The organism is Candidatus Poriferisocius sp. (assembly GCF_965208355.1).
In the GTDB taxonomy this organism is placed as follows: domain Bacteria; phylum Actinomycetota; class Acidimicrobiia; order Acidimicrobiales; family Bin134; genus Poriferisocius.
The window spans coordinates 687,705-1,149,077 of the sequence record NZ_CBDBOM010000003.1 but is presented as its reverse complement, the minus strand read 5'-3'; the positions used below and the strand labels follow the sequence as shown (position 1 = coordinate 1,149,077).

Genomic DNA, 461,373 nt, shown 5'->3' with positions numbered 1-461,373 from the left:
TGAGCGGACGCAGCCTGGTCCCCTCACCCCCCGACAAGATCAACCCCTTCATTCGCTTCTCAGTGTACGACCCCTCCGGCGGCGCCGTACTAGCAACAAGCCTCCTCGCACTGGGGCGAGCGGCCCGCGTCGGGATGGCTGAGGTTCAGCCTGCGACTGCCACTCCGCTCAACATCGCGCCCGCCGTGGCCAGCGCCAGCGCACCTACCAAGGCTCGGGCAATTGCCTTGCGCCGCAGCACCGGCGCTATCGCCGCCGCGGCAAGAGGCAAAATGGCGAGGGCATATCTCCCAGGCACCGGGGGGTCGCGCGACAGGGTCAGGTAACTGGCAATGAGCGTCAAAACTCCCATCCCAGCCATGGCGGCGAAGACCCCTCCGACCAGAGCTCGATAAGGCGATCGGGCCGCGGTGACCGCGACGGCGACTCCCAGTATTCCCAGCAATCCCACGTCAGCGATCCCTCCCAGCGGGGCCAGCAGATCGCGGGGCAAACCATCAGGAATCCACTGGTTCCGAAATGGAGTCAACGTTGCCCGCAGCATTCCGGCGATCGAAGTCCAATGGAAGGAGTCAAAACGCTGGTGCAGGAACAAAGGCAGGTCTCTCTCCGCAGCAAGCCCGCGATGGCCTTGCCACCATTGCCAGATCAACAGCGACCCCAAGCTCACCAAGATCGAGCCAAGCGCGGCTCCCAGCCGCTCTCGCTGCTTTGCCCAATTCTGTCGGTCCCGCTCTTGCCACGCCCTGATGCCCAGGTACACCACCAGCACTCCCACCGCGGACACATTCGTCAGCTTGAGCCACACCGCCACGCCCGAGCCAATGGGCACAGACCACCACGGCCATCGGCCCATTTCCCACTTCAGCAAGGCCACCAGCACCACACCCCCTGCCATCATCGCGGTGGCATCTGGATTCAAGAAGGCCGAGGCGTCCACCACCACTGGAGATACCCCGAGAAGCCCCACTATTCCGGCTCGGCCCCAGACGCCCAGCCCCACCAAGCCCAACGCATACCACAGCAAACCCAGACCAGCTGCCAGCCACGCCACGCCCACCAGCCGATACGCCACCAAGGGACTGTCCACCCCGGGCAAGAGCAGCACTACCTCCCCTGCCAGTGCCGTCGCCGAGTAGTACGCCGGCGTATGGGGATAGGCCGAGTTGTACCCCTCGGTATTGGACAGAGAGGGATCGGGTTGGGGGTGCCCGCACTCAGGCAAAAGGGGGGTTCCCAGCTCCCATCCCGGCACGCCGATCCCGCGACATGACACCACTCGCATGGCCTCTTGCCCCAACTGCTCGCCGACACGGATGCCCGCCGAAGGAGACTTCAGCACGTAGTCAAGATGCTGAAGCTCATCTACCGGAGAAAGCGCCGGGTGGTCTCGCACTTGCATCGCCGCAATCCCCACAACCACGACCAAGACGCCGACGAGGACAGCCGCAGGGGCACTCAGGAATGAAAGGGCCCTATTCAACTTCGCAACCCCCGGGTACGAGATGCTGGTCGGTCTCGAATTGACACCGGTACACGGCGAGCAACTCTTCCAACTCGCCGATAAGCCGCTGTTGATCGGCAATCAAGAGCTCTGGAGCCTCGAGCAACCCCCCTAATTCGCCGATGAGTTGGCGTTGTTCGGAGATGGTCTGGTCTCGGGCTTGGACCAAGTCCTCAAGATCGGCGATGAGCCGCTCCTGCATACCAATCAATTGCTCTGAGTCCTCAAACAAGTCTTCTAGGTCGGCGATGAGTCGCTGTTGATCGGCAATCAACATCTCTCGGGCCAGCTCCTGGGACACCTCGAAGTCTGCGGTGGATGAGGACGAGGTGATCACTCCGTAGGAAATTGCCGCGCAAGTGATGAGGGCGAGGGCAACGGTCATCGCTCGTGCGAGGGCGATTTGCCGCAGAGCCGGGGCAATTGCGACGGCGCCAAACGGCAATATGGCCAGGCCGTAGCGGGCGGGAGTGAGCTGGAAGTAGTTGTATCCCGCGGCATAGGTGCTCAACATCGTGACCAAGCCGGCACCGATCATGGCGGTCACCACTGCCGCGACGAGATGGCGGTGGGTGGACCTTGAGGCGGCAACGGCCAAGGTCGCCCCCATCATGACCACCAAGCCGACGTCGGCAATCCCGGTGACCGGGGTGAGGACATCCCAGGTTTGCAGCCAATTGTCGCGAAATGGGGTGAACACCGCCCGGAGTTCGTCGTCAACCTGCTGCCATTGAAACCCGCTCTTTCCCCAGGTGACTTGATGAATGGGCAGATCGTCGACATCGGCAAGCTTGCGGCTGTTTTGCCAGACCTGCCAGCCAATCACCGAACCGATAGTGACGGCAAAGGACCAGGCCGCGGTGATCAGCAGATCGCCCCTTTGGTCCCGGTCCCTCCAGGCTCTGTAGACCAGGTACACCACAAGGGTGCCGACGGCCATGGCGTTGTTGAAATTCAACCAGACGACTACTGCGGCCACTATCGGAACAGACCACCACCTCCATCGGCCCAATTCCCAGAGCATCAGTGCCACCAGCAGCAGAGCGCCCCCCACAAGCTGGACATTGCCGGGATGCACGGAGGCGGACAGGTACACCACCGCGGCCGGGGCTCCTAGCAGGCTGACGACTGCTGCTTTGACCACGACTCCTATTCCCGCGAGGGTCAGCGCGTACCACAGCAACGTCATGCCGACGGCCATCCATACCGTCCCGGTTAGCCGATAGGCGGTCAACGGGTCGTCTACTCCCGGGACCCAAGAAAACACCTTGCCCCCCACCCAGGTGAGCGAGAAATACCCGGGCGGATGTTGGAAGGCGACGTTGTACCCCTGCTGCCAGAGCTGATTGGGGTTGGGCTGAGGATCGTCGCAATCTGGGATGAGCACTTCAGGCCAAGCTTCGATGCCTTTGCAGGCAGCGGTGCTCGTCGCCTCCGCTCCCACTTGCTCGCCGATGCGTAGTCCCAGTGATGGAGACTTCGCCACATAGTCCAAGTAATAGATCTCGTCCACTCCCAACTGAGGATGGATGCGGAACTGCTGCACCGACAGGCCGACGAACAACGCAATCAGGCCAACGAGCACCAACCGATCGCGGCGAACACGGGGGTTCACCCCAACCTCCTGTCGACCAAGAAAAGCCTGCTCAGCCATAGTCTCGCAGGTGTCTCATCGCTAGAGCCGCCCGCAAAGTGTCATGGCTTGGTGCGGCAGACGGTCTCCACCGTGCCCTCGACATTCCAGCCGTCGGGATTGCCCGCCTGCACATACAGCACGCCGTCGGTGTTCGGCTTGGCTCCGTCAATGGTCTTGGACAGACGGGTGAACTCAAACCAAGGATGGGCCGCATCCCACCTGATCCGGTACCAAGTGGCGTCTTCCACCGGATCCCAGGACCAGGTGTATGACGTGGACGTGGTGGTGCAAGTCACGTCCGGCCGGCCGTAAGGGGCAGTCCGACAGGTCTTACTGCCAGATGGGCCGCTATCCCACCTATCGGCGCTTCCGGCCTGGACGTACAACACCGCATCGGTGTTGGCCGGCTGGTCTGCCAAGACCAAGGTTGTGCCATCGTGCTCTTCCCACGACCAGCCGTCGAAGCTCACCCTATAGACGGTGTCCTCGTCCACCTCGTTCCAGCGCCAGAAATAGGAAGTCGAGGTTGTGGAGCACCACACCCCCATATTCGTCTCGTTGTCGGGCGACACAGCAATGGCGGGCTGGGGCCCGTACCACAGCACACCCGACAACATGGCGGCCGCGGTCACGATGGCGACGGTGCCAATCGCTGCCCGGGCGAAGACGTGGCGGCGCAAAACCGGTGCGAATGCGGCGGCGGCAAACGGAAGAATAGCCAGGCCATAGCGGGAAGGGGCAAGAACGTCGAGACCCAAGGCAGAATAGAACGAGAGCATGGTGACGATGCCCATGCCCACCATGGCCGCAAACACCCCCGCTGCCAGGGCCCGGTAGGCCGATTTGGCCATCGTGAACGCCACCGCGACGCCCAGCATCCCGATGAGGCCGACGTCCATCACCCCGCCCAGCGGAGAAAGCAGGTTCCCCGGCAGGCCCTCGGGGATCCACTGATCCCGAAAGGGTGTGAGCACGGCGCGGAGCTGGTCGTCCACAGAAGTCCATTGAAATGAATCGTGGCGCTGAAGGGTGAGCACCGGCAGGTCTCTCTCGTCGTCCAATTGGCGGTGGCCCTGCCACACTCTCCATGCAAGCACCGAGGCAACAGTGACCAGAATCGAGGTGGACAGCACCCACAGTCTCTCCCTTAGCCTGGCTTGATTCCGCTGGTCGCGCTGCTGCCAAATCCGGAACGCCAGATAGACGACGAGGACTCCCACCGCCGGGGAGTTGGTCAACTTCAACCACACCGCCACCGCCGCAGCTAGAGTCACCGACCACCACGGCCAACGTCTTGACTCCCACTTCAACAACGCGAGCAGCACCACTCCGCCCCCCAAGATGGCGGTGCCATCTGGATTTAGCATTGCTGAAGCGTGAACAACGACCGGGGACACGCCGAAGAGTCCCACCACCGCGGCCCGGCCCCATACGCCGACGCTCACCAGGCCCAGCGCATACCAAACAACGGCCAGCCCTGCCGCCAACCACACCGCCCCCACCAGCCGATAGGCCACCAGGGAGCTGTCGATCCCCGGGAGGCGCAGCAGCGCTTTACCGCCCAGCGCGGTCGCCGAGTAGTACACCGGCGTGTGCAGGTACGCCGTGTTGTACCCGTTGGAATGAGACCGGGTTGGGTCAGGAAGCGGGTCGCCGCACTCAGACAGCAGCGGAGTGCCGGGCTCCCAACCTGGCAGGTCGATCCCTCGGCAGGCCACGACCCTCATGGCCTCGAGCCCATATTGCTCGCCGATTCGCACCCCGGCGGACGGGGCCTTCAGCGCGTAGTCGAAGTGCTGAAGCTCGTCCACCCGGGAGAGCTGCGGGTGATCTCGAACCTGCAATCCCACAATTGCCACGACCACTGCCAACACGCCAGCCAGCAACAACGTCGACCGCCAGTGCAACGACAGCCACTCCCGGGCACGGTCGAATGCAGCCGCTGGGCCTGTCACCCACAAAGGCGTAGCACATCTGCCCCCGCAAGTACTGCCAAGTGATTCCCCATTGGCGGGTCTACGCTTGGCCAATGCCGACTTTGAGCCGCGACCGTGCAGCCCTAGCCGCTTTGCTGGTCGCGGTGGCAGTTCTGGTGGGATTGCACGTTCGCGACCACCAGGCCCTGTCCCATATCGACGAGCTCCAACACATGGACTATGCCCTCAAGTCGCCGTTCCATGTGCCTCGCCATGGTGACTCCATCGGACAAGAAGCCATGGAGGAGACCGCCTGCCGGGGAATCGACTACCCGTTGAGGCTGTCGATTGACGCTCTAAACGACTGGCTTCACCTAACCGGCGAACAGGGAGTAGCCACCCTCGTTCCCGAGAGCGTTCCCCGGGTCAAGCTTCCACCTTGCAGGTCGCTGCTGCTAGCTCCAGACCAATTCCCCAACTGGGGGCTCAACACTGCATCCACCCATCCTCCGGTGTACTACACAACCTCCGCGCTGGCCGGTGAGGTCTTCGATACGGTCCCCAACGTCGACAGCAGGGCTACGGGGATCAGACTGGCGGGAATCCTGTGGCTAGGTGCGGCTGCGGTGGTCCTTTGGTACCTGCTGGGCAGCCTGGGAGCCTCGACCTGGTCGAAGGCACTCTTGATCGGCTTCTTGGTTGTCTCCCCCCGAGTGCTGCACGAATCCTCCATCATCAACCCTGACTCCACCGCCTTGCTGGGAGGCGCCCTGGTGCTTGCCGCAGTATTGCGATGGGAGGCCGGGAGGGCGCCCGGATGGCTCGTGCCGCTGGCTTCGATGGTTGCTTTGTGGCTCAAGTTCACCAACGCGTTCGCGATAGGTGCGGCTGTTTTGTATCTGGGAGCCCGGGCCTGGCAGCAGCGCGACGGCCTAACCAAGCGGCAACTCCAGCAATGGCTGATCGTCGCCGGAGCCACCGTCATCCTGACTGTGGCATCCGTGATCTCATGGACGGCCTTCCAGGAGGCACGAGGGTTGATCCCGCCAGAGCAGCTGCCAACCAATGCCATTTACCAGGTGAACAGCTTCCAGTGGGAGAGGCTCGGCAATGAGCTATTTTCCGCGCTCACTCCGCTGCGGGATCCATTCATCTCCGACACCCTCCCCCGCTACCTGCTAGAGCCACTGGGCGACCTCTTGAATTGGCTCCTGCTCGCCGGAGTGGGCTCAGTGGCGGTGTTCTCGGCCAAGGGTTCGCAATTCCGGGCCATGGCGGTAGCTGCATTCGCGGCCATGACTGCGACTGGGGTGGTGACAATGGTCACGGCCTATCTCTCGGTAAGCGTCTACTTCGATACGAATCCCCGATACGGCCTGTCGTTGCTACCGATCGCCGTCGCTGCCGTGGTGCCTGTTGTCGACAACCGCTATATACGCTTGTTGATCTCTGCGGTCGTGCTGGCTACGGCCGGGGCTGCCCTGGCTGGAGTCGCAACCTGAGCCCAGGACACGCGGAGGTCACTGCCGACATTCCCCAGCAGGCTCCTGGCCGCTTACTTCCACCGTCGTCCGGGTGTTCGCAGAATGCAAGAGGGCATCGGTCAACTTGATGGCGTTGAGGCCTTCAGAAAGCGAGGCGATTTCGGAGGGGAGCCCGAGCACAGCATCTCGAAATGCACACAGCTCCATCCATAGGGGCTCGTGCTTCTCCAAGGCGTAGCGCTTGATCTCGCCTTCTCTAGCTCCCCGGAACGTGGCGAGCTCATCCCACATCGTTGCGTACCCATGGGCATACAGGGCAAGATCAGCAGTCAGCAGATCAGCGGCCAAGACCCCTCGCTCACCGTTCACAACCACTCTGCGCTCCTTCTGCGGGGTCATCCAGTTGACCAAGTGGTTGACAATCACGCCGCAGTCGAGGCGGCCCACTGCGGCTACGAAGTCCTCACGGTCGCGCCCCGATCGAGATCCGGTATGGGCGCTGAGTGTCTGGTACTCCGACTCCACCACCCATTGGGTCAGATCGAGGTCGTGGGTGGCGAGATCCTTGACAACCCCGACACTCGGTACATTGTCGGGAAGCGGACCCTGTCGACTGGTGGCAATCTGGTAGATCTCACCCAACTCTCCCTCCCCAAGACGGTGCTTGAGGTTCATCAATGCGGGATTGAACCTCTCAACAAGACCGGTTGCCGCCACGACACCAGCAGCTTCGAAGGCATTGACAAGGTTCAGTCCCTCGTCCCAAGTCACTGCCAATGGCTTCTCAATCAGGGTGGCCACGCCGGCGTCAGCAAGCCTGAGTCCAGCTTTCTCGTGCTCCTCTGTGGGTATGGCCACGACGCACATCTGGATATCCAATTCCAGCAGCGCATCCAGGGAAGGAAGCAGAGGTACTCCTCTCGGGCAGTCGGCTGGGTTTCCCAGCGGGTCAGCGGCTCCGACGAATTCGATTCCCTCCAATCCTCCCAAGACGCGAGCGTGGCGGACCCCCATCGCCCCCAGACCCAGAAGGCCAGCCCGAATGGACTCGTTAGTCACGACTCAACAACCTCTGCGACTCGGCCAATATCAGCTTCGCTCAAATGGGGCCCGACGGGGATCGACACAACCGAGGAAGCAGAATTCCTCGCATTGGGCAGTGGGTAGCCGTCATGGCGATAGATCGGAAAATCACTTAGCGGATTGGGATAGTAGACTCGAGCATCAATCCCTGCTGTCTTCAGTCGGGTTAGCAAGGTATCGCGGTCCGAACTCGACAGCGTGTACTGATGGTAGACGTGCTGAACATCTGGCATCACTGTGGGGGTGCGGTGTTTCGTGATCAAGGCATCATACAGTCGAGCATTCCTTATGCGCTGTTCCGTCAATTCAGGCAATCTACTGAGTTGAACTCGACCTATCGCAGCCGCCATAGCGGGCATTCGAAAATTGAATCCAGCTATCTCATACTGATAAGAGGCATTCATGCCTTGATTTCGCATGATCGAGGCCCTTTCCGCCGCTAGTGGATCCTTGAATACCGCCATCCCGCCTTCGCCTGTTGTCATATTCTTGGTTGCGTAAAAGCTAAAGGCGGCAGCGTGTCCAAGTGCTCCGCAGGGGGTTTGCCCGATTCTCGCCGCATGGGCTTGTGCCGCATCTTCAATCACTACCAGACCATTTTCCTCGGCGATCTCTAGCAGTTCCTTCATTGGTGCAGGATGTCCGTAAAGATGTACCGCCAGTATCGCTACAGTGCGAGTTGTAATGCGCTCTCGTACCGAATCTGGGCTGAGACAGTAAGTGAGCGGGTCAATGTCGGCTAATATGGGCGACGCTCCTACCAATAGAACTGCATTTGCCGTTGCCCCAAATGTGAAGCCTGGGACGATGACCTCGTCGCCGCCACCTATTCCCAATCCTGCCAGGCAAGCAATCAGCGCTGAAGTACCAGAATTCACAGCAATGCACGTACGATTTTCGATGACCGCTCCAAATTCTTGTTCGAATCGAACTACCTCCTCTCCCCCAGTGAGCACGCCCGACGAAAGAGCCGATACGGCCGCAGCTATCTCTGCTTCAGAGAGAGACGGTTGTGATATGGGAATCAACTATCAATCCCTTCTAGCCCGTCAACTCCCTCACGGTATGAGTTGCCGCTAGCCGGACAGCGCCATAGGCCGCTTGATTCGGGTAACAACCGGTGACCCGCCTCTCCAACCCAGCCCACTCTTCTGGCCGGAATACCAGTAACCAGAGCGTACGGTTCGACATCCTTAGCCACTACTGCACCAGCGCCAATCATGGCCCACTCTCCAATGGAAATGCCTGCATGGACTATAACCCCTGCACCTATAGACGCCCCTCTTCCGACTCTCGCGCCCTGGCGATTCCAAGAATCTCTACCTATTGTTGACCCGTCTGGCTTGATCGCTCGTGGATTCCGATCATTGATAAAGAAAACATCTGGACCAATGAACACGCCATCGGCAACTTCTGAGGGTCCATATAACCTTGCCGTGTCTTGGATTTTGCAGTTGTCTCCAATCAATACCTCCGAATCCACATAGACCCAGCGTCCAATTGTGCAATTCCGGCCTATTGCAGCGTTAGTTCTTATTACTGCTGCTGGCCAAATGACCGTTCCATCGCCAACGATTGCGCCATCCTCGACTACAGCTTCTGGCTTGATATCAGACATTTCTGCTCTTTTCTGATCCGCTCTCAAGGCCTTCACTTTCAATAGCCAACTCATGAGGGCGAATTGCCGGGTTCTTCTGAAACGGATGCGGAAAGGGAGTCGAACCGAGAACTTTCTAAAGCATCATCTATGCTTCGCCTGTGTCCAGGCTAATCGCCGTGATCCCTGCGTACAACGAGGCCGAAACCATCCAAGGGGTGGTCGCCGACCTCATCGCGACCCGTGACCACGAAATGTTGGTGGTGGTCGTCGACGACGGTTCCGTCGACGACACCGGAACGCTCGCTGCCTCTGCTGGAGCAGTTGTCTTGCGCCAGCCGGTCAACCTGGGGGCGGGGGCAGCCCTACGCCTGGGATTTCGCTATGCCGCTCAAAAGGAGTGGGACACGGCATTGGTCGTGGCTGCCGACGGACAGCACATGGCCGAAGAGATCCCCAATTTGCTCACCCCTCGAAATACTGGTGCGGATCTGGTTGTAGGCAGCCGATTTCATCCCGATTGCACCACTTCGTACCCGGTGTCGCGGCACAGACGAGCAGCCATGAGGCTGGCTAGCAGGATTCTCAGACATCGCCACGGCATCTCCCTAACCGATCCCACTTCGGGATTCTGGGCAATGTCCAGGCCATGCCTGGAGCTGTTCTCCCGACAACTGCCGTCAAGGTTTCTCGATGACACACTGATTGGGCTGTCGTTAGCCGTCCGGGCCGGTCTCCACATTGCAGAAGTGCCCACGGTCATGGTTGTACGCCAGGGTGGGCGGCCGTCCACTAGGGGATTGACCTTGGCCTACCACTACGCCCGAACCCTTCTAGCCATTTCCATTGGAGGTCGATCATGAGCCTCACTGCCCGAATCGTTTCCGCCCTGCTGGCCGCCGTGGTGGTGACCATCATTCTCAAGCTCCAGCGGCGGGGCGGCATGGTTTCCAAGTACGGGCTGTTGTGGATGGCCACTTCGGCAATCATGCTGGTGATGGCTGCTGCCCCCGACGCAGTCGACACGATTGGCGGCTGGCTCGGAGTGGAATACACGCCGTCGCTGGTGTTTATGGCCGCTCTGGGCTTCGTTCTGATCGTGCTCGTGCAGTACTCGTGGGAACTCAGCCGAGTCGAGCAGCGCGTTCAGATCTTGATGGAGGAGGTGGCGCTTCTGCGCCGAGAACTAGAAGACCGGAGCAAGAGTGCCGAGTCAGAGAATTGAGAATTAACCGACTGGGGCAGGGGCGCAGAGCCCGTCGAGTTCCACAACCTGGATCTTGTCCCGGTTCTCCCAAGTGATGGGCTGGTCTGGATCGGGTCGCAGCTTGTACTCCCGGAACGACATCTCGCTGGCGTCGAAGGCCAGCAGCCGCCCAACCAGGGTGTCGCCGTGGCCCAAGATCAACTTGATGGCCTCCAACGCCTGGATCGAGCCCACGATGCCCGGAAGCACCCCCAGCACACCGGCCTCAGCGCAGCTCGGGGCCATCTCAGCCGGAGGAGGCTCTGGGATCATGTCTCGGTAGGTGGGGCCGTTACGGGGATCAAACACCGTGACCTGACCCTCGAACCGGAAGATCGACCCGTGGACCACGGGAATGCCCAGCTTCACCGAGGCGTCGTTGAGCATGTAGCGCACCGGGAAGTTGTCGGCACCGTCCACGATCACGTCGTAGTCCTTGATGATGTCGACGATGTTGTCGGCCCCCAGCCGCACGTCGTAGGTCACCACGTTCACGTCCGGGTTCAAGGCGTTGAGCGTCTTCTTGGCCGAGTCCACCTTGCGGTCCCCCACCCGGTCGACGTTGTGGAGAATTTGGCGCTGGAGATTGGAGGCATCCACCACGTCCATGTCCACGATGCCCACGGTTCCCACCCCCGCCGCGGCCAGGTACAGGGCGGCGGGAGAGCCCAGCCCTCCGGCCCCCAGGCAGAGGACCTTGGCATCCAGCAGCTTGATCTGCCCTTCGGTGCCCACCTCGGGCAGCAGCAGATGGCGGTGGTACCGGTTGCGCTGGTCGGGGGTCAGCGACACCGGCAGCGCCCAGTCCCGGCCCTCGTCCTTCCACTGGTTGAATCCGCCGTCCATGGACACCACGTCGCCGTAGCCCATCTCCTGAAGGGTCTGGGCCGCGAACGCCGAGCGAACCCCGCCCGCGCACATGACCACCACTGGGGCATCCTTGTCCGACAGCCGGTTCTCCACGTTGGGCTCGAGGTTGCCCCGGGGGATGTGGACCGAGCCGGGTATCGCCCCTTGCTCGTACTCGTCAGGCTCTCGAACGTCGAGGAGTACTGCGCCGTTCGACAGCATCTCCTCAGCGCCCGCGGGATCGGTCTCCCGAATCGCGGCCTTGGCCTCTCTCAGCAGATCTCTGAATGTGGTCATGGCCAAAGTCACCTCGATCGTGGCGGGGCACCGGTTCAAGAGTCGGGGGGAATTCCCAATAAATCCTACCGAGTTAGTCCGATTTTACCAATCCCGGACTCACCTTCGGGCTAAGTCATTGGGCAACGATCAACGGCAGCGCCTCGCTGATCGAAGCCGGCACAACTGCGGCGGCCAACCCATCGAACGGGGTGGGCTCCGCATTCACTATCACCACCGAGGCGCCGGCCTGATGGGCGATGGGCACCACGTTGGCGATCGGGTACACGGTGAGGGTGGAACCAACCGCCAGCATCACGTCGCACGCCATAGCGGCCTGCTCCGAACGGTGCAGATCGGCCATCACCAGATTCTGGCCAAAGGAGATGGTGGCCGACTTCAAGATCCCCCCGCAGATACGACAGGGCGGATCGGCCTCCCCCGTCCTCACCCGCTCCAAGGCGTAATCCATGGGGGCGGTGTCGCCGCAGTCCAAACAGCGGACTTTGGACGTGGTGCCGTGGATCTCCACCAACCGGTCCTCAGATGTGCCCGCCGCTCGATGGAGCCCGTCGACGTTTTGGGTGATCACCGTGTGCAGCCTTCCCTGGCGCTCCAACTCCACCAGCGCCCGATGGCCCGGATTGGGCTCCTTGCCCTCCCACATCGATCCTTCGGCCAGCCGCTGCCAGTTGCGCTTGCGCAGCTCGGGGTCGGACACATAGGACGACAGCGTGGCCGTCTTCTCGGCCTCGGGGTTCTTGGTCCACAGCCCCTCCGGACCCCGAAAGTCGGGAATGCCGCTGTCGGTTGAGATCCCCGCTCCGGTGAGCACGACAATTCTCTTCGCGGGATGCAGCACATTCCGGGCCGCCTCGATTTCTTCGCCCAGTTCTTCGATCTGACGCATGAAATTCCTATCTGACCCTTGACAGCATTACATGAAAATAGACAAAATTCACCTAAATCTTCCCCCTTGCATCTGGCAAAGCCCCTGCTGGCAGAAACGATCCTCTCATGACATCCCCCTTCATGCACTCTTCACTCTGGATAGAGCCTTGGCGAGACTCGGTCACCGAGGAATGCGGGCACGATCCCCGATCTAGATACGCGGAGCTTTTCTGGCTGGGAATCATCGGCCCCACCGCTGCCTGGCTCCTACGCCATATGGCTCACGAGTTCGAGAGCTCGCCTGATGGGTTTGAACTCTCCGTAGCCCCCATCGCCCTGCAATTGGGCATCAGCCCCAAAGCGGGCCCACGAGGCGGCATGCACCGCACCCTGCACCGCCTGGTTATGTTCCGGCTGGCCTCGGAGGGCCACGCCGGATATGCCGTCAGGCGCCAATTGCCCCCGCTCAACAACATGCAACTCAAACGGCTGCCCGCCCACCTCCAGCGCACCCACGCCTCCTACTGCTCCCAGCCCAAGTCCGCAGCTTGAAGTGCAGGACACTAGACATACGGAGTGGACAATGAACTGAAAGCTTCCTGGGACCGGCTGTGCGACACCCTGAAGGAGTCGGCCGACTACGTCTTCGACCCCGCACTTGGAGTGGACTCCTCCGAGCAGGCCGAGGGATTGCGCCATCACCTCCGGATGCTTTATTTGGCACTCGACCGAACTCTTGAGAACAACGACCCCGAACATCCCGAACTGGGCTGGACCTATCCCTCGAAATTCGGCCAGGACAACCCCGATGGGCTGTACCAGACCGCGCCGCTGGATTTGAGCCGCACGTACCGTCTCACCGGCCGCATCGACACTGTCCGCTACCTGGGGTTGTCAATACTGAATTTCGTCTCCGGACGAGGAGGCATCACCCAGCAGCTCAACGTGGGCACGCCCGACCTCACCGACATAGGCGGCGGGCGCATCGACGTTGTCTTCAGCCCCGACCCCGACCCCGGCGATCACGTCGGCGACTGGTACCAGGTTGAGCCCGAGTATTCCCGACTGCTGGTTCGTCAGTTCTTCTCCGACTGGGGCGCCGAGAGCCATGCCCAGCTCCACTTGGAGTGCCTCGACGCCACAGCTCCCCCAGCCAGACTCGACCCCGTTCGCACCGCGGCGCTGATCGACGAGGTTGCCAACGAGATCAAAACCGTCCCCAAGTTCTGGACCGACTATGCGGTGGGCTACCGCGACCGGGGCGAGATCAACACATTCGCGCATGTTGAGGGGAAATACAGCGGCGAGGGCCTGGGAGGCAGCGACCAGCAGGCCTACGGAGGGTGCTGGTTCGAAGTGGGCCCCGACGAGGCCCTGCTCCTTGAGGTGACCCCACCGAACTGCCTGTACTGGAACATCCAAGTGGGCGACACCTGGTTCCAGAGCCTCGACTACGTGAACCTTCCCACCACCATGAACGACTCCCAAGCGCGCCTAGACCCCGACGGCGTGCTGCGGGTGGTGGTCTCCCACGTTGACCCCGGCATCCAAAACTGGATGGCCTTAGGCAACTGCCCCCAAGGAGTTCTCACCTACCGGTGGAACAACGCCGACTCCGCGCCAGTGCCTGATCTGAAGCTGATGCCGATGTCCGAGGTCGCCGGCTGCCTCCACCCCGACACCCCCCAAATCAGCGCCGGCGAACGAGACGCGATCAACGCCGAGCGCCGCCGCCACGCCCTGCGCCGCTTCACGAGATAGGCATCAGTCCCTCGTGCTGCCCGAATAGAGGTGTCGCGGCTAGACATACACCGTGGAAAACGAACTGAGGGCTTCCTGGAATCGGCTGTGCGACACCCTGAAGGAGTCTGCCGACTACATCTTCGATCCAAAACACGGGGCTGATGCCTCCGAGCAGGCCGAAGGCCTGCGACATCAGCTGCGCATGTTCTTTTGGGCCTTCGACCGGATCGTGGAGAACAACGATCCCGACCACCCCGAACTGGGCTGGGTGTACCCCTTCAAGGTGGGCCAGGACAATCCCGATGCGATGTACATGACCGCACCAGTGGACCTGAGCCACACTTACCGTCTCACCGGGCGCATCGACACCCTGCGCTACTTGGGGATATCGCTGATGGACCACCGCTTCGGTCGAGGGCGCATCACCCAACTCGTCGACGTCGGCAGTCCCGATCTGACCGACATTGGGGGTGGCCGCATCGACATCATCTTCAGCCCCGACCCCGACCCCGGCGACCACGTCGGCGACTGGTTCCAAGTCGAGCCGCTCGAATCTCGGCTGTTCGTGCGCCAATTCTTCTCCGACTGGGCGGGCGAGAGCCACGGCGACCTGTACTTCGAATGCCTCGACCCGGCCGGTCCACCCGGCCGGCTCGATCCGGTGCGGACTTGCGAGCTGTTCGATGAGTTGGCCCGAGAGGTGGACACCGTCCCCAAGTTCTGGACCGAATTCGCCGGGAATCAGCGCAATCGAGGTCAGATCAACTCCTTCGACCATGTTCCTCCCCACAAGGTGAGTCAGAGCGCCCAGGGAGGAAGCGAAAAGCAGTCCTACGGGCAGTGCTGGTATGAGGTGGGCCCCGATGAGGCCCTGCTGTTCGAGGTGACCCCGCCCGACTGCCTGTACTGGAACATCCAGGTGGGCGATACCTGGTACCAGAGCCTCGACTACATCAACCTCCCAACTACGATGAACGACTCCCAGGCCCGCCTCGATCCCGACGGGGTGCTGCGGGTGGTGATATCCCACCAGGATCCCGGCATCCAAAACTGGATCGCCCTGGGCGGCTGCCCCCAGGGGGCCATCACCTACCGGTGGAATAACGCCGACTCCGCGCCAGTGCCTGAGCTAAAGCTCATGCCGATGTCCGAGATCGACGGCTCCCTCCACCCCGAGACCCCCCGGCTGAGCGCCGACGACCGCGCCGCACTCAACGACGAGCGCCGTCGCCACGCCCTGCGCCGCTTCACGCGTTAGCCCATGGAGTATGCGGCCGCGGTCTATCTGATAGCCGCGGTCCTCTTGGGCGCCGCGGGCGCGGCCAAGGCCGTTGCCCCCGAATCGGCATCGTCCGCTCTGGCCCGGCTTCAGCTCTACCACCGCCCTTGGGCTGTGCGGTTCTTGGGTCTGGTTGAACTCGTGGTGGCGGTCAGCGCGTTCATTGTGGGAGGCATCGTCCCCGCCACCGCTCTCGCCGCGTTGTATGCCGGATTCGCGGTGGTGGCAGCGGCCATGGTGCGCACGGGCTCAGGAGAGCCCTGCGGGTGCTTCGGCCCGGTGGAGATGCCCGCCACATGGCGCCACATGACGGTGAACCTCCTGGCTGTGGTGATCAGCCTGGTGGCGGCCTCGTGGCCCGTGGAGGCCGTGGATCAGCTATTTGAATCCGACCAGTGGCTGCTAGTTCCGTTCTTCGTGGTCGTGGTGGGCGGGGCCTACGGAGTGTTCGCGTGGCTCAGTCGTCCTCCGAAGCCACCGCGGGCGGCTCGAAGTTGACCAGAGCGTCCAAGAGCATGCGAACGCCGAAACCGGTGCCGCCTTTGGCGGTCTCGCCTTCCTCGGAATCGGTGAACGCGGGGCCGGCTATGTCGAGGTGGGCCCAGGGGATGCCTTCCTCCACGAAGTTGGACAAGAACAGCCCAGCGGTCAGCGCGCCGCCGTGGGCCCCGCCGATGTTCTTCATGTCGGCCACCGACGAGTCAAGCTGGGCCTTGTAGTCGTCGGGCAGCGGCAGCCGCCATACCCGCTCACCGGTTCGTTCGGCGGCGTCGGCCAACTGGTCGATCCACCCCTCATTGTTGCCCATGAGCCCGGCCATCTTGGGGCCCAGCGCCACCATGCACGCCCCGGTGAGAGTGGCCAGATCGACTATGGCGTCGGGCTCGGCCCGGCAAGCCACCGACAGGGCATCGGCCAACACCAGGCGGCCCTCGGCGTCGGTGTTAAGCACCTCCACCGTCTTGCCGTTGGCAATGGTCAGCACATCACCGGGTCGGGTGGCGTCGCCTCCCAGCATGTTGTCGGTCATTGGCACGTAGCCGGTGACTTTCACCGGGGGGGCCACCGCGGCGATGGCCGACATTACGCCCAGCACCGCCGCTCCCCCGCTCATGTCGCACTTCATGGTCATCATCCCGGTGCCGGTCTTGATCGACAGGCCGCCGGAGTCGAAGGTCAACCCCTTGCCCACCAGTGCTACCGACCCCCGGCACTCGGCCTCCGCGTCGGGGGCATACGACACCTCCACAAACCGAGGCGGCTGATCCGACCCCCGGTTCACCCCCAGCAGACCGCCCATTTCAGCCTCACGGATGGCGTCCAGATCGAGCACCGATATCTCAAGTCCCTCCCGCTCGGCCATCTCCTCGGCTATCTCCGCAAACCTGGTTGGAGTGAGCGACCCGCCGGGCTCGTTCACCAGATCGCGCGCGAAGCACACCGCCTCGCCCACTCGCCGGCCCTGCTCCAGCGCCTCGGACACCGCCCGGCCCCCCGGACCGATGACGTGCACGTTCTCCAGCTTGTTGGGCTTGTGCTCCGACTTGAAGTCTCCGTAGGTGTAGGCCCCCAGTGTCATCCCCTCGGCCAGTGCGCCCAGCGCATCAGAGCGATCGATGCTGTCGGGCACGGCGTCGAGCACCGACACCGCGATGCGCTTGGCCCGTTTGGCCGACCGGGCCAGCGATGCCGCCGCCCGGCGAATCACCGCGATGGTGATCTTGTCGGCCGGTCCCAGCCCTACCACGGCAATCGGCCGGTCTGGTCCCGACACGATCTCCACCTGACCGGGCTTGGCCTCAAAGCCCCGGCCGCTCAACACCTCCCAGTCCAGCTCGTCGGGCCGCTCGGCATCGCCCCCTGAGCACACCCCCACCGCGTGCAGCTCGGCGCTAGCCGGGATTTTCCTGCCGGTTCGAAACGCGATCACCTGGTCTCCTCAAATCGATACAAGCCCCTGCGATGTTATCCAGCATCAAAACAGCCCCCAACGCAAAGTAGCCTCGCATTCCATGGGTTCCTATGAGGATGCGGCCCAAGAGCGCGTCCTCATCTATGACGGCGCGTTTGGCACCTACGTTCAAGAGCAGCCGCTGAGCGCCGACGACTTCGGCGGTCCCGACTTGGAAGGCTGCAACGAGCTCTTGTGCTTGACCCGGCCCGAGCTCATCGCCGGGATGCACGACTTGTACCTGGGTTTAGGGGTGGACGCAGTGGAGACCGCCACTTTCGGGGCGTTCTCCGTGCCCTTGGCTGAATACGGCATCGCCGACCAGGCCTACGAGATCAACCTGGCCGCGGCCCGCATCGCCAAAGAAGCAGCCCACGGCCACTCGGCCGCCGACCGGCCTAGGTGGGTGGCCGGCTCGGTGGGGCCGGGCACCAAGCTGGCATCGCTGGGCCAAATCCGCTACGCCGAATTGCGCGACGCCTTCGAGGTTCAGGCCCGGGGTCTGCTTGACGGCGGGGTTGACCTGTTCATTATCGAGACCCAGTACGACCTGCTAGGAGCCAAAGCGGCCATCAACGGCTGTCGCCGGGCCATGGCCGTCGTGGGCCGCGATGTTCCGCTGCAAGTGCAGGTCACCATCGAGATGACCGGCCGGATGCTCCCCGGCACCGAGATCGGCGCAGCGCTGGCCGCGCTGGCCCCGTTGGGTCCCGCCGTGTTCGGGTTGAACTGCGCCACCGGCCCCGCCGAGATGGGCGAGCACCTGCGGGTGCTATCGGAGCAGTGCCCGGTGCCGGTGGCCTGCATCCCCAACGCCGGTCTCCCCCAGGTGGTGGACGGCCGCATGCACTACGACGTCGGCCCCGACGAGCTGGCCGACTACTTGGCCCGCTACGTGACCGAGTTGGGAGTGAGCGTGATCGGCGGGTGCTGCGGCACCACCGCCGAGCACCTCCAAGCGGTTATCGACCGCTGCGCCGACCTCGTTCCCGGACCCCGGCCCGGCGCACTGCCCCCTTCGGCCACCTCCATTTACTCCGCAGTGCCCTTCGCCCAGGACACGTCGTTTCTGATCGTGGGCGAACGCACCAACGCCAACGGCTCCCGCAAGTTCCGCGACGCCATGCTGGAGGGCGACTGGGACGGCTGCCTTCAGATCGCCCGAGAGCAGGTGGGCGAGGGCGCCCACCTGCTCGACCTGTGCGTCGATTATGTGGGACGCGACGGCACCACCGACATGGACGAACTGGCCCGCCGGTTCGCCACCGGCGTGGCCGCCCCGCTGGTTCTCGACTCCACCGAGCCCGACGTGATGCAGACCGGCTTGGAGTGGATCGGCGGCCGGGCGGTACTGAACTCGGCCAACCTGGAAGACGGTGAGGGCGAGGGCTCCCGGCTTGACCAGGTGCTGACGCTGGCCCGGGAGTATGGCGCGGCGGTGGTGTGCCTGCTCATCGACGAGGAGGGCCAGGCCCGAGACCTGGAGTGGAAGATGCGGGTGGCCCATCGCCTACACCGACTGGCCGTTGAGCGCTACGGGCTGGCGGCCTCCGACCTGATCTTCGACGCATTGACGTTTCCGCTGTCCACCGGCGACGACGACCTGCGAAAAGACGGCTTGGCCACCATCGAGGCCATCAGGAGGATCAAGGCCGAGCTGCCTGGCACCTACACCACGCTGGGAGTTTCCAACGTGTCGTTCGGGCTGAAGCCCGCCGCCCGCCATGTGCTCAACTCCATGTTCTTACACGAGTGCCTCGAGGCCGGGCTCGACTCGGCCATCGTGCACGCCGGGCGGATCATCCCGTTGAACCGGATAGACCCCCACCATCGAGACGTGTGCCTAGACCTGATCTACGACCGGCGGGGCGCCGGTGGGATCGCGTCGCAGGGCCAGGACGACTACGACCCGCTGACCGAGCTGCTGGCCGCGTTTGAGAACGTGACCGCCGCGGCCACCGTCAAGGAAGACCGCTCCGGCTGGCCGGTGGAGCAGCGTCTGGAACGGCGGATTATCGACGGGGACCGCGACGGGCTGGAGGCCGACCTCGACGAGGCGCTGGAGTCTGCGCCGGCGCTGGACATAGTCAACAACACGCTGTTGGCCGGCATGAAGGTGGTGGGCGATCTGTTCGCCTCCGGCGAGATGCAGCTACCGTTCGTGCTCCAGTCAGCCGAGACCATGAAGACCGCGGTGTCATACCTGGAGCCCCACATGGAAAAGGCCGACGACACCGGGGCCAAGGGCCGGATCGTCCTGGCCACTGTGAAGGGCGATGTCCACGACATCGGCAAGAACCTGGTGGACATCATCTTGACCAACAACGGCTACGAGGTTCACAACCTGGGCATCAAGGTCTCCATAACCGAGATGATCGACCGGGCTCTGGAGGTGGACGCCCACGCCCTAGGCATGAGCGGTCTGCTGGTGAAGAGCACTCTGATAATGCGGGACAACCTGGAGGAGCTGAACACCCGAGACCTCCACCACCTCCCGGTGCTGTTGGGCGGCGCCGCGCTGACCCGCACCTACGTGGAGCGGGACATGCGGGAGACCTATCACGGCCGGGTGTTCTACGGCAAGGACGCCTTCGAGGGCCTGGCGGTGATGGACCGGCTGGGCGAACTGCGCCGCACCGGCACCGAAGATCCCGACTTCGGACGGCGCCCGGGCGGCCGCGACCTGCCCCGCCGGGCCCGCCGTGACGCCGCCGGTGTCGCGGGCGACGAAGTCCCTGACAGGGCGCCATCGGTGGCCACCGACAATCCCGTCTTCGAACCCCCGTTCTTGGGGTCTCGGGTGGTCAAGGGCATTCCCGTGGCCGACATCGCCGAGTATGTGAACGAGACCGCCTTGTTCCGAAACCAGTGGCAGTTCCGTCCCATCGACGGCGAGGACGACCCCGCGTTCAAAGAGCGCATCCGCCCCACGATGCGCGAGCAGCTCGCCTCAGCCATGGCCCAGGGACTGCTGGTGCCCCAAGTGGTGTACGGCTACTTCCCAGTGAACGGGAGCGGTGACGACCTGGTGGTGTGGGACTCCCCCGATCGCACTGCCGAACTCTGTCGATTCCGCTATCCCCGACAGCCCAAGGACCCGCATCTGTGCATCGCCGACTTCTTCCGGCCCGCCGATGGCGACGAGGTGGACTACGCCGCCTTCCACATCGTGACCATGGGAGCCGAGGTATCGAAGGCCACCGCCAAATTGTTCGCCGACAACCGCTACCAGGAATACCTGCTGCTCCACGGCCTCGGGGTGGAGATGGCCGAAGCCCTCGCCGAGCACTGGCACCACCGCATCCGCACCGAATGGGGATTCGCCGATGAGGACGGGCCCACCCTCATCGGCCTGTTCCGCCAGCAGTACCGGGGAGGCCGCTACTCCTGGGGCTACCCCGCCTGTCCCGACCTCGAGGACAATTTCACCGTGGCCCAGCTCCTCGACGCCGACCGCATCGGCATCCAAGTCGGCGAGGAAACCAGCTATCAATACCAGCCCGAGCAAACCACCTCGGCCTTGATCTGCCACCACCCCCAGGCCAAGTACTTCGTGGCCCGCTGAGATGCCGGGTCAGCGGTGCCGGTATAGGGGATCTGTCGAGTGATCGAACTCCAGCCGGCCACCCTGCTGGTGCAGTTGGCCGTCGGCGGGCTGGCGTTTACCTGGCTCACCACGCGGCGGCGGGAAACCGGACTGGGCTACGGCTGGCTCATGCGCAGCATTTTCGGGTTGCTGGCCGCGGGCGGTGCTTGGCTGGGATTCGCCACCGACTCGGTACCGGTGCGGGATTGGACCGCGGCGGCCACAGCCACAGCTGCCGCCGCGGCGCTGGCGGTATCGGTGGTCCGCCGACGGGCTGGTGTGAGCGGCCAGAGAGAACGGGTGGAGCGGCGCAGCGCAGAGATCGCCGAGATGACCGGCATCGACCGGGAAGAGCAGCGCTTCGACCGCACCAAGGCTGAATTCCCTCCGATTCTGGATCTCATCGCCCCCGCGGTGGGTTTGATTGGAGTGGTGGCCGGCGGGCTCGACGCCGGAGACCCCGCCGCGTTGGCGGTCGCCCGTACCGTGATCGGAGCGTTCTTCCTGGGTGCAGTCACCGACGCCATGCTGTTGGGCCATTGGTATCTGGTGCAGCCCGGCTTGGCCCGAGGACCCCTGCTCGAGCTGGTCCGTTGGACCGGACTGCTGTGGTTGCCCGAGTTGGTGGTGATGCTGTGGCCCACCGGAATGGGATCGGTGCTCAGCGGAACAATCGACGACGGCTACAACGGGCTGTTGGGCTGGTTCTGGGTGGCCTGCGTGGTGACCACCGCGGGGTTGGTGGTTCTAGCTCGGGCTGCGCTGCGGGAGCGGTTCTACTCCGCAGTCATGGCCGCGACCGGCCTGTTGTATCTGGGTATTTTGACCGGATTTGGGATGGACTTGGTGGCGAGAGTTCTGCTCGATACCACTTGAACCCGGCCAGAGTCTTGATCAAACGTCGAGTACGGCGAGGCGGTGATCGGTGGTGGTGAGGTTGTCGGGGCCATCGGTAGCCGCTACCACAATGTCCTCCAGGCGCAAGCCCCATCGCCCGGGCAGGTAGATGCCGGGCTCTATCGAAAAGGCGTGGCCCGCACGGAGTTCAAGGGTATTGCCTTCCACGATGTATGGGTCCTCGTGGGCTTCGGTGCCGATTCCGTGGCCGGTGCGGTGAATGAAGTTGTCGCCGAATCCTGCTTCGGTGATCATCTCCCGCCCTACCCGGTCGACATCCTGGCAGGGCCGGCCAACCTCTGCCGCGGCCACTTGGGCGGCCTGGGCCTCGAACAGCACGTCGTAGGCATCGACTAGATCGGCGGGCGGCTCGCCCAGGTGTACGCACCGGGTGATGTCAGAGCAGTAGCCCACTCCGTCGGCATTGGCCATGGTTCCACCGAAGTCGCACAGCACGACCTCGCCCGGCTTGATCACCCTCTCCCCTGGCTCGTGGTGCGGGCTGGCGGCGTTTTCGCCCGCGGCCACGATGGCGAAATTCACCCGCTGGTGGCCCTCGGCCAACAGACGACGGCCCAGTTCGGCCGATACCTCAGCCTCGGTGCGCCCCACCAACTCGATGTCGCCGGATCGAAGGTCGACCGCCACCCGGTCGGCGGCGGCCGCCGCAGCCCGCAGCGATTCCACTTCGGCAGCGTCTTTGACAGAGCGAATCGAACTAGTGACCTCCGATGCCCGGCGGAATTCGGCCCCGGGCAGAAGTCGGGCCAAGTCCACCAAGAATCCAGCCCACATGCGGTCGCCAACGGCGATCACCGAGGCGGAACCGACAAACGAGCGGGCCAGTGCGATGGGGTCGTCCGTCTCGTTCCACACCGCCATTTCAAACACACCGGGCCGTTCGACCACTCGAGGGGCCTCCAGCCGGGGCACGATGAGTCGGGCGTCGCCGTCTTGAGGCACAACCAGCATGGTGAGCCTCGGCAGGGCCATAGCCTCATAGCCGCAAAAGTAGGGAAGGTCGGCGCCCACCGAGAGAAGCAGGACGTCTACCTGCTGCTCGGCCATCAGCGCCCGCATCCGGCTCAGACGTTCAGCAAACACCCCGCCAGCCTATTGGCCCCTCACTGCCCATTCACCGGCGCAGCGCCATGTATCTGTTGGCGCCTCCGGCTATTCAGCGCTTCCCAAACGAACCCGCAACCGGTCGAAGGACACGGCAACGATCAGCAGGGCGCCTTCGCTGAACTCGATCCAGAACGTGGGCACGCCGGTTTGGATGAGCCCGTTCTCCAGCACATTGAGCACGAGCAAAGCGAGGAATGTGCCGGCTATGGAACCCCGACCTCCCGACAGGCTGGCCCCGCCGAGGATGATCGCGGTAACCACCGTGAGCTCAAATCCGGCACCGCCGTTGGTTGCCGCGCTCCCCACCTGAGACACCCGGATCAGTCCAGCTAGGGCAGTGGCGACGGCGGTCAAGACAAAGGCGATGAACAACACTCGACTCGTGCGAATACCCGCCAGCCGGGCGGCATGGGGATTGGCGCCCACCGCGTATATGGAGCGCCCGTACACCGTGAACTTAAGCAGCAGATGGCAGGCGATGGACACCCCGATGAAGATCCACACCGGTGTGGGGATGTCCAAGAACGGGCGGCTCACCCCCAGATCGCCGAAGCCGTTTATTCGAATGGTCTGCCCGTCTCCCAGAACCTTGGTCAGCCCCCGGAACATGGCCAGGCCGCCCAACGTCACGATGATCGAGTTCAGTCCGATCTTGGTCACCGCGAATCCGTTGAATGCACCGATGGCCAATCCCAGAGCCACGGTGATCACCAACGCCAGCCCGATGCCCACTCCCAACCCGTACGGGGTCGTTTCGGCGTCGGTTGCAGTGGTGGCAACAGCCATGGTCATTCCCATGAGCCCGGCTATCGATCCGACGGAAAGGTCCACCTGGCCGCCGATCAGCAATACCGTCGCCGGCATGGCGATGATGCCGATCACCGCCGAGTTCTGGGCGATGTTGACGAAATTGTCGAAATCGAAGAAATACTCAGAAGCCAGCGAGAAGTAAAGGATCAGCCCAGCGAGCACAAACAACAGCGCCGCCGTCTCCGGGAGAGAGGCAATGGTCCGGGCCATCCAACCCAACCCACCGGACTCCGGGGCCGTCGAGCCGCCCTCAGTCGGCGCAGACTCTTCGGCTGTTTGGACAGTGTCGTTCATCTCATCCTCCTGCCAGGGTGAGCAGCAAGCTCATGGTGATGTCCTCGCCGGGCAGCTCGGTGGTAATCCTTCCCTTGGCTGCCACATAGGCGCGATCGGCAACCGCCACCACTTCCTCATGGTCCGACGTGACGATCAAAATGGCGGCGCCCTCGGCGGCCAGCTCCCGCAAAACTTTGTAGAGGTCGGCGCGGGCGCCGACGTCAACGCCCCGAGTGGGCTCAAGCAACACCAGCGCCTCCGCCCCCCGCTCGAGCCAGCGGGCCACTAGTACCTTTTGCTGGTTCCCTCCCGACAGCTCTTCCATCGGCTGGGAAGCTCGCCCCTTACTGCGAATGGACAAGCGGTCATACCAGCGTTCGAACGCCTTCTGCTCGGTGTCGGAGGTGAGCAGACCACGAGTGGCGAGTTGCGGCCATGACGCCACGGCGACGTTCTCACCGACCGGGCGAGACGCGAATGCCCCTCCGACCTTGCGATCCTCGCTCAAAAAGCCGATACCTCGAATCACGGCATCAACCGGGCTCGACAGCTCGACTCGCTCACCGGCAACCTCGATCTCGCCCGAGTGGATCGGCTCAAGTCCGAAGGCACTGCGCCCCACTTCCAGCGCCCCCGATCCGAGCTTTCCGTACAAGGCGACGACTTCGCCCCGGCAGACTTCAAGGCTGATGTCGCTGAATCGGCCGTGCGACGACGCCTCCCGCCAGCGAAGGGCAACTTCGCCACGGTCTCCGGCAGCATCATTGGGTCGGCCGGTGACGATGTCGTATCGCCCGACCATGGCCGCCACCAACTGGCTGCGGTCAACGGCATGGGTATCGGCGACGAGAGCCACATCCCCATCCCTCAACACTTGTACCCGATCAGACAGTTCGAACACTTCGTCTAGGCGGTGGGTGATGTAGATGATGGCCTTGCCCTGGTCACGCATGCGTCGTACCTGTTCGAACAGCACATCGGCCTCATGCTGGGACAGCGCCGCCGTGGGCTCGTCGAGAATGAGCACCCGGGCTTCGCTGGACAGCGCCCGGGCGATCTCGACGATCTGGCGCTCACCCACGGCAAGCGAGGACACGTTGGCCTTGGGGTCGATCTCCGCTTCAAGGGATTCGAGAATCTCTTGGGCCAGCAGATTCATCTCCCGCCACTGAACCACTCCCCGCTTCTGGGGCAGCCGACCCAGACAGATGTTCTCGGCCACCGTCAGGGTGGGGGCATCATTGAACTCTTGGGCGATCATGGCGATGCCCGCAGCCCTCGACTCTATGGGAGTGAGGACGTGATGGGCCTCGCCGTCGATCACGACCGAGCCCGCGGAGGGCCGGTAGTCCCCGGCAATGATCTTGACCAGGGTGGACTTCCCGGCTCCGTTCTCGCCCAGCAAGGCGAGAACAGAGCCGGAACGAGCCTCTAAGTCAACTCCCTTGAGCACCTCGACTCCGCCGAACGACTTCCTGATTCCCGCCGTAGCGATGACAGGAGCCGTCGACACCGCAGAATCGATCGCACTCATCAGCAGGTGTTCTTCTCAATGCAGCTTGCTACTGCTTATGAGATTCGTAGTGAGATCAGCCGCAGTCGGTGACCTCGTAGATGTCCTCAATGTTCTCCGAGTTGATGATCTCATGCTCGGTGAACAGGAGTCTGTCAACGGACTCACCCGCGAGCAGCTTCTGAGCGGCGGGAATCAGAATCTCCCCGTAGCGCTCGGGGTAGTACGCCGTTGAGGCGACGTAGTTCGGATTGTCGCGGACCTCGCACCAGATGCTCGGATCAGTGCCCTGCCCGGAGTAATAGAGGTCGCCATCACGTCCCAGAGTGCGAGCCGCCGCCAGTGCGCCGATGATCCCGTCCTCGTTGATGGCCACCACGGCAATCCGCTCACCGGGCATGGCCGGCAACAAGTCGGTCACCTGTTCGAGGGCGGTGTCGGTGCGGTCGGCGCCGTCAAGAACTCGCTCGTTCACAATTTCGCAGTGCTGGGTGAACCCAGTGCGGTAGCCGCCCATGCGATCGGTGTTGGCAGCACCGGCCGCAGTGGACTCGAGCGAGATATAACCGTCGTACTCGCAGTCGAAGTTGTCCTTGAAGTACTTACCAAGCGCGGCACCAGCCATCTCCCCGGCGCCGGAGTTATTGGCCCCCATGAAGGCCACTTCACAAGGCGGCTGCACGATGTCAATGGCGATGGTGGGCACACCCCCATAGGCCGCACAGATCTCCGGGCTGGACTCCTGGAAGACTTGGAAGTTCAAGACCACATCCACATCCCGCTGACCGAGAAGCTGGGCGCATGACAGCGCCTTGGCCGGGTCGATCTCAGAATCGCAGAACACCAGATCGAGACCCGCAGCGTCAGCTTCCCGCTGGATCGAGTCCGAAACTAGCTTGACGAACGGCACCGAATCTCCCAGGGAGATATAACCCACGGTCCCGTCGGCCCCGTCGTCGTCGTTGCCGCACGCGGTGGCAACCAGCATGAAGACCGCCAGAATGGCGATCACCATCTTGAGACTCTTGCTCATCGTATCTCCCCTCGTCGCCGGGCTTTTGCCCTGGCTGGAAACGTTTCTAGGCGAAAAACTAGTGGGGGTTTATTGAGAGCGCAACTCGCGTACGGAGGGGCTACTTGACGGCGGCTACGGAATGAGCACCGAGCGCAGCACTCTTCCGGCCTCCAGGTCGTCGAGCGCCTCATTGGCCTCTGACAAGGGACGCTGGCGGCCCAACAAATGATCGACTATTAGGACGCCCGACCGGTGCAAGGCCAGCACCTCGCGAATGTCGTCGGGAACAAAGCCTCGAGAACCATGCACCGACGCCTCTTTCCAGATCAGATCCACCGCCCGAATGGAGAATGGCGACACGCTCGAGCCGATGAGCAGCACTTGGCCTCCGATTCCCACCGCAGCAACGGCCTGGGCGTCCACCTCGGCCGACCCCACGGTTTGGACCACGATGGGCGGGCCTCCCGGTCCGGCAGCGGCGCGGACGGCTTCCACCACGTCTCCGGCGTCGTCAGCCGCAGAAACGAGCACCCGAGCGCCGAGTTGCTCAGCCAATTCCAGCTTGGCCGGCGAGCGGCTGACGGCGATCACGTCGCAGCCGAGATGAGCAGCCACCTGGACGGCGTTCGACCCGATCCCGCCGATGCCGAATACCACCACGGTCATCCCGGGCTGGACATCGGCAATCCTTACGAGGGCGTGGTACGGCGTGGCCACCGCGTCGGTGAGCACCGCTACCGCGGCCAAATCGTCCTCCGGTTCCACCGGGATGATGTTGCGGGCCGGAACCAGCACCTCGCTGGCGAAGGCACCGTCGTACTCCACGCCCATTCGGCGTACCGACAGGCACATGTTCACCCGCCCAATGGAGCACATCGAGCACTCCCCGCAATGCTCGATGTAGTAGAGGGCCACCGGATCACCCTCCCGCACGCCGTCCACCCCCGGACCGATCCGGGCCACCACCCCAGCAGCCTCATGGCCGGGCACGATGGGCAGCACCGAGTCGAAGCCGCCTTTGCGGAGAAACACGTCGCTGCCGCACACGCCACAGGCCTTGACCTGCACAACCACCTGGTCGGGTCCGGGGGTCAGAGCCGGCCGCTCAACAAGATCCAGTGCTTGCCCGTAGCCCCGCAGCACAGCCGCCTGCACGTCGAGCTCCCGTCAGCCGGTTCCGGGCATACCGAGCGCTCCGGCGTCGGGCAGCTCGGGGGCGTCGAAATTGCTCGACCCGAACCGGTCGGGCTTGGTCCGACCAACCCGGAGGTAATACTCCTCGGGCACCTGGGTAGGGTCCTTGAACATCTGCCACTGGCACTTCTGGCGGGCGTCGGGGTCCCGGTCGGTGTCGGGATACACCGGCGGATCGATCACCCGGACCGGATAGCCGAAGCGGTCGATGGGAAGCTCTTCCATCAACACGATGCAGTGGGCGCAATAGAGGCAGACCCCCTTGGTGAAGTGATTCCACGAGGCCTCTTCTTTGGCCACGTCCCAGTTGTAGGGAGGGTCCATTCGGGCCGGCGTGTCCTCGATCCAGTCGCCCCGCACGGTCCGCTGCCCCGACCCGCAGGGATCGAACCGCAGCACGAATCGGTCGTCGGTTTCCACCAGCTCGAAATCGCCGGTCCGCTCGGGGCCGACAAGGTGGCCCCGCATCGCCTCACAAGCCACCAGCATCAGCGTCTCCAGCCCTTCGTCCCACGGGTGCTGGTCGATGTCGAATTTGTTGTACCGCCATGAGAACAGCGGAACCAGCACCCGCTGGTACATGTCGGCGATGCCCTGGGCCCCGTGGCGCTCCTGAATGGCCGACATGAGTCCGTAGGTGTGGTCGACGTCGCGGTCGTGGGTCTGTCGCCACGTCTCCTTCATGGCGGCCAGGTTCTCCAGCGCCTCAGCAGGCTGCTCCCGATAGATGCTGGCCAACAGCTGGCGCTGCTCGGTGCGATACTGATCCCAATGACGGTGGGGATTCCACTCGCGTCCGTCGGGACAGGTGAGCTTGGACTGCACGTCGGCGTCGATGGCCTCAACTTCCTCGGCCGATGCCCCGCTATCTCGCAGAAAACCCCGCAGGTCGTTTATCCACTGGCGATACAGGCTGAAGCACACGTTGGCCTCGTCGGTGAAGTAGTCGGCCAAGTCGGCCGCGCTGTCCCAGTCTCCGGCCTCGATGTTCTCGGCGATCTTCCGATAGGTCGAGATTTTTTGGTCTTCCCACGATCCGAGGCGAACCCGTCGCCCCACCACTTCAGAGAACTCGATCCTGGTCTCAGGCATCCGGCGACCCTTCCCTCTTGGTAACGTTTCCAGCGATGAGTATACCCACCCCAAACGAACCGGGCCATCGCCGACCGGTAGTCCCCCGGGTCGCCGTGGTCGCCCCGTACTGGGACTTCTGGGAACCCACGGTGGGGCCAGCGCTTCGCACCGGCCGCGAGAGCCTGCTGAGTGCGGTGGCCGACCAGTTGGGCGAGCTGGACGTAGAGGTGGTGTGGCAGGGACTGGTCGACAGCGCCGAACGGGGACTGAGCATGGGGGCTGAGGTCGCTGGCCTTGGGCCCGACACGGTTCTGGTGGTGCAGACGATGGCGGTGCCGCCGGCCTATGTCCAGGCCATTCTGGACCAGCTCCCCCAGCCCGTGGTGATCTGGGCTCTACAGGACTCCACCACCATCTCTTCGGAGTTCGATGCCTCCCATATCACGTCGCTGGGCGCCACCGTGGGAACGCCCATGCTCACCAACCTGCTCCACCGAACGAGTCGGCCATTTGATCTCGTGCTGTCGTCGACAGGGAATCCGACAGCCGGTGCTTCGGTGGCCGACCGGCTCCGCGCCGGAGCGGTGGCGCATCGGCTCCAGGGGGCCCGGTTGGCCCGAGTAGGCCATCCCATGGACGGATACGTATGTGTGGACGCCGACGACGACGACCTCCAACGGGCCTTGGGAATGCAGGTAGTGAGAATCAGCCCCCAGGAAGTCCGGGACCGCTACCAAGCGGTGACCGATGACGAGGTCGAGGCCCGGCGACAAGACGTTGATCGGCACTTCGCGGTTGGCGCCGACACGCACCAACCCGGTCAGCGCAAAGAGGACCTATCCCGAACGCTGCGACTGGCCGTGGCCATGGAGACCCTGGACCGAGACAACGCCATCGCTGCCGGGGCAATGAACTGCCACGTTCCCGAGATCCGCTTCGGCGAAGAGCCGGGGCTTACTCCGTGCTTCGGTCTGGGCTGCGAGACCACTCGGGGCATTCCTTGGAGCTGCACGGGTGACGTGCTCACCGCAGTGGCCATGCTGGTGGCCAAGGGGCTGTCTGGCGCCGCCCTCTACCATGAGGTCGAAGCCATCGACTTCGATACCGGCGAGGTGGCCATTGCCAACTCCGGCGAGCATGACCTGGGTTGGACCATCGAGGGACAGACCGTCGGCTTCGAACCCAATCCGTGGTTCGCCCACGACCGCCGCACTGGCTTTCGAGTGCGCTTCGAGCTGCCCGCTGGCCCGGCATCGCTGGTGGGGTTCGCCCACCAGCCCGGTCACCCCTCGGGATTTGGTCTAGTAGTGGCCGAGGGCGAAATCACCGGCCGAGAGCTGGCCAAAAACCCCACCGCAGGAGGGATATTCCGATTCACCACTAGCCCGGTGACCGAGGCATGGACGCGCTGGGCCAGTGCCGGAGTCAACCACCACAGCGCCATAGCCCCGGGGCACTTGGCGCATTCTGTGGCCACGGTGGCCAAATTCGCCGGGGTGGACTGCGTGGTGATCTAAGGCCGCGGCAACCAGGCCGGAGAGGTTGCGCCCTTCACACCGAGGCCAGTTGAATGCCCAGCAAGTCGGCCGCCGCGCCTAGATCTCCGTGTCGAGCGCCGGGAAGAAGCACCGCATGGTGGGTGGCGCCCGCCTGACACCAGCGCTGGTAGGCCTTGGCCACCGGCGCCGACGAGAACCGGAACATGGCGTTGGGTCCCTCCATGCGGTGATGCCGAGAACCAACCACTTCGCCCTCAGCCACTACCAGAATCCAGCCGCCGGTCGCCCCTAATGCCGGGGTCAGGCTCACCAAAGTGGCCGGACCCAGAGGCAACTCGAACGCCACCGCCACTCCGGGGCCGTTTTCGCCTCGATAGTGATCTTCGGGCAGCAATCGAATCGTTGACCCCGGCGCCCGACCCGAGAAGTCACCCTCTCCTCCGTTGGCCACCAGGATCCAATTGCCGGGCAGGTCAAGCTGGTAGAGCTCGCAATACAGGGCCGAGCCAGCCACCGCCTTGCCCAGTATGAGCGCGATGGCGGTGGGGACATCCCCGGTACACGAGAACGGGATGCCCCGCTCACTGAGTCTGCTCACCCCCAAGCAGGCGGTGATCCCCACCTCCGGATTCCATCGCAGCGTGGGTCCGTGGCAGTTCACCGCCCCACCACCCAGCTGGCGGGCGTCGCACAGACCCTCGAGGGCAACGCTCAACCGGCACGACCGCTCCAACACATCGTCGGGAACCGCGGCGGCATCAGCCGTCCCTCCCACTTCTTCAGCTTCCCTCTGCACCTGGGCCGAGGTGACCGCGGCAAAGGCCTCCGACAATTCCGGGGCGGTGATGTCCTCCACCCGCACGCCCAGCAGAGCCAGATCGTCGTCGGTGGCCAACACGTCGCTGTAGCCATCCATGGGCTGGCCCACCAGGGCCAGCGGCCGCCGTCGTATCGCGGTCACCGCCGCGGCTGCCCGCATGGCCTGATCCAGCGCCGCGGCCAGCTCAGGCGAACCCAACTCCCCCACCGCCGATGTGAAAGGGCGCTCATTTCGCACCAACACGTTGGTGAACATCACCAACCCCACCGGCAGGCTGCGAGCGGTTGCCATCTCGGTGTCGTAGTCATCGGGCACCACCCCGCTCTCTTGGGCCCCGAGCACCACCACCGGCACATCCACGCCGCTCAGCGCATGCTCGGGCCAGGCCGGTGGAGCAGCCATGGTGGGGGCGAACACCACCACGTCCACTTCCTCGCGGGCGAACACCTCAGCCGCCTCAACCGCCCGGTCCATGCTGTCCACCAGTCCGGGGTCCACCACCTCGCCGTAGTCGGCCAGCATGGCTCCCACCGCGGCGGCGTATTCCTGGCGTGTCGTCCGGAACCCGGGGGGCATGGCGTCATCGAAAAGCCCGAAGTACACCGAGAGCTGACCAATCCTCACCGCTGCTCCTTCCTCGCTGGTCCTTCTTTGCTTGGTTCTTACTCACCGGCCGTTGAGGCCCAGCATGCTGGAAACGATTCTGGCACAATGCCGTTATGCTTACCGCCGGTATCGCCCGGGTGGACATCACCCCGCCCGTTCCCATCGACCTGGTCGGCTATTCCCGACGGGCCGAGCCGGCCCGGCACATTCGAGCACCGCTGACCGCCACTGCACTGGCGCTGGGCTCGGGTCCTACGACCGCGGTAGTCGTTGCCGCTGATGTGCCGTTCTTGCTCCCCGCCCACGCCGATCGGCTGCGGACCGAGATCGGCGACGCCCTGGGCACGCCCGCCGACCACGTCATGATCAGCGTGAGCCACACCCACGGCGGCCCGACGACCCATACCCACGGGGTAAAGATCGGCGGACGCCAGCGAGAGCGCTCGGCCAATGAACGAGCGTTCATCGATTCCTTCCCTGGGCACCTTGTCACCGCGGCCATCCAGGCTGCGGGCAGTATGGAGCCGGTGATGGCCGCGGGCGGGGTCGGCACCGTGGACTTGGCCGTCAACCGTCGGGAGAAGAACGCCGAGGGCCGGGTGATTCTCGGGTGGAACCCTGACAAGCCGGTGGACCGGGACGTGGGCGTGCTGCGACTCGACCGTCTCGACGGCACGACGATGGCCGTGGTGGCTAACTATGCCTGCCATCCGGTGGTTGTCGGCCCCGAGGATCCGGGTGTGAACCCTGACTTTCCCGGTGCTATGCGCGATGTGGTCGAGCAGGTGACCGGTGCCACCTGCATGTTCCTCCAGGGGGGATGCGGCAACCTGCTCCCGTTGCAGGGCTTCTTCGATCATCCCGGGCCCGAAAAGGCCTTCGGACGCAAGCTGGCGGTGGAAGTTCTCCATGTGCTGGAGCAGATTGACCCCATCGCCCGTCGGATGGAGCGGATCGACTACGGCTCGGTCACCCCGATTGTCTTGCACCGGCAAGTAGCCATCGAGCCCCAGCCCGATCAGGCGCTGGCCGCGGTGGGGAAAGTGGTGGACCTCCCGCTCAAGCCTTTGCCGTCGCTGGCCGATCTCGAAGCCGAGCGAGATGGATACCAACGGGAACTCGACGAGGCTCGATTAGCTGGTGCCGACCAAGTAGCCCTCAACCCCATCGAATACCACCTCAATTGGGCCGAGGACGCTATCAGTCAATTGCAACAGGGCGAAGCCGCCACGAAGGTGCCCGCCTTCCTCCAGGCACTGAGGATCGGCGACACCGTGATCGCCACCATGCCCGGGGAGGCATTCTCGGAGCTGTCCATCGAAGTGAAGGAGCGCTCAGCGGCCACCACCACACTGTTCTCGGCCTACACCAACGGCGTGCTCACCTATATGCCACCGGCCTCCGAGTATCCCGATGGCGGCTACGAGTGTGACTACGCCCACCACTCCTATGGCTTGATCGAGCAAATTGCGCCCGAGAGCGAGCGGATTCTGGTGGAGACCAGCGTGGAGTTGATCTCAGCTACCTGGTGAACGGCCAGCCGCGCCCCAGAGCGGGCTCAGGCTTGGTGCCACACCTCGTCGGCCCAATAGAGATTGCCCTCGTCGTCGGCCAAGCTCACGATCACTTCTTCGAACCACTTCGACCAACGGGCGTTGACTTCTGACTCGCCGACCTTGGCGAACGCAGTTTCCACATCGGGATGGCACTCCACGTAGGCGATCACCTGCGTCCCCCGCCGAAACAGGGTGTAGTTCTTCAAACCGGCAGTCTGGATGAGCTCGACAAGCTCCGGCCAGATCTCGTCGTGGCGCTTCTTGTACTCATCAGCCATGTCCGGGTAGATCTCGAAGGTAAAACAGGCACGCTCCATGGCCGGCAAGTTACCCGGTGGCTGCGAAACGTTTCCAGCGGCCGGACGCTTTGCCCGGCACGTCCCATCGACAATCAGTCGATGAGGAACCCGCCGTTCACATCCATAACCTCGCCGGTGATGAATTCCGCCTGATCCCCGGCCAGGAACAACACTGCCTGGGCCACGTCGGTGGGCCGCCCTAGCCGACCGACCGGAATTCGGTCGGCCAGATCGGCGATCCCGGCCACCATGTCGGTGTCGATGAGGGCCGGGGCCAGCGCATTGGAGGTAATGCCCCACGGCGCGTATTCAGTGGCGATGGCTTTGGCCAAGGCCATCACTCCGGCTTTGGACGCGCCATAGGCCGCGGTGTTCTTGGACCCGCCGGTCTTGCCCGCGCTCGACCCGATGGAGATGATCCGACCCCACTGCCGCTCTCGCATCTGCGGTAGCGCCCGCCGACTGCACAGGAAGCACCCGGTGAGGTTCACTGCCATCATCCGGTTCCAGTCGTCCAAATCGGTCTCCTCCAAGGGTTGGATGGCAAAGATCCCGGCGTTGTTCACCAGAATGTCCACCCCTCCCCATGTCGACTCCACCAGGGAGAAAGCCGCATCCACCGACGACTCGCTGGTCACATCGCACTCCACGAACATGGTGTTGTCGGCCTGGTCCAGCGCCTGTTGGTCGTCGGGGGGCCGAATGTCGAGCAGGGCAACCTGGGCACCACCGGCCAATAACGCATCGGCCACGGCCCTTCCGATTCCCTGGGCGGCACCGGTCACCGCCGCAGTTCGCCCGGCCACGCCCCCGAATCCAACACCAGGGCTCGCTATATCAGTCATGGCTTTGCAGGCTCCCCTACTTGCTTCCTAGGCTGGAAACGTTACCGGCTCTTTCCAGGAGGCGACATGACGGCCACCGAGAAAAAGGTCCGCATCGGTGTCATCGGTGCGGGGTCATGGGCAATCAGCAACCACATACCCATACTCGCGGAGCGGGACGATGTAGAGCTGGTCTCGGCCGTACGCAAGGGACGCGACGCATTGGAGTCGATCGGCGAGCGGTTCGGCTTTTCCCACCTGAGCGAAAACTACCGGGATGCCCTCGATCAGGGACTGGACGCCGTAGTGGTGGCCAGCCCGCCCGGCCTGCACCACGAGCACGCCAAGGCGGCCATGGAAGCGGGCGCCGACGTGCTCTGCGAGAAACCCTTCACCGTTGATCCCGCTGATGCCTGGGACCTCCACCGCACCGCCGACAGGCTGGGGCGCCATTTGGTGATCTCTTTCGGCTGGAACTACGGGCCCTTGGGTATCGAGGCCAAGAGGCTCATGGACGAAGAGGGCGGCGTGGGCGAAGTCGAGCACGTCATGGTGTCCATGGCCTCCGGTACCCGCGAGCTGCTCACCTCCACCGGCGGAGGCGGATACGAGGGATCGGCTGAGGGCTTCGCACCCGAGGCTGCTACGTGGACCGACCCCGCCTTGTCGGGGGGCGGTTACGCTCCGGCCCAGATCTCCCACGCCATGGGTCTGGCCATGTGGCTTACTGGAGATCGGGCCCAAGAGGTCTTCGCCTTCATGAACAACCGGGGGGCGCGAGTGGATCTCCACGACGCCGTCTCCCTGCGCTATGCGTCGGGAGCCACTGGATCGATCAGCGGCGCTAGCTGCCCCGGACCGGCCAACGCCATCGACGAACCCGACGAACCGTGGCCCCGCCATCAGCTGCAAGTCCGCCTCTACGGTTCTGAAGGACAGCTCATCGCCGACTTGGAGCGAGACTTCCTGTGGCTCTACCGCAACGACGGCCTCGACATCAAGGTAGACCTTCCCCGCCATGCCGGGCTCTATACCTGCGATGGGCCACCCGACACTCTGGTGGATCTGGCGCAGGGTCGGGATGTGCCCAACCGATCGCCCGCCGATCTGGGAGCCCGCACGGTTGAGGTCGTGGCCGCAGCCGAGCGCAGCGCCCAGTCGGGCAACGTTGTGCGGGTCGGCGACTGAGGCCAGCTCGCGCAAAAGGGAACGCAGCTTGCGTATAGGCGTCGACAGCTACTCGTATCACCGGTTTTTCGGCGAGCTGAGGACCAGCGAGTCCCCCGCCGAACAGCGCTGGACCACCGACGATTTCTTGAATTGCTGTTCGGAGCTCGGAGTCGACGGAGTATCGCTGGAGACCTGTTTTTTGGACAGTGGCGCCGATGCCGACGTGGAGTCGCTCCGCCAGCGCCTCGACCAGCATGGCTTCGAGCGGGTGCTGGCTTGGGGCCACCCCGACGGGCTGGCCATGGGGCTTGATCGCGACGCATTTGCCGATGCCCTCGCCGCGGTCGATCAGGCTGCCGGACTGGGGTGCAACCTGCTCCGCATCGTGATCGGCACCACCCGTCATTTCGGCCACGAGGACGAAACCGAAGTGCTCCGGCGAGTCGTCCCCCAACTAGCCCAGATCACCGAAAAGGCCGACCTGCGCGGTCTGGACGTCGCCATCGAGACCCATTGCGATCTCACCACCGAGTCGGTTGGCGAACTCATCGAGCAGGTGGCCAGTCCCCAGCTGGGCGTGGTGTTCGATAGCGCCAATGTGGTTCGAATCGGTGATGATCTCTTGACCGCGGCGGCGGCTTTGGCTCCTCACACCAAGATGATCCACGCCAAAGACCTCGATCTCGGGTCGTCCACCCCCGGCAACCCCGGCGGCCACTGGCCCGGGGTGCCTCTCGGACACGGTGATTTGGACATAGACCAGGCCTTGGCGGTGATGAACGAGGCGGGATTTGACGGCTTGGCGTGCATCGAAGTTGCCGACATGGCCCCTGGCTGGTCAGAGCACGAGATCGTGGCCCAGTCTGTGGATTGGCTAACCAAGTTCGCGACCGAGAGGTACTCATGCCCAGAATGAGAATGAACCAGGCCATCTCGGCGGCCATCGCCGATGAGATGCGCGCTAATCCCGATGTGATCGTGTTGGGAGAAGATGTCGCCGTTGCCGAGGGGCCGTTCAAGACGTCGGCCGGGCTGTTGGAGGAGTTCGGCCCGCTGCGGGTGCGGGATACGCCGATCTCCGAGATGGGTTTCTTGGGCGCGGCGGTGGGCGCCGCGGCCACCGGACTGCGACCAGTGGTGGAGATCATGTTCGTGGAGTTCCTCGGCGTGGCCCTCGACCAGCTCTCCACCGAGGGGGCCAAGTTCCACTATCTGTCGGGAGGGCAGGTCACCGTGCCGCTCACCGTGCGGGCCTCGGTCGGCGCGGGACTGGGGTTCGGCACCCAGCACTCCCAGACCTTGGAAAGCTGGGTGGTTGGCACTCCCGGCCTCAAGTTGGCGGTGGCATCCGGGCCGGCGACGGCTTATGGCTTGATGCGAGCCGCTATACGAGACGACAACCCGGTGGTGGTTCTCGAGCCCCGGCGGCTGTACGCCCAACGCGAAGAGGTCACCACTGGAGAAGCGGGCATCATCGCCTTGGGTCAAGCTCGACAGGCCGCTTCTGGTGACGACGCCACCGTGGTGGCGCTGGGATCGACTGTCGGCACCGCGACCGAAGCCGCCGCCGATGGCTCGTGGTCGGCCGATGTGATCGACCTGCAATCGCTGCAACCCTGGGATCAAGACTTGGTGTACGCGTCGGTGGCTCGCACCGGTCGGCTGGTCACCGTGGAGGAGAACCCGCTTTCTGGCGGCTGGGGCGCCGATGTGGTGGCCGCTGTGGCCGCAGACCTGTTCGGTGAGCTCAAGGCCCCGCCCTTGCGGATCACCGCTCCCGACGTGCCCGTTCCGTTTGGCAAGGAACTGGAGGAGCGCTACATGCCGTCTTCGGCTTATGTGGGTGAGCAGATCACCGAGTTGCTGGATACCGGACGGGTGCCGCCCCCGTGGTGGCAACGTGAGGAGAACACGCTATGAACACACCGTTGGAACGCCGAGAAGCACTGCAACAGGACCGTCGGGTCCGATACGAGCGGATGGTGGAGATTCGGGCATTGGAGAACAAGGTGCAAGACCTGTTCGACGAGGGCCTGGTCCACGGAACCACCCACCTGTGCCTGGGCCAAGAGGCAGTGGCGGTGGGAGTGGCGGCTGCCGCCCGGGTTACCGACCAGGTGACCTGCACCTACCGAGGCCATGGTGTGGCCTTGGCCCTGGGGCTGACCCCGGTTCAGCTCCTCGGGGAGATTCTGGGGCGGGAAGCGGGGTCCATCGGCGGCATTGGCGGCTCCATGCATCTTTGCGACCCGGAAATCGGCTTGATGCCCACGTTCGCTATTGTCGGTGCGGGAATCCCGGTGGCGGCTGGAGCGGCACTTACCGCTCAGGTGCGGGGAACCGACGATGCCGCCATCGCCGTCTTCGGCGACGGGTCGACCAACATTGGCGCGTTTCACGAGGCTCTCAACCTGGCCGCCATCTGGAAGCTCCCCGTGGTGTTCGTCTGCGAGAACAACCAGTACGGCGAGTACAGCCGCATAGACCTGACTACCCCGGTTGATGACATCGCCTGCCGGGCAGAGTCCTACGCCATCGGCGGCATCGTCGTGGACGGCCAAGATCCCGATGCGGTGGCCGAGGCCGTGTCCAGCGCATTGGACCACGCCCGCAGCGGTGGCGGACCCACGCTCTTAGAGCTGAAGACGTACCGGTACGCCGGACACTCCCGGGCCGACACTGCCCCCTACCGCCCCGACGGGGAGTTCGAAAGCTGGTACGAGAAGGATCCCATCGTCAACTTCGGTCGCCAGCTGACAGATGATGGGGTGCTGGGCGAGAACGGCGTTGACGAGGTCCAGGCCACCGTTAACGCCCGTATCGACGCTGCGGTGGAACTCGTGCTGGACAGTGCTCCCACCCCGGTAGACGCCATGTTCACCCATGTGCTGGCGCCCTGAGGAGCAATCCCTTGCGCTACACCATCAAACTCCCCAAACTGGGAGACACCACCGAGCTGGTGGTGGTGCTCGAATGGCTGGCGGAAGTAGGCGATTCTGTGGCCGCAGGAGACGACCTCTTGCGGGTTGAGACCGACAAGGTTGACTCCGACGTCCCGAGCCCGGTGTCGGGAACCCTCGTCGAGCACCTCGTGGCCGTCGACGATGAGGTGGACATCGGCGACCCCATCGCCATCATCGTCTCCGATTGAAAACCGCCCGGGCGGCTCAGCCCGTCGGGTGCGGCTGGGTGGAGGCTCGCCGAATCAGGGACGTGGGAATTTCGGTCACCAGGGGGCCGTCGCCACCGGCCAGCAGTTTGAGCAGCAGATCAGCCGCCGCCTCCCCCATCTCCACGGCGTCCCGATCGATCACCGTGATGGGCGGAGAGTGCAGTTCCGTCAGGGGGACGTCGTCACAAGAGACCAGCGAGATGTCTGACCCCACCGAACGCCCGGATGCCTGGAGCGCTCGCAATACTCCGATGAGCAGGAGATTCCCACCGGCCACGATGGCAGTGGGCGGATCGTCGGCGGCCAGCAATTCATAGGTGGCCTGCTCGCCGAAGGAGGCCGAGAAGCTGTCGAACTTCAACAAGTCAGTGGGAAGATCAAGGCCCCGGGCCCGGAACGCGACCTTGAAGCCGTGAACACGCTCTCGGACCGGTCGAAGCCCCGGTCGTCCGGATATCAGTGCCACACGACGATGGCCCAATTCCAGCAGGTGATCGATGGCGGCCTGCATACCATTGGCATGGTCGGACAAGACGGCCGAAACTATGGCCGCCCCCCGCATCTCCCGGTCCACCAGCACCACTGGTTCGGACAGCTTGGCCAGCTCGGCCAGCGTGCCGGCCCGTTCTTCGTCGGACACCGAAAGGATGAGCCCGTCAATGCGTCGCCACCGAAGCAGCCTGATCATGGCCTCATCCCGCTCAGGGTTCCCCTCGGAGTTGGTCAGCACCATGGAATAGCCAGCCTCGTTCAAGCGGCGCTCGGCGCCCATGGCGATCTCGGCGAACAGCGGATTGGAAATGTCGTTGGCGATGAATCCCACTGTCATGGTCGAGCCCCGGCGCAGGCTGGAGGCCAGAAGATTCGGCTCATAGCCCACAGCCTCGATGGCATCAAGCACCTGCTTTCGCATGGACTCGCTCACATCGGAGTGGTCATTGAGTACACGGGAAACCGACGACAGGGCTACACCCGCATGGGCGGCCACTTCCTTCATGGTGACTTCTTTGGCGGGGGCTTGCTTGGTTTCAGCCTCCGCTATGCCAGTTTCATCGGGGCCAGACTCATCGGGGCCAGCCTCATCGGGATTGGCCATCTCCACCCCCCTTCTCAGGCTCGGTGGCGTGAGAACTTGATTTCGCAATATTGACAGTAGCGGGAATGGCATGGTTTGTGTTACTGGAAACGTTGCCAATACCCTGATTGACTGGACTAGATGAGGTTGTCGAGACCGTGAAGATCGAACGTATTGAGGTCATTCCCATCGTGGTCCCGCTCACGGAGACCTTCATGGGGTCGAAGTATTCCATGTCAGAGCGGGCAACCCTGATCACCCGCGTCTATACCGACGACGGCGCCGTGGGCGAGTGCTACAACGGAGACGAACCCGACACCCACCACGAGATCGCCCGGATCATCACCGACGAGCTACAGCCCCTCATCATGGGGGAGGATCCGGTGCTGGTTGAGCGGTGCTGGGAGGCCATGCTGCCCCCCACGTTCGACATCCTCCGGAATCGCAAGCTGGTGGTGATGGCTATGGCCGCGGTGGACTCCGCCCTGTGGGATCTGGCCGGCAAGGTGGCCAACCAGCCCGTCTACAAGCTGTGGGGCGGCTACCGCACGAGCCTGCCCATCGTGGCCATCGGGGGCTACTACGGTAAGACCGACGCCCAATTGGCCGCTGAGATGGAAGACTACCTGGAGATGGGCCTGGGCGGTTGCAAGCTCAAAATCGGCGGGCTCTCACCGGCCGAGGACGCCCACCGGTTCAAGGTGGCCCAAGCGGCCGCCGGAGACAGCTTCGTGTTCACCGTGGATGCCAACCAGGGCTACACCGTGGCCGAGGCCGTTGAATTCGTGCGCCTTGTAGGTCCCGAGAACGTCCGATGGTTCGAAGAGCCGGTGCGCTGGTACAACGACGTTCGGGGAATGCGCGACGTGCGGTTCATGGCTGGAGTGCCGGTGGCCGCCGGGCAGAGCGAATTCAATCGCCAGGGCATGGGTGAGCTGATGAGCGCGGGCGCCATCGATGTCTGCAACTACGACGCATCCTGGGGGGGCGGACCCACCGAGTGGCGCCGAATTGCGGGAATGGCCCAGATCTATGGGGTGGAGATGGGCCACCACGAAGAGGCTCAGATCGCGGCCCACATGCTGGCCTCAGTCCCCCACGGAACCTTCGTTGAGGTGTTTCATCCCACCCGGGACCCGTTGTTCTGGGATCTGATCGCCAACCTTCCCCCCATCTCCCAAGGCATGTACACCGTCCCGTCGGGGCCGGGCTGGGGCCTGGAATTGGACTGGGACTACGTGGATCACCACCGCGACGACCGCTAGCCCGCGCCGCGGCATTAGCTCCTTCAACTGCCCTGGCGCGCTGCGCTCACTCAGATTCGATAGATGCGCTCGGCGTTGGCCGAGAACAGCGCCACCTGCTCGTCATGTGAGAAGTCGGCCACCAACTCGGTATAGGCATCGATCAGTTCCCGGTAGGTGGAGTACATCCGATCCACCGGCCAGTTGCTGCCGAAGAACGATCGCTCCACGCCGAAGGCCTCGATGCAGCCATACACATAGGGACGAATGCTGTCGACGGTCCAGTTGCCGCCTTCCATCTGATCGCCCATGCCCAAGCCCGAGATCTTCACCACCGCATTCTCTGCCTCGGCCAGCTTGGCCATGCCCTGGCGCCAATTGGCGAAATACTCGTCATTGCGCTCTTGGGGGAATCCGGCGTGATCGCAGATCAAGATGATGTTGGGGAATTTGCGGGCCAAGTCGGCGGCCTTGCCCATGCCTTCCCAGAGCACATCGAGGTCGTAGACCAAGTTGTACTTCTCCAACAGGGCATAGCCCCGGTGAAAAGCTGGATCCACCAAGTAGTCGCCTTCGCCGAAGTCTCGCAGACCCCGCATGTTGGAGAACTCACAGTGACGCTCAAGGGTGGCCTCCACATCGGGTTGTTGAAGGCGGGCATCGCCGGTAATGCCGGTTGGCCAGCCGGTTTCGTCGGCCATGGCCTGAAGCCACTCGGTCTCATCCACCGGATCGGCCGAGCCGATAGCCGCCTGGACATGGACGATCTTGGTCACATTGAGGCCCGCGGCGTCAGCTCGAAGCTCGTCCACCATGTAGCTGGTCATGTCCTTCAGCGGGCGGATCGCCCCTAGCTGCGGATGAATGGCGTCATCGGCCAGCCAGGCCCACTCCAGCTTGGGATGGGGCCGCTCCCAGAAATGGACGTGTGTGTCAACAAAATCAAGCCTCTCGGCCATGCTGATTCCTCCCAGACAGTCGATTGGCAGTTACCCTACTAAAAACGTTTCCAGAAGTTCGGTGGGACGATGATGCGAACCAGACCGCCCCGCGTGTCATGAATGCGCCCAAGCCACGAAGAGCGCTGGTCACCGGCGCAGCCAGCGGCATCGGCGCTGGTGCCGCCCGGCGCTTGCTTCGCGGCGGAGTGGACGTGATGGCCACCGATATATACAGCCATGGCCTCGCCGCGCTTGCCGAACTCGGGGCCGAGCCACTGACCGCCGATCTAGCCGACCCCCGCGACCGAGACCAGGTAATCGAGGCAGCCAGCGGGGTGGACTACTTGGTACAGGCCGCGGGAATTATTCGCCTCCTGCCCATCGAGAAGGTCACGGTGGACGACTGGCGCGAGGTGTTTGCGGTGAACGCCGAGGCGATGTTCTTCTTGTGCCAAGGAATCGGGGCCACCATGCCGGCCGGCGGTGCCATCGTGAACCTCTCCTCCTCATCCGCCAAGCTGACCAACACCACCGAGGCCGCGGTCTACGCCGCGTCCAAGGCCGCGGTGCTGTCGATCACCCGGTCGTTTGCCTACTCACTGGCCCCGATACCGGTGCGAGTCAACGCCATTTGCCCGGGCATCATCGACACTCCTATGCAGGACGTCGTGCTGGAGGAGGTCTCCGCCATCAGAGGCCTCACCCCCCAGCAACTCTCCGACCTGCGAGAGTCTTCGGTGCCGTTGGGGCGCGGCGCAAGCCCCGACGAACTGGCCGAGCTGATCTGGTTCCTGCTCTCCGACGGCGCCGGGTACATGACCGGTCAGGCCGTCAACTTCGATGGCGGGCTGGTTACCTGGTGAGCACCGAGACCACGAGAAGAGGCCACTCATGAAGATCGCCCAAATCGAGGCCATTCCGGTGAGCTACCCCGAGCCCAATGACTTCGACGCCATCCGCCACCTGTGCTTGGCCAAGATCACCGCCGACGACGGCACTGTGGGTTGGGGCGAGTCGGTAACCATGTGGCCCGAGTCCAGCTTCGCCACCAAGGCCATCATCGAAGGGATGGCAGATCTGGTGGTGGGCCAAGACCCGGTCCAATTGGATGCCATCTACCGATCACTCAAAGACCGGGCCTGGTGGTACGGATACGACGGCGGCATCGCCTCATTCGCCATCTCGGCCATCGACATCGCTCTGTGGGACCTCAAAGGCAAGGCCCTGGGATGCCGGGTGCTGGACTTACTGGGCGGCCCGGTACACGAACGTCTGCCGGCCATCGCCTCCTCCCACGCTCACCACGAGTCCATCCCCGATATGGCTGTTGAGGCCATCGAGTGGCTGTCCGATGGATTGCAGGGCATGAAGGTCGGGTTCGGCAAGCGAGGCAACGCCCATCTGGGCTTCGACCACGACCGCGACGTCGCCTATGTCCTGGCCATGCGGGAGGCAATCGGGCCCGACAAGCACCTCATGATCGATTTGGGCTGGGCCATCAAGTGGGACATCCCCACCGCGGTGCGGCGCACCCAGGCATTTGATGAACATGGGATCGATTGGATAGAAGAACCCCTCGGCGCCTGGAATCCCCGCGGCTACGCCGAGCTACGCAGCAAGACCGTGGCGGCTATGGCCTATGGAGAAAAAGAGTGGACCGTAGATGGCTTCCAGCGGATATTGGCCACCGGAACCGTGGACGTGGTGGGCTGCGACCCCGGCCGAGCCGAGGGGATAACCGGGTTCAAGAAGGTAACCGAGCTGGTTGAGCAGCACCGCCGGCAAGCCAACGCCCACGCGTGGTCGTCGGCCATCGTGTCCGCAGCCAGCCTGGCGGTGAGCTTCTCCAGTTCCGCGTGCAAGCTGTTCGAGCTCAAGCCGCTGGAGAACCCTATGCAGCACGAGCTGGTCGCCGACCCCCTGGTTCATGTGGATGGTTGGGTCTACCCGCCCACCGGCGCAGGGCTGGGCATTGAAGTGGACGAGCAAGTGATAGACCGATACCGCAGCGAGAGAGTCCTGGACTAAGGAGGCAGCCGATGACGTGGAGTGTGGGAGCAGGGCTCGAGGACCGAGGGGTAATTGTGACCGGGGCGGCTGGCGGCATGGGCAAACCAGTGGCCGAGGCATTCGCCACCACGGGGGCCAGAGTCATGGCCGTGGACCTGCACCAGGCCGCAGCCGATGAAGTGGTCGACGGGTTGGAGGGATCAGGACACGTGGCCGTCGGCGCTGACCTGTCTGATCTTGGAGCCCACCAGGAGCTGGTGGACCGTGCTCGGCGGGAGCTGGGCGGGGTGTACGTCCTTGCCCATCTGGCCGCCGTTCTGCAACGGCGGGGGTCGATGGACGAGGTGACCGAGCAAGACTGGGACTTTCAGGTGGACACCAACTTGAAGGCCACATTCTTCTTGTGTCGGACCGCGGCCAATGCCATGCGGAGCGCCGGCGAGGGTGGCCGCATCATCGCCTTCACCTCCCAGGGCTGGTGGACCGGGGGTTTCGGGGGCTCGGTGGTCTACTGCGCATCGAAGGGGGGCATCGTCTCGATGGTTAGAGGGATGGCCCGCACTTACGGCTCCGACCAGATCACGGTCAACGCGGTGTCGCCCGGACAGATCAACACCCCCATGCTGATGACTGATCTCGACCCCGAAGTGCTCGAGCAGCTCACGGTGGCCACGCCGCTGGGCCGGGTGGCCGAACCCGAGGAAATGGCCGGAACGGTGGTGTTCTTGGCCAGCCAGCACGCATCGTTCATTTCCGGCGCCACTATCAACGTGAGCGGCGCCATGTTGATGTACTAGCTGCCGACAACGAAGGGACAAGCGTGAGCGACCAATCAACGAGCCAAGCGGACGACAGCCGTCCAGCGCGCAGCATCTCGGGGACGGCATCTGCCCCACCCACTTACTTGACCTGGTCTGATGCGATCAACAAGCGAGTCCGCACCGGGGATTGGTCGGACCAGGCGGTGTCCACCACGGTCAAGATTGCCGAGGCCATCGACACCGGAGACTGGGAGACCGCCGCCCAATTGGTGGACTACTGGATGGAGGAAGCCAAAGTCGTCCATGTGATCTACCAGGTTTGGGGCCAGGGATGGGGTTCCTTCCTGACCGCTCAGGGGGTGACCCAAGACGACCTTAACGCCGAAGTCGCCCGGCTCCAGGAACTGTTGGCCTTCCCCGACGGCGGACCGTTCGAGCCCGAGCCGCGGTGGATGGCGCTCGCCCAACGGGCAGGAGAGCTGGGCAATCGCTTGCGGGCTTATGAGATCGAAGCCGCTGAAGCCCATTCCCAGCTCGATCAGCTACGGGAGCGCTGGCGCCAGCTCCACGACCGAGGGGCCGACTTCCAGTCGGGGATGCTGAGCTTCGTGGCCGACCGGTTGGGTGAGGCCGCGGTGGGTGACGCCTACGCCCATGTGCTCGCGCCCTACCTGGAGGAGCGCTATTTGCCCTTCGACCTGCGCGAGAAGTCTTACGAGGACACCTTGTACCGCAACCTCTACCTGGCGTTTGAGGCCATGCGGGCCCATCTGGTTGGCCCCGATCGCGCCGGGGGCATGGACCTAACCGAAGACGAAGACAAGTTTGTGATCTCGTTCGACCCCTGTGGGTCGGGCAACCGAGGCCAACGCGGCGATCTCGTGGAGGGCACTGGCTCCCGTTCCGAGCCTCCCTACAACTTCGGGGTCACTACTGCTGAGCACGACTGGGCCTGGAACGAGAAGGGCGTGTGCTACTACTGCGCCCACTGCTGCTACACGCTCGAGCTGTGGCCCGCCCGCCAGTGGGGACACCCCATTCGGGTGGTGGACTCCCCCCTATACCCCGATGAGACTTCCGGGCCTGAGCCGGCGAAGTGCACTTGGACCATCTACAAGTCGGTGGAGGCCATCCCCGAGGAGGCCTACGTGCGCATTGGGCTCAAGAAGCCAGGCCCAGATGGGCCTGAGGGCTAGCGAGCCGTAAGAGCCAGAGCCTGGGCGTGGGCGTGTTGGGCGTGATGGGAGCTGCGGGTTAGGGGGCTGGCCTCCACGTGGGAGATGCCCAGCGATAGGCCGACCTCCTGAAATCGCTCGAATTGATCCGGCGGCACCCAACGGGCAATCGGAAGATGGTGCGTGGTGGGCCGCAGATACTGGCCGACGGTCACGATGTCGGTGCCCACTGCGGCCAAGTCGGCCATGGTCTGGACCACCTCATCGTTGGTCTCGCCCAGGCCGACGATGATCGACGACTTGGTGGTGAGCCCCGCCGCCTTGGCCCGAGCCAGCACGGCCAGGCTGCGGGCGTATCCCGCTGAGGACCGCACTACCCGCTGGAGCCGGGCCACCGTCTCGATGTTGTGGTTCAACACATCAGGTCGGGCGTCGAAGACCACGGCCAGCGCCTCGGGGTCGCCCTTGCAATCCGGAATGAGCACCTCCACCCGCACTCCGGGAGTGCGGCGGCGGATGGCAGCGATGACGGCGGCGAAACCGGCGGCGCCCCCGTCAGGCAGGTCGTCACGGGCCACCGCGGTCACCACCGCGTAGTCCAGGCCCATGGCCTCCACCGCGTCGGCCACCCGCTCGGGCTCCGCAGGATTGGGGGGCTCGGGACGCTGGGTGTCCACCAGGCAGAACCCGCAGGCCCGCGTGCAGCGCTCTCCGTTGATCATGAAGGTGGCCGTGCCTTCGTTCCAGCACTCGTTGATATTGGGGCACCCAGCCTCTTCGCACACCGTCACTAGATTCCGGCTGTGCAGCACCGAGCGAAGCTGCCGGAATTCGGGGCCGGTTTTCAGGGCCACCCGCATCCAGGGCGGCTTGCGCTCGGCGATGTCCAAGCCGCCGTCGAGGCCGGCTTCGCTCATCTTGCTGCGCAGGCGCACGGCCTTGCCCGTCAGCTCGCCCGGTCCCATGCCCCGACTGAACGGGCTCAAGTCCTCGGGCCGCTGCCGCCAGGCCACGTCGGCCCGGTCCACTCCTCCGGCGTCCCAGCGGTCGACGGCCCGGGCTGCCACCGCATCCACCACTTCCCGCATAGTTGCCCGCCGCCCCTCGGCGGCCAGCGAGGTGACCGCCTTGTCGGGAATGCCGCAGGGCACGATGCGATCGAACCAGTCCAAGTCGCAGTCCACGTTGAGCGCAAAGCCGTGCATGGAGCGGGTGCGGCTGAGGCGCACCCCGATTGCCGCGATCTTGCGGGGGTTGTCGCTGTCGGGGTCAACCCACACGCCGGGGTAGTCGTCCAGGCGGCCGCAGCCGGCCAGCCCCAAATCTCCTAGGGCGTCGATCACCAGTTGTTCCACTGAGCGCACGTAGGCCACGGTGTCGGCCATGCCCCCGCCCCGCTTGCCGGGCACGGTCATAACCGGGTAGCCGACCAGTTGGCCAGGCCCGTGGTAGGTGACATCGCCACCCCGATCGGTGTAGGCCACCTCGGCCCCCACCTCGGCGGGATCTACCAAGATGTTGGCCTCGTCGCCCCTCAGCCCCAGGGTGAACACATGGGGATGCTCCAGCAGCAGCAAGTAGTCGCCCCGCCGCTCGAACATGGCCTGCTGGCAGGCGTGGGCGTCGCGGTAGGACACCCGCCCCAGCCATCGGATGCGAAGCGGGTTCATTGCGCCTTCTTCTGTTGCGGCAACCTGATCTGCAATCACGTCATCTCGGTATGCCAGTCGCGGGTTTCGATGATCGACCGGACGTGGTCCAAGAAGGCGGCCACATAGGCCCCGTCGAACGCGCGATGATCCCAGGCCAGAGCCAGCACCCCTACCGAGTGGATGGCAATTGCCTCGCTCCCGTCCTCTGCGGTCACCACCACCGGCCGGCGGCGGATTCCGTCGGTGGACAAGATGGCCACCTGGGGCTGGTTGATGATGGGGAACTGCATCATGGTGCCCCACTGGCCGGGGTTGGTGATGGTGAACGTGCCGCCGGAGATCTCATCGGCGTTCAGCTTCTTGGCCCGAGCCCGCCGCGACAGATCGGCCACCTCCTCGGCTATGGCCACCAGCCGCTTGCCGTCGGCGTCGACCACCACTGGGGCCAGCAGTCCCTGGAAGTCGAGGTCGACGGCGATAGCCAGGTTCACATAATTGTGTACGACCAGCTCGCCATCTCCCACCGAGGCGTTGATGTGGGGATAGGAATGAAGGGCATCACACACCGCCCGGGCGATAAACGGCAGGTAGGTGAGGCTGAATCCGTGCTCTGCCTTGAACGCCCCCCGGTGGGCCCGGCGCACTTGTTCGACTCCTTCGAAGTCGACTTCCACCGCGGTCAGCACATGGGGCGATACCTGCTTCGACCTCACCATGTGATCGCCGGTGATGCGGCGGATGTTGTTGAGCGGCACCACCGTGTCCCGTCCGACGGTGCGAGAAGGTGTCGCCGGTGCAGGCGGGGGGGCAGCCGGGGCGGCCGCAGCAGGCGCGGGCGCAGTGCGGTGCTGAGACAGGTACGACTCAACATCGGACCGGGTGATGCGCCCGCCCTTGCCAGTACCGGAAATCTGCGAGGGGTCTAGTCCGTTCTCCGCGATGAGCCGGCGCACCACCGGCGACAGCAGGATGCCCTCGCCACCGGAGGGGGCGCGTTCGCCACCTGAAGCGCTCGGCTCAGGCTCGGGCTCAGGGGCGGAGGCAGGATCTGGCTCCGGGGGGGCCTCTTCTGGCGGCGGAGTCGGCGCCAGCGCCGCTGGAGCAGCCGCCCCGTCCTCACTCAAGATGGCGATCACCGCGCCCACTTCCACCGTGTCGCCCTCCGCGGCCACGATCTCCACCAGCACGCCCGACATGGGCGAGGGCACCTCAGAATCCACCTTGTCGGTGGACACCTCGAAGAGGGGCTCGTCTTCGGCCACCTCGTCGCCCACCTGTTTGAACCACTGGGTGATGGTCCCCTCCACCACCGTCTCACCCAGCTGGGGCATCTTGACCTCAGACATCTCGCTTGATCTCCTCCTGAAGAGCCATCTCGCTCAGTGCAGGGCCCGGCCGGTGAGCGCCAGCACCGACTCTCCGAACAGCTCGCTCATGGTGGGATGGGGCTGGATGAACTCGGCGACTTCCGGCACGGTGGCCTCCCAGTTCACCGCCAGATAGCCCTGGCCTAGCTGCTCGGTCACCCACGGGCCCACCATGTGAACCCCGAGAATTCGCCCGCCGGTCCCATCGTCGTTGCGGTCGGCGACGACCTTGACCAACCCGTCGGTCTCACCAACGATCATGGCCCTCCCATTGCCTATAAAGCGGTGTACCGATGTCGCCACCTCGAACCCGGCCTCTTGGGCCGATGTCTCGGTATGGCCCACAAAGGCCACCTCGGGGTGGCAGTAGATGGCCCACGGCACTCTGTCGTAGTCCACCGGCGCAGGCGACTCCCCCAGCAGGTGCTTGACCACCACAATGGCCTCGGCAAACGCCACATGCGCCAGCTGCGGGGTGCGGACCACGTCGCCCACGGCGTACACCCCAGGAGAAGTGGTCTGGCAATACTCGTCGACCACCACATAGCCCCCGTCGTCGGTCTCCACCCCAGCGTCGTCCAAACCGAGACCGTCGGTGAACGGACGTCGGCCCACGCACACCACCACTGCATCCACGTTCAGTGGGTCATCGCCGTCGATGTCCAGAGCAACGCCGTCGCCGGAATGGCGGCACCCTGTCACTGCCACGCCGGTCCGAATCTCGATCTTGCGCTTCTTGAACGCCCGGGTCAGCATCTTGACCACGTCGTCGTCGGCCCCCAACAAGATCCGGGGCAGCGCCTCCAGCACCGTCACCTCCGACCCCAGATCGGCCAGCATCGAGGCGAACTCCAAACCGATGGCCCCGCCTCCGATAATGGCGGCCCGTTCGGGCAGATCGGTGATGGACAGCAGCTCATCGCTGGTGAACACCCGCTGGCCGTCTACTTCGAAACCGGGCAGCATCCGGGGCACCGAACCGGTGGCCACGATCACATGGTCGGCGGTCAGGGTCATCTCGCCTGACTCCCCACCCGATACCGACACCGTTCGGTCCGGTCCCAGCGAACCCCAGCCGTCGATGAGGGTGACCTTGCGGCCCTCCAGCAGTTTGCCCACCCCATTGTGAAGCTGGTCAACGATCTTCTGCTTGCGGGCTTGGGCGGCGGCCATGTCCACCTCGGGCGACCCTGTGGCGATGCCGAATTGATCGGCGTGGGCCACGGTGCGGTACACCGCGGCCGTTTCCAGCAGTTCCTTGGCCGGGATGCAGCCCACGTGCAAACAGGTCCCACCCAGCTTCTGCTTCTCCACCAACGCCACGTCGAGACCAGCGGCGGCGCCGTAGAGAGCAGCGGCGTAGCCACCGGGCCCACCGCCCACCACCACCACGTCATGGCTGCTGCTCATGGTGATCAGCCTATAGGCGGCCTATTGGAACTTCGTCAACGCAGGATGAGCACAGCCTGAACGGCGAACGCCACCAATATGGCCACCCCGCACAGAAGGGCCAAGAGAATCAAGCGGCGTGTGCTCACCGAAGCAGACTCAGCGATTGCGTCGGTGACGCCTTCGCCCCATGTACCAGCTGGCGATTTCCGTGCAGACCACGCTCAGCACGATGGTGATCAAAAGCAGCAGGAACAGGGGCAGATCCCAGTCCCATCCCAGGAAATTGACCCGGGTCTCATCGGTGTTCTGCGCGATGAACACGATCAGGGCGATGGCAGCCAATGCGCCCAGCACCATCCGGGCATTGATCTGCCGGAGCAGGTCGACGAACGATCGCTCCTTGGGCTTTGTGCCCTCGGTGCCTCCATGATCGTACGGAACGCTTGTCTCGGGCTCAGACATGGCAACACGCTACCCGCGATTCGGTTTGCCCATCGGGCCTGGCCACCCGTTCTCTCCGTTACCCTGAGGCTGTGAGGATTGCTGTTGCCGGGGCTTCGGGGCTGATCGGGTCGGCACTGGTCAGCCAACTGAGGACCTCGGGCCACCAAGTCGTCCGACTAGTGCGCAATCAGCAGTCGCGCGCCGAGGACTCCCGCTACTGGAACCCGGCGACCGGCGATATAGATGACGACGCGTTCGACGGCATCGACGGAGTGGTGAATCTGGCGGGAGCGGGCATCGGGGACCGTCGCTGGAGCGAGCGCCGCAAACGCGAAATGCGCATCAGCCGGGTGGACGCCACCGAGCTGTTGGTGGAGGCCATGGGTGCGGCCTCGAATCCACCGGCAGTGCTGGTAGCCGGCTCGGCGGTGGGCTACTACGGGGACCGGGGCGACGAAGTGCTCGATGAGCAGTCCGGCCCCGGCACCGGTTTTCTGGCCGGGTTGTCCGCCGACTGGGAGGCGGCCGCTGTTGAGGCGGAGAGTGAGGGCATCCGGGTGGCTCTGGCCCGCACCGGTCTGGTGGTGGCCGACAACGCCCCATTTCTGACCCGCATGCTGCCGTTGTTCAAGCTGGGCCTGGGCGGGCCGTTGGGCCGGGGCCAGCAGTGGTGGCCATGGATCTCTCTCCAAGACGAGGTTCGGGCCCTGGTCTTCTTGCTGGAGTCCGACTTCGCCGGACCGGCCAACCTCTGCGCCCCCAACCCCGTCACCAACCGGGAGTTCACCCGTGCCCTGGCCTCGGTGCTGCGCCGCCCCGCTGCCCTGGCTGTTCCCCGCTTCGGCCCCCGGCTCCTGGTCGGCCGCGAGCTGGCCGACGAGCTCTTGTTCTCCAGCACCCGAGCCCATCCCGCCGCATTAGCCGATGCGGGCTTCGAGTTCCGCCACCCCGATCTGCTCCCGACGCTAAAGGAAATTCTCTGATGTACAAGCGCGTATTCACCGACAGCCGGGTGGTTCCCGCTCCTGCCGAAGAGATCTTCGCCCTGCTGGCCGATCCGGCTCGCCACTCCGAGATCGACGGATCAGGCACCGTGCAGAAGGTTGTTTCCGGATCGGGCCCCATGCAGATGGGTTCGAAGTTCAAAATGGCCATGAAGATGTACGGCTTCCCCTACAAGACCACCAGCACCGTGGTGGAGTTCGAGGAGAACCGCCGCATCGCCTGGTGCCATTGGGGCAAAAACCGGTGGCGCTACGAACTCGAGCCGGTGGCCGGAGGCACTCGGGTCACCGAGTCGGCCGACTTCACCACCTCCCCCGCTATCAACCGCTTCATGGCTGCGGTGGCGTACACCCCCGAGAGTTTTGCGACCAACATCGCCGCCACCCTCGACAACCTCGTCTCAAGGTTCAGCTCAGAGGGCAACCAACTCTAACTTCGCTCAGAACAGCGACTGCTCCTCCACCACGTCTACTACGTCCTGACTGTCGGCCGCCTCGGTGGCCAAGCGATCGGCTTCGTCATTCCAGCGGTTGCCAGAATGGCCCTTCACCCATACGAATTCGATCTCCCGGGCCAACACCAGCTCAATCAGCGGCTCCCACAGATCGCGGTTGGCCACCGGCTTCTTCTGGCTGTTGCGCCAACCCCGGCGGATCCACCCCTCCCACCACCGATCCCTAAAGCAGTTGACCACGTAAGTTGAGTCGCTGAACACCTCCAGCGGCCCCTCCACCGACCGCACCGCCTCCAACACCGCGTTCAGCTCCATGCGCTGATTGGTGGTCTGCGGCGCCCCTCCCGAGGCCGACTGGCCATTGGGCACCACCCAAGCCCATCCCCCGGGGCCGGGGTTACCCCGGCAGGCACCGTCGGTGTACACCACCGTGGGCTTTTGGGTCTCGGTCACCATCTCATGGTGGCACGATCATCCCAGAGTTGAAAGCATGGTGGCGTGGCCGTGAACTTCTCACACCAGCTGCCGGACACCGATCCCGACGAAACCCGCGAATGGCTCGACAGCCTCGACGCGGTGGTCAGCGCTTCCGGCGGGCAGCGAGGCCGGTACCTGCTCCGCCGCCTCTTGGACCGAGCCGACGAATTGGGCGTCGGCCTCTCCGGCACCGTCCAAACACCGTATGTGAACACCATCCCCACTGCCGACCAGCCGTTTTTCCCCGGCGATGAGAACATAGAGCGTCGGATTCGGGCTTTCATCCGGTGGAACGCCGCGGTCATGGTGGTGAAGGCCAACAAGCGAGCCGACGGCATCGGCGGCCACTTGTCCACCTTCGCCTCTTCGGCCGCCCTTTACGAGGTGGGATTCAACCACTTCTTCCGGGGCAAGGAGGATGGGCTGCCTGGCGACGCCGTCTACATCCAGGGTCACGCCGCACCCGGCATCTACGCCCGGGCCTACCTCGAGGACCGGCTAACCGAGGAGCAGCTCGACAACTTCAGGATGGAGATCGGAGGCCGCGGGCTGTCCAGCTACCCTCACCCCCGACTCATGCCCGACTTCTGGGAGTACCCCTCGGTATCGATGGGTTTGGGGCCGATCAACTCCATCTACCACGCCCGCTTCTACCGCTATCTGCACGACCGCCGCATTGAAGACACCAGCGACTCCAAGGTGTGGTGTTTCGTGGGCGACGGCGAGTGCGACGAGCCGGAGACGCTGGGGTCCATATCGTTGGCCGGCCGGGCCAAGCTGGGCAACCTCATCTGGGTGGTGAACTGCAATCTCCAGCGCCTCGACGGCCCGGTGCGGGGCAACGGCAAGATCATTCAAGAGCTGGAGGGCAACTTCCGGGGCTCGGGTTGGAATGTGGTCAAGGTGATCTGGGGCTCGCGCTGGGACGAGCTGCTGGCCGCCGATGTGGACGGCGTTCTGCTGGAGAAGATGATGACCACGGTGGACGGGGAGTATCAGCGCTACGCCACCGAGTCCGGGGCCTATATCCGGGAGAACTTCTTCGGACCCGATCCCCGACTGCGCAAGATGGTGGCCCACCTGAACGACCGCCAGCTTGAGGACCTGCCCCGGGGCGGCCATGACTACTTGAAGCTGTATGCCGCCTATAAGGCCGCGGTGGAGGCCACCGATCGGCCCACGGTGATCTTGGCCAAGACCATCAAGGGCTGGACGCTGGGAGAGGGCCTGGAGGCCCGCAACGCCACCCACCAGGTCAAGAAGATGACCACCGCCCAGCTCATGGACCTGCGCTCCCGGCTCCACTTGGAAGAGGAAATCCCGGCCGAGGCGCTCGAAGACGATGCCAACCCCCCGTACTACAAGCCCCCCCACGACTCCCCCGAGCACCAATACCTGATGGCCCGCCGACGGGAGCTGGACGGCCCGCTGCCCACCCGGGTGGTGAACATCCGCCGGCCCATCAAGCTGCCCGACGACAAGATGTTCACCGACTACGACGAGGGATCGAGCGGGCGCGAGGTGTCCACCACCATGGTGTTCACCCAGATGCTGCGCAACATGATGCGAGACGAAGAATTCGGGGCCCGCGTCGTACCCATCGTCCCCGACGAGGCCCGCACCTTCGGCATGGACTCCCTGTTCCGGGAATTCAAGATCTACGCATCCGAGGGCCAGCTATATGAGCCGGTGGACCACGACCTGCTGCTGTCCTACGCCGAGGGCCAAGACGGCCAGCTCTTGGAGGAGGGCATCACCGAGGCCGGGTCGCTGGCCTCGTGGACGGCAGCGGCCACCAGCTACGCCACCATGGGCGTGCCGATGGTGCCGTTCTACTCCTTCTACTCCATGTTCGGATTCCAGCGGGTGGGCGACCTGATCTGGTCGGCGGCCGACTCCCGGGCCCGAGGTTTCTTGATGGGGGCCACCGCGGGACGCACCACCCTGTTGGGCGAGGGATTGCAGCACCAGGACGGGCACAGCCACCTGCTGGCCACCACCGTGCCGGCCTGCTGCGCCTACGACCCGGCCTTCGCCTATGAGTTGGGGGCCATCGTGCGCTCCGGGCTGAATCGGATGTACGGCAACGGCGGCGGCGAGGACGTCTTCTACTACATCACCATCTACAACGAGAATTACCGCCAGCCCCGCCGGGCCGACTTCATCAGCGACGAGCACATCTTGTCGGGGCTCTACCAGTGGAACCACGCGTTGGACGGCACCGAGCAGCAGGCCTCAATCATCTTCTCCGGAACTGCCCACCAGGCCGCCCGCGACGCCCAGGCCGAGCTGGCTGAGCACTACGGGATCGGGGTGGACCTGCTCAGTGCTCCCTCGTTCAAGGCAGCCCGGGAGGAGGCCCTGGAGGTGGAGCGCTGGAATCGCCTGCACCCCGACGAAGACCCCCAGGTGCCGATGGTGACCCAGCGGTTGGCCGGAAGCCAGGGACCGGTGGTGGCGGTCACCGACTATATGACCATGGTGCCCGACCAGATCGCTCGCTGGGTCCCCCGCCGCTTCATCCCGCTGGGCACCGACGGCTTCGGCCGCTCCGACACCCGCGAGTCGCTGCGCCGCTTCTTCGAGACCGACGCCAACAGCGTGATATCGGCCATCTTGAGCGCCCTAGCCGCCGAGGGCAGCCTCGACCCGGAGGTGGCCAAAGACGCCGTGGCCCGCTACGACCTCAACAACCCCCACTTCGACCCCACCGGGTAGCGGGGTGCCGCCGGGGGGCGGCGTCTGGCTTCAGACCGACGTCAGGCTGGTTGGAGTTGGTTCAGCTCGGTGACGTTGTCGAGGAGGATCTTCTTCTCGGTGGCGTCGTCGAAGTCCTTGTCCTTGAGCTCCACCAGATAGTCCAGCGGCTGGGGCATTCCCTCGATATGGGGCCAGTCGCTGCCGAAGATCACCCGGTCGGCCCCCATGTAGTGGACCACCTCGGCCACGTCGTCCTCCCAGAAGGGGTTGATCCACACATGCTGGCGGAACAGCTCGGAGGGATCCTCCTTGAACCAGCCCACATTCTTGCGGGTGGCCTGCTCCAGCTTGCGGAACATGTCGCCCAAGAACTGCGAGCCGTTCTCCACCGAGGCAATGCGCAGGTTGGTGAACCGCTCGAACAGCTTCTCCAGCGACAAGGTGATGAGATAGTCGTAGGCGGCCCGCTCGATGTTGTAGGCCTTGATACTGGGCTTGTACTTGCGCTGCCTGCCCATACTCGACGAGGCGAACCCGTCCTCGTCATAACCCTGGGTGGTGTAGCCGCTGTCGCCGGCATGGACCACCGCGCAGATCCCAGCCTCGTTCACCCGGGCCCAGAATGGGTCGAAGTGCTCGTCGGCGGGCGACAGCGAGCCGTAGTCCGTCCATACCGCGGCGGGGCGCATAACAATGGTGCGGGCGCCCTTTTCGAGGCACCACTCCAGCTCCTGGCAAGCCCAGTCCACGTCGCCCAGCGGGATGTAGGGGGCGGCGAAAATGGTGTCGCGGTAGGCAAAGCCCCACTGTTCTTCGAGCCAGCGGTTGAACCCGCCGAACAGGGCCTTCACCGCCTCGAGATCGGTCTTTATCAGCTCCTCATAGAGCACCCCCAAGGTGGGGAACAGCCATACCGATTGGAGGCCCTGCTGGTGGACCTTGTCGACCCGGGCGTCGCGGTCGTCCACGTAATAGCGGGGCAGCGGCTCGCGCTCACGGAGCATGTCGGCGATGTTGGTTCCGTCGGGGTTACCCCGGAAGTAGTTGTGCAGGGCCCCGGGCAGGGCGATGGGGTCCCACGTGGGATTCACCACTGCCTTGCTGATCTTGCCCCCCACCAAGTGGTAGCGGCGGCCGTTCACCTCAGCCCACTGCACGCAGCGGGGTTGCATGGCCGGGTCCACATGGCGGGTGAAGGCGTCCACCGCCTCGTAGTAGTGGTTGTCGCAGTCGAAGGGGGAGTATCCGAGATCGTCCACGGAACCAGGGTACCGCCGCATTCTCGGCGGTGTCTGCTTGAACGGCGGCCTCAGTCCCGAGTCGGTCGCGCTACCGTCGGCCCCGTGCCAGATACCACAGAAACCGAGACCGCCATACTCACCGAGGATCGGGAGCGGGTGCGCTACATCACCTTGAACCGCCCCGAGCGGCGCAACGCCTTGACCATGGCCCAGCTCGGGCAGTTCTTCGACACGCTGGCCGATGCCGACGCCCTTCCCGACGTAGGGGCCATAGTTGTTCAGGGCGCGGGTGGGGCGTTCTGCTCGGGTATCGATCTCGACCCCGATGAGATCGACTTGGACTACGACTCCCGCTCTTTCGAGCAGGAGTTGGCCCTGGTGGAGCCTTTTCGGAGATTCGAGGAGATGTGGCGGCTGCGCACCCCGGTCATCGCCTCAGTGCAGGGCTACTGCCTGGCGGTGGGCACCGACATCGCCTTCCACGCCGACATGACTGTCTGCTCAGACGACGCCCAGTTCGGCTACCCCATCGTGCGGTCTATGGCCTCTCCCTCCACCCACATGTGGACCTATCTGGCCGGCCCGCAGTGGGCCAAGCGCCTGCTGCTCACCGGCGACATGATCGACGGGGCCACCGCAGCCCGGGCCGGGTTCGTGCTGGAGGCCGTGCCCGCCGACGAGCTGGCCGACCACACCCACGCCCTGGCCCGCCGGATGGCCACCGTGCCCGGTGACATCTCCGCCGCCAACAAGGCCATCTGCAACAAGGTCCTCGAGCTGATGGGCTACACCATGGCCCAGGAGCTGGCCCGCGAGCACAACGTGATCGCCCACCAGTCCCCCGCCGCCCAACAATTCGGCCACCTCATCCGGACCGAAGGTTTCAAAGCCGCCCTCGCCTGGCAAGCCGACCAATTCGGCTAGCCGGCTCGGTTAAGGAGACCCTCATCAGCCCAGCAGCTTGTCCAAGGCTTGGTGGAAGTGGATGAGGGCCACTTCGTGACGGCCGACGATTGTTTCGCTGACCAGGCCCGAGGATAGGGACTGCTGGATCTTGACCGCTTGCGGGAAGTCCTCACCGGCGCCCACTTTTTGGTGGAGCTCCAGGGTGCGCTCGTAGTGGGGGCGGGTTTGGTCGGTGACCGACTCAGGGGTGTAGAGGGTCATGGTGATGTCGGTGTGGTCGGCCGTGGTGGGCAGAAACTGGTAGACGGCGAAGTGGTCCACGCTGTGGCTCAGGATGGTGTTGGGAGCGATCAGGTACTCCACGGTGGCCCGGCTGAGCAGGTCCCACTGGTCCTCGGGGGCCTCGGCCAGCTCCAGGATCGACTTCTGGCAGGTTTGAAACCGCAGGTTGGGGCCATAGCCGCGATAGGTCATGGGCTGGGATAGGTAGTACCGGCCCACCGTGGTGCGGTGCAGCGAGAACACGTGGTACGACTCCAAGAAGGTGTCCACCAGCAGCTTCCAGTTGCAGGGCCAGCTCGACTCCCACCGGTCGAACGGGACGTAGCCGCCCACGCCGAAGTCGTCGAGATCTTGGGCGGCATCGCCCACCAGCCCGGCGGCGTCCACCGATTCATCGCCCTCGGCCCGCACAAACACCAGGCCGCAGGCCTCCCCCACTGGCACCGGCACCAGGCCGAGATCGGACTCGTCGGTTCCAGCGAATCCCTCCCCCGCCTGGGGTCGGGCCAGTAGCGACCCGTCGAGCCGGTAGGTCCAGGCGTGGAACGGGCACCGTAGCGACGCGGCCTCCGATCCGCAGCCGCTCACTACCGATGAGGCCCGATGCCGACACACGTTGCGGAACGCCCGCAGCTCCCCGTCGTCGCCCCGCACTACCACCAGCGGCACCCCGCCGACGATGAGCGACACGTAGTCGCCCACTGACGCCACCGCCCCCGACAGGCAGGCCACTATTGGGCGGCGGCGGAACAGTGCCTCCCGCTCGGCCTGCCAGTGGGACTCGCTGGTGTAGACCGCGGCGGGCAGCGCCAGCGTGTCGTCGGCAAGCTGCGTGGTACCCGCGGCGTGGTGATCCAGTAGCTCCCGGATCAGCTCCACCTGGGTCTCGCGCCGCACAGGCAGAGCCTAGGCCCTCATCATCTGACCGCCTCAGCCCAGTAACGTCGGCGGATGATGAAGCCCCACCGTACGAGCACTGACCATCCGGGAGACCTGGAATGAACCGCGACCTGTATTTGTACGAGGTGGTCGACATCATCGGCCAGGGCCAGTACGACTACATGGAGCACCTGTGGCAAGACCCGGTGCTGCGCATGCCGGAGATGTTCGGGCTCCAGGGCGCCTTCTACATCCTGGGCGCGGGCGGAGGGCGCTGGCCCCAGGTGATCAACATCTGGGATATCGGCTCAGAGGGCTGGAAGGGCCTGGCCAAGAACCTCGACCGGCTCAACCTGAAGCGGCGCAAGGCGTTCTACGGCGACTGGTGGGACGAAGCCGCCCAGTGGCGCTCCGGCGGGTTCGACCGGCTGTGCGGGGGCGTGCCAGGCAGTCCGAACACTGCCGAGATCGTCGAAGAAGGCATCGCCGGCACGCTGTTCGTTAACGAGATCCTCACCGTGCAGCCGGGTACGCCGCTGGAATTCCTGGCCGCGGTGGTACAGGAGCGGGTTCCTCTCATGGCTGACTACGGCCACCGACCAACCGGGCTGTATGAGGTGCTCAACAACCAGCATGAGGTGGTGATGGTGTGGGCCACCGACATCGCCTCCCATGTCACCTTTCGCCAGAACCGCGACACCACCCGGGGTCTGTGCGATGAGGGAACCGCCGATGATCGGATCACCGCCTGGGAGCAGCGCTCGGCCGAATACGTCACCGGCGGCGACACCCACCTGATGACCCCGCTGCCCCGCACGGTGTACGGGCCCGACGACTGGGAGGACGCCAGCCTCGAGCACTGGCTGGCCGCGCAGGGACAGGATTGATGCGATGACCGACAAGTTCGATTTGAGTGGGCGGGTGGCCATCGTCACCGGAGCCTCCCGGGGAATCGGCCATGCGCTGGCCTTGGGGCTGGCGGAGGCCGGGGCCAAAGTGGTCGCCGCCAGTCGCACGCTGGATGCATGCCAGGCCCTGGCCGACCAGATCACCGCCGCCGGTGGCGAAGCCATGGCCGCCCAGCTCGACATCGGCCAACTCGACCAGCATCAGCCGCTGGTCGAGGCCACCATCGAGCGCTTTGGCCGCCTCGATGTGCTGGTGAACAACGCCGGCGTGCTGCGTCCCCACGTCACCACCCGGGTCACCCCCGAGGAGCTGGACGACATCTTGGCCGTGAACCTCAAGGGGCCGCTGTTTCTGTCACAGGCTGCGCTCGATCACCTGGCCGCCAACGGGAGCGGATCGATCATCAACATCGGCGCTCTGGGGGCCTTTCAGCCTATGGAGGGCATCGGGGCGTACTGCGCGGTCAAAGCGGCCATGGCCAACTGGACCACCACCATGGCCCGGGAGTGGGCCAGCCGGGGAGTGCGGGTGAACCTGCTGGTTCCCGGCCCGGTGGCCACCGACATGATCCTGCCCCGCGACCCCGAGGCCCGGGCCCGCTTCGAGGAGCAGGTGGCCGCCGAAACCATCTTCGGCCGCCTCGGCGTCCCCGACGACCTGGTGGGGGCCGCGGTGTTCCTGGCCAGCGACGCCTCGGCGTTCATGAGCGGCCGACCGGTGTTCGTCGACGGCGGAATGCTGCGCTGAACAGGCCAACCAAATGGTTCACATTTCCCAGGCCAGCACCGGGTAGGGTCGGTTCATGGCCGAAGAGGTCTTGGCCTCAGACATTTTGATCGCGCCTTCAGTGCTGCCTGCCGATTTCGCCCGGCTGGGTGAGGAGTGCATCGGGCTGGAGAAGGCCGGGGCCGACCGGATCCACTGGGATGTGATGGACGGCCGATTCGTTCCCAACCTCACTTTCGGTCCTGACGTGATCGCCTCGATCCGACCCCTGGTGTCGTTGCCGTTCGAGGCTCACCTGATGGTGGAAGAGCCCCATGAGCTGGCCCCCCGCTACGCCGAGGCCGGCTGCGAGCTGCTCACCGTCCACGCCGAGGCCTGTCCTCACCTGCACCGCACCCTGGGGGCCATCCGAGAGCTGGGAATGGAAGCGGGCGTAGCCCTCAACCCGGCCACCCCGGCTTCGGCCGTGGCCCATGTGCTGGACCTCTGCCGACTGGTGCTCGTGATGACCGTCAACCCCGGCTGGGGCGGCCAGTCGTACATCGCTGCGATGGAGTCCAAGGTGGCCGAGGTGCGGGCCATGATCGACGACGGCGGACACGACGTGGAACTCGAGGTGGACGGCGGCATCGGACGGAGCACGATCGGAGCCGCCGCCAAGGCCGGAGCGGGGGTGTTTGTGGCCGGCAGCGCGGTGTTCTCCGATGAGCTGGGGTTCAACCACGCCATCGGTGAGTTGCGAGAAGCAGCCGCTCAGCACTGACGATGCGACAGCCGACTGCGGCTGCACTGGCGCTGGTGCTGGGGGTTCTGACGCTGGCAGCGGTGGCGCTCAGCGCCTGCGGCAACGATGACCAGCCCAGCTTGGAGACCTTCTGCGGGCGACTGGAGACCGCCTTCGGCCCCGAGGGCGCCCTGGCCGCCGACTACTCCGATGATCCCGGCGGCGCGCAGGCGGTTGTCGACGAGCTGGAGTCGATTCAACGGGTGGCGCCCCTGGAGGTCGAGTCGTCGCTGGCCGTCATCATCGACACCGCCAGTCTCATCATCGGGGTGTTCAGCGGGGAGGAAAGCGCCGGGCTCGATGCCGCCCAGCTAGAGGAGAGCGGGACGGCCTCCGCCGAATTGGCCCGCTACGCCGCGGAGCACTGCGGCCTGGATTTGGACTGGGACAGCCCTGTTGTCTTCGTCGATCCCGACAGGATCCCCGGCGAGGTGCGGCTGGACGTGCGGGGCTAGCTGTTCGAAGAAGCTGGAAAGGAAAGCGGCTTGCTACCGATCAGAGCATCTCGCCGCGCTTGACGATCACGTGGTCGATGATGCCGTACTGCTTGGCCTCTTCGGCGGTGAACCAGCGGTCGCGGTCGGAGTCGGCCTCCACCTGCTCCACCGACTGGCCGGTGTGGGTGGCGATGCGCTCGGCCAGCAGCGACTTCACGTAGGCGTGCTGCTCGGCCTGAATGGCGATGTCGGCAGCTTGACCCCGAACCCCGCCGGAGGGCTGGTGCATCATGATTCGAGCGTGGGGCAGGGCGTAGCGCTTGCCGGGAGCGCCGGCGCACAGCAGGAACTGTCCCATAGAGGCGCCCAATCCCATGCAGATGGTTCCCACATCGGGGGTGATGAACTGCATGGTGTCGTAGATGGCCATGCCCGAGGTGACCGACCCGCCCGGGGAGTTGATGTAGAGCCAGATGTCCTTGTCGGTGTCCTCGCCCTCCAGATAGAGAAGCTGCGCGGTGATGTAGTTGGCGATGTCGTCGTTCACGTCGGTTCCGAGAAACACGATTCGGTTCTTCAGAAGCCGGTTGTAGATCTCGAAAGCGCCGCGCTCGGGGCTGCCCGGCTCGAACAGGACGGGGTTGGTCATGGCCACAATCGTACCGGGCCGCTACGGCGTCTCGGCCACCCGATCTACCGGCATTACCGTGCACACCGGAGCATCAGGGGGTTCGGCGGGAAGCATGAACCGCCAGAACACCGCAGCCCGGGGCTCACCGCAGGTGTCCAGCCAGTTGGGCACGCCGGGATCGCGGTGGGCGATTACCACCCGGTAGCGGCGGTCTTCTCCCATCTCCATTTGGGCGTCGTTCAGCGACACGGTGCGCTCCAGGTAGTCGGCCGTCTGGCCCAGCTCGTTCCAGATCACCACGTTGGTGAACAAGCCCTCGGGAATCCGGCCCTCCATGACCAGGGCCTCGTCGGGGGCCAGCTCGTACTCCCCGGCCGAATAGGCGATGTCCACCGCCCCCCATCCACCGCCGTCGCTGTCGGTCCAGTCCACCGGCGGACCCATCGTGTTGGGCGCATCGGAGTACCAGGTCGGCCGCCGTCGGGGCTGGGAGCCGAGCATCTGGCCGCCGAACTTCGAGCGCACCCACGCTTCCACCCGCCTCAGGCGACGGGCTACCGCGGCATCGTCGGGCACCGGGGCCTGCTCAGGTCCGTCGACTGTCTCGATGCGCAGATCGGGCACCAGGTCGGGTTGAGCTGAGGCGGCTTCGGCCTCATTGAAGTAGAACCGGACCACCACCGAACCGGCGTCCTCCTCCAATGGCATCCAGTTGCCGCCCTGGGCATCCGGCGAGAGCACCACCTCGAATCGTCCGTCGTCCTCGAACGCCATGTCATCCATATTGAGCTCGGCCACCACCCGGGTCGGCCAGTGGCCGTCGCGGTCGCCGCCGTGCACGGTAAGCGACAGATAGACCTCCCGGCCCCGTCGTCCCTGCACTCGATAGGTGAGGTCGCCCCGCAGCGGTGCGAAGAAGTAGATGGCGTCGGGGTTGTCGCCCCATTTCCGGTACGGGGAGATGAGGCGCACGAAGTGGGGCCGCTCGGGTTCGTTCTCCAGATACAGGTCCAGTGCCCCCCACAGGGCCATGGCCAATCCCCGGATGCCCAGGTGCTCTCGGCCGGGGGCCAAGCCCCTCTGGGGCCCGATCCAATCGGCGTCGATTTCCGCCAGCGCGCCAACCAGGTCCTGCCAAGCCTGCCGGGCTTCGCTGTCCGGCGGTTCTTCCCGGGGGACGCTCACAGTGCCTCCGGGCCGATGGGCGCCGCGGGCAGCGTGTCCTCGTCGGCGTCGATGAGCACCGCCAGAAACGTGGTGGGCTCATCGGTGCGATTGCGCCACGCGTGAACCGTTCCCCGCTGCACCACGCAGTCCCCGGCTCGGAGGTGGACGTCGTCATCGCCTTCCAGCACCAGCCACAATTCCCCCTCCAGCACGCAGATGAAGTCCACCGTGGCGGTGCGGTGGAGATTCTCGTCATCGCCCACCGGGCGGGGACTGCCGTCAGCGTCCACGTACACCGCCGAGTCGGGCGGCAACTTGTTGCGGATTATGTTCACCCCACCGGCCGCCGGCGCCAGCCTGAAGCCGTCCCGGTCGCCCGGCGCGGTGTAGCTCGTTGGGAGCTCGTCCACCGTCCAAATGGCGGTGAGGAACTGGTCGGAATGGCGAGGGCTGATCACCACCGGCGGCAGACCATCACTGTCCACCACCGAGTGGCCGTCACCGTCCACCGCGGTCACAACCCGCCGAAAGTCATCAGTCATGTGGAGTCTTAGCCACCTCCCGTTTCCCTTGCTGGCACAAGGGAAACGAATAGGGGTCTGAAGCTATACCCCAGTCAGAAGGCCGTCTATACCCCACTGAGTGTCTTTACCTGCACTGACAGTCCCAATCAGGCTATTTGAGAAATCAGCACATTGGTGCTCGATCTGTATTGCTACCGCTCGCCAATCTGCTGCTCCCCCAGGTCAGAGGGCTTCAGACGGGCGGGAAGGCCGCCCGGTACACTTGAGGCACATGAAGCTGATCCGCCAAACTACCCAGCGCATCAACGACTGGTTCCTAGCGGACTACAAACGATACGTAGCCCTCTCGGTCGCAGTGGTCATCGCCCTGGGGGTCGGCTGGTATCTCATAGTGGCCTACGCCTTAACAGCGAATCAGGCATAGTGAGACCCCTAGACAGCCTTGGAGTCCGCGCGAAACGACTTTCTCCAGGTAGTACGTCCGCGTTTCTGAGAAGTGTGACGCGTTCTGAAGAATTCCGAGACACATTCTCGACTGGGTGGCGCTTCCCCAGGTCAGAGGCCACGCGAAGCCATGCGATTTAGGCCAAAAAGCACTGCCAGTAGCTAGCTAGACGTATTTTCTTCAACTTCGGCGTGCCACTCTCTAATCATCCTGATTTCTTGTCTGAAGTAATCGTGTTTGCGAATGATCCGCGATACTGCTGCTCGCGGCAGCCCCAGTTGAATCAGGAAAATGTATCTCGCAATCCAGTGCAGAGACTTGGCATAAGCGTAGTATCGCAAGCCGAGACTGCCCTGCTGGGTAGGGTTGCCGTGAGAAGCTATAGATCGGTACTTGACGATTTCAGCATCTACGTCAGGCCAAGCCGTTCTTACCATCAAGCTCAATTTTCCGACTAAGCCGAAGACTTCACCGACCCTTCTTGTCAATCCCTTGTTATTTCGGTTAGACAGCATTCGACACACCCATTCCTTCAGATCATCAGGCGACGATTCAATGATGGTTTCTACTCGGTGAGAGTATTCGTCAGGTGGCAATGAAGTGCCGCCAATTAGGGTGTGAAGAAGCTCAATCGTTCTGAAGGCGTTTACAAATGTGGCGTCAGCACTCTTGTCTACAGTGCGTTCTTGCGACTGGATGAAATATGACAACGCCATTTTCAAATCACCGTTCTTTAGTAGATCGAAGTAATTTGTCAGCAGTTGCGATACATCAACTCCGTGTTCAGCGAATGCCTTGCGCGTGGCCAACATATCCATGTGTCCCCGCTTCCCGTCGTATTCTTTGTCGGATTGCAAGAGACTGAAATGAAGGTCAACAAGTTCTTCGCTGTCAGCAAGCTGGACCGTTATGCCTACTGCTCTGGCTGGCTTTAGAGACAATAGGCTCAACAGTTGTCGAAGTGGATGTACCCATTTCTCGATAACATCCCTGATCTGTAGATCGTCATAGATTTCAATAGAGGCTGTCCTCGTTGCCTTGTATCCATCCGAAGACGCATCCAAATGCCAACCGCTCTTGATTTCAATGCGTGCTTCATCAATATGAGCCTCATAGGACGACGCTGATGGAAACAATAGCGACTGGTCCTCAACGCGCAACTCATGGCTAGACATAACCCGGTCACTTGCCCAGTCACCCAAGACATCGTATTCGATCCTAATGAAACTAATATCGCTGTCTTTTGAAACCCAACACCTGCCCGAAGCATAGCCCCCTACCGACCACGTTTCCTTACCAGTCGCGGGTGACGCATAAATGGTGGTAAAGGAACTTCGCCAGGTATCAAAGAGCGACACACACTTTCCATCGTCTGTCATTCCCCACACCGTGTCGTGGGAGCGTGCTGGTGTGTCGGAGCCAAAGAATTCAACGCGGCCATCCTGTGACAACCCTCCAAGAGTGTTGAGGTTCCAGGGACCGTTTTCGTCGCCCTGCAATTCACCGGAAGTCCTTTGGTCAGGCAACTCGTAAGGTGTGTCGGGGTCGGTGGGCAAGTCTGGTATCCACCATTCGCCAAGCATTTGATTCCTCGCTCTCTCGTTAAGGACTAGGTGTAAGACGTGCGCTCTAGGACATACAGCCCCAGCCGACCCCATTTCGGCCCAGCCGGTTTGGGCTTACGCACGGCAAAAGCACAACAATGGATTGCTGTTCATGGGTGAGGTCGATTCGCCGGGGCTGGCTACCAGCTTTCCCACCCGCCGCTTCTTGTCTTGTTGTAGCGGGGGTTCCGTCCTCTGTTGCTTCGGCGGTGACCTGACAGCCTTCCAGCTTCCCAATGTCGGGCCGATCCCCTGGACATCCCACCAGTCTCGACCTGCATACGCCCGCGCTTGCCAGACCTGCGGTGTTCGGCAGCCCGCCGCCGAGCATTGTTGGTGGTCCCCACGTAGACGACTTTGCCGCGACGGTCGCGCAGTGTGTACCCCCGCACAGAAGATCGGCGCTGCTTGTTGCGCCCCTGCTTGGACCCCCACTGCCTGTAGCGCCGCCGCCTTGCCATGCGGCCACCATAACCCGACAAGACCGGTCTGCCACCGCAAGCTGCTATGCACGCAAGGACTTGTTGGGAGGAAGAAACGATGGCCGAGCGCTGAGAAGCGTGGGTTCGGAGCGGGGCATACTGCTTCGTTAGCGTGTGGCGCGAAGGTGGATTGGAGGAAGAATGGGGATGAGCGTTTCGGAAGTCGTCACTCGGGAGAGCGTCTACAGGGCGATTGCCATTCACGACGAAATGGGGAGAGAGGCTTTTCTGGCCCGCTACGGCTATGGGCCAGCCACAAGATATTTGCTGGTAGAGGATGGTAAGGACTATGACTCTAAAGCAATCTGCGGTGTCGCCTATACGCTCAATCACCCTGACGGCTCTGGACCCCCAAGCTTCAGCGGTGGTGTGACTACAACGAATACCGCTGCAACGGTCTTGGAGAATTTGGGATTCAGAATTGTCGATAAGCCATAGTCAGTCCGATAGGAGGATTCATGGCTAACCAGGAGGGCTTCACGCCAGTTGAAGCTGAGAACTTGCAGCATTATGTGTATGTCTTTCAAGACCCGCGCGACGGCACGATCTTCTATGTGGGGAAGGGGAAAGGCAATCGTTTTCTCGCACGTCTACAGCACTCCGATGAGAATGAATGGCACAACAAGCGGCTTGACAAAATACGTGAGATCGAAACTGAGGGCCACAAAGTCAGGTGCTTCATCGCCCGTCATGGCATGGACGAGCAGACCGCGCTCGAAGTGGAGGGAGCACTGATCGATGTTCTGCGGCTTATTGGCAACGACGAACTGACCAACAAGCATCGAGGGCACTTCCCCTCACGAGGGCTTTGGGACTTTAGAGGGCACATCGAAGGAAACGCATGGGGAGTACCTGCCGACAACTACAAGGAGTCTTGAGCGGATCTGCTCCTGGTGGGGGAAGCAACAATCGCCACAACCGCAACGACCGAGACAAGAATCCAAATAATCGTCTTACCGTCCACTGCAGCCTTCAGGCTGTCCGACTGTCAGCCGGGGCGCTGGGCCAGGCTGTCGGGTCCGATCAGGATGAGGACAAATGCGTTGCCCAGAGACTCGAGAGTGAGACCACCGGGGGGAGGATCGGGCATCGGCCACAGGGGCTTCTCAGACTCGCCCAGCAGCCGGGCAATGCACTGGGCGTCCACCTCGTACCCGGCCCGGTAGTAGAAGGCCGAGCCCGTCTGAGGACTGGCATTGTGCGGAGGCAGCGTCACGTAGTTGGCCGCATTCAACTCGCCCGAGAGCCGACCGGCTGCCCCGGACACGTCGGTCCCATTGGCCACCAGCACACCGATGGTGGACGGATCGCGGCACTCGAGCTCCTCGCTAACGACACTCCCCCCGCAGAAGATGGCTATGGCATCGTCTTCGCCAAGAGTTCCAGGATTTTCGTAGGTAACGGACTCTCCGCTTCTCACCGTGCCTGGCGGGCACACAATTGTCTCGATGGTGGTATCGCACCACTCACCACACCATTCACCGCAATACTCCTCCACAGCCTCCTCGAAAGCGGTCAGGGCTGGATCGCTCTGGAAGTCATCAGGGTTGTATTGGAACTCCATTCCTGCCCGATCAAAGTTGTCCGGGCAAACCGCCGTGACCAAAGGCGACTCCGAGACACCACAGCCTCCTGGTACGAGCTGGGTGTCAACGTCGAATTGGCAACGGTAGACGTTCAACAGCGCTTCTTGGCTCTGGACCAGCCCGTCTCGCATGTCAATGTCGTTCTGTGTGGGATTCGCAGGTGCGGGACCAGGCGCGATCCGATCAGGGGTAGGACATCCTCCCGGTACCACACCGGTGTCCACCCCAAACAGGCAGCGGTAGGTGTTCAACAAGTTCTCCTGGTTGGCGATCAGTTGATCTCGCACTTCAACGTCGCTCTGCGTCTGAGCAGACGCGACCGGCGAGACAAGCACTGACACCAACGCGACTAAGGCAACGAGCAGAACGGTTGGGCGGGGCTTCAAGATCGTTTGCACGAGCGGAAATCTATAGTCGTGTAGACACGCTGTTGCAGCCAAGGCACGGGCAGTTCGAGTGAGCGCCAGGCGGGTTAGCCCCTAGTCCTCCCTCCCTTGGGGTTGCTGCCATCGCTTAGGCGCAGGCTGCTCCTGCGTCGATGATCCAATTGCCGTCTGGTAGCTGCGCTGCGTATAGCACAACCTGCGCGTTCCCTTCGGCGTCGCGAAAGGCAACGGAATCGTCTTGGCTGAGTTGTTGGGTGAGGTCTCTTGCGCTGATGGAGTATCTCCCGTCGCGGCCTTTCCACCAGCGGCCTACGGATTCTCTCTTCCACCAAAGGGCGGCAGCTTCATCCACTGTGGGAACGCCGACCACGTGATCCGGGTCGATCATGTCTTCCCAGCCGACAGATTGCTCCCCGTAGCAGGCTAAGCCTGAGCTCTGGACGTAAAGAGTCGGTTCAGGGGTCGGGGTTGGTGCGAGTGAAGGCTCGGCAGTCACCTGGGTTGTGGTTGCTGCGACAGGAGCAGCAGTCGGGTCGGGGGTCGCAGAGTCGTCATCGGTGCCACAAGCCGCTGCCAACAGCGCAGTAACGGCCACACAAGCGACGGCTCGCAACGCTCTCCCCATGAACAGAATGCTACAACCGCCTTCGTGTTCCACAGGATGGCCAGACGACGCGGCGGCCACCCGGTTCATGGGGAATTCAGAATGTGCGCCAGGTGGGATTTGAACCCACACGGGCTTGCGCCCACAGGGACCTAAACCCTGCGCGTCTGCCAAGTTCCGCCACTGGCGCGAGGCGCTTACAGGCTACAAGCCCAACTGGGCGGCCAAGGCCCGAAATGCCCGGCCCCGGTGGGAGACGGCGTTCTTCTCGTCGGGCGACATCTCGGCAAATGTGCGCCCGTCTCCTCCGTCGGGAACGAACACCGGGTCGTAGCCGAAGCCCCCATCGCCTCGGGAAGCGCCGGCGATGGTTCCAGTGGTCGTGCCCTCGGCCAGCACCTCGCCGCCGTCGGGAAACGCCACTACCGCCACCGTGCGAAAGCAAGCCGACCGGTCGGCCATCCCCTCCAGCTCATTCAGCAACCGGGCCCGGTTGTCGGCGTCGTCGGCGTGCTCACCGGCGTAGCGGGCCGACTTCACCCCCGGCGCTCCGCCCAGCGCGGCCACTTCCAGCCCGGTGTCATCGGCAACTGCGGGCTGACCGGAGTGCCCGCAAACCGCGGCTGCCTTCAGTCGGGCATTGGCCTCCAGCGTGTCGCCGTGTTCGACCACTTCACCTAGATCGCCAGGCCGGGGCAGCAATTCAACCGCCGATCCCAAGATGGCCGCGATCTCAGTCAGCTTGTGGGGGTTGGCGGTTGCCGCCACCAACTGCAATGGCTGGTCCGAGTCGAGGCTCAACGTGACGCGGGCGGGTCGGCCAGCAGTTGGTTTTGCCGCTTGATGATCTGCTCGATCCCCGACGTGGCCAAGTCCAACAGCGCATCCAGCTGATCTCGGCCAAAAGGCTGACCCTCGGCGGTGCCCTGCACCTCCACGAAGCGGCCCGACTCGGTCATCACCACGTTCATGTCCACTTCGGCGTCCACGTCCTCCACGTACGGCAGATCGAGAGACGGCATTCCGTCAATGACCCCGACCGACACCGCGGCGCAAGCCTCGATCATCGGGTGCTGCTCGATCGCTCCGGCGGCCAGCAAGCGGCTGAAAGCGTCGTGAAGCGCGACATAGGCGCCGCTAATAGCGGCGGTACGGGTGCCGCCGTCGGCTTGGAGCACGTCGCAGTCGCAGATCACCTGGCGCTCGCCCAGCTTGGCGGCATCGGTCACTGCCCGCAACGAGCGTCCGATCAAGCGCTGGATCTCCTGGGTGCGGCCCGACTGGCGGCCCCGGGCCGCCTCCCGGTTGACCCGCTCAGGCGAAGACCCCGGGAGCATTGAGTATTCGGCCGTCACCCAGCCCGTGCCCCGGCCCCTCATCCACCGGGGCACGTCGGGATCAATCGACGCAGTGCACAGCACCCGGGTGCGGCCGAAGGAGACCAGCACCGATCCGTCGGCCATCTCGGTGAAGTCCCGCTCAAAAGCGATGGGACGCAGCTCGTCCGCCGCCCGCCCGTCGCTTCTCATGGCGCTGTCCTCATAGATCAGCCTTCATACGTGTCATCTCCGATAACGGTGACACCCAGGACCATCGTGGACACAATTGAGCGGTCCAAATCGACATAAGAGGAACGGCCTCGACTCTGGCGGGATGAGTCGAGGCCGTTCGGCTGGAGCTGTGCTCCAGCTTTGGTGGTGTGGTTTGGGTATCGGAATCCTAGCAGCGCGGGGTGCTTATAGCACATCAAGGACCATAAAACCTGTCCAAGTGGAGATTTCTTGAAATCGGCGCTCAAAAGTAGATAATCGACTCGGCCCGAGCTGTCACCTGGTCGATCGGATCGGTCCATGCCCCGGTGGACAGGTACTTCCAGCCGCCGTCAGCCGACACCACCACCACTGCGCCCTCGTCGGTCCGCTCGGCCACTCTGGCCGCCCCGGCCAGCGCCGCGCCGGTGGAGATGCCGGCGAAGATGCCGGCCTCCTCCGCCAGGCGCCGGGTCCATTCGATCGACTCCCGAGGCCGCACGATGCGCTTGCCGTCCAGAAGCTGATCGCCGCCCCATTTCTCATAGACCGGGGGAATGAACCCGTCGTCCAAGCTGCGGAGCCCGTCCACCATCTCCCCGGCGGGGGGCTCCACCGCCAGCACCTGCACTGAGGGTTTGCGCTCTTTGAGATAAGCGCCCACTCCCATCAAGGTGCCGCTAGTGCCCAGGCCCGACACGAAATGGGTGATCTCGGGGCAGTCGGCGTAGATCTCCGGGCCGGTGGTGTTGTAGTGGGCCCGGGGGTTGGCCTCGTTGCCGTACTGGTAGAGGAACGCCCACTCGGGGTTGTCGTCGGCCAGCTTCTGGGCCATGCGGACGGCCCCGTTCGAACCTTCAGCGCCCGGTGACCAAATGATCTCGGCCCCGAACACTTCCAGCAATTGGCGGCGCTCGGCCGAGACGTTCTCGGGCATCACGATCTTGATGGGATAGCCCCTGAGCCGGGCGATCATGGCCAGGGCAATCCCGGTGTTGCCCGAAGAAGGCTCGATGATGGTGCGGCCCGGTTCCAGGGTGCCGTCGGCCTCGGCTTCAAGGATCATCTCGCGGGCCACCCGGTCTTTGACTGATCCCGCGGGGTTGACTCCCTCCAGCTTGACGTGAATGGCCACCGACGAATTGGGTGACAACACGGTGACATCCACCATCGGGGTGTTCCCGATCAGATCGATCACCGATTTGTGCGCTGTCACAGACGCCAGATTACCCCTCGACTGCCACGGGCTCTTCAGCAATAGCCCCGTCGGCAATCCGGTAGCAGCGCAACGCGGGCTCGGGATCCTTCAATGACACGATCACATAGAGCAGCGCTCCGAAAGGGTCAAAAGCCGTGGCGTCTCGCACATCGGTGGGCGACGGATAGGCGGTGGTATGGGTGTGAGAGTGCATCACCGCCACCAGCGCCAGCCCCTCGTCATCTGCGGTCTGCTCTACCTGGAGGTACTCGGCATCGTCGAGCCGGTAGATCTGGCTCGACTCCGCCGCATTGCGCACTGGAAAGAACCGAGTGACCTGCTCTCCCCCAGCCGGTGCGGCCAGCAGCCCGCAGGCCTCGTTGGGCAATCCCGCAAGCGCATGGGCAATGACCTGGGAATAAACCTCACCGCTCAACCGCAGCACCCGCTCACCCTACCCGGCCCCTTCGGGCAATCCGCTGCTTTGAATTGACAACATGATCTGACTTTGCCCGTAGCCTGCGAAGCATGCCCCGGTTGTTCTTGGCTGTTTTTCCGCCTGTGGAGGTTGTGGAGCTGCTAGGCGGATTGGAGCGGCCCGAGGTAGAGGGATTGCGGTGGACGGTGCCGCAGCAGTGGCACATCACGCTGAGGTTCTTGGGGGAAACGGAGCCGGACGAGGTGGAGGACAGTTTGCGGGGGTTTCGGGGATCGGTCAGCACCGTGCGGCTGGGACCGGCCAGCAGGCGGCTGGGGGCGCGGGTGCTGGCGCTGCCCGCGGATGGTCTGAGCGATTTGGCGGCCGAAGTTGGAACCTGCACTGAGGCCATTGGCCAGCCGCCCGACCGTCGGGATTTCACCGGTCATCTCACCCTGGCCCGGGCCCGCAAGCGTATGCCAGGCACGGTTGTCGCGCAGCCCTTCGAAACTGAGTTCCTGGCCCGCGAGCTTTGGCTGGTGTCCAGCCAACTCCACCCTGATGGGTCTCGATACACCCGGCTGACCCATTGGCCCCTGGTTGGAGGGAGCTGAGAAGAATCCCGCTCAGGACTCCTCAACGAGGGGAACGAACCTCACGGGGCAGAAACGCTCGGAGGTGGTCTCATCGCCGTCTCTACGAACCAGAGTGAGATTTTGGGAGAACGAGGCCGGCCCCACGGGGATGACCAACCTCCCGCCGTCGGCGAGCTGGTCGATAAGCGCTGAGGGGATGCTGGGGGCTGCCGCGGTGACCACCACTGCGTCGAAGGGGGCGCCGGGCGGGTGGCCCTGCGACCCGTCGGCGCACACCACGGTGGCGTTGTCATACCCCAGTTCAGCCAAGACTCGGGCCGCCGAGTTGGCCAGCTTGCGGTGGCGCTCCACGGAGATTACCGAGGAACCAAGCTCAGCCAGCACAGCCGCCCCATAACCCGATCCGGTTCCCACCTCCAGCACCCGGTGGTCTGGCTCTATGGCGGCGGCCTCGGCCATGAGGGCCACGATGTAAGGCTGGGAGATGGTTTGGCCTGAACCGATGGGCAGCGGGTGGTCTTTGTAGGCGTCGCCGGCCAGCGTCCGCGATACGAACCGATGGCGGGGAACCGTCCTCATGGCGCCCAGAACCTGCGGGTCGCGGACGCCTCTCCCCTCGATCTGGCGGCGCACCATGGTCAGCCGCCGGTCTAGGTGCCGGTCTTGGCCCATGCCCAATGATGCTCCAACCACCCATGCTTAGGGGCGGAGAATGGACGAGAGTCTTGACTACCTCGCCGCGGGAAAGGCGCTGGTCTCGTCGAACACCGCTTGCAAAGCGTCAGCATCGCGGTTGAAATCCGGGCCGAGTTCCTCGGACGCATTCCAGGGCGGCGCCGGTGCCCACCAGGGTGGCATCTCAGAGCCGCCGTCGGCCGTCTCGTCGGGGATGAAGGCCAAGCACCACTGCCAGGAGCCCTTCTCTTCACCATCGCCTTCATCGGGATGGCCATTGGGGGGAACCAAGGCGTAGGTGAATCCCGGCCCAGGTCCCGCTTTCTGGGAGTCTCGAGTCACGAGTCGGCGGGAATGCGATAGCCGGGCGGCGACAAATGGCAGGGCAAGCAGCAGCAGGACGATGATCGAAGTAACGATCGTTGTCAGGTTCAATTCAGGCATGTCGGGTGCCTCCGTCAAGGGAGGCTTGAGGACTTACTCAAGCCTCATGGGCCCCATAAGCCCCACCCGCAACAGGAAAGGGTAGCGACTCCCCTTTCTGAACGTCAACCGTGATTTCTAGTTCTGTGGACCAGGCTGATGAGCCCGATGCCTTCAGATAACTACCACCGACCGGAGCACCTCACCCCGCTCCATAGCGTGAAACGCCTCTTCAACGCCCTCCAGCGAGATGGTCTCCGACACGAAACGCTCCAGGTTGAGCCTTCCCTGGAGATAGAGATCGATCAGCATGGGGAAGTCCCGGGATGGCAGGCAATCGCCATACCACGACGACTTGAGGACACCGCCGCGGCCGAATATCTCGATCATCGGCAGCTCAATGCGCATCTCAGGGTTGGGCACGCCGACAAGCACCACGACCCCCGCCAAGTCCCGGGCATAAAAGGCCTGCTCATAGGTTTGGGGCAGGCCGATGGCCTCGATGGCCACGTCCACGCCGTTGCCGCCGGTCAGCTCCCTGATCCGCTCCACCGGGTCCTCCCGGGAGGAGTTGATGGTGTGGGTTGCGCCAAACTCTCGAGCCCATTCCAGCTTGGTGTCGTCAATGTCCACCCCGATGATGGTGTGGGCGCCGGCCAGACGCGACCCCTCGATAGCCGCATCGCCCACGCCGCCGCAACCGAAAACAGCCACAGAATCGCCCCGGCCTACCCCGCCGGTGTTCATGGCGGCGCCCAGTCCGGCCATGACCCCGCAGCCGATCAGTCCGGCCACTTCGGGCTGGGCCTCGGGATTGACCTTGGTGGCCTGGCCCGCGGCCACCAGAGTCTTCTCGGCAAACGCCCCGATTCCCAATGCGGGCGACAGCTCCTGGCCATCCAAAGTCATCTTCTGGGCGGCATTGTGGGTGGCAAAGCAATACCACGGACGACCTCGCAGACACGAGCGGCAATTGCCGCACACTGCCCGCCAGTTGAGGATCACGAAGTCGCCGGGAGCCACGTTGGTCACGTCTTCTCCCACCGACTCCACCACGCCGGCGGCCTCGTGGCCCAAAAGAAACGGGAACTCGTCGTTGATGGCCCCCTCCCGGTAGTGGAGATCGGTGTGGCAGACCCCGCAGGCCTGCACGGCCACCAGGGCCTCGCCCGGCCCGGGGTCGGGCACCTCGATGGTCTCAATGCTCACCGGCTCGCCCTTGGCCTTGGCGACTACGGCTTGAACCTGCTGGGCCATCTGCTGCTCCTTTCGCCCGGCCATCGGCCACCGAGGCCGAGGCCAACTGCCGCGAACCTACTACGCCCTGAGAAAATTCGGTTCGTCTGGTGCCCAGCAGCAGTGGCGAGGGCAGCCGGTCAGGTATCCAGGAAGCGGCTGACGGCGATGCCGGAGCCCACCGTGCCCACGATGGCTCCCAGCCCCACCATCTGGAAGCCCAGGGCCCACACTCGGGACGGATCGACGGTGAAACCCCGCAGCAACTCCAGCGAGACATCGTCGTTGATCACGCTGAAGAAGTTGTTGGTCAGCCATATGAGGGGAATGGCGATCACACCGCCGATAAGGCCTTGAATAAGCCCCTCGAACATGAACGGCACCCGGATGAACCAGTTGGTGGCCCCCACCAGCTTCATCACCTCGATGTCTCGGCGGCGGGAGAACAGCGCCATGCGGATGGTGTTCAAGATCAGCACAGCGGCGGCCACCAACAACACGATGGCGATGATGATCACCCGCTGGCGCAACCCGCTGGACAAGTCCTCGATGGCCCGAATGGTCTCGCTGGCCGTTACCACCCTGGCCACCCCCGGCTGCGTGCGGAAGGCAGCCGCTAGCTCGTCAACCCGCTCGGGCAGGGTGTCGGTGGGTTTGACTCGGAACGAAGCCGGCAGCCTCTCGGGCGTGATCACCTCCACCAACTCCGGCGAGTCGCCCAGCAGATCCTGCACTTCGGCGTAGGCCTCGTCCTTGTCGATATAGGTGAATCCGCTGACCTCGGGAGCATCCTCGAGCTGGCGGCGGACGTCCTCCTCCAACTCGGGACTGATCTCGGGGTCCATGAACACGATGAACTCCACGCCGTCTTTCCAGCGAACGGTGGCGTTGTCGACCGCGTCGCCAAACAGCAGCGCCGCGCCCAAAAGGGTCAGCGAGATGGTGACGGTGATGACGGTGGCCAGCGTGAGGGTGATGTTCCGGCGGAAGTTGCTGGCCGTCTCCCGAAGGACATAGTCCAACTTGAGGCTCATCGGCTACCGCCCGCCCACCGGTCCCCGTCGCCGAGACCCCGCAATGCCATGGGCTATTCGTAGACGCCTCGGGACTGGTCCCGAACGATCTGGCCCCGGTCAAGTTCCACAACCCGGCGGCGCATTTTGTCGACGATGCTGCGGTCATGGGTGGCCATCACCACGGTGGTTCCGGTGCGGTTGATGCGATCCAGCAGCGTCATGATGCCCAGCGAGGTGTTCGGATCAAGGTTTCCGGTGGGCTCATCGGCCAGCAGGATCAGCGGGCGGTTCACAAACGCCCGGGCGATGGACACCCGCTGCTGCTCCCCGCCCGACAATTCGTCGGGATAGTTGTGCATCTTCTTGGACAGGCCCACCAACTCCAAGATGGCCGGAACCTTCTCTTTGATCACGCCTCTAGGACGCCCGATTACCTCCAACGCGAAGGCCACGTTCTGGACCACGGTCTTGTTGGGCAGGAGCTTGAAGTCCTGGAAGACGCACCCGATGTTGCGGCGCAAGAAGGGCACCTTCCAGCTGGGAAGCTGCCCGATGTCCTTCCCAGCAACGTATATCCGGCCCCGATCGGGCTTCTCCTCTTTGTTCAGCAGGCGCATGAACGTGGACTTGCCCGATCCCGACGGCCCAACCAAAAACACGAACTCCCCCCGCTGCACCTCGCAGGAGGCGTTCTGAAGGGCGAGCACCTCGCCCTTGTACACCTTGGTGACGTTCTCCATTCTGATCATGCGCTGTGAACTCCGAACTGCGATCCGGGCACGAACCCCCCATTGTTGGCCCAGAAAGCTCGACCAACGCTACCACCGTCACCATGCAACGATTGCGCACCCTCCGGGCTGGGCCTGGCCGCGATCAAGACATGCGCCTCCACCGCAGATAGGCCTCGATCAGCTCGTCGAGGTCCCCCGCCAGCACCCCCTCCACATTGCCGATGGTCACACCGGTGCGGTCGTCTTTGACCTGCTGGTAGGGATGCAGAACATAGGAGCGGATCTGGCTGCCCCACTCCGCCTTCTGGTAGTCGCCGGCCAACCCGGCGATCTCGGCTTCCCTCTCGGCCCGCTTCAGATCAGCCAGGCGAGCGGCCAGAATTTGCATGGCGCGGTCTTTGTTCTGGTGCTGGCTGCGCTCATTCTGACACGACACAACGACGCCGGTGGGCAGATGGGTTATCCGCACCGCCGAGTCGGTCACGTTCACGTGCTGGCCACCGGCCCCCGACGACCGGAAGGTGTCGATCCGCAGGTCTTTGTCCTCGATGTCCACCTCGTCGGACACCTCGTCGAAGAATGGCACCACTTTGAACTGGGCGAACGCGGTGTGGCGGCGGGCGTCAGAGTCGAACGGGGAAATTCGGACCAGGCGATGCACCCCCCGCTCCGATTGCAACAGGCCGTATACGTTGCGCCCTGAGATGGTGAAGTCGGCCGAGGAGATGCCCGCGCCCTGTCCTTCCGACACCGAGTCCACCTTGAATTCAAAGCCGCGGCGCTCGGCCCATCCCTGGTACATCGCCAGCAGCATCTCGGCCCAGTCCTGCGCGTCGGTGCCGCCCGCGCCGCTGTGGAGCTCGCATACCGCATCGGAGTCGTCGTGCTCACCGCCCAACAGCGACCGCAGCTCCAAGTCGTCCACCTTGGCCGCCAGCGATTCCAGCATCTGGGCAATCTCCGGAGTCTGCGATTCGTCGTCCTCCTCCACTGCCAACTGGTGCAAGGTATCGGCGTCGTCGAGCGCGGCCTCCAAACCGGCGAACAGCTCCAAGTCCTCCATCAACTCGGACAGCTCCCTGGTTACTTTGCGGGCCTGGTCGGGGTCGTCCCACAGGCCGGGGGCAGCCGCGGCCTCCTCTAACTGGGGGCGGCGCGCATTCAGGTCGTCGATGTGCAGGTACAGCCGGGCTTCATCCAGTTTGGATCGGAGCAGGGCGAGGTCGCCGGTGAAGTCAGGCACGGAATGTTCCGAGAGCAGGCAGTCAACGCCCGCAGCACTGCTTGAACTTGCGGCCTGATCCGCACGGACAGGGGGCGTTGCGAGGGGTTTTGTCGAATTCTGACTTCACAACCGGCGTCCTCGACTTCGGCGCCGACTCCTCCACCACCGTGGGGGCGGCCGAAGTACTAGCCAAGGCCGCCTGAGCTCCGGCCCGGGCCAGAGACGGCTGAGTGGACGGGTCGGCCGGGCCCGACTCAGTGAGGTTGCTGGCGCCGGCATCTTCGGCGCCGGCGGGAGACTCCACGTTGATCTCCACATGCATGATGTAGGTGACGAAGTCCCGGGCCACGCCGGCCATCATCTGGCCGAACATCTCGAACCCCTCCCGCTGCCATTCGGTCAGTGGGTCTTTCTGTCCGAGGGCACGCAGGTTGATGCCCTCTTTGAGGTAGTCCATCTCATAGAGGTGCTCGCGCCAGCGCTGGTCGATGATGCGCAGCATGATCTGGCGCTCCACCTCCCTCATGGCCTCCTCTCCGACCTGCTCTTCGCGCTGCTCGTAGTGGGCCACCGCCTCGCCCACCAGCGCGTCGTAGAGCTCGTCGGTGGAGGTGGCCTCGCTCATCTGGTCAGAGCTGATCTGGGTAGGCCACAACACCCGAATCTCGGTTTCGAGCTGCTCCAGGTCCCAATCGGCGGGATCCTCCGACGTGCAGTGCCCGGTGATCACAGAGTCGACCGCTTCGCCCAGGTGCTCCAGAGCCTCGGCCCGCAGGTCGCTGCCCGACAGGATCTGGGCCCGCCGCTTGTAGATCACCTTGCGCTGCTCGTTTAGCACCTCGTCGTACTTGAGCACGTTCTTGCGGGCCTCGGCGTTCTTCTGCTCCACCGTGCCCTGAGCCCGCTCGATGGCCTTGGTTACCATCTTGGCCTCGATGGGCACGTCCTCGGGCAGGGCCTTGTCCATCACCCAGTTCATGGCCCCGGTAGCGAAGATCCGCATCAAGTCGTCTTCCAGGGATAGGTAGAACCGGCTCTCGCCGGGGTCGCCCTGGCGGCCGGAGCGGCCTCGGAGCTGGTTGTCAATGCGGCGGCTGTCGTGGCGCTCGGTGCCCAGCACATAGAGGCCCCCCAGCTCGCGCACCTTCTCGCCCTCGGCGCCGCATTCGGCCTCGTACTTCTCCAGCAGCTCGGCGGCTCGGGCCTGGCCCTGCTCGCTGGCGGGGTCGAGGCCCTCGGCTACTGCGTCGCGGCGAGCCATGGCCTCGGGGTTGCCCCCCAGCACGATGTCCACGCCTCGTCCAGCCATGTTTGTGGCCACGGTGATGGCGTGCAGGCGACCGGCCTGGGCCACGATCTCGGCCTCCCGGAAGTGCTGTTTGGCGTTAAGCACCTCATGGGAGATGCCCCGCTTGTTGAGCACATCGGCCAACTTCTCGGAGTTCTCCACCGAGACGGTGCCCACCAGCACCGGCTGTCCCCGCTCATAGCGCTCCACCAGATCCTCCACCAGGGCGTTGAACTTGCCGTCCTCGCTCTTGTAGATGAGGTCGCCCTCGTCGGCCCGGACCACAGGCAGATTGGTGGGAATCGGCACCACATGGAGGCCGTAGGTGCCGAACAGCTCGTTGGCCTCGCTCACCGCGGTTCCGGTCATGCCGGCCAGCTTTTCGTAGAGCCGGAAGTAATTCTGGAGGGTGATGGTGGCCAGCGTCTGGTTCTCCTCTTTGATCTTCACCCCTTCTTTGGCCTCCACCGCCTGGTGCAGTCCCTCCGACCAGCGGCGGCCTTCCAACACCCGGCCGGTGAACTCGTCGACGATCTTCACCTCGCCCCGCTGGATTATGTAGTCCTTGTCCCGGTGATACAGCTCCTTGGCCCGCAATGCGGCCTGGAGCTGATGGACCAAGTTGGCGCTGACCGAGTCGTAGAGGTTCTCCACCCCCAGCGCCCGCTCCACCGCGTGGACCCCTTCCTCGGTGGGAGCCACGATGCGCTTCTCCTCGTCCACGTCGTAGTGGACGTCGCGCTTCAAACCCCGCACGACGCTGGCGAACTTGTAGTACGTCTTGGCGGCGTCGGCCAGGCGCCCGCTGATGATGAGAGGGGTGCGGGCTTCGTCAATGAGGATGGAGTCGATCTCGTCCACGATGCAGTAGTTGTGGCCCCGCTGGACCCGGCGATCGGCCGACATCGCCATGTTGTCCCGCAGGTAGTCGAAGCCCATCTCGTTGTTGGTGCCGTAAGTGATGTCGCAGCCGTATTGCTCGCGCTTGAATTCCGAACCCCGCTCGCCGGGGACCACCAGCCCGACGGAGAGGCCCAACCACCGGTGAATGGCCCCCATCCAGTCGGCGTCGCGAGCGGCCAGATAGTCGTTCACGGTGACCACGTGGACACCCCTGCCGGCCAAGCCGTTCAAATACACCGGAAGCGTGGACACCAGGGTCTTTCCCTCGCCGGTTCGCATCTCGGCCACCCAGCCGAAGTGCAGGGCTGCGCCCCCCATCAGCTGCACGTCGTAGTGGCGCTGGCCGATGACCCGCCAAGCCGCCTCCCGCACAACGGCAAAGGCCTCGATGAGCAGGTCGTGCAGATCCTCGCCGTTCTCCAGTCGCTGGCGAAACTCCCCGGTGCGGGCCCTCAGCGCCTCGTCGGACAGCGCTTTGGTCTCGGGCTCGAGCGCGTTGATGTCGGGCACCAGGCTTTCCAGCGCCTTGAGCTTCTTGCCCTCACCGGTGTTCAGGATCTTCTGAAACACACTCATGCTGCGCCCACTCTACCGCTGCGCCCCCCGCATCCCGATAGCGGAGACCACGCGCCGCGCCCCGGTGAGCGCCCTTGCGGGCGCGTCTAGGAGTACCTCGACGTTGGGACCTGAACTAGCTGGCCCGGCGCTCCCGGGAGTGGTGCTGGCGGTCGATGCGGCGGGTCTTGGTGCGGCGGAGCTGGCGCTCCAGTTTGGCGATGGCCCGGTCCAATGCCGCAAACGGCGTCGGACCGTTGACCCGGCTGCGGATGTGATAGCCGTGGCCCTCCAGGGTGACCTCGCAGATGTCGGGCTCGGGGATTCGGGGGTTCTTCTCCTCGCTGAACCGGACTGTGGCGTGATCGATGCCCGACAGATAGCGGTTCAGCTTGCCCACCTTTGTTCGGGTGGCCTCCCCCAGTCTCTGCGACACCTGCATCCCGCTGCTGCTGATGGTCACATCCATGGCGGCTCCCTTTCGGCTGGGCTTCTGTTGTGGGCTCTCATGGTAGCCACACCAGAAGGTTGCCGCGCGGAGGGCGTGGTGTAGGGCAATGGCGTGGCCCCGGCTACCACCGCCTCCACCCGCTCCGCACCTGCTCCGATGAGCGACTTGGCCGCAGACTGAAGGGTCGCTCCGGTGGTGATCACGTCGTCCACCACCAGGACCGCCGACGGCGAGGCCCCGCGGACAGCGAAGACGGGAGCGCGAAACCGCTGGCTGCGGTTCCGACCGGTCTGGCCCGCCTCGTCTACGCGCCTCAACAACCTGACGACGGGCACCCCCGTCTGGCGGCTCAACGCCCGAGCCAGCAGCTCGGCCTGGTCAAACCCCCGTTGACGCCGCCGCTTCGCAGACGTCGGCGCCCATGTCACCGCGTCGACGGCCAGGCCCGAAGGCAGGGTCGTGGCCATGGCCGACGCCAGCCACCGCACGCACGACCGCTGATTGCGGTACTTGAGTCGGGCGAGCAACTCCCGGCCCGCGCCCGCGTAGGCGAAAACCGCCCAGAGCCCTGACAGCGGCTCGAGAGCGGCCATCTCCCCCACGGCGCGCATATCCGCCGTACACCGCCGACATGGCGACGGCCCCGGTCCCCCACATCCCGCGCACAATTGCGAAAACAACATGGCTGGACACTAGAAGCGACCGGTGACAGATTGACCTGCCCTCGCGGGCCGCTCCACCCAGGCAGATCAGTAGCGGTAGTGGTCGGCTTTGAAGGGTCCTTCGGCCGAGACACCCATGTAGTCGGCCTGAGCTGGGGTCAAGGTGGTGAGGCGCGCTCCGAGGGCATCCAGGTGCAGACGGGCCACCATTTCATCGAGATCTTTGGGCAGCGTGGCCACGTCGGTGCCGTAGGTCTCGGCGTTGGCATGCAACTCCAATTGAGCCAACACCTGGTTGGTGAAACTGCATGACATCACAAAGCTGGGGTGGCCGGTGGCGTTGCCCAAGTTCAGCAGCCGGCCCTCCGACAAGATGATGACCGAGTGGCCGTCGGGAAATACGTACTCGTCCACTTGGGGCTTGATGTTGACGCGCTGAACGTCGGAAAGCGCATTGAGCCCGGCCATGTCGATCTCGTTGTCGAAGTGGCCGATGTTGCCCACCACTGCCTGATGCTTCATGCGCCCCAAGTGCTCGGCGCTTATCACGTCCTTGCAGCCGGTGGCGGTGATGAACAGGTCGGCTGTTTCCAGCACATCCTCGAGCCGCTGAACCTCGAAGCCCTCCATGGCCGCTTGCAGGGCGCAGATGGGGTCCACTTCGGTGACCACAACTCGGGCGCCCTGGCCCCGCAGCGATTGGGCGCAACCCTTGCCCACGTCGCCGTAGCCGCATATCACGGCCGTCTTGCCGCCGATCATCATGTCGGTGCCCCGATTGATGCCGTCGATCAGCGAGTGCCGACAGCCATATAGGTTGTCGAATTTCGACTTGGTCACCGAGTTGTTCACGTCGATGGCTGGGAACCGCAGCGTGCCGTCGGCTTTCATCCGATAAAGCCGGTGGACGCCGGTGGTGGTCTCCTCCGACACGCCCCGGACCCCCTTGGCGATGGCGGTCCACAGCCCGGGATCATCGGCCAGCGTGCGGCCCAGCAGGCGGCGGATCTCGGCCAAATCCTCGGAGTCGGCCTCATCGGGATCGCCGGCGGTTCCCGCCGCCTCGGCATCGGCGCCCATGTGCACCAACAGGGTGGCGTCGCCGCCGTCGTCGAGGATCAGATTCGGCCCCCCGCCGTTAGGCCAGCGCAGCACCCGCTCGGTACACCACCAGTACTCCTCCAGGGTCTCCCCCTTCCAGGCGTACACCGGCACCCCTTGGGGGTTGTCGGGGGTTCCCGCAGGGCCGACAGCCACCGCAGCCGCAGCCGGATCCTGAGTGGAGAAGATGTTGCACGACGCCCAGCGCACCTCAGCACCCAGCGCGGTCAGGGTCTCAATCAACACTGCGGTCTGCACGGTCATGTGGAGCGAACCGGTGATGCGGGCCCCGGCCAAGGGCTGAGCGTCGAAGTGCTGAGCTCTCAGCGCCATCAGACCGGGCATCTCGTGCTCGGCCAGGCGGATCTCGTTGCGCCCGGTTTCGGCTTGAGCCAGGTCAGCCACTTTGAAGTCTTGGTCAAGAGCCACTGCAACTATCGCTTTCTGAAGTCGGTTTTACCCTCAATGGGGTCATGTCGTGCGACCGGCCAGTGCTTGTCGGGCTGCCACAATCGCCGGTACCGGCCCGGGGTCGAGGCCTACCGCGGCAGCCATCTCCAGTGCGGTGACCGACCCCTGATACATGAGGTCGAATACCTGGGCCACGTGACCCTCCCCGGCCGCCTCCACGAGGTGGACTTCTCCCACCACCTCGTCCATCAAGTCGACCAGGATGTCGAAGCCCCGCATCACCTCAGGATGTTCATGCTCGTGGCGCAGCAGCACCAGACTGAAGATCTGGCGGGTCAAGTCTCCGTGCTGGCCCCACCCCGCGATCTCGTTGTGCAGCAGATCGGGAACTCCCGCGCTGAAGGCGGGTGACTTGGCACTGGTGTTGATCATGTTCTTCCAGTGCCGGGCGGCCACAGTCCCGAGCCCGCCCCCTCCGTAGATCAGCGGTACCGTGCCGGATAGGCGACGGGCCAAATCAGCCGCCGCTTCCCTCATGGTGTCCCGTCGGCTGCGGACCTGATGGACTGCGTGGCGCACCCACTGGTCAGCGCCGGGGAACAGGCCCATCTTCCCCAGGATGATCATCGGGGCGACGGTAAGCACGCTCAGCCCGGCCCGGGGCGGATACAGCATCGGATCTACCTCTACCAGCGGTGCATTCCAGGCAGATGCCATCCGAGCCAGCTGGCCACCGCCGGTCACCGCCACAAGCCGACCTCCGGCTTCAGCGGCCTGGGCCGCAGCCTGGACGATCTCGGGCGTGTCGCCGCTGGCGGAGAGCGCGAACACCAGGGTCTGCTCGTCCACATACGACGGCGGTTGGTAGCTCTTGACTACGACGATGGGCAAGGGCATGAACGGACCCGCGGTCACCGCCAGCAAATCGCCCGCGAACCCGCCCGGGCCCATGCCCAACACCAGCACATTGGAGATCTCCGACCGGTCGGGCAGCCCTTCTAGGTCATTGGAGCGTTCCAGCGCGTCCAGCATCTGCTCGGGCAGGCGATTGACCGCCGGCCACATGCCCAGCGTGTCCACCCGCTCGCTCACCGCTGCACTCCGGACTCTGGCTTGCTCACGGAGCGCCCATTCCTCACGGAGCAAAGGTGAACGGAATGGACTCCGACTCCGCTCTGGCCATTAGCCGCCCATGCTCGGCCTCATCCACAGTCTCAGCCTCGTCGATGAGCATGTTGGGGATGTCGTCTTCCACCACATAACGGCGGTGCAGGCGCGGATTGTAAAGCGAGTCCTCATCTGGGAAATACAGCAGCGGCCCCTTGTCGTCGGGGCAGGCCAGAATCTCAAGCAGTCGGGGATCCAGCGCCATGGCCACAGTCTTACTCACTCAACGCCGCGATCCCTAGCGCTGTCCCCATCCGCCTCTAGCCACCGGTAGCGGCCCGGAACATGAGTCCAGTTCCGGCCATCTCAAATTCGCCTGTACCCGCTGGCACCCAGACTGCTCCGCCGCCGGAGATCTTGTGGCCAGCCACTCTTGCGCTCCCCGATGCGCACAGCACGATCTCCGGACCCGAGGGCGTGAACCGCCGGGAGCCAGCCAACTCAACTCGGGTGAGGCTGAAGTCGGGAACCGGTGCCTCGAATGTGAAGCAAGGTCCGGTGGGAGCCTGGACGAGCACATCATGGGGACGGCAGTCCACTACGTCCAGCAGGGCCGGAACGTCAACGTTCTTTGCGGTGAGGCCGCCCCTCAGCACATTGTCGCTATTGGCCATGATCTCCACGACCGTCCCCCGCAGGTACACGTGCAGGTTGCCAGCCCTCAGGAAGAGGGCCTGCCCCGGTTCGAGGCGGACCAGATTCAGCATCAGGGCGACGGCCACCCCGATGTCTCCTGGGTGTTGCTCCCCGATCCTCACCCCCCAATGTCGCTCGTCGGGAAACGGGCCTGACTTCGAACAGGCCGCCGCCACCTGGAGGGCGATCTCGGTGCCGGATTCCGGCGGTTGCTCCAGCAGCCATCGAAGCGCCGGTGCAATCTCTCCTGCCTGCAAGAAGCTGATTGCCGGGTCCAGAGCGGCAACCTCCAGCGAGTCGAGAAGTTCCGCGGCGGTTTCCGGCGTTCGAAGCCCGCACAGGGCGGTGAACGGCTCCAGCGCGCAGATCAGCTCCGGCTTGTGATTTCGGTCGCGATACGACCGATGCTCGGCGTCCAGGGGGATGCCCTGCTCTTCTTCGGAATCGAACCCCGCGTGGGCTTGGCTGCGGGTGGGGTGGGTCTGGAGAGAAAGCGGCTGGTCCACGGCCAGGATCTTCAGCAGAAAGGGCAGTTCCCCGCCGAAGGTTTGGGCGGTGTCTGGTCCGAGCTCTCCAATCGGGTCGTCGGCGATCACCTGGTGGAGCGGCCGGTTTGTCCCGCTGCGCCGCAGCACCGACGGCGCTCGGGGATGGGCACCCAGCCACAGCTCGGCCTGGGGCTCTCCGGTGGGCGGCACCCCCATGATCTGGGGCAGGACCTCCCGCGACCCCCATGGGTAGGGCTGGATCGCCCCCGACAGAACACCCGGTGTGCTCACAGTCTCCAACCCTTCAATCGCCTGTTGGCATCCCCGCGCTCACAGTCTCAAGTTAGGCCAATTCTCGGTTAGGCCAGCCAGATGAGGTTGATCACCGCGACCAGATTGAAGCCGATGTGGGCCCAGATGGCCGGTCCCAATCGCTTGTAGCGCTTCACCAGCAGGGCGGCAATGATCCCGAAGACCATCAGCGCGGGGAATTGGAGGAGTTGGAGGTGCACCGCGGCAAACAGCACTGAGGAAGCCAGCACTCCCATAACCGGCCCCCATTTCCGCTCGAACGCCTTCAGAGCCAGACCGCGGAAGAACAGCTCTTCGAAGATCGGGGCTCCCACCACCACCCCCAGCATCACCAGGGCGATGTCGCCGCCGGTGGCGGCCCGATCGGTTATCTCCCGGGCGGCCTCGCTAACGTCGAAGTCGAAGAACTGCTGGAACGGGGCATAGATGAGCCAAACCACTGCGATCTGGGCAAATACGCCCACCAGGAGCCCCACGGGTACGTCCGACGCCTTCGTCGACAAGCCGAAGTCGCGCCGCAGCCCGGTTCCTCGCAGGGTGCCGGCCACCAGCGTGGTCAGGGCGAACCCGCCCCACAGTCCGATCTGGCCCACCGGCAGGGTCCAAAGGGGAAGCGCGGGGTCGCTGCGCTCCTGGCTCATGGAGTCGCTCAGCCCATATCGCCCCACGTACGACCCGGTGCCGGTCTCACCCCCGGTATCCAGGCCGACTGCGGCCAGCACAACGAAGAACACCACCACCGCGGCCACCCAGGAAAAAATCACCCCGATGAACACATCGGGCAAACCCCAGCGGATTTCCCGGGCTCTTGTCCGCTCAGCTACTGCCACCGCACCGCAGCGTAATGGTGACTTTGTCGCCAACCACTCGTAGAATTGACCGATGGCCTCCTCTCCGCCGCCGCCTCCCCCGCCGCCTGAGCGGCGAGATCCCGAGGGCGGGCCGGGTCAGCAGCCCACCACGCAGGGCCGGATGCCCCGCTGGGTGTGGTTCGTGGTGCTGGGATTGCTGGCCGCCTTGTTGTTCTCCAACGTGTTTGGAGGCGACGACAACGGCGAGGAGATCTCCTTCCGGGAATTCGTCGTAGCAGCCACGAGTGGCAACATCGAAGAGGCTGAATACAACAACAACACCGGCGAAATCAAAGGAACGAGGACGGAGAGCGCGGGCGGTTCCAAGTTCCAAACAACCGGACCCAACCCGCTGCCTGAACAGGTCGAAGCGGACTTGCGGACCAACATCCCGACGTTCCAGTTCCATACGCCCAAGACCAGCTTCTGGGTCAGTCTCCTTCCTCTGCTCATCCCGATCGCATTCATCGTCTTGATCTTCTGGTGGTTCCAGCGCCGGGCTCAAGGACAGATGAGCGGGATCATGTCCATCGGGCGATCCAAGGCCAAGACCTACACCACCGAGCGACCGGGAACCACCTTTGAAGACGTGGCCGGCTACGAGGGGGTCAAAAAGGAGATCGTCGAGGTCGTCGACTTCCTCAAGCACCCCGACAAGTTCGCCCAGATCGGAGCCCGCATTCCCAAAGGCGTGCTGCTGGTGGGTCCGCCGGGCACCGGCAAGACGCTCATCGCCCGAGCGGTGGCCGGAGAGGCCGGAGTGCCGTTCCTGTCGGTCACCGGCTCGGACTTCATGGAGATGTTCGTCGGCGTGGGCGCCAGCCGGGTGCGGGATCTGTTCCAGTCGGCCCGGAAGATGGGGCGGGCCATCATCTTCATCGACGAGATCGACTCCATCGGCCGCAAGCGGGGCGCGGGCCTGGGCGGGGGCCACGACGAGCGGGAGCAGACCCTCAACCAGATGCTGGCCGAGATGGACGGCTTCGAGGCCACCGAGGGGATCGTGATGATGGCGGCCACCAACCGGCCCGACATCTTGGACCCGGCGCTGCTGCGTCCCGGACGGTTCGACCGCCAGGTGGTGGTCCCGCTGCCCGAGGCCGACGACCGCTTGCAGATCCTCAACGTCCACGTCCGGTCCAAGAAGATCGCTGCCGATGTCGACTTGCCGCTGATAGCCCGGGGTTCACCGGGCATGAGCGGTGCCGACCTTGCCAACCTGGTCAACGAAGCCGCTCTATTTGCGGTTCGCAGCGACTCTGACCAGATTCGAATGATCCACTTCGAAAACGCTCGCGATCGGGTACTGATGGGACAGCGGCGGGAGTCGATGGTCATGTCCGAGGAAGAGCGGCAGATCACCGCTTACCACGAGGCCGGCCATGCGGTGTGCGCGGCGGTTTTGCCCCACGCCGATCCGCTTCACAAGGTGACCATCATCCCCCGGGGTATGGCGTTGGGGGTGACCATGACGCTTCCCGAGGAAGACCGCCACACCCTGCGGCGTAACTACCTCGACGACATGCTGGTCATGCGTATGGGCGGGCGCATCGCCGAGGAGTTGGTGTTCGGGGTGTCGTCCAGCGGTGCGGCCGATGATCTGGCCGGCGCCACCGAATTCGCCCGGCGCATGGTGCGGGAGTGGGGTATGAGCGACCGCATCGGGCCGATGGCCTGGCGAAGCGCGGGACAAGTGTTCTTGGGCGACGAGATGATGACCAACCGGGAGTACAGCGACGAAACGGCCCGGGTCATCGACGAAGAAGTGGCTGAGATTTTGCGAACTCAGGAGAACCGGTGTCGGGAGGTGCTGTCCAAGCACCGCAACGGCCTCGACCTGGTGGCTCGCGCCTTGCTGGAGCACGAGACCATCTCCGGAGATGAGGTCGGCCGGCTGGTGCAGTTGGGCGATGAGGGCCCCATTGGAGATCCCCGGGACGTGATTGGCGCAGCACTCAGCTCTCCGAGCACAGGGGGGATGCGGGGCTCGGCTACGACCACCGTTGCCTCGACGGCCGAATTGGAAGAGCCTGACGCCCCGGAGTCGTGGCCCGCACCCTGATTGCCCTTGGAGTCATCGCCGGGGCGCTGGCAGTGGCCTGGCTCTATCGTCGCTTCCGCCCCTCAACCCCGACCGCGCCGACATACTCGGTGCCCACCAGTCTGGAACGCTGGGACTTCGCTCAACCCAACGCCGAATGGCTGTTAGCGGTGTTCACTTCCAAGACCTGCTCAACCTGCGCCGCAGTGGTGAATGCGGCCCAAGGCCTGGCGCAGGATTCGCTGGCGGTGCAAGAGGTGGAGTTCCGCCGCCACGGTGACCTGCACCGCCGCTATGCAGTGGACGCCGTCCCCCTAGCGGTGCTGGCCGACCGCAACGGCGCGGTGTGCGCCTCTTTGGCCGGCCCGGCCACTGCTGCGGAACTGTCGGCTCTCATCGCATCGGTCCAGCAATAGCCTGTCGCTCTATGGGTTTGTCGCGAGACTTGGCGGAAACCAGGGAGTTCTTCACCTCCCGGGCGGCGGGCTGGGAGGATCGCCATCCGGACGACGATGTCCTGTTCAAGTGGGCGGTGGACCAGCTTGGGTTATCCCCCGGCGATGTGGCCGTCGACGCCGGGTGCGGTTCGGGACGAGCGCTGTCCTCTCTGCGGGCTGCGGTCGGCCCTCAAGGCGCCGTCCTGGGCATCGACGCCACTCCGGCGATGCTTCTGGAATCGGCCCGCCTGGGGCGGAAGTCCATTTCGGTGTGCGCGCTGGGCGACGTCGGACGGCTTCCGGTGCGGGACGACTGCGTGGCGGGGATTTTGGCCGCCGGGTTGCTCCCCCACCTGCCAAACCCGGTGGGCACTCTTCAGGAAATGGCCCGCGTTGCTCGAAACGACGCTCGGCTGGGCGTGTTCCATCCCATCGGCCGCCGGGCGCTGGCCGCCCGCCACCAGGAACGAGGGGCCCACGCCCACGATATGAACATCGACCCACACCACATCGGACCGCTGCTGGCCGAGGGGGGTTGGACTCTGGAGTTGTTGGACGACGCTGACGATCACTACCTGGCCTTGGCGGTGTGCAATGGCTGACCAATCAGCCGCCAAGGCGGTCCTGTTCGAGGTCGCCGAGGGCGTGGCCTGGGTGACGATCAACCGTCCCGAGGCCCGCAACGCCGTCAACCAGGCGGTGTCGGAAGGCTTGGCCGCCGCCTGGGACCGGGTGGAGTCCGACGACGACATCGCGGTGGCCGTTTTGACCGGCGCGGGCGAAGCGGCCTTCTCGGCGGGCGCCGACCTCAAGGAGATGGCCGCCCGAGCCGAGCGGGGACTGCCCTCTCACCTCACCAGGGACCGCTTGGCCGAAGGCAGGGTTACCAAGCCGGTCATTGCTGCGGTGAACGGCGTGGCCTACGCCTTCGGTTTCAACCTGGTCATGCAGTGCGATCTGTGCGTGGCCGCCGATCACGCCCGCTTCGGCATCTTCGAGGCCAGAGTGGGCCGGGGCTCGCCGTGGGCTTCCCAGCTGGGCTGGTTGATCCCTCCCCGGGTCGCCATAGAACTGCTGTGCACCGCCGAGCCGATAGGGGCCCAGCGAGCCTACGAACTTGGCTTGGTCAACCGGATAGTGCCCGCCGCCGAGCTGAAGTCGGCCGCGGCCCAGCTAGCCAGGGCAATCACGGCCAACGCGCCGCTCACCGTCCGCGCCGGGAAGGCCATGATCCGGGCCACCGCCGGCCTTTCCCCCGCCGAGGCAGCCGCAGTGGCCGACAAGATCTACGAACCGGTCTATGCCAGCGATGACGCCCAAGAGGGCCCCCGGGCCTTCGCTGAGAAGCGGCCTCCCCGCTGGCAAGGGCGCTAGCCCAAAACGCGGAGAAGCTCGTCCAGATTGTGGGGGCCCGGCGACCGAGCACCAGCCTCGATCTCTCGTACCATGTGGAACACCGCATCGTTGGCCGGGGTGGGAATGCCCAGCCTCTTCCCCTCTCGGCTGATGAACCCGCTGAACGAGTCGATCTCGGTCTTGTGACCCCGCTCGATGTCGGTGGGCATCGACCCCTTGACGTCCCCCAACTCGGCGGCGGTGGCTTCCCAATCGGCGGCTAGTTGGTCTGCCCCGGGCCCGCCTGCACCGCCGACAAGAATGCGCTCGGCGTCGATCCCGCTCACCGGCTCGATGTGGTGACCCCGGGCCTGACCAATCGCCACCGCCTCTGACCCGCAAGCCAGGCTGACCCGCCGAGGCCCGGGCTGCTCCCGGCAGTCACGGGCTTGGCCCCCGAGCGTCGCGTTGACCGGGTTGCTCATGCAGTTCATCACCAGCTTCGACCAGATGGCCCCCCAGATGTTTTCGCTCAACGCCACGTCGATTCCCGGACCTAGGGCCGACGACACCTGGTCCAACCGATCGGTAAGGGTGCCGTCGAGTTCGCCGATCTGAAGCGTGGGAAGCCAATCCAGCCTCACCTGGCCTGGCCCGGTCGCGGCCGCGGCAAACAGCACTACCGTGCCGATGACCCGCTCCGGACCCAGCATTTGGGACAACAGCGGCTCGTTGACCCCGTTCTGAGCGGAGATGACCGTGGCATCCGTCGCCAGTTGGGGGGCCAACAGGGGGGCCAGCCATTGATTGTCGAATGCTTTGGCCGCCAGCACCAAGAGATCGATGGGGGCCACTTGTTGACTCTCGCTGGTGTGCCACGCGGGCAGTCGGGCCGTCCGCCCTTCTGCCGGACCCGGCCCCACCAGGCACAGCCCATCGGCCCGAATAGCCTCGACGTGGTCGGCCCATGCGTCGATCACGCTCACTTCGCCGCCAGCCAAGGCGACCTCTCCGGCGATGGCACCCCCGATTCCCCCGGCACCGGCCACGACCACATGCATCATTACCATGGTAGGAACTCTCTATGGCCCTCTCCCGATATCGCGATGCGGAGTGGTTCCAGCCCGCCGAGAACCCCGACCCCGACGACACCGGCTTGGAGAAGGCATGGCTGCATCGGGGCTCGTTCTTCGCCCACGCCATCCGCCTGGCACCGGGATATGTGATCCCGCCCCACAGCCATGACAAAGACGAGCTGATGGTGGTGTTGGCCGGCAGCGCCACTCTGGACAGCGGCGTGGTGGTGGAGCCGCCCGACACTCTGCTGCTGTCCGCCAACGTCGAATACGGCTTCACCGCGGGCCCTGAGGGCATGGAGTTCATGGTGGTCCGCACCGGCCAAGCCGGGCTGACCATCACCGGATGAGCCCGCCATTCAAAGACCTCGTCCCGCTGGTGCGACCCCGGTCCATCGCGCTGGTGGGGGCCACCCCGATAGAGAGCAACAAGCTGGGCTCGTGGACGCTGAACAACCTGCTCAAGCACGATGTGCCGGCCGACCTGTATCTGGTGAACCCCCGATACGACTCGCTGGAAGGACGGCCTTGCTACCCCGACCTGGAATCGCTGCCTGAACCACCCGAATTGGTGCTGGTGCTGGTGCCTGCGGCCGGGGCCATCGACATCCTGCGCCAAGCCGAGGCGCTCGGGAGCCGGGCAGCCATCGTCTTCAGCGGCGGGTTCGGCGAGGGCGACCGGGCCGGATCGCCGCTCGATCTTGAACTGCAAGACTTCTTGGCCGATACCCCGATGGCGGTGTGCGGGCCCAACACCAACGGCGTGATCAACTGCGTGGACCGGATCCCGGCCGGTTTCCCTCCCTACGCCATGGCCGACGAGCTGCCCGCCGGGAACCTTGGAGTGGTGTCCCAGAGCGGTGCCCTGGTGTCGTCTCTGGTCCAGCATCTCCAGCAAAACGGCCATGGACTCACCGTGGGATTCGCGGTGGGAAACGGCATCGACCTCAAGGTGAGCGACTACGTCCGGTTCCTGGCCCAAGACGACCGCACCGAGCAGATCCTGGTGTATGTCGAGGGGCTGCGCGATGCCGACCAATTCTTCAACGCAGCCGACGCGGCCTGGGCCGCGGGAAAGCCGGTGCTGGTGTTGAAGGCGGGCCGCTCGCCCGAGGGCGCTGACGCGGCCCGCAGCCACATCGGTGCCTTGGTGGGCAGCTACGAGGCCTTTGCCGCCCGCTGTCGTCGCCACGGTGTTCTTCTCGCCCACGACCTGGCCGAGTTGGCTGTGCTTCCCGCGGCCCGGAGCCGTTGGGGGCGGCGCGCCGGAGTGCTGTCGTCCTCGGGGGCGGTGGCGGGAATCCTGGCTGATTCTGCCCGCGACAACGGCTTCGATGTGCCTGCTCTGGGAGCGGCGGCCCAGTCCAAGCTGGCCGAGTGCATGACGCTGGGTGAGCCTCGCAATCCACTGGACCTCACCGGCCAGTCGGTTGTCGACCACGACCTGCTGCCAGCTGCACTAGATGCCATGGGCGACGACCCCGGCTTGGACTTCTTGGTCCATGGGATGCTGATCGGCCCAGAGGTCATCATCAACAAGCAAATCGATGCCCTCATGGCCCAGGCCGCCAGGGGAACACCGGTGGCGGTATACAGCGCGCCGGGGTGGCATCCGGTGGACTACCCGAGGCTGACCGAAGCCGGGATCCCGGTATTCGACTCTCCCGATCGGCTGTTCCGCTGCCTGGACGCCTGGACAACCAGACAGCACATGCAGCCGCAGCCTCCCTCATGGCCGGACGAGACGCTGGACGATCTGCTCGCCGACATCATGGCCCCGAGCTGTTCCCCGGATGATTACGACCTCAACCGCCCGGCCGCGGTCAAGCTGAGGAGTGAGGGCATCGACCACAAGTCCGATCTCGGGCTGGTGGATCTCAACGTGCATCCCGACAATGTCGCCGATGCCGCCGCCCAATTGGAGGCCCGCGGCCAGGAGCTGGGCATGGTCGACGCTGCGGTGGCCGTGCAGCCTATGGCCGACCCCGGCGTCGAGCTCATCGTCGGCATCAGGCTGGACCCCGAGGTCGGTCCATCAGTGGTAGTCGGGCCCGGAGGGTTGCTCGCCGAGTTGGTCGACGACGTGGCCGTTGCCCCTGCCCCGCTGAGCATCGAAGAGGCCCACGCCCTGTTGGACGCCACCAGAGCCGGGGCACTGCTAAACGGCGTGCGGGGCAGTCCCAAGGCGGATCGGGACGCTGCGGCCGAGGTGCTGGTTCGACTGGGATGCATCGCCGCCCGCCACCGCACGGAGGCCGAGATCAACCCGCTTATCGTGCATACTTCAGGGGTCACCGCCGTCGACGTGCTGCGCGGCGGCCACTGAGCATCGCCGGCCAAGGGAGGCGCCCGTGGAGTTCACCCCCGAACAGGAGATGCTGCGGGATTCGGTGCGGGCCTTCGCGGCCCAGGAGATGCCCGACGGGTTCGCCCGGGAGTGGGACATCAAGGGCGAGCCGCCGCTGGACACCTACCAGCGGTTTGCCGATGCCGGGTTCATGGGGGTGGGCATCCCCGAGCAATACGGCGGCCAGGGCGGCGGCATCGTGGAGGTGGCCGTTGTCTTGCACGAGCTGAGCCGGGCCATGATGTCGTTCGCCATCATGGTGTACCGGTCGGCCATCCACGCGTCGGGGGGGTTGCAGATCTACGGCACCGAGGAGCAGCGGGAGCGCTACCTGCCCGGCATCGCCAGCGGCCACCTCAAGTTCTGCTTCTCGCTCAGCGAGCCCGACGCCGGATCGGACGCCTTCAATCTGAAGTGCCGGGCGGTGCGCGACGGTGACGAATACGTGGTGAACGGCACCAAGATGTGGAACTCCTTCGCCCGCCACGCCGACTACGTGCTGTTGGCCACCCGCACCTCCGACGAGCCGAAGAAGCAGGACGGCATCACCTTCTTCGTGGTCGACCTGTCCAGCCCCGGCATCGAGATCACCCCCATCGAGACCATCGGCGAGCGGGCCAGCGGGACCAACATGGTCACCTACACCGACGTGCGGGTGCCGGCCGCCAACATCTTGGGCACCGAGGGTGAGGGCCACCGCAACCTCAAGGCCAACCTGGAGCGGGAGCGGTTCTCCTCGCTGCCCATCAACTTGGGGCCGATGGAGGCCATTTTGGAGGAGGCTGTCGACTATGCCAACACCCGAGAGCAGTTCGGCCAGGCCATAGGGCGCTTTCAGGCCATCCAGCACATGCTGGCCGACGTGGCCGTCGACGTGAACATCGCCCGCACCCTCACCTGGGACCTGGCCCGGCGCATCGCCGCGGGCGAGCCGTGCTCGCTGGAGGTGTCAATGGCCAAGCTGTGGATCAGCGAGGCCATGATGCGGGCCAGCTACACCGGCATGCAGGTGATGGGCGGCTACGGCTACACCCTCGACTCCAACATGCAGCTCCACTGGCGCAACGCCCGCCTCGGCACCATCGGCGCTGGCTCCAGCGAGATCCAGCGCAACATCATCGCCCGCCAAATCGGCCTTGGCGGCCAGCCTTCCTGACCTATTGGGCGAGGCTGTGGCTGTATACCTCGAGGGACTGCCAGGGGGGCGCCCGGTGGAACGATCCATCTTGCATTACGGCCACGATTCGTTCCCTGTCTTGGAGGATTGTGACATCGCCAGTCGGGTCCCCGTCTATGAGCAGCAAGTCGGCTAATCGGCTCTCTTCGATGGTGCCGACATCGAAACCGACCATCTCGCCGGCCGTCTTCGTCACCGCCACCAGCACTTCGACCGGGGTGTAACCGAGGAGGTCGACAAAGTGTTGGAGGTCGCGCGCGTTGCGGCCGACGGGGTTGTAGGGGAAGCCGTAGTCGCCCCCCGGGACAACCCGGATGCCGCGGCGCTTCATCTCGGGGTAGATCCGCTCCATGGCCTCGAGCCCAGCGACTGCTCCCATCCGCTCGGCGGTGGCGCGGTCGATGCCGAATTCCTCGGCCTCGTTGATGCGGGTATAGAGCAGCCCCGGCGCCGGCGCCACGAATAGCTCATCGCGATGCTCCTCAAGCATGTCGAGCGCTTCCTCGTCGGCGAGGGTGCAGTGGTAGATGCACCGAAACCCGGCCCGCACGGCCCGCTTTACCGCCTCGGCAGCCTGAGCGTGGCAGGCCAACCACATGCCTGCCTCGCGAGCCGCCACGCCCAGGGCCTGGGCTTCTTCCTCGGAGTACAAGAGCACTTTGGCGCCACCGGGGCTGAATCCATCGTCGCTGGACATTAGAAACTTCATGGTGTCGACGCCGAGGTCGGCCATGTCGCGTACGTACTTCTGAAGACCCGGAATACTGTGGTCGTGGGTTGAATCGTGCCCCTTGGGCACGCCAATGATCCCTTCTACATCCATTTCCATTGCCGAGGCGCGCAGTCGCGGCCCCGGCAGTCGGCCATCGTCGATGTGGTCGCGAAGGGCCACCTCCATGCGCTCGCCGAGCGACCCGGCCGAGTAGGCGCTGGTGAAGCCCGCGTCGAGGGTGATACGGGCGTTCACCGCGGTGGTGAGCATGTGCTCCTCGATCGGAAGCGCCATGGCGTTGATGACCTTCTCGATCGAAGACGGCCAGGTGAGATGAGCGTGCCCCTCGACCATGCCGGGCATGAGGGTTCCGCCGCGGCCGTCGACGACCATGGCCTCGGGGGCGTCGATCTCCTCGCTCCCGACGACTACCCGCGCGATGCGATTGCCCCGCACCAACACCGAACCGGGGAAGCGTTCGGCCCCGGTGCCGTCGAAGATCTGCACGTTCTCAAAAAGGACGGCACCCCCGCCGTGCCGTCCGATCACTGCGGATCTCCTGTGTCGGCGACGAGACCCACCGAGGTGACCCCGGCAATGGCACAGATGTCGTCGTCGTCGGACGTTCCCCCGCTGATGCCTATGGACCCCAGAAGCGTTCCGTTGTCGTCGCGGATCAGCGCTCCGCCGGCAACGGGCACGATCCCGTGGGGCAGGAGCTGACCAATTGAGGTGAAGAACTTCGGAACGGCGTCGGCCCGCCGGGCCAGCTCGCGGCCGCCGAAACCCATGGCGAGGCAGCCGTGGGCCTTGCCCATGGCGATCTCAACCCGGCCGATCCCAGAACGCTCGTCGCGCTTGACCACCAAAGGGTGCCCGCCCGTGTCGAGCACCACCACCGTCATCGGCGGGAAGCCGTGCTCAGCCGCAGCGGCCAGCGCGGCGTCGACGACACGGTCGGCAACCAACAGCGACAAGGAGCCGCTCACACCGGCCCCGGCATCTCGCTGAACGCCTCGGAAATCCAGTCCGCGATAAAGGAAATAGTAGTCGCCAAACGAAATGCCGGGACCAGTAGTGTCGCAGCGGTGAGCGAACCCTCGGTGCTGGCGAATTTGGCCAGGCGGGACCCGGATGACCTGGCGTTGGAGGACGACACCCACCGGTTGACATGGGCGGAACTGGACCGCCGGACCCACGCCATCGGCCGGGGACTCTTGGCCGCGGGGGCCTCTCGGGGGGACCACGTGGGGCTCGTGTGCTCCAACCGCTCTGAATTTGTGGAAGTCATGCTGGCCTGCTTCCGGGCTGGGCTGAAGATGACTCCGATCAAGACCAACTGGACCGCCACCGAGATCGCCTACGTTCTGGACGACGCGGGCTCAGCTTTGGTGGTTGCCGACGCCCCCGCGGCCCGAGACGCGGCAGGCGACCGCCCCGTGGTGTGGATTGGCGACGATTTCGATGCTTGGGTGGGTGCCCAGGATCCAACTCCGTTCCCGTCGGGGGGCACCGGCTATCGGATTCCCTACACCTCGGGCACCACCGGTCGCCCCAAGGGTGTCGAGCGCACCCTGGACTCGGAGTCCACCTTTGAGCAGTGGTGGGAGTTCTCTTCGCTGGGCGCTCAGGGGTTGGGACTTCCCCGCGACGGCAAGCACCTCATGGTGGCCCAGCTTTTTCACGGCGCTCCCCTGGCCTTCGCCCTCGGCGCGCTAGCCAACGGCGCCCCCATGCGGATCATGGCCCGGTGGGACACGGAACGAGCGGTGGACGTGATCAACGACGGCGTGACTGCCACCATCATGGTCCCCACCATGTTCCGCCAGCTCCTGGCGTTGCCCGATGAGCGCAAGGCCGACCTGGACCACACCCGCTTGGCCACGGTCCTCCACGGCGGCGAGCCCTGTCCGGTGCCGCTGAAGCAGCGCATGATCGACTGGTGGGGTCCGATCTTCACCGAGTACTACGGCTTCACCGAGGGCGGGATGACCATGTGCAGTTCCACAGACTGGCTGGCCCGGCCCGGCACGGTGGGGACTCCCATCGGGGAGCTGGCCATCCAGATTGTCGGCGACAGCGGCGAGATTCTGGGCCCGCGTGAACCCGGCACGGTGTACTTTCGCCGCCCCGAGGGGCGCTACTTCCGCTATATCAACGCCGATGACAAGACAGACGACGCCTACAACGACTCTGGGTTCTTCTCCGTAGGCGACATTGGCTACCTCGATGAGGACGGCTATCTGTATTTGTCGGGCCGCAGTTCAGAGGTGATCGTGGCCGCGGGAGTCAACATCTACCCAGCAGAGATCGAGGACGTGGTGTTCGCCGTCGACGGTGTGGCCGATGCCTGTGCGGTGGGCGGGCCCGACCCCGACCGAGGCGAACAGGTGGTGGTGTATTTGGCCGTGGCTGACGGGTTTGCCCCTGACGACGTAACCGCGGCCATCGACGCCGCCAGCACTGAGCACCTGGCCGGGTACAAGCGCCCCCGCCGCTACATCATCCGCCCCACCGTCGACCGCGACCCCACCGGCAAAGTCCTGCGCACCAAGCTCCGCGACGAACTCTGGGAAAGCCAATAGCCGCTACGGCTCCCACAGCAGGGTGTCGGCCATGAATTGGCTCCAGGCAAACCAAAACGCCTGGTGACCCGCAATTTCGTCGCCAGCGGAATCGATGGCGCGCACCCCGCCCCCGTCTATGCGGAGCTCCACGCCGCTCAACTCCACCACCTCGCCAGCCCGCAGCGCGGCAATCGCAGCCTCAACCGGGAACGCCACGGGAGTGCCGTCGTCCAGCACCACGCCGAACACCTGATCTTGAACGCCGAGGCGTTCGTCCACGTCGCCCACCGGGAAGATGGGCCCATTGTCGTCGCGCCCCCCCAGTGGGTTTAAGGGATACACCCGGCCGATCCCGCCACCCCGGGACACAATCGTGGTGTCGGGATACGCAGCTTTCCAGTCACCCCAGGTGGTGGTGACCACCGTGGCCTGCGGCAGCACAATTTCCTCTTGGCGGAGGGGTCCTGACAATGCCCGCCCGGTAAAGGTGTCGAACACCGACTTGGTGACCAGGTCGTACATCACCTTGTTCGACCGTGACAGCAGACCCGATGTTCGCAAGACGGGCATCTCGACGCCTTCGGGCACGTCGTCGGTGAAGTAGGCCTGCGCCGAGCCGCACAGGGTGCAGTACGGCATGCCAATGCGGCGCCCCCCGAGCGAGTCGTTGACCATCTCGTGGATTTCCATGATGTGGCGGGGGTAGGCCCGGGCGTCGTCGCCGATCACCACCGCGAATACGATGCCGTCATCGGGGTACCAGGAGCCTCCTTCGGCGTCGGTCACTCCCGGGTCGTCGAGGGCCGGGATGCAGCCCTGCGGGCACGGCTGGGGATCGCCGAATTCCCGGTCGTCAATCAGCACTCCGCCCCAGCTCACCAAGCGCCAGTCGATGTCGGCGTCCGCATCTTCGAAGAACGGCTGCCAGCCCGGCTCGATCAGGGTGAACAGCCGACCCTTGTAGTCGGCGTATCCGTCGAAGGCGGGCAGATCCCAGGCAATCAGGTGGTCGGTCACCGATTGCCATGGGCTCCTGAGGGCCACTGGATCGTCGGCCAGCGCCGCGCCGGTCAGGGATTCAAAGGCCGAGATTGCCCCGCTGGAGATGTCGCCGCCGGGGCGAACGAACCTCATGAGGTCGGACAAGATCCAGGCCAGCCGGGCATCGCCCGACTCCGCCAACCGGGACACTTCGGCACCGTCCAACCCGCCGGTGCGCAATTTGGACCAGATGGAGTCGAGTCGATCGGTGGCTGCCGGTGACAGCGGACCCGTGGGCACCTGGGGCGCGGGCGAGAATTGGTAGCCCAGGAAGTTCCTCAGCCCCCCGGTCTCACGGGGATCCAGCGCTACCGCGGCGGTAGGCGAAGGAGATGGAGTGATTGGGACGTCCGCTGCTGCGTCGGCAGTCGCGGTGGATTGGGCGCTGTCTTCTCCAGGTGTGACCGCTGCGGTGGGGAGCGAAGCTGGGTCCGGGTCGGCATTGTTGGCACCCGCGCATGCCGCGGCAAGAACGGCGGCTCCCACCAATAGCGCGCCCAGGCGGACATGCACAAGGCCACCCTAGGTGGCCCTAGCCCTTAGCGGAGTCAGCACCCCGCCAACGCTCACCGAACGTCTCGAAGAAGTGCAGCGAATTCGGATCCTGAAGGGCACTCGCCGACGCGACTTGAGATGCGGCTGCGCCCAACAAAATGCGTTTTACGGGGACCTCGAGCTTCTTGCCTGAGATGGTGCGCGGGACGGCGGGCGCGGCCTGGATGTCGTCGGGAACGTGGCGAGGCGAGAGTTCGGTCCTCAGCCTCGCCCGCAGCCCCTGGAGGAGTTCGTCGGTCAGCTCTTGGCCGTCTCGCAACACTACGAATGCCAACAGATCGCCGAGCCCGCCGTCGTCGTCCTCAAGATGCACCACGAGCGAGTCGTCGATCATGTCGTGTTCTTCGATGACCGCGTAGAAGTCCGCTGTCCCGAGACGCACTCCGCCGCGATTCAGCGTGGCGTCCGAACGTCCACTGATGACGCAAGAGCCGTCGTCGAAGATGGTGATCCAATCGCCATGGCACCAAACGCCGTCGAAAGAACCGAAATAGGAGGCCCGGTAGCGCCGACGATCCTCATCGTCCCAGAAGCCCACCGGCATTGACGGCGCCGGGGCGGTGATGACGAGCTCCCCGTCGGCTCCCCGCAGCGGTCGGCCATCAACATTGAACGACTCCACTCGCCAACCGAGCTGGCGGCAGGCAATGGCACCCGAGCGCACGGGCAGCACCGGCGCTCCGCCCACAAACGCGCTGCACACATCGGTCCCACCGCTGATGTTCGAAACTGACAAGGGGCCTACGGCTTCAGCAATCCAGCGGAAGCCTGCATCGGGCAGCGGCGCCCCTGTCGAGCCAATTCCCCGTAAGCGGCGAAGCTCGTGCGTGTCGGCGGGGCGTAGACCCGCCCCCCGGCACGTCATGAGGAACGGAGCCGAGAATCCGGCGAACGTCACTTCGGTCTGATCGACAACCGACCACAGGGTGTCCAAGCTCGGCGCTGCGGGATCACCGTCGAACATGACAATCGACGCGCCGGTCAGCAGCCCCGACACCAGGTAGTTCCACATCATCCAGCCCGTTGTCGAAAACCAGAAGAAACGGTCTCCGGGCCCGAGGTCGTGGTGCAGGGCCAGCTGTTTGCCGTGTTCGAGCAGGATCCCTCCATGCCCGTGGACGATCTGCTTCGGCCGTCCAGTCGTGCCCGACGAGGAGAGGACATAGAGAGGATGGGCGAAGGGGACCGGCTCGAATCGCAACGGCTCCGTGGTGGCGGCAGTCAGATCGGACCACGTCTGGGCATCTCCCGAAATAGTGGCCGCCGAATCGAGATACGGCAGCAATACGGTGTGCTGTACAGATGGCAGGCCGTCTCGAATCTGATCCAAGACGCCCACGATGCTTATCTCCTTGGTCCCATATCGGTAGCCGTCGATGGCGAGAAGCACCTTGGGTTGGATCTGACCCCAGCGATCGAGAATGCCGCGGGCTCCAAACTCCGGCGGGCACGAGGCCCAGATTGCACCGATTGACGCGGTGGCAAGAAAGGCAACCAAGGCCTCGGGAATGTTCGGCAGCAATGCGACGACGCGATCACCGGGACCAACACCGAGGCGTTTCAGGCCGGCCGCCGTCCTGCGGACCTCCTCGCGCAGCTCGCCCAAGGTGAGCTCCCGGTCAGGGCGGGTCTGAGACCGGCCGACCACGGCGACGTCGCTGTCGCCCAGCCCGTTTGCCCTCAGGAGATGCTCTGCGTAGTTGAGAGACGCACCGTCGAACCACGTTGTGTCGGGCATCGGGTCGCTGCTAATGACCGACTTGGACGCCCGCGGTGCGCCGATTTCCAGATAGTCCCAGATTGATGCCCAAAAGGCAGCGGGATCTTCTACTGACCACCGCCACAGGGCCTCGTAGTTGCCGAAAGCCGCGGGGTGGTAGTGCTCAGCGAACCGCCCCATGCGGGAGACCGACCACGCATCTGGTGGCGGCCGCCACACCACATCGTCGGTCGTCGCCGGCGTCTGACTCATGGGTCAAGAGTACGGATGGGCACGCCAGTTTTTCAGTCCAGGCTGTTGTCGATGAGGACCTTCATCGCCCCGTCGATCCGCCTATCGGTCACTTCGAGGGCTTTGCCGAAGTCGTCGAGCGGATACCGGTGGGTGATGATCTCGCCGGCTCGAATCCGCCCGTCGGCGATGAAGTCAAGCGTTGCCTGCATCTCACCAGCTACGGCACGGCTTCCCACCAGCTCCAGCTCGTCGAGGACGAGCGGAGCCAGTGAGATCGACACGTCTTCAATGGGAATCCCGACTGCGGCGCACCGTCCCCCTCGGCCCAGCATCGAGAGAGACAGTGCAATTGTCTCGGGGGTACCCGCTGCGTCCAAGACCACGTCAGCCCCATGCGGTGCAAGCTCGCGGAAACGGTCGAGACCATCAGGCGAGGACGTGTCGAATGCCTCGAACCCGAAATGATCCACAACTGCGAGTCGCGCCCCGCGTCCCGCAACTATGACGCTGCTCGCACCCAGAGCCTTGGCCGCATCTGCGGCGAGAATGCCGACTGGCCCCGCACCGACGACCGCTACGGTCTGTCCCGTTTCGACCCCTCCCCGGTGAGCGCAATGCAAGCCGATAGACGCTGGGTCGGTTACCGCACCCAGGTCGTAGCTCATGGCATCGGGCAGCTTGAACACGCTTCGGATCGAGTGAACGACGTAATCGGCGTAGGCGCCCTGCACCGTGTGGCCATAGTGGCTATGCACCTGCGAATGCCCGTAGTTGAGGCAGAGGTTGTAGCGACCCTCGATGCACTTGGGGCAGTGCATACAGCCGGCATGGGACGAGCCAGCCACCCGGTCACCCACGGCCCACCCGAATTCGTCCGCCCCTGATCCGAGTTCGATTACCTGACCCGACCATTCATGGCCCGGGATGAACGGATAGTAGGCGGGCCAGTGGTCGTAGTGGCCCTGCACCATATGGACGTCAGTGCCGCAGATCCCGATACGTTCGACTCGACACAGCACTTCGAGCGGGCCGGGCTGCGGATCGGGCACTTCCTTCACCCCGAAGTCGTTGGGTGCGTTTAGGACGAGCGCCTTCATGCGTCCTCCTTGTCAGATGATCGCGACCGGATCGAGCATCGACCCGGTCCCGCCCTCGATCTTCGTTGGTAGAGCAATGAACAGGAATTCGTGGACACCCTCGCGTGCGATCTCCTCAAGATAGATCGACTCGAAGAGGTAGATGCCTTCCTCGATGAGCAGGAGGGTGTGGACCGGTTGAGGATTGGCTGGCGAGCCAAGGTCCGGGGCTGGTTGGACCTCGTAGGTCTCCGTGTCGGTGCCAGTCGCCACAACGCCAGCGTCGAGTAGCCATTTGGCGGCGGAGATGTCGGGACCTGCGGTCCGATGTCGAGCCAATGCCTCTGGATCAGGCCATTTCGAAAGGTAGCCGGTGCGGATCAACACCACGTCGCCGGGGCGCACCTCGGTCTCCTGGCGTTGCGCGACGGCCTGAAGCTCATCGGCGTAGATCGGCTCACCTGCGGCAAGGGCGTCAACGCCGCGATAGCCCGGGACGTCCAAGAGGACGCCCCGGGTAACGAAGTGGGGCAGTTTGCTGGCATCGCCGACTTTGGGGCCGCGGTCTCCTAGGTGTTCGTGGGCGGAAACACCCGCGTACCAATGGTCGTCGGGCCCGATGGTCATGTGGGCAAGAGCATCGACGTGCGCGCCGGAGTGTGAGGTACCGCTGGTTACCTCCGCCATGTAGCCGAGATTGACCTCGTTCACCGGGCCCCACGGCTCCTCTCCGTCGCCGCGCAGCCCCAGCGGTGTCCGGTACATCGACACCTCGAACGGCGGGTGCGAAGCAAATAGCGGCATGCCATGGAACCGCGGCAGAGCTAGGGAGAAGACCCGGCCCTGCTGGGGGATTCGCAATGCGTCAAGCAGTGCGTCATTCGTTTGGAATGCCGCAGGCCCGCGCTCTCTGTCGCGCTGAGGGGATTCGTGATCCATTCGTCTTGCCTAATGTGATTGAGGGAGACCCGTCGGAACGGGCGGTAGTGGCGCGGAGGGGTACGCCATGCCGCCCGTTCCGACGTTCGGTGGTCTGCTACCGCAGAGCCGTTACCACTCGCAGTTGTTGTCGTCGTCGCACTCCGCTTGTGTCGCGATGGCGTCGATGATTTCCAGCGAGCGAACTGGGTCGAGAATCACGGCGGTTCCCGTGGTTCCGTCGGAGTTGAATGGCGTGTATGCCGATGTCACGTTGTTCACACCGCCCGCGGTGTAGTCACCTGAACCGGTCACACCCTCGTAGTCAACGTCTTCTCCGGCTCGGATCAGTGCCAGGCAGTCGAGGTACGTGTAGCACACGGTGCCCGGAGCAGAGCCGACCTCACGCATTGCCGGGGCCCAGTCCGACGCCATCAAGGAGCCGGCGGCTTCGACCGCAAGGGCCGTGTGGACCAACACGTCGTAGGTCGAGAAGTGGTAAAGGTCGGTCGCCGGGCCGAACTCGTCGCCGTAGCCGGCAGTACCGTCCCAAGCAGCCGAGAAGTAATCCCATGCCGGTGTCGAATCATCAAATGTGAACGCAGCAAAGCCGATGCCCTGCTGGGTGTCGATGACATCGGCTCCCATGGTTTCGACGAACTCTTGCAACACCATGCCGGTCTCGCCTATCCACTCAAGCGACAAGCCCGCTTCAGCGGCCTGCTTGATGATGGTGCCGGCCTCGACCGGGCCTACCTGGAGAATGACGACATCCGGATTCAGGTCTGCGATGCGCTCTACCTGCGCCCGATACGAAGGCTCCTCGGCGGGGGCGTCTATTCGGTCCAGCACCTCGATGCCGACGCTTTCGGCCGCGGCCTGTGCGGCGTTGGCGGCGAGCTGGAAGCCCTCAACCTGGGTCGCGAAGATGACAACCGAGCTGGCGCCGATCGACTCTGCATACAGGATGCCTGTCGTACCAAGCGCCTCGTCCAAGCCCTGAGCTCGGAAAATCGGTTCCGCCGCGGATCCGCCCAGATTGCCCGGAATGGCTCCGCCGTGGACCGATGGCACGATCGGGCTGTCGTTCTCGGCCCAATGCTCAATCATGAACGGCCGGTATGTGCGGTACCCGTGGGCGATGCTGACGATGACGTCTGCGTCGTGGAGGTCCAAGCACGCCCGGGCCGCCTGCGGCTCACCGACCGTCCCGAGATCCTCCGACACGAGTCTCCATTCTCTGCCGAGGGGCGGGTCCTCATTGATCACTTCCTCAATGGGGAACCGCACGTCGGCCGTCAGCGATGGGCCATATGCGCCGAACTCGCCCGTGTAATAGGCAAGCTCGCACACGATCACAGGTTCATCAGACGGCGGCGCAGCTTCGTCAGCGGCATCACCCGCGTCAGCGGCATCACCCGCGTCAGCGGCATCCCCGGCATCAGCGGCATCGCCAGCGTCAGCGGCATCACCCGCGTCAGCGGAGGTATCGGGCGCCGACGGCTCGACGGAACTCGGGGCGTCGTCATCGTTTCCACAGGCGCTGGCAATCAGCACTAACCCGAAGAGCAGGGCCATCACCTGCATCCACCTTTTCTTGGTCTTCATGGTTGGTCTCCTTTTCATGTCTGCTCGGACCCTGGTAGGGGTCCAAGCTCTGGCTCCCTAGGGAGCTAGATCTGGTATCCCTCTCGTAGTAGGTCGATCGTGACAGCGTCGGCAGACATCGGCTCCGAGCCGACACCGAGGCTGAGAACCATCACCCGGTCGGCGATGCCGAGGGCTTGGGTTGCGTTCTGCTCTGTCAGCACGATGGACACCCCGCGGGTCCGGTGTATTTCGGCGACTTTCTCGAAGAAGAGTTCCAGGTAGAGCGGTGAAAGACCGGCCGTGGGCTCATCGAGCAGCAGCACGGTCGGGTCCTGCATCAGGGCGCGGCTGCAAGCCACCATCCTCGACTCGCCACCGCTGAGGTTCCCGGCCCGGAGATGTAGCTTGCTGCGGAGATCGGGAAACGTCTCGAACACCTCTTCGAGGCGTTCCTCATGAGGTCTAGTGCCAATCATCCCGCCGACGGTGAGGTTTTCGAGCACGGTCAGGTCTGGGAACACCGAGGCTTCCTGGGGCACGTACCCAACTCCGAGGCGCGCCGACTCCGACGCCGCGAGTTTCGTGACATCGGTTCCGTGATAGGCAACGGAGCCCGAAAAGACTGGTAGGAGCCCGGCGAGAGTTGCCAGCAGCGTTGTTTTTCCAGCGCCATTCGCACCCAGCACCGCGAAGATCTCGTGGCCGACGGTGAACTCGACTTTGTGGAGTACCGCGACGCTTCCGTATCCGCTCGAAAGCCCGTTCACCGACACTGCCGGCGTCACGGATACGTCGCCGCCGCCAGGGGCCACCGCTTGTTCACGCACTTCCGACCCCCAAGTAGCTCTCGACCACCGTTGGGTTGGCCCGAATCGTAGCGGGGTCGTCCTTCAAGAGAACTTTTCCCTCAGCCATGAAGATCACCTCATCGCACAGGTCCCAGATCACATCCAGGTCGTGCTCGACGATCACCACCGAAGTACCCGTGCTGGCCAGCTGTCGCACGGCGGCCTTCACCCGCTCGGTGTGGTCTTCGGAAAGACCGGCCGTCGGCTCGTCCAACAGAAGAACTGCGGGCTGGAGCAGGAGGCAGCGCACGATGTCGAGCAACTTTTTGTCTCCGCCTGAGAGGGCGACGGCCAGCGGATCATCGAAGCCGAAATACTCGAGCCAGTGGCGGATCTCATCTTCGTGGCGCTTGCGCACGGATCGATCCGTGGCCGCGGCGAAGGGATGCTCGTAGCGCGCCTCAGTCACCGCCAATAGTGCGGAGTCGAGGATGGTGAGGTGTTCGAAGTCGGTGATCACCTGGGTCGACTTGACAACGCCAAGCCCTGCCATTCGGCTGGTGCGAGTGGATGACAGCACCACATCGTGCTGTCCAGGCCGGCTAAGGGTGACCGTCCCCCCGTCCAGCGGGATCGAGTGCATGATGAGGCGCATCAGCGTTGTTTTGCCCGCGCCATTGGGACCAAGCAATCCCTCCACCGGGACATCACCGAGTACGAGCTCGTCGACGTCAACGACAACGCGACCTGAAAAAGACTTGGTGACGTCGCGTACAAGTATCTGCGGCCGAAGGACGTCACCAGTCACTGTGGAGCCTCCGCATGAGCGCAGGACGCCGCATCTGCCCGAGCAGTCCTTGGGGCCGGAATATCAACATGAGGACGATGGCGGCACCGAACACGGCCTCGCGGGCCACGGGGAGAGCCTGGGTATTCCACCCGTCCGGAATCGGAATATAGAACTGGATCACGATGTCGAAAAGGGCGACAGTCAACAAGACGCCGACCACGGCACCAAACACCCGGGCCGTGCCGCCGAGTATCAACGCAGCCAGGGCAGCCAGAGTCACGCTGACATCAAGGCTGTTGATTTCCAGCGATCGCACCATGACCCCGTGCATCGCCCCGAGTAGTCCCATGGCGCCTGACGTGACCGTCATCATGCGGAGCCGGGTCGCGGTCGCGGACTTGCCCAGGCTGCGAGCCAGCGCTTCGTTGGCACCAACGGCAATCAACAGACGCCCGTGGGGCGTGCGGTAGACCCTCCAGGCGTAGGCGAAGATCAGGACTACCACTCCTGTTGTGATCAGCAGCCACGTGAACTCGTGGGTCTTTACCCGACCGAAGTCGTATGGGAAGCCAAGGCCTCCGAGGCCTAGTGCCCCTCCCGTCAACCCTTGTTGCGTAGTGGCAAGGATCACCACGATCGTGGCAAATCCAAGGGTTCCAACGAGTGTTCCGTCGTCGTCGAGATCTGAGATCAACCATCCGACGACTAGTCCGGCTGCCGCGGCCACAACGGTGGCTATCGCCGCACACACGAGGAACTGGTATGGATCCCCGAATGGCCAATCCACCTTCAGATGGGCAACGCCGAACGCATACAACCCCACCCCCCAGAAACCCACAACCCCAAAGTTGGCGATCCGGGTCAGGCCGAGTTGGAGATGCACCAAGAGGCCAAGGCCCATGATTTCCACAACCTTGAAGGCACCAAAGATGAGGAACGCGTCAAGCCAGTCGAGGCTCATCGTCAAACCTTCGATGCGTCGGTGAGCCGACGACCACGGAACTTGAGCACACCGAGAAAGACGACAACGAGAACGAGCTCCGCGTACAGACTGTTGCCGTACTCCAGCGTGATCCCGGTCAGAGCTACGCCAGTGGCCATGCCGACCACAACCACACCGAGCAGGCCCCAGATTCCCCCGACTAGCACCACTAGCAATATCAAGAGGAGCTCGTCGATGCCGAGGAACGACTCTACGGAGGCTCCCGCCCCGTAGAACACGCCGGCCAGACCACCGCACAACCCGGCGACGAACCAGATCAAAATGGTCACGCGGAGGGGCCGAACTCCACTCGCCTGGGCCAAACCCTCATTGCTAGCCAGCGCTCGGATCTGGAGTCCATGGCTCGTGCGCTGGATGAACTGGTACACGATTGTGGTCAGAGCGGCGACGCTGGCCAAAGCCAGCAGCCGAAACGAGGAAACCCCGACCCCGAACACTTCGATCGTGTCGGGAGGCGGGATGTCGAAGGCGCGTCGGCGGTAGCCAAATACGAACTGCAAACCGTGTTGCAAGAAAATCGACAATCCAAATGAGATGACGATCATCTCGAGGTTTCCCACCCGCCGTCCCTTGGCAAAGCGGAATATCGCGAGATAGGTGACGACACTGAGCACCCCAGCGAGCAGGCCGGCGGGGAGAAGCACCACGTAGAACCCCAAACCCCACGAGTTATTCATCCAGACCGCGAAGTATGCGCCGAGCGTGATGGTCTCGGCGTAGGCGACATTTAGGAGGCCGGTGAGGCGGTACAGAAGAGCAAAGCCGAAGGCGGCTAGCACCAACGGGGCGTTTTCAGTTGCGCCGACCACGAATGTTGTGGCCCAGAAGTCGAACAGCGCCGCGAGTACGACAACGACTACGGCGACGGCGATGCTGACAGCCCATGCCGGCGCCCGCACGAGCTTGGACCAGCCTTCGCGCTCGCCAAGTGGCGCAGCCGTCTCTGGTTTCGCCGATTCTTCCGACGTCTGGGGGGTCACGAACAGCGTCCGCCCACGTGACCCAAATTCACCGCGTTCCTCGACATCTTGGCCCCCCCAAGCCCCCTCACTAGTCGATAATCGATTATCGCGAACATGGGAGGGGCGGTCAAGGAGAATGTTCCATGGGCTCAGCCCGTGAATCCCCTGCGCAAACTGCCGCGCCGGGGGCTAGGCGGCCGGCTAGTTCTCTGAAACCGCTTCGCTGTCCGCCAACTCGCCGTGATCGGCTTGAAAGAACATCTTTCGCACGCTGAGCTGGTGGGCCCTCGCCCGGCTGGCGGCCAAGTCGGGATCGCGCTTGATGAGCGCCTCAAGGATCCCGCTGTGCTGGGCCAGAATCCCACGGAGCGGCACATTTGGTGACGTGAGCGTGATGAAGGTGCGGGCGAACGGCTCGAGTTGCCCAAATACTCGTTCGGCAGCGCCGTTCCCCGATGCTCGGACGATGATGCGATGAAATCCGGCGTCTGCCTCGGTCATTCCGACGTAGTCACCGGCCTCGAGCCGATCGGACATGAGCCGATGCGCATTCTGGAGTTCCTCGATTGTGTCGTCATCCAGCCGCTCGGCTGCGAGCCGAGCCGCTAGTGCGTCGATCTCGGCCCGCACCTCGCTGACGTCGCAGAGCTCGCGGTTTGTGGGCTTGCGTACCCTCGCCCCTCGCCGTGACTCGATATCAACGAGGCCGGCGGCGGCCAAGTCGCGAAGCGCCTCGCGGACCGGGGATTGACTGATGTCGAGCTCCTTGGCCAGACGGCTCTCCACGATGCGCTCCCCCGGCACGAGCTCGCCCTTGACAATCCGGTCGAGCAGGAGACGCTTGGTTGCGGCGCAGAGAGTTTCGGATCCGAGTAGGGAACTGTCGAGAACCATGGGAAACCGATTCCTGGGTAAACGTTCGATTATCGATTACTAAAGGTCATGATACACCGCGAAGCTGTAGTCGCTCACGAGCTTCCTGCGGAGAAGCGATGCTGCGATGGACGGCTTCGGCCAGTATGCGGACCCTTTCCACCTGGTCCCGGTTCGCCTCGGCGAGGCGGCCCGGACCGTCCCACAATGAGTCTTCGAGACCCACCCGGGCGTTGTCGCCAAGCGCCAGCGACAGCGCGGCCACGCGGGTCTGGGCGGCACCTGCGCCGAGTACCGACCATTCGAAGTCGTCGCCAAAGAGCCGTTCAGCCGTACGGCGTTGGTGTATCACATCGTCGACATCGGCCCCCATCCCCCCGAGGATGCCGAACACCGATTGCACAAAGAGCGGGGGCTCCACCAGGCCCCGGTCGACAAAGTGGGCCAAATTGTAGAGATGGGCGGTGTCGTAGCACTCGAACTCGAACCGAGTGCCCTGATCTCCGCATGACTTAAGAATGCGCTCGATGTCTTCGAATGAGTTTCGGAAGATCAGGGCCTTGTTGCCCAGATGGAGGTGTTCCCATTCATAGCGAAGCTCGGGAAAGCGCTCCAGCATGGGGTAGAGGCCGAAGTTCATGGTGCCCATGTTGAGCGAGGCGAGTTCGGGGGCGAGCTCCAAAGCCGGGCGAATGCGCTCATCAACGGTCATGTGGGGACTGCCTCCGGTGGTGACGTTGATTACCACCTCGCTCTCGCCCCGAATGTGACCGAGCAGCTCCCGGAACAGGCCGACATCTTGGACCGGATGACCATCCTCGGGATCGCGCACGTGGAGGTGTACGACCGCAGCACCAGCTTCTGCGGCGCCAATGGCGGCGGTGGCGATCTCTTCTGGCGTGATGGGCAGGAAGGGCGACATCGACGGGGTATGGATGGCACCCGTCGGTGCGCAGGTGATGATTGCGGATCGCATCAGGACTCCTCGAATCCAGGCCCCGGCTTTGCTGTCGCCGGGATGTCCCCTGTGTCTGTTTCGAACAAGGAGAACGAGATGTCGCCGGTTTGGCCAGCGATGAGCGAGAAGCCGTGAAGGAACGGGGGCTCCCGCGTGTAGACGTTCTCGAATCCAAGCCGGACGGCCCGAAGCACCGGCGAGTGGGTGATGGCCACGATGGTTGCCCCCGCTCGCCCGGCGCCGTCGGCGAGGCTACGAACGAATGACACGATCCGCCGGGCAACGGCGTGGGCATCTTCTCCAGGCGGGTTCGGATGCTCCAGCCAGTAGCCGACCCGCTCCTCGGCGCTGATCAGTTCTCCAAAAAACGGAGAGCGGACCACATCCTGGGGTCCGATGCCGGGTGCCTGCGCCGCGATGGCCTCGGCGCCCTCTGCAATATTCACCCGGTGCCCGCCGAGGTAGAGGTCGGGGTTTCGGAGGGCGAAACTCACTGCGGGATCAGGCAGCTCGGGAGAATCGGCAACACCGCGATAACCGGCCGCGAACGCGGTAGTCGTGTCGAGGGTACGTGCCGTCTCGCCGCTAAGCAGGGATTCGATCTCTACTCCCTGTTCTGCGAACCAGCGACCGGCGGCTTCGGACTGCGCAACCCCCAGATCGGTGAGACCCACATCGCTCCGGTGGTGGGCGACCTGGCCGTGCCGAAGGAGAATCGCTTGCACCGCGCGCCCGCCTCGAGCGGTCATCGCGGTCGCCCTATCCCGCGTTGCCCAGAGCTCACTGGGATTGAGCCTGCTTCCAACGCTCCATAAACAGACCGAAGACCGCGTCGGCAAAGGGCTCGTCGTTGATCAGATTGTCCATCTCGACGAGCTCGGTGGACGGATCGAGGTTTGAGCGAATGGAGTCGAACAGCGGCGTGATGTCCACCCCGTGCCACTGGCTGCCTTCCTTGAAGTAGTTGTCGAGGCCCTGGAGGGGCAAAGCAACTGCTTTGGGCCCAAGGCTTCGGTTCACGTGGTCGGCCACGTATTCGCCGAGCCGAGTCATCTCGTCGGGGGTGGCCAGCAGCGACGTGATGTTGGGGTTGTGGAGAATGATGTTGCGCTCGGGGGTGTTGTACTTCTCGGGAATGGTCTCGGGCGCCGCGAAGTTGAAGCACTCCACTGCCCCGGGAACTACCACAAGCGGAATGCTGTTGCGGGTGGCGGCCGACATCCGCTCGATGTCGATACTGAAGATGCCGTCATTCCAGGTGTTGAGCAGTTCGGCCAGCGTGAAGTCGATGAGTCCGTCGATGATGCCCTCGTCGACGAGGTGCTCCATGCCAGCGCCTTCCCCGACGGCATGGAAGGTGACGACCTGAAAACCCTCGGACTCGAGTTGTTCGCGAATTCGCATCACGCCTGGGGTTGTGACCCCGAACATCGTGATGGCAATCAGCGGCTCGCCCTCTGTGGCCAGTGCCTTGGTGGTCTCGTATCCCTGAGCCATCCCCGCGATCGATCCTGCGGCATTGGACAGCACCAGCTTGGAGACGTTGTTGATACCGGCGATGTCGGTCACCGCGTTAGCCATATGCAAGTCGGAATGCCCGACATAGGGACGGACGTCCCCCGACGCCATGGTCGAGACCATGAGCTTGGGAAATCCGAGCGGTAGCTTTCGGAAGGCATCGGTGAGCAGATAGGTGCCGCCGGACCCACCCAAGCCCAACACACCCTGGATGCGTCCGCTTGACACGAGGTCGCCAAGCACGGTGGCGAGGCCCTCGCCCATGCTCTCAACTGCGGCGACGCGTCCTCCGGCGCCTTCGACGCCGGCACGGAAATCAGCTAGGTCGATCCCGGCCGCGCTGGCAACCTCGTCTGCGGAGATGTCGGGGGCGAAGTGCGGAGTTCCGAGAACCCCGCAGTCGATCACCAATACGTCGACGCCGGCTTCGATGAGACGGCCGCGCACGAACTCGTATTCAGCGCCTTTCGTGTCGAGGGTACCTGCGAGGCACACGGTGGTGTTCGGCATTGGTCTGTCTCCTTTGTTGTTGTCAGTTCGTTCTTGTCGTGGGGAGTCGCACGGCTACTCCGGCGAGTCGTGGTTGGCATCGCGGATGGTGCGCCACACTCGCTCCGCGGTGATCGGGAGGTCGCGAACCGGTGTGCCGATCGCGTCGGCAACCGCCGCGCCCAAGGCGCCCGCCGTGCAAAGCAGCGCGCCCTCGCTGATGCCCTTGCACCCGTAGGGACCAGGGCCATCGTGGTTCTCGATGGACGCAGTCTGCATGTCGAGAGCAACATCGTTGAAGGTCGGGATCCGATAGTCGATCGCGCCCAGGTTGAGGATCTGGCCGTGTTCGTCGAACAGCATCTGCTCCATGAGGCTGTGACCCAGTCCCATGATCGCGGCGCCCTCATCCTGGGAGACGACCTGTAGTGGATTGATCTCTGTCCCTACATCGCCGACTGCCACGTGCTTGGTCAGCAAGACCTCGCCCGTGGAGCGATCCACCTCTACTTCTATGGCCGTGGCATTAAATTCGTAGAACGCCGCGTCGCCACCGAGCGGGTGACCCTTCTCCCCCCATAGCCGGCAGGTTCCCTGGCCGACGAACTCACCTCGCAGCCCGCCCAGTGCGGTCTGGGCGGCCTCGACCAGCGAAATCGCCCCTGACGGCGTCACAAGTTGGCCGGGTGAGTGCGAAAGCTCAGATTGTGCGGTGCCGGTGGCTTCGGCGTAGAGCCCGAGAACTCGGTCGCGGATGTCTTCACACGCCGCGAGGACTGCGTTGCCCATGAACACGGTAGATCGACTGGCCGAAGTCTGAAGGTCGAAGGGCACGGAATTCGTGTCGCCGCTGATGATGGTGATCAGATCGAGATTAACGCCCAATTCGTCAGCCAGAATCTGCTTCCAGAGGGTCCTGGCCCCCTGCCCCATGTCCGACGTGCCCGCATACGCCATGGCGCTGCCGTCGTAGAGCAGACGGACCAAGCTCTGGGACAAACCTGTTGTTGCTCCTGGCTTGATCCCGACGGCAATGCCTCGTCCGCGCCCTGGTGGGGTCGGTTCGTGCCAGCCGATCAGCTCTGCCGCTTTTTCGAGACTCTCGTGCCAGCGGCCGTCCGCCCGGGCCTCGTAGTCGCCGCGTATAAAGGCCTCGTCGTGCTCAACAAGGTTGCGTCGGCGAATCTCAAGCGAGTCGAGCCCCAGAGCTCGGGCGCCAGCATCGAGCTGGGACTCGGTCGCCCACCCAACCTGGGGGGCACCGAACCCTCGGAAAGCGCAGCTGGGGACGGTGTTGGTCAAGACAGCGCGTGCGTCAATCGAAACGCGAGGGATCCGATAAGGACCGGCACCCACATAGCTGCCCTTGGTCATGACCCGAGGAGCTACGTCGGCATAGGCCCCGACCACAAAGTCAACCTGCATATCGTGGAAGGTCAGCTCGCCCGCCTCTGTGAATCCAGTGCGGGCGTGAATCCGACAACCCGACCGCCGCATCAATTGAAACGCCTCTTCCAGCGAGAGAACGAGGCGGCAGGTACGTCCCGTCTTGAGAGCAAGGAAAGCAATAAGGGGCTCGTACCGGGGTGTCTGCTTTCCGCCGAATCCCCCACCGGGGTCCGGGGCTATGACCCGGACTCGCGACAGTGGAATCGACCACACATCGGCGATCGTCCGCTGGAGCAGGTAGGGGTGCTGGACCGGCGAGTAGATCTCAATGCCGCCGTCATCGGTCGGTATCGCGACGATTCCGCCGGGCTCGATCGGAAAGTGGGTGACCATCGGGAACGTGTAGGTGTCCTCGATGATCGTGTGCGAACTAGCGCCCTCCGAGTCGACGTCACCCCATGCGTATTCAACCTGCTCAAGAACATTGGTCGAGTTCAGGTCATCGCCGGGCCGAACCGAAGGGTCCTGGACCAAATGGGCGTCGTCGGCAAGGGCCGCGTCGAGCCCGTACACACCGCTCAGTTCGGTGTAGTGGATGACGACGGCGTCGGCCGCGGCCCGCGCCTCATCCTCAGTCTCGGCGACGACTGCGACCACTGGCTCGCCGTGGTAGTTGACCGTGTCGGTCGCGATCACTGGCCGGTCTCTGTGAGAGACCCCGAACCGCGCCACGGGCTGTGGCAGGTCATCGGCGTGAACGACCGCGATGACGCCGGGCATCTTCTCCGCCGTCCCAGTATCGATGGCGTCGATCGCGGCGCATCCGACGGGAACAGTGGCGAACGCCACGTGCGCCGCATCAACAAAGGTGAGGTCGCTCAGGTAGCGCTGAGCGCCGGTTACCCGATCTACACCCCCGTAGCGGTGAACCCGCTGGCCGACTACCCGGTCGGAGCCAGCAGTGGAACCATTGGAGGAAAGCCCTTGGTCTTCGTCAGGCATCGCTTCGCCTTCCGACAGCCGCTGCTTGGATCGCCTCAACGATCCGCTGGTAGCTCGCACATCGGCACAGGTTTCCCGACATGACGTCTCGAATCTCATCTCGGGAGGCGTCGGGATTCGTTCGCAGGAGTTGCTCGGCGGCCATGACCTGACCGGGAATGCAGACCCCGCATTGAACAGCCCCAGCGGCCAGAAACTCCGCCTGAAGGTCGGTGACGCCGTCCATGGACAGCCCCTCGATCGTGAGGAGGACTCCGCCGTCGGCCTCGGCACCGAGCACGAGACAGGAGTTGACGAGTTCGCCATCCAGGAGCACCGAGCAGGCACCGCACTCACCTTCGGCGCAACAGCGTTTTGTGCCCGGAAGACCCAAGTCGTCCCGGAGCATGTCGAGCAGCGTCCTATGGGCCGGGACCGTGGTATGAACATGGTTACCGTTCACCTCCAGCGCCACGGCCACCTCACTCGTCGGGTGCACAAAAATATCCGTCATGACAGCACTCCCTCGGGAGGGGCTGTTGCGGACTGAACGGCCCGTACGGAGAGGACACGAACCATTGCCTCGCGATAGTCGCGTGCGGCCCGGACATCGGAGATCGGTGTTGCGATGGATACCAGTTCCTCAACGGCCCCCTCAATTGCAGCCGGATCAGTGAGATCGACGGGTGGACTGGCATCGGTCAAGAGCGGTGTAGGCCCAACGCATCCCAAACCGAGAACAATCCTGCCGTCCGCGTCGACACCGGCCGCCACGCTGACCGTCGCAAGGTCGACCCCTCTACGCCGGGTTAGGCGTTGGAAGGCTGAACGATGTCCATGATCAGGAATCGGCACGTCGATTCGGATCACTATCTCGTCCGGTCCGCACCGGGTTTGGCCAGGCCCGACGAAGAATTCAGCCAACGGCATGGTCCGCTCGCCGCCGGGGCCGGTCAAGGTCACCGTCGAGCCGTAGACGAGAAGCGCAGGAGCGGTGTCAGCCGCCGGAGAGGCATTGCAGATGTTGCCAACAAGAGTTGCTCGGTTCCGGATGGCGATCGATCCCACGACACGAGCCGAAGCACCCAGCGCAGGCAGGTGGCCTGCAATTAATGGGTCGCTTGAGATCTCGGACATCCGAGCAGTCGGGCCGAATCGCACCGTATCAGCGCCAATCTCTACCGCCGGCGGGAAGTCATTGACGGACTTGATGTCAACGACGACAGTGGGGGCGAATGGATCCTTGCGAAGGTGGACGAGGAGGTCCGTACCGCCGACGAGGATTCGACCGTGACCTTCAGCGCTAGCCAGCGCGGCCAGCACCTCGCTCACCGTGCGAGGCCGGCAATAGGACGCCATCGCAGGTACCCCCTTGATTCCCTGGTCTTACCCTAGACAATCGATAATCGGTCATCCTACACATCGTGGTCCATGGGTCAAGTGGCTGCTGACACCGGACCCGGCGATCTCGACGCCCCAGACTCGCACTAGATTCTCGAGGTTCTGCCTAGTGGCCCGACGGGCGTTCGTCGGCCAGGATCATGAGGTGGTCGACGACTACGGCGCCCTGGCCGCGGTCGAGCACTACTACCGGGTTGAGGTCGAGTTCGGTGAGGCGATCCCCCAGGGCGGTGGCCAGGGTTGCGGTGGCCATGACCACTTGGACCAGGGCGTCCACATCGGCGGGCGGGCGACCCCGAGCACCGTCGAGCAGGGGAAAGCCCTTGAGGGAGCGAATCATCTCGTAGGCGTCGGCCTCATCTAGAGGCAGCGGGCGGACAGAAGTGTCAGCCAAGACTTCGGTGAACACCCCACCGGTGCCCACCATGACTGCGGCGCCGAGCGTGGGATCGCGAGTCACCCCCACGATCATCTCGGTGCCGCCGATCACCATCTGCTGGACCTCAACCCCTTCGATGGCCGCACCGGGCGCGGCGGCACGAGCCCGGTCAAAGATCGCCGCCGCGGCCTGTTCCACCCCGTCTAGGGAGTCCACCCCCAATTGCACCAGTCCGGCATCGGACTTGTGGGGGAAGTCGGCTGAGGCGATCTTGACCGCCACCGGCAAGCCGATCTCCTTGGCGGCCAGGCGGGCATCGCCAGCCGACGGGGCCACCGCGCTGGCGGCCAGTGGCAAGTCAAAGGCCCGCAACAGCGCACCGGTGTCGGGCACCGCTTCCCCCAGCACGGCCTGAGCCGCCTCCGGCACGGCACCAAGCAGCGGAGGGCGGACCCGGAAGCCCTGCCCGCGGCGCTGGTAGCGGTGATAGTCGGCCAGAGCGGCGAAACAACCTCGGAAGGAGCGGAACAGCGGTATGCCGGACTCCACCAGTCGGTCGAAGCCCGGCTCGTCCACCTTCATCGAGTTCCAAGTGGCGATTATCGGCCTCTTTACCTGGTCGACCAGGACCACGATGTCGTCGCCCAGCAAATCGGTCATTGGCGGCACCGCGCCGGTGATCCCTACCACCGTGTAGCCCACCGCCGGGTCGTCGCAGATGTCCCGAATTACCTGCTGGCGGACCTCAGCAGGCTCGCTCACAATGAACGTGCCTCCATTGTCCACCGGATTGGAGACCGCGAGATAGCCGGGGATATGCCGGTGGAGCTTCTCCTGGGTTGATTCGGCCAGGCGAGGCACGAGAACGCCGGCCAACTCAGCGGCTTCGGCCATCAAGGTGCTCGATCCCCCAGAGATTGAATACAGCCCAGCCCCCTCGGCCACATCCGGCCCCAGCTTGGCGAACAATGCAGCCGTCTCCAGCAATTCGTCGAGGTCGCGCACCCGCACTACCCCGTACTGCTCAAACAGCCCATCGATCACCTCATCCGACCCGGTGAGGTGACCGGTGTGCGACGACGCCATGCGCGATCCGGCGTCGGTGGCTCCGATCTTCAAGACCACCACCGGCTTGTGCTGCGCGTTGGCCGCCTCCAGCGCGGTGCGAAGCTTCTCGGCCGACCGGAAGCCCTCGATGTAGCCGGCGATAACCGCGGTGTCGTCGTCGTAGGCGAAATACTCGATGAAGTCGCTCACTTCGAGGTCAACCTCGTTGCCGCACGGCACCTGGCGGCTGAATCCGATGCCGAAGTGCACTCCCTGCATGATGGGCCGGCCGTTGTGGCCCGACTGGGTGACCACCCCGATCTTGCCCCCTCGCAGCCCGGGCACCTCGGGTACCGGCTCAAAGGCGTTGGTGTTGGTGTTGGGGCCGAAGATGCGGATGCCGTTGCGGCGGCCGGCCTCCCCCAACTCGGCCTCCAGCGCGGCCCCCTCGGGGCCGACTTCGCTGAAACCCGAGGAAAACACCAAGGCGTAGCGGACCCCGACGGCCCCGCACTCGTCCACAACTTTGGGGCACGCCGCCGGTGGAGTTGAGATCACCGCCAGGCTCACCGGCTCGGGCACGTCGGCCACCGTCTCGTAGACCGGCACCGCCCCGATCGCTCCGCCCTTGGGGTTGACCAGATGCCAATTCCCCTCACCCCAGCGGGAGTTCATCGCCGCCCGCAACCCGTCCTCGGTCTGGGTGCGGTCGACCCCGCCGATCACCGCCACCCCGACGGGATGGAAAAACTCCTCCAGGTCGACTCGCCTCTGGGCCATGGGAATCCGATGGTAGTGACCTCTCTGCCTCCGCCCTTCAGCGAGAGTCGGCCACCAAGCCCGGCACGCTACGCTGGCCGCCATGGAAATCGGCCACGTCTATGAGATGCCGCCCATGCGGCCCGACGATGCCCACACCACCTACTTCGACGCCGGGGTGCTCAAGATCGGGGTGGAGTATCGCAACCTCACCCCCGAGGCGCTGGTGGAGTACTACGGAGGCGACGAGGCCTACGTGGAGGAACTGCGCCGCACCGCACCGCTGGGGATCGAGGACCGGGGTGTGTCATTGCATGTATTCGACGCCGACGGCCAGTGGGAATACCTGCGCTTCGACCTCTTCGACGACGCCCCCCACTACCACTACAACCACCGGGGCGGCGGGCGGAACCACATCATCCCCTTCGACGAGACTGCGCATGGCCCCATCGCCGAGTGGGCGGTGAGCAAGATCCGAACCGGCGAAATCGCCCCCATGTTGGCCCAAGCCGGTGCGCCCGAGTTGGCCGAGGGACTCGACGCCGGCGTGCTTGGCGAGGTAGCCGCTCAGGTTGCGGCCTACGCCACCGAGCTCCAAGCTCGCTTGGCCGCCACCGCCTAGCGGTCGCGTCCCAGTCGACTAACCGGCCAGCTCGCCGAAGTCCACCTGGCCGGTGATCATCGAGCCCTGGAAGGCGTTGTCGATGTTCACGTTCACTCCGGACACGAACGACGCCGCGTCCGATCCCAGATAGGCCAGCAGGTTGGCCACCTCGGCCGCGGTCACGTAGCGGCCCCCGGCGTTGGCCGCCGTCCAGTCGATCATGCCCTCGCCCATGGTCTTTTTGAAATCGGGCAGCAGCGGGGTATCGATGGGCGCCGGGCAGGCGCTGGCGATGCGCACGCCGTTGGCCAGCATCCCCTTGGCGGCCTGCATGGTGAAGATCTGCACGCACTCCTTGGAGAACATGTAGCCGTCGGCCACCACCTCGGGGTGCTCTTCTACCCAGGCCACCGCCTTGTCCCAATCGTCGATAGACAGAAGCTCGGTGATCTCGGCCTGGTGGGCTGGCCAGTTCATCCCCGCAATGGAGGCGGTGTTGACTACCGCGCCCCCAGCCGGGATCTTGGGCAGCAGGGCGTCGGTCAGCCGCATAAGCCCCAGGGTGTTGACCTTCATCACGTCTTCAGGGGAGAAGGTGGCCGCGATGCCAGCGTTGTTGAACAGCACGTGCACGGGGGCGTCGATGGCCGCGGCGGCCTCGTCCACCGCCACCGGATCGCCCATATTGGTGGGGATGTACCGGGTAATCGGCCCCTCAGGCTCCTTGATGTCCAGTGCAGTGATCGACGCCGCACCCAGATCGGACAGCAGATCCACCAGTGCGGCACCCACGCCGGAGAACGCGCCGGTGACCACGACATTGCGGCCTTCGTAGCTCATGGGGTTGGACATCGGGGGCCTCCTGGGACTGCTGGGGGGATAGCTCGGCTGGCGAATACTACTGCGCCAAGTATCGTTGGGGTCACACCGGCGAAGGACGAAGAACAACGGAGGATGCTGTGGACCTCAACGACATGATCATGGTCAGCGTGGATGACCATTTGTGCGAGCCGCCCGACATGTTCGACAACCATCTCCCCGCGAAATGGCGGGATGAAGCCCCCCGGGTGATCCAAACCGAATCGGGTGACGATGTGTGGTCGTTCAACGGCGCCATCATCCCCAACGTGGGCTTGAACGCGGTAGCCGGGCGGCCCAAGGAGGAGTACGGCATCGAGCCCACCGCCTTCGACGAGATGCGCCCCGGCTGCTACAACGTCCACGATCGCATCAAAGACATGGACGCCGCCGGGGTGTTGGGCTCGATGTGCTTCCCGTCGTTTCCCGGATTTGCCGCCCGGCTGTTCGCCAACCACCCCGACAAAGAATTCGCCGGCGACTTGATCCGGGCCTACAACGACTGGCACATCCACGAGTGGGCCGGGGCCTACCCGGGCCGGTTCATCCCCATGGCCCTGCCCATGATCTGGAGCGCAGAGGAGTGCGCCGCCGAGGTGCGCCGGGTGGCCGAACTTGGGTGCCACTCCATGACCTTCACCGAGAACCCGGCCAAACTGGGCGAGCCCAGCTTCCACAGCAACTACTGGGATCCGCTGTGGCAGGCGTTCAGCGACACCGGCACGGTGTGCTCCATTCACCTGGGCTCTTCGGGCGAGATGGTCGTCACCGCACCTGATGCCCCTATGGACGTGATGATCCAGCTCCAGCCCATGAATATCAGCCATGCGGCGGCCGACCTTTTGTGGTCGCCCATCCCCCGCCGCTTCCCCGACCTGAAGATCGCTCTGTCGGAGGGCGGCACCGGGTGGATCCCTTATTTCATGGACCGGGCCGACCGTACCTACGACATGCACCACCTGTGGACCGGGCAGGACTTCGACAACCTGCTGCCCAGCGAGGTGTTCCGGCGCAATTTCCTGACCTGCTTCATCAACGACCCAGTGGGAGTTGCCCTGCGCCACGAGATCGGCATCGACAACATCTGCTGGGAAATGGACTACCCCCACAGCGATTCCACCTGGCCCAACGCCCCTGAGCTTCTGGACGAGACGCTGACCGGGGTGCCCGACGACGAGGTCGACAAGATCACCCACCTCAACGCCATGGCCTGGTACCAATTCGACCCCTTCGCCCACCGCGACCGGGCCGACTGCACCGTCGGAGCGCTGCGGGCCTCGGCCGCCGACCACGACATCTCGGTGCAGTCGATGGACAAGGGCCGCCACCAGGGCAAAGACCTCGACCTGGCCAGGTTCACCACCCGGAACCAGGGCGTCAACCGCTGAGGCTGCGCTTACTCTGACCCCTCCTGCCCTCGGAGCTGTGCGCATCGGCATTGACACCGGGGGGACATTTACCGACGCGGTGGTGGTGACAGGCGCCGCGGAAGGATTTGTCCCAATCGGGCAGGGCAAGGCCTTGTCGACCCCCGGCGACCTCATCGCCGGGGCGCTGGCCTCGGTGGAGGCCGCCGCCGCTGATCTCAACCTGACCGCCCGCGAGGTGCTGAGCCAGGCCGACTCGGTCGACTACGCCACCACCGTCGGGCTGAACGCGCTCCTGACCGGCAGCGGAGCCCCCATCGCCCTCATCACTACCGAGGGATTCGAAGCCACTTTGCCGGTGGCCCGGGCGGCCAAAGTGGCTGGACTGTCCCCCGCCGAAGCCACCGAGGCCATCTGCTGGTCCAAACCCCCGATGCTGTTGAGCCGACGGCGGATAGTGGGAGTGCCTGAGCGGATCGACTCAGCCGGTGAGGTAGTGCGCCCGCTGGACGAGGCTGCGGTTGTCGCCGCGGTGGAGTCACTGCGAGAAGATGGGGTGACGAGCTTCGCGGTCAGCCTGCTGTGGTCAGTGGCCGACCCCCGCCACGAACACCGTGTCGCCGAATTGATCGGCCGAATCCACCCCGAAGCCCATGTGACGCTGTCGTCGGCTGTTCCCCGAATCGGCGAGTACGAGCGGACCATGACCGCGGTGCTCGACGCCTACGTCGCCCCGCTGGTGGCCGATGAGATTCAGGCGCTGGCTGATGCGCTGGCCGAACGAGGGTTTGCCGGCCAGCTCCGGGTCATGCAGTCCCGTGGCGACTCATGCGCGGTTGGCGATGCCCTGCGATCAGTGGAGACGTTGCAATCCGGACCGGTGGCCGGCCTTTTGGCGTCAGCCAAGCTGGCGAATGCGCTGGGCCGTTCCGAGGCCATTGCCACTGATGTGGGCGGCACCAGCTTCGATGTGGGTCTGATTACCGATGGCGAGGTCACGGTGGCCCGCCGACCGATGATCGGGCGGTGGGCCCTTGCTCATCCCGTGGTCGAGGTGGTGTCGATCGGTACCGGCGGCGGGTCGCTGGCCTGGATCGACCCGGTGCTAGGCAGCCTGCGGGTGGGGCCGCAGTCGGCCGGCGCCCAACCTGGCCCGGCGTGCTATCGCCGGGGCGGGACCGCCCCTACCCTGACGGATGCGGCGGTGGCCCTGGGCCACATGAGCGAACTGGGCGGCGTGGTGGACCTGGACCGCGCGGCAGCAACCCATGCCGTGGAACGAGAGGTGGCCGCTCCATTGGGGTTGTCAGTACCCGATGCCGCCGACGCAGTGGTAGGCGTGGCCTGTTCCCAAATGGCCGATCTGATCCGCCGGGTGACCGTGCAGCGGGGCCACGATCCCACCGGTTTCGTCATGTTGGCCTACGGGGGCGCCGCCCCCCAGTACGCCACCCGCTACGCCGCCGAGGTGGGGGTGGGCGAGGTGGTGGTGCCAGCAGCCGCATCAGTGTTCTCGGCGCTGGGTGCGGCGGGTGGCGACATAGGGGCTGGATCGAGATCCTCCTCGACATCGGAATCGCAGAGGGCCGGGGGCCGCGCCGCCTGGTTCGACCGCCAGGTCGTCGACTGTCCGGTGTACGACGGCCCCCGCTTAGCCCCCGATACCCACCTGGATGGACCGGCGTTCATCGACCATCCGTCCACCTCCATCGTGCTGCGCCCCGGCGACCGGGCGGAGATCACCGCGGAGGGCCACACCCGCCTGTTCCCGGGGCCGCCGTCATGACCAGTGCCGCCTTGTTCGAGGTGCTTCGCAATCGGCTGTGGGCCATCAACGACGAGGCGGTTGACGCCATCGTGGCGGTGTCGGGCTCGCCCATCGCCACCGAGGGCAACGACTTCAACTCCGGCATCTTGACCGCAACCGGCGAAGTGGCGCTGGCCGGCCCTTACGTCCTGGTGCACGCCGCGGCATTGGGCCAAGTGGTGCGCTACGTGATCGAGCAATTCAACGAAGACCCCGGCATCGGTCCCGGCGACATGTTCATCACCAACGACACCTATGTGGGCGCCCCCCACCAGCCCGATGTGATGGTGGTGGCCCCCGTGTTCCGGGGCGACGAGCTGATCGCCTGGTGCGGGTCATGCGTCCATCAGAACGACGTGGGCGGGCCGGTGCCCGGATCGATCACCGTGGGGGCGACGTCCATCTACGAGGAGGCGGTGCCCATGGCCCCCACCCGCATCGTGCAGGGCGGGGAGCTGGTGGCCGGCGTCGAGCAGGAGTACCTCGGTCGCTCACGCACCCCGGAGCTGAACCGGCTCGACCTGCTGGGCCAGATCGAGGCCAACCGGGTGGTGGGCAACCGGCTGAACGGGCTGTGCGATCGCTACGGCACCGACAGGGTGGTGGCCGTGCTCGACGGTCTGATCGACCGCACCGAGGCCGCGGTGCGCGCTCGGTTGGCCTCGCTGCCCGACGGGCGGTGGCGTCACCGCGGGCTGGTAGAACACGACGGCGTCCACGACAAGGTGTACGAGATCGGCTTGACCATGACCAAGCAGGGCGACTCTCTGCATCTGGACTTCACCGACGCCAGCCCCCAGGCCCCGGCGCTGATCAACACCAGTCGGGCCATCACCTCCAGCTACGCCATGGCCGCGGTGATGACCGTGCTGGGCTACGGCCTGCCCTGGACACCGGCCGCGTTTTGGCGGGTCATGGAGGTTGACACCACGCCTGGCACCATCGTGGACTGCCTGTGGCCGGCGGGCATGTCGATGGGAGTGACTGCCGCGGGCCAAGAGGTGCGCACCGCAGTAAACGTCTGCCTCAGCCGGATGTTCGACGCCTCCGAAAACCCGGACGTGCGAAACCAGATCCTGGCGTCGTGTGTGTCGGGATCGTTCACCCAAACCATCTCAGGCGCCTTCGACGACGGGCGGGACTTCTCGGCCATGCTGCTCGACGGCCTGCCCGGCGGGTCTGGCGCGTGGTGGGGTGGCGACGGACCTGACACCGGCGGCTATCTGACCTCCCCTGCCGGGCTATGTACCAACATCGAGACCAACGAGCAGCACTACCCAGTGCTCTACCGCTACCGCCGGGAGCGGCCCGACTCCGGAGGGCCCGGCCGATGGCGGGGCGGGGTGGGCCTTGAGAACGCGTTCGAGTTGCATCGGGCTTCCGAGCCGGTGACCTCCACCGTGTTTGCCCACGGCCAGCAGCCCCCCACCGCCGCTGGCGTAGTCGGTGGAGAGCCCGGTATACAGCACACCGGGGTGTATGAACGGTCCGACGGCGCAATTGAGGTGCCGCCCCCCAAGCAAGTAGGCGAGCTGGCCCCCGGCGACGTGTACGCCAATCTGTGCGGTGGCGGAGGCGGAGTAGGCGATCCTCTCGACCGCGATCCCGCCGCGGCGGAGCACGATGTGGCCGAGGGACTGGTCACCGAATCCGGCGCCGCCCGCGACTACGGCGTGGTGGTGGGTGACGAGGCGGCCACCGAGGCACTGCGAACGCAGCGTCGCCGCAATCGAATCGGGCGAGACCCCGCGCCCCCGCGGGAAGAACCCCCCACCGGTCGACGGCTTAGTTCTACCGTCGTGCTAGCCAACGGTCGCTTCCTTTGCCGCCGCTGCGGCCACGACCACGGCCCCACCACGGAGCCACTGGTCAGTCTGCTCAAGCTGGGCCGCTCCCCGGTCGACGAGCGCTCCCCTTGGCCATCAGCCCGCCTCGGTGCCGACCGCTTCGAGATCCGCCGCCTGTTCTGCCCCGCCTGCGCGGTCCAAGTCGACGTCCAAGTCGCCCTGGCCGACACCCCCCTCCTAGAGACCGCGGAGTTGCTCTAGAGCTAGCCCTTGGCGGTGAACGCCAGCAATAGGCCGCCGGGTTGTGACATGAAAACACCGGACACCTCATCTGACCAGTAGTAGCCCCTGAAGTCCTTGGCCATGACGACTACCGGGGCTTCTTGAGCAAACTTGCGCTGGAAGCGGCTGTAGCCTTCGAAGCGCTCCTCGAATGTCAGCCCTTGGCGGCCCAGGGTTAGGGCAGCGTCGAATTCGGGGAAGCAGGAATGGGTCACATTGCGACTGCCCGGGAATTGGCCGCACACCCCATCTACGGTTGAATCGCCAAAGTAAATGTCAAACAGTCGATCAGGATCGTCTATTGGTATCCCCCAGGGACTGGCCACGAAATCCCGGGAAAATACAGCGCTCACAGCTTCACCCAATTCCAAGCAGTTAGCGGTGGCCCGGATATCTGCCGCCTTCCACATGCCGACCAAGGTATTTGCCAGAAGCACGTTTACCGGCGCCTCAGTGCAGAAGGTCTCAAACTCCAGCGGGGCCCCCAACTCGGCTTCGCATTCCGCTAGAGATGCGGCAGCGGCGACGAGGTCATAACCCGGCAGCTCCGCTTCAGGATCAAGCCAAGGTGAGCCTGGAGCCATGACGGAACGATTCACCACCTTCAGACCGTCCCAGACAACGTCGTTTACGGTGTCATAGTCGATGGCGTGAGCGACGGCCATCCGACATGAGCGAACGTTGAATGGCGCCCTGTCGCTATTGAGCAGCCAGGTGTGGCCGTAGTTGTCAGTCTTGGTTGTGGTATTCACACCGTTGGCGACAGCATCCCTAAGGTTCTCCATGCTGGTGTCGTAGGCGATGTCAACGTTGCCCTCTCCAAGGGCGGCATAACGCGCTCCTGAGTTGCTGATCGCCATAAAGATCACCTTGTCCAAATATGGACAACCGTCCCGGAAATAGTCGGGATTGCGAACCAGCACCACCCAGCGATCGTCAATCCTAGATTCGAACATGAAGGGACCAGCGCCCACTCCAATTGGGTTGTGGTTGATTTCAGCGTTGAGTCCCGTCACTGGATCCTGGCCGCTTCGGTAGGCAGATGGCGACATCATCCAGGCCAGTTGATCAGCAAAGATCTGTGGGAACGTGGCGTCGCCGCGTGCGGCAGTGATGTTCACGGTTAGGTCATCTATCTTCTCGATCAAGGAAATCCGGGAAGCCTGGTACCCGTAACGAGATTGGACCGCCGGATTTTTGTGATACTCCACATTCCAAATGAATGCATCGGCATCAAGCGGCGTTCCATCCGTGAAATTGACGCCCTCTCGCAGCTTTAGCGTGAACACCTGATTGTCCTCGGTGGTTATGCTCTCGGCCAGACTTGGGACAAGTCGCCCGGTAGTGAGGTCCAAGTAGAAGAGGGCGTCATACAGGGCCGTCATCCGAGTGGCGCCCGACGGGTTCATGCCATCGTCGTGTGCTGGATCCCAGCCCTTCATACCTGACGGTACGCCTATGGTCAGGGTGCCTCCCCGGGGCCGGTCATCGGTGCACTCTGTGGTGAGGATGGCACCATCTACGCGGCCGGTATTTCCGGTGGGAACCGGCCCAGAATCCACACCCTCCGACGATTCAAACGGGTCGGGCTGGCTACCGCAGCCGTCGGGCACGATTTCGGTATCCACGTTGAACAGGCAGCGGTAGGTGTTCAGCAAGGACTCCTGGGCCACCACCAATTGGTCGCGAATCTCTATCTCTGACGAAGTGGGCACGCCCTCAAACACATCAGGCCAGATAGGACCCCTAGCAGGCTGTCCGTCGACGCATCCTCCAGGAACCACCCCGATGTCGATGTTGAACAGGCAGCGATAGGTGTTCAGCAACGACTCCTGCGCCGCGATCAGGTTGTTGCGGAAATTGATCTCTTCTAGGACAGTTGGCTCTTGAGCCGCCGCTCCGCTCGACGCTGGGGCCACAACGCCGACAAACAGCGCTGCCACCAGCAAGACGCCGACCAGCCTGAACTTCACGGACAAAACGATAGTAAGACTGATTATCTCATGCCGGAGCCACCAGCGACGGTGATGCATTCGCCGGTGATGAACGAAGCCTCGCTGGAGAGCAGAAAGGCGATCACCGCGGCGGTTTCATCGGGGTTTTGCAGGCGGTTGAGGGCGATTTTGGACCGCACCCACTGGTCGCGGTCGCCGCCCGACTGGGCCACGGTCTGTTCCAGATAGGGGTGGCCGCTATCGGTGGCATCGGGATCTACGCCCAAGGGCCGTACTCCGTTGACTCGGATTTGGTGGGGCCCCAGTTCCATGGCAAAGGCCGAAACCAGCCGGTCGACCCCAGCTTTGGCGGCGGCGAATGCCGACGTTCCAACATCCGCGGCCACGGTGGCATACGACGACAGCAGCACAATGGACCCGCCGTCTCCCTGCTCGACCATCTGACGGGCTGCGGCTTGGGCCACCAAGAACGCTCCAGTGAGGTTCACGTCCGTCGATCGCCGCCACGACGCCTCGGTCAGCTCCAGCAGCGGTGCCCACCCCATTTCGGGACCCAGCCCGCCAGCCACGTTTACCACCAAGTCGAGCCGCCCCAACTCCTTGGCACACCGCTCGACTGCCTCGTTTACCTGGGCAGCGTCGGCTACATCAGCTTCAAGCCGCAGAGCCGCCTGTCCCTCGGCCCGCACCGCCTCAACGGTGGCATCCAGCGCCTCTGGCGATGCGCAAGCCGAATCCGGATGACCAACCTCCACCCGATCGGCGCAAGCCACGTCGGCCCCGGCCCGAGCCAGCCGCACCGCCACCGCCCGTCCGATCTCGGGAGGACAGGCCGCCCCCATCACCAGCGCTACCTTCCCGGCAAAGTCGTGCATCCCCCCAAGCATCCCCCACGCTTCGCTCTGTCATCCACACCAGATGGTTTCCCCTTCCTACCGCGCCACAACCCGCCGGTAGGGTGGCGGGGTGCAGGTGGGGGCGGCCCGGTATCAGATGGCGGGTGGGATCCACCAGATCCCGGTGCCCGGTGCGGCCGGGCATCTCCACGCCGCGGCATTCGCAGTAACCGGGCCTGATCCCTCGGCGGCCCTAGAAGATGTGGGCGCCGGGGTGATGGTGTGCTTGCTAACCGACGCCGAGATTGCCATGCGATTTCCCGACTACCCCGCGTGGCTGGATAACCCTGCTCCTCACCAGGCCATTCATTTACCGATGGTCGATCAAGAGGTCGCCGGCGACGACGAGGTTCGACAGCTGGTGGGTGACATCAACCAGCACCTAGACCAGGGCACCGGGGTGATGGTCCACTGTGGGGCCGGTTACGGCCGAGCCGGAATCGTGTGCATCTCGGTGCTCACCTCCCGGGGAATGGACCTCGAAGGAGCGGTGGCCGCGGTGCGAGCCGCCCGGCCCGCAGCGGGACCCCAGTCCCATTCGCAGGAGGCTCAGATCGCCCGCTTAGCCGCTGGAGTGTAAAGAGCCGCTGGTCACATGCCGCCGGCGATCTTGTAATCGTGGCCGGTGACGTATGAGGCCGCATCAGAGGCCAGGAACAGGGCCAGTCCGATGATCTCGTCGCAGTCGGCCACCCGCTTCATCATCGTGGCCCGCCCTGATCGTTCGGGGAACTCGGGGTCGAATCGCATGGATCCCTTCATCATCTCCGACATGAATGGCCCCGGCACCAGGGAGTTGACCCGCACGTTCAGCCCAGCCCACTCCCCTGCCATGGCCCGGGTGAGGTTGTGCAGAGCAGCCTTGCTGGAGGTGTAGATCCCCACACCGGGGCCGCCGCCGTATGCGCCCATGGTGGTCACGTTGATGATCGACCCGCCACCTGCGTCCCCCATACGGGGGGCCACTAGCCCGGCCAGGCGGATCGGCCCCTTCACGTTTACCGCGTACACCTTGTCGAAGTAGGCCTCCGTGCAATCAGCCACCGTGACCGGTGCGGGGTTGATACCTGCGTTGTTGACCAGCACATCCAACTGGCCCAATTCGTCGTACACCCGGTCGACCAGGGCGTCAATCTGGTCCCACTCCCCCATGTGGCAGGCGATGCCCCGCACCGATTGGCCTCCTAGCTCATCATTCAGCTCAGCGGCGGCCTCGTCGCAGCCCTCTTGGCGCCGCCCGGTGATCACTACGTCGGCGCCGGCCATGGCATAGCCCTTGGCGATGGACCGGCCGATGCCCTTGGTCCCCCCGGTGACCACCGCCGCCTTCCCTGTCAGATCGAACAAACTGCTCATGACCCGATCTTACGAACCACCGTCTGGCTGACTGCCATGCAGGGCTGCCACAGCGGCAGCCTGCTGGCAGAAGGTTCAGTAGATCCCCAGTTCCAAACCGGCGGCCAGGGTCATGCCCAACTCCCGGCAGGCATCCAGGTGGTCGTCGGTTAGCTCGCCTGTGGCCACCACCGGCGGGGCCACCGCCTTCCACCCCAGCCCGGTGACCAGGGGCTCCACCGCCCGCACCGCGCCGGTGCCGTCGTTGCCGGCCCGCACGAACAGGCCGTAGGGCCGGCCTCGGGTGTGGTCCAAGCAGTCGTAGTACACGGTGTCGAAGAAGTGCTTGAGGGCGCCGCTCATGTAGCCGAAGTTCTCCGGGGTGCCCAGAAGGTAGCCGTCGGCGGCCATCACATCGTCCGGGGTGGCATCGAGCGCAGCCACCTCCAACACTTCCACACCATCGATGTCGGGATGGCTGGCCCCAGCCACCACCGCCTCGGTCATGGCCTTCGTACCGCCGGTCTTGGAGTGAGACACCACCAGCACGCGCACGCATCCGACGGTACTCCCCCGCCACGGACAGGCAAGGGTTACGTGGCCGCGGTGCCCACATCCATAGAGGCGAAGCGCCGGGTGCTCACCAGCCAGGCAGCCAGCACCACGATGGTGGCCGCGCTGATTGACACCGTGACTCGGGGGCCGATCCAGTCGTACAGCGCCCCTTGGATCATGGTGCCCACGCCGATGGCCACGTTGATCACCATCAGGTACAGGGCGATGACCCGACCCCGCATGGACTCCTCCACCTGGAGCTGGATGACGGTGTTCAGCGTCGAAGCGGTGGCGAGGTGGCAGCCCCCGAGAATGAGCAAGAACACGATGGCCATGGCATACCAGGGCGCCAGTCCGAATCCAGCCAGCGCCAGCCCATAGATGCTCAGCCCAATACCCAGCAGCCGGGACCGGGCGGTGAACTGACCCCTTCCGGCCACCAGGGGGAAGAAGATGATCGATCCGATGCCGGTGCCGGCGGCCAGCAGGCCCAGCTGCCAACCGCTGGTGTTGAACTCTTCTTCGGCGAACACCACGATTAGGAAAATGATGGGCTGGGCACAAGTAGCGGTAATGAGCACCGTCTTGAATGCCCTTTGGATGCCCGGCTGGGTTCTCCAGTAGCCCACCACCTCGCGCAGATCGGCGAACACCCTGATGGGAGGCGGGTCGTCGGGCAAAAGGCGGGGCACCTGGATGAGCACCACGGTAAACAGCACCGCAAAAAAGGAGACCCCGTTGGCGAAGAACACCCAGCCCGGTCCGAAGAATCCCAACAGCACGCCGCCCAGGGCCGGCCCTACTGCCCGGGTGGCCTGGAACTGGGTGGAGTTGAGGGTCACCGCGTTCAAGAGCAGCTCTTTGGGCACCAGTTCGGCGATGAAGGCCTGCCAGGCGGGCAGCATAAACCCGTTGAGGATGCCGTAGCCCCAGGCCAACAGCATGTAGATCACCGGCGAGCGCACACCCGCCGCCCACAGGGCGGCAAACCCGAAGGCCCCCACGCACAGCAAACTCTGAGTCACCAGGATGATGCTGCGGCGGGGCACCCGGTCGGCCAACGGCCCGGCCCACAAATTGGTGAAAACCGTCATTATCATTTGGGTGATCGCCACCAGTCCGACCCACGCTCCCCGGTCGGTGATCTCGTCGATCACATAGGCCAGCACCAGAATCTGCATCCACGTTCCGGTGTTGGAGACCAACGCCCCAAACCAGAACAACCGGAAGTTGCGCAACCGCAGGGCCCGAGTCGAAGCCCGAAACCCCCGTCGATCAACCACCCAGCGACCCTACCCCCCGCACTACGGGATGACCGGGGACAAGAACACCGCCAGTAGCATCCGTCCCCATGCAAGCACGGTCCGCTCACCGGATCAGCGCGGCTACAAGGGGAGAGTGGTCGTGACGACGGTGGTCGAGGTCGACCGGGTTTCGAAGTCATTTGGTGCCCAATCGGTGCTGCGGGAACTCTCGTTCTCCATCGAGCAGGGTGAGATCTTCTGCCTGCTGGGACCAAATGGTTCGGGCAAGACCACCACCATGGAGATCCTCGAGGGATTCCTCGAACCCGATTCCGGATCGGTCCAAGTCCTCGGGAGCGACCCGCTCTCATCTGGTGAAGTTCTCCGGCCACGCGTTGGGGTTGTGCTCCAAGAGAGCGGATTCCCGAAATTCTTTCGGGTGGGAGAGATGATCGACACTTGGCGGTCCTACTACGAGAATCCGCTGGCTTACAACGACATTCTCGACCTCGTCGATCTGCGTAGCGACGAGGCGAAGTTGGTACGAAAACTCTCCGGAGGGCAGCGTCGCCGACTCGATTTCGCGCTGGCGGTTGCCGGCGATCCGGATGTCATCTTCCTTGACGAGCCGACCACGGGCTTCGACCCCGAGGCGAGGGCGCGCTGTTGGGAAGCCATCGTCGGTCTGCGAGAACTAGGCAAGACCATACTGCTGACCACCCACTACCTAGACGAGGCCGAACGCCTTGGTGACCGAATTGCAGTGCTTTTGGACGGCGAGGCCGGAGCGGTCGGCAGCACCCAGGAACTGGCTCAGCTGGCCAATTTGGGGGTGACGGTCTCGTTCCAGGCGTCGGCCGAAGTCGCTGAGCAGCTGGCTCGCGAGTTCCCCGGGCTCAAAACAGCCGACGAGTCTTTGGACGGCCAGATCGACGATGTCCGCGCCTTTCTTCGCCGGCTCGATCTACTCGACGATCACGCGTCGCTGCGGGCATTTGCGAGTCTCCGAGTTCAACCTCCGAGCCTTGAGCAGGCCTACCTAGCGCTGGTCAGTCGACAATCGGAACCGATGGATCCGAGATCGCAATGATGTCGATCCTTGTCCGACTGGGTCGCCAGACCAAGCTCGAACAGCGGGCCTTCTGGCGGAACCCCGACTATGCCTTCTTCACCTTTCTGTTGCCGCTCTTGTTGCTGGCGCTGCTCGGTTCCGTCAACTCAGGGGACGAGATCGGCGACCGGACCGACATCAACGCCATTGACTTGGTGGTGCCCGGAGTGGTCGCCTTCGCGGTGATGGTCTCCGCCTACGCCAACCTGGCATCTCGCCTGGCTGTTCTCAGGGCCGATGGGGTCTTGAAGAGGATTAGAACTACGCCGCTCGATCCGCGGGCGTATCTCACCGCGCAGCTCCTCAGCACCTTGGTCACCACCCTGTTGGCCAGTGCCGCCACCATCCTTCTGGGATTCGTCGCCTTCGACGTCTCACCCCGAGCCGAAGGAGTGCTCGCTCTCGCCCTCGGACTCGTTCTCGGCATCATCTGCTTTGCCGCCCTCGGACTCGCCCTCAGTTCGGCCATCTCCCATGCAGATGCCGCCGGTCCCATCACCCATGCCACCTACCTCCCTCTGGCATTGGTCTCTGGTGTCTTCGATCCCAGCATCAACATCCCCGGCTGGCTGGAGACCCTGGTTTCCCTCTTCCCCGTCCAAGCGCTCGTCGAGCTCCTGGTCGCGGCCTACGACCCGACGGCCGACGGTGTGCCCCTCGGGGCCTCATTGGTGCTGGCCATCTGGGGATTGGGGGCCATTGCCGTCGCCATGCGGACCTTCAGCTGGGTCCCGTCGCGGAATTAGATCGTCCAGGCCGCACCGGTAGTCTTCGCGGCCATGCGTGCATGGCAAGTTCATCAATATGGGAGGCCGTCGGAGGCGCTGCGGCTGGACGACATCGACGAGCCGGTGCCGGAGCCGGGCAAGATCCGGGTGGCGCCCACTCGGACGGTGCTGAACTTCAACGAGATCGACGGCTGCCACGGGCGCTACCGCACCGTGAATCCCGAGCTTCCCTACACCTTGGGCATGGAAGTGCTGGGCACGGTTGACGCCGCTGGTGAGGGGGCCGAGGAGTGGCTCGGACGCCGGGTGCACGCCACCGCCGAGAGCGCCTTCGGCGGTTACGCCGACAAGGTTATCGCCCAGCCCGACATGGTGTTCGACGCCCCGGAGTCGCTGGATGACACTGAGGCGGCCGCCTTCTTCTTTCCCTTCCATTTGGCCTGGTTGGGGTTGCACGAGCGGGGCCAGGTCCAGCCCGGGGAGTGGGTGCTGATCCACGCCGCGGCCGGCGGGGTGGGATCGGCCGCGGTGCAATTGGCCGTGGACGCCGGGGCCCGGGTGATCGGCACCGCGGGCAGCGAGGCCAAGTGCGAGCTGGTGCGCTCTCTGGGGGCGGAGGCGGCGGTCAACTACCGGGACGGGGACTTCGCCACCGTGGTACGAGACATCACCGGCGGGGCTGGAGTCGACCTGGTATTCGACGGAGTGGGGGGCGAGGTCACCGAGGCCTCGCTGCGGTGCATGACCCGGGGCGGACGGCTGATGATCATCGGATTCGCCAGCAAAATCGAGGCCGAGGATGCCGTCGGCCTCCCCCCGAGACTGCTGTGCTTCTCCCAAGTCTCGATCGGCGGGGTGCTTTTGGCCTACAGCAGCAACCCTGCTGTCTATGGCGGGATGGCCGGGTTCAACATCAACCCCCGGTCGTTGGGCGACCGGATCCACGGGGAGCTCTGCGGCCGGTTGGCCGAGGGGCGGATCACCCCGCTGGTGGGCGGCACCGTGGCCTTCGAGGAGCTCCCCTCCGCCCTGGAGCAGATGGAGGACCGCCTTACTACCGGGCGCATTGTGGTGGTCTGCTGATCCAAGCCCGGTTGTGGTCCCGCCGGTGGTCTGCTGATCGCCCCTCCCTGCTGTGGTCGATTGCCGAGCGAACAGGCCAAAATAGAGCCATGACCGAGCTCGGATATCTCGCCTTCGACGCCGACAACCACTACTACGAGGCCACCGACGCCTTCACCCGCCACATCGACCCCAAGATGGCCAAGCGCTGCATGCAGTGGGCCGACATCGGGGGCAAGCAGCGGCTGATCGTGGCTGGGCGCATCAACCGGTTCATCCCCAATCCCACCTTCGACCCGGTGGCCAAGCCCGGCATCCTCGATGAGTACTTCCGGGCCAAGACCTCAGCCAGTGACATGCGGGAGGCATTCGGCGAGCTCGACCCCATCAGCCCGGCCTACCGCAACCGAGATGAGCGGCTGGCCCTCATGGACTCCCAAGGGCTGGGCGGGTGCTTCCTGTTCCCCACCCTGGGCGTGGGCATGGAGGCCTGCCTGGAAGACGACATCGGCGCCATCACCGCGGCGTTCGGGGCGTTCAACCGCTGGCTGGACGACGACTGGGGATTCTCCTACCAGGAGCGCCTGTTCACCGCCCTGTACCTGAGCCTGGTGGACGTGGACTGGGCACTGGGCGAGCTGGAGTGGGCCATCGGCCGAGGGCTGCGGCTGGTGAACTTCCGTGCCACCTCGGTGCCCGACGGGCACGGCAACTACCGCTCTCTGGGCCATCCCGCCCACGACCCGGTGTGGCAGTTCCTCAACGACCACGGCGTGTGCGTGGCCTTCCACTCCGGCGACTCGGGCTACTCGTTCATGAACCACCGCTGGGGGCTGGGAACCGAGACCGAAGCCTTCCGCTACAACCCGCTCCAGAGCCTGCTGTCGCACTCCCCGATCAGCGACACCATGGCCTCGCTGTTGGCTGACGGGGTGCTGGTGCGGTTCCCCAACCTGCGGGTGGCCACCATCGAAACCGGCTCGTACTGGGTACGGCCCCTCATCCAGAAGCTGGCCAAGACCTACGGCCAGCACCGCCACGCCTTCGAGGAAGACCCGGTGGAGACCTTCCGCAACCAGGTGTGGGTGTCGCCCTATTACGAGGACGACCTCCACGAGCTGGCCGGGCTGATCGGCACCGACCACATGCTGTTCGGCTCCGACTTCCCCCACGCCGAAGGACTGGCCAACCCGGTGTCGTTTGTGGACGACCTCAGCGGGTTCAGCGACGACGACATCCGCCGCATCATGTGCGACAACGGCGCTGGCCTGTCGCGGCTGGCCGTCTAGCCCAGACCACCGCGCGGCGAGAGTTCACCACCCGATTGAAAGGGGTCCCAAATGGCCTGGGATTTTGAGACCGAGCCCGAGTACCAGGAGCAGCTGGACTGGTCCCGGGCGTTCCTCGATGAGCACATCCTTCCGCTGGAGCCCATCGAGCTGGAGGTGACCGACGAGCAGTGGAAGGCACTGACCGCCCCGCTGAAGCAGCAGGTCAAGGACCGGGGCCTGTGGGCCTGCCATCTCGACCCGGAGCTGGGAGGCCAGGGCTTTGGCCAGGTGAAGCTGGGGTTGATGCACGAGATCCTGGGCCGATCATCGATCGCCCCGGCCATCTTCGGAAACAACGCGCCCGACTCCGGCAACGCCGAGCTTCTGGCCATCGGCGGCAACGAGGAGCAGAAGAAGAAGTGGATGGAGCCGCTGCTGGCCGGCGAGCTGCGCTCGGGGTTCTCCATGACCGAACCCGACACCGCCGGGTCCGACCCCACCTTGTTGGAGACCAATGCAGTGCGCGACGGCGACACCTGGGTGATCAACGGCCACAAGTGGTTCACCTCGGGCGGATCAGGGGCCGACTTCCTGATCGCCATGGTGGTGACCAACCCCGATGTCCACCCGTATCAGGGATCGTCCATGATCGTGGTGCCCACCGACACCCCCGGCCTGGAGATCGTGCGGGACGTGCCCAACATGCACCACCCCTATCCGGGCCAGTTCGCCCGCCACCCCTTGGGCCACTCCGAAGTGATCTACCGCGACGTGCGGGTGCCGGCTGAGAACTTGATCGGCAAGCCCGGCGACGGATTTGTGCTGGCCCAAAAGCGCCTCGGCCCCGGCCGCATCCACCACGCCATGCGCTGGATCGGCCAGTCGCAGCGGGCGCTGGACATGATGTGCGAGCGGGCTCTGTCCCGATTCGCCCACGGCAGCCTTTTGGCCGAAAAGCAGATGGTGCAGGACTTCATCGCCGAGACCCGCATCGACATCGCCTCGGCCCGGCTGCTATGCCTGCACGCCGCCTGGCACATGGACAAGCACGGCTCGTCGGCGTCGCGCACCGAGATCGCCATGATCAAGGTGTACGGCACCAAGATGCTGTTCAACGCCATCGACCGCTCCATCCAGGTCCACGGCGCCCTGGGCTACTCGGCCGACATGCCCCTGGAGGAGATGTACCGCAACGCCCGGGCCTCCCGCCTGGTGGACGGGGCCGACGAGGTGCACAAGGTGTCTATCGCCCGCCGCACCCTCAAGGAGTACGCCGCGGTGGACGGCTTTCCCACCGAGCACATACCCACCCGCCGAGCCGCCGCTCTTGAGCGCTTCGCCGACCATCTCGACATCGAGGTCATGAACAGCTAGGTCACCGACAAACCCGGCTTCGCTAGGTAGGGAGGCCGGTAGCCTTTCAGCATGTCCAAGCCGCTGGCCCTGCGCTTTCTGCGGTCGGCCAGCGATGCCGGCCAGCTGCCCGAGTCACGCTGCGAGGTGGCCCTGGTTGGCCGGTCCAACGTGGGTAAGTCGTCGCTTCTCAACGCGGTGGCCAACCGAAAGGGCTTGGCCCGCACGTCCAAGGCACCGGGGGCCACCCGGCTGTTGAACATCTTCGAGTTGGAGGGCGAGCCGGGCCGGTGGCTTGTGGATCTGCCCGGCTATGGCTTCGCCAAGGCCCCCAAGTCCGACCGACACCGGTGGCAGCAGATGATGGACGGCTACCTGATCGACCGCCCCGCGCTGGTTCAAGTGCTGTTACTGATCGACGGCCTGGTCGGCCCTACGCCACTGGACATTCAGACCGTGGAATGGCTTACCCATCACGACGTGGCGCTGCGCCCGGTTGCCACCAAGGCCGACAAGGTGAAGTCCTCCCGCCGCGGTGCCCGCCGAAACGAGCTGGCCCAGGGCCTCGGCGTCGACCCCGGCGATGTCCTGTGGACCAGCGCAGCCAAGGGCCAGGGCATCCCCGAGCTCCGCTCCGAGTTGGCTGCCGCCCTGCGCCTCAACCCCTAATCGGGAATCCCAAAGTCGATTCCAACTCAGCGAGCGCCTCGTCGACATCCACCACCTTGATGGTGGTCATTCCCATAGCCCGAGCCGGCTTGAGGTTCACCCCCAAGTCATCGAGGAACACACACCCAGACGGCTCCATGCCTAGAGCTTCACAGGCCATGGTGTAGAACGTCGGATCGGGCTTACGCACCCCCACCACCGACGACTCGATCACCACGTCGAACCACCCCAGCACCTCGTCTATCTCCGCCGACCGCTCCGAAGACCCCATTGGCGCGTAGTTGTTGGTCAAGAGCCCCGTCTTCAGCCGCTCCGAGCTCCGACGAACCGCCTCGGCCATGCTGGGAATCAGCTCTCCACCTAGCCCGTTCAGCACCGCCATCCCATCCACCTGATAACCCATCGCCGCTGCCTCGCCCTCAAACGCCACGGCAAACTCCTCCAATCCGATCTCCCCCCGCTCCATCTGCGCCCAAGCATTGGTATCCGAATCAGTCGAGTTGATCCGACGTATCAACCCCTCCGGCAAACCATTGGCCCGCTCATAGGCGGCAAACGCTTCCCACGGCCCCGACACAATCACCCCACCCATGTCAAACAGCACCGCTTCAATCACCGAATGACCCCATCGAGTTGAGTTATCCGACATCGACTAGTGACGCAGCCGAACGGAGGCGGGGGTGAGGGCGGAGGCCTTGGGGACGCCGAGGAGGGCGAGGGTGCGGTTTAGGTCTTCGGTGAATTGGTCGATGAGGTGGTCGACGCCGGGTTCGCCGGCGGCGGCGAGGGCGTAGAGGTAGGGGCGGCCGAACGTCACCGCGTCGGCCCCGAGGGCCAGGGCCATGGCGACGTGGCTTCCCCGACGGATGCCGCCGTCGCAGATGATGTTGATGTCGCCGCCCACCGCGTCGGCTACTTGGGGCACCAACTCCAGGATGGGCGGTGCGCCGTCGAGCTGGCGGCCGCCGTGGTTGGACAGGATGATTCCGTCCACGCCCTGTTGGGCGGCCATTTGGGCATCGGCCACCGATTGCACTCCCTTAAGCACCAGCTTTCCGGCCCAGCGTTCCCGCAGCCAGTCCAAGTCGTCCCACGACAGCGCCTGGTTGAACTGGTTGTGGGCAAACTCGGCCAAACCCAGCGCAGAGCTGCCGTCGTAACCCTGAACCCCGGTCAAGTTGGCGAAGGTGATTGGATCGGACCGCAACAGCGACCACGTCCATCCCGGTCGGCGCAACCCGTCCAGCACCGTGTCGGGCCCCAGCGTGGGCGGCAGGGTGAAGCCCCGGCGCACGTCTCTCTCCCGGCGGCCGAACACCGGCGTGTCCACCGCCACCAGCAGCGCCTCGTAGTCGCAGTCGGCCGCCCGCTGGAGCCACTCGGCCACCAACCCCCGGTCCCGCCAGAAGTAGAGCTGGAACCACAGCGGGCCGTCGCTCACCGCTCTTATTTCTTCGATCGAGCGGGTGCTCAGGGTAGAAAGCGAATAGGCAATCCCTTTGCGGGCGGCAGCCCGGGCCACGGCCAGTTCCCCGTCGGGGCACACGATGCGGGTGAACCCGGTGGGCGCCAGCGCGAACGGCACTGGATGGCGCCGGCCCAACAGGTCCACCGAGGTGTCCAGCTCCGACACGTCCCGCAGCACCCGGGGGGCGAACTCCCATTTATCGAACGCGGCGGCGTTGCGCTCCATAGACAGCTCATCCTCAGCCGCCCCATCGATGTAGTCGAACACTCCCGCCGGGAGCCGCCGCCGGGCCAGTTCCCGCAGGTCGGCCACCGACGCCGCCCGGCTCAGCCGCCGCTTGGCCCGATTGGGCTCGAAGCGCCGAAACCGCGCCACCGACCGCAGCGTCCGAATCATGCCCACAGTCTGAACTTACAGCGGCCCCGCTCGACGTCCCTCAATCGGGATTGTGGGAGCATGGCCAGTGATGGGCACTGGCTACTGGCGAGACGGCTACGTCATCCGGCGCCAGCTGGTGCCCGAAGAGATGATCGACACCCTCAACCAGCGCTTCGCCGACATCGCCGACGGCACCATTGCCCAAGCCCCCAACATGCAGATAGCCCGCAACGTGGAGGTGGCCAAGGGATTTGTCACCCCCCGCACTCCGGCCCACGGCATCGCCAAGGTGAACTTCGTGAATGGTGACCCGGTGTTGTCCCGCTATGCGCTCTACGAACCGATCATCGACCAGGTGCAAGAGCTCATCGGCGACGACCTGATCGCCTTGAACAGCATGTTCTTGAACAAGCCCACCGATGTCGACGGCCGCCACCCCTTGCACCAGGACCTGCTCTACTTCCCCCTCCGCCCCGCCGACCGCATCATCGGGGTGTGGACGGCGCTCGACACCATCACCCGGGAGAACGGCTGCCTAGTGGTGTTGCCCGGCACCCACACCGGCGAGCTCCTCGAGCACGACTACCCCGACTGGGAACACCAGAATTTCCTGTTCTTCGGGGCCAAGGGCATCGATGTCGACCAGCGGGTCCACCTAGAGATGGACCCCGGTGACACCTTGTTCTTCCATCCCCTGCTGGTCCACGGCTCCGGCTACAACCGCACCGAAGACCTACGCCGGGCCATCGCCGTCCACTACGCCAGCTCCCACTGCGAAGACATCTGGCACGGAGAAACCAAAACCATCGGCAACTTCGACCCCCGCCTCGACATCCGCCTAGTAAGAGGCCAAGACCCCAACCAATACGCCCACTCCCCCGCCGCATCAAGCTAGGGACACACCCCCGTACGCAGAATCGAACTTTGCCTGAAGCCACGGCCCCGCTTCCACGGTGCCATACCTGGCCGGGTTGGTTGCACTGACGCAGGTTTCGATTGGCGTCACCTCGGTGTGCCAGTTCGGGAGATGGAAGAACGCAATCGCATAGCGGTGTTCGTGCCGTGCCCGCTCGGTTGCCGGGAGAGCCACGCGGTGACGAGTAGAGCGCCATCGACCGTTGGTCCATTGTGCGAGGAGGTCGCCAGTGTTGATCACGAAGCAGCCGTCGATTGGCTCGACCGGGACCCAGTGACCTTCGACGTGTTCAACTTCGAGTCCTCCAGTGCCCTCACCCGGCAACAGGATTGTGAGGGTCCCGTAGTCAGTGTGAACACCGGCTCGCAGCTGGCCCTCCTCCACCGGCTGGGTGACGGGCGGGTAGTGAATGCCGCGCAGCGCGGCCAGGTGTTGGTCAATCGATGGTTCGAAGTGCGCTGTCGGCAGGTGGAGGGCTTCGGCCATCAGTTGAAGGATGCGCCCGGCGAGGTTCTCCATCGCGTCGTAGTACGCCTCCCAGGCCGGGCGGAGCGTGGTTGGGTATGACGGCCAGAGTCGATCGTTGCCCCCGAACGCGCCAGTGGGATCAGGGTGGTGTTTGGGGGGTGCCACGTTGAAGGTCTCTTTGAGGTCCGGGGGTGTCGCTTGCCCCAGAGATGCCGCGAGGGTCTCTTGTTGTGGAGGGTGGTAGCCATAGGGATGGTTCAAGTCCGTCGGGTGATGCGCAGTCATCTTGACGTCGTGAGATTGACCGAAGAACGCAACGATCTCGTTCCAAGCGGTGTCGATCGTGTGGCTGTCGACGCCATGGCCAACAATGGCGAAAAACCCAACGTTCGCTGCGGCGTCATCGATCTGGCGTACGACCGCGTCGCGTGGGCCACTCAGGTCTACGACCGGAATGCTCATCGCCATGGATCCTCCCTCAGCCTCTGGCCAATTATGCCCCGCATTACAGTGTCGGCATCACCCGCTCATCGGTCGCCACCCACATCAGCAACCTCACGGCTCAAGGCAAGATAAAGGGGCGCGGCTACGTCGTAGCCGACGAGCCCTATGTTGTTGTCGTTGGCGGAGCGAACGTCGACATCGAGGGCCGATGCTCCACACCGCCACTGCCACACGAATCGAACCCTGGTGCCGTCGCGATCTCGGCTGGTGGCGTCGCCCGCAACATCGCCGCGAGTCTCGCCTCGACCGGACTCCAAACCCACCTTATTACCGCCCTCGGAGAGGACGACCACGGCCAACTCATCTACAACCGCACATCAACGAGTGGAGTTGATCTGTCGTCGGTGCTGTGGACCTCCCAGCACCCGACGGCCACCTACCTCTCGATCATTGACGCGAGCGGCGAGCTCCTCTTGGCCGTCAACGATATGGCCATCACCGCAGTCGTGGACCGCAAAGCCATTGCCGCGCGCACGGAGTTCTTGCGCCACGCCCGGGTTGTGGTTGTGGACTGCAACCTCAACGACGAGGCCCTCGATGAGATCACCAGCCTCTCCCCTACCGTGTTCGTCGACACAACCTCGGTCGCCAAGGCACCCCGGATTCAGCCCTATCTGGATCGCGTCCACACGCTGAAGCCAAACCGCGCCGAGGCGACCGCGCTCACCGGGATCGACATTCACAACAATGAGACAGCTCGCAAAGCTGCGCAGCGGCTCCTTGACGCCGGTGTCGCCACCGTCTATGTGACGCTCGGACCCGACGGTGTCGTCTGGGCCGACCAAGAAGGCTGCGGCGGATTCCTCTCGGCGCCACAGGTTCACGCTCTCAGCACGACCGGCGCTGGTGACGCGTTCACCGCAGCACTCGTTGAGGGATTCTGCAAGCTCACCGGCCCCGACGAACTCGTCGAGCTCGCCACCGAGCAAGCCGCAGCCATCACAACCGAACTCACCCCCGGCCCCCAGTAGGCCGGAAATCCCCAGGAGATGAATTGAACTCGCAGCACACGCCCCCCATCGTGCTCAGCGACGAGGTCGCCGCCGCGGCAGCCAACCAGGTAGCGATCGTTGCACTCGAGTCCACCATCATCACCCACGGCATGCCCGCACCTGACAACGTCGAGACCGCCCGCCGCGTGGAAGCAGCCGTTCGCGCCAACGGTGCAACCCCAGCCACGATCGCGGTCGTCGACGGCGTCGCCCGCATTGGACTCACTGACGAGGAGCTTGACCGGCTCGGCCAACCCGGCCCGGAGCTCGTCAAGATCGGCAACCAGAATCTCGCCGCGTCGCTCTACCTTGGCCAAACTGGCGGCACCACCGTCGCAGTAACGATGAAGCTCGCCGCTCTCGCCGATATCAAGATCTTCGCCACGGGCGGAATCGGCGGCGTCCACCGCGGCGCGCAGAACAGCTTCGATATCAGCGGCGACCTCGAAGAGCTCGCTCGCACCCCCGTGGCCGTTGTGTCCGCAGGCTTCAAATCGATCCTCGACGTCGCCAAGACCACCGAGTACCTAGAGACCCTTGGTGTCCCGATCGTCGGCTACCAGACGACAACGCTCCCGTCCTTCTACAGCATCGAAAGTCCCCATGAGGTCAGCCTCCAGTTGGACAGTCCCGAATCCATCGGCGCCTACCTTCACACCCACTGGAGCCTTTACCCAGCCTGCGGTGCCGTGATCGCGAACCCCATCCCACAACACGCCGCGATCCCCACCAACCGCATCGAGGCGGCAATCGCCCAAGCGTGCGTTCACGCCGATGCTGAGGGCATCAGCGGCAAAGAACTCACCCCATTCCTACTGCAATGGCTCGTCGATGCAACCGACGGCGAGAGCCTAGAAGCGAACAAAGAGCTGGTGTTCAACAACGCGAAGGTCGCCGCGCTGATCGCCCAGCACCTCACATCGCCATGTGAGTCCCAAAACTAGAAGGGTGGTGCCAACAACCCCACGCGTAACGACTGCAACCCGCCACCAATACAGCAGTACGATGACCAGGCGATGACCGCCCGCAACGTCCCCGAGAAGCCCGCGCTCGAGGGCCTCGAAGCCAAGTGGGACGAAATCTGGGAAGCCAACGGCACGTATAGGTTCGACCGCACCGCGACCCGCGACCAGGTCTATTCCATCGACACCCCGCCCCCCACGGTCAGCGGCAGCCTCCACGTGGGTCACATCTTCAGCTACACCCACACCGACACCCTCGCCCGCTACCGCCGCATGCAGGGCAAGCAGGTGTACTACCCCATGGGCTGGGACGACAACGGCCTGCCCACCGAGCGTCGGGTGCAGAACTACTTCGGCGTGCGCTGCGACCCCTCCCTTCCCTACGACCCCCACTTCCAGCCCCCCGACGAGCCCGGCAAAGACCAGCTCCCCATCTCGCGGCGCAACTTCGTCGAATTGTGCGAACAGCTCACTGCCACCGACGAGCAGGCCTTCGAGGAACTCTGGCGCCGCCTGGGCCTGTCCATCGACTGGAGCCTCACTTACGCCACCATCGACGAGCGCAGCCGCCGAGCCTCCCAGCGGGCCTTCCTCCGCAACCTGGCCCGGGGCGAGGCCTACCAGAGCGAAGCTCCCAGCCTCTGGGACGTGACCTTCCGCACCGCGGTGGCCCAGGCCGAGCTGGAAGACCGGGAGCGCCCCGGCGCCTACCACCGCCTGGCCTTCAAGCGCCCCGACGGCCGCGACCTGCTGATTGATACCACCCGCCCGGAACTTCTGGCCGCTTGCGTGGCCGTGGTGGCCCATCCCGACGACCAGCGCTACCAGCCCCTGTTTGGCCAGACCATCACCACTCCGCTGTTCAAGGCGTCTGTGCCCATGGTGGCCCACGAGTTGGCCGACCCCGAAAAGGGCACCGGCACGGCCATGATCTGCACCTTCGGCGACACCACCGACGTGACTTGGTGGCGGGAGTTGGACCTGCCGGTGCGGGCCATCGTCGACCGAGGCGGCCGCATCGTGGCCGATGCTCCCGACGGCGTCGACCCCGCTCCCTATGCCGAGATAGCCGGGCGCACCATCCACGGCGCCCAGCAACGCATGGTCGAACTGCTCACCGAGTCGGGCGAGCTGATCGGCGATCCCCAGCCCATCACTCACCCGGTGAAGTTCTTCGAGAAGGGCCAGCGCCCCCTCGAGATCGTCACCTCCCGCCAGTGGTACATCCGCAACGGCGGGCGCGATCAGGCCCTGCGCGACGCCCTCATCCAGCGGGGCCGGGAGCTCAACTGGGTGCCCGAACACATGCGGGTCCGCTATGAGAACTGGGTTGGCGGGTTGAACGGCGACTGGCTCATCAGCCGCCAGCGCTTCTTTGGCGTCCCCTTCCCCATCTGGTATCCGCTGGATGCCGACGGACAGCCCGACTACGACCACCCCATCGCCGCCGACGAGGCCAGCCTCCCCATCGACCCCTCTTCCGACACACCTCCGGGTTACACCGAGGAACAGCGGGACCAACCCGGGGGCTTTGCCGCCGACCCCGATGTGATGGATACCTGGGCCACCTCTTCGCTCAGCCCCCAGATCGCCTGCTATTGGGAGGACGACCCCGACCTGTTCGAGCGAACTTTCCCCATGGACCTGCGCCCCCAGGCCCACGAGATCATCCGCACCTGGCTGTTTGCCACCGTGACCCGGGCCCACTTCGAGCACGACGGTTTGCCGTGGTCCACCGCGGCCATCTCCGGCTGGGTGCTCGACCCCGACCGCAAGAAAATGTCCAAGTCGAAGGGCAATGTGGTCACCCCCATGGACACCCTGGAGGCCTTCGGGGCCGACGCACTGCGCTACTGGGCCTCGTCGGGACGGCCCGGCACCGACACCGCCTTCGAGGAGGGCCAGATGAAGGTGGGCCGGCGCCTTGCGGTGAAGATCCTCAACGCCAGCCGGTTCGTGCTCGGCCAGGAACCCACGGCCCACGCCCAGGCCACCGAAACCCTCGACCGGGCCCTGCTCGGCCATCTGGCCAATCTGATCGACGACGCCACGGCCGCATTCGAAAAGGGCGACTACGCCCGAGCCCTGGAGAGCTCGGAGACCTCGTTCTGGTCGTTCACCGACGATTACCTGGAGCTGGTCAAAAACCGGGCCTATGGCGGCCGGGGCGGGGCGGCCGGCGAGTCGGCCCGCTACACCTTGGAGACCGCCCTCACCGCCTACCTCAAGCTGTTCGCCCCGTTCCTTCCCTATGTGACCGAAGAAGTGTGGTCGTGGTGGCAACAGGGCTCGGTCCACCGCTCCCCGTGGCCCGATGCCGCGGAGCTGCGGGCCGCGGCCGGCGATGTGAACCCCGAGGCCGCCGTGGTAGCGGCCGACACGCTGCGGGAGATCCGCCGGATAAAGAGCGACGCCAAAGTGCGGCTGGCCACCGCGGTCACCACCGCCACCGTCACCGACACCGCCGAGCGGCTGGCCATCTTGGAGCAGGTGGCCGACGACGTGGCCGACGCAGGACGGTGCCTGGAACTGCTCACCGCGGTGGGCCCGGAGCTGTCGGTGACGGCGGAGCTGGAAACCGAGTCCGCGGCCTGACATGCGCGCACTGGGCCTCGGTGTTCTGGCCGGGGTTCTGGCCTGGTTGGTGACAGGATGCGGGGGTGGAGACAAGACCACCGTGACGGTGTACGCGGCGGCGTCGCTGTCGGAAGCGTTCGAAGACTTGGCCACCGAGTACGACAACGCCAACCCCGACGTCGACGTGAAGCTCAACTTCGCGGGCAGCGCCCGGCTGGCGGCCCAGATCAGCGCCGGGGCCCGAGCCGACGTGTTCGCATCAGCCAACGCCGCCACCATGAGTCGGGTTGTGGCCGAAGGACGCACCGCCGCACCCCCGGTCTTGTTCGTCCGCAACCGACTGGCTTTGGTGGTGCCAATCGACAATCCCGGCAACGTGACTGGGCTGGAAGACCTGTCCGAAGACGGTCTGGTATTGGCAGTGTGCGCCCCCGAGGTTCCCTGTGGCGCCCTCGCCCGGGCTGTGCTGTTGGACGCCGGGGTCAACCTCGACGCCGACACCGAGGAAACAAGCGTGCGGGCCGTGCTCACCAAGGTGACGCTGGGCGAGGCCGACGCCGGGCTGGTGTATGCCACCGACGTGGCCGCTGGCGGCGACAAAGTGGCCGAAGTGCCCCTCGGACCCCAGATCAGGTTCAACGACTATCCAGTGGCCCCGGTTAGCGACCGGGCTGTTGCCGCCGAATTCGTGGACTTCGTCCTCGGGCCTGACGGTCAGCGCATACTCCGAAGCCATGGATTCGAATCACCATGACCAGCCGTCCCGCCTCCCGAGAACCGAATCGCCGACCGCCGATCGCCATCTTGGTGATGGCTGTCATCGCAGTCGCCATCTTGGCGTTGCCCCTCGTGGGCCTGTTGCAGCGGGCCCCCTGGTCGTCGCTGGGCACCACGCTGGGCGAAGCGGCCACCCTGGAGGCTCTCCGGGTGTCGGTGGTGGTGTCGCTTCTGGCCGCGGCTATATCGGTGGCGCTCGGGCTTCCGCTGGCCTGGGTGTTGGCCCGGCTGTCGTTTCGAGGCCGGGCGCTGGTGCGGGCCGTGGTGCTGCTGCCCATGGTCCTGCCCCCGGTGGTGGGCGGCATCGCCCTGTTCTTCGCCCTCGGTCGCCGGGGTCTCGTCGGCCGGGCCCTGCACAACTGGTTCGGCCTCGACACCCTCATCGGCACCACCGCGGGCGCGGTGATCGCCGCCGCGTTCGTGTCGATGCCATTCTTCGTGATCACCGCCGAGGCCGGCTTGCGCCAGCTCGACCCCCGGCTGGAGTCGGCCGCCTCTACCCTGGGCGCCGGTCGCTGGACGGTGCTGCGCCGGATCACTCTGCCGCTGCTGGCCCCGTCGCTGGCCGCGGGGGCCACCCTGTCGTGGGCCCGAGCCCTGGGCGAGTTCGGGGCCACCATTACCTTTGCCGGCAACCATCCGGGCCGCACCCGAACGCTGCCGCTGGCCATCGCCCAGGCCAACGAGGCCGGCCAGCCCGAGGCGGCCATCGCCATGTCGGTGCTGCTGATTGGAGTGTCACTGCTCATCCTCATCGGCCTGCGCCACCGCTGGATCGCTCCCCGCACTCCCCAACAGCAGAGCTCGCCGGAGTCGTCCCCCTCATGAGCATCCAAGCCGAGGTCCATGCCACCACGGGAGGCTTTTCGATTGATGCCGCCTTCGAAGCACCGACCGGGAGTTGCACCGCCATCGTCGGACCCAACGGGGCGGGCAAAACCACATTGATCCACGCGCTGGCCGGCTTGATTCCCCTTCAGAAGGGCAGGATCGTGCTGGCCGGACAGCTGGTCGACGACGCCGCCCAGGGAGTTCACGTTCCCTCCAACCGCCGCCCCATCGCCCTACACAGCCAGCACAATCTGCTGTTTCCCCACCTCAGCGTGGTGGACAACGTGGCGTTCGGCCCCCGGTGCTCCGGCGAGGCTGCCCGCCAAGCCCGTCGGCGAGCCGAAGAGTGGCTCGACAAGCTGGGGTTGATCGACCTGGCTGGACTGCGTCCCACACAGCTATCGGGCGGACAGGCGCAGCGGGTGGGCCTGGCCCGGGCAGCGGCCTGTCAGCCAGACGTCCTGCTGCTCGATGAGTCCTTGGCCTCACTTGACGCCGAAACCCGCACCGACGTGCGCCACTTGCTGGCCGACATCGAAGCCACCCGGGTGCTGATCACCCACGATCCGGTGGAGACTCGGTTGCTAGCCGATCAACTCCTGGTGATGGAGAGGGGTGAGATCGTTCAGACCGGCACCCCCGATGAAGTGGCCGCCGATCCCCGTACGCCGTGGACCGCCGGACTGCTCGACATCAACCTGCTCACCGGGACCGCCACCGGCACAGAGGTGGCCCTAGACGGCGGCCTCTCACTCACCACCGCCACTCCCATGAATGGCCCGGTGCTGGTCACCTTCTCCCCCGCGGCTGTGACTCTGTCAACGACCGAGCCCCACACCAGCGCCCGCAACACCTGGCAGGCCGAAGTGGCCCGCATCCAGCCCGAGAGCGACCGGGTCCGAGTTCTTCTGGGCGCCCCGGTCCCGTGCCAGGTGTGGGTAACACCCCAAGCTGTGGGCGAGCTTGGCCTAGACGCCGGAACGCGGTGCTGGGCAGCCCTCAAGGCCACCGAATTGACGGTCCGAGACGCCTAGTCCGCGCGCGCCTACAAGCCCACTTTTTCTCAGCGTCATTTAAAACCCCCTGGTCATGAACCTAAGATTCAATGACTATTGCGTAATTTTTCCGGTGTAATTACACTCATAGGACTTCGGGCTGACCGCCGAAAAGCCTCATCCGCAGGGGGGACTGATGACACTCATACAGGAGCCACTGGCCGCAGTAAGCACGAATGGGACCGATGCCGACCAGAACGGAGACCATGCCGCCAGCGCGACCGGGATGCGGGTGCGCAAGCGCAACGGCGAGCTGGAGCCGGTAGACGTCAACAAGATCGTCAATGCGGTGGCCCGCTGTGCCGAGGGACTAGTGGGCGTCGACCCGATGAGGGTGGCCACACGAACCATCTCCGCCCTAGCCGACGGGGCCACCACCCGGGAGCTAGACGAGTTGTCCATCCGCACCGCAGCCGGGCTCATCGTCACCGAGCCCAACTACTCCAAGCTGGCCGCCCGGCTCCTGTCCACCTGCATCGACAAAGAAGTCCGCAACCAGAACATTCCCTGGTTCACCGAGTCGATCAAAACCGGCCACAGCCTGGGCCTGATCAGCGATGAGACCGCCGATTTCGCCGAAAAGCACGCCCCCGCGCTGAACGCCTCCATCAGCTCGCTGCGCGACCGGAATTTCGAATTCTTCGGCCTGCGCACGGTGTACGACCGCTATCTGCTGCGCCATCCCGACACCCGACTGGTGATCGAGACACCCCAGTACTTCTTCCTACGGGTGGCCTGCGGCCTCTCGGCCGACGCCGATGAAGCCATCGCCTTCTACGACCTGATGAGCTCGCTGGCTTACCTCCCGTCGAGCCCGACGCTGTTCAACTCCGGTACCGCCCACCCGCAGATGTCGTCGTGCTACCTGCTCGACTCCCCCGAAGACAGCCTCGAGGGCATCTACCAGCGCTACACCGACATTGCCCGCCTCTCCAAGTTCGCCGGCGGCATTGGCGTGGCCTGGCACCGCATCCGCTCCAAGGGATCGCTCATCAAGGGCACCAACGGCCTGTCCAACGGCATCGTGCCATGGCTAAAGACCCTGGACAGCTCGGTAGCCGCCGTCAACCAGGGGGGTAAGCGCAAGGGCGCGGCCTGCGTGTACCTGGAGACTTGGCACGCCGACATCGAGGACTTCTTGGAGCTCAAGGAGAACACCGGCGACCACAACCGCCGAGCCCACAATCTCAATCTGGCCAACTGGGTACCCGACCTGTTCATGGAGCGAGTGGAACAGGACTGGCAGTGGTCGCTGTTTGACCCCAAGAAGGTTCCCCACTTCACCGACCTCTATGGTGATGAGTTCCGGGAGGCTTATGCAGAAGCCGAGGCTGCCGGGCTGTACGAGCGCCAGCTCCCCGCCCGCCAGCTCTACAGCCGGATGATGCGGTGCCTGGCCCAGACTGGCAACGGCTGGATGACCTTCAAAGACGCCTCCAATCTGCGGTGCAATCAAACCGGCCAAGAAGGCCGCACCGTACACCTGTCCAACCTGTGCACCGAGATCATCGAAGTCACCAGCGCCGATGAGACCGCAGTATGCAACCTGGGGTCGGTCAACCTGGGAGCGTTTGTCGACACCGACTCCGGCACGATGGACTTCGAGCGGCTCGGCAGCGTCGTCCGCAGCGTGGTGCCCTTCTTGGACCGGGTAATCGACATCAACTTCTATCCCACCTCCGAGGCGGCCAACTCCAACGCCAAATGGCGCCCAGTGGGCCTGGGCCTGATGGGCCTCCAAGACGTGTTCTTCCATCTGGCCATGCCCTTTGACAGCGACGAGGCCCGCCGACTGTCGGCCCGCATCTCCGAGGAGATCTATTTCAACGCCTTGTGGGCCTCTACCGAGCTGGCCGAGAAGCACGGACCCCATTCGGCGTTCCCCGAGACCCGGGCGGCCAGCGGCCAGCTCCAATTCGACCTGTGGGGCAAGGAGTCCTCCGATCCGGCCCGGTGGCAAACGCTGCGGGACCGAATCGCCGAGCACGGCCTCCGCAACTCCCTGCTCATCGCCATCGCCCCCACCGCCACCATCGCCTCCATCGCCGGGTGCTACGAGTGCATCGAGCCCCAGGTGTCCAATCTGTTCAAGCGGGAGACCCTCTCCGGCGAGTTCTTGCAGATCAACCGCTATCTGGTCAGCGATCTCCAAGAGTTGGGCCTGTGGGACGACCAGATGATCGCCGATGTAAAGCGGTCCGAGGGCTCGGTGGCCGACATCGAGCGCATCCCCGACGGCCTCAAGGCGGTGTACCGCACTGCGTGGGAACTCCCCCAGCGCTCGCTCATCGACATGGCCGCCGACCGGGGGGCATTCATCGACCAGTCCCAGTCGCTCAACTTGTTCATGGAGTCGCCCACCATCGGCAAGCTCAGCTCTATGTACTCGCACGCTTGGAAGTCAGGGCTGAAAACCACCTACTACCTGAGATCCCGACCGGCCACCCGGATCAACCAGACCACCACCGGCGGCACTCCCACAGTCCCTGCATCTGCCCCAGTAACCGACGCCGAGGCGGTGGCCTGCTCCCTGGAAAACCCCGAGACCTGTGAGGCATGCGAATAATGGCTCTGGCAGAAACCCCATTTATTGAAGAAGACCTGGGCCTCAACCCGACATCAGATCCGACGCCTCCGGCACCTGCGACGACTCCAGCCCTAGGGCGGATCCTTGATCCCGGCTTCAAGCTGACGCTTCGCCCCATGCGCTATCCCCAGTTCTTCGACATGTACCGCGACGCCATCAAGAACACCTGGACGGTGGATGAAATCGACTTCTCCGATGACTTGGTCGATCTGGAGCGCACCCTTCTCCCCGCGGAGAAGCACCTGGTGAATCGGCTGGTGGCGTTCTTCGCCACCGGCGACTCCATCGTGGCCAACAACCTGGTGCTGAACCTCTATAAACACGTCAACGCCCCCGAGGCTCGGATGTATCTGTCCCGGCAGCTCTACGAGGAGGCGCTGCACGTCCAGTTCTACCTGACCCTGCTCGACAACTACATCCCCGACCTCGACGAGCGGGAGGCCGCGTTCGCCGCCATCGACAACATTCCCTCCATTCGCAAAAAGGCCGAGTTCTGCTTCCGGTGGATGAACTCGATGGACGACATCGACCAGTGCGACACCCCTCAGCAGCGCCGTCAGTTCCTGTTGAATTTGATCTGCTTCGCCACCTGCATCGAGGGGCTGTTCTTCTTCGCGGCGTTCGCCTACGTGTACTTCTTGCGGTCCAAGGGGTTGTTGAACGGGCTGGCCGCGGGCACCAACTGGGTGTTCCGCGATGAGAGCTGTCACATGAACTTCGCCCTTGAGGTGGTGAACACAGTTCGGGCCGAGGAGCCCGAACTGTTCGACACCGAGCTCAGCGAGCAGGTCACCACCATGATCTGCGAGGCAGTCGACTGCGAGTACCAATTCGCCGAGGATCTGCTAGGCCAGGGCGTGCCTGGCATGTCGGTGGCCGACACCCGCCGCTACTTGGAATTCGTGGCCGACCAGCGCCTCAGCCAATTGGGTCTTCCCAAGCAGTTCGCCGCCAAGAACCCGTTCTCGTTCATGGAACTCCAAGATGTGCAGGAGCTGACCAACTTCTTCGAGCGCACCGTGGCCTCCTACCAAGTGGGTGTAGAGGGCGACGTCGCCTTCGACGAGGACTTCTAACCGGCATCGCCCCTCTGGGGCACCCCTCGGCGACAAACCGTTGCTGGATTCATCTGTTGGCCGGACGCGCTGCGCCCCTGGGCCGGAGGGGGGCAGCCCAGGGGCGCACTTACCCCGTTGAGGGATCTTCTATCAGGCTACGGGCACCGTGAGGATTCCGGGTGGATGCCGGATGAATCAGAGAAGCAAAAGGCCGCCGCCTACGTCCCCGGCCGCAGCAGCTCTAGCAGGGCCCGGGCCTGTTCGGACTCCCACTCCGATTCCCGGAGTTGGTCCATAGACGTCTTCAGGCTGGCCACCCGGCGCAGCAGCTCCTCGTCGGCTGAGCCGGTACGGGCTTGGCGCTCCAGGTAGGCCAACTCCCGCTGGGCCTCCTCATACAACAAGATGGCCATCACAACGTCCTGTCGATGGCGACTCGTCCGCAGCTCCTCGTCCTCATCCACCACCAGCTCCCGCATGAGCTCTGTCACCCTTGGGTCTGCCTCAGCCAGCAGCGTGTCCATATCGGGGTATTCCAGCAGAGCCTCGAATACCCCCCGATAGAGAGGATGGTGGAATAGCTCGGGACCGATCTCCGGCCACACCCCATCGGGCTCGTTGGCCGCCAGCCACAGCACTTGGCGCTCCACGTTGTTGGGAGGAGGGCTCTCATTGGCCCCATCGCCCTCGAATTCCGAGTAGTCGCCACGGTTGCCACTGGACTCATGCCCTGTGTCAGCCGGGTGGGGGGCGTCTTCCGCCGCGGGTCGGGATGCCCGGCGTGGGCCGGGGCGGCGAGCATCGGCTGCCACGTTCCGCAGGTGGTCGGCGTTCACCGAGCAGCGGTCGGCTACCTCCACCAAGTACTTGTCCCGGATCTCCGGGTTGGGGTGCTCGGACACCAGACGGGCGGCCCTTTCCCCCGCCCGGACCTGGCCCTTGACCGTCGATAGGTCGGCCTCGCCCAATACCCGGTTGATGCGGAAGTCCATGAAGTCCACCGCATCAGAGACCGCGGCCGCCAGCCGCTCCGGATCGTTCTGGGCCAAATCGCCGGGATCAGCCCCGGGAGGCAGGTCGGCCACCGCCACCTCCAGCTCGAAGGCGTGCTCCCACTGAGAGAATCGCTCGGCCGCGGTCTGACCAGCGGAGTCCGCGTCGAAGGCCAACACGATGCGGGGGGCGAACCTGCGTAGCACCCGAACGTGGTCCTCGGTTAGGGCGGTTCCGCAGGTAGCCACCGCTCGGGCGATGCCGGCCTGGGCGAAACCGATCACGTCGGTGTAGCCCTCGCACACAATCACCTCACCGGCGTTCACTATGTCCTGTTTGGCCCAATTGAGCCCGTACAGCACCCGGGACTTGCGATACACGGTGTTGTCCACCGAGTTCTTGTACTTGGGACCATCCCCGCCGGGAAGCACCCGTCCGCCGAAGCCCACTGGCTTGCCGCTGGGATCGAAGATGGGAAACAGCAAGCGAGCCCGGAAGCTGTCTTGGATGCGCCCACCCTTGTTACGGAATCCCAAGCCGGCGTCAGAGAACACCTGCGCTGCCATTCCCTTGTCGGTGCCCACCCCGAGACCCGTCGCCAGCGCGTCCCAGTCATCGGGGGCCCATCCCATCTTGTACTGGCGCACCACATCGCCGTCGTAGCCCCGGTGGCGGAGATAGCCCCGGGCCGGGCCGGCATCGGCCGCGGTCAACAGCCGCTGGTGATACCACTCCACCGCCTGCTCAAGTGCATCGGTGAGCTTGCCCCTCTTCTGGCGGTCGGCCCCTTCACCAGGAGCGGTGTAGCGAAGGACAATCCCTGCCCGGCCAGCCAGTCGCTCCACCGCCTCGACGAAGTCGGCGTGTTCCACCTCCCGAAGGAAGGTGATGGCGTCGCCGCTGGCCTTGCACCCGAAGCAGTGGTACACCCCCATCTCGGCGTTGACCGAGAAAGACGGAGTCTTTTCGGCATGGAACGGGCACAGCCCCTGCCAGCGGCGCCCCACCCGCTTCAGCTGTACGTATTCGCCGATGACCGCGACGATGTCCGTCGCCTCTCTCACCCGGGCCACGTCTTCGTCGTGGATGCCCACAGTGTGAGACTACGCGGAGCCAGCGACAGCTTGGGCGGCCGCTAGCCGTGCCACGGGAATCCGGTGTGGGGAGCAGGACACATAGTCCACGCCAGCAGCGGCCAAGAACGCTATCGACGCCGGGTCGCCGCCGTGCTCTCCGCACACCCCGATCTCGATGCCGGGGCGAACAGCGCGGGCTGCCGCCACCGCGTCGGCCACCAGTCGGCCCACTCCGCCGGTGTCCAGGGTCTCAAAGGGGTTGGCCGCCAGCAGGCCGTGGTCGATGTAGGGGCGCATGATCTTGGCTTCAATGTCATCCCGGCTGAAACCAAACGTCATCTGGGTCAAGTCATTGGTGCCCACCGACAGGAAGTCGGCGCAGCCTGCGATCTCGGTCGCGGCCAGCGCCGAACGCGGGGTCTCGATCATGGCCCCCACCGGGATGGCCCGCCCTCCCAGGCGACTTTCGAACCCAACCAATTCGTCGGTCACCGCGGCCCGCACGTGGGCCAGCTCGGGTCCGCCCACCACCAGCGGCACCATCACCCGCACTCGTGGATCACCGCCGTCAGCCACTCTGTGGGCAGCCGCCTCACCCGCTGCTCTGGCCTGGGACCGGTACAGCTCAGGGCGCAGGACCCCCAGCCGGGCGCCCCTCACCCCGAGCATGGGATTTTCTTCGACCAGCTCGGGATGATCGGGCAGAAACTCGTGCAAGGGCGGGTCAAGCAGTCTCACGATCACCGGCAACCCGTCCATGACCTCCAACAGTTCGACCAGGTCGTTCACCTGGGCGTCGGCCAGCGCGTCCAGAGCGGCCTGCCCGCCATCGGTGATGGCCCGCTGGATGAGCGGCAGCCGCTCCCCCAAGAACATGTGCTCGGTGCGGCACAAACCTACGCCGTCCGCTCCGAACTCCCGGGCTAGCCGGGCTGAGTGGGCGTCGTCGGCGTTAGCCCGCACCCCCAGGCGCCCGGCGCGCAATTCGTCAGCCCACTCCAGCAGCCGGAACAGCTCGTCGGGGATCTCCACGTCGTCCACCTCGGCGGCACCCATCATGATGGTGCCTGCCGAGCCGTCCACGGTGATGGGATCGCCGTCGCGCAGCTCTGCCTCGCCCAGTCGGGCCGTCCCCGCTGCATCGTCCACCGAAAGGGTCTCCACTCCCACCACCGCGGGGATGCCCCAGCCCCGGGCGATTACCGCCGCGTGGCTGGCCATGCCCCCCTTGGCGGTGATGATGGCCGCAGCGACCGACATGGCCACTTCATCGGCCGGCGTGGTGAATGGGCGCACAAAGACGGCGGGAACGCCTTCGTCGTCGGCGTCGAGCACCGCGTCCACCGACAGGCATACCCGTCCCGAGGCCGCTCCCGGTGAGGCGGCCACCCCGTGGGCAGCCACCGGCCCTGATGGGCTGTCGGCCATCTTGGCGTGAAGCAAGTCCTCGATGTCGATGGGGGAAACCCCCAGCACCGCCTCAGACTGTTCCATTTCACCACGCCCGACGGCGTTTACTGCAGCGACAACCGGGCTGGTCACCGTGTCTGTCTCACAGACCGAGCTTGGCGTCCAAGTGCTCGGCCAGCCCGTCGATGGGCACCCGGTCTTGGTCCATGGTGTCCCGATCACGCACGGTGACGGCTCGGTCTTCGAGGGTGTCGAAGTCCACGGTCACGCAGAAGGGGGTGCCGATTTCGTCTTGGCGTCGGTAGCGGCGCCCGATCGACTGGGTGACGTCGTAGTCGGTCATCCACCGGGGCTGGAGCAGGCCCAGCACCTCCTCGGACACCGATTGGAGATCGGGCTTCTTGGACAGGGGCAGCACCGCCGCCTTATAGGGCGCCAGCCGAGGGTGCAGTCGCAGCACCGTGCGGGATTCCCCCCGCACCTCCTCGGTATCGAAGGCGGCTAGCAGAAACGCCATCATTGTGCGGGTGGCCCCCGCGGCTGGCTCGATCACGTGGGGCCGGTAGCGCTCGTCGGCCTGCTGGTCGTAATAATCCAGGTCGACGCCAGAGTGCTGGGAGTGCTGGGTGAGGTCGTAGTCGGTGCGATTGGCGATGCCCTCCAGTTCGCCCCACCCCCACGGGAACAGGTACTCCACATCGGCGGTGCCGGCTGAGTAGTGGCTCAGCTCGTCGGCGTCGTGGGGCCTCAACCGCAGCTTGTCGGTGGGGATGCCCAGATCGGTGTACCAATCCATCCGTGCACCGCACCAGTACTCGAACCACATGGCGGCCTCATCAGGGGGCACGAAGTACTCCATCTCCATCTGCTCAAACTCCCGAGTGCGGAAGATGAAGTTGCCCGGCGTGATCTCGTTGCGGAACGACTTGCCGATTTGGGCGATGCCAAACGGCGGCTTGTTGCGCACGGTGTTCAGCACGTTGGCGAAGTTGATGAACATTCCCTGGGCGGTTTCGGGCCGCAGGTAAACGTCAGCCCCGGCCCCGGCCACCGGACCAGCCTGGGTGCGGAACATCAGGTTGAATTCCCGGGCCTCGGTGAACTGGCCCCGGGCCCCGCAGCTCGGGCAGACCTCAGGGTCTTCCAACTGGTCTGCCCGAAAGCGCATACCGCAGTTGCGGCAGTCCACCAAGGGGTCGGTGAAGTTGGTCAAGTGTCCCGACGCCTCCCACACATCGGGAGGCGACAGGATGGAGGCGTCTAGGCCGACCACATCGGTGCGGAGCTGCACCATGGACCGCCACCAGGCATCCTTCACGTTGCGCAGCAGCAGCACCCCCAAAGGGCCATAGTCGTAGGCGCTGCGGAAGCCGCCGTAGATCTCGGCTGACTGGTACACGAACCCCCGCCGCTTGCAGAGATTCACCACCTTGTCCATCAGATCGTCGCCCGCGCCCCGTTCGGCGTCGCCGCTGCTCATGGGCCGCAGGCTACCGGCCCTCAGCTCCATAGCTGGCACCGAAAACCGGTGGCTGTCCGCCGGGCCGACCCTCTCAGCTGTAGGCGCCGGCGGCGCGGAGGCGGCGTTCTAGGTGGTGCTCCATGGCGGAGGTGGCCAGGTGCTCGACTTCGTCGGTGGCGGGCGAGGCGGGCAGGGCCAGGGCGGCGCTGAGACTGCCGCCCAGTACCATGCGCAACAGCTCCAGTGCGTCGGGCGACAGAGGCGATCCCCGGCGGCAGTTCCGACACAGAACCCCGCCGCTTCCGTAGTCGAAGGCCGCTAATTCGTCTATGGCCCCACACGACGCGCACGCTCCCACCTCGGGGCCCACTCCGTCGTGGACTAGGAGCTTGAGGTAGAAGGCGGGCACCACCAGAGCCGAGTCGCCTGCGTCCAGCGCCCGCAGCCCGCCCAGCAGCATCCGATACAGGGCACCGTCGGACTCCCGGTCGACACCCACCCGGTCGACCGCCTCCAGCATGGCCATGGCCTTGCCGAGGCGACCTAAGTCCTCCCGCACGGCGCGAAACTGGTCCACGGACTCGGTCTGGGTCACCACATCGAGCTCGCTTCGACCCCGGTGCAGTTGCACCTGCACGTGGCTAGTGGGCTCAAGGCGCCCCCCGAACCGGCTGCGGGTTTTGCGAACACCCTTGGCCACTGCCCGCACCTTGCCGTGGCCCCGCGTGCAGAACACCACGATGCGATCGGCCTCACCCAGCTTGTAGGTGCGCAGCACAATCCCCTGGTCTCGATAGAGGCTCACTGCAACAAGCCTCTCACTCCTTAACCGGGAAGAGGCTCATGGTGCCCCCGTTATCTGACTCGACCGAAGCGACGGTGGCGGTGCTGGTATTCGGCGATGGCGGCGAACAGGTCGTGGCGGGTGAAGTCGGGCCACAGCACATCGCTGAACACCAACTCGGAGTAGGCCAGCTCCCACAGCAGGAAATTGGAGATCCGGTATTCCCCCGAGGTGCGGATGATGAGGTCGGGCTCGGGCATCTCCTGGTCGTAGAGGTGCCGGGCGATGGTCCGCTCGTTGATCATGCGAGACGGAATCCGCTGGGCGGCTATGCGCTTCACCGCATCCACGATCTCGGCTCGGCCGCCGTAATTGAAGGCCACCGCCAGCGTCATACGCGTGTTGTGCTCGGTGAGCTCGATGGCCTCGTCCATCTCTTTGATCAGACCCTTTGGCACCCGCCAGTCGCGCCGACCGATGAAGCGGATCCGCACTCCCATCTCGTTCAACTCGTCGCAGCGCCGCCGCAAAATCGTGCGGTTGAAGTTCATCAGAAAGCGCACCTCGTCATCGGGCCGGTTCCAATTCTCGGTGGAGAAGGCATACACCGTGAGCCACTCGATGCCCAGCTCCAACGCACCCTCGATCACATCGAACAGGGCGTGCTCGCCTTGCTCGTGGCCCTCGGTGCGGGCCATTCCCCGCTGCTCGGCCCAGCGCCCGTTGCCGTCCATCACGCATCCGACATGGCGAGGGATTCGATTCATATCCAGACCATGACCCGACAAGTCCACACCTGCACGGTACTCCCCCGCGAGCCCCGATTGTGTGCGGGAGAGGGCCTTCAATTGGGTTTCTCCGCGATTGCGCGTCCGGTCACAGGTAGCGTCGGGGCGATGCCGGAAATCGCCGCCGTAGACAAGGCCCTGGAAGCGGCTGTCTCATCGCTCGACGGCGGAGGAGAGCGGCGGCCCGGACAGCGGGACATGTGCCATGCAGTAGTCGAGGCCATGGAATCGAGACGACACCTGGTGGTGGCCGCCGGCACGGGAACCGGTAAGTCGCTGGCCTATCTGGTGCCCCTGGTCCTGGGTGAAGGCCCCTCGGTGGTGGCCACCGCCACCAAGACCCTCCAAGACCAGCTCGTCGACAAAGACCTCCCCCAGCTCGCCGAGGCCTTAGGACGGCCGGTGCGATTTGCCGTGCTCAAGGGCCGGTCCAACTATCTGTGCCTACAGCGGTTGGACGAGCACCTCCAAGACGACCAGTTGAGCCTGGAAATCGCCGACGGTCCCAAAGCGGAGATCAACCGGCTGGCGGTATGGGCCGGGCAAACCGACACCGGCGACCGAGCCGAACTGGACTTCGAGCCCTCCCCTGCGGCTTGGGATGCTCTCAGCGTGTCGGGCCGGGAGTGCCCGGGAGCTCAGCGCTGCCCGTCGGGGCCGGTGTGCTTCGCCGAGAAGGCCCGCCACAGGGCAGACGTGGCCGACATCGTGGTGGTGAACACCCACCTCTACTGCCTGCACCTGTTCAGCGACACCCCGCTGCTACCCGAGCACGAGACCGTGGTCATCGACGAAGCCCACGGTCTGGAGGACATCGTGTCCGACACCGCGGGCTTGTCACTTACCGGCGGGCGATTCGACGACTTGGCCCGCTCAGTGCGCGCCGTGGTGGCCGATTCGGCCGCCGCCGGCGACCTCGAGGACGCCGGCGTGCTCTTGCGAACGACACTGACCCCATTCAGGGACAAGCCGCTGCCCTCTCCGCTTCCCGACGAGCTCCAGCGAGTTGCCATCGTAGCCCGGGGCCGGGTGGAGCAGGCCCTCGTCGAGCTGCGAGGGATACCCGACGATGCTCCCGGTGACGTAGCCCCCCGAAAGCTGCGGGCCATGCTGGCCGCTGGCGCACTCGCTGAGGACTTGGCTCGGGCGGTGGAGGCCACGCCCGCTGAGGTGGCCTGGGTATCGGGCACCGAGTCGGCGCCCGCCTGGCGCATTGCCCCTGTCCAACTCGGCGAGTTGCTCACCGAGAATCTGTGGAACCACACAACCTCAGTGCTGACCAGCGCCACCATTCCCATGAATCTGGGGGAGATTTTGGGACTGCACTCCGACGAGCACGAGGCCATCGACGTGGGCAGCCCGTTCGACTATGAGGCCAACGCCCTGCTCTATTGCGCCAAGCACCTGCCCGATCCCCGCAACCCCGGCTACGAGCCAGCCCTGCATGAAGAGCTGGCTGCCCTAATTGAGGCCGCCGGAGGTCGGACCCTGGCGCTATTCACCAGCTACCGGGCCATGGACCGGGCCGCCGAGGTGCTCCGTGAACAGCTCGAATTCGAGATCTACACCCAGCGCGACCTCCCCAAGCCTGAGCTGTTGCGGCGCTTCTCCGCCGAAGTGGAGAGCTGCCTGTTTGCCACCATGAGCTTCTGGCAGGGGGTGGACGTGCCGGGCGAGTCGCTGTCGCTGGTGGCAATCGACCGGCTGCCGTTCCCACGGCCCGACGATCCCCTGCTTGAAGCCCGGCGGGAGCGTTACGGCAGCGATGCCTTCCGCCTCGTCGACCTGCCCCGGGCCGCCACCCGGTTGGCTCAAGGAGCCGGGAGGCTGATCCGACGGGGCGACGACCGGGGCGTGGTGGCAGTGCTGGATTCCCGAATGGCCACCGCCGGGTACCGCTGGGAGCTGGTGCGAGCCCTGCCCCAATTCCCCCGCACCGCCGAGCGGGACCGGGCCGTGACCCTGCTGCGGTCGATCCGCGACGGTGTCTGACCCACAGATCAGGACCTACAGGTCGGAGCCTACAGGTCGGGACTGGCCATGGACCCCGGTCCGTAGCCGAAGCGGTCGAGCATCTCGGGACGGCGCTGCCAGTTCTTCTCCACCCCCACGTGCAATTCGAGGAACACGCCTTTGGGGAGTTGGGCTCGAGCCGCGGTCCCCACTTGTTTGAGCACCGAGCCCTTCTTGCCAATCACCATGGGCTTCTGCGACTCCCGCTCCACCAGGATCTCCACTTTGATGCGCGGCCACTCCCATTCGGTCACCGCCACGGTGATGGAGTGGGGCAGTTCCTCTCGGGTCAACGCGAGAAGCTGCTCCCGCACCAACTCGGCCACCCAGCGGGCCTCAGGCATGTCGCGCACCATTTCGGGTGGGTATAGGGGCGGGCCGGGAGGCATAAGTTCGCACAGCCGGTCCACCAGAGCGTCCACCCCCTTGCCGGTGCGGGCCGAGGTGGGGAAGTACTCGGCGAACTCGAGCTCGCCGGCCGCAGCCAGCTGGGCCACCACCTTCGATCGGGGGGCGGCGTCGGTCTTGGTCACCACCACGATGGAGTCAGGGCTGAGCCGCTCCGCGATGAATCGGTCTCCCCGCCCCAGCGGACGAGTGGCGTCAATGCACAGGCACACCACATCCACATCGTCGGCAGCGTCGGCCGCGGTGGCGTTCAGGCGCTCCCCCAGGGCCGTTCGGGGCTTGTGGATGCCAGGGGTGTCCACAAACACCACCTGCACATCGTCGCGGTGCAGCACTCCGCGCACGGCGTGGCGGGTGGTCTGAGCCTTGTCGGACACAATGGCCACTTTGGTGCCCACGATGGCGTTAACCAAGGTGGACTTGCCCGAATTGGGCCTTCCCAGCAAGGTAACGAAACCCGACCGGAAGCCCTCCCAGGGGTTTTGACCTCCGAAGTCGCCGACTACCTCGTCTGTCGGCGTGTCTCCCTGCTCGGCCACGCCGACCAGGCTACCCCTCAATTGCCAGCGTCCTGCCCCTGCCGCCCGGGTACCGTGAGCCCATGGCCAGGTCGAAACCGGGATCGAGCAGCGAGCAGGAGCACACCAAGGTGGTGGCCACCAATCGCCGCGCCCGGCGGGATTTCGAGATCCTCGACGAGTACGAGGCCGGTCTGGTGCTGGTGGGCTCGGAGGTCAAGTCGCTGCGGGAGTCCAACGTGACGCTAACCGAGTCGTACGCCCGCATGGCCGACGGCGAGCTGTGGCTACAGTCCCTGCACATCGCCCCCTACAGCCACGCCGACGCTGCTGTGGGCCACGACCCCGACCGACCCAAGAAGCTGCTGTTGCACCGGGGCGAGCTCAACCGCATCAAGGCCCGCCTCGAGCAGGACCGCCTCACCGTGGTGCCCCTATCGCTCTATTTCAAGCAGGGCCGGGCCAAGGTCCTGATTGGCATAGCCCGAGGCCGCCGTCGAGCCGACAAGCGCCAAGCCATCGCCGAACAAGACGCCCGCCGCGAAGCCCGCCGCGAGATGGGCCGAGCAGCCAAATCCTGAGTATCAATCCAACAGGGCGTCGGAGCGGACTCGTTCTTGTTCAGCGTGCTCGTGTGCGGGCAAGACGCGGCCGAAGAGCTGGCGGGTGCGCTCTACGCGGCCGATCACGCCGGGTTCGGGGGTGTAGGCCAAGATGGTGGTGTGGCGAGGCCTAGACGATGCCCCCACCCTGGTCACCCGGTGCATCGAGAAGCGGCCCATGAAGATTTGAAGATCGCCAGGTTGAAGGTCCAGGGTCTTCACCCCGTTGCGGCCCCCGGCCAGCACGTGAGCGATGGCGTCAAACCCCTCGTCATCGGCTGATCGGATGCCGGGCGCGTACTCGAACACACCGCCCTCGTCGGCAGGCTGCACCAGCACGGTGACAGTGAACTCGTTGGTGTCGAAATGCCAGGTGAGTTGCTGGCCCGGATCGCAGATGTTGGTGACCAGCCGGGCCAGGGGATCGTCGTAGCAGTACAGGATGGGAATCTCCAGACAATCGGCCAAGAAGCGGGCCACTTCCGAAGACTGGAACAGAATGTCGGTGGCGCAGTCCCGGTCCCAGGCATCGCCGGGTATGAAACCGCTGGTGCGCTCAATGAAGGTGTTTACTGGGTGCTCGACTGGGTAATCGGGATTGAATGCAGTGTGGAAGTACGGGTTGATCACCTGGGTCGAGTAGTGGGTGGCGTGCCTGCGCTCGAGCACCTCGTCGTTGAGCAGCTCAACGGCTTCGGCACTCACAAAGCGGTTGAGGACGGCACAACCCTCGGCCCGCAAGCCGACCCGGGCGTCGTTTACTGCTTCGATATAGGAAGCCGAGGTCGGATCATCGATCGGGAATGCCTCCAGATCAACCAAGTCAGCCAATTCGATGGGCGAGGTCTGATTCATCACACCTCCCAGTGGGGCGTCCAGTCGCCGTCGAGTTGCAGGCAGACTCCGGCATCGTCGGCAATGCGGCGTGCAACGCTCAGCTCTGCCGCATCAGCGCCGTAGCGCTGCGCGGCGCGCTCAAACGCATCCCGGGCTGCCGCCGTCATAGGAAGCTCGGCGCCCACGCTGGCCTCGAGCTCAGCAATCAAGTCCAGGTCCTTGAGGCACAGCTCGAGTGGGAACGACGGGTCGTAGTGGCCGGCGAAGATGCTGGGGGCATCGTGGCGAGCCACGAAGCTGTCGCCCACGCTGTTGCAGATTCCCTGCCACAGTGTTCGCAATTCGACGCCGTTGGCCACCCCCACTGCTAGCCCCTCCCCCAGCGCGGCTGCGGCCGCGAACCAAAGCTGGTTGGTCACCAGCTTCACCACATTTCCTGTGCCCAGCAGCCCGCACTCCAGCACCGTGCCAAGATGGCTCAGAATCTCTCGGACCGCGGCCACCGGTTCGGGATCGCCCCCGGCGAACAGGGTGAGCTCCCCCCGGCGAGCGCCGTCAACTGCCCCGGTCACCGGTGCATCAACCACCGCCACGCCCTGCGGAGCGACCGCGGCCAGCTCTAACACCACCTCCCGGCGGTTGGTCGTCAGATCAACCCAAACCGAGCCAGGCTTCAGCGCGGCCAATACCCCTTCGGGCCCTGCCATCACCGCTTCTACATGGTGGGGGGCGGGCAATGAAGTCAAGAAGAAGTCGGCGTCCTCTGCGCACTCGCGGGCCGACTCCCCGGCCACTGCGCCAGCCTCGACTGCGAAACGCAGCGCTTCATCACTGAGATCAAACGCAGTCACCGGATAGCCCGCGGCCACCAGCCGCCGGCACATGGGGCCGCCCATTGTCCCCAACCCAACGAAACCAATCCGCAGTTGAGCCTCCTCTGATCCGGGCACCTCGCCATACCCGGCCATTGGCCGAGAATCTAGCCCAGAATCCCCGCAGAATCAGGCCCCTTGTCGGCGGCGGAACCCGCATCGAGGCAAACGAGGCCGCCAATTCCAGCGGTCTGCTGTCTCACTGGGCCGGTATCATGGCAGGGCACCTTGACAAGAAGTGCACACGGGGCTGATCGGTTTCGACGTTGGGACCGGGGGCTGCGCTGTGCGACCCGAGTTGCTCAGACTCGCAAAACGGGGCAACCAACTAAACGGCAACGACCGTGAACTTCTCGCAGCCTGATTTTTCTGGCCAAGAGAAGCACCGCGACCGGTAACGGCACGCGGGGCCAGTCCATCGCAGCCCGGCAACAGAAGCGGTGGAGACAGTAGGGACAGACCACTGACGGCGGGAAAGACCGCTGGCTCCGGGGAACAGACCCGGTGGCGGGCCCCCTAGCGGGGGCCACCCGACCCGGCGACGCAGCTGCCATCGACGCTGCACACCAGGAATGGTCGTATCACAGACAGGCACCGCCCAGCGGACGGGGGTTCGATTCCCCCCAGCTCCACCAGCTATGGCGAATCAGCGACATGTGCCTGGGCTGGTAATCCGATGGCTCTTGTCTGAAAGGAACCTGTCTGCACATATGTGCTGGTCTTGAGTCGACGCGATCGCGACACTACTTGTATTTATCTATCGCCCTGTTATATAACTCTTGATGTTAGATAACATTTTTGGGCGAGAGGCATGACCCCGGAAACGAAAAACCATAGTGTAGGCCCAGTTGAGCTACCCATGATGGGCGATCCATCGGCTGCCTTCGGCGACTGCGTTTCGTCGTTGTCGAAAGTGGTCTCCGCGGCGGTCAGACTCGAGATGGAGCGAAGCGACCTCCGTCCCTACGAGTTCGCCGTGATGCAATTGTTCTGCCAGCGATCCGATTGGACCGCCACCCAACTCGCCGAGAAGCTGCCTCTTGATCCCTCGCGCATAAGCCGTGTCGTCGATCAACTGGTGAATCGGCGCCTCTTGCGCCGGAGGCGATCAAAGACCGACCGACGGATCATAAATCTGGTATTGACCGACACCGGAGGAGAGATGATCGCCGCAGCGCACTCCAGGATCATCTCCTACCAAGCCGCTCTCATAGAAGACGTGAGCAACGAAGAACTGAGCGGTTTCTTCGCCACTGCCCGCAAGGTCATCCAAAACTTCACCGACCTGGCACAAAGTGATGCCTAGGCCTCCAGCTGAGGAGAATCTACTGACCTGAGGATTCTTCGAGCTTTTGTAGGTTCTTCTTGATCTTTTCGGTGGTTGAACGAAAGCCGGCTAGCTCTCTGCTCCCCACACCCCGCAAGAGCGTCGACTCGTGTGCTTCCATCTGTTGGGAAATCTCTTCGGCCAACTCCGCCCCCCGGTCGGTGAGGGTCAAATAGACCACGCGGCGATCCGTGCGGCCCCGCCGACGGCGCAGAAGGCGACTGTCAACCATCTTGGCCACAAGCCGGCTCATGCGCGATGGATCAATGTCGAGGTGATCCAATAGCTGGGTTGCGCTCCACTCATCTTGCTTGGCAAAGAGCTGCAAAACGGCAAACTCATTCACATGAAGGCCGTGGCGCTTGACCTCGCGTATCACGCCTGATTCGATTGCGCTGTCCAGGCAAGCCACGCTTTCTTGCAGTGTCATGGACTGGTCGTCCTGTCCAATTTGAGAGGATTGTTCAGACACTTGCTGCACCTTGCTTGTTGTAATGGTCCGATCACTGTGGAGCGCGCCAATTCGTAGCGCACCTTATCTAAGCAGAGTACAGGATCAAACGCGCAACTTTCGGGTCTTATAGACAACTACCCATTCAATAGTGCCTGACCACCCCATTGATTTGGCCCGACCGTTAGCTGAGTCAATCGTTACAGTCACGACTACATCACATAAAGATCACAATTTATTTTGGCCGACTTTGCCGTTTAACATGGGCGCGCAAAGTCCTCCGATTCCAGCTATGACTGCCGGCACATAGCGCAATGACACTTGGCGACCGTACCTGTGGTGAAGCTTGTAACACTGAGAGCCAGACTTCGGCAACTCTTGACTGACCGGACTGGAAAATTCAGACCTCGGTGGCTCGCCAGCAGTACCAGGCGGCGACACTGCGATAGGGGCGGAACTGGTCACCAAGTGGTTCTAATTCATCGGCAGTGGGTGCCTCGGTCCAACCGTGAGCCAGTCCGTAGCCTCTGCGGACCCCGAAGTCTCCCACCGGCCAGACGTCGAGGCGTCGCAGCGAGAAGATCAAGAACATCTGGGCGGTCCATGTTCCGATGCCCCAAACCTGACTGAGCCGGTCGATCACCTCCTGGTTCGACAGCCGGCCCAAGCAGGCCAAGTTGAGCGAGCCCTGCTCGCAGTGGGTGGCCAAGTCGAGCATCGCACGGGTCTTGGCCCCCGACAGCCCCGCGCACCGCAGCGGCTCCTCACCCAGCGCCAGCACCGCCCCCGGTGCCCACTCCGGTGCCTGCTCCCGCACGCGACCCCAGATTGCGCCAGCCGCCTTGCCGGCCAGTTGCTGGTAGGCAATCTCCCGGCTCAGCACCTCGAACCGCTCCCCCACGGTGGGCTTGGTGCCGAATCGAGCCGGCCCAAAACGCTCTACCAATCCGGCCATCACCTCTGAGGTCTTGCTCAAGGCATGGCTGGCCTCGGTCAAGCTCACATTTCCCACGGCCAGATCTTGCGCCTATTCGTGCCCGAACGCCCAGATCAGGCGTCAGCAGAATCGGATACCGGCTTGACGATCACCCGAGCGATGCGCCGACCGGTGACCCGCTCCACCAAAAGCTCCCAGCCGTCCATAATCAGCGTCTCCCCCTCTTCGGGCACGTGACCCAGGGTGTTGAATATCAGCCCACCCACAGTGTCCCAGTCGCCGTTGGGCAATGGCGCTCCCAGCACCTCGCTGAGTTCGTCGATTGGAACTCGACCGTTCACCCGCACCGTTCCCGGGGCCATCCGCTCGATCATTGGCTCCTCTATGTCGAACTCGTCGACAATCTCGCCTACCAGCTCCTCAATGAGGTCTTCCAGCGTGACAACTCCGGCGGTGCCCCCGTACTCGTCCACCACTATGGCGATGTGGAACTTCTCAGCCTGCATCTCCCGCAGTAATAGGGCGATGCGCTTTGTCTCCGGCACGAAGCGTGGAGTGCGGGCCACCGCCACCGCCGGGGAGGCTTCGCCCTTGTCCCGCTCGGCCCGCATCAGGTCTTTGGCATGGACTACCCCCACCACGTCGTCAATGCCCTCGGCGTAAACCGGCACCCGGCTGTAGCCGTGCTCGATCACGATGCCGATGGCCTCACTCACCGTGTGCCGGTCGCTCATCGCCACCATGTCGGTGCGGGGCACCATCACCTCCCGCACCACCGTGTCGCCGAATTCGATTATCTGGCCGATCAGCTCTCGCTCCTCGGGCTCGATGGCGTCGGACGCCTCGGCCGCCTCGGCCATGGCCAACAACTCTTCCTCAGAAACCTGAGGTGCTTCCCGCCGCCAGCTGGCCTGCACTAGCCGACGCAGCAGCCCGAATCGGCCCAACACGCTCACGATGATCCCCATCGCGAGGCGGTGACCGCGGTGGCCTCAGCCAGAGCGAGCAGCTCCCGCTCCCGGCCTTCCATCTTCTGGGCGTCGCGGTCGTCTATGTGGTCATAGCCCAGCAAGTGCAGGGCACCATGCACCACCAGCAGGGCCAGTTCGTCGTCGATAGACGCACCGCGGGTCTCAGCGTTGGCCGCCGCAATCGACGGGCAGATCACCACGTCGCCCACCAGTCGGGGCTCATCGGGACCCCGTGGGGCGCTGCCATCGTCAGCGCCGAAGGCAAGCACGTCGGTGGGGCGGTCGATGCCCCGATGGGTGGCGTTGAGGGCGGCCATTTCACCCGCTTCAACGAATGAGAGCCCTGCCTCCCAGGGAACCGGCACCTGCTCTTCGGAGAGGACCCGGCGCAACAGCCCGGCCCAACGTTCCTCGTCCACCGTCAGATCCCGCTGGCCGTCCAGAACCACGACCACCGCTGCATCAATGTCAGAGCCGCTGGGTCTAGGAACCCCGTCTCCGTCGGCCGTCACTGCTGGGCCCGCTCGTAGGCGTTCACAATGTCGGCCACGATGGGGTGGCGGACCACATCGCGAGAACTCAGGTGGACGAACGACAGGCCGTCAATCCCGGACAAGATCTTCTCCAAGGACACCAGCCCGCTGCGGCCTCCTTCGACGTCCACCTGGGTTACGTCGCCGGTCACCACTGCTCTTGAACCGAATCCTATGCGGGTCAAGAACATCTTCATCTGCTCGGGGGTGGTGTTCTGGGCTTCGTCAAGGATGATGAAGCTGTCGTTGAGGGTGCGGCCTCGCATATAGGCCAGCGGAGCAATCTCGATGACCCCCCGATCGATCAGAGACTGCACTTCTTCGGTGTCGAGCATGTCGTACAGAGCGTCATAGAGCGGGCGCAAATAGGGGTCGACCTTGGCGATCATGTCTCCGGGCAGAAATCCCAGCCGCTCCCCCGCCTCCACCGCAGGGCGAGTCAGAATGATCCGCTCCACAGTGTGGGCCTTCAGCTCCCGCACCGCGGTAGCCACCGCCAGCCAGCTCTTTCCGGTGCCAGCCGGGCCGATGCTGAAGGTGATGATGTTGCTCCGCATGGCGTCGACATAGCTGCGCTGGCCGGCTGACTGGGGACGAATGACCCGGCCCCGTCCCGACCGCAGCACGTCGGTGTCCATGACACCCGAGGGACTCTCATCTGCCTCCACCATCTTGATCGCCCGGCCCAGAGTACGGGAATCGAGCTGGTGTCCGCCTTGGACGAGCAGGATCATCTCGTCGAATAACCCGGCAACACGGTCAGCACCTTGGCCCGAGACCGTGATCCGGTTGCCCCGTACAAAGATGTCGGCATCGGGGAACGACTGCTCTATTTGGCGGAGGTGCTGATCCCGCTCACCCAAAAGGGCGGCCATGAGCCCATTTCGAGGAATATCTATGGTGACCGGCGCTGCGGTGGTCATTCAGGAGTCGGAGTCTGCGTCGCTGTCATCGCCCTCCGCATCGGCGCTACCGGCGGGGACAGGGTCGGGATAGAGATGTCCGAGAGTGCCGGGCTCGATGCGGCTGCGCTCGATGAACGCATCCACATCAGCCTGCTTGACCCGGATAACTCGACCCATTCGATAGGCGGGCAGACCCCCCTCATTGATGAACCGGTACAGCGTTCGCGTGGTGATACCCAATCGCTTTGCCGCTGTCTCGGTGTTCAGCCACACAATCTGGGTGTCGCTCATCTACCCACACTCTATCCCGTACCAAGGGCCGGCACCTCAAAAATCTGGCAAAGTTGACCTCGGGCCCTCATTCCCGCGAACACTGACTTTCATGAATTGTCATACAGCTTCACTCGGCGGAGGCGGATCGTTGGCATGGCGCAGCATCTGCACTGCACTCACGATAAGCAAGATGGCAAAAAGGACGCCTGACAAGCGGGGGCTGAGCGCACTCGCACCAAGTGCGCCAACAAATGCCGATGCCACCCCCGATGACCCGACGACCAGCGCTGACTTTGGGTCGATATTGCCAGAGCGGCGGTTTCGCAAGGTGCCGATGATGGCGGTGGGAAGGATTACCAGCAGCGAGGTGCCCTTGGCAGTGGGGTCAACGAAGCCGAACAGCAGAATCAGCGCCGGAATCATGATCACGCCGCCACCCACCCCCATGGTCCCTGACAGCAATCCGGTAGCCAGGCCACAGGCCACATAGGCAAGTGCCAAGGCGACGGTAATGTCACTGTGGCCGTCGGTGTCAGGGGCGAAAGCCAAGAAGCGAGCCGCAGTGGCCAGAAGAAGTAGGGCGAATCCAATCCGAAGCGACCGGATAGGAACTTCGTTGAGCAATGACGTGCCGACGGTGACCCCCACAGACGAGCCGGCGAAGATCAGCAAACCGGGTAGCCAGGCCACCGATCCTTCGAGCAGAAATCCGCCCAGCGCCGACGCGGAGATGAGCACCATGGCCCCCAGCGACGTGCCGTGGGCCCGGCGCTGCTCCATGCCCAGCAGCAGTACCAGACAGGGAACCATGAGAATCCCGCCGCCTACACCGAACACCCCGGACAAGAAACCGGTAGCCACCCCGACTCCGACCGGCCCCCACTTCGAGTTGATTCCCCACTTCGACTTGTTCATGACATAGCGATGATTGCAGTGTCAGGGGCTATAACAGCAGTCACTCGGTAGAGGCCTGCTCGCGGAGCACGTACTTCAGCACCTTGCCCGAGGCGTTGAGGGGCAGGAACTCGGTGAATCGCACCCGACGGGGCACTTTGTAGTTGGCCATCTGGTCGCGGCACCAGGCGATGACATCGGTCTCAGTGGGATCGGCCCCGGGGGCGGGCACCACCGTGGCCACCGCCACCTCCCCCAGTCGGTCATCGGGCAACCCAATCACTGCCACCTGGCCGATCTGGGGGTGGGCCAACATGATGTTCTCGATTTCGGCTGGATAGGCGTTGAACCCACCCACGATGAACATGTCCTTCTTGCGGTCGGTGATGTCGATGTTCCCCTGTTCGTCCATCACCCCGATGTCGCCGGTGTGGAGCCAGCCGTCGGCGTCGATGGCTTCTGCGGTCTGCTCGGGGTCGTCCAGGTAGCCGAGCATCACGTTGTAGCCCCGCACCACGATCTCGCCAGGCTCGCCCCGGGGCATCTCGCTGCCGTCGTCGTCAGTTATCTGCACCTCTACGTCGGGAATGGCCCGACCCGAGGTGTTGGCGATGGTCTCGGGGTCGTCGTCGTGGCGGCACATGGTGGCGATGCCCGACGCCTCGGTGAGGCCGTAGCCGGTGACGATGGTCTCGAAACCCAGGCGGGCCCGCATCTGGAGGATCATCTCCACCGGGATGGCGGCCGCCCCGGTCACCGCCAGGCGCAGGGTGGACATGTCGAAGCTGTCCAGATCGGGATGGTTCAAGATGGTCTGGTAGATGGCCGGTGGTCCGGGCAGCATGGAGATGCGCTCTTCGGGGACCCGGGCCATCACCGCCGGCACATCGAACACTGCGTGGGGGATGTTGGTGGCTCCGGTCATGAGACAGGCCAAGATGCCCGAGTTGAGGCCGAATGCGTGGAAGTAGGGGTTGACAATCAGGTAGCGGTCGCCCGCCCGCAAGCCGATCACATCACACCACGACTTGAACCCCCGGCAGATGGCGGCGTGGACCAGCATGGCCCCCTTGGGCAGGCCGGTGGTGCCCGAGGTGAACATGATGTGGCACAGATCGTCGCCGCTCACTGAGGCGGCCCGGGCGTCGCCGTCGTCCTCGGACACCTGCTCGGCCCGCTGGAGGAAATCGGCAAAGCCGGAGGTGCCCTTGGGGACGGACCCCCGCAGCACCACAATCTCGTCGAGGCTCTTGCCACCGTCGGCGTCCCGAAGCAAAGCGACGTAGTCGGTGTCCAAAAAATCGGTGACGGTGAACAAGATGCGGGCCCCGGACTTCTGGAGAATGAAATCGGCCTCGCGGCCCTTGAACCGGGTGTTGACCGGAACCAGCACGCCTCCGGCCAGATGAATCCCCAGCCCGGCCACCACCCATTCCCAGATATTGGGGGCCCAAACCGCCACCCGATCGCCCGGCTCGATGCCCGAGGCCATCAGAGCCCGGGCCGAGCCCCGGACGCGATCGCGCAATTCCGGGAAGGTCCAGCGCACATCGCCGTCCACCAGGGCCTCCAAGTCGGGGAACCGGCGGGCCGCGTCGTCGACCAACTCGCAGATAGTGGTCCACGGAGCATCGGACATGGCTGCGACCCTAATTCACTGCTTTCGCCACTTCGGAGTTGGCCGCTCAGTCAGCGGCTTGGACCGCTCCCTGAGCGATGAGGTGGGCAATTTCGCTATCGCTGAGACCTAGATCGTCGGCCAAGATCGATCGGGTGTCCTCCCCTAGCCGGGCGGATCGGTGGGTTACCCCCACTGTTGCGTCGCCCATGGCGAATGGTTTGGCCGGCACAGGGATGCCGGGGCGGATCTCGGCAATCAGTCCCCGGTCGGCAGCCCAATCGGAGGCGGCCAGCTCGGATACCGAGCTGATGCGGGCCGCGGGCAGCGGCTGGCGCTCCACAACTTCGGCCAATTCCTCGTAGGTAGTGAATCCCGCTACCAACCCCCGAAGCACGGCCAGGGCCTCTTCCCGGGTGGGCTGGTCGGGGCAGTCCTCCGCGTTACCACCTAGCGCAGCCACCCACCGAGGCAACATTTGCTCGGGATTGCCGATCAGTGAAACCGCCTGTCCGTCGGCGGTTCGGGCGACGGCGTAGTTCCAAGTGTCGAATTCCCGGGGTCCGTCATAACCCGAGAGGTCATTGCCCGCCTGGTCGTTTGCGTAAATGAGGGTCTCAGCCATGGCGACGTCGAGGTGTTGGCCGGTGCCGGTGTGTTCCCGCTGGTAGAGCGCGGCCAACACCGCAGACACCGAAATGAACCCGGCGTAGAGATCGCCGTGTTGGTGGATCTCCTGGAGCGGCTCGGCCTCCCGGAGACGAGCGGCCAGCTCGATGGTGCCGGCCACGGCGTGCATCATGGGGGCGTGGGCCCGGCGATGGGTCCACGGCCCGGTTTGGCCGAATCCGGTGATGGAGCAGAACACCAGCGGGGGGTTGCGGGCCGACAGCTCCTCATACGACAGCCCGTAGCGGGCCATGACGCCGGGACGGTAGTTCTCCAACAGCACGTCGGCCCGGTCGGCCAGCGCGGCTACCAGATCGGGAGCGCCTTCGGCTTTGAGGTCGATGCAGATGTTGCGCTTGCCCGCATTCATGTGGCTAAACGTGACCCCGATGCCCTCAGAGTCCACCGGCGGTACCGGCCGGGTGAGGTCGCCGGTAGGCGGCTCAACCTTGATGACATCGGCACCCAAGTCGGCCAGCACCCGCCCGCAGATCGGGCCCGAGAAGATCCGGGTGAGGTCCACCACCCGAATGCCAGCGAGCGGCCCGGCATTCATGGCCGACAAGACGCGGCCGGGCCCGACCTGCCGCCGGTGAGGCAGCCGATCGGGCCCGGCACAGTCGCTATTGGTTCAGTTGGCTTACCGGTCGGGGTCGCCGTAGCAGACGAACTCGTAGGCCACCGCATATTCCGCGTCCACCACCTGCACCATGCCGGTGCAGTCAGGGGCGATTACGTGGTCGGCCGGCCACTTCACCGAGCCGAGACCGCCGGACTGCTGGGTGGTCTCAAAGCCGTCGATGTTGACCGCCTGATAGAAGCTGGCCGTGTTCAGATCCTCGCCAGCAGCGGCGATCATCTGGATCATCAAATCGGCCGACCAGTAGCCCACCAAGCTACCGAAGCCGGGGAAGGCCCCAACTGCCTCGTAGTCGGCCAAGAGCTGCTGAATGGCCGGCTGCGAAGAATCCTCAACTGGGGGCACCTGGGTCACGGCGTAGCCGCCTTCCAGGGCTTGGCCCAAGTCAGGGCTGGACCCGGGGAGGCCAGGAACGTAGGTCAGATAGTCGGCCACCGGGCCCTCATATCCCGAAGCGGCAATGGTTGCCTTCAGGGTGATAGCTCCGGCAAAGTCGGTGGACAGGATCACCAAGTCGGGCTCGTGCTCCAGCACCGTGTTCACGAACCGGGTGGGATCGGTGATGCCGCCTGCACTTGCAGTAGGAACGAAATCGTTGAACGCCAGTTTGCCGGCCCACAGCGTTTCGTACAGCGCATGGCCGGCGCGGCCGGCGTCGTCGTCGCTATTGAAGATGCCGACCACAATGTCCTCGGTGCCGAAGAAGTCGTACCAGATGTTCTGGACCGACACCAGAGGATCGGCGCCCTCGACCCCGAAGGCATAGCCGCTCAAGCAGCCGTTGAAGCCGAAGCCCCAGTCGTTGGGGGCGCAGAACCCGGGCATGAACCCCCAGCCGGTGAAGGGCACCTGGTTCTCGGCCAGGTAGTCGGTGGTCTGAGGAAGCGAGACCGCCGAGGTGACCATGATGCCGAACACCTCGTCGTTCTCCACCATGCTTCGGGCCCCTTCAAAGTTGGCCTGCGGATCGCTGCCATCATCCACGTATTGCACGAGTTCGACTTGCCGACCGCCGGGCAGTTCGCCGTCGCGGTTGGCTCGTCCGAGGCGGGCGTTGATGCCGTCGGTGAATCCCCCGTACAAAGCATCCTGAGTCATCGCACCCAGGCGCACAGTGTCGTCGCTCACACCCCGAGTGGATGGCTCGAAATCAATCTCGTAGGTGAAGGCTCCCCACGTGCGGGAGGTCGCCATCTCTTCGTCGTCCATCGGCTCGTCATCCATGGGCTCTTCGTCGTCCATCGGCTCGTCATCCATGGGCTCTTCGTCGTGCTCGTGGTCGTCGTCGTCCTCGTGCGCATGGTCGTCGTCGTCCTCGTGCTCATGGTCGTCGTCGTCATCCATGGGCTCCTCAGCAGGCTCATCAGCCGGGGCCGGTGCAGCGTCTGGGGCCGGAGCGTCATCGTCGTCGTTGCCGCAGGCGGCAACCACCAACGTGAACGCAGCCAAGAGCGCGAGAAGCTTGTACAGCAAGGATTTCTTCATGTCCCCCTCCGAATCATGGGCTGCCGACATAGTAGGACAGAGGTTCGCGGGCTGTCACCCCGGCATGGCCGGTGTCAAGAAGAGGTGGCTTCACCCAGATAGGCGGCGTCGAGCTGGTCGTGATCCACCTCGGAGCGGGGGCCGTGCCAGGTGATGTGGCCCAAGCTGATGAACGCCACCGAGTCGGCTATCTCCAGCACGTCGCGGGCCTTTTCTTCTACCAATAGCAGGGCTACGCCCCGCTCCTTGAATTCGATGAACAGCTCGAGGATCTGATTCACGATGAGCGGAGCCAGCCCCAGCGACGGCTCGTCGGCGATTAGCACTTCGGGCGGGTGGGCCAGCAGCGGTGCCAGGGTAAGGATCTGCTGCTCACCCCCTGAGAGATTGCCAGCCAGCTGGTTCTGGCGCTCTCCCAGGATGGGAAACCGATCACAGCACAGCTCTCGGTCATCGGCGTTGGGCAGCCAAAGTTGCAGATTCTCCCGCACGGTCAGCCCGCTGAAAATACCCCGGGCCTCTGGGGCCAGCACCACGCCCCGGCGGGACCGGCGGTGGCTGCGCAGCGCCGTGATGTCCTCCCCGTCGAACCGGATCACACCGTGGGTGGCAGCCAGTAGGCCGGAGGCCACCGCGCAGGTGGTGGACTTGCCAGCGCCGTTGGGACCCAAGAGCGCAGTGATCTCACCCCGGGGTACTGACAAGTCAATTCCGTGCAGGGCCTCCACCAATCCGTAGCTGGCCCTCACCCCCACGAGTTCGAGGGCAGGCGGGTGATCGCCCACGTACTGATCGCCCGACGGCTTGGCTGCCTCTGGAGCCTCGGAAGGCTCGGAGGCGGCCATGGCAGTGCCTGGAGCTGTGACAGTGGCTGGAACCTTCTCGGCAACAACAGTTCCCTCGCTCCACGCCGCGAGCCGCCGGCGCCAAGCATCGCGGCGAACCCGGTTTTGGGCCGCGGTGAACGCGAGGATTCCATCGGGCTCGCGGGCGAGTTGCATGGCGCCGAGGCCGAACATGAAGGCGGTGATGTTGCGGGCCTCGTCGTACTGGTCGAACCCGTCCCAGTCGATGGGGTACCAGGAATACACGCGTGCCAGGCAGATAAAGGCCAGCACCGCCAGCACTCCGAGAATGGGCGGCGAGAACGGAAGCCCCACTTGCCGGTCTCGGATGGCGGTGAACAATGCCGCCGCCCCGAATACTGAGGCCACCAGCACCACATGCCACGACTCCATCCAATCCCAGTGCCAGCCAGTGCCGAATGTGTGTCCGCTGGCCGCCACCATGATGCCGGCCATTACCGCGGCCCCGGGCCGGCGTATGCCGACCAAGATCACCACGGCCAGCCAGAACAGGCCGGCTTGGGTGGTGGCGGTGAACGGAGTCACATTGCCGATGAAGGTGGCGAAAAACACCCCACCGAACCCGGCCAGCAATGCCGACAGGGCGAATACCGCCAGCTTGGTGCGAACGATGGAATGGCCAGAGGTGGCCGCGGCAGGCTCGGAGTTGCGCACCGCGATGATGGCCCGGCCCGTGACCGAGCGCTGGAGGTTTCGCACCAGCCAGCCCGCGGCCAACACCAATATCACTAACAGCACGGCAAGGGACTTCTCGTCTTCTAAGTCGAACGGCCCCAGTTGGGGGCGGGGGATGTCCCATCCCTTGGAGCCCTGGCCGTTCTTGAACCAGCTCCACTCGAACAGCACCCGCTCACTCATGAAAGCCAGGGCCAGGGTGGCCAAAGCCAACGGCAAACCCCCCAGCCGCAGGGCGGGCAAGGCCACAACCACGCCGAGCACACCGGCAATGATCACGCCCACGATCAACGCAGGGATGAACGGCAGCCCGGTCTTGTCCAAGATCAGACCAGCAGTCATGGCCGCCATGGTCACGAAGGCCGCTTGAGCCAGGCTGACCATACCGCCGAGGCCGGTAAGCAGCACCCAGGACATGAACACCAGGCCAAAGGCCAGGCCGGTGACCCAAAGCCCTAGCCAGAACTGGTCGGCAAAGACGAAAACCTGAAGCACGATGAACACCGCGCCCAGGAACCACGGCAGTCGAACACGCCACGCCGGCAGGTCGTCGGTGTAGACGGTGGCCGGAGGGGCGTCGGCCACCACCCCGCTGCGCCGAGTCCGCTCCCGGGCCATAAACAATAGACCCACCAACAGAACTACGAACGGCACCGAGCTTTCGAATCCCCGAATGTCCTGGGCAAAGGTGGCGTAACGGCCCACCCAGCTGGTGACCACTCCCAAGGCCACGCCCCCGGCGAAAGCCAGCGGAATGGAGCGCAACCCGCCAACCACCGCGGCGGCGGTGGCGATGAACATGAACACGTTGTATTGATTGGACTCCAGCGAGTTGAACACCGGGGCGCCCACCACTCCGGCCATCCCGGCCAGCATGGTGCCGATGATCCAAGCGGCCGACGAGGTGAACTTTTCGCTGACCCCCCGCAGCCCGGCCAAATCGGGTCGATCCACCACGGCCCGCATTTGAAGCCCCATACGGGTGTGGCGCATTAGGGCCCACAGTCCAGCCGCGACGACCACTGCCACTACCAGTACCGCCCACTGGTTGCTACTGATGCGAAGGTCGAAGCTGCCGAGGTCGTAGGTCCAGGTCTCGCTGGGTACCTTCCAAACCCCGGGGGTGAGGAACACGTAGTCGGTGGATTGGAGACCCCAGTCCCAGGTCTTTGTGCCCAGGTCGACGATTAAATCGGTGAGGGCAGGCAACGCCACCAGAATTCCGATGGTGGCCATGACTTTGGCCGCGTCGTTGGCCCGAGCCAGGGGTCGGAATACTGCCACGTTCAGGAGTTGGCCCAGCAATGGGCAAAACACCAGCACCACGAGGAAGAACGACAGCAGCCGCATGCCCAGGCTCTCGATGCCCAGGGCATTGATCAATTGGAAGTAGAGCATGGCCGAGGTGTAGGCGATGCCCCCGTAGGCCAGGTTGAAAATGCCGGTGGAGGTGTAGCTCAGCGTGAGCCCGGCGGCGATCAGCGAGTAGATGGAACCGGCAATGGCTCCGCTCACGAGCAATTGGATGAACTCGCCCACCCGATTATTTCCCCCTGGACTATTCGACCTGCGCCACTCTAGTGGCCCGCTCTGATCGGTACATTCGTCCCATGGACGAAGTGCTATTAGACGACCTCGCTGCCGAACACAAGGTGTTGGACCACCTGGTAGCCCGGCTGCCTCAAGAATCGTGGACGAAGCAGTCGCCGTCGCCGGGCTGGACGCTGGCCCACCAGATACACCATCTCGATGTGAGCGAGGGGGCCGCCTTGCTGGCACTGACCGGCCACAGCGACCGAGTATTCGCCCCCACCGGCCGCTGGCCCGACCGGCCGCTGGCCCGACCGCCCCCTGCCCGATGATCCAGCCGAGGTGCTGGACAATTGGCGGGGGTCTCGGGCGGCCAGTTTTGAGGCAATGGCCGGGCTGGACCCCAAATCACCGGTGATCTGGGGCGACGGCCCCATGACCTGCCGATCCTTCGCCACCGCTCGGCTCATGGAGACCTGGGCCCACGGACTCGATTGCTTCACCACCCTCGGCGCCGAACCGGTTGACACCGACCGTCTCCGACATGTGGCCCACCTGGGCTTCCGGGCGCTTCCCTATGCCTTCCGCAGCCAAGGCATCACACCGCCCGCCTCCCTCTCCGAGCTCCGCTTGGAACTGACGTCGCCGTCGGGCCAGTTCTGGACCTACGGCGAAAACAGTGCCCCTCAAACCATCACCGGCTCAGCCGCCCATTGGTGCCGAGTAGCCACCCGCCGCATGGCTGCCGAAGACTCCGACCTCCTCGCCACCGGCCCTCTGGCCCGATCAGTCCTATCCACCGCCCGCGCCTACCTGTCAGACGGCGCATAGCCCCGGCACGCCGAGGCCACCAAAAACATGGCAAAATTCGACATGCCCACAACGCGAGATCAGATCCGAGTCATCGACGTCGATACGCACCTGACTGAACCCCACGACCTGTGGAGCAGCCGGGCCCCGGCTGACTACGTCGACCGCCTCCCGAAGGTGGCCGATGTGGACGGTCGGCCCCACTGGGTTCTCGACGGAGAAACCCTGGGCTTCGCCACCGCCAGTGGGGTGGTGCGTCCCGACGGTAGTAAGGCCCTGGGCACCGAGTTCATGGGCTGGACCATCGACCAAGTCCATCCCGGCGCCTACGACATGGACGCCCGGTTGGAGGTCATGGACCAGGTCGGCATCCACGCCCAGATCATCTACCCCAACCTGGCCGGCTTCGGCAGCCAGAAGTTCGGCCAGATCGAGGACGTGGAGCTCAAGCGCCTGTGCGTGTCTGTGTACAACGACGCCATGGCCGAGATCCAGGAGAATTCCGGAGAGCGGCTGTTCCCCATGGGGCTGATCCCGTGGTGGGACATCGAAGGCTCCCTGGCCGAGTCCGAGCGCATCGTGGATTTGGGCTTGCGAGGAATCGTGATGTGCAGCGATCCCCAGCTCCGGGGCCTACCCGATCTGGGCGAGGATGCGTGGCGACCGATGTGGGAGTTCTGCTGCGACCACGAGTTGCCGGTGAACTTCCACATCGGGGCCAGCGAGAGCTCTATGGGTTGGTTTGGCACCTCGCCATGGCCCTCGCAGGGTGACGACGAAAAGCTGGCCATCGGCTCAGCCATGATGTATCTGACCAACGCCCGGGTCCTGGCCAACCTGATCTTCTCCGGGGTGTTGGAACGCCATCCGACGCTCAAGATCGTGTCTGTGGAGTCGGGAGTCGGCTGGATCCCGTTCGTGCTGGAGTCGCTCGACTACCAGATGGAGCAGCTGCGCACCGACGTGCAGGCCCAGTTCAGCCTGAGCCCCAGCGAGTACTTCCGCCGCCAGATGTACGGCTGTTACTGGTTCGAGGACCTGTCCCCAGACAAACTCATCAACCAAGTCGGTCCCGACAACGTGCTGTTCGAGACCGACTTCCCCCACCCCACCTGCCTGTACCCATATGGCCTAGCCCAAGCCACCGATGCGTTGAGCGATGTGGGCGAGGACGTGGCCCGCAAGGTGCTCCAGGACAACGCCGCCGAGCTCTACAAGATCGCGGTCTAAGCCGCTGATTTCTCTCTACAGATCCTCGTAGTCAATTCGATCGCTGCGGGCCGGTTGGCGGCCGGTGCGGAAGGGGGACAGCGGGGAGTCCACCAACAGGAACCGGTGCCAGCCTTCCACCAGGTCGTCCACCGCGGCGCGCCACCGAGCCAGTCCCGGGTCGGTGCGCTGGGCCTTCTCGAAGTCGGCCCACGCCTCCCAGGTTGGAATGGCCCATAACAGGAAGGCCTCGTTGTCGGCCACCATGGCCGTCTCCCACGCTCCAGCCAGTTCCCAGCCGAAGGGCTCATAGGCAGCGATGGCGTAGGAGCGCACCCGCTCCAAGAAATCCGCTGACGTTCCCTGCTTGAGGCTGACCTGCTCGTGGGCGTAGCATTCGCCGGTCACCCCGTCGGCGCACAATTCCTCGATAGTCCGGGTCCACGGCGCGGGCACCAGCAAGCGGTCGGTGCCCGAGCGCCGGTAGTTGGCGGCCTGCGCCCACCACTTGGCCAGCTTGGGATCTTGGGCGCCAGCGCCCTGGCACTCGAGGCGGAACGAGGTTGCCATGCCGTCCCACCCGTCCTCTTCCCACAGGTTCAGCACCTGAGGCCAGCCCCTGGTAGTACCGACGATGGCCCACACCCCATAACAGAGCTGATCGCGCTCGTCTTGGGCGATGGGCGACCAGTTGGCCGTCATGTGGTGCATGTAGTTGGCCCGGTGATGGCCGATGATGTCGATGAACTCGTGGATGTAGAGCTTGTGGTTGGCCACGATCAGCCCTAGTCGCCGCGGTCGAAATTGGGGGTGCGCTTGTTCAAGAAGGCGTCCACCGCCTCCCGATGGTCGTCGGTGTCGAAGGTTATGGCCTCTAGCGCGAGGGCCAATTCGTAGAGGCGGTTGACCCGGTCTTCCAGCTCCTTGTTGCACAACCGCTTGTTGAACTCGATGGCGTGGCGGGGGCCAGAAGCCAGCCTCCGGGCCATGGCGGTGGCCGAAGCCAGCACTTCGTCGGCCGGCACAATGTGGTTGGCCAGCCCGAAGCGCTCGGCTTGGTCGGCGTCGAGGAGGTCACCGGTCATGAGCAGCTCCTTGGCCCGATTGAGCCCCACCAATTGGGGCCACAGCACCGCTCCCCCATCGCCAGCTACCAACCCGGCGTTCACATGGGGGTCGCCAATGCGGGCCGCATCGCTCATGTAGACGATGTCGCAGAACAAGGCCAACGACGCCCCCAACCCGATGGCGTGGCCGTTGACCGCGGCCACCATGGGCTGGCGGACCCGCAGCGCCCCCCGGGCGATGTCGATGCCGTCGTCGAGCAGGTCGAGACGGCCATCGGGATAGCCGGTTTCCAGATTCTCCTCCATGGTCGCGAAATCGGCCCCCACGCAGAACGACCGGCCCGCCCCGGTGAGCACCACCGCCCGCACGTCAGCATCCCCGGCGATGCGGTGGTAAAGATCCCGCAGGTCCAAGTGCATCTGCTTGTTGAGGCCGTTGCCGCGATCAGGCCGGTTCAACGTTACGGTGAGCACACTGCCGTCTAGCCCGGTGGCGATGGTCTCCAGTTCATAGCGGTCAGCCATAGGGGTAGCTTGGCACTTCGGTGGTCGGGTGGTGGATTTCAGGCCAGGTGGGGAATGCTGGGGGCCATGAGAGCTTGGGTGGTTGAAGGTACGGGGGCGCCGGGTGAGGTGCTTCGGCTGATCGACAAGCCTGTGCCCGATTCTCGGGAGGGGACGTTTCTCATGGAGGTTGGCGCGGTGGGCGTCGGCCTGCCCGACGTCTTCATGTGCAAAGGGACCTACCCGCTCGCACCGAAGGAGGGTTCGTTCACTTCAGGCCAAGAGGTGTGCGGGACCGTGATCGAGGCGGGCGACGGAGTGGAATTGGAACCCGGTCAACGGGTGATGACCGTCACCTCCTTCCAGACTGGCGACGGCGGTTTTGCCGAACAGTGCCTGGGCTTGGGCCACTCGTGGTTCACCGTGCCCGACTCCATGGACGACGCCGCCGCGGCCGGGTTCCTGATTCCCTACCACACGGCCTGGATCGGCCTGGTGCGACGAGGCAGTTTGGCGGCGGCCGAGACCCTGTTGGTGCTGGGAGCGGCCGGTGGCACCGGGGCGGCGGCCTGCTCGCTGGGGGCTGCGCTGGGTGCCAGGGTGATCGCCGTGGCCGGGGGGCCGGAGCGGTGCGAGGCGGCGGCGGGCTTCGGTGCCCACCAGACCGTGGACCATCGAGATGGCGACATCGCCGCCGCAGTCATGGAGCTGACCGACGGACGAGGGGTAGATGTGGTGTATGACCCGGTTGGAGGCGATGCCTACACCGCCGCCACTCGATGTGTGGCCCGCGACGCCCGCATCGTGCTCATCGGATTCGCCAGCGGCGAGTGGGCGCCGGTGAACGTCCGCCACATGGTGCAGCGCAACTACTCGGTTGTGGGGGCCATCCCGGCCCGATACAGCCGGGAGGAGCGGTTGGACGACCACCGTGAGCTCAGCGCCCTGTGGGACGCGGGCAGCATCACATCAGTAGTGAGCGCCACCTACTCACTTGAAGACCTGCCCGAGGCCATGGCCGCCCTGGAGTCTCGCCAGGTGATCGGTCGGGTGGTGCTGGACCTCTCGTCGGGCTGAGATTGCTGAGAAGCCGACGAGTATTCTGCGAAACGCAGCTACCAAGGGAACCAAGGGAGCACATCGTGGAATTCGCCATTTTCTTGCAGGGATCGCCTAGGCGGGGTGGAGCCCGCAGCCCCTACTGGGAGCATCAGGCATTTGAGAACGAGCTGGAAATGGTGCGGGTCGCCGACCAGCACAACTGGAAGTACATCTGGGTGAGCGAACACCACTTCTTGGAGGACTACTCCCACACCTCAGCCAGCGAAGTGTTCATGGCCTATTCCTTCGCCCAGACCTCTCAGATCCACATGGGATCGGGCATCTTCAACCTCAATCCCATCGTGAACCACCCCCTCAAGCTGGCCGAGCGGGTGGCCATGCTCGACCACATGAGCAAGGGCCGCTTCGAGTTCGGCACCGGCCGGGGGGCGGGCAGCCACGAGATCGGCGGCTTCGGCATCGACCCGTCGGAGACCAAGGCCAACTGGGATGAGGTGATCTGGGAGTTTAAGAAGATCTGGGGCAGCACCGCCTACTCCCACCCCGACGGCACCGCCTTCCAGACCCCCCAGGCCGGCACCTGGGGCACCTTCAACGTGCTGCCCAAGCCCTATTGCCACTCCCATCCACCCATGTGGGTGGCGGCGGGAAACACCCCCACCTATGAGAAGGCCGCCCGCCACGGCCTCGGGGTGCTGGGGTTCAACGTATCGGCCATCTACGACATGGCCCCCCACGTGGAGGCCTACAAGAACGCCATCCCCCAGGCCGAGCCGGCCGGCGAGTACGTGAACGACAACGTGATGATCGCCAATGGGCTGGTGTGCCTGGAAGATGGCCAGGAGGCCCGCCGAGTGGTGTGCGAGCAGATGCAGCTCAGCTATCTCCAGTCTTTGGTGTTCAAATACCACGACACCTTCCCCAAGCCTGAGGGCCTGCCGGTATACCCCGAGTTGGTCCCCGAGCCGACCATCGAGGATGTGGAGGAGCGCATCGCGGCGGGGTTCCTGCTGTGCGGTGACCCCGACGAGGTGCTCGAACAGGTGAAGCGCTACGACGAGATCGGCTGCGATCAGGTGTCGTTCGGCCTCCCTATCCAGCTAGACCATGAGGTTTGTCTGGAGACCATCCGGTTGTTCGGCACCCATGTGATTCCCAAGCTGGACAAAGACCCGCTGCACCGCAGCACCCGCCAGCGCATCGAGTACGGCGGCCCGCTGGAGATGACCCCCGACCCGCTGTACGAAGTCCCCAGAGCTGAGGAATTCAAGTAAACGGCTAGATGAGCGACGACGGCCCAGACATTCTGGGAGCAAGAAGCGACCGATCCGAGCTGCGAGAACCACTGGCCAGGTGGCTGGCCGATCGGCTCGGCGTTCAGAACGTGGACATAGGACCCTTCGAGGTGCCGTCGGGGGGCTACTCGGCAGAGACTCTGCTGTTCGACGCCGAGGTGGAACGGGGGGCGGGTTCGGCGGTCGAGCGCTATGTGCTCCGCCGGGAGCTGCCCGAGCCGCCGGTATACCCCCAGCAGGCGCCGGGCGAGCTGGATGTGGAGGTGGACATCCAGTACCGGGTCATGTCGGCGGTGGCCGACCACAGCGACGCCCCCATCGCCCCACAGGTGGGGTACGAAGCTGATGATTCGGTGCTAGGCGGGCCGTTCTTCGTGATGGGATTCATCGGCGGGGATGTTCCCCGGGAGGACCCCATCTACACCAGTGCGGGCTTCTTTTATGACGCCCGGCCCGACCAGCGCCGCCAATTGGTGGACAGGGGGCTGCGGACCATGGCCCAGATCCACTCCATCGACTGGGAAGCCGCCAGGCTCCACTGGCTAGTGGCCACCGGCGATCAGCCGGGCACCGCCACCCAGGTGCGGATCTGGCGGGACTACTCCGACCGGGAGCTCGACAGCCGAAACCATCCCGTCCTCGAAGCTGGGTTCGACTACCTCTTCGAGAACATGCCCGCCAACGACGGACTGTGTCTGAACTGGGGCGACGGACGGCCCGGCAACATCATCTGGCAGGCCTTCGAGCCGGCCTGCGTTACCGACTTCGAGGCGGCCTGCATTGCCTCGCCGCTGGTAGATCTGGGCTGGTGGCTGATGTTCGACCGATGGTCGCACGAGCACATGGGCAGCCAGCCCCGCCTCGAGGGCGAGCCGACTCGGGCTGAGCAACGTGACCTGTACGCCGCTCACTCAGGGCGCGATCCGGGAGATACCACCTGGTATGAGGTGTTCGCTGCGGCCCGCTACACCGCCATCGTGGTGAGGGTTATGAACCGCACCGTATTGCGAGGCGATATGCCAGCCGACAATCCGTTCTGGCTGGAGAACCCCTCGTCTGACTGTCTCAGAGCCCTGCTCGACGAGCTCTGAGCAACGCCCCTCTCGCGGCTAGCGGCCCACCACCCGGTCGGTCTGCTCGCGGTATTCGTAGACAAGGCGGACCAGCCAGTAGCGCATGAAGCGCTTGAAGGAGCTGACTGCGATCATCACCAGGCCGATGAACGTGAGGCTGAGCCCGAAAATGGCCGACACGATCAGATCGAGGTGGTTGGACTGATGGAGGGTTGTGCCCTCCGTGTCATAGGGCTGGCCGGTGAGGATGTATGAGGCCACGGTGAAGGCCATGCCGGCAATGGTGAGGATCAACCCGATGCGGAATACCCAGCGATCGGGATTGGCTCGGCCGCCGGAAGCCCGGAGCTTGCCCACCTCTTGGTGGAAGTCCTCCAGACGGGTGCTTTCGCCGGTGGCGTCGGTTGTGTCACTCATGGTGTCTCCTCAGGACATGCCTAGATAGGCGGCGGTCAATTCTTCGGCGATCTCATCGGGCGGCCCGGTTCGCAGAATGCGGCCGTGAAGCATGATGGCGGCCTCATTGGCTACTCCCAGAACTGCTTGGGCGAACTGCTCCACGATCAGGATGGACAGCCCGGCTTCGGCCAGGTGGGACACCTGCTCGTAGAGCTCTTCCACGATTATGGGGGCTAGCCCCATAGACAGTTCGTCCAGCATCAGAAGGGCTGGATCGGTAGCCATCGCTCGAGACATGGCCAGCATCTGCTGCTCGCCGCCCGACAGGGTGCCTGCCATCTGGTTGCGGCGCTCCTGCAAGCGGGGGAACTGGGCGAAGGCCCTCTCCTGCACGTCCTTGTAGGAGACACCGGCATAGGTACACATCCGCAGGTTCTCAGCCACGGTCAGGTTGGGGAAAATGCCCCGGCCCTCGGGGATCAAGCAGACTCCGGCCCGGGCCAAGCTGTCGGGAGAGACCCCGTTCACCTCGTGGCCGTCGAGCAGCACAGAACCCGCGTGGGGCTGTATCTGGCCGCTGGCCACTCCCAGGGTGGTGGTCTTGCCGGCACCGTTGGGCCCCAACAAGGCGTACACCTGACCGGGCATGACCCGCAGATCCACCCCGTGGAGCACATCGATGGTGCCGTAGCCGGCCCGGATGCCAACCAGTTCCAGCAGCGGAGTAGCTGTTTCGACGTTCATTCGTCCAGCTCCGCATAGGCACCCCGAAATTCGTCGCCTCCCAGGTAGGCGGCCCGCACGGCCTCGTTGGCCTGGACCTCGAAGGGGGTGCCCACCGCGATGATCTTGCCGAAGTCCAGCACATGGATGCGGGCGCACACCCCCATCACGAAGCTCATGTCGTGCTCCACTAGCAACACCGCGAGATCGTTGTCCTTGTCGGCCACCAGTTCCAACAGGAGCTGGCCGATGGAAGAGGTCTCCTCCTCATTCAGACCCGACGACGGCTCGTCCAGCAAAAGCACCCGGGGCCGACAGGCCAGGGCCCGGGCCAACTCCACCAGGCGGGCGCTGCCGGTGGGAAGGGTGCCCACGGTCACGTCGGCCACGTCGTCAAGGCCCACCTTGCCCAGCATCTCGTGGGCCACTTCGTTGACCCGCCGGTGCTTCCACTTGGCGCGGTGGTTCTTCTCCACTGCCACCCGGACGTTGTCGAACGCGCTAAGCGTGTTGAAGGCCTCCAGCTTCTGGAAGGTGCGGGCAATGCCCATCTGCGACCGCTTGGCCACTCCGGCTCGGGTGATGTCGACGCCGTCGAACTTCACCGCGCCGCTGGTAGGGGGCAGCAAACCGGTGACCACGTTGAACAAGGTGGTCTTGCCCGCGCCGTTGGGGCCGATCAGGCCGGTAACCAGGCCAGGGTCGACGTCCACTGAGGCGTCGTCGAGAGCCACCACGCCGCCGAAGCGCATGACCACCTGCTCAGCTTCGAGAAGTGCCATAGCCCTCCTTCGGCACAACGTCGTCCAAGATCCCCAGCCGTCGGTCGATGGCGATCACCTCTTCAGGGGTGAAGGGCCGCTCGATGCCCAACTCGCCGATCTCCGGTTCCCGCTTTTGGGCGTTCTCGGCGGCGATCTCGGCTCGGGCGTCGCTGCGCCACGGCAGGATAGGCGAGAATCCCCGGCCCATCTCGAAGATGGCCCCCCTCGGGTTGAACACCATTCCCAACACCAACATCCCCGGACCATAAGTGGTCAAAATCTCGAGCAGCGTGACCAGGAAATCCACGTTTCCGGCATCCTCCAGGCGATTGCCGAGCCCGTTGAACAACGGGATGAAGATCAAAAAGATGCCAGCCACCGGGATGGAGACCCCGGCGGCCGCCACCAACAACACAATGTTGAATCCGATCAAAAGGTCGAACCCCTGCACACTGTCCACGTTGCCCGACACCGTTGCCCAGAACACCCCGGCAATGCCTGCCATGGCCGCCGACACCGCATAGACCACCACCTTGGTCCACACCACCGGAATGCCCAGAGTGGCCGAGGCGGCCTGCGAGTCGTTGATGGCCATCCATCTTCGCCCGTAGCGCGACCTTCGCAGCAGCACCAGCCCGAACACAAAGATGGCAAACAGGCACACCATCAGCAGGAAGAATCCCCGCCGGTCATCGAAGGTGACGCCGAATAGCTCGATATGGGGGAACTGCCGGCCGACTCCGATAGTGGGCAAGACCCACGAGTGGGGGAAAAAGATGAGCGACATGGCTTGGGCGAAGGCCATGGTCATGAGGGCCAGATACAGGCCCCGCAACCGAGCGGCCGGCAACGCCACCAGGGCGCCGAGCGGCGCGCATAACAGGCCGACTAGGAGAATCCAATAGCCGTTGCCGGAATCCCCGGCCAGTTTGAGATAGACGAAAGCGCCAAACCCGGCAAACGCCAGGGGCGCGAAGTTGATCTGCCCCGCCCAGCCGATCAACGGGACCAATGACAAGCCGATCAGGGCAAAGGCCATGGCCTCGTTGGCCGAGTTCAACTCTCGGCTGCCCCATGCCCCTGGGTCCCAGATGCCAAAGTCCAGCCAACCTCCGGAGAATGCCACCGCCAGCAGGATGATCACGCCGCAGCCGATGAGCCCTTCCCACCATTTGGTGAAGCGCTCATGACGGCGGAGGTGGTGAGCAAGCCGGCCCACTTCCAGCCGGGCTTGGGGCAAGGCAACTACCACAAACAGCAGGATCAGCGGAGCGATCGACAGGTGGGCGAAGCGATAGTCGGGTCCGAAGTCGAGCCATGCCCCGGTGTGGGCCCGCAATAGCCCTATCAACATGGCCCCGACCACCGCCATTGGCAGATTCCTCAAGGCGCCAAAGGCAGCGGCGGCAAACGCGATGATCACCACGTTGTTGAGAGTGGCGGGATCGAGTCCCAGTTCTGGCGCAATGAGGATTCCGCCGAGAGCCCCCATCATCGAGCCCAGCGCCCACGACGTGGACGACACCACGTTGGGGCGGGCGCCGTTCAACGCGGCGAGCTCCCTATTGTCCACCACCGCTCGCATGGCTGTTCCGATGCGGGTGCGGCGCAACAAGAAACGCATGGCCACCGCGATAGCGATGGCCACCAGGAACACGATGAGCCGGTGCCAGGGAAGCTGGGACGGCCCGAGGTCGATCCCGTTTTCGATGCCGAACAGGTACGGCACTCGCCGAGGAGTGTCGGCTTCCCAGATGTCGCCCACCACTGACAACAACAGCACCATGATCGCCACGGTGACCATGAGCTGAACCACCAGCGACGCGGTTCGCAATCGTCTCATGATCACGATGTCCAGCATCACTCCCAGGGCAGGAGCAAACATTCCGACTACCACGAAAAGGGCGAGTATGGAGTGCCAGCCTCGGTTCACATGGAGTTCCCAATAGAGGAACGCGGAGAACACCCCGATGGCCCCCTGGGCGAAGTTGAACACCCCCGTGGTGGTGTAGACAACCACTAGTCCGGTGGCGTACATCGCCCATAGGGCACCGAGGAAGAGCCCGATATAGGTGGTGACCAGGAAGGTCTCGCTGGTAACCGGCGCGCCCTTCCAGTTGAAGACGGCGATGATCACCGCGACAACCGCCGCCAGTAGCGCTGCGAGCGCTACTGGCGGTCGGAGTCCCAAAAACATGGGATCTAGGCCTCTCCGGTCTGCCCCCGGAATTCTTGACTAGCCGCCGAACTCCGCGGCCCAGTCGCGAGACAGCTCGACGACATTGTCGGCGTTGCAGTCCAACTCGCCCGCTGCTTCGGGATACACCCGCACAAATTCATTGTTCTGCACCTGCATCAACATGAAGCACGGCATGATGTTCTGCGTGGTGGAGTAGTCCGCTGGGCTCCACCATCCGTTTACATCGAAGGAAGTCAAGTTGCGGGCACCGTCGAGCACTGCCTGACGGGTTAGGCCGTTGGGTCCGACCTCAGCCACGACGCCGTTGACCACATTCTCAAACAGCACTCCATCGGCCCACGAACCCGCGGCCCAGGCCGCGGGGAACGGGTTGTCTATCGCCTCCATGAAGTCGGCCAGTTCTTGGTTGTGCTCGGCCTCATCGAACGGCAGGAACCAAATCCATGTGTAGGTGCCCTCAATCACGTCCCCCGCTTCCAGGAAGCTGGGGGTGTAGCAAGCCAGCTGGCACATCCAGATCGCGTCGTCGGCATCGAATCCCTGGGCCTCAGCTTCGCTACGCCACTTGATCATGGACTGGTCGTCAGATCCGGAATAGGCGAAGTTGGAGTTGTTGTCCCGCATGATCTGGATGAATGCGCCGTACTCCGACTGGGTGGTGAAGCCACTGATGCCGGGCTCGCCGTCAATGACAATCCCGATCTCCTGGAAGGAGCGCACCTGGGGCATCGACGTGGCGATGGTCGACGGCAGGTCGGAGGGCACCAAGTACACGCCGTTGAGATCAGGCTCGATGTTCTCCTGCAACCACTGCACATGACCGACCATGCTCTGCGTAGTCCGAGCGCCGCTTCCAGCATAGGGACACTCGCTGTTGGGCCGGCTGGTGGCAAAGGTCACCACCGAGCACTGGTGAGGTGGCTCAGTGGTGATGTAGGCGAAATCGGGCACTCCGATGTCATTGCCATGGGCATCAGGGCAGGACTGCAAGTCGGTGGTATCAAGAGCGAACAGCGCTGTGGTGCCTACCAGGGCAAACGCATTTTCGCAGGCCACCAGGAAACCGTTGGTGGTCTCGGTAGGGTTGATGGCCGAGTCATGCTCAAGGACTTCGATCTGACGGCAGGCCAGACCGCCCTCGGAGTTCACGTGGTCGGCCCACGCCTTGACCCCGTCGATGGATCCCTGGAACAGGCCAGGCGCCAGCGGGGAGCCGACATCGGCCATTACCAGCACCGTGATGGTGTCGGAGGTAATTCCAATATCGGTGGCCTCGAGTTCGACGTTGGCACAGGGATCGACTTCCGGCTCCTCGGTGGCTACCGGCTCGGCCTCCTCATCGTCCATGTCGTCGTCCGTGGAATCGTCCATGGAGTCATCACCCATGTCGTCATCGCCCATGTCGTCATCCATGGAGTCATCGCCCATGTCATCGTCCATGGAATCGTCGCCCATGTCATCAGCACCCATGTCGTCATCCATGGAATCGTCCATAGAGTCATCACCCATGTCGTCATCCATGGGCTCGGGTGCCTCCGTCGGCGCGGCATCCGGGGCGGACGCGCCCGAATCGTCGTCGTCGTTGCCACCGCATGCTGCGGCGACCAGTGCGAGAACAGCCAACAGACAAATGAGCCAGCGGAAGTGCTTCACGTTTCCCCCTTCAAAGGACCGACGCGCTCTCATTTGGCGGCCGACGGTATAGCGGGTGCCAGTCTTACCCATCGCGCCACTTGCTCGCCATCTACAAGTGAGAATCCGCACACGTGGGCTTGGGTGGGCGCGGAGGGACTTGAACCCCCGGCCTCTTCCTTGTAAGGGAAGCGCTCTTGCCATCTGAGCTACGCGCCCGGTGAGACGGCCAGACTAGTGGCGCCCCTTGGCTGCTCCCGCACCAATAGCGGCTGGGTCGTCGGCGCCAAAGGTGCGGCGCTGGACCAAGGCCTCGTCCAGCAGCGGCGCGGTGGCGGCCACCACCGGATAGCGCCTCTCCGTCAGATCATCGGGCAGAAGGGGTCGTCCCCAAGCCTCGCCCATGGCCACCCCGGCTTCTGCACACACCAAAGCGGCCCCTAGATAGTCCCAGGTGGAGTGCCCCTCATTGGTGCAGTCGATGTAGGCGTCGAGCACGCCCTCAGCTACCGCGCACATGTCCAGGGCGATCGACCCCAGCACCCGGTATTGCCTCCACCCCAGATGACGGGGAGGAATGTAGGTCAGCCCCACCGTGGCCTCCCCCAGACTCTGCTGTTCTGACGGCCCAGATCCCCTACCTCGATCGCCCCCAGTCGGCGGGGTCAGCGGGCGGCCGTCGACGGTGGCCCCTCCGCCCCTAACGGCCCGGTAGGCCTTGTTGCTCGCCAGGTTGAGCACCAGCGCGGCCCGCATGCCCTCGGAATCGACTGCGCAGAAGCTCGTGGAGAACCACGGCAGTCCTCGGGCCGCATTGGTGGACCCGTCCACCGGATCGAGCACCACAATCAGATCTCGCTCGGGGCTGTGCGATCCCGATTCTTCGCTATACACCCCGAAGCCGGCCTCCAAGAGAACTTCGCAGGCCGCGTCATCGGCGGCCACGTCAAAGCTGTACTGGCCTTCTCGGGCACCGGTGAGCCGCCCTCCGTCGATTTGAGCTACGGCTCCGGCCACCCGGGCCGCGGCCTGGTCGAAGACCGTCAGAATTCGGTCGTTGTTCACCGGGGTGAAACTACCGCCAGCAGATAGCGATGGTGAGTCATTGCGTGGCAGTGTGGGACTCTTGGCTGCCGTCGATATCGCAACCTTCGTCGCCGATCTCAAGGACCACGCCGCTGACCACGGCTTCCATGTCCACGATGATCGCCATTTCGTGGAGACCTACTCCATGCGCCAGGCGTGGGAGGTAGACCTGCACCCCGCGGCTGCCTGCGGCGGCCCGCTCGACGTGCACATCACCTTGGAGGTGGATCCCCGGGTGATGCTGAGCTTCGAGGACCATCTGATGGAGCTGCCCGAAGGGGTGGATCCCTCAGACGACTTCAAACTGCCCCTGGTGGTGTCTTGGAGCCTGCCGCCGCTACCCGATGGACCCGACCTTTTGTTGTTGGCCACCGAGCTGGCCGGTATCGGCGGCATGGAGCTGCCCCTTGACGTGTCGGCCATCGACGCCTATGCCGCGGTAACCGACGCTCCGGAGCGGAGCATCACCATCTCGGCTCGGGTGGAGGTGTCGATCAGCGGCATGTTCACCGGCAACGAATGCCTCGGCGGCGTTATGCCCAAGGTGGCCGAGATAAGCGAATTCCTGCTGGACCGGGCACCAGCCTGGCTGGGCGACATCTGAGCACATCTGGATATATTCGAATTGCTGCTGGAGCCGCCGGTTGAACCGGTGGATATCTTCGGTAACGAATCGGTAACATTGTTAAACCATGGTTCGTCAGCTCAAGCTCATCGTTGCGCCGGAAATCGACGGCAACGCGCGCAGCTGGCGCAATTTCCCTGGTCAAGTACTGATCGTGACGGTGGCCGCACTGATCTACTTCGGTGTGCGAATGGCCACCAAAGGGGCTGAGGTCGCCGCATTCAAGAACGCCTACGACCTGCTGACATTCGAGTCCACTCTGGGGTTGGACTTTGAGGCTTGGTCTCAGTCGGCCGTGCTCGACTACCACTGGCTGGTCACCTTCTTCAACTGGGTGTACATCTGGCTGCACTGGCCGGTGATCATCGGCGCCTTGCTGCTGCTGTACCACTACAACCGCAGCCGCTACACGCTGATGCGCAACGCCATGATCGTCTCCGGCGCGCTGGGCCTGGTGTTCTTCGCCTTCTTCCCGGTGGCTCCGCCCCGATTCTTCGACGGTTTCACCGACACGGTCACCGAGTTGTCCACCTCCTACAAGTACCTCCAGCCCCCGTCGGTAGTGAACAAGTACGCCGCGTTGCCCAGCTTCCACGTGGGATGGAACGTGCTGGCCTGCGTGATCCTGTTCCGCACTGTGAAGTCGATCCCGGTGCGCATCTTCGCAGTGGCCTCCCCTCTGCTGATGTCGGTGGCGGTGGTACTCACCGGCAACCACTGGGTGATCGACGGGTTCGTGGGCATTGCCCTGGCCATGATCGGCCTTTACGTCGCCCATCGCCTGGGCTGGCACACCCGCCACTGGCAGGAACCAGGCGAGACCGGGGAAAAAGAGGTGGGCCCGGCGGGGATCGAACCCGCGACCGAGCGATTATGAGTCGCCTGCTCTGACCACTGAGCTACGGGCCCGCCGACAGCCTATTGGGCGGGCCCCCCGCACTGGCGCCGGTTTGGCTCCGGGGGTGAGACTCGAACTCACAACCTAGCGGTTAACAGCCGCTTGCTCTGCCGGTTGAGCTACCCCGGATCGACTGGCAATTCTACTCCCCCAGCCGGTGGCCTCAACCATCCAATTGGCTGGCTACAGGGGAATTCCGCCCTCCTTACTCATCCAATACGACGGCCAACACTGAAATCACCACGAGGGGAACACCCACCCACTGCAACCCGCCGAGTTGTTCGTCGAACAAGAACCAGGCCCACATGATGGCGAGGCCCGGGGCGGTCATGTTTAACAGCGAGATCGACCGCAACGACACGTACCGATGGCTGTAGTTGACCATTAGGTGGGCCATTCCCGCGGTCACCGCCATAGTGCCGGCTACTCCCCAACTCCAAGCGTCGCTGATTATCAGGGGGTCGAACGACAACAGCGAGATAGGCAGCATGAACCCGGCGGAAACGGCTGACCATCCGGCCTGGTACTCCAGTGCGGTCAAGTGGTTGCGGGCGATGCGGGATGCGATCAGGTAACCGGAGAATGCAAATACGGCCACTACCGCCAGCACATCGCCCGACAGCGATCCACCACCGGTGCCCTCCGAACGACCCATCAGCATCATCGCCATCCCGGCGATGGCCACCGGCGTGGCCACGATCACCCGGAAGCTGATCTGCTCCTTGAATACCTTGCTGGCCGCCCACAGCAGGAAGATCGGGGCGGTGGCGCCAACGACCATGGCATTGGCCACCGCGGTGGTCTTGATGGCGGTGAAGAACGTGATGGCGTTGACCGTGAACGCCATCCCGCCGGCCAGGGAGTGGCGCAGCACCCGGCGGTCCAGCCGACCGCCCCGCAGGTACAGCGCGGCCACCGCCCATATCGCCGCGCCCAGCACCCGCCAGAAAGCGAACGGCAGAGCGCCGAACTCGTTGTCGCGGACGAATACCGGCCCCCAGCTGAACAAGAAGATGCCGACCGCCGCGGCCCACATGCCCAGGCCCAGACCGGCTCTGGCCGACGCCGCGCCAGCCGCGCCGGGTTCTGAGACTGGGGGTGAAGGGCTAATCGGAAGCCGATGCGATCAGGCCGAGCACCCTATTGGGGTCGAGCGGCTGGCGGTTGGGGTAAACCCCGAAGGGGGCCAGAGCGTCGGCCACCGCGTTGAACACCGCCGGGGGCGCTCCGATCGCCCCGCCCTCGCCGGTTCCCTTGTGCCCACCGGGAGTGTCGGAGGGCACCACCACGTGGCCGGTCTCCAAATCGGGGACTTCGGCTGCGGTGGGCACCAGATAGTCGAGGAAGGTGGATGCCAGCGGATTGCCGTTCTCGTCGTAGACGCAGTGCTCGTAGAGCACGCCGCCGATTCCCTGTACCACTCCCCCGGCGATCTGGCCGTCGACCACCATGGGGTTGATCAATACCCCACAGTCCTCGCTCACCACGTAGCGCAGCAGCGTGACCTTGCCGGTGTCGGGATCCAGTTCGCAAGTGCACATGTGGCACGCGTTGGAGTGGGTGGTGGGCGGGGCCTTGTAGCGGGCGGTGTGCTCGAGGCCGGCCTCGGTCCCCGGCGGCAGGGCATCGGAGTTCTGATAGGCCGTGGCAGCCACTTGCGCCATCGTCATCGAAGCCGCGGGCGTGCCCTTGACCGAGATGACTCCGTCGGCCACCTCCAAGTCGTCGGCGGAGGCCTCCATCAGGTGGGCGGCGATGGCCACCACTTTCTCCCGCACCCCCGACGCCGCGGCTCGGGCCGCGCTGCCGGCGATGACCGCCGAGCGGCTGCCGCCGGTGCCGAACCCGTATCCGGAGCCGTGGCCCTGGTGCAAGGTGACGTCTTCGGGGCGCACCCCAAGCTCGTCGGCCACCAACTGGGCGATGGTGGTCTCCAGGCTCTGGCCGTGGGAACCGGTGCCCATGAACACGTTGACGTGGCCGTCAACCTCCACCCGCAACATGGCCGACTCGGTGCCCAGCGGCCCCATGCCCATCGACGTGGGCTCGATGTACAGGGCCATGCCGAGCCCGAGATAGCGGCCCTGTTCGCGGGCCTTGGCCTGTTCGGCCCGGAAGTCGCCATAGCCGATCATCTCAGCGGCCTGCTCCAGGGTCTGGTCCGGCGAGATGGTGGTCTCGAAGAAGAGCCCAGTGGGCACCTGGTAGGGCAGATCGTCGGGCTTCAGCACGTTGCGGCGGCGCAGCTCGAGGGGGTCCATGCCGATCTCCCTGGCCACCCGGTCGATCATCTGCTCCCGGGCCACGCTCTCCATCTGCCACGGGCCCCGGTAAGCCCCCCGGCCGCATGTATTGGTGTGCACCGTGCGAGCCCGCCAGCTCACCGGCCCCATCCGGTACGGACCGGGAAAGAGCATGGTGGTCATGGCGCCCGGGCCGGACATGCCGCCCAGCGGGAAGGCACCGTCGTCTTGGAGCTGGTCCAAGTCGGCGGCCAAGAAGTTGCCCTCCTCATCCACCGCCATGGACACGGCAATCTGCTCGATGCGGGCGTGGTTGGAGGCCAGCAGGTTCTCGCGGCGGTCTTCGATCCACTTCAGTGGGCTGCCCACAAGCTTGGCCGCCACCAATACCGCCATGTCCTCGCGGCCCAAGAACATCTTCTGGCCGAAACCACCTCCCACGTCGCCGAAGTGCACCACCATCTTGTGCTCGCCGATGCCCAGCACCCGGGCCCCAACCAGTTGCATCTCATGGGGGCTCTGGGTAGAGGCCCATACCTCCATCACTCCGGCGTGGGGCTGCCAGGAGGCCACGATGCCCCGGGTCTCCATCGGGACGTTGGTCTGGCGGTGCTGGTACCAGGTCTCGGTGATGATTTGGGCGGCGTTCTCGAAGGCCTCCTGCTGGGCCGGGTTGGGCACGGGCAGGTCGTGAGCCAGGTTGCCGCCCAGTTCGGGATGGACGTGGTTCTCAGAGTCGGCCGCGGTCTCGTAGTCCACCACCGGTTCGAGCGGCTCAAATTCCACGTCTACCAAGTCGAGGGCGTCTTCGGCGATGTAGCGGCTTTCGGCCACCACCATCACATAGGGATCGCCCACGAAGCGCACATCGCCGTCGGCCAGCATGTTGGCCGGAGGCGCAGGCGAATCGGGCGGGACCATCGAAGACCGCAGCGAATCGTTATAGGAGTTGAGGTCGGCGGCGGTGAACACGGCGTGGACCCCGTCGAGGGCCTCGGCCGCCGAGGTGTCGAGATGGGTGATGGTCGCCCGGGCCAGGTCGCTGCGCCCGAAGGCCACGTGGAGCATGCCGGGCAGCATGATGTCGTCCACATACCGGCCATGGCCAGTGACCAGGCGAGGGTCTTCCAGCCGCTTTACCGACTGGCCGACGTAACGGGCGGCGGCTGCTGTGCTGGCCATTACTCCCCTCCCCTCATGACGGCGGCGGCTTGGCGGGTGGCAGCCACGATGCCCTGGTAGCCGGTGCAGCGGCAGAGGTTGCCGGCAATCCCGTGGCGGATCTCATCGTCTGTCGGATCGGGGTTGGCCTCCAAGAAAGCGGTCACCGATATCACAAAGCCAGGGGTGCAGAACCCGCACTGGAGGCCGTGGCAGTCACGGAACGCCTCCTGCACCGGGTGGAGCGTCTCGTCGTCGGGGGCGAGCCCCTCCACGGTGGTGATGTCAGCGCCTTCGGCCTGCACCGCGAACAGCAGACAGGACCGCACGGCCTCGCCGTCCATCAACACGGTGCACGAGCCGCACACCCCGTGCTCGCAACCCAGATGGACGCCGGTGCATAGGGCCTGTTCCCGTAGGAAGTCGGCCAGCGTCAGCCGGGGCTCACCTATACCTCGGCGGCTCCGGCCGTTGACGGTCATGGAGAGGGGGATCTGATCAGCCATTGCCATCCTCCGTGGTCACCTGCGCCAGCGCATCGGCCAGTACCCGGCCCACCAAGGTGGAACCGGCCCGGCGGCGGTATTCGGCGCTGGCGTGGACATCGCCGATCGGGTCCATGTCGTCGGCAGCCAGACGCCCGATCTCTGCGGGGTCGGCGTCGGCGACGGCCAACCCCGTCAGCGCCGCCTCCACCGACGATGCCCGCAGTGGAGTAGGGCCCACGCCCAGCATGCCCACCGCAGCCCGGTTGATGCGCCCCCTAGCGTCGGTGCCGATGCCCACCGCGGCGCCGGCCAGCGCAAAGTCGCCGCTGCGTCGGGCGATCTCGTCGAAGGCGAAACCGGCCGGTTGGTCCCAGGCTGAGAATCGCAAGGCGGTCAGCAGCTCGTCGGAGGCCACCGCAGTCATAAAGGTCGACTCGAAGAACTCGGCGGCCGGCACCTCACGGGTGCCCGATGCCGAGGCGATCTCGGCGGTGCCGTCCAGAGCCAGCATCACCGCGGGGTACTCCGAGGCCGGATCGGCGTGGGCCACCGAGCCGCCGATGGTGCCCCGGTTGCGGATCTGGAAGTGGCCGATGTGGGGGGAGGCCAGGTGCAACAGCGGCACCCGTTCGGCCACTGCGGCATCGGTCTCCACGGCTGCTTGGCGGGTCATAGCCCCGATGCGGACCCCGCCGTTGTCGGCTGCCACCCCGAACAACTCGTCCACCCGGTTCAAGTCCACTATGTGCTCGAATCGGGTGAGGCGCATGGCCAGCATGGGCACCAGACTCTGTCCCCCAGCCAACGGTTTGGCGTCGTCGCCGTGCTCGGCAAGCAGCCCGACCACGTCGGCCACCGTCTCCGGAGCGTGGTATTCAAAAGGAGCAGGTTTCACCGCCGGGGACTGTAGCCCGCCTCGCTGAAGGTGTCGCAGAAGTAGCTGGATTGAGTGCCTGCACACCACAGCGTTCTGACGAGAGTGCTCGGCCTGCCCCAGGGACGGGGCGTTCTGGCAGACTGGGGAGATGGTCGACGTTGCCGACGCGCTTCGCACCTATTGGAACGACCGGGGACCGGTGTGGATCGAGCATCGGGAGAGGCTGGACGCCATGCTGGCCCCTCTCGGAGAGGCGGCTGTCGCCCGACTTCATCCCGACCCTGGCGAACACGTGCTCGACGTCGGCTGCGGCACCGGGACCACCAGCTTGGAATTGGCCCAACTGGTGGGAGACAGCGGACACGTGACCGGGGTGGACGTTTCGGCGCCCATGCTGGATGAGGCCCGCCGCCGAGCCGCCGACGCCGGTTGGGACAACACGACATTTGTGGTGGCCGACGCCGGCGCCCACCAGTTCGAACCCCGGCACTACGACGCCGCATTCTCCCGCATGGGGATCATGTTCTTCGCCGAGCCGGTGGCTGGTTTCACAAACCTCCGGCGGGCCCTGCGGCCCGGCGGGAGGCTGACCTTCGTCTGCTGGCGGTCGCCCGAGGAGAATTCTTGGGTCACGGAACCGGGGCGGGCGGTGGCCGAGGTGCTGGGTCCGCCCGACCCGATGGATCCCTACGCTCCCGGACCGTTCTCGCTGGCCTCGGGCGATCGGATCAGCTCGATCCTCACCGGAGCTGGGCTGGTGGACATCGACATCACCCCGCATGACCTGCCGGTGAACATCGGCGGCGGCACCACCGATGAGCTGGTTCGCTACTACATGGACCTGCTGCCCGGCACAGCCATTCCCGAAAACGCCGACATTCATGTGATCGACCGGGTCAAAGCCGCTCTCGGGGCAATGGTCGAGCGCCGCCGCACCCCCGACGGCATCACCATGGGCGCCGCCGCCTGGCTGGTCAGCGCCCGCGCCTAGCCGCTGGATCGAGCCTGGGGCACTAGCCGCGGGCACTAGCCGCGGGCTGCCTCTGTCTGGCGGCGGGCTTGGCGACCGGCAATCACCGACCAAACCACCACCAAAACGGTGGCCGCGGCCATGTAGCCGTGCATCTCCCGCAGCCCGATCTGATCGGCCAGGGCACCAAGCGGGAACGCCACCAGGCTCTGGGCGCTGAACGCGACCATCACCAGACTCTGCACCCGACCGTGGTACACCGGTTCGGCCAAGAGCAAAGACATCGACATGTTGGCGGTTTGGAAGGTTGTGGCCGCGCCGCCCAGGAAAAAGAGCACCGGCAACGCCACCAGGTGATTGGGGGTGATGGCCAATACGCCCACCCCAAGGGCTACCACGCCGAGGCTGAAGACCCGCAGGCGCCACAGCAGGGTGTTGTCCCGCATCCGGGCCACTTGGAGGGCGGTGACGGTGCCGCCGAGGGCGTTGGCCCCCTGGAGAATGCCCAGCCACAGCGCTCCCACCCCAAACACGCTCTCGGTGAACTTGGGCAAGAACGCCATGTAGGGCATGGCCACCAACAGCATGAGAGCGGTGGAAATCACCACCACCCGCAGATAGGGCTGCCGGGCGACGTAGGCCACCCCCTCGACAATTTCCTCGATGGGGCTATGGGCCTCCCGCTGCTCCGGCTGCGACGTCGGCAGCATCAGCACTGGGATCGTCCCCACCGCGGTGAGACCCGCGCTCAACAGGTACACCCCGGCCAGTCCGAAACCGGGCGTGTCAGCCAGCACTCCGGCCAGAGCTGGCCCGACTGTCTGGGAACTGGCCACAGTCAACTGGGTGAGCGAGATGGCGTTGGACAGCAGCTCTCGCTCCACCACTTCGCCGGTCATGGCAATCCGAGCCGGTCCCATGAAGGCGAACGACGAGCCCTGGATCACCGCTGCCACCAGGAGCATCCAGAACTCCTCCAGGCCCAGCACCATCATGATCCCGAGCCAAAAGGCGCTCAGGGTCAGCGAGACATGGGAGCCGACGATGAGCGCCCGACGGGGGAAGCGGTCGGCGGCCACTCCACCGAACGGAGTGACGGTGACCATGCCGATGCCGAAGGCCAGCAGCACCAAGGCAAAGCTGGAGTTGCTGTCGGTGAGCTGGATGGCCAGCCAGCCCCGGGCCAGGATCTGCATACCGACGGCCAAGAACGCCACCAGCCCCGACCACCACAGCAGGTTGTAGTCCCGGTTGGACAGCGACGCGAACATCCCCGAGGCAGAGACAGGGGCGGCGTCGCTCACGCTGCGACGGTACTGGCCTTCAGCTTCCGACGCGGTACTTGCCGTACTGCTGCCGTAGGTTCAGGCCATGGGTGACACCAATACCGCTGAGGAAACCAAGGCCGTGCTGCGGCGGTGGTACGACGAGATGTGGGGGGCGCAGAATCCGGACTTGGTGCCGGAGCTGGCCGGACCGGTGTATGTGCGCCACGAGATGGGGGGCACCCGCTCGGTGACCGCCGAGGAGTACCAGCAGCAGGTGGCCGCTCTGTGCAGCCAGGCTGAGTTCACCGACATGCGCTACCGGCTCATCGCCGAGGACGACTTCGTAGTGGCCATCGGCAGCTGGAAGGTGGACGGCAACCAATGGGACTGGGTGCAAGCCTTCCGAGCCGAGAACGGAAAGCTGGTGGAGACCTGGCTGTCGGGCATTGGATTCGAGTCCAACTGGGCACCCGAAGTCATCAACCCCTAAACACAACTCCAGTACGAGCGCGAAGGAGACAACCAGTGAGCATTCGACGGATCGTGTGGGCATTGATCACCCTGGGCCTGGTCACCGCGCTGCTGGGCGCAGTGGCGGCCAATGCGCAAGACGACGGTGATGCACCCGGTGACAGCGGCGAACTGCAACTGGTGATCCTGCACCACAACGACGGCGAGTCGCAGTTGGTGCAGGCGTCGTCGGATCTGCCCGATTATGGCGGCGTGGCCCGCTTCGCCTCCCTGGTACACCAGCTTCGGTCCCAGGCCGCCGATGACGGCGCGGCGGTGATCACCATCTCCTCGGGCGACAACTTCTTGAGCGGCCCCGAGCTGTCGGTGAGCCTCGGCGAGGACAGCCCGTTCTACGACGCCCTGGCCCTCAACCTGATCGGCTACGACGCGTTGACCATCGGCAACCACGAATTCGACTTGGGCCCCGACCTGTTGGCCCGGTTCATCACCGAGACCACCACTGCGCCGTTCATCAGCGCCAACCTGGACTTCTCCGGCGAGCCGGTGTTGGCCGCGCTGGTGGATGAGGGCCGTATCGCCCCGTCGGCAGTGGTGGAGAAGCAGGGTCGGCGCATCGGCATCATCGGCGCCACCACCCCGGAGCTCTCCTACATCTCCAGCCCCAGAAACGTGGCGGTAATGTCGAATGTGGCCGAGATCGTGCAGGCTGAGATCGACCGGCTCACCGGCGACGGCGTGGACATCATCGTGCTGTCCACCCACTTGCAGGCCTTGAGCGGCGAGACTGATCTGGCTGCTGAGCTCACCGGCGTGGACGCCATCGTGGCCGGCGGCAGCGGGGCGCTATTGGCCGACGAAAATACCGCGCTGCTTCCCGGCGACGGCGATCCCTACGGCCCCTATCCGCTCACCGCCACCCTGGCCGATGGCAACAGCGTACCGATCGTGACCACACCGGGCGACTACACCTACGTGGGCCAGCTGATCCTGACCTTCGACACCGACGGCAACGTGACCGCCATCGACGAGTCCAGCGGCCTGCGCCGGGTGGCCGGCGGGGACGAGCCCGACGCGGTTGAGCCCCACCCCGACGTGGTAGCCCAGGTGACCGAACCGGTGGCCGCGGCCCTCGAAGAGCTGGCCGCCTCCCCGGTGGGCAACACCGAGGTGCCCCTGGACGGACGACGCTCCCCCGGCATCCGCACCCACGAGACCAACCAAGGCAACCTGCTGGCCGACGCCCTTTTGTGGAACGGCCAACGGCTGGCCGACGACTTCGGCGTGCCCCAGCCGTTGGTGGCCCTCCAGAACGGCGGCGGGATCCGCAATGACTCGGTGATCCCGGTAGGCCCGATCAGCGAGCTGGAGACCTTCAACATCTCCCCGTTCGGCAACTTCGTGACCGTGATCGAAGACGTGTCGCCCGCCCAGATGAAGGTGATCTTCGAGAATGCCGTGTCGAGGGTGGAGAGCTCTAGCGGCCGCTTCGCCCAGATCGCGGGCATGAGCCTGGTGTACGACCCCGCCAGCACTCCTCAAGAGATCGGCGAAGACGACACCGTCACCACCGAGGGCTCCCGAGTGCAGTCGATCACCCTGGACGATGGCACCGCCATCGTGAGCGATGGAGCCGTGGTGGACGGCGCCCCATCCATCGCCCTGGTCACCCTCAACTTCCTGGCCAACGGCGGCGACCAGTACCTGTTCGGCGACGGCACCCGCACCCACCTGGGCCTCACCGACCAGCAATCCTTGGCCGCCTACATCGCCGACGGCCTCGGCGGCACCATCACTGCTGCCGATTACCCCGAAGGCGGCGAAAGCCGCATAACCGCAGCAGCCGCGGACATGGACGACGGCATGGCCGACGACATGGACGAGACGGCTGGCGAAGAACTCCCCGCCACCGGCGTGGAAAGCCGCCTGCTCTTCATCATCGCCGCCACCCTCCTCCTAGCCGGCCTCCTCCTGGCCAGCCTGTCCCGCCGTAGCGGGAAACTCACCATCTAACACTCCTAGTCTCAGCCTCTCGGCAGACTTGCGGTCAGCCACTCCCTAGAGTGGAGCTATGACTGGTCGCCCTTCTGCCGAGGAGCACGGCACCCAATTGGGTGCCATCCCACAGGGCATCCACCTCCCTACCCTACAGAAGCACCAGCGCAAAGCCCTCAAAGAGTTCTTGGACGACTGGGCCAAAGAGTCAGGAGTTCCAGACCCCCAAGACGTCGCCGCGATGCGCCGCCGCTACTTCCCTAGGTGATCCTCGACACCGAAAGCTCCGACTTCTCCGCCCTCACATCCCTTCTCGTCCCCAATGCCCCACGAGTACACCTCTGGCCGTAGCAGACGTGCTGGCGGTTGCCTACCCCAACTCCTCAAGATGACCAGACGCCGGGGACTGCGGCCTGCTCGGCAGTGGCAATGCCGACGGCCCGAGCCCCTCACCGCGGTCCAGCAAGTAGTTCTGAAGCCGCCAAGCCACGACCTCGAGGGCCATTTCCACGAAGGCCTCCCGCCGCTCATCAGACACCAAGAACGAGGGCACCATCATTCCGCCGTCGTCACCAGGTTCGTGGCTGAACAGGGATTTACCCGGCTTGTTGGATAGATGACCCAGCGGCCACTTGAACCAGTATTTCCGCCACTTCTCAAGCGACACTTCGTCCAGATTGGGTATCTCCTTGATGTGGATGTCGGCCCGCAGCCGATGGTCTTCCCGAATTGCTTGCAATGACCGTTCTGCCACATCAGCTACCGAAGCCGGCTCAAATGCCCCACCCAATTCCAGCATTGCCTGCAACGCCACCAACTTGTAGGACTTGAAGATCCGCTCAGATTCCAGCGATCTCAGCACGTCGCCCGCCTCTTCTACGGCACTCTTGTGAGCGTCTGACAGCAGTCCCAGGTTGTCAAGATAGCGGTGCCAGCCGCGAGCCCGCTTGATCGGCCCGCTGCCGGGCTTGATCCCCACCGAGCGAGAGGTCTGCGCCGCGGTAGGCCTTGCATCGTGCTCTTCGGCGTAGTTGAGGCAGTACTCGGCCAGCGCAGCGGCCTCGTCGCGGGCGGCTGGACCCAGCCTGTCGGCGCGCCTGGTCAGCATCTGGCGCAGCAACACAATCGCCCCTAGCTCGAACTCCGCCGAACAGCCCGGCGGTAGGTCGAATTCGCCAGCTTCAGCCGCATTCACAGCGGCCTTGTCGGTCAAAGTGGACGCCGACGAGCCCATCTTCGCCAACACCCGGGGCTTCATCAAGAAACTGTGGTGGTTACCCACGAAGTCGATCACATGAAGCGCGGCTTTGTCTTCAGATACGCGAAGCCCCCGTCCGAGCTGTTGCAGGAATATCACCGGCGAATCGGTGGGGCGCAGCATGAGGACCGTTCCGATCTCGGGAACGTCGACACCTTCGTTGAACACGTCAACCGCAAACAGCACTTGGATAGCCCCGCTTCGAAGGTCCTCAACCGCACTTTGGCGCGGGGCCGAGTGTTGGCCACTGTGGACAGCTACCGACCGCACTCCTCGCTGATTGAAGAACTCGGCCATGAACTTGGCGTGAGCGATGGTTGTACAGAACGCCAGCGTCGGGCCCATTGCTCGTTCCCGCCACTCCGCCAGCGCTTGTGCGGCCCGCTACGTGGTCTCGATGGCCTCGGCCAGCTTGTCGGGGTCGAAGCGGCCATTGCGCCAAGGAATCGGGGCGTAATCGGCCACGTCTTTGATGCCCCAATAGTGGAAGGGTGATAGCCGCTCCTGTCGGATTCCCTCAACTAGATCGCATTCGAACACCAGGTTGTTGCCGCAGAGCGCGAGTAGGTCAGCCCCGTCGAGTCGGTCCGGAGTGGCAGTAAGTCCGAGCAAAAACTTCGGATGAAAGCGCTCGATAACCCGGCGATAGGTAGGAGCGGCGGCGTGATGGAATTCGTCGACCACCACGTAGTCGAACCGGTCAGACTCGAAGCTGTCGAGATTGCGGTGCAGCGTCTGAATGCTGGCAAACACCACGTCGGCCTCAGGGTCTTTGTCGGCACCCAGGAAGAACCCGAAGCGACCATCGGGCCGCACTCGGCGGAACGCGTCCCGGCTCTGGCGCAGTATCTCCTCTCGATGGGCAATGAACAGCACCCTGCGGAAGTCAGGACGGTTGCTGTCGAACGCGGCCAACAATGTCTTGCCCAACCCGGTGGCCATGACCACCAATCCTCGGCGAAAGCCCTGAATACGGGTCTCCTCCAAAGCACGAAGTGCCTCATTTTGAACGGGCCACGGGTTGACCGGCTGGAGCGGTGGTTCAACGTCAATGGACGCTTCTGGGGGTGGGGTTCGGGGAGCACTGTCGGGTGGCCGCCGAATCCGATACTCAGCAACCCAGCGAGCGTCGATAGACGCACATCGGGAATCGGTCCACAGCCGTTCAAAGCTCTCAACTAACGGACCTATCTGATCGACCCCCAGATTCCACTCCACGCCGCTTCTGATCCCTGACCGGCTCAGATTTGAGCTCCCCACAAAACCGCTGGCGATTGCGCTGCTGGTTGATCGAAACAGGTACGCCTTGGGATGAAAGGAAACTTTGGGGTCGTGGAAGACCCTTAATTGAAGTTGGCTCTCATCCAGATCAGGGCGATCAGCCAGATCCAACAGACGGGTCAGTGCATCTGGATCGGTGATGGACAGATAGTCGGTGGTTAGAAACCTGATGCGCGCACCCCGCTGGAGGGCAACCTCAAGGTGGTCGGCAATAAGGTCTACGCCGCTCTTCATGATGAACGACACAGCAAGATCTATCCGATCAATATCTGGGTTGATCAGCCACCGGAGAATTTCCAGATAGAGATGCCTGTCGCCGAATCCATCTAGAAGGATCGGCTTCCCGTCGGCAAAGGGACCATTGCCAGGAGCATCTTCCATTCCTGCGTCCCCCATCGGCACAGGCGGCACTCTACCTAGATGTGCCAAGGCGATACTTCTCTAGGAGGAAACTGTCATTGGGGTCGACACACTTGCGACATGGATTCTGGGCCTGTGACCTGCGGAAATGGAGGGGCGGGGTGCGTGTTGAGGCGGTGGATGTGGCTAGCCAGGGGGCGAAGGGATGTGGCCGTTCAGGAATCCTGCTTGTCGGATTCGACGATGTTGCTGACGGTCTTGCGGTTGAGTCCGGAGACCTCGGCAATTTGGCGGAGCGAGGCGCCAACGCGATGGGCGACCTTAATCATGTCGTCTCGAATAGCCGCCTCCTTGTCGGCCCGCTCAGAACTCAGACCCACCACAGCCAGCGCCGCACCGATCTCGCCATCTTGGCCAGCCCGGTACTTCTCCATTCTGCCAACAGCTGCAAGCACATCTGTTTCGCTGTAGCTCATGATTGCCCCCTTAGTTCGTCGGCCAGTTTGTCTCGAATTGACATCAATAGCGGAACCCGCGGCGACAATTCGCCAACAGCCTCGGCATCGTTGAGGTGGGCGAGGACCATCCCCATCAATTCCAAGGCTTCTATACGCTCAAGCTCAAGGTGGATCATTGGTACAATTCTAACCAGCAGTGGACCCGAATGGGCCAATGTCAAGTCGGCAGCACTTGCTGGGCTGGCAGAACCAATGACTGGCCGCAGGGGAGGTCAAGTCGCCATGGGTTGGAGTTCGTCTTCTAGGCCTTCTTCTTCGCGGACCAGGTTCCAGCCGAAGCGCTCGGAGAGGGCTTCGCGGCCTTCGTCGGGGCCGCTGGCGATGATTTCGTCGCCAGCGTAGAGCACGGCGCTGCCCCGGGGTCGGTAGATGTAGCGGCCAGCCCGGCGGATGGCCAGGACGGTGAAGCCGGGCTCGATGTTGAGGCCTAGTTCTTTGAGCGAGACCCCATCGGCACCGCTCAGGCGGGCTACTGGCAGTTCCACCACCACCTCGTCGGAGTCGCCGAGGGCGATCTCCAGAATGGGGTGGACCTCTTCGCCTTGTTCCACCAGCGAGATCATCTGGCGGGCCTGGTCGCCGATGTCCTCGGCGGCTTGGCCCAGATGCAGCAGTCCCCGCAGCGGCGAGGGGTCGATGTTGTTGGACGCCGCCCGCAGCACCCACAGCTCCAACTGGTGGTTCATCTCATCGAGGCGGCCCTCCAACAGCCGCACCTGCGCGGCCAAGCCCCGGTCGTTGAGCACTAGCGCCGAATAGGCCAAACCCACCGCGGCCTCCGATAGGTCCTTCATCTCCACCAGTACGTCCACCGCCCGGTCGAGATCAGAGATCCACGGATCCTCTGGGGCCACCGGCTCCTCCCACATGGGCGCGGCAGCCAACTGGTGCAGCCGCATGATGCCTGCGGGCGAGCCCCGCAAGAACAGCACGTCGCCGGGCATCATCAGCTGTTCGCCACCCACGTCGGTTATCCAGCTGCGCTCCCGGCGAATGGCCATCACCCGCATTCCGGCCACCACGGGCAGCTCCAAGTCGCCCAGGGGGCGGCGCACCATATGGGATCCCTCGTGTACCACCAAGCGGTGGGAGATCTCCTCAGCGCTGGACAAGTCGGCCACCAGCTCGGCGGGTATTCCCAGCCGGCGGCTCACGATCCGGGAGATGTCCACCGCATCGTTGGCGATCCGCTCGATGGCGCTGATCACCTGGAGCACCGACGACATGCCCTCGGCCTCGCGGGGGTGGCGCACGGCCATGATGCAGGTCGCCCGCATGTCCTGCACCAGCTCGGTCATCTGGATCTCGAGCTCGTCGACCTCGGTGGCCATGTCCGGGTCGCCGAAGAACAGGGCGGCGTAGGCAAGATCGACCATCAGCTCGGAGAGGTCCTTGGCCTCGGCGAGCATGGCCCGAAGATTGCGGGGTTTATCGTCCATTGTCAGGTCTCTCCACGTTAGTCATCAGATTCAAAATGAGTCATTGGCCTTTCACCCTGCTCCCAAAACCGCGATGGCGAATACCAGCGTGAGTGCTCCCACCAGGTCGAGCACCGCGGTCACCGTCGGGATGCCCACTGAATCGGGGTCGACCCCGAATCGCACCGCGGCGATAGTCCCGTAGTAGGCCACCGCCACCGCGACCATCACCGCTAGGACTCCGCCCACCAGGGCGACCCCCACCAACAGGCCCACCCCTGGTCCGGCCAGGTCCACCAGCGAACCCGCCCCCTGCGAAACCAGGGCCACAATGGCGAACACCGGCAGCGCCAGCCCGATGGTCACGCCCACATCGGTGCGGGCCCCCCGCTGGGGCAGCACCGAGGGGCCGATCAAGCCCAGGTGAAGCTTGCTGGACAGCCGATTGGCCAAGATGCCGCCCAAGGCTCCGGCGATGGCCAGATAGCCAGGCACCAGCACCAACAGCACCGGTCGGTCCGAGAACACCTCGAACCGGTTCTCCACCGTCACCCCGGCCATAAGCGACAAGAACCCGGCCAGCACCAGTACCGGGATCGACTCCCGCATCACAGTCTTGATCTGCGGGGCTTTGGACCGGAGCGCGGCCGCCAGCGAAACCACCGTGATGACCGCCAACAGCCCGGCGACAACCGGGGTCACCGTGTCGCGGCGCACCAGATAGGAGGCCAGGATGAGCGCGGGCAGGGCCAGAACGTCGCCGGCCGCGGTCACCATGGGGGCGGTCACGTTGTCGGGGTCGAGGCCCCAGCGCACCGACGCGGTGGCCATGCCCAGCGTCACCAAGAGAACAAACACCGATGCCAGCGTTCCCCCCACCACCGACACCACCAAGTAGTCGGCCACGCTGATGGCGCCCTCCACCCCGATACCCGACGCCATCGCGGAGGCCAATAGCGCCAGTACCAGCGTCATCAGGAGCGTCAAGACCAACGAGGCCCACACGTTCTGGCCCACCACGCTGGACGACCGCAGCGACAGGCGAAACGTGCCGGTGTGGATCGCGGTGCCCAGCCGGCTGCCCAGCGCTCCGAAGATCTTCCCCGGCAAGGCGATGGCCGCCGGAACCAGCAGCAGCAGGCCAGGCAGCTCGGCCAATCGCTCGTGGCTGCGGCCCAGCACCACCCCGGCGATCACGCTGGTCACCGCCAAGATGCACAGCGCCCCCAGCGACTGGCGCACTCCTCGAGGGTCGGGTCCGAGCAGGCGGACCAGTTGCAGCCGGTTACCTGACCGGCGGAGAAGCGAGAGCATTGTGCGGGAGAGCATGAAGATGACTTCCCGCCCGGCTACCCCGTCGCGGCCTGTCCTAGTTGGCGCAAACGCACCTGGCAGTCGTCCCAGGCCTCCCCCAGGATGTCGGCCACCGGGCGCACCTCTTCGATGCGGCCCATCACCTGGCCGCCGAAGGGCACGGCCACGTCCATCTGCCCGCCGAAGTATTGGTCCATAAGCCGGTCGAGGCCGGGCATCTGCACTTGGTCGTGGTGCTCCATCTCGGCAGTGAGATCGGTGCGCAGGGCCCGCATGCCGGGCCGGCCGAACCGGTTCAGCAACACGGTGTCGGTTTCCGCCGCAGCCACCACCGCCTGCTTCCAGTTGTCGTGTACCGGCGACTCGGCCGCCGACAGCATTCGGGTGCCCATCTGCACCCCGTCGGCCCCCAGCACTAGCGCAGCGGCCATAGACACCCCGTCGCAAATTCCTCCCGCAGCGATGACCGGCACATCCACTTCGGCCACCACCAGCGGGGTCAACACCATGGTGGACGACCCGTGGGGGTTCTTGAACCCGCCCCCTTCCACCCCCTCCACGATGAGCCCGTCCACCCCGGCATCCACTGCCTTGATGGCCCCCCGCAGGGTGGGCACCACATGGAAAACCGTGATCCCGGCATCTTTCAGCATCGCGGTGAACCGGTTGGGGTCGCCCGCCGATGTGGTCACAAACCCCACGCCATGTTCGATGACGAAGTCGATCACCGTGGCGTCGGGCACCAGCAGCTGGGCGATGTTCACGCCCCAGGGGCGGTCGGTGAGGTCGCGCATCTTGGCGATCTCCACCTTGATGTCGTCGAGCTGGCCCGAGGAGGTCTCGATGATGCCCATGCCACCGGCGTTGGACACCGCCGAGGCCAGCTGGGCTCGGGCGATGTAGCCCATCGGGGCCTGCACCACGGGAATGTCGATACCCAACAGCTCGGTGATGCGAGTCTTCATTGCGCCAGCCTCATCGGCCTCGGTGTCCCTGGAGAAATCAACGCCGCCGCCCTGCGCCGAATCCCCGCCGCCGGAGCTCGCGCAACAGCGGGGGCAGGGGGCGGCGCAGAGGACGGTGGAATAAGCGCAGACGTTGGTAGGGAGAAGGCCGGTCGGTGCTCCACTTGCCCGGAGGCGCTGAAGTGATCGAGGCCAATCCCACCAGGCAGTTGTCGTAGTTCACCCGCCATCCGGAGTAGTCGCGCCACGCCTGGTCGCGGTCCTCGACAACTGGCACTCCCGCGCTCCGCAAGGTCTCGTACGATTCGTAGAACTCGTGGCGGCGCACGGTAATCGTGTCCGAGGGCGCCGGGTCGGGGTCGTAGTCGATGCCGAAGAAGTCAGCGATGTTGCGCAGCGCCACGTAGCCCGCTCGGATCATGAACGGCGCCGCGGGAGAGTGGGGCACCGCCACTGTCGACAACATGATGGCGGCAGTGTCGAGAATGCAGCCTGCCGCGGTCACCCATGACCGGTCAGAGCGCACCGACCGGAAGTAGGCCAATGCGGGATAAGACTGGTGGGTTTCTTCAATTTGGATGAACCAGTGCTCCCACTCGGTCCAGGTCTCGCCCATGTCTTCGAGGCCGCCGGTCTCGTGGGCCAGGATGATCATGGCCTCGGGTGTGGGCGGGGTTCCGGCTCTGATCTCCAGGCGAGCCACGGCAGACTCCCGAGCGCTGAACGCGCTGTACATGGTGGGCAAGAAGCTGATCAAGAAGGCCACGATGCCCAAGCCGATGAGTGCTTCGAACCCGGCCAGCGTCAGGGTGAAGAAGTCGGTGGTCACCCGATAGCCCAAGGTTGTGAGCGACCATCCGCTCAGTGTCAGGGCTTCGCGATAGGGACGCACATCCAGCGCCCAGAACATCAGCGAGAACCCGTAGATCACTCCGGTGGCCCAAACCACTGGCAAGAACATGAGCGTGGTTGGGGCGTAGCGGGCCAGCAGGGCATCTTTGGCCTCATAGCTCTTTCGGCGGCGGGCAAGCACCGAGAACAACATCCACATGCCCACGTACACGAAGCGGATCAACAAACTGCGTTCGGCGCGGGGCACCACCACGGTCTGGATGGCAGCGAGGAGCGTACCCAATGCAACCAGCGCCCCGACTGTGAACACAATGGCTTCGCCCGGTCCCATACGGGATTAAAGACTACGGGACTGCTGAGGCCGCCTCGGTCAACCCGCCTACGCTTTAGCCATGGCGAAAATCCAGATCGGCCATGAGCTCACCAACGATGCCCCGGTGGGAACCGCCATCGGAGCGGTCCCGCCCCGGCGCACGCCTGTCGAGGTGCCGACCCACCGCTACATCTCCCCGGAATGGGCCGAGCTGGAGATGGCCCACGTGTGGCCCCGGGCCTGGCAGCTGGCCTGCACCGTCGATCATGTTCCATCGCCCGGCGACTGGTTCGAGTACTCGGTGGGCAACCTGTCGGTACTCATCGTGCGGGGCGACGACGGGGTGCTGCGGGGGTTCCAGAATGTGTGCCGCCACCGGGGCAATGTGCTGTGCACCGGCTCGGGTTCGGGGCTCACCGAGCTTCGCTGCATCTACCACCGGTGGAGCTGGACGCTGGACGGCAAGCTGCGGGAGGTGCCGTCGCGCCGGGGCTTCGGGGCGCTGCGCAACGACGACTTCCCGCTGTTCCCGGTGCAGGTTGGCACTTGGGGGCCGCTGGTGTTCGTGAACCTCGACCTCGACGCCGAGCCGTTAGACGACTACCTGGAGGCCATCCCCGGCCTGCTGGAGTGGGCCCGCATGGACGAATACGCCTGCGCCTACGACCTCACTGTGCCGCTGCCGTGCAACTGGAAGACCCTCATTGAGGCGTTCAGCGAGACCTACCACGTGCAGGGCATCCATCGGGAGATGCTGCCCAGCTGCGACGACGTCAACTCGGTGAACCGGCTCTACGGCCGCCACGGCTCACTGCACCAGCCCTATGGGGTGCCCAGCCCCCGGCTGCGCGACGGGGCCACCGACCAGGAGATCTGGGAGTCCATCATCGTCACCCAGGGCGCCCGCTACGGCCAGGACTCCGGGAACCCGGGGCCATGCCCCCCGGTTCCCGACGGCGGCGGCGTGCGCGACGTTCTGGAGGGCCTGGTTCGGGCCCAGACCGCTCAAAAGGGCCTCGACCTCGACAGTTTCGACCAGTCGCAGATGCTGGATTTGTTCCAGTTCAACCTGTTCCCCAACATCACGGTGATCGTGATGTGCGACAGCATCACCGTGCTGCGGTCCCGGCCCGGCGACACCCCCGACGATGCCTACATGGACTTGCTGCACCTCGATCGGCGCCCACCGGACACCGATCGGACCCCGCCGATGCAGGCTGTTATCCCCGCTGAGGAGGCATCCATGAACCTGGTGTTCGACCAGGACCTGTCCAACCTCCAACGGGCCCAGCGGGGCCTGCATCAGCCCGGCTTGGACCACATCGTGTTGAGCCGGGAGGAGATGCGGATCATCAACCTCCACTACAACCTCGAGGAGTTCATAGGCATCCGCGAGCTCTCCGACGAGGCGGTTGCCGAAATCGAGGCACTACGGGCTCAGCCGGCAGGCATCGGCCCCGTCGTCGGCTGACAGGGATACTCGGTTAAACCGAGTATCCAATACTCGACTCAATGGAGTATCTCGCTCATGCTGGGTATAGGTCGTCCATGGTCCAACAGATGATTTCGCGGGCGGGGTCGGCGACCTCGTGGAATGAGGGGGCGAAGCCGGCGGCAGAGACGAACCAGAAGGGCGACTCTGGGGCTAAGGCTTCTAGAGCCCAGCCGAGGCCGCTGTCGGCTAGGCGTTCTAGGGCGGCCATGTGGTCTAGGTAGGTCTTCGCGTCGGCGGGGCGGGTGCGGAATTTGACCGAGCCGGTGACCACCTCGTCGTTGAGGGTGCGTCCGATCAGGTCGATTTCCACCTCGCGGCGAGACCGGTCATGCCCTGCCCATTTGCCCCACTTGACTACAGCGGGCAGACCCCGTGCTGGCCCCCAGCGCCGACAGGCCTGACGAGCCACGTCTTCAAATACGTGCTGGCCAACGTAGGAGGGAAACACCTCTGTCTCAATACGGACCCGCCATGCCGCCTCAGGGCCGAGGACGGCCACTGCTGACTCCGTCGGCAATCCGATTCCATAGTGAAACCGGGTCGCGGGATCGGCCAGCCGATAGCGGATCCCTCGCTGGGGTGAGGCCCCGAAATTGACCTCCCGCACCAAATACGACATGTCTTCGAGTTGGTCGACCACTCGTTTCAACGCCGTGTCGGCGCGCTGGCCCATCTTGGCGGCGACCTCGCCGACGGTGCGGGAACCCAGCCCAATGCTGGCCATCACCGCCCGATAACGGGAGGTGTTGCGCAAACCCTCCTCTTGGTCTATCTCGGTGGCCAAGCGTGAGCGGACCACACCGTGAGGCGAAAGGAGGAGATCGGCAATGTTCTCCCCCACCGGACGGTTGTCATCGACCACGGCCAGATTGGCCGGCAGGCCGCCGAACGCCGCGTAGGCCCGAACCCGGTCACGGGGCTCATATCGGGAAACCATCTGGCCAGCGTTGTAGTAGTCGAAAGGTTCAAGCGGAATCACCGCATCGAGTCGGCCATAGAGGGGCGACCCGCCAGCCGCCAAGGCCTCAAGGGTTCGCACCGCCGACCCAGAGAGCACTACGAGTAGGCCGGCCGAGCGGGGCAAACCCGACTCCCACACCGCGTTCAGCTCCGAGGCGACCTCACGCAACCCGTTCTCACCATCGGCGAGATACTGGAACTCGTCCAACACGATGACAGTCGGCTGGTCAGGGCGAAGGCTGAACAGAGTTCGAAACACGGTGCGCCACGTCGGATGATCCTCGAAACGGATGTCTTCTCCTGACCAACGGGCTGCTTCCTCGAGCAGTGTTTGACGGTTGAGCACCGGAGTGGTGGATGAAGCCGAATAGTGCAGCACTTGCTCAGACGCCCAGAGATTGGACAGCAGATAGGTTTTGCCCACCCGGCGACGGCCGCGCACCAATGCGAGCGCGGGTGCGTCTCGTTCCAGCAGTGCCCGCAGCTTCGTCGCCTCTACCTCCCGGTTGATAAGCGTCTTCGGCCCCATGTTGTCATCGTACTGATCTACTAGCGTATTAGTCAACTAGTACACTAGTGTACTAATATATTCGGTGATTGCGACGTTGGCGGGCGATTTCGAAGCAGAGGACTGCGGCGGCCGAAGCGACATTGAGGGATTCGACCGAGGCGGCCATGGGGATGGACACCCAGCGGTCTATGGCTGTGGCCTGGTCGAGGCCGTGGGCTTCGTTGCCCACCACCAGGGTGAGGGGACCGGTGAGGTCAGCCTCGTCGCAGAGCTCGCCCTGGTGGGGATGGGCGCCGATGCGCTCCCCCACCGACGAACCCACGGCCAATGGAATCTGAAACAGCGCGCCAGCCGACGCCCGGACGGTCTTGGGGTTCCAGGGATCCACTGATTCGGGGCTGAACACCACCGCTTGGGCCCCGGCGGCCGCTGCGCTGCGGACGATGGTCCCCGCGTTGCCGGGGTCGGCCACCCCGGCCAGTTCAACGATGAAGTCGCCGTGGGCCACCGGCGCAGGCTCGGGAATACGGGCGGTGGCCATGACTCCCTGGGGCGTGACCACCGAGCCAACCTTGGCCAGCACACCGTCGCCTACGGTCCAGGTGGGTGCATTCACTGAGACTCCCAGGTCGGCCCACAGATCGATCACCGGTTCCACGAACACGTCCACGAGCTCAACACCGGCATCCAGCGCCTCGATCAGCAGCCGCGGCCCGTCGATGACGAATTTGCCAGCCTCGGTGCGCTCTCGACGGTTGCGAACGAGGCGGCGAAGTTCCGCTACTCGGGGGTTTTTGGCGCTGAGGTTCAGTGCTACCCCACCGAGGCGGACTCTTGCTCCGCCTCGGACGCAGCCTTGGCCACCTCGACTAGTGCAGTGAATGCCGCTGGATCGTTCACGGCCATTTCAGCCAGGATCTTGCGGTCGACTTCGACTTCGGCCAGCTTCAGGCCGTTGATGAACCGGCTGTAGTTGGTGCCGTTCTGGCGGCAAGCGGCGTTGATGCGCTGGATCCACAGACGGCGGAACTCACCCTTGCGGGCTCGGCGATCCCGGAAGGCGTACTGGCCGCTGTGCATCAGCTGCTCATTGGCACCCCGGAATGTGCGGCTCTTGTTGCCGTAATACCCCTTGGCCCGCTTCACCACCGCCCGACGGCGTTTGCGGGCGGTGACGGCGCGCTTGACTCTGGCCATCGTGTGACTCTCCTTGGACTCGTGCTCGTGCTATCAGGCCCTACAGGCCCAGCTGGCGCTTGACTGCCGGGGCGTCGGCAGACGACACCTGGGCCGGGCCGCGCAGCTGGCGCTTGCGCTTGGGGGCCTTCTTCTCGAGGATGTGGTTCTTGTAGGCGCTGCGGCGGCGGATCTTGCCGGTGCCAGTGGTCTTGAACCGCTTGGCCGCGCCACGGTGGGTCTTCATCTTGGGCATGTGGGTTTCCTGCGCTTCAGTTTGCAGTATCGGTTGCGGCGGGTTCTTCGGCCGCTTGGCGGGCTTCCCGGGCGGTCGGCTTACGGGGCTTCTTCTTCATCTTCACCGGTCCCAGCACCATGACCATGTTGCGACCGTCCAGCCGGGGATAAACCTCGACCTTGGCCACATCTTCCACCTCGTCGGAGATGTCGTCGAGAATGCGCCGCCCCAATTCGGGATGCTGCACCTCGCGGCCGCGGAACATGATCGTGACCTTTACTTTGTAGCCTTCTTCGAGAAAGCTCCGCACCTTCCGTGTCTTGGTTCCGAAATCTCCCGGTCCGATCTTGGGCCGGTATTTCATCTCCTTGACAATGATGTTGGTGCTGTTTCGCCGGGACTCCTTGGCCCGTTGGGCGGCTTCGTACTTGTACTTGCCGTAGTCCATGATCCGGCACACCGGTGGATTCGCCTTGTCAGCCACCTCCACCAGGTCCAGGCCGGCATCACGGGCCATATCCAATGCGTCCGGCAGCAGGGTAATTCCTATCTGCTGGCCATCCTCACCAACGAGCCGTACCTCTCTGGCTCTGATCCGGTCGTTGATCCGGGGCTCAGCATCTGCCGTAGCTATGGCCGATCACCGCTCTGCAATGCGCATAATCCTCTCTCTCGACTTTTGGGACTGGCACGCTGGGAACTATTCGGTCCCGTTTGCGTGCCGGAGTTGCGGGGTAACAGTATCAGCGTTGGGGGACAATCACGCCAGACGAGGCAAAAAGGAGCCGAAGAAAGAAATGAGCACACTGTGGACTCCCGGCGGCGAGGTGCCGGTTGACGACGGCCGAGATCGGTCGACAAGCCCTCCGCCTCAAGGCGCGCCAAACGAGGCCGAAGACCCGCTGGCCGGGCTGAGCGATGAAGAGCGGGCACAAGCCGAGGAGATGGCCCAGCAGCTGGCCGAGGCCCGTGAGCAGATTGCCAACACCCCGGCCTCGGTGGTGGTGGGCAACCACGCCATGGGGCTGTATGAGCTAGGGGCCATCCACCTCAGCCAGCAGCCGCCCAATTTAGAAGAGGCCCGCTTGGCCATTGACGCCCTCGGGGAGCTGGTTGAAGGGCTGGAAGGCCGCCTCGGCGAGCACGAAGCCACCCTCAAAGACGCCCTCCATCAGATCCGCATGGCGTTCGTGCAGGTGTCTCGGGCGGTCGAGCAGGCCGAACAGGGAGGCGAAGATGCCGGCGAGTCCAGGGAAGACGGATCTGAGGACTAGCGGGGAGTAATCCCAGCCGCCTCCCATTGGCCGCGGTGGCCCGGCATCAGCTGGAAGGTCACCGCGGCTCCCACCTCGATGGCGCGGGTCCCGTCGGCAATGGCGGTGCAGTGGAACGGGTATTCGATGCCGCCGTCAACCGCGATCACTCCCCAGCCGGTGGCCTCGTCGAAGCTCGCAACCCTGCCGGTGAGCGGGGCCCTGAGTCCAGTCAGACTCAATGGACGATCTTGGCCAGCGGGAGCTCGATGATGTCGCTGGCCCCCGCGTCTCGCAGTTCGGGGATCAGAACATTGATGTCAACCTTGGGCACCACCGTCTCCACGGCGTAGCCGTGGCCCCCGAACAGCTCGTTAACGGTGGGCGCCTTCATGGACGGCAGCAGGTCGATCACCTTGTCCAGGCTGGCCGACGGCACGTTCATCTTGACCAGCACCTTGCCCCTGGCCTCCAGCACCCCGCCCAAAAGGGTGTGGATCTGCTCCATGGCGTGGCGGCGCTCGGGGTCGGCGTGGCTGGCCGGGTTGGCGATCAGCTCGGTGTAGGAGGTGAGGATGGTGTGGATGATCTTGAGGCCGGCGGCCCGCAGCGCCCGCCCGGTCTCGGTGATCTCCACCACCGCATCCACGATGTCGGGGACCTTGGCCTCGGTGGCCCCATACGACAGCGCGATGTCAGCCTCGATGCCCAAATCGTCGAAGAACCGCTTGGTCAGAGCGGGATACTCGCTGGAGATCTTCACCCCCTGGGGCAGATCCTCAGCGGCATTCCAAGGCGAGTCGTCCGGCACCGCCAGCACCATCCGAATAGGCCGGGAGGTGTTCTTGGAGTACTGGAGCTGGCCCAGAGACACCACGTCGCTGCCGGTCTCGGCCACCCAGTCCCGCCCGGTGATGCCCAAGTCGAACAGCCCGTCGGCCACATAGCGGGGAATCTCCTGGGGCCGCAGGATGCGGACTTGATCGATGCGGGGGTCGTTGATCGTCGCCCTGTAGGCCACATCGGAACTGCGATTGACGGGAATGTCGGCGGCGTCGAAGAGCTCCAAAGTCGCCTTTTCCAGCGATCCTTTGGGCAAAACCAACGAAAGCATGACTCCAACGCTACCGGTCGCCGACTGTCGGTCTGCGATCAATACCGGCTATTCGGGCCGGAGATCAATCCTCAGGTCCGGGCCTAGCCGGACGACCTCGGTGATCTGGCCTCGCCACAGGTCATCGATGGTGGAAGCACCGGGGCCGGCCAACATGGGACGACCGTCGTCGCCCCCAAACAGGGCGGGAGCCAGATACACGGCGTAGTGGTCCACCAAGCCGGCTCGGTGGAAAGCGGCCGCGGTGGCTGCGCCCCCCTCAACCAGGAGCTGCACTACTCCCCGCTCCCCCAAATCCCCCAACACCTGCTCCAACGGCCCGTCCATCTCCAGCGCAGGGTGAACCTGGGCATCGGGCGGGGCAGTGCCAAGCACCACCCGCAGCGGCTGGCCGGCGCGGGGAGCGACACCAGAGGGCGGCTGCCAGTCGCGCACCGTCAGCGCAGGGTCGTCGGCCCGGACGGTGCCCGCCCCCACCAGCACCGCGTCGCTCTCGGCTCGGAGCCGGTGGACGTCGGCCCGGGCCTCGGGGCCGGTAATCCAGCGGCTGGAGGCATCGGGAGCGGCAATGCGGCCATCCAGGGTGGCGGCCAGCTTCAGCACCACCCAGGGAAGCCCGGTTCGGCGGTGCTTCAGGTACGGAGCCAGCAGATCAGCAGCCTCATCGGCCCGCACGCCCACCTCCACCTCAATCCCGGCTTCTCGGAACGCAGCGATGCCCCGGCCCGACACCGCAGGATCGGGGTCCTCAACGGCAATCACCACCCGGGCCACCCCCGCGGCGACAATGGCCTCGGTACACGGCCCGGTGCGGCCTTGGTGGTCGCACGGCTCCAGGGTGGTGTAGAGGTCGGCCCCTTCGGCTCTCGATCCGGCGGCCTCCAAGGCGTTGACCTCGGCGTGATTGCCACCCGGTGGTGACGTGGACCCCAAGAACTGATTCTCACCGGTATCGATCACACATCCCACCCACGGATTGGGAGATGTGACCAACCGACAGGACCGGGCCGCCTCCAAGGCCAGATCCATCATGCGACCGCTGCGGATTGCCTGGTCGCCGTGAGTGGCCGTCAATGCTCGGTGGGCTGGTCGGCCAGCAGGCGCAAGGCGTGGGGAATCACGTCGAGCACCGCACCCAGGCACTCCACCGAGCCCTTGGGCGAGCCGGGCAAGTTCACGATCAGCGCCGTGCCCCTGGTGCCGGCGATGGCCCGGGACAAGCGCCCGAACGGGCTCACCAGCCGGGATGCCTCGGCCAAGCCGTCGGCCCGGCGCTCCAACACGGCGGCGGTGCCCTCAGGGGTGAGATCCCGAGGGCCGAATCCAGTCCCCCCGGTGGTGACGACGAGACCGGCGAATCCCTCGGACATGTCCAGCAAGGCATCGCGTACCGACTCAACCCCGTCCTCGACCGCCCGGCGGTCGGCGATGTCGTAGCCCTCGCCGGTGAGCATCTCCACCAAGGCGTCGCCCGAGCCGTCTTGGCGGGTGCCGGCAATCACGCCGTCCGACACGGTCAACACTTTGGCGGCCAAGCCCGCCGTTTCAAGATCAGCCATTGCCGGTCACACTAGTGGTCCGTCTATGAATTGGTCAGGGCGTCCTGCTAGGCATCGACGCCCCTCGCGGCGTTGCTCCTCCTTGCCGTACGCTCCGGGTATGGCTACGTCGGTGCGCCTTGCGAGGAACGCCGCTGCCGTCGCGATCCGCGCCTGCCAATTCACAGACGGACCACTACCCTCCAGGGGTTTTGTATATGACAGCAAACATGCCGTCGGTGCTGTGGTCTTGGGGGAGGACGAGGGCACCGCGGCCATGGGAGCGCCAGCGATGGTCGTCAATGACGACAGCCACGACATCGGGGTGCTCTTGGGCCACAAATTCGTCGATGGCCACCGTCTCGGGCCGGGTCATCGTGCAGACGCTGTAGATCACCACTCCCCCAGGGCGGACCAGGCCGAACGCGGCTCCGACCAACTCGGCCTGGAGGCGGGCCAGCTCCTCCCCATCGTCGGGTTCTACTCGCCAACGGGCGTCGGCCCGCCGCCCCAGCACGCCCAGGCCCGAACAGGGGGCGTCAACCAGCACTCGGTCGAAAGTCCCGGGGCGAAACGGCGACCGGAAGCCGTTGGCGGCCACCACTCCCGCTAGGGAAGCACCGGTCTTGGCGGCGTTGGCCGCCACCAAAGAGGCCCGATGCCGTCGATAGTCAGCCGCCACCACGGTCGCATCACTCCCAGCCAATGCGGTGGACTTGCCACCGGGGCCAGCGCACATGTCCAGCACCCGCTCCCCCGGCTGGGGGTCGACCAACTCCGCCACCCATTGCGACGCGAGGTCTTGGACATAGCCGTCGGGCCGGGTGGACACCTGAGCCGGGCGGTTCATCTGCTCTAATGCCGCGTGGGCATCATCAGCCCCGAGATCATGCTCCAGCCGTGCCACCATCCAATCCGGATAGCTCAGCTGGACCGCCTCAGTGGGCCACACTGGCTCTAGCTCACCCACCCGGCGCAAGACGGCGTTGACGAATCCCCGTTGGCGTCTAGGGGCGGCTTCAACGGTCTCGCTCACCGCGGCATAGGCCGGGGTGTCCAACATGTGGAGCTGATAGGCCCCGACACGCAGCAGATTTCGGGTTGTGAGATCAGGCGGCTCCGACACGAAGGCGTCGATGAGGTGGTCCAAGGCCCGACGCATGCGGGTCACCCCGTAGACCAGCTCGGTGATGAGCCCGGCATCGCGTTCCGGCAACTTGGCCGAGGCCAACACCAAGTTGGCAAAGGCCCCGTCGCCCTCGATTCGGTCGAGGAGCTGGGCGGCGACGGCTCGGGAGTTCCCCGTCGCCCCGCCCGGCCGGGAACGGCTCACGATCCGAGCCGGTCGCCCGGCGTCGGGCGAGCACCCCGGAGCCAGTCCTCGGCGGGTTGGCGCGACTTGCCCTCGGCCTGAACCTCCACCAGACGGAGTTGTCCGTCGCCAGTGCCTACGACAGGTCCGTCGAGCTCCCCGGACGATTGGGAACCGTCGACTGGGTCAGCCGACCAGATCTTCAGGGTCTTGCCCCTCCACGTTGTCCACGCCCCGCCCACCCGGACTTGCCGATGCAATGCCTCCGCCGAGCTCGCCCAGTCGAGGCGCAGCTCGTCTCGGGTGACCTTGGCCGCGTACACCGGCTCGCCCTGCTGGGGATCGGGCGGGCCCAGGCCGTCGCGCAGGGCGCTGACCAGCATTGGAACCGCGGCGTCCACCAGATCAGCCCGCAACGTCGTCGCAGTGGCCTCAGGGGCAATGGGCACTTCGACCCTGCGATAGACCCGGCCGGTATCGAGACCCTCGGCCACCTCCATCAGGCACACTCCGGTGGTCTGGTCGCCGGCCAGGATAGCCCGATCCACCGGAGCCGCCCCCCGCCAGCGGGGCAACAGTGAGAAATGAACATTGACCATGGCCAGCCGGTGCAGAACGTGGGGCTTGATGATCTGGCCGAAGGCCACCACCACCCCCAGGTCGGCGTCGGCGTCCAACACATCGTCCACCGCGAATGAAACCGGAATGCCCAGGTCCAAAGCCGCGGCCTTCACCGGGCTGGGAGTGGGATCGGCCCGTCGCCCCCGCCGCTTGTCGGGCCGGGTCACCGCAAGAGCCACCTCGAATCCGGCCCCATCCAGTGCCTCCAGAAACGGCACCGACTCCTCAGGAGTGCCGAGGTAAACAAGCCGGCGAATGTCCACCGGCGGGTCGATCACGGCAATTCCGTCCCACCTACCGCAACCGCGCCATCACGGCAGCGACAGCCCGTCGCCACTAGCGGGGGGACTACTCGGCCCGCCCATCGCACGCTGGCGGAGGATGCGCTTGGCCTCCCGGCGCTGATCCTCGTCCAGGTAGTCGAGCAGCATCTTGCCCGCTAAGTGGTCAAGCTCGTGCTGAAACAGCCGAGCCTCAAGGTCCTCGGCCTCAAGGCTGACCTCGTTGCCGTCCAGGTCATAGCCCTTCAGGTGGATGCTGCGGGGGCGGACGATCTCCCACGACAGTTCCGGCACAGACAGGCAGCCCTCGTTGTAGGTCCACTCGCCGTCGCTCTCGGTGATCTCGGGGTTGACCAGCACACCGGCCCCCTCGCCGAAGTCGTACACGAAGAACCGCTGCGACACCCCCACCTGGGGAGCAGCCAAACCGATGCCGGGCGCCTCGTACATGGCGGTAAGCATGTCCTGGCACAGTTCGGCCATGGCGCCGTCGATGTCGGTTACGTCTTCGGCCACGCGCCTCAATACCGGGTCGCCATACACCCGTATCCGCAGTGGGGCCATCGTTTCAGGTTACCGTCAAACCGTGGGCGATTCGCATTACTTCAGCGCCTCACCGGGCGGGAAACGGCGGCCGGGAACCGTCGGCTTGCGGGTCGGAGATCTGGATTTGGAGCTGGCCACCGACCGGGGGGTGTTCTCCCCCGATGAGCTGGACTTCGGCACACGATATCTGCTGGCCGAAGCGCCCCGTCCGCCCCAAAACGGCGCTTTGCTAGACCTGGGCTGCGGTTATGGCCCTATCGCAGTTGCGCTGAGCCAGTGGGCGCCCCAGGACCCGCTGTGGGCTGTTGACGTGAACCCCCGGGCTCTGGAACTGTGCCGGGCCAACCTCGACCGCCATGGCCGCCCAGACGCCGTGGTGTGCCTTCCCGACGACGTGCCGCCCGACGTGTGCTTTGCCGCCATCTACTCCAACCCGCCCATCCGCATCGGCAAAGCCGCCCTCCACGAGGTGCTGGCGACTTGGCTGGGCCGGCTTGCCGCTGACGGCCGGGCCTACCTGGTGGTCAACAAGAACCTGGGCTCCGACTCCCTGGCCCGCTGGCTCAACCAACAGCGCTGGCCCACCACCCGGCTCAGTTCCCGCCGCGGCTACCGAATCCTTGAGGTTGGGAGCAGCTAAATCGCTCTGATGGGGTCGACGTCTATGCGGAGTCGGCCGCTGGGGCGCTCCGCTGAGGCGAGGGCGTCGCAAAGGGTGTCGTAGTCGGGGGCCCGCAAGAAATACTGCCCACTGGGGTCGGGGGCGATCTGAACTCCCAAAGGCGTGCCGAAGCGCTCCATGTAATCCCCCGCCACCGGCCCGGACACCACGGCGATGGCCCCGTAGGGAGGCAGGCCCAATTCTTGGCGGCGGTCTCGCTCAGCGCGAGCCAACTGGGCCGGATCAGCCTGGAGAGCCGCGGTTACCGCGGGGTCGTCGGGCAGGCGGGTTTGCAGCACGATCTTGCCGCCAGCATCACGGGGACCGGTGATGCGGGCCGCTCGGGCAATGAGAGCCAGCGCCTGCTCCCGGGCTCGGAATCGGGGGGCCAGCAATTCTTGGTCGAATTCCAAGAAGGCCACCGTGTCGAACGGTCGGCCCAAATGCAGCACCGCCTCGGTACCCACCACCACTCGGGCGGTGGGAGGACCGTCATAGCCGCTGCCGGTGGCCTCAGCCACCGGGGTGCGAATCAGCGCCTCAATCTCCTCGCGAACCCGCTTCACCCCGGCCCGGAGGTTGCGCATCTTGGTGCTGCCGCACTCGGCACACACCAGGGGGCGAACGTGGTCTCCCGCCCGACACCGCAGCTGCTTGTCCTCGGTCTGGCGCATGGGGGCATTGCACTCGGTGCAAACGGCGAGTTCGCCGCACAAATGGCAGGCCAGCAGCAGCGCCCGGCCCCGGCGGTTCAGAACGCAGGCCGCCCGACCTCCGTCTCGCAGGGCCCGCACCAGCTCCGGGGAGTACAGGCCGGCGCGCCCCGGATCCTCGCCGCGGCGGTCCACCACCTCCACCTGCGGCCAGCTGTCCCGCTCGGTGCCCCGAGAAGGGCGCATCACCGGCCGAGACCTCAGCGCCTCCAATGAGGGCACCGGCGACAGCAGTACACAGGGCACGCCAGCTCTACGGGCCCTCTCGACGGCCACGTCACGGCCGCTCCACGTGGGGGCCGACTCTGAGCGGTACGACTCGTCGTGCTCGTCTACCACCAGCACAGCGGCCAGATCAGGGGCCGGCGCCCACGCCGCCGACAAGGTGCCCACCACGGTGGCCCCCGCCGCGGCCGCGTCCCATCCATCGGGGTATCGCACTGCCCACGCCCCCTCTCGTCCCAACCGCCTGGCCAGATCATCGGCCCGGCCGTGATCGGGCACCAGGATCAGCGCTTGGCCTCGGGAGGCGGCGGCTAGGGCGATTGGCAAGGGATCGTCGGAGGGCCCCTGGCGCAGAGTACGACCCTCGCCTTCAAAGTGATCGGCGTAGTCCCCCGAGGGCACCATCCGGGAACGCTGGGGCCGAGGCAAGCCAGCCACAACCCGTTGAGGCGAGGCAGTCCGCAAGAAGTGGGCCCGCCGACCAGCCCAGCGCCAGGCCGCCCACTCGCTCAGATCCATCAGCTCCCGTCCCGGCCCCACGCTGCTGAGCTTGGCCAGCGGGGTGAGCTCCACCTCTTCGGGAGCCTCCACGCCCACTTCGGTGATCCAGCCCCCCACCCGGCGACCGTGCAGCACCACTCGCACCATGGTCCCCACCCCGAACCGGGGATCGTCGGCCCAGCCCTCGGGGACGGTGTAGGTGAACTCGCGATCTATGGCTAAGACGTCGGTCAGAACCCGAACGTTCAAAAGCCCAAGGCTGCTACAGACCCAGGGCGGAGCGGAGGTCGTCAACCCGATCGGTGCGCTCCCAGGTGAAGATGCTGTCGGGACTGCGTCCGAAGTGGCCGTACGCCGCCGTGTTCCGGTAGATCGGCCGCAGCAGCTCCAAATCCCGGATGATGGCCGCGGGACGCAGATCGAAGATCTCATTCACCTGGTGGCTGATCTTGGCCGGGTCCACCATCTCGGTGCCAAAGGTCTCCACCATCACCGACATGGGGCGGGCGATGCCGATGGCATACGACACCTGCACCTCACAGCGGGATGCGGCGCCAGAGGCCACCACATTCTTGGCCACCCAGCGGGCGGCGTAGGCGGCCGAGCGGTCCACCTTGCTGGGATCCTTGCCCGAAAATGCACCGCCGCCGTGGCGGGCCATGCCCCCGTAGGTGTCCACGATGATCTTGCGCCCGGTCAGCCCGGCGTCGGCCACCGGTCCACCCCTCACGAACTTCCCGGTGGGATTGACCAGCACGTCGAAGTCGTCGTCGCGGAACTGCTCGGGAACCACCGGGTCGATGACCTGCTCTTTGAGGTCTTCCTTCATTTCGCTGAGATCGGTTCCGTCACGGTGGTGGGCCGAAATCAGCACGGCACTCAGCCCCACCGCCTGGGTCCCCTCATACTCGAACGTCACCTGGCTCTTGCCATCGGGCCTCAGGTAGGGCACACACCCCGACCGTCGGACCTCGGTCAGGCGCTCCACCATGCGGTGGGCGATGTGGATGGGCAATGGCATCAGCTCGGGGGTCTCATCGCAGGCAAAGCCGAACATCATCCCCTGGTCACCGGCCCCCTGCTCCAGCGGGTCGAGCCGGTCCACACCCTGGGCGATGTCGGGAGACTGGTCATCGATTGACACCATCACCCCGCAGGTGTTGCCGTCGAAGCCGTAGTCCTCTCGGTCATACCCGATCCCGGTGATGGTGTCGCGCACCACCCGGGGAATATCGATGTAGCCGTCGGTGGAGATCTCTCCGGCCACCACCACCAGTCCGGTGGTCACCAAGGTCTCACACGCCACCCGGCTGCCGATGTCCACGGCTAGCAGGGCATCCAGCACCCCGTCGGAAATCTGATCGGCGATCTTGTCGGGATGGCCGCCGGTGACCGATTCAGAAGTGAAGCGGTGTCGGCCATTTGACCCTTGGCTCATTGATTCTCCTGATTGCTGGCTCGGGCGTCTCGATCGGCCACCACGAGGTCGAGCACGGCTTGGGCCACCTGGCGCTTGGAACGCAGCCCTACCGGGTGGATTCGGCCGTCAGAAGCTAGCACCAGCACCTCGTTGGTGTCGTAGGCAAAGCCGGCGTTTTCTGCCGTCACATCGTTGGCCACGATGTAGTCGGCCCCCTTGCCGTTCAGCTTTGCGGCGGCGTTGTCAGCCACATCGCAGGTCTCAGCGGCAAATCCCACCAGGATCTGGCCCTCAGGCTTGGACGCCCCCAGCGCGGCCAAGATGTCTGGGGTGGGCTCCAGTTCGATGGCCGGAACCCCATCTCGCTTCTTTAGCTTCACTCCGGCCGGGTCCACCGGGCGGAAATCGGCCACCGCTGCTGCCATAATCACCACATCGGCCTCAGCCGCCGCCTCCGCGGTGGCCTCAGCCATCTCCTCGGCGGTGTCGACTCTCAACACTGTTATCCCTGGCACCATAGCCGCGCCCGAAGGAACAGGGCGATCCACAGTGGAGACGATGGTCACCTCGGCCCCCCGACCGGCCGCCTCGTCGGCAAAGGCGTAGCCCTGCTTGCCCGAGGAGTGGTTTCCGATAAAGCGCACCGGGTCGATGGGCTCTCGAGTGCCCCCGGCGGTGACCACCACCGACAGGCCGTCCATATCTTGGCGCTCGCTGGCGGCGCCGACCGCCCGGATCACCGCGTCCACGATGTCGGCCGGCGAGCTCAAGCGTCCAGCACCCTCGTCGCCTCCCGCTAGGCGGCCCGATTCCGGCCCCACGATGTGAACACCCCGCTCAATCAGGGTGGCGATGTTGTCGGCCACCGCCGGGTGCTCCCACATCTCAGTGTGCATCGCCGGGCAGATCACCACCGGAGACCGAGTGGCTATAAGGGTGGCGGTAAGCAGGTCGGAGCTGATGCCAGCGGCGTAGGCGCCAATTACCCGGGCGGTGGCCGGGGCTACGACTATGCAGTCGGCCGTTTGACCCAGCGTGGTGTGGGGAATGGGGTCGTCCTCCTCGAAGAGGCTCATCTGGGTGCGCTCAGAGGCCAACGCATCAAAGGTGGCCCGGCCCACAAACCGGGTGGCGCCCTTGGTCAAGACCGGGACGACGTGGGCCCCGGCGTCCACCAGCCGACGGCATAGCTCGATTGCCTTGTACGCCGCGATCCCCCCGCTGACGCCGAGCACGATTCGCTTGCCGGCGAGCGATTTCATGGTTTTGTCAGGACGCTGAGTCCAGATCGGCCTCGTCTGGACCAGCGTCGTCCGGATCAGCTTGCTCCAGATCGGATTGTTCCAGGCTGGCTTCGCCGGTGGGGATCATGGCGTCGGCCAGAAGCGCCTCTTCGGTGATTTCGGGAGGATCGGTGGCGATGATCTTGTCGGACGCAATCTCCTCGAAGGCAATGGACAGGGGCTTGCGCGACATGGTCAGCACCTGGGGCGGAACCATCGCACCCAAGCCCTCACCCAACTGGCCGAAATAGGAGTTGATCTGACAGGCCCGCAGCGCTCCCAGCGTCACCAAACGGAACTTGGAGTCGGTGCGCCCCAAGAGCTCCTCGATGGTCGGATACATCATGGTGTCGTGCTGTTCAGACATCAGTACAGGCCTTTTCTTGCGTGCCTTCTATTGGGTGCAGCCTTCTTCCCACAAGTCTGGGGAGAGCAGGCCAATGATATCAGCACAGGCTGACTTAATCGGCATTGTCCAAGCGGGCTTCTTCGATCAGAGCGCCTATGGCGGCCACCGCTTCGTCGAGGCTGTCGTTCACTACGTGGATGGCGTTGAGCTCGTACGCCTTGATTCGCTCCGAGTCAGCCAGAGCCATCCGTTTAGCGATATGGCTCTCGGAGTCGCCCCGGCCTCGCAGGCGGGATTCCTGCTCCGCGGCCGAGGGTGCCTCGACAAAGATGCACAGGGCCTCGGGATGGCTCTCCCGCACTTGGGCCGCGCCTTGGACATCGATTTCTAGGAGCACATCGCGGCCTGCCGGCGGATCAGGCTGGGGCGTTCCGTAGAGATTGCCGGCGATCTCCGCCCACTCCACGAATCCACCGTCGGCGATCTTGGCCCGGAACTCGGCCTCATCGGCAAACACATAGGCGATTTCCGGCTCACCTCGACGACGCGCGCGTGTCGTCCACGAGCGACTAAGCCACAGTTTGGGGTCCGCGGCAACCAGGGCAGCCGCGATCGTCCCCTTGCCGACCCCGCCGGGGCCGGAAAGAACGATTATCAGAGGCTGATCTAGTTGCCGCAGCGCGCCAGCAACGAGGCTCGTTGCTGATCGCCCAACCCGCGGATGCGACGACTGTCGGCAATGCCGATCTCGTCCATCATCCTGCGGGCCCGTACCTTGCCCATACCCGGAAGGGACTCCAGGACGGCAAGCACCTTGGTGCCGGCGACCACTTCGTCGGTTTTCGCTTGTTCCAGCAGGTCGGAAAGCGAAATCGACCTCATCTTCAGCATGGCCTTGACTTCGGCGCGCTTGCGACGCACCTCTCCAGCCTTGGCCAACGCTGCCTGGCGCTGTTCTGCAGTTAGTTGTGGGGGTCCTGCCATTACACCATTGTAGTTTCAACTGCAAGTCTTGTTGGGGATACTGTGGAATTTGTGGCTAGAGATGGTTGATGCTGGTGCCCACCAGTTGGGCCCGGTCAGCCAAATCGACCAGCGCCTGGACCAGGTGCACTGAATCGACGGTCATGCCTTGCACCGGTGAGGTCACGGTCCGGCCGATAACCAGGATGGAGGCGCCTGCCTCGATGGCGGACGCTGGGGTGGCCACCGAGGCCTGATCGTCGTGGCTCGAGTCGGGGAGGCGGATGCCGGGCACCACCCGCTTCAGCTCCGGTGCCACCTCCTTGACCACTCCGATGTCGGCCGCCGAGCAGATCACCCCGCCACAGCCGGTGTCGCGGGCCAGCGCCACCCGCTCTTCGAGCACCTCCCGGGACCGGTCGGCATCGCTGGTCAGAATCGTCACCCCCAGCACCTGGGCCGTCCCGCCGCTGCCCTCAGCCAGCCCTTCCACTCCGGCTCGCAGCACGTCGGGACCCCCAACGGCATGCACGGTCAGCCAGCGGGCTCCGGCTCGGCCCACTTGGGCCGCGGCACGGTTCACCGTGTTGGGGATGTCGTGGAACTTGAGGTCGGCGAACACCTCGAAACCCCGATCCACCATGGCGGTAATCGCCGTCGGACCAGCGGTGGAGAACAGCTCGAAGCCCACCTTGGCCACCCCCATCCAAGGGCGAACCGCGTCGGCCATCAAACAGGCCAGGTCCAGATGGTCCACGTCCAGGGCAATGGCTAACCGAGGATCGTGCCTGCGGGGTCCGGCATCATTCATGGGCTGCTCCTATCAGCTCGTCCAGTCGGCTCACGCCGTGGGAGGCACACCAGCGGGCCAGTTCCCGCAGGACTTGGGCCGGGGCCCGGGGGTCGGCGAATGTGGCGGTGCCCACCTGCACCGCTTGGGCGCCGGCCATCAACATCTCCACCGCATCGGCGCCCGAGGCGATGCCGCCAACGCCCACGATGGGCACGTCGGGCAGTGCGGCGTACACGTCGTAAACCGCCCGCACCGCCACCGGCCCGATCGCCCGGCCCGACACCCCTCCCCCGCCCGCGCCCAGCAGGGGTTTGCGGGCCTCGGTGTCTATCACCATGCCCAAAAGCGTGTTCACGAGTGTGAGAGCCGCGGCCCCGCCCTCCACTGCGGCGGCAGCAACGTCCACCAGATCGCCGGTGGCGCTGAGCTTGGCCCACCGGGGCAAGCCGCAGGAGGCGGTGGCTGCCAGCGCGGCATTGGCCATGGCCGCCGAGTGGGAGAACATGCGGCCCCGATCCTCCAGGTTGGGACAGGAAACATTGACCTCCACCGCCACCACCGCGTCCATCGCCGAGCGGTCGGCCGCCGCCAACAAGTCGGAGGCAGCGGCGAATTCGTCCAAAGTGCGCCCCCAAATTGACACCACCACCCGAGCGCCGGTGTCGGCCAGCACCGGCAGCTCCTCGGCCAGCCATCGGGGCAGGCCAGGACCTTGTAGGCCAACGCTGTTGATCATTCCCGCCGGCACCGGGTGGACCCGAGGCGGGGGGTTGCCCGGCCACTCAAAGGGGGCCAGCGATTTCACCACCACCGCGCCCAGCGCCGAGTAGTCGAGGTAGCGGGCTAATTCGGCGCCGTGGCCCACCGTGCCCGAGGCGGTCATCACCGGGTTGGGCAACTTAACCGAGCCGACGGTGGTGTCCAGCTCCGGTTTCCGACCCCTGGCCATTAGAGGCTCACAGCTCGAAAGCCAGCTGATCGCTGGTCACCCCGCGGTGGTATTCCTGGAGGGTCCGAACCCGCAGTTGGTGGCGGGCCCAGTCGACCATGCCGTCGGCGGCCGCCAATCCGGCCGAGGCGGTGGTCAAGAGCGGCACCCGATTGCGGCTAGCTGCCCGGCGGATGTGGTCGCCATCGGCCCGCGATCCCCGCCCCCTCGGGGTGTTGACCACCAACTGCACTCGCCCCTCGTCGATCAGCTCCACCACGTTGGTGCCCTTCTCGCCGACTTTGGCCACCACCTCGGCCACCGGCACACCGGCTTCGGACAGCGCAGTAGCAGTGCCGGATGTGGCCGCAATGGCCAGGCCCAGCCCGGTGAAGCCCCGGGCCATCTCCACCCCGGCGGCCTTGTCCCGGTCGGCCAGCGACATCAACACAGTGCCGCTGGCGGGCAGCGGAGCTCCCGCGGCGATTTGGCTCTTGGCGAAGGCCAGTCCGGGGCGCAGGTCGATGCCCATAACCTCGCCGGTGGACTTCATCTCCGGGCCCAAGATGGCGTCGGCCTCGGGGAACTTGTTGAACGGCAGCACGGCCTCCTTGACCGATATGTGGTCGCCGTTGGCCCGGCGCCCCAGCAGCCCCTCCTGGCGCAGATCGGCCAGGCTGGCGCCCATCATGACCCGGGTAGCCACCTTGACCAGGGGCACGCCGGTGGCCTTGGCCACAAACGGCACCGTGCGCGACGCCCGGGGGTTGGCCTCCAACACGAACACCTGGTCGGCCGCCCCGATGCCGAATCGCTTGACCGCGAACTGCACGTTGATGAGCCCCACCACATCCAGGGCGTGGGCGATGTCCTTCACATAGCGCTCCAACAGGGCCACCGTGGCCTCGGAGAGGTGAATCGGCGGCAGCATGCACGCGCTGTCGCCGGAGTGGACCCCGGCCTCCTCCACATGCTCCATCACTCCGCCGATGAGAACTTCGCCGGTCATGTCCCGGATGGCGTCCACGTCTACCTCGGTGGCGTCCTCCAAGAAGCGGTCGATCAGCACGGGCCGCTCCGCCGACAGCCCGCCCTCGCGGCCCAAAGAGCCGGAGGCGGCCATCTCGGCCATGGCCTCGGCCAGGTCGTCGTCGGTGTAGACGATGACCATGGCCCGGCCGCCCAGCACATAGGAGGGCCGCACCAGCACGGGGTAGCCGATGCGGTCGGCCACCGCCAGGGCCTCCTCCACCGTGGCTGCGGTGCCCCCGGCCGGCTGGGGGATGTCGAGGCGGGCGCACAGGGCATTCCAGCGCTCCCGATCCTCGGCCAGGTCGATGCTGTTGGGGCTGGTGCCCACCACCAAGCCGTTGGGCAGGACGCTGGCCAGCTTCAGCGGGGTCTGCCCGCCGAGCGACACCACGATTCCGGCAATGCCGGGTCCGCCCGCGGCCTGAGACGACGCCATCTCGGCGTCGATCACATTGAGGACGTCCTCCTCGGTGAGGGGCTCGAAATACAGTCGGTCGCTGGTGTCGTAGTCGGTGGACACCGTCTCGGGGTTGCAGTTGACCATGATGGTCTCGTAGCCAGCCTCGGACAGCGCAAAGCAGGCGTGGACACAGCAGTAGTCGAACTCGATTCCCTGGCCGATCCGGTTGGGACCCGACCCCAAGATGATGACCTTGGCCCGATCCGAGGGGGCCACCTCGCCCACGTCCTCATAGGTGGAGTAGTGGTACGGGGTCTCGGCCTCAAACTCGGCCGAGCAGGTGTCCACCGTCTTGAACGTCGCCTCCACCCCCGCGCCGATGCGGGCCGCCCGAACCTCAGCGGCCGGCATGTTCCAGAGATATCCGAGTTGCTGGTCGGAGAAGCCGAACTGCTTGGCCCTCTTCCACACCCGGGGGGTCATGGCCTCGAATCCGCACTCTTCCAGCGCGGCCCGCTCCTCGGTGATCTGGAGGATCTGATCGCAGAACCAAGGGTCCACCTTGGTGGCCTCGAACAGATCCGCCACCGTGAGTCCCCGCCGCAGCAGGGCCTCAAGCTGGAAGATCCGCTCCGGGGTTGCCACCGCGGCGGCGGCCAAGAGCTCCTCGTCGCTTAGGGAGTCGTAGGCGGCCTCGGCCGGGTCGGCGTTCAGGCCGTAGCGGCCCAGCTCCAGCGAGCGCAGCCCCTTTTGCAGCGACTCGGTGAAGGTGCGGGCGATGGACATGACCTCCCCCACCGACTGCATCTGGGTGTTGAGAACCCCCGACACCCCGGGGAACTTCTCAAACGCCCACCGGGGCACCTTGGTGACCACGTAGTCGATGACCGGCTCGAAGCACGCCGGGGTCTTCTCGGTGATGTCGTTGGGAATCTCATCGAGGGTGTAGCCCACCGCCAGGCGGGCGGCGATCTTGGCAATGGGAAACCCGGTGGCCTTGGAGGCCAGCGCCGATGAGCGCGACACCCTCGGGTTCATCTCGATGATCACAAACTCGCCGTTGTCGGGGTTCACCGCGAACTGGATGTTGGAGCCGCCGGTTTCCACCCCTACCCGGCGAATGCAATCGAATGCGGCGTCCCGCAGCGCCTGGTACTCCACATCCGACAGGGTCTGGGCCGGGGCCACGGTGATGGAATCGCCGGTGTGGACCCCCATGGGGTCGAGGTTCTCGATGGTGCACACCACTACGCAGTTGTCGGCCCGGTCGCGCATCACCTCCAGCTCGTACTCCTTCCAGCCCGCGATCGACTGCTCGATGAGGATCTCGCTGATCGGGCTGGCGGCCAGGCCGCGGGCGCACATCTCCCGCCCCTGTTCAGGGGTGTGGGCGATGCCGGTGCCGGTTCCGCCCAGGATGTAGGCCGGGCGGATGATCACGGGAAGCCCGATGCGCTCCATGACCTCCATCGCCTCTTCCAGGGTGTGGGCGGTGGCCGAGGGGGGCACGGGCAACCCGATGTCGATCATGGCCTGGCGGAACTTGGCCCGGTCCTCGGCCGTGGAAATGGCGGTCTGGTCGGCGCCGATCACCTCCACCCCATACTTGTCCACCACCCCCGACTCGATGAGCTCCATGGCCAGGTTCAGCGCGGTCTGCCCACCCAGGGTAGGTAGCAGCACGTCGGGCTGCTCCCGCTGGATGATACTGGTGAGCACCTCGAGGCTGAGGGGCTCCACATAGGTGGCGTCGGCGAACTCGGGGTCGGTCATGATCGTGGCCGGATTGGAGTTGGCCAGCACCACCCGGTAGCCCTCGTCACGCAGCACCCGGCAGGCCTGGGTGCCGGAGTAGTCGAACTCGCAGGCTTGGCCGATCACGATGGGGCCCGACCCGATGAGCAGGATCGACTCGATGTCGGTCCGCCTAGGCATCTTCTGATCCTCCGGACGGCGGGTCCTGTCGCTCTACGGCGGCCTGGCGTGCTTCGCGTGCGCCAGGTCCGCCTCCGGCGCCACCCCCCGCCCTCTGTTGCCCCACCATCAATTCGTCGAATTGAACAAAGAGGTAGCGGGAGTCGTGGGGGCCGGGGCCGGCTTCGGGGTGGTACTGGACGCTGAACGCGGGCAGGTCTCGACAGCGCAGGCCCTCCACGGTGTGGTCGTTGAGGTTGATGTGGGTGATGTCGGCACCAGGTATGGAGCTGTCAGCCACGCAGAAGTTGTGGTTCTGGCTGGTGATCTCCACCGCTCCGGTGGCCAGGTTGCGCACAGGGTGGTTACCGCCGTGGTGGCCGAAGGGGAGCTTATAGGTCTCCCCGCCCAGCGCCGAGGCCAAGAGCTGGTGGCCCAGGCAGATGCCGAAGATCGGTACCTCGCCCACAAGTCCCGTAATGGTGTCCACCGCGCCGGCCACCGCGTCGGGATCGCCGGGACCGTTGGACAAGAACACCCCGTCGGGCTCCCGGGCTAAGACGTCCGCCGCTGAGGTGCTGGCGGGTACAACCTCCACATGGGCGATGGTCCGCAGGTGGTGCACGATGGTGGCCTTGAGCCCGAAGTCCAGGGCCACCACCCGGTGGGGCGGGCGGCCGTCGTCTCGGGTGCTGGTGAAGTGCTCCGACTCGGAACGGGTCACGGTGGCCACCAAGTCCACCCCGTCGGTGCCGGGCTCGGCCGCGGCCGCCGCCCGCAGATCGGACTCTGCGGCGGTGCCGAAGGCGCCGGGCATGGCCCCGGCGTCGCGGATGTGGGTGGTGAGCCGCCGGGTGTCAACCCCGGCGAGGCCGGCGATGCCCTGGGCTGCCAAAAAGGCCTCCAAGTCATCGGTGGAGCGCCAGTTGGAGCGGCGGCGGGCCATGTCCCGCACGATCACGCCGCGGCAGAACGGTCGGCGGCTCTCGTGATCAGCCGGCGCGACGCCGTAGTTGCCGATGTGGGGGTAGGTGAAGGTGATGATCTGCCCGGCGTAAGACGGATCGGTGATCACCTCCTGATAGCCGGTGAGCACGGTGTTGAACACCACCTCGCCGGAGGTGATACCACCGGGAGGCTCCGCGCCAATGGCCTCGCCCTCGAACACCTCCCCGTCGCTGAGCACCAGCGCCGCCTCGCGGATCATGAGTTCATCTCCGACGCAATCAAGGCGAAGCCCGGCCAATGGATCATGGCCGCATCTCCTGGTCAACGAGCACCGCCCGCCCTCCCACAATGGTGTGGCGCACCCGGCCGCGAACTTGGCGCCCGGCATAGGGGGTGTTGCGGGAGCGGCTGGCCAGGTCGTAGGGGTCGACGGTCCAAGTCTCTTGCGGATCGAACACGCACAGATTGGCAGGAGCACCGGACTCGATCGGCCCGCCGTGAATCCCCTTCAATCCGGCAATGGCCGCCGGTCGCCAGCTCAGCAGCCCCACTACCTCGGCGATGGGCAAATCCAACTCGGTCAGCGCCAAGGCCAGGGCCGTCTCCAGGCCGAGCATCCCCGGCGGCGCCTGGTCGAAAGGCATCTCCTTGGCGTCGGGGGAATGGGGGGCGTGGTCGGTGGCGATGGCATCCACCGCTCCATCGGCCAAGCCCTCGCGCACCGCATCTCGATCATCGGCCGGGCGCAGGGGCGGGTTGACCTTGAACACCGGGTCGTAGGAGGCACAGGCATCGTCGGTGAGGGTGAAATGGTGGGTAGCCGCCTCGGCGGTCACCTCCACCCCGGCTTGGCGGGCAGCCCGCACCATGGCGATGGAACCCCGGGTGGACAGGTGCTGGAAATGGACGGGAGCGCCGGTAAATCGGCTGAGGGCGATGTCCCGCATGACCATGAGCTCCTCGGCCTCGGCGGGCACGCCGGGAATGCCCAGCCGGCTCGACCACTCCCCCTCGTGCATGTGACCCCCGGCGGCCATGGAGTCCACTTCGCAGTGCTGGGCCAATATCACCCCCAAACCAGCGGCGTACTCCATGGCCCGGCGCATGAGCCCGGCTTCTTGGACCCCGTTGCCGTCGTCGGTGAACAGCCGCACCCCCAGCTCGGCCATCTCGGCCATGGGGGCCAACTGGTCCCCTTTGCGCCCCACGGTGATAGCCCCTGAGGTGTACACATCACAGGGCGCCTTGGCCCCCAGGGCCAGCACTTCTTGCACGACGGCGGCGCAGTCAATGGGCGGGTTGGTGTTGGGCATGGCCACCACCGCGCTGAACCCGCCCCGGACCGCGGCCCAGCTCCCAGTTTCGATGGTCTCGGCCTCTTCGGCGCCGGGCTGGCGCAGGTGGGCGTGCAGATCCACAAAGCCAGGAGCCACCACGCAGTCCGATGCGTCCAGAACCTCATCGCCCGACAGATCGGGGCCGACGGCCGCAATCCGGCCGTCGTCCACCACCACGTCGGCGGTGCGCTCTCCAGTCTGGTCGACAACCAAGCCGCCTTTGATCACTGTGATCATGAGGCTTCGCCTTCAGGTTGACGGTCGGGGTCGGCGGCCAACAGGAGATAGAGCACGGCCATTCGAACCGCCACCCCGTGGCGCACCTGCTCATTGAGGGTGGCATTGGGCTGGTCCAGCACCTCAGGGGCGATCTCCACCCCCCGGTTCACCGGGCCGGGATGCATAACCAGCGCCCCTGCGGGCAGCCGGGCCGCCCGATCCACGGTTAGCCCCCACTGGGCGGTGTACTCCCGCAACGACGGCAGCAAAGCCTCGGACTGGCGTTCATTTTGCACCCGCAGCCCGTACACCACATCGCAGTCGCTGAGCACGGGATCGAGGCTGAAGCTGACGTCCACCGGCCACGAGTCCACCGCGGGGGGCAGAAGCGTAGGAGGGGCCACCAGCGTGACCTTGGCCCCCAGCGAAGTGAACGCCATCACACAGGAGCGGGCCACCCGGGAGTGCTTGATGTCGCCCAGGATCACGATGCGCCGACCGGCCACCGAGCCGAGCCGGTCGCGGATGGTGTAGCAGTCGAGCAGCGCCTGGGTGGGATGCTCATGCCAGCCGTCACCGGCGTTGATCACGCTGGCATGGGTCCACGCCGCGGTCTGCTGGGGAACCCCGGCTGAGCGATGGCGCACCACTAAGGCGTCAGGCCCCATGGCCGAGACGGTGGCCACGGTGTCGCGCACCGACTCGCCCTTGTTCACCGACGAGGCCGACACGCTGAACCCCATCACGTCGGCTGAAAGGCGCCGGGCGGCTACCTCGAAGGAGAGCCGGGTTCGGGTGGAGTCCTCGTAGAACAGCATGGCCACCGTTTTGCCCCGAAGGGCGGGAACCTTGGGAATAGGCCGCTGCGATACCTCGGTGAAGTGGTCGGCCAACCGGCACACTTCTTCGATGCCCTCGGCGCCCAAATCGTTGATCGACAAGAGGTGCTTCATTTGACGATCTCTCCGAGGTCGACGCCGTCTCGGTGGGCGTCCACCATCTCGTCGCGGCGGGTGGGCAGGTTCTTGCCCACAAAGTCGGGGCGGATCGGCAGCTCCCGGTGGCCCCGGTCCACCATCACCGCTAGCTGCACGGTCCGTGGCCTCCCATAGGTGTTCAGCGCATCCAGTGCGGCCCGAATCGTGCGGCCGGTATACAGCACGTCGTCCACGATCACCACCGCTTGACCGTCGAGGTTGAACGGGATATCGGTGGGCGCCTCCGGCAACAGGGGCCTCAGCCCGATGTCGTCGCGGTGGAATGCCACGTCCAGGGTCCCCAGCGCAGGCTTGACTCCTTCGATCTCATACAGGGCACCGGCGATGTCCTCGGCCAGCCACACCCCGCCAGTCTGCAAGCCCACAATCACCACACCGTCGAGGCCGTGATTGCGCTCGATGATCTCGTGAGCCATTCGCCAGGTCGCCCGCTTGATGTCCTCGGCTTCCATCACCCGGGTTCGGGCAGAGAAAACGCCCCCGTAGGGGGGCGTTCGCCGGCGCTCGCGTTCAGCCAAACTCGATTTCCTCCATGTCCGTATGGGCCTCGCCGGACCCACTTCACGGGTGCTCAGAGCACTATACACCTGCCGACGCGAAGTTCGGGGATGGTATTTCTATTCGTCGGGCGCGGGACGAACTGATGTAGCAACCTGCGATAACAGGCCGTTGATGAACCCGGCGGATGCGGGGGTGGAGTACTCGTGGGCCAGCTCTACCGCCTCGTTGATGATCACCGCCACTGAGATGTCGGTGCTGTGGGCCAGCTCGAAGCTGGCCAAGCGCAGAATGGCTCTGTCGAGCGCAGGCATCCGGGCCACCGGCCAGTTCTCGGATAGCTCCTCTAGGCGGGCGTCGATGTCGCTTTGGTGCTCGGCGGCCCCGGTGACCAGCGTGTGGGCGTAGGGGTCGAGGGGCAGCTCTAGGTCGGCCAGCAGCTCAGCCATGTCTATGGTCTTGGCCTCGGCCTCATAGAGCAGGCCCAAGGCCCGCTCCCTCACTTGGCGGCGCTGGGATCCTGAGACGAGCGGATCGGGCGAGCTCATGGGTTGCCGAAGAGGCGTCTAGACCGCCGAGACCCTCACGCCCGGCTGATGTATTCGCCGGAGCGGGTGTCCACCTTGATCCGCTCGCCCGGGTTCAAAAACAGCGGCACCTGCACCACCAGTCCGGTCTGGCAGGTGGCCGGCTTGGTGGCCCCCGACACCCGGTCGCCCTGGACGCCGGGCTCGGTCTGGGCGATATCCAGCTCCACCGCGGCGGGCAGGTCGGTTCCCACGATCTCGGCGCCGAACATGCCGAGGATCACCGAGTTGTTCTCCACCAGGTAGTTGACCGCGTCGCCCAGCACGTCGGAGCCCACATGGAGCTGCTCGTAGGTCTCGCTGTCCATGAACACGAAGCTCTCGCCGTCGGAATACAGGTACTGCATTTCCCGGCGGTCGATGTTGGCCCGCTCCACCTTCTCCCCAGCCCGGAAGGTGCGATCGAGCACGGCGCCGGTGCGGGCGTTTTTCAGCGTGGTGCGCACGAACGCCCCGCCCTTTCCCGGCTTCACGTGCTGGAACTCGACCACGTTGAACAGGCCGTCGTCGAGGCTCAGCGTCATGCCGTTCTTGAGGTCGTTGGTGGTGATCGTGGCCATGGGCAAAGTCTGGCCCACAGGGTCCCTGTTGACCACAGCGGACGGCAATGACGGCCCCAGGACCCTCAGGCCACAGCGAGAGTCTTGGGCGAGTGGGTCAATCGCCGGGGGCCGCTTTCGGTTACCACCACGGTGTCTTCCACCCGGGCGCCGCAGAATCCGGTGAGATACACGCCGGGCTCCACGGTAATCACCTGGCCGACCTCGAGGGGCTCGGTGGCCGTGGCCCGCACCCAGGGCTGTTCATGGATGTCGAGGCCGACGCCGTGGCCGGTGCCGTGGACGAAGGCATCGGCCCAGCCGGCGGCGTCGATGCGGGTGCGGCAGGCCTTGTCCACATCGGAGATGGGAGCACCAGGAGCCACCTGCTCCACGCCGAGCTGCTGGGCCTCCCTGACGGTGTCGAACACTCGTTGGGCTTCGGGATCGGGCTCGCCCACCGCGACAGTCCGGGTCATGTCGGAGCGGTAGCCGTCCACCACCGCGCCCATGTCCAGGATCACCAGCTCGTTGGGGCCGATGGGGCGGTCGGTGGGCCTGATATGGGGCAGGGCAGCGTTGGGGCCCCCGGCCACGATGGTGGTGAAGGCGCTCTTTTCGGCCCCCAAGCGGCGAAAGGCGGTGTCCAAGGCAAGAGCCGCCTCTTGCTCGGTGGGGCCGTCGGCCAACATGGGGCGGACTTCGGCCAGCGCGGCGTCGGCGATGGCGGCCGCCGCAGCCATGCGGTCGACCTCGCCGTCGTCTTTGATCTGACGGCACCGCTCCACCACCCCGGCGGTGGGCACCAGCTCAGCGGCCTCAAACCACTCGGCGTACTGGCGCTGATCGGCCCAGCTCACCGACGCCGCCTCCAAGCCGATGCGGCCCACGCCGGCGGCTGCCCCGGCCAGCAGCTCTTTGGGGGCGTCGTTGGTGATCTCGATTCGCACGTCCACGCCGGCTTGGCTGGTTTCCGCCTCGGACTGCTCGGCGTAGCGGCGGTCGGTTATCAGCACCAGCTCGTTTGGCCCGAGCCACACCAGTCCGGCCGAACCGGTGAACCCGGTGAGGTAGCGGACATTTACCAGGTTGGTCACTAGCAGGGCATCGCATTGATTTTCGCCTGCCGCAGCCCGGACCCGACCGGCCCGCCCAGCCACATCCATGGGGACGAGAACTTGGAGAATTTTTGACTTCGTCATCCGGCCAGCAAGCGGGCCACCGCCTCGACGGCCAGCTCGTAGCCGTGGCCGCCGAAGCCCACGATGGTGCCGGTGGCCACTGGGCTCACCACCGAGGTGTGGCGCCACGGCTCCCGGGCGTTGGGGTTGGACAGGTGTAGCTCCACCACCGGTCCCTCGAAGGCGGCGAGGGCGTCGTGGATGGCCCAGGAGTAGTGGGTGAAGGCACCGGGGTTGATAATGATGGCCGCGCACCGACCCCTGGCCTGGTGGATATGGTCGATAATGGCGGCCTCGTCGTTGGACTGGTGGTGCTCGATGGCCAGCCCGTGGCGCTCGGCGGTGGCGGCCGCGGTGGCCGCGTGGTCGTCGAGGGTGTCGGTGCCGTAAACCTCTGGCTCCCGGTCGCCCAGCAGGTTCAGGTTGGGTCCCGACAGCAGAAGGATCGTCTGGCTCATCTCAACACCTTCACACAGGTAGGGCTCCAATTCATCTGATGGCCTCCAGTGTCTCTCTCAAAATGGCGGGCTCCAGTCCGGCAACCGGCTGGATGCCTTCGGGACCGTCCAGCATGAAGGTGACCCCGTCGACCGCCTTCTTGTCCCGGCTGAACAGCCCGACTATCGCGTCGGCATCGACCCCTTCGGGCAGGCGGGTGGGCAGTTGGTACCCGTCGACCACTCGGCGGTGCTCGTCCACGCGCTCGGCGTTGATGCGGCCGGCGCGGTGGGCCAACTCGGCGGCGTAGATGAGGCCGACGGCCACCGCCTCGCCGTGGCGGAGGTCGTACCCGCCGTGGGCCTCGAGGGCATGGGCCAGGGTGTGGCCGTAGTTGAGCACGGCCCGGCGGCCGGACTCTCGCTCGTCGGCCGCCACCACCTCGGCTTTGATCTGCACGCAGCGGGCGATGCGCTCGGGCAGGCTCAGGGTGTCGAGGTCGGCATCGGCGATGAAGTGGTACTTGGCCATCTCCCCCAGTCCCGACCGCATCTCCTCGGGAGGCAGGGTGTCGAGCGCTTCGGTGTCGCACAGCACCGCGGAGGGCTGCCAGAAGGCGCCGACCAGATTCTTGCCCTCAGGCAGGTTCACGCCGGTCTTGCCTCCCACTGAGGCGTCGATCTGGCCCAAAAGCGTGGTGGATACGAACACCACCCGGATGCCCCGGTGGTAGACGGCGGCGGCGAATCCGCCCAGGTCGGTGACCGCTCCCCCGCCCACGGCCACCACCGCGTCACGGCGGGTGAGGCCCCAACGGGCGAATTCCCGGCATAGCTCCTCGACCGCGCCCAGCGTCTTGATTTGCTCGCCGTCGTCGGTGATGAACACCCGGTGCTCCACGCCGGGGCCCACGGTGAGGCCGGCATCGGCCACCGCGGCCTGGGTGACCACCGCCACCCGGCCCACATCAGGGGGAATGACTTCGGAAAGGCAATGGCGGACGCCGGGGCCGACCCAGACATCATAGGATCGCTCCCCCAATTCAACCGGAACCCGGATCGCGCCCTTGAGGCCTGCCTCGGCGGTCATCGGGCCGACACCGGCCGGGGCCAGACTCGTCTGATCTGGTTGGCCACCTGTTGGGCCTCCATGCCGTCCACGTCAATGACTCTGTGGGCCGTCTCGGCGTAGAGCCCTGACCGAGCGGCGCTGATGGCGGTGAGATCGGCCATCGGGTCGTCGCCCAGCAGCGGTCGGTTCTCGCCGGCCCGGACCCGCTGGACCAGCGTTTCGATGGTGGCTCGCAGCCAGCACACCCAGGCCCGATGTCGCAGCAGTTCCCGGTTCTCAGCCCGCAACACCGCTCCCCCGCCGCAGGCCACCACCATGGGCTGCGGAGAAGCCAAGCAGGCGGCCAGCTCCGACTGCTCAATGTCTCGGAAGCCGTTCTCGCCGTCAGCCTCGAAGATCTCGGGAACCGACCGGCCCTGGCGCTCCTCGATAGCGGCGTCGAGGTCCACGAATCGCAGCCCTTCGGATTGGGCCAACCAGAACCCCACCGTCGTTTTCCCCGACCCCATCATCCCGATGAGGGCCACATGGGGCGTACTTTCCACAACGCGATACTACAAGTGGGCTACCGCTGCCCTGAGAGCACTTATCGTTAGCTCGTCACAGGTATGGCCAGCGCCACGGCCGCGGCGGCAACGGCCATAGAGGGGGCGAAGGGGAAGACGGTGGGGCGGGGGTTGTCGGGGTCGGCCAGGGGGTCGGGGAGGAGTTCAATGCCCAGGGCCCTAACGCCCCACACGAACAGGCCCATGATGGCCCCCAGCACCGAGGCCAGGCCGAGGGCCAGCAGCACAGCCAGCAATGACTGGCCGTAGCCCGACCCCACCCAGCCCAGCACCAGGCCCAACGGCAGCGACAGCTTCACATCGCCCCACCCGAGACTGCCCCGGGAGGCGGTGTGCAACACGGCCATGATGCCGCCGTAGAGCCCGGCGGCGGCCACCGCTTGGCCGATGACCCCCGGGTGGTGTCGCAGCAGCGAGATGAGGGTCATCAGCGCCAGCAGAACCAGCACGGCGGGGAACACGATGGCGTTGGGGATGCGGTAGTGGAACAGATCAACGGTGGTGACGGCAACTAGGGCAACGAACAGCGCCCACACCGGGATCACATCCCAGGTGGTGCCTAACAAGCCGCCGGCCGCTCCCAAGGCGGCGGCGGTGGACAGCGGGACCATCACTCGCAGTGAGCGGCTGTCGCGCACTTTGAAGCTCCACACCAGCGGCAACAGGAGGCGGCCCGCCACGATGCCGATGGCCACCCCGGCAATGACCATGGCTGCCGTGCTCACGACTGGCCCCCCGCTGCCCGGCTCATCTGTCCTTGAGCGCCTCGGTGGCCGCGGCTGTCATGGCCTCGACCGGCGGATCAGCCCCGGTCCAGATCCGCACGGCGTGGGCGGCCTGGTACACCAGCATTCCCACCCCGGTGGAGGCGGGTACGTCGCGGCGGTGGCATTCGGCCAACAGCGGGGTATGGAGTGGGTTGTAGACCAGCTCGGCCACATGCTGTTGGGGGTGGAGCAGTTCGGGATCCAAGGGCAGGCTGCCGGCGCCCTCGGTCTCGGCCATGCCCAAAGGGGTGGCGTTGACCACCAAGCGGAATCGATCGATATTTGCCAGGCCGGCCGTGGTACCCGCCGATCCGGCCAACGCGGCGGCCGAAGCGGCGGCCTCGGGGCGGCGGGCGATCACCGCCACCTCGCCGACCTCTCGGCGGGCCAGCTCGGCCACCACTGCCCGGGCGGCCCCGCCTGCGCCCAAAACCGCACAGGTAATCCCGGTCAGTTCCACCCCCTCGGCCAGCAGGGCGTCGCAGAATCCGGCGCCGTCGGTGTTGTGGCCGACCAGCCGATCGCCGTCGCGGGCCACGCAATTCACCACCCCCAGCGCCGCGGCCGCAGGGCTCAGCTCGTCCACCGCGGCGGCCACGTCGGCCTTGTGGGGCATGGTCACCGAGAGGCCGGCCATGCCCCGCTCTCGCATTTCGTCGAGCGCCGTGGCCGCCTCTCCCGGCGCCACCTCGAAGGCGGCGTAGACCCAATTCAAGCCGAGCCCGTCGAACGCGGCCTGGCAGATGACCGGGGACAGCGAGTGGCGTATCGGAAAGCCGATCACCCCGGCGGCGACGTCGGCGTCGGGGTCGAGCCCGATGGGGATCAGCACCCCAGGTCCCTCTGTCGGCAAATAACTGTGGCCGCCTCGTGTTCTTCGAAGGTGTTGCTGAAGGTGTGGGCGCCGGGCACCGGATCATCGGTGCGCACATAGAACAGCCAGAACCCGTCGGCGGGATTCATTGCGGCCTCCAGCGACGCCCGCCCGGGAGCGGCGATGGGGCCGGGGGGCAGCCCGGTGCGGTTGTACACGTTGTAGGGGTTGTCCACCCGCAAGTCGGCGAGGGTCAGCGGCTCAGACGGCTTGTTCACCGCGTAGCGCACCGCGGCGTCGATCTGAAGCGGCATGTCTAAGCCCAGTCGGTTGTAGATCACCCGGGCAATTTTGGCCCGATCCTCGTCGATCAGGGCCTCCTTTTCGATGAGCGACGCCACGATGACCGCTTCGTAGGGGGTCACCCTCACTGTTTCGGGGGCGGTGTCCAGGCCTGCCTCGGAGGCCACCCGATCGAACTGATCCACCAGGCGGACGACGAGGGCCGCCTCATCGTCGGCGGTGGCCCCGTCGAGCAGGTAGGTGTCGGGGAACAACACCCCCTCCAAGGTGCTGTTGGCGGGCTGGTAATCGGACCGCACCGGTGGGAAGGCGATGGCCCGGGCCAAGTCGTCGGCATTGAATGTGGAGACCTGGGCAAGCAGCTCGCCCTGGATTTGGGCCAGGGTGAGGCCCTCGGGCAACACCACCCTGAAGGCATCTACCGCCGGGCCGGGGTCGGGACCAGCCAGCAGCACGTCTTTGGCCTCCCACACCGCCATGTTCTCGTTCAAGACGTAGTTGCCGGCCAGGAAGTCGCCGGCGTCCTTGTAGCGCAGGTAGTAGCGGAACACCGTGGAGTTGGCCACCACCCCCTGGTCCTCGAGAATCCGGGCGATGTCGTTGATGGACGCCCCCTGGGGGATGTTGACCACCAGCTCGGGGCCCTCATCGCCGGGAGGGTCGAGGCGATCATCGATCCAGCCCTTGACCAACAGCGTGGCGATCAGCACCACCACGCCCATCAGTCCCAGCAAGATGATCACCCGGGTGAGAGTCGAGGTTCTTCGAGGCAACCAGTCCCAGTCCTCATCTGTGCTCATGAGGAGTCCAGCCAGCCCTGAGAGGGAACCCCCATCACGGTTTCGACTCCGAATTGGTGGAGTCCAGCCAGCCCTGCAAAATGACCGAAGCGGCCACCATGTCGACCCGGCGGCGGCGGGCCTTGCCGCTGAGGCCGGACTCGGCCAGCGATTGCTCGGCGATAACCGTGGTCAGCCGTTCGTCGTGGGTCAACACCGGCACTCCCAGCGCTGACTCAAGCTGTTGGGCCTCGCGCTGCGCGCCGACGGCAGCGGGGCCCGTGCCGCCGTCCAGCGACAGGGGCAGGCCCACGATCACGACCCCGGCCTCGTACTCTTGCACCAACTCCGCGATCTTGCGGTGGTCTTGGTCCCGGCTGCCGGAGCGCTTGATAACGGTCAGCGGGGTGGCCACCCGGCCGTCGGAGTCGGAGACGGCCACGCCGATGCGGCGCTCGCCGAGGTCGATTCCCAGCGCTCGTGCCATCACCCGCCGATGCCAGCCGCGGCTCGCACTTGTTCGAGGGCCTCTTCAAGCCGGGACGGGTCACGGCCGCCGGCGATGGACAGCTTGGCGTCGCGGCCTCCGCCGCCGCCGATGGTGGCAGCCGCTTCGGCGATGAGCTCGCCGGCATTCAGCTCGCTTTCAGCGGCCACCGCGGCCACCAGGGCCGCCCCACCCCCTTCAGGAGCCGCCCCCAGCACCACGGCGGCCACGCCGGGGCGATCCCGGGTGGCGATGGCCAAATCGCGCAACTGGCCCCGGTCCAAGCCTTCAACCAGCGCCACCACCACTCCGTCCACCGCCTCCTGGGCCAGATCCCCCGACTGGTCGGCCGAAGCGGCCTTGCGCAGGTCGCTCAGCTCCGCCCGGAGGCTCTTGATCTCGGCGATGCGCTTTTCGGCCCCAATGAGCAATTGATCGACGGGCACGCCCAGTCGCTCGGCAGCCTGAGCCAGAGTCGACTCCCGCTCGGTGAGCAGCTCAACCGGGCGGGTGCCGCTCACTGCCTCGATTCGGCGGATGTTGGCCCCAATGGAGCCCTCAGACACCACCTTCACCGGTCCGATATCGCCCAAAGCCCGCACATGGGTGCCGCCGCACAGCTCGGTGGAATGCGGGCCGGCCTCGAGCACTCGGACCCGATCCCCGTACTTGTCGCCGAAAAAAGCAATAGCTCCGGCCTCCATGGCCTCGGCCATGGAGGTCTCATAGTGGCGGGTGGCGGGGTTGTCCAGGATGTCGGCATTGGCCAGACGCTCAATCTCAGTGATCTGCTCGGCGGTCAGCGCCTCAAAGTGGGTGAAGTCGAAGCGCAGCCGGTCGCCGTCCACCAGCGAGCCTTGCTGTTTGACGTGGTCGCCCAGCACCTCCTTCAGCGCCCAGTGCAGCAGGTGGGTGGCGGTGTGATTGCGGCGGATGGCCGCCCGGCGGTCGGAGTCGATTGCTGCAATCACCGTTTGGCCGGGCTCGATCTCGCCGTCGATGGATTCGGCGTGATGCAAGTGCAACTCGGGCACCACATAGGTGGTGTCGGCAACTCGGGCCGAACCGGTGGGAGAAGTAATGGATCCGGTATCGCCCACCTGCCCGCCGGCTTCGGCATAGAACGGGGTCCGGTCCAAAACGATGCCGTCGTCGGTAACGGCCAGAACCACGGCTTCGGCGCTGTCGAAGTCCCGTCCGATGAATTCGGTGGGACCGTGTTCGGCCACCAGCGCGGCGTAGGCCGACACATCGGCGGAGGTTGCGTGCCGGGCATCGAAGTCCTGGCGGGCTCGGGTGCGCTGGCCTTCCATGAGCTGGTCGAAGCCGTCCCGGTCCACCGCAACTTCCCGCTCCCGGGCGGTCTCCTCGGTCACCTCGAAGGGGAACCCATAAGTGTCGTGCAGCAGAAAGGCCAATTCGCCCGACAGGGCCTCGCCCTCGTCGAGGCGGTCGATGGCGTCGTCGAGGATCTGCGATCCTTGGGCCAGAGTCGATCGGAAGCTCTCCTCCTCGCGGGCAACCACGTCACGCACGAAGCTGTGGTTGGCCGCCACGTCGGGATAGTCGGATCCCATGATGTCGACCACTTTGTCCACCAGCTTGGGAGTAACCACGTCGGTGACCCCGAGCAGATAGGCCCGGCGAATGGCCCGGCGCATGATGCGGCGCAGCACGTAGCCCCGATCCTCGTTGGAGGGGAATACGCCGTCGGAGATGAGGAAGGTCATGGTGCGGGCGTGTTCGGCCAGTATCCGCAGGGTGACGTCGCTGTGCTCGGCCGCCCCTAGCTTTACCCCGGCAACCGCGGAAGCCTCGCCCACCAACTCGGCCATCTCATCGATGTCGAACACCGACTCAACCCCTTGGATCAGAGTGAGGATCCGCTCCAGGCCAGCCCCGGTGTCGATGCTGGGCTTTGGCAGCGGGACCTGGCCGTCGGGACGCTGGTCGTACTGCATGAAGACCAGGTTCCAGAACTCTAGGAACCGCTCGTCGCCGCCGTGGGCCGGCCCGCCGTCGGGGCCGAATTCCGGCCCCTTGTCGAAGAAGATCTCCGAGCAGGGCCCGCACGGCCCGGTGTCGGCCATGCGCCAGTAGTTGTCCTCGTCCATCCGCTGGATGCGGTCGGGTGACACGCCAGCCACATCCCGCCAGATCTCGGCGGCCTCATCGTCGCTGAGGTGGACGGTGATCCACAGCCGATCGGGGTCGAAGCCCAGACCCTCGGTGACGAACTCCCAGGCCCAGTCGATGGCCTCGGTCTTGAAGTAGTCGCCGAAGCTGAAGTTGCCCAGCATCTCGAAGAAGGTGAGATGGCGGCGGGTGAGTCCGATCTCGTCCAGGTCGTTGTGCTTGCCTCCAGCCCGCACGCACTTCTGAACGGTGACCGCCCGGGAGTGGGGAGAGCTCTCCTCGCCTGTGAAATAGGGCTTGAACGGCACCATGCCGGCCACGGTGAACAGCACGGTGGGGTCGCGAGGGATGAGGCTGGCCGACGGCAGCACGGCGTGACCCCGCTCGCCGAAGAAGGAGGTGAATGCGCTGCGGATCTCCTGGGCTCGTTTGGGGATCAATGCGCCGTCCTATCGCCCCGGCGGTTCGTCGAGAGACCGGCGGGCGATCTCGGCCCGATAGCGCCGAACCGCGGCGGTGCCCTCGGCCAATGCAGCCCGAGCCTCAGCAGCCGCCGCCTTGACTCGAGCGCTGGCACCAGAACTCGGTCGAATCGGAACAGCCCGCTGGGCGGCTTGGCGCAGCTTGCGACGCACATAGGACGCCCCGGCCGCACCCGCGCCCGCCCCCGCGGCGAACCATACGAATCGCTTGGCCATCAGCTTTCCTCGCTGTCGTTGCTGTCGGTTCTCCGGCCCATCATTCGCTGGCGTATCTCCTCTTCGGCCCCATGTTTTGAAGGATGGTAATAACGTTCGTCCTCAAAGCGATCAGGGCGATATTGCTGGCTCACCCAGCCCTGGGGATCATCATGAGGATACACGTAGCCCTTGCCGTGCCCTAGACCGGCCGCCCCCTGATAGTGGGCGTCTCGGAGATGGGGCGGCACCTCTCCGCTGCCGTCTCCGGCGTCGGATCGGGCCTTCCCCAGCGCAGTGGTGACGGTGTTCGACTTGGGGGCGGTGGCCAGATACACCACCGCATGGGCCAGGTTGAGCTGCGCTTCGGGCAGCCCGACAAACTCCACCGCTCGGGCCGCCGCATCGGCCACCACCAAAGCCTGGGAGTCGGCCATGCCGATGTCCTCTGAGGCCAGAATCACCATCCGGCGGGCGATGAACCGGGCATCCTCCCCCGCCTCCAACATCCGGGAAAGCCAGTACAGCCCGGCATCGGGATCAGACCCCCGCAGGCTCTTGATGAAGGCGCTGATGACGTCGTAGTGCTCGTCGCGGCCGTAGCGGACTGCGCTGGCCCCCAAGGCGTCCTCGGCATCGGCCAGGGTGACCCGGGGCGGGTCGTCGGGGCGGGCCGAGGCCAGGGCCACGGCCACCTCCAGGCTGGTCAGGGCTTGGCGGCCGTCTCCGGCGGCCTGGGTCGCCAGGTGGTCCAGCGCGTCGTCGTCGGCTTCGGCTCCCTCGGCCCGCAGCCCTCGGCGCAGCAATTCGCCCAGCGCATCGCTGTCCAGGGGCTCGAGACGAAACAGGGTGGAGCGGGACCGAAGCGGTGGATTCACCTCGAAGTACGGGTTCTCGGTGGTGGCCCCGATCAGCGTGATGAGCCCGGACTCCACCGCAGGCAGAAGGGCGTCCTGCTGAGCTCGGTTGAAGCGATGGACCTCATCGAGGAACAAGATCGTGCCCTGGTCGTGCTGGCCGAGGCGGTCGCGGGCCGAGGCCATGACCTCTCGCACGTCCTTGACCGAAGCAGCGACCGCGGAGAGCTGGACATAGGCCTGGGCGGTGGTGCCGGCCACCAAACGGGCAATTGTGGTCTTGCCCGTGCCCGGCGGCCCCCACAAGATGGCCGACGACAGCCGGTCCGACTCGATGAGGCTGCGCAGCGGCTTGCCCCGGCCCAGCAGGTGCTCCTGGCCCACCAGCTCGTCCAGGTTGTTCGGCCGGAGCCGGTCGGCCAGCGGCGCGGTCTTGGCCAGGCGCTCGGCAGCGGCGGCGGCAAACAGATCGTCGCTCATCGCCATCCGGCGCTCCCCCACCTACCCAGCGTCGGGGGGCGGGAGGACGCGCAGGCCGAGCTCGTCGAGGTGGCGGTCGGCAATTGGGGTGGGCGAGTTGGACAGCGGGTCGGCGCCCGACTGGGTCTTGGGGAAGGCGATCACCTCGCGGATGTTCTCCTCCCCGGCCAAGATGGCCACCAGGCGGTCGATGCCAAAAGCGAACCCGGCGTGGGGCGGGGCACCGTAGCGAAAGGCATCGAGGAGGAAGCCGAACCGGGTCTCGGCGTCTTCGTCGCTGATGCCCAGGGCCCGGAATACGGCCCGCTGGATGTCGGGGCGGTGGATCCGCACGCTGCCCGAACCCAGCTCCCAGCCGTTGAGCACCAGGTCGTAGGCCTGGGAGCGCACCGCCAGCAGCTCCTCGCCTTCGCCGTCCAGCATGCCCACATCGTCGGGGTGGGGCATGGTGAAGGGATGGTGTGCGGCGATGGGTCGTCCCTGGTCGTCGATGGACTCGAACAGCGGGAACTCGGTGACCCAAACGAAGTTCAGCCCGCCCCCAGTGATGGGGGGCCGGCCCAGCTCCAGCCGGAGCAGGCCAAGGATGTCGCGCACCTTGGGGCGGCGGTCGGCGATCAGCAGCAGCAGATCGCCGGGTTCTGCACCCATGGCCGGGCCGAGTGCGGCCTGCTCGTCGTCGGACATGAACTTGGTCAACGCGCCGTCGAGGGCACCGTCGTCGCCCACCCGGAACCAGGCCAGGCCCTTGGCCCCCCACTGCTGGCACTTGCGGGTGAGCTCGTCGATGGCGTTGCGCCCCAGGCTCTGGCTGCCCCCCTTGCAGTTGATGCCCTTCACGCACTCCACCTGGAAGACCTTGGCCTCGGTGCCCTCGAACAGCCCGGTCAGCTCGATCAGCTCCATGCCGAAGCGGATGTCGGGCTTGTCGGAGCCGTAGCGCTCCATGGCATCGGTCCAGGTCATGAAGATGGGGTCGTCGGGACGGGTGCCGGTGACGGCCTCCACCGCGGCGGCCACCGCCTCGGTGATAAAGGCCATCACGTCGTCTTGGTCGGCGAAGCTGGCCTCGGCGTCGAGCTGCATGAACTCGAACTGACGGTCGGCCCGCAAGTCCTCGTCGCGCAGGCAGCGGGCGATCTGGTAGTAGCGGTCGATGCCCCCCACCATGCAGAGCTGCTTGAAGATCTGAGGCGACTGGGGAAGGGCGTAGAACCGGCCCGGGTGTATTCGGGAGGGCACGACAAAGTCGCGGGCCCCTTCGGGGGTGGAGGCCACCAGCATGGGGGTCTCGATCTCGGTGAAGCGCTGAGACTCCATAGAGCGGCGGATGGCGCTGTTCACTTTGGCCCGCAGCTCCAAGTTGCGCTGGAGGCGCTCCCCCCGCAGGTCGACGTAGCGGTAGCGCAGGCGCACGTTCTCGTCCACCTCGGTGCGGGAGTGCAGCGGGAACGGCGGGGGCTCGGCGGCCGACAGAACCTCTACCTGGCAATCACCGATCTCCACTTCGCCGGTGTCCAGCTTGGGGTTGACGGTGCCCTCGGGCCGGGGTCGCACGGTGCCGCTGATGCGGACCACGTATTCCGAGCGCAGGTCGTGGCGCTCATCCACCACGCACTGGATCACCCCGGTGCGATCCCGCAGGTCGATGAAGGCCAGGTTCTCGCCGTGCTCCCGGCGGCGGTCCACCCAGCCGCACACCGCTACCTCCCGGCCAATGTCATCGGCGCGCAACTCGCCGCAATAGTCAGTTCGCATTGCGGCTATTTCACTCTGTCGCCAGCCTCTGGGCCACGTCAATAACCACTTCGTCCCGGGGCAGTGCGGTTTGGCCGCCTCCTGAGCGCAGGTCGCGCAGGGTGACGGTGCCCGACTCCAGTTCGTCGTCGCCCACCAGAAGGGCCAAGCGGGCGCCCGAGCGGTCGGCCACCTTCATCTGGGCCTTCATCGAGCGGGCGTCGAAGGCCCGGTCGGCGGAGATGCCGTTGCGGCGCAATTCGAAGGTGAGATCGCGCCCGGCGTTGCCGCCGGTCACGTCGACCACGAACACGTCGACGGTCGCCTCGGCGTCGGGGAGGGCATCCTCGGCGTCGGCGGCCAACAGGATGCGCTCGATGCCGGCACCAAAACCCACTCCGGGGGCGGGCTTGCCGCCGAGGGACTCGGCCAAGCCGTCGTAGCGCCCTCCGCCGCCGACGGCGTTCTGGGCCGAGGTCAGAGCACCGGCCACGAACTCCCAGGTGGTGTGGGTGTAATAGTCCAGGCCCCGCACCAGGCGAGGATCAATTGAGTAGCTGACCCCCAAGGCATCGAGCCCGGCCTGCACCCGCTCGAAGTGGACGGCGGCCTCGTCCGAGAGGCATTCGGTTATGAGGGGGGCATCGGCCACCGCGGCCACGGTGCGCTCCCGCTTGGAGTCCAGTACCCGCAGAGGATGATCGGCGGCGTTGGCCCGGTCGGCCTCGTCCAACTCCCCCACCCGCTGGCCCAGCCAGGCAGCCAACTGCCCGGCGTAGGCCTGTCGGTCGCCGGGGCTGCCCATGGAGTTAAGCCGCAGCGACAACTGGCTCAATCCGAGCGCCCGATAGAAGTCGTGTTGGAGGGCGATGACCTCCACATCGAGGTCGGGATCGGCCGAGCCGATGGCCTCCGCTCCTACTTGATGGTGCTGGCGAAACCGCCCGGCCTGGGGCTCCTCGTAGCGGAAGCAGGGGGTGATATACCACACCTTCCAGGGCACGGTGGGCCGGTGCTGGTTGAAGGCCCGAACCACCGAAGCAGTGCCCTCCGGGCGCAGGGCCATGTGGCGCTCGCCCTTGTCCAAGAAGTCGTACATCTCCTTGCGGACCACTTCGGTGCCCTCGCCCAAGCGCTGGAACACCCCGATGTCCTCAAACATCGGATTCTGCACCAGCCCATAGCCGGCCCGTCCAAACACCTCAGCGAATGCGGCCACCAGCGCCTGCCAGCGGTCCGACTCGGGCGGCAAGATATCGCGAGTCCCCTTGGGCGCTTGGAACAACTCGGTCACAGCTAGGAGCCAGCGGCGGTGGGGAGGACGCGGTACGCGGTGTAGACGGATTCGATGCCCCGTATGGTGCGCAGGAGGGCGTCGAGGTGCGAGCCGTCGCTCAACTCGAAGTCGAATCGCATGACCGAGATCTGATCGGCGCCGGTGCGGGTCTCGCAGGCCAGGATGTTTACCGAACCGGTGGATAGGGCGTTGGCCACGTCTCGCAGCAGGCGGGTGCGGTCGAATGCCTTGACCTCGATGGTCACGCAGTAGGTGCCGCTGCGCTCGGCGCTCCAATCCACGTCAATGAGGCGGTCGCCCTGCTCAAACGACAGCGACACCGCATTGGCGCACTCCGCCCGGTGTACCGACACCCCTCGGCCCCGGGTGACGAAGCCGATGATCTCGTCGGGGGGCACCGGCTTACAGCAGCGGGCCAGATTCACCAGCACATCGTCGAGCCCCTCAACCTCCACCGGCTGGTCGGTTGGGCGAAGCAGCACCGACGGTGATGGGACATCGGCCAACTCCACCTCACCTTCGTCTTCAGAGGAAGGCTCCACCCTCTTGCCGGCCACCCGCTCGGCCACTGCCTTGGCCGACACGTGGCGCTCGCCCACTGCGGCGAACAAGGTGTCGAGGTCGCGGTAGTTCATGTCCTGGGCCGCCTGTACCAGCTCGTCGCCCGACAGGATCTTGGCCACCGGCAGCCGCTCCCGACGCAGGGCGGCGGCCACCGCATCACGCCCAGCCTTGATGGCGTCCTCCCGCCGGGCCTGAGCGAACCATTGGCGGATCTTGTTGCGGGCCCGGTGAGACGCCACCAGCCCGAGCCAGTCGCGCGACGGTCCCTTGTCGGCCACCTTGGAGGTGAAGATCTCGACCATGTCGCCGGGCCTCAGCTCCCGGTCCAGCGGCACCAGCTGGCCGTTGACCCGGGCCCCGATGCAGGCGTGACCCACCTCGGTGTGGATGGCGTAGGCGAAATCGATGGGAATGGCCCCCATGGGCAGCGAGACCACTTCGCCCTTGGGGGTGAAGACCTGTACCTCATCGTGGTCTAGGTCGGTCTTGAGGTTGCTCAAGAACTCGGCAGCGTCAGAGGTCTCCTGCTGCCAGTCGATGATGCGGCTAAGCCAGGCCAGATCGTCGGTGGTGGCACCCTCCTTGTAGTCCCAGTGGGCGGCCACCCCCTGTTCGGCCCGGGCGTGCATCTCATTCGTGCGGAGCTGCACCTCCAGCGACTTGCCCCCCGGCCCCACCACCGAGGTGTGCAGCGACTGGTAGAGATTGAATTTGGGCATGGCGATGTAGTCCTTGAACCGCCCCTGCACCGGCTTCCAGGTGGCGTGGATGGAGCCCAGCGCGGCATAGCAGTCCCGCACCGAGTCGACGATGACCCGGATGCCCACCAAGTCGAAGATCTCGTCGAAGCTGCGCTCCTTGGTCATCATCTTCTCGTAGATGCTCCAAAGGTGCTTGGGACGACCGGTGACCTGGGCTTGGATACCCAGCTCGGCCAGGCGGGCGTCAACGCTGGACAGAACCTGGGTCAGATAGAGATCTCGCTCGGGGGCCCGGGTGGCCACCATGCGGTCGATCTCGGAATACCGCTTGGGGTGCAGGGCGGCGAAGGCCAAGTCCTCCAACTGAAGCTTCATGTCCTGCATGCCCAGCCGGTTGGCCAACGGCGCGTAGATGTCCATCGTCTCGCTGGCCACCCGGTGCTGTTTCTCCAAAGGCAGCGCGGCCAGTGTCCTCATGTTGTGGAGCCGGTCGGACAGCTTCACCACCAACACCCGCAGATCCTTGGCAATGGCCACCAGCATCTTGCGCATGGAGGCGGCCTGCTCCTCCTCCTGGGTATTGAACTTGAGTCGGTCCAGCCGGGTGACGCTGTCCACGATTGAGGCCACTTCCCCGCCGAAATGGTGCTCCACCTCCGACAGGTCCATGGCGGTGTCCTCGATGGCGTCGTGCAGCAATGCGGCGATGACCGACACATCGTCCAGACCCAGCTCGACCACGATGTGGGCTACGGCCAGAGGGTGGGTGACGTAGGGCTCACCGGATTTGCGCACCTGCCCGGAGTGGGCTTTCTCGGCCAGGCGATAGGCCGTTTCAATGCGGTCGGACGTGCTGTTGGGGTGGCGTTCCAGATAGGCCTCAAGAAGCGGGCCTACGTCTTGACCGGGTTGATCCATCCACGGCAAAGGCCGCTCTGTCAGCGTCACTCATCACCCCCGAAGCAGAACAGCGAAATCACCGGACAGTCGGCGTGTTCTTCTATTTTCCCCCGGCCATCCAGGAATCCCAACTCGATTAGGAAGCCCACCCCGGCCACTTCGGCGTCAACAGAATTGACGAGCTCAACCGTGGCGGCCGCGGTGCCCCCCGTGGCCAGCACATCATCGACGATGAGCACCCGCTGACCAGGGGACATAGCGTCGGTGTGGGCCTCGAGAGAAGCGGTGCCGTACTCCAGCTCGTAGTCCACCGACCGGGTGTCGTAGGGCAGCTTGCCCGGCTTGCGAACCGGCACGAAACCGAGACCGAGTCGATAGGCCACCGCGGCCCCCAATATGAACCCCCGGGCCTCAACTCCCACCACTCGATCCGCCGGAGCGTCGCTGAATCGGTCGGCCAGCTCATCGGCGGCCCATCGGAAGGCCCCCGCGTCGTCGAGCAGCGGGGTGATGTCCTTGAACAAGATCCCCGGCGTGGGGAAATCCGGGACATCCCTTATGAGGCTCGCAGGCCAGCCGGAATCCACTGCTCCAACCCTACCCGTCTGCTGAAACCGCCTACCGGCGCTTGCGCTTCCTTGGCCGGGGAGGAATGGCTGTGCCGGCTTGTGGAGGCCGGCGAGCCGGGCGATCAGACGAAGGAGCAGCGGGACGGGAGGGGGACGGGCCAACGGCCACGTCTTCCACCTCGTGTACTGACGTGCCCCGTGACTGGGCTCGGGCCTCAAGGCGGTCCCGCAGCTCCACGAATTCGGGCTGGCGCTCTTTCAGCCAGGCGGCGGCTGGCGCGGCCACGAACAGCGACGAGTAGGTGCCCACCAACAGGCCGATGAGCAGGGCCACCGCGAATTCGGCCAGGGTGACCGCCCCCAACACCAGCGTTCCGATGATCAGCATCGACAGCACCGGCAACACCGAGGTGATGGTGGTGTTCACCGACCGCAGCAGCACGGTGTTTAGCGCGGTGTTCATGATCCGGGTGTAGGTGGCCCGCCCCACCAGCGCCGAGCGCCGCTGGTAGTCGCGGTTCTTGTCGAACACCACCAGGGTGTCGTACAGGGAGTACCCCATAATGGTGAGGAAGGCGATGACGGTGGCCGGAGTGACTTCGAGTTGGAATAGGGAATAGATGCCCACGGTGATGACGATGTCGTGGGCCACAGCCACAAGGGCGGCCAGGGCCATTCGCCATTCCTGCGTCAGGGTGATGTAGATGGCCACCACGATGAAGAACACGATCAGCGCCCGGATGGCCTTGTCGGTGATCTCGTCGCCCCACGACGCGCTTATGGAGTTGAAGCTGACGTCGTCGACCGTTTGGCCGGTGAGGTTGGCCAGGGCCAGAGACACCTCGGCGACGCTGGTGGCGTCGGTGGCGTCCAACTCAGCCCGGACTCGCAGCACATCACCGCCGACGAACTGGATCTTGGCGTCGGCCTGACCCACGCCCCGCAGGGCGTCGCGCACATCCGCGGTGGACACGTCGGGTGCCGAGGCCTCCCACACGGTGCCGCCCTCGAACTCGATGCCCAGATTGACCCCCCGCACCAGCAGGGCCACAACGCTGATGAGGATCAGAGCGGCAGAAACCTTCAGCGTGGTCTTCCAAAGCTCGGGGAAGTCCACCTTGGTCTGGTTGCGCAACAGGCGCTGGAGCCGGCTCATGAGGCCTCAACTCCCGCGGGGATGGCCTCTTCCCTGGTGGGCAGGCCGATGCGGTGGGGATGGGCCATAAGGGTGGGCGACCGGGACATCAGCTGGGCGCTGGGCCGCAGGAAGAAGTAGGTGGCCACCAGGTCGAGCACCGAGGCCAAACCCAGCATGAGGGCGAAGCCCCGGACCGAGCCGGCCGAGAGCCAGTACAGGATGACCGCGGCGATGAGCGAGGCGAAGTTGGCCCTGAAAATGGTCCGAAACGCCGCCGGGAAGGACAACTCCAAAGATGATCGCAGCGCTCGGCCGGTGGCCACGTCCTCCTTTAGGTGCTCGAAGTAGACCACGTTGGAGTCGAGCGACACACCGATCGACACGATAAGGCCGGTGACCCCGGCCAGGGTCAGGGCCAGGTCTTGGGTCTCGCCCAGCCAGGCCACGATCACCCACAGCAGGGTGGCCGAGACCCCCAGGCTCAACATAGCGATCAGGCCCAGCAGGCGGTACATGCCGACCATGAACAGGAACACCAGCGCCAGCCCCACGATGCCGGCAATGACCCCAGCGCGCAGAGAGTCGCCCCCGATGGTGGCCGACACCGCCCGGCTGGTGCTGTCGCTCTGGGGGTCGGTGGGGTCTTGGAACTCGATGGGCAGCGCGCCGTAGTGCAGCACCAACGCCAGGTCATCTGCCTCCTGTTCAGAGAATCGCCCGGAGATGACCACTTGGCCGTCGAAGTTGGCCGCGTTCACCACCGGTGCCGACTGCACCTTCCCGTCGACCACAATGGCCAGCCGGCCGCGCCCCTCGGCACCAGGCAGGCAGTAGGCGGTGCCGGAGAAGCACTCGATGGCGATCTCGTCGAATTGATCGGCACCGTCATCGCCGCCCTTGAAGGTGGCGTCAACCACAAATTCATTTCGATAGGAGCTGTCAGCCCCGGAAAGGCCCGCACCGGTGAGGGTGGATGGGCCCATCAGGTAGCGCACTGTGCCGTCTCTGTGAGGAAGGACCACAAAGCGGTCGAGCTCATCTTCGGCCGACGTGGATGTCGCCAAGAAGTTGTAGTCGACATCCGTGGGACACGGGGCCAGTCCCCGCTCGTCCAACACCGGATCGGGCAATTCAGGCGAAGGAAGCTCGAGGTCTGGATTGTCGGAAGAAATCTCCACTACGGGAAGCTCGGCGCACAATGGGCGGAACCGCAGCTCGGCGGTCTGGCCCACGATGTCGATGGCCCGCTGCTGGTCGCTGATGCCGGGAAGCTGGACCACCACCCGGCGGCCTTGGCGGGTCACGTCGGGCTCGGCCACCCCGAGTCCATCTATGCGGTCTCGGATGATGCTGACCGCGGTGTCCAAGTCGCCCTGGGTTATGGCCACCGGCCGGTCGGGGTCATCCTCGGGCACCAGCACCACTTCGACCCCGCCCTTCAGGTCGAGGCCCAGGAGGGGCCGGTTGCCAACGGCTAGCGAGGCGGCCAGCAAACCGGCGGCCAGGGCCAGAATGAAGACAAGCGAGACCAGCGATCGGCGGCTCATTGTTGCTGGGAATTGCGACTAGTCGCCGCTCATCAGAGGGCCCTGGCCCTCGTCGTCTTCATCGACGTCGGCGGCATACATCACCTTGTTGGCGATGGTGTCGCGGCTGATCTTGATCTCGACACCGTCGGATATCTCGATGAACACGGTGCCACCGTCGAAATCGGTGATCATCCCGTACAGCCCCGATGCGGTGATCACCTCGTCGCCGATGTCGAGGGACTCAATCAGCTCGCGGTGTTGGCGCGCCTTGCGCTGCTGGGGTCGCACCATGAAGAAGTACATGGCGACGAACATGAGAGCGATCAGAAATATGAAATCCAAGGCTCAGAACTCTACCGGAAGACCTGGACAACAGACGACTTGGCGAGTGGAGCCCAGCAGGTGTTTCCCAGCCAATCAGGCCCAGGCCTGGGCCACCTTCCTCCGAAACTGTTCCAGCGTGCCGGAAGCGATGGCTTCTTGGGCCGAATCCATGAGGGCCAGCAGCCAGGCCACGTTGTGGAGGGTGAGCAGCCGAGCCGCGGAGGGCTCATCCACGTTGAACAAGTGGCGAAGGTAGGCCCGGGAATAGCGGTCCGACGGGCTGGCCGGGAATTCAGGATCGACCGGACGGTCGTCGGTGGCAAACGACGAGTTGCGTATGTTCAGACGGCCCTCCCACGTGAGAGCGGTGCCGTGGCGGGCCAGCCGGGTGGGCAGCACGCAATCGAACATGTCCACTCCCAGGGCAACGCTTTCCACCAGTCCTACGGGATCGCCCAGTCCCATGAAGTACCGGGGTTGATCGGTGGGCAACTGCGGTGCGGTGGCCTCCAACGCGGCCATCATCTGCTCGGCACTCTCCCCTACCGACAGCCCGCCCACCGCATAGCCGTCGAAGCCCACCTCTATGGTTCGAGCGGCGCTCTCGGCCCGCAGTCCGGGGTCGATGCCCCCTTGGACGATGCCGAATTGGCTGGCGCCGGCGTCGGGCCCGTTCATCTCCAGAAAGCGGCGGCGGGCTCGGACCGCCCAGTCAGCGGTTCGGTCCACCGCCTGGCGCTGGACTTCCTCCGGGGCTTGCGACGGTGGGCACACGTCCAGGGCCATCTGGATGTCGGAACCGAGCTGTAGCTGGACGTCCACCACCCGCTCGGCCGTGAATCGATGGGTGGAGCCGTCGTAGGTGGACTGGAATGTGGCGCCGTGGTCGTCCACTTTGGGGTCGAGGGAGAACACTTGGAAGCCGCCGGAGTCGGTCAGGACATGGCCCGACCAGCCGGTGAACCCATGGATGCCGCCCATTTGCTGCACCACCTCTGGGCCGGGCCTCATCATCAGGTGGTAGGTGTTGGCCAGCACCACCGAGGGCTGGAGGGCCTCAAGGTCGGCGGTGTCGAGGGTTCGGACTGCGCCCCGGGTGCCCACCGGCATGAAGCACGGGGTGGTGAACGAGCCCCTCGGCGTGGTGATGCGCCCCTTGCGGGCCTGACCATCCCGGGCCAACACGTCGAACCGAAAGGTCATATCCCTGGATTCTGGCCTAGATCGCGGGTGCACAACATGGCATCTCCCAGAGACAGGAATCGGTAGCCCTCGCTCAGAGCAGTGGCGTAGAGATCACGCCAGCGGGGGCCGATGAAGGCGGCCAGCAGGGCTAGGAGGCTGGACCGGGGGAGGTGGAAGTTGGTGAGCAGGGCGTCCACCACGGCGAATTGGTGCCCCGGCTTGATGAACAGGTCGGTGCGGCCGCTGGCCGAACCGGTGGCCGCCGCCGACTCCAGCGCCCGCACCACGGTGGTTCCCACCGCCACCACCCGCTCAGCCCGAACACAGGCGGCCAGGGTGTCCTCGGGAATCCGGTAGGTCTCGGTGTGCATGGCGTGGTCTTCAAGCTCTTCGGCCATGACCGGGGTGAATGTGGCCGCGCCCACGGCCAGTTCCAGCGGGCACACGCTGGCCCCGGCCGCCCGGCAGCGGTCGAGAACGGCCTCGGTGAGGTGGAGCCCGGCGGTGGGGGCCGCGGCCGACACCGGTCGATCGGCATACACCGTTTGATAGCGCTCGATGTCGGCCAGCTCGCCGGTGACGTAGGGGGGCAGCGGCACCTCGCCGGCCTGATCCATGAGGGCGTCGGGATCGCCGGTGGGGCGCACCCGGCGGCGGCCGTCGCCGCCGAAGCGCTCCCCCACTTCCAACACCGGTGCCTCTTCGAACCACAACTCGGTGCCCGGACGTACCCGACGACCGGGGCGGACCAGCGCGCTCCACCACCCGTCGTCGCCCGGCTCCAGCAAGAGAACCTCGACCTTGCCCCCGGTGGCCTTGCGGAGCCGCAGTCGGGCGGCCATCACCCGGCTGTCGTTCACCACCAGCACGTCTCCGGGACTGAGCAACTCGGGAAGATCTCGAGCCAGGCGGTGCTCGGGCGAAGCGGCCGGCCCCCGATCCACCAGCAGTCGTGAACTGTCACGGGGCTCGGCCGGCTGCTGGGCAATGGCGGCCTGAGGCAGCTCGTAGTCCAGCTCCTCAGTCCGCATGGTGTGTTTCTACCTGACCGGCACGCGTATCCCGAAAACTGTCACACCAGCCCGGTAGTTTGGGGCTGATGCTGGTGATGGGGATCGATCCCGGCCTGTCGCGCTGCGGCTACGGCGTTATCCGCCAAAAGGGCCGCGCCACCGAGGCCATCGCGGCGGGCATCATCCGCACCGACAAGGACGATTCCATTCCCCGACGGCTGTTTGAACTCCAGAACGAGCTGGACGATTTGATGGGCACCTACAGTCCCAATGCGGTGGCCATCGAGCAGGTGCTGTTCCAGGTGAATGTCCGTACCGCCATGGGGGTGGGCCAGGCCAGCGGCGTGGCCATGGTCGCGGCGGTGGGGGCAGGCGCCGAGGTGTTTGAGTACTCGCCCACCCAGATCAAAAAGGCGGTCACTGGCTGGGGCGGCGCCGACAAAGACCAGATGGGCAAGATGGTGCAAACCCTGTTGGGCCTGCCCCGTCCGCTCAAGCCGGTGGATGCTGCCGACGCGGTAGCAGTGGCCCTCTGCCATCTGGCCCACGCTCCAACCGCCTCTCGAATCCAGGCCGCAGTGTGATCGGCCTGCTTCGGGGCACGCTGGCTCTGCGGGACTCCGACGAGGTGATTGTGGAGACCGCAGGCGTCGGCTATCGGGTGGCCATCTCGCCCGACACCTCGGCCTCCCTGGGAGAGTTGGGCCAAGACGTGCTACTGCACATCCACCACCACATCCGAGAGGACGCCCAAACCCTTTACGGGTTCGATACCCCCCACAAGCGCCAAGTCTTCGAGGGGCTCATCTCCGCTCACGGTGTAGGACCGGCGATGGGCATGGCCATCTTGTCGATATACGGACCTTCGGAGTTGGCCGGAATACTGGCCACCGACGACATAGACGCCCTGTGCTTGGTGCCCGGTGTGGGCAAGAAGACCGCGGCCCGGCTGTTGGTGGAGCTCAAATCCCGGCTCGACATCGGCGACGTGACCACCGCGGTGGCATCCGGCGAGCCGGCCGAAGGGCCGGCCGATGCCCGCAGCGTGGTCCGCCAAGCTCTGGGGGAATTGGGCTACAGCGCCGAGGAGGTCCGCGGCGCCATTGCCGCCCTGCCACCTGATGGCGACTCCTCTGCCCTGCTCAAGGCGGCTCTCCAGCACCTGGCCTCCGGGAGATGAACAGGCTGTGAGCGAGAGGGAGGAGCTTTTGGCCGGGACGTCGCTTCCCGAGGACGCCGCGGCCGAGCCGGGTCTGCGGCCTGCCCGACTAGACGAGTTTGTGGGCCAGCCAGAGCTCAAGGAGCACCTTCACATCATCTTGGGAGCGGCTCGAGCCCGATCACAGCCGGCAGACCATCTGTTGTTCGCCGGACCCCCGGGCTTGGGCAAGACCACGCTGGCCCACATCGTGGCCAAAGAAATGGACGCGGGACTCCACATCACCTCGGGCCCGGCGCTGGAGCGGGCGGGCGATCTGGCCGCCATCCTGTCCAAGCTGGAGGACGGCGACGTGTTGTTCATCGATGAGATCCATCGGCTGCCCCGCATCGTCGAGGAAGTGATGTACCCGGCCATGGAGGACTTCAACGTCGACATCGTGCTGGGCAAGGGCCCAGCGGCCCAGTCGGTTCGCCTCGATCTGGCCAAGTTCACCCTAGTTGGCGCAACCACCCGCACCGGCCTTATCACCGGCCCGCTGCGCGACCGATTCGGATTGGTATCGCGGCTTGACTACTACGCCACCGCCGACTTGGAGGCCATCGTGGCTCGGGCCGCATCCATCCTCGACATCCAGATCGACCCAGACGGCGCGGCTGAGATCGCCTGTCGGGCCCGGGGCACCCCCAGAATCGCCAATCGGCTGCTGCGCCGGGTGCGCGACTATGCCGAGGTCCGGGCGGACGGCACCATCGACCAAGCCACTGCGGCCGCGGGACTGAACCTGTTCAGCGTCGATCAGGCCGGTCTAGACAAAGTAGACCGGGCTATCTTGTCGGCCTTGTGCGAGCGGTTCGGGGGCGGACCGGTGGGGCTCTCCACCCTGGCCATCAGCGTCAGCGAGCCAGCCGAGACGGTAGAGGACGTATACGAGCCGTTCCTCATCCAACAGGGCCTGCTGATGCGCACCCCCCGAGGCCGGGTGGCCACTCCCACCGCCTGGCAGCACTTGGGCTTGGCTCCACCGCCCAACGCCGCCGACCAGTCCAACTTGTTCGACTGACCTGACTAAACGAAGAACTGCGCTGCCATCGTGCCCCAGATTGTGATCATGAAGGCCGTCATCGTCATTACAAAAACGCGCGTCTGCTTGGTCATCTCGGTCCAAAACTCGGTCCGCAGCTCAGCGCCCAGAATCCGTAAGTCGTCCTTGGTGGCCAACTCGGCCAGGTCCTCCTTAGTGGCCATCTTGGCCTCCAGGGCTCTCAGGTCCTCCTTAGTGGCCATCTTGGCCTCCAGGGCTCTCAGGTCCTCCTTGGTGGCGAACTTGGTCAGGTCCTCCTTGGTGGCAAGCTGGTTGCGGCCATCGGGCAGAACACACTTCAACAAGGTCTACGCAGGCCCTTCGCCAATGGTGGCAACCAACTGATTCACCAACTCCGTCCGCTCGATCTCGCTAACTGTTGTCATCAGATTCCCTCTCTCCATATGAACTCGAAAGGGAACCCTTTGACACCGAAAAGCGAAGCCAGTTCCGACTGCGTAGCGAATCGTAATAGTGCTACTTGTTGGAAGCAACCATCTTTCTGTAGAACCCCGACAAAGAGGGCCTCAGCTGGCGGCGGCTTGGAGGATGTCGTCGGGGATGTCGAAGTTGGCGTAGACGTCTTGGACGTCGTCGTGGTCGTCGAGGGCGTCTATGAGGCGGAGGACCGACCGGGCGGCGTCGGTGCTGTCGACGCCCACTACTGAGGTGGGCAGCATGGTGGAGGCCGCTGACACGAAGGCAATGCCGGTCTCGGACAGGGCGTCGCGCATCGTCGAGAGGTCGGAGGGGTCGCAGGTGAGTCGCCAAGTGTCGCCCTCGTCGGCCAAGTCCTCGCCCCCGGCGTCGAGAGCGGCCATCATCAGCTCGTCCTCGTCCACCGAGCGTTCGAGGATCACCACCCCTTTGCGCTCGAATTGCCAGGCCACCGCCCCGGGTTCGGCCAGCGATCCCCCGTTGCGGGTAAAAAGAGCCCGCACCTCCGAACTGGTCCGGTTGCGGTTGTCGGTAAGCGTCTCCACGTAGAGAGCCACTCCTCCGGGGGCGTACCCCTCGTAGTACACCGACTCGTAGGCCACCCCCTCGAGCTCACCGGTTCCCCGCTTGATGGCCCGCTCAATGGTGTCGAGGGGCACCGAGTTGTCCCTGGCCTTCTGATACATGGTGCGGAGCGAGGGGTTGGCGTCTAGGTCACTCCCGCCCTCGCGGGCCGCCACCTCCACCTGGCGGATCAGCTTGGCGAACAGCTTGCCCCGGCGCTTGTCGGCCGCCCCTTTGCGGTGCTTGATGGTGGCCCACTTGGAGTGTCCTGACATTGGTGCTCTCCTATTCCTGCTCGATGAACCAGCGGTGGATTCGATCGTCTTCCGCCAACTCGGGGTGGAACGACGACACCACCACGGAACCTTGGCGACACAGAACCGGCACCCCGTCCAATTCGGCCAAGACTTCCACCTCAGGGCCGGCCGAGTCGATCATCGGGGCGCGGATGAAGACACCGGGAAAGGGCGATTCCCATCTTTCAATGTCAATCGGCGCATGGAACGACTCCGACTGGCGGCCGTAGCCATTGCGCCTTACGGCCACATCCACCGCACCGAAGCAGTGCTGGCCGGGATAGCCGTCCACCACCTCGGATGCCAGAAGGATCAGCCCGGCGCAGGTCCCGAGTACGGGCAGGCCGTCGGCCAGGCGATCGGCCAGCGGGTCGGCTAAGTCGTTGGCGTCCAACAGCTTGGAGATGGCCGTAGACTCGCCGCCGGGGATGACCATACGGTCGACCGCGGCCAGCTCTTCGGGGGTGCGGACTTGGACCGCAGCCACATCGAGCCGGATCAGGACCCTCTCATGCAGCCCGAATGCGCCCTGAAGGGCCAAAACCCCGACCTTCACCCGGGGGCTCCGGGTCTCGGGGTGATGCCTCGATCTGCTGCACGCTCAGCCGCTGCTACCAGCCGCGGTCGGCCAGCCGGGTTTCGAGGCTGTCGATCTCCAAACCGGGCATGGGCTCGCCCAGGCCGCGGCTTACTTTGGCCAGGATGTGGGGATCGCGATAGTTGGTGGCCGCCTCCACAATGGCCTTGGCCCGAGGCGCCGGATCAGCCGACTTGAAGATCCCCGAGCCCACAAACACGGCCTCGGCACCGAGCTGCATGACCAGTCCGGCATCGGCGGGGGTCGAAATGCCGCCGGCACAGAACAGGGGCACCGGGAGCCAGCCGGTCTCGGCCACCTCGCGGACCAGCGGCAGCGGGGCCCGGAGCTGCTTGGCCCAGTCGAACAGCTCGGCCGAATCGGCCTGGGTGATCTTGCGGATGTCGCCGATGATCGACCGGAGATGGCGAACGGCTTCCACGATGTTGCCGGTGCCGGCCTCGCCCTTGGACCGGATCATGCAGGCACCCTCGGAGATGCGCCGCAGCGCCTCACCCAGGTTGGTGGCCCCGCAAACGAACGGCACGGTGAACGCCCACTTGTCGATGTGGTGGGCCTCATCGGCGGGGGTAAGCACCTCGCTCTCGTCGATGTAGTCGACGTCGAGGGCTTCCAGAATCTGGGCCTCCACAAAGTGGCCGATGCGGGCCTTGGCCATGACCGGAATGGTCACCGCCTGCTGGATTCCGGTGATCATCTCAGGATCGCTCATGCGGGCCACGCCGCCATCGCGGCGGATGTCGGCGGGAACCCGCTCCAGGGCCATGACCGCCACCGCCCCGGCGTCCTCGGCCACCTTGGCCTGATCGGGGGTGACCACGTCCATGATCACGCCGCCCTTGAGCATCTCGGCCAGCCCTCGCTTGACCAGAGGGGTTCCCGTTTCGCGGCCCGTCATCGACTCAGCAGCCATGGTTGCAGTCTATGGCTATCTGCATCACAAACACGATGTCGGTTTACCGCCGATAATTCGGATCAGCGATTCCTGAGCAGGTGTTCGGCGAAGTCCTGCACCATCACCAGCACATCGCCCCCCGGCAGGACGATGAAGGTCTGGCCGGGAGTGAGCCGCACCGGATTGCCGTTGTTGTCGGTCACCTGCCACGGTTGGCTGGCCGACGGGCGGGACCACCGGCCCCGGATCATGTGGCCGTCGGTGAATACCAGAGCGACCCCGCCATCGAGATCGACTGTGATGGCCTCCGGGCAATACGAGCAGGCCGCGCTGCCGGTATAGCGGGTTTGCAGCACCACGACATTGGCCGTGGTCACTTGCTCGGGATCGACATCGGGATTGGGGGTGCCGTTGGAGTGGCGGGCCATGTCGACGTGGGGGGTTCCGTCCTGCCACCGGGCCCAGCCGCCGGCTTCAGCATCCCAGACGAATTGGGCGACGGTACCGCCGAGATACCGGACCTCCACACCGGGAACCGACTCTGCCCCTGATGGAAGCGCCTCTCCCTCTCTGCGGTACTCGAAGAGAGGATCGGGGGCCGACAAACTGCTGGGAGCGGCATCCCAGATATTCGAAGCGGCGGTGTACAAGTTCCAAGGAGGAACTCGGTCAGCTATACGCCAGTAGTCGTTGGGCAGGACATCCCAGCGCAGCTCATAGAGTTTGCCGGCGGACTGGCCTTGCGACAGCTCGCGCAGCACGCCCGGATTGGCTCCGGAGTGGCCGTAAACCGGTTGGCTGAAGTTGGCCAAGATGTCGGCGTCGGAGCTTCGGGCCGACCGGACCGGGCCCAGGGAGATGGCCCCCTGGCTGTGGAACACGGCGAAGAGGCGGGTGATGGTTTCTACCCTCACCTCGATGAGTACGTCTGCTTGGTTGATGCCGGTCTGGGGGCGACCCACACTGCTGGTGCCGATCTTTACGGCAAGAGCCGGCCGGTTCATGATGGACGGATCCACCAGCGGCTCGCCGGTCAGCGGTTCGGTGGGTCCCGGCGTTGGGGTGGGCGTGGCCGGGTCGGGAACAGGGTCGCCGGTTTCTGTTGAGCCGGGATCGGTAACAGGGTCGTCGCCGGGGGCTTCGCCGACTCCATCCCCGGTGCCGTCGCCCTCGGTGGCGCCGGTGCCGCCATTGGTCGGGGCTGTGGTGCCTTCTGGCGATTCTCCGCCGCCGTCGCCGGTCGGGGCACTCGTAGCCACTGGGGCAGAATCATTCGTTCCCACCGGCTGAGCACCGTTGGACTCCCCTTCCGAGCCGCCGCAAGCCGCGCCCATCAGCGCAAGGGCCAACAGGGCAGCCGCAATCCCCCTGCGCCAACGGCCACCCCGATTGGGGGGCCTGCGTGAGATCAAAGCTCAGTCAGCGCGGCAATACGGGTTTCCAGCCGGGGATGGCGGATTGCGTCGGCGATGCCCCAATCGGGCTCATCGATCCACATGTGAAGCGCTGCCACCGTTGGAGATGGTACCTGAGCCGTTTGCCCAGAAAGTGTCATCAGCGCAGACAGCAGGCCGGGCGGGTAGCGAGTGAGCGACACCGCCTCGAAGTCGGCCGCCAGGCCCCGTCCCGCGGGCAGCACCCGATCCATCAACCGGCGGCGCAGCCAGCCGACTGTTGTGAGCGGCCAGGCCAAGAGCACCCCGGCCAACGTCTCAAGGGCGGCATCGCCCCGACGGATTCGGCACAAGTGATGGGCTACAAGCCCCTCCATCTCGATGCGCTCAAGCTGCTCCACTGCGCCGGATGTGACCACGATGGCCGCATGGGCGGGGGTGCGGGCCGCGGCTAGAGAATTGATGGAGTGGGAATGGATCACCCGCAGTTCGGGAGTGGGAATACCGTGGCTGACGCACAGGCCCTCCAGCACGTTCTCGAGAACGGCCTGCGCCTCACCGCTGGGTCGGGTGCTTCCGGCCAGGCGCAGCAGTAGGCGCCACGCGATCAAGTGCAGGCCGACTGCGGCAACCCCACCGACAACCACGCCGGCCACCACGGCCACGAGCCAGGGGAGCCCGACCAAGAAGAGCACTGCCAAGACCACCGCACCGGCCAGTACTCCCAGGGAGCCAAGGACAACGGCGGATCGGCGCTGGCTGGAATTCACACTTCCTCCTCGTGATGGCGGGGATCTCGCCAGGGGCGCTGGGGAGCGCGTACCCGGCGGCGGGCAACCAGATCGGCATAGATCTCGACGTAGCGCTCGGCCAGGGTGTCCATGGAGAACTGCTGGGCTCTATCCAGGCCCGACTTCACCAGCGAGTGGGCGGTGTCTTGGTCGAACAGCACCCTTTTCAGGGTTGCGGCCAGGGCGGCGGGATCGCCGGGCTTTGACAACAGCGCATCGCGTCCCGGCCGGGCCACGATGGCATAGGCGTCCAGATCGGAGGCCACAATCGGAGTTTTGGCCGCCATTGCCTCCAATAGCACCACTCCAAATGACTCGCCGAACAGCGACGGGGCACAGAAAACATCGGCACCCCGCAGGCGGGCCTGCTTCTCGGCGTCGGAGATCCGGCCCAACCACTCCACTCGTGCGTCATCTACCGTACGGGCCTTCAGATCGTCGGTCTCAGGGCCGTCGCCTCCCACCCACAGCCGCACTTCATCGGGCAGGTATTGAAGGGCGTCAATGAGGATTTCAAGCCCCTTGCGGGGCTCGTGGCGGCCCACGAAGAAGATGGTGGGATAGGGCGAGGCGATGGGATCGGCCGAGGGGGCATCCAGCTCCACCCCGTTGAACACCACCTCGTAGTGGCCCCCGAGCTGCCCTTGGGCCAGACGGCGGGCATCCTCAGACACCGCGCAGCGATAGTCCAGGCGGTTGGCCACGGCCTGCACGATCGGCCGCAGAAACTGGTAGGCGGTGCTGTGACCGGCCCGGTGGAAGGTGCCCAAAAGCGGCGCAGACTTCATCACCGCCGCGGTATTGGTGGGTCCGGGGGCGAGGGGTTCATGGATGTGCACGACGTCGAATCGCTCGTCGCGCAGCACCCGGATCGTGCGGAGCTGCGCCGGAGGATCGGGAGCCAAGGGGGCGATAGAGCCGTTGGCCGCAGTGGGCAAGCTGTTGCCCAAGGGGGTGACCGACTCGTCGGGCGGAGGCCCGTCACACGGAGCCAGCACTCGGGCCTCCACTCCCATGCGGCGCAGCGAACGGGCCAGTCCCATCACCTGTCCCTGGACACCTCCGGGGATGGTGAGGGAGTAAGGACAAACCAACCCAACCCTCATCCGGGCACTCTCTGTTCGCCTGAGCGCTCCGACTTGGCCCGTCGTTGGGGGTCGTCGTCCCCAGATCGATCTAAGCCCCTCCGCTGCTGGCGGAATCTCTGGAGGGCTGCCTCATCGCTGGGCCAGTTGGGCTGCATGAGATGCCACTGCTCCGGAGCGGCGCTTATCAGTTGCTCCAGCGACCGGGCCAGATCCTGGGTGACCCGGGTCACGTCGGCCCGCAGCCGTCCCTGGCGCTCGGTGGGAATCGGCGGCAGTACTACCCCCCGGTGGTTGGACCCGTCCTGGTAAACCGCGGTCGGCAGAATCGCCGCGCCAGTTCGCAGGGCAAGAGTGGCTGGTCCACCGGGCAGCAGGGTGCGCTCTCCGAAGAACTCCACCTCCACGCCTCCCCGCCCGACCTGGCGATCGGCGAGCAGGCACACCACCTGCCCGGTCCGCAGCGACTTGATGAGCACGGAGACCGCGTCGGGGCCGAGCGCCACGATGTCGATACCCATGCGGTGGCGCTCTTCCACCATCCAGTCGAACAGCCGAGCCGGCTTGAGCGGCTCGACCACGGAGATCACCGGGTAGCCGGGGATGCGGGCCATCCAAGTTCCCGCCCATTCCCAACCCCCGAGGTGTGGAAGGGCCAGTATCGGCGCCGTGCCGGTGTCAATTGCCTCTTGAATGTAGTGAAACCCTTGGTGGCTGAAGCCGGCCTCCACCTCTGCGTCGTCCAAGTCGCCGATCCGGGCCCCGTCGTACCAGTAGCGGGCATACGACTCGAACGACGCCCGCACCGCCTCGGCCAGCGCTTCGCCTTGCAATTGGGGGCCGCACACCCGCTGGAGGCGGCGCTCGGTGATGAAGCGACGCTCGGGCAGCAGCCGATAGGCCGAGCGGCTTATGGCCCGGGTGAGGGCGGCGCCCACCGGCTGGGGCAGACGGCGGGCCAGCGCGGCACCGCTGCGATAGAGAACCACGTCGGCCGAGAGGCGGCGGGTTCGGGCCACAGGAGCTAGAGGAGGAGCCGCCTCGGCAGTGTTGGTCATACCGAGTGCAGGGAGTTGGTCTGGCGCCAGACTTTGGCAAACCGATAGAGGGCAGTGGCCGCGGTGAGCACCAGCATGGCCCACAGAATGGGAATCATCACGAAGCTGAAGGCCAATCCGGCGCCGAGTACGAAGAATCGTTCAGCCCGTTCCATGAGCCCGCCCTTGGCGTCGAGTCCCAGTGACTCGGCCTTGGCCCGCTGATAGGAGACCAGCGAGGTCACAGCCATGAGGGCCAGCGGCAGCATGAAGATGTGGCCGGGCTCAGTGGACCCCAAATACCAGGCAAACCCCGCGATCAGAAGCGCGTCGCAGGCCCGATCACTGACCGAGTCGAAGAAGGCACCCCGGACCGAACTGGTGCCCGACGCCTTGGCGATGGGCCCGTCGAGGGCATCGGCCAGACCGGTGAGGATCAAAAAGACCAGGCCGAGGATGAGTTCACCACGGCCGATGACCACCGCGGCCACCGCAGCCATGACGATACCGAAGGCGGTAACCGCATTGGCGTTGACGCCTATCCGGCAAAGGACGGCGCCGATGGGATCCAGCCCACGATTGACCGCCGAGCGCCAATTGCCGTCGAACATGTGGATTTAACTCTACTGCTCAGTTGTTTCCCAGGTCAGCCCAGTCTTCGGGATTGGCCTGCACGAGTTGGTCGATCACCTCGCCGGTGATGCCGTCCACAAAGACCAATCCCCGCTGGTCAGGCTGGGGCTCGTTGGAATAGAGCAGGATGCGCCAAGTGGGGCGGCTCAGCCAGCCCCGCCACCCCATTTGGGCCGATGCATGGCCCACGGGAAACCCCACTGCGCCGATGGCGATGACCAGTGCATCCGACTCATCTATCTTCAGCTCCTTGCCGCAGACGAAGCCGTACAGGGCGAAAACTGCCAGGGCGATGGCGGCGCCCAGGAATCCCCCATTGACCAGCGGGCTGTCGGCGGCCACCACCCACACCACCGTGCAGACCAATGCAGCCGACAGATAGATGATGGCCGGAATCCGACGACGGCTGTTGTTGGGAAATAGATAGGGGCCGACGTACTCGCTGACGTTCAGCTCTTGGGGAAGCTCGTCTGTAATCTCCGCGTCGGACACCCTACGAGGCTAGCGAGCTTCCCAGGCGTTTCTCAGCTTGGACCATGACTCGGCCAGGGGCTCGGGCAGCACTCTGGCCTCGGCCACGGTGGTCATGAAGTTGGTATCGCCCCTCCAGCGGGGCAGGCAATGGACATGCAGGTGATCGGGCACGCCAGCACCACCGGCTGCACCCAAGTTGAGGCCCACGTTCACGCCTTCGGGGTCATACGCCTCTTGGATCGCCGCCACCGCGGCCCGGACCGCGGCCCACAGCTCGTCGCTTTCGGCATCAGTGAGGTCGGCCAAATCGGCCACCGCCCGATTGGGGGCCACCATCAGGTGGCCGCTGCCGTAGGGATAGGCGTTGAGCACCGCAAAACAGGTCTCACCCCGCCACAAGATGCCTGTCTCCTCGTCGGACGCCTCAGATGCCAGGATGCGCTCGAATAGCGTCCCCTCCCCCTCTTCGGAGACAGTGGCATGAATCTCTGACACATAGCGGCTGCGCCACGGGGCCCACAAGCGCTCAAGCATCAGCGGTGGGTTTCCACGTCATCGGCCAGTCGGGCCGCGAAGTCATCCAACAGCACGCCCCGCTCGTCGCCGTCGCTGCCCCGGGCATTCACCCCCACCGTGCCGTGGGCCACGTCGTCGTCGCCCACCACCAGCACATAGGGCAGTTTCTGGAGCTTGGCCGCCCGGATGCGCCGACCCAGCGGCTCCAGCGCGTCGGCCACTTCGACCCGGAAGCCGTGTTGGCTGAGCCGGGCTTCCACCTCGGCGGCATAGTCGGCATGGGTAGCGGCCACCGGCAAGATGGCGGCTTGGACCGGGGCCAGCCAGGCCGGGAACGCACCGCTGCAATGCTCGATGAGTACCCCGAAGAAGCGTTCGATGGCTCCCATAAGGGCGCGGTGGATCATCACCGGGCGGTGACGGTTGCCATCGGAGCCCACATATTCGAGACCGAACCGCTCGGGAAGCTGGAAGTCCACCTGGAGGGTGGACAGCTGCCAGCTCCGCCCGATGGCGTCGCGCACGTCGATGTCAATCTTTGGCCCGTAGAAGGCGCCCCCGCCCTCGTCCATCTCGTACTCCAGCCCGGAAGCCTCCAGCGCTTCCCGGAGGGCCTCGGTGGCCAGATCCCACTCGGCGTCTTCGCCGATCGACTTCTCCTGCGGCCGGGTGGCCAGTCGAGCCTCGAATTCGTCGAATCCAAATGCCCGCAGTACCGACAACACAAAGGCCACCAACGAGGCGATCTCGGCGGGGGCCTGCTCACGGGTGGCGAAGATGTGGCTGTCGTCCTGGGTGAATCCCCGGATGCGCATCAGGCCGTGGACCGCCCCCGACAGCTCGTAGCGGTACACCGTGCCGAGCTCAAACAGTCGAATGGGCAGGTCGCGATAAGAGCGCTGGCTGCTCTTGTAGATCAGCACGTGGAAGGGACAGTTCATCGGCTTGAGGTGGTAGGAGGTGCCGTCCAACTCCATGGCCGGATACATGGACTCCCGGTAGAAGTCCAGATGCCCGCTGGTCTCCCACAGCTCAGAGCGGGCTATGTGGGGGGTGACTACCGACTGGTAGCCCCCTTCATCGTGGCGGCCCCGGCTGTAGTCCTCGATTATGCGGCGCACCACCGCGCCCTTGGGGTGCCACACAGCCAGCCCTGGTCCCAGCTCGGTGGGCCACGACAACAGGTCGAGCTCTCGGGCCAGGCGGCGGTGGTCCCGCTTCTCTGCCTCAGCCAGGCGGTGCAGGTGGGCAGCCAGATCCTTGCGCGAGGCCCACGCCGTGCCGTAGATGCGCTGCAACGATGGGCGGCCGGCGTCGCGGCGCCAATAGGCCCCGGCCACGCTCATCAGCTTGAAGTGGCCCAGTCGGCCGGTTGAGGGAACGTGGGGGCCGCGGCACAAGTCGATGAAGGAATCCGAGTTGCGGTAGTAGCTGATCTGACCATCGCCGGCCACCTCGTCAGCCAGCTCATCAGTCGGCTGTCCGGCCTCGTCGGTGCCGGTAGCCATGGCCACCGTTTCGATGATCTCCCGCTTGTAGGGGTGGTCCGCAAAGAGCTTGAGCCCTTCGGCGGCCGGCACTTCGTGGCGCTCGAATGGCTGGTCGGCTTCGATGATCTCCTGCATCCGGGCTTCGATGGCCTCAAGGTCGTCATCGCTGATGGTGGCGCCGTCGGGCAGGTCGAAGTCGTAGTAGAAGCCGTCTTCGATGGGTGGACCAACGGCGTAGGTAGAGCCGGGGTAGAGCTCCAGCACCGCCTGGGCCAGCACATGAGCGGTGGAGTGGCGCAGCGTCTCCAGGCCGGCGTCGCTGTCGGAGGTGATGATCGAAACCTGCTGGCCGTCGGCCAAAGGAGCGCTCAAGTCCACATCGACGTCGTCGACGGTGGCGATGAGAGCGGCCTTGGCCAACCCGGGGCCGATGTCAGCAGCCAAATCGCCCGCGGTGGCACCTGAGGGAATGGTGCGAGTGCTGCCGTCCGGGAGAAGGACGCTGATCTCAGCCATGGCTCAATAAGTTAACCCTTCGGCCTGCCTGTTCTTGTCCAATTATCGCGAAAGCCTGACGCCCAGCAGGGCAGCGACGGGGGCGATCCCGCCGGTTGACGCGGCTTCGTCGATAACTGCCACCGCCGACGGGGTGTCGAGGTCATTGTCCAAGCAGGCTCGTACCTGATCGAGGACGGCCGGCGCTGTGTCAAAGCTGCCTATGGCCGCTGCTTGCCAGGCCTCGAGACGCTCGGCGGCGGCGGGCATGACCGCATTGTCCCACTCCCAGGAATCCCGGTAGTGGTGAGCCACGATGGCCAAGCGCACCGCCCGGGGGTCATACTCCTTGAGCAGGTCGGAGACGAATACCAGGTTGCCCAGCGACTTGGACATCTTCTCGCCGTCCATCCTCACCATGGCCTGGTGCATCCAGTGGCGCACGAACTGCTTGCCGGTGACCACCTCCGACTGGGCGGTTTCGCACTCATGGTGGGGATAGACCAGATCAGATCCACCGCCGTGCAGGTCGACGGTCTCTCCCAGTTCCCGCATGGCCAGCGCCGAGCACTCGATGTGCCATCCCGGACGCCCCGGACCCCACTTGGAATCCCAGGCGGGCTCGTCGGGGGCGGACTTCTGCCACAGCACGAAATCCAACGGATCGCGTTTGTTGGGGTCGTCGGGGTTGCCGCCGTGCTCGGCGGCCAGGGCCAGCATGGCGTCTCGGCCCAAGTGGCTGACCTGGCCGAAGCGGTCGAACGAGGAGATCTCGAAGTACACCGACCCGCCCGATTGGTAGGCGTGGCCCTGGTCGAGCACCAGGCCGATCATCTTGCGGATGTCGGCGATGGCCGATGTGGCCCGGGGCTCCGACCAGCACGGCAGCATTTCCAGGGCCTCCATATCGGAGTCGAATCGGGCGGTCTCGGCTGCGGCCAAATCCAGATAGTGAACGCCAATCTCCCGGGCCTTGCGAAGGATGTCATCGTCCACATCGGTGATGTTGCGCACGCAGCGGGTTTCGTGGCCCCGGTCGCGCAGTCGCCGCTGGAGCACGTCGTAGGCCACATAGGTGGCGGCGTGGCCCAGGTGGGTTGCGTCGTAGGGTGTGATGCCGCAGGTGTACATGGCCACCACCGGCCCCGGCTCAAACGGCACGACTTCTTGCCGGGCGGTGTCGTATAGGCGCATCGGATCAGAAGTGGATGCGGCCGGAGAAGAGGAGGCAGCCATGGCCGGCGGGCTCAGCCGCCTTCGAGGCCCAGGCCGGTGAAGCGGACCGCCACCCTGGTCTTGTAGCGGACGTTGAGTTGTAGCAGCACTGCGGTGAAAGCTTCTACCGGGCTCGCGTACGACAGCGCGCCGGCGTCAAGGGAGCGGACGCCGGGGAGCTTGTCCATGATCTCCATGGTGGTGGCGGTGGCCTCTGGGTGATCCGAGCACACCAGCACGTCGCAGTCCACCGGCTGGTTCAGATTGCCGAGATCATGGGCCGGCACGTGGTGGAGGGCGCCGGAAACCAAGGCCTGTGGCACCGCGGCCTGCACCGCGGCGGCGATCGAGCCCCTGGAGGGCACCAGCGGCTGGAATTCCCGTCCCATCTTGGCCAAGGCGTTGGCCATGCTGATGACCACCTTGCCGGCCAATTCGTCGGCAACCGAGGCCGCGGTCGACGCGGCGGCATCCCACGGAGTGGCCACCACCACCACGTCGCAGGCCGCAGCGCCGGGATTGGCCGCGCCGGACAGAGGGAGCTCGTGGTCAGGCCATTCGGCCAGAAGACCTTGGCAGATCTCGGCGGCCCGCTCGGCGGAGCGCGACCCCACGACGGTGTCGAATCCCACCGATGCCAAACGGACGGCCAAGGCGCGGCCCGCCGGTCCTGTGCCCCCGAGTATCCCGATCCGCATCGGCCTAACGGTATAGGAGGTGTCCTCCCGATCCCACATAGGAATACTGTGAGGGTCTCCCGAGCCCGCATAGGACCGTGACGGCCATCCCAGCGCGAGTAGCCTCCAACGATCATGGGACTTCTCGATGGCAAACGGATTCTGGTCACCGGCGTGTTGACCGATGCCTCGATCGCCTTTGGAATCGCCTCTCTGGCCGCTGAAGAAGGCGCTGATCTGATTCTGACCGGCGCGGGGCGGGGCCTAAGCCTCACCGAGCGAACCGCCCGCAAACTTCCAGGCTCCCCGGCCGTGTTGGCCTTCGACGTGACCGATTCCGACCACCCGGGTGCGCTGCAAGACGAGCTGTCCGACCGGTGGGGGTCGGTGGACGGTGCCGTACACGCCATCGGATTCGCCCCCGAGGTGTGCCTGGGCGACGACTTCATGGCCGCCGGGTGGGACGACGTGAAGGTGGCCCTGGAGATTTCGGCCTACTCGCTGAAGACCCTGGCCGAAGTGGTGGTGCCCCTCATGGACGACGGCGGCTCCATCGTTGGACTCGACTTCGATGCCACCGTGGCCTGGCCGTTCTACAACTGGATGGGGGTGGCCAAGGCGGCCTTCGAGTCCACCGCCCGCTATCTGGCCCGGTCGCTGGGCGACCAGGGCATCCGAGTGAACCTGGTGGCGGCCGGTCCGGTGCGCACCATGGCGGCGCGCTCCATTCCCGGTTTCGAGGTGTTCGAGGACTCCTGGGCCGCCCGAGCCCCACTTGGCTGGGACGTGAAGGACAGCTCGGCGGTGGCCAAGGCCGCGGTCGCGCTGCTATCCGATCTGTTCCCGATGACCACCGGCGAGATGGTCCACGTGGACGGCGGCTACCACGCCATGGGCGCCTGAACCACGATTGGCCTAGCCGTCGGCCAGTGGGTGGACGAAGTCGTCGGCGAAGCGGTTGATGGCATCCCGATAGGCCGTGGCGTTCTCCAAAAGACCTTCCCGGTTGTCGGTGCTGACATCCTCGAGCTCTGCCCAGGGAAGGGCGTACAGCCCGGTGATGCCCAACTCCTCTTCTGCTCGGCGATAGAGGTCTAGCGAAGGCGGCTCGTAGAAGCCGGAGATGATTTCGAAGTGGTCGTCGGCCCGGCCCTCTTCGGCCAACAGTGTCCGCAGGCGGGCCACGATGCCGGCCAGCGTGTCCCAGTCGTAGGCATTGCCGACCCAACCGTCGGCGTGGCGGGCCGCTCGACGCAGCGCCGGTCCAGAGTGCCCCCCGGTGAATATCGGTATGGGCTGGTCGGGGGCCGGGCCCATCATCATGGGTGGGATGTCGTAAAACTCGCCGTGGAACTCCACCCAGCCGGGCTTCCACAGCTCCCGCAGGGCTTCGATCATCTCGTTGGTGCGGGGGCCGCGGTTGTCGAAGTCTTGGCCCATCTGCTCGAACTCCTCGCGCATCCAGCCCGCGGCCATGCCCAGTGCCACCCGGTTGCCGGAGATCACCGCGGCGGTAGATACCTGCTTGGCCACGGCCAGGATGGGGCGGTTGGGGGCGATGTAGATGTTGTTGGAGAAGTGCAAGCGCTCGGTGGCCCCGATCATGGCTCCGATGGTCACCCAAGTGTCGGGCCAAGACGTCTCCGGATCCCAGATGGGGCGGCCGTCCTCGTAGGGCGAGTAGGGGTAAGGGCTATTGAGATCTTGGGGATAGAAGATGTGATCGGAGAGCACCATCCCGTGGTACCCGGCTTCATCCACCATTTGGGCAATGGGCACCAGCTCGGTGCTCTTCATGAACGCGGTCACGCACCAGAATTTCATGCCGACATTATGGCCCGCCTGAACCGGCAGAACTCATGGGGTCGGTTTCGTCGAACAGATCCCCCACCAGTACCTCCAGCACATCCTCAAGGGTGACCAGGCCGACGGTGCGCCGCCCGCCCTGGCGGACCACGGCCAGATGGCGTCGGCTGCCCTGCATCAGCACCAATGCCCCCTCCAGCGAGGTCTCCTCTTCAATGGTCGGAACAATCCGGATCAACTCTTCGCCCAGAGGCTGTTCTGCCCCGGGGCCGGTGGTATCGAAGAGGTCCTTGGCGTGGACGAAACCGACCACTTGATCGGGCGAGCCGCTCTGGACCAGCACCCGGGAGTGGCCGCTGGCCGTCATCACTTCGACCACCTCGGCCACCGTGGCCTCTCGCTCTACCGCCACGATTTGGTCGCGGGGCACCATGACCGATCGGACCGGTCGGCCGGCCAGCTCCAGCGCGCTGGACAACAACGACCGGTCGAACTCATCCAAGAATCCCTCGGCCGCCGAGTGCTCCACCACTGCGGCAAATTCCTGGGCAGTGTGGGTGGTGGACAGCTCGTCGATGGGCTCGACCCCGCAGAGACGGACCAATCCCGCACTGAGGCGATTCAGCAGACCGATGAGGGGGCCGAAGACAATGGTGTAGAGGCGATTGAAGGGGGCCAGCCACATCGCGGTGCGCTCCGCCCCGGCCAAGGCGATGTTCTTGGGGACCATCTCCCCCAACACCATGTGCAGGTACACCACCAGGGCCAGAGACACCGCAAACGAGATGGTGTGCAGCACCCCGGAGGGCAGATGGACGAACGACTCCACCGCCCGCTCGATGAGGCGAGCCACCGCCGGCTCGGCCATGAACCCCAAGCCCAGCGACGCCATGGTGATGCCGAGCTGGGCACCGGCTAGCTGTCGGTTGATATCACCCATAGCGGCCAGCGCCATGCGGGCCCGGCGGTTGCCGGCTTCGGCCAGCGGCTCCAAGCGGGATCTTCGGGCCGCGATGAGGGCGAACTCCACCGCCACGAATCCGGCATTGGCCACCAACAGCACCACCGCGACGACGATGTACAGCGCGGTCACTGGACCGCTCCACTCTGACGGACTGGGTGGCCAGAGGCCACCTGGCGCAACCGGACGGCGTCAATCCGGTGCCGGTCGACCGACTCGATCTGGAATTCCCAGCCCTGGAATCGAAACACCTCGCCCGAGGCGGGGATCCGCTGAAGATGGTCCAAGATGAACCCGGCCAGGGTCTCGTAGTCGCCATCGGGCACCCTGAGCCCGGTCATGTCCTCCAGTTCGTCGGGGTGGATTCCCGCCTGCACCACCAGCTCTCCGGCTTCTCGGGCCACCGCAGGGGGTTCGGTGTCGTCGTGCTCGTCGGCGATCTCCCCCACGATCTCCTCCACGAGGTCTTCCTGGGTGACGATGCCCGCGGTGCCACCGTGCTCGTCCATAACCACGGCCAAGGGACTGCGTCGGGATCTCATGTCCAGCAGCAAGGAGCGCAAGTCCCGGGTCTCAGGCACGATGAGCGGGGCCCGCATGATGTCGGAGACCGGGGTATCGGCCCATCTCTCAAAGGGCACTTCGTACACGTTCTTCACCAGGGCCACGCCCACCACATCGTCGATGTCGGATCCGATGACCGGAAAGCGGGAGTACCCAGTCTGGTTTGAGAGCGTCACCAGTTCGGCCACCGACTGTTGGCGCTCGATGGCGCTGACCGACACCCGGGGAACCAGCACGTCGGCGGCGTCTCGCTCGGTAAAGCGGATTGCCCGGGTCAGCAGGCGGGCTCTTGCCGGCCGCATCGAACCCTCTCGACCCGATGATCGGACCAGCCAGGCCAGTTCGTCGCGGGAGCGGGCCTCGCTGAGTTCTTGGGCAGGCTCGATGCCCAATCGGGTCACGATCCAATTGGCCGAGCCGTCCAAGAAGCGGATGAACGGCCCAGCCACGGTGGCAAAGCCCTTCATGGGCGCGGCCAAGCGCATAGAGGTGGGCAGCGGCCGGGAGATGGCCAAGGTCTTGGGAACCAGCTCGCCCAGCACCATCTGAACCACCACGGCGATGATCAGGGCCGCGGCAATGGACAGGCCTTCGGCAGCGCCGCCGGCAATGCGATCGGCCACTGGTTCCAATGCCGCCGCGATGGAGGGTCGGGCAATGAAGCCCAGCGCCAAGGAGGTGACGGTGATCCCGAATTGCGCTCCGGACAGCTGAAACGACAGGGATTTGAGCAGCGACAGCGCGGTCCGAGCCGCTCTTCTGCCTTCGGCGGCCAACCGCTCGATGCGAATTCGATCCACCGCCACCAAGGCGAACTCGACCGCGACAAACAGCGCGTTGGCCCCGATCAACAGCGCGGCCGCCGCCAAGCCTACTGAGGTGGTCCAGCTCATTGACTACGAAATTCCCGACATAGGGCAACTACCAGGCACAGGGCTTGGCACCGGCCATATTCTTTAGAGAGACTAAACATGTGAGTCTCAAACAATCGCCTTCCACTGTGGCACTGGAAGCGGGGCGGGCGGCGACGCGTCTGGCCCGCCAAGTGGCCGTGGCGCTGGGAGACCTGGAATTGTCACCCTCCCAGTATCGCCTGCTGCTGTTCCTTTCGGAAGGAAACGCGGCTGCTTCGGCTGTGGCCGGGCGGTTGGCGGTGAGCCGGCCAAGCGTGACTGCGCTGGCCGACGGGCTTGAGAAGCGGGGTTTGCTGCAACGGAAATCCGACCCGGCCGACCGCCGCAAAGTTGCCCATGAGCTGACCGACGCGGGACGAGAGGCGCTGGCCGCAGCCGATGCCGCAGTGGCCGAGCGGATCTCCGGTATCGCCGCCCACCTCGATGAGCACCAGACCGATGAGGCCGTCGACGGGCTGGCCCTCTGGAATGAGGCGCTCAACCGCCATCGCGCCGCCCTGGAGACCCGGCAGTGACCGCGATCGACGTCGGCCCTGTCGGCACGCCTGAATTCGAGCCGGTCGCGGTAGAGGCCCAATACGACCCGCCCCCGGCCGGCATTGATCCCGACAAGACCAAAGGATGGATAAAGCGGCTCTGGCCGATGGTCCAGGCCTACCGCCGGACAATGCTGATCGGTGTCGTGACCGGCGTGGTGGCCCTGGCCATCCAGGCGGCAGTTCCGGCATTGGGCCGCTCGGCAGTGGACGCGGCCATCGAGGGCAATCGTGGGGCCCTATGGCTGGTGTTCGGGCTCACCGCCGCCTTTGGCATCGGGCGGTTGGTGTTCGGCGGGGTCTACCGCTATCAGTTGTTCAAGCTGGGATGGAACGTGGAGACCGACCTGCGGGCCATCATGTACGAGCACCTGACCCGGTTGTCGTTCTCCTATTACGACCGCACCCAGTCGGGGGAGGTCATCTCTAGGGCCAACAGCGACATCCGCTCACTGCAACTGCTGCTCGCATTCGGACCGCTCATCAGCATGAACGTGCTCATGTTCGTGATGGCCTTGGGGTTCATGATGTACGTCCACCCCTGGCTGGCGCTGGTGGCGCTGGCCCCACTTCCCGGCGTGTACTGGTTCGGCCTCAAATTCCGCAACCAGGTGTTCCCGCTGTCGTGGGTGACCCAGGCCCGCATGGCCGATTTGGCCACCATCGTGGACGAGAACGTGAATGGCACCCGAGTGGTGAAGTCGTTCGCCGCCGAAGAGCGCCAGATCGCCCTGCTGGGGCGGTCGGCACAGCGCATCTATTGGACCAACGTGGAAATCGCCAACAGCCGGTCCCGCTGGAACCCCCTCATCGAATCGCTGCCCCGACTGGGAACCGCCATGGTGATGCTCTACGGCGGCTGGCTGGCCATCGAGGGCGTGGTGTCGATCGGGACACTGCTGGCCTTCAGCGCTTATGTGATCATGCTCCAAGTGCCGTTCCGCATGGCGGGGTTCATGCTCATGCAGACCCAGCGGGCCAGCGCGGCGGCCCAGAGGATCTACGAGATCCTCGACGAACCACCCGAGATCGTCGACTCCCCCGCCGCGGTGGACATCGTCGACCCCCGAGGTGAGGTGGCATTCGAAGAGGTCAGCTTCGGCTATAACCCCGACACCCCGGTGCTTGACGATTTCACCCTGCACATCGAACCCGGCGAACGGGTGGCCATCGTGGGCAGCACGGGAACCGGCAAGTCGACCGTGGCCCGGCTCTTGGATCGGTTCTACGACGTGGACGGCGGCTCGGTGCGCATCGACGGACTCGACGTGAGGGACGTGACCCTGCGAAGCCTGCGCCACACCGTTGGGCTGGTGCTGGACGAGCCATTCCTGTTCTCAGCGTCGGTCCACGACAACATCGCCTACGCCCGCCCCGACGCCTCCCGCTCCGATGTTGTGACGGCAGCGACGGCGGCCCAGGCCCACGGCTTCATCAGCGAATTGGACCGCGGCTACGACTCGGTGGTGGGTGAGAGGGGCTACACCCTGTCGGGTGGCCAGCGCCAGCGCATCGCCATCGCTCGCACGCTGTTGGCCAACCCCAAGGTGCTGGTGCTGGACGACGCCACGAGCGCCATCGACGTGACCGTGGAAGAGGCCATCCACCAGGCCCTGCAAGAGCTGATGGCCAACCGCACCACCATCATCATCGCCCACCGCCTGTCCACCATCAGCCTGGCCGAGCGGGTAGTGGTGCTGAATCAGGGCCGTGTGGCCAATACGGGCACCCACGCCGAACTTCTGGCCACCGATCCCCACTACGTGGAGATCCTGGCCCGCCATGGCGACGACGAGATGGGCGGCGTTTCGGGCAACGGCGACGGCGACCGCACCAGAGGTCGCAAATTCGACAGCGAGATGCCCGGATTCCCCAAGAGCGGCGATGAACCCTGGTCCTTCGGGGGCGGCGGCTGATGGGCTGGGGAGGGTACTTCGGCGGGCCCCAGGCCCAGAGCGCGGCCCGCGACGCCGGGCTCCCCCACGCCGGCGTGCCCGGCAATCTCCGTATCCAGGTCGAGGAAGTGCTGAGGAAGGAGCCCCAGTATCCCCCGGTCGATGTGGACTTCAGCCACCGCCAACCGGCCGACCCGCCCCTCACCCTGCGCACGCTGCTGTGGCCGTTCCGGCGCCAGTTGGCCATGGCGCTGCTGTTGGTGGTGATCGAGTCGGCCATGATGCAGTCGGGTCCGCTGCTGGCCCAGATCGGCATCGACCACGGCGTCAGTTCAGGCAACGTCCAGGTGCTCTTGGTGGTGGCCGCCGTGTTCTTGAGCACGGTGGTGGCCCATGCATTCAGCTCGTTTCTGCGCATTCGCTATACCGGCAAGCTGGGCGAACGGCTGATGTACACCCTGCGGATGCGGGTGTTCTCTCACTACCAGCGGCTGTCGCTGGACTTCTTCACCAGGGAGAAGGCGGGCGTGCTGATGACCCGCATGACCAGCGATATCGAAGCGTTGACCGTGCTGTTCCAAGAGGGCCTGGTGAACTTCGCGGTGCAATCCCTGGTGCTCTTGGTGATCACCGGCGTGCTGTTCTATCTGAACCCGCTGCTGGCCGTGCTGACCCTGGTAATCGTGGTGCCGGGCACGTTCCTGCTCAGCATCTGGTTCCGCAGAGTCTCCAACCTGTACTACGGGCTGGTTCGAGACCGCATCGCCGATGTGCTGGCCGATTTGCAGGAGAGCCTGGCCGGCATCCGGGTGATCACCGCCCACAACCGCCGGCGCCACAACGTGGTCCACCACAACAACGTGGTGGGGCGGCACAAGGACGCCAACTTGGCCGGTGTGCGGGCCGCGTCTATCTACGCCCCCACCACTGAAGCCATTGTGATCATCGGCCAGGCCCTTTTGGTGGTGATCGGCGGGACCATGGTGATCAACGGGAGCCTGACCCCCGGTGAGCTCACCGCCTTCGTGCTGTATCTGACCTTCTTCTTCGCCCCCATCCAGCAGCTCGTGCAGCTCTACAACGGCTACCAGCAGGGGCAGGCCTCGGCCAAGAAGCTGCGCGAGGTGCTGATGAACGAGCCATCGGTCATGGAGGCCTCCGACGCCGTGGAGCTGCCCCCCATCGAGGGAGAGATCACTCTCGACCAGGTGAGCTTCGGTTACGAGGACCACATCCCGGTGCTGCACGACGTGAGCTTGCGGCTGGCGCCGGGCGAGAGCATGGCGGTGGTGGGCCCCACCGGGGCCGGCAAGTCCACGGTAGCCAAGCTCATCGCCCGGTTCTACGACCCCCAACAGGGAAGGGTCTGCATCGACGGCCACGACCTGCGCACGGTGACGCTGGCCTCGTTGCGCCGGCAACTGGGCGTTGTTCCCCAAGAGCCGTTCTTGTTCTACGGTTCGATCCGCGACAACGTGGCCTTTGCCCGGCCCGAGGCCTCGATGGCCGAGGTGTTGGAGGCCTGCCATGCCGTCGGTCTCACCGAGCTGTTGGAGCGGCTGCCCGATGACGTGAACTCCCAGGTTCACGAGCGGGGCGCCTCCCTGTCGGCCGGCGAGCGACAGCTGTTGGCGCTGGCCCGGGCGTTTCTGGCCCGGCCCCGGGTGCTGGTGCTGGACGAGGCCACCTCGAACCTGGATCTGCGGTCGGAGTCGAAGATCGAGGCTGCGCTGGACGTGGTGCTGGAGGGGCGGACGGCCATCATCATCGCCCACCGGTTGGCCACCGCCATGCGGGCCGACCGGATCGCGGTGGTGGAAGACGGCCGGATCACCGAGATCGGCACCCACGATGAACTGGTGGCCCAAGGCGGTCACTATGCCGAGATGTACGCCACTTGGATGGCCCACGCCAACTGAGTTATGGGCAACCAGGGGCCGACTCCCGCGTTGCGGTTGGCTGGGGTGGGATTTACCCGTGACAAGCGGCCGATCCTCTCCGATGTGGACTGGGAGGTGGCGGGTGACCAGCGGTGGGTGGTGCTGGGGGCCAACGGCAGCGGCAAGACCTCGCTGTTGAGAATCGCCGCGCTGTACGAACACCCCACCACCGGGACGGTTGAGGTTCTGGGCCACCGGTTGGGCCAGGTGGACGTGCGCCGATTGCGGCACCGGGTGGGGTTTGTGTCGCCCGCACTGGCCCAGATGCTGCGGCCCCATTTGAAGGCCGTCGACGTGGTGATGACCGCCCGCCACGGCGCCCTGGAGCCGTGGTGGCACGAATACACCGACGCCGATCGCCAGCGGGCGGTGCGGTTGCTGGAGCAAGTGGGAGCGGGAGGGCTGGGCGACCGCACCATCGCCACCTTGTCGTCGGGCGAGCGCCAGCGGGTGCAGATCGCCCGCAGCCTGATGACCGACCCCGGCCTGGTGCTTCTGGACGAGCCTGCCTCCACCCTGGACTTGGGTGGCCGAGAGATGCTGGTGACCGACCTCACCCGTCTGGCCGCCGACCCCTCCGCCCCTCCACTGGTGATGGTCACCCACCGTACCGAGGAGATTCCCGCCGGCTTCACCCACGGGCTGCTGCTTCGCGACGGCCGAGTGCTGACCCAAGGCCCCCTCGAGGATGTGCTGACGTCTGACTCCCTGTCGGCCTGCTTCGACCTGCACCTGGAATTGGAGCACCGCAACGGCCGCTGGCACGCCCAAGCTCGTTGAACTTGCTGACACGCCGCGTTATATTGGCCTCAAGCTTCCCCCATGCATTGAGCCCTCTGAGGAGGACTTGTGGAACAAGCAATACTCGCCATGCTGGGGATCAGTATCACCCTGACGCTCTATCTCGACCGCGGCCGTCGCGCCGACATCGCCCAACTCCGGGCGGACTTGAACGAGAACGCCGCCCTACTCCGAAGAGACATGGAAACCGGATTCAAGGAATCCCGCTCCGAACTAAAGGGAGACATGGAAACCGGTTTCAAGCGGATCGACAAGCGGTTGGACAAACTCACCGACGTTGTTATGGACCTGTGCCGCAGGGTGGGCCGGCTAGAAGGCCGAATCGAAGCGTCGGATCCCAAGGCTGACACTTCTTCATAGCGGCGAAGTTCCGTCCTCCGCCAAGTTGTCACTGCTGCGATGTATTTTGGACAAATGCACTCCGAACTCCCACTGTTGGCGCTGCATATTGGTGCAGGTCGCGGCGAGTGGCCCCCGGGATCATGAGCGCGACCGCTAGACGTCGACGAAACACCTCTACGTCTAGCTTCGGCGTGAGCCGAAGAGAGGGTCATGACGCCTCCGCATTCTACGATCGGTTCCCGGTACCTGAGATCAGCGAAGACAATGCGATTTCTCCCCATGCCTGCCTAGATCGCCTTTGGGTGGGAGATGCCCGCCAACTGGACACGATCGGGGAAGTGTCTGACAACTCGGTGGCATTGGTCGTCACTTCTCCCCCTTATTTCGCAGGAAAGGAATACGAGGAGGCGGTTGGTCAGGGCCACATACCTGCCGACTATGTCGCCTATTTGGAGATGCTTCACGACGTATTTGAAGTGTGTGTTCAAAAGCTGGAGCCGGGTGGCCGCATCGCGGTGAACGTGGCCAACCTGGGACGCCGTCCCTACCGCTCGCTCTCCGCTGATGTGATCGCCATTCTTCAAGATCGCTTGGGATTGCTGCTGCGTGGCGAGGTGATCTGGTACAAATCCAAGGGTGCGGGAGGAAGTTGCGCTTGGGGCAGCTTCCAGCGGCCGGGCAATCCGGTGCTGCGCGACCTCACCGAACGTGTGGTAATTGCTTCCAAAGGGCGCTTTGACCGGGCTCTTCCCGCGGTCGAACGAGCGGACCAGGAACTCCCATCGGAGGGCACCGCATTTGTCGATGAGTTCATGGAAGCCACCACCGACGTGTGGGAAATACGCCCAGAGTCGGCCACTCGAGTTGGCCACCCTGCCCCTTTCCCGGTTGAGTTGCCCCAGCGGCTCATCGATCTCTACACCTACCGCGGCGATCTGATTCTTGACCCGTTCATGGGTGCTGGTTCGACTGCTGTAGCCGCGGTTCGCACCGGGCGCCATTTCATAGGCCTCGACACCGACAAGGGCTACATCAAGTTGGCCAGACAGCGTGTCAAGAGCGAGCGGGAACGTCTCAGACAACGCTCCGAAGGAATGAACTGGGAGGTCACGGTAGCCCCATCAAGACAGGGCAACTTGCGCCTCTTTGAGGATTCCAGTGATGAACCAAGCGAGGAAGTTGACGACACAGAAGTCTCCTCCAATGGGTCCATCCCCTCACGGGACATTGAATTTCAGGCTCGTGCTGTCCAAGAGGGCCGCAAGGCCCAGGACATGGCGAAAGACGTTCTCGAACACTGCGGCTTTAGCCGAATCGAAGAGAAGAGACGCTTTTCATGCGGAGTGGAGGTCAATTTTGAAGCCATTGATCAGGCGGGACAGAAGTGGCTATTCGATGTTTCGGGCGCATTCAGCGTCACAAAGCGGCCTGGACTTCGCCGTAACGACACATTGTGGAAGGCAATCGGCAAGGCATCCGTGTTACATCTGTCCGATGTCACTACTCCTCTAGTGTTGCTGACTACCGACAAACCAGTTCGGAATAGCTCGGGATATCGAGCATTAAAGGCAATTACTGGTCTCAAGAAACCGGTCTTTGAAGTGATTGGTATGCTCGATTCCAACGACTTGCAACGACTCTCTGAATTGGCAAGCGGCCAAGTCCAAATTCATGAGTAAGTCATTCGTCGATCACGACGGGAAGCTACCTCGAGTCGTCTATGCCGTGGTTAGGCAAATGGATGAGGACCCTCCAGAGGTATTACTCGGTGCAAGTGAGGAGAGCATTGGCCACGCGCTTGCACTCGACGTGATCGCCGCAACCCCACCAGAACAGCTTGGAGGGTACCTCGAAGAAGTCCGCGATGCCCTGGTTGAACGCCGCTGGGCCGAGGCACTTGTGCTATGGATGGAGGCCACAAACAAGGCTGTAGATGTCTATCCAGACGAACCAGTGCTGACTTCGGCCATATATGAGGAAACGATCGAGCTAGAGCTTCAGTTCAAGCCGATCTTTCGAGATCCAGGCACCTAGCTGAATCGGGAGCTCTCGCCCCTGATGCACTGATCATCCCAAAGGAAAAGCGCTTCTAGTGGTCTCTACAGCGAGATGACTTGGCCGCCTTGTTGGGTGGCTTGCCAGCGGAGGGCTTTGCGCTCGGCGAAGCCGATGCCGCCGTTCATGATCAGCGCGATCAGGGCCAGGATGAACACGATGGCGAAGGTATCGCCGTAGGACAGTTGGTTGGCCGCGGTGATGAGCCGCTGGCCGAGGCCTCGCCGGGCCGAGAAGATTTCGCCGAACACCACGGCCAACACCGAGATAACCGCCGACAGCCGCAGCGCGCCGAACACCGCCGGGGTGATGCCGGGCAGCGTGACTTTGGTGAAGAGTTGGCGCTGGGACGCGCCCATGGTGCGGGCCACCAGATCCAGGTCGGGATCGACCAGCGCCACCGCGGCCTGGGTGGGCACCTGCACGATGAAGAACACGATGATCACAGCCAAGACCACCTTGGAGGTCTCGCCCACGCCGTACACGATCAATATCAGCGGCAGGAAGGCGATCTTGGGCATGGCGTTGATGATGACGATGAAGGGACCCATGGTCTTGGCCGCCCGCCGGAAGCGCCCCAGGACGATGCCGATAACCAATCCGAGGATTGAGCCGATGGCGAAGCCGAACAGCGCCTCCTTTACGGTGACCCAGAGGTCCTGCCAGAACAGCTGCTCGTGGTAGATCTGGGTGAAGTACTCCCAGGTCTCTCCGGGGCTGGCCCGAAATGTCTCGGGCACGTCTGGGAACGGTGTGATACCGGCAACTGAGAATGCCTCCCAGCCGTTCCATACGACTTCGAAGTGCCACAGGGCCCAGATTCCGAACAGGATCGCGATCCGCAAGATCTGGACCGGGATGTCGAGTCGGCGCAGCCGGTACCTCCAGATGGACTCCTCGGGAATGAGGGCCTCGACCTCTTGCTGGCTGAGGGCGTCGGCCAAGCTGATCTGGTCGGCCATGTCGGCTTCCCGAGGCTCGTCGACGTCAGACGATCTCACCGCGCAGCTCCTCCCAAATCTTGTGCTCGGTCTCCCGGAACACCGGGTCGAAGCGGAGCTCGTCGATTACCCGGGGCCGGGACAGATCGACGATGGTGTCCGACTTGATACGGCCGGGACGGGCGGTCATCACCACCACCCGGTCGGCTAATAGCACGGCCTCTTCCAGGTCGTGGGTTACGAAGATGACCGTCTTGTGGGTCTCATACCAAAGCTCCAGGAACTCGGCCTGGACGGTGAGCCGGGTCTGGGCGTCGAGGGCGCCGAAGGGCTCGTCCATGAGCCACAAGTCGGGGTCGATGGCCAGCGTGCGGGCGATGGCCACCCGCTGGCGCATACCCTGGCTGAGCTGGGAGGGAAACGAGTCGGCGAAGCCCTCCAGACGCAGCTTGGCCAGCAGCTCCATGGCCCGCTCACGCCGCTCTCCCCGTGGTACCCCCCGGAACTCCAGTCCGAGCTCGACGTTGCGGCGAGCGGTGCGCCACGGGCTCAAACCAGAGCGGGCCAACATGTAGCCGATGTCGTCGCTCGGCCCGTTGATTTCTTCGCCGTGGCGCATCACCGATCCCCGGGTGGCGCCGATGATCCCGGCCAGCATGTTCAAGATGGTGGTCTTGCCGCACCCGCTGGGGCCGACCACAGCCACGAACTGGCCGGCGGGAATGGCGAGATCGATGTCTTGGACAGCGAGCACCGGCTCATCTTTGGGGTGGTCGCCCCCGAAGATGAGGGTGACGCCCTTAAGCTCGACCGCTGGATTCACAACGCCACCATTCAGACACCTTAGTCAGCCCCTCCGGTCGGGCGGCCCTATCACAGGCCGCCCGACCAGAAGAGGGGTGTTCTATGGGGAAACCGTGAACTCGTCGAAGTCCTGGGCCTCTTCGAGGATGCCCCGGCCTACCGCGTAATCCACGTTGTTCTGTATCCGGGCAGGCTGGAGGGCGCCGTTGAGCGACAAGCTCCCGATGTTGGAATCGAAGACGGTCTCGGCCACAGCACCTTCCAGACTGAGGAAGTTCCGCATGTACGCCAAGACCTCTTCACGGTTGGCCGGATTGCGCATGAAGTCCATGGCTTGGCGAGAAGCCCTTGCAAAGATGGCCACCGTGTTGGGGTTCTCCTCGGCGAACTGCCGGGAAGTGGTGTTGACCAACGACGGCCAGTCGAGCTCCGACGGACCATCCCCGGCTCGCAGGTTGAACGGGGCGTAGCCGATGTCGTCGACCACGGCCTGGCTCAAACCGGGTTCAAAGGTGATGGCCCAGTCCACCTCGCCGGACGAAAGGGCAGCCAACGTAGTGCCCGACAAGCCGGTAGCGATGTAAGTGGCGCCGTCAGGATCAAGACCGGCGGAGTCGACCAGCTGACGGGCGATCTGCTCGGCCGCCGCACCGCGGGCCACCACGCCGACGTTGGTGCCCTCAAGCTCCTGCATCGCGCACTGCCAGTCGCCCTGTTCGCAATCGATCGGTCCGAAGTTGTTGGACACCACGATGTCGAAGAAGTGCTTGTCCACCAACTGCTGGAACATCACCACGTCGAAGCCGGCGTTGCGGATGCCCAGCATGTTGTCGGGCGTATTGCCCACAAACTGGACATCACCGGCAATCAGTGCGGCGGCGTTGGCCGGTCCTGAGGGACATTGGACGAATTCGCCGGTGACTCCGCGGTCGGAGAGGAATCCCTCCTCAACCGCGATATGGGCGATCATGCCGTTGAACGAGGGTGCCTGACAGATGCTGACGGTTGTTGTCTCGGGCACCAGCGCTGCCGGCAAGATGACATCGATGCCCGGGCCCACCGCGAACTCGCCGAATTCCTGGGCCTCCGCGAGAATGCCCCGGCCGACGGCGTAGTCGACGTTGTTTTGGATCCGGACCGGGTCGAGTTCGGCGGTCACGGTCATCGAGCCGATGTTCCGGTCGAAGACGTATTCGGCGACGTCAGGATCAAGACCCAAATGAGCGTCCAGTTCCTCCAAAACCGCGTCGCGGTTGGCCGGATCGCGCAACCACTCCATGGACTCGAGTATCGCTGCTCGGTAGTTCAGCACGGTGTTGGGATTGGCATCCCAATAGGAACGGGCGGTGATGATCACCGCAGATGGCCAGTCCAGCTCGGTTGGCCCATCGCCGGCCCTCAGCCGGAACGGGGCGTAGCCGATGTCATCGAGTTCGGCTCGGCTCAAACCGGGCTCAAACGTGATGGCCCAGTCCACCTCGTCTGACTCCAGCGCGGCCAGCGTGGTACCGGCCAAGCCTGTGGCGATGTAGGTGGTGTCGTCGGGATCGAAACCGGCGGAGTCCAAGAGCTGGCGGGCGATCTGCTCGGCGGCGGCACCCCGGGCCACCACACCCACCCGGGTGCCGTTCAGGGCCGCCATGGCGCACTCCCAGTCGCCCTGCGGGCAGTCAATCTCACCGAAGTTGTTGGACACCACGATGTCGAAGAAGTGGTTGTCTACGGCCTGGGCAAACATCACCACGTCGAAATCGGCGTTGCGGATGCCCAGCATGTTGTCGGGGGTGTTCAGCGCGATATCAACCTGGCCGGAGACCAGCGCCGCCGCCTGGGCTGGACCGGAGTGGCAGGCCACAAAATCGATCTCGAATCCCCGATTCTCGGCAAAGCCCCGGTTGGACATCACCTTGGCATAGATCTGCGTGAACGATGGCGCATCGCAGACCGTGACCACCGTGTCCTCTGGCGGCCCGATCTCTTCGATGACAACGGCGTCATCTGCGGGGCCATCGCCCGGATCGTCAGCGGCTCCATCGCCGGAGTCGTCGGCCATATCGTCGCCAGAGTCGTCGGCAGCATCGCCGGAGTCGTCGGCCATACCGTCGCCCGCATCGTCGGCAGCGCCGTCGCCGGAATCATCTGTAGCCGTCGACGGGGCATCACCTGCCCCTGGGTCATCATCGTCATTGCCACAAGCAGTGGCAACGAGCGAAAACGCCAGCAAAATGGCGAAAAGTGAATACAGCCAAGAACGTGCTTTCATTGATCCCCCTCGGGTCCGCGCGAATCGACGCCGTTCAGGCCGATAGTTCAGCACTAATCAATTGGAAGCGCAAGAAATAGAGAACCAATCGCCGCTACGCTCCCGATAATGCCGGAGAGCAGCCCTCCCAACATTTTGCTGTTGGTTTCCGACCAGGAGCGCCAGCGAGACTGGCTGCCATCCGATGTGCCGCTTCCGGCCCGCCAGCGCCTGTTGGACCAGTCGCTGGAGTTCCGCCGCCACTACACCCACACCTCGCCGTGCTCGCCGTCGCGGGCCACGCTGTTCACCGGGCTCCACATGGACGAGCACGGGGTGACCGAGAACTCCAGCTATCCCAACAACACCCAGCTCTCCACCGACATTCCCACCCTGGGCACCCGCCTGCGGGAGGCCGGTTATCGCACCGCCTACAAGGGCAAATGGCACCTCGAAGCCGCCGCCGAGCCCGATATGGAGGCCTACGGATTCTCCGACTGGACCGGCAACGACATGGCTTTTTGGGGACTGCCGGGCAGCGGCACTGAGTTTGACGAGCCCATCGCCGCCGACTCGGCCGCCTGGCTGCGCAACCAGCGGGGCGCAACCCAGCCGTGGTTCTTGACGGTGGGGCTGGTGAACCCCCACGACATCATGTGGTTCCCGCTCGACCAGCCCTGGTTCTGGGAACAGGAGCCCGACTACGTGGCCCAGAGCCGGGAAAAGCTGGACCGGCGCAAGTGGGGTCGGGCCACCAACCTGCCGGCCTTCGCCCCCGAGATCGAGCGGTGGTGTACCGAGCTGCCCGAGAACTTTCACGACGACCTCCACACCAAGCCTGAGGTACATCGACGGTGGCTGCTGGAGATGGAGCGCAATAGCACCCCGGGGCCGATGGATCCCGGCGACCGCGACCTATGGCTGCGCCAGCTCGACTACTACGTGAAGCTCCACCAGCTCAGTGATCAGTGCCTGGGGGTGATCTTGGCCGCGCTGGACGACATCGACCAGTGGGACAACACCGTGGTGGTGTTCACCTCTGACCACGGCGACCAGTGCGGCTCGCACGGCCTGCGATCCAAGGGGCCGTGGAACTACGAAGAGACCATGCGGATCCCTCTGTACCTGTCAGCACCGGGGTTGACTACTGCGGGGACTGCCACCGAGTCGCTCACCTGCCACACCGACCTGGCCGCCACCATCTTGGAGTTGGCCGGGGTAAATGCTGCTGAACTGCCCGGGGAGAGCCTGAGCCCGCTGTTCGACAAACAGTCGGCACTGGTCCGCGACCACATCCTGTTCGCCCAGCGATGGCCGTGGTACCTGGGGGTGGAGAAGGTGCGGTACGCCTCCTCCGGCGTGTTCGACGGCCGCCACAAGTACTGCCGCTACTACGGCATCGGCGGAGGAGTCAGCAACCTCGGGGTATCACTGGGGGATTCCATGCTGTTCGGGCCTGATGCCGATTTCGACGACCACGATCACGAGTGGTACGACCACGAAGACGACCCGTACGAGCTGGTGAACCTGGCCAACGACCGCACTCGGCGCGGTGAGCTGCGGGAGCGGTTTGAGTTGCTAAAGGAACTGGAGGCGGCTGAGTACGGGGCCTAGCTACTCCAGTGCCATGCCGAATTCGCGGAACTCTTCTAGGAGGACGTCGTCGGCGTCGGGGGCCGGGGGGCCGGGGGTGTAGGTGACTTGGTGGATGGTGCCGGTGTAGGGGAAGGTGCCGTGGCGCTGGTAGATGTCCCACGACACTGGAGAACGCCGGTTGAGGCCGACATCGATTCCCTGCCAAGGCAAAAAGCCGATCATCTGAGGAATGTCGGAGAGCGAGGTCCCAACTTGGCCGTCGGCGCTCACTGAGACGTTCCAGATGCGGCCGCCGGGGGCTTGGACATCGACCACCACCTGCCGGCACTCCCCCGGCAGTTCCATGGGATCGGCCATCAGGTACCGGCCAGAGCTGTTGACCACGAAACACACGGCGTCGTTCTCGATGTAGAGCACATAGCCCGATGCCTGGCTGCCGTGGGCCACCAGCACGCCCTGGTCGCCGGGGCGGTGGTGCAAGTCGACTGCGACGGTGAAGTTGCCTCCGGCGATGAGCCGGGACGATCGCAATCGCTCCACCGTGGGCGATCCGGGCAGAATGCGCATCTCCCGAGTCAGCTTGGCGTGCTCGGGCGGCTTCACCGTGCGGAACAGACCAGAGGCCTCATCGAGAGGGAAGACCCGGTTGCGCCAGGCGGCCTCCTCCCAGGCCTCGACCAGTTCGGCCAGCTTCTCGGGCTCGGCGGCGGCCAAGTCATTGCGCTCGTTGAAATCGTCGGCCAGGTTGAACAGCTCCCAGCGGTCGGAGCTGAACGGGGTGTGATGCTCGTGGAAAATGGCCGCCGACCAGCCGTCGCGATAGATGCCCCGATGGCCGATGCACTCGATGTACTGCTCGGTGTGGTCGGAGGGGGCGTTGGGATCATCCAGGGAGTGCGCAAATGACACCCCGTCGGGAGCGTCAGAAGCCTGTCCGTGGCGCTCGGTGGGCACGTCCAGGCCCAAGAGATCGGCCAAGGTGGGCAGCAGATCGGTGATGTGGATGTACTGATGGCGCAATTCCCCGCCGACCGCCTCGGTGCGGGCCGGCCACGACAACACCATGGGCACCGAATGGCCTCCCCGATGAGCGGTGATCTTGTACAGCCGGAAGGGGGTATTGCAGGCCATGGCCCAGCCCCGGGGATAGTGGGGCCAGGTGGTGGGACCGCCAATGGCGTCAGCCTCGAGGGCCTCCAACTCGAATTCGCTCACTGGTGGCGAGGGCCGGGCACCGGTCCCGCTGTGGGTGAAATACGAGGTGCTGCCCTGGGCTCGGCCCTCGCGGGATGCGCCGTTGTCACTGGTGAACACGAAGATGGTGTTGTCGAGCTGGCCAAGGGCTTCAAGCTCGGCTGAGATGCGGGCCACGCTGTCGTCGATCGACTCCACCATGGCGGCGTACACCTCCATATAGCGGGCCATGACCCGGCGGTCGGGCTCGGGGTAGCTGTCCCAGGCCCGCACGTCCTCGTTGGGCTCGGTATTTCGGGGAGGCAGTTGGGCGTCGGGCGGTACGATGCCCAACTCCTTCTGGCGGGCCAGACGCTCCTCGCGGAGCTGGTCCCAGCCTTTGTCGTAGTTGCCCCGATGGCGGGCGGTGTCCTCGGCTTTGGCGTGCAGCGGGGCATGGACCGCCCCGTGGGCGTAATACAAGAAGAACGGCTTATCGGGGTCGGTGGTCTTGACGTCGCGGATCATGCGGCAGGCCCGGTCGGTGAGATCGTCGGTGAGGTAGTAGCCCTCCGGGTACTGGTCGATGTGGACAGGGTTGTTGCCCTCGTAGAGCAGGTGGGGGAAATGGAAATCGGTCAGGGCCTCCAAGAACCCGTAGTACTGGTCGAAACCCCGCTGCAACGGCCACGAGTGGGTGTCCCCAGCCACAGACAGGTCGGACTCCAAACAAAGATGCCACTTGCCCACTGCCATGGTGGCGTAGCCGTTGGCCCGCAGCATCTCGGCCAGCGTCGACTGGTTGTGGGGCAGCTCGCCGGCATAGCCGGGAAAGCCGGGATTGGCGTTAGCCACAAATCCCATGCCCGCGTGATGGGAGTTGAGCCCGGTCAACAGCGCCGCCCGGGTGGGCGAGCACAGCGGGGTGACGTGGAAGTTGGTGTAGCGCACCCCGGTTGTGGCCATCGCGTCAATGGCTGGAGTGGATATCTCCGAGCCGTAGCAGCCCAGATCGGAGAAGCCCAGATCGTCGGCCAGAACTATCACCACGTTGGGAGCATCGGCCGGCGGCATGGGCTTGGGCGGCCACCATGACTCGGAGGTGGCGATAATGCGGCCGATCTTGCCTCCGAATCCGGGATAGTGCTCCTGCTGGCGCTGATCAGTCATCTCTCCTCCTGAGTCGGCTGGGAGGTTAGTGCTATTCCAAACCCATTCCGATTTCGCGGAGTTCGGCGAGGCGGACTTCTTCAGTGTCGGGGGCGGGGGGGCCGGGGACGTAGGTGACCTGTTGGATGGTGCCGGTGTAGGGGAAGGAGCCGTGGCGCTGGTGGAGTTGCCATGACACCGGAGAGCGGCGGTCGACCCCCACGTCGATGCCCTCCCAGGGGATGAAGCCGTAGATCTGGGGGACGTCTGTGGCGGTGATGCCGGTGTTCCCGTCGGCGCTCACCGTTATGTTCCAGATACGGCCGCCGGGGGCCTGGACGTCGATAACGATCTGTCGGCACTCCCCCGGCAGCGCCATGGGGTCGAAGACCATGGGCTGGCCGCCGCTGTTCACCTCAAAGTGCAGTGCGCCGTCTTCGATGTACAGCACGTAGCCCGACGCCTGTCCGCCGTGGGACACCAGCACGCCCTGGTCGCCGGGACGGTGGTCGAGCTCGACGGTGACGGTGAAGTTTCCTCCGGCGATGACCCGGGAGGCCCGGTAGCGCTCCACGGTGGGAGTGCCGGGCAGGATCGTCAGCGGTCGGGTGAGCAGTTCGTGCTCGGCGGGGCGGAGCAGGCGGTACAGGCCGGTGCCCTCGTCGAGGGGGTACACCCGGTTGCGCCAGGCGGCCACCTCCCAGGCCCGCACCAGTTCGGCCAGCTTATCAGGCTCGGCTTCAGCTAAGTCGACCCGCTCGTTGATGTCCTCGGCCAGATTGAACAGCTCCCACCGGTCGGTGCTGAACGGGGTCATGAACTCGTGGAACGCGGCCGCGGCCCAGCCGTCGCGGTAGTAGGCCCGGTGGCCGATGCACTCGTAGTACTGCTCGGTGCGTTCGGACGCGACGTCGGGATCGTGCAGTGTTGCGGCGAACGAAACGCCGTCGGGCGCCTCGGAGACCAGCCCGTTGCGTTCGGCGGGGATGTCCAGGTCCAAAAACTCGGCCAGGGTGGGCAGCAGGTCGATGATGTGGGCGTACTGGTGGCGCAGCTCCCCTCCCACCGCCGCGGTGCGGGCCGGCCACGACAGCACGAACGGCACCGAGTGGCCGCCCCGGTAAGAGGTGATCTTGTAGAGCCGGAAGGGGGTATTGCAGGCCATGGCCCAGCCCCGGGGGTAATGGGGCCAGGTGGTGGGGCCGCCGATGGCGTCGAGGGCGTCCATCTCCTCTTCGCCCACCGACGCCGACGACATCGCTCCTGGGTTGCTGTAGGTGAAGTACGAGATGGTTCCTTGGGCCCGACCTTCTCGAGACGCCCCGTTGTCGCTGGTGAACACGAAGATGGTGTTGTCGAGCTGGCCGATGGCCTGCAATTCAGCCCGGATGCGGGCCACGCTGTCGTCGATGGACTCCACCATGGCGGCGTACACCTCCATGTAGCGGGCCATGACCCTGCGCTCACCCTCCGGGTAGCTGTCCCACGCGGCCACGTCCTCGTCGGGCTCGAAGTTTCGGGGGGGCAGCTCGGTGCCCGGCGGCACCACCCCCAGCTCGATCTGGCGGGCCAGGCGCTCCTCCCGAAGCTGGTCCCAGCCCTTGTCGTAGTTGCCCCGGTGGCGGGCAATGTCCTCGGCCTTCGCGTGCAATGGGGCGTGGACTGCGCCGTGGGCGTAATAGAGGAAGAACGGCTTTTGGGGGTCGGTGGCTTTGACCTCGCGGATCATGCGGCAGGCCCGGTCGGTGAGGTCGTCGGTGAGGTAGTACCCCTCGGGGTATTCGGCGATGTCGATGGGGCTGTTGCCCTCGTACATCAGGTGGGGGTGATGGAAGTTGGTGAGCGCCTCCAGGAATCCGTAGAACTGGTCGAAGCCCCGCTGGAGCGGCCACGAATGGTTGTCACCGGCGATCGACAAGTCGGTTTCCTTGCACAGGTGCCATTTGCCCACCGCCATGGTGGCGTAGCCGCTGGCCTTGAGCATCTCAGCCAGCGTCGACTGGTTGTGGGGCAGCTCGCTGGCATAGCCGGGAAAGCCGGGATCGGCGTTGGCCACAAATCCCACGCCCACGTGGTGGGAGTTGAGCCCAGTCAACAGCGCGGCCCGGGTGGGTGAGCACAGCGGGGTGACGTGGAAGTTGGTATAGCGGACCCCGGTGGCGGCCAATTCGTCGATGGCCGGGGTGGCGATCTCCGAGCCGTAGCAGCTCACATCGGAGTAGCCCAGGTCATCGGCCAGCACGACCACGATATTTGGGGCGCCGGCCGGCGCCGTCGGGCGAGGCGGCCACCACGACTCGGAGGTGGCCATGATCTTCCCAACCGTGCCCTCAAACCCCGGATAGTGCTCCTGCTGGCGCTGATCGGTCATGAATCCTCCCAGTGATCCGCCGACACAATACGGCACTTGCTGCGAGGCGCCTCTCTTCCTCGACGGGGTGGAGCTCAGTCCGGCTGGTAGTCCTCGAGGATCGTGCCCTTGAAGAAGCCGGGGTCGGCGCCGGTGCAGAGCCGCACTGCGTTGTCGCACATGAAGGCCCGGAACTGCTCCTTGTCGAGCCATCCGTTCTCCACCTGCTCATAGGCCTCAGGCATCACGTCGACCATGTTGGCGACATCCCAGTGGGCGATATCGGAGCTGAAGACAGCGTTCAGGGGTACGCCCCCCGGGAGCTCCGGGTCGAAGGCCAGCCGGGTGAGGGGGTCGTCGGCCTCACACCCGAACCAACAGGTGGTCGAGATCTGGCGGATCACATCGTCGGGCCCGGTGATCCCGGCGGCCTCGAAGTCGTTCACCACATCAGGAGTGCGGAAGAAGTCGGCGAACTGGGACCCGAAGCCGGGCTCGGGATTGAGCCGTCCGGCGTGCTCGGCCAGCAGCTTGTCGAAGCGGTCGGGTTCGAAGGCGTCGGGGTCGTAGGCAGGGAGACCCTCAGGGCCGCGCTTGTGGTAGTGGCCGATCATGTCGTGAACCAACTGCACCGCCCAGGTTGTGCCCCCTTCCAAGAAGTTGAGCCGCAGGTCGGGAAATCGATGGAGCACGCCGCCGAACAGGAGCGACTTGAGGGTGGCCTCGCTGGCCCCGGCGAAGTTGCCCATGTGGTTGTAGGAGAAGTTGGTGATGGAGCGCCGACCGCTCCACCCCATCGACCCGGAGTGGAAGCCGGCCACCACGCCAAGCTCCACTAGCCGCTGCCAAAGCGGGTCGTAGTCGTAGGCACTGTCGAGGCCCAGCGAGTCGATCCAGGTGCCTCCGCTGTCGAGATCACGCACCGCAAAGCCGCCCAGCATCACCACCTTGAAGCCCAAGTCGACCACGGCGTGGTCCAATTCGGCCACCGCTTCTTGAGGGGTGGCGGTGGGAATGGTGGCCACCGGCACCAGCCGGTCGCCGAAGCCGTCATATACGTCGGCGGTGTAGCGATTCCAGGCCCGGCACAGCCCCCGGCGGATCTCATCGTTGCGCTGGCTGGGAACCACCAGGCCCCACGTCGGATAGCAGACAGCCAGGTCCAAGCCCAGCTCGTCGAGGCGGCGATACATAAGCGATGGGGCCATGGCCGCGGCAAGGTCGTCGGTATTGGCGAACGGGACCCCCCACCACGTCTGGCGAAATGGCCGCACTCGGGGGCGTTCTTCAGGGACCACCCCGGCCCAGTGGGGGCTCCCATCGAATGTTCCCGTGGCCCACAGCGCGTTCAAACCCTCGCTGATGCCCTCGTCTCGCACATAACGGTCCAAGTCGGGCCAGTGCTCCCAATAGTGGCCGTCGCTGTCCACCACTGGGTGGTCGATCCGCTCCCTGACCTCGGCGGGTGACATCTCGCTCATGAGCTGAGGCTAGTGATAAGACCGTAGGGTGTGCCGGTGACCACAGGGGAAGCGACATGAGCGGCGAGCGAAACCGGCGGTGGATTCTGCGGGCTCGACCGCAGGGCGACATCACTGCTGACGACCTGGAGTTGACCGAGCTGGCCGTGCCCGAGCCCGGTGAAGGCCAACTGCTGGTGCGGAACACCTTTCTGTCGATGGACCCCACCCACCGGATCTGGATGAGCGACATCGATGCCTACATGCCCCCCATAGAGGTGGGCGACCCCATGCGAGGCCGCTCGTGGGGCACGGTGATCGAGTCCCGCCATCCGGAGTTCCAGCCCGGCGACGTGGTCACTGGCGGGCTGATCTGGGAGGAGTACTCGGTGCTCGACCGGGCCGAGCGCATCCCCATGGAATTGGGGCTGCCGATTGAGGCGTTTACCAGCGTGCTCGGCCCCACCGGGATGACCGCCTACTGGAGTCTGCTGGACCTGGGCGAGCCCCGCCCGGGCGAGACTTTGGTGGTGTCGGCGGCGGCCGGAGCCACCGGCTCGGTGGCCGGTCAGATCGGCAAGATCGTGGGCTGCCGGGTGGTGGGGGTTGCTGGCGGACCGGAGAAGTGCCGGTTCGTTACCGAGGAATTGGGCTTCGACGCTTGCGTGGACCATCGGGCTGGCAGCCTGGACGAGCAGTTCCGAGCAGCGTGCCCCGACGGGATCGACGTGGACTTCGAGAATGTGGGCGGCGAGGTTATGGACGCCGTTCTGGGCCAGGTGAACAACCATGCCCGGGTGGTGCTGTGCGGACTGATCTCCACCTATAACGCCGAGGGCGACTGGTGGTCGCCCCGTTTGTTCCGCAATATCTTGTTCCGGCGGTTGAAGGTGCAGGGCGTGATCATCACCGACTACTTCCACCGCTTCGACGAGGCTCTCCCCATCCTGGCCCAGTGGGTACGCGACGGTCGGATCCGCTACCGAGTGGACGTGGTGGACGGCATCGAGAATGTGCCCCAAGCGCTGGCTCGGCTCTTCGAGGGCCGCAATATCGGCAAGCAGCTTGTGCGAGTTTCAGTTGGCGACTGACTTCAGCGAGGCCGCAACGAGATAGCGGTGACAGCGCTGATGCGAGTTTCAGCCGACTAGCGTGCCAGCCATGACTCCTGAGGATTTGGTGGAAATCGAGGCCATTCGCCAGCTCAAGGCCCGCTACTTCCGGTTGATGGACCAGAAGCGGTGGGACGAGTGGGAAGACGTCTTCTGTGACGACGTGGTGATCTCCACCCCCGACGACACCGGCGAAGACTCCGACATCACCGGCAACAAGGCCTTCCGGGTGTACTTGGAGCCCATCTTGGCCCCGATCATCACCACCCACCACGGGCACATGAGCGAGATCAGCATCAACGGGCCCGATACCGCCTCGGCCGTGTGGTCGATGGAGGACCACCTCGACTGGCCGCCCGAGAGCGGTGTGGGCCAGATGTGGGGTACCGGCTGGTACGAGGAGACCTATCGCAAGGGCGACGATGGGCAATGGCGGATTGCCACGCTGCGGTTGCGGCGGCAGCGGATTGCCGTTGAGGGGAATCGGGTGTTTCCGGTGGAGCGGCCTAGCTGATTACCGCCAAAACCACTCCCTCGGAAACCGAGACCGAAGGAGGGGTGTCAGTGGCGCGGTTGCTTACTCCTCGGCTGGTGAGGGGGTCGAGGATCTCCTCGTTCAACGGCCAGGCCAAGCCGGTAGTGGTTACACGAGCCGGGCCACCGAGGGCGAACAGGGACACGGTGGTATCGGGCTCCACGTCCAGTACTCGGTGGTGGTGGACCACCACTGCTTTGGCGTTGCCCAACCAAGCTTCGATGTTGACACCGGACCACTGCGGGGAGGCCAGCACGGCCAGGTTGCCCATGAGATGGTCCAGACGGCCGCCGCCGGCGCCGATGACGATGACCCGGTCGGCCAGGCGGGCGGCTAGCTCCAGGGCCAGCTCCAAGTCGGTTTGGTCTTTGTCGGAGGGGTGGCGCTCGATACGGGTGCCGGCCTGCTCGGCAGCGGCCAGCGCCTCGGGCGATACCGAGTCCATGTCGCCGACCGCAACGGCCACTGTCAGCCCGGCTGCCTGGGCATAGTCAAGTCCGGAATCGGCGGCAACGACTACTGGATTGACTGGGAGACGGACGATCTCTTCGGGCGTCGGGGGGTCGCCCCCGGCCACCACGACCACGGTGACTCCGGGCTCAGGTGGCGACGCCATCAGAACGGTCGGGTGATGGCCCGGGTGGGGCCGAAATTGTGCAGGCCACCGGCGTGGAGGTTGCCTAGCCCCCCGGCGCACATCACGATCACATCGGAGGGGTGCTCCACGATGTAGGCGGTGCCGTCGGGGCTGATCCGGTCGCGCTCAGCCAACCACCTCTTATGGGTCTCGGGAAAGTCGTCCACCCGATGGCAGGCGTTTCGCCATAGGGCCTCTTGCACGTCTTCGATGGTCGGGTAGGCGGCGGCCAGCATGTCGGCCCACGGCGGGGGCACCACCACCATGACCTCGGCGCCCCAGTGGGAGATGTAGGCGTTGGTGCCCACATAGGCCAGCGATTGGCCGATGACCCAGGCCAGAGAACGGCCGTCGTCGGCCGCGATGTCGGCGATGTCCATGGTTCCGATGGTGCCGTACACGGTCACCGCGTCACCGCTCACCCCCCGGCGCTCGGCCAGCGGCGACCACGGAGAACGCTCCTCCCACTCCCCCATCACCAGACCCACCACCCGGGCCGGTTGGCCCAGTACGCACTTGGACGTCTCACCAGCCACCTGTCCGCCCACGTTGCGCATGACCAGCCGGATGGCCCGGCCGATGGCTGGTCCCGCCCCCGCCGCGCCGCCGAAGCAGCCAGCCTGGTAGGGCAGGTCCAGGCGGTCGCGGGAAGGGCCGTTCACAAACAGGCAGGGCACCACTGAGCTGGTGGTGGTGTTGAGGGCGAACAGGTCGAACGGTCGCTCGGCCATGGCCTCCAGCGCGGCCATCATCAGCGGCATGGCCTCAGGGGCGGCCCCGGCCATGCAGGCATTGATTGCCAATTTCTCCACCGTGCACCAGGCATTGGCCGGCGGCACTTCCAACAGCACCGAGTCGGCTGGGCGGCCGGCAGAGGCAGTGAACTGGGCCACCCGCTCCGGCGTAGGCGGGATCAACGGCAGGCCGTCGCCCCAGCCCTGGGCCGTCGCCCAGGCCATGAATTCCATCGGGTCATCGGGGGCCTCGACTTGCCCGTCGGGAATGGCGCCACCGTCAGAGGTCATCTATTGCGGCACTCCCAGTGAATCCAACAGCGGCTGCCAGAAATCGTGAGCGATCTGGCGCACCTCCGGTTCGGGGCGGGTGTCCAGCGGATAGGGCAGCACGCACAACCGCAGGCCGGGCCGCTCCATGTTTCTGGCCATGATCTCGGCCAACGGCACAAATTCTTCGGTTACGACGGCGACCGCCGTCTTGCCCTGGGCCGCCACCGCAACTGCGTCGTGAACGGTCCAAGACGTGCAGCTGCCTCAATTGCCCAGACCGACGATGGCGATGTCCACGTCGGTGGCGAAGCTCTCCAGTTCCTCAAGCACCGCGTCTTCGAGCTTGACGTCCTGGCGGGACTCCGAGCACCACGGCACCACCTCGGCCCCGGCCGCCTCCAGCATGCGGGTCCACTCATCGGTGGTCCACAGGAATGAGCGCCAGGTGAGGTCGTAGCGAATACCCACCCGCTTGCCGACCAGCGGACCGGCGTCGGGACCCCGATTCGCGTCTACCGCCGGTGGAGATGCTGTCGGATCCAATACCAACATGCCCGCAGACTACCGGCCGGTGCCAATGGTGGCGGTTTGAGAAAGGCCTAGTGGCCGGTGAAATCGGGAGGGCGGCCCTCTTGGCGGGACGCGGCCCACTCCTGGAAGTCGGCCGAGCGGGACGACAACTCCATGGCAAACGCCTCTTCGCTCATGTGGGCTTCCAGGCTGCGTTCTCTGCCCCGCTGGACGAGAGTCTTGGTCAGCCCGACGGCCACGGTGGCCGATGAGGCCAACCGACCGGACAAAGCGGCAACCTCGGCATCAACGCGGTCAGGGGGCACAGCCCGATGGATTAGCCCCCAGTCGGCTGCATCAGCTCCGGAAATTTCTTCTCCCAGCATGAGCATGCCCTTTGCTCGGGCCACACCAGCCAGCCGGGGCAACAGCCAGGAAGTCCCGCTGTCGGGGGTGATGCCCATGGCGGTGAACGGCGCCCGTAGACGGGCGTCGTCAGCCGCCACTGCGAAATCGGAGGCCAACACCAGGCTGAAGCCCAGTCCCACCGCCCAACCCCGCACCGCGCACACAATGGGCACCTGCACCTCCAGCATCACCGGGATGAGCCGGTTCACCAGATAGGGCATGCGCCGGGAAATGCTGCCCGGTCGGGGCCGGGTACCGTCGCCGGCCCGACCGGCCAAGTCGAAGCCGCTGCAAAAATTGTCGCCGGTGGCGTTGAGCAGGACCGCTCTGATCTCCTCATCGGCGCTGGCCGCTTCCAGCGTGTCGATCAGAGCCAGAACGATATCGTCGGTCAGCGCATTGCGGCGCTGAGGCCGATCGAGGGTGATGGTCAGTATCGGCGGCGCCGAGACCACCAGCAGGCCCTCGGGCGGCGTCGGATAGGGCTTCATGCCCGGCCCACACTAATCAGCTTGGTACAAACTCGGCGGCCCCGAATATCACTGAGAACCTCACGCACCAGATCACCACAGTGGAGTACAGGTCGAGATCGAGATCGCGGGGGATCTCGTAGTTCTGCGATCCGACGTTCCCTTTCAGGTCGCCAAGGTCGACATACACGTCAGTGAACTGGCCGACGGGGGCGTCGGGGGGAGCCGCGCTCAGATAGACGTTCAAGTCGGGGCCATTGTCAGTCCTGAAGTCCTCAAAACGAAGGAACCGCTGGCCGGTGCCGTCTCCCAGCACTTCTACCTGTCCCTGTGTCGGGTGGCTTCGGCTGATGAACTCGCCGGATGCCTCCACCCTTATCTGGGGCATCGGAGGCATGGTCTCCTCGACCGGTTGCTCCTCGGGCATCCCGAGCTCTTCCATGGCCTCGTCCATCTCGGCGATGAGCTCCTCCGACAACTCGTCGCCCGGCATGGGACCCGTGGCGGGCGCGAGGGCGGTGGTATCGGTCTCGGGGGCGCTGGTCTCGGGAGCCGCAGCTGTCGCCTCGGGAGCCGGTACGGTCGCTCCTGCGGCCGGGGTGCCGGGATCGCCTGCCGTGGGATCGGGAGCGGCCGACTCGGGAGCGGCCGGCTCGACAACCGGGGTTCCAGCCACCGCTCCGCTGTCGAACACCGGTCCTGCCTCGTCCACTTTGTCGTCGATGAAATAGGTCTGGAAGGCGAACCAGAAGAAAACCAGCCAGATCACCACACCCAGCAGGGCGGCCAACACCACGGCGATGAGTACCTTGGCTCGGATCGACAGTGCCATCAACCTGCCCCACAAGCGGGATATAAGCCGTTTCATACCTCACAATTTACGGGGAGAAATCCAAAATCACAGATGATGGCCCTCCCCAATGACAGGGCATCTTCGTAACCGCCGCGACAGACTGGCGAGATGGGCTACGAGACGCTGATCGTGGAGCGCAGAGGACGGGTGGGGTGGCTGATCAACAACCGTCCCGACCAGCTCAATGCCATGAACTCCAAGATGCGGGAGGAGTTCGCCGAGGCCTGGCTGGAGCTGGACCGAGACCCCGAGGTGCGGGTGATCGTCCACACCGGGGAGGGACGGGCCTTCCAGACCGGGGTGGATGTGGTGGAGCTGGCCACCGACGGGCAGGGCATGGAGCGCTATCGCGAGTCGGTGGAGAAATTCGACCTTCACTTCACCTCTTGGCACCAAAAGGTGCGCAAGCCGGTGATCACCGCGGTCAACGGCATCTGCTGCGGGGGCGGGTTCCACTGGGTGGCCGACGCCGACATCGTGATCGCAGCCTCCGACACCCAGTTCTTCGACCCGCACGTGTCGGTGGGACAGGTCGTGGCGCTGGAGGCCATCGCATTGCTGAAGAAGATGCCCGCTGAGACGGTTATGCGCATGGCTCTGATGGGCGCCCACGAGCGGATGGGCGCCCAACGGGCCTACGAGCTGGGCATGATCAGCGAGATCGTCGATCCGCCCGAGCGCCTGCGGGAGCGGGCTGGCGAGATCGCCGAGGCCATCGCCCGCAACTCCCCCTCAGCCATGGCCGCCACCAAGAAGGCCCTATGGGACGCAATGGAATTCGGGCTCACCGAGGCCAGCAAGACCGGCGCCTTCCACATGACCGGCATATGGGGCCACCCCGACCAGATCGAAGGCCCCGCCGCCTTCGCCGAAAAACGCGAGCCCCAATGGGAACCCTTGGACCCGATCTAGGGTAGATAAGTACCCATGGGAACAATCGTCATCACCGGATCTGCAGGCGGCATCGGCCAGGCCACCAGGGAGCGGCTCGCCCTCGACGGCCACGAGGTGATCGGGGTTGACATACGCGACGCCGAGGTCATCGCCGACCTGTCCACTCCCGAAGGGCGCACCGAGATGGTTGGGGCGGTGGCCGCAGCGAGCGGTGGACGGATCGATGGACTGGTGGCCGGCGCGGGGATCACCGGCCCCGATCCCGAGCAGGTGGTGTCGATCAACTACTTCGGGGCCGTGGCCACCGTAGAGGGGCTGCGGCCCTTGCTGGCCCAGGGCACCGACGCCTCTGCCGTGGCCATCAGCTCCAACTCCAGCACCACGCTGGTGGCCCTGCCCGATGGGCTGGTCGAAGCCTGTCTCAACAACGACGAGGCCCAGGCCCGAGAGCTAGCCGGCTCCGACCCCGGCACGGCCTACGCCACCAGCAAACTGGCCCTGGCCCGCTGGGTCCGCCGCACCGCCATCGGCGACGACTGGATCGGCTCAGGCATCCGGCTCAACGCAGTGGCCCCCGGGCTCATCGACACTCCGCTGGTGGCCGACAACCTCGACATGATCATGAACCTGGGCGATGTCTACCCCATACCCATTGGACGACCCGGACGGGCCGCCGAAGTGGCCAACCTATTGGCCTTCCTGTTGTCGCCCGACGCCAGCTTGTTCTGCGGCTCGGTGGTGTTCATAGACGGCGGCAGCGACGCCGCCCTCAACGCCGACGCCTGGCCCGCCACCAACACCACCGCCGAACGCTGGCCCATTCGGGAATAGGCGCTGCCAAAAATCAACGGGTTGGGATGGAACCAACCAATGGCGTCAGGCGTTTAAGTGGCGATGGACGAGGCCATGCCTACCAAGAGGCCTGAAGACCAGGCAGCGGATCAGCTCTCGATTGCTGACCTTCACAAGCGAGGTGTTCCGGACTTCGAGCTGTTCTATCGCAAGAATCACGCCAACGTCTGTCGAGCATTGGCTTTGACGCTCAACGATGTGGATCTGGCTCAAGACGCGGCCGCTGAGGCAATGACTCGCGCCTACCAGCGGTGGAACACCGTAGGCAAGTACCAGAACCCCGCCGGTTGGGTATACCAGGTGGGTCTAAATTGGGCGCGCTCCCGGCTCCGCAAACTCCTTCGCCGGCCCTCGACCCCTCCGAGGGCCGGCGAAGACATCGCCTTGGAAGTGGTCAACCGCCTTGACATCGCCCTCGACCAGCTATCCGTAAGCCACCGGGCAGTAGTGGTGCTCCGCTATTACCTCGACTGGTCGGAACGTCAGATCGCAGAAACACTAAAAATCGCGCCGGGCACGGTCAAGAGCCGACTCAGCAGAGCCTTGGACCGCTTGGCTGATCTCGTGGAGGAAAATCATGGGACTCAATGAGGACCTGAGCAGCTATTTCGACCGGAGAGCCAGTGGCATCCGTCTCGACCCACCTGCCCTACGCGACATACGAGCACGCGCCCGGAAGCGACAGAGGAACCAGAGACTGGCCACCGGCATGGCTGTGGTTGCCGTGGTTGCCGCCAGCATTGTCGGAGTGCGAGCCATCACCAATAGCGGCGAAACGGCAGAGAAAATACAGGTGCTCGACGATAGCGGGGGTACCTTCACCCCTTCTGAAGGCGAGAACAGCAACGGCGGCAGCGGACCTAGCATTCCCCCTTCCGAAGACGAGAACAGCAACGGCGGCAGCGGACCTAGCATTCCCCCTTCCGAAGACGGAGAATTCGAGACTCCTGCCCCAACTGAAGCCCCCGAACCAGAACCCACACCCACCCAAAGCCAACCAACAGAACAAACCACCACCCAACCCGTCCCCGGACCCACCCAAAGCCAACCAACAGAACAAACCACCACCCAACCCGTCCCCGGACCACAACCCACACCAACCATCCCCATCGCGCCAGTCACAACCCCCCAGCCGATAGAAGCAGGACCTGTCGAAAATCGATGCGACTATTCCTACAACGACGATGATTGGTACACGCTCGAGAATTCCGGCATCCAGCGGATCGACTTTCGAGGCCGTGACTATCGCAACTGCGACCTGTCCGGAGCGGTGCTCAACTTTGCCGATTTTTCTGACTCTGATCTCTCGGGGGCGAATCTCTCTGGTGCGGCACTCAGTTCTGGTTTCTTCAACAACGCCAAGTTGATTGAAGCCGACCTCTCGGGGGCCATCCTGAACGGCGTCGACTTCAGCGGGGCCGACCTGACGGGAGCCAACCTTTCGGGAAGCACCCGCATCTACGCTTCCTTCGCCAATGCCGTGACCACTGGTTGCACTGATTGCACCCCGACTGTGCCCAGCAGCGGCGGCTCAGGTCAGGAAGAGGCAGAAATAACAGAGGTGCGCAGGCTCACCACCCCGACTGTGGCCTGCTCTTCTGATGGCAACGATGTAAAGGCATCGTGGAACGAGGTACCCGAAGCAGCCGAATACAGCGTCCTTCTGCAAGTTGATAGGCAGCGTTACCTGCCTGGGGATCTGAGGGTCGTTACATCATCAACCTCGCATGCATTCAATGGGATGGATTGGGAGGTCAGCTACGAGATCTTGGTTTTCGCCCTCACGAGCGGCGAGGACCCAAGCGTCATGGACAGCGGAGCCGGAAAAGCCACTTGCACGACTGGCGCCAATCCAGTTGGCTCAGGATCCCCGCGACGGCTACCTGCCCCAAGCATTGATTGCTCTCCGGGCGGAGACGACTTCCAATTGTCAGGCACCTACGACCTGTCTTGGACTGCGATTCCCGGAGCGGATGAGTACTTTGTCACGTATCAAGAAGAAGGCGATGCCGTGATTATCCCCGGAGGCTGGCAACCCCATTCGACGGTTGGGATGGGCTGGGCAAATCCCTCCACCGAATACACGATTTCAGTGCAGGCCTTTAGAGATGGTTCCCGTACAGTTATCGCAGCAGGCGAGGTAGGAACTGCCAAGTGCTCATTCGACAGTGAGAATTAGTCCCTGAAGCAGGGGCTACATCTTGCCCTGGCGCTTTTGGATGCGGGCCCACTCGTCTCTGAGGCCGACGGTGCGGTGGAACAGGTCGGGGGTCTCGGGGTCGCGGGCGAAGTAGCCGAGGCGCTCGAATTGGACCACTTGGCCGGGGGTGATGTCGGCCATGGCCGGTTCGAAGCGGGCGCCCTCGATGAGCTGGGCCGAGTCGGGGTCGAGCGATTCCATGGGGTCGGATCCGTCGGCGCCGGGGTGGGGGTCGGTGAACAGGCGCTCATAGAGCACCGCCTTGCCGTCGAGGGCGTGGGCGGCCGACACCCAGTGGAGGGTGGCCTTCACCTTGCGGCCGTCGGGGGCCTGGCCTGATCCGGTCTCGGGGTCGTAAGTACAGCGGACCTCGGTGACATTGCCGTCGGCGTCTGTGTCCACCCCGGTGCAGGTCACGAAGTAGCCCGACCGCAGCCGCACCTCCCGGCCCGGTGACAGCCGGAAGAACTTGGGGGGCGGCTCGAGCATGAAGTCGTCCCATTCAATGTAGAGCTCCCTAGAGAACGGCACCTGCCGGGCGCCAGCCGAAGGATCCTCGGGGTTGTTGCCCGCCTCTCGCATCTCCACCTGGCCCTCGGGGTAGTTCTCGATCACCAGGCGCAGCGGGTTGAGCACCGCCATCCGGCGCAGCGCGGTCTCGTTCAGCTCCCGGCGGACGAACGACTCCAGCAGTTCCACCTCTACGGTTCCGTCCACCCGGGCCACCCCGATGTGGCGGCAGAACTCCCGAATGGCCTTCGGCGGAAAGCCTCGGCGGCGAAGGCCCCGCAAGGTGGGCATGCGGGGGTCGTCCCAGCCGTCCACATGGCCATCGCCCACCAACTGCAACAGCCGGCGTTTGGACAACACCGCGTGGGTGACGTTCAAGCGGGCGAACTCGGTTTGGCGGGGGCGGTCGCCGGGAAGATCGAGATTGTCCAAGAACCAGTCGTACAGAGGCCGGTGGGCGTCGAATTCCAGGGTGCAGATGGAGTTGGTCACGCCTTCCAACGCGTCGCTCTGGCCGTGGGCCCAGTCGTAAGTGGGGTAGATGCACCACCGGTCACCGGTGCGGTGGTGGGTGTGATGGCGAATGCGGTACAGCACCGGGTCGCGCATGAGCATGTTCTCGTGGGCCATGTCGATGCGGGCCCGCAGCACCCGCTCGCCATCGGAGAACTCGCCGGCGGCCATCCGCCGAAACAGGTCGAGGTTCTCCTCGGCGCTGCGGTTGCGCCACGGGCTGTCGGTGCCCGACTCGGTGAAGCTGCCCCGGTTCTCGGAGATGGCCTCGGCGTCCTGGTCGTCCACATAGGCCAACCTGGCCACAATGAGGTCCTCGGCCCACTGGTAGAGCTGCTCGAAGTAGTCAGAGGCGTACAGGGTGCCCCGGTCGGATTCGTAGCCCAACCAGGCGATGTCCTCCTCGATGGCGGCCACGAAGTCGGCCCGCTCCGTCTCGGGGTTGGTGTCGTCGAACCGCAGGTTGCAGGTGCCTCCGAACTCGGCGGCCAAGTCGAAGTTCAAGCAGATCGACTTGGCGTGGCCGATGTGGAGAAAGCCGTTGGGTTCGGGAGGGAAACGGGTCTGCACCCGACCGCTGTAGGTGCCATCGGCGATGTCCTGGCGGATCAGGCTGCGGATGAAGTCGCTGCGCTCGCCGGGCTCATCGCCTCCCGGACTGCCAGCGCTGCTCATGCCCCTAATCCTTGACCGATCGGAAGTCCGCCGCCAATGCATTAACGGCATGAACGGCGCGAGACTTGTATATGGCCTATTCGATCATCGATGTCGACACCCACATCACCGAGCCGGCCGACACCTGGACCAGCCGGGTGTCCGCTCGCCACCGCGACCTCGTTCCCCGAGTAGAGGTGGCCGAGGGCCGGGAGGTGTGGCTGCTGGGCGACGAGCGCATCGGCGCGGTGGGCCCCACAGCCCCCGCGGGGTGGAAGAAGCCCATGCCCGACTCCCCAGCCGGCTATGACGAGGTGCATCCGGCGGCTTACGACGCCCAGGCCCGCTTAGAGCTCATGGACCAGCGGGGGGTGTGGGCCGAGGTGCTGTATCCCAACGTAGGCGGATTCGGCGCCCAGAAGTTCTTGTCCATCGAGGACGCCGAGCTGAAGTACGAGTGCGTCCGGGCCTACAACGACTTCCTCTCCGAATGGTGCAGCGCCGATGATCGCCGGCTCATTCCGTCGATGGCCACCCCGTTTTGGGACGTGGACAGCGCGGTGGCCGAAGTACAGCGGTGTGCGGCAAAGGGCTACCGATCGGTGAACTTCACCGGCGAGCCCCAGGTGTTCGGCCTGCCCTATCTGGGCGAGTCCCACTGGGATCCGTTCTGGTCGGCAATATGCGACTGCGACATGGTGGTGTCGTTCCACATCGGCAGCGGCGAGTTCAACTGGGACCGCACCCGAGTGGAGCGCCGGGGCTTCGTGGAGGCCTACGCCCTTCAGTCCATCGACCTGTTCACCAAGAACGGGATCCAGGTGTGCGACTTGCTGCTGTCGGGCGTGTTGCCCCGATACCCGAAGCTGCGGGTGGTGTCAGTGGAGTCGGGCATCGGCTGGTTGCCGTTCATGCTCGAGGCGCTCGACCACCAATTCGTCGAGGGCGGTGGCCAGCAGGAGAGGCCCGAGTTCGAAAAGCTGCCCAGCGAGTATTTCGCCGACCAGGTGTACACCACATTCTGGTTTGAGGAATCAGCGCCCCAGGACGTGCTGGGCGACCGGATCCCGCTGGACAACGTGCTGTTCGAAACCGACTTCCCCCACCCCACCTGCCTCTACGACAACGTGGAGGAGAAGATCGCCGCCAGCCTGGGCCACTTCTCCCCCGAAGCCCGCCACCAACTCCTGTGGGGCAACGCCGAAGAGCTGTACCGGGTGGAGTCGCCCGCCTAGCCAATCGACCCACTACATTCCCGGCCATGAGCAATGGATGGGACCGGGAAGCTGACGTTGTAGTTCTGGGGATGGGAGCGGCGGGGTGTGCTGCCGCTATTTCGGCCGCCGATGCGGGGGCGTCGGTGATCTTGCTGGAGAAGATGCCCGAGGGCCGCGAGGGGGGCAACACCCGCATCTCGGGAGGCATTTGGTACAACAGCCTCGACCGCGACGGGATGGCCACGTACCTGCGGTCGCTGTGCGGCCCCTACACCTTGCCCGAGGAGATCATCGAGGTTTGGGCTGACGAGACCTACAAGAACACCGAGTGGCTGGAGAGCCTGGGAGTGACCCCCGGTGTCCATGCCGACTACAAGCCCGAATACCCCGAGATGCCTGGCGCCGAATTCTACGGCGGCTACCTGGGCGTGAACGGTGAGATGGGCCAGCAGCTATTGTGGAAGGCCCTGTCGGCCGCGGTGCAGGACCGGGGGGTGGATGTGGCGCTGGACACCCCGGCCAAGGAACTGGTGACCGACGACGACGGCTCGGTTATCGGCGTGGTGGCGTCCTCGGGCGGCCAGCCGCTGCGAGTGGGCGCTCGCCGGGGCGTGGTGCTGGCCACCGGCGGTTTCGAGAACAACCCGGAGATGGTACGGGATTACTTGCAGCTTCCTGGCTCTCCGGTGTGGGGTTCGCCGGCGGGAACTGGCGATGGCATCAAGATGGCTCAGAAGGTGGGCGCCGACCTGTGGCACATGGACAACATGGCGGCCAACCTCGGATTCGCCGTCGACGAATTCGAAGCGGGCATGTTTGTGATGTTCATCTTCTCCATGGGTTTCATCTGTGTGGGCAACGACGGCCGTCGGCCCCACAACGAGATGCCGCCCCAAGGCCACGGCCACGGCCTGATCGACGGCGACTACGAGCTGTTCCAGCGGCGCCCCCTGCATGTGATCTTCGACGAGGCCACCCGAAAGGCCGGGCCGATTTCGCCGCCACGGGAAGTTTTGCCGGTGGGATGGAACATGCTCATGGAGGGCTACGACTGGAGTTCCGACAACTCGGTCGAGATCGAGAAGGGTTGGATCCAGAAGGCCGACACTCTGGCCGAACTGGCGGAGGTCTTGGGGATTGACCCCGACGGACTGGAGGCATCGGTGGCCTCATGGAATGAGGCTTGCGCCGCCGGCCACGACCCGCTGGGCCGCCCTGCGGCCACCCTCGCCCCGTTGGCCACGCCCCCCTACTACGGATTCACCTCCGCTCCCCTGTTGGGTTGGACCAACGGCGGCCCCCGCCGCAACGAGAAGGCCCAAGTGCTTGACCCCTTCGGCGAGACCATCGGCCGGCTCTACGCCGCCGGCACCGTCAGTTCCACCTACAGCCGCTGCAAAGACGGCGGCTTCCACATCGGCGACGCCCTGGCCTTCGGCCGTGTAGCCGGCCGCAACGCCGCGGCGGAAGCGCCCCTTTAGACGCTCCGGCTAAGCCGACTACGGCCAGGCGCGCCAGGCAGTGATTTCGAGGGCGATAACCGGACCGGGGGGTCGGGTTTCTTGGTACTGGGGGTATTTGGCGGCCAGCAAGTCGAGGGCGTGGTCGCGCTCGTCGCCGTCGGTCAGCACCCGGGCGGTACCGTCCACCCTGATCCACCACAGCCTTGACCAGTCATCGTCGTAGCGGTCCACCAGCAGGCACGCAGCCGGGTTGGCGGCCAGGTTGTCCAGGCGGCGCAAGGCCAGGGTCGACTTGGGCTTGGCGTCCACCGCCGAATACACCACATCGCCAGTCAGCACGAAGCAGCACGGCACAGAGTGGGGCCGGCCCTCTGCGGTGACTGTACTGAGCACCGCGGAGCGAGCCTCCTCCACCCGCCGTCGCATCTCTCCGCTGTCCATCCCTGCACTCTACGAATCCCGCTCACAAAACGCGGAAAAGCGACCTGGCCCGCGCCACGGTGGCATAGGGGATAGAACACAGTGGTGGTCCGCCTGCCCCGATCGGATTCAGTCGCCCCCGAACCGCTGTTCGTGGTGGGGGCGGTGTCGCAGTATCTGGGCGCGGCAGTAGCCGTTCACCTATTCGACGAGATGGCCCCGGCGGGCGTGGCATTGGTGAGGGTGCTCGGGGCGGCGTTGATGATCATCCTGCTGCGGCGCTCCTGGCAGCGCCGGTGGAACCCCAGCGACCTGGCGTGGGCGTCGGCCTTCGGGATGGCGCTGGCCGCCATGAACCTGTCGATCTACCTTTCCATCGACGAGCTGCCTCTGGGAAACGCGGTGGCCATCGAGTTCACCGGCCCGATCCTGGTGGCCGCGGCCTTCACCCGCACCTTGCGCTCCGCGGCTGCGCTGCTGCTGGCCGCGGGCGGCGTGGTGGTGCTGGCCGGCGTGGAGGCCGAGGGCACCATGCGGGGGGTGGGATTCGCCCTGCTGGCCGGGTTGTTCTGGGCCGGCTACATCGTGCTTGGCCACCGAGTGGCCCGCGGTCCAGCGGCGGTCGACGGGCTGGGCATCGGGATGCTGGCCGGTGCGGCAGCCATCAGCGGATTTGGCGCTCCTGAGTTGGGGCCGGCCTTCGATACGCCATTCGTGCTCCTGTTGGCCCTGGTCACCGGCCTGCTGTCCAACGTCATTCCCTACTGGATCGATCAGCTGGTGATGAAGCGCATCACCCAGCACCGCTTCGCCCTCTTGCAGGCACTGCTCCCCGCCACCGCGGTGCTGGTGGGCTTGGCCGTGCTCATCCAGGTGCCCAGTGTTCGGGAATTGCTTGGCATTGCCTTGGTAATCGCCGCTATCTTGCTCAGCCGCTCCGTGAAGGGGCCCGGCGGCAGTGCCGCTGAGGCGGGCATACGGGCAGCGGATTAATCGAGATTGGCCGTCATTTCAATCTCCCCAATCAATCTGGACACCCAAGAGCCCCAAAATGCGCCCACTACGCCTGTTTGCCTTCCTCGCCCTGTCCGCTTTCGTTCTGGTTGCCGCCGGAAGCCGGATCGACAGCTACGACCACATCGACGTGGAGCAGTGGCGTCCGTTGGTGGAAGAGATATTCCCGGCCGACGAGGTAGACGACGTGCTCTCGGTTATGGCCTGCGAGTCTCACGGCAAACCCGGCACCCGCTACATGGAGGAGTGGGGAGTGGAATCAGTGGGCCTCATGCAGATCAACGAGGGCTGGCTCACCGGCTGGAGTCGCCCGGAATGGTCGATCCTCTCCCACAACGGTGAGCCTGTTGACCTGACCGATCCGGCGACCAACCTGCAAGCGGCCAAGTTCGTTCGGTACTTCGAAGACGCCACCGGCCTCGATCCCTGGTCGCAGTGGGCCTGCCAGCCCCAGTAAACGGGATATTGGCCGATACGCTTCAGCGTGTCTCTCGTAGGGATTTACGATGCCGACGGAGGCCTCAGCGGCGAGGTGCGATACGCCATCGGGAAGCTGCTGGGCCGGGGAAAGTGTGCGCTGTGCGACATCACCCATGGCTGGAATCCGATGGGTTCACGGAGCTGGAAACAGGCTTGCGAAGTCTCCGACGTTGAACTGGACCTCGTTCACCGCGATCAGGCCACCGCGGAACAGCTGGCCGCTGCTACTGGATTGCCCACCATTGTTCGCCAGCAAGACGGGCAGTGGAGCGAATTGCTGACAACCGCCGAAATCGCCCAATACGTGGGTACCCCCACCCAGTTCCTCGAGCGCCTCGACGAGCTCAGTTAGCGGAGAACGGCAAGTACTCGTAGCGGCGGGTCGACCAGCCGGAGGCAAAGCGGGCGGTTTCCTCATCGACTGAGTAATCCGGGAAGCGACCTAAGAGTTCTTCGAGGGCGACTCGGCATTGGAGCCGGGCCACCGACGCGCCGAGGCAGTGATGGGCGCCGTAGCCGAGGGCCACAATCTTGTCGATCTTGCGCTTCACGTCGAGCTCCCCGGCGGTGGGGCCGAACTCCCGCTCGTCCCGGTTGGCCGACGCGAACAACAGCAGCGCCTTTTTGCCCTCGGGAATGGTGACGCCGTGCAGGGTCACGTCGCGGGTCAGCGTGCGGGCCAGGTTCTGCACCGGTGAGGTCAGTCGCAGCAATTCCTCAACCGCATTGGGAATGGCCGACGGGTCGTCGATCAATAGCTGGCGCTGGTCCCGATGGCGGTCGAGCAGCACCGCCGAGCTGCTAAGCATCCCAGTGACGGTGTCGTTGCCGCCGGTGATCATGGTGAAGATGAACCCCACGATCCACATGGCCGAGGCGACGTCTTCGCCCTCTGCGACCAGGCCGGTCACCAAGTCGTCTCCGGGTTCGGCCTTGCGGCGCTCGATCAGCCCGGTGGCGTATTCGAATAGCTCCAGAAACGCGCTCTGGTTCTGGCCATAGGCGGCGGTTGACTCGGCCGTGGCCTGCACGATGCGCTCGGTCCAGCGGTCGAACAGCACCCGGTCTTCGGGCGGGACGCCCAGATAGTGCGCCACCAGATAGCTGGGCAGCGGCTTGAACAGCGCTTGGACGATGTCTACGTCCCCGGCGTCGGCCACTGCGTCGAGCTTGTCGGCGACGAAAGCCCGTACCTGGCCCTCCACCGGCGCCACCTGGCGAGGGGTCATGGGCCGGCTCACCAATCGGCGCATGGCGGTGTGCTCAGGCGGGTCCATCATCACGATGGGCCGGGCCTCGTCACCGAAGCTGGCCATGTCGTCGGGGGCGGTGGTCAGGCCGTTGGCCGACGAGTAGGTGTCGGTGTCGCGGGCCGCGGCGAAGACGTCGTCGAATCGGGACAGAACCCAGAACTCGCCGTCGCCCACCTCGTGTACCGGATCCTCATTGCGCAGCGCCCGGTAGTCGTCCCAGGGCTCGGCCCAGGTCTCGCCGCTGCGATAGGCGAATTTGACCGCCATTGGTTCAGCTCAGCTCGAGGCCTTCCAGGGCCCCCTCGTCGCGCCACGCCTTGAGAAGCTTGAAGAACTCCTGGGCGCCGCCGCCGTAGGTGCCGCCGAACCAGCCGGGGCCATCATCGGGCTTGCCCTCGTTGTTGTAGTAGCCGGGCGTGCACGACTCGAGGAAGCCCGCCCGCCGGTAGGCAGACTCGAAGATAATGCGCACCCACTCGGTTTCGGCCTCCTCGGTGGGCTCGATCACGGTCGCCCCCGACGACAGGCCCTGCTCGACGATGTAGGCCACGTGCTGGCTCTGCTCGTTGTAGAGCTCGGTGAAGTTGGGCGATACCCCCGATTGGATGCCACCCATGTGCAACAGGTTGGGGTACCCCCGGCTGACCACACCGTGGAAGGTGGACATGCCGTCCTTCCACCGCTCGCTCAGCGTCACGCCGCCCCGGCCGTAGATCTCGCAGTTGGCCCGGTGGGAATAGTCAGTGCCCACCTCGAACCCGGTGGCGAAGATCAAGCAGTCCAGCTCGTACTCCTGGCCGCCGGCCACCACGCCACGAGGGGTGATGCGCTCCACGCCCTGGCCGTCGGTGTCGACAAGGGTGACGTTGTCGCGGTTGAAGGTGGGCAGATAGTCGTCGTGGAAACAGGGCCGCTTGCAGAACTGCCGGTAATAGGGCTTCAGCGCATCTGCGACGTTCGGATCGGCGATGAGCTCGTCGACCCGGCTGCGAATCTGCTCCATCTTCTGGAAGTCGGCCATCTCCATGGCCTCGGCGATTTCCTCGGGGGTGCCCAGGCGGGCGCCCTCCCCCAGTGCGGTGAGGTTGCGGAGGATGTCGGTCCAGCCGTCGCTGACCAGGTCCTCCTCCTGCATGCTGCCGGCCACGATGTTGCCGAAGTTCTCGATGCGGTTCTGCTGCCAGCCCGGCTCCAGCGACTCGGCCCACTCTTGGTCGGTGGGGCGGTTGCCCCGCACGTCGATGGACGACGGGGTCCGCTGGAACACATACAGGTGCTGGGCGGTCTCGCCCACATGGGGGATGCACTGCACCGCGGTGGCGCCCGTGCCGATCACCCCGACCACCTTGTCGGACAGTTTGGTCAGGCCCCCGTTGGTGTCGCCGCCGGTGTAGTCGTAATCCCACCGGCTGGTGTGGAACGAGTGGCCCTCGAAGGTGTCGATTCCGGCGATGCCGGGCAGCTTGGGCCGGCTGAGCGGACCGATGGCCATGATCACGAACCGGGCCCGCATCCGGTCGTTGTGGTTGGTGTGCAGCACCCAGCGATCATCAGCGTCGTCCCAGTGCATCTCATGCACCCGGGTGCCGAAGCACACGTCCCTGTACAGATCGAAATGGCGGCCCAGCGCCCGGCAGTGCTCCAGGATCTCGGGGCCATAGGAGTACTTCTCCTTGGGCATGTATTCCATTTCCTCAAGGAGGGGCAGGTAGATGTACGACTCGATGTCGCACTGCACGCCGGGGTACTGGTTCCAGTACCAGGTGCCGCCGAACTCGGCTCCGGTCTCGATCATGCGGATGCTCTCCACCCCGAATTGCCGCAGCCGGGCCCCGGCCAAGAGCCCGCTGAAGCCCGTGCCGATTATGGCCACGTCCACCTCGTCGGTCAGGGGCTCTCTGGTGATGCCGGTTTGGGCCGGATCATCCAGGTAGCGGGAATACTCCCCGTCCATGGCGATGTACTGATCGTTGCCGTCGGACCGCAGGCGCTTGTCGCGCTCCTGGCGGTATTTCTCCCGAAGGGCGTCGGGGTCGAAGTCCAGTCCGGTGGCGTCCGAAGAGAGGGTGTCGGTCATAGCTCACTACGATACGGCCCATGACCTTTGAGGCTCGATTCGATCTAAACGACTTGGACTGGACCCACATGGAGGGCGGACCGGAGTTCGACTATCTGGTTGACTTCGACTTGGCTGTGCTCGGCGCGCAGCCCGAGAACAACACGCTCGACCTGTTGGTGCGCTTCGCCCCCAACTCTCACTGCCACTTCCACCGCCATGTGGCCGCCACCCGCACCCTGGTGCTCCAAGGCGAGCACCACGTATTCGACATCGAGCCCAACGGCGAGACCGTCCACAAGATCAAGCCAGCCGGCACTTACAGCCAGAGCCCCGGTGGAGAAGTCCACATGGAAAGGGGCGGCCCGGAGGGCGCCATCGTGCTGTTCAACCTCCACTCCCCCAGCGGAGTGCTGTTCGAGTCTCTCGACGCCGACCACAACGTGATCGCCTCCTCCACCATCGAGTCGATGTCTGAGAATCCCTCGTTGGGGGGCTAGAGCCAATTCGGCTCGCCAGGCCTCAACGGCCAACGTTGGCAATGGTTACATCACTGGCGGTTGCAATAGTCCATCACCGAGCGCAGGGCCAAAGCAGCACCGTCTGTGCTGAAGGTAGCCGTATAGAGCCTTCCTTCGCGGTCTGTGGTGGACAGTGTTAGCGGCATCCCCTCGTGCTCCAAGACCGCATTGAACAAGCGAGCGCTGTTGGCGGCATTGAAGTTCATGAATCTTGCGTCGGTCCCCTCATACCCGTTCAGGCTGACTACGTCGCCATTGACAAACCGTGCTTCAGCTGTCATGTCGCCATCTGCGTCCCCACGCACTGTGTCACCGTCCCAACCCACATAGGAAAACAGCCCCCATTGCCCCCGGGACTCCTTCAGGTCACAAGGCATCCGCAGACGAGGGACATTGTTGTCTGACACCCCCTCCGTCAAGTAAGCCGCGGTCAATACACCAAGCTGGGCAAAATTCGTGCTGTCATAGGATCGCCACACACCTGATGACACCGGTTCGCTTGCTTGAGCGGGATCAGGCATCTTGATTGCGCAGAAGTTCAACACTGAGCGCACCGCGATTGACGCTCCATCGGTGTCGAAGGTTGCCGTATAGACCTTCCCATCCCTGTCCGTTGCCGAGATCGTCACCGGCACCCCTTCATGCTGTAAGACAGCATTGAACAAGCGGAAGCTGCTCGAAGCATGGAAGTTCATGAACCGTGCGTCTGTCCCCTCATACCCAGTCAGGCTGAGAACTTCACCGTTGGCAAAAATTGCTTCAGCTCTCATATCGCCATCAGCGTCTCCGAGCACAACGTCGCCATCCCAACCCACATAGGAGAACAACCCCCACTCATCGTCTGAATCTCTATGGTCGCAAGACATCCGCAGGCTGGGAACATTGGATTCCGACACCCCCTCAGTGGAGGATGCAGCAGCCTTTACACCCATCTGATCTAAATCTGTATTCTCATAGGAAGTCCAGCTTCCATATGACCGTGGAGTGTCGCCGGGTACAGCAGGAGGAGGATCAACACACGGCCAGTCCAAGATCTCCCTTTGCCAGCATAGAATTTGATAGAAAGACAGCGAGTCGATTCTGCTCCTTGTCCGACATCTATTAGATGAATTCATTAGAGACCATTCGACGTCAATACAGTCAAACTCTCTGACTTCCTCTTCGTCAGTATGCTGTAGATCAAATAACGAATGGCCTATTTCGTGGGCAACGATACGGCGAAAACCATGATAATATGGACCACCCCAACTATAGAATGATACTCTCGCGGGTCCTGTCTTGTATCTTGCATATCCACCAGTATCTCCGCCTGTCATGATGTGAATGACTATAAGAATTTGAGAGTTGTCCCCTGCCGCAGCAACAGCCGAAGTATCACATACCGAATCTTCGTCACGTTCGAATAATTCACCTAAAGTTGTATTCTCCCAGTCGAACGAAGGCGACACAATGCCTCCGATGGTAAAATGTACACCTACAAGTCCAGACGATTCCCTGAAATAGAACGCAGGCACGTGAAGATTCAAGTCGGCCACCATTCCAGTTAGATGGTCCTGCGTGTATTGGCCGTCGGGAGCACAATAGAAGACAGGTATCTCGGTGTTTGCTCGTGTGCCAACCACCGGTGGCTCGATTGCTGGTTCGGGCACACTGGAGCACCCGCCGGGCACAACCTCGGTGTCGATGTCGAACATGCACCGGTAAACGTTCAGCAGCGCTTCCTGATCGGCAACCAACTGATCCCGAGCCGCGATGTCAGCGTCGCTAGGGTTGCCGGAAAATGGGACAGGAGTGAGCGCGGGAAACACAGGCGAACCATCAGCGCACCCGCCGGGCACAACCTCGGTGTCGATGTCGAACATGCACCGGTAAACGTTCAGCAGCGCCTCCTGATCGGCAACCAACTGATCCCGAGCCGCGATGTCAGCAGTTGTTTGGGCCTGCGCGGGCACTGCCAGCAGGATGGAGACGACTGCGAACATGGCCGTAAAAGCGGCAAGCCACCAGGCACCCCGGCGCATGGAAAGGGCTGGGCACCCATGCCTCTTCCTAAACGGTTTCAACGTCGAAAGTGTCACCGTTGATCTCGACTCATCCCGGAAGCCCACGTCGGTGGACCGTACTGGACTTGAACCAGTGACCTCTCGCGTGTGAGGCGAGCGCTCTGGCCATCTGAGCTAACGGTCCGGGGGTCGTTCAGGATAGCGCAGGCCACATCGGGGGCGCGAAACGAAAGGGGCTCCTCTGGCCCTAGGCTGCGGTGGGCCACCGAGGCGGCGCAAAGAGTTCTTCGCAGTAGGCCATGGCCTGGAGCACCCGCACATCGCCGAGTTGGTGGCCCACCAGCTGGAGTCCCACCGGCATGCCGTCGGCTGCGAAACCAGCTCTCACGCTGCCCGCTGGCAGCCGGGTCAGGTTGTAGGGGTAGGTGTGGCGAATCCAGTTGTCGACGAGCTCGCCGTTGACCAAACCCTGGCCCCCGCACTCGGGAAAGTGGCCGGCCACGGTGGGGGTGAGCAGCAGGTCGGCCTCGGCCATCACGCCGTTGAGCGTCTCGGACATTTCGTAGAAGATGTCGAGCGCCCGGTTGAAGTCGGCCACTTGGGGGTTGGTGGACAGGCCGAAGTAGTAGCGCAGACCGGGGGTGATCTTCTCCAATTGCTCGTCGGTCAGTTCGCCTAGCTCGCCCGACACCGCGTTGGCCGACAACAGCACGTATTCCCAAATCGGGTCTTTGAACAGGCCCTCCTCCCGGACCTCCACCGCCACACCAGCCGCCTCCAACTGGGCCACCGCGGCTTCGCACACCGCCACCACCTCAGCGTCGGACGGGTTGCCGTCGGGGGCCGGACACCACACGGCCTTCTGGGGCCGCCAGTCCTCGTCCAGCGCCTGACGCCATGACTGGTGGGGCCGGGGCAACGAGTCGAGGTCGCGGGGCGACTGCCCCATCACCAGATCTTGCACGAAGGCGATATCGGCCACCCGCAGCGCCATAGGACCGTGGACCGACAGGGGCCACAGCCGGTAGGTCCCTTCTACCGGCACTCGGCCCAGGCTGGCCTTGAAGCCGCTGAACCCGCAGGCCGCGGCAGGAATGCGGATCGACCCACCCCCGTCGGAGCCGGTACACAGCGGCACCAGTCCGGCCATCAGCGCGGCGGCGGTGCCGCCCGATGACCCGCCCGGCGAGCGCTTCGGGTTCCACGGGTTGCCGGTGGCCCCGAATACAGGGTTGTAGGTGTCACCGGTCCAGCCGAACTCCGGGGTGTTGGTCTTGCCCATCACCACGCAGCCCTGGGCCCGCAGCCGCTCCACCAGAATGCTGTCGGCTTCCGCCGGCGGATCATCGGCGTGCAGGAACGACCCTTGGGTGGTCACATAACCGGCGGCGTCTTCGAGGTCTTTGACCCCGAACGGAATGCCGGCCAGCGGCCCGACTTCGTCGCCGGAGGCCAGCCGGGCGTCGATCTCGTCGGCCTCGGCCAGCGACCGCTCCGGATCGGTGGCCACAAAGGCGTTCAGCTCCTCTTGAGCCTCTATGGCCGCCAGTGAGGCCTCCACCATCTCTCGGGCCGAGACTTCGCGATCCTGCACCGCCGCGGCCCACTCCTGCACCGACCGCTCACGAAAGTCCATTTGAAGCTCCTTCACCGCCGAAGCCCCGACAGTACTGCCCCTACTGCCCGGACAGGGCAGCGGCGACGGCTTCCAGACCGGCGGCTCGGCTGGCCTTGACCAATATCGCGGTATCGCTGTCGACCGCCCCAAGGGCTGCTACCGCGGCGGCGACGTCCGCGACTGGCGTCAGCCCGTAGTCGGCGGTGGCCACCGAGATGACCTCAATGCTCAGCTCGCGGGCCAAATCGCCAATAGCGGCATGTTCGGCGGCGGCCCGGTCCCCCAGCTCGGCCATGACCCCCAATACCGCCACTCGGCGGGGTCGGTCCACGGCGGCCAACGAGTGCAGTCCGGCGGCCATCGACATGGGATTGGCGTTGTATGCATCGTTGATGAGCACTGCCCCCGAGGCCAGCTCGCTCACCTCCATTCGCCACGGCGATAGCAAGGCCGACCCCAAACCGGCGGCGATCTGAGCCACCTCAACTCCAACGGCCAACGCCGCCGCTGCCGCGGCCAGCGCGTTGTCCACCATGTGTTCGCCGCACGCCCTCAGCGCCACCTCGGTCCTCCCTCCGGGGGTCTCCAGCCGGAATCGAGGGCACAGCCCATCGTCCAAGCTCACCCGGGAAGCACGAATATCACCCGCAGCACGGCCGAAAGTCAGCACCGCGGCCTCGGTCCGCCCGGCCATGGCCGCCACCAGGGGCTGGTCGGCGTTGAGCACCGCGACACCTGATGCGTTCAAAGACTCCACCAACTCGCCCTTGGCCTCGGCCACGGCCTCCACGGTCCCGAACAGCTCGGTGTGGGCCGCCCCGACAGATGTCACCACTCCCACGGTGGGCTGGGCCAGCGAGCAGAGCCAGGCGATGTGACCCATTCCCCGTGCGCCCATTTCAACTACTACCGCTTCGGCATCCTCGGGGCAGTTGGCCAAGGTGAGGGGTACCCCCAACTCGTTGTTGAACGACATCGGACTGGCGTGGGTCGGGCGGTCAGCTCCAATGGCTGCGGCAACCATGTCCTTTACCGAGGTCTTGCCCACCGAACCGGTGATGCCCACCACCGGGCCGTGAAACTTGCTGCGGGCGTAGCTGCCCAGCTCGGCCAGGGCGGCGGCGGTGTCGTCCACCACTACCGCGGTGGCTCTCCGAGGTTGCATTGCAGTCAAATAGGCGGCTGCTCCCGCGGCCAGGGCGTCGTCAATGAAGTCGTGGCCGTCCCGCTCGGCCACCACCGGCACGAACAACTCGCCTAGGGCCAAAGTCCTCGAGTCGATGGAGGTGCCGGTTACTTCGACATCGGGACCCACTAGCCGGCCGCTGGTCGCCTGAGCCACTTCCGATGCCATCAGTCGCACACACTTAGCCTCCCACTGTCGGGGCAATCGGTGGGGTACCGTCGGCCTGTGGGAACCCGCACCCGCTTGGTGCTGCTCTTCGGCGGCCGCTCGGCCGAACACGACGTATCGTGTGTCTCGGCCCGCCACGTGGCCGCCGCGGCCGACAAGAGCCGCTTCGAGGTGGTGGCGCTGGGCATCACCCGGGCTGGTCAGTGGAGGCTGGCAGAGCTGTCCGATCCCCTTCCCGACCGCTTGGACGCCGACGGTCTCGCTGTGACCCCGGCTGAGATATTCGCCGAACCCGACACGGTGGTGTTCCCCCTAATACACGGTCCAATGGGCGAGGACGGCACTATCCAGGGGCTGCTGGAAGTGGCCGACGTGCCCTATGTGGGTTCGGGCGTGCTGGCCTCAGCGGTGTGCATGGACAAGTCCATGGCTAAGCTGGTGTGCGCCCGGCACGGCCTGCCCCAGTGCCGCCATCGGACGGCGTCGTCCGTCGATCCTCCCGAGGCGGTGGCCGAACAGGCCATAGCCGACCTGGGGCTGCCGCTGTTCGTGAAGCCAGCCAATATGGGCTCGTCGGTGGGGGTCAGCCGGACCACCACCGAATTCGAAACGGTCAAAGCGCTCGAAGCTGCCGCGCAGTACGACGAGACACTGATCATCGAGGAGGCCGTCACCGGCCAGGAGATCGAGGTATCAGTGTTGGGCAACCGCGATCCCAAGGCGTCGGTCCCCGGCGAGATCGTGCCCGGCGCCGATTTCTACGACTACGCCGACAAGTACCTCACTGACGGCGCCAAGCTGCTGGTCCCCGCCCAGATTCCGGAGGCTGCCGCCCAAGAGGCCCAGCGCCTTGCCATCTCCGCCTACCGCGCCCTGAGGTGCGAGGGCATGGCCCGGGTGGACTTCCTTTACGAGCCCGATGGCCGCGGAATGCTAATCAGCGAGATCAACACCATTCCCGGGTTCACCCCCATAAGCATGTACCCCAAGCTGTGGCAGGCATCAGGCCTCCCCTACCCGGAGCTCATCTCCACTCTGGTTGACCTGGCCGTCGAGCGCTACGAGCGCCGCCTCCAACACCGCCGAACCGACCGTTGAGAGCGGGAGTGGGCTGGGGAAATCTCCCTGGATTTGGTAGAACACTGCGGTGATCTCTGATGCGCTGGCCGGCAAGCGGCTGGCGATCACCGGCACGACCGGTTTCCTGGGCACCGCTCTCGTGGAGCGGCTGCTGCGCTGCGTGCCCGACGTGGAACTGGTGCTGCTGGTGCGCCCCGCCCGCCGAGGCGTTGAGGAGCGGATCCGGCGGGAGATAATCCGCAACGACGTATTCGATCGACTGCGCGACCAACTGGGCAACGACGAGTTCGAGCGGCTGTGCCAGGAGCGGATCACCGGCGTGGCCGGCGACGTGGGCATCGACGGCCTGGGGCTCGACGACGCCGGCCGGGAGCTGGTCGCCGGCTGCGACATCGTCATCCACTCGGCCGCGGCGGTGGCGTTCGACAACCCGCTGGACACCGCGGTGGAAGTCAACCTCATGGGGCCGGTTCGCCTGGTGCAGATGCTCAACGATATGGGAGCGTCACCCCACTTCATCGCGGTGTCCACCTGCTATGTGGCCGGCAGCCGCCGGGGCAACGCCCCCGAGGAGCCATTGGCCGACGGCCCCATGTACGTGCCGGTGTCGTGGCAGGACGAGGCCGACGCCAGCCGCCGTCGGCGCATTACCACCGAGACCGAGAGCCGCGACCCCGCCCGCCTGGAGGAGTTCCGCAGCCGGGCCCGCCACGAGCTAGGCGCGGCCGGCACCCCGGCGCTGGCGGCCAAGACCGAGCAGCTCCGCAGCCGCTGGGTCCACGACCAGATGGTGGAGGCGGGCCGGTCCCGGGCCGCCTCGCTGGGCTTCCCCGACGCCTACGCCTTCACCAAGGCATTGGCCGAGACCGCGGTGACCGAGATCAAGGGCGACCTAAAGGTCTCCACCGTGCGGCCCTCCATCATCGAGTCGGCCTATTCCGAGCCCTTCCCCGGATGGATCCGGGGCTTCCGCATGGCCGAGCCCATCATCATCGGCTACGGCCGGGGGCTGCTCACCGACTTCCCCGGCATCCCCCAGGGGGTGCTGGACGTGATCCCGGTAGATCTGGTGGCCGCGGCCATCTGCGCGGTGGCGGCCCGTGGACATGACCCCGCCCAGGAGATCATCCAGGTGGCATCGGGCGCAGTGAACCCGTTCCGGCTGAACCAACTGGTCGACCTGGCCCACCGCTGGTTTAGCGAGAACCCCATCTACGACGACCGCGACCAGCCCATCCCTCCCCCCAACTGGACCTATCCGGGCCGAGGCCGAGTGGTCCGCCAGCTCAAACGGCTGCGCACGGGTTTGAACGCCACCGAGCGGGTGCTGGGGCGGCTGCCCATCCGAGGCCGCCAAGCCGAGATCACCGCCGATCTGGACGAGCGACGCGATCAGGTTGAGCGGGCCCTGGGCTACGTGGAGCTCTACGGCGCGTACACCGAGTGCGAGGCCCTGTTCGGCGTTAACCGGCTGCTGGAGTTGTGGGACAGCCTGGACGACGACGACAAAGAGATGTACTGCTTCGACCCCCGGATCATCGACTGGCCCCACTATGTGGGCGATATCCACCTGCCCACCGTGGTGGCCCAGGGCCGGGTCAAGACGGCTCCGTCGGGGCGGTCGGGGCCGTCTCGAAGGGACCGCCAGCGAACCCAGGTGCTCTCCCCCGACCGCCACATTGCGGCATTCGACCTGGAGAACACCGTCATCGCCGCCAACGTGGTCATGGCCTACGGCTGGCTGGCCACCCGGCGGCTGCCAAAGGACGAACGGGCCCGGCTGGTGGCCAAGATCCTGCTGGAGGCCCCATCGCTTCTGGCGCTGGACCACCGGGACCGCAGCGACTTCCTCCGCCACTTCTACCGCCGCTACCAGGGGGCGCCAATCGAGCAGATGGCCGAGGACTCCGGCGAGATGTTCAGCGACCTGATCTTGACCCAGTCCTACCCGGCCGCCATCCGGCGGGTGCGCCAGCATCGGGCCGCCGGGCACACCACCGTGCTCATCACCGGCGCGCTCGACTTCATCGTGGAGCCGCTGCGCCCGCTGTTCGACCACATCGTGTGCGCCGAGCTGGCCCAATCCCACGGCACCTACACCGGCCAGCTGGCCGAGGTGCCGCCCACCAGCGAGTCCCGGGCCGAGGTGCTGCGGGACTTTGCCAACGCCGAGGGGCTGCTCATGTCGGAGTCGGTGGCCTATGCCGACTCGGCCAGCGACCTAGCCCTGCTGGAGGCGGTGGGCTACCCGGTGGCGGTGAATCCCGAGCCGAAGCTGGCCATGCTGGCCCGAAAGCGGGGCTGGCTCATCGAGTACTTCGACAAGGCCCCCGGCGGCCCCCGCAAGCTGCTGCCCATCGGAAGCCGGAAGGCGTCATGAAGGACCGGGCATGAAGGATCGAGTTAGGCCCACCCCCCGTCCAGGCATGGTGCTGGAGGTAGACCGCTCCACCCCGCCCATCCTGTTCCACCACGGTGAGGGGTTCCGCACCGAGAAGCTGCCGGCTGGGCGCAGCCGGGTGATCTACCCCGCAGAGCCGCTGCTGGGCCTGGCCGATCCCGAGGGTGCCATCCGCCGGGCGCTGCTCAACCCCATCGACCAGGACCCGCTGCCCGCCCAGCTGCGCCCGGGCATGAAGCTCACCATCGCGTTCGACGACATCTCTTTGCCGCTGCCCCCCATGCGCCGCCCCGACATCCGCCAGATGGTGATCGAGCAGGTGCTGGAGATGGCCGCGGCGGCCGGGGTGGACGACGTCCACATCATCGCCGCGCTGGCCCTGCACCGGCGCATGACCGAAGACGAGCTGCGCTACTGCCTGGGCGACCGCACCTACGACGCCTTCGCCCCCTCGGGCTGCCTCTACAACCACGACGCCGAGGACCCCGACGGCATGGTGGTGCTGGGCACCACACCCCACGGCGAGGAGGTGCAGTTCTCCAAGCGGGCCGCGGAGAGCGACCTGGTGGTGTACGTGAACATCAACCTGGTGGCCATGGACGGCGGCCACAAGAGCACCGCCACCGGCCTGGCCGGCTACCAGGGGCTGCGCCACCACCACAACGTAAAAACCATGCAGGAGTCCAAGTCGTTCATGGACCAGCACCGCTCCGAGCTGCACGCCTCCAACTGGCGCATGGGCAAGGTGCTGCGCGACTCCGGGGTGAAGATCTTCCAGATCGAGACCACGGTCAACAACAACACCTTCGGGGTGGACGGCCCGCTGGCCATGCTCCAGAAGCGGGAGTGGGAATGGACGGCCAAAGACCGGGCCGCCTTCGTGGCCATGACCACCGGGCTGAAGTGTGCCCCGCCCCAAATGGCCCGGCAGATCTTCCAGTCGTGGCGGGCGCCCTACGAGCTGACCTCGGTGCAGGCCGGCGAGGTGGAGGCGGTCCACAAGGTGACCACCGAGAACGTGTACGCCCAGCACTTGGTGCCCGTCGAGGGCCAGACCGACATCTTGACGATGGGCCTGCCCTACATCTGCCCCTACAACGTGAATTCGGTGATGAACCCCATCCTGGTGATGTGTTTGGGGCTGGGCTACTTCTTCAACCTCTATCGGGGCCGCCCGCTAGTGCGGGAAGGCGGCGTGGTCATCATGGGCCACCCCACCCGCTGGGAGTTCCACCCGGTACACCACCCCAGCTACATCGACTTCTTCGAGCAGGTCCTGGCCGACACCACCGACCCCGTGGAGATCGAGGCCCGCTACGAGCGCCAGTTCGCCGAGGACGAGTGGTACATCCACCTGTACCGCACGTCGTACGCCTACCACGGCGTCCACCCCTTCTACATGTGGTACTGGGGAGCCCACGCCCTTCAGCACCTGGGCGAGGTGATAATCGTGGGCGGCGACACCCGGGCGGTGCAGCGCATGGGCTTCCGCCCCGCCTCCACCCTCCAGGACGCCCTGGAGATCGCCAGCGACACCGTGGGCCGCCAGCCCACCGTCACCCACCTCCACAACCCTCCCATCCTGATGGCCGATGTCAGCTAGAAGGGTGATCTCGAAGCTGGACTTCCCCTATCGGGCGGCTCGACCGCCCGCGGGGGTGCCGCCCGCGCCGGATCTCAAGAATCGCGGGGCCGACTACGACACCGACTGGGCCCGCAAGCCCGCTGCTCGGGCCGCCCGGCGGCTCATCACCGAGGTTGTGATGCAGCCGGCCATGGCCGCTCTGGCCCGTCCCCAGCGCCGGGGCCTCGACCGGATCGAGCGATTGGACGGCCCGGTGATCTTCGCCGCCAACCATCACAGCCACATCGACACCCCCCTGCTGTTTACCTCCATCCCGCCCCGGTGGCGCAACCGGCTCGTGGTAGGCGCGGCAGCCGACTACTTCTTCACCGGGGCGGTCAAGTCGGCCGCCTCCGCCTTGGTCATTGGCGCCATTCCCGTCGAGCGCTCCAAAGTGGGGCGGCGCTCGGCCCGCCTGGCCGCGTCCCTCATCGAGGACGGCTGGAGCCTGCTCATCTTCCCCGAGGGCGGCCGCAGTCCCGACGGCTGGGGCCAGCCCTTCCTGGGGGGCGCCGGCTACCTAGCCGTGCGCTGCGGCGTGCCAGTAGTACCCGTGCACGTAGAGGGCACCGACCGGATCCTGCCCAAGGGCCGCAACGTGCCCAAGGTGTCGACCACCACCATCACATTCGGCGACCCCTTGGTGCCTACCGAGGAGGACAACGCCCGGCGGTTCGCGGCTCGCATCGAGGTGGCGGTGGCCACATTGGCCGATGAGTGCGCCACCGACTGGTACCAGGCCCGCCGCCGAGCCCACGCCGGCACTACCCCCGGCCTCACCGGCCCCAATATCTCCCCCTGGCGCCGAGCTTGGGCGCTCGGAGACCGCTCCCCCCGCTCCCGCCGCCAACACCGCCGCTGGCCCTGAGACTTAACGCTGCTGGACGGGGCGACCGAGCCCGCTCCACAACGGCTGGGCTTCTGGTGGATTGCCTCGGTCTCTCATGCGCTCCTATCGGCCAACACCGACGAGAGCTTCTTGGAGCGCGCCGACGAGGTTGACTTCCACCGCAAGACCAACAAGCACCTCGCCTGGGGGGGGGTGGCGTCCACCGGTGCCCCCACCGACGGCGGCAGTCAGGGCTCAGCCCTCAACGCCGGCTGAGGCCCGACTCACCTCCATCAGCCGCTCCACAATCTCGCCATCGAGCGCCTCTTTATTGGGCGGCCGGGCCTCGTCTTCATAGATGAACTGTCCGCTTACGCCTTCGTAGGCCGACGAAACAGCGAGCCGAACGATGCGATCGGCGCCGACGACAGGAGGCGATGCGAATAGCCGCATCATGACGTTGCCAAAGGATAGGGAACCCTTCGTATCGCGGAGCAGGTTGGTTTTGATGAAGCCTGGGTTGAGCGCATAGGCCGTTACTCCTGAACCCTCCAGTCGGCGCGACAGATCGAGCGTGAACATATTGAGGGCCAGCTTCGCCTGCGAATAGGCCTTGCCCGTGGAGAAGTCGCGTTCGAGTTGAAGATCGTCGAAGTGCACATGGCCGAAGACCTCCATCGCGGAGGAGACATTGACGATGCGCGCCGGCGCCGAGGCAATCACCCGGTCGAGCAAAAGGCTGGTCAAAAGGAAGGGGCCCAGATAATTGACCACCCAATGGACTTCGAAACCCTCTTCGGTCACCTGCCGCTCACCGGCGTTGATACCGGCATTGTTGACCAGTGCGTCGATGCTGGGATGGTCGGACAGCACCTGGGTTGCCGCGCGGCGGACACTGGCCAAAGACGAAAGGTCGCAGTGGACGAATTCGACTGACGGGCCCAGTTCATCCACGATCGGCTTAGCCTTCGCCTCATTCCGCCCCAGCAGAACGACTTTTGCCCCCATCTCGCAGAAGATGTCGACCGCCGCTCGGCCCATCCCGTCGGTACCGCCGGTGAGGACGATCGTCTTCGACGTGAGGTCGCAATCCTCTGCTGGTATCGCATGAGCCGGGTTGGGCTTCCGCCGTTGCCTTGACATCGACCCGGCCAGTGCCCGCAACCGGTCAAGCCGACTCATCCGCTGGCGAGAATCCATGGACCACTTTCTCCGGTGCAGCAAACGACAAAGCCAAAATAGTGCTCACTTCACACGCCTAGCTAGCCTTCTGCCCACCGCTCAAGGGAAATGGAAGGGAAGAGGGATGTCACACGAAACGCGAATGCTCATTGACGGTGAACTTCTCTCGGGGACCCAGGAGTTCGAAGTGCTGAATCCTGCAACCGAGGAGGTTGTGGCGATGTGCGCCGACGGTACGGCCGCAGACATGGATCGGGCCGTCGCGGCAGCTCGACGAGCCCAAGACAGCACCGACTGGGCAACCGACCCAGGGCTCCGGAAACGATCAATCCTTCAGCTTCAGAAGGCGCTCGAGGCCGAACAGGAAGAATTGCGGGCTGAGCTCATTGCCGAGGTGGGATGCCCCGTGCTCACCACGTACGGGCCCCAGCTCGATGCTCCGTTGCGAGAGGCGCTCACCTGGCCAGCCGAGATGGTCGACCGCTTCCCGTGGTCCCGCAAACTCCCCGATAACGACCCTTTCGGCGTCGGCTACCAATCCCACCGAGAGGTCTGGAAAGAGCCGGTCGGCGTGGTGGGAGTCATCGTGCCGTGGAACTTCCCTATCGAGGTCACTCTCAGCAAGCTCGGTCCGGTCCTGGCAATGGGGAACAGCTGCGTCCTCAAGCCCGCCCCCGACACCCCGCTCAACGCAAACCGCATCGGCCGGCTGATCGCCGAGCAGACCGAGATCCCCCACGGCATCGTCAACATCGTCCCCTCCAGCGATCACCTGGTTGGCGAGGTGCTGACCACGTCGCCCCTGGTGGACATGGTGGCGTTCACCGGGTCCACGGCCACTGGCCGCCGGATCATGGAAGCCGCATCGAGCACCCTCAAGCGGGTCTTCCTCGAGTTGGGGGGCAAGTCGGTCAACCTCATCCTCGATGACGCCGATTTTGCCGCCACTGTCCCCACCGCGGCCGGAATTTGCATGCACGCCGGTCAGGGCTGCGCGATGCCCACCCGAATGCTGGTGCCCTTCTCCCGCTACGAGGAAGCGGTCGAGCTGGTCAAGATGGGCTTCGAGGGCGTCGCCTACGGCGACCCCACCGATCCGGCCAACCTGCAAGGCCCGCAGATCTCCGCCAAGCAGCGCGACAGGGTGCTGGGCTACATCGACAAGGGGATCGCCGAGGGCGCCACACTGGTCACCGGCGGCGGCATCCCCAGCGGGTTCGATAAGGGTTTCTTTGTCGAACCAACGGTTTTCGCCGATGTCGACAACTCAATGACGATCGCCCGCGAAGAGATCTTCGGGCCGGTCATCTCCGTGATCGGCTACGAAGACGACGACCACGCGGTGCAAATCGCCAACGACTCAGAGTACGGACTTTCCGGGGCCATATCCTCCACCGACCTCGAAAGGGCAATGGGGATCGCTCGACGGATTCGTACCGGCACGCTCAGCATAAACGGAGGCATGTGGTATGGCGCCGATGCCCCCTTCGGCGGCTACAAAGACTCCGGCATCGGCCGCCAGTGTGGGATCGAGGGCTTGGAGATCTTCACAGAGACCAAAACCGTCGGGTGGCCGACAGGTACATAGCGGCCAAACAGGCCGCCCAACTCGCCATTCTCAGTGGAGACCGGTTCCGACTCGGTGTGGGGAGCGGATGGAGCCACATCGAGTACGAGTCGCTCGGCACCGACTATCGAACCCGGGGCCCTCGCCTGTAGGAGCAGGTACACCTCTTGCGACGATTCTGGAGCGAGCCGGTGATCGACTTCACCGGCGGGCCGTCGGTTTAGGAGTCATGCATGGCTGATGAAGCTGGGTTTATCGACGCGGCCCCCACCGACTATCTGGGCCCCGGCGAGACCGCGACCGTTGATGTCGCCGGTATACCCGTGACGATCGCAAACACCGGCGACCGGTGGTGCGCATTTCAGAGCATGTGCCCGCATCAGGAAACACCGCTCGGCGGATTGCCCCTTTTGCGCGGAGTGCTGTTGCGGTGCCCTGAGCACGGGTCCGTGTTCGACGTGTCAACCGGCGAATGCGTCGTCCCCTCCGAAGACGGCTGGTCGGGAAGGATGCAGACTTTCAGGACTCGGGTGGTAGGCGATGTGGTGCAGGTCTCGCTGACCTAGGACACTCCCAAGAGCTTGGCCACCGTGCCACCCATGATCAGCTCCTGCTCGTCGTTGGGCATGTCTTTGACCAGATCGGCGTAGGCAAGGGGATCGGCCATCCCCTCGGGGTGGGGAAAATCGGAACCGAACATCAGACGGTCGGCCGGCATGCCGGTCTCAGCCATGAGTCCTGCGGGGTCGGCCTCGTGGAAGCAATGCACGTAGACGTTGCGAAGGAACATCTCATATGGATCCTCGTCGAAAAGGATCGCCTTGTTCTCGGATGCATCTCGCAGCTTGGCTACAAACGGCCTCACCCAATGGCTGGCGAATTCAACCGGCGCAAACTTGAGGCCGGGGAAACGGCTGGCGAGGCCATGACCGATTATCGAGGCCATCGCGTCAATGAGGTTGTCCTTTTCCGACGCCAAGAGCTGAAAGCCCGGAGCGGCGTTGGGTGCGAAGGCCAGGAACTCTCCTCCCGTGCGGCCCTCCCACTCGTCGGTGTAGCGGGTGTAGCCCGAGTCACCTGAGTGCATGCCGACAACGATGTCGAGTTCTTGGACAAGCTCCCAGAATGGATCGAATTCCGGCAGGGCGAAGGATTTGCGACCCTCATAGGTGGGCACAGGCGCCACCCGGAGCAGGAAGGCCTTCGCGCCCCGTTCGGCCACCCACTGCAACTCCTCGATGGCTCGGTCGAGGATAGCGAGCGAGATGACCGGCGTTGTGTAGATCGCATCCCCGTAGTCGAAGGTCCAGTGATCGTGGACCCATTGATTGAAGGCATGGATTATCGTGCACACGGTGCGGGGGTCGTCGGCGAGACGCTCCTCGAGCACGCTGGCCAGCGTTGGCCACATCACCGTCCGGTCGATTCCCATGTCTTGCATGAGCTTCAAACGGGGCTCGGGGTCGAAGAATGCTTCGACGCCCGGAATGACCTGCGGTTTGAAGTCATCCGACATGGTGAAGTTCCCGACTGTCGAGCCTTTCGGTTTCCGGCCGCCCTCCGCCGCGGGGTCGAGCCCCCACGCACCCGGCGCGGCCACTCGGTTGAATGTGGGATTGGGGATGTACCTGCTTATCCGGTCCTTCAGCGCCAATTTCGTACGGCCGTCTACCTCGACGTACTTGATGACCCCCTCCATGCCCTTTGGCAAGAACCTCGTGAAGGCGTCCTGGGTCTCATAGAGGTGGTTGTCGGAGTCGAAGATCTTGAACGGCAGATCTCGGTCGCGGACGTACATGAAATGCTCGTCGGTCATCTGCTTCCTCCGTGGCTTCGAGTACCGATCAATTCGACCATGATCATGTCTACGCCACGCGGGCGGTTTCTGGCATGGTCACAACCCCAACCTAGCCCGCCTGCTCCGAATCAGAGCGCTGGTCGGCGGTGTTGGGCTGCCACTCTTGGTCGCGGGACGGCATGAAGGGCGACGACATCAGGGCTCCTCTACCTTGTGGGTGTGTCGTGGGTCTTCGGGCAAAAGCTCTTCGACGAGAAAGGTTGGAATGGACACAGCGTCGGGGCCGAGATACGTCATTCCCGCAATCTGAGCTACCGGTTGGATGCCGCAGGAGGCCAGATTGGACACCGCATCGGCAAGGTTCTCAACCCGCAAACCGTGGGCATGGAACCGGTTGCGAGTGATGTCGGTTCCCCATAGATCCTGGGACATACCCTCATCCGGCATGGGAAACAGCAGCAGCAGGCAATCCCCAAGCGAGACGATCGCACCGATCTCGTTTGGGGCGGCATCCTCTTTGGCCCTGAGAACCTGGGTTTCGAACAAGCCGGCCAGCCGCTCGGCTACGGCCGCGGGATTGGCCACTACCGCGGTGACGAACGCGTACTGCAACGCCGGAGCCACCGGCGCCTCGGGCAGCGGCTGGGGAGCATATCCCCAGCGGGGATCGTCGTCGGTGTGGCGGTCGGACCATTCCAGCAATAGGCCAGCGGACTCTTTGGGCTTGGAGAAGAAGATGCTGTCTTCGACCCATACCTGGGGGGTCAACTGGAGACAGGCCAGCCGCTCGGCAGTGGCTTTGGCATCGTCCACTTGCAGGGCGATTGAGTGCATGCCGCCGCCCCATTTCTCCACAAAGTTCCGAACCGGCGATTGCTCTCCGACGGGAGCGCCGATTTCTATCGAGTTGTCCCCCAGCCAGACCATCCCTCCGCGCCGGCCGACACCGACTGCCTCAGACACGTTCTCGTGCATGACCGCGGCGCCGAACAAGCGCTGAAGAGGCCCGAGCAATTCGTCGTAGTCGGCGGCCATGGCCGTTGTGTGCCACAGCATCTTGACGCCGGTCATGGGCTTTCCCCTCGATCAATTTCCGCTGCTGTCGCCCCGGAGGACAAGAACCAGGAAACTGCCATCAACAAGCGAAACGATACCTCCAGTTGGGTCGGTAAGGCCATGCTCGAACGGCCCGGCCAAACCGGCCAACTAGAGGTACTGAACGCCAGGAGATAGGGGAAGGGACACCCGTTCTGCGACAAGGCCAAACTGCCTGCAAGCCCGTAGGATCAGGAGTATGCCGGTAGCCGCTTCCACTCCTATAGAGCTGATCGAAGACGTGTATTCAACCCTGGACGAGCGGGTTGGCGCCGCCCGGGGGCGATTCGGGCGAGATCTCACTTTGGCCGAGAAAATCCTGGTCAACCACCTCGACGACCCCACCGCGACCCCCGAGCGGGGGGCCACCTACGTGGATCTGCGGCCCGACCGGGTGGCCATGCAGGACGCCACCGCCCAGATGGCCTGGCTCCAGTTCATGACCGCCGGGCTCGACGAAGTGCAGGTGCCCACCACCACCCACTGCGACCACCTCATTTCGGCCCGCATTGACGCCCAGCGCGACCTGGCCGCCGCCCTCGACAACAACGAGGAGGTGTACGACTTTCTGGAGTCGGTGTGCGCCCGCTACGGCGCCGGATTCTGGAAGCCGGGCTCGGGGATCATCCATCAGGTGGTGCTGGAGCAATACGCCTTCCCCGGCGGCATGATGATCGGCACCGACAGCCACACTCCTAACGCCGGCGGCCTGGCCATGGTGGCGGTGGGTGTGGGCGGCGCCGACGCGGTGGACGTGATGACCGGATTCCCCTGGAACGTGCGCTGGCCCAAGCTCATCGGCGTGCACCTCACCGGAGAGCTCGACGGCTGGGCCGCCCCCAAGGACGTGATCTTGAAGGTGGCCGAGATCCTGACCGTGGCCGGCGGGACCGGAGCCATTGTGGAGTACTTCGGCGAGGGGGCCCACTCGCTGTCGGCCACCGGCAAAGCCACCATCTGCAACATGGGGGCCGAGATCGGCGCCACCACCTCATTGTTCGCCTACGACGACGCCATCGCCCGCTATCTGAAGGCCACCGGCCGCGAGGCAGTGGCCGACGCGGCCAATGCCGCCGCCCACAACCTGCGGGCCGACGACGCCGTGCTGGCCGACCCCGGCCACTACTTCGACCGGGTGGTGGAGATCGACCTGTCCAAGCTGGGACCCCACATCAACGGCCCCCATACCCCCGACCGAGCCCGCCCGGTGGCCGAGCTGGGGGCCGAGGCCAAGCTGAACGGCTGGCCCTTGGAGGTGAGCGCCGCGCTGGTGGGGTCGTGTACCAACTCCAGCTACGAGGACATCACCCGGGCGGCCAGCATCGCCCGCCACGCCGCCGCCAACGGGCTCACCGCCAAGTCGCCCCTCATGGTCACTCCCGGTTCTGAGCAGGTGCGGGCCACCATCGAGCGCGACGGCCTTTTGGCCGACCTGGAGTCCATCGGGGCCACCGTTTTGGCCAACGCCTGCGGGCCGTGCATCGGCCAGTGGAACCGCGACGACGTGGCCGAGGGCACCCCCAACAGCATCGTCACCAGCTACAACCGCAACTTCCCCAAGCGCAACGACGGCTACGCCTCCACCAACGCCTTCGTGACCTCACCGGAGACGGTGGTGGCCCTGGCGTTGGCCGGCACGCTGGACTTCGACCCCGCCAACGACACCATCACCGCCCCCGACGGCACCGAGGTGGCGCTCATGGTGGGGCCGGGCACTGAGCTTCCCGACCAGGGCTTCGACCCCGGCGCCAGCGGGTTCGTTGCCCCGCCCGACGACGGCAGCGGCGTGGACGTGCGGGTATCCCCCGACTCCGAGCGGCTCCAGCTGCTCGAACCGTTCTCCCCGTGGGACGGCGAAGACTTCCGGGGCCTACTGGTGCTGCTCAAGGCCCAGGGCAAGTGCACTACCGACCACATCTCCATGGCGGGGCCGTGGCTGCGCTACCGGGGGCATTTGGAGAACATCTCCGGCAACGTCTACCTGGGAGCGGTGAACGCCTTCACCGGCGCGGTCGGCGAGGGCAAAAACCAGCTCGACGGCAGCACCGGGTCGTTCCCCGACGTGGCCGCCGCCTACCACGCCGCCGGACAGCGCTGGGTGGTGGTGGGCGACCGCAACATCGGCGAGGGCTCATCCCGGGAGCACGCCGCCATGGAGCCCCGCTTCCGAGGGTGCGCCGCGGTGATCGCCCGGTCGTTTGCCCGCATCCACGAGACCAACTTGAAGAAGCAGGGCGTGTTGGCCCTGACCTTCGCCGACCCCGACGACTACGACCGCATCGACGAGGACGACCGCATCTCGATCCTCGGCCTGGCCGATCTGGCCCCCGGCGAGCCGGTGCAGGTGCAGGTGGCCAAGCCCGACGGATCGACGGTGGACATCACCGCGGAGCACACCCTGTCGCACGACCAGATCGAGTGGTTCCAAGCGGGCAGCGCCCTGAACCTGATCCGCCAGCGAACCTCGGGCTGACCGACAACGCCAGCCGCTAGATCTCATGGACATCCGCTCCTCCTGCTGACCGTAGATTTGCAGCCATGGACATCCGCCAGCTCGACGCCCTGTTGGCGATAGCCGAGCACAAGACGTTCTCCAAGGCGGCCCGGTCGCTGCACACCGTGCAGTCCAACGTGTCCAAGCACATCGCGCGGCTGGAGGAGGAACTGGGGGCCATCCTGGTGGACCGCGACGCCGGCACACTCACCGAGGAGGGGGAGGCGGTGGTGGCCCGAGCCCGGCGAATCCGGGCCGAGACCGACGCCATCGCCCTGGACATGGCGGCCATGCGCGACGACATCTCCGGGGTCACCCGTTTGGGCACCATCGACTCCACCGCCCGGTGGCTGATTCCCATCGTTCTGCCCGCCCTGGAGGCCAAGTACCCCAACGTCCGCCTTGAGGTGCTGACCGCCACCACCACCAGCCTCCTGCCCCAGGTGATCGCCGGGGATCTGCACAGCGCGGTTGTCAACCTGCCGCTGCGCGACTCTGAGATCCGGGCCGAGGAGCTGTTCGCCGAAGACCGTTTGCTCATAGCCCCGCCCGACCATCCGCTGGCCCGCAAATCCTCGGTTACCCCCGCCGAGCTGAGCCGCCACGAACTGCTGCTGCCTCCCCCGGGCACTGCGTTTCGAGACGAGATCGACTCCGAGCTAAAGAACCAGGGCGTGGAGCTCACCACCCGAGCCGAGGTTGACGGCATGAGGATGATCGCCACCCTGGTGCTCACCGGCTTCGGCGCGGCCATTCTGCCCGCCACCGCTGCCCCCGACGACGGCCCGTGGCGACGAATCCCCATCACCGGGCTGGTGCGACGCTCGGTGGGCCTGATCGTCAGCCGCCGAGTGGCGCCTTCGGCCGTTACCCGGGCGGTGCGAGACGTGATCTTCGAAGTGGTGGGCACCCACGGCTATGACCAGGCCGGGGTGTACCCCAGCTGAGCCCGGCGCGAGACTGACAGCACCGCATATGACTGACGCCATGACCACCACCGGGAACCGAGAGGACCCATGTCTGACGCCATGACCACCACCGGGAACCGACCCGACCGGGTTCCGCTGCGAGCCGGGTCGCCGGGATCGGCCCGGGCCTGGCTGGACTCCTACGACGGCCGGGAGTGCGTGGTCTTCGAGGTGGAAGACAACGAGGCCGACCGGGGAGCGCTCAGCCCGGCCGACAGCGAGACGCTGGAGCGGGCCGCTCAGGAAGCCCTATTGCGGCGGATTCCCCTGGTGGGGTTCATCGCCTCATCCGGCGCTGACATCGACTCGGGCATCGCCGCCACCATGGGCTGGGGCCGGGTGGCCAAGTCAGTGGTTGACTGCTCGGGCCAGGTGCCCACCATCTTCTGCGCCACCGGCCCGGCCGTGTCAGGGCCGGCCCTGCTGCTGGGGTTGGCCGACATAGCCATCGCCACCGAGGACAGCTACGCCTTCGTGACCGGTCCCCGCATGGTGAGCCAGTACACCGGGGAAGTGATCAGCAACCAGACCCTGGGCGGTGCCGGCCAGCTCTCCCGGCGCAGCGGGGTGGCCGCCTTCTTGGTGGAAGACAAGGACGCCGCCTCCGACCTGGTGGGCGCGCTGTTGAGCCTGCTTCCCGCCCACGCCGACGAACTGCCTCCCCGGTATCCGGTGGACGACCCCGTCGACCGGCCCACCCCCGAGCTGCGCGACATACTGCCCGAATCCCCCTTGGGCAGCTACGACATCCGAGATGTGGTGAGGGCGGTGGCCGACGACGGCGACCTGCTGGAGTACAAGGCCGACTGGGCCGCCAACCTGGTGTGCGCCTTCGCCACCGTGGCCGGACGCCCGGTGGGGATGCTGGCCAATCAACCCCAGACCCTGGCCGGAACCCTCGACATTGCGTGCAGCCAGAAAGGGGCCCGGTTCGTGTCGTTCTGCGACGCCTTCAACCTGCCGCTGGTCACCTTCGTGGACACCTCGGGATTCCAGCCGGGCAAAGACCTGGAATGGCGGGGCATCATCCGCCACGGCGCCCAGCTGGCCTTCGCCTACGCCCGGGCCACCGTGGGCCGGGTGAACGTGACCCTGCGCAAGTCCTACGGCGGGGCCTACATCGTGATGGACTCCCGCCACATGGGCAATGACATCGCCCTGGCCTGGCCCTCAGCCGAGGTCGCGGTGATGGGGGCCCGGGGAGCGGTGGAGATCGTCCACCGCCGATCCAGCCCCGAGGAGCGGGCCGAGCTGGAGACCGCTTATGAGGAGCGCTACCTCAACCCCTACATCGCCGCTGAGCGGGGCTCCATCGACGCGGTGATCGACCCGGCCGACACCCGGGCCGAGGTGGCCGCGGCCCTGGAAGTCTTGGAGTCCAAGCGGGAGACCCTCCCCCGCCGCCGCCACGACAACACCCCTCTCTGAGCAGAAGGACCGCCTCACTCTGACCGGGGGCAGCCGTCTCTCTGGGGCGAATGCAGCGACCTGATGTAAGCTGCGACAGCGCCGGAGGGAGCAGGGAAAGGAGCCGTGCGTGCCTGAGTCCATAACGATCACCGACAATCGGACCGGTGAGTCTATTGAGGTTCCGATTGTCGACGGTGGTGTGGATGCCGCAGCCTGGCGCAAGCTCCTTCCCAACGTCTGGTTCCTCGACCCCTCCTTCAGCACCACCGCGGCCACCACCAGCGCCGTCAGCGAGGTGGACGGCGAGAACGGCATCCTGCGCTACCGGGGCTACCCCATCGAGCAACTCGCCGAGCACTCCACCTTCCTGGAAGTGGCCTACCTGCTGCTTCACGGCGAGCTGCCCACCCCCGGCGAGTACGACAAATGGGTGTACGACATCACCCACCACACCTTCATCCACGAGCGCTTCCGCAAGCGGTTCATGGAGTCGTTCCTCCACGATGCCCATCCGATGGGAATGTTCGTATCCACCATCGCCGCGCTGTCCACCTTCTACCCGGAGGCCAAGGACATCGATGATTCCCAGAACCGCATGCACCAGATCGTGCGGCTCATCGCCAAGGTGCCGACGGTGGCCGCCGCGGGCTCCCGCTTCAACTCCGGGCTGCCGTTCGTCTACCCGGACAACAACCTCGACTTTGCCACCAACTTCTTGTCGATGATGTTCAAGATCGCCGAGCCCACCTACGAGTGCGATCCGGCCATGAGCCGGGCGCTCGATCTGCTGCTCATCACCCACGCCGACCACGGCCAGAATTGCTCCACCAGCACCGCCCGAGTGGTGGGCAGCGCCCACACCGATCCCTACTCGGTGATCGCCGCGGCCGCCTGCTCGCTGTACGGCCCCCGCCACGGCGGGGCCAACCAGGCCGTCATGGAGATGCTCTACGAGATCGGCAGCTACGAGAACATCGACCCGTTCATCAAGGCGGTCAAGGCCGGGGAAACCCGCCTGATGGGGTTCGGCCACCGGGTGTACAAGAACTACGACCCCCGGGCCCGCATCATCAAAGACGCCGCCTATGACGTGTTCGAGGTGACCGGGTCCAACCCGCTGCTCGACATCGCTCTCAAGCTGGAAGAGGTAGCGCTGGGCGACGACTACTTCGTGAGCCGCCGCCTGTACCCCAACGTGGACTTCTACTCCGGGCTGATCTACCAATCGATGGGGTTCCCCACCGACATGTTCACCGTGCTGTTCGCCATCGCCCGCACCGCCGGCTGGCTGGCCCACTGGGTAGAACTCCTCGAGCAAGACAGCCGCATCGCCCGCCCCCGCCAGGTCTACACCGGCTCCACCGAGCGCACCTACACCCCCATCACCGAGCGCAGCTAGCCAGCGGAAATAACCTCGTCGCGGAGGGCGGTGAGGAGGGCGGCGGCACCGATGGCGGCGGTCTCGGAGCGAAGGACTGAGGAGCTGATGCGGATGGCGCCGAGTTGGCGGCGCTCGGTTTCGGACCAGCCGCCTTCGGGGCCGATTAGGACGGAGGGGTAGTCGAGGGAAGGGGGGTTGCCGGTGATGTCGGCTCGGACTGTCCCCGGATCAGCGGCTAGATCGGCAAACTCGGCTACTTCGCCAATTTCGGGGATTCGCACTTGGCGGCTTTGCATGGCGGCTTCCCGGGCTACTCGGCGCAATCGCTCGACATGACGGGCACCCCGGTCGGCGTCCCAGCGCACCACGCTGTGCTCGGCGGTGAACGGAACGATGGCGTCCACCCCCAACTCAGTGAGCTTCTGAACCACCAGCTCGGGCCGTCCGCCCTTGATGAGGGCGAAGCCGATGGTGAGCTTGGGGTGGGGAGCCTCGACGTACACCACTTCGCCGTCGGCCTCAGCATCGCCGTGGGGACCGGACCCCAAGCGGCACACCCGCCACGAACCGGCGCCATCTGAGGCGGTGAAGGAGTCTCCGGGCCGCAGCCGCAGCGACCGGGTGAGGTGATGGCCGTCTTCGTCGCGCAGCTCGGGTTGTTCTAGGTCATCGACAAAGACGTGGGGGCCGTTATCGCCGCCGGGCTTCACGACGTCGCTTCCTGGTCGTGGGCGCCACCTCTTCACCCCGCAGCTCAGCGAGCTGGTGGAGCAGGTCGATCTCGTCGTCGCTCAGCCCAGTGGGTGTTTCCACCATGGCCTGCACCAGCAAATCGCCCCGGCCCCGGCCCTCCAATCGGGGAACACCCCGGCCTCTGATGCGAAACACATCGCCGGTCTGGGTGCCGGCGGGAATCTCCAGGTCTTCCACGCTGTCCAGCGTCTCGTACTTCAAGTCGGCGCCCAGGGCGGCTTGGACCATGGTCAGGTGCAGCCGGTCCACCAGGTTGTCGCCGTCGCGCTGGAAGCGGGGATGGGGCCGCACGTCGATATGCACGTACAGGTCGCCAGGGGGACCGCCCCGGGGCCCTGCCGCGCCCCGACGGGCCACCCGCAGCGTGGACCCCTGGCCCACGCCAGCGGGGACAGTGACCGTGTAGTCCCGGTCGCCCACCACCCGGCCGTCGCCCTGGCATTCTCGGCACGGGTCGGCGATCACCTCGCCGCTGCCCGAGCAGGTCTCGCACACCGTGCGGGTGACCATCTGGCCGAGGATCGACTGTCGCACCCGCTGCACCTGGCCCATACCGTCGCAGGTGCCGCAGGTGATGGGCTGGGTTCCCTCGGCCGCGCCCCGGCCCTCGCACTGCTCGCATACCGTGGCGGTGCGCACGGTCACCTCAGCGTCGCTGCCCAGCACCGCTTCTTCAAAGTCAAGCGTCAGCACCGCCTCCAGGTCGGCACCGCGCTGCGGACCGGTCCGGGCCCTGCCTCCGGCAGTGCCGAACGGGCTGGACCCAAACGGGCTCGACCCCCCGAAGAAGGCGTCGAAGATGTCGCTCAGGTTCATGCCCGAGAACGGATCGCCCCCGCCGGCTGCCCCCGGCGCGGAGCCGAAGCGGTCGTAGTGGGCCCGCTTCTGGGGGTCGCTCAGCGTCTCGTAGGCCAGAGCGATCTCTTTGAACCGGGCCTCGGCATCGGCGTTGTCAGGGTTGGCATCGGGGTGGTACTGGCGGGCCAGCTTGCGGAACGCCTTCTTGAGGTCGTCCTCGGAAGCGTCTCGGCCCACGCCGAGCAGCTCGTAGAAGTCAGCGGCCATTGAACTAAGGGGCTGACAGTCTGTCGCCCAGGTTCTGGCTCACCACCGCTACTGCGGCCAGCGCCTGGGGATAGTTCATGCGGGTTGGGCCCAACACCCCGATGGAGCCCACCGGTTGACCGGCCACCTCGTAGGGGGCCACGATCAGCGAGCACTCGGCCAGGGTGGCCACCCCGGTTTCTGAGCCGATGGCCACTGTGAGACCTCGATCCAGGATGTCTCTCACCAACGAAACAACCACCAACTGCTTCTCAAGTATTCCCAGAACCGAGCGAACCGTCTCGGTGGCGTCGAACAACCCAGCCACGCTGGCCGCCCCACCCACGTAGAGCTGCTCCTCGGCATCGCTCAGATCACCCAGCGAGTCCAGCACCCGGGCCGCCAGCGGAATCAGGGCATAGGCCAGCTCGCGATCTCGCAGGGCACTGGCCGGGCTCCCGGCCAACAGGTCGGTGAGCTGGGTGGACGCCCGGGCCATCTCCACCGAGTCGGCCGGCCGGTCCACCTCGATGGTGCGCTTGTCCACCGACCCGTTCTCGTACACCACCAGGGCCATCACCAGTCGCTCCGACAAATCCACCAAGCTCACCGAACGGATGGTGGCGCTGGAGTGCTGGGGGGCCACCACCAGTGCGGCATAGGCGGTGAGGTCGGCCAGAAGGGCGCTGGTGTCGGCCAGCATCTGCTCTAGCTCGCTGTGCGTGGTGTCGAAGAAGGAGCGCACCTGCTGGCGCTCGGTGCGGCCCAGGGTGCCCGACACATCGGTGAGGGAGTCCACAAAGTGGCGGTAGCCCTTCTCGGTGGGAATACGGCCCGCGCTGGTGTGGGGCTGGCTCAGGTATCCGGCCTGCTCCAGGGCCAGCATCTCGTTGCGCACCGTGGCCGGGGACACGCCCAAATCGGCAATCTCGGAGACATGGGAGGAACCCACAGGTTGAGTGGTGGAGATGTATCCCTCCACCACGGCCCGCAGCACCGCGGCCTTCCGGGCCGACAGCGTCTCGGCTTGGCTTCCCATAAAACTTGAATACTACCGGGGTGGCCTGATGCGCCACCCAGCAGACGTCAGACGGGCGGTCTCAGTCGTCGAGGCGTAGAGCGGATATGAAGGCGTCCTGGGGCACATCCACCCGGCCGATGGCCTTCATCTTCTTCTTGCCGGCCTTCTGGTTCTCCAGCAGCTTGCGCTTGCGGGTCACATCGCCGCCGTACAGCTTGGCGGTGACGTCCTTGCGGAAGGCCTTGACCGTCTCCCGGGCGATGATCTTGCCGCCGATGGCCGCCTGGATGGGAACGTCGAACTGCTGGCGGGGAATCAGCTCTTTGAGCTTCTCGGTCATGCGCCGGCCGTAGGAGTAGGCCGCGTCCCGATGGACGATGGAGCTGAAGGCGTCCACCGGCTCGTGCTGGAGCAAGATGTCCACCTTGGTGAGGTCGGAGGAGGCGTAGCCGTCGGGCTCGTAGTCCAAGCTGGCATAGCCCTGGGTGCGGCTCTTGAGCTGGTCGAAGAAGTCCACCACCACCTCGGCCAGCGGCAGCCGGTAGGCCAGCTCCACCCGCTCGGGCGACAGGTACTCCAGCTTCTTCATCTCCCCCCGGCGGGCCTGGCACAGCTCCATCAGGGTGCCGGTGTAATCGGCGGGGGCGATGATGGTGGCGGCCAGCATGGGCTCTTGGATGCCCCGCACCTCGGCGGCCGGGGGCATTTCGGAGGGGTTGTCCACCTCCAGCTCCTCGCCGTTGTCCATCTCCACCCGGTAGGCCACCGACGGGGCGGTGGCGATGAGGCTGAGGTTGAACTCCCGCTCCAGACGCTCCCGCACGATCTCCATGTGCAAGAGCCCCAAGAAGCCGCAGCGGAAGCCGAAGCCCAGCGCCCCCGACGACTCCGGCTGGTAGTTGAAGCTAGAGTCGCTCACCCGCAGCCGCTCCAGGGAGTCGCGCAGTGCGGCGAACTCGTCGCCGTCGATGGGATACAGCCCGCAGAACACCATCGACTTAGGCTCCTGGTAGCCGGCCAAAGGCTCGGCCGCGCTGTCCCGGGCGGTGGTGACGGTCTCTCCCGACCGGGCCTCGGCCACGTTCTTCATGCCGGCGATGAGATAGCCCACCTCGCCGGGTCCCAGCTCCTCGACCGGTGTGGGCTGGGGGCGCCACGCCCCGATCTCGTCGGCCTCGCGGTCGGTGCGGGCCTGCATGAACCGGATCTTGGCTCCCGACCGCAGCCGCCCGTTCATCACCCGCACCGAGCTGACCACGCCCCGGTATTGGTCGAAATGGGAGTCGAAGATCAGTGCCTGGAGCGGGGCGTCGGGATTGCCGACCGGTGGCGGGGTGCGGGCCACCACCGCATCAAGCAGTTCCCCCACACCCTCGCCGGTCTTGGCGCTGATGTGCAGCACGTCCTCGGCGGCAATTCCCAGCACCTGCTCGATCTCCTCGGCTCGTTGCTCGGGCTCGGCCGCGGGGAGGTCGATCTTGTTGACGGCGGCCACCACCTCCAGCTCGTTCTCCAGAGCCAGGTAGCAGTTGGCCAGCGTCTGGGCCTCGATGCCCTGGGCGGCGTCCACCAGCAAGATGACCGACTCGCAGGCGGCCAAAGAGCGGCTCACCTCATAGCCGAAGTCGACGTGGCCGGGGGTGTCGATGAGGTTGATCACGTGCCCGTCGTGGTCGAGGCGGACGCTCTGGAGCTTGATGGTGATGCCCCGCTCCCGCTCAAGGTCCATGGAGTCCAGATACTGGGCCCGCATATCCCTTGGATCCACCGCCCCGCACAACTCCAGCATGCGATCGGCCAGCGTGGACTTGCCGTGGTCGATATGAGCGATGATCGACGTGTTGCGGATGTGAGAGAGATCCATGGGAACCGAGTAACGCTACCGCCCTCATTCACTAGGTTCCCATGTGGTTACCGGGGTTTGAGTGACGGTAGAGTGGTCATTCTGTGGCAAACATCAAGAGCCAGATAAAGCGCAACCGCCAGAACGAGAAGCGCCGCCTGCGCAATCGGGCCGTTCGCTCGGAGATCATCACCCGCACTCGGACTGCGGAGACCGCCGCCCAGCACGGGGATGGCGAGGAAACTGCCGAAGCCGCCCGCCAGGCCATCAAGCGCATCGACAAGGCCGCCACCAAGGGTGTGCTGCACCCCAACGCCGCCGCCAGGAAGAAGTCCCGCCTGATGAAGCGCCTGGCCCGCCTCCAAGCCGAGTAGCCCGCGCTGAATCCCCCGCTTCTAGCGGTTCAGCTGGGTCAGGCGGGCCACCAGCACTTCCAACACCCCCTCTGGTGGCACCGCGGAGGCGCCCCGGAGGTCAAGATCGGCTTGAGCCAGCAGCTCGATCGATCGGGCAACCCTCTTCGGCCCCAGTTTTCGGGCCTGGCGCAGCGCCTTGCGAGCCGGGAAGGTGGAGCCCTTTAGGCCCAGCAGTTCGGCCGCCTCCTTCTCATCGGCCGCGTCGGCGCCGTCAAGGCGCAGCAGCCGGTTGTGGTGGTTGTAGAGGGTGGAGAGCACCTGCATCTCGTTGCGGCCCCCGGCATGGAGCATCCGGCGCAGCTTGTCCAAGGCGTCGGCGATGTTGCCCGACTCCACCGCGTCGGTCAGCTCCCAGGGGGGAACCGACCCGGCCTCCCAGATGAACGGGGCGACATCGTCGGCCTCCAACGCCCGATCCGGGCCATAGGCCGACGCCAGCGTGGTGAGAACCGCCGGTAGGCGGCTCATGTCCTCGCCCAGGTGGTCGGCCAGCAGCCGCTTGGCTCCGGGCCGAAGCCGGAGCCCCGCGGCGGCGATCTGGGTGTCCATCCATTTGGACGCGCCGTCGCGGCCCCGGGGAACCCCGGCGCCGACCACGTCTCCGCCGGCTTCGGCCACCGCCTCCGACAGGCGCTTGGGCACCGCGTTCAGCCTCTGAAGCGCCGGCCCCTTCTCCCACACCAGCACCAAGTCGGTGGTTTCCAGGGGGTTCTCCAGATAGCCGAGCAATGGGCTGAGCGAATCGACGGTGGAGAATCGGCCCATCTCCCGGCCCACCACCACCCGCCGCTCGGTGAGGAACGGCGGGGTCTGGGCCGCGTCCACCAGCGGGGCGATGTGGTAGTCCTCGTCTTCCAAGTAGGCGGCCTCGGTCAGCTCGGCCACCATCAGCGACCGGTCGCCGTCGCCCACCAACTGGGCCACCCGGTCGCGCACCGCGTTAGACAACAGCACCTCATCGTCTCCGTGCAAGAGGACCACCGTGGCGCTCATCGCCAGCCCCCAAAGAGCTCAACGGTCGCGCTCATGCACACTCCCGCTGGTGTTGGAGGAGGGCGCTCATGAAGTCGGCCACCCGGCGGGTGCCGGCAACATCGTGGGCCCGCAAGATCCGACAGCCCAGCCCGACGCCGAGGGCATGGGCCGCCAGCGTGGCCTCCCGCCGGTCCCCCACCTCGGTGTCGGTGAGCGCCCCCAAGAAACCCTTGTTGGACACTGACAGGAAGATCGGATAGCCCAATCCCACCAGCTCGTCGGCTCGGCGCAGCAGCTCCGTCGACATCTCGGGGGTCTTGCCCAGATCGTGGCCGGCGTCGAGCATGACCCGCTGCGGGGGAATGCCCGCGTCAACGGCCCACTGGGCCCGCTCGGCCAGAAACCGGCCCACCTCTCCCATCAGGTCTTCGTATACCGGATCGGGGTCGGCCACCCTCGGCGCCAACCGCACATGGCAGGCCACCACTGATGCCCCGGCCTCTGCGGCCTCATGGAGGAAGTCGGGATCGGCGAACCCGCTGATGTCGTTGCCCACCACCGCCCCGGCGGCGTAGCTCTCTCGGGCCACCGAGGCCCGCCAAGTGTCCACCGAGATAGGCAGGTCGAAGCGCTTGCGCAGTGCCTCAATGGCGGGCACCACCCGGTCCATCTCCTCGGCCTCGGTCACATCGGGACCGGGACCGGCCTTCACCCCGCCCACGTCCAAGAAATCGGCCCCCTGGGCCACCAGCTCATCCGCCTTGGCCAAGAAATCGTCAAAATCCCAGTAGCGACCGGCGTCGTAGAAGGAGTCGGGCGTGCGGTTCAATATCCCCATGACCAGAGCCCGGGTCGTCACGTCATAGCGATGCGGCCCCAGCTCCACAATCACACCGGCGACGCTACACCGCGCTGGTGTTGGTTTGGGGTGCTGACGAGGTGACCGCCACTGTCAGCCGGGGGTCGTGGGAGGTCACCTCTACTATGAGGCCTCCGACCAGGACTTGTTGGCCGGTTCGGATGGTGGTGGCGCCGCCGATGCGGTGGCCGGGCGGGGCGATGACCGTCCCCACCCACATCCGCTCTTTGAGCGAGAGAATCTGGTCGCGCTGGGCGCGGGTGCCTCGGTCGGCCACTGCTACATCCACGGCCTCGACGCCGGACCGGCGCAGGTCCTCCAGCAGCCGCTCGATGGAGCGGTTGGCGCCCAGCACGACCACCGTCGCGTGGTGATGGCGCCACACTTCCACGCCGGAGTCGAGCATGGTGTGAAACGGCGGCTCGGCAATCCGCAGGGCCACCGCCGGCACCAAAAGCGCCATGGCCAATCCCCCGGCGGCTACCGCCCGCATCAGTCGGCGCCGGGCCAGCCACCAGATGACCGCGCCAATGGCCACGGCGACCAGATGCGGGATTTGCAGCTCACCCAGTCGAGCCGACGCCGCCCAGCCAGCCACCGCCTGGATCCAGCCAATGCCCACGCTGGTGGGCCAATGGATGACCTGGGCCAGCGGACCGCCCACCAAACCTGCTGCGACCCCGGCCGAAAGGCTCCACATCATGATCGGCCCGGCCACCGGTGCGGCCAGCAGGTTGGCGGGCAAAGAGGCCACCGGCACCCCGCCGAAGGTGGAAATCAGCAGCGGTGACACGGACAACTGGGCTGAGACGGTCACGGCCATAGCGTCGGCCAAAATCCGAGGGCCCGGCAGGCGCTCGGCGAGGCGGGGGGCCCACAAGATGATGCCCGTCGAAGCAGCCACTGACAGCCGGAAAGCCACCGAATGGACCAACAGCGGATCAACCAGCACCAACATGGCCACGGCTAAGGCCAGCACTCGGCGGCTGGACGCCTCGCGCCCCATAAGGGTGGCGGTGGCGGCAATGGCCGCCATGACGGAGGCCCGCAGCACCGACGGCTCGAACCGGGTGACCAGGGCGAAGAAGCCGATGGCCCCCAGGGTGAGCACCCAGCGGCCCCGGTAGTCGAACCGCTCGATCAGCGGCCGGGCCAGGATAAGCACGAAGGCCACGTTCTGGCCCGATACGGCCAGCAGATGGGTGAGGCCCGAGGCCCGAAAGTCGTCCGACACCACCGGCGACTGGTGGCGGTCGTCGCCGTACGACAGCCCGGTGAACAGGGCGAGGCGGTCGTCATCTAGCGACTCGGCGCCCCGGGCAATAGTGCGGCGCAGCCAATTAGCCAGCCGATAGGGAACAGGTCCATCCCGATGACCGTGGATGCGGTCGATGTTCAGCCGGTTCGCGATGTGGCGGGCCGCTTGGTAGTCGGGAAGAGGCAGGATCGGCCGGGCGCTGCCGGTGACGCTGACGCTGTCCCCGGCCAATCGGTCGCTCAGGTCTCGGGCGGCGCGGCCGTAGGCCCATGCCTCATAGCGCCGACCGTCCGCCCGCACGAACACCCGCATCCCCTCGCCCACCAGCACCGGATCGGACACCAGGGTGGCTTCGCCATCAAACGCTGATGGCTCGAGGGGATCGAGGCCGGCCCAGGCTCGCGCACCCAGAGACGAGCTCAGCAGCAAGACCGCGGCCACCAACAGCCACGGCCGGCGGACGGCCAGGGCAACAACCCCCAGGATGATCGCCGGAACCAGCGGGACAGCCGCCGACCACCAGGCACCGGCCAGAGCGGCGACGGCCAACGCCACCGCGTGGCGATCGCTCATTGTGCTCTTGGGCTCACACGGCTACCAGGGCGCGGATCAACTCGAGCTTGCTGGGTCCGATGCCCGATACCGCCAACAGCCCATCGACCGAGGAGAACCCGCCGATCCGCTGGCGGTGCTCGATGATGGCAGCGGCGATCGCCGGCCCAACTCCAGGAAGCGACTCAAGCTGCTCGGCGGTGGCGGTGTTGATGTTGAGTGGCCCCGAGCGGGCGGCCGGTGAGTCGGCGCCAGCACTGCTTCCGCCTACGGGAGCGGGCAAGGCGGTTTGGCCAATTCGAGGGAAGTACACCCACTGCTCGTCGGCGAGCGCGGCTGCCAGGTTTACCCGGTCGAAGTCGGCGTCAGGGGTCAGTCCCCCGGCGGCCTGCACCAAGTCGTGGACTCGAGCCTCCCCCCGGAATAGGTACACGCCCGGGACATGAACCGCGCCAGCGGCGTGAACCAGGATCGGCGGAGGCTCAGCCATTTGTGTCGGGGCAACCGGCAGCGGCGTGGCCATGGGAATCACCGCTTCGGAGCGGGGAGCGCCGTTGGCCCCGACCATCATGTAGGCGGCCACCGCAATGGCGATCACCAGCCCAGCCCCCGCCATCAGCAACCGGGGGACGGTGATCAGATAGCGGTAGTCATCCCACATCTCCCGGACCCTCTCCGCAGGAGTCAGCCGAGGAGGGGGAATCGAGGAGTCTTCCATGGCCATTTCCGGGCGCGACGCGCCGTGCCAGTGGCGGGGGAAGTGGCGTCAGGGTATCAGCCCGGAGCCAGCATCAACAGGGCCAGCGTCAACAGGGGGCAATTCCCGCACCCCGAATTGAAAGGTGGCTCAGTAAAGCTGGGTCGTGAGGCGCCGGCGATAGACCGAGGTGCGGGGATCGTCAGACCCCATGATCTCCAACAGATCCACAAATTCCTGGCGGGCGTCCGGATCGGCCTTCACCCGGCCCAGCAGATTATCGAGGCGGGCCTCGACATCTCCGTTGTCAGCGGCCTCTGGGCCAGTACGGGCCAAAGCGGCGATCCGGCGAACCTCGGGGGTCTCAGGAATCCGCTCCAGCAGATCGAGAGCCTCGTCGCCCCGGCCATCAGCCACCAGCAGATCGGCCAGCCCCACCACAGCGCCCTCGTGGTCGGCGTCAAGTTCCAACGCCCGCCGCAAAGAAGCCTCGTCGCCAGCGGCCACCAGAGCCTCCACTTCGCTCTCCTGTTCGGTGGGAATCAGACGCTGCACGAACTCAGCCACCGCCGCCTCTCCTTGGGCGCCGATGAATCCGTCCACCACCTTGCCGTCGCGCATCGCGTACACCGCGGGGATGCTCTGCACCTGGAAGGCCTGGGCAGTCTGCGGGTTATCGTCCACGTTCACCTTGGCCAGCTCCACCGCTCCATTGGTGGCTGCCACCACCTGCTCCAGGATCGGCCCCAGGGTCTTGCACGGCCCGCACCACGGCGCCCACAAGTCCACCACCACCGCCACGGCGTGGGAGCGCTCGACTACCTCAGTCGCAAACGTCGCATCAGTCACATCGGCCATCGGCTACCTCTCATCCAACCAGATTGAACGCTACCCTCAACACTCGCATGGACCACATCAGAGGCATCCAGCACGACGCGGTCAGCGCATGGTTCGAGGCCAATGTGCCGAATGTGGCCTTGCCGCTGACGTTCGAGTTGATCGCCGGCGGGCACTCCAACCTCACCTTCAAGGCCACTGATGCCAAGGGCCAGTGCTACGTGCTGCGCCGACCCCCGCTGTATCAGGTGCTGGCCACCGCCCACGACATGGGCCGAGAACACAAGATCATCGCCGCCCTAGCCGATACCGACGTGCCGGTGCCCCAAGCCTTCGGGCTGTGCGAAGACGAGGCGGTCAACGAGCGCCCGTTCTACGTCATGGAATTTGTGGATGGCAGGGTGGTGCGCAACCGCAACCACGCGGCCGCTCTGGCCCCCGAGGTGCGCCGGGCCGCCTCCACCTCGATCGCCGAGACGCTGGCCCACATCCACGCGGTGGACGTGGACGAGGTGGGGTTGGGCGATCTGGGCCGCAAGGAGGACTACATAGCCCGCCAGCTCCGGCGCTGGCTGCGCCAGTTCGAGGAGTCCAAGACCCAGGACCGCCCTCAGATCCAAGAAGTCCACGACCACCTGGTGGCCCGCATCCCCGAACAGGGAGAAGCCGGCATCGTCCACGGCGACTACCGCCTGGACAACTGCATCCTCGGCAGCCAAGGCCAGGTAATGGCAGTACTCGACTGGGAGCTGTGCACCCTGGGCGACCGCAACGCCGACGTGGCTCAGCTTCTGGTGTATTGGGCCGAGCCCGATGATCCCGAATCCGCCTTGGACGATCCCCCCACCTCTGAGGCCGGATTCGCCAGCCGAGCCGAGATGTTCGACCTCTATTCCGAGGCGTCCGGGCGCGAAATCGACAACTTCGAGTTCTACATGGCCTTCGGCTACTGGAAGCTGGCGTGCATCCTCGAGGGCGTGTACAGCCGATACGTGGGCGGGGCGATGGGCGACAAGGCGCCGCCGCAAGGGGCCGAGAGCTTCGTTGCCCGGGTGGACGCGTTGGTTGAGATGGCCTCATCAGCCGCGGAGCAGGTGTCATGAGCAGCGAATTGGTCATTGTCCGCTGGGAGCAACATCCATGAGCAGCAAGTTGGTCATTGTCCACCGGGAGTTCGACTTGGCCGATCCCGTCCTGGTGGTGGCCTTGGACGGGTGGGTGGATGCCGGTTTCGGCATGCGCAATGCCACCGAGATCATGGTGAAGGCAGACGATGCAGCTCTGGTGGCCAGCTTCGACGCCGATCTGCTGGTGGACCACCGAGCCCGCCGCCCCACCATGACGGTGCGGGATGGCAGGGTGGATGACATCAGCTGGCCGGCCATCCGCCTCCAGCAGGTGAGCGACTTGGACCAGCGCCCGTTCCTGGTGCTCCACGGGCCGGAACCCGATTTTCGCTGGCAGGCGTTCTGCACCGCGGTTGACGAACTGGTGCAGCAGTTGGGGGTGTCCCGAGTGGTGTCACTGGGGGCCTATCCCGCCGCGGTGCCCCACACCCGACCGGTGCGGTTGTCGGCCACCGGCACCTCCCAGGATCTGATCGAGCGGTTCGGCTCCCCGGCCGGAACCCTGGAGGTTCCCGCAGGGATCAGCGCGGCATTGGCCAAGCGATTCGAGGCCGCCGGACTGGAGACGGTGTCAGTGTGGGCCCAAGTGCCCCACTATGCGTCCGGTTCCCCGTTCCCGGCCGCCACCGCGGCGCTGTTTCAGGGTCTGCGAGCCGTGGCCGAACTGAGATTCGATCCGGCGCCGCTGATCGCCGAGGGATTGGAAGTGTCCCGTCGGCTCGACACCATGATCGCCCAAAATTCCAGCCACAAGCGCCTGCTCGGCCAGCTGGAAAACGCTTACGACGCCAGTATGGGAGAGCAGAGCGAGGAGATTCCCACCGGGGACGAATTGGCCGAAGAGCTTGAGCGATTCTTGCGCGACCAGGACGAATCGAAATGACCGTGACAACAACTGGAGAGGACCAGACATGAAGCTCGACGGAGGGCTATTGGCAAGGGCGGCCCCAAAGGGCTCGGTTGGACCCCTGGCAGAGGTTGCCGATTCAGTCCGCAGCTTGGAGGCCGCCGGCTACGACGGGGTCTGGTCGGCCGAACTCGATCACGATCCGTTCCTGCCGCTGGTGCTGGCCGCCGAGCACTCCAGCCGCATCCAGATCGGAACCTCCATTGCGGTGGCGTTCGCCCGCAACCCGATGATCCTGGCCAATTTGGGCTGGGATCTTCAGGCCTATTCCAGCGGTCGTTTCATCCTCGGCTTGGGCTCGCAGATCAAGCCCCACATAACCAAGCGATTCTCCATGCCCTGGTCTCATCCCGCAGCCCGCATGAAGGAGATGATCGACGGCATCAAGGCCATATGGGAAAGCTGGGAGACCGGAGAGCGCCTGAGCTTTCGGGGCGAGTTCTACCAGCACACCCTCATGACGCCGATGTTCAGCCCCGGCGCCAATCCCTTCGGCCCACCCCCCATCCATCTGGCCGCGGTGGGCGACCTCATGACCGAGGTGGCCGGTGAGTCGGCCGACGGCTGGATCAGCCACGGGTTCACCACCCCCAGCTACGTGCGGGATGTGTCGCTGCCGGCCCTCGAGCGCGGGGCCGCCCGAGCGGGCCGCAATCCGATGGACATTGAGGTGTCGATGCCCGTGTTCATAGTCACCGGCGAGACCGAGGAGGAGATGGCGTCGTCGGCCCAAGCGGCCCGCCAGCAACTGGCCTTCTACGGCTCCACACCCGCCTATCGCCCGGTGCTGGAGCACCACGGCTGGGGCGACGCCCAAGACGATCTGAACCGAATGTCCAAACAGGGCCAGTGGGTGGAGATGGCCGATGTGATCGACGACACCATGCTGGGAACCTTCGGCGTTGTGGCCGAGCCCCATAACCTGGCCACCGGCGTCGCAGCCAGCTACGGAGGCCTCATCGACCGCCTGTCGTTTGGCCATGGCCTCCGTCCTGAAGGGCCCTGGGCCGAGGTGCGGGAAGCACTTCGAGATCTTCCGGGGCGGTCGCCCTAATAGAGTGTCCGGCTATGGAGGCCCAGGACCCGTCGGACTTTCACGAGGGTTTGGCCCAAGCCGAAGAGGCGGCCATCAACCCCCACAGGGAGTGGGACCGAGGCCGGGCTGAGCCCCCGGAGGTTCGCGACGACGGATTCGGCGGGCGCATCCTGAACCTCTATCGCCGCAACCACACCGAGTCGGTGCTGCGCAACAGCGCGGTGTTCTCCACCCGGGTGGTTGCCGAGTCGATGGGCCCGTTCATGGGGCCGCTCATGCTGGGCATGGACGGTGACGAGCACACCGCCTACCGGGGACTGGTATCGCACGCCTTTCGATCTTCAGCGCTGGCCCGCTGGGAGACCGAGTTGGTGGCGCCCATAGTCGACGAGCTGCTGGACGATATTGCGCCTCGGGGGAAGGCCGATCTGGTGGCCGAACTGACGCAGCGGTTCCCCACCCAGGTGATCGCCGGGATCATGGGAGTGCCCTTGGACGACGCCGACCAGTTCCGCCTGTGGTCTGAGCAGGTGAGCGCCGGACCCCTCTACCCCGAAGAGGGCCACGCCGCCTCCCAGGCCATGCGCGATTACCTCCACCCCATCGTGGAAGATCGCAAACAGACGCCCCAAGACGACCTGATCAGCGACATCATCCACGCTGAGATCGACGGACAGCGCCTCGACGACGAGCACATCTACGGATTCCTGCTGCTGCTCATGCCCGCCGGGGCGGAGACCACTTCCCGGGAAATGGGCATCGCATTGACGGCCCTGTTGACCGACGAGGGATGGATCGACCGGCTGATGGCCGACTGGTCACTGCTCGACCAGGTGATCGAGGAGACCCTGCGGTGGGAGAGCTCGGCCCCGCTGGCCACCCGGGAGGCTGCCGAGGACACCGAGGTGGAAGGCTGTCCCATCCCGGCCGGGACCCGGCTGATGATGACCATGACATCGGCCAACCGGGACGAACAGGTGTACCCCGATGGCGACCGCTGGAACCCCGACCGGGAGCAGCCTGTGCCCCACATGGCGTTCGGCTGGGGCCGGCACCTGTGCCTGGGCATGCACCTGGCCCGCCTGGAGATGCGGGTGGCCCTGCGGGCCATTCTCGAGCGGCTCCCGGGCCTGCGACTCGATCCCGACGCCGATCCTCCGCTCATTCGGGGGGTGGCCTTCCGGGGCCCCGACGAGCTTCACGTGGTTTGGGACGTCTGAATTGCGGCGATAGCAGCCCGCTAGACCACCACGTTGACCAGCTTGGGCGGGCGAGCGATGACCCGCCGGGGGTCGCCGCCGTCCAGGTATTGCTGCACCCGCTCTGACGCCAGGGCTAGCGCCTCGGCCTCGGCCTCCGCGATGTCGGCGGCCACGTCAATACGGTCGCGCACCTTGCCGTTCACCTGAACCACCATGGTGACCGTCTCAAGCACCAGCTTGTCCTCGTCCGCAGTTGGCCACGGCTCGGTGTGGATGTTTCCGCCCCGGCGCATCTCCCACAGCTCGGCACCGATGTGGGGCACCATGGGCGCCATCACCAGCAGCAGAGAATCGATGGCGAAGGCCAGCGTGTCGTGGTGGGGGCCGTCGTCTGATTGCACGTAGCGGTACAGCTCGTTGGTGAATTCCATGCAGCCGGCCACCGCGGTGTTGTACGACCAGCGGTCGAATTCGGAGGTGATGCGATCGATGAGCCGGTGAGTCGCGGCGTCGATGGCGAGATCGGCCTCGGTCACAGCCCCGGATCGGGCCGGATTGGCCCGCTCCGCGGTGCCCGCGGCCAGCCGCCACAGCCGGCCCAAGAAACGGTTGCAGCCCTCAAGGCCGAAGTCCTCCCAATCCACATCTTCGGCGGGAGGCTTCACCTGCAAAATGGCCAACCGCAGCGCATCGGCACCGTGAGCGTCGATGATGTCCTCGGGGGCCACCAGATTGCCGCTCGACTTCGACATCTTGCCCCCGCCCATTCGCACCATGCCCTGGGTGAACAGCCGCTGGAAGGGCTCCCGCAGCCCGGCGGGGGCCACCCCCAAATCGGACAGCGCCCGGGTGAAGAACCGGGCGTACATCAAGTGCAAGATGGCGTGCTCCACCCCGCCGATGTACTGGTCTACCGGTAGCCACCGCTCCAGCGCCTCGGGGCTGAACGGCAGCTCCTGGTTCTTGGGGTCTGCGAAACGCAGGAAGTACCAGGAGGAGTCCACGAAGGTGTCCATGGTGTCGGTCTCCCGGCGAGCCGGTCCGCCGCAGTCGGGGCAGGGCGTGTTCAAGAAGCCGGGGTGGTCCACCAGCGGTGAGCGGCCGGTGGGCATGAAGGCCACGTCGTCGGGCAACCCCACGGGCAGATCCTCGTAGGGCACCGGCACCGCCCCGCACGCCTCGCAGTACACAACGGGGATTGGGCACCCCCAGTAGCGCTGGCGGGACAGTAGCCAGTCGCGCAGCCGATAGTTCACCTTGCGCTCGCCAATGCCCTGGTCTTCCAGCCAGTCGATGGCTGCCGCCTTGGCCTCCTCCATCCACAGGCCGTTTAGCCACTCGCTGTTTATGGACGGGCCGTCGCCGGTGTAGGCCTCACCGTCGAAGTCCTCGGGGGGCTGCACGGTGCGGATGATGGGCAAGCCGTAGGCGGTGGCAAATTCCCAGTCGCGCTGGTCCTCCCCGGGCACCGCCATAATGGCCCCGGTGCCGTAGGTGGTGAGCACGTAGTCGGCCAAGAAGAGGGGAATGGGCTGGCCGGTAAACGGGTTGATCACCCGAGTGCCGGTGTCCACCCCCCGCTTGTCGGCCGGCCCGGCCACCGACAGGCGCTCGAATTCACTGCGCTCGGCAACTGCGGCGATGAACGCCTCCACCTCGGCTCGGCAGTCATCTGTGGTGAGCTCGGCAACCCGAGGGTGCTCGGGAGACATGACGGCGAAGGTCATGCCGAAGCTGGTGTCGGGCCGGGTGGTGAACACCGCGATCCCGTCGATGTCGTCGCGGGCATTGCCGTCGGCATCGGCAATCGGCAGCGTGAAATCGGCCCCCTCGGAGCGGCCGATCCAGTTGCGCTGCATGATTTTCACCCGGTTGGGCCAGTCCAAACCATCAAGGCCGTCGAGCAGTTCCTCGGCGTAAGCGGTGATGCGGTAGAACCACTGCTCCAGCTCTCTCTGCTGGGCCAAGTTGCTACAGCGCTCGCAGGTGCCGTCGGCCAGCACCTGCTCGTTGGCCAGCACCGTCTGGCAACCGGGGCACCAGTTCACCGGGGCAGTGGCCCGGTACACCAGTCCGGCCTCGTAGAACTTCAGGAAGATCCACTGGGTGAAGCGGATGTAGTCGGGGTCGTGGCTGCTGAGCGTGCGGCGCCAGTCGTACACCGCGCCGATGCGACGCAGCGACGACGAGAGCCGCTCAATGTTCCCGTCGGTATGGATCCGGGGGTGAGTGCCGGTCTTGATGGCGGCGTTCTCGGCGGGCAGGCCGAAGCTGTCGAAGCCGATGGGCGACAGCACGCCGTCGCCCTGCATGGTGCGGTAGCGAACCAGCAAGTCGCCGAAGGTGTAGTTGCGGACGTGGCCTATATGGGCCGGGCCACTGGGATACGGGTACATGCTCAGCACGTAGTAGGGCGGCCGGGGATCATCGTTGTCGATCTCGTAGGTGGCGTCGTCAACCCAGCGCTGCTGCCATTTGGGCTCGATAACCGCCGGGTCGTAGCCGTCCATCGCCGCTCAATCTACCGAGCCGCCGGACAAGGCCAATAACCGTTATCCCATGTGGGGAAGCGTCAGGATGGCTGGTACAGTGCCCTCTTCGCGGGGCTGTAGCTCAGTTGGCTAGAGCGCTTGCATGGCATGCAAGAGGTCGTGGGTTCGAGTCCCATCAGCTCCACCGCCAATTCAGCAGTCAGCTACTGCATTCAGGGCGGCGCAGATCTCGTAGCGCCGATGGGCGATCGTTCCCACCCGCTGCGTCAAGTTCGACTTGAGGACCACTTGGAGATTGTCGAACGACGCCACGCAGGGTTGGACCAAGCCGTCCTCGGTGCCAAGGTGTACTTCTGTGGGCAACCCTCGGATGTTGCGGGTAACCGGGGCGATCATGATTCGTTTCAACCTCGGAATGACCGTGTTGCGCGTCACCACCAACACTGGACGGCTCTTGTCGTGCTCGCTGTCATACCACCAGATTTCGGACTGCTCCGGAGTCACCACTTCTCCCATGGTTCCTCGGCAACCATCTCCCGCCCATTCTGCTCAGCCCAGCGCAACTCCTCCTCAGTTTCGGGAATGCGGCGGTAGCCCTCCACGATCGCTTCACCGATGAGCCGCCGCCGGCGCTGATCGAGCATCTCCTCCAGCGCACTCCGCACCGCGTCCGAACGAGACTTCACCTCACCCTTGTCGACCATCTCATCCAATTGAGCCACCAGCTCGTCGTCAACCCTTGTCACCAACTGTGCCATGCAATAAGCATACCAATGTGCAATGCAATCTGGCCCAGCGGGACGATTCCCAGGTCGGAACGCTACGGGAACGCGACCCAGGTTGTCAATCAACAGATTGATATGAATTATATTGTAAGTTCATCAAGCTGGACCTTGGCGGGGTGGACGAGGTTGGCACTGGAGCGGGCGGTCCAGATGGTGTAGGAACCGGGGTCCACGTACCAGCCGGGTTCGGTGCGCTTGTGGGACTCACCGGCGGGAATCGGGCTCATTGAGTCGAGCCCCTGTGGGGTCTGATCGCCGGGGTCGTAGTAGGCGAAGGCCCGGCGGGTGAGCACGATGCGGGCGGTGGTGCGCTCGCCGGGGGCCAAATGGACCTTGGCGAAGCCCTTCAGCTCCCGCACCGGGCGGTGCAGCAGCGACGGAGGCGGTTCCACATACACCTGCACCACATCGCTGCCCGCCCGGTCGCTGTTGTTGACCACATCGACCTCCACGATCACCGGGTCGGCCATTTCGGCATCGCCTCCGCCCGTCACCCGGGGCGCAGACCATTCGAATGTGGCGTAGGAAAGGCCGTGTCCGAAGGGCACAGCTGGCTCAATGGCCCGGGCGTCAAACCAGCGGTGGCCGATATACAGACCCTCTCCGTAGCGAACAACCCCGTTCTCGCCGGGATAGTTCAGGTACGCGGGGTTGTGCTCGTAGCGGGCGGGAACGGTCATCGCCATACGCCCGCCGGGGTCGGCCTGGCCGAACAGCACGTCGGCCACCGCGTGGCCCATTTCCTGGCCCCCGAATCCGGCCACCAGCACCCCGGCCACTTGGTCGGCCCAGTCCAGGTTGCACGCTCCCCCGGTGTTCACCACCACCACGGTGTTCGGGTTGGCCGCCGCCACCCGCCGGATCAACTCCGGCTGATCGCCAGGCAGGTCGAAGGAGTCCCGATCGCGCCCCTCGGTCTCCCAGTCGGCGTTGGTGCCCACCACTACTACTGCCACATCGGCGGCGGCCGCCGCCGCCTCGGCCTCGGCGATCAGGTCCCGATCAACCTGCGACTTGAGGCCCACCCGGACCCCGCACAGCATGAAGCTGTCCCGGTTCGAGTACTCGATGACGATGGGCGTCTCTCGGCCCGCGGTGAGCTGCACTTCAGCGGAGATCAACTCCGAGCCCATGCCGAAGAAGTCATCTCCCTGGTCGTAGTCCCCCTCGGTGGCATCCAGCACCGTCTCGCCGTCCAGCAGAATCCGGCAACGTCCGAGCTGCACCAGTCCCAGGGTGTGCTCGCCGGTGGCCTCGGCCACCAGCACCCCCGAAGCCCGAACCGAGAATTCTTCAGGGTTCACCCCCGGTCCCGGCTCACCAAAGAAGACCATCTCGGCCGACGCCGACTCCTTGGTGTGCACCACCGGACCCGCCCAGTCGTGGCCGTTGAAGTACTCCAACCGGAGCTTGCCCTTCAACATCGGGGCCGAAAGCGCGACCAGTGAGCGCTCGATATCGCACCCCTGGGCGTATCGGACGTCGAGGTGGCCGTACTCATCTCCCAGCGCTTCCATCAGGCTCACGTTGCGATACCCCTGCACGGTGGCCGATCCCCCGCCCATGATCTGCGCCTTACGGGCGTTGGGGCCGATGACCGCCAGCGAACCCGCCATGGCCGGATTCAGGGGCAACACGCCGTTGTTGGCCACCAGCACCGTTCCCGCTGCGGCCGCTTGTCGCACCAGCGCCCGGTCTTCGGGCCGATCCAGCTCACGCTCTTGGCCGGGCTGGCAATCCTCATCCCCGTCCAGCGCCCCGGTCCGCTCCAACATGCGCAGCACATCACCAGCAATCCGGTCGAGATGGCCCTCGTCCATCTCCCCCGCCGCCAGGGCCTCGCCAATCGGGCCCCGGTTGTACCACTGGCCCGGTCCGGGCATCTCCAGGCTCAGTCCCGCTCGGGCTGAGCCCGCGGTGGACCGAGCCGCGAACCAGTCGGAGACCACGAACCCGTCAAAGCCCCACTCATCCCGCAGCACCTGGGTGAGCAGCCATTCGTTCTCCGAGCAGAAGATTCCGTTGAGCCGGTTGTAGGCGCTCATCACCCCCCAAGTTCCGCCTTCGGCCACCGCGTACTCGAAGGGCACCAAATACAGCTCCCGCAGCGTTCGCTCGTCGACCTGCGAGTCGATGGTATTGCGCTCGAATTCAGAGTCGTTGGCCGCGAAGTGCTTGGGCGTGGTGGCCACTCCCCGGGACTGCACGCCCCGAATAAATGACGCAGCCACCAGCCCCGACAGGATCGGATCCTCGCTGTAGCACTCGAAGTTGCGTCCCCCCAGCGGGTTGCGGTGCAGGTTGATGGTAGGAGCCAGCAGCACCCGGCACCCTTTGGCCCGGGCTTCGTCACCTAAGAGCCCGCCCAGCCGTTCGACCAGCTCAGGATCCCAGGTCGCGCCCAGCACCGCCCCGGCGGGTATGCAGGCTGTGGCGGTCCCGGTGCCCAGCAGCCCACCGCCCCGGGCCCCGTTGGGTCCATCGGTGACGCCGATAGCGGGAATGCCCGCAACCGGGAAGCTCTTGGTGGTCCAGATGGCCTCACCAGCCACCAGGTCAGCCTTCTCTTCGGTCGTCAGCGCAGCTAGTCGCGTCTCAATTGATTCCGACATGGCTTTAGGGTCTCACACCGGGTCGACCGCCTCGCAGTCCACGCCGAACGAGGGCCGTGCCGGAGGGGAAGGCGACCATGATCACCAAAGCGGAGGCCGCGTAGGTGGCGATGACCCAGATCCAAGCCCGCTGGAATCCGCCCAGCGGGTCGCCGCTGGGCACCGAGTTGAACAGGGCAATCACCACGGCAATGCCCAGCGCAAAGCACACTTGCTGAACGGTGCGGGTAGTGGCGTTGGCGATGGCGAAGCGAGCCGGCGGCACGTCGCTCATCGCCGCGCTGACAAATGTGGCGATGGACAGCCCTACGCCGATGCCCAGGATCACATTGGCGGGCAGGAACACCGAGAAATAGGCCGATGACTCACCAGCGCCCACCAGCAGCAGCAGATACGACAGCCCGCACAGCACCACCCCCGAAGTGAGCAGCCATCGGTGTCCCCACCGATCAGCCAATCGCCCAATGGGAACGGACAACGCCGATGCGATGATCGGCCCCGGTGTGAGCCCGAGTCCGGCCTCCAGCACCGTGAGCCCCCACAGGTCTTGGAGTAATAGCGAGCTCATCAAGAATCCCGGCACGAACCCCAACGCGTACAGCCCGAATGAGGCGGTGGCCGCCCAGAACGACCGGTGGCTGAACAGGCTGAGGTCGAGAAGCGGATTGGGGTGCGACCGAGACCGCCAGATCACGAACGGCAGCAAAACGACTCCCAGCAACGCGAAGACGATGATGCGGTAGTCGCCATAGCCCCAGCCCTCGCCCTGGACGATGGCCACCATGACCAGGGCCAGGGCCAAGGTGCCAATTGGCACCCCTACCACGTCGAGGCGGCCCTTGGATTCCTCGTCGCGCGACTCCCGCACTAGGCGAGCAGTGGCCGCGAATACCAGTGCGGCGATTGGCAAGTTGACGTAGAAGATCCACCGCCAGCCCAGGCCGTTGATCAACAGCGCACCGATTGACGGGCCGAACGCCGCCCCCAGCGCGCCCATCGCCCCCCACATCCCGATGGCCGCCGAGCGGCGGGACACCGGGAATTCCGGCAGCACCATGGCCAACGACGACGGCATGATCAGCGACCCGCCCACGGCCTGCACCACCCGGGCGGCGATCAAAATCTCCACTCGGGGGGCCACCCCGCTGAACAGCGAGCCGATGGCGAAGATCACCAAGCCGAGATTGAACATGCGGCGCCGGCCCTGGCGGTCGGCCAGTCGACCCGAAAGCAGCAAGAACGATCCCACCGTGATGGAATAGCCGCTCACGATCCATGACAGCGCGGCGTTGGAGGCATCCAGTGATCTCTGGATCGACGGGAAGGCCACGTTGACGATGGAAACGTCCACCACCACCATGAACGCCGCCGCAGTGGCCGCCCCTAGCGCCAGCCAGGAACGGCGCTCGACCGGCTCTACCACGGGGCGCCTTCCATCGGGGCCACGGTAGCGGTCTGCTGCAAATTGGTCAGAACACTGGAATTATCGGGGTCGTGCCCTTTCGGTAAGCTGAGCAAGGCCGCATACCAGGGGGACGAAATGACGACGTACGACACGATCATTGCCGGCGGAATGGTGGTCGACGGGACCAGGGCCCAGCGGCTCCGGGCCGATGTGGGCATCAAGGACGGGCAGATCGCCAAGATCGGCCGACTCCGGGCCTCCGATGCCGACGAGGTGCTGGACGCCGATGGGATGATCGTGGCTCCCGGCCACATCGACCTCCACACCCACTACGACGCCCAACTGTTCTGGGATCCCTACTGCACGCTGTCGGGCTGGCACGGGGTGACCTCGATCGTCATCGGCAACTGCGGCTTCGGATTCGCACCGGTTGCCCCCGAGGACAGGGACCGGGCCATGCTGACCATGACCCGCACCGAGGCCATCCCATTCGACGCCATGGCCGAGGGCATGCCCTGGGACTGGGTCACCTACCCCGAGTTCCTGGACGCGGTGGACCGCACCCCCAAGGCGGTCAACATGCGGTCGTTCTTCCCGCTGAACCCGGCGCTGAACTGGGTGTTGGGCTACGAGCGGGCCAAGGCCGGCGAGATGCCCACCGACGAGGAGCATGCCCAGCTAAAGGCGCTGCTGCACGAGGCAATGGACGTGGGCGCCGGCGGCTGGTCGGTGCAACGGCTGCGGGACTCCAACGTGCAGCGCGATCACGACGGCAACCCCATGAACACCGACGTGATGCCCAATGAGACGCTGTTCCAGCTGGCCGAAGTGCTGGCCGAGCGCAACCAGGGCTTCATCCAAGCCACATTTGCCCCCGACCCCGCCGATGAAACCCGCACCGAGCACCGCCGCACCTATGAGCGTCTGGCCGACATCAGCGGCCGGCCGGTGCTGTTCAACGTGATCACCCCCAACGCCCAGCGGCCCGAGCAGCACCTCAAGCAGATCGAGTGGGTGGAGAGCTGCCGCCTCCGAGGCCTGCCGATCTACGGCCAGGCGGTGACCACCGATGTCGGGCTGGCCTTCACCTTCGAGGAGTGGAACCTCTGGGACGACATGGAGGCCTGGCGGGAGGCCACGCTGGGCACCGTCGAAGAGCGCCTATACAAGCTGGCCGACCCCGCCCGCCGTCCCGTCCTGAGGGATTCGGAGTCGGTGGCGGTCACCTGCCCCATCGCCGACATCGTGTTGCTGGAAGCGTCCAGCCCGCAGTACCAGCGCTACGCCGAAACCCGGGTGGGCGACATCGCCGCCGATCTGGGAGTGCACCCGGTGGACGCAATGCTCGACATTGCGGTGGCCGACAATCTCGCGGCCACGTTCTACGCCAGTGGCTCGTTCAACAATCCGGACCACCTGGTCGACTTGCTGAACTACCAGTGGGCCCTGCCCGGAGTATCCGACGGCGGCGCCCACACCCGCTTCTTGACGGCGGGGCGGTGGCCTACGGAGCTGCTCATCAACGGGGTACGCGACCGGGAGATCATCTCGCTGGAGGACGCCCACTGGCGCATGGCCGGACTGCCCGCTCAGTGCGCCGGGTTCACCGACCGGGGAACCCTGACTCCGGGCCAGGCCGCCGATGTGATCGTCTACGACTTAGACAGCCTGGCCATCGGCCCGAGCGAGAAAGTCCACGACATGCCCGCCGGCGAGTGGCGCCGGGTGCAGCGGGCCTCGGGTTACCAATACGTGCTAGTCAACGGCGAAATCACCATCCAAGAGGACAAGGAAACCGGCACCTCCCCCGGCCGCCTCCTGCGGGAGCAGTAGTTTACCAAAACTAACTGAAAGTATTTGAAACGTCAGTTTCGGCGGTAGGGTTCAGACGCGCTGCGGGTCCCCGTCCGGCGTACGGGCCCAAATGCTCTGACCACCGCCGGATCGGGGACCCGTGGCCACTGTATCGGGCTGTATCTACGACGGCAACGGGTTTGCAGCCAGGGTGGGGCAGTCTTTCCAGAGGAGGTCGAGGGAGTAGTACTCCCGGGCTGACGAAGAGAAGATGTGAACTACGAAGTCGCCGTAGTCCATCAGCACCCACTCGTGGTCAGTGAGACCCTCGATACAGATTGGCTTGGGACCCCCGCAGATGTCTACTGCCTCTTCGATCCGCTCGGTCAGTGCCCTAACCGCCCGAGTATTCGGCCCGCTGGTGATCACAAAGTGATCGGTGATGACCAGAACGTCGCCCACATCGATGATAACGGTGTCAAACCCGGGGCCCTCTTCTGCCGCGGCCGCTGCGGCCTTTACCCAATCCCACACGACCGTTGCGTCAGCGGTGCTGACGCTCATGTGGCGATCACGTCATCATCCGCAACTGTCGGGGGACGGGTATGGCGCTCATGCGGGCATCACGTTCTCACTCTAACCATCTCCGGTCATCAGTTGTGAGAAATCTGCTCCGAAGGTCACTGTGATATCGACGGAGATGTCGGGCAGCTCTTCGGCTATCACCGTGCCGGTACCGAGAGCATCTCGAAATGCCTCAGCGTGGGGAGCGAAACCAGTGTCGTGGTAGGCGACCTTGGTTGTCTCCCACCCGAACTCCGCGGCGTTGCCAATTCGGGTGATGTGCGCTCCGGCCCGACTGAGCTCTCGGGCCGCGGCCTTGGTGAGCTCAAGGTCGCCAACTCCGTTGAGCAGCCGGACTTTGGGCAGGCTCCCGTCCACCGCCGAGATGGGAAACGGGATGATCTCGTTCACCTGCCTGCGAACGAACTCCGGATTCAATACCACCGATCCGCTGTCATCCACCTGCCCGACAATCGTGCTCAGCAGACTCTCTCCCTCAGCCAGGGCCCGTCCGAATCGACCCATCCCTCGGTCAGTCTCACCAGGAATCACGTCGGGCGCTGCTGACTCCTCCACTTTCACCAGCCAACCCGTCCAGAAAGACAAGTGGCGGGTCAGTGCTTCTAGAGGCGACTCCGCCGGGCTTCGCCCCGCCAGATAGGGCCCGACATCAGCGGGGGCCAAGGTCACCAAGCCAGCCCCGTGCAGAGTCTCCCCGTCAGGACGAAGCAGTGGAACAGCACTCATGAGATCAACCGGCGCCACCGCTGACACCAGCGCCGCCCAGCCAGCGTCGTCCACGACCTGTGTCTCGCCGGGGCGGACCCCCAGAAGCTCAGCCACCGAATCGGCCACTCCAGTACTACCGGACTCGGCCCAGCGGTCGCTGAGGAGTCCGTTGGAGGTCATCGTTTCGGGGGGAATGAACAGAACCGCCCCCTCAGTCCCTTCGTCGGTCAGCACCAGCAGCGTGACCCCATGGAGGCGGTCGCCATTGGCATGAACCAACAGCAGCGTGGGTGTCGGGTCTACGAATGCCTCATACCCGGGCGCGGCAGGATCGATCGGGTCGCCGACCACGGTGCCGTCACTGCTGCCTGATATGGCCGACCACCCCAGCCAGACCAAAAGCGGCACCGCAGCGGCCAGCACCAGAAGCAGCAGTGGCCAACCCCAACGCCACCAGCGGGGCAGGCTTCCCTTTGGCGCAGCGCCTTCCGCGCCCGGCGCGGAATCACCCATACAGGCCCTTGTGGCGGCAGTAGGCCAGCGCGGCCGGGGGAACCAAGCCGTCAAGCGGCCGTCCGGCGTCAGCCCACTCCCGCACTTGCGTGCTGGACAAGTCGAGCAGCGGGCAGACCACCACCCGGTGGGCCACCGGCGGGCGCTGCCCCACCGCACCGGGGCGGTCCACCACTACCAATTCGGCCAATCCATTTATCTCCTCAAAGCGGTGCCAGGTATCCAGGCCGCCAGCGGCATCGCTGCCCATTATGAGGAAGAGCGAGTCGTCGGGGTTGTCGGCCCGGTAAGCCGCCAAGGTGTCCACTGTGTAGGTAAGGCCGCCGCGGTCGATCTCCACCGATGAGGCCACTACCCCTTCGATCCCGTCCACGGCCGCTTGCACCATGGCAAGTCGATCCTGTGCGGGGCTGAGCAGTGGCCGATCCAGCTTCTGCCACGGTTCGTTGGCCACCACCAACTCCACCCGGCTGAGATCCAACTCCGCCCGCACCCAGACCGCCACGGCGAGGTGGCCGACGTGAATTGGGTCGAATGTGCCCCCGAAAATCCCGATACGACTCACTGTTGGCAGTGTACGAAACAAAGTGCTGGCATCCTTGCCACCCTTGACGCGGCCGCCATCCAAGAAAATCGTGCGAGATTCAACGCAACCCAACGGTAATTTCGCGAGTCAATAGTGAAAGGCAACCGGGAACAAATCAGAGGGCGGATTGGTTGCAATTCACGAAGACAACAAGACAGGGACAAATGGACGATTCAACAGGCCAGTATCTCAACGCAATCGGCTTGGTGCCGCTCCTCACCAAAGAAGACGAAATCAAACTATCCCAGGCAATCGAGCGGGGGCGCGAGGCCCAAGCCCGTTTAGATGCTGGAGAAAACACTCCCCGGCTGCACAGCCAAGTGCGGGAAGCAGCCAGGGCCAAGGAGCGCTTCATTAGAGCCAATCTCCGCTTGGTCGTTAGCGTGGCCAAGAAATACCCCCTGCCCACCGGCATGGAACTGCTGGATCTGGTGCAGGAGGGCAATCTGGGCCTGGACCGAGCGGTAGAGAAGTTCGACTGGCGCAAGGGGTTCAAATTCTCCACCTACGCAACTTTCTGGATCCGCCAGTCCATTGGCCGGGCGCTTGACCAAAAGGCCAACCTGATCCGGCTTCCCGGTGAGCGAGCTGCCAGTCTGAGGGCTGCGGTGCGCCAAGCCACCGGGGGCGGCGAAGAGCTGGACTCCGAGCACGCCCTGCTGCACCGGCTCACCTCGCTCACATCGTTGAACACCACGGTGGGCGACGACAACAACAGCGAGCTGGTTGATCTTCAGCCCGATGGCGGTCCCGGCCCAGAAGATCTGGCTTTGGCCGCCGATCAGTCGGCCACGCTGGCCGGGCTGCTCAACGAACTGGACGATAGATCCCGGTTCGCAGTGGAAATGCGCTACGGGCTCATCGATGGGGAAAAACACAGCTACCGGGAGATAGGCGAGGCGCTAGGGCTGACCTCAGAGGCCATTCGCCGCATCATCGGCCGATCGCTGGACTCGGTGCGGGCCCGGGCCGAACTGCTCGATATCGACGCCGCGTAGCCCCTCACCGGTAAATGGTTTTGCCCCATAGCTGGCTACAGGCGACCATTTTGCTATGACTTCGGCTCCAGTCGACGCGGCCAGCACGCCTTCGACGGCCTGGCACCCCGCGTCCTGGCATGACCGGTCCGCAGCCCAGCAACCGCAATGGCCCGACCAGGGCACGCTGGACCAGGTGATCAAGACTCTGGGCGATTTGCCCCCGCTGGTTTTCGCCGGGGAAGCCCGCCAGCTACAAGATCAGCTCGCGGAGGCGGCCGCAGGCCGGGCATTCGTTCTTCAGGCCGGAGACTGCGCCGAGTCCTTCGACGGTGTGACCGCCGACAGCATCCGAGACAAGCTCAAGGTCATCCTGCAAATGGCAGTGGTGCTGGCCTTCTCCGCCGGGGTGCCCACGGTGAAGATCGGCCGAATCGCCGGCCAGTTCGCCAAACCCCGGTCGTCGTCCACCGAGGTGGTCGACGATGTGGAGCTCCCCTCCTTCCGGGGCCACATGGTCAACGACATCAGCTTCTCCGAACACTCTCGTACCGCCGACGCCGAGCGCCTAGTGCGGGCCTACCATCAGTCGGCGTCCACCCTCAACCTGCTGCGGGCGTTCACCAAGGGAGGCTACGCCGATCTCCGCCAGGTCCACATGTGGAATCAGGAATTCATCGCCGCCAGCCCAGAGGGACGGCGCTACGAGAAGGTGGCCGACGGCATCGAAGCCGCTTTGCGGTTCATGGCCGCCTGTGGAATCTCTACCGATGCCCCTGAGCTGCACCAGGTGGACTTCTTCACCAGCCACGAGGCTCTGGTGCTCGACTACGAACAGGCCCTCACCCGCCAAGACTCCATTACCGGCCAGTGGTACGACTGCTCGGCCCACATGTTGTGGATCGGCGAGCGCACCCGCCAGCTCGACGGGGCCCACGTGGAGTTCATGCGGGGCATCAAGAACCCGTTGGGCTGCAAGCTGGGACCAACCACCACCCCCGCCGATGTACTCGAGCTTTGTGAGATCCTCAATCCCGACCTCATTCCCGGACGGCTCACCCTCATCAGTCGCATGGGCGCCGACATGGTATCCGAGGCCCTGCCTCCCCTACTGACCGCGGTGCGCGACGCCGGCCATCCAGTGGTGTGGGAATGCGACCCCATGCACGGCAATACCTACACCACTGCCGGCGGTCGAAAGACCCGCCACTTCGAGGATGTGATAACCGAGATCGACCGCTATTTCACGGCTCATGCCGAGGCCGGCACCTGGCCCGGAGGCATCCACGTGGAGATCACCGGCGACGACGTCACCGAATGCGTGGGCGGCGCCGAGGCCATTAGCGATGACGACTTGGAGCGCCGGTACGAGACCATGTGCGATCCCCGCCTCAACGGCGCCCAGAGCCTGGAATTGGCCTTCCGGGTAGCTGAGCGTCTCAGCTCCTGACGCTGCGACAATCCTGTATTCGGATTATTCGGACCAAAACACTCGGAATTTGATTTCAGGTCGCTATCCTGATAAACAACTAATCGGATCAAAGTAGTCCGAATTAGTGGTTGCCTGAACCCCACCACCTGCTCCAATTCCAAAGAAGGTCCGATGGTCACGGTCCAAATCGACAACACCGCAGTAATCGATCCCGCCCAGCAAGCCGACATCGACAAGTTCGAGCGGATGCTGGTCCGCTACAAGGCCGGTGAGATACCTGAGGACGTGATGCGGGTGTTCCGCCTGAACAACGGCATCTACGGGCAGCGTCAGGGCGGCACCAACCAGATGGTGCGGGTCAAGATCCCCGCCGGCATCGCCCACCCCGAGCACTTCGAGGCCCTGGCCCACATTGCCCGCACCTATTCGCGGGGCTGGGGCCACATCACCACCCGCCAGAACATCCAATTCCACTATGTACAGATCGACGACGTCCCCGACGTGATGCGAACCCTGGCTTCGGTGGGGCTCACCACCCGAGAGGCTTGCGGCGACACCGTCCGCAACGTGCAGGGCTGCCACCTGGCCGGTGCCTGCCCCCACGAGGTGCTGGACATCACCGCCTGGGCCCGGGCCACCGCACTGCACTTCTTGCGCCACCCTTACGCCCAGCGCCTGCCCCGCAAGTTCAAGATCAACTTCTCGGGCTGCGCCACCGACTGCGGCCAGGCCATGTTCAACGACGTGGGCATCATTGCCGCCACCCGGGAGGTGGACGGCGGGGTCGAGGCCGGATTCCGGGTGTTCGTGGCCGGCGGCCTCGGGGCCAACCCCCACCCGGCGCTGGCCCTGGAAGACTTCACCTCCCGAGAGGACCTTCTTCCCACCATCGAGGCCTGCCTTCGGGTGTTCGACCACGACGGCTACCGGGACAACAAGCTCCGGGCCCGTATGAAGTGGCTGGTAGAGAAACTGGGCTTCGAAGAGCTCCAGCGCCGCATCTTCCGAGAGCGCAAGTTCTTGCTGGCCTCCTCCAGCTGGCCCGGCGGCATTCCCGATCTGGTGAAGGTCCACGGCGACGCCCCTGCTGGGCGCCACGCTGAGGTCGAGGTCACGCCGGTTGGCCAAGGAGTGGCGGTGTCCATCGGCGGCCGGGCGCCGTACGAGCGGTGGGAGCAGGCCAATGTGGTGCGGGGCGCAGCCAAGGGCACGGTCTCGGCCTACGCCTGGGCCCGCTTGGGCGACATCACCGCCGACCAATTCGACGCCCTGGCCGACATCCAGCGTGAGCTGGGTGCGGAGTGCCGGATCACCAACCGCCAGAACATCGTCTTCCGCGACCTGGGCGAGCACCAGCTGCCCCGGCTGTTCGAGGCCTTGTCCGCTATCGGCATGGCCGAGCCCGGCGCGGAGCTGCTTCGCGACGTGGTGGCCTGCCCCGGCGCCGACACCTGCAACCTGGCCGTCACCCAGTCCCGGGGCTTGGCCGATGCCATCGGCAACCGCTTGGACGAAGAAGGCCTCGCCGAGGTGGGCGGACTTCGGATCAACATCTCGGGCTGCACCAACTCGTGCGGCCAGCACCACGCTTCCGACATCGGCTTCTTCGGCGCGGAGCGCCGTGCCCACGGGCGATCGGCACCGGGCTATCAGATGCTGCTCGGTGGCTATGTGGGCGACTCCCAGATCCACTTCGGGACCAAGGCCCTGCGTCTGCCGGCTCGCAATGCCCCTGAAGCGGTGGTGCGGGTGGTGCGCCAGTTCACTGCGGAGCGGGAGGCCGGCGAGGAGTTCCGCCACTGGCTGGAGCGCAAGGGCGGATCGCGAGAAGTGGGCAAGACGCTGACCGACTTGGACGAGTTCCCCCTGCCCGACGATGGACCCGAGTTCTTTGTCGACTACGACGAGACCGGTCCCTACGAGGCGGTAATCGGCGACTCCGAGTGCGCAACCTGAGTCCCGCAGCAACCTTCATCTCGATCGGCAATTCCGAATGCGCAACCTGACCGTACCGTCGTTCACCGACGAAGAACTGGCCGCTCTCAACGAGGAGTTCGAGAATCTCCCTGCGGAGAAGGTCATCCAGTGGGGGGTGGACAACTTCTCACCCCACCTGGCCCTGGCCGCGTCGATGACCGACGCGGTGCTGATTGATTTGGCCGTAAAGGTGGACCCAGCCATCGAGGTGGTGTTCATCGACACCGGATTCCACTTTCCCGAAACGCTGGAGACGGTGGAGCGGGTGCGACGCCACTACGGCCTGAACCTGCGGTTGATGACGGTGGCCCGCCACGACCCAGAACTGTGGAACATGGATCCGGAGAACTGCTGCTCAGCGGTCAAAGCGGGCCAGCTCGACCGGGCCCTGGCCGGCAAAGAGGCGTGGATGAGCGGCCTGCGCCGAGTGGAGGCCGTCACCCGGGCATCAGCTCCCATCGTGGTGCGCGACCTGAGGGGTCTGGTGAAGCTGAATCCCATCGCCACTTGGACCGACGAGCAGGTGGCCGACTACATGGCCGAGCACCGGGTACCGTTCAATCCCCTCTTGGAGCGTGGCTACCCCTCCATCGGCTGCATGCCCTGTACCAAGCCCGTGGCCCCCGGCAACGACCCCCGCTCCGGCCGCTGGGCTGGCACCGACAAGACCGAGTGCGGCCTGCACGACTAGGCGCTCTCAGCCTGTCGATCGAAGTCATCCTCTCGCCTGCCACCGCATAGGGTGGCCGCCATGTCTGCATTGGAGATGTCACCGAACACTGGTGTGGTGGTCACGGGAGGAGCGTCGGGGATTGGACGGGCTTGCGCTCGCGCCTTGGCCGAGGTGGGGCGACCGGTGTCGCTGTGGGACCTCAACGGCGAGGGGGCCGCGGAGGCGGCGGTCTCGATTGCCGCAGATTGCGGCGTGATGACCCACTCCGTCGGGCTGGACGTGACTGATCGCGCCGCGGTGGACAACGCGGTGGTAGCCGCTCGGGAAGCGCTGGGCATTATCGGCGGGTTGGTCCATGCCGCGGGGATCGTGACCTCCATGGACATCGACCATCTCACCGAGGAGATCTGGGACTCGGTGATCGGAGTGAATCTTCGGGCCGAGGTATTTGTGGCGCAAGCGCTTCTGGGCGACCTGAGAAGCCATGAGGGGTCGGCCATCGTGGGCATCGGCTCCATCATGTCGGTGGTGGGCAGTCCGACAATCCCTTCGTACACCGCGTCCAAGCACGGTGTGGTGGGACTGACAAAGTCGCTGGCCAACTACCTAGGCCCCGACGGGATCCGAGTGAACGCCGTGGGCCCCGGCTACATCGAAACGCCGATGACCTCCATGATGATGGACGACCCCGCGAGCAAGGCCGCCTGTGTGGAAAAATCCCCGCTCGGCCGGGTGGGTGCCCCCACCGACATCGCCAAGGCGGTCCGCTTCCTCATGTCCGATGAGGCCGGCTTCGTGACCGGCACCATCCTCATCGTGGACGGCGGCGTCACCAGCCACGACTGAGGCGGCGTTCCGACGTGGAAGGTGCAGTGCTGTCATCGGCTTCCGGGCCGACTGATGTACCGCTGTTGGACGAGACCATTTCAGAGAATTTGGCCCGGACAGTGGCCGAACATGGCCACCGGGACGCTCTGGTGTCTGTGGAGCAGGGGCTCCGCTACACGTATCGCGAATTTGCCGGGGCAGTCGACGAGGTGGCCGCAGGGCTGATGGCGCTGGATGTGCAAGTGGGCGACCGGGTGGGGATTTGGAGTCCGAACTGTGCGGAGTGGGTATTGGTGCAATACGCCACCGCCCGGATCGGCGCGATCTTGGTCACCATCAACCCGGCCTACCGGACAGCCGAGTTGGAGTATGTGCTGAACCAGTCGGGTACCAGCGTGCTGGTGGCCGCGGAGTCGTTCTCCCACAGCGACTACCGGGGCATGGTCGAGGAGGTGTGGGACCGGGTGCCGGCCCGGCAGGCGGTGTACCTCCAGACCTCGGATTGGGATGAGCTTCTGGCCGGTGGGGCTGCGGTATCCCCAAATCGGCTGGTGGAGCGTGCCGCAGGACTGCGGCCGGATGATCCGATCAATATCCAGTACACCAGCGGGACCACCGGGTTTCCCAAAGGGGCCACACTGAGCCACCGCAACATCCTGAACAACGGCTTTTTCGTGGGCGAGGCCTGCGGCTACACCCCCGCCGACCGGGTGTGCATTCCGGTGCCGTTCTACCACTGCTTCGGCATGGTGCTGGGTAATCTGGCCTGCACCACCCACGGGACGGCCATGGTGGTTCCCTCCGCGGGATTCGACGCCGCAGCCGCCCTGCGGGCCTGCGAGCAGGAGCGCTGCACCAGCTTGTACGGGGTGCCGACCATGTTCATCGCCGAGCTAGGCGAGCCCGATCTCGACGACTACGACCTGTCGTCGCTGCGCACCGGGATCATGGCTGGCTCGCCTTGTCCGGTGGAGGTGATGAAGCAGGTGGTGGACCGAATGAATATGAACCAGGTGACCATCGCCTACGGCATGACCGAGACCTCCCCGGTGTCCACCCAGACCTCCGCTGACGACACGCTCGACAAGCGAGTTGCCACCGTGGGGAGGGTCCATCCCCACGTTGAGGTCCGAATTGCCGATCCTGAAACCGGCGACACCGTTGCCCGAGGCCACGCCGGTGAGCTCATGACCCGGGGCTACTCGGTGATGCTGGGCTATTGGGACGACGAGGCCCGCACCGTCGAAGCCATCGACGACGAAGGTTGGATGCACACCGGCGACCTGGCCACCATGGACGAGGACGGCTACATCAACATCGTCGGGCGCATCAAGGACATGATCATCCGGGGCGGGGAGAACGTCTACCCCCGTGAGATCGAGGAATACCTCTACCGTCACCCTGACGTAGTAGAGGTTCAGGTGATCGGGGTGCCCGATGCCCGATACGGCGAAGAGATCATGGCCTGGGTGCAGTTGCGGGACGGGACTGAGCTGGAGGCTGACGACATCAAGGAGTTCTGCCGGGACCAGATCGCCCACTTCAAGATCCCCCTCTACATCAAGTTCACCGACGAGTTCCCCATGACCATCACCGGCAAGATCCAGAAATACCTGATGCGGGAGCAATCGATTCAAGAGCTCGGTTTGGGCGAAACAGCCCAAGAGCGACACGCTTGAAGGAGTAGTCAAGCGAGGAAGCACAACATGGAGCATGCAGGCCATCTGCCGCGACCGGACTGGGTGCGGCGGGTCAACCTATTTGGGGCCGCGGTGGGGGATCCCGCTCGCATGGTGAGCCTGGACGCCGACGAGATGCTGGCGGTGGCTGCCGAGTCGGTGGGGCTCTCAGACTTCGGCGACGAACCGGGCTGGGAGGCCGGCTATCGGGCGCTGTGCGATGCGCTGAATGAGGAGGCCCAGCTAAATGTGGTTGGGAGGTTGAGCACCCGGGGGGAGATCATTCGCAACCTGCAAAACCGGCTGCGGATGGTGGACTATTGGCGAGCCAATCCCGAAACCCTTGCCGCTGACGTTGCCGCACCGGTGTTCGTTTCCGGGCCACCCCGCACCGGGACCACCATCTTGCTGGAACTGCTGGCGCTGGACCCCAACTTGCGAGGGGTGCGGGGATACGAGGCCCACTTCCCGCTGGACACACTGCCAGGGACGGGGGCTGACGCTCTGGCGTGCAGCGAGCCTGAGCAGGAGTTCTGGGCCGACATCCAGCCCGAGTTCATGACGATGCACGAGCTGCGCAGCGACCTGCCAGTGGAGTGCATCCACTTCTGCCAGCCCGAGTTCCGCAGCTGGCATTGGCCGATGATGCACTCCATTGGCGATCTGGCCTCTCGGGGGGCGGATCTTGACTTCGGGGCGGTGTACCGCTGGCACAAGAACTTCCTGCGGACCTTGCAGCACATTGATGGCGATCCGGCCCAGTTCCTGTTGAAGTCACCGGCCCACATGGGAACGCTTCCGGACCTGTTTGCCGCTTACCCCGATGCCCGGGTCATCCTCACCCATCGCGATCCGATCAGGTTCTTGGGGTCGGTGGCCAACCTCACCACCACCCTCCACTGGATGCGAAGCGATTCGGTTATCCCGAGTGAGAATGGTCCGGTGATGCTGTTCATCTACCAGATGATGATGGACATGGTTATGGGCCAGCGGGCATCCGGAGAGGTTCCCGACAACCAGATTGCCGATCTCTTGTTCCGGGATCTGGTGAGTGACCCAGTGCCGGCGGTGCGGGCCGTGTACGACCACTTGGGCCTGGAATTCTCCGACGAACTGGCCACCGCCATCCCGGCCTATCTGGCCGACAAGCCCAAGGATAAGTTCGGCAAGCACGTGTACGACCCAGCCTCCCTCGGCCTCGACGAATCTGTAGTCCGCGATCAGTTCACCGACTACATCGCCCACCACAACATCCCCCTCGAAGACTGAGCCATGAGCGAGGACACGAATCCGCAGGTCAGGTCAATCCTGCATGTGCAGGTGGCGATCCCCGTTGGCGGGGAAGATGCGGCGCGGGAGTTCTATGGCGGGCTGCTGGGGTTGGTTGAAGTACCCAAGCCGCCCGAGCTGGCCAAGCGGGGCGGTTGCTGGTTCGAACTGCCGGAGGGGACGTGCGGGCAGTTGCACTTGGGAGCCGACCCAGACTTCCGACCAGCCAAGAAAGCGCATGTGGCCTTCGTGGTCTCCGATGTCGCCGAACTTGCCGAGAAGGCCGAGTCCCAGGGACATGAAGTCGTCAAGGACACCGCCGACGGGGTCGAACGTATCTACATCAGTGATTCGTTCGGGAACCGCTTAGAGTTCATGGCAGAGGTGGCGTGATGAGATTGCAGCTGGCGTTGAACGTGTCCGATCTGGAAGAGGCGGTGGATTTCTACTCCCGTCTCTTCGGCGTGGAGCCGGCCCGGAGGCGACCAGGGTACGCCAACTTCGCCATCGATGAGCCACCACTCAAGCTGGTGCTGTTCGAGGCCGGCCACGGGACAACCGAGGAAGAAGGATGCTGCAACGGTGCTGGCGGCACGATCAACCACCTGGGGGTGGAGGTCGAGACCACCGAAGAGGTGCTCGCTGCCGAACGCCGCATAAGCGAGTCGGGCCTCGCCACCTCCGGGGTGGACGACACCCAGTGCTGCTTCGCCGAAAAGACCGAGACCTGGATTACCGGCCCCGACGGCACCGCCTGGGAGTGGTACGTCCGCACCGGCGACAGCGAAGTCCTCCAAAACGTGGTGCTCACCACCCGAAGCTGAGCCCCACCTCCTGCCTGGGGCCCATCACGGGAGCTAGGTTGCCGATACTGGCTTGATATCTGAATTAGTTCAGATATTCTGACTAAATGCAGGTTATCGAGCGCACCTTCTCCGAGTTCCTCCGACAGCCCAAGGAGGTAGTTGCCGATCTCGCGGACCACGATGTAGTGCTGCGACGTCGCAATGCCCCCGACCTCTACCTCAGCCTCGCCGCTAGAGACATCAGCCGGGCCAAGACCATCGAGTGTCTGGCCCGCCTTCTCAGCAAGATTTCGGCTGACTCCCCCGAGGCAATGGATGACGCCATTGAGGCCGCCTTCCCCTGGGTCGAATTTCTCTCACCCGAAGAGCGTCGGAAGTTTGCCGAGGATCTGACTCGTACCATTCTGGCCTGTGCCAGCATCGAGAGCTTTGAACCAGTCGAACAGACACTGCTCGAATGGCAAAACACCGCCGAGATTCTCAGCGACCCCGAACTCACTGCCTTGCTCACCACCCCCATCACCGATACCCACGGCGGACGTGTCCTTCCTCCCCCAGCCGTCGACTGATGCCCCGACGCCGGGACCGAGTCGCTCCCCCGCCGCGCAAAGGCGGATGGGACTGGCGATACGCGTCCAATGCCGCCGCCAACTCGTGGGAGCAGTTCGGTGCCTCTGTCCCCAACAACATCCGATCAGCATGGGAGCTCATCACGGCAGACCCACGGAATCGGAGCAAGCGTCAACATCCTCTGCGAGGTCGCTTTGCCACTGCCACCGTCAACGGCATCCAGATTCCCCAGTGGCAATACGAAGTCACCGGCGGTGGCCGTATCTGGTACTGCATCGACGACGACAAGAAAACCATCTGGGTAACCGCCGTCCACCCCGGCCACCCCAAAGCCACCGAGTGACGGTCGCAGCCAATTGCAACCCGTCGAACCTTGTAAAGAAAGACCTCCCTTTCCCCCACTCAGGCATGGGCTTGGCCCCCATCAAATATGTGCCCCAATGATCCCGATGAAGGAGTCCCTGTTGTCTCAACTAGCGAGCTTCCAATTCAGCAATTTGCTCGATACGCGCTTGATGTCGTCCCCCGTCAAATGGTGTCTCCAGCCAGAGCTCCATGATTTCGACTGCAAGTTCTGGGGCGACGATCCGCGCGCCAATAGCCAGGACGTTTGCATCGTTGTGTGAGCGCGACAACCTCGCCGTAGCCAAGCAGTTGCATAGAGCCGCACGAATGGAGGGGATCTTGTTGGCTGCTATCTGTTCACCTTGTCCAGAGCCGCCGAGCACAATTCCCCGGTCAGCCCGTCCTGCCGCTACGTCCCGCGCCACAATCGCGCAGATTCCCGGATAGTCGACCGGCTGGGTATCTGCCGTACCACGATCAACAACTTCGTTACCGAGACGCTGAAGCGCTGCGATCAGAGTCTCCTTGAGCTGAAAGCCAGCGTGATCAGCACCAATTGAGATCCTCATGTCATTGAGACGCTATCCCGAGTAATACGGCCTCGAGAGTCTTCTGGGATCTTGAGGTAGCTATGACTCATTTGGAGTTACAGCCATTGCCGATTCGCTCCGAGTTCTAAGGCACGGCCCCGCGGCGCGAGGCGAGGATGATTCCAGACGCCACATCCAACTCCACTGCGGCGAGACGCGAGTCGGTCGTCAGTACCTTGCGCACCTTTTCTACCGTCGAGCGATCCTTCTCAGAGCCATAGCGCGAGAGGTCCATGTCATCGACGAGCAGAAGGCCTTGGGGCGCGAGCGCGGCAAAAGTGAGTTCGAGGCCAGTCCATTTGCCCGCCTCGGCATCAGCGAAGATCAGATCGAACCGACCCAGTGCTGGAAGCAAAGCCCCAATATCGCCCTCAACTATCGACACATGGACAGGGAGATCGACCTCCGTAAGGAACGAGACCCGCTCAGCATCCCGCTCTATGGACACGACTTCGACGTCGGTTCGTGAGCCAAGTCCGGTCAGGATCCACGCCAGCCCCACACCAAATCCCGTTCCCAGTTCGAGAATTCGACCACCAAGCGGCGTTGTTGCCGCGAGAACCGCAAGAATCTCCCCTACGCCTCGTTCACACGAGTGCTCGAAGCCTTGCTCGGCCGCCCGATTCTCAGCCGCCAAGACTGTCAGTGGCACCGGCTTCATTCCCTTATCCCGTCGCCCTACACCAGGTTTTCGACGAAGCCTTCGAGTTGGCGGAGGTTGCGGACTTCGAAGACACCGTCGCAGTGGACGCCGTATTCGGAGACTATGGAGTCGCCGGTGTCCCAGTAGGCACCGGGCTCGGGGTTGAGCCAGAACACTTTGCGGGCCCGGTGCTCGATCTCTTTGAGGATCCAGGCCTGGGAGGCGTGGTAGTTGTTGCGGGCATCGCCCAGGATCATCACCGTGGTCTTGGGGCCGACGTCTTTCCCGTAGCGCTCCCAGAACACCTCGAAGGCGTGGCCGTAGTCGGAGTGGCCGTCCACCCACACCACGTCGGCTTCGGCGTTCACCCGGTGGACGGCCTCGCCGATGTCGTCCACTCCCTCGAAGAAGCTGGTCACCTCGTCGAGGCCGTCGATGAACACGAATGAGCGCACCTTGGAGAACTGGTTGCTGATGGCGTACACCAGATGCAGGGTGAACCGGGCGAAGGCGGCCACCGACCCGCTCACGTCGGCCACCACCATGATCTCGGGCTTGGCCGGGCGGGGGTAGCGGAACTTTGGCTCGGCGGGCACTCCCCCGTAGGACAGGGAGTGGCGCATGGTGTTGCGGAAGTCCAGCGGTCCCTTGCGGCCGTGGCGGCGCTTGCGAGCCAGGCGCACGGCCAGCTTGCGGGTGAGCGGGTAGATGGCCCGGCGCAGGGCCATCATCTCCTCCCGGCTGGCGTGCATGAAGTCCACGTCTTCGGGCAGGGGCTTGCGGAGCGTCTTGGCCATGGCCTCCACTCCCCTATCGGCCACCAGCCGACGGCGAATCTCGGCCTCCACCTCCTTGCGGAGTTGGTCGATGCGGGCCTCGAACTCGTCTCGTTCCAGCCGTTCTTCCAGGGGCGTCAGATCGCCGGGGGCGTCGTCTCGGGCTTGATCCATCAGCCGATCCAGCACGCCGTCGAGGTCAAGGTTTCGCAGCGTGCGATATAGGTAGTAGGTGCCACCCACCGGCCGGCCGGGCTCCATGCCGGCATATCGCTGCACCGCCTGGCGGGCGATCGCTCGCATCAGGGCGTCATCGCCCCGCATGAGCGCCTGGAACAGCATCTCGGCCAGTTGCTCTGCCGACATGGCCTCGCCACCGCCACCGCCCTGGCGGCGCTGCTGGCCATCCAACCCGTCGACGAAATCGGACAGGTCCATGCCATCGGGCCATTCGCCGTCAACCAGGTCGTATTCGGCCCCCCGCAGCGAGAAGTACACCTCGAACACCGTCTCAAAGGCCCGCCAGTGGGCGTGGTTCTTCACCAGCGTGGCGGCCAGGGCGTACTTGAATGCATCCCGGTCCTCGATGGGGATGTGCTGGATGGCCTCCATGGCATCCAGGTTCTCGGTGAGACTCACCGGCAGGCCCGCGGCCCGCAACTCAGAGATGAACCCGGCCAAAAGCGCCAGCAGTGGCGAGGTGGCGGGCTCGACTTTCATGGCAGCCTCAGCGCAGCACGACTACGGAGTTGCGGCCGGGACGGCAAATTCCTCGTCGGAGGAAGCAAACTCCTTGAGCGCTTTTTCGATGTCACTGCGGTACTTGAGCAGGATGTTCACCGTCTCAGCCGCGGTGTCGGCGTCGATGTGCTCCACCCCCAGCAGTACCAGGGTGCGGGCCCAGTCCAGCGTCTCCGACACCGACGGGGCTTTCTTCAGCTCGATCTGGCGAACCGAGCGGACGATGCGGGCCACCTGGTCGGCCAGGCTCTCACCCACGCCGGGCACCTTGGCCAGCACGATCTCCTTCTCCCGGTCGAGGTCGGGATAGTCGATGTGCAAGAACAGGCACCGCCGCTTGAGGGCTTCGGACAGCTCCCGGGTGTTGTTTGAGGTGAGGAACACCAGCGGGATCTGGCTGGCGGCCACCGTGCCCAGCTCGGGTATGGACACCTGGTAGTCGGACAAAATCTCCAGCAGAAGCGCCTCGGTCTCGATCTCCACCCGATCGACCTCGTCAATTAGCAGCACCACGGGCTCGGCGGCGCGGATGGCCTCGAGCAGCGGCCGGGTGAGCAGGAATTCCTCGGAAAACAGGTCATCTTCAATCTGCTGCCACATGCCGTCACCCTCGGGGTCTTCTCCCTGGCGCTCGGCTTGAATGCGCAGCAGCTGCTTCTTGTAGTTCCACTCGTACAGCGCCTTGGACTCGTCGAGGCCCTCGTAGCACTGGAGGCGGATGAGACGGGCTCCGGTGGCCTCGGCCACGCTCTTGGCCAACTGGGTCTTGCCTGTTCCCGCCGGACCCTCCACCAACACCGGTTTCTGTAGCCGCTCGGCCAGATAGACCACTCCGGCGATGCCCTCATCGGCCAGATACTGCACACTGCTCAGGCCCTTGCGCACCGAGTCGACGTCGGCAAAGGAGAAGCTCATGGCTGAAGGCTACGCCCAGCCTGTTCCGGCCCCGAAATCACGGATTCTTCGTGGACGGCTAGGCGCGTACCTGGCCCTCGCCCCGGACCACGTACTTGGTGGTGGTGAGCTGGCGCAGGCCCATCGGGCCCCGAGCGTGCAGCTTTTGGGTGCTGATGCCGATCTCGGCGCCGAAACCGAACTCCTCGCCATCCACAAACCGTGTGGAGGCGTTGACCAGGACGGCAGCGGCGTCTACCTCGGTGCAGAATCGATCGGCAGCCTCCAGATCTGCGGTGATGATGGCCTCGCTGTGGCCGCTGCCGGTGTCGTTCACGTGGGCGATGGCCTCATCTAGGTCGTCGACCACCCTTACCGACAGCTTCAGGTCCAAGAACTCGGTGAAGTAGTCGGCCTCGGTGGCCTCTCCGATCCGATCCGGCCCCAAGATCGCCCGAGCGGCCTCGTCGCCCACCAGCTCCACACCGGCCAGGTCGTCGGCCAGCGCGGGCAGGAGATCGGCGGCCACCGAACGGTGCACCACCAAAGACTCGGCCGCGTTGCACACCGACGGGCGCTGGGTTTTGGCATTCACCACGATGCGCCGGGCCATGTCCAAATCGGCCGAGGCGTCGACGTACACATGGCAGTTGCCGTCGCCGTCGATCACATAGGGCACGGTGGCGTTCTCCAGGATGGAAGCGATTAGCCCGGGCCCGCCCCGGGGGATGAGACAGTCGATCGAGTCTCGCAGCTGCATGAACTCGGCGGCTGCCTCATGGCTGGGGTCGGACACCAGCACCAGGGCGTCGCTGGGCAGACCGGCCTTCTCATAGGCGTCCCGCATCACCCCGGCTATGGCCAAGTTGGAGCCCAACGCGCTGGACGAGCCCCGCAAGAAGGCGGCGTTGCCCGACTTGAGGCACAGTCCGGCGGCATCGCTGGTCACGTTGGGGCGGCTCTCGTACACGATGGCCACCACGCCCAGCGGCACCCGGACCTGGCTGATCCGCAGGCCAGTCGGCACCACCCAGCCGCTGACGATCTCCCCCACCGGGTCGGCCAAGCCGGCCACTTTGCGCAGACCCCCGGCCATACCCTCCAAACGGGAGTCGGTCAGCGTGAGCCGATCGACCAGGGTGGCGCTCATTCCCGACTCGGTGGCGGTATCCACATCGGCCCGATTGGCCTCCAGCAGATCGTCGCGGGCCTGCTCAAGCTGGTCGGCAGCCAGCAATAGCGCATGGTTCTTGGTCTCAGTGTCGGCGGTGGCCAGAACACGAGCCGCGGCCTTGGCCCGGTCGGCCAGCTCGGCCATTGAGGTATCTGCGCTCACGGCGCGAGCGTACCCGACTGCACCCTTTGCTCCGGTAGCGTGTTTTGGCATTCCACCGGTTGAGCAGCGATTCGAAGGCCCCGACGACACCCCGCGCCCTAGCGGCAAGGGGGCGGTGCTGGTGGGCGCGGGGATCTTCTTGTCCCGCGTCTCTGGCATCGGCCGGGAGGTGGCGGTGGCGGCGTTCATCGGCGCGGGTCGCATCGGCGACGCCTACCGGGCCGCTTTGACCATTCCCCGACTGCTGCAAAACCTGCTGGGTGAGGGTGTGCTGTCGGCCTCTTTCATCCCCATCTACTCGCAACTGGTTGAACAGGGGCGACGCAAGGACGCCGGCCGACTAGCCGGCGCAGTCTTTGGACTCCTGTCCGTGGTCACCGGGCTATTGGTGCTGGCCGGCTGGCTACTGGCCGAGCCGATCGTGTCTCTCCTGTTATGGCGGCTCTCGGACAACACGGCTGATCTGACCGTTGAGCTAGTGCGGGTGATGTTCGCTGGGATCGGCTTCATCGTGCTGGCGGCTTGGGCCTTGGGGGTACTGAACGCCCATCGCCGGTTCTTCTTGTCCTATGCCGCCCCAGTGATCTGGAACGCCGCCCAAGTGGCGTTCATGGTGGGGGCATGGCTGGTGTGGCACAACGTCGACCCCGCCACTCGGGCCTCCGATGTGGCCAAGATGGCCGCTTGGGGCGTGGTGCTGGGCGGGGCCCTCCAGTTCTTGGTGCAGGTACCGCTGGTGCTGCGACTCGTTCCGTCGTTACGGCTCAGCCTCAACTGGCGGCGGCCCGATGTTCGCACGGTGCTCAACCGGTTTGGCCCTGCGTTCATCGGACGAGGCGTGGTGCAGGTGTCGGCCTACGTAGACCTGATCTTGGCCGGGCTGCTGGCCAGCGGGGCCATTGCCGCTCTGGGATTCGCCCAGGTGATTTATTTCCTGCCCATCAGCCTGTTTGCCATGAGCGTGGCGGCCAGCGACCTACCCGAGATGGCCCGAGAGCAGGACGACCCTGAGGCGCTGAGGCGGCGTCTGCAAACCGGTCTCGACCGCATTGGGTTCTATGTGCTGTTCTCGGCGGTGGCGTTCATCACCCTGGGCGGGCTGATCGTGGGAGCGCTGCTGGAGCGGGGGCAGTTCAACGGCGACCAGACCGTGCAGGTGTGGTGGATCTTGGCGGCCTACAGCCTGGGGCTGGTGGCCTCAGCGTCGTCTCGGCTGCTGCAAAACGCCTGCTTCGCCGCTGGCGACGCCAAGGGGCCGGCCCGAGTGGCGGGGGTGCGGGTAGTGCTGGCCGCCGCGGTAGGAGTGGTGCTGATGTTCAGCTTCGACTCCTACGCTGTGGTCAACGGGAGCGTGGAGCGACTGGGCGACTTCCGAGTGTTGTCGCCGCTGTCAGATGCCGCGCGAGCCGAGGGAGCGGTTCGGTTGGGAGCGGTGGGCTTGGCCCTGGGCAGCACGGTGGCCGCTTGGGTGGAATACGGCATCTTGCGCCACCGGGTCCGCTACTTGCTGGGCCGAAGCCAGCCAGTGAAGGGACCCACAGGACGCTTGGCAGTTGCTGCCCTTTCAGCCGCGGTGCTGGGGGCTGTTCTGGCGTGGGGTCTAGATCCGTTGCCGCTGTTGTTCGCCGCACCATTCGCTCTGCTTTTGACCGGAGTGGTGTATGTGATGTTGGGCCGGGGCTCTGGGGTGGCCGCGGCCGAAGAGGCTGCGACATTGATTGAACAGGCTCTTGCCAAGGTCTCTAGGGCAGTACGGTCAAAGAATCGCGGTGGATGACCTCGTCGGGCGCGCCCGCGGGCAAAGCGTCGGAGCGCAGGCCCACCACCGAGTCCATGTCGTCTGAGGAAACCTCCACCAGACCCCGGGCGAAGATCTGATCGTCGGGCCCCCGCACGTCAACCGCATCACCGGGCTGGAACACCCCCTCGAAGCCAGTGATGCCTATGGCCAAAAGCGAAGCACCCCGCTCCACCATCGCCCGGCGGGCCCCGGCATCCACCCGCACCGTGCCGGTGGGGACCATGGCAAATCCGATCCACAGTTTGCGGGCACTCAACCGCTGGGGCTGGGGAGCCACCGTGGTCCCGACACCGGACCCATGGGCCAGCGCATCGGCGACCACATCTGGGCGATCGGCAGCCGCGATCACCGTCCGGACCCCCGACCAGCTGGCAATGCGAGCCGCGGCCAGCTTCGAGGCCATGCCGCCACTGCCCCGGTCGGTGCCTGCTCCGCCCGCGGCGGCGGCCAACTCGTCCAGCAGACCCAGATCGGTGATCTCCTCCACAATCCGGGCTTCGGTATCGGAGCGGGGGTCGGCGGTGTGGACCCCCTCGGTGTCGGTCAACAGCACCAGCAGCTCGGCGCCCACCATGTGGGCCACCAGTGCGGAAATGCGGTCGTTGTCCCCCCAGCGAATGGCGTCGTCGGCCACCGCGTCGTTCTCATTCACAATGGGAACGACGCCCAACTTCAACAGCCGATTGAGGGTTCGCTGGGCGTGCAGGTATTGGGTGCGCTCCAAGAAATCCCGAGGGGCCAGCAGCACTTGGCCGCAGATCAGGCCGTAGCCTCCTAGGCGCTCTTGGTACAGGGCCATGAGCCGGCTCTGGCCCACCGCGGAGAGGGCTTGGAGGGTCACCGAGTCGCGGGGACGACCCTGGTCGAAGCCGAGCACGGGAAGCCCGGCACCGATCGCCCCCGAGCTGACCACCACCGCCTGATGCCCGTCGGCCACCGCGGCAGCCACCTCGCCGCTTAGCTTGGCCACCGCCTCGGCCCTGATGGTGCCATCGGTCTCGGTTATCGATGACGTTCCGATCTTCACCACCACGATCACTGCGCCACCTCCTCGTTGAGGTAGTCGTCGTCATCGTGATATTCGAACTCGAAGTCGCCGATCCTGGCGGTGTCGCCTGACTTGATCCCAGCCCGGGCCAACGCCCGGTCCACCCCCAGCCGCTGAAGCCGGCGACGGGCGAAGTCCCACGCGCCAGGGGCATTGAGGTCAGACAGCGCCACCGTGCGTTCAGCCGCCCGACCCACCACCACGTAGGCGCCATCATCGGCCCGCTCCACGGTGAATCCTTCGGGGATCGGCCGGTGGACAACCACGTCCTCGGAGCGCCCAGCAGTGGGGGCCAGACTGTCCTGGGCCCGGGCCTCGCCCACCGCGTCGGCCATGGCCCGGATCAGCTCGGACAAGCCCTCCCCGGTCACCGCAGAGATGCGCAGGGCTTCTGGCGGTGGATCCAGTTGGGCGACGTCGGCTTTGGAGGCCGCCAATATCCGGGGGCGCTCCAGCAGCTCGGGGCGGTAGGCCCCCAGCTCTTCCAGCAACACCCGCTGCTGTTCAGCGGGGGAGGTCTCCTCCATCGAGGCCAGGTCGACCAGTACGACCAACACCCGGGCGCGCTCGATGTGGCGCAGGAAGCGGTGGCCCAGGCCGCGGCCGTCGCTGGCCCCGGAAATTAGGCCCGGGATATCGGCCACCACCATCTCGAAGTCGTCGTCGGTGCGAACCACTCCAAGGTTGGGCTCGAGAGTGGTAAACGGGTAGTCAGCGATCTTGGGGCGGGCCGCCGATATTCGGGAGATCAGCGTGCTCTTGCCCGCGTTGGGAAAGCCGATCAGCGCTACATCGGCCAGCAGCTTCAATTCCAGCCTCAACCAGCGCTGCACCCCCGCCTCCCCCTGTTCGGCGAACGCCGGAGCGCGGTTTTGACGGGTGGAGAAGCGGGCGTTGCCGTGGCCTCCCTGCCCGCCCGCGGCAGCCAGCCAGCGCTCCCCGTCAGCCGCGAGATCGGCCAGCATTTCCCCACTCTGGGCTCTTATGACGGTTCCCACCGGCACCTGCACCATCGTGTCGCTGCCCGATGCGCCGTGCCGGCGCTTGCCCTGGCCGTGGGTTCCGTTTCCCGCCCGTCGATGGGGATGGTCTTTGAACGCGATCAGGGAGGCCACATTGTGGTCGGCAACCAGCCAGACACTGCCGCCCTCGCCGCCGTCGCCGCCGTCGGGTCCGCCTTTAGCCACATGGGCCTCACGTCGAAACGAGACGCACCCGGCACCGCCGTCGCCGCCCCGCACGTTCAGGCCGCACTCGTCTACGAACTGGGACATCGCATCCCAGCCAGCCAGTCAATCGGTGATGACGTCGACGAGCTTGCGGCGGCGCCGATGGCCGAACTTGACCCGGCCGTCGGCGGTGGCGAAGAGGGTGTCGTCGCGGCCGCGTCTGACGTTGTCACCGGGATGGATGCGGGTTCCCCGCTGGCGCACGATGATCGAGCCCGCGGTCACCTGCGTGCCGTCGAACACCTTGACCCCGAGGCGCTTGGGGTTGGAATCTCGGCCGTTGCGGGTTGAGCCGCCGCCTTTGGTCTTGGACATCTCCTGCTCCCTTCAGCGTTCCGACTGGCTATGCCTTGATAGCCGTGATCTGGATGCGGGACTTGCGCTGGCGGTGGCCCCACCGCCGATGTTGGTTGCTCTTGTTCTTGTAGGTGAAGCCATTGATCTTGCGATCCTTAACCGAGTCCACCACCGTGGCGGTGACCTTGGCCTTGCCGAGCGCGTCGGGGGCGGCGGTCACCGAATCGCCGTCCACCAGCAACAGGGGGATCAGCTCCACCTCGGCCCCGGGCTCGCCCAACAACTCAACGTCAAGGACTTGGCCCTCTTCAACTTTGTACTGCTTTCCGCCTGTGCGGATGACGGCATACACCTGCTTGCGCCTCGCTCACTACTTGCTGGCAGGTCCGACTGACAATTCTAGACGAACTATCAGGCGCCAACCCCAACCGTTAAGACCCCGCCAAACGGTTAGTGGTGTGTCTTGGGTTTAGCGCCGTGGATTGCGACGGCAGCGGCGTTCCTCGCAAGGCGCACCGACGCAGCCATACCCGGAGCGTACGGCAAGGAGGAGCAACGCCGCGAGGGGCGTCGATGCCTAGCAGGACACGCGCGAATAAACCCAAGACACACCACTAGTTCTTCGAGGTGAGCGTCTTGTCAAGCTCCAGGCCCCGCCCCTCGCAGGTCGGGCAGACCGATGAGCACGACTCCAGCAGGCCCTCGCCGATGCGCTTGCGGGTCATCTCCACCAATCCCAAATCAGAGATGTCCAGCACCTGGGTGCGGGTTTTGTCCCAAGCCAGCGACTCCCGGAATGCCTTCATGACCTCTTCCCGGTTGCCCCGCTTCTCCATATCCACGAAGTCGATCACGATGATCCCGCCGATGTCGCGCAGCCGCAGCTGCCGGGGGATCTCCTGAGCCGCCTCCAGGTTGTTGCGGAACACGGTCTCCTCCAGGTTGGAGTCGCCCACGTTCTTGCCGGTGTTCACGTCGATCACGGTGAGCGCCTCGGTGCTCTCAATGATCAGCGATCCGCCGCCGGGCAGCCACACCTTCTTGTCCAAAGCCTTGAGGAACTGCTCATGCACGTGGTGGCGTTCCAACAGGCTCAGATGCTCGGTCTCGGCGTCGTAGTACTCAAGCCGCTCGCCCAGTTCGGGGGCCACGCTGGACACGTAGTCGTGCACCTGGTCAAACAGGCGCCGATCATCTATCTGGACCGAGCGGAAGTCCTGGTTGAACTCCTCCCGAATGACCCGAACCGCCATCTCGGGCTCCCGGTACAGCAGTCCGGGCACCTTGGCCTTCTTGGACAGGGCCTCGATCTCCTCCCATTGCGAGACCAGCCGCTTCACGTCGCGCTCCAGTTCCTCGGCGGTGATCTTCTCGGCCGCGGTGCGGACGATGATCCCGTGCTCCTCCGGCTTGCACCGGTCGAGCACCTTACGGAGACGCTTGCGCTCCTTGTCGGGCAGCCGCTTGGAGATGCCGTAGGTCTTGGAGTTGGGCACCAGCACCACGAACCGCCCCGGCAAAGACACTTCCTGGGTCAGCCTGGCCCCCTTGTGGGCTATCGGATTCTTGGTGACCTGGCACATGATGGTCTGACGGGCCTCCAACAGGTTCTCGATGCGGGGTGAGCCATCGGATGTCTCCACATCGTCGGGGTCGAACACCACGTCACCCCGGTACAGCACCGCATTCTTGGGAGTGCCGATGTCCACGAAGGCGGCCTCCATGCCGGGCAGCACGTTTTGAACCCGGCCCAAGTAGATGTTGCCGTGGATCTCCCCCACGTCGTCGGCCGGGCGGGAGACGTAATGCTCGATGAGAGCCCGGCCCTCCAACACCGCAATCTGGGTGGCTTCCGGGCGAACTTGCACCAGCATCATGTAGCGGCCCACCGGGCGTCCCTTGCGACGACGGCCCCGACGGCGCTCCAGCGTCTCCTCGTCGAGCTCTACCGGCCCGTCGGAAACCTTGTGCTCTACCGGTTGGATCGGGCGGTTACCGCCGCCGCGGCCCCTCCCTCCCCGGCGGCGCCTTCGCTTGCGGCCCGAGCCCCCTGAACCCGAACCCGACCCCGATCCGCCCGAGCCCCCTGAACCCGAACCCCCTGAGCCCGAGCCGCCCGAGCCCCCTGAGCCCGAGCCTGAGCCCCCGGAAGAGCCCGATCCGTTCCCGCTCGGCGCGGGGCGGGAATCCCCGATCTTGGGGCGGTTATCGGAAGGCGGGGGCGCGGGGCGGGAATCCCCGATCTTGGGGCGGTTATCGGAAGGCGGGGGTGCGGGGCGCGTATCGCCGATCTTGGGGTGACCTTCGGTCATCTGTGTAGTCCTTTCTCATTGCACACCAACCAGGGTGTGCTGAGCAGGGGCTGCGCCGACCTCAAGTGGCTCCAAGCGGGCGCCATCCTGCTCAATCCATTGACGAGTGCGCCGAATCAGCACCGGTCGAAACACCGGTTCTTGAGCGGCCAAAAGCTCCGACGGGCGTGCTGCCCGCGGCTGGGTGCCCAGAGTGGCCAGGAGGCGAACCCCCCGGCTCGTCGGTTCACCGACCTCCAGGGCACGCACCTGTGGGGCCAGATCGTCGGTGATCTTTTGGCCTTTGCGTTCTCGCGTAACCATAAGCGTAGCCGCCCCGAGCACTTGATCTACCCATTGGGCGAGATCACCGGAGGCCACGTCCAACAATTCGATGTCCCAATCGCAGATGGTCACAGCCTGCTGCAACGACATCGTCCCCGGTGCCAGAACCGCCCCCCCGGTGGCCTCAATACCGTCGGGCAGCACGCCGACCAGGGCTTTCAGCACCTCATCCGCCGCCATGTCGTCAACCTTGAAGTCGACATCCAAATACTCGGCGTCCGACTCGTGGCTGGTGGCCAAGGCCAGGCCGAAGTGCAGTTTGGCCCGCGGTGAGAACCCCTCGGTCTGAGCCACCGGCAACCCGGTCCGCCGCAGCGAGCGCTCCCAGATGCGGGCCACATCGCGGTGGCTGGTGAAGCGGATCCGCCCCGCTTTGCTATACCGCAGTCTGATCCGGGTGCGTGGTGCTTGATTCGGATTCATGTCGAATTCCTGGCACCGACGCCCGACAGCTGCACCGATACCGCTTGGGGCGGCTGGTAGCCAGTGGGCACCTGGCCGGTGCCCTGGCTGCCCCCGGCCGGTGGCGTGGCGGAGGCCACAATGTGCTCGATGCTGTAGCCGGTGCAGGCCCCGCAGTCATAGCACGGGGTCCAGCGGCAGTCCTCCAAGCCCACTTCATTAAGGGCGTCCCTCCAGTCCTGCCACAGAAAGTCCTTGTGCAGGCCAGCGGAGAGGTGATCCCAGGGAAGTACCTCGTCCTCAGTGCGGTGTCGGTGCACATACCAGTCCACCGACAGCCCGTGTTTAGCCATGGCCTGGGTCCAGCGGTCGTAGTCGAAATGCTCCGACCATTCCTGGAATGTGCCCCCTTGGCGCCACACCTCCTCGATGACTCGCCCGATGCGGCGGTCGCCCCGGCTGGCGATTCCCTCCACCAAGCTGGCCTTGGGATCGTGCCACTTCATTTGGACGCCCCGGTTCCGCTTGATGTCATCTCGCAGCAGGAAGACCTTGCGCTGGAGCTCCGACACCGTGTTCTGGCCGAACCATTGGAACGGCGTGAACGGCTTGGGCACGAACCCGCCCAGCGAGACCGTGACCGATGGGTTCTTGGTGTGGGACCTGCCCAACTCCACGCAATTGCGGGCCAGCTCTCCTATGGCCAGCGTGTCCACATCGGTCTCGGTGGGGAGGCCGGTGAGGAAGTAGAGCTTCATGCGCCGCCAACCCTGGGAGAAGGCCGACTCCACCGCCCCGTAGAGGTCTCGCTCGTCGATGAGCTTGTTGATCACCCGGCGCATCCGCCACGATCCGGCTTCGGGGGCGAAGGTCAGGCCGGTGCGCCGAGCCCGCTGGATCTGGGCGGCCAGACCCACGGTGAAGGCGTCCACCCGCAGACTGGGCAGCGACACCGACACTTCTCCGGCGCCGCAGTCCATGGTGGCGGACACCACTTCGGTGATCCCGCTGAAATCGGCCGTGGACAATGAGGTGAGCGCCACCTCGTCATAGCCGGAGCGGGCCAGTCCGTCGGCAACCATGGTGCGGACCTGATCGGCGGGGCGCTCCCGTACCGGACGGGTGATCATCCCCGCCTGGCAGAACCGGCACCCCCGGGTGCAGCCCCGGAACACCTCCACGTTGAGCCGGTCGTGGACCACCTCGGTGAGCGGCACCAGCTGCTGCTTGGGATAGGGCCACGCCGCCAGATCGGCCACCGTGCGCTTCTCCACCACGGCGGGAACATCGGCGAACCGGGGCGTGATCGACACCAGCGCCGGGCCGTCGTAGGCCACGTCGTACAGCGACGGCACATACACGCCTTCGATAGCGGCTAGGGCCCGCAGCACCGACTGGCGCGACTTCTTACCCGAACGCTTCCATTCCCAGACCGCCGCGGTGATCTCTGAGACCACCTCCTCGCCGTCGCCCAGCACGAAGAAGTCCACGAAATCGGCCAGCGGCTCGGGGTTGTAGGTGCAGTGCCCGCCCGCGCCGATCAACAAGTCGTCGTCGGCTCGGTTCTCGGCTCGCACCGGGGCTCCGGCCAAGTCGATGCAGTTGAGCAGGTTGGTGTAGACCAGCTCGGCCGACAGGTTGAACGCCAGCACGTCGAAATCCGCCGCCCGGCGGTGAGTGTCCACCGAGAACAGCGGCAGGCCCGCGGCCCGCATCTCAGCCTCCATGTCCACCCAGGGGGCATAGGCCCTCTCGGCCACCGAGTCATCTCGCTCGTTGAGGATTTCGTAGAGGATCTGAAGGCCCTGGTTGGGCAAGCCGATCTCATAGGTGTCGGGATAGGCCAGCAGCCACGCCACCTTGGAGGGATGATGCTCCGGCGTCGCCATTCCGCCCTCGCCGCCGATGTAGCGCGCCGGTTTCGACACCTCGGGCAGCACCAGTTCTAATTCCGGCCAAAGCGACATTGCCACCAATCTACCGCCGGCCCTTCGCCAGCCCGAACCAGTTCAGATGGACCGCCGGCAGCCGCTGACGCCTAAACCCGAATTCCCGGTCAGACGAACCTGCGCATGCGAACGTTCAAAACCAGGCCGAGGCCGATGAGTGTTGCGATGGCCGAGGAACCGCCGTATGAGACCAGGGGAAGGGGAATGCCGGTTATGGGGGTGATGCCCAGTGTCATACCCACCGCTTCGAACATCTGGAACAGGATCATGGCGAACACGCCCGAGCAGATGAGGGCGCCGAATCGGTCCTTGGCCAGGCGAGCCGCCTGGAGAATTCGCAGCAGCAGCAGGGCGTAGAGGCCCAGGGTGGCGGCCGAGCCCACGAAACCGAACTCCTCGCCGATGACGGTGAAGATGAAGTCGGTGTGCTGCTGGGGCACCAAGCCGCTCAGCGTCTGGGAACCCTCGCCGTAGCCCTTGCCGCTCACCCCGCCGTTGCCGATGGCAATCTGGGCTTGGCGCTGCTGGAAGGCGGCGTCGGTGATGCCGGTCGTGGGGTCTACGAAGGTGCGCAGCCGGTTGGTCTGGTACTCCTCCAGCATGTTGGAGTTGATCATCAGCGCCACCACCGTGACCACGATCAGGGCGATTCCGATGACCTGTCGGAAGCGAATGCCGCCGATCAGCAGCAGGACGAAACCGATGAACACGTAGATGATCGCGGTACCCACATCGGGCTGGAGAAGAACCAGCAATCCGGGCCACGCCACGATGCCCACGGCAAAAAACACCCGGGGGGCGCTCAAGTGGTCTTCGTAGCGCGACAAGAAGTACGCCACCGCGACGATGATCGCCAGCTTGTGGAATTCAGACGGCTGAAGCTGGAAATCGCCGAATCGGAACCACGAACGGGCCCCGTTGACCTCTTCGCCCAACGGTCCCAGCACCACGATCAGCGCCAGAATCCCAACCCCGTAGATGGCTACCGCGAACTTGGCCAGCTCTTGATATGGGAACCAGGCCGCAAAGATCATGAACAGCGCGCCGGCCACGGCGAACAGCGATTGGCGCTCCAAGAAGAAGGAGTCGAAATTCTCCGGATCGCGGCCCCGGGTGGTGCTGTAGATGGCCGCGATCCCAATGGCGGCCAGACCAGCCGCGGCCAGCACCAACAGCAGATCGATGTGCATCCACGGCGCGTAGGGGCTGCTCCGGGGATTGAATTCCCGGTCCTTCAAACGGCGTTCCTCCAGAGAAATGACTGCCATCAGGCCGTACTCTCCAGATCTGCGTTCTCGGCGTCCACCTCAGCCCCATCATCGCTGATCGACCCGCTCAACTCGGCCAAGTCGTCGATGGTGCGGACCGCGGGCACCGAGTTGGTGGCGATGGGCTCCAGCACCCGGCGCACCGCGGGAGCAGCTACCGATGCCCCGAATCCCGACTCCTCCATGATCGCCACGACTACGTATTCGGGATTGGGATTAGGTCCGAAGGCCGCAAACAGCGAGTTGTCGGCTTGGCCCACGACCTCGGCCGTCCCGGTCTTGCCCGCCACCGGCCACTCCTCATGGGGGAAGCCGAAGAACGCCGAGTGGGCGGTGCCCTCCAACTCGGCGGTCACACCCAACAGCCCCTCCAGGATCGGCAGTCTGATGGAGCGGGGCAGGTAGACCTGGTCGAGTACCCGGTCGGCGAAGGCCTGCAACACCTCACCGGTCACCGGATTCACCACCTGCTCCACCATCTTGGGCGAATACAGCGTTCCCCCGTTGGCGAAGGTGGCGTAGCCGTTGGCCAGCTGAAGCGGGGTGGCCCCCAGCACGCCCTGGCCGATGGCCAGCACGATCGAGTCACCGGTTCGCCACGGCTCGCCCGCGGCTTCAGCTGCTGACGGCGAAGGCACTCGGCCCGCGCCCTCGCCGGGAAGCGCGATGCCCGACGGTGCGCCGAAGCCAAAGAGTTGGGCCGCCCGCTGTATGCCCTCCCGATCGAAGCGGTCGGCGCGGTCCATGGTGTCGCCCAAGTAGTAGAAGTAGACGTCGGACGACACGGTGATGGCCCGACGCAGGTCCACCGGCCCATATATGGCCTCCTCCGCGTTCCTGAAGGTGCACGACGCGATCACATCCTCCTCGCAGGACGGCACGACGTAGGTACCGGCATCCTCGTAGAGCGTGCGCACGTCAAGCACGCCGCGCTCGCCGATCACGCCGCTGTTCATCGCGGCGTAGGCGGTGAACAGCTTGAACGTCGACCCCGGCGGATAGATGCCGGCCAAGGCCCGGTTGTGCAGCGGCTGGTGGTTGTTGGGGTCTTGGAGCTGGGCCCACCGATCTTCGGAGAAGCCGTGTACGAACTCGCTGGGCGAGTACGTAGGGAACGACGCCATGGCCAGAACCTCAGATCCGTTGGGATCCAGCACCACCAGAGCCCCACCAGGGGCTTTGAATGGCGGGTCGTTGGGGTCATCGGTCTCCTGCTGGCGGGCCTCAGCCAATCCGGCCAAGAGCTCCTTCTCAGCCAATGCCTGGATATCGATGTCCAGAGTGAGGTGCACGTCGGCCCCGGCGATGGGATCAACCTGCGCGAGCACCGCCACCGGGTCGCCCACGTTGTCCACCTCAAGTCGGGTGAATCCGGGCGTGCCCCTCAGCACCGACTCGAAGGACGCCTCGATCCCGGTCTGGCCGATCTCATCATTGCGCCGATAGGTCTTGGGATCATCGGCCACCAATTCGTACTGCTCCTCGCTGAGCAGAGAGACGTACCCCAGGATGTGGGCGGCCAAATCACCGTAGGGGTAAGTGCGCACGCTGCGGATGACAGTGCCCACGCCGGGGAATTCGTCGGCCCGCTCGGCCAAGACGATCTCGAAGTTCTCAGTGACGTCGTCGGCAACCGGCACCGAATCGAGGGGCCCATAGCGGGGGTCGTCGAGTGCATCGTTGATCTCGAAGATCTTGGTGAGCCGGCCAGCCCGGCTGATCTCGGTGGCCAAGCGGAGCACCAGATCTTCCTGTTCGTCCTCGTCGAACTCGGTGTCGAAGGTGAACCGGTCCACGGTCACCACCAGTGACTCCCGGTTATCCACCAGCACATTGCCGTTGGTGTCGAAGATGCGGCCCCGGGGGGCGGGCTCATAGATCACCCGGATGGTGTTGGAAACCGCGATGTTCTCGAACTCCTCGGAGCTCATCACTTGCAGGAACCACAGACGGGCCGCCAGAACCCCGAATGCGAGCAGGGCCAACAAGGCCAGGAAACTGAGGCGCAGGCGCAGCGATTCCGGGGTCAACGTTCTTCACCGAGAAGCCTGGGCCACGACCAGCGCCACATTCCCAGCAAAGGCAAACTGAGCACCAGGTTGTAGGCCGCGGCAACTCCCATCACCACATAGAGGCGATCGGTATAGAGGTTGGCCTCGCCGAGCAGCTCCCCGAGCACCGCGTACACCAGCAACCCGCCGGCGGTGGCCGCGGCAGTGACCAAAACGTTGATCCACCATGCGCTGCGGAAGATCCGCTCCTCGATCAGTCCCACCGTGTAGCCCCACACGGTGTAGATGAGGGCGGAGAGGCCGAACAGCGTGGGCAAATACAGGTCGATGCCCAAGCCGATTAGGAATCCGGCCACTGCGCCCCGCTCGGGTCCGCCCACTAGGCCGGCGGTGATCGCAATAGCCAAGGGCACTTCGGGAGCCACTCCCATCACCCGCAGGTCGGAGAACAGGGCCATGTGCAGAACCAGGGCAGTCAGCAAGAACAGGGCGCTGCGCAGATAGGCGTTGGCCGTGTTCACAGCTCGGTCGCCTTTGGAGTCGGTGCCAATGCACTGCGGGTGTATGACTTGGCCGTGTTCATGAATCCTCGGCCAGGGGGTCATAGAGCAGAACAGTCACAAAGCTCAGATTGTCGGTGTTGGCCGAGGGCTCCACCGTGAGGAGCTGCAGCAGGCGGGCTTCGTCGTAGTCGATGTTGGTGACAATGCCGATCGGAATACCTGGGGGATAGCGGCTCCGGTCCACTCCGCTGGTGACCACCTCATGGCCGACAGCGACCTCGGTGTCGATCTCCAGCCCCTTGGTAACCATGAGGGGTTCGCCATGCCCGCCGCCCGAGGCCAGAGCCACGTCGTCGGTGCCCACTACCAGCACCCCAACCTCGAAGCCGGGGTCGGTGAGCAGCGTCACCCGGGAATGCCCTCGGCCCGGGTCGCCGTCGATCCGCCCGATGAGACCGCCCCTGGTCACCACCGGCATCCCGTTGCGGATGCCGTCCTCAGACCCGCGGTTGATCTGCACCGAATACCGGTCGAAGTTGCCCACGTTGGCGGTCACCACCTCGCCCACGACATTGGGAATGTCCTGCACATAGGGCAAACCCAGCTCGTCAAGCAGCAATTCGAGGCGGATGGCCGCATCGGTGTCCAAGATCCTCTGGCCCTCGAGCATTTGCAGCTCTTGTCTGAGGGCCTCGTTCTCAGCCTCCAGCTCGTCGTAGCCGGTGACGCCAGCCCAGGCGTCGCCGACGGGTTCAAATACCCGATCCGCCCCCGTCCGCAGTGGCGAGATCAGATCGGAAAGGGTTTCCTCGGTCCGCTGGAGAGGCTCGAATTCCCGGGCGTCCAGGGTCAGCAGGGTCGCGGAGCTGAGCAGAAGGAAGATCAGCGTGAACCGCGACCGCCCTGTGCGGGTGCCCGTTGCCACGGGGCCGAACCGAGAGATCAGTCGTACGACGACGAGAAGAGGAGACCCTCTAGCGCGTCGAACTCCTCCAGCGACTGGCCAGAGCCAATGGCCACCGCATGGAGTGGATTGGGCGCCAACCGGACCGGCATCCCCGTCTCTTCCTCGATCCGAGGGGGCATGCCGTTCAGCAGGGCCCCGCCACCGGCCAGAACGATCCCCGCCTCCATAATGTCGGCGGCCAGTTCGGGGGGAGTTTCGTCCAACGTCACTTTGACCGCGTCGACGATGGAGCGCACCACTTCAGAGATGGCCTCGCGGATCTCGTTGGTAGAGGTAACCACGGTCTTGGGGAGACCGGAGACCATGTCCTGGCCCCGGACCTCCGCATAGCGATTCTCGCTGCCCGACCAAGCGGTGCCCAGCACGATCTTGACCTCTTCAGCGGTGCGGCTGCCGATGGTAAGGCTGTGCTCTTTCTTCAGGTAGGCGATGATGTCCTCGTCCATCCGGTCTCCGCCCATCCGAATCGACTGGCCGGTCACCACGCCGCCCAGCGAGATCATGGCCACCTCGGTGGTACCGCCGCCGATGTCCACGATCATGCTTCCCGAAGCTTCCTGCACCGGCAGCCCGGCGCCGATGGCCGCGGCCATGGGCTCTTCGATGATGTAGACCGGCTTCTTGGCCCCCGCGGAGACCGCCGCCTCCTGCACGGCCCGCTGCTCAACCGGGGTGATACCAGAGGGTACGCAGATCACCATGCGGGGCCTGATGAACCGGCCGGGAGACACCCGTTGGATGAAGTAGCGCAGCATCTTCTCGCAGATGTCGAAGTTGGCGATCACCCCGTCTTTGAGTGGGCGGATGGCTTGGATGTGGGCCGGCGTGCGCCCCAGCATCCGCTTGGCCTCCGAGCCCACCGCCATGGGCACTCCTTCGTTGGTGACGGCCACCACCGAAGGCTCGTTGATGAGGATCCCCTCCCCTCGGACATACACCAGCGTGTTGGCGGTGCCGAGGTCGATTGCGACATCGCGGCCGACAATGCCGCTACTGGAAGAGAACCGCCGCTTCACCATGGCGCAAGACTAGAACAGCCGATTCCAAATCGCACACCGGCATTGGCCACAACTCGGCACGGGAATCGCACACCGGCTACAGCCGGTCCCGATATCACAGCTCGGGGAAGAAGATTGCAATCTCCCGCTCAGCGGAGGCATTGCTGTCAGAACCATGAACGAGGTTTTCGGTGACCTCTAGCCCGTAGTCGCCCCGGATGGTGCCTGGGGGGGATTCCAGAGGGTTGGTGGCGCCCATCATGGAGCGGACGACGGCGTAGACGTCGTCGGGCCCCTCCACCACCACAGCCACCGACGGCGAGCGGCCGATGAACGCCACCAAGTCGGGATAGAACGGGCGCTCCACGTGCTCGGCGTAGTGCCGGGCGGCCAGTTCGGCGTCGATGGTGAGCATGCGCATGGCCGCGATCCGCAGGCCCCGGGCCTCGAAACGGGACAAGATAGCCCCCACCAGGCCTCGCTCCACCGCGTCGGGCTTGCACAACACGAGAGTCCGATTCACAGATTGCACCTCACTGATCGAGTGCCGCCGGCCGTCACCGGGGGAACCCTACTTATTGGCTGCGGCCATGTGAAGGCGGGCCGCACCTGCGGTGTACAGAGAGCCGGTGACCACCACGGCGTCCTCCTCGGTGGATAGCGCCAGGGCCCGGTCCACCGCCTCGGCGACATCGCCGGCGGTCTCGGCATCGATCCCCCGGTTGCGGACGGCGGCGGCCAATTCGGCGGCGGGCAGGGCCCGCGGCCAGTCGGGAGCGCAGCACACCACCAGGTCGCAGCGGGCACCGGAGGCCTCGATGGCGTCCAACATGGCGCCGGGTTCCTTGTCTCGCATCATCCCGACCACCCAAATCACCTGGCCCAACACGGTGAATTGGTCGGCCAGAGTTTCTGCTGACGCGGCCAGTCCGTCGGGATTGTGGGCCCCGTCGATCACCACCAGGGGCTGGCGAGTCGCCACTTCAAATCGGGCCGGGACCGCCACATCGCCCAATGCGGCCAGGATGCCGTCATCCAGCTCCTGGTCCACCAGGGCCTCAAAGGCGGCGATGGCCAGTGCGGCGTTCTCCCCCTGATGGGCGCCGAACAAGCTTACGTAGACGTCGTCGTAGCGGGCTTTCGGGGTGCGCACCGTGACCAACCGTCCTCCCATCGCCGGGCGGTTCTCCTCGAGTTCAAAGTGCTGGCCATCCACCAGCATCTCCCTGGGCGACTCCTTGGCGGCGATGGCCACCAGATCGGGGTCTATCGGGCCCAGAACGGCGACGGCGCCAGGATGCAGGATGCCGGCCTTCTCCCCCATCACCTCTTGTTCCCAACCGGGCCGGCCATCGGTGTGGTCGCGGCCGATATTTGTGATCACCGCCACCTCGCTGTTCACCACGTTGGTGGCGTCAAAGCGGCCCAGCTTGCCCACCTCCACCACGGCCAGGTCGACCGCCGAATCTGCGAACCAGCGCAGCGCGGCCGCGGTGACCATCTCGAACCACGAGGGCGGGGCGCCGACGCGGTCGGCGGCCAGATGGTCTGCCACTAGCCGCAGGTGGCTCAGCATCTCGGCCAGATCGGCGTCGTCGATGGGGTCGCCGCCCACTGTCATTCGCTCGTTGATGCGCTCGACGTGGGGGCTGGCGTACACCCCTACGGTCATGCCCCACGCCCCGGCCAGCGCGGCGATCAGCGCGGCCACCGAGCCCTTGCCGTTGGTGCCGGTGATGTGGACTGCCGGGTAGTCGGCCTGGGGGTCGCCCAAAGAGGCCAAAAGCTCGCGCATAGGCTCCAGCGTCAGGCCGTCGGTATCGCCGGCTGTGGCCTCCAGGTTGACGTGGCCGTCCAACCACGCCCGGACCTCGGCCAGGAGAGCGGAGTCCGCGACCTCGCTCAAATCGTCGGCGACCGCAGGGAAGTCAGCTGGCCTGGCGGCGGGACCGGTCGGTTGAACGGGCCTTGGCCGCATTGAGCAGCTGAGGGGCTTCCTCGCCGCGGACGGTATCGGCGCCGACCACGCATTGCACCACGTCGTCTCGGCTGGGCAGCTCGTACATCACGTCGAGCAGCACCTCTTCAAGGATGGCCCGCAACCCTCGGGCCCCCGTGTTGCGGGTGAGGGCCAGCTCGGCCACCTCCGACAGCGCGTCGTCGTCGATCATCAGCTCCACGTTCTCGAACTCGAAGAACTTGCAGTACTGCTTGACCAGGGCGTTCTTGGGCTCCACCAGGATCCTGACCAGCATGTCGCGCTCCAGGTGGGAGACGACCCCCACCACCGGCAGGCGCCCGATGAATTCGGGGATGAGGCCGAATTTGATGAGGTCCTCGGGCTGAACCTGGTTGAACAGCTCGCCATGGTCCCGCTCGGTCTCGGTGCGAATGTCGGCACCGAAGCCCACCCCCACATTGCCCACCCGATTCTCGATGATCTGCTCCAAGCCGGCGAAGGCCCCGCCCACAATGAACAGCACGTTAGTGGTGTCGATCTGGATGAACTCCTGATGGGGATGCTTGCGCCCGCCCTGGGGCGGCACCGAGGCGGTGGTGCCCTCCAGGATCTTCAGCAGGGCCTGCTGCACACCCTCGCCGGACACATCCCGGGTGATCGACGGGTTCTCGCTCTTGCGAGAGATCTTGTCGATCTCGTCGATGTAGATGATGCCGGTCTCCGCCTTTTTGACGTCGTAGTCGGCGGCCTGGATGAGCTTGAGGAGGATGTTCTCCACGTCCTCGCCCACGTAACCGGCCTCGGTCAACGCGGTGGCATCGGCGATGGCGAAGGGCACGTTGAGCATCCGGGCCAGGGTCTGGGCCATCAGCGTCTTGCCGCACCCGGTGGGGCCGAGTAGCAGGATGTTCGACTTGGACAGCTCCACCTCGGGGTCAGACGAGCCCATCTGCACCCGTTTGTAGTGGTTGTACACCGCCACCGACAGGATCCGCTTGGCGTGCTCCTGGCCGATGATGTAGTCGTTCAAAAAGGAGTAGATCTCCTGGGGCTTGGGTAGCTCCTTGAAGCCGACGTCGGTGCCCTCAGCCAGCTCTTCCTCGATGATCTCGTTGCAGAGGTCGATGCACTCATCGCAGATGTAGACACCGGGCCCGGCGATCATCTTCTTGACCTGCTTCTGGGTTTTACCGCAGAAGCTGCACTTGAGAAGTTCCCCCCCTTCTCCGAACTTCGCCACGGTCTTTGCTCCCCCCTATCGGATGGCCGTGATCGGGCCGGCGGATTCCACGGCGTCACGCGACGAGATGACGTCGTCAATGAGCCCGTATTCCTTGGCGTCCTCGGCGGTCATCACATAGTCGCGATCGGTGTCCTGCTTGACCTTCTCCAGATCTTGGCCGGTATGGCGGGCCAGAAGCAGTTCCAGCTGGTCTTTGAGCCGCTGGATCTCTCGGGAGGCGATCTCAATGTCGGAAACCTGCCCCGACGCCCCCGCATAGGGCTGGTGGATCAGCATCCGGGAGTGGGGCAGCGCCAGGCGCTTTCCGGGCGCCCCCGCCGCCAGCAGCACCGCAGCAGCCGAGGCGGCCTGGCCGAAGCAGATAGTGGTGATGTCGGGCTTCAAGTACTGCATGGTGTCGTAGATGGCGAACATGGCGTTGATGTCGCCGCCCGGGCTGTTGATGTAGAGGTTTATGTCCTTGTCGGGGTTCTCCGACTCCAAGTGCAGCAGTTGCGCGCAGATCAGGTTGGCCACCGTGTCGTCGATGGGAGTGCCCAAGAAGATGATGTTCTCCTTGAGCAGCCGGGAATAGAGGTCGAACGAGCGCTCACCCCGGTTGGTCTGCTCGACCACGACGGGCACCATGTAGTTCTGAGGGTTCATGTGGTTTGGCTCTCGATGGTGTTGGGGGGAAGGTCAGACTCGTCGTCCGGGTTCAGGCTAGAGCGTTCGACGGTGTTTCCGTCGAGATCGGTTATCTCGACCTGCTCCAACACCCATTCCCGGGTTTTGCGCATCTGCGCGTCTAATCGTACCCCCTTGAGACGGCTTTCATCGTCAGCGAATAACGAAGACTTGAGCTCGCCGACCGTCTGGCCCACCTGAGCGGCGAGGGCGGCCAGCTCGAAATCCACGTCCTCATCAGCGGCTTCGATGGATTCCGCCGCGGCCACTGCCCGCAAGGCCAGGTCGGTTTTCGCCTCTTGCAGAGCCGGTTCCCGCAGGCCCTCGGCCAGCTCCTCGGCGGTCTGGCCTATAGCCTCCAGATAGCCCTCTATCTCGATGCCCTGGCTGCCCAGGCGCATTTCGAGGGTGCGAAGGCGATGTGCCACTTCGGCGTCCACCAGGGCGTCGGGAATGTCGTCGGTCACCAATTCGGCGAGCTGTTCTCCCACTTGGCGGCCCAGCGAGTTCAAGGCATTGACCCGCTTGTGGCGGGCGATGTTCTCGGTGACGTCGGCCCGCAGCTCTTCGGCGGTGTCGAACTCGGAGGCCTCTTGGGCGAACTCGTCGTCGAAGTCGGGCAGGATCGTCTCCTGCACTTCTTTGACCAGGATGCGGAACCGCAAGAGCCCGTCCTCGTCGGGGTCGGGGTGCTTGGCGTTGAACTCCAAGATGTCGCCGGCCTTGGCGCCCCGAAGCTCCTCGTCGATCTCGGGCACCACGGCTCCTTGGCCCACCTCGTAGGCGTAATCGTCCACGGTGAGGCCCTCAACCTCCTCGCCGTTGTACGAGCCGTAGATGTCCATGGTCACGTTGTCGCCGTCGATCGCGGGACGCGCCGCGGGAGCCAGGTCGCCGAACTGCTTGCGGAGCTGGTCGATCTGCTCGCTGATCTCCTCATCGGTGGGATCGGGGCTGGGCACCTCGGCTTTGAGCTGGTCGTAGCCGGTGATGGTGATGAGGGGGCGCACTTCCACCACGGCGTCGAAGCTGACCGGGCCGTCCTCGGCGCCGCTGGTGATGTCTATCTCCGGGGGGGCGATGACGTCGACGTCGTGGTCGACCACGGCCTGGGCGTAGTACTCGGGCACCGCATCGCTGAGGGCCTCCCCCCGAGCGGCCTGAGGACCCAGCCGGGCCTCCAGCACCCGCCGGGGTGCCTTGCCGGGACGGAAGCCGGGAAGGCGTACCTGGCGGGCGAGCTTGCGGAAGGCCTCGTCGAGCTTCTCCTCGAATTCGTCGGCCTCGATGTCCACCGACACCTTGACCCGGTTGCCCTCCAGCGCCTCGACTGTGCTCCTCACAGGGTCCGCATTTTACCGACGACCCCCTGAATCCTCGTGTCGTAGCCGGTGGCCGCGACCACTGGATATCATGAACGGCCAGCCCCGCGGGTGTAGTTCAGTGGTAGAACCCCAGCCTTCCAAGCTGATGACGCGAGTTCGATTCTCGTCACCCGCTCTCTTCGCAATGCGCCCCCGTCTATCAACGGCCTCCGACGGATTCAGGAAGCGCCCCCGGCAGGATTCGAACCTGCGGCCTGATGATTAGAAGTCACCTGCTCTGTCCGGACTGAGCTACAGGGGCGGGCCGGCGCATTTGCCAATCGTTTCGAGTGTATTGCCCACCCAAGCCTGGCCAGTGCCAGGTTTGCGGTGACTAGCAGTGACGACAACGGGCGGACCCGTCTGCGGCGGTAGCGTCGGGGGATGGCTGAAATGACCACTGCCGGCGGGGTGGCGTTTGTGCGCACTCCGGAAGAGCGGTTTGCCGGGATCGACGACTATCCGTACGAACCGCGCTATGTCGATATTGACGGCCTGCGGATGGCCTATGTGATGGCAGAGCCGGAAGGGGCGGGTGACGACACGGCCACGATCCTGCTGTTGCACGGCGAGCCGACGTGGGGATACCTGTACCGCAAGATGATTCCGCCGCTGGTGGCGGCCGGATATCGGGCGGTGGTGCCCGACCTGATCGGGTTCGGGCGCTCGGACAAGCCGGTGGAGCGCTCGGCCTATACCTATGCGGGCCACGTTTCGTGGATGCGGCAGTTCCTCGCTGCCACCGCCGCCGAGCGGGGCGCCGGTCCACTGCACCTGTTCGGCCAGGACTGGGGCGGGCTCATCGGGCTGCGGGTGGCCGCCGAGAACCCCGATCTGATCGACCGGCTGATCCTGGCCAACACCGGGCTGCCTGAAGGCCAGTCGCCCGGAGCGGGCTTCGAGTTCTGGCTCCAGTTCAGCCAGGAAGTGGAGTACCTCGACTGCGGCCGGCTGGTGGACAACGCCACCGCGAACGAATTGAGCGAAGCGGCCCAAGAGGCCTATCGGGCGCCGTTTCCTGATGAGGTCTACATGGCCGGGGCCCGCCACTTCCCCATGCTGGTGCCGATCTCGCCTGAGGATCCCGCCGTTCCCGCTAACCGGGAGGCCTGGCAGGTGCTGGAACAGTGGACCAAGCCGGTGCTAACTCTTTGGGCCCCCGACGACCCCGTTCTGGGCCGCGGACAGGCGGCCATCAGTGAGCGGATCCCCGGTGCCGCTGGTCAGCCCCATGACCAGTTCCGACCGGCCAGCCACTTCATCCAAGAAGACCAGGGCCCCGCGCTGGCCGAGGCCATCATCGCCTGGCTCAGCTAAGCGGAATTCGGTACCGCCGCCAAACGGTTTCCCCGTATCCCGAAACTCCCCGTAGACTGACCGGGCCGTGCGGGCCGTAGCTCAGTCAGGTTAGAGCGCCGGGTTGTGGTCCCGGAGGTCGGGGGTTCAAATCCCCTCGGTCCGCCCAACAAGCCCCTCTAGCTCAATTTGGCAGAGCAACGGACTCTTAATCCGCAGGTTCTGGGTTCAAGTCCCAGGGGGGGTACTCGATGACACGTCCGCCCCGAAGTAGTCGATGAGGGCGGCCACCACCTCGTCCCACGAGATCGTGGCGTCAGCGTCGTACGACGTCACCGGACCCTGGGGCGCCTCCACCTCAAACACTCCCGACAGGCCGTACATGCGGCGATTCTGCATTCTGTCCAGGGTGAGGCTGGACAGGGGGCCGCCGTTTCCGGCGGGACTCCCATACCTGACCCGTTGGTCTTGGGAGTTGCCCAAGGCGCGGCTGGTGCGGTTGCTGGCGTTGAATCTCTCGGTGCCGTCGTGGTCGCTGCCGGTCCACACCTGCCCGATTTCCCGGGGATCGCCGAACTCATCTCGCTGGTTGACCTCGTCGTCCCAGTCGCCGTCGTAGAAGTCTTCGTAGTGGTCCACCGCCTTGGGGCCGTTCAGCCAGTAGATGGGCACACCGGGGTCGGCGGTGGTGAAGGTGGTGCCGGTGTTGTCGCGGGCGTCGGTGTCCTCTGTGCTGCCGACGGCCCGAAAGAGGTCGCTGTAGTCCCTGATGTCGGTGTGGCCGGCGGCGACCTGGTTCTGAACCCATTCGTTATAGACGTTGATGTCTGACGATCGGGCGGTGCGCTGGGCGACGGTGATGAACAGGAGCCGGAAGCTGTCACCGCTGCTCAGTCCGGGGGGCACCAGGGGCCAGTCTCCGGGCACCTCGGTTACCGCCACCGGTGCTACCGCGTCGGAGGGCTCGCTGACCAGGGGGCCCTCGTCGTTGCCGGCGACGTCGGTGAAACTGGCCCTTACCTTGATGGCCTTCCCCACCTGCGATGCCGACGGATAGTAGGTGGAGGAAGTGGCTCCGGGAATGACGATGTCGGCGCCGCCGTCCACCACCATCCACTGGAATCTGAACTCCGACGCCGGGGGTACCCCGTTGACGTCGTAGATAGCCGAGACATCGGCAGTCAGCACCTCCCCCACCTGCGGTGTGCCGGTGATGACCGGCGCGCCGGTGGCGACCGGCGGGGCAGTGGCGACGGGCGCGGCGGTGGTGAAGGTGAAGGGTTCGCCCCAGCCGTTGTGGTTGTAGGCCGTCACCCGTACCGACGAGCCTGGTGCCAGGTCTTCGCTGGGGTATGACAGGCTCGACAAGTCGGTTATATCCAGCGACCGCGAGGGGTCGAACTCCTCTCCGGGGCCCTTCCACTCCACGAGGTACTTGGTGATCGGCGAGCCCCCGTCGTAGCGGGGTGCCGCCCACGTGATGTAGGTGTCCGTGGTGGCGGTGACGGGCGGCGCTTGGGGGACGCAGCCGCCGGCCCGCCACGGGTTCTTGGTCGCCCCTGAGCCGAATGCGGAATGGCGCGCTCTGCCTACGTGGCAATAGCCGCCGAAGGCGTCCTGCAAGGCGTAGACCGCCGCCTGCCGATGCCATTTGTGTTTTGTCGTCTTGAGGTCGCTCCAGAACGCCTCGAGGTCGTACATCTCGGTGTACTTGTCGTCGTCGCTGGTGTCGTAGGCCAGGCCCGTGGTCCCGTATCGATCGTCGAGCCACTGTGGGATCCGGTGCGCGAGAATGTCCTCGATGAACGCCTCGGTCTCGTCTGAGGGACTTTTGGGCGTGACATTGCAGCCCGAGAAATAGCCTGTGTGGCCTCCTCCCTGGGTGACATGCGCGATTGCGTCGGCGTAGAGCTCAGAAGCGGAGCAGTATCTTCCCTCCCTGCCGAGCAGGTCTATGTACACCCAGCCGAACCCGCGGAACTCGGGTGCTTCGACCATATATCCAGTACCGATGGTGTAGACGTGGGCGAGTTCGTGGGCGTACACGGAAGCATGGTTGCGGGAGCCCCACTTGATGGCATACGCGCCGACACCACACCAATCCAACCTTCCAGAGCGAGCGAAGCAGGCAGTGGAGATGTAGCCGCCGCCGCCGCCGGGGGCCCTCGGGATCAAATTTCTGCGGCGCATCTCGTCGTAGGTCTCGCGCACCCAGGGCCACGCCGCCTCTCTGGTGGGCACGAATTTGTCCTTGAAGTAGCTCTGGACCACGTCGGGGCGCGACTGGGTCTTGAAGCCTCCGGTGGCTATGGGGTCGCCGTCGTCGACGACCGCCGACACCTCATAACGGGTGTCCTCGCTCAGCCCAGTGAGCTCGAACACGGCGGCGGTGCCGCTGACCTCCACATCGGTGGTGGTGATCGTGCCGGGCTCGCTGGAGTAGCTCAGCGTGACGGTTATCGATTCCGAGTCGGGGTTGTTCACGCTGACCGTGACGTCTGCGGATGTCCGGGAGATGCGATCGAAGGCGACGCCGATCACTGCGCCGTTAGGGGCAGGAGGCAGGAAGTAGGCGTAGACCCGGTCGTCGCCCCTGTCGGCCACCCACATCTTGGCGCCGTCCGACCAGATGCCCCACGGATCGCGGTTCTCGGGGGCCAGCCTGATCTCCCGTGTGGGCTGGCGCTGGCCGAAACCGGCCGCCGAGAGCCCGTAGGCGAAGATGTGGTGGCGGGCGTTGTCAACGACCCAGACCGTGGTGCCGTCCGACCACATCCCCCTCGGCGCCTTGTAGGTCGTCGCCAAGTCGAACTCTGCGCTCTGATCCCGCTCGCCGACTGCGCCCGACTCGTCGAGCTCATAGGCGAAGAGCCGCTCGCGGACATGCCCGACAACCCACATGGTGGAACCGTCCGACCAGAGCCCGGCCGGGTGCCCGTTGCCCGTGCTCAGCTCGCCCCCGACCGCGGGGTCCGCAGTGCTGAAAGACGGCCCGTCGGCAATGCTGTAGCCGTGGACGCGGTCGCCCCGGTCGGCGATCCACATAGTGCCGGCATCAGCGAAGACCCCTCGCGGCGCGGTGTTGGCGGCGTCAAGGTCGAAGCTCTTCTCGGCGCGGTACGCCTTGTTGCCCGCGTCGTAGGCATACACCCGGTCGTTTCCGCCGCCCCCGTCGTTCACCACCCACCACGTGTCGCCGTCCGACCAGATGCCCACCGCCGCGTCGTTGCCGGCCTCAAGCAGGAAATCATCGTCCGCCGGGCGCAGCAGCAACTCGACGGTGTGCTCAGTGCCATCTGAGAACGTGCCGTCGAACGACGCCTGCACCACGAACCGCGGCTCACTGCCCAACCCCGTGAGCACGAACTCCGCGCTGGCCACCGCGCGCTCGCCGAAGCTCAGTCGCCGCTGAACACCGCCCAACCCCGTGAGCGCGGAATTCGTGCTGGCCACCGGGCGCTGGCTAGCCGCAACGGTCCACTGCGCAACCGTATAGGGGCGATAGCGCAAGTGGATCATGCGCTCGGTGTCGCCGTGATAGGAGACCCATGCGGTGGCGGTAGCGCTGGCCGGGGTGACCGCCGACAAGGTGACGGCCGACACCTGAGGCTCGGGCTCGGGCTCGGGAAGGTAGTAGGCGAAAACCTTCCTGCCGCCCTTGCCGCCGTTCACCACGTAGAGGAAGCCGGAGTCACCCCACAGCCCCACCGCTGCCTCGTTGCTTCGGTGCAGAGCGATGTCGAGGTGAGGCTGGCGGACCTTGGACGCAAGATGGTAGGCGTAGACCTTGCGGTCGTCGCGGTCGACAACCCAGATGATGTCGCCGTCCGACCACACGCCCCTCGCGTCGGAATTGCCGGCGTCGGCGAGGTAGATGTCGAGGTCTGGATTCCGCGATCCATCGGAGCGGGTGTAGGCGAAGAGGCGACTCTCTGTTTCGCTCGACACCCAAAGCGTCTCGTCGTTACCCCAGATCCCCTTGGGCCCTCCATGGTCGCCTGCCAGCGTCAGATCGCGGTCGGCATCGTGGGAGCGGTCGGAGAGCAGATAGGCGTACACCTCGAAGTCGTCGCCGTCGACCACGAACATCCGAGTGCCATCAGACCAAATGCCGAGGGGCTTATCGTTGCCCGCGGAATCGACGTCGAAGTCCAGGCTCGAATTGCGCAACCCATCAGAGCGGGTGTAGGCGAACACCTGGTTGTGGGGTTGATAGCCATCGTTGGAGATCCACAGCGTGTCGTCGTTGCCCCAGATCCCCCGCGGCTCTTTGTTGACACCTGGCAGCCCGAAGTCCAGATCGGATGGTCGATTGGAGAACTCCTGCGGAAAGAGACCCAGAGCGAAACTTTCGTCCTGGGACATGTGGATCTGGTAGGCCGAGTTGGGAAGCAAGCCCGACAGCTCGATCTCGACCGTCCCCGGGGCGCTGGCGCTTGCTGGTGGCCCTTCCTGCCATTCCTTTTGCCCGCGCGGGCGATAGCGCAGGTAAACCGATCCCGGCTTGGGCACCGTGGCTGAGACGGTGGCCGTCTCCCTTCCGGTGGTGGCCGCGGCGATATTCGACACTCCGTCGACCCTCATGACCGGACCGTCTCCGATCAATATCGAGCCGTGTCCGAGATCGGCGTCCACAGAGCCAGCCGCGATGGCACCGCCGTTCAGGTCGAGCCGGTTGCGATTGATCCAGATGCCGTTGTCGTCGAAGTCGCCGGCCTGCACTTCGTAGGCGAACACCAGCTCCGGGGTGTTGGAACCGGAGACGTAGAGCGCCTGCCTTGTCCCCGGGTCGATCGCCACTTGCACGCTCGGTGTTCCCCCGCTCTGATCCACCGTCACCGCCGCGTTGAACCGGATCTGCACCTCGATCAGGTCGCCGGCTCGAAACGTGCGGTCGTCGCCGGGCTCGGTCAGAAACCGCACCGACAGCACTTCGGGGGCATCGACGCTGTGGGTCAGGGTGCGCTCGTTGATCTCGTCGGCGTCGTTTCGGGCCAGGTCTTGGATCGGGTTCTTCTTCGGCACCGCATAGGAAACGGTGACCTCCTCGCCCACCGCCACCGGGGACGACAACAGCAGCATCACGGTCTGGCCGCCGACGATGACGCGCGACACAGCCCGGTCCATCCCGTCGACCGTCACCGTGAACGCCTCCGGTGCGGGTACCGACCCCTCGTCGAGGTCTTCGTCGAAGGTGAGGTTCAGCGAGCCGTGTACCACCTGCGCGCCGTCCACAACCGGCCGCACGCCATCGACTCGGTGATCGCTCAGCGGCCCCTGATCCAAGACCCCCGACCTGTCGATGACCCTGCAATCGTTCGTCGACACGTCGCCGGTCAGTGCGAGGGCGCCTGCGGGGATGTCTATGCCGTTGGCGTCAAAGTCACCTTCCTCCACCTCGTATGCGAACCACCACTGCTTGCCCTTCCACCCTTTTACGTTGGAACCCCTCAGCGGCACCGACGTCAACGCAGTGTCACTGTCGATCCCGAAATTGAACGAGACGGCATCCTCCTTGCCCGAGCAGCCGGTGTTGTGGCTGAACTTGATGGTGAAGTTGATCTCGTCGCCAATGCCGTAGGGCTGGCCGTCGCGCCCGTCGTAGCGCCTCATCTCAATCGACCGGACCCGGGGATGGCTAACGAGGGACTTGATGGCGTCGGGATCGATACTGTCGGCGGACTCGACGGCGTCGGGCTGTTCGTCTTGTGCTCCGGCTATTTCACCCGCGTCAATCAGCAACAGTGCGGCGATCAAAAACGTGTATGCGGCGAGTAAAATCGGCGCCGGTGCAAGGCGCACCGCGTCAGGCTAGTACGAATTACTATTAAGTCAAGAGACTAGTACAAATTACTATCCAATTGTAATACTAGTACACACTACTATCAAGTTGCAAGGCCATTTGCCGATTCCGCAGGGCATGGCGGGGCTTTTTGTTTTCAGCCCATGCCCGCCCACCGAATCGCAGTGTTCATCGACACTGACTCCCCCCTCCAGTTCAGACAGCGGCTAGCGGTGCTTAATTTGGAGCGATGAGGATGGCTGAGGCCCGCTCCGAGTTCGAACGGAACCCTTCAACCCCACACAGCCGGCGTCAAAATCTCTGTTCCTTCGCATCCCCGGCAGATCGGGTGCAGGGGCGACGACAGTGTGTCGCCCATTGTGTAGGCAGCACCCACCAACGAGACGACTCCCGCAATGGACTGGTCGAATACCAGCAACAGCAGGACGCCTGCGATGATCTCGGCGATCACGAAGATAGTCCTTACGGTCCACTGCCTTTTAGGAATGCCCATGGCAACTTGGTCAGTTGAATCACACTGCTTGCATCTGCCCAAAGTGGGCCTGTCGAAACGCTCAAAACTCTTCACCACTTACGTCCATTCTCTTGATCCATTTGTCAGCGGACGCCAAATCTAGTGACCCGCATAACCCCAGTCGGCGGGGCCAATCCCTATCAGGTTGCATGAGGCACGACATCGGTTAACGCCACCCGATGTCGAAGACGATGTATCCCACACCGATATAGGGGGCAAGCCAGATCAGGTAGCGGCGGACCTTGACTGCTCCTTCGATTACGAGGGTCAAGATTCGCTCGCTGAGGTGCTTCAGGGAAGGCACACGGCCGAACGCGTGGCCATAGGCCTCGTTCCTGACCCGCATCTGAAAGCGCACGTACCAAGGCTTCGGCTCTTCATGTTCTAGGAACTCAGGGGTCTGGGTGGCTTCGGCGAAGTGCTCGGCCGAGGTCAACGCACGCTGGGAGTCGTCGCCCTCGTAGCGGGTCACCCCGCCGAATGGAATTTTCCTCCCAAGCCAGTGCCGCAGCCGATCACTTGTTGGCCAGTCGGCTCGCAGGGCCGGGCACTCGACTTCGTGCATTCCCTCAGGCACGCAGAGCATTCCCTCGCGCGGGCAGGTGCAGTCGAACTTTCGGGCCATCAATGACACTCCTTGTCGGGTCAGAATCAATTGCACAAGGCCCAAGGTACCGGGGAACAGTGACAATTCGAGTCGCTTTGCCCGCAGAAATGGGTGGATAACCTGGTGGTTTGCCAAGTTTCAATGGAGATCAGCTACTGGCTGATCGGCCCAGGAAGAAGTAGTCGAGGTCGAAGCGCCACACTAAGAATCGCGACTAGGTTCTCGGCTGCCATCCGTACTTGAAGGGAGCCATAATGCGCAAAATCTCCAAGGTCGGGGCGACTGTTATCGCCCTCCTGATTATCTGTGGGGCTATTGCGGTGCTGTCAGTTGCGTCGGCGCATGACACCGACAACGAGGTCGCTTCTAGGGATGCGCTAGTCAAGGCACAAGAGGACTTGCTCAACACCTACCGCTGCTTGTTTTCGATCGATATGCAACTCGTCCCGGGTGGGTGCGATCCCGACCGAGAGCTTGGGCTAGTGCCCGAGGTCGGCGTGTCCGGCACCGGCGCCGAAGTCCGCACCGCCAGCCTTGGGACTGGCCGCTACCAGGTAGATATAAGCGTCCAACACGATGACGACTTCTACTACTTCGGCGTTCAAGCCCACGACAGCGGAGGGCGGTGTGAACTATTGGCCAATGAGACAGTGGATGATTCATGGTCTGCGTCAGTCGTTCTCAACGTTTCGACGGAGCGGTTCAGCTCGGATTGCAATCCCGGCGACTTGCTGATCGAAGTCGACGCTCCGAGTCAATCAGCTTGGCAAATAGCCTTTACGAGCCGCTAAGGGGCCATGGCGTCCTGGTTTAGCGCTCTCTGTCCCCCGCTTATGTCTCGTATTTTGACTCGCACGAAGATGAATTTCGGACCAGAAAGGTGGACACAGCATCTTCGATCGAACGCTCAGGCCCGTTGATCTGGGGTCTTAGGGTGTGTTGCAATCCCAGGGGGTAGCCGATGACATACCCCTTCAGGGGAGGATGTCGTGGCTGCCGATCCGCAGCCACACAACGTGTCGCTTGCCGGGAGTCTGCTGAGGGCCCCAAGCGAAAGTTGCCCGGCCGTCTGGGGCCCATGTCATTTCGTAGACACCGGGAGCTCCTTTCACCTTCTTGACACGCAGGCTTGATCGGAACCAGATGAGGCGCCCTTCTTCCATGTCGGCCAGGTCAATGATGAATTGCCGAAGTCGGGCTTCAAAGAGAGTGACCTGCGCCGGGGTCAGCCGTTTGAGATCGCGCAGGAAGGAAGGGTTCTCAAAGTGTGTCGGCACTCGCCCGGAGTTGCGGAGGCAGCTATTGAGAGGACCCGTTTTGCCGCGCTCTTAGTGCGGCGATGAAGTCCTCGGTGCTGGCGTGAAACTCGCCCTCTTCAAGATTGGCTGCGGGCCCCTTGCCAGTGTCGGCGTCGATGTCGGCGAGTGTCAGGGTCTCGGGATGCGTTTCCTTGCGCTGCCTGCGGGCCGAGGGTAGCCAGCGCTTTAGGTCCAAGACAGCCATTGCCTGTCCTCCGTGGTCAACGACGTCACTCACTCTACCTGCGTCGTCGCTTCAAACCAGAAGGATCGGCGTGTAGGCCATTCAATGAAGTGGCTCTACGGGACAATATTCGGGCAGCGCACGAATGGAAACACCGTGCTATAGTGACGTTGTTCCGCATTGCGGTACTGGTCCACAGTATGGAACCCGCCCTGGGGTCCAGCACCACAGAAGGAGTGTGTCGAATGACTGACACGTCCGAGATCGACGACATCGATCTGTCGAGTCTGAACGACGAAGACCTCTGTGCGCAGATGCACGACGATCTTTACGACGGCTTGGCCGAGGAGATCGACGAGGGCACCAGAATCCTGCTGGACCGGGGCTGGGGTGCCGACAAGGTGTTGGATGAGGCCCTGGTGGAGGGGATGCGCATCGTGGGCATCGACTTCCGCGACGGCATCTTGTTCGTGCCCGAGGTGCTGCTGGCCGCCAACGCCATGAAGGCAGGCATGGCTATCTTGCGCCCGCTATTGGCCGAGACCGGCGCCGAGCCCATCGGCAGCGTGGTTATCGGCACCGTCAAGGGCGACATCCACGACATCGGCAAGAACCTGGTGGCCATGATGCTGGAGGGCGCCGGCTTCGAGGTGACCGACCTGGGCATCAACACCGACGTGGAGGAATTCGTCGCCGCGCTCGACGAGCACCAGCCCGACATCTTGGGCATGTCGGCGCTGCTCACCACCACCATGCCCTACATGAAGGTGGTCATCGACACACTGGTGGAGAAGAGCCTGCGGGAGGACTACATCGTCCTGGTGGGCGGCGCGCCTCTCAATGAGGAGTTCGGCGAGGCCATCGGCGCAGACGCCTATTGCCGCGACGCCGCAGTGGCCGCCGAGACCGCCAAGCAGCTGGTTGCGGCCCGACGAGCCGCGAGCTGATCATGGACCGGGTACTCGTGGTGGCCTGCGGGGCCCTGGCCAAGGAACTGCGCCACCTGATCGCATCGTTCGAGCGTGAGGAAGGCAGCCCCCCTATCGACCTGGAGTGCCTGCCGGCCAAGCTGCACAACCGCCCCGAGCTGATACCCGAAGCGGTACGGGAAAGGGTGCGGGCCGCCCGAGACCGCTATCGCACCATCATGGTGGGCTACGCCGACTGCGGCACCGGAGGCCTGCTCGACAAGGTGTGCCAAGAAGAAGGGGTGGAGCGCCTCCCCGGCCCGCACTGCTATGAGCTCTATGCCGGGGCCGAAGCCTTCGCCCAGCTCCAGGAAGATGAGCTGGGCACGCTTTATTTGACCGACTATCTAGTGCGCCACTTCGAGCGCCTGATTCTGGAGGGGCTGGGCATTCTGGACCACCCCGAACTGCAAGACGTCTATTTCAATAACTACACCCGGCTGGTTTACCTGTCCCAGGAGTCCGACCCCGAGCTGGATCGGTTGGCCCGACAAGCGGCCGACCGCTTGGGGCTGCGCTTCGAGAAGGTGGCCACCGGCTATGGAGGTTTGGTCGATGCGCTGGTAGAGATCCGGGAGCGAGCCGCGTGAGTCGGCGGCGGGGGAGTAACGGCAACCTAGTGGTGATCTGTTGGCGGGATATCCCCGCTCAGGTTAACGCAGGCTCGGGATCTTCAAAGATCCAGCGCATCCTCCCCCGCCGCTTCCAACGGGCTATCGACCGGGCCGCCATGGTGGCCGGCAAAACCCAGGCATCACAATACGTCGGCGAGTGGCGCCGCAAGGTCATTCCCGGCGACCCCGACGATCCCGAGGGGGCCGCCCTGCGAACCGCCGAGGAGCTTGAGGCCGCGTTTCCGCTAAAGCGCCTCGACGCCTTTGTGGCCACCGGCGGCTGGGATCCGGAGAACGCAACAGAGAAAGCCCAGGAGGCGGCAACGTGACCGACACCGTGCTCAGCTCGGCCACCAAGGAAGTGGTGATCGGGTTTGACAGACCGTTCGTGATGATCGGCGAGCGGATCAACCCCACCGGGCGCAAGCTGCTCACCGAGGAGATGAAGGTCGGCGATTTCAGCCGAGTGGAGGCCGACGCCCTGGCCCAGGTGGCCGCCGGCGCCCACATGCTGGATGTGAATGCCGGCATCCCGTTGGCCGACGAGCCAGCGCTATTGGCCCGGGCCATCAAGCTCGTGCAGTCGGTGACCGACGTGCCCCTCTCCATCGACTCGTCGATCATCGAAGCGCTGGAGGCGGGCATCGCGGTGTACGACGGCAAGCCGCTGATCAACTCGGTCACCGGCGAGGAGGAGGTGCTGGAGCGGGTGCTGCCGCTGGTGGCCCGCCACAGCGCAGCAGTGGTGGCCATCTCCAACGACGAGACCGGCATCAGCGAGGACCCCGACGTCCGCTTCGAGGTGGCCCGCAAGATCGTGGAGCGAGCCTCCGACCACGGCATCCTTCCCTCCGACGTGGTGGTGGATCCCCTGGTCATGCCCATCGGGGCCATGGGCACCGCGGGCCAGCAGGTGTTCCGCCTGGTGCGGCGCATCCGCGACGAGCTGGGGGTGAACACCACCTGCGGGGCCAGCAATGTGAGCTTCGGGCTGCCCAACCGCCACGCGGTGACCGGCACGTTTCTGGCCATGGCCATCGGCGCGGGGATGACCTCGGCCATCATGAACCCGCTTCACGCCGAGGTGAAGCAGGCAGTCATGGCCGCCGACGTATTGGCCGGCCACGACCAGGACTGCATGGCTTGGATTGCCGAGAACCGGGACCCGACCGCCGCCGGCGAAGGAGCAGCCCGCCGTCGAGGAGGACGTCGCCGGGCCGCGGTATGACCGTCGAACACCGCGTGGTGTTCACGCCCAGCGGCATCGTGGCAACCGTCCCGCAGGGGTCGGCCGTGCTGGACGCGGCCCGTGCCGCCGGAGTGGACATCGACTCGGTCTGCGGGGGCCGAGGGCTGTGCGGCCGCTGCCAGGTGGCCCCCAGCACCGGCCAGTTCGCCAAGTGGGGGCTGACCAGCACCGAGGACGCGCTGTCGGTTCCCGGCCCCACCGAGCTCGACTATCGGGGACGGCGCCCATTGCAAGAAGGCCATCGGCTGAGCTGTCAGGCCGCCGTGCTGGGCGACGTGGTAATCGACGTCCCCGCCCAGAGCCAGGTCCACAGCCCGGTGGTGCGAAAGGCGGTCGACCTAGGTGAGATAACCGTCGACCCGGTGGTGACCTTGCACTACTTGGAGATGGCTACCGCCGTGCTGGGCGACGAGATCTCCGATGCCGAGCGACTGGTCAGCGCATTGGCCGACGACTGGGACATGCCCAACGTGGAAGTTCCCGCAGGGGCGCTGCCTGCGTTGTCGGCGGCCATGGCTGAAGGGAAGGGCGCGGCCACCGCCGTGGTCCACACCCGGCGGCGGTACCCCGGCCAAAGCGAAGACGGAGAGGTGGTTGAGCGGCGGGTGCTCACCGTGCGGCCGGGCTATTCCGACGCGGAGTTCGGCGTGGCGGTGGATGTGGGCTCCACCACCGTGGCCGGCTACCTGCTGGATCTGGCCACCGGAGAGGTGGTTGCCACCGCAGGGCGCATGAACCCACAGATCCGATTCGGCGAGGATCTGATGAGCCGGGTGTCGTATGCCATGTTGAACCCCGGCGGCACCGCCGAGCTGACCACGGCGGTGCGAACAGCCATCGACGAGGTGATCGGCGAACTCTGCGAAGCCGCGGGCATCTACCGGGTCGACGTCTGCGACCTCGTGGTGGTGGGAAACCCGATCATGCACCACCTGGTGCTGGGCATCGACCCGACCCCACTGGGCGCCGCCCCCTTCACCCTGGCGGTCCGCGATGGAGTATGGGCCGACGCCGCCGACATCGACGTGGACCTGCCCGGCGCATCCCTCTATGTGGGGCCGTGCATCGCCGGCCACGTGGGGGCCGATGCGGCGGCCGCCATGCTGGCCGAAGGGCCGCACCGATCGCCCCAACCGCAGCTTCTGGTGGACGTGGGCACCAACGCGGAGATCGTGTTGGGCGACAACCAGAAAGTGTGGGCTGCATCGAGCCCCACCGGGCCCGCATTCGAAGGCGCCCAGATCAGCTGCGGGCAGCGGGCCACCGCCGGAGCAATCGAGGGGGTTCGGATCGACCCCGCCACGCTGGAACCCCGGTTCAAGGTGATCGGCTGCGATCTGTGGTCCGATGACCCCGGCTTTGAGGCCGCGTTGGGCTCGCTTGAGGTGTCCGGGCTGTGCGGTTCGGGGATCATCGAGGTGATCGCGGAGATGTTCCTGGTCGGAATCATCGATCACCGGGGTGTCATCGTCGGCGAGATGGCCGAGCTCAGCCCCCGGATCATCGCCGATGGGCGGACTTTCTCCTATGTGCTTCAAACCCAGCCGGTTCCGCTGTTGGTGACCCAGAACGACGTGCGAGCAGTGCAGTTGGCCAAGGCGGCGTTGCGGGCCGGCATAGACCTGCTGGCCGAGCACGCCGGGATCGCCGACGTTGCTGACGTGCGGCTGGCCGGAGCCTTCGGCGCCCACATCAGCCCGGTCCACGCCATGGTGCTGGGCCTGGTGCCCGATGGGCCGGTGGAAGGAGTCAAGGGAGTGGGCAACGCCTCGGGAGCGGGCGCCGCCCGGATGCTGGTGTCGGGATCGCAGCGAGCCGAGGTCGAGCGCACCGCCCAAGAGGTGGTCAAGATCGAGACTGCCACCGAGGCCCGCTTCCAAGAGCTGTTCGTGGCCGCCATGTCACTGCCCCATGAGACCGCCCCCACCCCCCACTTAGAGCAGGCGGTGGATTTGCCCCCGAGGTCGACAGCCGATAGCGAGACTGCCGGACCCAAGCGGCGACGGACGGGCCGTCAACGAAATCAGATGCAGGAGCAGTGATGAGCGAGCGACAAGGCAGACGCGGCGGTGGACGGGCCGGTCGCCAGGCGGCCCGGGCAGCCAGCCAAGTATTGGCCGCCCCGGTGCTGGAACGGCGCCTGCCACCGGTGGAGATCATCGACGAGGCCGGGCTGGCCCAGATAGAGGAGAACGCCGAGACCATCCTGGCCGAGGTGGGCGTCGCCTTCCAGGACTACCCCGACGCGCTCGACCTGTGGCGGGATGCCGGTGCCGACGTGGACGGCCAGCTTGTGCGGTTCCCCCGGGGAATGTGCCGTCAGATCGTGACCGACAACGCCCCGGCCACCTACATCCAGCACGCCCGAAACCCTGAGCGCAGCGTGAGCATTGGGGACAACACCACCGTGTTCGTCCCCAACTACGGCTCGCCGTTTGTCACCGATCTGGATCAGGGCCGGCGCTACGCCACCCTGACCGACTTCGAGAACGTGGTGAAGCTGGCCTACCGCCTCCCCCACCTGCACCACAGCGGGGGCACCGTGTGCGAACCGGTGGACGTGCCGGTGGAGGTGCGCCACCTCGACATGGTGTACGCCCACCTCCGCTACAGCGACAAGCCTTTCATGGGCTCGGTGACCAGCGCAGCGCGGGCCGCCGACTCGGTGGAGCTGGCCCGCATCGCCTTCGGCGGCGACCTGGCCGACCGCACGGTGATGACCTCGCTGATCAACGCCTCCTCCCCCATGCGGTGGGATGCCACCATGCTGGGGGCGGCCACGGTGTACGCCCGGGCCAACCAGGCCAGCATCATCAGCCCGTTCATCCTGGCCGGGGCCATGTCGCCGGTGACGGTGGCCGGCCTGTGCGCCCAAGCCCTGGCCGAGGCCCTGTCGGGCATGGCCTACCTGCAACTGGTGCGGCCCGGCTCGCCCGTTGTCTTCGGCACCTTCGCCTCGTCGATGTCGATGGCCACCGGCGCCCCCACCTTCGGCACCCCCGAGGCCGCCCAGGCCATCTTTGTGATGGCGGCGCTGGCCCGGCGATGCGGGGTGCCGTTCCGCTCCGGGGGTCAGCTCACCGCCTCGAAGGCCCCCGACGCCCAGGCGGCCTACGAGTCGGCCCAGACTCTTTTGCCCACCGTGCAGGCTGGAGTCAACTTCGTGCTCCACGCCGCCGGATGGCTGGAGGGGGGCCTGACCCTGGGCTACGAGAAGCTCATAATGGACGCCGACCAACTCGGCGCCATGGAGGTCCACGCCCGAGGGGTGGACCTGAGCGACAACGGTCAGGCCATGGAGGCGTTCCGCACCAACACCCATGGCGACCACTTCTTGGGCAACGCCCACACCCTGGCCAACTTTGAGACCGCCTTCTGGCGCTCGGAGATAGCCGACAACAACAGCTACGAGCAGTGGTCGGAGGAGGGCTCGCTCACCGCGGCCCAGCGGGCCAACACCCGCTGGAAAGAGCTGCTGGCCGACTACCAGCCGCCCCCCATCGACGACGCCATCGACGCCGAACTGCAAGATTTTATGGCCCGCCGCAAATCCGAAATCCCCAACGAGCAAGGGTGACCCGACCCGAGGAGCAGACCATGGCCGAGTCGTTGAGCGGGCGGTGTATGTGCGGGGCAGTGAGGTATGTGATCGACGGGCCGATTCGGGACGTGTGGAACTGCCACTGCGACCGGTGCCAGCGCTGGACCGGACACTTCACCGCCGCCGCCGGCTGCCGCCGCGACCACCTTCACCTCATCGCCGACGACATGCTGGAGTGGTACCACCCCGAGGAATGGCCCGATGTGGCTTATGGCTTCTGCCAGCGGTGCGGAAGCTCACTGTTCTGGAAGGTGATCGCGGTGCCGCCGGGAGTGTCGGAGCAGAAGCTGGACCACATTGCGATCTGGGCCGGAACCCTCGATCCCCCCACCGGACTGTCAACCGAGTTGGCCATCTACGCCGAGGACGCCTCCGATTACCACACGCTCGACACCAGCATCGAGACCCACCCCCGCGACCCACAAGAAATACTTGAGAATTAGCGTTCCGTATCGTGGAACGCTTCCGGTGCAGGGGTAGTGTGAGGCAATGGCGGTGCAGTCGGTTGAGCGGGCGTTTCTTCTGCTGCGCACGCTGGCGCAAGGGCCGTTGGGGGTGACCGATCTAGCCGAAAGGGTGGAGCTGCCCAAGAGCACGGTGGCCCGGCTGTTGTCCGCCTTGGAGTCTGAGGGCGCAGTGGCGCAGGTCGAGGCTGGAGGGGCCTATCGAATCGGTGACGGCCTGATCGACATCGCCGGCGTAGTCCCCGCGGGCCGCAACCTCATCACCGCCGCCCGCCCCCACCTATTGGAGTTGACCGAAGCGACGGGAGAAGCGGCCGGCCTGTCGATCATCGACAACGGCCGGGCCCATTACCTGGACCAAACCCAGATCTCCTCCGACATCCAAATCCGGGACTGGACCGGCGAGTACACCCCGATTCATGTCGTGGCCGCGGGGCTGGTCATGCTGGCCCACCTCCCTGCTGATGAGCAGGATGAATTCCTTGCCCAACCGCTTGAGGTCTGCACCCAGTGGACCGTTGTCGACCCCGAAGCAATACGAGATCGCCTAACCCAGATCCGCAGTCTGGGATATGCCTGGGTCTATGAAGAGTTTGTGGAGGATCTGAACTCAGTGGCCGCTCCCGTGCTCGACATGGACGGGCAACCGCTAGCCGCCCTCCATGTCCACGGACCGGCCTACCGGTTCCCCGACCCCGACCTGGCCCACGACCACGGCCTCGCTGTGGCGGCCGCCGCCAACCGCCTCGCCGCCCAGCTCTCCGCCTGACTGCCATCCTCGACGACAAGGGCAGCTGAGCCAGCCGGCAGGCCGCGGTCAAGCTCGGCGGCGCTTGATCTCCTCGGCGATGGCGGGGATGACTTCGTGGAGGTCGCCGATCACCGCCCAGTCGGCCTTGACCACCATGTTGGCCTCGGGATCGATGTTGATGGCCAGGATGTGCTTGCTGGCCTTTGCCCCCACCCAGTGCTGGATTGCGCCGGAGATGCCCGAGGCGATGTAGATCTCAGGGGTGATGCGGGTGCCGGTTTGGCCCACCTGATCGGAGTGGGGTCGCCAGCCGTTGTTGGTCACCGCCCGGCTGCATCCCACCCGGCCGCCCAGCATGGCGGCCAGCTCCTCAAGGGGGGCGAACGCCTCGGCCGACCCCACCCCCCGACCGCCGCCGATCACCACTGGGGCAGTCGAAAGGGTGACCCCGGCTTCCAATACCACCCGGTCCTTGACCATGGTGCGGGCCAGCGACGGGTCGAGGTCGATGTCCACCGACTCGGCGACTGGTTCGACTGCCGACGGGGCCGGCTCGGCGGCCAACGTGTGCAAGCCAGTGGTCAGCAGGGGCCGCTCCGATGCCAACCGGGCATCCTCTAGCAACGAGCCGCCCCACTGCTGGCGGGTCATGGTCCACTCCCCCGCTCCGCTGTCGGCCTGGACGTCGATGCAGTTAGCCACCATCGGCAGGTCGAGGCGGGCAGCCACCTGGGCCATGATCTCGTTGCCCCGCTCGCTGCCTCCGGCCAGCACCGTGCCCGGCTCCAGCCGTCGAACCAATTCGGCCGCTGCCTCCCCCCAGGCCTCGGGGCCGAAGTCGGCCAGCACGTCGCTGACCACGGTGTATACCGCCTCAGCACCGAAAACCCCGGCTTCGGACACCAGATCGGCGTCGTCGGCGCCGATCAGCGCAGCGTGCAGCGGCGCTCCCATCTGGGCGGCCAGGCTGCGTCCGAAGGTCAGCGCCTCCCGGGCGGCCTCGTCCATGGTGCCCCGGTCGTGCTCCAGCACCACCAGCAGCATCACAGCACTCCCAGTTCTTCGAGCACGTCCACCACTGCGGCGGCCGCCTCGGGGCTGTTGCCCAAGATCTCTGTCTCGGTGACCGTTTCCCGGGGCCGGTGCAACCGCACCAGCGACTGCCCGCCGGGCTGAGCGTCGGAGCCGAGTTCGGCGATCTCCAGCTTCTTGGAAGCCAGCCGTCCCCGCATGGTGGGGTACCGGGGCAGGTTGATGCCCTCCTTGACGCCTACGGCCGCGGGCATGGGCAGCTCGTATACCTCGAACCCGCCGTCGATCTCTCGGCGGGCCCGGACCACGCCATCGCCGGCCTCAGGGTCCACCTCGATGCCCTTGATGCCGTTCACGATGGGACGGCCCAGGGCATAGGCCACCCGCACCCCCACCTGAAAGCCCCCCGAGTCGGCCGACTCGTTGCCGAACACCAGCAGGTCGAACGGACCGTCGGCGGCCTCCAAGCCCTGGATGGCCTCGGTGAGCGCGGCCGCGGTTCGCTGGGGATCCCAGGCCGAGCCGTCGGTGGCTACCAGCACACCATGGTGGGCTCCCACCGAGGCGGCGTAGCGCAGCTGCTCGGCCGCCTCCAGAGGTCCCAGCGTGAGCACGGTCACCTCGCCGCCGTGGCGCTCGGTGAGCTGCACCGCTTCTTCTACGCCGCACTCCTCATGGGGGCTGGTGGCGAAGCCCAGATGGGCGGCGTCCACGGCCAGGCCGTCGGCGGTCACGTTGATCTTGGCCCCCGGCGCCGCCACCCGCTTCACACAGCACAAGATCCTCATGGCCGACCCTCGCCCACAACGCAGCACAAGATCCTCATGGCGAGCCCCCCTAGCTCCGCAGGCGGGAGTCGTCGGGATCGAACACCGCGCCGGTGCCGGCCACCCTCACCGGGAACAGCTCATTCATGTACATCACCTGGAGGTCGGTGCCCGGCTGGGCCAACTCGGCGGGCAGATAGGCCATGAGCAGGTGCCTGTCCACCGATGGTCCCGGACCTGCGGTGGTCACCCGTGACACCCGCCCGTGGGAGTCGGTGATCCGCTGGCCGTCCTGGGTCAGGATGGGCTCGTTGCCCCCCTGCATGTAGCGCTTGCGGCCCTGGCTGTCGGTCAGATCCTCCACGGTGAGCACGCACATCGACACCTCGGGGTCGCCCATCTCCCAGGCGGCCAGGTAGGGCTCCTTGCCGATGAACGGCGCCGCCTTCACCTTGGGCCGGGCCAGGCCGGCCTCCAGCGGGTTGTATTCGCTCTCCAACTCGGCCCCCATCAGCCGGTAGCCCTTCTCCAGCCGTCCCGACGTGCCGTACACCCCGCCGCCGGTGGGGCGCAGGCCGTAGTCGGCCCCCACCGCCATAAGGGCATCCCACAACACCGGACCGTCGTCCCAGGCGGCGTAGATCTCCCAGCCGGTGTCGCCGACATAGGAGATGCGGAACAGCGTGGCCTCAATGGTGCGGCCCCCGCAGTTCAGCTCCACCTCCACCAGCGAGCCGTAGGGCGAGCCGTCCTGGCTGAGGTCTTGGCTGGTCAGCGCCCCGATCACGTGGGGGGCGTTGGGCCCCCACACCCCAAGGGTGGTGATCTGATCGGTGATGTTGGCGAAGCTCACCGACCCGTCGACCGGCATGTGGCGGCGGGCCCAAAACTCGTCGCGCCCGCCGTCGAACACGCCGGTCACGATGCGCACCCGCTCGTCGCCCATCCGCATCATGGTCAGATCGGAGTGGAAGCCGCCGTCGGGGGTCAGCCACGGGGTGTAGATGGAGCGGCCCACCGGCACGTCCACCTTGTTGACCGCCAGATAGTCGGCATAGGCCACCGCGCCGGGCCCGGTCAGCTCGAAGATCTGGAAGGCACTGAGGTCGACCATCCCGCAGTTCTCCCGCAGGTTGAGGTGCTCGGCCACGGTGATGGGGCTCCACCACCGGGCGTCCCACTCCACCTCCCGGCCCTCCACCTCGTAGTGGTCCACCAAGTCGGCGTTGGACTCGAACCACTGGGGCCGCTCCCAAGTGCGGGCCTGGAAGAAATCAGCCCCCAAATCCTGTTGGCGGGAGAAGTAGGGGCTCACCCGCAGGTTGCGGCGGCTCTCCCACTGCTCTTGGGGGTGGACGATGCCGTAGGTCTTGTTGAAGTGCTCCGCGGAGCGGGCCCAGATGTGGTCGTCGCCCCGCTCTTCGGGGTAGAAGCGGGACACATCGGCACCGTGGACGTCGATCACCCGGGGATAACCGAAGGTCATCCACTCGGCCACCACCTGGGCCATGCCCGGCCCCTCCTTGACCCAGATGGCCGCGGCCGACCACAGGTTGCGGACCTCGGGCAGCTCTCCCAGACACGGCATGGCATCGGGGGTGAGCGATAGCAGGCCGTTGATGGCGTACTTGATCTCAGCGTCGCCCAGCATGTCCATCAGTTCGATGGCCTGCTCCATCTGCTCGTCGAAGTCGTCGGGGGTGAACGGCATCTCGGTGGGCGAAAGGGCAGATTCCTCGTTAGAGGGGATTTCGTCGGGGTGGTGGAAGATGGGACGGTGGGCGTACGACCCCACCTCCATCGACCCGGCCGACTGGCGCTCGTAGCAGAAGGTGTCCATGTCCCGAACGATGGGATAGCCGATCTCGTTGTTGGTCTCGGCCAGGATGTCAAGGGGACCGACGTCGGCCATCTGGTGAACGGCGGGCACCAGCGGGATGTAAGCGTCGGCCATGTTGGCCACCCGATTCGACCACACCCCGCAGGCGATCACCACGTATTCGGTCTCGATGGTGCCCTTGTCGGTGACTACCGCTTTGACGGTGCGGTCGCCGGGGTTGGGGCCGTCTTCGGTGATGATGTCGAGCACCTCGGTGTTGGCCGCCACATGGCAGCCCCCGTTCACCGCCACGTTGCGCATCTGGGTGCCGGTCTCCAAAGAATCCACCACTGAGACCGTGGGGCAGTAGAAGCCCTCCAAAACGATGTCGGTGTTGACGAAGGGAACCAGCTCCTTGACCTCTTCGGGGGTCAGCAGGTGGGCCTCGACGCCCCACGCGGTGGCCGAGGTCATGCGCCGCTTGAGCTCATCCACCCTCTCTTGGGTGCGGGCCACCTCGATGCCGCCGGAGTCCACCGACAGGCCCAGGTCGCGGTACTGGTTGGCGCTCTGCTCCCCCAGCAGGCACATCTCCTTGTTGTGGTCCACCGGGAAAATGAAGTTGGAGGCGTGGCCGGTGGACCCGCCGGGGTTGGGCAGCGGACCCTTGTCCAACAGCACCAGATCGGTCCAGCCCAGCTTGGCCAGGTGCCCGACCAGGCAGTTGCCCACGATTCCCGCGCCAATGACCACGCACTTGGCCTTTTCGGGGACATCAGCCATGTCCTGCCTCCGTCATAATGCCCAACTCGCTTCCTCAACAGGTCGTGCTGCCTGCAAGTATTGCACTTCTGGTCCGTATTATGGTACAGTTCCGTTATGCGGAACGACTCGGCCAGTCTATCGCGGTGGGAAGAACCGCAACCGGCTGGGCCGAATCCTGATGTTCAGGAGCTTATTCGCAACTCAGCTTTCGAGATCATCCCGCTGAACAGCGCTTCTGGGGCCATTGACGCACTGCCCCCGAAGTCACGGGTATCGATCACCGCATCAGCGGCCAAAGGCCAGGCCGCCACGTTGGAACTGGCCGAAGAACTGGTCATCCGGGGGCACCACGCCATCCCCCACTTCTCGGCCCGCTTGATCAGAGATCGCGGCCAAGTAAAGGATCTGGCCGCATGGGCCAAGTACGTCGGGGTGACCACCGCATTCGTCATCGGCGGGGACGCCACCGAGCCGGGCCCCTACCACGACGCCCATACCTTCATGCAGGACCTGTTCGAGCACGACCACGGCCTCGACACGGTGGGAGTTGCCGCCTATCCCGACGGCCATCCCCTCATCGGCGAGGATGAGCGCCGCCACGCCCTGTTCGCCAAGCAGGATTTGCTGGCCGAGGCCGGTCTGCGGGGCTATTGCAGCACCCAGATGTGCTTCGACCCGGCCCAGATCATCGCCTGGCTCAAAGCCGAGCGGGGCGACGGGCTGACCCTTCCGGTACACCTGGGCATCCCCGGCGCGGTGGAGCGGGCCAAGCTGCTCACCATCGGCGCCCGCCTCGGAGTCGGCCAATCATTGCGCTATCTCCACAAGAACCGCCGCTCAATGGCCAAGCTGCTGGGCTCCTCAGCCCACGATCCCTCCGAACTGCTCGAAGCCCTCAGCAGCCAGCTGACCCCACTGAGCATTAGCGGCCTCCACATCTTCACCTTCAACCAGGTAGAGACCACCGCCACCTGGCGCCACGCCCTCCTCCACAGCTGACCCCGAGTCCAGGGTCTAGGCCGCGCCGCCTTCGGCCATCAGGGCGGCAAGGCTGCGGCGCTGCTCTACCGAGTTTCCACCAACGCGAGGTCAGTTGTCCGGAACCGGAGGGTCTCTTAGTGGTTCTGGGGGAAATGGGCCACTCCGCTTGAATCCCAGGCTCTGCTCGTCTTCGTACCGGTTGGTAGCCCACATTAAGACGTTGCATTGATGGAGGTCATCAGCTAACTGGTCTTGTCCGCTCACGATGGCATCAACGGCCTGCTCATCTTCTGCGCCGTTGGCCGGGCGCCATCTCGTCTTCTCAAACAGGTCGTAGCCCTGATCTCTCGGCAACGGATAGGACAACCTCTTCACACTCCAACACTAACGGGCAGCCTCCACTGAATCGTGGAGCGATGTCTGCAGCTAAATCGGCAGATGTCGAGGCACGCTTTCTATGAGGCGCTCATGCAGCATTCCGCAACGATCTCGTTATCGGTGGCCCCCTCTAGTGCATATTCCTCGCAAGGGATCCATTGCTAGGTCAGACAGCTACTGGAGTTCTGTACGGCGGATTTGAGACCAGAGTCCGACCAGTTCTTGCCTATCGGGAAGACCACCACCTAGATCCAACCGCGATTTGACGATCCTGACTGCACCTCGGCCAAATGCTAGGAAGTAGACACAGGTGCTGGCGTCGATTCCGTTACGCGATAGCGAGTGGGAACTGCCACAAGGCGCTCATCATCGAGGTGGGCAGCAAGGTTCTGGAACACAACCGGATAGCCGAGCTTTCGAAGAGCGAGGTATTCGGCGTCAGGTTGTTTTCGGAGATTGATATGGCCCCAGAAGTGAACTACATAAGTGCTGGGATCGGCGTGTGCGACCCTGTGCTCGTTCTCCGTCAGGAAGAACCGGACCTCATCTTGGTGGCTGGCTTTGACCTCGATCCGCGTCAAGCCAAGCGTCCGGTCCTCTATGTCGTATCCCAGTGCGTCATCATCTAGGGCCACCCAGCGGATCGCCGACGGTGTCGACCCTTGGCGGAGCAGGTGATAGCTGTAGGCCTCGCCTCGCGATCCGATCGCCTTTTTGGCACCTTCGTCGGGCGTAGGGAGTGGAATCAGGCTCCAAGGCGTATCGAGGTCGGTGTACAGAGTGCTGGGGATCACGACGATGGAGGCACCCACAGCACCCGGCCAGGCACGTAGGAGGCCCAGCACTTGCGGGGCCGCGTGGCGGAGTGTCGACACGCGGGCTTGAGCGTTGCCAGCCTCATCAATCGTGCAGGCTTCAATGACGCGCCGGACTTGGGAGTGGAGATATCCACCAGTCAGCAGGGCTTGTGCCAGTTCTCTCCGTGCTTTCTCGGAGTTCAGGCCCTTAGCACGCTGCCCCTCCTTGCTCAGCCAGAGTCTTCTTCCTTGCTCGTGGAGTAGACCGAGTTGTCCCAGCAACCAAAGTAGGGATGAATGTTCGTCGCGTGGGCCATCGATTTCGGCTCGTAGCTCCAGTAGGAAAGTGTGGCGACCGACGCCGGGAGACCTTGCAGGGAGCAGCTCGATTATGCGTTGCGCCCGTCGCAGGCGCGGTGGAGTAAACCAATCAGGTTCAAGCCTCACAGTCCTGACTCGACTTCCTCACCAATCAGAAATCGAAGAAGCGCCTCGATGTCGGCAACATCACCTTCCGGTTGGGCCGAATCCTGGTGAAGCGGATGAATTTCCGCCCCTTCGAGCAAAAGCTCCATGTCGGCTTGCTTGCCTCGAAGCGATGCGTTTACGAGGTGGTCAATCGTCTCTGACCCAGCGAGTGTCGCCTGGAGGATATGGACAGTCACTTCAGTCCTTGGATCAAGTCCAAGGCGGTGAATGCGATCTATGGACTGCAAGAAGAGAGCTGCGTCGTAGGTTCGATCGAGATACACCGCGTGGTGGCAGGCCCGATGGAGGGAGATAGATTCGGAACTCGTCGCAGGATTTGTGACCAATACCGCTGGGCCGCTGTGGTTTAGGAACCGCTCGATACGGGTCTCTCTCGTGTCGCTAGCGAGCGGACGAGTCTTTGTGGTGTCGTGTATTGGTTCGTCGCCGGTTGGGACCCGCCCGTCGACTTGGAAGACAGCAAGCCTCAGCTCATTGCGGACTTGCTGCGAAACAAAGTCAAGATTGCGAACGAAGTTGCTCCAGACGACGACTTTCTCACCAGCTCCCGTGATTTCCTCCAATAGTCGCTTGGCTTCCGTCCACTTTGCCGGCGTTTCAGTTGTCGAGAAGTGTGAGAGCCGTTCCAGCAGCGTTGGGTTAGTGTCTGGCAGCGCTGGCAGGTGGTGGACTTCGTCGGGGTGGTTGAGCAGGTCGGGATTTGTTGCAGCCTGGAGCAGCCGAATAGGTCGGGCTCGACGAAGTGCATCAATCTTGTCCTCCCACGTTCCAGCCATGTCGACGGCACCCCTGAGTCGATTCCTGATGAGCTCATAGATCTCGGCTTGCGTCCCAGTCAGTTCCGCTTCGTGACGCTCCACCTTGTATGGCCGGAGCCCGAGTTCACTCTTGGCGGTTCGGATAGTGAATGGTCCGATTTCGCGCAAGACGGAATCAAATGACCGTTCCGCTTTCGCCGCAAACTGATCGCGGGTGCCCGTCAGGAGTCCGCCAGGCCAGAGGATTGTGAGCTGGCTGTAGAGATCTCGGGGGCTGTTCGGCATCGGAGTGCCCGAGAGGATCATGCGCACTTTCGCCAGCTCGGCGATTTCCGCCAGCGCTGGCGCCCAATACCCACCTCGGAAACGCTTGACTCGGTGAGACTCGTCCACGATGAGCATTACATTTAGCGACTCGCAGAGATCGTTCAGTGCGGGGCGGTCTGCGGCAGCCGATGCATAGCTCATCAGGAGGAGATTTCCGCGACGAGCCTGTCCATACAGGGCGCGACGCTGTGAAGCAGTCCCACGAACTCTCTTGGTCATAAAGAGGTCGCCCAGTGCTGCGGTCGTCTCCGACTCCCATGGCTCAAATGAAGCCAGTGGCCCGACGACGATGATCGCATCCACGGTCGTTGCCACAAAGTGGGTTGCGGCCACGGCCAGCGCGGTGGCCGTTTTGCCGGCTCCTGGTACAGAGAAATTTGCGTGGTTCGTGGCAGCCAGAGCATGGCCGACGTTGCGCAACTGGTGCGGGAATAGCTCGCGTTCGCGTCGCCATCCAAGTGCAGTGAGATTGTCCGCAATGGCCTGGTCCGCGAGTGAACCGTGGCCTTCTCGCCATGCTATGGCTTCTTCTCGAGACCGGACGAGGCCTCGCTGACGTTCCAGTGCCAGCTCAAGATGGCGGTCAGCCATCACGCCGCGAACCACTGACAAGTGTGCCGCGACCAGGTAGTTGTTGATCCGGAGGATCACATCTTGGCGTCGAGCCCGACGTATGGGGACACGCCAGCCGCGCTCCATCTCCTCCGCACCAAGAATCGTCCTGAAAAAACGACGCATGTGGCGTGTGTGGAGAGCGTCGTCTCCTGTGACAAGAATCGCAGAGGCGTCGCTCTCTTCGATATCGATGTGAACTTGGCCCGTCACCGGAGGAGTTCGTGGTTCGCGTCAAACCAGCCGAGCATTGTGTCGACAGCAGCGCGAAGATCGGCGTTGTCTGCAAGCTCCCGGCTGAGCTCGCTTCGCTGGGAGAGCGCGAGGAGGCGGCGGTTGATTTCTTTCACGACCTCCACTAGGTCCTCGTTCTGCGATGCTTGGTGGCTGTCGAGGGCGTCCACAAAGGCCTCGCGCACTTCCTCCTTGGGATAGTTGGTGACGACCGGTCCCGGCGGCTCGTCGCTTTCGTCGTCTTCTTCGTCCACTGGCTCCTCGTCGACCACCTCCGGGTAACCAAGTGGGTCTTCCGTAGTCGGCTGAACCCACTCACCCTCGGCGTCGTCGATTGCAGCGGCCAGGCGATCAAAGGCGTCCACGTCGTCCCTATAGAGCCTACGGACCTCACGGATCTTGAGGTGCGTCATACTTGAGTTGACGGCAGCAAACATCACACCGAGCATCGGAGCAGCGCGATCAGGATCCTCGGCTTCCACTTGCCGCATCGTCCTGCCAACATCCCGGAAGCGTTCGATCTGTCCCATGAGCTTGTCGTATTGGCCCTGCTGATCAAGGTCTGTCAAGTACTCGTCCATGTACTTGATCGCATAGAGCTGGACGATGGCGTAGTTCTTGCTGTCGCGCATGACGTGCTGCAATTTGCCTGCCACTGTCACGATGCTCTCGTCGTCATACCAGTCGATTTCGAGATCATCGGCTGCATCCTTGATGGCTAAGAGCAGGTTGATGTCGGTGTATCGAACCTTGTAGTCCTCGGTGAGCTGCTCGCGCTGCTCCATCTCGAACATTGCGATCTCGTTTACGGATGACGTGTCCAAGATGACGGCGTCGATGTGCTCGTAACCGCTTGCTCCTTCTTCGCGCCCAAGTCTTCGGAGCATGGCCAGTCGCCTGTTGCCATTGCGTACCGTTCCGTCCGGTCGGATCCAAAACGGAGACTCTTGCTGTCGCCTCTGCCAATCCTGCCGGAGAGCGATGTAGTCCTTACCCTCAGTTCCGACAACGCGGCCACCATCGACTTGGAGATTCCGGTCAAGAAGGATCGCCTCGACGCTCGAGGCATCGTCTTCATTGTTCTCAGGGTCAAGGTTGTGTCCCAGCTTTTCTTCGAACAGTTTCCGCTCTGCGGCGAATCGACGGTTGTCGATGTTGAGGACAAGAGCAGCCACCGGCACCCTCTTAATCGCCTCGTCTTTCCACTGGCCAAGGACCCATAGGCGCGCTGTGGAACCAGTTGCTGGTGCCTCTGCGATGGCGATAATGCGTTCTTCAACATCCATGCGGTCCTCCTTGCACGGTCGGACAACCGAACCGTGGTGATGCCATAGAGAGCGCCTCTTCAAAATTGTGGCTGTCTGCTGCGCTCACGGGTAGATCGCCGACAAGGCTGTCCCATGAGCCGCGAACATCTTGCATCGGAGCGGCCTGGGTCTCATCAATTGGCCGACAGACAACCACCACGTCCCACTCACAGTTTCCAGGATGGCTGTGGTGTCCCATATGGCCGTCACTGCGCACGGGCCACATAGCGGTAACGCGTAACTTGGCCTCATCGAGCGCAATGCCGATCGCGTGCCATGCCAATGGATTGCTTGAGTGATACGTGAATGCAATGGGGCGCCCGACTGAACGGGCACGCAAGGCCGGGCGAAGGCAATCCGCTAGGCGCGTTCCGAACCCCTCGGCATTTCCGTCGGCACAGGACTGAAGAGACTGACCACCCAGCGAGAGCTTTGGGTTCCAGCTGCGGAAGAGCTCAGAAAGCTCGTCATACACGATGTAGTCGTAGTAGGGCGGGTCAAATACAAGGAGGTCAACAGGGGACGTAGGCATGTAGTCGGCGGCTGAGGAACAGCCCAGATCACCCACCTGGCTCGCCCGCTCAAACGCGAACCCCTTGGCGTTTACGGCACTCTCCTCAGGATTCCAGGTAGACCGCCGCACTGCCGCAGAGGAGGAGCGAACCACTCGGTTGATGCACTGCTGGAGCGTGCCGCGACCACCATGAGAGTGGAGGGGATTCAGTTCTACACTCATCGCAGGAAGCGAATAACCCCTCACTGAGAACAGAGCCGACAAACGCCCGTAGTCCGTCGCGTATGAGCACAGTCGATTATTGGTCATCAGCGAATTCGATAGGGCAAGTCGCAATGCACGGTCAACCGGTGCGTCTAACTTGGCTGTTTCTAGCCACGCATGCGCTGCGCCTAGGACAAGCAACTGTCGATCGGTGAAGAGGTCCCGGACCGCATGTATGCCATAGCTGCGCGGCCGTGGGTCAGTCCGCTCCGGATCAAATTCAGCATCGGGTAGCACAAGTTTGACAGGAGGATCTTCTAGCTGCCGCGAAGCTAGCTCAATAGCGGCGACATCATTGTGCGTCGGTGAATCGAACGATCGTCTCCGGGATTGAGGTGTTCGTTCCACAGCAAGCAGGCATCGCGGCACCTGGCCAGTCCCAAGCTCGCGGTGGTTACTCCGACGGCCGCATGTGGGGCATTCATACTTGCGTGACCTGAACGTCCCTGCATCAATTCTCACCCTCCGACCACTGGCCGTTGTCAGCATCCGGCGGTCAGGTGACGCTAGGTGATGCACCTTCAAGGTTTCCGGGTCGAAGACCGCCATACCAAAGTCCCGTACAACGGCCCCAGGTTTTTCAGCGTCACGAGCAAGGACAAGACTTCGATAGAGGGGTCCGCTGGTCTCACATTGCGGACAGGTCACAATCGGAAGCCAGAAGTAGTGCAAGGGCTCGCCCCCATCAGAGGGGTACAGGGGCGAGAACGCCAGTCGGAGGAACCGCAATAGGTCTTCGCCGGCCTCGGCCACTTCGTACGCCTGTGGCGGTTCAAGCGCATGAGCGACGATCTGTCGTGAGGTCGCGTCAACATCGGTACCGCTGACACTCGCGCCGAGACGGGCGGCCTCAATGAGGGTCGAGCCTCCGCCCATGAAGGGATCATGTGCAAACACCCCTGTGAGGGGTCGCTCTTCGGAGCCGTAGAGGCGCCAGAATTCCCTTTGGCTTGTTCCGCTCGGTAGCGATGCGGCAAGCAGTATTGAGCGAATTACGGCAGGCGGACGCCGTGCCCACCACCGGTGGGCTGCATAGGCCGGATCATGGTTTCGCCGATCCGCAGCGACGACCTTCGACACAGCCAAGGCGGGAAAGGCTGACTCAAGCAACGTCAGGTCTGAGCTACTTATGGCCGTCGGATCTGCCTCTTCTTCTGGATTTGCTGCGGGCACCTTCATAGAAGTCTCCACAAGTTCCGCCTAGTCTCTTGATTATGGCCGCTCAAGCGGAAGCCGATTTGGAACTCGCAAGACTTCCTTCCGTAAGCGAAGGTGGCCCAGCCAACTGGGTCCAACTTCATCTCTCACACCCCTCGCTCACCCAGTACATGTTTGACCTCTAAAGCGGGACGGAATCGGGCTCTAGAGACCGTTCCAGTACCCCTCGCCTCCAAGCCGCTGATGAAGAGTCTCAGGGCAGCAAGCAATCGCTTCTGGTCCTGCCTGCTTAGATGCCTGTTGCCGCGTTGAAACGATCCAGTTTTGTTATAGATCGGCACTGTCGGAGATCACGTGTCCTCTTCAAATGACGCCAAGAATTCCTCGGAGTTGAGATAGCGGGTATACCGCCCCGCTGCGATATCCCCATGGGGGTCCGGAGTGAAAAGCTCAACGTTCGCCCTTGCTCCGCGGCGTTCGCGGCGGTTCGCCAGTGCAGTCGCCGGCCATTGAAGCAAAGTCCTGGCTGACAATTCTGAATCCCTTTCAAACAATATCGAACACTCAATATACATGCTCATCTTCGCATGCCGCGCAGGTTTCTGCGTCCCCTTGCCCGCTAGGCCGCGCCGCCTTCGGCCATCAGTGCGGCCAGGCTGCGGCGCCACTCCACCGAGGGGCGGTCGGACTGGACGCTGACGGTGGCGGTGAGGTCCATGGGGAGCACGCCCTCGAGCTTTTCCAGCATGGCCTTGTCTTCCGCGCCGATGGCCAGGTCGAACTTCATGATCTCATCGGCGGGCACCGAGAAATCGTCGTTGCGCCACACCACGAAGTTGAACAGCGAATTCACGTCGTCCATCGGGGTGGTCAGCAGCAACAAGATGTGCTCAAGGCCCGACTCGTAGGCAATGGTGCTGCGCACCGAAAACGGCAGCACGTACCCGGTAGTCATCCGGCGGTGCAGCACGTCGTCTTCCTGGCCGGTAACGGTCTGGCCCGCGTCACTGGTGTTGTTGGCATTCACCTCGTAGACGTAGCCCCGGTAGCCGTCGGGCAGGTCGCCCATCTCCAAGGGCGGTATCACCGTCTCCTGGGCCAGCCCGAAGGTGGCGGTGTGCACGAACGGGAAATGGGAGAAGTCCATGAAGTTGTCGGTGATCCGGGTGGACGACACCGCCCAGTGCTGGAATGGCGTATTCAGCCGCCGGAACTCGGGGTTGTCCTCTTGGGGGATCTCGGGGATCCGGCCCAGGGGCTTGCCCGGACACAGCCACACCAGGCCATAGCGCTCCTCGATGTCAACAGTGTTCAAGTGAGCCTTGGGCGGCACCGGGGTGCCGGGGGGCGAAGACGGCACCAACTGGCACCGGCCCCCGGCTCCGAACCGCCATCCGTGATAGGGGCATTCCATGCAGCCGTCCACCATGCGTCCCTCCGACAGAGGGGCCTCTCGGTGGGGGCAGCGATCAGGTGCGGCGGTGAGCGATCCGTCGTCGGAGCGCCACAGCACATAGCGGCGTCCCAGCACCTGAATCCCGACTGGGCCCGGAGCGATTTCTTCGCTGAGCGCAATGGGGTACCACTGGTGGTCCAGCGCCGGCTGGCCGACGAGCTGGTTGGAAGCGCCATTTCCACTCATGGGCCGATGATACTCCCTCCCCCTTTTCCTGTTTCCCGGACACTGCGCCGGTAACGTCAACTGACGTGTCAGCGGCCGACTGGGTGATAACCGGCGACATCGTGACCATGGACGCCGAGCGCGCCATCATCTCCGACGGCGCAGTGGCGGTAGCCGACGGGAAGATCGCCGCAGTAGGCAAGGCCGAAGACATTCGGGCTCAGTACCCGGATACACCCGAGCGGGGGTCGGCTGACTCGTTGGTGGTGCCCGGTTTCGTCAACGCCCATCAGCACCTCACCGCCGACCGGCTGGTGGCCTCGGCCATCCCCGACGATCTGCCCCCAGGCGCGGCCATCTTCGAGTGGATTGTGCCCGTCCATGAGCACGTCACCGGCGACGACGACGAACTGGCCGCCACGCTGGGGCTAATAGAGGCGGCGACCAATGGCATCACCACCACCATCGACGCCGGCACCGTGGCCCACCCCAACCGGGTGGCCCAAGCCATGGATGCAGTGGGCGTGCGGGGCGCCGTGGCCCGCTGGGGTTCGGATGCCGACGGGTTGCCCCAGTCGGGCTCGGTAAATGAGGTGATCGACGCCCAGCGGGATCTCATAGAGAGATATCCCCCCGGCGGCCTAGTTGAGGCGTCGGTCACGCTGGTGGGCCACGACTTGATGTCCGACGACTTGGTGATGGCAGCCGCCGATCTGGCCCGCTCCTCCGGGCGGCGGCTGAGCTTCCACATCTCCCCCACCCCGAACGACGCTGCCAGCTATCTGGAGCGGACCGGGCACCGCCCGCTGGTACACCTAGACCGCTTGGGCGTGCTCGATGCCAATGTGTTGGTAGGGCACGCCGTTCACATTGACGACGCCGAGCTGGAGGCCCTGGTGCGAACCGGCACCGCGGTGGCCTCATGTCCGTGGGCCTATCTGCGGCTGGGCCAGGGACTGACAAAGCGCCTCGCCCACCTGGAATTGTGGCGACAAGGAGGGCGGCTGGCGCTCGGGTGCGACACCGAGAACGCCAGTGACGCCATCGACGGCCTACGGGCTGCGGCCCTGTTCGCCGGACTGGCCAAGGACACATCCGCCGATCCCACCGAGTTCGGCGCCCACCACGCCTTCGAGCTGTTGACCATCGCCGGGGCCGAGGCGGTGGGCATGGCCGACCGGATCGGCTCTTTGGAAGCGGGAAAGGCCGCCGACATCGTGTTGATCGACCGATCCGGCATCCAGTGGCAGCCGCCCAGCCCCGACCCGATCTTGCAGCTGGTGTGGGCCGGCGGCGGAGGATCGGTGACTGATGTGCTGGTAGGCGGCCGCCTCGTGATTGCCGACGGTCAGTGCACAACAGTGGACACCGGATCGCTGCGCTCCGAGGCCCGCCAAGCGGCCCAGCGGCTAATCGAGCGCTCAGGCATCCGTCCCCGTTCCCGCTGGCCGATGCGGTAGCCAACAACATCAACTAGAAATAGAGGCGATGACCTACCCCAACACTCTCATCTTCGTTGACTTCCCCTCCGACGACCCCGAGGCATCGGCGGTCTTCTACCACGAGGTGTTCGGCTGGGAGGTGGAGCCCCGCCCCGCAGGCGTGTTCCACCGGATCGTCCCCGGCCAGAACTTCCAGCTGGACGACGGCTCTCAGAGCGAGATCGGCAACCTGCACATGGGGATCCACAACGCGGCCAACGCCCGCCCCCACCCCGACCCCGACGGGGTCGAGCCCCGCGGCCTTTCCCAAGACGGCCGCACTGTGCGGATCTGGGTTCTGGTGAGCGACGACGATGACTCCGACGCCATCATGGACCGGGCTTTGGCCCGGGGGGCCACCGAGCTGTGGCGTGATCACTATTGGGCCGAGTTCAACGGGTTCAACGCCGCCTTCAAAGACCCGTGGGGCAACACCCTCATCTTGTGGACCAAGGGCGGCGACGATCCTCAGATCCCCGACGGCTGGACCGACGAGTAAGCCTGCCGTGGCCGATCACGACCCCGTCTACGAAGTTCACCCCCCCGCCCCCCGCTGGACTCACATCGCCCTTCGGGTGGCCGATATGGACGCCACCATCGACTGGTACACCACCTACACCCCGATGCGGCTCTTGGACCGGCGGGAAGACGATATGGGCTACGGGGCCTGGCTGGGCCACGGCGACTCCCCCGATTCGCCGTTCATTCTAGTGCTGGCCCAGTTCTTCCCTGAGACCGATCCGTTCAAAGGCTCCCCCATGGCCAAGCTGGCCCCCTTCGCCCACCTGGGCATCGAGCTGACCAGCCGCGAGGCAGTCGAGGAGACCGCGGCCAAGGGCAGCGCCGGAGGCTGTCTGGCCATGCCCCCCACCGACATGCCGCCCCCCATCGGCTACATCTGCATGCTGGCCGACCCCGACGGCAACATGGTGGAGTTCTCCTACGACCAGGGGGTCTACGCCCTGGCCAGCCAGCTCGCCCAGCAACAGAGCTGAACTAGCGGCGACGCTCAGCCGATCACCAGCGTCAGTTTGTCCCAGCCCCGCACCGTGGAAGTGTGGGCCCGCTCGGATTGGTCGAGGTCGACGGTCCAATCGGGAAAGCGCTTGAGCATCTCTTCGAGCGCAACCCGACCCTCGAGGCGGGCCAATGCGGCGCCAAGGCAGAAGTGCAGCCCATAGCCGAATGACAGGTGGTGGTCGATGTCGCGGTGGATGTCGAAGTCGTCAGCGGTGTCGCCCCACTTGCGGTGGTCGCGGTTGGCCGACCCGTTGAGCAGCAAAATGGCGCTCCCTTCGGGCACGGTAATGCCGTGGTACTCCACGGCCTGCTTCACGTAGCGGGCCTGCACCGGTGACGGCGCCTCGTAGCGCAGCGACTCCTCGATGGTGTTGGGGACGAGCCCGGGGTCGGCTGCGACCTCCCGGCGCTGGTCGGGCAACAACCCCAGCATCAGCATCGTCCACCCGATGAGCTTGGTGGTGGTCTCGTTGCCCGCCCCGGACAACAGGCCGATGTAGCTGAGGATCTCCTCCCGGGTGAGGCGGCGGACAACGCCGGTGTGATCCTCGAATTCGGTGTGTATGAGCTGGGTCATCACATCGTCGGACGGATTCTCCATCCGCCAGTCGATGTACTCGCCATAGTTCCCCTCGGCCGCGGAATCTTCCATCGTCTGGACCGCGCGTGCTACCGACATTTCGCCTGCATTAAGCCGTTGCCCGCGGTCGATCTGGTCGCGAATGGCCTGTTGATCCGACTCGGGAATGCCGAGCAGCATGCCGATTGCCCGCATGGGCACTGGCGCTCCTAGCTTTTCGATCACATCGAATCTCTCGGCCCCCTCGAGGGCATCTAGCGCATCAGTGCAGAAGCGCCGCACCTGGGGTTCGATGGCGTTCATCTGCTTGGGGGTGAACACCCGCGACATCAGACTGCGATACACCGCATGGCGGGGTGAATCGTCGAACAAGATCATGCCCGGGGGCATATCCACGCCGGATTTGATCAGCTCCAAAACGGTTCCCCGCCCGGAGATCAGTCGGTTGTGGTCCCTGAGACCGGCCTCTACGTCGTCCCACCGGCTGAGCGCCCAGAAGTCGTGCTTGTCGTTGTAGTACAGCGGGCACTCGTCGCGCAGTTGCTTCCACACCGGGTGGGGATCGTTGTCAATCTCGAAGTCGTAGGGGTCGTAGTAGGGGGTGGGAGGAGCCGATGCCGTCATGTCATTTCTCCTCGCAAACGCCTTTCCGCTAGATGGCAGTCAGAAGACCGCAAAGTACCATGTTCCCCGGAAACGAGAAGATCGTTCCCCTCTGAGAGGCAGCTATGGACCAGGCGCGGATGGCCGACATCATCGAGATCGAGCAATTGCTGGCCCGCTACGCCGTCGGCATGACCAAAGACGACGTCGAAACCGTTATGGAGGTGTTCACCCCCGACGGCACTTACCGCGCGTTCGGCGACGAGTACGCCCTGGCCGACTTCCCCCGGTTGGTGTCCGCCGCCCCCAAGGGCCTGTTCTTGGTGGGCCCTCCGGAGATCGAGCTAGATGGCGACCAAGCCTCAGGCACACAGCCGCTGTGCTTTGTGGACCAGACGGACCATCAAATGCGGATCGGCTACTACAACGACACCTACCGTCGCACCGAGAGGGGCTGGCGGCTGGCGACCCGCTCGATGACCTTCCTTCGGCGAAGCGGCGCCCGAGACGCCGGCCGCCCCCACGATCCCGACCGCCCCGAGCCGTCGACTAGCTGAGGCTGGAGCCGGTGAGCAGTCCTATCAGCTTGACCATCATCTTCCGGGGCAAGCGGCGCACCATGGACTACGTCGAGGGCGACACGGTGTTGGAATCGGCCCGGCGGGCCGGGCTGAGCCCGCCGTTCTCCTGCGAGGCAGGCAACTGCGCCACCTGCATGGCTTTTCTCAAGGATGGCAACGTAACCATGCGGGCCAACGAGGCGCTGGAACCCGACGAGGTGGAAGACGGTTACATTCTCACCTGCCAGTCGGTCCCCGACTGCGATTCAGTGGTCGACTACGACAGCTTGTGATCCGGGACGACGGCGTGGAGGCAGAAACGCCAGACTTCCTCGCCGGTGATCGGCCGATCTACACCGGTGCTTCGCCCCGCGGTGACAGTGGCGGCCTGAAGGACGACCGCCGCGAGACGTCGCGGACGGCCTTCCCGAAGGAGACCGGTTTCGCCGACCTGCTCCACGATCTCGGCCACGTATTCGTATAGGGGCGAGTAGGCCGCCACCACCTCCTCGGGGTGGTCGACCAGTAGCCGCTGGGCGAACTCGGCAAACAGCGGCTGCTCCGACACCCGTCCCGGCGCGCACAGGTCGTACACCATCAGCACCACCTGCTCCAGCCGATCGAGCGGACCGCCATCAGCGGTGGCCGCCCGGATTCGGGCCACTGCGATGCCCATCTCCTCTTCGAACAAAACCAGCAGCAGCTCGTGCTTACTGTCGAAGTACTGGTAGAAGCTCCGCACCGACTGCTTCGACTGGTCGACCACCTCTTGAATGGTGAACTCCGTCGAGGCCTTGGCCGCGATGACCTCGCGGGCCGCATCGAGAAACTGCTGGACCCGCTTGGCCGCCCGGTCTCGGGCCGCCCGGGTCGACCGCTCGATGGCCCGGTCACGCCACATCGTGTCCCGGCCTAGTTCGTCGACCTTCATGGCATCAGCTGGCCTGTTGAGCGCCGGTCCCCTGGGCGCCCTGGCCAATGTTCTGCCAGCGAGCCTGGACCTGCTCGGCGGTCAGCTTCTCCCGTCGGCTCATAGATCGGATGCTCACGTCGTGGTCGGCGACAGCCGCCCGCAGAGCGCCCACCGAGGCCTGCTCTAGGGGGACATGGCTGAAGGGGTCGAACGAGTACCACCGCATGGCATTCTCGTGGGTGATCTTGGCCGCCTCGTCCTGGGTTACCCCGGCCTCGGTCATCAGCTTCGCCAGTTCTTCGGGGGCGTTGGGCCACGCCGAGTCGCTGTGGGGGTAGTCGCACTCCCAGCTGATGTTGTCGATGCCGATCTGGTTGCGCAGATACACCCCGGTGTGGTCGGAGATGAAGCAGGTTAGGAAGTGCTGGCGGAACACGTCGCTGGGCATCAGGCCGCCGAAATCCTGGCCAGTCCAGCGGTGGTGCATGTCGTAGGTGCGGTCGACCCGCTCCAGGAAATACGGCACCCATCCGGTGCTCCCCTCCGACAAGGCGATGCGGATGGCGGGGAACTCCTTGAGCACCCGGGACCACAACAGGTCGGCGGCGGCCGACTGGATGTTCATCGGCTGAAGGGTGATCATCACATCGGGGGGCGAGTCGGGCGCCGGGAAGCTGAGCTGACCCGATGAGCCCAAGTGGATCGACAGCACCGTTTCGGTGTCGCACACCGCCGCCCACAGGGGGTCCCAGTACCGGTCGTGGAAGCTCGGATAGCCCAGGGCGGCCGGGTTCTCGGTGAACGACAGCGAGTGGCAGCCCTTGTCGGCCACCCGGCGCACCTCCTCGGCGCACTTCTCGGCGTCCCAGATAACCGGCAGCGCCATGGGGATGAACCGCCCCGGATGGGCCCCGCACCACTCGTCGATGTGCCAGTCGTTGTAGGCCCGCACCAGAGCCAGGCCAAACTCCTCGTCTTCCACTGCGAACAGCCGGGCGGCAAATCCGGGAAACGACGGGAAGTTCATCGAGGCCAGCACCCCGCAGGCGTTCATGTCCTTGATCCTCTCGTCAACCATGAAACAGCCCGGCCGGATCTCCTCCAGCGACTGGGGCTCGACCCCGTATTCCTCCTTGGGACGGCCGGCCACTGCGTTGAGGGCCACGTTGGGCACCTCGACCTCGCCGAACTGCCACACATCGGCCCCATCGTCGCGGCGCACGATGCGGGGCGCGTCGGCCTTGTAGCGCCCTGGCAGGTGGGCATCGAAGAGATCGGGAGGCTCGATGATGTGATCGTCGACGCTGATGAGTATCAGGTCTTCGGGAGCAAAGGCCATGGCCGCCTCCGTGCGGGAAACTTGGTCAAGGTTAGGCTGGGAATGAGATTCCCCTATTATCGCAACAACATTCCGCTTCTTCGAAAAGGACCAGCGATGCCCAATCCGACGGCCACCGCCCTGCATGGGCGAGGAGTGCTCGACATCGACACCGGCGAGGTGATCGAGCCCGGCTTTGTGCGGGTAGAAGGCAACCGGATCGCCGAAGTCGGTTCCGACAAGCACATTGCCGACGACTGCGACGAGGTGATCGAGCTTCCTGAGCTCACCCTGCTGCCCGGCCTCATGGACATGGAGGTCAACTTGTTCATGGGCGGTCCCGGGGCGGGCCTGTACGACTCGGTGCAGGCCAATCCGGCCAAGATGACGCTGCGGGCCACCGCCAACGCCCGGCGCACTCTGCGGGCCGGCTTCACCACCGTGAGGAACCTGGGCCTGTTCGTGAAAACCGGCGGCTACCTGCTGGATGTCGCCCTGGGCGAGGCCATTGACGCTGGTTGGGTGGACGGCCCCCGAATCGTGCCCGCGGGCCACGCCATCACCCCCACTGGCGGGCATCTCGACCCCACCATGTTCCAGGCCCTCGGCCCCGACGTGCTGCCCATAACAGTGGAAGAAGGGGTGGCCGACGGCATCGACGAAATCCGTCGGGCCGTGCGCTACCAGATCAAATACGGCGCTCAAGTGATCAAATGCTGCGGCTCGGGAGGGGTTATGTCGCACACCGGGCCAGCCGGGGCCCAGCAATACTCCAACCAGGAGTTTGCCGCCATCGCCGACGAGGCCCACCGCCGAGGGCTCAAGGTGGCCACCCACTGCCACGGCGACCAAGCCGTCCGCTCGGCCATCGAGGCCGGCATCGACTGCATCGAGCACGGCTTTTTGATGAGCGACGACACCATCCAGCTCATGGTGGACACCGGCACGTTCCTGGTGAGCACCACCGCCTTAACCGAGAACTGGGACGTGTCCGACCAACCGCCGGAGCTCCAGGCCAAGGCGGCCGAGGTATTCCCCCAAGCCCGCGAGACCATCTCCAAGGCCATTGAGGCCGGGGTCAAGATAGCCACCGGCAGCGACGCCCCCGCCATCTGGCACGGTCGTAACGCCGAGGAGTTGGTCGTTTTGGTGAGGCGGGGGATGACCCCGCTTCAGGCCATCCGGGCCGCCACGGTGGTCAGCGCCGACCTCATCGACGCTCCCGACCTCGGTCGCATCGCTCCGGGGATGCTGGCCGACATTGTCGGGATGCCCGGCGACCCGCTCGCTGAGATCGAACGGGTGCAGTTCGTGATGAAGGACGGCAAGGTCTACAAGCGTTAGGGAGGACTCATGCCCCATTTCCCCAAGCCAGCGGAGGGCAGCTGGACCGAGCACTACCCCGGCCTGGGAACCGGTCCGGTCTCCTACAAGGACTCCTACGATCCCGATTATTGGCAGCAGGAGATCGACGCCATCTTCAAGAAGGAGTGGCTGTGTGTGGGTCGCGTCGAGCGGCTGGGGCGGGCAGGCAGCTACTTCACCCGAGAGTTCCCCTGGGCCAAGCGGAGCATCCTGGTGGTCAAAGACCGGGAGGGCACGGTTCGGGCCTTCTACAACGTGTGCCGCCACCGGGGAAACAAGCTGGTGTGGGACGACTTTCCCAACGAGGAGACCTCCGGGGTGTGCCGCCAGCTCACCTGCAAGTACCACGGCTGGCGCTATGACCTCGACGGCTCGCTGGTGTTCATCCAGCAGGAGTCGGAGTTCTTCGACGTGGACAAGGATTCTCTCGGCCTGGTGCCGGTGGCCTGTGACGTGTGGGAGGGCTTCATCTTCGTCAACCTCGACCCTGAGCCCCAGCAAACGCTCGCCGAGGCTCTGGCGCCGCTGTCAGAGGGTCTGGCCGGCTACCCGTTCGGCGAGATGACCCAGACCTACGAGGTGCGCTCGGAGATCGACAGCAACTGGAAGCTGTTCATCGACGCTTTCGTGGAGTTCTACCACGCCCCGGTGCTGCACCAGCGCCAGGCGGCCGCCGAGGAGGCCGAGAAGCTGGCCGGATTCGGCTTCGAGGGACTCCACTACGAGCTGTTCAGCCCCCACTCCATGGTGTCGTCGTGGGGCGGCATGTCGCCACCCAAAGACCCGAGCATGGTCAAGCCGATCGAGAACCTGCTGCGTAGCGGTCTGTTCGGCCCCTGGGACAAACCCGCAGCCGTCAACGACAATCAGGATCTCCCGCCGCTGCTCAACCCGTCCAAGCACCGGGCGTGGGGCATCGACTCGTTCGTGTTGTGGCCCAACTTCATGATCCTGTTCTGGGAGACGGGCTGGTATCTCACCTACTCCTATTGGCCCCTCGGCCCTAGCAAGCACCTGTTCGAGTCCACCCTCAACTTCGCGCCGCCTGAGAACGCCAGCCAGCGGGCCGCCCAGGAGTTCGCGTTCTCCACCTTCAAGGAGTACGCCTTCCAAGACGCCAACACCCTGGAGGCCACCCAAACCATGATCGAGAGCGAGGTGGTGAACACCTTCATGCTCAACGACCAGGAGATCCTCTGCCGCCACCACCATGCCGCGGTCCGAGAACAAGTCAATGCCGGGGGCCGCCCGGCCAGCTACCCGTGGATGCCGGCGTCGGACAACGGCGGAGGGGGATGACCATGAGCGACACCACCGCGGCGGCGCTGCCCGCCGACTTCGCCGACCTGGCTCCGTTCGCCGACTGGGCCCTCGACACCTGGCGGGAGCGCTACGAGAAGCGACTCGACTCGACCATGGCCGATATGCAGGCATTCTACGACGCCATGATGCCTCGACTGTCCGAGATACTCGAACACTGCGACTCATTCGACCTTGACGACCTGCCCGACGACGCCCGCAACCTGCTCTTGCTGACGTTCTCCTTGTGCGAGGCCTCGTTTCCAGTGGAGGCGTGGCGGCAACCCCGCGTCCCCGACAGTGGCTCGGCCGACCTGGAGATGGTGCGAGAGCCGCCTCTATAACCTGAGGAACCTGAGGCACGACGACAACGATGGATCTTGAGACCTTTCGCCGCGACTTGGGGGCGTGGCTCGACGCCAACACCGATGATCTGACCCCGCCCTATGAGGGCGCGGGCTCGATGGACGAGCACATGGCCCACTATGCCCACGTCAAGCGGGCCCTATTCGACGCCGGGTTCGGCCGGTACGGATGGCCGGAGTCGGTAGGGGGGCTAGGAGGCTCTCCGCTGTTGCGGGCCATCGTCGGCGAGGAGATCAACTTCCGCGATCTGGCCGACCCCAATGCGTGGACCATGATCGAGGTGCTGGCCCCCACCGTTATCGACTTCGCCCGGCCCGAGATATCCGCCCGTTTCGTGCCGCCGTTCATACGGGGCGACGAGATGTGGTGTCAGGGGTTCTCGGAGCCCGATGCGGGCAGCGACTTGGCCTCTCTATCGTGCCGGGCGACCGAAGCTGACGGCGGCTGGAAGGTCAATGGCCAGAAGATCTGGACCAGCTTCATCGAGTACTCCCAGCGCTGCGTGCTGCTGACTCGCACCGGTGAGCCGGACAGCGCCCATCGGGGCATCACCGCATTCTTGGTGGATGTGGACTCTCCGGGCATCACCTTCAGCCCGATCGAGACCATGCACGGCCGAACGGACTTCGCCGAGGTTCACTTCGACGACGTGTTCGTGCCCGCCGACCGACTTCTCGGCGAGGAAAACGGGGGCTGGCAGGTGGCCATGGACATCCTCCCCTACGAGCGGTCCACCACGTTCTGGCACCGGGGCGCCTTGCTGCACCGGCGGTGCTCGGATCTGATCACCCAGGTTGCCGCCTCCGGCGACCACAGCACCGCTTCGGCCAGGGCGCTTGGCCAAGCGTTCCAGTCGATTGTGGCTTTCCGTAGCCGATCTCGCGACACCCAGCACCAGTTGGCCGCCGGCCAGCAGCTCGGCGTGGAAACGTCGGTCGACAAGATCCTCATCACAACGGCCGAACAACAGCTGTTCGAAGCCGCTCGGGATCTGCTGCCGGGCGTGATCGAATTTGACGAAGGACTCACCGCGGCTCAGTGGCGCACCGACTACCTCTACTCCAAGGCGGCCTCCATCTACGGGGGCACTGCCGAGATTCAACGGAATATCGTCGCCCGGCGATTGCTCGATTTGGGGCCAGAGGCATGAGCGAGATCATCGAATCTGACGACATGGCGCTGCTGGCGGGCAGTTTCGAGGCCGCCATGGCCGACGCACCGGGTCCGAGCGAGGCCGACCAGGCGCTCTACGACCTCGGTTGGGGTGAACTTCTCGCCGCCGCCCCTGGACCAGCAGCGGCGATGGCGTTCAGTGCGCTGGGCACTACCGGCTCGGCCGCCACCCTGCTCGACGACGTGGTGGCCCACGCTCTCGGAATGCCCTTCTCCCCTGACGTCTGCGTGTTGTTTCCCGACTTCATTCACGCCATTCCTGCGGCCCCGCAATCAAGCGAACCCAGAATTCTCAATCAGGAAGAACCTCTAGAGGTCAGTGGGCTGGTGTCATCGCGGATAGACCGGGCAGCCACCGTGGTAACGGTCATGGATGGTGAATACGGATCAGAGCTGACAAGCTTCGAAGCCGGATTTCTTCGAGGAAGGGGGGCGACAGGAGTCGACCCCGCTCACGCCTATCGCCACTTGTCGGTCCGAGTCGCGGCCCACTTTCTAACACCATTGGAGGCCGAGGGCAGCTGGCAGGCCGCAGTGGCCGCCGCCCGGGTGGCCTTGGCCCACCAGCTCATCGGCGGGGCCCGCTGGATGCTGGCCGAGGCCCGCCAGCACGCCCTCGACCGAGTCCAGTTCGGCCGCCCGGTGGCGTCGTTCCAGTCCATCCGCCACAAGCTGGCCGAGTCGCTGGTGCAGATCGAGGGCGCGGCATCGGTGGCCAAAGCGTGCCTGCACGACCCCGACCCCCTGTTGGCCGGGTTGGCCAAGTCGTTGGCCGGCCAAGCCGCCCTCACTACGGCGACCCACGCTCAACAGGTGCTGGCCGGAATGGGCTTCACCGCCGAACACCGCTTCCACTTATGGCTCAAGCGGATGCTGGTGGTCGACACGATGTTCGGCTCGGCCAGCTCGCTCCCGACAGAGATCGGAAAAGACCTGCTAACGCGGGGAACCGCACCCCGCCTCATTCAGCTCTAACCACCCAGGAGGAAACATGGGTCGAGAGGACTACGCCAAATACGCCACAAGCTGGTCGCCGCCCGACTACACCGTGGACGACAACGGCAAGGTGGTGGGCGGCTATGTGCCCGAGGGGCCCAACAACTGGGGGCGCTGGGGCGACGACGACCAGCGCGGCACCCAGAACCTCATCGGCCCCGACCAGCGAATTCGGGCCGCTTCGCTGGTGCAGTCGGGCAAGGTGTTCTCCCTGGCCCTGCCCATCGACGCCGACGGTCCCCGGTTCCACACCCGACCGGCACCGCTGCACTGGTTCTTGATGGCGGGGTCCGACCAGGTGGTGGGCTCCCCCTATAGCGCGGCCGATCCCGACTTCCAGTGGAACGACGACATGTTCCAGATGCCCCTCCAGGGCTCCACCCAGTGGGACGCCTTCTCCCACGTGATCTACCGGGACACGATGTACAACGGCTACTGGGCCGGCAATGTCACTGCGTTCGGAGGCGCATCGGTACTTGGCATCGAGAGTCACCGGGAGAGCTTCGTAGGCCGAGCGGTGCTGTTGGACTTGCCCCGCTCCGAGGAACGCGACCCGCTGGCATCGGCCACCGTGATCGACTCGGCCATGCTGGACCGCTGCGTCGAGCACCAGGGAAGCTCGGTTGAGACCGGCGACATCGCCTTGATCCGCACCGGCTACATGGCGCTGTGGGACCCGAGCTTCACCCCCGACCAGCAGGAGGAGTACTTCGGCGGGTCGCCGGGCTTCGGAGTGGACGCTCTCAACTGGTGCGACCGCTACGACATCTCCGCGGTGGCCTCCGACACCATTGGCGTTGAGGTGCTGGTGCCCGAGGACCCCGACGACCGCAAGCATCCCGTTCACTGCGGGGCGCTGGTCGATCGGGGACTCCCCCTGGGCGAGTTCTGGGTGCTTGACGAACTGGCCGCCGACTGCGCCGCCGACGGCCGCTACGAGTTCATGCTGGTAGCACCGCCGCTCAACATCCCCGGCGCGGTGGGCTCGCCGCTAAACCCCATCGCCATCAAGTAGGGGCCAACCGAACGCTAGAGCCCGTTACTCTCCCGGAAAGCGCAATCCGATCTGCTCGCGGATCTGGTCGAGGGTGCCCATGATCGACAGCGTCTCGGCGTGGGAGATCACCGGGCTCTCCAACTCTCCGGCGGCCAGGCAGCGGTGGAACTCCTCCACTTGGAATCGGAGCCCGTCGCCTTCCCAGGAGCCGTCGATCTCCTCGCGGTCGAACCCCCGCACCACCGTGAGCGACCCCGGGCAGTGCATGAACGCGGGAATCTCGATCGTTCCCTCGGTACCGGCGATGCGGGCGGTGCAGCCCAAGTTGGTGGCGATGGCCGCCTTCACCACCGCCAGCTCGCCGCCGGCGTGTCCCAGAACAGCGGCCACCTGCTCGTCGACCCCGGTCTCGCCGATCCGCCCTTGGGCGGCCACGCTGGTCGGAGTGCCCAGCACCAGCGAGGCAAACTGCACCGGGTACACCCCCAGATCGAGAATCCCCCCGCCGCCTCGCTCAGCGTCGTACAGCCGGTGGTCGGGGTCGAACGGCTGGTGGAATCCAAAGTCGGCCTCCACTAGCTGGGGCTGGCCGATGGCCTGTTCACCCAACAGGTCGGCCAGCACCCGATAGGCGGGGAGGAACCGGCTCCACATGGCCTCCATCAGCAACAGCCCCCGCTCCCGGGCCGCATCGATCATCCGCTGGCTCTGGGCCTGGTTGAGGGCAAACGGCTTCTCGCACAACACCGGCTTGCCCGCCTCCAAGAACATCAGCGTGTCCTGTTCGTGGCGGGACTGGGGGGTGGCCACGTACACGGCGTCTACCCCCGGATCAGCGGCCAGCTCCTCGTAGCTGCCGTAAGAGGCCGAGGCCCCGTACTGGGCGGCGAAATCCCGGGCCCGGTCGGCTGAGCGCGACCCAATGGCGTATATCTCGGCGTCATCCAACAACTGGAGCCCATTGGCAAACCCAACGGCGATGCCTCCCGGCCCGGCGATTCCCCATCGAACAGTCACGGCGGCACGCTACCGCACGCTGTTGGCTGTGGCTCTCCCCTACCCTGGGCCGTTGAATGGACCGAGACACACTGCGCTGGCTGACCGATCCCGACTCGGGGTGCTGGGATGAGTTGGACTACCAGCGGTTCCCCTTGGGCGAGCCGGAGCTGGTCGACACCGTGCCGCCGGTGATCGGCTGGGGCGAGGTTCGAGATCACTACGACGCCGTCGTCGTGGGCAGCGGCGCGGGGGGCGGCGTGGCCGCCCATGTGCTGGCCGCGGCGGGCTGCTCGGTGCTGGTGGTGGAGCGGGGCCGCGCCCTCAAATCCACCGAAATCGGCTGGGACCCGGTGCGCAACCACCGCACCGCCGTCTTCGGGTTCGGCGAGGGGGTAACCCCGGTGGGAAACCCCCGAGCCGTCAAAGAAGGCGACGGCGAGCAGGCCCTCGAACCCCACGACTTCCGCTACCACAACAACGCCGTTGTGCTGGGGGGCGGCACCCGCCTTTTCGCCGCCCAGTCCTGGCGATTCGCCCCTGAGACGTTCCGCATGGCCAGCGAGTACGGCGTACCCGACGGCTCGGCCCTGGCCGACTGGCCCATCACCTACGACGACTTGGAGCCCTACTACGACCTGGTGGAGTGGGAGGTCGGTGTGGCGGGAGCGTCGGGCCACACCGGCGACGGACCTCGATCCCGGGGCTACCCGCTTCCTCCATTTCGGCCTGCCCGCTCCGGTGAGATGCTGGCCGAGGCCGCGGCCCGTCTGGGCTGGACCGCGGCACCCATCCCCCTGCTGATCAACTCCCGGCCCTACGGCGGGCGGCCCGGATGCGCCAATTGCAGCCAGTGCGTGGGCCACCCCTGCCCGGTGGACGCCAAGAACGGCAGCCACAATGCCCTGCTCCCCCGAGCCGCGGCCGCCGGTGCCCACATTCTGTGCGATACCCAAGCGGCCCGAGTCGACGATGTCCAGGGCAAAGTCGAGTTGCGCTCCGAGCAGGGCCAGCGGATGGTGCGGGCCGACCGGATCGTGCTGGCCGCCGGGGCGGTGGAGACCGCCCGGCTGCTGTTGTTGAGCGGGCTGGGCAACGACTGGGTAGGCCGGTGCCTCCAAGGCCACACCTACGTTTTGGCCCACGGCCACGTGGATGCCGACGAGCCGGTCAAAGACGGCATCGGCCCTGGCCTGGCCATCGCCACCCGAGAGCACTGCCACCACAACAATGGGATCGTCGGCGGCGGCATGATCGCCGACGACAATGCGGTATCGCCGGTGCAGCACTGGATTATGGGATCTTGGTTTCGGCCCGAGCACCAAAAGGCAGCGGAGGCCGCCGGCGAGGTCGACGAGTACGGGCGCCCGACAGGAGCCTCAGCCCGCCAAGCCCTGACCGACACCTATCGCCGGACGATCATGGTCATGGGCCCGATCCAGGAGATCCCCACCCGCTCGGCGGGTCTGGACCTGTCGGCTGAGGTTCGGGATCGCTGGGGCCTGCCGGTGGCCCGCTTCTTCGGCGTGCAGCACGAAGAGGACCTGCACACCGCGGAGTTCCTGGGCGACCGGGCCAAGGAGTGGATTGCCGCCACCGGGGCCCGGGACATAACCGGGGGCTCGATGGGGTTCCAAATCCTGTCCGGCGGCCAGCACCAAGCCGGCACCGCCCGCATGTCGCACACTCCCGCCGAAGGCGCGGTCGATCCCGAGGGCCGGGTGTGGGGCTGTGAGCGGACCTATGTGGCCGACTCCTCGCTGCACGTCACTAACGGCGGCGTCAATCCCGTGCTGTCCATCATGGCCAACTCCTGGCGAGTAGCCGACCTGCTCTCTCGCTGAGCCCGCCGTAGTGGCTTGGGCTCAGGCGTTCAGCAACTCCTCTTCGATGCGCTCGGCCATCACTTGTTGAGCCCATTCAATCTTGGCGGGGATGTGCTCGGTGGGGAACAGGCCCTCGGAGGGGCGGTAGTCCTTCAGCACCTGCTTGGCGATGGTGTCCTTGTGCACCTCGGTGGGGCCGTCGGCCACCCCGAAGGTGGGGGCCATCATCCACATGTTGGCCAGCGGGGTCTCGTTGGACATGCCCAGCGAGCCGTGGATCTGCATGGAACGGAACACCACGTCCATCAGCACCCGGGGGGTGGCCACCTTCACCCCGGCGATGTAGAGCCGGGCCTTGGAGGTGTCGGACTGGTCGATCTGCCAGGCGGCGTGCAGCACCTGCAAGCGGAACTGCTCGATTTGGACCCAGGAGTCGGCGATCATGTGCTGCACCGCCTGCTTCTCGGCCAACAGTGAGCCCTTGGTCTCCCGGCTGAGGGCTCGCTCGCACATCATGTCGAAGGCCTTTTTGGCCGTGCCCACCGAGCGCATGGCGTGGTGGACTCGGCCCCCGCCCAGTCGGGTCTGGGCGATCTTGAACCCGGCCCCCTCCTCGCCCATGAGATTCTCGATCGGGACGCGGCACTCGTTGAACCGCAGGTAGCTGTGGCCACCGTGGCCCCGGCGCTCGCCGCCCACCCCCACGTTTCGCACCAGCTCCAAGCCGGGGGCGTCGTGGGGCACCAGCATCATGGACGACCCCCGATACACCGACACGTCGGGGTTGGTGATGAGCATGACGATGAGGAATTCGGCCCTGGGGTAGTTGGAGGCGAACCACTTCTCGCCGTTGATCACCCACTCGTCGCCGTCTCGATGAGCAGTGCAGGTGAAGTGGTTGGGATCGGACCCGCCCTGAGGCTCGGTCATGGAGTAGCAGGTGGAGATCTCCCCGGCCAGCAGCGGCTTGAGGTATTTCTCCTTCTGCTCGTCGTTGGCGTAGTGGGCCAATATCTCAGCGTTACCCGAGTCGGGCGCCTGGCTGCCGAATGCCGAGGGGCCGAATGTGGACCGGCCCAAAATCTCGTTCATCAGCGCCAGCTGCACCTGGCCGAACCCCATGCCCCCCATCTCCGGCTTGAGGTGACAGGCCCACAGCCCCCGGTCCTTGACCTTCTGCTGGATGCGGCGCAGATGGCTCTGCACCTCCTCGTCGGTCTTGTCGAATGGCGACCGCCCTCGGAAGTAGTGGTCCAGCGGCTCGATTTCGGTGTGCATGAGCTCCGTAAGCCATTCAAGGTGGTCTTGAAACTCCGGATCAGTAGAAAAATCCCAGGCCATGATCCGAGACTAGAACAGCCTCGCCCAACGGCGCGCTTTGTCAGCGGATGGGGGCGAGGTGGATGGGGAAGGCTTCTCGGATTCGGGCGTCGGCTTCGGGGGTGATGTGGTCGGGTTTGGGGCGGTTTAGCACTTCGGTGACGTAGTCGTGGGCTACGTCTTCGATGAAGCGGGCGCCGGCGTCCACCCAGTCGTCGGGGCTGAGGCGGTCGCCGATTTGGGGGTAGACGTATTCGGTCTGCATGAGCGACAGGGTCTGGGAGTGGCCAAGGAAGTGGCCCTCGCCGTGCACTACATCGGCGATTACCTCGGTAGACAGGGTCTCGGGGGTGATCTCGATGCCCCGCACCGTGCGGTTGATGGACCCCAGCATGTCGTTGTCGATCACCAGGGCCTCCAGGGAGCAGGCCATGATGCTGGCCAGCATTCCGGCCGTCTCGTTGATCATGTTGGCCCCGGCGTTGGCGGCCAGGGTGATGGCGTTGGCCTTCTCGTGGCCAGCTTGGTTGTCGGGCAACTTGGAATCGGCCATTCCAGCGGCCACGCCCGAAGGAAGGCCCAAGTAGTTCACCACCTGGGCGGCCGCCGCATTGATGATCGCCTCCTCACCGCTGCCCCCGCTCATCGCTCCAGTGCGCAGATCGGACACGAACGGCCACATGCCCAGCACACAGGGATGGCCGGGCACAACCAGGTTGACTGCGGTCAGCCCGGCCAGGCACTCGGCCAAAGCCTGGACCAGCGATCCGGCCAGCGCCGCCGGCGAGGTGGCCCCGGCTTGGCCCGCGGACAGCAGGTTGATCGGCATGCCCCGTCGAGCCTGTTCCATAAGGCACAGGGCCGAATCCTCGGCAAAGCGCAAGGGCGGCACCACGAAGGTGTTGTTGCCGATGCTGAAGGGCCGCCGGGCGAACTCCCCCTCGGCGCCCAGCGCCATATCGAACAGGTCAATGCACTCGTGCACGTGCTCGGGTTGGAACATGGCCGTGCCCAGCGGCTTAGAGGTGCCAGCCAGGATGGCGTAGGCGGTGTTGATGTCCAGTTCCCGGGCGGTCTCCATGTCGCGGGCCACCAGCGTCCGCACGAACACGTGGATGTTGTCGAGGGTGTCGACGATCCGGGCCACGTCGTAGAGGTCGGCCAGGGTGCTGGGGCGGAAGCGCTTGGTGTCGTGATCGAGCATCATGACCGCCGCCCCGCTGGTACAGAGATGAACCCGGTTGCCACCAATCTCCACCCCCCGGTCGGGATCGAAGCCGTACAGGGTGAACTCCTTGCAGGCGCCCTCAATCGCCTGACGGACAAGGTCGGGGGGGAACCGCAGCCGCTCATCGTCGTCCATCCGGCCCCCGTTGGCAGTGACCACCTCGATGATCTCCGGGGTGGCCTGGCCCATGCCCAATTCGGACAACAGCCCGAGAGCGGCCTCGAACACGTCGTCGCACTGGCCGTCGGATAGAGGCTTGTATGCCCCTCCGGGCATTCCCGGCCGCACCGCCCGGGCGTCTTCGGCCGGCGGGGCCTCCCGCATGGCCACCCGGGCCGCCCGGCCTCCTGCACGTCGCGCCATATCAAGCCCTCGGTTTCTCGTTGTCAGGGTCGTAGGCCGGGCCGTCCAGCACCATCGCCGGTCGTCGATCGCTCATCAGCTGCACCTCGAAGCGAGTGCCCGGTGCTTTGTACTGGGGTTTCACATAGGCAAAGGCCAGGCCGCGCCCGGTGGTGTGGCCCCAGGTGCCCGATGTGGTCAGGCCGATGAGCTCGTCGCCGTCGTACACCGGCTCGTTGCCCCGGCAGTCGTTGTCGGTAGTGTCCACCTCGCAGTACACGAGGATCATCTCGATGTCGTCGCCCATGGCCAGCCGTTCCTCGGAGGCCTCCTTGCCCTGGAACTCGCCCGACCAGTCCACGAACCGGCCCAAGTCGGCCTCCACCGGAGTGATCTCGGTGGTGAGCTCGAAGCCCATCGCCTTGTAGGCCTTCTCGATGCGCATGGTGTTCATGGCGTAGGCGCCGTAGTGGACCATCCCCAGGGGCTCCCCCGACTCCACCAGGGCGTCGTACAGCTCGGCAGTGTGCTCCTGGGAGTGGTGCAGCTCCCAGCCCAGCTCGCCCACATACGACACCCGCAAAGCCAAACACGGCACCCCGGCGACCACGATCTCCTGGCCGGTGAGCCAGCGGAATCCGGGCGCCTCCAATTCGGCATCGGTGAGCGGGGCCAAGATTTTGCGGGACAGGGGGCCGGAAACGGCCAGAATGCCCATGTCGTCGGTTCGGTCCGTGACGGTCACGTCCTCGCCGGGTTGCACATGGTGGGTCAACCAGTCCCGATCGTGGAACTGTCCGACGATGGCAGAGTTCAGGTAAAACCGGTCTGGAGCCAGCCGGGTGATGGTCATCTCGGTCTCGATGCCGCCCAGGGTGGTCAGGAAGTGGGTGAGCCGCATCCCGCCGTCTTTGGCCGGCATCTGGTTGGCGGTCAGGCGGTCGAGCAGCGCCTCGGCGTCGGCCCCGGTGACTTCGAACTTGGAAAAGGCGGTGAGATCGGCAATGCCGGCCCGCTCCCGGGTGGCCCGGCACTCGGCGCCCACGATGTCGAAGGCGTTGGAGTGGCGGAAGGTGTGGGCCTCGGGCTCGCCGTAGTACTGGGGGCGCTCCCAGCCGAAGATCTCCATCCACTGGGCCTGCCGGGCGTCGAGCCGGTCGTAGATGGGGTCGGTCTTCTGGGGGCGCCCGGCAAACCGCTGCTCGCCGGGCAGGCGGGTGGCGTACATCTCGTGGAACTCGTCGATGGCCTTCTCGATGGCGTAGCGGCCGGTCGGCCCGCAGTGGTCGCCGAATCGGCGGGGGTCCATCTCGGCCACGTTGATCTCGGTCTGGCCATGCACCATCCACTGGGCCAGGTACTTGCCCGCGCCCGGACCCTGGGTGATGCCGATGGACGCCCCCGCGCACAGCCAGTAGTTGCGCAGCCCGGGGGCCGGGCCCATGAGGTAGCCGGAGTCGGGGGTGTGGGTGATCGGTCCGCTGACCACGGTTTTTATCCCCGCGTCAGCAAAGGCTGGTATTCGCTTGCCCGCTTCGATCAGCCACGGCATGAGCTGGTCGAGGTCGGGCGGAGTCAGGTAGAAGTGCTTGTCCCAGTCGATGCCCTCCAGCCCGTAGGTTTGGGCGTTTTCCCGCTCATAGGGGCCGACCAACAGCGAGTCGATCTCGCGCCGGTAGTAGGCCGACGCTCGGGGGTCGCGGATCACCGGCGGGTCGAAGTCGCCCAGTTCTTTCATCTCCGCCATGGGCTCGGTGATGAGGTACTGGTGGATCACCGACACGATGGGCACGTCCAGGCCCACCATGGCGCCGAGCTGGGGGGCGTAGCACCCGGCCGCGTTCACCACGTGCTCAGCCACGATTCGGTGGGTCTCGCCGCCCACCTGGCAGACCAGCTCCCAACGGTGATCGGGGAGCTGTTTCATATCGCTAACCAGCGTGTTCCGGTAGACCTCGCCGCCCAACTGACGGGCTCCTTTGACCATGGCCTGGGTGACGCTGGACGGATCAGTCCAGCCGTCGTTGGGGGTCCAACACCCCATCAGCACGTCGGACACGTCCATGAACGGCCAGTGGTCGAGGATCTCCTTGGGCTCGATCAGGTGGTTCTCCACCCCCACCAGATCGAGCATCCCGCTCACGTAGCGGAACCAGTCCACCTGATGGCGATCGAGAGCCAGGCGAATCGCCCCGGTGCCGTGCCAACCGCTGGCCAGTCCAGTCTCGGCTTCGATGCTGTCGTAGAGGTCGGGGGCCACCTGGTGGCACTTGGCCATGTTCAGGCTGCCGATGAAGTGGGGAATGAGGCCGGCGGCATGCCAGGTGGAGCCCGAGCACAGCTCGCCCTTCTCCACCAGCACGGTGTCGGTCCAGCCCTCGTGGGCCAGGTAGTAGAACAGGCCCGCACCCATGGCCCCACCGCCGATGATTACAACCTGGACTTCATCGCGCACCGCTGGCCGCTCCTTGCCTTAGAGTCGAACCCGCTCTTTGCGGGGATCGTAGAACGAACGTATGGATGCGGAGGCGGCGATGGGCACCCCGGCCACCTCGATCTCGAAGCGCCCGGCTTCCACCCAGTCCTTGGTGACGCCGTCGGCGCACTCCACATAACCCAGGGCCAGCGCCCGCTTCTCGGTGTAGCTCCACATCCCGCTGCTGGTGCGGCCCACCAACTGACCGTCGCAGTAGATGGGCTCATCGTGGTACAAGAGCCAATCAGGGTCCTCCAGCCGGAACTTGATGAGCCGCTTGGTGCGGGGTCCCTCCCGCTGAGCGGCCAGCGCGTCGCGGCCCCGGAACCCGCCGGCCTTGTCCCAGGCCACTGCGAAACCCAGTCCGGCTTCTAGCGGGGTGTCCTCATCGGTGATGTCGTGGCCCCAGTGGCAATATGCCGCCTCCATGCGCAGCGTGTTCATGGCGTGATAGCCGGCATGGCGCAATCCCAAGGGCGATCCCGCCTCCACCACCGCATCGTGCAGAGCCACTGCGTGTTCGCTGGGCACATAGAGCTCCCAGCCCAGCTCGCCCACATAGGTCATGCGCAGCGCCAAAGCCTCGGCCCCGGCTACGCAGAGATCCTGGGCGGTGCCGAATGGGAAGCCGTCGTTGCCGAGGTCGGCGTCGCAAAGCTGGTTCAGCACCGACCGGGAGTTGGGTCCCATCACGCCCAGCACGGCGTAGTGGTCGGTGACGTCTTCGATGACCACGCCTTTGCCCCGTGCGGCCCGCCGCAGCCATGCCCAGTCGCGGGTGGCGGTGCCGGCCGAGGTGACCACCCAATAGGAGTTCTCGCCCCGGCGGGTCACGGTGAGGTCGGCCTCGATGCCGCCGCAGTCGTTCAGCCACTGGGTGTAAACCGCCCGGCCCACCGGGACGTCCACCTCGTTGGCGCACACCCAGTTGAGCAGGGCCATGGCGTCAGGGCCCTCCACGGTGAACTTGGCGAACGAGGTCTGGTCGAACAGGCCGACCGCGTTGCGGACCGCATCGCATTCGACCTCGCTGGCCTCGAACCAGTTCTGCGGCCCCCAGCTGTAGCGGTATTCCCGCTCTTGGCCGGGAGCGGCGTACCAGTTGGGCCGCTCCCACCCCCCGACCTCGCCGAACACCGCACCGGCGGCGTCGATGCGCTCGTGCAGCGGGGAGCGGCGGATGTTGCGGGCCGTCTCGTACTGGCGGAACGGCCAGTGCATGGCATAGAGCAGACCCAGGCTCTCGGGGATGCGGGCGTCGAGATAGGCAGGCTCGCACTGGAATCCGAATGAGCGGCGGATGTCCACCATCGACAAGTCCATGGGCGGGTGGTCGTCGACGATCCAGTCGGCCAGCACCCAGCCCACCCCGCCAGCCGACTGAATGCCCACCGAGTTGAACCCGGCGGCCACGAAGCAGCGGTCCACCTCGGGTGATTCGCCCAAGTAGTACACCCCGTCGGGAGTGAAGGCCTCGGGACCGTTGAAGAACAGCTGCAAGCCCGCCTCCCCGAGTACGGGCATGCGATGGATGGCCCGCTCGAATATCGGGCCGACGTGTTCCCAGTCCTCGGGCAAGGTCTTGAACTGGAGGTCTCGGGGAATGCCGTCTAGGTTCCAGACCTTGCCTCGGGGCTCGAAGAAGCCGGCCATCAGCTTGCCGGTCTCCTCTTTGAAGTAGGTGTAGTTGGACGGGTCGCGCACCGTGGGCATGTTGGGATACGCCCCCTCGACGGGTTCGGTGACGATGTAAAAGTGCTCGCAGGCCTGCACCGGCACGCTCACTCCGGCGGTTGCGGCCAACTGGCGGGTCCAGATGCCGGCGGCCAGCACCACGGTCTCGGCTTCAATCCGACCGGCTTCGGTGTCCACTCCCACCGCCCGGCCGTCTTCCACTACTACCCCGGTCACCGCCGTGCCCTGAACGATGCGGGCGCCCCGGGCCCGAGCCCCCTTGGCCAAGGCCATGGTGGTGTCCACTGGGGAGGTCACCCCGTCTCGGGGAATGAACAGCGCCCCCACCAGGTCGTCGATGTTGAGCAGCGGGCACAGCTCAAGGGCCTCGTCAAGCTCGATCGGCCGGATGTCCACCCCCACTGTCCGAGCCATGGACATGCCCCGCAGAAGCTCCTCCCACCGCTCCTCATCGGCGGCCACCGAAATGGAACCCGGCGCTCGATAGCCGGTGGCCTGGCCGGTTTCGGCCTCGAGCTCTTCGAATAGCTGGGCCGAATAGGTGGCCAGGCGGGTCAGGCTGTGGCTGGACTTGAGCTGGCTTACCAGCCCCGCGGCGTGCCAAGTGGTGCCGCTGGTGAGCTGTCCCTGTTCGATGAGCAGCACATCGGTAAGCCCGCGTCGGGTGAGGTGGTACGCGATAGAACAGCCGACGATCCCGCCGCCGACAATGACTACCTGAGCCCGGTCGCCAAGCTCAGCCATCCCACCCCATTAGGCCGCTCCAGTGATGCAGGGTTATTTGTTGCCGTTTTTTGCACCCCCAGAACCACACCTCCAGAGGCACCCGCTTTACAGAATTGCCAGCGGATTCACCGGCGAGCCGGTGCCGTAGCGTAACACCAGCGGGGCGCAAACGTATTGGAATTCCCAGCGGCCCAATTCGGCGCATTTTTCGGCCACCGCCTCGAAGTCGGCGTTGTCGATGATGGGCATTCCCATGTACGGCAACAGGATGTGGTGGACGTGCAGGGCGATGCGGATGGGCAAAGGATTGGGGATGCCCTGGTCGTCTTGGGGGGCGTCTTGGAAGTCCCAAGTCAAACAGGACGCGTCGGTTTCATAGAGGAACTCGATAGCCGAGGCGTGGACTCCGGCGTTGGAGCCCATTCCCTGGGAAGTTCCTGTCTTCTCGAAGAACACGTCCATTCCGCTGCGGATACACACCGCGTCGCCGGGCCGGGGTTCGATGCCCTGGGCGGCGGCCACATCGGCCAGCTCCCAGCCGTGGACCGGCTCGCCCGGTGCCACATAGTCGGCGCCCCGAAACCGAGGGACGTCGTAAAGCACCCCTCGGGTGACTATGCCGTCGCGCCAGTAGTCGATGGTGCCGCTGTGCTCCGCTGGCATCGGGGGTTTGGCGAACTCCTTGCCGTTCCAGAACTTGCCGCCGCCATCAACCGGCAGATGGCACAGGGCGTCGATGTGGGTCTGCACGAACCCGTGGATGAACATCCCGAAGTAGTCGGCCATGGCCCCCGAGTCCCCGGCCCCCACAAAGTGGTGGGCCGGATAGGGGTTGGCCGGTCCGGCGTGGGTGTTGATGGGTCGGCTCATCGACACCGCCTCCCCGGTCTGCACCAGGGCGGCCGCGGCCCGACGAGCCTCAGGCGTGATGTGGTTGAGGGTGCCCAGCTCGTCGTCGTCCCCCCAACGACCCCAGTTGCAGAACCGCTCCCGGTAGGCGGCGTACTCCTCCGCAGTCGGCGGCGTGCGATCACTCAGTCCCATAAGGCAGTCTCTATCACGAATGAACGACTACGACCCGTTCTCGTTGGAGGTGGCCACCGATCCGCTTCCCATCTATCGGGAGCTTCGGGCGGCGGGCGGGGTACACCGGCTGGAGCAGTATCACGGGTGGGCGCTGCCCCGGTTTGCCGAGGTGTGGGAGGTGAGCTGCGACCGGGACTCATTCTCGATCGTGGAGGGGCCGGTGTTCATGAAGGACTTGGTACGCCAGCCGGCGCCGGCGGAGTTGGGGCCGCTGCCGGAGGGGTCGTTTCTGAGTTTCGCCCAAATGGACCCGCCAGCCCACACCCAGATCCGCAAGATCCTCTACCCACCGCTGCGCCAGCGGCCAGTAGCTGAGATCGAGGCCGAGCTGCGCCGGGTGGCGGCCGAGTGTGTGGATGCTGGGCTAGGGAGAGGACGACTGGACGTGGTCACCGAGCTGGCCTCGCCAGTTTCGGTGGCCGGAACCTCGCTGGTGCTGGGCTTTCCCCCTGCCGACGGGGAGGTCTTGGTGGAGTACGCCAACCAGACCATGCGCTACGACGACCGCGCTCCAGCAGCCCGGGCCAAGATCCACGAGTATCTGTGCGGTTTTGTGGCCGAGCAGCGGGCCGGAGACTGCCCGGAGTTCATCGAAGCACTGCTGGGAGTGGATTTGGCCGGCCAGCCCTTCGACGACCAAGAAGTCGCCATCCAATTGTCCACATTGTTCACCGGCGGAGTGGAGACCACCCCCAAGGTAATGGGCGGCGGCTTCATCCACTTGGCCGCCAAGGATGACCAGCGGGCCGTGTTGGCCCAAGACCCGTCGCTCAGCGGGGGCGCCTTCGAGGAGATGCTGCGTCTGGAGGTTCCCATCCAGCACTTGGGCCGTACAGTGTGCCGCCCCACTGTGATCGGCGGCCAGGAGATGGCCCCCGGCGACCGGGTATTTCTGCTTTATCAGTCGGCCAACCGGGACGAGCGGGAGTTCGGGCCTGATTCTGAGACCTTCGACCTCCAACGCCGTCCGACCCGCCAGCTCGGCTTCGGCCACGGCCTGCACTACTGCATAGGCGCCCACCTGGCCCGTTTGGAGGGCCGGGTGATCATCGAGCAGGCCCTAGCCCGCATCCCCGACTTCGATGTGCCCGCCGACGAGGTGGTCCGCCTGCCGGGATCATTCCAGCAGGGCTACGCCTCGGTGCCGATCGTTTTCTAGCTGAGGGCCACCGGAAGGCGGCTCAGACCCCGCAGGGTGATCCGGGGCTTCCAGGGAGGGTCGTCTTCGGTCGGGGTCCAGGTTTCGAAGCGGTCGAGCAGTCCGGCCAGCACCACTTGACCTTCGAGGCGGGCGAGCGAAGCCCCCAGGCAGTAGTGGATGCCCGAGCCGAACGACAGCAGCGGCGTCTCCTGTCGGCCGATGTCGAACCGGTCGGGATCGTCGATCACGTCGGGATCACGGTTGGCCGCCCCCAAGAGCATCAGCACCATGCTTCCCTTGGCGATGGCGTGTTCGCCGATCTCCACGTCTTCGAAGGTGTAGCGGGCGTCCACCTGCACGGGGGGCTGAAAGCGCAGCACCTCGTCCACCGCGCCGGACACCAGCGACCGGTCGGCCCGCAGCCGGGCCAGCTCATCGGGATGCCTAATGAGCGTGTCAACCATGTTGCCGATCAGGTTGGTGGTGGTCTCGAAGCCCGCGGCATAGATCAGCGACAGCGTGAGCCCGATCTCTCTCTGAGTGAGCCGGTCTTCGCCGTCGCTGGCCGCAATCAGCGCTGATAGCAGGTCATCGCAGGGCTCCGCTCGCCGCCGGTCGATCAGATCGTCGAAGTACGCCTTTACCTTGTCTCCCGAGGCCTCGGCTCGTTCCTGCTCTTCGGGGCTTTGATTCGGCTCGAGGGAGCCGGCCAGATCGGACACCAGCGGCCGCAGCCAATCGCGGTCGGACCGGGGAACCCCCACCAGTTCGCTGATGACGTTGGCCGGCAGGGGAAAGGCCAGTTGATCCATCAGGTCTCCCCCACCGGAAGCGGCCAGCGAATCGAGCAGCTCGGCGGTCATCTCCTCCACCGCCGTCCGCAGACCCTCGACCCGTCGGGGGGTGAAGGCCCGGCTGACCAGCGAGCGCAGGCGAGTGTGGTCTGGCGGGTTCAAGAACAAGAAGGTCCGCTCTTCGTTGGGAGTTCGCACTCTCTCGGCGGTGAGCGTCGGAACCTCGTCGCCGGGCTCGGCGTTGCCCATCCGGGGATCCCGCAGTGCCATTCGACAGTCCTCGTACCGGGTGAGCACCCAATAGTCGGCGAAGCTCAGCTTGTGCACCGGAGCCGTCTCCCGAAGTTCCCGCAGCAGCGGATAGGGATCGGCGTACACCTCCGGATCGGTGACGATCCGAAGCAGCAGCTCGTCGCTCATGGGCGGGGGCTGTGGACTCGGCCAAAGGTGTAGGCGTCGGGCCAGCCCCGCTCGGCGAGATTGGCCTCTTGGCGGGCGATGGCGGTGGGAATGTCGGCCGGTTGCCAGCCATCCACCAGCGACTCGCCCATCAGGTCGCGCACCGGCCGGTCAAGCTCCACCAAGAGTTGGAGGCTGAAGGCGATGCGGCCGGTGAGCACATCGGGGTCGCCGGCGAGCAGGGCCAGGGCGGCCTCGGCCATGGTCTCCAGCGGCTCGTACATGTCCTCGTCGATCCATCCGGCCTCAACCAGCGCCGGGGTGGCTATAGCGGCCTGGGGAGTGAGGGCGTTCACCGACACTCCCTGGCCCTCACATTCGCTGGCCGCCGACACGGTCAGCTTGTTGAGCGCGGCCTTGGGCGCTCCGTAAACGAAGCCGGCTTTGGAGGGCTTGCTAGTTGGGAACGGAGGTCCGGGAGGCAGTTCGGCGGAAAAAGTGGTGAGGTTCAAGATCGACCCGCTGCCCCGCTCGCGCATGCCGCCGATGACGGCCTTCATCAGCTCCCAGGGCGCCCATAGGTTCACTTGCAGGCTCAGCTCAAGCTGCTTCGGGCTGACCTCCTCGAACGGGCGGTAGCCATTCATCGCGGCGTTGTTCACCAACAGGTCGATGGGACCGAAC

At 65.0% G+C, this 461,373-nt stretch carries 425 protein-coding genes, 10 tRNA genes, 1 other RNA gene and 3 pseudogenes (2 of these 439 running past the window's edge); 163 read left to right on the top strand and 276 right to left on the bottom strand.

Annotation, left to right across the window (positions count from 1 at the left end):
- The 4 genes from ACOGXH_RS06625 to ACOGXH_RS06610 all read right to left on the bottom strand — a co-directional run.
- On the bottom strand, positions 1-52 hold the 5' portion of the coding sequence (locus tag ACOGXH_RS06625; RefSeq protein ID WP_419928319.1) for a glucose-1-phosphate thymidylyltransferase. It extends 1,049 nt beyond the left edge of the window; the window shows 52 of its 1,101 coding nt (coding positions 1-52); the start codon lies at positions 50-52; its stop codon lies off the left edge, out of view.
- A 93-nt stretch (positions 53-145) separates the two neighbouring features.
- Complete coding sequence (locus ACOGXH_RS06620; RefSeq protein ID WP_419928318.1) at positions 146-1,402, bottom strand: hypothetical protein; 1,257 nt, start codon at positions 1,400-1,402, stop codon at positions 146-148.
- A 73-nt stretch (positions 1,403-1,475) separates the two neighbouring features.
- A complete protein-coding gene (locus tag ACOGXH_RS06615) occupies positions 1,476-3,119 on the bottom strand; it encodes a hypothetical protein (RefSeq protein WP_419928317.1) in 1,644 nt (547 codons plus the stop codon).
- Positions 3,120-3,199: 80 nt separating this feature from the next.
- The gene (locus ACOGXH_RS06610) at positions 3,200-5,095 is read right to left on the bottom strand and encodes a hypothetical protein (protein WP_419928316.1); all 1,896 of its coding nucleotides are present in this window, start codon (positions 5,093-5,095) and stop codon (positions 3,200-3,202) included.
- A 74-nt stretch (positions 5,096-5,169) separates the two neighbouring features.
- Here ACOGXH_RS06610 and ACOGXH_RS06605 point away from each other — a divergent pair, with 74 nt between their 5' ends.
- Complete coding sequence (locus ACOGXH_RS06605) at positions 5,170-6,558, top strand: phospholipid carrier-dependent glycosyltransferase (protein WP_419928315.1); 1,389 nt, start codon at positions 5,170-5,172, stop codon at positions 6,556-6,558.
- An 18-nt stretch (positions 6,559-6,576) separates the two neighbouring features.
- On the opposite strand, the gene ACOGXH_RS06600 is transcribed toward ACOGXH_RS06605, so the two are convergent.
- The 3 genes from ACOGXH_RS06600 to ACOGXH_RS06590 are packed head-to-tail and all read right to left on the bottom strand — an operon-like array spanning position 6,577 to position 9,241.
- Positions 6,577-7,599 carry a Gfo/Idh/MocA family protein gene (locus ACOGXH_RS06600; protein WP_419928314.1) on the bottom strand — a complete coding sequence of 341 codons (1,023 nt, stop codon included), beginning with the start codon at positions 7,597-7,599 and terminating at the stop codon, positions 6,577-6,579.
- Positions 7,596-8,651: a DegT/DnrJ/EryC1/StrS family aminotransferase gene (locus tag ACOGXH_RS06595; RefSeq protein ID WP_419928313.1), complete on the bottom strand. Its 1,056-nt coding sequence runs from the start codon at positions 8,649-8,651 to the stop codon at positions 7,596-7,598. The genes ACOGXH_RS06600 and ACOGXH_RS06595 overlap by 4 nt, the downstream gene beginning before the upstream one ends.
- Positions 8,648-9,241, bottom strand: coding sequence for an acyltransferase (locus ACOGXH_RS06590; RefSeq protein WP_419928312.1), 594 nt, complete (start codon positions 9,239-9,241; stop codon positions 8,648-8,650). The genes ACOGXH_RS06595 and ACOGXH_RS06590 overlap by 4 nt, the downstream gene beginning before the upstream one ends.
- Positions 9,242-9,381: 140 nt before the next feature.
- Here ACOGXH_RS06590 and ACOGXH_RS06585 point away from each other — a divergent pair, with 140 nt between their 5' ends.
- Together ACOGXH_RS06585 and ACOGXH_RS06580 are read left to right on the top strand one after the other, a co-directional pair.
- On the top strand, positions 9,382-10,083 hold the full coding sequence (locus tag ACOGXH_RS06585; protein WP_419928311.1) for a glycosyltransferase family 2 protein: 702 nt from the start codon (positions 9,382-9,384) through the stop codon (positions 10,081-10,083).
- Positions 10,080-10,445 (top strand): DUF2304 domain-containing protein, encoded by a 366-nt coding sequence (locus ACOGXH_RS06580; RefSeq protein WP_419928310.1) that lies wholly within the window; start codon positions 10,080-10,082, stop codon positions 10,443-10,445. Before ACOGXH_RS06585 ends, ACOGXH_RS06580 begins: the two co-directional genes overlap by 4 nt.
- A 3-nt stretch (positions 10,446-10,448) precedes the next feature.
- Here the strand turns inward: ACOGXH_RS06580 and moeB are convergent, their stop codons facing one another.
- Together moeB and ACOGXH_RS06570 are read right to left on the bottom strand one after the other, a co-directional pair.
- Positions 10,449-11,612, bottom strand: a complete 1,164-nt coding sequence (gene moeB, locus ACOGXH_RS06575; RefSeq protein WP_419928309.1) for a molybdopterin-synthase adenylyltransferase MoeB — start codon at positions 11,610-11,612, stop codon at positions 10,449-10,451.
- 115 nt (positions 11,613-11,727) lie between these two features.
- A complete protein-coding gene (locus ACOGXH_RS06570) occupies positions 11,728-12,501 on the bottom strand; it encodes an SIR2 family NAD-dependent protein deacylase (protein ID WP_419928308.1) in 774 nt (257 codons plus the stop codon).
- A gap of 107 nt (positions 12,502-12,608) precedes the next feature.
- Between ACOGXH_RS06570 and ACOGXH_RS06565 the strand changes: the two genes are divergently transcribed.
- Genes ACOGXH_RS06565 through ACOGXH_RS06550 form a run of 4 tightly spaced genes read left to right on the top strand, consistent with a single transcriptional unit; the run spans position 12,609 to position 16,002 of the window.
- Positions 12,609-13,034 carry a hypothetical protein gene (locus ACOGXH_RS06565; protein ID WP_419928307.1) on the top strand — a complete coding sequence of 142 codons (426 nt, stop codon included), beginning with the start codon at positions 12,609-12,611 and terminating at the stop codon, positions 13,032-13,034.
- A 24-nt stretch (positions 13,035-13,058) separates the two neighbouring features.
- Positions 13,059-14,243, top strand: a complete 1,185-nt coding sequence (locus ACOGXH_RS06560) for a hypothetical protein (protein WP_419928306.1) — start codon at positions 13,059-13,061, stop codon at positions 14,241-14,243.
- A gap of 52 nt (positions 14,244-14,295) precedes the next feature.
- A complete protein-coding gene (locus ACOGXH_RS06555) occupies positions 14,296-15,483 on the top strand; it encodes a hypothetical protein (protein WP_419928305.1) in 1,188 nt (395 codons plus the stop codon).
- 3 nt (positions 15,484-15,486) lie between these two features.
- Positions 15,487-16,002, top strand: a complete 516-nt coding sequence (locus tag ACOGXH_RS06550) for a MauE/DoxX family redox-associated membrane protein (RefSeq protein ID WP_419928304.1) — start codon at positions 15,487-15,489, stop codon at positions 16,000-16,002.
- On the opposite strand, the gene ACOGXH_RS06545 is transcribed toward ACOGXH_RS06550, so the two are convergent.
- Entirely contained in the window at positions 15,962-17,434 is a 1,473-nt protein-coding gene (locus ACOGXH_RS06545; protein ID WP_419928303.1) for a leucyl aminopeptidase, read from the bottom strand. The genes ACOGXH_RS06550 and ACOGXH_RS06545 overlap by 41 nt on opposite strands.
- A gap of 82 nt (positions 17,435-17,516) precedes the next feature.
- Between ACOGXH_RS06545 and metH the strand changes: the two genes are divergently transcribed.
- The gene (metH, locus tag ACOGXH_RS06540; RefSeq protein WP_419928302.1) at positions 17,517-21,020 is read left to right on the top strand and encodes a methionine synthase; all 3,504 of its coding nucleotides are present in this window, start codon (positions 17,517-17,519) and stop codon (positions 21,018-21,020) included.
- A 39-nt stretch (positions 21,021-21,059) separates the two neighbouring features.
- Positions 21,060-21,917, top strand: a complete 858-nt coding sequence (locus ACOGXH_RS06535; RefSeq protein ID WP_419928301.1) for a hypothetical protein — start codon at positions 21,060-21,062, stop codon at positions 21,915-21,917.
- A gap of 18 nt (positions 21,918-21,935) precedes the next feature.
- Here the strand turns inward: ACOGXH_RS06535 and ACOGXH_RS06530 are convergent, their stop codons facing one another.
- The 6 genes from ACOGXH_RS06530 to ACOGXH_RS06505 all read right to left on the bottom strand — a co-directional run bounded on the left by ACOGXH_RS06530 (position 21,936) and on the right by ACOGXH_RS06505 (position 28,966).
- On the bottom strand, positions 21,936-23,042 hold the full coding sequence (locus ACOGXH_RS06530; RefSeq protein ID WP_419928300.1) for a M24 family metallopeptidase: 1,107 nt from the start codon (positions 23,040-23,042) through the stop codon (positions 21,936-21,938).
- Positions 23,043-23,111: 69 nt separating this feature from the next.
- Positions 23,112-24,170 carry an ABC transporter permease gene (locus ACOGXH_RS06525; protein ID WP_419928299.1) on the bottom strand — a complete coding sequence of 353 codons (1,059 nt, stop codon included), beginning with the start codon at positions 24,168-24,170 and terminating at the stop codon, positions 23,112-23,114.
- Between the two features lies 1 nt (position 24,171).
- Entirely contained in the window at positions 24,172-25,686 is a 1,515-nt protein-coding gene (locus ACOGXH_RS06520; RefSeq protein ID WP_419928298.1) for a sugar ABC transporter ATP-binding protein, read from the bottom strand.
- Positions 25,687-25,741: 55 nt separating this feature from the next.
- The gene (locus ACOGXH_RS06515) at positions 25,742-26,698 is read right to left on the bottom strand and encodes a sugar ABC transporter substrate-binding protein (RefSeq protein ID WP_419928297.1); all 957 of its coding nucleotides are present in this window, start codon (positions 26,696-26,698) and stop codon (positions 25,742-25,744) included.
- 114 nt (positions 26,699-26,812) lie between these two features.
- Entirely contained in the window at positions 26,813-27,835 is a 1,023-nt protein-coding gene (locus ACOGXH_RS06510; RefSeq protein ID WP_419928296.1) for an alcohol dehydrogenase catalytic domain-containing protein, read from the bottom strand.
- A gap of 12 nt (positions 27,836-27,847) precedes the next feature.
- The gene (locus tag ACOGXH_RS06505) at positions 27,848-28,966 is read right to left on the bottom strand and encodes a hypothetical protein (protein ID WP_419928295.1); all 1,119 of its coding nucleotides are present in this window, start codon (positions 28,964-28,966) and stop codon (positions 27,848-27,850) included.
- A gap of 35 nt (positions 28,967-29,001) precedes the next feature.
- Here ACOGXH_RS06505 and ACOGXH_RS06500 point away from each other — a divergent pair, with 35 nt between their 5' ends.
- Positions 29,002-30,465, top strand: coding sequence for an L-arabinose isomerase family protein (locus ACOGXH_RS06500; RefSeq protein WP_419928294.1), 1,464 nt, complete (start codon positions 29,002-29,004; stop codon positions 30,463-30,465).
- Positions 30,466-30,499: 34 nt separating this feature from the next.
- Here ACOGXH_RS06500 and ACOGXH_RS06495 read toward each other — a convergent pair whose 3' ends face one another.
- Positions 30,500-31,891 (bottom strand): hypothetical protein, encoded by a 1,392-nt coding sequence (locus tag ACOGXH_RS06495; RefSeq protein ID WP_419928293.1) that lies wholly within the window; start codon positions 31,889-31,891, stop codon positions 30,500-30,502.
- 95 nt (positions 31,892-31,986) lie between these two features.
- On the opposite strand from ACOGXH_RS06495, the gene ACOGXH_RS06490 reads away from it, so the two are divergent.
- Positions 31,987-33,405, top strand: coding sequence for a hypothetical protein (locus ACOGXH_RS06490; RefSeq protein WP_419928292.1), 1,419 nt, complete (start codon positions 31,987-31,989; stop codon positions 33,403-33,405).
- Between the two features lie 26 nt (positions 33,406-33,431).
- Here ACOGXH_RS06490 and ACOGXH_RS06485 read toward each other — a convergent pair whose 3' ends face one another.
- Together ACOGXH_RS06485 and ACOGXH_RS06480 are read right to left on the bottom strand one after the other, a co-directional pair.
- On the bottom strand, positions 33,432-33,746 hold the full coding sequence (locus ACOGXH_RS06485; RefSeq protein WP_419928291.1) for an L-rhamnose mutarotase: 315 nt from the start codon (positions 33,744-33,746) through the stop codon (positions 33,432-33,434).
- Positions 33,747-33,820: 74 nt separating this feature from the next.
- Complete coding sequence (locus ACOGXH_RS06480) at positions 33,821-34,573, bottom strand: SDR family NAD(P)-dependent oxidoreductase (protein ID WP_419928290.1); 753 nt, start codon at positions 34,571-34,573, stop codon at positions 33,821-33,823.
- Positions 34,574-34,639: 66 nt separating this feature from the next.
- On the opposite strand from ACOGXH_RS06480, the gene ACOGXH_RS06475 reads away from it, so the two are divergent.
- From ACOGXH_RS06475 to ACOGXH_RS06455, 5 genes are read left to right on the top strand one after another with little or no spacing between them, the layout of a single operon-like run.
- A complete protein-coding gene (locus ACOGXH_RS06475) occupies positions 34,640-35,740 on the top strand; it encodes a Gfo/Idh/MocA family protein (RefSeq protein WP_419928289.1) in 1,101 nt (366 codons plus the stop codon).
- Positions 35,741-35,768: 28 nt separating this feature from the next.
- Positions 35,769-36,638, top strand: coding sequence for a sugar phosphate isomerase/epimerase family protein (locus tag ACOGXH_RS06470; RefSeq protein ID WP_419928288.1), 870 nt, complete (start codon positions 35,769-35,771; stop codon positions 36,636-36,638).
- Entirely contained in the window at positions 36,635-37,642 is a 1,008-nt protein-coding gene (locus ACOGXH_RS06465; RefSeq protein ID WP_419928287.1) for an alpha-ketoacid dehydrogenase subunit beta, read from the top strand. Before ACOGXH_RS06470 ends, ACOGXH_RS06465 begins: the two co-directional genes overlap by 4 nt.
- The gene (locus ACOGXH_RS06460) at positions 37,639-38,622 is read left to right on the top strand and encodes a thiamine pyrophosphate-dependent dehydrogenase E1 component subunit alpha (protein WP_419928286.1); all 984 of its coding nucleotides are present in this window, start codon (positions 37,639-37,641) and stop codon (positions 38,620-38,622) included. The genes ACOGXH_RS06465 and ACOGXH_RS06460 overlap by 4 nt, the downstream gene beginning before the upstream one ends.
- 11 nt (positions 38,623-38,633) lie before the next feature.
- A complete protein-coding gene (locus ACOGXH_RS06455; protein WP_419928285.1) occupies positions 38,634-38,873 on the top strand; it encodes a biotin/lipoyl-containing protein in 240 nt (79 codons plus the stop codon).
- 16 nt (positions 38,874-38,889) lie between these two features.
- Here the strand turns inward: ACOGXH_RS06455 and ACOGXH_RS06450 are convergent, their stop codons facing one another.
- Complete coding sequence (locus ACOGXH_RS06450; RefSeq protein ID WP_419928284.1) at positions 38,890-39,990, bottom strand: LacI family DNA-binding transcriptional regulator; 1,101 nt, start codon at positions 39,988-39,990, stop codon at positions 38,890-38,892.
- A 137-nt stretch (positions 39,991-40,127) separates the two neighbouring features.
- Between ACOGXH_RS06450 and ACOGXH_RS06445 the strand changes: the two genes are divergently transcribed.
- Entirely contained in the window at positions 40,128-41,234 is a 1,107-nt protein-coding gene (locus ACOGXH_RS06445) for a mandelate racemase/muconate lactonizing enzyme family protein (protein WP_419928283.1), read from the top strand.
- Positions 41,235-41,284: 50 nt separating this feature from the next.
- Here the strand turns inward: ACOGXH_RS06445 and ACOGXH_RS06440 are convergent, their stop codons facing one another.
- On the bottom strand, positions 41,285-42,172 hold the full coding sequence (locus tag ACOGXH_RS06440) for an amidohydrolase family protein (RefSeq protein WP_419928282.1): 888 nt from the start codon (positions 42,170-42,172) through the stop codon (positions 41,285-41,287).
- Positions 42,173-42,270: 98 nt separating this feature from the next.
- Between ACOGXH_RS06440 and ACOGXH_RS06435 the strand changes: the two genes are divergently transcribed.
- Genes ACOGXH_RS06435 through ACOGXH_RS06420 form a run of 4 tightly spaced genes read left to right on the top strand, consistent with a single transcriptional unit; the run spans position 42,271 to position 46,121 of the window.
- Entirely contained in the window at positions 42,271-43,017 is a 747-nt protein-coding gene (locus tag ACOGXH_RS06435) for an SDR family NAD(P)-dependent oxidoreductase (RefSeq protein ID WP_419928281.1), read from the top strand.
- A gap of 28 nt (positions 43,018-43,045) precedes the next feature.
- Positions 43,046-44,182, top strand: coding sequence for a mandelate racemase/muconate lactonizing enzyme family protein (locus tag ACOGXH_RS06430; RefSeq protein WP_419928280.1), 1,137 nt, complete (start codon positions 43,046-43,048; stop codon positions 44,180-44,182).
- A gap of 11 nt (positions 44,183-44,193) precedes the next feature.
- Positions 44,194-44,961 (top strand): SDR family NAD(P)-dependent oxidoreductase, encoded by a 768-nt coding sequence (locus ACOGXH_RS06425; RefSeq protein ID WP_419928279.1) that lies wholly within the window; start codon positions 44,194-44,196, stop codon positions 44,959-44,961.
- A 23-nt stretch (positions 44,962-44,984) separates the two neighbouring features.
- A complete protein-coding gene (locus ACOGXH_RS06420) occupies positions 44,985-46,121 on the top strand; it encodes a hypothetical protein (RefSeq protein WP_419928278.1) in 1,137 nt (378 codons plus the stop codon).
- On the opposite strand, the gene lipA is transcribed toward ACOGXH_RS06420, so the two are convergent.
- The 4 genes from lipA to ACOGXH_RS06400 form a co-directional block, all read right to left on the bottom strand.
- Positions 46,118-47,809, bottom strand: coding sequence for a lipoyl synthase (lipA, locus tag ACOGXH_RS06415; protein WP_419928277.1), 1,692 nt, complete (start codon positions 47,807-47,809; stop codon positions 46,118-46,120). The two genes, ACOGXH_RS06420 and lipA, sit on opposite strands and share 4 nt — an antisense overlap.
- Positions 47,806-49,098, bottom strand: coding sequence for a dihydrolipoamide acetyltransferase family protein (locus ACOGXH_RS06410; protein WP_419928276.1), 1,293 nt, complete (start codon positions 49,096-49,098; stop codon positions 47,806-47,808). The genes lipA and ACOGXH_RS06410 overlap by 4 nt, the downstream gene beginning before the upstream one ends.
- 33 nt (positions 49,099-49,131) lie before the next feature.
- Positions 49,132-50,529 carry a dihydrolipoyl dehydrogenase gene (gene lpdA, locus ACOGXH_RS06405; RefSeq protein ID WP_419928275.1) on the bottom strand — a complete coding sequence of 466 codons (1,398 nt, stop codon included), beginning with the start codon at positions 50,527-50,529 and terminating at the stop codon, positions 49,132-49,134.
- 138 nt (positions 50,530-50,667) lie between these two features.
- Complete coding sequence (locus ACOGXH_RS06400; RefSeq protein ID WP_419928274.1) at positions 50,668-50,973, bottom strand: lipopolysaccharide assembly protein LapA domain-containing protein; 306 nt, start codon at positions 50,971-50,973, stop codon at positions 50,668-50,670.
- 71 nt (positions 50,974-51,044) lie between these two features.
- On the opposite strand from ACOGXH_RS06400, the gene ACOGXH_RS06395 reads away from it, so the two are divergent.
- Positions 51,045-51,938 (top strand): TIGR01777 family oxidoreductase, encoded by an 894-nt coding sequence (locus ACOGXH_RS06395; protein ID WP_419928273.1) that lies wholly within the window; start codon positions 51,045-51,047, stop codon positions 51,936-51,938.
- Positions 51,938-52,393: an SRPBCC family protein gene (locus ACOGXH_RS06390; protein WP_419928272.1), complete on the top strand. Its 456-nt coding sequence runs from the start codon at positions 51,938-51,940 to the stop codon at positions 52,391-52,393. Before ACOGXH_RS06395 ends, ACOGXH_RS06390 begins: the two co-directional genes overlap by 1 nt.
- A gap of 6 nt (positions 52,394-52,399) precedes the next feature.
- On the opposite strand, the gene ACOGXH_RS06385 is transcribed toward ACOGXH_RS06390, so the two are convergent.
- Positions 52,400-52,867, bottom strand: a complete 468-nt coding sequence (locus tag ACOGXH_RS06385) for a ribonuclease H family protein (RefSeq protein WP_419928271.1) — start codon at positions 52,865-52,867, stop codon at positions 52,400-52,402.
- Between the two features lie 45 nt (positions 52,868-52,912).
- Here ACOGXH_RS06385 and aceE point away from each other — a divergent pair, with 45 nt between their 5' ends.
- Positions 52,913-55,609: a pyruvate dehydrogenase (acetyl-transferring), homodimeric type gene (aceE, locus tag ACOGXH_RS06380; protein WP_419928270.1), complete on the top strand. Its 2,697-nt coding sequence runs from the start codon at positions 52,913-52,915 to the stop codon at positions 55,607-55,609.
- A gap of 41 nt (positions 55,610-55,650) precedes the next feature.
- On the opposite strand, the gene ACOGXH_RS06375 is transcribed toward aceE, so the two are convergent.
- Positions 55,651-56,850 (bottom strand): amidohydrolase family protein, encoded by a 1,200-nt coding sequence (locus tag ACOGXH_RS06375; RefSeq protein WP_419928269.1) that lies wholly within the window; start codon positions 56,848-56,850, stop codon positions 55,651-55,653.
- An 84-nt stretch (positions 56,851-56,934) separates the two neighbouring features.
- Between ACOGXH_RS06375 and ACOGXH_RS06370 the strand changes: the two genes are divergently transcribed.
- Positions 56,935-57,756, top strand: a complete 822-nt coding sequence (locus ACOGXH_RS06370; protein ID WP_419928268.1) for an enoyl-CoA hydratase-related protein — start codon at positions 56,935-56,937, stop codon at positions 57,754-57,756.
- Positions 57,757-57,780: 24 nt separating this feature from the next.
- Here the strand turns inward: ACOGXH_RS06370 and ACOGXH_RS06365 are convergent, their stop codons facing one another.
- On the bottom strand, positions 57,781-58,917 hold the full coding sequence (locus tag ACOGXH_RS06365) for an aromatic ring-hydroxylating oxygenase subunit alpha (RefSeq protein WP_419928267.1): 1,137 nt from the start codon (positions 58,915-58,917) through the stop codon (positions 57,781-57,783).
- Positions 58,918-59,018: 101 nt separating this feature from the next.
- Here ACOGXH_RS06365 and ACOGXH_RS06360 point away from each other — a divergent pair, with 101 nt between their 5' ends.
- From ACOGXH_RS06360 to ACOGXH_RS06345, 4 genes are read left to right on the top strand one after another with little or no spacing between them, the layout of a single operon-like run.
- On the top strand, positions 59,019-59,786 hold the full coding sequence (locus ACOGXH_RS06360; protein WP_419928266.1) for a hypothetical protein: 768 nt from the start codon (positions 59,019-59,021) through the stop codon (positions 59,784-59,786).
- Positions 59,787-59,790: 4 nt separating this feature from the next.
- Positions 59,791-60,555, top strand: coding sequence for an SDR family NAD(P)-dependent oxidoreductase (locus ACOGXH_RS06355; protein ID WP_419928265.1), 765 nt, complete (start codon positions 59,791-59,793; stop codon positions 60,553-60,555).
- 55 nt (positions 60,556-60,610) lie between these two features.
- On the top strand, positions 60,611-61,297 hold the full coding sequence (gene rpe / locus ACOGXH_RS06350) for a ribulose-phosphate 3-epimerase (RefSeq protein ID WP_419928264.1): 687 nt from the start codon (positions 60,611-60,613) through the stop codon (positions 61,295-61,297).
- A gap of 2 nt (positions 61,298-61,299) precedes the next feature.
- Positions 61,300-61,773, top strand: coding sequence for a hypothetical protein (locus tag ACOGXH_RS06345; protein WP_419928263.1), 474 nt, complete (start codon positions 61,300-61,302; stop codon positions 61,771-61,773).
- Positions 61,774-61,813: 40 nt separating this feature from the next.
- Here ACOGXH_RS06345 and ACOGXH_RS06340 read toward each other — a convergent pair whose 3' ends face one another.
- The 3 genes from ACOGXH_RS06340 to ACOGXH_RS06330 are packed head-to-tail and all read right to left on the bottom strand — an operon-like array spanning position 61,814 to position 64,095.
- Positions 61,814-62,404, bottom strand: coding sequence for an ATP-dependent Clp protease proteolytic subunit (locus ACOGXH_RS06340; RefSeq protein ID WP_419928262.1), 591 nt, complete (start codon positions 62,402-62,404; stop codon positions 61,814-61,816).
- Positions 62,405-62,425: 21 nt separating this feature from the next.
- Complete coding sequence (locus tag ACOGXH_RS06335) at positions 62,426-63,571, bottom strand: DUF1214 domain-containing protein (protein ID WP_419928261.1); 1,146 nt, start codon at positions 63,569-63,571, stop codon at positions 62,426-62,428.
- On the bottom strand, positions 63,568-64,095 hold the full coding sequence (locus ACOGXH_RS06330) for a cupin domain-containing protein (RefSeq protein ID WP_419928260.1): 528 nt from the start codon (positions 64,093-64,095) through the stop codon (positions 63,568-63,570). Before ACOGXH_RS06330 ends, ACOGXH_RS06335 begins: the two co-directional genes overlap by 4 nt.
- A 253-nt stretch (positions 64,096-64,348) precedes the next feature.
- On the opposite strand from ACOGXH_RS06330, the gene ACOGXH_RS06325 reads away from it, so the two are divergent.
- Positions 64,349-64,501: a hypothetical protein gene (locus ACOGXH_RS06325; RefSeq protein WP_419928259.1), complete on the top strand. Its 153-nt coding sequence runs from the start codon at positions 64,349-64,351 to the stop codon at positions 64,499-64,501.
- Between the two features lie 182 nt (positions 64,502-64,683).
- Here the strand turns inward: ACOGXH_RS06325 and ACOGXH_RS06320 are convergent, their stop codons facing one another.
- A complete protein-coding gene (locus tag ACOGXH_RS06320; RefSeq protein WP_419928258.1) occupies positions 64,684-66,105 on the bottom strand; it encodes a HEPN domain-containing protein in 1,422 nt (473 codons plus the stop codon).
- Between the two features lie 650 nt (positions 66,106-66,755).
- Between ACOGXH_RS06320 and ACOGXH_RS06315 the strand changes: the two genes are divergently transcribed.
- Entirely contained in the window at positions 66,756-67,046 is a 291-nt protein-coding gene (locus ACOGXH_RS06315) for a hypothetical protein (RefSeq protein WP_419928257.1), read from the top strand.
- Positions 67,047-67,066: 20 nt separating this feature from the next.
- On the top strand, positions 67,067-67,486 hold the full coding sequence (locus ACOGXH_RS06310) for an LEM-3-like GIY-YIG domain-containing protein (RefSeq protein WP_419928256.1): 420 nt from the start codon (positions 67,067-67,069) through the stop codon (positions 67,484-67,486).
- A gap of 110 nt (positions 67,487-67,596) precedes the next feature.
- Here ACOGXH_RS06310 and ACOGXH_RS06305 read toward each other — a convergent pair whose 3' ends face one another.
- The 7 genes from ACOGXH_RS06305 to ACOGXH_RS06275 form a co-directional block, all read right to left on the bottom strand.
- Positions 67,597-68,481: a LytR C-terminal domain-containing protein gene (locus ACOGXH_RS06305; RefSeq protein WP_419928255.1), complete on the bottom strand. Its 885-nt coding sequence runs from the start codon at positions 68,479-68,481 to the stop codon at positions 67,597-67,599.
- A gap of 226 nt (positions 68,482-68,707) precedes the next feature.
- Positions 68,708-68,968, bottom strand: coding sequence for a hypothetical protein (locus tag ACOGXH_RS06300; RefSeq protein WP_419928254.1), 261 nt, complete (start codon positions 68,966-68,968; stop codon positions 68,708-68,710).
- 321 nt (positions 68,969-69,289) lie between these two features.
- Positions 69,290-69,374 (bottom strand) — tRNA-Leu (locus ACOGXH_RS06295).
- A 14-nt stretch (positions 69,375-69,388) separates the two neighbouring features.
- On the bottom strand, positions 69,389-69,985 hold the full coding sequence (rdgB, locus tag ACOGXH_RS06290; protein WP_419928253.1) for an RdgB/HAM1 family non-canonical purine NTP pyrophosphatase: 597 nt from the start codon (positions 69,983-69,985) through the stop codon (positions 69,389-69,391).
- Positions 69,982-70,713, bottom strand: a complete 732-nt coding sequence (gene rph / locus ACOGXH_RS06285; protein ID WP_419928252.1) for a ribonuclease PH — start codon at positions 70,711-70,713, stop codon at positions 69,982-69,984. Before rph ends, rdgB begins: the two co-directional genes overlap by 4 nt.
- Positions 70,714-70,978: 265 nt before the next feature.
- A complete protein-coding gene (locus ACOGXH_RS06280) occupies positions 70,979-71,929 on the bottom strand; it encodes a PLP-dependent cysteine synthase family protein (protein WP_419928251.1) in 951 nt (316 codons plus the stop codon).
- 10 nt (positions 71,930-71,939) lie between these two features.
- Complete coding sequence (locus ACOGXH_RS06275; RefSeq protein WP_419928250.1) at positions 71,940-72,356, bottom strand: Mov34/MPN/PAD-1 family protein; 417 nt, start codon at positions 72,354-72,356, stop codon at positions 71,940-71,942.
- Between the two features lie 83 nt (positions 72,357-72,439).
- Here ACOGXH_RS06275 and thpR point away from each other — a divergent pair, with 83 nt between their 5' ends.
- Positions 72,440-72,943, top strand: coding sequence for an RNA 2',3'-cyclic phosphodiesterase (thpR, locus tag ACOGXH_RS06270; protein ID WP_419928249.1), 504 nt, complete (start codon positions 72,440-72,442; stop codon positions 72,941-72,943).
- A 12-nt stretch (positions 72,944-72,955) separates the two neighbouring features.
- On the opposite strand, the gene ACOGXH_RS06265 is transcribed toward thpR, so the two are convergent.
- The 14 genes from ACOGXH_RS06265 to ACOGXH_RS06200 all read right to left on the bottom strand — a co-directional run bounded on the left by ACOGXH_RS06265 (position 72,956) and on the right by ACOGXH_RS06200 (position 87,035).
- Positions 72,956-73,597, bottom strand: coding sequence for a protein-L-isoaspartate(D-aspartate) O-methyltransferase (locus ACOGXH_RS06265; RefSeq protein WP_419928248.1), 642 nt, complete (start codon positions 73,595-73,597; stop codon positions 72,956-72,958).
- Between the two features lie 57 nt (positions 73,598-73,654).
- Positions 73,655-74,044 carry a hypothetical protein gene (locus tag ACOGXH_RS06260; RefSeq protein WP_419928247.1) on the bottom strand — a complete coding sequence of 130 codons (390 nt, stop codon included), beginning with the start codon at positions 74,042-74,044 and terminating at the stop codon, positions 73,655-73,657.
- Positions 74,045-74,197: 153 nt separating this feature from the next.
- Entirely contained in the window at positions 74,198-75,280 is a 1,083-nt protein-coding gene (locus ACOGXH_RS06255; protein ID WP_419928246.1) for an S-(hydroxymethyl)mycothiol dehydrogenase, read from the bottom strand.
- Positions 75,281-75,399: 119 nt separating this feature from the next.
- A complete protein-coding gene (locus tag ACOGXH_RS06250) occupies positions 75,400-76,293 on the bottom strand; it encodes a cell division protein FtsX (protein WP_419928245.1) in 894 nt (297 codons plus the stop codon).
- 53 nt (positions 76,294-76,346) lie between these two features.
- Positions 76,347-77,024, bottom strand: coding sequence for a cell division ATP-binding protein FtsE (gene ftsE / locus ACOGXH_RS06245; RefSeq protein ID WP_419928244.1), 678 nt, complete (start codon positions 77,022-77,024; stop codon positions 76,347-76,349).
- A 124-nt stretch (positions 77,025-77,148) separates the two neighbouring features.
- Positions 77,149-78,249: a peptide chain release factor 2 gene (gene prfB, locus ACOGXH_RS06240; RefSeq protein ID WP_419928243.1), complete on the bottom strand. Its 1,101-nt coding sequence runs from the start codon at positions 78,247-78,249 to the stop codon at positions 77,149-77,151.
- Positions 78,250-78,271: 22 nt separating this feature from the next.
- Positions 78,272-80,998, bottom strand: a complete 2,727-nt coding sequence (secA, locus tag ACOGXH_RS06235; protein WP_419928242.1) for a preprotein translocase subunit SecA — start codon at positions 80,996-80,998, stop codon at positions 78,272-78,274.
- A gap of 115 nt (positions 80,999-81,113) precedes the next feature.
- Entirely contained in the window at positions 81,114-81,446 is a 333-nt protein-coding gene (hpf, locus tag ACOGXH_RS06230) for a ribosome hibernation-promoting factor, HPF/YfiA family (RefSeq protein ID WP_419928241.1), read from the bottom strand.
- Positions 81,437-82,021 carry a ComF family protein gene (locus ACOGXH_RS06225; RefSeq protein WP_419928240.1) on the bottom strand — a complete coding sequence of 195 codons (585 nt, stop codon included), beginning with the start codon at positions 82,019-82,021 and terminating at the stop codon, positions 81,437-81,439. The genes hpf and ACOGXH_RS06225 overlap by 10 nt, the downstream gene beginning before the upstream one ends.
- Before the next feature lie 156 nt (positions 82,022-82,177).
- Positions 82,178-83,629: an adenosylhomocysteinase gene (ahcY, locus tag ACOGXH_RS06220; protein WP_419930336.1), complete on the bottom strand. Its 1,452-nt coding sequence runs from the start codon at positions 83,627-83,629 to the stop codon at positions 82,178-82,180.
- Between the two features lie 33 nt (positions 83,630-83,662).
- Entirely contained in the window at positions 83,663-84,694 is a 1,032-nt protein-coding gene (locus ACOGXH_RS06215) for an SIS domain-containing protein (RefSeq protein WP_419928239.1), read from the bottom strand.
- Between the two features lie 43 nt (positions 84,695-84,737).
- On the bottom strand, positions 84,738-84,992 hold the full coding sequence (locus tag ACOGXH_RS06210; RefSeq protein WP_419928238.1) for a Trm112 family protein: 255 nt from the start codon (positions 84,990-84,992) through the stop codon (positions 84,738-84,740).
- Positions 84,993-85,029: 37 nt separating this feature from the next.
- Positions 85,030-86,184, bottom strand: a complete 1,155-nt coding sequence (gene manA, locus ACOGXH_RS06205; protein WP_419928237.1) for a mannose-6-phosphate isomerase, class I — start codon at positions 86,182-86,184, stop codon at positions 85,030-85,032.
- A 68-nt stretch (positions 86,185-86,252) separates the two neighbouring features.
- Complete coding sequence (locus tag ACOGXH_RS06200; protein WP_419928236.1) at positions 86,253-87,035, bottom strand: CPBP family intramembrane glutamic endopeptidase; 783 nt, start codon at positions 87,033-87,035, stop codon at positions 86,253-86,255.
- 52 nt (positions 87,036-87,087) lie between these two features.
- On the opposite strand from ACOGXH_RS06200, the gene ftsH reads away from it, so the two are divergent.
- From ftsH to ACOGXH_RS06180, 4 genes are read left to right on the top strand one after another with little or no spacing between them, the layout of a single operon-like run.
- Entirely contained in the window at positions 87,088-89,118 is a 2,031-nt protein-coding gene (ftsH, locus tag ACOGXH_RS06195) for an ATP-dependent zinc metalloprotease FtsH (RefSeq protein ID WP_419928235.1), read from the top strand.
- Positions 89,103-89,513 carry a hypothetical protein gene (locus tag ACOGXH_RS06190; RefSeq protein WP_419928234.1) on the top strand — a complete coding sequence of 137 codons (411 nt, stop codon included), beginning with the start codon at positions 89,103-89,105 and terminating at the stop codon, positions 89,511-89,513. The genes ftsH and ACOGXH_RS06190 overlap by 16 nt, the downstream gene beginning before the upstream one ends.
- A gap of 11 nt (positions 89,514-89,524) precedes the next feature.
- A complete protein-coding gene (locus ACOGXH_RS06185) occupies positions 89,525-90,136 on the top strand; it encodes a class I SAM-dependent methyltransferase (RefSeq protein ID WP_419928233.1) in 612 nt (203 codons plus the stop codon).
- Positions 90,129-90,908 carry an enoyl-CoA hydratase-related protein gene (locus ACOGXH_RS06180; RefSeq protein ID WP_419928232.1) on the top strand — a complete coding sequence of 260 codons (780 nt, stop codon included), beginning with the start codon at positions 90,129-90,131 and terminating at the stop codon, positions 90,906-90,908. Before ACOGXH_RS06185 ends, ACOGXH_RS06180 begins: the two co-directional genes overlap by 8 nt.
- On the opposite strand, the gene ACOGXH_RS06175 is transcribed toward ACOGXH_RS06180, so the two are convergent.
- Positions 90,905-91,939, bottom strand: coding sequence for a ketopantoate reductase family protein (locus ACOGXH_RS06175; RefSeq protein WP_419928231.1), 1,035 nt, complete (start codon positions 91,937-91,939; stop codon positions 90,905-90,907). The genes ACOGXH_RS06180 and ACOGXH_RS06175 overlap by 4 nt on opposite strands.
- Before the next feature lie 14 nt (positions 91,940-91,953).
- Here ACOGXH_RS06175 and ACOGXH_RS06170 point away from each other — a divergent pair, with 14 nt between their 5' ends.
- Positions 91,954-92,295 carry a cupin domain-containing protein gene (locus ACOGXH_RS06170; RefSeq protein WP_419928230.1) on the top strand — a complete coding sequence of 114 codons (342 nt, stop codon included), beginning with the start codon at positions 91,954-91,956 and terminating at the stop codon, positions 92,293-92,295.
- Positions 92,292-92,702 (top strand): annotated as a pseudogene (locus ACOGXH_RS06165) (CoA-binding protein); the annotation flags it as partial. The gene ACOGXH_RS06170 and the pseudogene ACOGXH_RS06165, both read left to right, overlap by 4 nt.
- A 6-nt stretch (positions 92,703-92,708) precedes the next feature.
- Here the strand turns inward: ACOGXH_RS06165 and ACOGXH_RS06160 are convergent.
- Positions 92,709-92,801: pseudogene (locus ACOGXH_RS06160) on the bottom strand (hypothetical protein); the annotation flags it as partial.
- On the opposite strand from ACOGXH_RS06160, the gene ACOGXH_RS06155 reads away from it, so the two are divergent.
- Together ACOGXH_RS06155 and ACOGXH_RS06150 are read left to right on the top strand one after the other, a co-directional pair.
- Positions 92,757-94,271, top strand: a complete 1,515-nt coding sequence (locus ACOGXH_RS06155) for an acetate--CoA ligase family protein (RefSeq protein WP_419930335.1) — start codon at positions 92,757-92,759, stop codon at positions 94,269-94,271. The pseudogene ACOGXH_RS06160 and the gene ACOGXH_RS06155 sit on opposite strands and share 45 nt — an antisense overlap.
- Before the next feature lie 25 nt (positions 94,272-94,296).
- A complete protein-coding gene (locus tag ACOGXH_RS06150; RefSeq protein WP_419928229.1) occupies positions 94,297-95,448 on the top strand; it encodes an acyl-CoA dehydrogenase family protein in 1,152 nt (383 codons plus the stop codon).
- Between the two features lies 1 nt (position 95,449).
- On the opposite strand, the gene ACOGXH_RS06145 is transcribed toward ACOGXH_RS06150, so the two are convergent.
- Together ACOGXH_RS06145 and ACOGXH_RS06140 are read right to left on the bottom strand one after the other, a co-directional pair.
- A complete protein-coding gene (locus ACOGXH_RS06145) occupies positions 95,450-96,730 on the bottom strand; it encodes an amidohydrolase family protein (RefSeq protein ID WP_419928228.1) in 1,281 nt (426 codons plus the stop codon).
- Positions 96,727-97,170 (bottom strand): GlcG/HbpS family heme-binding protein, encoded by a 444-nt coding sequence (locus ACOGXH_RS06140; protein ID WP_419928227.1) that lies wholly within the window; start codon positions 97,168-97,170, stop codon positions 96,727-96,729. Before ACOGXH_RS06140 ends, ACOGXH_RS06145 begins: the two co-directional genes overlap by 4 nt.
- A 99-nt stretch (positions 97,171-97,269) precedes the next feature.
- On the opposite strand from ACOGXH_RS06140, the gene ACOGXH_RS06135 reads away from it, so the two are divergent.
- A complete protein-coding gene (locus tag ACOGXH_RS06135) occupies positions 97,270-98,766 on the top strand; it encodes an AMP-binding protein (protein ID WP_419928226.1) in 1,497 nt (498 codons plus the stop codon).
- A gap of 3 nt (positions 98,767-98,769) precedes the next feature.
- Here ACOGXH_RS06135 and ACOGXH_RS06130 read toward each other — a convergent pair whose 3' ends face one another.
- The 17 genes from ACOGXH_RS06130 to ACOGXH_RS06050 form a co-directional block, all read right to left on the bottom strand.
- Positions 98,770-100,302, bottom strand: a complete 1,533-nt coding sequence (locus ACOGXH_RS06130; RefSeq protein ID WP_419928225.1) for a DUF3179 domain-containing (seleno)protein — start codon at positions 100,300-100,302, stop codon at positions 98,770-98,772.
- Between the two features lie 19 nt (positions 100,303-100,321).
- Positions 100,322-102,316 carry an acetoacetate--CoA ligase gene (locus ACOGXH_RS06125; RefSeq protein WP_419928224.1) on the bottom strand — a complete coding sequence of 665 codons (1,995 nt, stop codon included), beginning with the start codon at positions 102,314-102,316 and terminating at the stop codon, positions 100,322-100,324.
- A 32-nt stretch (positions 102,317-102,348) separates the two neighbouring features.
- Positions 102,349-103,395, bottom strand: a complete 1,047-nt coding sequence (locus ACOGXH_RS06120; protein ID WP_419928223.1) for a zinc-dependent alcohol dehydrogenase — start codon at positions 103,393-103,395, stop codon at positions 102,349-102,351.
- Positions 103,396-103,407: 12 nt separating this feature from the next.
- Entirely contained in the window at positions 103,408-104,178 is a 771-nt protein-coding gene (locus tag ACOGXH_RS06115) for a cyclase family protein (RefSeq protein ID WP_419928222.1), read from the bottom strand.
- Positions 104,179-104,424: 246 nt separating this feature from the next.
- Positions 104,425-105,900 carry an ABC transporter substrate-binding protein gene (locus tag ACOGXH_RS06110; protein ID WP_419928221.1) on the bottom strand — a complete coding sequence of 492 codons (1,476 nt, stop codon included), beginning with the start codon at positions 105,898-105,900 and terminating at the stop codon, positions 104,425-104,427.
- Positions 105,901-105,965: 65 nt separating this feature from the next.
- Positions 105,966-106,709, bottom strand: a complete 744-nt coding sequence (locus tag ACOGXH_RS06105; RefSeq protein ID WP_419928220.1) for an ABC transporter ATP-binding protein — start codon at positions 106,707-106,709, stop codon at positions 105,966-105,968.
- Positions 106,702-107,478: an ATP-binding cassette domain-containing protein gene (locus ACOGXH_RS06100; protein ID WP_419928219.1), complete on the bottom strand. Its 777-nt coding sequence runs from the start codon at positions 107,476-107,478 to the stop codon at positions 106,702-106,704. The genes ACOGXH_RS06105 and ACOGXH_RS06100 overlap by 8 nt, the downstream gene beginning before the upstream one ends.
- Complete coding sequence (locus tag ACOGXH_RS06095; protein ID WP_419928218.1) at positions 107,468-108,421, bottom strand: branched-chain amino acid ABC transporter permease; 954 nt, start codon at positions 108,419-108,421, stop codon at positions 107,468-107,470. The genes ACOGXH_RS06100 and ACOGXH_RS06095 overlap by 11 nt, the downstream gene beginning before the upstream one ends.
- Positions 108,422-108,423: 2 nt before the next feature.
- The gene (locus ACOGXH_RS06090) at positions 108,424-109,443 is read right to left on the bottom strand and encodes a branched-chain amino acid ABC transporter permease (RefSeq protein ID WP_419928217.1); all 1,020 of its coding nucleotides are present in this window, start codon (positions 109,441-109,443) and stop codon (positions 108,424-108,426) included.
- Between the two features lie 183 nt (positions 109,444-109,626).
- The gene (locus ACOGXH_RS06085; RefSeq protein WP_419928216.1) at positions 109,627-110,319 is read right to left on the bottom strand and encodes a GntR family transcriptional regulator; all 693 of its coding nucleotides are present in this window, start codon (positions 110,317-110,319) and stop codon (positions 109,627-109,629) included.
- 46 nt (positions 110,320-110,365) lie between these two features.
- The gene (locus ACOGXH_RS06080; RefSeq protein ID WP_419928215.1) at positions 110,366-111,274 is read right to left on the bottom strand and encodes a 3-keto-5-aminohexanoate cleavage protein; all 909 of its coding nucleotides are present in this window, start codon (positions 111,272-111,274) and stop codon (positions 110,366-110,368) included.
- The gene (locus ACOGXH_RS06075) at positions 111,274-112,005 is read right to left on the bottom strand and encodes a phosphoglycerate mutase family protein (protein WP_419928214.1); all 732 of its coding nucleotides are present in this window, start codon (positions 112,003-112,005) and stop codon (positions 111,274-111,276) included. Before ACOGXH_RS06075 ends, ACOGXH_RS06080 begins: the two co-directional genes overlap by 1 nt.
- 31 nt (positions 112,006-112,036) lie before the next feature.
- Positions 112,037-113,284, bottom strand: a complete 1,248-nt coding sequence (locus ACOGXH_RS06070) for a Tm-1-like ATP-binding domain-containing protein (RefSeq protein ID WP_419928213.1) — start codon at positions 113,282-113,284, stop codon at positions 112,037-112,039.
- A gap of 54 nt (positions 113,285-113,338) precedes the next feature.
- On the bottom strand, positions 113,339-115,654 hold the full coding sequence (locus tag ACOGXH_RS06065) for a xanthine dehydrogenase family protein molybdopterin-binding subunit (RefSeq protein ID WP_419928212.1): 2,316 nt from the start codon (positions 115,652-115,654) through the stop codon (positions 113,339-113,341).
- The gene (locus ACOGXH_RS06060) at positions 115,647-116,147 is read right to left on the bottom strand and encodes a (2Fe-2S)-binding protein (RefSeq protein ID WP_419928211.1); all 501 of its coding nucleotides are present in this window, start codon (positions 116,145-116,147) and stop codon (positions 115,647-115,649) included. The genes ACOGXH_RS06065 and ACOGXH_RS06060 overlap by 8 nt, the downstream gene beginning before the upstream one ends.
- Positions 116,144-116,992 (bottom strand): FAD binding domain-containing protein, encoded by an 849-nt coding sequence (locus ACOGXH_RS06055; protein WP_419928210.1) that lies wholly within the window; start codon positions 116,990-116,992, stop codon positions 116,144-116,146. Before ACOGXH_RS06055 ends, ACOGXH_RS06060 begins: the two co-directional genes overlap by 4 nt.
- Positions 116,993-117,140: 148 nt before the next feature.
- Positions 117,141-119,240, bottom strand: coding sequence for an acetate--CoA ligase family protein (locus ACOGXH_RS06050; RefSeq protein ID WP_419928209.1), 2,100 nt, complete (start codon positions 119,238-119,240; stop codon positions 117,141-117,143).
- 82 nt (positions 119,241-119,322) lie between these two features.
- Here ACOGXH_RS06050 and ACOGXH_RS06045 point away from each other — a divergent pair, with 82 nt between their 5' ends.
- On the top strand, positions 119,323-119,841 hold the full coding sequence (locus tag ACOGXH_RS06045; protein WP_419928208.1) for a DUF7700 domain-containing protein: 519 nt from the start codon (positions 119,323-119,325) through the stop codon (positions 119,839-119,841).
- Positions 119,842-119,859: 18 nt separating this feature from the next.
- On the opposite strand, the gene ACOGXH_RS06040 is transcribed toward ACOGXH_RS06045, so the two are convergent.
- Positions 119,860-120,675 carry a coniferyl-alcohol dehydrogenase gene (locus tag ACOGXH_RS06040; protein ID WP_419928207.1) on the bottom strand — a complete coding sequence of 272 codons (816 nt, stop codon included), beginning with the start codon at positions 120,673-120,675 and terminating at the stop codon, positions 119,860-119,862.
- A 107-nt stretch (positions 120,676-120,782) separates the two neighbouring features.
- Between ACOGXH_RS06040 and ACOGXH_RS06035 the strand changes: the two genes are divergently transcribed.
- From ACOGXH_RS06035 to ACOGXH_RS06025, 3 genes are read left to right on the top strand one after another with little or no spacing between them, the layout of a single operon-like run.
- A complete protein-coding gene (locus ACOGXH_RS06035; RefSeq protein ID WP_419928206.1) occupies positions 120,783-122,069 on the top strand; it encodes an amidohydrolase family protein in 1,287 nt (428 codons plus the stop codon).
- A 37-nt stretch (positions 122,070-122,106) separates the two neighbouring features.
- Positions 122,107-123,834 carry a hydantoinase/oxoprolinase family protein gene (locus ACOGXH_RS06030; RefSeq protein ID WP_419928205.1) on the top strand — a complete coding sequence of 576 codons (1,728 nt, stop codon included), beginning with the start codon at positions 122,107-122,109 and terminating at the stop codon, positions 123,832-123,834.
- Positions 123,831-125,903 (top strand): hydantoinase B/oxoprolinase family protein, encoded by a 2,073-nt coding sequence (locus ACOGXH_RS06025; RefSeq protein WP_419928204.1) that lies wholly within the window; start codon positions 123,831-123,833, stop codon positions 125,901-125,903. Before ACOGXH_RS06030 ends, ACOGXH_RS06025 begins: the two co-directional genes overlap by 4 nt.
- Positions 125,904-125,905: 2 nt before the next feature.
- On the opposite strand, the gene ACOGXH_RS06020 is transcribed toward ACOGXH_RS06025, so the two are convergent.
- Positions 125,906-127,897: an ABC transporter substrate-binding protein gene (locus ACOGXH_RS06020; protein WP_419928203.1), complete on the bottom strand. Its 1,992-nt coding sequence runs from the start codon at positions 127,895-127,897 to the stop codon at positions 125,906-125,908.
- Between the two features lie 23 nt (positions 127,898-127,920).
- Positions 127,921-128,766, bottom strand: coding sequence for an SDR family NAD(P)-dependent oxidoreductase (locus ACOGXH_RS06015; RefSeq protein WP_419928202.1), 846 nt, complete (start codon positions 128,764-128,766; stop codon positions 127,921-127,923).
- A 79-nt stretch (positions 128,767-128,845) separates the two neighbouring features.
- Between ACOGXH_RS06015 and ACOGXH_RS06010 the strand changes: the two genes are divergently transcribed.
- Positions 128,846-129,355: a protein-tyrosine phosphatase family protein gene (locus ACOGXH_RS06010; RefSeq protein WP_419928201.1), complete on the top strand. Its 510-nt coding sequence runs from the start codon at positions 128,846-128,848 to the stop codon at positions 129,353-129,355.
- 11 nt (positions 129,356-129,366) lie between these two features.
- Here the strand turns inward: ACOGXH_RS06010 and ACOGXH_RS06005 are convergent, their stop codons facing one another.
- The 3 genes from ACOGXH_RS06005 to ACOGXH_RS05995 all read right to left on the bottom strand — a co-directional run bounded on the left by ACOGXH_RS06005 (position 129,367) and on the right by ACOGXH_RS05995 (position 131,948).
- Positions 129,367-130,131: an SDR family NAD(P)-dependent oxidoreductase gene (locus tag ACOGXH_RS06005; RefSeq protein WP_419928200.1), complete on the bottom strand. Its 765-nt coding sequence runs from the start codon at positions 130,129-130,131 to the stop codon at positions 129,367-129,369.
- Positions 130,132-130,206: 75 nt separating this feature from the next.
- Entirely contained in the window at positions 130,207-130,617 is a 411-nt protein-coding gene (locus ACOGXH_RS06000; RefSeq protein WP_419930334.1) for a flavodoxin family protein, read from the bottom strand.
- Between the two features lie 86 nt (positions 130,618-130,703).
- Complete coding sequence (locus tag ACOGXH_RS05995; protein ID WP_419928199.1) at positions 130,704-131,948, bottom strand: MFS transporter; 1,245 nt, start codon at positions 131,946-131,948, stop codon at positions 130,704-130,706.
- 121 nt (positions 131,949-132,069) lie between these two features.
- Here ACOGXH_RS05995 and ACOGXH_RS05990 point away from each other — a divergent pair, with 121 nt between their 5' ends.
- The 6 genes from ACOGXH_RS05990 (at position 132,070) to yihA (ending at position 138,103) form a co-directional block, all read left to right on the top strand.
- The gene (locus tag ACOGXH_RS05990) at positions 132,070-132,999 is read left to right on the top strand and encodes an ABC transporter ATP-binding protein (protein WP_419928198.1); all 930 of its coding nucleotides are present in this window, start codon (positions 132,070-132,072) and stop codon (positions 132,997-132,999) included.
- Positions 132,999-133,766 (top strand): ABC transporter permease, encoded by a 768-nt coding sequence (locus ACOGXH_RS05985; RefSeq protein WP_419928197.1) that lies wholly within the window; start codon positions 132,999-133,001, stop codon positions 133,764-133,766. Before ACOGXH_RS05990 ends, ACOGXH_RS05985 begins: the two co-directional genes overlap by 1 nt.
- A gap of 33 nt (positions 133,767-133,799) precedes the next feature.
- Positions 133,800-134,831, top strand: a complete 1,032-nt coding sequence (locus ACOGXH_RS05980; RefSeq protein WP_419928196.1) for an NADPH:quinone oxidoreductase family protein — start codon at positions 133,800-133,802, stop codon at positions 134,829-134,831.
- An 89-nt stretch (positions 134,832-134,920) separates the two neighbouring features.
- Complete coding sequence (locus ACOGXH_RS05975) at positions 134,921-136,099, top strand: amidohydrolase family protein (protein WP_419928195.1); 1,179 nt, start codon at positions 134,921-134,923, stop codon at positions 136,097-136,099.
- 51 nt (positions 136,100-136,150) lie between these two features.
- Positions 136,151-137,455, top strand: a complete 1,305-nt coding sequence (locus ACOGXH_RS05970) for an acyl-CoA dehydrogenase family protein (RefSeq protein WP_419928194.1) — start codon at positions 136,151-136,153, stop codon at positions 137,453-137,455.
- Positions 137,456-137,506: 51 nt separating this feature from the next.
- The gene (gene yihA, locus ACOGXH_RS05965; RefSeq protein ID WP_419928193.1) at positions 137,507-138,103 is read left to right on the top strand and encodes a ribosome biogenesis GTP-binding protein YihA/YsxC; all 597 of its coding nucleotides are present in this window, start codon (positions 137,507-137,509) and stop codon (positions 138,101-138,103) included.
- On the opposite strand, the gene ACOGXH_RS05960 is transcribed toward yihA, so the two are convergent.
- Positions 138,093-138,719 carry an HAD-IA family hydrolase gene (locus ACOGXH_RS05960; protein ID WP_419928192.1) on the bottom strand — a complete coding sequence of 209 codons (627 nt, stop codon included), beginning with the start codon at positions 138,717-138,719 and terminating at the stop codon, positions 138,093-138,095. The two genes, yihA and ACOGXH_RS05960, sit on opposite strands and share 11 nt — an antisense overlap.
- A gap of 36 nt (positions 138,720-138,755) precedes the next feature.
- Positions 138,756-139,967 carry an alpha-hydroxy acid oxidase gene (locus ACOGXH_RS05955; protein WP_419930333.1) on the bottom strand — a complete coding sequence of 404 codons (1,212 nt, stop codon included), beginning with the start codon at positions 139,965-139,967 and terminating at the stop codon, positions 138,756-138,758.
- A gap of 70 nt (positions 139,968-140,037) precedes the next feature.
- Here ACOGXH_RS05955 and ACOGXH_RS05950 point away from each other — a divergent pair, with 70 nt between their 5' ends.
- Positions 140,038-140,844 carry a phytanoyl-CoA dioxygenase family protein gene (locus tag ACOGXH_RS05950; RefSeq protein ID WP_419928191.1) on the top strand — a complete coding sequence of 269 codons (807 nt, stop codon included), beginning with the start codon at positions 140,038-140,040 and terminating at the stop codon, positions 140,842-140,844.
- Here the strand turns inward: ACOGXH_RS05950 and ACOGXH_RS05945 are convergent.
- Positions 140,836-141,795, bottom strand: a complete 960-nt coding sequence (locus ACOGXH_RS05945) for an isopenicillin N synthase family dioxygenase (protein WP_419928190.1) — start codon at positions 141,793-141,795, stop codon at positions 140,836-140,838. The two genes, ACOGXH_RS05950 and ACOGXH_RS05945, sit on opposite strands and share 9 nt — an antisense overlap.
- Between ACOGXH_RS05945 and ACOGXH_RS05940 the strand changes: the two genes are divergently transcribed.
- From ACOGXH_RS05940 to ACOGXH_RS05905, 8 genes are all read left to right on the top strand, one after another.
- A complete protein-coding gene (locus ACOGXH_RS05940) occupies positions 141,762-142,808 on the top strand; it encodes a PfkB family carbohydrate kinase (RefSeq protein WP_419928189.1) in 1,047 nt (348 codons plus the stop codon). The two genes, ACOGXH_RS05945 and ACOGXH_RS05940, sit on opposite strands and share 34 nt — an antisense overlap.
- Before the next feature lie 50 nt (positions 142,809-142,858).
- Complete coding sequence (locus ACOGXH_RS05935; RefSeq protein ID WP_419928188.1) at positions 142,859-143,773, top strand: pseudouridine-5'-phosphate glycosidase; 915 nt, start codon at positions 142,859-142,861, stop codon at positions 143,771-143,773.
- Between the two features lie 72 nt (positions 143,774-143,845).
- Positions 143,846-146,386 carry a valine--tRNA ligase gene (valS, locus tag ACOGXH_RS05930; protein WP_419928187.1) on the top strand — a complete coding sequence of 847 codons (2,541 nt, stop codon included), beginning with the start codon at positions 143,846-143,848 and terminating at the stop codon, positions 146,384-146,386.
- A gap of 1 nt (position 146,387) precedes the next feature.
- Entirely contained in the window at positions 146,388-147,122 is a 735-nt protein-coding gene (gene modA / locus ACOGXH_RS05925; RefSeq protein ID WP_419928186.1) for a molybdate ABC transporter substrate-binding protein, read from the top strand.
- On the top strand, positions 147,119-147,973 hold the full coding sequence (gene modB / locus ACOGXH_RS05920) for a molybdate ABC transporter permease subunit (RefSeq protein WP_419928185.1): 855 nt from the start codon (positions 147,119-147,121) through the stop codon (positions 147,971-147,973). The genes modA and modB overlap by 4 nt, the downstream gene beginning before the upstream one ends.
- Positions 147,970-149,010, top strand: coding sequence for a sulfate/molybdate ABC transporter ATP-binding protein (locus ACOGXH_RS05915; protein WP_419928184.1), 1,041 nt, complete (start codon positions 147,970-147,972; stop codon positions 149,008-149,010). The genes modB and ACOGXH_RS05915 overlap by 4 nt, the downstream gene beginning before the upstream one ends.
- 157 nt (positions 149,011-149,167) lie before the next feature.
- On the top strand, positions 149,168-151,597 hold the full coding sequence (locus ACOGXH_RS05910) for a ribonucleoside-diphosphate reductase subunit alpha (RefSeq protein ID WP_419928183.1): 2,430 nt from the start codon (positions 149,168-149,170) through the stop codon (positions 151,595-151,597).
- A gap of 137 nt (positions 151,598-151,734) precedes the next feature.
- Positions 151,735-152,694, top strand: coding sequence for a ribonucleotide-diphosphate reductase subunit beta (locus ACOGXH_RS05905; RefSeq protein WP_419930332.1), 960 nt, complete (start codon positions 151,735-151,737; stop codon positions 152,692-152,694).
- 200 nt (positions 152,695-152,894) lie between these two features.
- Here ACOGXH_RS05905 and dnaG read toward each other — a convergent pair whose 3' ends face one another.
- The 5 genes from dnaG to uppS form a co-directional block, all read right to left on the bottom strand.
- Positions 152,895-154,763 (bottom strand): DNA primase, encoded by a 1,869-nt coding sequence (dnaG, locus tag ACOGXH_RS05900; RefSeq protein ID WP_419928182.1) that lies wholly within the window; start codon positions 154,761-154,763, stop codon positions 152,895-152,897.
- A 9-nt stretch (positions 154,764-154,772) separates the two neighbouring features.
- The gene (locus ACOGXH_RS05895; RefSeq protein WP_419928181.1) at positions 154,773-156,239 is read right to left on the bottom strand and encodes a putative PEP-binding protein; all 1,467 of its coding nucleotides are present in this window, start codon (positions 156,237-156,239) and stop codon (positions 154,773-154,775) included.
- 58 nt (positions 156,240-156,297) lie between these two features.
- Positions 156,298-157,635, bottom strand: a complete 1,338-nt coding sequence (locus tag ACOGXH_RS05890; protein WP_419928180.1) for a glycine--tRNA ligase — start codon at positions 157,633-157,635, stop codon at positions 156,298-156,300.
- Positions 157,636-157,708: 73 nt separating this feature from the next.
- Positions 157,709-158,422 carry a DNA repair protein RecO gene (gene recO / locus ACOGXH_RS05885; protein ID WP_419928179.1) on the bottom strand — a complete coding sequence of 238 codons (714 nt, stop codon included), beginning with the start codon at positions 158,420-158,422 and terminating at the stop codon, positions 157,709-157,711.
- A gap of 50 nt (positions 158,423-158,472) precedes the next feature.
- On the bottom strand, positions 158,473-159,168 hold the full coding sequence (gene uppS / locus ACOGXH_RS05880) for a polyprenyl diphosphate synthase (protein WP_419928178.1): 696 nt from the start codon (positions 159,166-159,168) through the stop codon (positions 158,473-158,475).
- 129 nt (positions 159,169-159,297) lie between these two features.
- On the opposite strand from uppS, the gene ACOGXH_RS05875 reads away from it, so the two are divergent.
- Entirely contained in the window at positions 159,298-161,181 is a 1,884-nt protein-coding gene (locus ACOGXH_RS05875; RefSeq protein WP_419928177.1) for an ATP-dependent DNA helicase, read from the top strand.
- Positions 161,182-161,210: 29 nt separating this feature from the next.
- On the opposite strand, the gene era is transcribed toward ACOGXH_RS05875, so the two are convergent.
- Positions 161,211-162,149: a GTPase Era gene (gene era, locus ACOGXH_RS05870; RefSeq protein WP_419928176.1), complete on the bottom strand. Its 939-nt coding sequence runs from the start codon at positions 162,147-162,149 to the stop codon at positions 161,211-161,213.
- A 62-nt stretch (positions 162,150-162,211) separates the two neighbouring features.
- On the opposite strand from era, the gene smpB reads away from it, so the two are divergent.
- Positions 162,212-162,709 (top strand): SsrA-binding protein SmpB, encoded by a 498-nt coding sequence (smpB, locus tag ACOGXH_RS05865; RefSeq protein WP_419928175.1) that lies wholly within the window; start codon positions 162,212-162,214, stop codon positions 162,707-162,709.
- 3 nt (positions 162,710-162,712) lie between these two features.
- Here smpB and ACOGXH_RS05860 read toward each other — a convergent pair whose 3' ends face one another.
- Together ACOGXH_RS05860 and ACOGXH_RS05855 are read right to left on the bottom strand one after the other, a co-directional pair.
- A complete protein-coding gene (locus tag ACOGXH_RS05860; protein ID WP_419928174.1) occupies positions 162,713-163,585 on the bottom strand; it encodes a HalD/BesD family halogenase in 873 nt (290 codons plus the stop codon).
- A complete protein-coding gene (locus ACOGXH_RS05855; RefSeq protein ID WP_419928173.1) occupies positions 163,585-164,535 on the bottom strand; it encodes an NAD(P)-dependent oxidoreductase in 951 nt (316 codons plus the stop codon). Before ACOGXH_RS05855 ends, ACOGXH_RS05860 begins: the two co-directional genes overlap by 1 nt.
- A 150-nt stretch (positions 164,536-164,685) precedes the next feature.
- Here ACOGXH_RS05855 and ssrA point away from each other — a divergent pair.
- Together ssrA and ACOGXH_RS05845 are read left to right on the top strand one after the other, a co-directional pair.
- Positions 164,686-165,074: a transfer-messenger RNA gene (gene ssrA, locus ACOGXH_RS05850) on the top strand.
- Positions 165,075-165,250: 176 nt separating this feature from the next.
- A complete protein-coding gene (locus ACOGXH_RS05845; RefSeq protein ID WP_419928172.1) occupies positions 165,251-165,745 on the top strand; it encodes a MarR family winged helix-turn-helix transcriptional regulator in 495 nt (164 codons plus the stop codon).
- Between the two features lie 19 nt (positions 165,746-165,764).
- Here ACOGXH_RS05845 and ACOGXH_RS05840 read toward each other — a convergent pair whose 3' ends face one another.
- The 11 genes from ACOGXH_RS05840 to ACOGXH_RS05790 form a co-directional block, all read right to left on the bottom strand.
- On the bottom strand, positions 165,765-166,238 hold the full coding sequence (locus ACOGXH_RS05840; RefSeq protein ID WP_419928171.1) for a MarR family winged helix-turn-helix transcriptional regulator: 474 nt from the start codon (positions 166,236-166,238) through the stop codon (positions 165,765-165,767).
- A gap of 379 nt (positions 166,239-166,617) precedes the next feature.
- Entirely contained in the window at positions 166,618-167,220 is a 603-nt protein-coding gene (locus ACOGXH_RS05835) for a DNA-3-methyladenine glycosylase family protein (protein ID WP_419928170.1), read from the bottom strand.
- A gap of 47 nt (positions 167,221-167,267) precedes the next feature.
- A complete protein-coding gene (locus ACOGXH_RS05830; RefSeq protein ID WP_419928169.1) occupies positions 167,268-168,110 on the bottom strand; it encodes a hemolysin family protein in 843 nt (280 codons plus the stop codon).
- The gene (gene ybeY / locus ACOGXH_RS05825) at positions 168,107-168,637 is read right to left on the bottom strand and encodes an rRNA maturation RNase YbeY (RefSeq protein ID WP_419928168.1); all 531 of its coding nucleotides are present in this window, start codon (positions 168,635-168,637) and stop codon (positions 168,107-168,109) included. The genes ACOGXH_RS05830 and ybeY overlap by 4 nt, the downstream gene beginning before the upstream one ends.
- Entirely contained in the window at positions 168,634-169,581 is a 948-nt protein-coding gene (locus tag ACOGXH_RS05820; protein ID WP_419928167.1) for a PhoH family protein, read from the bottom strand. The genes ybeY and ACOGXH_RS05820 overlap by 4 nt, the downstream gene beginning before the upstream one ends.
- Entirely contained in the window at positions 169,582-169,854 is a 273-nt protein-coding gene (locus ACOGXH_RS05815) for a helix-turn-helix domain-containing protein (RefSeq protein WP_419928166.1), read from the bottom strand.
- Positions 169,855-169,953: 99 nt separating this feature from the next.
- Entirely contained in the window at positions 169,954-170,751 is a 798-nt protein-coding gene (locus ACOGXH_RS05810) for a sulfite exporter TauE/SafE family protein (RefSeq protein ID WP_419928165.1), read from the bottom strand.
- 40 nt (positions 170,752-170,791) lie between these two features.
- Positions 170,792-172,369, bottom strand: coding sequence for a FadD3 family acyl-CoA ligase (locus ACOGXH_RS05805; protein WP_419928164.1), 1,578 nt, complete (start codon positions 172,367-172,369; stop codon positions 170,792-170,794).
- 46 nt (positions 172,370-172,415) lie between these two features.
- Positions 172,416-173,573: a CaiB/BaiF CoA transferase family protein gene (locus ACOGXH_RS05800; protein WP_419928163.1), complete on the bottom strand. Its 1,158-nt coding sequence runs from the start codon at positions 173,571-173,573 to the stop codon at positions 172,416-172,418.
- 84 nt (positions 173,574-173,657) lie between these two features.
- The gene (locus ACOGXH_RS05795; protein WP_419928162.1) at positions 173,658-175,142 is read right to left on the bottom strand and encodes an ABC transporter substrate-binding protein; all 1,485 of its coding nucleotides are present in this window, start codon (positions 175,140-175,142) and stop codon (positions 173,658-173,660) included.
- 74 nt (positions 175,143-175,216) lie between these two features.
- Complete coding sequence (locus tag ACOGXH_RS05790; RefSeq protein WP_419928161.1) at positions 175,217-178,222, bottom strand: ABC transporter permease subunit; 3,006 nt, start codon at positions 178,220-178,222, stop codon at positions 175,217-175,219.
- A 71-nt stretch (positions 178,223-178,293) separates the two neighbouring features.
- Here ACOGXH_RS05790 and ACOGXH_RS05785 point away from each other — a divergent pair, with 71 nt between their 5' ends.
- From ACOGXH_RS05785 to ACOGXH_RS05775, 3 genes are read left to right on the top strand one after another with little or no spacing between them, the layout of a single operon-like run.
- On the top strand, positions 178,294-178,545 hold the full coding sequence (locus ACOGXH_RS05785) for a maleylpyruvate isomerase N-terminal domain-containing protein (RefSeq protein ID WP_419928160.1): 252 nt from the start codon (positions 178,294-178,296) through the stop codon (positions 178,543-178,545).
- Positions 178,535-179,044 (top strand): maleylpyruvate isomerase family mycothiol-dependent enzyme, encoded by a 510-nt coding sequence (locus ACOGXH_RS05780; RefSeq protein ID WP_419930331.1) that lies wholly within the window; start codon positions 178,535-178,537, stop codon positions 179,042-179,044. Before ACOGXH_RS05785 ends, ACOGXH_RS05780 begins: the two co-directional genes overlap by 11 nt.
- 27 nt (positions 179,045-179,071) lie before the next feature.
- Entirely contained in the window at positions 179,072-180,253 is a 1,182-nt protein-coding gene (locus ACOGXH_RS05775; RefSeq protein ID WP_419928159.1) for an amidohydrolase family protein, read from the top strand.
- Positions 180,254-180,268: 15 nt separating this feature from the next.
- On the opposite strand, the gene ACOGXH_RS05770 is transcribed toward ACOGXH_RS05775, so the two are convergent.
- Both ACOGXH_RS05770 and ACOGXH_RS05765 read right to left on the bottom strand, forming a co-directional pair.
- Positions 180,269-181,009 carry an NIPSNAP family containing protein gene (locus ACOGXH_RS05770; RefSeq protein WP_419928158.1) on the bottom strand — a complete coding sequence of 247 codons (741 nt, stop codon included), beginning with the start codon at positions 181,007-181,009 and terminating at the stop codon, positions 180,269-180,271.
- 8 nt (positions 181,010-181,017) lie between these two features.
- Positions 181,018-181,824 (bottom strand): enoyl-CoA hydratase/isomerase family protein, encoded by an 807-nt coding sequence (locus tag ACOGXH_RS05765; protein ID WP_419928157.1) that lies wholly within the window; start codon positions 181,822-181,824, stop codon positions 181,018-181,020.
- A 66-nt stretch (positions 181,825-181,890) separates the two neighbouring features.
- On the opposite strand from ACOGXH_RS05765, the gene ACOGXH_RS05760 reads away from it, so the two are divergent.
- The 3 genes from ACOGXH_RS05760 to ACOGXH_RS05750 all read left to right on the top strand — a co-directional run bounded on the left by ACOGXH_RS05760 (position 181,891) and on the right by ACOGXH_RS05750 (position 185,251).
- Complete coding sequence (locus ACOGXH_RS05760; protein ID WP_419928156.1) at positions 181,891-182,880, top strand: NADPH:quinone oxidoreductase family protein; 990 nt, start codon at positions 181,891-181,893, stop codon at positions 182,878-182,880.
- A 65-nt stretch (positions 182,881-182,945) separates the two neighbouring features.
- A complete protein-coding gene (locus ACOGXH_RS05755) occupies positions 182,946-184,139 on the top strand; it encodes an LLM class flavin-dependent oxidoreductase (protein ID WP_419928155.1) in 1,194 nt (397 codons plus the stop codon).
- A gap of 8 nt (positions 184,140-184,147) precedes the next feature.
- A complete protein-coding gene (locus ACOGXH_RS05750; RefSeq protein ID WP_419928154.1) occupies positions 184,148-185,251 on the top strand; it encodes a phosphotransferase family protein in 1,104 nt (367 codons plus the stop codon).
- Positions 185,252-185,269: 18 nt separating this feature from the next.
- Here ACOGXH_RS05750 and ACOGXH_RS05745 read toward each other — a convergent pair whose 3' ends face one another.
- The 7 genes from ACOGXH_RS05745 to ACOGXH_RS05715 form a co-directional block, all read right to left on the bottom strand.
- Complete coding sequence (locus ACOGXH_RS05745; protein ID WP_419928153.1) at positions 185,270-185,650, bottom strand: hypothetical protein; 381 nt, start codon at positions 185,648-185,650, stop codon at positions 185,270-185,272.
- Positions 185,651-185,659: 9 nt separating this feature from the next.
- On the bottom strand, positions 185,660-186,376 hold the full coding sequence (locus ACOGXH_RS05740; protein ID WP_419928152.1) for an ABC transporter ATP-binding protein: 717 nt from the start codon (positions 186,374-186,376) through the stop codon (positions 185,660-185,662).
- Complete coding sequence (locus tag ACOGXH_RS05735) at positions 186,373-187,137, bottom strand: ABC transporter ATP-binding protein (RefSeq protein ID WP_419928151.1); 765 nt, start codon at positions 187,135-187,137, stop codon at positions 186,373-186,375. Before ACOGXH_RS05735 ends, ACOGXH_RS05740 begins: the two co-directional genes overlap by 4 nt.
- A complete protein-coding gene (locus tag ACOGXH_RS05730) occupies positions 187,118-189,316 on the bottom strand; it encodes an ABC transporter permease (RefSeq protein ID WP_419928150.1) in 2,199 nt (732 codons plus the stop codon). Before ACOGXH_RS05730 ends, ACOGXH_RS05735 begins: the two co-directional genes overlap by 20 nt.
- A 39-nt stretch (positions 189,317-189,355) precedes the next feature.
- A complete protein-coding gene (locus ACOGXH_RS05725) occupies positions 189,356-191,005 on the bottom strand; it encodes an ABC transporter substrate-binding protein (protein WP_419928149.1) in 1,650 nt (549 codons plus the stop codon).
- Between the two features lie 91 nt (positions 191,006-191,096).
- Positions 191,097-191,170, bottom strand: a tRNA-Val gene (locus tag ACOGXH_RS05720).
- A gap of 15 nt (positions 191,171-191,185) precedes the next feature.
- Complete coding sequence (locus tag ACOGXH_RS05715; protein WP_419928148.1) at positions 191,186-192,016, bottom strand: inositol monophosphatase family protein; 831 nt, start codon at positions 192,014-192,016, stop codon at positions 191,186-191,188.
- A gap of 52 nt (positions 192,017-192,068) precedes the next feature.
- Here ACOGXH_RS05715 and ACOGXH_RS05710 point away from each other — a divergent pair, with 52 nt between their 5' ends.
- Both ACOGXH_RS05710 and ACOGXH_RS05705 read left to right on the top strand, forming a co-directional pair.
- On the top strand, positions 192,069-192,641 hold the full coding sequence (locus tag ACOGXH_RS05710) for a hypothetical protein (protein WP_419928147.1): 573 nt from the start codon (positions 192,069-192,071) through the stop codon (positions 192,639-192,641).
- An 88-nt stretch (positions 192,642-192,729) separates the two neighbouring features.
- Positions 192,730-193,539 (top strand): phosphatase PAP2 family protein, encoded by an 810-nt coding sequence (locus ACOGXH_RS05705; protein ID WP_419930330.1) that lies wholly within the window; start codon positions 192,730-192,732, stop codon positions 193,537-193,539.
- Here the strand turns inward: ACOGXH_RS05705 and ACOGXH_RS05700 are convergent.
- The 6 genes from ACOGXH_RS05700 to ACOGXH_RS05675 form a co-directional block, all read right to left on the bottom strand.
- Positions 193,499-193,571, bottom strand: a tRNA-Ile gene (locus tag ACOGXH_RS05700). The genes ACOGXH_RS05705 and ACOGXH_RS05700 overlap by 41 nt on opposite strands.
- Before the next feature lie 42 nt (positions 193,572-193,613).
- Positions 193,614-193,689, bottom strand: a tRNA-Asn gene (locus tag ACOGXH_RS05695).
- A gap of 76 nt (positions 193,690-193,765) precedes the next feature.
- The gene (locus ACOGXH_RS05690; protein WP_419928146.1) at positions 193,766-194,596 is read right to left on the bottom strand and encodes a DMT family transporter; all 831 of its coding nucleotides are present in this window, start codon (positions 194,594-194,596) and stop codon (positions 193,766-193,768) included.
- 70 nt (positions 194,597-194,666) lie between these two features.
- Complete coding sequence (locus ACOGXH_RS05685; protein ID WP_419928145.1) at positions 194,667-196,985, bottom strand: xanthine dehydrogenase family protein molybdopterin-binding subunit; 2,319 nt, start codon at positions 196,983-196,985, stop codon at positions 194,667-194,669.
- Positions 196,985-197,470, bottom strand: a complete 486-nt coding sequence (locus tag ACOGXH_RS05680) for a (2Fe-2S)-binding protein (RefSeq protein WP_419928144.1) — start codon at positions 197,468-197,470, stop codon at positions 196,985-196,987. Before ACOGXH_RS05680 ends, ACOGXH_RS05685 begins: the two co-directional genes overlap by 1 nt.
- Positions 197,463-198,347, bottom strand: a complete 885-nt coding sequence (locus ACOGXH_RS05675; protein WP_419928143.1) for an FAD binding domain-containing protein — start codon at positions 198,345-198,347, stop codon at positions 197,463-197,465. Before ACOGXH_RS05675 ends, ACOGXH_RS05680 begins: the two co-directional genes overlap by 8 nt.
- A 130-nt stretch (positions 198,348-198,477) precedes the next feature.
- Between ACOGXH_RS05675 and ACOGXH_RS05670 the strand changes: the two genes are divergently transcribed.
- Positions 198,478-199,320 (top strand): class I SAM-dependent methyltransferase, encoded by an 843-nt coding sequence (locus tag ACOGXH_RS05670; RefSeq protein WP_419928142.1) that lies wholly within the window; start codon positions 198,478-198,480, stop codon positions 199,318-199,320.
- A 35-nt stretch (positions 199,321-199,355) separates the two neighbouring features.
- Here ACOGXH_RS05670 and ACOGXH_RS05665 read toward each other — a convergent pair whose 3' ends face one another.
- Positions 199,356-200,603 carry an MFS transporter gene (locus tag ACOGXH_RS05665; RefSeq protein WP_419928141.1) on the bottom strand — a complete coding sequence of 416 codons (1,248 nt, stop codon included), beginning with the start codon at positions 200,601-200,603 and terminating at the stop codon, positions 199,356-199,358.
- Positions 200,604-200,670: 67 nt separating this feature from the next.
- On the opposite strand from ACOGXH_RS05665, the gene ACOGXH_RS05660 reads away from it, so the two are divergent.
- The 3 genes from ACOGXH_RS05660 to ACOGXH_RS05650 are packed head-to-tail and all read left to right on the top strand — an operon-like array spanning position 200,671 to position 203,301.
- On the top strand, positions 200,671-201,057 hold the full coding sequence (locus ACOGXH_RS05660) for a hypothetical protein (RefSeq protein WP_419928140.1): 387 nt from the start codon (positions 200,671-200,673) through the stop codon (positions 201,055-201,057).
- A gap of 35 nt (positions 201,058-201,092) precedes the next feature.
- Complete coding sequence (locus ACOGXH_RS05655; RefSeq protein WP_419928139.1) at positions 201,093-203,051, top strand: bifunctional metallophosphatase/5'-nucleotidase; 1,959 nt, start codon at positions 201,093-201,095, stop codon at positions 203,049-203,051.
- 58 nt (positions 203,052-203,109) lie between these two features.
- Positions 203,110-203,301, top strand: coding sequence for a hypothetical protein (locus ACOGXH_RS05650; RefSeq protein ID WP_419928138.1), 192 nt, complete (start codon positions 203,110-203,112; stop codon positions 203,299-203,301).
- 102 nt (positions 203,302-203,403) lie between these two features.
- Here the strand turns inward: ACOGXH_RS05650 and ACOGXH_RS05645 are convergent, their stop codons facing one another.
- The 8 genes from ACOGXH_RS05645 to ACOGXH_RS05610 all read right to left on the bottom strand — a co-directional run bounded on the left by ACOGXH_RS05645 (position 203,404) and on the right by ACOGXH_RS05610 (position 211,330).
- Positions 203,404-204,636, bottom strand: a complete 1,233-nt coding sequence (locus tag ACOGXH_RS05645; RefSeq protein WP_419928137.1) for a helicase-related protein — start codon at positions 204,634-204,636, stop codon at positions 203,404-203,406.
- 39 nt (positions 204,637-204,675) lie between these two features.
- Complete coding sequence (locus ACOGXH_RS05640) at positions 204,676-205,968, bottom strand: DEAD/DEAH box helicase family protein (RefSeq protein WP_419930329.1); 1,293 nt, start codon at positions 205,966-205,968, stop codon at positions 204,676-204,678.
- Positions 205,969-206,147: 179 nt separating this feature from the next.
- On the bottom strand, positions 206,148-206,408 hold the full coding sequence (locus ACOGXH_RS05635) for a hypothetical protein (RefSeq protein WP_419928136.1): 261 nt from the start codon (positions 206,406-206,408) through the stop codon (positions 206,148-206,150).
- Complete coding sequence (locus tag ACOGXH_RS05630; RefSeq protein WP_419928135.1) at positions 206,405-206,566, bottom strand: hypothetical protein; 162 nt, start codon at positions 206,564-206,566, stop codon at positions 206,405-206,407. The genes ACOGXH_RS05635 and ACOGXH_RS05630 overlap by 4 nt, the downstream gene beginning before the upstream one ends.
- 96 nt (positions 206,567-206,662) lie before the next feature.
- Complete coding sequence (locus tag ACOGXH_RS05625; RefSeq protein ID WP_419928134.1) at positions 206,663-207,889, bottom strand: potassium channel family protein; 1,227 nt, start codon at positions 207,887-207,889, stop codon at positions 206,663-206,665.
- 51 nt (positions 207,890-207,940) lie between these two features.
- Complete coding sequence (locus ACOGXH_RS05620; RefSeq protein ID WP_419928133.1) at positions 207,941-209,197, bottom strand: magnesium transporter; 1,257 nt, start codon at positions 209,195-209,197, stop codon at positions 207,941-207,943.
- 20 nt (positions 209,198-209,217) lie between these two features.
- Entirely contained in the window at positions 209,218-210,147 is a 930-nt protein-coding gene (locus ACOGXH_RS05615) for an NAD(P)H-dependent flavin oxidoreductase (protein WP_419928132.1), read from the bottom strand.
- A gap of 37 nt (positions 210,148-210,184) precedes the next feature.
- Positions 210,185-211,330: a hypothetical protein gene (locus ACOGXH_RS05610; RefSeq protein ID WP_419928131.1), complete on the bottom strand. Its 1,146-nt coding sequence runs from the start codon at positions 211,328-211,330 to the stop codon at positions 210,185-210,187.
- Between the two features lie 61 nt (positions 211,331-211,391).
- Between ACOGXH_RS05610 and ACOGXH_RS05605 the strand changes: the two genes are divergently transcribed.
- On the top strand, positions 211,392-212,783 hold the full coding sequence (locus ACOGXH_RS05605; protein WP_419928130.1) for an aromatic ring-hydroxylating oxygenase subunit alpha: 1,392 nt from the start codon (positions 211,392-211,394) through the stop codon (positions 212,781-212,783).
- Positions 212,784-212,838: 55 nt separating this feature from the next.
- Here the strand turns inward: ACOGXH_RS05605 and ACOGXH_RS05600 are convergent, their stop codons facing one another.
- Genes ACOGXH_RS05600 through infC form a run of 5 tightly spaced genes read right to left on the bottom strand, consistent with a single transcriptional unit; the run spans position 212,839 to position 216,299 of the window.
- Positions 212,839-214,296, bottom strand: a complete 1,458-nt coding sequence (locus ACOGXH_RS05600) for an AAA family ATPase (RefSeq protein ID WP_419928129.1) — start codon at positions 214,294-214,296, stop codon at positions 212,839-212,841.
- A 52-nt stretch (positions 214,297-214,348) separates the two neighbouring features.
- Entirely contained in the window at positions 214,349-215,089 is a 741-nt protein-coding gene (locus ACOGXH_RS05595) for a TrmH family RNA methyltransferase (protein WP_419930328.1), read from the bottom strand.
- Positions 215,090-215,091: 2 nt separating this feature from the next.
- Positions 215,092-215,475 (bottom strand): 50S ribosomal protein L20, encoded by a 384-nt coding sequence (rplT, locus tag ACOGXH_RS05590; protein WP_419928128.1) that lies wholly within the window; start codon positions 215,473-215,475, stop codon positions 215,092-215,094.
- 40 nt (positions 215,476-215,515) lie between these two features.
- On the bottom strand, positions 215,516-215,710 hold the full coding sequence (rpmI, locus tag ACOGXH_RS05585) for a 50S ribosomal protein L35 (protein ID WP_419928127.1): 195 nt from the start codon (positions 215,708-215,710) through the stop codon (positions 215,516-215,518).
- 16 nt (positions 215,711-215,726) lie between these two features.
- On the bottom strand, positions 215,727-216,299 hold the full coding sequence (infC, locus tag ACOGXH_RS05580; RefSeq protein ID WP_419930327.1) for a translation initiation factor IF-3: 573 nt from the start codon (positions 216,297-216,299) through the stop codon (positions 215,727-215,729).
- A 190-nt stretch (positions 216,300-216,489) separates the two neighbouring features.
- Here infC and ACOGXH_RS05575 point away from each other — a divergent pair, with 190 nt between their 5' ends.
- On the top strand, positions 216,490-216,966 hold the full coding sequence (locus tag ACOGXH_RS05575; protein ID WP_419928126.1) for a DUF1844 domain-containing protein: 477 nt from the start codon (positions 216,490-216,492) through the stop codon (positions 216,964-216,966).
- Here ACOGXH_RS05575 and ACOGXH_RS05570 read toward each other — a convergent pair.
- The 7 genes from ACOGXH_RS05570 to def all read right to left on the bottom strand — a co-directional run bounded on the left by ACOGXH_RS05570 (position 216,963) and on the right by def (position 222,375).
- Positions 216,963-217,187, bottom strand: a complete 225-nt coding sequence (locus tag ACOGXH_RS05570) for a cold shock domain-containing protein (RefSeq protein ID WP_419928125.1) — start codon at positions 217,185-217,187, stop codon at positions 216,963-216,965. The genes ACOGXH_RS05575 and ACOGXH_RS05570 overlap by 4 nt on opposite strands.
- Positions 217,184-218,059 (bottom strand): ATP phosphoribosyltransferase, encoded by an 876-nt coding sequence (gene hisG / locus ACOGXH_RS05565; RefSeq protein WP_419928124.1) that lies wholly within the window; start codon positions 218,057-218,059, stop codon positions 217,184-217,186. Before hisG ends, ACOGXH_RS05570 begins: the two co-directional genes overlap by 4 nt.
- 48 nt (positions 218,060-218,107) lie before the next feature.
- Complete coding sequence (ribD, locus tag ACOGXH_RS05560) at positions 218,108-219,088, bottom strand: bifunctional diaminohydroxyphosphoribosylaminopyrimidine deaminase/5-amino-6-(5-phosphoribosylamino)uracil reductase RibD (RefSeq protein WP_419930326.1); 981 nt, start codon at positions 219,086-219,088, stop codon at positions 218,108-218,110.
- Between the two features lie 41 nt (positions 219,089-219,129).
- A complete protein-coding gene (locus ACOGXH_RS05555) occupies positions 219,130-219,618 on the bottom strand; it encodes a MogA/MoaB family molybdenum cofactor biosynthesis protein (RefSeq protein ID WP_419928123.1) in 489 nt (162 codons plus the stop codon).
- A 175-nt stretch (positions 219,619-219,793) separates the two neighbouring features.
- Positions 219,794-220,930, bottom strand: coding sequence for a transcription antitermination factor NusB (locus ACOGXH_RS05550; protein ID WP_419928122.1), 1,137 nt, complete (start codon positions 220,928-220,930; stop codon positions 219,794-219,796).
- Positions 220,927-221,808, bottom strand: coding sequence for a methionyl-tRNA formyltransferase (locus tag ACOGXH_RS05545; RefSeq protein ID WP_419928121.1), 882 nt, complete (start codon positions 221,806-221,808; stop codon positions 220,927-220,929). Before ACOGXH_RS05545 ends, ACOGXH_RS05550 begins: the two co-directional genes overlap by 4 nt.
- 33 nt (positions 221,809-221,841) lie before the next feature.
- Entirely contained in the window at positions 221,842-222,375 is a 534-nt protein-coding gene (def, locus tag ACOGXH_RS05540; protein ID WP_419928120.1) for a peptide deformylase, read from the bottom strand.
- A 22-nt stretch (positions 222,376-222,397) separates the two neighbouring features.
- On the opposite strand from def, the gene ACOGXH_RS05535 reads away from it, so the two are divergent.
- Positions 222,398-222,997: a class I SAM-dependent methyltransferase gene (locus ACOGXH_RS05535; protein WP_419928119.1), complete on the top strand. Its 600-nt coding sequence runs from the start codon at positions 222,398-222,400 to the stop codon at positions 222,995-222,997.
- On the opposite strand, the gene ACOGXH_RS05530 is transcribed toward ACOGXH_RS05535, so the two are convergent.
- The 35 genes from ACOGXH_RS05530 to queA form a co-directional block, all read right to left on the bottom strand.
- On the bottom strand, positions 222,994-224,706 hold the full coding sequence (locus tag ACOGXH_RS05530; protein ID WP_419928118.1) for a hypothetical protein: 1,713 nt from the start codon (positions 224,704-224,706) through the stop codon (positions 222,994-222,996). The two genes, ACOGXH_RS05535 and ACOGXH_RS05530, sit on opposite strands and share 4 nt — an antisense overlap.
- A 13-nt stretch (positions 224,707-224,719) precedes the next feature.
- The gene (metK, locus tag ACOGXH_RS05525) at positions 224,720-225,895 is read right to left on the bottom strand and encodes a methionine adenosyltransferase (protein ID WP_419928117.1); all 1,176 of its coding nucleotides are present in this window, start codon (positions 225,893-225,895) and stop codon (positions 224,720-224,722) included.
- Positions 225,892-227,139 carry a bifunctional phosphopantothenoylcysteine decarboxylase/phosphopantothenate--cysteine ligase CoaBC gene (coaBC, locus tag ACOGXH_RS05520; RefSeq protein ID WP_419928116.1) on the bottom strand — a complete coding sequence of 416 codons (1,248 nt, stop codon included), beginning with the start codon at positions 227,137-227,139 and terminating at the stop codon, positions 225,892-225,894. Before coaBC ends, metK begins: the two co-directional genes overlap by 4 nt.
- A 7-nt stretch (positions 227,140-227,146) precedes the next feature.
- Positions 227,147-227,527, bottom strand: a complete 381-nt coding sequence (gene rpoZ / locus ACOGXH_RS05515) for a DNA-directed RNA polymerase subunit omega (RefSeq protein ID WP_419928115.1) — start codon at positions 227,525-227,527, stop codon at positions 227,147-227,149.
- 94 nt (positions 227,528-227,621) lie between these two features.
- Complete coding sequence (locus ACOGXH_RS05510) at positions 227,622-228,161, bottom strand: guanylate kinase (protein ID WP_419930325.1); 540 nt, start codon at positions 228,159-228,161, stop codon at positions 227,622-227,624.
- A gap of 14 nt (positions 228,162-228,175) precedes the next feature.
- Complete coding sequence (mihF, locus tag ACOGXH_RS05505) at positions 228,176-228,493, bottom strand: integration host factor, actinobacterial type (protein WP_419928114.1); 318 nt, start codon at positions 228,491-228,493, stop codon at positions 228,176-228,178.
- Between the two features lie 55 nt (positions 228,494-228,548).
- Positions 228,549-229,283 (bottom strand): orotidine-5'-phosphate decarboxylase, encoded by a 735-nt coding sequence (gene pyrF, locus ACOGXH_RS05500; RefSeq protein ID WP_419928113.1) that lies wholly within the window; start codon positions 229,281-229,283, stop codon positions 228,549-228,551.
- Complete coding sequence (locus tag ACOGXH_RS05495; protein ID WP_419928112.1) at positions 229,276-230,214, bottom strand: dihydroorotate dehydrogenase; 939 nt, start codon at positions 230,212-230,214, stop codon at positions 229,276-229,278. The genes pyrF and ACOGXH_RS05495 overlap by 8 nt, the downstream gene beginning before the upstream one ends.
- Before the next feature lie 7 nt (positions 230,215-230,221).
- Positions 230,222-233,560 (bottom strand): carbamoyl-phosphate synthase large subunit, encoded by a 3,339-nt coding sequence (gene carB / locus ACOGXH_RS05490; protein WP_419928111.1) that lies wholly within the window; start codon positions 233,558-233,560, stop codon positions 230,222-230,224.
- Entirely contained in the window at positions 233,553-234,746 is a 1,194-nt protein-coding gene (gene carA / locus ACOGXH_RS05485; protein WP_419928110.1) for a glutamine-hydrolyzing carbamoyl-phosphate synthase small subunit, read from the bottom strand. The genes carB and carA overlap by 8 nt, the downstream gene beginning before the upstream one ends.
- A gap of 43 nt (positions 234,747-234,789) precedes the next feature.
- The gene (locus ACOGXH_RS05480; protein WP_419928109.1) at positions 234,790-236,061 is read right to left on the bottom strand and encodes a dihydroorotase; all 1,272 of its coding nucleotides are present in this window, start codon (positions 236,059-236,061) and stop codon (positions 234,790-234,792) included.
- Entirely contained in the window at positions 236,058-236,996 is a 939-nt protein-coding gene (locus ACOGXH_RS05475; protein ID WP_419928108.1) for an aspartate carbamoyltransferase catalytic subunit, read from the bottom strand. Before ACOGXH_RS05475 ends, ACOGXH_RS05480 begins: the two co-directional genes overlap by 4 nt.
- Positions 236,993-237,493: a bifunctional pyr operon transcriptional regulator/uracil phosphoribosyltransferase PyrR gene (gene pyrR, locus ACOGXH_RS05470; RefSeq protein ID WP_419930324.1), complete on the bottom strand. Its 501-nt coding sequence runs from the start codon at positions 237,491-237,493 to the stop codon at positions 236,993-236,995. The genes ACOGXH_RS05475 and pyrR overlap by 4 nt, the downstream gene beginning before the upstream one ends.
- A 165-nt stretch (positions 237,494-237,658) precedes the next feature.
- Entirely contained in the window at positions 237,659-238,087 is a 429-nt protein-coding gene (gene nusB / locus ACOGXH_RS05465; RefSeq protein ID WP_419928107.1) for a transcription antitermination factor NusB, read from the bottom strand.
- 35 nt (positions 238,088-238,122) lie between these two features.
- Positions 238,123-238,686: an elongation factor P gene (gene efp / locus ACOGXH_RS05460; protein ID WP_419928106.1), complete on the bottom strand. Its 564-nt coding sequence runs from the start codon at positions 238,684-238,686 to the stop codon at positions 238,123-238,125.
- 65 nt (positions 238,687-238,751) lie between these two features.
- A complete protein-coding gene (locus ACOGXH_RS05455) occupies positions 238,752-239,867 on the bottom strand; it encodes a M24 family metallopeptidase (protein WP_419928105.1) in 1,116 nt (371 codons plus the stop codon).
- Positions 239,864-240,304: a type II 3-dehydroquinate dehydratase gene (gene aroQ, locus ACOGXH_RS05450; protein WP_419928104.1), complete on the bottom strand. Its 441-nt coding sequence runs from the start codon at positions 240,302-240,304 to the stop codon at positions 239,864-239,866. The genes ACOGXH_RS05455 and aroQ overlap by 4 nt, the downstream gene beginning before the upstream one ends.
- Positions 240,305-240,335: 31 nt before the next feature.
- On the bottom strand, positions 240,336-241,373 hold the full coding sequence (locus ACOGXH_RS05445) for a 3-dehydroquinate synthase family protein (protein ID WP_419928103.1): 1,038 nt from the start codon (positions 241,371-241,373) through the stop codon (positions 240,336-240,338).
- The gene (locus tag ACOGXH_RS05440; protein WP_419928102.1) at positions 241,370-241,900 is read right to left on the bottom strand and encodes a shikimate kinase; all 531 of its coding nucleotides are present in this window, start codon (positions 241,898-241,900) and stop codon (positions 241,370-241,372) included. The genes ACOGXH_RS05445 and ACOGXH_RS05440 overlap by 4 nt, the downstream gene beginning before the upstream one ends.
- 47 nt (positions 241,901-241,947) lie before the next feature.
- Positions 241,948-242,646, bottom strand: coding sequence for a prepilin peptidase (locus ACOGXH_RS05435; protein ID WP_419928101.1), 699 nt, complete (start codon positions 242,644-242,646; stop codon positions 241,948-241,950).
- Positions 242,647-242,668: 22 nt separating this feature from the next.
- A complete protein-coding gene (gene aroE / locus ACOGXH_RS05430) occupies positions 242,669-243,520 on the bottom strand; it encodes a shikimate dehydrogenase (RefSeq protein ID WP_419928100.1) in 852 nt (283 codons plus the stop codon).
- Complete coding sequence (gene mltG / locus ACOGXH_RS05425) at positions 243,514-244,605, bottom strand: endolytic transglycosylase MltG (protein WP_419928099.1); 1,092 nt, start codon at positions 244,603-244,605, stop codon at positions 243,514-243,516. The genes aroE and mltG overlap by 7 nt, the downstream gene beginning before the upstream one ends.
- A gap of 34 nt (positions 244,606-244,639) precedes the next feature.
- The gene (gene ruvX / locus ACOGXH_RS05420; RefSeq protein WP_419930323.1) at positions 244,640-245,071 is read right to left on the bottom strand and encodes a Holliday junction resolvase RuvX; all 432 of its coding nucleotides are present in this window, start codon (positions 245,069-245,071) and stop codon (positions 244,640-244,642) included.
- Positions 245,071-247,647 (bottom strand): alanine--tRNA ligase, encoded by a 2,577-nt coding sequence (gene alaS, locus ACOGXH_RS05415; protein ID WP_419928098.1) that lies wholly within the window; start codon positions 247,645-247,647, stop codon positions 245,071-245,073. Before alaS ends, ruvX begins: the two co-directional genes overlap by 1 nt.
- A 9-nt stretch (positions 247,648-247,656) precedes the next feature.
- Complete coding sequence (locus tag ACOGXH_RS05410; RefSeq protein WP_419928097.1) at positions 247,657-247,905, bottom strand: hypothetical protein; 249 nt, start codon at positions 247,903-247,905, stop codon at positions 247,657-247,659.
- A complete protein-coding gene (locus tag ACOGXH_RS05405) occupies positions 247,905-249,227 on the bottom strand; it encodes a replication-associated recombination protein A (RefSeq protein WP_419928096.1) in 1,323 nt (440 codons plus the stop codon). The genes ACOGXH_RS05410 and ACOGXH_RS05405 overlap by 1 nt, the downstream gene beginning before the upstream one ends.
- A gap of 15 nt (positions 249,228-249,242) precedes the next feature.
- Entirely contained in the window at positions 249,243-250,979 is a 1,737-nt protein-coding gene (aspS, locus tag ACOGXH_RS05400; RefSeq protein WP_419928095.1) for an aspartate--tRNA ligase, read from the bottom strand.
- A gap of 10 nt (positions 250,980-250,989) precedes the next feature.
- The gene (gene hisS / locus ACOGXH_RS05395; protein WP_419928094.1) at positions 250,990-252,252 is read right to left on the bottom strand and encodes a histidine--tRNA ligase; all 1,263 of its coding nucleotides are present in this window, start codon (positions 252,250-252,252) and stop codon (positions 250,990-250,992) included.
- Positions 252,253-252,254: 2 nt separating this feature from the next.
- Positions 252,255-254,468, bottom strand: a complete 2,214-nt coding sequence (locus ACOGXH_RS05390; protein ID WP_419928093.1) for a RelA/SpoT family protein — start codon at positions 254,466-254,468, stop codon at positions 252,255-252,257.
- Positions 254,465-255,007, bottom strand: a complete 543-nt coding sequence (locus tag ACOGXH_RS05385) for an adenine phosphoribosyltransferase (RefSeq protein ID WP_419928092.1) — start codon at positions 255,005-255,007, stop codon at positions 254,465-254,467. Before ACOGXH_RS05385 ends, ACOGXH_RS05390 begins: the two co-directional genes overlap by 4 nt.
- 31 nt (positions 255,008-255,038) lie before the next feature.
- On the bottom strand, positions 255,039-256,145 hold the full coding sequence (gene secF, locus ACOGXH_RS05380; protein WP_419928091.1) for a protein translocase subunit SecF: 1,107 nt from the start codon (positions 256,143-256,145) through the stop codon (positions 255,039-255,041).
- Positions 256,142-257,674 (bottom strand): protein translocase subunit SecD, encoded by a 1,533-nt coding sequence (secD, locus tag ACOGXH_RS05375; protein ID WP_419928090.1) that lies wholly within the window; start codon positions 257,672-257,674, stop codon positions 256,142-256,144. Before secD ends, secF begins: the two co-directional genes overlap by 4 nt.
- Before the next feature lie 18 nt (positions 257,675-257,692).
- The gene (gene yajC / locus ACOGXH_RS05370; protein WP_419928089.1) at positions 257,693-257,998 is read right to left on the bottom strand and encodes a preprotein translocase subunit YajC; all 306 of its coding nucleotides are present in this window, start codon (positions 257,996-257,998) and stop codon (positions 257,693-257,695) included.
- A gap of 75 nt (positions 257,999-258,073) precedes the next feature.
- A complete protein-coding gene (gene tgt, locus ACOGXH_RS05365; RefSeq protein WP_419928088.1) occupies positions 258,074-259,183 on the bottom strand; it encodes a tRNA guanosine(34) transglycosylase Tgt in 1,110 nt (369 codons plus the stop codon).
- Positions 259,180-260,196 carry a tRNA preQ1(34) S-adenosylmethionine ribosyltransferase-isomerase QueA gene (queA, locus tag ACOGXH_RS05360; RefSeq protein WP_419928087.1) on the bottom strand — a complete coding sequence of 339 codons (1,017 nt, stop codon included), beginning with the start codon at positions 260,194-260,196 and terminating at the stop codon, positions 259,180-259,182. The genes tgt and queA overlap by 4 nt, the downstream gene beginning before the upstream one ends.
- A 68-nt stretch (positions 260,197-260,264) precedes the next feature.
- Between queA and ruvC the strand changes: the two genes are divergently transcribed.
- From ruvC to ruvB, 3 genes are read left to right on the top strand one after another with little or no spacing between them, the layout of a single operon-like run.
- Positions 260,265-260,762, top strand: a complete 498-nt coding sequence (gene ruvC, locus ACOGXH_RS05355) for a crossover junction endodeoxyribonuclease RuvC (protein ID WP_419928086.1) — start codon at positions 260,265-260,267, stop codon at positions 260,760-260,762.
- On the top strand, positions 260,759-261,358 hold the full coding sequence (ruvA, locus tag ACOGXH_RS05350) for a Holliday junction branch migration protein RuvA (RefSeq protein ID WP_419928085.1): 600 nt from the start codon (positions 260,759-260,761) through the stop codon (positions 261,356-261,358). The genes ruvC and ruvA overlap by 4 nt, the downstream gene beginning before the upstream one ends.
- 7 nt (positions 261,359-261,365) lie before the next feature.
- The gene (ruvB, locus tag ACOGXH_RS05345; RefSeq protein WP_419928084.1) at positions 261,366-262,400 is read left to right on the top strand and encodes a Holliday junction branch migration DNA helicase RuvB; all 1,035 of its coding nucleotides are present in this window, start codon (positions 261,366-261,368) and stop codon (positions 262,398-262,400) included.
- A 5-nt stretch (positions 262,401-262,405) separates the two neighbouring features.
- Here the strand turns inward: ruvB and ACOGXH_RS05340 are convergent, their stop codons facing one another.
- From ACOGXH_RS05340 to npdG, 14 genes are all read right to left on the bottom strand, one after another.
- On the bottom strand, positions 262,406-262,723 hold the full coding sequence (locus tag ACOGXH_RS05340; protein WP_419928083.1) for a hypothetical protein: 318 nt from the start codon (positions 262,721-262,723) through the stop codon (positions 262,406-262,408).
- Between the two features lie 225 nt (positions 262,724-262,948).
- The gene (locus ACOGXH_RS05335; protein ID WP_419928082.1) at positions 262,949-263,698 is read right to left on the bottom strand and encodes a YebC/PmpR family DNA-binding transcriptional regulator; all 750 of its coding nucleotides are present in this window, start codon (positions 263,696-263,698) and stop codon (positions 262,949-262,951) included.
- A gap of 10 nt (positions 263,699-263,708) precedes the next feature.
- Positions 263,709-264,275, bottom strand: a complete 567-nt coding sequence (gene pdxT / locus ACOGXH_RS05330; RefSeq protein WP_419928081.1) for a pyridoxal 5'-phosphate synthase glutaminase subunit PdxT — start codon at positions 264,273-264,275, stop codon at positions 263,709-263,711.
- Positions 264,276-264,330: 55 nt separating this feature from the next.
- Complete coding sequence (pdxS, locus tag ACOGXH_RS05325) at positions 264,331-265,230, bottom strand: pyridoxal 5'-phosphate synthase lyase subunit PdxS (protein WP_419928080.1); 900 nt, start codon at positions 265,228-265,230, stop codon at positions 264,331-264,333.
- Between the two features lie 62 nt (positions 265,231-265,292).
- Positions 265,293-266,471, bottom strand: a complete 1,179-nt coding sequence (locus tag ACOGXH_RS05320; RefSeq protein ID WP_419928079.1) for a DUF3048 domain-containing protein — start codon at positions 266,469-266,471, stop codon at positions 265,293-265,295.
- A 149-nt stretch (positions 266,472-266,620) separates the two neighbouring features.
- Positions 266,621-267,376, bottom strand: coding sequence for a hypothetical protein (locus tag ACOGXH_RS05315; RefSeq protein WP_419928078.1), 756 nt, complete (start codon positions 267,374-267,376; stop codon positions 266,621-266,623).
- Positions 267,373-268,503 carry a glycosyltransferase family 4 protein gene (locus tag ACOGXH_RS05310; RefSeq protein ID WP_419928077.1) on the bottom strand — a complete coding sequence of 377 codons (1,131 nt, stop codon included), beginning with the start codon at positions 268,501-268,503 and terminating at the stop codon, positions 267,373-267,375. The genes ACOGXH_RS05315 and ACOGXH_RS05310 overlap by 4 nt, the downstream gene beginning before the upstream one ends.
- Positions 268,500-269,501: a phosphatidylinositol mannoside acyltransferase gene (locus ACOGXH_RS05305; protein WP_419928076.1), complete on the bottom strand. Its 1,002-nt coding sequence runs from the start codon at positions 269,499-269,501 to the stop codon at positions 268,500-268,502. The genes ACOGXH_RS05310 and ACOGXH_RS05305 overlap by 4 nt, the downstream gene beginning before the upstream one ends.
- A gap of 35 nt (positions 269,502-269,536) precedes the next feature.
- Entirely contained in the window at positions 269,537-270,130 is a 594-nt protein-coding gene (locus ACOGXH_RS05300) for a CDP-alcohol phosphatidyltransferase family protein (RefSeq protein ID WP_419928075.1), read from the bottom strand.
- Positions 270,131-270,149: 19 nt separating this feature from the next.
- The gene (locus tag ACOGXH_RS05295) at positions 270,150-270,644 is read right to left on the bottom strand and encodes a hypothetical protein (RefSeq protein ID WP_419928074.1); all 495 of its coding nucleotides are present in this window, start codon (positions 270,642-270,644) and stop codon (positions 270,150-270,152) included.
- 9 nt (positions 270,645-270,653) lie between these two features.
- Positions 270,654-271,160, bottom strand: a complete 507-nt coding sequence (locus tag ACOGXH_RS05290; RefSeq protein ID WP_419928073.1) for an HIT family protein — start codon at positions 271,158-271,160, stop codon at positions 270,654-270,656.
- A complete protein-coding gene (thrS, locus tag ACOGXH_RS05285) occupies positions 271,160-273,148 on the bottom strand; it encodes a threonine--tRNA ligase (protein ID WP_419928072.1) in 1,989 nt (662 codons plus the stop codon). The genes ACOGXH_RS05290 and thrS overlap by 1 nt, the downstream gene beginning before the upstream one ends.
- Before the next feature lie 42 nt (positions 273,149-273,190).
- Positions 273,191-274,363 carry a cysteine--tRNA ligase gene (gene cysS / locus ACOGXH_RS05280; RefSeq protein WP_419928071.1) on the bottom strand — a complete coding sequence of 391 codons (1,173 nt, stop codon included), beginning with the start codon at positions 274,361-274,363 and terminating at the stop codon, positions 273,191-273,193.
- A gap of 11 nt (positions 274,364-274,374) precedes the next feature.
- Positions 274,375-275,040, bottom strand: coding sequence for an NADPH-dependent F420 reductase (npdG, locus tag ACOGXH_RS05275; protein WP_419928070.1), 666 nt, complete (start codon positions 275,038-275,040; stop codon positions 274,375-274,377).
- Positions 275,041-275,154: 114 nt separating this feature from the next.
- Here npdG and fabI point away from each other — a divergent pair, with 114 nt between their 5' ends.
- A complete protein-coding gene (gene fabI / locus ACOGXH_RS05270; protein WP_419928069.1) occupies positions 275,155-275,922 on the top strand; it encodes an enoyl-ACP reductase FabI in 768 nt (255 codons plus the stop codon).
- 12 nt (positions 275,923-275,934) lie between these two features.
- On the opposite strand, the gene ACOGXH_RS05265 is transcribed toward fabI, so the two are convergent.
- The 3 genes from ACOGXH_RS05265 to ACOGXH_RS05255 are packed head-to-tail and all read right to left on the bottom strand — an operon-like array spanning position 275,935 to position 279,243.
- Entirely contained in the window at positions 275,935-276,843 is a 909-nt protein-coding gene (locus ACOGXH_RS05265) for a TIGR03619 family F420-dependent LLM class oxidoreductase (RefSeq protein WP_419928068.1), read from the bottom strand.
- Positions 276,844-276,850: 7 nt separating this feature from the next.
- A complete protein-coding gene (locus ACOGXH_RS05260; protein WP_419928067.1) occupies positions 276,851-277,918 on the bottom strand; it encodes a hemolysin family protein in 1,068 nt (355 codons plus the stop codon).
- Positions 277,915-279,243 (bottom strand): hemolysin family protein, encoded by a 1,329-nt coding sequence (locus tag ACOGXH_RS05255; RefSeq protein WP_419928066.1) that lies wholly within the window; start codon positions 279,241-279,243, stop codon positions 277,915-277,917. Before ACOGXH_RS05255 ends, ACOGXH_RS05260 begins: the two co-directional genes overlap by 4 nt.
- A gap of 107 nt (positions 279,244-279,350) precedes the next feature.
- On the opposite strand from ACOGXH_RS05255, the gene ACOGXH_RS05250 reads away from it, so the two are divergent.
- The 7 genes from ACOGXH_RS05250 to ACOGXH_RS05220 all read left to right on the top strand — a co-directional run bounded on the left by ACOGXH_RS05250 (position 279,351) and on the right by ACOGXH_RS05220 (position 286,812).
- A complete protein-coding gene (locus ACOGXH_RS05250; protein WP_419928065.1) occupies positions 279,351-279,779 on the top strand; it encodes a MarR family winged helix-turn-helix transcriptional regulator in 429 nt (142 codons plus the stop codon).
- Positions 279,776-281,716, top strand: coding sequence for an ABC transporter ATP-binding protein (locus ACOGXH_RS05245; RefSeq protein ID WP_419928064.1), 1,941 nt, complete (start codon positions 279,776-279,778; stop codon positions 281,714-281,716). Before ACOGXH_RS05250 ends, ACOGXH_RS05245 begins: the two co-directional genes overlap by 4 nt.
- Entirely contained in the window at positions 281,716-283,614 is a 1,899-nt protein-coding gene (locus ACOGXH_RS05240) for an ABC transporter ATP-binding protein (protein ID WP_419928063.1), read from the top strand. The genes ACOGXH_RS05245 and ACOGXH_RS05240 overlap by 1 nt, the downstream gene beginning before the upstream one ends.
- A 3-nt stretch (positions 283,615-283,617) precedes the next feature.
- Positions 283,618-284,415, top strand: coding sequence for an ABC transporter ATP-binding protein (locus ACOGXH_RS05235; RefSeq protein ID WP_419928062.1), 798 nt, complete (start codon positions 283,618-283,620; stop codon positions 284,413-284,415).
- A 90-nt stretch (positions 284,416-284,505) separates the two neighbouring features.
- Entirely contained in the window at positions 284,506-284,796 is a 291-nt protein-coding gene (locus ACOGXH_RS05230) for a hypothetical protein (protein ID WP_419928061.1), read from the top strand.
- Positions 284,797-284,969: 173 nt separating this feature from the next.
- The gene (locus ACOGXH_RS05225; RefSeq protein ID WP_419928060.1) at positions 284,970-286,457 is read left to right on the top strand and encodes a DNA-methyltransferase; all 1,488 of its coding nucleotides are present in this window, start codon (positions 284,970-284,972) and stop codon (positions 286,455-286,457) included.
- Positions 286,450-286,812 (top strand): hypothetical protein, encoded by a 363-nt coding sequence (locus tag ACOGXH_RS05220; protein WP_419928059.1) that lies wholly within the window; start codon positions 286,450-286,452, stop codon positions 286,810-286,812. The genes ACOGXH_RS05225 and ACOGXH_RS05220 overlap by 8 nt, the downstream gene beginning before the upstream one ends.
- Before the next feature lie 65 nt (positions 286,813-286,877).
- Here the strand turns inward: ACOGXH_RS05220 and ACOGXH_RS05215 are convergent, their stop codons facing one another.
- The 3 genes from ACOGXH_RS05215 to ACOGXH_RS05205 form a co-directional block, all read right to left on the bottom strand.
- Positions 286,878-287,834: an ABC transporter permease gene (locus tag ACOGXH_RS05215; RefSeq protein WP_419928058.1), complete on the bottom strand. Its 957-nt coding sequence runs from the start codon at positions 287,832-287,834 to the stop codon at positions 286,878-286,880.
- Complete coding sequence (locus ACOGXH_RS05210; protein ID WP_419928057.1) at positions 287,821-288,597, bottom strand: ABC transporter ATP-binding protein; 777 nt, start codon at positions 288,595-288,597, stop codon at positions 287,821-287,823. Before ACOGXH_RS05210 ends, ACOGXH_RS05215 begins: the two co-directional genes overlap by 14 nt.
- Before the next feature lie 81 nt (positions 288,598-288,678).
- Entirely contained in the window at positions 288,679-290,841 is a 2,163-nt protein-coding gene (locus ACOGXH_RS05205) for an ABC transporter substrate-binding protein (protein ID WP_419928056.1), read from the bottom strand.
- Between the two features lie 108 nt (positions 290,842-290,949).
- On the opposite strand from ACOGXH_RS05205, the gene ACOGXH_RS05200 reads away from it, so the two are divergent.
- Positions 290,950-292,434: a sulfatase-like hydrolase/transferase gene (locus ACOGXH_RS05200; RefSeq protein ID WP_419928055.1), complete on the top strand. Its 1,485-nt coding sequence runs from the start codon at positions 290,950-290,952 to the stop codon at positions 292,432-292,434.
- On the opposite strand, the gene ACOGXH_RS05195 is transcribed toward ACOGXH_RS05200, so the two are convergent.
- The 3 genes from ACOGXH_RS05195 to ACOGXH_RS05185 form a co-directional block, all read right to left on the bottom strand.
- The gene (locus ACOGXH_RS05195; RefSeq protein WP_419928054.1) at positions 292,435-294,759 is read right to left on the bottom strand and encodes an arylsulfatase; all 2,325 of its coding nucleotides are present in this window, start codon (positions 294,757-294,759) and stop codon (positions 292,435-292,437) included.
- Positions 294,760-294,790: 31 nt separating this feature from the next.
- On the bottom strand, positions 294,791-297,109 hold the full coding sequence (locus tag ACOGXH_RS05190; protein ID WP_419928053.1) for an arylsulfatase: 2,319 nt from the start codon (positions 297,107-297,109) through the stop codon (positions 294,791-294,793).
- A 74-nt stretch (positions 297,110-297,183) separates the two neighbouring features.
- Positions 297,184-298,569 (bottom strand): amidohydrolase family protein, encoded by a 1,386-nt coding sequence (locus ACOGXH_RS05185; protein ID WP_419928052.1) that lies wholly within the window; start codon positions 298,567-298,569, stop codon positions 297,184-297,186.
- A 56-nt stretch (positions 298,570-298,625) separates the two neighbouring features.
- On the opposite strand from ACOGXH_RS05185, the gene ACOGXH_RS05180 reads away from it, so the two are divergent.
- Positions 298,626-299,639, top strand: a complete 1,014-nt coding sequence (locus tag ACOGXH_RS05180) for an NADP-dependent oxidoreductase (protein WP_419928051.1) — start codon at positions 298,626-298,628, stop codon at positions 299,637-299,639.
- 70 nt (positions 299,640-299,709) lie between these two features.
- The gene (locus ACOGXH_RS05175; RefSeq protein WP_419928050.1) at positions 299,710-300,174 is read left to right on the top strand and encodes a nuclear transport factor 2 family protein; all 465 of its coding nucleotides are present in this window, start codon (positions 299,710-299,712) and stop codon (positions 300,172-300,174) included.
- Here ACOGXH_RS05175 and ACOGXH_RS05170 read toward each other — a convergent pair.
- From ACOGXH_RS05170 to ACOGXH_RS05145, 6 genes and pseudogenes are all read right to left on the bottom strand, one after another.
- A complete protein-coding gene (locus tag ACOGXH_RS05170; RefSeq protein ID WP_419928049.1) occupies positions 300,167-300,811 on the bottom strand; it encodes a thiamine diphosphokinase in 645 nt (214 codons plus the stop codon). The genes ACOGXH_RS05175 and ACOGXH_RS05170 overlap by 8 nt on opposite strands.
- Complete coding sequence (locus ACOGXH_RS05165) at positions 300,811-301,857, bottom strand: hypothetical protein (RefSeq protein ID WP_419928048.1); 1,047 nt, start codon at positions 301,855-301,857, stop codon at positions 300,811-300,813. The genes ACOGXH_RS05170 and ACOGXH_RS05165 overlap by 1 nt, the downstream gene beginning before the upstream one ends.
- Positions 301,858-302,091: pseudogene (locus ACOGXH_RS05160) on the bottom strand (UGSC family (seleno)protein); the annotation flags it as partial.
- 12 nt (positions 302,092-302,103) lie between these two features.
- A complete protein-coding gene (locus ACOGXH_RS05155) occupies positions 302,104-302,391 on the bottom strand; it encodes a hypothetical protein (RefSeq protein ID WP_419928047.1) in 288 nt (95 codons plus the stop codon).
- Between the two features lie 47 nt (positions 302,392-302,438).
- Positions 302,439-303,248 carry an enoyl-CoA hydratase/isomerase family protein gene (locus ACOGXH_RS05150; protein ID WP_419928046.1) on the bottom strand — a complete coding sequence of 270 codons (810 nt, stop codon included), beginning with the start codon at positions 303,246-303,248 and terminating at the stop codon, positions 302,439-302,441.
- Positions 303,249-303,264: 16 nt separating this feature from the next.
- Positions 303,265-304,059, bottom strand: coding sequence for a DM13 domain-containing protein (locus ACOGXH_RS05145; RefSeq protein ID WP_419928045.1), 795 nt, complete (start codon positions 304,057-304,059; stop codon positions 303,265-303,267).
- Positions 304,060-304,188: 129 nt separating this feature from the next.
- Here ACOGXH_RS05145 and ACOGXH_RS05140 point away from each other — a divergent pair, with 129 nt between their 5' ends.
- From ACOGXH_RS05140 to ACOGXH_RS05125, 4 genes are all read left to right on the top strand, one after another.
- Positions 304,189-304,992 (top strand): enoyl-CoA hydratase/isomerase family protein, encoded by an 804-nt coding sequence (locus ACOGXH_RS05140; protein ID WP_419928044.1) that lies wholly within the window; start codon positions 304,189-304,191, stop codon positions 304,990-304,992.
- A 15-nt stretch (positions 304,993-305,007) separates the two neighbouring features.
- On the top strand, positions 305,008-305,805 hold the full coding sequence (locus tag ACOGXH_RS05135; protein WP_419928043.1) for an SDR family oxidoreductase: 798 nt from the start codon (positions 305,008-305,010) through the stop codon (positions 305,803-305,805).
- A gap of 63 nt (positions 305,806-305,868) precedes the next feature.
- Positions 305,869-306,417 carry an RNA polymerase sigma factor gene (locus ACOGXH_RS05130; protein ID WP_419930322.1) on the top strand — a complete coding sequence of 183 codons (549 nt, stop codon included), beginning with the start codon at positions 305,869-305,871 and terminating at the stop codon, positions 306,415-306,417.
- A gap of 118 nt (positions 306,418-306,535) precedes the next feature.
- Positions 306,536-308,005 (top strand): pentapeptide repeat-containing protein, encoded by a 1,470-nt coding sequence (locus tag ACOGXH_RS05125; RefSeq protein ID WP_419928042.1) that lies wholly within the window; start codon positions 306,536-306,538, stop codon positions 308,003-308,005.
- A gap of 15 nt (positions 308,006-308,020) precedes the next feature.
- Here ACOGXH_RS05125 and ACOGXH_RS05120 read toward each other — a convergent pair whose 3' ends face one another.
- On the bottom strand, positions 308,021-309,724 hold the full coding sequence (locus ACOGXH_RS05120; RefSeq protein ID WP_419928041.1) for a glutamine--tRNA ligase/YqeY domain fusion protein: 1,704 nt from the start codon (positions 309,722-309,724) through the stop codon (positions 308,021-308,023).
- Between the two features lie 71 nt (positions 309,725-309,795).
- On the opposite strand from ACOGXH_RS05120, the gene ACOGXH_RS05115 reads away from it, so the two are divergent.
- Together ACOGXH_RS05115 and ACOGXH_RS05110 are read left to right on the top strand one after the other, a co-directional pair.
- A complete protein-coding gene (locus ACOGXH_RS05115) occupies positions 309,796-310,938 on the top strand; it encodes an amidohydrolase family protein (protein ID WP_419928040.1) in 1,143 nt (380 codons plus the stop codon).
- A 26-nt stretch (positions 310,939-310,964) separates the two neighbouring features.
- Entirely contained in the window at positions 310,965-312,401 is a 1,437-nt protein-coding gene (locus ACOGXH_RS05110) for an FAD-dependent oxidoreductase (protein ID WP_419928039.1), read from the top strand.
- Positions 312,402-312,419: 18 nt separating this feature from the next.
- Here the strand turns inward: ACOGXH_RS05110 and ACOGXH_RS05105 are convergent, their stop codons facing one another.
- A complete protein-coding gene (locus ACOGXH_RS05105; protein ID WP_419928038.1) occupies positions 312,420-312,824 on the bottom strand; it encodes a TIGR03668 family PPOX class F420-dependent oxidoreductase in 405 nt (134 codons plus the stop codon).
- Between the two features lie 84 nt (positions 312,825-312,908).
- On the opposite strand from ACOGXH_RS05105, the gene ACOGXH_RS05100 reads away from it, so the two are divergent.
- Genes ACOGXH_RS05100 through ACOGXH_RS05090 form a run of 3 tightly spaced genes read left to right on the top strand, consistent with a single transcriptional unit; the run spans position 312,909 to position 314,649 of the window.
- Positions 312,909-313,796, top strand: a complete 888-nt coding sequence (locus ACOGXH_RS05100) for an EamA family transporter (protein ID WP_419928037.1) — start codon at positions 312,909-312,911, stop codon at positions 313,794-313,796.
- Between the two features lie 58 nt (positions 313,797-313,854).
- Positions 313,855-314,274 (top strand): hypothetical protein, encoded by a 420-nt coding sequence (locus ACOGXH_RS05095; RefSeq protein WP_419928036.1) that lies wholly within the window; start codon positions 313,855-313,857, stop codon positions 314,272-314,274.
- A gap of 27 nt (positions 314,275-314,301) precedes the next feature.
- Positions 314,302-314,649 (top strand): hypothetical protein, encoded by a 348-nt coding sequence (locus tag ACOGXH_RS05090; RefSeq protein ID WP_419928035.1) that lies wholly within the window; start codon positions 314,302-314,304, stop codon positions 314,647-314,649.
- On the opposite strand, the gene ACOGXH_RS05085 is transcribed toward ACOGXH_RS05090, so the two are convergent.
- On the bottom strand, positions 314,642-315,817 hold the full coding sequence (locus ACOGXH_RS05085; protein WP_419928034.1) for a cytochrome P450: 1,176 nt from the start codon (positions 315,815-315,817) through the stop codon (positions 314,642-314,644). The genes ACOGXH_RS05090 and ACOGXH_RS05085 overlap by 8 nt on opposite strands.
- A gap of 4 nt (positions 315,818-315,821) precedes the next feature.
- Positions 315,822-317,627, bottom strand: a complete 1,806-nt coding sequence (locus ACOGXH_RS05080; RefSeq protein WP_419928033.1) for a flavin-containing monooxygenase — start codon at positions 317,625-317,627, stop codon at positions 315,822-315,824.
- Between the two features lie 20 nt (positions 317,628-317,647).
- On the opposite strand from ACOGXH_RS05080, the gene ACOGXH_RS05075 reads away from it, so the two are divergent.
- Positions 317,648-318,106, top strand: coding sequence for a cupin domain-containing protein (locus ACOGXH_RS05075; RefSeq protein ID WP_419928032.1), 459 nt, complete (start codon positions 317,648-317,650; stop codon positions 318,104-318,106).
- A gap of 50 nt (positions 318,107-318,156) precedes the next feature.
- Here the strand turns inward: ACOGXH_RS05075 and ACOGXH_RS05070 are convergent, their stop codons facing one another.
- The 4 genes from ACOGXH_RS05070 to ACOGXH_RS05055 form a co-directional block, all read right to left on the bottom strand.
- Positions 318,157-320,109 (bottom strand): hypothetical protein, encoded by a 1,953-nt coding sequence (locus ACOGXH_RS05070; RefSeq protein ID WP_419928031.1) that lies wholly within the window; start codon positions 320,107-320,109, stop codon positions 318,157-318,159.
- A gap of 131 nt (positions 320,110-320,240) precedes the next feature.
- Positions 320,241-320,314: transfer RNA gene (locus ACOGXH_RS05065), tRNA-Val, on the bottom strand.
- A gap of 63 nt (positions 320,315-320,377) precedes the next feature.
- Complete coding sequence (locus ACOGXH_RS05060; protein WP_419928030.1) at positions 320,378-321,766, bottom strand: amidase; 1,389 nt, start codon at positions 321,764-321,766, stop codon at positions 320,378-320,380.
- A gap of 40 nt (positions 321,767-321,806) precedes the next feature.
- A complete protein-coding gene (locus ACOGXH_RS05055) occupies positions 321,807-323,111 on the bottom strand; it encodes a UDP-N-acetylmuramoyl-tripeptide--D-alanyl-D-alanine ligase (RefSeq protein ID WP_419928029.1) in 1,305 nt (434 codons plus the stop codon).
- A gap of 48 nt (positions 323,112-323,159) precedes the next feature.
- On the opposite strand from ACOGXH_RS05055, the gene ACOGXH_RS05050 reads away from it, so the two are divergent.
- From ACOGXH_RS05050 to ACOGXH_RS05030, 5 genes are all read left to right on the top strand, one after another.
- Positions 323,160-324,200 carry a D-alanine--D-alanine ligase family protein gene (locus ACOGXH_RS05050; protein WP_419928028.1) on the top strand — a complete coding sequence of 347 codons (1,041 nt, stop codon included), beginning with the start codon at positions 323,160-323,162 and terminating at the stop codon, positions 324,198-324,200.
- A 49-nt stretch (positions 324,201-324,249) separates the two neighbouring features.
- The gene (locus tag ACOGXH_RS05045; protein ID WP_419928027.1) at positions 324,250-326,562 is read left to right on the top strand and encodes an HAD-IB family hydrolase; all 2,313 of its coding nucleotides are present in this window, start codon (positions 324,250-324,252) and stop codon (positions 326,560-326,562) included.
- Positions 326,563-326,572: 10 nt separating this feature from the next.
- A complete protein-coding gene (locus ACOGXH_RS05040; RefSeq protein WP_419928026.1) occupies positions 326,573-328,186 on the top strand; it encodes a lactate racemase domain-containing protein in 1,614 nt (537 codons plus the stop codon).
- 4 nt (positions 328,187-328,190) lie between these two features.
- Positions 328,191-329,075, top strand: a complete 885-nt coding sequence (locus tag ACOGXH_RS05035; RefSeq protein ID WP_419928025.1) for a lysophospholipid acyltransferase family protein — start codon at positions 328,191-328,193, stop codon at positions 329,073-329,075.
- Positions 329,076-329,186: 111 nt separating this feature from the next.
- A complete protein-coding gene (locus ACOGXH_RS05030; protein WP_419928024.1) occupies positions 329,187-329,312 on the top strand; it encodes a hypothetical protein in 126 nt (41 codons plus the stop codon).
- On the opposite strand, the gene ACOGXH_RS05025 is transcribed toward ACOGXH_RS05030, so the two are convergent.
- Complete coding sequence (locus ACOGXH_RS05025) at positions 329,292-330,236, bottom strand: SDR family oxidoreductase (RefSeq protein ID WP_419928023.1); 945 nt, start codon at positions 330,234-330,236, stop codon at positions 329,292-329,294. The two genes, ACOGXH_RS05030 and ACOGXH_RS05025, sit on opposite strands and share 21 nt — an antisense overlap.
- 106 nt (positions 330,237-330,342) lie before the next feature.
- On the opposite strand from ACOGXH_RS05025, the gene ACOGXH_RS05020 reads away from it, so the two are divergent.
- The 3 genes from ACOGXH_RS05020 to ACOGXH_RS05010 all read left to right on the top strand — a co-directional run bounded on the left by ACOGXH_RS05020 (position 330,343) and on the right by ACOGXH_RS05010 (position 332,351).
- Positions 330,343-331,806: an aldehyde dehydrogenase family protein gene (locus ACOGXH_RS05020; protein WP_419928022.1), complete on the top strand. Its 1,464-nt coding sequence runs from the start codon at positions 330,343-330,345 to the stop codon at positions 331,804-331,806.
- Complete coding sequence (locus tag ACOGXH_RS05015) at positions 331,788-331,937, top strand: LLM class flavin-dependent oxidoreductase (protein ID WP_419928021.1); 150 nt, start codon at positions 331,788-331,790, stop codon at positions 331,935-331,937. The genes ACOGXH_RS05020 and ACOGXH_RS05015 overlap by 19 nt, the downstream gene beginning before the upstream one ends.
- Positions 331,938-332,018: 81 nt before the next feature.
- The gene (locus ACOGXH_RS05010) at positions 332,019-332,351 is read left to right on the top strand and encodes a Rieske (2Fe-2S) protein (protein WP_419928020.1); all 333 of its coding nucleotides are present in this window, start codon (positions 332,019-332,021) and stop codon (positions 332,349-332,351) included.
- Here the strand turns inward: ACOGXH_RS05010 and ACOGXH_RS05005 are convergent.
- Both ACOGXH_RS05005 and ACOGXH_RS05000 read right to left on the bottom strand, forming a co-directional pair.
- On the bottom strand, positions 332,348-333,601 hold the full coding sequence (locus tag ACOGXH_RS05005; RefSeq protein ID WP_419928019.1) for an amidohydrolase family protein: 1,254 nt from the start codon (positions 333,599-333,601) through the stop codon (positions 332,348-332,350). The two genes, ACOGXH_RS05010 and ACOGXH_RS05005, sit on opposite strands and share 4 nt — an antisense overlap.
- A 177-nt stretch (positions 333,602-333,778) precedes the next feature.
- Positions 333,779-334,654, bottom strand: a complete 876-nt coding sequence (locus ACOGXH_RS05000) for a hypothetical protein (RefSeq protein ID WP_419928018.1) — start codon at positions 334,652-334,654, stop codon at positions 333,779-333,781.
- 223 nt (positions 334,655-334,877) lie between these two features.
- On the opposite strand from ACOGXH_RS05000, the gene ACOGXH_RS04995 reads away from it, so the two are divergent.
- From ACOGXH_RS04995 to ACOGXH_RS04980, 4 genes are all read left to right on the top strand, one after another.
- Positions 334,878-337,151 (top strand): aconitate hydratase, encoded by a 2,274-nt coding sequence (locus ACOGXH_RS04995; RefSeq protein ID WP_419928017.1) that lies wholly within the window; start codon positions 334,878-334,880, stop codon positions 337,149-337,151.
- A gap of 65 nt (positions 337,152-337,216) precedes the next feature.
- Positions 337,217-338,119, top strand: coding sequence for a LysR family transcriptional regulator (locus ACOGXH_RS04990; RefSeq protein ID WP_419928016.1), 903 nt, complete (start codon positions 337,217-337,219; stop codon positions 338,117-338,119).
- Positions 338,120-338,188: 69 nt separating this feature from the next.
- Positions 338,189-339,568, top strand: coding sequence for an acyl-CoA carboxylase subunit beta (locus ACOGXH_RS04985; RefSeq protein WP_419928015.1), 1,380 nt, complete (start codon positions 338,189-338,191; stop codon positions 339,566-339,568).
- 109 nt (positions 339,569-339,677) lie between these two features.
- The gene (locus ACOGXH_RS04980; protein WP_419928014.1) at positions 339,678-340,949 is read left to right on the top strand and encodes a citrate synthase; all 1,272 of its coding nucleotides are present in this window, start codon (positions 339,678-339,680) and stop codon (positions 340,947-340,949) included.
- Here the strand turns inward: ACOGXH_RS04980 and ACOGXH_RS04975 are convergent.
- From ACOGXH_RS04975 to lepA, 4 genes are all read right to left on the bottom strand, one after another.
- The gene (locus ACOGXH_RS04975) at positions 340,946-341,641 is read right to left on the bottom strand and encodes a 16S rRNA (uracil(1498)-N(3))-methyltransferase (protein WP_419928013.1); all 696 of its coding nucleotides are present in this window, start codon (positions 341,639-341,641) and stop codon (positions 340,946-340,948) included. The two genes, ACOGXH_RS04980 and ACOGXH_RS04975, sit on opposite strands and share 4 nt — an antisense overlap.
- Positions 341,622-342,749, bottom strand: a complete 1,128-nt coding sequence (dnaJ, locus tag ACOGXH_RS04970; RefSeq protein WP_419928012.1) for a molecular chaperone DnaJ — start codon at positions 342,747-342,749, stop codon at positions 341,622-341,624. Before dnaJ ends, ACOGXH_RS04975 begins: the two co-directional genes overlap by 20 nt.
- Positions 342,750-342,753: 4 nt before the next feature.
- A complete protein-coding gene (gene hrcA / locus ACOGXH_RS04965; protein ID WP_419928011.1) occupies positions 342,754-343,767 on the bottom strand; it encodes a heat-inducible transcriptional repressor HrcA in 1,014 nt (337 codons plus the stop codon).
- Between the two features lie 61 nt (positions 343,768-343,828).
- Complete coding sequence (gene lepA, locus ACOGXH_RS04960; protein ID WP_419928010.1) at positions 343,829-345,613, bottom strand: translation elongation factor 4; 1,785 nt, start codon at positions 345,611-345,613, stop codon at positions 343,829-343,831.
- 83 nt (positions 345,614-345,696) lie between these two features.
- Between lepA and rpsT the strand changes: the two genes are divergently transcribed.
- Positions 345,697-345,966, top strand: a complete 270-nt coding sequence (gene rpsT / locus ACOGXH_RS04955) for a 30S ribosomal protein S20 (protein ID WP_419928009.1) — start codon at positions 345,697-345,699, stop codon at positions 345,964-345,966.
- 21 nt (positions 345,967-345,987) lie between these two features.
- On the opposite strand, the gene holA is transcribed toward rpsT, so the two are convergent.
- The 5 genes from holA to trxA form a co-directional block, all read right to left on the bottom strand.
- Entirely contained in the window at positions 345,988-347,001 is a 1,014-nt protein-coding gene (gene holA, locus ACOGXH_RS04950; RefSeq protein WP_419928008.1) for a DNA polymerase III subunit delta, read from the bottom strand.
- A 31-nt stretch (positions 347,002-347,032) separates the two neighbouring features.
- Complete coding sequence (gene folP / locus ACOGXH_RS04945) at positions 347,033-347,875, bottom strand: dihydropteroate synthase (RefSeq protein WP_419928007.1); 843 nt, start codon at positions 347,873-347,875, stop codon at positions 347,033-347,035.
- 10 nt (positions 347,876-347,885) lie between these two features.
- Positions 347,886-349,673: a ComEC/Rec2 family competence protein gene (locus ACOGXH_RS04940; protein WP_419928006.1), complete on the bottom strand. Its 1,788-nt coding sequence runs from the start codon at positions 349,671-349,673 to the stop codon at positions 347,886-347,888.
- A 13-nt stretch (positions 349,674-349,686) separates the two neighbouring features.
- The gene (locus tag ACOGXH_RS04935) at positions 349,687-350,376 is read right to left on the bottom strand and encodes a helix-hairpin-helix domain-containing protein (RefSeq protein WP_419928005.1); all 690 of its coding nucleotides are present in this window, start codon (positions 350,374-350,376) and stop codon (positions 349,687-349,689) included.
- 123 nt (positions 350,377-350,499) lie between these two features.
- Positions 350,500-351,207, bottom strand: coding sequence for a thioredoxin (trxA, locus tag ACOGXH_RS04930; protein WP_419928004.1), 708 nt, complete (start codon positions 351,205-351,207; stop codon positions 350,500-350,502).
- A 47-nt stretch (positions 351,208-351,254) separates the two neighbouring features.
- Between trxA and ACOGXH_RS04925 the strand changes: the two genes are divergently transcribed.
- The 4 genes from ACOGXH_RS04925 to ACOGXH_RS04910 are packed head-to-tail and all read left to right on the top strand — an operon-like array spanning position 351,255 to position 355,476.
- A complete protein-coding gene (locus tag ACOGXH_RS04925; RefSeq protein WP_419928003.1) occupies positions 351,255-352,289 on the top strand; it encodes a phosphotransferase family protein in 1,035 nt (344 codons plus the stop codon).
- Positions 352,290-352,326: 37 nt separating this feature from the next.
- The gene (locus ACOGXH_RS04920) at positions 352,327-353,196 is read left to right on the top strand and encodes a proteasome assembly chaperone family protein (RefSeq protein WP_419928002.1); all 870 of its coding nucleotides are present in this window, start codon (positions 352,327-352,329) and stop codon (positions 353,194-353,196) included.
- Between the two features lie 28 nt (positions 353,197-353,224).
- Positions 353,225-354,274, top strand: a complete 1,050-nt coding sequence (locus ACOGXH_RS04915) for an LLM class F420-dependent oxidoreductase (protein ID WP_419928001.1) — start codon at positions 353,225-353,227, stop codon at positions 354,272-354,274.
- A gap of 14 nt (positions 354,275-354,288) precedes the next feature.
- Positions 354,289-355,476 (top strand): cytochrome P450, encoded by a 1,188-nt coding sequence (locus ACOGXH_RS04910; protein WP_419928000.1) that lies wholly within the window; start codon positions 354,289-354,291, stop codon positions 355,474-355,476.
- 20 nt (positions 355,477-355,496) lie between these two features.
- Here the strand turns inward: ACOGXH_RS04910 and leuS are convergent, their stop codons facing one another.
- Entirely contained in the window at positions 355,497-357,968 is a 2,472-nt protein-coding gene (gene leuS / locus ACOGXH_RS04905; protein ID WP_419927999.1) for a leucine--tRNA ligase, read from the bottom strand.
- A 92-nt stretch (positions 357,969-358,060) separates the two neighbouring features.
- On the opposite strand from leuS, the gene ACOGXH_RS04900 reads away from it, so the two are divergent.
- Positions 358,061-358,134 (top strand) — tRNA-Ala (locus tag ACOGXH_RS04900).
- Between the two features lie 8 nt (positions 358,135-358,142).
- On the opposite strand, the gene ACOGXH_RS04895 is transcribed toward ACOGXH_RS04900, so the two are convergent.
- The 4 genes from ACOGXH_RS04895 to ACOGXH_RS04880 form a co-directional block, all read right to left on the bottom strand.
- A complete protein-coding gene (locus ACOGXH_RS04895) occupies positions 358,143-358,466 on the bottom strand; it encodes a type II toxin-antitoxin system PemK/MazF family toxin (protein WP_419927998.1) in 324 nt (107 codons plus the stop codon).
- Positions 358,451-358,708 carry a ribbon-helix-helix domain-containing protein gene (locus tag ACOGXH_RS04890; protein WP_419927997.1) on the bottom strand — a complete coding sequence of 86 codons (258 nt, stop codon included), beginning with the start codon at positions 358,706-358,708 and terminating at the stop codon, positions 358,451-358,453. The genes ACOGXH_RS04895 and ACOGXH_RS04890 overlap by 16 nt, the downstream gene beginning before the upstream one ends.
- Before the next feature lie 107 nt (positions 358,709-358,815).
- Positions 358,816-361,347 carry a glycoside hydrolase family 3 protein gene (locus ACOGXH_RS04885; RefSeq protein WP_419927996.1) on the bottom strand — a complete coding sequence of 844 codons (2,532 nt, stop codon included), beginning with the start codon at positions 361,345-361,347 and terminating at the stop codon, positions 358,816-358,818.
- A gap of 4 nt (positions 361,348-361,351) precedes the next feature.
- On the bottom strand, positions 361,352-362,770 hold the full coding sequence (locus ACOGXH_RS04880) for an MFS transporter (protein ID WP_419927995.1): 1,419 nt from the start codon (positions 362,768-362,770) through the stop codon (positions 361,352-361,354).
- A gap of 117 nt (positions 362,771-362,887) precedes the next feature.
- Between ACOGXH_RS04880 and ACOGXH_RS04875 the strand changes: the two genes are divergently transcribed.
- Entirely contained in the window at positions 362,888-364,585 is a 1,698-nt protein-coding gene (locus tag ACOGXH_RS04875; RefSeq protein ID WP_419927994.1) for an N-acyl-D-amino-acid deacylase family protein, read from the top strand.
- Between the two features lie 144 nt (positions 364,586-364,729).
- On the opposite strand, the gene rsfS is transcribed toward ACOGXH_RS04875, so the two are convergent.
- From rsfS to nadD, 3 genes are all read right to left on the bottom strand, one after another.
- Complete coding sequence (gene rsfS / locus ACOGXH_RS04870; RefSeq protein WP_419927993.1) at positions 364,730-365,110, bottom strand: ribosome silencing factor; 381 nt, start codon at positions 365,108-365,110, stop codon at positions 364,730-364,732.
- Between the two features lie 72 nt (positions 365,111-365,182).
- Positions 365,183-366,352, bottom strand: a complete 1,170-nt coding sequence (locus tag ACOGXH_RS04865) for a LytR C-terminal domain-containing protein (protein ID WP_419927992.1) — start codon at positions 366,350-366,352, stop codon at positions 365,183-365,185.
- The gene (nadD, locus tag ACOGXH_RS04860) at positions 366,345-366,917 is read right to left on the bottom strand and encodes a nicotinate-nucleotide adenylyltransferase (protein ID WP_419927991.1); all 573 of its coding nucleotides are present in this window, start codon (positions 366,915-366,917) and stop codon (positions 366,345-366,347) included. The genes ACOGXH_RS04865 and nadD overlap by 8 nt, the downstream gene beginning before the upstream one ends.
- A gap of 185 nt (positions 366,918-367,102) precedes the next feature.
- Between nadD and ACOGXH_RS04855 the strand changes: the two genes are divergently transcribed.
- From ACOGXH_RS04855 to ACOGXH_RS04805, 11 genes are all read left to right on the top strand, one after another.
- Positions 367,103-367,936 (top strand): sigma-70 family RNA polymerase sigma factor, encoded by an 834-nt coding sequence (locus tag ACOGXH_RS04855; RefSeq protein WP_419927990.1) that lies wholly within the window; start codon positions 367,103-367,105, stop codon positions 367,934-367,936.
- Positions 367,937-367,991: 55 nt separating this feature from the next.
- Positions 367,992-369,365 carry a class II 3-deoxy-7-phosphoheptulonate synthase gene (locus tag ACOGXH_RS04850; protein ID WP_419927989.1) on the top strand — a complete coding sequence of 458 codons (1,374 nt, stop codon included), beginning with the start codon at positions 367,992-367,994 and terminating at the stop codon, positions 369,363-369,365.
- 153 nt (positions 369,366-369,518) lie between these two features.
- A complete protein-coding gene (locus ACOGXH_RS04845) occupies positions 369,519-371,303 on the top strand; it encodes a nitrite/sulfite reductase (protein WP_419927988.1) in 1,785 nt (594 codons plus the stop codon).
- A 37-nt stretch (positions 371,304-371,340) separates the two neighbouring features.
- Positions 371,341-372,015, top strand: a complete 675-nt coding sequence (locus ACOGXH_RS04840) for a phosphoadenylyl-sulfate reductase (RefSeq protein ID WP_419927987.1) — start codon at positions 371,341-371,343, stop codon at positions 372,013-372,015.
- 60 nt (positions 372,016-372,075) lie between these two features.
- Positions 372,076-372,843, top strand: a complete 768-nt coding sequence (locus tag ACOGXH_RS04835; protein ID WP_419927986.1) for an SDR family NAD(P)-dependent oxidoreductase — start codon at positions 372,076-372,078, stop codon at positions 372,841-372,843.
- Positions 372,844-372,857: 14 nt separating this feature from the next.
- Positions 372,858-374,504: an AMP-binding protein gene (locus tag ACOGXH_RS04830; protein WP_419927985.1), complete on the top strand. Its 1,647-nt coding sequence runs from the start codon at positions 372,858-372,860 to the stop codon at positions 374,502-374,504.
- A 27-nt stretch (positions 374,505-374,531) separates the two neighbouring features.
- Positions 374,532-375,773, top strand: coding sequence for a sulfotransferase family protein (locus ACOGXH_RS04825; protein WP_419927984.1), 1,242 nt, complete (start codon positions 374,532-374,534; stop codon positions 375,771-375,773).
- A gap of 3 nt (positions 375,774-375,776) precedes the next feature.
- Positions 375,777-376,166: a VOC family protein gene (locus ACOGXH_RS04820; protein WP_419927983.1), complete on the top strand. Its 390-nt coding sequence runs from the start codon at positions 375,777-375,779 to the stop codon at positions 376,164-376,166.
- Entirely contained in the window at positions 376,166-376,597 is a 432-nt protein-coding gene (locus ACOGXH_RS04815) for an ArsI/CadI family heavy metal resistance metalloenzyme (RefSeq protein ID WP_419927982.1), read from the top strand. The genes ACOGXH_RS04820 and ACOGXH_RS04815 overlap by 1 nt, the downstream gene beginning before the upstream one ends.
- A gap of 86 nt (positions 376,598-376,683) precedes the next feature.
- Positions 376,684-377,148 carry a hypothetical protein gene (locus ACOGXH_RS04810; protein ID WP_419927981.1) on the top strand — a complete coding sequence of 155 codons (465 nt, stop codon included), beginning with the start codon at positions 376,684-376,686 and terminating at the stop codon, positions 377,146-377,148.
- Positions 377,148-377,492 (top strand): type II toxin-antitoxin system RelE family toxin, encoded by a 345-nt coding sequence (locus ACOGXH_RS04805; RefSeq protein WP_419927980.1) that lies wholly within the window; start codon positions 377,148-377,150, stop codon positions 377,490-377,492. The genes ACOGXH_RS04810 and ACOGXH_RS04805 overlap by 1 nt, the downstream gene beginning before the upstream one ends.
- Positions 377,493-377,622: 130 nt before the next feature.
- Here ACOGXH_RS04805 and rpiB read toward each other — a convergent pair whose 3' ends face one another.
- The 5 genes from rpiB to ACOGXH_RS04780 all read right to left on the bottom strand — a co-directional run bounded on the left by rpiB (position 377,623) and on the right by ACOGXH_RS04780 (position 382,474).
- Entirely contained in the window at positions 377,623-378,063 is a 441-nt protein-coding gene (gene rpiB, locus ACOGXH_RS04800) for a ribose 5-phosphate isomerase B (protein WP_419927979.1), read from the bottom strand.
- 106 nt (positions 378,064-378,169) lie between these two features.
- A complete protein-coding gene (locus tag ACOGXH_RS04795) occupies positions 378,170-378,745 on the bottom strand; it encodes an O-methyltransferase (RefSeq protein ID WP_419927978.1) in 576 nt (191 codons plus the stop codon).
- Between the two features lie 17 nt (positions 378,746-378,762).
- A complete protein-coding gene (locus tag ACOGXH_RS04790; RefSeq protein WP_419927977.1) occupies positions 378,763-380,223 on the bottom strand; it encodes a VWA domain-containing protein in 1,461 nt (486 codons plus the stop codon).
- Positions 380,224-380,244: 21 nt separating this feature from the next.
- Complete coding sequence (locus ACOGXH_RS04785; RefSeq protein ID WP_419927976.1) at positions 380,245-381,159, bottom strand: AAA family ATPase; 915 nt, start codon at positions 381,157-381,159, stop codon at positions 380,245-380,247.
- 58 nt (positions 381,160-381,217) lie between these two features.
- Positions 381,218-382,474 carry a glutamate-5-semialdehyde dehydrogenase gene (locus ACOGXH_RS04780; RefSeq protein WP_419927975.1) on the bottom strand — a complete coding sequence of 419 codons (1,257 nt, stop codon included), beginning with the start codon at positions 382,472-382,474 and terminating at the stop codon, positions 381,218-381,220.
- A gap of 121 nt (positions 382,475-382,595) precedes the next feature.
- Between ACOGXH_RS04780 and murJ the strand changes: the two genes are divergently transcribed.
- On the top strand, positions 382,596-384,251 hold the full coding sequence (murJ, locus tag ACOGXH_RS04775) for a murein biosynthesis integral membrane protein MurJ (protein WP_419927974.1): 1,656 nt from the start codon (positions 382,596-382,598) through the stop codon (positions 384,249-384,251).
- Here murJ and proB read toward each other — a convergent pair.
- The 17 genes from proB to tig all read right to left on the bottom strand — a co-directional run bounded on the left by proB (position 384,217) and on the right by tig (position 402,796).
- Positions 384,217-385,314 (bottom strand): glutamate 5-kinase, encoded by a 1,098-nt coding sequence (gene proB, locus ACOGXH_RS04770; protein WP_419927973.1) that lies wholly within the window; start codon positions 385,312-385,314, stop codon positions 384,217-384,219. The genes murJ and proB overlap by 35 nt on opposite strands.
- Positions 385,311-386,597: a GTPase ObgE gene (gene obgE / locus ACOGXH_RS04765; RefSeq protein ID WP_419927972.1), complete on the bottom strand. Its 1,287-nt coding sequence runs from the start codon at positions 386,595-386,597 to the stop codon at positions 385,311-385,313. Before obgE ends, proB begins: the two co-directional genes overlap by 4 nt.
- 18 nt (positions 386,598-386,615) lie before the next feature.
- Positions 386,616-386,867: a 50S ribosomal protein L27 gene (rpmA, locus tag ACOGXH_RS04760; RefSeq protein ID WP_419927971.1), complete on the bottom strand. Its 252-nt coding sequence runs from the start codon at positions 386,865-386,867 to the stop codon at positions 386,616-386,618.
- A gap of 28 nt (positions 386,868-386,895) precedes the next feature.
- A complete protein-coding gene (gene rplU / locus ACOGXH_RS04755) occupies positions 386,896-387,201 on the bottom strand; it encodes a 50S ribosomal protein L21 (RefSeq protein WP_419927970.1) in 306 nt (101 codons plus the stop codon).
- Between the two features lie 262 nt (positions 387,202-387,463).
- On the bottom strand, positions 387,464-389,161 hold the full coding sequence (locus tag ACOGXH_RS04750; protein ID WP_419927969.1) for an Rne/Rng family ribonuclease: 1,698 nt from the start codon (positions 389,159-389,161) through the stop codon (positions 387,464-387,466).
- A gap of 15 nt (positions 389,162-389,176) precedes the next feature.
- Entirely contained in the window at positions 389,177-389,908 is a 732-nt protein-coding gene (locus ACOGXH_RS04745) for a TIGR03936 family radical SAM-associated protein (protein WP_419927968.1), read from the bottom strand.
- Positions 389,905-391,854, bottom strand: a complete 1,950-nt coding sequence (locus ACOGXH_RS04740; RefSeq protein WP_419927967.1) for a TIGR03960 family B12-binding radical SAM protein — start codon at positions 391,852-391,854, stop codon at positions 389,905-389,907. Before ACOGXH_RS04740 ends, ACOGXH_RS04745 begins: the two co-directional genes overlap by 4 nt.
- Before the next feature lie 89 nt (positions 391,855-391,943).
- A complete protein-coding gene (gene rodA, locus ACOGXH_RS04735) occupies positions 391,944-393,104 on the bottom strand; it encodes a rod shape-determining protein RodA (RefSeq protein WP_419927966.1) in 1,161 nt (386 codons plus the stop codon).
- On the bottom strand, positions 393,104-395,134 hold the full coding sequence (mrdA, locus tag ACOGXH_RS04730) for a penicillin-binding protein 2 (protein ID WP_419927965.1): 2,031 nt from the start codon (positions 395,132-395,134) through the stop codon (positions 393,104-393,106). The genes rodA and mrdA overlap by 1 nt, the downstream gene beginning before the upstream one ends.
- On the bottom strand, positions 395,131-395,637 hold the full coding sequence (gene mreD / locus ACOGXH_RS04725; protein ID WP_419927964.1) for a rod shape-determining protein MreD: 507 nt from the start codon (positions 395,635-395,637) through the stop codon (positions 395,131-395,133). The genes mrdA and mreD overlap by 4 nt, the downstream gene beginning before the upstream one ends.
- Before the next feature lie 58 nt (positions 395,638-395,695).
- Positions 395,696-396,544 (bottom strand): rod shape-determining protein MreC, encoded by an 849-nt coding sequence (gene mreC / locus ACOGXH_RS04720; RefSeq protein WP_419927963.1) that lies wholly within the window; start codon positions 396,542-396,544, stop codon positions 395,696-395,698.
- Between the two features lie 17 nt (positions 396,545-396,561).
- Positions 396,562-397,605, bottom strand: a complete 1,044-nt coding sequence (locus ACOGXH_RS04715; protein WP_419927962.1) for a rod shape-determining protein — start codon at positions 397,603-397,605, stop codon at positions 396,562-396,564.
- Between the two features lie 94 nt (positions 397,606-397,699).
- On the bottom strand, positions 397,700-398,107 hold the full coding sequence (ndk, locus tag ACOGXH_RS04710; RefSeq protein WP_419927961.1) for a nucleoside-diphosphate kinase: 408 nt from the start codon (positions 398,105-398,107) through the stop codon (positions 397,700-397,702).
- A 48-nt stretch (positions 398,108-398,155) separates the two neighbouring features.
- Complete coding sequence (locus ACOGXH_RS04705) at positions 398,156-399,490, bottom strand: bifunctional folylpolyglutamate synthase/dihydrofolate synthase (RefSeq protein WP_419927960.1); 1,335 nt, start codon at positions 399,488-399,490, stop codon at positions 398,156-398,158.
- 22 nt (positions 399,491-399,512) lie between these two features.
- Positions 399,513-400,784, bottom strand: a complete 1,272-nt coding sequence (gene clpX / locus ACOGXH_RS04700) for an ATP-dependent Clp protease ATP-binding subunit ClpX (protein WP_419927959.1) — start codon at positions 400,782-400,784, stop codon at positions 399,513-399,515.
- Positions 400,785-400,799: 15 nt separating this feature from the next.
- Positions 400,800-401,432 (bottom strand): ATP-dependent Clp protease proteolytic subunit, encoded by a 633-nt coding sequence (locus ACOGXH_RS04695; RefSeq protein ID WP_419927958.1) that lies wholly within the window; start codon positions 401,430-401,432, stop codon positions 400,800-400,802.
- Complete coding sequence (tig, locus tag ACOGXH_RS04690) at positions 401,429-402,796, bottom strand: trigger factor (RefSeq protein WP_419927957.1); 1,368 nt, start codon at positions 402,794-402,796, stop codon at positions 401,429-401,431. Before tig ends, ACOGXH_RS04695 begins: the two co-directional genes overlap by 4 nt.
- 86 nt (positions 402,797-402,882) lie before the next feature.
- Here tig and ACOGXH_RS04685 point away from each other — a divergent pair.
- A tRNA-Gly gene (locus ACOGXH_RS04685) sits at positions 402,883-402,953 on the top strand.
- A gap of 51 nt (positions 402,954-403,004) precedes the next feature.
- On the opposite strand, the gene ACOGXH_RS04680 is transcribed toward ACOGXH_RS04685, so the two are convergent.
- Positions 403,005-403,079, bottom strand: a tRNA-Arg gene (locus tag ACOGXH_RS04680).
- Positions 403,080-403,228: 149 nt separating this feature from the next.
- On the opposite strand from ACOGXH_RS04680, the gene ACOGXH_RS04675 reads away from it, so the two are divergent.
- The 3 genes from ACOGXH_RS04675 to ACOGXH_RS04665 all read left to right on the top strand — a co-directional run bounded on the left by ACOGXH_RS04675 (position 403,229) and on the right by ACOGXH_RS04665 (position 404,360).
- A complete protein-coding gene (locus ACOGXH_RS04675; RefSeq protein WP_419930321.1) occupies positions 403,229-404,134 on the top strand; it encodes a haloalkane dehalogenase in 906 nt (301 codons plus the stop codon).
- 70 nt (positions 404,135-404,204) lie between these two features.
- Positions 404,205-404,282 (top strand) — tRNA-His (locus ACOGXH_RS04670).
- Positions 404,283-404,286: 4 nt separating this feature from the next.
- Positions 404,287-404,360, top strand: a tRNA-Lys gene (locus tag ACOGXH_RS04665).
- Here ACOGXH_RS04665 and ACOGXH_RS04660 read toward each other — a convergent pair.
- The 3 genes from ACOGXH_RS04660 to ACOGXH_RS04650 all read right to left on the bottom strand — a co-directional run bounded on the left by ACOGXH_RS04660 (position 404,342) and on the right by ACOGXH_RS04650 (position 411,055).
- Complete coding sequence (locus ACOGXH_RS04660) at positions 404,342-409,915, bottom strand: SwmB domain-containing protein (RefSeq protein ID WP_419927956.1); 5,574 nt, start codon at positions 409,913-409,915, stop codon at positions 404,342-404,344. The two genes, ACOGXH_RS04665 and ACOGXH_RS04660, sit on opposite strands and share 19 nt — an antisense overlap.
- Positions 409,916-410,187: 272 nt before the next feature.
- Positions 410,188-410,367, bottom strand: coding sequence for a hypothetical protein (locus ACOGXH_RS04655; protein WP_419927955.1), 180 nt, complete (start codon positions 410,365-410,367; stop codon positions 410,188-410,190).
- Positions 410,368-410,596: 229 nt separating this feature from the next.
- Positions 410,597-411,055: a hypothetical protein gene (locus tag ACOGXH_RS04650; RefSeq protein ID WP_419927954.1), complete on the bottom strand. Its 459-nt coding sequence runs from the start codon at positions 411,053-411,055 to the stop codon at positions 410,597-410,599.
- A 236-nt stretch (positions 411,056-411,291) separates the two neighbouring features.
- Between ACOGXH_RS04650 and ACOGXH_RS04645 the strand changes: the two genes are divergently transcribed.
- Positions 411,292-411,828: a hypothetical protein gene (locus ACOGXH_RS04645; RefSeq protein WP_419927953.1), complete on the top strand. Its 537-nt coding sequence runs from the start codon at positions 411,292-411,294 to the stop codon at positions 411,826-411,828.
- A gap of 508 nt (positions 411,829-412,336) precedes the next feature.
- Here ACOGXH_RS04645 and ACOGXH_RS04640 read toward each other — a convergent pair.
- On the bottom strand, positions 412,337-412,573 hold the full coding sequence (locus ACOGXH_RS04640) for a hypothetical protein (RefSeq protein ID WP_419927952.1): 237 nt from the start codon (positions 412,571-412,573) through the stop codon (positions 412,337-412,339).
- A gap of 191 nt (positions 412,574-412,764) precedes the next feature.
- On the opposite strand from ACOGXH_RS04640, the gene ACOGXH_RS04635 reads away from it, so the two are divergent.
- Genes ACOGXH_RS04635 through ACOGXH_RS04600 form a run of 8 tightly spaced genes read left to right on the top strand, consistent with a single transcriptional unit; the run spans position 412,765 to position 420,184 of the window.
- Positions 412,765-413,466 carry a corrinoid protein gene (locus ACOGXH_RS04635; RefSeq protein WP_419927951.1) on the top strand — a complete coding sequence of 234 codons (702 nt, stop codon included), beginning with the start codon at positions 412,765-412,767 and terminating at the stop codon, positions 413,464-413,466.
- A 2-nt stretch (positions 413,467-413,468) separates the two neighbouring features.
- A complete protein-coding gene (locus ACOGXH_RS04630; RefSeq protein WP_419927950.1) occupies positions 413,469-414,077 on the top strand; it encodes a DUF1638 domain-containing protein in 609 nt (202 codons plus the stop codon).
- Complete coding sequence (locus ACOGXH_RS04625; RefSeq protein ID WP_419927949.1) at positions 414,074-414,430, top strand: virulence factor; 357 nt, start codon at positions 414,074-414,076, stop codon at positions 414,428-414,430. Before ACOGXH_RS04630 ends, ACOGXH_RS04625 begins: the two co-directional genes overlap by 4 nt.
- Complete coding sequence (locus tag ACOGXH_RS04620; protein WP_419927948.1) at positions 414,427-415,329, top strand: dihydropteroate synthase; 903 nt, start codon at positions 414,427-414,429, stop codon at positions 415,327-415,329. The genes ACOGXH_RS04625 and ACOGXH_RS04620 overlap by 4 nt, the downstream gene beginning before the upstream one ends.
- On the top strand, positions 415,326-417,392 hold the full coding sequence (locus ACOGXH_RS04615; protein WP_419927947.1) for an ASKHA domain-containing protein: 2,067 nt from the start codon (positions 415,326-415,328) through the stop codon (positions 417,390-417,392). Before ACOGXH_RS04620 ends, ACOGXH_RS04615 begins: the two co-directional genes overlap by 4 nt.
- Positions 417,392-418,927, top strand: coding sequence for a trimethylamine methyltransferase family protein (locus ACOGXH_RS04610; protein WP_419927946.1), 1,536 nt, complete (start codon positions 417,392-417,394; stop codon positions 418,925-418,927). Before ACOGXH_RS04615 ends, ACOGXH_RS04610 begins: the two co-directional genes overlap by 1 nt.
- The gene (locus ACOGXH_RS04605) at positions 418,924-419,394 is read left to right on the top strand and encodes a GFA family protein (protein WP_419927945.1); all 471 of its coding nucleotides are present in this window, start codon (positions 418,924-418,926) and stop codon (positions 419,392-419,394) included. Before ACOGXH_RS04610 ends, ACOGXH_RS04605 begins: the two co-directional genes overlap by 4 nt.
- 46 nt (positions 419,395-419,440) lie before the next feature.
- The gene (locus ACOGXH_RS04600; protein ID WP_419927944.1) at positions 419,441-420,184 is read left to right on the top strand and encodes an IclR family transcriptional regulator; all 744 of its coding nucleotides are present in this window, start codon (positions 419,441-419,443) and stop codon (positions 420,182-420,184) included.
- A 48-nt stretch (positions 420,185-420,232) separates the two neighbouring features.
- Here ACOGXH_RS04600 and ACOGXH_RS04595 read toward each other — a convergent pair whose 3' ends face one another.
- From ACOGXH_RS04595 to ACOGXH_RS04585, 3 genes are read right to left on the bottom strand one after another with little or no spacing between them, the layout of a single operon-like run.
- Positions 420,233-421,210, bottom strand: a complete 978-nt coding sequence (locus ACOGXH_RS04595) for an electron transfer flavoprotein subunit alpha/FixB family protein (protein ID WP_419927943.1) — start codon at positions 421,208-421,210, stop codon at positions 420,233-420,235.
- On the bottom strand, positions 421,210-421,986 hold the full coding sequence (locus ACOGXH_RS04590; protein WP_419927942.1) for an electron transfer flavoprotein subunit beta/FixA family protein: 777 nt from the start codon (positions 421,984-421,986) through the stop codon (positions 421,210-421,212). The genes ACOGXH_RS04595 and ACOGXH_RS04590 overlap by 1 nt, the downstream gene beginning before the upstream one ends.
- Before the next feature lie 49 nt (positions 421,987-422,035).
- Positions 422,036-424,567, bottom strand: a complete 2,532-nt coding sequence (locus ACOGXH_RS04585) for a GcvT family protein (RefSeq protein ID WP_419927941.1) — start codon at positions 424,565-424,567, stop codon at positions 422,036-422,038.
- 96 nt (positions 424,568-424,663) lie between these two features.
- Here ACOGXH_RS04585 and ACOGXH_RS04580 point away from each other — a divergent pair, with 96 nt between their 5' ends.
- On the top strand, positions 424,664-425,548 hold the full coding sequence (locus tag ACOGXH_RS04580) for a methylenetetrahydrofolate reductase (protein ID WP_419927940.1): 885 nt from the start codon (positions 424,664-424,666) through the stop codon (positions 425,546-425,548).
- A gap of 90 nt (positions 425,549-425,638) precedes the next feature.
- Here the strand turns inward: ACOGXH_RS04580 and ACOGXH_RS04575 are convergent, their stop codons facing one another.
- From ACOGXH_RS04575 to ACOGXH_RS04555, 5 genes are all read right to left on the bottom strand, one after another.
- Positions 425,639-425,905: a hypothetical protein gene (locus ACOGXH_RS04575; RefSeq protein WP_419927939.1), complete on the bottom strand. Its 267-nt coding sequence runs from the start codon at positions 425,903-425,905 to the stop codon at positions 425,639-425,641.
- Positions 425,906-426,201: 296 nt separating this feature from the next.
- Positions 426,202-426,987, bottom strand: coding sequence for a protein NO VEIN domain-containing protein (locus ACOGXH_RS04570; protein ID WP_419927938.1), 786 nt, complete (start codon positions 426,985-426,987; stop codon positions 426,202-426,204).
- A 161-nt stretch (positions 426,988-427,148) separates the two neighbouring features.
- Positions 427,149-429,104 carry an SNF2-related protein gene (locus ACOGXH_RS04565; protein WP_419927937.1) on the bottom strand — a complete coding sequence of 652 codons (1,956 nt, stop codon included), beginning with the start codon at positions 429,102-429,104 and terminating at the stop codon, positions 427,149-427,151.
- Positions 429,101-430,411, bottom strand: coding sequence for a hypothetical protein (locus ACOGXH_RS04560; RefSeq protein WP_419927936.1), 1,311 nt, complete (start codon positions 430,409-430,411; stop codon positions 429,101-429,103). The genes ACOGXH_RS04565 and ACOGXH_RS04560 overlap by 4 nt, the downstream gene beginning before the upstream one ends.
- A gap of 2,576 nt (positions 430,412-432,987) precedes the next feature.
- The gene (locus ACOGXH_RS04555) at positions 432,988-434,010 is read right to left on the bottom strand and encodes a Rieske 2Fe-2S domain-containing protein (RefSeq protein ID WP_419927935.1); all 1,023 of its coding nucleotides are present in this window, start codon (positions 434,008-434,010) and stop codon (positions 432,988-432,990) included.
- Positions 434,011-434,075: 65 nt separating this feature from the next.
- Here ACOGXH_RS04555 and ACOGXH_RS04550 point away from each other — a divergent pair, with 65 nt between their 5' ends.
- Genes ACOGXH_RS04550 through ACOGXH_RS04540 form a run of 3 tightly spaced genes read left to right on the top strand, consistent with a single transcriptional unit; the run spans position 434,076 to position 436,465 of the window.
- Positions 434,076-435,449, top strand: coding sequence for an amidohydrolase family protein (locus ACOGXH_RS04550; RefSeq protein WP_419927934.1), 1,374 nt, complete (start codon positions 434,076-434,078; stop codon positions 435,447-435,449).
- A gap of 28 nt (positions 435,450-435,477) precedes the next feature.
- Complete coding sequence (locus tag ACOGXH_RS04545; RefSeq protein WP_419927933.1) at positions 435,478-435,969, top strand: VOC family protein; 492 nt, start codon at positions 435,478-435,480, stop codon at positions 435,967-435,969.
- Positions 435,970-435,976: 7 nt separating this feature from the next.
- Entirely contained in the window at positions 435,977-436,465 is a 489-nt protein-coding gene (locus tag ACOGXH_RS04540; RefSeq protein WP_419927932.1) for a VOC family protein, read from the top strand.
- 14 nt (positions 436,466-436,479) lie between these two features.
- Here ACOGXH_RS04540 and ACOGXH_RS04535 read toward each other — a convergent pair whose 3' ends face one another.
- Positions 436,480-437,694: a cytochrome P450 gene (locus ACOGXH_RS04535; RefSeq protein ID WP_419927931.1), complete on the bottom strand. Its 1,215-nt coding sequence runs from the start codon at positions 437,692-437,694 to the stop codon at positions 436,480-436,482.
- 104 nt (positions 437,695-437,798) lie between these two features.
- On the opposite strand from ACOGXH_RS04535, the gene ACOGXH_RS04530 reads away from it, so the two are divergent.
- Positions 437,799-438,230, top strand: a complete 432-nt coding sequence (locus tag ACOGXH_RS04530) for a nuclear transport factor 2 family protein (RefSeq protein WP_419927930.1) — start codon at positions 437,799-437,801, stop codon at positions 438,228-438,230.
- 11 nt (positions 438,231-438,241) lie between these two features.
- Positions 438,242-438,526, top strand: coding sequence for a 2Fe-2S iron-sulfur cluster-binding protein (locus tag ACOGXH_RS04525; protein ID WP_419927929.1), 285 nt, complete (start codon positions 438,242-438,244; stop codon positions 438,524-438,526).
- Here the strand turns inward: ACOGXH_RS04525 and ACOGXH_RS04520 are convergent.
- Positions 438,511-439,164: a TetR/AcrR family transcriptional regulator gene (locus tag ACOGXH_RS04520; RefSeq protein ID WP_419927928.1), complete on the bottom strand. Its 654-nt coding sequence runs from the start codon at positions 439,162-439,164 to the stop codon at positions 438,511-438,513. The genes ACOGXH_RS04525 and ACOGXH_RS04520 overlap by 16 nt on opposite strands.
- A gap of 4 nt (positions 439,165-439,168) precedes the next feature.
- Positions 439,169-440,485 carry an amidohydrolase family protein gene (locus tag ACOGXH_RS04515; protein WP_419927927.1) on the bottom strand — a complete coding sequence of 439 codons (1,317 nt, stop codon included), beginning with the start codon at positions 440,483-440,485 and terminating at the stop codon, positions 439,169-439,171.
- 96 nt (positions 440,486-440,581) lie between these two features.
- Here ACOGXH_RS04515 and ACOGXH_RS04510 point away from each other — a divergent pair, with 96 nt between their 5' ends.
- From ACOGXH_RS04510 to ACOGXH_RS04485, 6 genes are read left to right on the top strand one after another with little or no spacing between them, the layout of a single operon-like run.
- The gene (locus tag ACOGXH_RS04510; protein ID WP_419927926.1) at positions 440,582-441,808 is read left to right on the top strand and encodes an amidohydrolase family protein; all 1,227 of its coding nucleotides are present in this window, start codon (positions 440,582-440,584) and stop codon (positions 441,806-441,808) included.
- Positions 441,809-441,817: 9 nt separating this feature from the next.
- The gene (locus ACOGXH_RS04505) at positions 441,818-443,128 is read left to right on the top strand and encodes an aromatic ring-hydroxylating oxygenase subunit alpha (protein ID WP_419927925.1); all 1,311 of its coding nucleotides are present in this window, start codon (positions 441,818-441,820) and stop codon (positions 443,126-443,128) included.
- Between the two features lie 2 nt (positions 443,129-443,130).
- Positions 443,131-443,472 (top strand): hypothetical protein, encoded by a 342-nt coding sequence (locus ACOGXH_RS04500; protein ID WP_419927924.1) that lies wholly within the window; start codon positions 443,131-443,133, stop codon positions 443,470-443,472.
- Positions 443,473-443,501: 29 nt separating this feature from the next.
- Positions 443,502-444,644 carry an acyl-CoA dehydrogenase family protein gene (locus ACOGXH_RS04495; protein WP_419927923.1) on the top strand — a complete coding sequence of 381 codons (1,143 nt, stop codon included), beginning with the start codon at positions 443,502-443,504 and terminating at the stop codon, positions 444,642-444,644.
- The gene (locus ACOGXH_RS04490; protein WP_419927922.1) at positions 444,641-445,642 is read left to right on the top strand and encodes an acyl-CoA dehydrogenase family protein; all 1,002 of its coding nucleotides are present in this window, start codon (positions 444,641-444,643) and stop codon (positions 445,640-445,642) included. The genes ACOGXH_RS04495 and ACOGXH_RS04490 overlap by 4 nt, the downstream gene beginning before the upstream one ends.
- A 16-nt stretch (positions 445,643-445,658) precedes the next feature.
- Complete coding sequence (locus ACOGXH_RS04485; protein WP_419927921.1) at positions 445,659-446,678, top strand: cyclase family protein; 1,020 nt, start codon at positions 445,659-445,661, stop codon at positions 446,676-446,678.
- 24 nt (positions 446,679-446,702) lie between these two features.
- On the opposite strand, the gene ACOGXH_RS04480 is transcribed toward ACOGXH_RS04485, so the two are convergent.
- Positions 446,703-447,677 carry a Gfo/Idh/MocA family protein gene (locus ACOGXH_RS04480; protein ID WP_419927920.1) on the bottom strand — a complete coding sequence of 325 codons (975 nt, stop codon included), beginning with the start codon at positions 447,675-447,677 and terminating at the stop codon, positions 446,703-446,705.
- Positions 447,678-447,733: 56 nt separating this feature from the next.
- On the opposite strand from ACOGXH_RS04480, the gene ACOGXH_RS04475 reads away from it, so the two are divergent.
- Positions 447,734-449,500, top strand: coding sequence for a GMC oxidoreductase (locus ACOGXH_RS04475; protein WP_419927919.1), 1,767 nt, complete (start codon positions 447,734-447,736; stop codon positions 449,498-449,500).
- A 21-nt stretch (positions 449,501-449,521) separates the two neighbouring features.
- On the opposite strand, the gene ACOGXH_RS04470 is transcribed toward ACOGXH_RS04475, so the two are convergent.
- The 5 genes from ACOGXH_RS04470 to ACOGXH_RS04450 form a co-directional block, all read right to left on the bottom strand.
- Positions 449,522-450,823: an acyl-CoA dehydrogenase family protein gene (locus ACOGXH_RS04470; protein WP_419927918.1), complete on the bottom strand. Its 1,302-nt coding sequence runs from the start codon at positions 450,821-450,823 to the stop codon at positions 449,522-449,524.
- Positions 450,824-450,863: 40 nt separating this feature from the next.
- The gene (locus tag ACOGXH_RS04465; RefSeq protein WP_419927917.1) at positions 450,864-452,393 is read right to left on the bottom strand and encodes a trimethylamine methyltransferase family protein; all 1,530 of its coding nucleotides are present in this window, start codon (positions 452,391-452,393) and stop codon (positions 450,864-450,866) included.
- A 1-nt stretch (position 452,394) separates the two neighbouring features.
- Entirely contained in the window at positions 452,395-454,827 is a 2,433-nt protein-coding gene (locus ACOGXH_RS04460) for an FAD-dependent oxidoreductase (RefSeq protein ID WP_419927916.1), read from the bottom strand.
- An 18-nt stretch (positions 454,828-454,845) separates the two neighbouring features.
- Positions 454,846-457,287: a GcvT family protein gene (locus ACOGXH_RS04455; RefSeq protein ID WP_419927915.1), complete on the bottom strand. Its 2,442-nt coding sequence runs from the start codon at positions 457,285-457,287 to the stop codon at positions 454,846-454,848.
- Positions 457,288-457,374: 87 nt separating this feature from the next.
- Positions 457,375-458,313, bottom strand: a complete 939-nt coding sequence (locus tag ACOGXH_RS04450; RefSeq protein ID WP_419927914.1) for a cyclase family protein — start codon at positions 458,311-458,313, stop codon at positions 457,375-457,377.
- Between the two features lie 19 nt (positions 458,314-458,332).
- On the opposite strand from ACOGXH_RS04450, the gene ACOGXH_RS04445 reads away from it, so the two are divergent.
- Positions 458,333-459,514: a cytochrome P450 gene (locus ACOGXH_RS04445; protein WP_419927913.1), complete on the top strand. Its 1,182-nt coding sequence runs from the start codon at positions 458,333-458,335 to the stop codon at positions 459,512-459,514.
- Here ACOGXH_RS04445 and ACOGXH_RS04440 read toward each other — a convergent pair.
- Together ACOGXH_RS04440 and ACOGXH_RS04435 are read right to left on the bottom strand one after the other, a co-directional pair.
- Complete coding sequence (locus tag ACOGXH_RS04440; protein ID WP_419927912.1) at positions 459,511-460,710, bottom strand: cytochrome P450; 1,200 nt, start codon at positions 460,708-460,710, stop codon at positions 459,511-459,513. The genes ACOGXH_RS04445 and ACOGXH_RS04440 overlap by 4 nt on opposite strands.
- Positions 460,707-461,373, bottom strand: the 3' portion of a protein-coding gene (locus ACOGXH_RS04435; RefSeq protein WP_419927911.1) for an SDR family NAD(P)-dependent oxidoreductase. It continues 251 nt past the right edge of the window; only the last 667 of its 918 coding nucleotides appear in the window; its start codon lies beyond the right edge, outside the window; the stop codon is at positions 460,707-460,709. The genes ACOGXH_RS04440 and ACOGXH_RS04435 overlap by 4 nt, the downstream gene beginning before the upstream one ends.

Bases quoted from the DNA above. Each gene is read 5' to 3' on its own strand.
- rpiB (WP_419927979.1), bottom strand. From the start codon at position 378,063: ATGAGGATCTCAATTGGTGCTGATCACGCTGGCTTTCAGCTCAAGGAG.
- ACOGXH_RS05480 (WP_419928109.1), bottom strand. From the start codon at position 236,061: ATGATCACAGTGATCAAAGGCGGCTTGGTTGTCGACCAGACTGGAGAG.
- ACOGXH_RS04650 (WP_419927954.1), bottom strand. From the start codon at position 411,055: ATGGCCCGAAAGTTCGACTGCACCTGCCCGCGCGAGGGAATGCTCTGC.
- ACOGXH_RS05185 (WP_419928052.1), bottom strand. From the start codon at position 298,569: ATGAGCGAGATGTCACCCGCCGAGGTCAGGGAGCGGATCGACCACCCA.
- ACOGXH_RS05475 (WP_419928108.1), bottom strand. From the start codon at position 236,996: ATGAAGCACCTCTTGTCGATCAACGATTTGGGCGCCGAGGGCATCGAA.
- ACOGXH_RS06390 (WP_419928272.1), top strand. From the start codon at position 51,938: ATGTACAAGCGCGTATTCACCGACAGCCGGGTGGTTCCCGCTCCTGCC.
- ACOGXH_RS06400 (WP_419928274.1), bottom strand. From the start codon at position 50,973: ATGTCTGAGCCCGAGACAAGCGTTCCGTACGATCATGGAGGCACCGAG.
- ACOGXH_RS05980 (WP_419928196.1), top strand. From the start codon at position 133,800: ATGCGTGCATGGCAAGTTCATCAATATGGGAGGCCGTCGGAGGCGCTG.
- ACOGXH_RS06345 (WP_419928263.1), top strand. From the start codon at position 61,300: ATGCGACAGCCGACTGCGGCTGCACTGGCGCTGGTGCTGGGGGTTCTG.
- ACOGXH_RS05265 (WP_419928068.1), bottom strand. From the start codon at position 276,843: ATGAAATTCTGGTGCGTGACCGCGTTCATGAAGAGCACCGAGCTGGTG.
- ACOGXH_RS05615 (WP_419928132.1), bottom strand. From the start codon at position 210,147: ATGAAGACTCGCATCACCGAGCTGTTGGGTATCGACATTCCCGTGGTG.
- ACOGXH_RS05610 (WP_419928131.1), bottom strand. From the start codon at position 211,330: ATGGGACCGGGCGAAGCCATTGTGTTCACAGTCGGGGCGCTGGTTGCA.
- ACOGXH_RS05945 (WP_419928190.1), bottom strand. From the start codon at position 141,795: ATGAGCATTCCGGTCGTAGACCTGAGTGGCCCACGCGACGCGGTCGTA.
- ACOGXH_RS05005 (WP_419928019.1), bottom strand. From the start codon at position 333,601: ATGACCGACGAGCATTTCATGTACGTCCGCGACCGAGATCTGCCGTTC.
- ACOGXH_RS06050 (WP_419928209.1), bottom strand. From the start codon at position 119,240: ATGGCCCAGAGGCGAGTCGACCTGGAGGAGTTTTTCCATCCCGTCGGG.
- ACOGXH_RS06485 (WP_419928291.1), bottom strand. From the start codon at position 33,746: ATGGAGCGTGCCTGTTTTACCTTCGAGATCTACCCGGACATGGCTGAT.
- ACOGXH_RS04890 (WP_419927997.1), bottom strand. From the start codon at position 358,708: ATGGCACAGTTGGTGACAAGGGTTGACGACGAGCTGGTGGCTCAATTG.
- ACOGXH_RS04635 (WP_419927951.1), top strand. From the start codon at position 412,765: ATGACTGACACGTCCGAGATCGACGACATCGATCTGTCGAGTCTGAAC.
- ACOGXH_RS04745 (WP_419927968.1), bottom strand. From the start codon at position 389,908: ATGAATCCGAATCAAGCACCACGCACCCGGATCAGACTGCGGTATAGC.
- ACOGXH_RS05105 (WP_419928038.1), bottom strand. From the start codon at position 312,824: ATGGACAGCGGAGAGATGCGACGGCGGGTGGAGGAGGCTCGCTCCGCG.
- ACOGXH_RS05150 (WP_419928046.1), bottom strand. From the start codon at position 303,248: ATGAAGCCCTATCCGACGCCGCCCGAGGGCCTGCTGGTGGTCTCGGCG.
- ACOGXH_RS06425 (WP_419928279.1), top strand. From the start codon at position 44,194: ATGACGTGGAGTGTGGGAGCAGGGCTCGAGGACCGAGGGGTAATTGTG.
- ACOGXH_RS04695 (WP_419927958.1), bottom strand. From the start codon at position 401,432: ATGAACCCTCAGAACTACATGGTGCCCGTCGTGGTCGAGCAGACCAAC.
- ACOGXH_RS04465 (WP_419927917.1), bottom strand. From the start codon at position 452,393: ATGGCGCGACGTGCAGGAGGCCGGGCGGCCCGGGTGGCCATGCGGGAG.
- ACOGXH_RS05765 (WP_419928157.1), bottom strand. From the start codon at position 181,824: ATGGCTGACCGCTATGAACTGGAGACCATCGCCACCGGGCTAGACGGC.
- ACOGXH_RS06110 (WP_419928221.1), bottom strand. From the start codon at position 105,900: ATGAAGACCAAGAAAAGGTGGATGCAGGTGATGGCCCTGCTCTTCGGG.
- ACOGXH_RS05135 (WP_419928043.1), top strand. From the start codon at position 305,008: ATGGGAACAATCGTCATCACCGGATCTGCAGGCGGCATCGGCCAGGCC.
- ACOGXH_RS05735 (WP_419928151.1), bottom strand. From the start codon at position 187,137: ATGGCACTTCTCGAAGCTGAGCAGGTGGTCATGCGCTTCGGCGGCGTG.
- ACOGXH_RS05745 (WP_419928153.1), bottom strand. From the start codon at position 185,650: ATGAGTGACACAACCGACGCCACCGGCGAAAGCACCCGTCTGGAGGAC.
- ACOGXH_RS06015 (WP_419928202.1), bottom strand. From the start codon at position 128,766: ATGCTTGGGGGGATGCACGACTTTGCCGGGAAGGTAGCGCTGGTGATG.
- aspS (WP_419928095.1), bottom strand. From the start codon at position 250,979: ATGCGAACTGACTATTGCGGCGAGTTGCGCGCCGATGACATTGGCCGG.
- aroQ (WP_419928104.1), bottom strand. From the start codon at position 240,304: ATGAGCCAGACGATCCTTCTGCTGTCGGGACCCAACCTGAACCTGCTG.
- rpmA (WP_419927971.1), bottom strand. From the start codon at position 386,867: ATGTCCAAGACCAAAGGCGGCGGCTCAACCCGCAACGGCCGAGATTCC.
- ACOGXH_RS04645 (WP_419927953.1), top strand. From the start codon at position 411,292: ATGCGCAAAATCTCCAAGGTCGGGGCGACTGTTATCGCCCTCCTGATT.
- ACOGXH_RS05255 (WP_419928066.1), bottom strand. From the start codon at position 279,243: ATGAGCTGGACCACCTCAGTAGGCTTGGCGGCGGCCGCGCTGTTGATC.
- ACOGXH_RS05645 (WP_419928137.1), bottom strand. From the start codon at position 204,636: ATGGGCCCGACGCTGGCGTTCTGTACAACCATCGCTCACGCCAAGTTC.
- ACOGXH_RS05110 (WP_419928039.1), top strand. From the start codon at position 310,965: ATGAGCAATGGATGGGACCGGGAAGCTGACGTTGTAGTTCTGGGGATG.
- ACOGXH_RS06620 (WP_419928318.1), bottom strand. From the start codon at position 1,402: ATGCAAGTGCGAGACCACCCGGCGCTTTCTCCGGTAGATGAGCTTCAG.
- ACOGXH_RS04940 (WP_419928006.1), bottom strand. From the start codon at position 349,673: ATGAGCGATCGCCACGCGGTGGCGTTGGCCGTCGCCGCTCTGGCCGGT.
- ACOGXH_RS05605 (WP_419928130.1), top strand. From the start codon at position 211,392: ATGGCGAAAATCCAGATCGGCCATGAGCTCACCAACGATGCCCCGGTG.
- ACOGXH_RS06075 (WP_419928214.1), bottom strand. From the start codon at position 112,005: ATGACCGCTCGAGGCGGGCGCGCGGTGCAAGCGATTCTCCTTCGGCAC.
- ACOGXH_RS04810 (WP_419927981.1), top strand. From the start codon at position 376,684: ATGCAGGTTATCGAGCGCACCTTCTCCGAGTTCCTCCGACAGCCCAAG.
- ACOGXH_RS05670 (WP_419928142.1), top strand. From the start codon at position 198,478: ATGGTCGACGTTGCCGACGCGCTTCGCACCTATTGGAACGACCGGGGA.
- ACOGXH_RS04530 (WP_419927930.1), top strand. From the start codon at position 437,799: ATGGACCAGGCGCGGATGGCCGACATCATCGAGATCGAGCAATTGCTG.
- ACOGXH_RS04470 (WP_419927918.1), bottom strand. From the start codon at position 450,823: ATGGCCTGGGATTTTTCTACTGATCCGGAGTTTCAAGACCACCTTGAA.
- ACOGXH_RS05165 (WP_419928048.1), bottom strand. From the start codon at position 301,857: ATGACCTCTGACGGTGGCGCCATTCCCGACGGGCAAGTCGAGGCCCCC.
- ACOGXH_RS06490 (WP_419928292.1), top strand. From the start codon at position 31,987: ATGCTTACCGCCGGTATCGCCCGGGTGGACATCACCCCGCCCGTTCCC.
- ACOGXH_RS06180 (WP_419928232.1), top strand. From the start codon at position 90,129: ATGGCTGACCAATCAGCCGCCAAGGCGGTCCTGTTCGAGGTCGCCGAG.
- ACOGXH_RS04440 (WP_419927912.1), bottom strand. From the start codon at position 460,710: ATGAGCGACGAGCTGCTGCTTCGGATCGTCACCGATCCGGAGGTGTAC.
- lepA (WP_419928010.1), bottom strand. From the start codon at position 345,613: ATGGATCTCTCTCACATCCGCAACACGTCGATCATCGCTCATATCGAC.
- ACOGXH_RS05085 (WP_419928034.1), bottom strand. From the start codon at position 315,817: ATGGCGGTCAAATTCGCCTATCGCAGCGGCGAGACCTGGGCCGAGCCC.
- ACOGXH_RS05660 (WP_419928140.1), top strand. From the start codon at position 200,671: ATGGGTGACACCAATACCGCTGAGGAAACCAAGGCCGTGCTGCGGCGG.
- holA (WP_419928008.1), bottom strand. From the start codon at position 347,001: ATGAGCGCCACGGTGGTCCTCTTGCACGGAGACGATGAGGTGCTGTTG.
- hrcA (WP_419928011.1), bottom strand. From the start codon at position 343,767: ATGGGAAGCCAAGCCGAGACGCTGTCGGCCCGGAAGGCCGCGGTGCTG.
- ACOGXH_RS05730 (WP_419928150.1), bottom strand. From the start codon at position 189,316: ATGTTTTTGGGACTCCGACCGCCAGTAGCGCTCGCAGCGCTACTGGCG.
- ACOGXH_RS04715 (WP_419927962.1), bottom strand. From the start codon at position 397,605: ATGGTGAAGCGGCGGTTCTCTTCCAGTAGCGGCATTGTCGGCCGCGAT.
- ACOGXH_RS05195 (WP_419928054.1), bottom strand. From the start codon at position 294,759: ATGACTGATCAGCGCCAGCAGGAGCACTATCCCGGATTCGGAGGCAAG.
- rph (WP_419928252.1), bottom strand. From the start codon at position 70,713: ATGAGAAGCGACGGGCGGGCGGCGGACGAGCTGCGTCCCATCGCTTTT.
- ACOGXH_RS06520 (WP_419928298.1), bottom strand. From the start codon at position 25,686: ATGAGTGCGATCGATTCTGCGGTGTCGACGGCTCCTGTCATCGCTACG.
- ACOGXH_RS06480 (WP_419928290.1), bottom strand. From the start codon at position 34,573: ATGACTGATATAGCGAGCCCTGGTGTTGGATTCGGGGGCGTGGCCGGG.
- ACOGXH_RS04785 (WP_419927976.1), bottom strand. From the start codon at position 381,159: ATGAGCTTCTCCTTTGCCGACGTCGACTCGGTGCGCAAGGGCCTGAGC.
- ACOGXH_RS06450 (WP_419928284.1), bottom strand. From the start codon at position 39,990: ATGGCCAATCCCGATGAGGCTGGCCCCGATGAGTCTGGCCCCGATGAA.
- thpR (WP_419928249.1), top strand. From the start codon at position 72,440: ATGCCCCGGTTGTTCTTGGCTGTTTTTCCGCCTGTGGAGGTTGTGGAG.
- ACOGXH_RS06065 (WP_419928212.1), bottom strand. From the start codon at position 115,654: ATGCCTGACGAAGACCAAGGGCTTTCCTCCAATGGTTCCACTGCTGGC.
- modA (WP_419928186.1), top strand. From the start codon at position 146,388: ATGCGCGCACTGGGCCTCGGTGTTCTGGCCGGGGTTCTGGCCTGGTTG.
- ACOGXH_RS04630 (WP_419927950.1), top strand. From the start codon at position 413,469: ATGGACCGGGTACTCGTGGTGGCCTGCGGGGCCCTGGCCAAGGAACTG.
- ACOGXH_RS06025 (WP_419928204.1), top strand. From the start codon at position 123,831: ATGACCAGTGCCGCCTTGTTCGAGGTGCTTCGCAATCGGCTGTGGGCC.
- ACOGXH_RS06515 (WP_419928297.1), bottom strand. From the start codon at position 26,698: ATGAGCAAGAGTCTCAAGATGGTGATCGCCATTCTGGCGGTCTTCATG.
- ACOGXH_RS05905 (WP_419930332.1), top strand. From the start codon at position 151,735: ATGCGCTATCCCCAGTTCTTCGACATGTACCGCGACGCCATCAAGAAC.
- ACOGXH_RS05875 (WP_419928177.1), top strand. From the start codon at position 159,298: ATGCCGGAAATCGCCGCCGTAGACAAGGCCCTGGAAGCGGCTGTCTCA.
- trxA (WP_419928004.1), bottom strand. From the start codon at position 351,207: ATGGCCGATGTGACTGATGCGACGTTTGCGACTGAGGTAGTCGAGCGC.
- ACOGXH_RS06340 (WP_419928262.1), bottom strand. From the start codon at position 62,404: ATGACCAACCCCGTCCTGTTCGAGCCGGGCAGCCCCGAGCGCGGCGCT.
- ACOGXH_RS05630 (WP_419928135.1), bottom strand. From the start codon at position 206,566: ATGATCCACCTTGAGCTTGAGCGTATAGAAGCCTTGGAATTGATGGGG.
- ruvX (WP_419930323.1), bottom strand. From the start codon at position 245,071: ATGGCACGAGCGCTGGGAATCGACCTCGGCGAGCGCCGCATCGGCGTG.
- ruvC (WP_419928086.1), top strand. From the start codon at position 260,265: ATGCTGGTGATGGGGATCGATCCCGGCCTGTCGCGCTGCGGCTACGGC.
- ACOGXH_RS06430 (WP_419928280.1), top strand. From the start codon at position 43,046: ATGAAGATCGCCCAAATCGAGGCCATTCCGGTGAGCTACCCCGAGCCC.
- yihA (WP_419928193.1), top strand. From the start codon at position 137,507: ATGTCCAAGCCGCTGGCCCTGCGCTTTCTGCGGTCGGCCAGCGATGCC.
- ACOGXH_RS05950 (WP_419928191.1), top strand. From the start codon at position 140,038: ATGGGCACTGGCTACTGGCGAGACGGCTACGTCATCCGGCGCCAGCTG.
- ACOGXH_RS06000 (WP_419930334.1), bottom strand. From the start codon at position 130,617: ATGACCGAGGCGGTGGTGGCTGGGGCCAGCCATCCCGACATCGATGGT.
- ACOGXH_RS06525 (WP_419928299.1), bottom strand. From the start codon at position 24,170: ATGAACGACACTGTCCAAACAGCCGAAGAGTCTGCGCCGACTGAGGGC.
- ACOGXH_RS05170 (WP_419928049.1), bottom strand. From the start codon at position 300,811: ATGGCGTCGCCACCTGAGCCCGGAGTCACCGTGGTCGTGGTGGCCGGG.
- ACOGXH_RS05890 (WP_419928180.1), bottom strand. From the start codon at position 157,635: ATGAGCAGCGGCGACGCCGAACGGGGCGCGGGCGACGATCTGATGGAC.
- ACOGXH_RS04835 (WP_419927986.1), top strand. From the start codon at position 372,076: ATGTCTGCATTGGAGATGTCACCGAACACTGGTGTGGTGGTCACGGGA.
- ACOGXH_RS05860 (WP_419928174.1), bottom strand. From the start codon at position 163,585: ATGAATCAGACCTCGCCCATCGAATTGGCTGACTTGGTTGATCTGGAG.
- ACOGXH_RS06605 (WP_419928315.1), top strand. From the start codon at position 5,170: ATGCCGACTTTGAGCCGCGACCGTGCAGCCCTAGCCGCTTTGCTGGTC.
- ACOGXH_RS04585 (WP_419927941.1), bottom strand. From the start codon at position 424,567: ATGGCTGATGTCCCCGAAAAGGCCAAGTGCGTGGTCATTGGCGCGGGA.
- ACOGXH_RS04610 (WP_419927946.1), top strand. From the start codon at position 417,392: ATGAGCGAGCGACAAGGCAGACGCGGCGGTGGACGGGCCGGTCGCCAG.
- ACOGXH_RS06465 (WP_419928287.1), top strand. From the start codon at position 36,635: ATGAGAATGAACCAGGCCATCTCGGCGGCCATCGCCGATGAGATGCGC.
- ACOGXH_RS06250 (WP_419928245.1), bottom strand. From the start codon at position 76,293: ATGAGCCTCAAGTTGGACTATGTCCTTCGGGAGACGGCCAGCAACTTC.
- ACOGXH_RS05680 (WP_419928144.1), bottom strand. From the start codon at position 197,470: ATGGCTGATCAGATCCCCCTCTCCATGACCGTCAACGGCCGGAGCCGC.
- def (WP_419928120.1), bottom strand. From the start codon at position 222,375: ATGGCCCCACTGCGGATACGGGTGTATGGCGACCCGGTATTGAGGCGC.
- ACOGXH_RS06460 (WP_419928286.1), top strand. From the start codon at position 37,639: ATGAACACACCGTTGGAACGCCGAGAAGCACTGCAACAGGACCGTCGG.
- ACOGXH_RS05750 (WP_419928154.1), top strand. From the start codon at position 184,148: ATGAGCGACGACGGCCCAGACATTCTGGGAGCAAGAAGCGACCGATCC.
- ACOGXH_RS05975 (WP_419928195.1), top strand. From the start codon at position 134,921: ATGACCGAGCTCGGATATCTCGCCTTCGACGCCGACAACCACTACTAC.
- ACOGXH_RS05820 (WP_419928167.1), bottom strand. From the start codon at position 169,581: ATGACCACCGCAGCGCCGGTCACCATAGATATTCCTCGAAATGGGCTC.
- ACOGXH_RS04555 (WP_419927935.1), bottom strand. From the start codon at position 434,010: ATGAGTGGAAATGGCGCTTCCAACCAGCTCGTCGGCCAGCCGGCGCTG.
- nusB (WP_419928107.1), bottom strand. From the start codon at position 238,087: ATGAGCTCGCCCGATCCGCTCGTCTCAGGATCCCAGCGCCGCCAAGTG.
- ACOGXH_RS06005 (WP_419928200.1), bottom strand. From the start codon at position 130,131: ATGAGCAGTTTGTTCGATCTGACAGGGAAGGCGGCGGTGGTCACCGGG.
- ACOGXH_RS06435 (WP_419928281.1), top strand. From the start codon at position 42,271: ATGAATGCGCCCAAGCCACGAAGAGCGCTGGTCACCGGCGCAGCCAGC.
- obgE (WP_419927972.1), bottom strand. From the start codon at position 386,597: ATGTCCCAGTTCGTAGACGAGTGCGGCCTGAACGTGCGGGGCGGCGAC.
- ACOGXH_RS06410 (WP_419928276.1), bottom strand. From the start codon at position 49,098: ATGTCTGAGGTCAAGATGCCCCAGCTGGGTGAGACGGTGGTGGAGGGG.
- thrS (WP_419928072.1), bottom strand. From the start codon at position 273,148: ATGGCTGAGATCAGCGTCCTTCTCCCGGACGGCAGCACTCGCACCATT.
- pyrR (WP_419930324.1), bottom strand. From the start codon at position 237,493: ATGGAAGCCGAGGACATCAAGCGGGCGACCTGGCGAATGGCTCACGAG.
- modB (WP_419928185.1), top strand. From the start codon at position 147,119: ATGACCAGCCGTCCCGCCTCCCGAGAACCGAATCGCCGACCGCCGATC.
- ACOGXH_RS06565 (WP_419928307.1), top strand. From the start codon at position 12,609: ATGACATCCCCCTTCATGCACTCTTCACTCTGGATAGAGCCTTGGCGA.
- ACOGXH_RS05175 (WP_419928050.1), top strand. From the start codon at position 299,710: ATGACTCCTGAGGATTTGGTGGAAATCGAGGCCATTCGCCAGCTCAAG.
- ACOGXH_RS05060 (WP_419928030.1), bottom strand. From the start codon at position 321,766: ATGGACTTTCGTGAGCGGTCGGTGCAGGAGTGGGCCGCGGCGGTGCAG.
- ribD (WP_419930326.1), bottom strand. From the start codon at position 219,088: ATGGATCTGGCCTTGGAGGCGGCCCGGTCCTGTCGGTTGGTCACATCT.
- ACOGXH_RS04995 (WP_419928017.1), top strand. From the start codon at position 334,878: ATGCCGGTAGCCGCTTCCACTCCTATAGAGCTGATCGAAGACGTGTAT.
- valS (WP_419928187.1), top strand. From the start codon at position 143,846: ATGACCGCCCGCAACGTCCCCGAGAAGCCCGCGCTCGAGGGCCTCGAA.
- ftsH (WP_419928235.1), top strand. From the start codon at position 87,088: ATGGCCTCCTCTCCGCCGCCGCCTCCCCCGCCGCCTGAGCGGCGAGAT.
- ACOGXH_RS04475 (WP_419927919.1), top strand. From the start codon at position 447,734: ATGGACCGAGACACACTGCGCTGGCTGACCGATCCCGACTCGGGGTGC.
- ACOGXH_RS05120 (WP_419928041.1), bottom strand. From the start codon at position 309,724: ATGAGCAGCGCTGGCAGTCCGGGAGGCGATGAGCCCGGCGAGCGCAGC.
- ACOGXH_RS06325 (WP_419928259.1), top strand. From the start codon at position 64,349: ATGAAGCTGATCCGCCAAACTACCCAGCGCATCAACGACTGGTTCCTA.
- ACOGXH_RS05915 (WP_419928184.1), top strand. From the start codon at position 147,970: ATGAGCATCCAAGCCGAGGTCCATGCCACCACGGGAGGCTTTTCGATT.
- ACOGXH_RS05685 (WP_419928145.1), bottom strand. From the start codon at position 196,985: ATGGCCAGCACAGCAGCCGCCGCCCGTTACGTCGGCCAGTCGGTAAAG.
- ACOGXH_RS04910 (WP_419928000.1), top strand. From the start codon at position 354,289: ATGGAGGCCCAGGACCCGTCGGACTTTCACGAGGGTTTGGCCCAAGCC.
- ACOGXH_RS04490 (WP_419927922.1), top strand. From the start codon at position 444,641: ATGAGCGAGATCATCGAATCTGACGACATGGCGCTGCTGGCGGGCAGT.
- ACOGXH_RS04850 (WP_419927989.1), top strand. From the start codon at position 367,992: ATGACTTCGGCTCCAGTCGACGCGGCCAGCACGCCTTCGACGGCCTGG.
- ACOGXH_RS04815 (WP_419927982.1), top strand. From the start codon at position 376,166: ATGAGATTGCAGCTGGCGTTGAACGTGTCCGATCTGGAAGAGGCGGTG.
- ACOGXH_RS05800 (WP_419928163.1), bottom strand. From the start codon at position 173,573: ATGAATGCCGGGCCGCTCGCTGGCATTCGGGTGGTGGACCTCACCCGG.
- ACOGXH_RS05805 (WP_419928164.1), bottom strand. From the start codon at position 172,369: ATGTCCGATGCTCCGTGGACCACTATCTGCGAGTTGGTCGACGACGCG.
- ACOGXH_RS04595 (WP_419927943.1), bottom strand. From the start codon at position 421,210: ATGCTGCTGGTGGTGCTGGAGCACGACCGGGGCACCATGGACGAGGCC.
- ACOGXH_RS06500 (WP_419928294.1), top strand. From the start codon at position 29,002: ATGAGTATACCCACCCCAAACGAACCGGGCCATCGCCGACCGGTAGTC.
- ACOGXH_RS04495 (WP_419927923.1), top strand. From the start codon at position 443,502: ATGGATCTTGAGACCTTTCGCCGCGACTTGGGGGCGTGGCTCGACGCC.
- mihF (WP_419928114.1), bottom strand. From the start codon at position 228,493: ATGGCAGGACCCCCACAACTAACTGCAGAACAGCGCCAGGCAGCGTTG.
- ACOGXH_RS05290 (WP_419928073.1), bottom strand. From the start codon at position 271,160: ATGCTTGAGCGCTTGTGGGCCCCGTGGCGCAGCCGCTATGTGTCAGAG.
- ACOGXH_RS05985 (WP_419928197.1), top strand. From the start codon at position 132,999: ATGTCGATCCTTGTCCGACTGGGTCGCCAGACCAAGCTCGAACAGCGG.
- ACOGXH_RS05815 (WP_419928166.1), bottom strand. From the start codon at position 169,854: ATGAGCGACACCCAGATTGTGTGGCTGAACACCGAGACAGCGGCAAAG.
- hisG (WP_419928124.1), bottom strand. From the start codon at position 218,059: ATGCTTTCGTTGGTTTTGCCCAAAGGATCGCTGGAAAAGGCGACTTTG.
- metK (WP_419928117.1), bottom strand. From the start codon at position 225,895: ATGAGCCAAGGGTCAAATGGCCGACACCGCTTCACTTCTGAATCGGTC.
- ACOGXH_RS05740 (WP_419928152.1), bottom strand. From the start codon at position 186,376: ATGAACGTCGAAACAGCTACTCCGCTGCTGGAACTGGTTGGCATCCGG.
- metH (WP_419928302.1), top strand. From the start codon at position 17,517: ATGGGTTCCTATGAGGATGCGGCCCAAGAGCGCGTCCTCATCTATGAC.
- ACOGXH_RS06085 (WP_419928216.1), bottom strand. From the start codon at position 110,319: ATGGTTCTCGACAGTTCCCTACTCGGATCCGAAACTCTCTGCGCCGCA.
- smpB (WP_419928175.1), top strand. From the start codon at position 162,212: ATGGCCAGGTCGAAACCGGGATCGAGCAGCGAGCAGGAGCACACCAAG.
- ACOGXH_RS05705 (WP_419930330.1), top strand. From the start codon at position 192,730: ATGGTTCGTCAGCTCAAGCTCATCGTTGCGCCGGAAATCGACGGCAAC.
- ACOGXH_RS05855 (WP_419928173.1), bottom strand. From the start codon at position 164,535: ATGGCCGGGTATGGCGAGGTGCCCGGATCAGAGGAGGCTCAACTGCGG.
- ACOGXH_RS06475 (WP_419928289.1), top strand. From the start codon at position 34,640: ATGACGGCCACCGAGAAAAAGGTCCGCATCGGTGTCATCGGTGCGGGG.
- ACOGXH_RS06440 (WP_419928282.1), bottom strand. From the start codon at position 42,172: ATGGCCGAGAGGCTTGATTTTGTTGACACACACGTCCATTTCTGGGAG.
- ACOGXH_RS05795 (WP_419928162.1), bottom strand. From the start codon at position 175,142: ATGAAGAAATCCTTGCTGTACAAGCTTCTCGCGCTCTTGGCTGCGTTC.
- ACOGXH_RS05070 (WP_419928031.1), bottom strand. From the start codon at position 320,109: ATGTTCGCAGTCGTCTCCATCCTGCTGGCAGTGCCCGCGCAGGCCCAA.
- ACOGXH_RS05650 (WP_419928138.1), top strand. From the start codon at position 203,110: ATGACTGGTCGCCCTTCTGCCGAGGAGCACGGCACCCAATTGGGTGCC.
- secD (WP_419928090.1), bottom strand. From the start codon at position 257,674: ATGAGCCGCCGATCGCTGGTCTCGCTTGTCTTCATTCTGGCCCTGGCC.
- efp (WP_419928106.1), bottom strand. From the start codon at position 238,686: ATGGCCACGATCACCACCAACGACCTCAAGAACGGCATGACGCTGAGC.
- ACOGXH_RS05970 (WP_419928194.1), top strand. From the start codon at position 136,151: ATGGCCTGGGATTTTGAGACCGAGCCCGAGTACCAGGAGCAGCTGGAC.
- ACOGXH_RS04855 (WP_419927990.1), top strand. From the start codon at position 367,103: ATGGACGATTCAACAGGCCAGTATCTCAACGCAATCGGCTTGGTGCCG.
- ACOGXH_RS04740 (WP_419927967.1), bottom strand. From the start codon at position 391,854: ATGTCGCTTTGGCCGGAATTAGAACTGGTGCTGCCCGAGGTGTCGAAA.
- ACOGXH_RS05220 (WP_419928059.1), top strand. From the start codon at position 286,450: ATGAGTAAGTCATTCGTCGATCACGACGGGAAGCTACCTCGAGTCGTC.
- ACOGXH_RS04520 (WP_419927928.1), bottom strand. From the start codon at position 439,164: ATGAAGGTCGACGAACTAGGCCGGGACACGATGTGGCGTGACCGGGCC.
- ACOGXH_RS04925 (WP_419928003.1), top strand. From the start codon at position 351,255: ATGGACCACATCAGAGGCATCCAGCACGACGCGGTCAGCGCATGGTTC.
- mltG (WP_419928099.1), bottom strand. From the start codon at position 244,605: ATGAGCACAGATGAGGACTGGGACTGGTTGCCTCGAAGAACCTCGACT.
- ACOGXH_RS04895 (WP_419927998.1), bottom strand. From the start codon at position 358,466: ATGGGAGAAGTGGTGACTCCGGAGCAGTCCGAAATCTGGTGGTATGAC.
- ACOGXH_RS05575 (WP_419928126.1), top strand. From the start codon at position 216,490: ATGAGCACACTGTGGACTCCCGGCGGCGAGGTGCCGGTTGACGACGGC.
- ACOGXH_RS06505 (WP_419928295.1), bottom strand. From the start codon at position 28,966: ATGCCTGAGACCAGGATCGAGTTCTCTGAAGTGGTGGGGCGACGGGTT.
- pdxS (WP_419928080.1), bottom strand. From the start codon at position 265,230: ATGGCTGCTGAGTCGATGACGGGCCGCGAAACGGGAACCCCTCTGGTC.
- ACOGXH_RS05600 (WP_419928129.1), bottom strand. From the start codon at position 214,296: ATGGGGCCGAAGACGCTTATCAACCGGGAGGTAGAGGCGACGAAGCTG.
- ACOGXH_RS04445 (WP_419927913.1), top strand. From the start codon at position 458,333: ATGAACGACTACGACCCGTTCTCGTTGGAGGTGGCCACCGATCCGCTT.
- ACOGXH_RS04935 (WP_419928005.1), bottom strand. From the start codon at position 350,376: ATGGCCATGGAAGACTCCTCGATTCCCCCTCCTCGGCTGACTCCTGCG.
- ACOGXH_RS04885 (WP_419927996.1), bottom strand. From the start codon at position 361,347: ATGTCGGAATCAATTGAGACGCGACTAGCTGCGCTGACGACCGAAGAG.
- ACOGXH_RS05445 (WP_419928103.1), bottom strand. From the start codon at position 241,373: ATGACCGCCGAGGCAGGCCTCAAGGGCGCGATCCGGGTTCCGGTTGAA.
- ACOGXH_RS06570 (WP_419928308.1), bottom strand. From the start codon at position 12,501: ATGCGTCAGATCGAAGAACTGGGCGAAGAAATCGAGGCGGCCCGGAAT.
- ACOGXH_RS05130 (WP_419930322.1), top strand. From the start codon at position 305,869: ATGGACGAGGCCATGCCTACCAAGAGGCCTGAAGACCAGGCAGCGGAT.
- ACOGXH_RS04600 (WP_419927944.1), top strand. From the start codon at position 419,441: ATGGCGGTGCAGTCGGTTGAGCGGGCGTTTCTTCTGCTGCGCACGCTG.
- ACOGXH_RS04590 (WP_419927942.1), bottom strand. From the start codon at position 421,986: ATGAGGATCTTGTGCTGTGTGAAGCGGGTGGCGGCGCCGGGGGCCAAG.
- ACOGXH_RS05725 (WP_419928149.1), bottom strand. From the start codon at position 191,005: ATGAGAGCGCGTCGGTCCTTTGAAGGGGGAAACGTGAAGCACTTCCGC.
- ACOGXH_RS04750 (WP_419927969.1), bottom strand. From the start codon at position 389,161: ATGACCGAAGGTCACCCCAAGATCGGCGATACGCGCCCCGCACCCCCG.
- ftsE (WP_419928244.1), bottom strand. From the start codon at position 77,024: ATGATCAGAATGGAGAACGTCACCAAGGTGTACAAGGGCGAGGTGCTC.
- ACOGXH_RS04875 (WP_419927994.1), top strand. From the start codon at position 362,888: ATGACGACGTACGACACGATCATTGCCGGCGGAATGGTGGTCGACGGG.
- ACOGXH_RS05775 (WP_419928159.1), top strand. From the start codon at position 179,072: ATGGCAAAATTCGACATGCCCACAACGCGAGATCAGATCCGAGTCATC.
- ACOGXH_RS06060 (WP_419928211.1), bottom strand. From the start codon at position 116,147: ATGACGGATATTTTTGTGCACCCGACGAGTGAGGTGGCCGTGGCGCTG.
- ACOGXH_RS06580 (WP_419928310.1), top strand. From the start codon at position 10,080: ATGAGCCTCACTGCCCGAATCGTTTCCGCCCTGCTGGCCGCCGTGGTG.
- rsfS (WP_419927993.1), bottom strand. From the start codon at position 365,110: ATGAGCGTCAGCACCGCTGACGCAACGGTCGTGTGGGATTGGGTAAAG.
- ACOGXH_RS04545 (WP_419927933.1), top strand. From the start codon at position 435,478: ATGACCTACCCCAACACTCTCATCTTCGTTGACTTCCCCTCCGACGAC.
- ACOGXH_RS05845 (WP_419928172.1), top strand. From the start codon at position 165,251: ATGACCCCGGAAACGAAAAACCATAGTGTAGGCCCAGTTGAGCTACCC.
- coaBC (WP_419928116.1), bottom strand. From the start codon at position 227,139: ATGAAATCGCTCGCCGGCAAGCGAATCGTGCTCGGCGTCAGCGGGGGG.
- ACOGXH_RS05955 (WP_419930333.1), bottom strand. From the start codon at position 139,967: ATGATTCGGACGCTGCGGTCGGTGGCGCGGTTTCGGCGCTTCGAGCCC.
- ACOGXH_RS05760 (WP_419928156.1), top strand. From the start codon at position 181,891: ATGAGAGCTTGGGTGGTTGAAGGTACGGGGGCGCCGGGTGAGGTGCTT.
- npdG (WP_419928070.1), bottom strand. From the start codon at position 275,040: ATGCGGATCGGGATACTCGGGGGCACAGGACCGGCGGGCCGCGCCTTG.
- ACOGXH_RS04795 (WP_419927978.1), bottom strand. From the start codon at position 378,745: ATGAAGCCGGTGCCACTGACAGTCTTGGCGGCTGAGAATCGGGCGGCC.
- ACOGXH_RS05075 (WP_419928032.1), top strand. From the start codon at position 317,648: ATGACCTTTGAGGCTCGATTCGATCTAAACGACTTGGACTGGACCCAC.
- ACOGXH_RS05115 (WP_419928040.1), top strand. From the start codon at position 309,796: ATGGCCTATTCGATCATCGATGTCGACACCCACATCACCGAGCCGGCC.
- ACOGXH_RS04790 (WP_419927977.1), bottom strand. From the start codon at position 380,223: ATGAAAGTCGAGCCCGCCACCTCGCCACTGCTGGCGCTTTTGGCCGGG.
- ACOGXH_RS05020 (WP_419928022.1), top strand. From the start codon at position 330,343: ATGTCACACGAAACGCGAATGCTCATTGACGGTGAACTTCTCTCGGGG.
- ACOGXH_RS05495 (WP_419928112.1), bottom strand. From the start codon at position 230,214: ATGGCCAGGGGTCGGAAACCGGAGCTGGACACCACCGTCGGCTCGGTT.
- lpdA (WP_419928275.1), bottom strand. From the start codon at position 50,529: ATGAGCAGCAGCCATGACGTGGTGGTGGTGGGCGGTGGGCCCGGTGGC.
- ACOGXH_RS04515 (WP_419927927.1), bottom strand. From the start codon at position 440,485: ATGGCCTTTGCTCCCGAAGACCTGATACTCATCAGCGTCGACGATCAC.
- ACOGXH_RS05625 (WP_419928134.1), bottom strand. From the start codon at position 207,889: ATGGACGATAAACCCCGCAATCTTCGGGCCATGCTCGCCGAGGCCAAG.
- ACOGXH_RS04535 (WP_419927931.1), bottom strand. From the start codon at position 437,694: ATGACGGCATCGGCTCCTCCCACCCCCTACTACGACCCCTACGACTTC.
- secA (WP_419928242.1), bottom strand. From the start codon at position 80,998: ATGAGTGTGTTTCAGAAGATCCTGAACACCGGTGAGGGCAAGAAGCTC.
- dnaJ (WP_419928012.1), bottom strand. From the start codon at position 342,749: ATGGCCGCTGACTTCTACGAGCTGCTCGGCGTGGGCCGAGACGCTTCC.
- rplT (WP_419928128.1), bottom strand. From the start codon at position 215,475: ATGGCCAGAGTCAAGCGCGCCGTCACCGCCCGCAAACGCCGTCGGGCG.
- ACOGXH_RS05785 (WP_419928160.1), top strand. From the start codon at position 178,294: ATGGACGAAGTGCTATTAGACGACCTCGCTGCCGAACACAAGGTGTTG.
- ACOGXH_RS05040 (WP_419928026.1), top strand. From the start codon at position 326,573: ATGAAGGATCGAGTTAGGCCCACCCCCCGTCCAGGCATGGTGCTGGAG.
- ACOGXH_RS05230 (WP_419928061.1), top strand. From the start codon at position 284,506: ATGCTGGGGATCAGTATCACCCTGACGCTCTATCTCGACCGCGGCCGT.
- ACOGXH_RS06120 (WP_419928223.1), bottom strand. From the start codon at position 103,395: ATGAAGGCGCTCGTCCTAAACGCACCCAACGACTTCGGGGTGAAGGAA.
- ACOGXH_RS05635 (WP_419928136.1), bottom strand. From the start codon at position 206,408: ATGAGCTACAGCGAAACAGATGTGCTTGCAGCTGTTGGCAGAATGGAG.
- ACOGXH_RS06300 (WP_419928254.1), bottom strand. From the start codon at position 68,968: ATGATCGACCCGGATCACGTGGTCGGCGTTCCCACAGTGGATGAAGCT.
- ACOGXH_RS05895 (WP_419928181.1), bottom strand. From the start codon at position 156,239: ATGGAACAGTCTGAGGCGGTGCTGGGGGTTTCCCCCATCGACATCGAG.
- ACOGXH_RS06170 (WP_419928230.1), top strand. From the start codon at position 91,954: ATGGCCCTCTCCCGATATCGCGATGCGGAGTGGTTCCAGCCCGCCGAG.
- ACOGXH_RS06550 (WP_419928304.1), top strand. From the start codon at position 15,487: ATGGAGTATGCGGCCGCGGTCTATCTGATAGCCGCGGTCCTCTTGGGC.
- ACOGXH_RS05910 (WP_419928183.1), top strand. From the start codon at position 149,168: ATGACACTCATACAGGAGCCACTGGCCGCAGTAAGCACGAATGGGACC.
- ACOGXH_RS06330 (WP_419928260.1), bottom strand. From the start codon at position 64,095: ATGACTGATGACTTTCGGCGGGTTGTGACCGCGGTGGACGGTGACGGC.
- leuS (WP_419927999.1), bottom strand. From the start codon at position 357,968: ATGGACGGCTACGACCCGGCGGTTATCGAGCCCAAATGGCAGCAGCGC.
- ACOGXH_RS05640 (WP_419930329.1), bottom strand. From the start codon at position 205,968: ATGGGGGACGCAGGAATGGAAGATGCTCCTGGCAATGGTCCCTTTGCC.
- uppS (WP_419928178.1), bottom strand. From the start codon at position 159,168: ATGAATCGAATCCCTCGCCATGTCGGATGCGTGATGGACGGCAACGGG.
- ACOGXH_RS04485 (WP_419927921.1), top strand. From the start codon at position 445,659: ATGGGTCGAGAGGACTACGCCAAATACGCCACAAGCTGGTCGCCGCCC.
- queA (WP_419928087.1), bottom strand. From the start codon at position 260,196: ATGCGGACTGAGGAGCTGGACTACGAGCTGCCTCAGGCCGCCATTGCC.
- ACOGXH_RS06175 (WP_419928231.1), bottom strand. From the start codon at position 91,939: ATGGTAATGATGCATGTGGTCGTGGCCGGTGCCGGGGGAATCGGGGGT.
- ACOGXH_RS04615 (WP_419927947.1), top strand. From the start codon at position 415,326: ATGACCGTCGAACACCGCGTGGTGTTCACGCCCAGCGGCATCGTGGCA.
- ACOGXH_RS05155 (WP_419928047.1), bottom strand. From the start codon at position 302,391: ATGTTGGTATTGGATCCGACAGCATCTCCACCGGCGGTAGACGCGAAT.
- ACOGXH_RS04510 (WP_419927926.1), top strand. From the start codon at position 440,582: ATGCCCAATCCGACGGCCACCGCCCTGCATGGGCGAGGAGTGCTCGAC.
- ACOGXH_RS05410 (WP_419928097.1), bottom strand. From the start codon at position 247,905: ATGGCCAAGCGATTCGTATGGTTCGCCGCGGGGGCGGGCGCGGGTGCG.
- ACOGXH_RS05140 (WP_419928044.1), top strand. From the start codon at position 304,189: ATGGGCTACGAGACGCTGATCGTGGAGCGCAGAGGACGGGTGGGGTGG.
- ACOGXH_RS06115 (WP_419928222.1), bottom strand. From the start codon at position 104,178: ATGCCGCTATTTGCTTCGCACCCGCCGTTCGAGGTGTCGATGTACCGG.
- ACOGXH_RS05190 (WP_419928053.1), bottom strand. From the start codon at position 297,109: ATGACCGATCAGCGCCAGCAGGAGCACTATCCGGGGTTTGAGGGCACG.
- ACOGXH_RS06255 (WP_419928246.1), bottom strand. From the start codon at position 75,280: ATGGCCCAGCAGGTTCAAGCCGTAGTCGCCAAGGCCAAGGGCGAGCCG.
- ACOGXH_RS05555 (WP_419928123.1), bottom strand. From the start codon at position 219,618: ATGGCTGATCTTGAAACGGCGGGCTTGGCCGCCAAAGTGTTGACCGTG.
- ACOGXH_RS06310 (WP_419928256.1), top strand. From the start codon at position 67,067: ATGGCTAACCAGGAGGGCTTCACGCCAGTTGAAGCTGAGAACTTGCAG.
- cysS (WP_419928071.1), bottom strand. From the start codon at position 274,363: ATGGCTGCCTCCTCTTCTCCGGCCGCATCCACTTCTGATCCGATGCGC.
- ACOGXH_RS04805 (WP_419927980.1), top strand. From the start codon at position 377,148: ATGCCCCGACGCCGGGACCGAGTCGCTCCCCCGCCGCGCAAAGGCGGA.
- ACOGXH_RS05180 (WP_419928051.1), top strand. From the start codon at position 298,626: ATGAGCGGCGAGCGAAACCGGCGGTGGATTCTGCGGGCTCGACCGCAG.
- ACOGXH_RS05000 (WP_419928018.1), bottom strand. From the start codon at position 334,654: ATGACCGGCGTCAAGATGCTGTGGCACACAACGGCCATGGCCGCCGAC.
- ACOGXH_RS06265 (WP_419928248.1), bottom strand. From the start codon at position 73,597: ATGGGCCAAGACCGGCACCTAGACCGGCGGCTGACCATGGTGCGCCGC.
- ACOGXH_RS05620 (WP_419928133.1), bottom strand. From the start codon at position 209,197: ATGCTCTCCCGCACAATGCTCTCGCTTCTCCGCCGGTCAGGTAACCGG.
- rpe (WP_419928264.1), top strand. From the start codon at position 60,611: ATGGCCGAAGAGGTCTTGGCCTCAGACATTTTGATCGCGCCTTCAGTG.
- ACOGXH_RS05810 (WP_419928165.1), bottom strand. From the start codon at position 170,751: ATGAACAAGTCGAAGTGGGGAATCAACTCGAAGTGGGGGCCGGTCGGA.
- ACOGXH_RS06125 (WP_419928224.1), bottom strand. From the start codon at position 102,316: ATGAGTCAGACGCCGGCGACGACCGACGATGTGGTGTGGCGGCCGCCA.
- ACOGXH_RS05010 (WP_419928020.1), top strand. From the start codon at position 332,019: ATGGCTGATGAAGCTGGGTTTATCGACGCGGCCCCCACCGACTATCTG.
- rpmI (WP_419928127.1), bottom strand. From the start codon at position 215,710: ATGCCCAAGATGAAGACCCACCGTGGCGCGGCCAAGCGGTTCAAGACC.
- ACOGXH_RS06155 (WP_419930335.1), top strand. From the start codon at position 92,757: ATGGCCGACGAGCTGCCCGCCGGGAACCTTGGAGTGGTGTCCCAGAGC.
- ACOGXH_RS04845 (WP_419927988.1), top strand. From the start codon at position 369,519: ATGGTCACGGTCCAAATCGACAACACCGCAGTAATCGATCCCGCCCAG.
- ACOGXH_RS05205 (WP_419928056.1), bottom strand. From the start codon at position 290,841: ATGAAAGCACGTTCTTGGCTGTATTCACTTTTCGCCATTTTGCTGGCG.
- ACOGXH_RS05025 (WP_419928023.1), bottom strand. From the start codon at position 330,236: ATGGATTCTCGCCAGCGGATGAGTCGGCTTGACCGGTTGCGGGCACTG.
- pyrF (WP_419928113.1), bottom strand. From the start codon at position 229,283: ATGAATGATGCCGGACCCCGCAGGCACGATCCTCGGTTAGCCATTGCC.
- ACOGXH_RS06225 (WP_419928240.1), bottom strand. From the start codon at position 82,021: ATGGCCGCTCTCGAGCCGCTGTCAGGGCTCTGGGCGGTTTTCGCCTAC.
- carA (WP_419928110.1), bottom strand. From the start codon at position 234,746: ATGATCCGCGAGGCGGCGCTGGTGCTCAGCGACGGGGAGGTGTTCGAG.
- ACOGXH_RS05080 (WP_419928033.1), bottom strand. From the start codon at position 317,627: ATGACCGACACCCTCTCTTCGGACGCCACCGGACTGGACTTCGACCCC.
- ACOGXH_RS05200 (WP_419928055.1), top strand. From the start codon at position 290,950: ATGCCGGAGAGCAGCCCTCCCAACATTTTGCTGTTGGTTTCCGACCAG.
- rodA (WP_419927966.1), bottom strand. From the start codon at position 393,104: ATGGCAGTCATTTCTCTGGAGGAACGCCGTTTGAAGGACCGGGAATTC.
- ACOGXH_RS06315 (WP_419928257.1), top strand. From the start codon at position 66,756: ATGAGCGTTTCGGAAGTCGTCACTCGGGAGAGCGTCTACAGGGCGATT.
- ACOGXH_RS05455 (WP_419928105.1), bottom strand. From the start codon at position 239,867: ATGACGAAGTCAAAAATTCTCCAAGTTCTCGTCCCCATGGATGTGGCT.
- ACOGXH_RS04560 (WP_419927936.1), bottom strand. From the start codon at position 430,411: ATGGATGTTGAAGAACGCATTATCGCCATCGCAGAGGCACCAGCAACT.
- ACOGXH_RS05240 (WP_419928063.1), top strand. From the start codon at position 281,716: ATGGGCTGGGGAGGGTACTTCGGCGGGCCCCAGGCCCAGAGCGCGGCC.
- ACOGXH_RS06360 (WP_419928266.1), top strand. From the start codon at position 59,019: ATGAACCGCGACCTGTATTTGTACGAGGTGGTCGACATCATCGGCCAG.
- hpf (WP_419928241.1), bottom strand. From the start codon at position 81,446: ATGGATGTGACCATCAGCAGCAGCGGGATGCAGGTGTCGCAGAGACTG.
- ACOGXH_RS05335 (WP_419928082.1), bottom strand. From the start codon at position 263,698: ATGTCAGGACACTCCAAGTGGGCCACCATCAAGCACCGCAAAGGGGCG.
- ACOGXH_RS06355 (WP_419928265.1), top strand. From the start codon at position 59,791: ATGACCGACAAGTTCGATTTGAGTGGGCGGGTGGCCATCGTCACCGGA.
- ACOGXH_RS04840 (WP_419927987.1), top strand. From the start codon at position 371,341: ATGCGCAACCTGACCGTACCGTCGTTCACCGACGAAGAACTGGCCGCT.
- ACOGXH_RS06080 (WP_419928215.1), bottom strand. From the start codon at position 111,274: ATGCGATCCGCAATCATCACCTGCGCACCGACGGGTGCCATCCATACC.
- ACOGXH_RS04505 (WP_419927925.1), top strand. From the start codon at position 441,818: ATGCCCCATTTCCCCAAGCCAGCGGAGGGCAGCTGGACCGAGCACTAC.
- fabI (WP_419928069.1), top strand. From the start codon at position 275,155: ATGGGACTTCTCGATGGCAAACGGATTCTGGTCACCGGCGTGTTGACC.
- ACOGXH_RS05690 (WP_419928146.1), bottom strand. From the start codon at position 194,596: ATGTGGGCCGCGGCGGTCGGCATCTTCTTGTTCAGCTGGGGGCCGGTA.
- ACOGXH_RS06070 (WP_419928213.1), bottom strand. From the start codon at position 113,284: ATGCCGAACACCACCGTGTGCCTCGCAGGTACCCTCGACACGAAAGGC.
- ACOGXH_RS04985 (WP_419928015.1), top strand. From the start codon at position 338,189: ATGTCTGACGCCATGACCACCACCGGGAACCGACCCGACCGGGTTCCG.
- ACOGXH_RS05095 (WP_419928036.1), top strand. From the start codon at position 313,855: ATGCGCCCACTACGCCTGTTTGCCTTCCTCGCCCTGTCCGCTTTCGTT.
- ACOGXH_RS04820 (WP_419927983.1), top strand. From the start codon at position 375,777: ATGAGCGAGGACACGAATCCGCAGGTCAGGTCAATCCTGCATGTGCAG.
- tgt (WP_419928088.1), bottom strand. From the start codon at position 259,183: ATGACCTTTCGGTTCGACGTGTTGGCCCGGGATGGTCAGGCCCGCAAG.
- ACOGXH_RS06055 (WP_419928210.1), bottom strand. From the start codon at position 116,992: ATGGCGTCCTATTGCCGGCCTCGCACGGTGAGCGAGGTGCTGGCCGCG.
- ACOGXH_RS06040 (WP_419928207.1), bottom strand. From the start codon at position 120,675: ATGTCCAACCCCATGAGCTACGAAGGCCGCAATGTCGTGGTCACCGGC.
- moeB (WP_419928309.1), bottom strand. From the start codon at position 11,612: ATGACCACATTCAGAGATCTGCTGAGAGAGGCCAAGGCCGCGATTCGG.
- ACOGXH_RS06590 (WP_419928312.1), bottom strand. From the start codon at position 9,241: ATGTCTGATATCAAGCCAGAAGCTGTAGTCGAGGATGGCGCAATCGTT.
- ACOGXH_RS06095 (WP_419928218.1), bottom strand. From the start codon at position 108,421: ATGAGCCTCGACTGGCTTGACGCGTTCCTCATCTTTGGTGCCTTCAAG.
- secF (WP_419928091.1), bottom strand. From the start codon at position 256,145: ATGAGCCGGCTCCAGCGCCTGTTGCGCAACCAGACCAAGGTGGACTTC.
- ACOGXH_RS06320 (WP_419928258.1), bottom strand. From the start codon at position 66,105: ATGCTTGGCGAATGGTGGATACCAGACTTGCCCACCGACCCCGACACA.
- ACOGXH_RS04990 (WP_419928016.1), top strand. From the start codon at position 337,217: ATGGACATCCGCCAGCTCGACGCCCTGTTGGCGATAGCCGAGCACAAG.
- ACOGXH_RS06260 (WP_419928247.1), bottom strand. From the start codon at position 74,044: ATGCCTGAATTGAACCTGACAACGATCGTTACTTCGATCATCGTCCTG.
- carB (WP_419928111.1), bottom strand. From the start codon at position 233,560: ATGCCTAGGCGGACCGACATCGAGTCGATCCTGCTCATCGGGTCGGGC.
- rpoZ (WP_419928115.1), bottom strand. From the start codon at position 227,527: ATGTCTGAACAGCACGACACCATGATGTATCCGACCATCGAGGAGCTC.
- ACOGXH_RS04915 (WP_419928001.1), top strand. From the start codon at position 353,225: ATGAAGCTCGACGGAGGGCTATTGGCAAGGGCGGCCCCAAAGGGCTCG.
- ACOGXH_RS04825 (WP_419927984.1), top strand. From the start codon at position 374,532: ATGGAGCATGCAGGCCATCTGCCGCGACCGGACTGGGTGCGGCGGGTC.
- ACOGXH_RS06185 (WP_419928233.1), top strand. From the start codon at position 89,525: ATGGGTTTGTCGCGAGACTTGGCGGAAACCAGGGAGTTCTTCACCTCC.
- ACOGXH_RS04920 (WP_419928002.1), top strand. From the start codon at position 352,327: ATGAGCAGCAAGTTGGTCATTGTCCACCGGGAGTTCGACTTGGCCGAT.
- ACOGXH_RS05145 (WP_419928045.1), bottom strand. From the start codon at position 304,059: ATGGCACTGTCGATCCGAGCCAAGGTACTCATCGCCGTGGTGTTGGCC.
- ACOGXH_RS04450 (WP_419927914.1), bottom strand. From the start codon at position 458,313: ATGGGACTGAGTGATCGCACGCCGCCGACTGCGGAGGAGTACGCCGCC.
- ACOGXH_RS04865 (WP_419927992.1), bottom strand. From the start codon at position 366,352: ATGGGTGATTCCGCGCCGGGCGCGGAAGGCGCTGCGCCAAAGGGAAGC.
- ACOGXH_RS04500 (WP_419927924.1), top strand. From the start codon at position 443,131: ATGAGCGACACCACCGCGGCGGCGCTGCCCGCCGACTTCGCCGACCTG.
- ACOGXH_RS05300 (WP_419928075.1), bottom strand. From the start codon at position 270,130: ATGTTCGACGGCAATTGGCGCTCGGCGGTCAATCGTGGGCTGGATCCC.
- ACOGXH_RS04455 (WP_419927915.1), bottom strand. From the start codon at position 457,287: ATGGCTGAGCTTGGCGACCGGGCTCAGGTAGTCATTGTCGGCGGCGGG.
- ACOGXH_RS05235 (WP_419928062.1), top strand. From the start codon at position 283,618: ATGGGCAACCAGGGGCCGACTCCCGCGTTGCGGTTGGCTGGGGTGGGA.
- ACOGXH_RS05125 (WP_419928042.1), top strand. From the start codon at position 306,536: ATGGCTGTGGTTGCCGTGGTTGCCGCCAGCATTGTCGGAGTGCGAGCC.
- ACOGXH_RS06045 (WP_419928208.1), top strand. From the start codon at position 119,323: ATGGAAATCGGCCACGTCTATGAGATGCCGCCCATGCGGCCCGACGAT.
- ACOGXH_RS05310 (WP_419928077.1), bottom strand. From the start codon at position 268,503: ATGAGGGTTGGGTTGGTTTGTCCTTACTCCCTCACCATCCCCGGAGGT.
- ACOGXH_RS05405 (WP_419928096.1), bottom strand. From the start codon at position 249,227: ATGGCGATGAGCGACGATCTGTTTGCCGCCGCCGCTGCCGAGCGCCTG.
- ACOGXH_RS04580 (WP_419927940.1), top strand. From the start codon at position 424,664: ATGCGGAACGACTCGGCCAGTCTATCGCGGTGGGAAGAACCGCAACCG.